This is a genomic window from Antarcticimicrobium sediminis, from assembly GCF_004348975.1.
Taxonomy (GTDB): Bacteria; Pseudomonadota; Alphaproteobacteria; order Rhodobacterales; family Rhodobacteraceae; genus Antarcticimicrobium; species Antarcticimicrobium sediminis.
On the sequence record NZ_SMFP01000002.1, the window covers coordinates 112,618 to 462,938 of the forward strand.

Below are 350,321 nucleotides of genomic sequence, written 5' to 3' on the forward strand. Positions count from 1 at the left end.
TCACCATCATCGAGGAATTTTTGCCGCGCCAGCTGAGTCAGGGCGAGGTCGAAAAGGCCGTGCTCGAGGCGGTGGCCGAGACCGGGGCGAATTCGATTCGTGACATGGGCAAGGTGATGGGGGCGCTGAAATCGCGCTATACCGGACGGATGGATTTCGGCAAGGTCGGCCCGCAGGTCAAGGAACAGCTTTGCGCTGGCGGCGGCTGCTAAGCCCGCCACGGGCCGTTTACACATCTTAACAGGGTGCGTTTGCGGGGTTTTTCACCCTGCGGCCGCCGCGACATCGGTCTGAAACAGGGAGTTTCAGGCCTTTTTTGTACGATCCGCCCCATCGCCATCTGGGCTGCGCGGCGCGGATCGGGGCCTTTGCCCCGTGTTTTGTACAAGACAGGCACGATCGTGCCAAATCCAGCGTGCGTTGCGGTAAGACAGGTTAACGCGGCGGTTCAGCACCGCGGGGCCGCAGGGCCGTGACAAGTTCATCATACAACGCGCGGCGCTCGTCCTCGGACAGGAACGCGCCGATCTCGACCTCGCGCCCGCCGCCGCGCAGGGTGACATAGAACGGCACCGGGCCGCCCGTGGTGTGCATCTGCGGGCTGACCCAATAGCGGTTGCACTCCCAGTCCTGCAGCGCGCCATTGGGGTTGTGGCGGATCAGATGGGCATTGTCCTCGGTGAGGGTCAGAACCTCGAGAATGCTGCGGTGATAATAGCTGCGGCTGAGGGCGAGCCAGATGCCGCCCACCGCCATCAGGATGAAGGGCAAGATCCCCCAAAGCAGCACCGAGCCCAGCAGCGCCAGAAGCGGCACCATCAACAGGGTGAACGTGGTGAGGACAAAGATCGCCAGCCCCCGGCGCGGCAGTGAATTGTGCGGCCAGAGGTGCAGTTCGCGGGCGGCGCTCGCAGAACCGGGATCAGTATCGGGATCGGTCCAAGTATAGGGCATGGCCGGATGAATTTAACCGCTTGCCGGGCGGTGTCGAGACCTTGGGCCGGAGGAGGGGGAGAATTCACGCGGCGCTGCGGCTACTTTGCGTAATTGTGGTGCGCAAATGGGGGCCACAAAAGAAAAGCCCCGGTTGCGAGAACCGGGGCTTTGTCTGTTTTCAGGATCAAGGCCTCGCGCTTAGTGCGCGTGGCTCTTGTCCCAGTCCTCACGCTTGGGAAGCTGCTCGAACGTGTGTTCGGGCGGCGGCGAGGTCAGGGTCCATTCCAGCGTATCCGCGTATTCGTTCCAGTAGTTGTTTTCGGTCACGCGGCGCCCCTTGAGCAGGGCGTAGATCACGATGCCGAAGAACAGCAGGAACGAGGAGAAGGAAATCAGCGCGCCGATCGACGAGATCTGGTTCCAGAAGGCAAAAGCCTCCGGGTAGTCGATATAGCGGCGCGGCATGCCCTGACGCCCGAGGAAGTGCTGCGGGAAGAAGGTCAGGTTGACGCCGATGAAGAACAGCCAGAAATGCAGTTTGGCCAGCGGTTCAGAATAGTGACGCCCGGTCATTTTTCCGAAGTAGAAGTAGACCCCGGCAAAGATGCTGAAGGCCGCCCCCATCGACATGGTGTAGTGGAAGTGGGCCACGACGTAATAGGTGTCGTGATAAGCCCGGTCCACACCGGCCTGGCTGAGCACGATCCCGGTGACGCCACCGATGGTGAACAGGATCAGGAAGCCGAAGGCGAACAGCATCGGGGCCTTGAACTCGACCGAGCCGCCCCACATCGTGGCGATCCAGGAGAAGATCTTGACCCCCGTCGGCACCGCGATGACCATCGTGGCCAGCATGAAATAGGCCTGCTGGTTCAGGCTGAGACCCACGGTGTACATGTGGTGCGCCCAGACGACGAAGCCCAGCCCGCCGATCGCGATCAGCGCCCAGACCATCGGCAGGTAGCCGAAGATCGGCTTGCGCGAGAAGGTCGAGATCACGTGCGAGATCAGGCCAAAGCCGGGCAGGATCACGATGTACACTTCCGGGTGGCCGAAGAACCACAGGATGTGCTGGTACAGGATCGGGTCACCGCCGCCGGAAGGATCGAAGAAAGTGAAGCCGAAGTTGCGGTCCATCAGCAGCATGGTGATGGCGCCAGCCAGCACAGGCAGCGACAGCAGGATCAGCCAGGAGGTGACAAAGATCGACCAGGCGAACAGCGGCACCTTGAACAGGGTCATGCCCGGGGCCCGCATGTTCAGGAAGGTGGTGATCATGTTGATCGCGCCAAGGATCGAGCTGGCGCCCGAAACGTGCACGGCAAAGATCGCCAGATCCATCGACAGGCCGCCCTCTTTGACCGACAGCGGCGGATACAGCACCCAGCCGACACCGGAGCCGAGCTGGTCATTGCCACCAGGGCTGAGCATCGAGGCGACACCCAGCGCGGTGCCCGCGACATACAGCCAGAAGCTGAGGTTGTTCATCCGCGGGAACGCCATGTCCGGCGCGCCGATCTGCAGCGGCATGAAATAGTTGCCAAAGCCGCCGAACAGCGCCGGGATCACCACGAAGAACATCATCAGGACGCCGTGATAGGTGATCAGCACGTTCCAGAGGTGGCCGTTGGGGGTACATGTGCCGCCGTCATTGAACAGGCGGAACCCCTCGAGGCACATGAACTGCACCCCCGGTTCCATAAGTTCCAAGCGCATGAAAACGGTGAAGGTCACTGAGATAAGGCCGACGATGGCCGAGAAGATCAGGTAGAGAAGCCCGATATCCTTGTGGTTCGTCGACATGAACCAGCGGGTAAAGAAACCGCGCTGGTCCTCGTGTTCGTGACCATGAATGGCTGCGTCTGCCATTTGGTGCCTCCTGTTGCATGTGACAGCGTGACGCCCTTGAGGGCGCACGTATTCATGCAGGTTTTAGGATGCCCCGAGAGTCGCAGCAATGGCAGAATTTGATCTGGATCAAGAATAATTGTCGCGCCCCCCCGGATGCGGTGGGGAAAAATTCGGTTGATTTCGACGTGGAAACCTCTGCTCGAGATTGATTTTCGCCCTGTTCGACCCGGTGTTTGCGCAGCGTTCCGGCCTGTGCGGGGTGGCTTGACGCGCCGCACGCGCGCGCTCACAAACGGGCGAGCAACGGAAATGCGAGCGGGACAGGGGACAGCCTCCATGAGCTATGACACCGACAACATATTTGCCAAGATCCTGCGCGGTGAATTGCCGTGCCACAAGGTTTTCGAGGATGACGAGACCTTGGTCTTTCTCGATATCATGCCGCGCGCGGATGGCCATTGCCTGGTGATTCCCAAAACGCCGTGCCGCAACATTCTGGATGCGAGCGAGGCGCAGATGACGGCGGTGATGCGTACCACGCAGAAAATCGCCAAAGCGCTGATGGCGACCTTTGATGCGCCCGGCGTCACCCTGCAGCAATTCAACGAAGCCGCCGGCGGGCAAGAGGTGTTCCATCTGCACGTGCATGTACTGCCCCGCCTTGAGGGCGACCGGTTGCGCCCGCCGGGGCAGATGGCCGATCAGGATGTTCTGGTGGCACAGGCTGCGAGGATTGGCGCGGTGCTGGCCGCGATGTAACGGGGAGGGGGCCGCGCGCCCCCTCTTGGCCCAAGGCCGATGCCCCCCCGCAGGTTCTGCATGCCAGAAAATGGCGAGGGCGATCGCCCCCACTCCATGGCTTTTTCTGGCCCAAAATACTCCCGCCGGAGGCTCCCGCAGATTGCACTGGGCGCGTCGCTCCGGCGTGGCTCAGGCTGAACCTACTCGATCTCCCCGAACACCTGCTCAAAGCTGCGCTTCAGGGCGACATCGAGATCGTCCATCGTCACCGGCAGGCCAAGATCGACCAGGCTGGTGACGCCGTATTCGGTGATGCCGCAGGGGACGATGCCGGTGAAATGCTCCAACTCGGGATCGACGTTGATCGAGATGCCGTGAAAGCTGACCCATTTGCGCAGGCGGATGCCGATGGCGGCGATCTTGTCCTCGGTCATCTTGCCGGAGGCGGTGCGCGGTTTTTCGGGCCGTTCGACCCAGACGCCGACGCGGCCGTCGCGGATGTGGCCGGTGACGTTGAACTCGGCCAGCGCGGCGATCACCCAGGCTTCGAGCTGTTGCACGAAGCGGCGCACGTCGCGGCCGCGGGTGTTGAGATCCAGCATGACATAGACCACCCGCTGGCCGGGGCCGTGATAGGTATATTGGCCGCCGCGTCTGACCTCATAGACGGGAAAGCGGTCGGGGTCGGTCAGATCCTCGGGTTTCGCGCTGGTGCCGGCGGTATAGAGCGGTGGGTGTTCAAGCAACCAGATACATTCCTCGGCCTCGCCGGCGGCGATGGCGGCGGCGCGCGCCTCCATGAAGGCGAGGGCGCTGTCGTAGTCGGTCAGCCCGTCGGTTATCTTCCAGTCTACCATTCTGCGCCCCTTCTGTGCCCGTGCAGGAGAATCTGATAGACCGGAGAAACGGAAATGTCAGGTCCGACGGTGCGATTGATACGGATCAACGCCCGGGATGCGGCGATGCGGCATGAGCAGGCACAACAGGATAGGGTGGCGGCAATGACGCAAGCAGGAACGAGGACCACGGGCGGTAAGGGGGCCGAGATCGAGGCGCGGCTGGGGCTGGGGCAGCGCCGGGCACGTCGGGGCGGCTGGTTTTGGGGGCTGGCGCTGGTGGTCGTGGTGGCGGGCGGTTTCGCGCTGTGGCGCACCCTGAGCGCGGGGGACGGTGCGGCGGCCTATCGTACCGGGCTGGTGCAGCGCGCCGATCTGGTGGTGACAGTGACCGCGACCGGCACGGTGGAGCCGACCAATCTGGTCGAGATCTCGTCAGAGCTGTCGGGCACGCTGCGTGCGGTCAATGTGGATTACAACGACGCCGTCACGGCGGGGCAGGTGCTGGCCACGCTCGACACCACCAAGCTGGAGGCCGAGATGGCCGTGGCCGCCGCCAATGTGAGCGCGGCCGAGGCGCAACTGGTGCGGGCCCGCGCGACGCTGGACGAGGCGCGCGACAATTACGACAGGGTCACGGCGCTGGATGCACGCGGCGTCTCCAGTCAACAATCGCTGATGGCACAGCGGGCCGCCTTTGGTCGGGCGGTGGCCGATGTGACGGTGGCCGAGGCCAATCTGGATCTGGCGCGGGCGCAGCACGGGCTGGTGCAGGCCGATCTGGACAAGGCCTGTATCTGTTCTCCGATCAACGGCGTGGTGCTGGATCGGGCGGTGGATGCCGGGCAGATCGTGGCCTCGGCGCTGTCGGCCCCGGTGCTGTTCACCATCGCCGAGGATCTGACCCGGATGGATGTTCAGGTGGCGGTGGACGAGGCCGATATCGGCGCCATCTCGGAAGGGGACGCGGTGGTGTTCACGGTCGATGCCTATGACGACCGCAGCTTTCCCGCGTCCATCCGCACTATCCGGTTCGCCCCCGAGACGGTCGAGGGGGTGGTCAGCTATACCGCCGTGCTGAGCGTGCAGAACGACGATCTGTCGCTGCGTCCGGGCATGACCGCAACCGCCGATATCATCGTGGCAGAGCTGTCGGATGTGCTGGCGGTGCCGAACGGGGCGTTGCGCTATGCCCCGCCACAGCAAAGCGAGGCCGAGCAAAGCGGCGGTGGCTTGTTGGGCATGATCATGCCGCACCGCCCCGAGGATCAGGCCCGCGCCAGCGGCAAATCGGTCTGGGTGCTGCGCGCGGGCAAGCCGGTTGAGGTGCCGGTGGTGCCGGGGGCGAGCGACGGCAGCCTGACCGAGATCCTCAAGGGTGATCTGCGCGAGGGTGAGCGGGTCATTCTGGGCGAGGGGGGCTGAGCCGGTGCAACAGCAGGGTCCATCCGGCGCGCCCCCGGCGGTGATCGAGCTGCGCGGCATCACCCGGGTCTATGGCCGGGGCGAGGCCGAGGTGCGGGCGCTGGACGGGATCGACCTGACGATCCGGGCCGGCGAATTCGTCGCGATCATGGGGCCAAGCGGGTCGGGCAAATCCACCGCGATGAACGTGATAGGCTGTCTCGACAGCCCGACGGCGGGGGAATACCTGTTCAACGGGGTCGATGTGGCGCGGCTGGACAAGGACCAGCGGGCGCTGATCCGACGGCATTATCTGGGCTTCGTGTTTCAAGGCTATAACCTGTTGCCGCGCACCCCGGCGCTGGAAAATGTGGAGCTGCCGCTGATCTACAAGGGCGTAGGCGCGGCCGAGCGGCGCGCCCGCGCGCTGGCGGCGCTGGAGCAGGTGGGGTTGGCGAATCGCGGGCATCACGATCCGTCCGAGCTGTCCGGGGGGCAGCAACAGCGCGTCGCCATCGCGCGCGCCTTGGCGGGATCGCCCGAGGTGCTGCTGGCGGATGAGCCGACCGGCAACCTCGACACCCATCGCTCGGCCGAGATCATGGAGCTACTGGCGCGGTTGCGCGCCGAGACAGGGCTGACCATCGTCATGGTGACCCATGAAGAGGACATGGCCGCCTATGCCGACCGGCTGATCTGGATGGTGGACGGGCGCATCGCCGATGACCGCCCGACACAGCGGGGCGCACGCGATGCTGGGTGAGACGATCCGTTTGGCGGTGCGGGCGATTTGGCGCAATGCGCTGCGCTCATTCCTGACCGTGTTGGGGGTGGTGATCGGGGTGGCGGCGGTGATCGCCATGGTCACGGTCGGGCAGGGCTCTTCGGCGCAGGTGACGCGGGACGTGGAAAAGCTGGGCACCAATGTGCTGATGATCCGGCCCGGGCAGGTCGCCATGGGGCCGCGCAGTTCCAGCGGCACGGCGCGGGCGTTCGATCTGGGCGATGTGGAGCGGCTGATCCGCGAGGTGCCGGTGATTGAGACCGCCAGCGCCGCCGAGCAGAGCCAGATGAGCGCGGTCTCGGGCAATCTCAACCATCGCACCACCGTGCTGGGGGCGGGCAATGCCTATCTGGATGCGACCGACTGGGAGATCGCGCTGGGCCGCCGGTTCGTCACCGGCGAGGAGCGCGGCGGGCGCGCCGTCTGCCTGCTTGGGGAAACGGTGCGGCAAGAGCTGTTCGGCAATACCAACCCGGTGGGCGAGGCGATCCGGCTGAAATCCATCTCTTGCGAGGTGATCGGGGTGCTGGTGGCCAAGGGCGCGTCAAGCTTTGGCAGCAATCAGGACGATATCGTGATGATTCCGGTGCGGACCTTTCAGCGCCGGATCGCCGGCAGCAGCAATGTGAACATGATCTATGTGGCGGTGCGCGACGGGGCCTCAAGCGATCTGGCCAAGGTGGAGATCGAAGGGGTGCTGCGCGAGATGCGCCGGATCGGGGCGGGGGAAGAGGATGACTTCACCGTGATGGACATGAAGCAGCTGGCCAGCATGTTGACCGGCATCACCAATGTGCTGACCGGGTTGCTGGCGGCGGTGGCGGCGGTCAGCCTGCTGGTGGGCGGCATCGGCATCATGAATATCATGCTGGTGAGCGTCACCGAGCGCACCCATGAGATCGGCATTCGTCTGGCGGTGGGAGCGCAGGCGCGGCAGGTGTTGCAGCAGTTTCTGGTCGAGGCGATCGTGCTGTCTCTGATGGGCGGGCTGATGGGGATCGCGCTGGGCCTTGGGTTGGCGATGCTGGCGGCGCAGATCATGACGATTCCCTTTACGCCCGACCCTATGGTGGTGCTGGGGGCGTTTGCCTTTTCCGCGCTGGTCGGGGTGGTGTTCGGCTATTTCCCGGCGCGGCGGGCGGCGCAGATGGACCCGATCGAGGCGCTGCGCCACCAGTAGACGATTGCTGGCGGGGTGCAGGGCCGGAGGGGCGGGCGATAGGGTGTAATGCGGTGAAAGGCAGGAAAATCCATGCCATGTGAAATCGATGCGATTTGCCTCTTCACATCGCCGGATCGCTCGTCTATACGCCGCCACATCAGCCCGATAGTGCGGTCGTGGCGGAATTGGTAGACGCGCAGCGTTGAGGTCGCTGTGGGGTAACACCCGTGGAAGTTCGAGTCTTCTCGACCGCACCATTCGGCCCTGAAAGGACTGGCCTTGCAAGGCCAATCCATAGGGCTTTGAGCGGTTTGAGTGAACCTCCCCCACAATTTGCATTCAGTCCCCGGCATCCGGCCCCCTTCTGATCCAATACCGTTCTCTGATCCGTGCTCCGGTTCTGGACGTCTGCGCCCTTCCGCTTGGGTGGGCCGTCGTCTTGCGTCGCTTGATGACGTCCGTGTTCCCGGCCTGATGGATCCTAGGGACCCCCTATGGTCTGATCGGCTGTTGCTGCATGTCGGTTTCGGCACGCCGCGCGATCCGATCTTTGCTTTCCCACGCGACAGCAGGGCGCGCCGGTTTGCTTGATCCTTGGGCGCGAATGGGTGAAAAATACTTATTGTGCAGCGGTTTATGAACCTATGATGAAATTACATATTTAGCCGGTTTCAATCGTTGACCGCGGCGGGGGCTTTGGGCAGACTCGACTGTGCGGGGGGCCGGGATGCCGGACGTTCCCTAGGACAAGGAGCATTTCGGATGACAAGACTGCATGGATCATTTCTGACATTTGCCGCCACGCTGGCGCTTGGCCTAGGGGCCGGGGCGGGCGGCGCATTGGCGGCATCGAGCATCGTCATCGGGCTGCAGCAGGAGCCCACCAATCTTGACCCGACCGCGGATGCCACCGCCTCGATCGACGGGATGCTGACGCAAAACGTCTATGAATCCCTTACCATCGTGTCCGAGAGCGGCGAGGTGCTGCCCGCGCTGGCCGAGAGTTGGACCGTGTCCGAGGATGGGCTGGTCTATACCTTCAACCTTGTGCAGGGCGCCAAGTACCACGATGGCACCGATTTCGATTCCGCCGATGTGGTGTTCGCCTTTTCGCGGGCCATGGCCGAGGACAGCGTCAACCCGTCCAAGAGCATCTTCAAACCGATCGATACCGTGACCGCCCCCGATGCGCATACCGTGGTCATCACGCTGACGCGCAAGGATGCGTTTTTTCTGTTCAACATGGCGCAGGGCGATGCCTCGATCGTTGCCGAGGAAAGCGCCGATGGCAACAACGCCACCCCGGTTGGCACCGGCCCGTTCAAGTTCGATGGCTGGACCCGAGGCGACCGGCTGACACTGGTCAAGAACTCGGATTGGCGCGGGGCCGGGGATGTAGCGCTCGACAAGGTCGAATTCCGCTTCATCTCGGATGCCGCAGCCGCCACTGCGGCCATGATGTCGGAAGAGCTGGACGCCTATCCCGCGTTCCCGGCGCCGGAGCTTTTGCCGCAGTTCGAGGCCGATCCGCGCTTCAAGGTCGAGGTGGGCAGCACCGAGGGCGAGGTGATCCTTGCCATGAACAACTCCAAGCCGCCGTTCGACAATGTCGAGGTGCGCCGCGCCATCAGCTATGCCATCAACCGCGACGAGATCATCGACGGGGCGATGTATGGTCAGGCGCTGCCGATCGGCAGCTTCTACCCGCCCCATGGTCCGGCCTATGTCGATCTGACCGGCCTGTATCCGCATGACGCGGAAAAGGCCAAGGCGATGTTCGAAGAGGCAGGCGTTGCGGGCACCACAATGACCCTGCGGGTTCCGCCCTTTCCCTATGCCACCCGCTCGGCCGAGATCATTCAGGCAGAGCTGGCGGATGCCGGTGTCGATGTGAAGGTCGAGAATGTCGAATGGGGCTTCTGGATCGACGAGATCTACAAGAAAAAGAACTATGACATGACGATCATCGCCCATACGGCCCCGAACGACATGGGCAACTTTGCCCGTGGGCCGGGGTATTTCTATGGCTATGACGATGCGACGTTCACCGCCCTGTGGGACGAGATCCAGACCGAGGCCGATCCCGACAAGCGTAACGACCTGCTGAAAAAGGGGCAGGAGTATCTGGCCGATCAGGCCGTGCATGGTTTCCTGTTCCAGATGCCGCGTCTGAGTGTGCTCAAGACCGGCGTCGACGGGTTCTGGGCCTCGGCCCCGGTGCTGTATCAGCCGCTGGCGGGCGTCTCCGTGAACTGACCCCCTGTGGTCGATCCCGACAGGTCTTGCCGGCCGTACGCGGCCGGCGTTTCCCCTTTGTGGCCGGTTGGTCGCAAAGGGGCAGGAACGTGCTGATATGACATATTACCTTGCCCGCCGCATGTTGAGCTTTGCGCTGACGCTGTTCGCGGTTTCCATCGTGGTGTTCGCGGCGATGAATGTGCTGCCGGGCGACCCGGCGCTGACCATTCTGGGGCTCGACGCCACCGAGGATGCGCTCGCCGCGCTGCGCGAGCAACTGGGGCTGAACGCGCCGCTGGTCACGCGGTATTTTCTCTGGGTTGGCCATGCGCTGACCGGGGATTTCGGGGTGAGCCATTCCTTTGGCGTGCCGGTGTCGGAATTGATCGGCGAGCGTTTGCCGCTGACCGTCTCGCTGGCGCTGTCGGGGATCGTTTTGACCGTGGTTCTGGCGCTGGCGCTGGGGGTCGGGGCGGCGGCCAATCACGGCAAGGCCGGCGATTGGGGCGTGATGTTCCTGAGCCAGATCGGCATTGCCATCCCCGCCTTTTGGCTGTCGATGCTGTTGGTGATCCTGTTCGCGGTCAAGCTGCGCTGGTTCCCGCCCGGTGGGTTCCCCGGATGGGGCGAACCGCTGGATGCGATGCGCTCGCTGGTCCTGCCCACCGTGGCGCTGGCGCTGGTGCAATCGGCGGTGCTGGCACGGGTCACACGGTCGTCCGTGTTGGAGGTGATGCGACAGGATTATGTCCGCACCGCGCGCGCCACCGGGTTTTCGCACCGCCGGGTTCTGTGGTTGCACGTGCTGCCCAATGCGCTGGTGCCGATCGTCACCATCGTGGGGATGCAATTCGCGGCGCTGGTGACGGGAACGATCGTGATCGAGAATGTGTTCTATCTGCCTGGCTTGGGGCGGTTGATCTTTCAATCCATTTCCAACCGCGATCTGCCGACCGTGCAGGCGCTGGTGATGCTGTTCGCCGCCATCGTGGTGACAGCGAATTTCGTCGTCGATCTGGTCTATGTGCTGATCGACCCTCGCCTGAAGTCGCGTGCATGACCCGAAAGCTTCCCTCAAACCTGTTGATTGGCGCCGTTCTGGTGGCGCTGGTGGTTGCCGTCGCGCTGCTGTCGCTGGTCTGGACGCCGCATGATTTTGCCCAGATGAACATCCGGGGCAAGTTCGCGGCGCCGGGGGCCGAGCACTGGCTGGGCACCGACCAGTTGGGGCGCGATGTGGTGTCGCAACTGATGGCGGCGGCGCGCAATTCGATGGCCGTGGCCTTTATCGCGGTGCTGCTGGGGGGCAGTATCGGCGTGGCGCTGGGGCTGACGGCCTCGGCCGTGGGGGGCGTGTTCGAAGAGGGGATCATGCGCCTTGCGGATCTTGGCTTTGCCTTTCCGGCGCTGCTGTTCGCGATCATGCTGGCGGCGGTGTTCGGCCCGTCGCTGAGCAATGCGGTTCTGGCCATCGCTTTCATCAACATCCCGATCTTTGCCCGCGTCACCCGCGCCTCGGCGAACCAGATCTGGATGCGGGAATATGTGGCTGCCGCCCGCGCTGCCGGGCTGGGGCGGTTCGCGATCTCGCGCGATCATGTGCTGCCCAATATTGCCGCGCCGATCATCGTGCAGGCAACCATCGAATTCGCCGTGGCAATCCTGGCCGAAGCGGCGCTGTCCTATCTTGGTCTTGGGGCGCAGCCGCCCGCGCCGTCTTGGGGGCGGATGCTGTCCGAGGCGCAGACGCTGATCTATCTGGCGCCGCAACTGGCGATCTATCCGGGGCTTTGCATCGTGACGGCGGTGCTGGGGTTTGGCCTGTTGGGCGACGGGTTGCGCGATGTCACCGATCCACGCCTGTCACGGGAGCGTTAGATGATCGAGATGCAATCCTTTTCGGTCTCGTTCGGTGCGGGCGAAGCGCTGCGCGAGGCGAGCTTTGTGATCACCCCCGGCGACCGGCTGGGCGTTGTGGGTGAAAGTGGCAGCGGCAAGACCATGCTGGGGTTGAGCCTGATGGGCATGGCGCCGGATGCGGCCAAGCTGTCGGGGAAGTTGCGGATCGACGGGCGCGATATGTCGGGGGCGAGCGAGCGCGACTGGCAGGCGCTGCGCGCGCGCAAGGTGGCGATGATCTTTCAGGAGCCGATGGCCGCGCTCAACCCTTTGCGGCGGGTGGGCGAGACCCTGTGCGAACCGCTGCGCCAGCATCTGGGGCTGAGTCGCTCTGCCGCCCGGGCCCGGGCGTTCGAGCTGTTCGAGGAGGTCGGCATTCCCGATCCTGAGGCCCGGCTGGAGCAGTTCCCGCACCAATTGTCCGGCGGGCAGCGGCAACGGGTGCTGATCGCGCTGGCGCTGGCCTGCGATCCCGAACTGCTGATCGCGGATGAACCGACCACGGCGCTGGATGCCAATGTGGCGCTGCGGATCACCGATCTGCTGGTGCGGCTGGCGAAACACCGCAACATGGCGCTGATCTTTGTCAGCCACGATCTGGCGGCGGTGGCGCGGGCCACTGCGGAGATCATGGTGATGTATGGCGGTGAGATCGTCGAGCGGGGACCGACCCGCGCCGTGCTGGACGCGCCGGCCCATCCCTATACCCGTGGCCTGCTGGAGGCGCGCCCCAGCCCGCAGTCTAAGGCGCGCGGCCCGGACGGCAAGCGGCCACGGCTGACCACCATTCCGGGCGTCGTGCCGCAGTTGCATGACCTGCCCGCGGGCTGTCGGTTTTCGGGGCGCTGCCCGGTGGAGCTGCCGGTTTGCGCAGCGGTGCGGGCGCCGGTCTGTGCCGTTGCGGCGGACCGCACAGCCGCCTGCCATGCGCTGGTTTCGGAGGGCGGGGCATGAGCGCGCCGCTGTTGCAGGCCAAGGCGTTGACGCGGCGCTATGCGCTGCCGCGCACATCGCTGTTCAAGCCCGCCCCGGATCTGGTCGCCGTGAACAGCGCCAGCTTTTCCCTGCATCGGGGCGAGACGCTGGGCGTCGTCGGCGAATCCGGGTCAGGTAAATCGACGCTCGCCCGTATGGTCATGGCGTTCGAGGCCCCTGACGAAGGCCATATCCTGTTCGAGGGGCAAGACCTGAACGCGGTGTCGTCGCAAGAGCTGCGCCGCCTGCGCCGCCGGTTCCAGATGGTGTTTCAGGACCCCTTTGGCTCGCTCGACCCGCGCCGCAGCATCGGCTGGTCGATTGCCGAACCGTTGCGTGCGATGGGCGAGGACAGCAAGGCCCGCGTCGACGAGGCGCTGGAGCAAGTCGGCCTGACCGCTTCGGTCGCGGGGCGTTATCCGCATGAATTCTCGGGTGGCCAACGCCAGCGCGTCGCCATCGCCCGTGCCATTGTCACCCGGCCTGCGTTGCTGGTCGCGGACGAGGCCGTCTCGGCGCTTGATGTGTCGGTTCAGGCGCAGATCCTGAACTTGCTGCTGGATCTTCAGGACGAACTGGGGCTTGGCATCTTGTTCATCAGTCATGATATGGCTGTGGTGGCCAGCATTTGCGACACGCTCCTTGTGATGCAGCATGGTCATACGCTTGAAGCGGGACCGGCGCATGAGGTGCTGAACGCCCCGACGCATGAGTATACCCGTTCCCTGTTAAAAGCCGCGAAAGCCTGACATGACCCGTTTCATTCATCTTACCGATCTACACGTGTCGCATCCCGACAGCGGCGACGAGAGCCTGCACTCTGACACGCCCGGCACGCTTCGCCGTGTGGTCGCGGCGATCAACGCGATGACGCCGCCGCCCGATTTCGTCGTGGCCAGCGGCGATCTGACCAACCGCGGCGACATCCAAAGCTATGAGCTGGTGCAAGAGATCCTGCGCGATCTGAACGTTCCGATCGTTCTGGCCTTGGGCAATCACGACAAGCGCGAGGGGTTCAACGCGGTCTTTACCGGCGCGGCGCCCGAGCAGCCCTATGTCCACCAACAGCTGTTGGGCGACCTGCACGTGATCACGCTGGACACCGGCGTGCCGGGCCGAGTCGCGGGCAGTATCGACGCGGCGCAGTTCGCCTTTCTGGAGGAGGCGCTGGCGGCGCATCCCGAGGTGCCCAAGCTGCTGGTGATGCACCACCCGCCGCGCATTGATGCCGAGGGTCTGCCTTGGGGCTCGATCGACATGGCCAGCACCGAGCGTCTGGCCGAAGTGGTGCAGGGGGCCAAGGTGATCGGCATTCTCAGCGGCCATATCCACATCAATCAGGTCAACCACTGGCATGGTATTCCCATCGTGGTGTCGAACGGGCAGCATTCCACCGTTGATTTGCTGGAGCGCGACGATCTCGTTATCGTCGAGGGCACCGGGTTCGCCTCTTGCGTCTGGCGGCCCCATGGGCTGAGCGTAACCTTTGTGCCGTTCAGCCCGGACCGGCGGGAAGTGACGCGGATAGATCAGTCACGGTTGAGGGCCTTTAGCTAGATGGACACTCCGACGACCAAAACACGGCCGCGCGACCGGCACCTGCCCATTGCGGGCACATACAACATCCGCGACCTTGGCGGCTATGGCACGCGCAGCGGGCGCAAGACCGAATGGCGTCGCTTCCTGCGGGCGGACAGTGTGCACCGGATGGACAAGGGCGGGATCGACCTGCTTCTGGACGAGGGGCTGCGCACGGTGATCGACCTGCGCACCCCCGCCGAGCTCGAGGAGGCCCCAAGCCTGCTGGCCGGGCTGTCGGGGGTGGAGTTCCTCAATGTCCCGCTGTTCGAGGATCTCGCCCCGGCAACGATGGGGTTGCAGAGTTCCACAGAAGCCGATCCGTTGCTGGCCTTTTACCTGTCGGCGCTGGAGACCCGTCACGCGGCGATCCGCGATATCCTGTCGGCGATGGCCGAGGCCCCGGGGGGGGCGGTGATGTTCAATTGCACCGCCGGCAAGGACCGCACCGGCCTTGTGGCGGCGATGCTGCTGGGGCTGGCTGGGGTCAGGCAGGAAGACATCATCGCCGACTATGTGATGACTGCCGATCTGATCCCGGGTCTGGTGGCAGAATTTCTTGAACGCTCGCGCCAGAAAGGTGGCGATGTGGCGTCTTATGAGAAGATGCTGCGCAGCCCCGCAGGCACCATGAGCACGGCGCTCGACAGCATCGAGAAACGCCACGGCAGCATTCCGCAATATCTGCGCGCCGCCGGACTTTCGGGCGCGGATGCTGCATCCCTGCGCAAGAAGCTGGTCGGCGACACGGCGGACTAGGCCGCGCCGCCATCCCTCCGGTTTTAGCCCATCTTTTCGCTGGCGTAGGAGCCGGGCGAGGCAGGGAAGACCACCGTCTTGTTGCCGTTGATGAAGGTGCGGTGGTGGATATGGGCGTGGATCGCGCGGGCGAGGACCTGCGCCTCGACGTCGCGACCAAGTGAGACATAATCATTGGAGGACTGCGCGTGGGTGACGCGGGCGGTGTCCTGTTCGATGATCGGCCCTTCGTCCAGATCGGCGGTGACATAATGGGCGGTGGCTCCGATCAGTTTCACGCCCCGTTCGAACGCCTGTTTGTAGGGGTTAGCGCCTTTGAAGCTGGGCAGGAAGGAATGGTGGATGTTGATGATCCGCCCGGACATCTTGCGGCACAGCGTGTCGGACAGAACCTGCATGTAGCGGGCCAGTACGATCAGTTCGGCGCCAGACTCTTCCACGACGGCCAAAAGCTGCGCCTCGGCTTCGGCTTTGGTGTCCTTGGTGACCTTGATGTGGTGGAACGGGATGTCGTGGTTCACCACCAGTTTCTGATAGTCGAGGTGGTTGGAGATCACGCCAACGATATCGACCGGCAGCGCGCCGATGCGCCAGCGATAGAGCAGGTCATTCAGGCAGTGGCCAAAGCGTGACACCATCAGGATAACCTTCATCCGCTCCGAGGTGGGGTGGATCTTGAAGTCCATCTCCATCCGCTCGGCAATCGGGGCAAAGCCGTCAGTCAGCTGTTCGCGGGTCTCACCGGTTTCGCTTTCAAAGCTGACGCGCATGAAAAAGCGGTTGGTTTGAGTGTCGTCGAACTGGTGGCTGTCGAGGATGTTGCAACCGGCCCCGGCCAGATAGCCGGCGACGGCGGCGACGATGCCGCGTTGGGTGGGGCAGGAAACGGTGAGGGCATATGTGGTCATCGGTGATCTGTCCTGAGGGTCGGGGGGAAGGCGGCAGTTTTGCCCGTTCCCGGAGGGAGTCCGGTTTCTATGTCAGGGCGCGTGGGGCTGATCCAGCAGCGTAGGCGGGTTTTTGTCGCTATCCGGGCCGCGTGGTGGGGCCCCATGCACCGGATCGGGAACGCCGGGGCGTGGATCGGAAATTTTGCGATGGATTGTGGAGCGGGCCGCGGGGGGACTTTGCTGCGGCGCACGGGCGGGGATAGCGAGAGGAGGGCGTTTTCTTTGCCCCAAAGGGATGCGATAGACCGCGCGACCCCTGTTCTGGAGTGATTCATGACTCGCCCATCTGATACCAAACTGGTCCTGCGCGACTGTACTGCCGACGACATCGCCGAGGTGCATGCGATCTATGCCGAGGCGGTGCGCACCGGCACGGCGAGTTTCGAACTGGAGCCGCCGAGCCTTGAGGAAATGGGCGCGCGCTGGCAGGCGGTGCGGGACGGCGGATACCCCTATCTGGTGGCGCTATCGGGGGGCGCGGTGGCGGGCTATGCCTATGCTGCGGCCTATCGCGCCCGCCCGGCCTATCGCGGGGCGGCGGAAGATTCGGTCTATGTGCACGAGGATTATCGCGGGCTGGGCGTCGGGCGCGCGTTGATGGCAGAGCTGATCACGCGGTGCGAGGCGGCGGGGTTGCGCCAGTTGATCGCGGTGATCGGAGATTCCGACAATCACGGCTCGATCGCGCTGCACCGGGCGTCGGGGTTTGCCGATGCCGGCGTGTTGCGGTCGGTGGGCTGGAAGCACGGGCGTTGGCTGGACACGGTGATGATGCAGTTGCCGCTCGGGCCGGGCGATACGACCCCGTTTGACGCCTGACCTGTGAGGCCGTCCGGCGCGCGGGCCTGACGGCGTTCAGGACCGGGGGAGCGAGAACGGGGTCTGCGGCAGCGTGTAGCACTGCCTGAAGTAATCCGCGAGCACCGCCACCGGGCGCGAGAATTCGATCCCCGGCCGCCACGCGAGCCCCACATCCATCGAGGGGATCTCGCGTTCGGTGGTCACCGTGCCGATGCGTTTGCCTTCAAGTGACCAGGGCCGATAGACCATATCGGACAGGATGGTGATCCCCTGGCCATTGGCGATCATGGAGCGCACCGCTTCGAGCGAGGATGTGCGCAACCGCACCTTGGGCTGATAGCTGGTCCCGCTCCAGTATTTCATCGTGGTATGGGCCGCCTCGTCGATCGTCAGCATGATGTATTCTTCTTCGGAGATCTCCTTGAAGCTGGCCTTGCCCTTGCCCTTGCGCAGAAAGCGGTGGTTGTTGGGCACCCAGAGCCGTCGCGAGGAGCGCAGCAGGGTTTCGCTGTCGAGTTCGGGATTGTTGAGGTTCGAGGTCAGCACCACCGCCATGTCGAACCGGTTGGACAACAGCCCCTCTTCGATGCTTTCGCGGTTCAATTCGGACAGGCGGATTTCCAGCCCCGGATAGAGATGCGCCAGACGGTCCAGATGATAGGGCAGGAAATAGCCAAGCACCGTATAGGTCGCGGCTAGCGAGATCACCCCGGTGACGGTGGAGTGGCGGCGCGTCAGCTTACTGGCCTCGTCCAGTTTTTCCAGAATTTCATGCGCCGAGGCGAGGAATTCGCGCCCGGCCTCGGTCAGTTCCATCCCTTGGGCCGATCGCTGGAACAGGGTGGCGCCCAGTTCGGCCTCCAGATCGCGGATCGCGCCGGTGACCGAGGATTGCGAGATCGACAGCAGCGTGGCGGCGCGGCTGACCTGACCCGATTCTGCGGTGGCGACAAAGTACTTCAGATGGCGAAAGTTGATCATGGCGGGGTATCCGAATTTGTATGGGGCAAGTATCGAAATTTTCGATAACAGGATTTCCCGGGGTCTTGAGCCTTGAGAATATGCCTTTGTCCCCGAGATTGCGTTACGCATACGGGGTTTTGCATATCGAATAAACAGATAATGCCTAACCATATTTTAGAAATTTACATGTCGCGGGGTTCAAAGCCAAGATGATCCCCACAACAGCAAGGGTGGGACATGCGCGACATCATCGATCTGAATTGTGATATGGGCGAGGGCTTTGGCCACTGGACCTTGGGGGAGGCCTCTGACGAAGACCTGATGGCGTTGATCAGCTCGGCCAATATCGCGGCCGGGTTTCACGCTGGCGACCCCAACTCGATGGACCGGGTCATCAAGCTGGCGCAACAGCATGGGGTGGGTCTGGGGGCGCATCCGGGCTACAATGATCTGCAAGGCTTTGGGCGTCGCTATATCCGCACCAATCCCGAGGAACTGGTCAACGACATCGTCTATCAGGTGGGCGCGGTCCGTGAATTCGGTCGCCGTCATGGGATTCCGTTGCAGCATGTGAAGCCGCATGGCGCGCTCTACATGGAGGCGGCAGTCAACGAGGAGCTGTCGCAATCGATGGTCGACATGCTGCGCCAGACCTGTGGCGAGGTGATCTTGTTCTGTATGGGCGTGTCCAAGACCTATGAGGTGGCCAAACGGATGGGCCAGCCGGTAGTGCGCGAATTCTTTGCGGACCGGGACTATGATGAAAGCGGCTCGATCGTGTTCGCGCGCAAGGTGGCGCGGCCCGATCCGCAGGCCATCGCGCAAAAATCTCTGCGTGCCTGCAAAGAGGGCGTGGTGCGCACGGTGAGCGGTGTGGACATAGAGATCGAGTTTGAATCGATCTGCTTCCATTCGGACACGCCGGGCGCGCTGGAGAACGGCAAGGCGATCCGCGCCGCGCTGCTGGACAATGGCATCACCATCGCACCTGCCGCGACCGTACTTGAAAACATGGCCTGAGCAAACGGGCCGAACAGGAGATCAACATGGTACAAATCCAATCCCCGCTGCCGGGCACTTTTTATCACAAGCCGTCGCCGGAAGAGGCCGCCTTCAAGGCCAAGGGCGATGCGGTCGCCGTGGGTGACGTGATCGGGCTGATCGAAGTGATGAAGACCTTTATCGAGATCAAGGCCGAAGCGGCGGGCACCTTTGCCGCCTATACGGTCGATAACGAGGCCCCGGTGACCGCCGGTGCGGTGCTGGCCGAGCTGGACGACTGAGCATGGATATCGCCCGACTGTTCATCGCAAACCGGGGGGAGATCGCGGTGCGGATCATCCGGGCCGCCAAGGCCTTGGGGATCCACACCATTCAGGCCTATTCGGAGGGGGACGCCGATATGTTGGCGGTCAAGCTCGCCGATGAGTCGGTCTGCATCGGGCCCGCGCCCTCCAAGGATTCCTATCTCGACATTGCCAAGGTGGTTGCCGCCGCCGTGGCCACCCGGGCCGATGCGGTGCATCCGGGCTATGGGTTCCTGTCGGAAAGCCCGGAGTTCGCCCGCGCGCTGGAAGCGGCTGGCATCGCCTATGTCGGTCCAACCGCCGACACCATCGAACGGATGGGCGACAAGGTGGCCGCGCGTCAGGCTGCCGAGGCGGCTGGCGTGCCGGTGGTGCCCGGCTCCAAGGGGCGGGTCGCAACCGTGGACGAGGCGGCCGAGGTCGCCGAAACCGTGGGCTATCCGGTGATGATCAAGGCGGCGGCCGGTGGCGGCGGGCGCGGTATCCGCATCGCGGCGAATGAGGCGGAGCTGCGCAAACTGGCACCTCAGGCGCAGCAGGAAGCGCAGGCAGCCTTTGGTGATGGCGGGCTTTATCTGGAGCGCGCGGTGCAAAGCCCCCGGCATATCGAGGTGCAGATTATCGGGGATGGCGAGCGTGCCGTGCATGTTTATGAGCGCGAATGCTCGTTGCAGCGGCGCCGTCAAAAGGTCTGGGAAGAGGCGGGCGCCGTCTGTCTTGACGACGAAACGCGCGAGGCGCTGTGTGCCTCGGCCGTGGCGCTGGCGCGCTCGGTGAACTATCGCGGCGCGGGCACGCTGGAATATCTTTATGACGAGGCCCGCAACGAATTCTACTTCATCGAGATGAACACCCGTATTCAGGTGGAACATCCGGTGTCCGAGATGGTCACCGGTATTGATCTGGTGCAGGAGATGATCCGGGTCTGCGGCGGCGAAAAGCTGAGCCTTGCGCAGGAAGACATCCAGCGTAACGGTCACGCGATCGAAGTGCGGATCAATGCCGAAGACCCGCATATGCAGTTCATGCCCTGGCCCGGCAAGGTCGGCGCGATGACCATTCCCGAAGGCGACGGCATCCGGTTCGATCACTTTCTCTACGAGGGCTATCAGATCCCACCGTTCTATGACTCGCTGCTGGGCAAGCTGATCGTGCACGCCCCGACGCGGGAACAGGCCATCGCGAAACTTGCCGAGGCGCTGACAGGGCTTGGCCTGGAGGGGTTGAAGACCACCGCGCCGCTGCATCTGGCGCTGGCGGCTGACGAGGATGTGCGCGCCGGTCGCTTTCACACCCAATGGCTGGAGCCCTGGCTTGAGGCCGGAAACCTGACAAAAGCAACAACAGGAGGTGCGTCGTGAAGACACGATATTCCTATGGCGGCGACGAACACATCTATGTCGAAGTAGACGAAGAAATGTCGCTGGACGCGTTCTTCATCTCGCTGTCGATGAGCAAAGCGGTGCGCGAGGCCAATATTCCCGGCGTCACCGAGATCTGCCCGGCCAATGCGTCGTTCGAGGTGCGCTTTGATCCCGACGTGATCGCGCCCGAGACGATGATGGCCAAGATCAAGGAGCTGGAGCACAAGGCGGAGCAGGCTGAAAAACGCCTGTCCACCCGGATCATCGAGATCCCGGTCTATTATCAGGATCCCTGGACCCACGAGACGCTGATGCGGTTCCGCGAACGGCATCAGGATCCCAGCGGATCGGATCTGGATTATGCGGCGCGCATCAACGGCTATGACAGTGTTGCGGCCTTTATCGAGGCGCACCATTCGCAGCCTTGGTTCGTGTCGATGGTCGGCTTCGTGGCGGGGCTGCCGTTCCTGTACCAACTGGTCGAGCGTGAGAAACAGTTGCAGGTGCCGAAATACCTGCGCCCGCGCACGGATACGCCCCGGCATACCGTGGGCTATGGCGGCTGCTTCTCCTGCATCTATTCGGTGCGCGGGGCTGGTGGCTATCAGATGTTCGGGATCACGCCGATGCCGATTTTCGATCCGGAACAGAAGGTGTCGTACCTTGAAGACTTCATGGTCTTCTTCAAACCCGGCGACATCGTGAAATGGAAACCGATTGATCGTGCCGAATATGATCGCATCACCGCTGCGGTCGAACAGGGGACCTATGCCCCGCGCATCGCCGAGGTCGATTTCGATCTCGACGCGTTCAATGCCGATATGACCGGCTTTAACGCCAAGCTGATGGAGGCGCTCAATGACGCTTAATATTGTCAAACCCGGTCTCGCCACCTCGATCCAGGATCTGGGCCGGCCCGGCTATTTCCACCTCGGGATTCCCGAGGGGGGCGCGATGGACCGTCTGGCTCTGCGCGCGGCCAATATGCTGGTTGGTAACCCGGAAGGGGCCGCCTGTCTTGAGGCCGTCTTCATGGGGCCTGAGATCACCTTTACCGCCGAGGCTAGCGTGGCGATTACCGGCGGCGAGATGCCGATCCTGCTAGATGGCGTGACCAAGGAGAGCTGGACCAGCTTTACCGTCAAGCCCGGCCAAACGCTGAGCTTTGGCTTCCTGAAATCGGGCGCGCGGATCTATATCGCCGTTTCGGGCGGGATCGCCACCGAACCGGCGCTGGGCAGCCGCTCGACCTATCCGATCGGTGCGCTGGGTGGCTTTCATGGCCGCAACATCGCCGCTGGCGACGAACTGCCGGTGGGCACGGCACCGCTGGTGGAAGAGGGGCGCAGCACGCCGGCCGAGTTGCGGCGCGGTCCCGGTTCCCCGACCGAGTTGCGGGTGCTGACCGGGCTGTACTGGTATCGGCTGACCGAAGCGTCAGGGCAGAACTTTTTCAACGACACCTGGACCGTCGCGCCCGAGGCCGACCGCATGGGCTATCGCTTCCGTGGCGGCCAACCGATGGAGTTTGTCGAGCGCGAACAGCCCTTTGGCGCAGGTGCCGATCCCTCGAACATCGTTGATGGCTGCTATTCCTATGGCTCGATTCAGGTGCCGGGCGGATCGGAGCCGATCGTGCTGCACCGTGACGCGGTGTCGGGCGGTGGGTATTTCACCCTCGGCGCGGTGATCTCGGCGGATATGGATTTGATCGGGCAGTTGCAGCCCAACACGCAGGTCAAATTCATCAAGGTCGAGATGGAAGAGGCGCTTCAGGCGCGGGCCGAGCGCAAGGCCGTGCTGGAGATGATGCGAAAGTACATCGGCTAAGGCGCCGCAATAAAACAAAAAATGCGGATTTCCGCTTTGAATTCAACAACTGACATGGAGGTCAGAACAATGAAGCTTACCCTCAAGACAGCCGCCGCGCTGGCGTTGGCGACCGCGATCCCTGCGAGCGCCTTTGCCGCAGATGCGTGGTATCCCTATCCTGCCGAGGAGGTCACACCGGCGTTTTCGACCGATGGCGAAACCTCGGCTGTGACCTATACGCCGCTGGAAAAGGCCGAGAAGCCTTGGAACATTTGCGTGTCGTTCCCGCATATGAAAGACGCCTATTGGCTGGGCGTGGATTACGGTGTTGCCGATGAGGCCAAGCGCCTTGGCGTCAAGATGAATCTGGTCGAGGCTGGCGGCTATACCGAGCTGAACAAGCAGATCGGCCAGATCGAGGATTGCGTTTCCAGCGGGGCCGACGCGGTGATCATCGGCGCGATCTCTTACGAGGGGCTCAATAACGTGGTCGCGGAAGTGGCTGGCAAGGGGATCCCGGTGATCGACGTGATCAACGGCATGTCCTCGCCCGATCTGGCGGCCAAGTCGTTGGTGTCGTTCCGGACCATGGGCTATTCGACCGGCAAGTATCTGGCCGACAAGCATCCCGCCGGGTCCGAGCCGGTGAAGGTGGGCTGGTTCCCCGGACCCGCAGGCGCTGGCTGGGTCGAGGCCGCGCATGCGGGCTTTATGGACGCGGTCAAAGGATCTGCGGTCGAGGTGCTGGAGCCGCGTTTCGGCGACACCGGCAAGGAAGCACAGTTGAAACTGGTCGAGGACGTGCTGCAGGCCAACCCCGATGTGCGCTATCTGGCGGGCACGGCCGTGACCGCCGAAGCGGCGCAGGGTCTGATCCGCGAACGCGGGCTCAAGGGCAAGGTCGATCTGCTGGCCTTTTACATGACTCCGGGCGTCTACACCGGCATCAAGCGCGGCTTCATCTTGGCGGCGCCGGCGGATTCGATGGTCGTTCAGGGGCGGATCGCGATGGATCAGGCGGTGCGCATCCTTGAAGGCAAAGACTATATCAAGCACGTGGGGCCGAAGATCTTTGTCGTCGATCCGTCCAACATCAACGACACCGCGCGTGAAAACATCCTGCCGCCGGAAGGGTACAAGCCGGTCTTTTCGGTCGACTGAAACCGCAGAGTGAACTGACAACGTGGGCCGGGCGATCATCGTCCGGCCTGCCGAGCGGAGGCGGAGATGCAAGTACCCAAACTGGTTGAAACCCGGGGGCTGACCAAACGCTATCCCGGCGTTCTGGCCCTGAACAGCGTCGATTTCGATCTGGAGCCGGGCGAGGTCCATGTCTTGTTCGGCGAGAACGGGGCCGGGAAATCGACCCTGATCTCGATGCTGGCGGGGGCCAATGCCCCGACCGAGGGCACAATTACCCTGAATGGCGCGCCGGTGCGGTTCACCTCGGTCGCCGAGGCGCAGGCCAAGGGGATCTATACGGTGTTTCAGGAGTTTTCCCTGATCCCGACCCTGACCGTGGCCGAGAATATCTTTCTAGGATGGGAGCCGATGCGCGGCCCCTTTGTGGATCATCGCGCGATGCGCCGCCGCGCCCGCGAGATGTTCAAGGATCTGGGGTTCGAGATCGACCCGACCGCCATCACCGCGTCGCTGTCGCGCGCGCAACAACAGATGGTCGAGATCACCAAGGCGTTTCACGGCGATCTTTCGGTGTTGATACTGGACGAACCGACCGCATCTCTGACGGATCGCGAGGTTGATCATCTGTTCGGTTTCATCGCGTCGCTCAAGGCGCGCGGCGTCGGGATTGTCTATATTTCGCACCGGATTCAGGAATTTCAACGTATCGCGGACCGGGTCACGGTGTTGCGCGATGGCGCCAAGATCGGGACGGTCGCGATGTGCGACACTGACGAAGGCGCGCTGGTCGAGATGATGACCGGCCGCGCCATTGCCGAGATTTATCCGCAGATCGCCCGCCAGCCGGGCGCGTTGCTGTTGACGGCCAAAGGGCTGAAGACGCCGGGGCTGAGCGCGGCAGATCTGGAAATTCGCGCGGGCGAGGTTCTGGGCGTCGCGGGGCTGGTGGGATCGGGCAAATCACGGCTGTTCCGGGCCCTGATGGGGCTGGTGCCGCGTCAGGGCGGGACGGTCACGCTGCACGGTGTGGACATCACCCATGCCCCGACGCGCGCGATCATCAAGGGCGGGATGTATTACCTGTCGCCTGATCGCAAGGCCGAGGGGCTGGATCTGGCAAAAAGCTCCAACGACAACCTTGCGATCAATCTGGTGATGGGCGGCACGGGGGTGTCGCGGAGCGGGTTCATTAACTGGAAAGCGGTCCAAGCCAAAAGCGAGCAGATCGCGGACCATGTCGAGCTGCACGACGGCTATAGGGCAAAGCGCGTGTCGCAGCTGTCCGGGGGCAACCAGCAGAAGGTACTGTTTGGCAAATGCTTCGGGCAAGAGGCTGAAATCTATGTGTTCGATGAACCCACGGTGGGCGTGGATATGGGCACACGCTCGGCACTGTATCTGTTGATCAAGGAACTGGCCGAGGCGGGCAAGGCGGTGGTGCTGATCTCGTCCGATCTGCCCGAGGTGCTGAACCTGTCGCACCGGATGCTGGTGCTGGCCCATGGCCGGATTTCAGCCGAACTGAGTGGGGACGACATGGTGGAGGATACCGTCCTGAAATATTTCTTCGATGAAAGCGGAGCCAAGGCATGAGCGAGCAAACCAACAAATTCGGCGCGGGCGCCCTTTTCAGCCGCGTCTTCGTCAAGGTGGGCGTTCTGCCGTTCTTCCTGCTGGGGGCGCTGGTGATCTTTACCGCGCTGTCGTCGAAATTCCTGACCGGACAGAACCTTGTCAATGTGGCGCGCCAGTCGGTCTATCTGGTGCTGGTGTCGATGGGGCAGATGCTGGTGCTGATTTCCGGCGGGTTCGACCTGTCGGTGGGCACCGCCATTGCGCTGACCTCGGTGGTGTCGGCCTCGGCCATGGTCTATTTCGCTGGCGTCTTTCCCGATGCGATCTGGCTGGCGATCCTGCTGGGGGCCTTTACCGGCTTTGGCGCGGCGCTTCTGGTCGGCCTCGTCAACGGCATCGGGGTGGCCTATTTCGACGTCTCGCCCTTTATCATGACGCTTGGCGTATCCTCGGTCGGCGCTGGTCTGGCGCTGTTCCTGACCGGCGGGGTGCCTGTTTCGGGGCTGCCGTTCGCCTTTGGCGACACCTTCGGGTTCGGGCGGTTTTGGGGGATACCGGTTCCGGTGATTATCGCGCTGGTCTGTATCGTGGTGATGTGGGTTTTCATGTCCCGCACCCGGTTGGGCACCCAGATCTATGCGGTGGGGGGCAATATCAAGGCGGCGCATCTGTCTGCGATCAATACCAAGCGGACCCTGTTGCTGGCCTATATGGTCTGCGCCTTCATTGCCTCGCTGACCGGGCTGTTGCTGACGGCGCGGGTTGAATCGGGCGAGGCGAATCTGGGCGGGACCATTGCGCTGGAATCCATCGCCGCCTGTGTCATCGCCGGCGTGTCGCTGCGCGGCGGCATCGGGCGGGTGGAAAACGTCGTGCTCGGCGCCTTTTTCATTGTGCTGGTGCAAAATGGCATGAATCTGGCGCAGGTCAGTTCCTATATGCAGATGGTCTTGCTTGGGGTTCTGCTGATCCTTGCCGTGATCTTTGATCAGCTGCGCTATCGCATCATCATGAACGGGCGCTGAGCGGCGCTTGGCCGGGGCGGGCGCAATCTGGCATTGCAGCCCGCCCCGGCTGGCGGCATGATCCCCCGCGAAGGAGATCGCATGCCAGCAACGACATTTCTTGAGACCCCGCAGGGCCGCCGCCTGGCCTATCATCGCAGCGCAGGGCAGGGGCCTTGGGTCGTGTTTCTGGGTGGGCTCAAGTCCGATATGGAGGGCACCAAGGCCCTGTATCTGGAGGCTTGGGCGAAGGCGCGCGGTCGCGCCTTTTTGCGGTTTGATTATTCCGGCCATGGCGAAAGCAGCGGAAGTTTCGAGGCGGGCTGCATCGGCGATTGGCACGAGGATGCGCTTGCCGCCGTCGGCGCGCTGACCGAGGGGCCGGTGGTGCTGGTGGGCTCGTCCATGGGCGGCTGGCAGGCGCTGCTGCTGGGACGCGCAATCCCGGAGCGGATCAAGGGGATGGTCACCGTGGCCGCCGCACCGGATTTCACCGAAGACGGCTATTGGGCCACTTTCACCGAGGCCGAGAAAGCCCAGCTGGAGGCGCAGGGCTTTGTCGAGAAACACTCCGACTATATGGAGCCCTATGTCATCTCGAAACGGATGATCGAGGATGGCCGCACCCGGTTGGTGCTGCGCGATCCGCTGCCGCTGCCGTTTCCGGTGCGCTGTTTGCAGGGCACGGCGGATACCGCCGTTTCGACGCAAACCGCGCTGCGTTTGCTGGATCATGCGGAATGTCCCGACATGCGGCTGACCTTGCTCAAGGACGCCGATCACCGGTTCTCTGACGCGCGCTGTCTGGCGATGATCGAGACGGCGCTGGCGGATATACTGGAGTAGGGACATGCATCTGTCGAAAAGACGGTTGCGCCGGAGGCTGTATGCCCTTGGCGTGGTTCTTGCCCTGCTTTGGGCGTTCGGGCCCTATGAACCGGTGCCACTGCGCGCCGGGTTTGATGCGACGCGGATGAAGGGGGGCGTGGCGGCCTATCTGAACCGGCAAGAGGCGCGGTTCGATGACATAACGCCGGGCGTCGAGAAACGGGTGATCTGGCAGCCCGGTTTCAGGGAGCGGCGCACGCCGGTTTCGATCCTTTACGTGCACGGGTTTTCCGCCACCTCGCAAGAGATCCGCCCGGTGCCCGACCGCGTGGCGCAGGCCTTGGGCGCGAATCTGGTCTTTACGCGGTTGCGCGGGCATGGACGCGATGGCGCGGCGCTGGCACAGGCCAGCGTGGGCGACTGGATGGACGATATGGCCGAGGCGCTGGAAGCCGCCCGCGCGGTGGGTGAGCGGGTGGTGGTGATCGCCACCTCGACCGGGGCAACGCTGACCGCTGCGGCGCTGCTGGATCGCGAGATGTCGCGCGACGTGGCCGCTGCGGTGTTGGTCTCGCCCAATTTCGGCAATCAAAACTGGGCGGCGACGCTGCTGGCCCTGCCGGGGGCGCGCTATTGGTTGCCGCTGCTCGCCGGGCGCGAGCGCAGTTTCGAGCCGCAAAATGACGGGCAGGCGATCTTTTGGACCAGCCGCTATCCCACCGTGGCGCTGATGCCGATGGCGGCGATGGTGCGCAAGGTGGCGCGGCTGGATTACGCCAAGGTTCAGGTGCCGGCGCTGTTTTGGTTGTCGGATGAGGATCAGGTGGTGCGCCCCGATATCAGCCGCGAGATTGCCGCCAACTGGGGCGGCGGCGCGCGGGTGCAGGCGGTCAGTCTGGGGCCGGACGACGATCCGAACGCGCATGTCATTGCCGGGGATATCCTGTCGCCGGGGCAAAGCGATGCGGCGATCTTGGCGATGGTGGACTGGCTGCACGCGCAGGGGCTGCGCTAAGGTGGCGCGGCGGCCTGCAGGAAGCATGCGGGGATTGGAAGAGCTGGGGCGTGTAAGGCTTTCGAAACATTTCTATTTTCGCGACTTCCTGTATTCCGAGATCGGCAATTTTCACCGCATTCCGAACCTGCCCGACGATCCCGATCTGGCGATCGAGACCGGGCGGGCGCTGTGCGAAACCCTGCTGGACCCGCTGGAGGAGACCTTCGGGCGGATCGCTGTCCGCTCTGGCTATCGCTCGGCCGCGCTGAACCGGTTTGGCAATGAAAATCGGCTCAATTGCGCCGCCAATGACAACCCGCTTGAATGCCATATCTGGGACCGCGGGCGCGGCGAGGATCGGGTGGCGGGGGCCAGTATCGTGATCCCCTGGTTCGCGGATCGCTATGTGCAGGGGCGCGACTGGCGCGATCTGGCCTGGTGGCTGTACGATCATCTGGAGTTTTCCGAGATCTGGTTTTTCCCCAAGCTCTGTGCCTTCAACCTGGTCTGGCGGCCGCTGCCGCTGCGGCGCATCGACAGCTATATCGCCCCGCGCGGGACGCTGCTGGCTGCCGGTGCGACCCCGGGCGAAGACGGCGGGCAGCGCCGCGCGCGCTATGGTGATTTCCCGCCCTTTCGCGGCATCGCATTTCCCTGAGACGCGGGGTCAGCGCTTGTCGGGGCGGGCGGAAACCCGCATGCTGCCGACAAGCGGGGCCTTGCCCCCGAGGCCTGTTGATGCAGTAAAGGATACCCCATGACCGAAGCCTTGGTCCTGTTGCCCGGAATGATGTGCGACGCGCGGATTTTCGAACCCCAAATCAATGCGTTGAGCCGCGATCGTGCGGTGATGGTGGCCCCCATAACGCGGGGCGAACGGGTCGAGGAGATCGCCTCGAACATCATTGATCAACTGCCGCCGCGGTTCGCGCTGGCTGGGCTTAGCATGGGTGGGATCGTGGCGATGGAAGTGCTGCGCCGGGTGCCCGAGCGGGTTACCCGGCTGTGCCTGATGGACACCAACCCGCTGGCCGAAACCCCGCCCGAGGCCGCCGCGCGCGAGCCGATGATCGTCGGGGTGCGGGCCGGGCGGCTGGACGATGTGATGCGCGATGCGATGAAACCCGATTATCTAGCGCCGGGACCGGGGCGGATGGCGGTGTTGGACAAGGTCTATGCCATGGCTTCCGATCTTGGCCCGGAGGTCTTTGTGCGCCAGAACCGTGCCTTGCAACGCCGACCTGACCAGCAAAGCACCCTGTGCAAATGCAAGGCGCCGACGCTGATCCTGTGCGGCGCGTATGATCGGCTGACACCGGTGAAGCGGCACAGATTCATGGCCGAACTGATGCCCAGCGCCGAGTTGCGGGTGATCGAAGATGCCGGGCATCTGCCGACGCTGGAGGCCCCCGATGCAGTGCTGGCGGCGTTGCGTGACTGGCTGGCCAGACCGCGACAAGCCGAGAGGGCGTGAGCGAAGTAATTCGAGTGCGGTGATCGGTGCGACCGGGTGTTTTCAACCGGTCGCACAATTGGATCAGACGGGGGATCAGCTGGCGGCAGCGACGTTCCGGTTTGCCGGGCGTGCCGCCTTGCTTTTGCGGGCCGGCTTCGTGCTGTTGGCGTTCATGAACTCGATCACCAGCGGCCGGATATTGTCGCGCCAAGCGCGGCCGGCGAAGATGCCGTAATGGCCAGCGCCGGGTTCCACATGGCTGGCCTTCATGCTGTCAGGCAGCCCGGTGCACAGGTCCAGCGCCGCGATACATTGGCCGGGGGCCGAGATGTCATCATTGGCGCCTTCGACCGTCTTGACCGCGACATTTGTGATCTTGCCGATATCCACGTGATGGCCGTCGACCACGAATTCGTTCTTGGCAACCTCACCGTTCTTGAAGATCCGCTCTACCGTCGAGAGGTAGAATTCGGCCGTCATGTCCATCACGGCGAGGTATTCGTCATAGAACCGGTTGTGGGCATCGTGCTCGCCAGCCTCGCCGCGCATTTCGCGCTGGATCTGGCCGGAAAAGGCATCGGCGTGGCGTTCGGAGTTCATCGAGATGAACGAGGACAGTTGCAGCAGGCCGGGATAAACCATCCGCCCGACGCCGGGGTATTTGAACCCGACCCGCTGGATGGCGGTCTCTTCAAGCTGGCCCATGGTCACGCGACGCCCGAAATCCGTCACCTCTGTCGGGGTGGCGTCGGGGTCGATCGGGCCGCCGATCAGGGTCAGCGAAAGCGGCTGCGCATCGGGATCCTGTTCGGCCAGATAGGCGGTGGCGGCCAGCGTCAGCGGGGCCGGTTGGCAGACTGCGATCACATGGGTGTCTGGCCCAAGATGGCGCATGAATTCAACAAGATAAAGGGTGTAATCCTCGACATCGAATTTGCCTTTGGAGGCCGGGATGTCACGGGCGTTGTGCCAATCGGTCACGTAAAGTTCGCAATCGGGCAGCAGGCTGGCAACGGTCGAGCGCAGCAGGGTCGCATAGTGGCCCGACATCGGGGCGACCAGCAGCACCTTGCGCGGCTGGATATCGCGGCCCGGAACCTTGAAGTAGATCAGGTTGCCGAAGGGTTCTTCAACCACGGTCTGGATATCAACCAGATGGTCGCGGCCATCGGCACAGGTCACGGTGCGGATGCCCCAGTCAGGTTTGACCACCATCCGCTGAAAAGTGCGTTCCGTCACCTTTCCCCAGGATGCCAGCCAGTTGAACATCGGGTTCGGCATCATGCTGACCCCGGGGTAAGAGGCAAAAGACTGAGCCGTGGCCCCTAGCCATTGATTGGCATTGCGGGTGGCTTCCATCAGATCGTATGTCATCATATAGCGCATTCGGGTCTCCTTGGCATTGCTACCAATGCAACTTGGTTTAATCGTCGCTTTGCCTCCCGAACGCTGCGACGGTACTCTGCTTAGCAGAAAGAGATAGGGGGGATTCGGTCGAATGACAACTAGCGACGATGACGGCAGTGCGGTGCAGGGCGAGCATCTTGGCCGGCTGACCGAGAACCTGAAGAAGGTCGAGGCGCTGTCCAAGCGCTTGATCGGGGCGATGTCGGACAAGACTTCGCATCATCCTGGGTTGAACGCTCCGGATCAGGAAATGTTTGCCAAGGCTGCGACCGCCTATTGGACCGGGGCGTTGCAGAACCCAGCCAAACTGCTCGAGCATCAGATTGAATTCTGGGGCAAATCGGTGAAACATTTCGCCGAGGCGCAGCAGGCTTTGGCGCAGGGCGAGCTGGCCGCGCCGGCGGATCCCGGCCCAAGCGACCGGCGCTTCAGCAATCCGCTGTGGGACAGCCATCCCTATTTCAACTTTGTCAAACAGCAGTACCTGATCAACGCGGGGGCCATCGAACAGGCCTTTTCCAGTGTTGAAAGTCTGGACACCAAGGAAAAGCAACGGCTGAAATATTTCGGCCAGCAGATCGTCGACATGATGTCGCCGACGAATTTTCTCGCGACCAATCCGGATGCGCTGGAGCGCGCGTTGGAGACCGAGGGGCAGTCACTGGTGCAGGGGCTGGAGAACCTGATCGACGATCTGGAAGCCAATGACGGCGAGTTGGTGGTGCGGCTGGCCGACGAAAAGGCCTTTGAGGTCGGCGGCAACATCGCCACCAGCCCCGGCGACGTGGTGTTTCGCAACCGGATGATGGAGATCATCCAGTACAGGCCGACCACTGAAACCGTGCGCGAGATCCCGATCGTGTTGTTCCCGCCCTGGATCAACAAGTTCTATATTCTTGATCTCAAGGAACAGAACAGCCTGATCAAATGGATCACCGATCAGGGCTATACGCTGTTTGTGATCAGCTGGGTGAACCCCGACCACAGCTATGACGACGTCGGAATGGAGGGCTATATCGAAGACGGGATGCTGACCGCGATCCGGGAGGTGAAAGCGATCTGCAAGACCGAACAGGTCAACGCGGTGGGCTATTGCATCGCTGGCACCACGCTGGCGTTGACGCTGGCGCTGATGAAAAAGCGCGGCGACAAATCGGTGAAATCAGCGACCTTCTTTACCGCGCTGACCGATTTCTCCGAACAGGGAGAGTTCACGCCGTTCCTGCAGGATGATTTCATCGACGCGATCGAGGCCGAGGTGGCCGAACAGGGGATCTTGCGGTCCTATATCATGACGCGGACCTTCTCGTTTTTGCGCTCCAACGATCTGGTCTATGCCCCGGCGGTGCGCAGCTACATGCTGGGCGAGGCGCCGCCGGCGTTCGATCTGCTGTACTGGAACGGCGACAGCACCAATCTGCCGGGGCGGATGGCGGTGCAGTATCTGCGCGGCCTGTGCCAGCAAAACGCGTTCTGCGAGAAGGACGGCATCGAGATGCTGGGCGAGACGCTGCGCGTGAAGGATGTGAGCGTGCCGCTGATGTCGATCACCTGCGAGACCGACCACATTGCCGCGTGGAAGGATTGCTATCGGGGGGTGCAGCAGATGGGCTCACGCTCCAAGACCTTCCTCGTTTCGGAATCGGGGCACATTGCTGGTATCGTGAACCCACCGAGCAAAAAGAAGTATGGCCATTACACCAACCCCGATCTGAGCGGCGATGCGAACAGCTGGATGGAGGGGGCCACCTTCCACGAGGGGTCGTGGTGGCCGCGTTGGGATGCGTGGCTTTCCAAGCGGTCGGGCAAGATGGTTCCGGCGCGGGGCGTGGGTGATTCGGAGCATCCGAGCCTGGATCCGGCCCCGGGCACCTATGTGGTGGCGCGACCAAAGACCTGAATTTGCGTGAGAATCAACGATTTTTCTGCGTCGCAGCGATTTTTCTTGAAATGCTGCGTCGCAGCATTCATATTAGGTGCAGCTGATAAGAAATACGGGATTGTCCCGTGCAGCGCGTAAGGACTGTGACAATGGCAAGCACTCAAGATTTTACCGCGATGATGAAAGATGCAATGGGCGCGTTTCCCGTGGATACTTCCGCGATGGACGGAGCTTTCAAATCCACCGCGACCCTGAACGAGAAACTCTCGGGCGTGGCACTGGAAGCCGCTAGCAAATCCTCGGAAATCTCGAACACCTGGACTCGCGACACGCTGGCCAAACTGGCCGATCTGTCGAAAGCCAAGGCAGAGCCCGCCGACTATGCCAAGGCGATCACTGATTTCGCCTCTGCCGCAGCCGAAGCCGCCGCAGAAAACATGTCGGCCTATGCCGAGCTGGCCAAAAAAGTGCAGATGGACACCGTCGAGCTGCTGATGGCCACTGGTAAGGACATCTCTGAAGATGCCACCAAAGCCGTCAAGAAGGCCACCGACGAGGTGACCGCCGCAACCAAGAAAGCCACCACCGCCAAGTAAGGTCGGTAAGGCAATTCGAATTTTGTACCGTCTCTCCTCCCAAACGGTGCAATTGCAAAGGGCAGGTCGAAAGACCTGCCCTTTTTGCATGCGCGGCGTGTTTAGGTAAAATGCTGCACTGCAGAAAGTTTACCCTTGAAATGCCGCAGTGCAGCAATCATATTGAATGCAGAAGACAGATGGGTGATCGCCCGCCAAAGCCATAGAGCCAAAGGAGTCAGAAGATGACCAACAAAGATTATACCGAGATGATGAAAGACATGTGGAACGCGCTGCCGGTGGATACCTCTGCCATGGACGGCGTCTATAAATCCTCTGCCGCGCTGAGCGAAAAGCTCTCTGCCGTAGCGCTGGAAGCGGCCGGTAAATCGACCGAGATCTCCACCCATTGGACCCAGGCGACCCTGGCCAAGATCAACGATGTGTCCAAAGCCAAGGACGAACCGGCAGACTATGCCAAAGCGATGTCCGATTTCGCCTCTGCCGCCGCCGAGGTCGCTGCCGAAAACATGGCCGCTTTTGCCGAGATTGCCAAAAAGGTTCAGATGGAGACGGTCGAACTGATGGTTTCCGCGGGCAAGGACATGGGCCAGGATGCTGGCGCAGCAATGCAAAAAGCAGCCGACGACATGACTGCGGCCGCCAAACCGGCCGCCCCCGCCAAGAAGGCGACGCGCGCCAAATAAGCCGTTGCTGCGCCGCCTACAGGCGGCAATCGTGACAGGGCAGGCCCAGCGGGGCCTGCCCTTTTTCGTTCCCGGTGCCGGTCCCCCCCCCTCGGGCGCAACCAGATCGACAGAGGCGCAGAGGGCAGGTCGCAGTTGCCTGATCACGGTTTTGTGAGTATGGTTAAAATTGAGTTAATTATTGATCCTGCCCGTCCCGGTCCCGTCCCGGTGGGCTGCCCGTTTGATGCAAGCGATTTTTCCCTTCGGGAGGAGGGGAGGAGGAGGTTGATCGATGTCAGGGGGTGCGGCGCGATTTTGCGCGGTCCTGAGTTTGGTTCTTGCGCCCGGGGTGGGTCCCGGACCCGTGGGCGCGCAGCAGGCCGATGGGTTGGAAGCCGGCTGGTTTGGCACCAGCCTGTCGTTTTCCGAGACGATGCTCGACCGGCAGGACAATGTCACCAACAAGCTCGCCGTCGCGCTCCGGGCACGACAGGCGGGCGTGCTGTCCCAGAACCGGCTGTACCTTGGCGGGCGGGCCTTTGGTACGATCATCCACGAAGAGACGAATACGGCGGGCAAGTTCCCGATCCTGTCGCGGCTTCCACCCAGTCACGCGTCGGGGCTTTCTGATACTTACAGGGTGGTCAACGAGGTTTCGCTGACCGCCACCCTGACCCTGCCGCTGGTCACGGTCTTTGCGCAGGGCGAATACTCCGAGGTGCCCTATCCGGGTCAGGACGATGTGCAGCTGCGCAAGGCCTGGGTCGCGCTTGGTGATCTGAATCGCGCGCCATTCTACCTCGCGGTTGGCCGCAAGACCGTGAACTTCGGCAACTTCGCCAGCTATGCGCCCTTCACCCACACCCACGGCGCCCATTATTTCTGGGCGCAGGTCGAGGATCCGCTGGTCGAGCTGGGCTATGTCACCGACCGCACCGAAATCGCCTTTTCTCTGATCCCCGAGCACCGTGGCTTTCGCGTGGTCAGCAGCCCGGACAACAACGGCGATTACGACAATTTCGCCCTGAACGTGGTCCACCGGTTCGATCTGGGCAGCGACTTGAGCCTGAGGGTTGGGGCCGGCTATCTGCGCGGAACGATCTATGACAGCGTCATCGCCTACCACCCGCCAAGTACCGGTATAAACCGGCGCTGGAACGGCGCCTATGACCTGAACCTCACGCTGAGCGGTGGCAATTTCGACCTGATGGGAGAATTCACCCAGACCGAGCATATCTGGCCCGCGACTGGCCACAAGGTGACCGCGATGACGCTGCAGGGCCGCTATCGCTCGACCCTTTTCGGTCGCCCCTGCACCTATTCTCTGGCCGCCAGTCGCGGGATCCAGGGCGCCAAGGGCACCCCGTGGGAGAAGATGGATCAGGCCATCCTGGGCGTCGAGGTGGATGTGGCCAGAAACCTCAAGCTGGGGGCGGAATACCTGTTCAACGACGGCTTCGTGCCGCTGATCCTGCCCAAGATCGTTTCTGATGCAGGGGTCACCTCGCACACCGTCATCCTTGGTGCCAAGCTGACATTCTGATCCGCGCAACAGGCCGCGCCGCCGCCCTTTCCTTTTGTTCTGCGCTCGCATAGGGTTTGCTGCATTGCAACGTGTGTGGAGGGCGTGACGTGGCTGAAGACCAAAAACCCTTGTTGATCAAGCGCTATGCCAGTCGGCGGCTCTATAACACCGAGACAAGCGATTACGTCACTTTGGAAGACATCGCGGGCTTTATTCGCGGCGGTCGCGAGGTTCAGATTGTCGATCTGAAATCCGGGGATGACCTGACCCGGCAGTATCTGCTTCAAATCATTGCCGAACATGAAAGCCGGGGCGAAAATGTGCTGCCGGTCAACGTGCTCAACGATCTGGTGCGCAGCTATATGGTGCCGGGCGGGGGCATGATGCCACAATTCCTGCAAGGCTCTTTCCAGATGCTGCGCGAAAGCCAGTCGAAGATGATGGAAAACATGAGCGCGATAAACCCGATCGCCAGCATGCCGGGGTTCGAGGCAATGCAGGCGCAGCAAGAGGCCTTTCTCAAGGCGATGACCAGCGGCTTGGGGGCTGGCAACTGGCCCGGAGCAGAGCCCGAGGCCGGCAGTCAGGACAAGCGCGAGAGCGGTGAAGATCTTGACGCGATCAAGAAGCAACTCGCCGCGCTTCAGGAAACCCTGTCCAAGATGAAATAGGTATGGGGCAGGGGGCCTGTGTTGGCCTCCGCTCTGTTGACCGAACTAGGACACGGTGTGCTGTGATCGAAAGCGCTTGCGCTCACTGAAAAGGCACGGAAAAGGACGCGCGCCACCGTTGTTCCTGCGGCGACGCCCTTTGATGATATACCCTCAGCGACAGGATAAAGGGGGCGAGATGTCGCCCCCAGTGCGGGTCCCTGTACTGGTCGCTATGCGGCAGAGGTTCCGTAGACGCGCTGCGGACCTGCGGCCTCGGCCGCCGCAGCGGTCAGTACATCGGCGATGGCATCCAACTGCGCGCCCTTGAGATAGACCGGCAGGCGCACGTCACAGGCGCGCATCAGCATGGCGCGGGTCTGTGGCAGCTCTGGCAGATCCGGGATGAATTGCCAGTTCCAGAACGCACGGGCGTTGTCGGCGCTGTGACCAAAGACCTGTACCTTGACCCCGTTTGCCCCGGCAATCCGGGCAAAGGCGCGGGTTTGCTCGTCATCCATGCCCACCAGATTGAACTGGATTGAATCCGGCGCGCGCACCTCGGGGCCCAGCGGATCAGGGACCGAAAGGAACGGCGAGGCGTTCAGCAGGGCCGCGACGTGATCGTGGTTGGCGCGCCCGTCGCGCACCCGGCGCATCAGTTCGGGCAGTTGCGGGCGGATCACGGCCGCCGACAGGTTGCTCATCCGCAGGTTATACAGCGGCAACTGGTTCTGCCAGCGGGCAAAGGCTGCTGCCAGCGTGTCGGTATTGTCGCCGCGCGGACCCTTGTGCTTTTTCCAGTTGTGCTCATAGGCGCCCGACATGATCACCGCGCGCGCCACCAGATCGGCGTCATCGGTGATCAGGATGCCGCCCTCGCCGGCATTGATCATCTTGTAGGACTGGAACGAGAAACAGCCGATCCGCCCGAGCGTGCCGATATTGCGCCCGTCCCAGGTGGTGCCCAGCGAATGCGCCGCATCCTCGATCACCGGAATGTCGCGCGCTTCGCACAGGGTCAGGATCGCATCCATGTCCGAGGTATGGCCGCGCATGTGGCTGATGATGACGGCCGAGATGTCCTGATCCAGCTTGGCTTCGAAATCGGCCAGGTTCACCCGGTAATTCTCGCCCACTTCGCATAGCACCGGCAGGCAATCCGCATGCACCACGGCCGAGGGCACAGCGGCAAAGGTAAAGCCGGGGATCAATACCCGCGCATCGCGCGGCAGGTTCAGCGCCTTGAGCGACAGGAACAGCGCCGCCGAACAGGATGAGACCGCCAGCGCATATTTGCTGCCGATCATCTCGGCGAACTCCTGCTCCAACAGCGCGACCGGCGCATCTTGTGGCGCGGTATAGCGGAACAGATCGCCCGATTGCAGCAGCGCATCGATCGCTTCGCGGGCCGCTGGGGGAATGGGCTCGGCGTCATGAACGTTGGGGATCAGGGGCATATTCGCGTTTCCTTAATAGAACCTTCGGAAAATATAAAACAAAGGCTTGGAAAAGCCAAGCGCAGGGGCACGGCAAGGGCGGGAAACCGACCCGTGACAGCTCACAGGTTGCAGAAGGGAAACAGGCTGCGGTTCAGACCCCGAGCCGGTCGCGCAGCGAGAACCAGGTCATCGCCAGCACAAGCAGCGGGTTTCGCAGGGCCGGCCCGCCCGGGAACGGGGTATTGGGCAGCCGCGCCATGGTGTCAAAACCTTGGGTCTCGCCCTGAATGGCGCGCGCCATCAGCTGACCCGCCTGCGTCGCAGTGCCCAGCCCGTGCCCGGAATAGCCCGACGCGGACAGGATATTGGGCGCCACCCGTGCCAGATAGGGCAGGCGTTTCATGGTGATGGCCAGCGTGCCACCCCAAGCATAGTCGATCTTGATGTCGCGCAGATGCGGATAGATCTCGCACATCGGTTTGCGCACCTTGGCGGCGATATCGGCCGGAAAGCGATAGCCATAGCTTTCGCCGCCGCCAAACAGCAGCCGCTTGTCGGCGCTCAGGCGAAAGTAATTGACGACAAAGCGGCTGTCGGCGACCGCGATATCCTTGCTCAGCACTTTCGCGGCGTCCTCGCCCAGGGGTTCGGTCGCGGCGATGAAATTGTTGATCGGCATCACCCGTGCGGCAACCTTGCGATTGAGCCCGCCCAGATAGCCGTTGCAGGCAAGGATCACGTGATCGGCGCTGACCGTGCCGCTGGCACAGGTCAGGCGGGCCGGGCGCCCCTCGTCGATCTGCATCACCTCGGTGCGCTCATGGATGCGCACCCCGGCATCGCGCGCTGCGCGGGCCAGCTCGAGGGAAAAATTCAGCGGGTGCAGATGGCCCGCGCCCCAATCCACCACGCCGCCACGGTAATCAGGCGAGGGGCAAAGTGCGTGGAACGCCTCGGCGTCCAGTGCCTCGATCTGGTCATAGCCATAGCGGTCTTGCAGCAGATGGGCATAGTCGTGCAGGTGGGTGACGTCTCCCTTTGACGACCCGGCCCAGGCCACGCCCGGTTTCAGATCACAGTCGATCCGATGCCGCGCCACCAGCGCCTTGACCAGATCCTTGGCCTCTTGCCCCAGATCCCAAAGCTTTCGCGCCTCGGCTTGCCCGACAAGGGATTCAAGCCCGTCCTGTTCAACCCGCTGGCCGCTGCCCAATTGGCCGCCATTGCGCCCCGAGGCGCCGAAACCGACCCGTTGCGCCTCCAGCAGCACAACGTCGAACCCGGCTTCGGCCAGATGCAGCGCCGCCGACAGCCCGGTAAACCCGGCCCCGACGACACAGACATCGGCGCGCGTGTCGCCGTCCAGTGCCGGAAACGGCGGCAGCTCATGCGCGGTGGCGGCGTACCAGCTTTGTGGATAGGCCCCCGATTTGTCATTGGAATAGAGCAGGTTCAGGCCCATCGCCGATCCTTTCCGCGCCGCATCCGCAGCTTCTTCTTGTTTCAAATACTCATTTTTCCGGGGCCAGGGCCGGGCAACGCCCGCCCCCTCCGGGATCAGACGTTCATCAGCAGATGTTCCCGCTCCCACGGGGAAATCACCTGCAGGAACTCCTCATATTCCGAGCGCTTGATGATGCCGTAGACGCGGCAGAACTCTTCGCCCAGAACGTTGCGCAGATCGCTGGCCTCGTCGAACAGATCCAGCGCCTGGCCCATCACTTGGGGAATGTCGGGTTCGCCGTCATAGGCATCGCCGCGCTGCTGCTTCTCCGGGCGCAGCTCGTGCATCATGCCGAGATAGCCGCAGGCGAGGCTGGCGGCGATGCCCAGATAGGGGTTGCAGTCCATCCCGGCCAGCCGGTTTTCCACACGCCGCGCCTCGGGGTCCGAGATCGGGACGCGGATGCCGGTGGTGCGGTTGTCGCGGCCCCAGCTCAGGTTGATCGGCGCGGCATGGTCGCGCACATAGCGTCGGTAGGAATTCACATAGGGGGCCAGCACCGCGATCGCCGCTGGCAGGTGTTCCTGAAGCCCGCCGATGAAATGGTAAAAGGCATCCGTCTCGCCCCCCTGCGGGCCGGAGAACAGGTTGTTGCCGGTTTCCATGTCGATGATCGAATGGTGCAGGTGCATGGCGCTGCCCGGTTCATCCGCGATCGGCTTGGCCATGAAGGTGGCAAAGCAATCATGGCGCAGCGCAGCTTCGCGGATCAGGCGTTTGAAATAGAATACCTCATCCGCAAGCTTGACCGGATCACCGTGGCGCAGGTTGATCTCCAACTGTCCGGCGCCGCCCTCCTGGGTGATGCCGTCAATCTCAAAGCCCTGCGCCTCGGCAAAGTCATAGATGTCGTCGATCACCGGTCCGAATTCGTCGACTGCCGTCATCGAATAGGCCTGACGCGCGGCGGCGGGGCGGCCAGAGCGGCCCATCATCGGCTGGATCTCTTGCGCCGGGTCGACATTGCGGGCGACCAGATAGAATTCCATCTCGGGCGCGACCACCGGTTCCCAGCCTTGGGCGTGATACAGATCGACCACCCGTTTCAGCACGTTGCGCGGGCTGAACGGGATCACCGCGCCGTCGCGGTCATAGGCGTCGTGGATCACCTGCAGCGTCCAGTCCCCGGTCCAGGGGGCGGCGGTGGCGGTGGACATGTCCGGTTTCAGGATCATGTCGCGCTCGATAAAGCCCTCTTCGCCGGCGGCCTCGCCCCAGTCCCCGGTGATGGTTTGGTAAAAGATGCTGTCGGGCAGGTGGAAATTATCCTGACGCAGGAATTTGCTTGCCGGCACCGCCTTGCCGCGGGCAATGCCCGGCAGGTCGGAGATGATGCATTCAACCTCGTCCAGACGGCGGCCTTCGAGATAGGCCCGTGCGGCCTCGGGCAGGGAGTTCAGCCAGTCGGTCATTTCGACCTCTCCTTCTTGAAGAATTCAGCCATGAACTGGGCGATGCGGGCCTGATCCAGCGGTGCGTCGAGTTGGCTTTCGGCCTTTTCGAGCAGCGCGTCGGGCACCACCCCCTTGCCGCGGGTGCGCAGCAGACCTTCGATGAAGGGCTGGCTGAATTCCGGATGCGGCTGTATCGTCCAGATGGTGTCGCCATAGGCGAGCACGGCATTTTCGCAAAAGGCATTTCCGCCTAGTACACGCGCCCCGTCCGGGCGTTCGGTGACCTGATCCTGATGCCAGGAATTGAGCGCGAAGCTCTGCCCGTCCATGTCGTATTCGGTGCGCCCGACGGACCAGCCGCCGGCGAATTTCTCCACCTTGCCGCCCAGCGCCTGGGCGATGATCTGATGCCCGAAACAGACGCCGATCAACGGCTTGCCGCTGTCGCGAATATCGCGGATCAATTGCTCCAGCGGCGGGATCCAGTCGTGATCCTCATAGGCCCCGAAACGCGATCCGGTGATGAGCCACCCTTCGGCGGCCTCCGGCCCGTCGGGAAAAACGCCGTCCACCACGGGGTAGACGTCAAAGGTGAAGCCGTTGCCGTCGAGCAGAGTGCGGAAAATCTGGTCGTAATCCCCCATCTCGTCGATCAGGGGGGCAGGAGAGTGGCCGGTTTGTAGAATGCCGATTTTCATGGTTCACCGATTTTGAATTTTCTCGAAACTAGGCCCGGGCCCCGCCCTGTACAAGCCTGCTTGGCTGTGAACAGGGCGCGGCGTCAGACCGTGTCGAGATAGATATCCACCTGCTCGGTTGGCGACAGTTCTGCCATGTAATGCAGCTCCTGCCGCTTGGTCAGCACGAAGTTGCGGATCAGACCCGGATCGAAGATGCGCGGCATGATCTTGCTTTTGGCAAAGACGTCGATGGCCTCGCCCCAGTCGGTGGGGATTTGCGGCAGATCCATATCATAGGCGTTGCCTGTGATCGGTTCGGGCGGTTCCTTGCCGTCCTCGATCCCGTTCAGCGCCGCGCCCAGCACTGCGGCCATCATCAGATAGGGGTTCACATCGCCACCCGCGACGCGGTGCTCGATCCGGCGCGCAGAGGGATTGCCTGAGGGGATGCGCAACGCTGCCGTGCGGTTTTCATAGGCCCAGCAGATGCCAGTGGGGGCGTGGTTGCCCGGCACCAGCCGGTCATAGCTGTTGCCATGTGGGGCAAAGATCAGCGCCGAGTCGTGCATCGCGGACAGGCAACCCGCCACCGCGTGGCGCAGGGTATCGGTGCCGCGCGCGCCGCCATCGTCGAACACGTTTTCCCCTTGTTCGTTGAGCACCGAGAAATGCATATGCAGCCCCGAGCCAGAGTAATCCTCATACGGTTTGGCCATGAACGAGGCGGCAAACCCGTGTCGCCGTGCCATCCCCTTTAGCAGCATCTTGAACAGCCAGGCATCATCGGCGGCGCGCAGGGCGTCGTTCTGGTGCATCAGGTTGATTTCGAACTGGCCAAGCCCGGCCTCGGATATGGCGGTGTCGGCGGGAATGTCCATTTCTTCGCAGGCATCATACAGATCGCCAAAGAAGGTGTCGAAGGCGTCCAGCGCCCGGATCGACATGATCTCGGCCGCCTTGCGCCGTTTGTGCGAGCGCGGCGAGACCGGCACCTGAAGGCTTTTGCCGCTGTCGTCGATCAGAAAGAATTCCAGCTCGACCGCCGCCACCGGCCTGAGCCCGAGCGCCTTGTAACGGTTCAGCACTGCGGCGAGCGCATGGCGCGGGTCGCCCTCGAACGGGCGGCCATCGTCGCGGTACATCCAGATCGGCAACAGCGCACTGGGCGAGCTGAGCCAGGGCATCGGCACAAAGCCGCGTTCTGTCGGGCGCAGGATGCCGTCACGATCACCGGTTTCGAACACCAGCGGGCTGTCGTCGATATCCTCGCCCCAGATGTCCAGATTCATCACCGAAAGCGGAAAGCGGGTGCCCTCGCTGACGACCTTGTTGGCAAAGCGCGCCGGAATCCGTTTGCCGCGCGGCTGGCCATTCAGATCGGCCGCCGCCACCCGGATCGAGTGGACCTGTGGATTCTTGCGAAGATAGTTCTGCATACTGTCACCTGTCGGTTCGGCGCTCCCCCGGACCCGGATCGGGACTGAAAAAGGGACGTCGATAATTTGATCAAATTATTGGTAGCCCGGCAGCGACGTTCACGCAAGGGGGGAGTTGGGGGCGGCGCCGGACGGGGTGCAATCGCGCTGAACTTTCGGGCGAAGGGGGCCGTCCCGGCCCGTTTGGCTGACCTTCGCCAAGGGCAACAGTCCATTGAGGGGCGGTCGGAAGGTGCGCGGGGCGGTTAGCGCAGCAGGTTGGGCCGCAGCCGAAGCTTGCTGCGTCGCTCTGCCGGAAGATGCCGGTTCAGACGCCGGTTGATCAGCCCGAACACCCCCACGACGCTGAGCGTGAACAGGATGAAATACATCGCCAGAATCGGGTAGGGGATGAACGGGTTGAAGGTCTTGTCGGCGAAATAGCTGGCGTAATACAGCGCATCACCGCGCTGCTGCCACGCCGGAAAGCCCGAGAAATAGACCAGAGTGGTGGCGTGGAACAGAAAGATCGCCTCGTTGGTATAGGCGGGCCAAGCCAGCCGCAGCATGGTGGGCCAGCTGATCTTGCGGAACTTTTTCCAGCCGGAAAATCCATAGGCATCCGCTGCCTCAAGATCGCCGCGCGGGATCGACAGCAGCGCGCCATAAAAGATCTCGCCGGTATAGGCGGCCGTGTTGAAGAACAGCACTACCGCCGCCCCCAGTCCCGCCGAGGTGAAGGGATCAAAGACTGAACTCACCCCCTTGAGGCTGAGAAACAGGAAATAGGCAAAGAAGAATTGAATGAACAGCGGCGAGCCCCGGAACAGAAAGATGAACCATTCCGAGGGCTTGCGTAGAAGGCGGTTGTGCGACGCCTTGCCCATGGCCAGCGCAGTGGCCAGAAAGAACCCCGCCAGCAGTGCGACCAGCCCGAAATAGATGTTCCAGATCATGCCCGAGCCGATCAGGGTGAACTGCTCGCACAGGGTGAAATCCTCGCGCGGCAACAGCCGCTCGCCGATCCCGACCGAGCGCAGGGCGTAATCCTGAACGGTTTGCCAGCAACTCATGGCGGTCCTCCTGCGGCGCGGCGCTGGGCCTCGCCGGCGGCCGTGTCCTGCCCGTGCGAGAGCCGGCGCATGATCCGGTCCAGCACCAGCTCTGAGACCTTGGTGAACAGCAGATAAAACACCAGCAGCGCCAGAAAATACCACATCCGCCAGTCGGCGTGCGGGTAATCGGTAAAGCGCGGATTGGCGGTGCCGCCCAGATTGCGCGCCCAATAGACGATATCCTCGACCCCGAGCAGGAACAAAAGCGGGGTCGCCTTGATCAGCACCATCCAGAGGTTCGAAAGACCCGGCAGCGCAAAGACCCACATCTGCGGCACCAGAATGCGCCAGAAGGTCTGGCGACGGCTCATGCCATAGGCCTCGGCGGTTTCGATCTGGGCCTTTGGCACCGCGCGCATCGCGCCATAGATCACATTGGCGGAAAAGGCACCGAACACGATGGCAAAGGTCAGCACAGCAAGGGAAAACCCATAGGTTTCATGCACCCATTGCGGCGCGGTGCCCAACGGCAGCTTGGCTTGGGCGCAGACGACGAAATCATTGCCCTGACGGATCGGCTGATCCCAATCGGGGCATTTCACCTTGTGCCGCATCCATTCAAAGCCCTGATCGAGGGCGATCACAAAGAACAGGAAAAACGCGATATCGGGAACGCCGCGCACGATCGAGATATAGGCCTTGCCGAACCAGCGCAGCGGCAGGAATCGCGCGCGCGCCGCGCTTGCCCCGCCGAACCCGAACAGCAGCGCGGCTGGTGCGGTGATCGCCAGCAACAGCAGCACGGTCCCGAAAGAGAAATAGAATCCCATATGCTTGCCTGTCGTAAGGTAACAGGCAAACCATTCCAGCTTTGGCAGGGTGTCGGGATCAGTGCAAAAATTGAACATGCTGCGCGATCAAGGGCCCACCCCCGATAGAGTCCGGGGGTGGGCGTTAAGATGGATCAGAAGGTGATCAGAACGTGCTGGCCACTTCCCATTTCGCGATCAACGCGTTCAGGGTGCCATCGTCTTTCATCGACTGGATGGCCGCGTCGAATTTGGCCTTCAGCTCGGTGTCGGATTTGCGAAAGCCCATACCGACGCCGCCGCCGATCTGTTCTTCACGCTCCAGCAAAACCAGATCGTCCTCTTCTGCGGCAAAGGGCGCCAGATAGGATTTGTCGGCCAGCACTGCATCTGCCTCGCCATTGCGCACGGCGGCAATGGTTTCCTCGGGCGTGGCGAATTCAACCAGCGTCCAGCCATGCTCGGCCACGAAAGAGGCCTGAATGGTGCTGGTCTGCGCCGAGATCACCGCGCTTTCGACATCCACATCGGGCGTCATCGCCAGATAGGCCGAGGGGTCCGGCGGGGTGTAGTTGGTGGTAAAGTCGATCACCTCTGCGCGTTCGGCGGTGATGCTCATGCCGGCGATGATTGCGTCATAGTTGCCCGAGACGAGGTTGGGAATGATCGAATCCCATTCGTTGGTGACCCATTCACAGGTCAGCTCGGTACGTTTGCACAGCTCATCGCCCAGCTCGCGTTCGAAGCCGTCAACCTCGCCCTTGTCGTTGATATAGTTCCACGGCTCATAGGCGCCTTCGGTGCCCAGACGAATGGTTTCGGCAGAGGCCATCCCGGCGCTGAGCGCAAGGGCGGCGGTGGCAAGAAGCAGTTTTTTCATTTGGATACTCCCTTTTTTGGTCTTGGTTTTTTTCACGGTCACGTCGCGTGGGTTGTCGAGGACAGGAATCCCCGCAGGCGTTCTGATTTGGCCGCACCGAACAGCGTTTCGGGCGGGCCTTGTTCCTCGATCAGGCCCTGGTGCAGGAACACCACGTGGTCGGACACGTCATGGGCCATATTCATATCGTGGGTGACGATGATCATGGTGCGCCCCTCGGAGGCCAGATCCTTGATCACCCGCACCACTTCCTGTTCCAGTTCCGGGTCAAGCGCGCTGGTCGGCTCGTCAAACAACAGCGCCTCGGGCTCCATGCACAGGGCGCGGGCGATTGCGGCGCGCTGTTGCTGGCCACCGGAAAGTTGTGCCGGATAGGCGTCACATTTGTCGCCGATCCCCACCTTGTCGAGATATTTGCGTGCGGCGTGATCGACCTCGTCGCGGGGGCGGTCGAGCACGGTCAGCGGCGCCTCCATCACGTTTTGCAGGATGCTCATATGGGCCCACAGGTTGAACTGCTGGAACACCATCGACAGGTTGGTGCGAATGCGCAGTACCTGATGCGGGTCCGCCGGGCGACGATGCAGGCCGCCGCCTTTCCATTTCACCGGCTCGCCCTTGAACACGATATCGCCTTGTTGGCTGTCCTCCAGCAGGTTGGCGCAGCGCAGCAACGTGGACTTGCCCGACCCTGACGAGCCGATCAGCGAAACGACGTCGCCCTTGTGGGCGGTGATGTCGACGCCCTTGAGCACCTCCAGCTCGCCATAGCTTTTGTGCAGGTCGCGAATCTCGATGACGGGCGTGTGTTGGGCCACGGTGGTTCCGGTTTTGGTTGCAGTGTCAGAACGGTAGTAGGGCCGAGATTTTTGCGCAATGCAACTTTCAATGCGCCGGACGGCGGGGCAATTTCGCCAAATTGACCAAGGGTCAAGCCGTTTCAGCGGCGTTTCGGGGGCCGTTTGCCCGGGACGTCAGACGCCCGGGGCCGGCGGTGTCGGCACCGCCAGATAGGCGCTGGCGGGCAGCGTCTCGATCCCGCGCAGGTGCAGGGCGGCACGGTCGGCGGCAGATAGGGATGCGACGGCCTGACGCAGCGCCCGGCGCAGCGGTGCCGGGTCGCGCCCGGCGGCGGTGATATAGGGCAGGGCTGGGGTGGGCGCCGTGGTGGCGATCACGCGCAGCCGCGCCGAGACCGGATCATATGCGCGCAGAAGTTCCCATGTGAGCGCATCGATCCCGGCGATATCGGCGCGCCCCGCAGCGACCGCATAGACCGAGGCCGCATGTGACCCGGTCTGCAGTAGCCGGTCAAAGCGCAGACCACGGGCGGCGAAAAACGTCACGGGTGCGGCCCAGCCCGAGTGCGACAGCGCCTCGCTATAGGCCAGCGTTCCACCGGCGAAGGCCTCTGGCGCGTCGCCTGTCGCCTCCTGTCGCACCACGATCACAGAGGTGTAGTGCCCCGGCGGGCAGCCCGGCAGGCCGTAATCCGGGGTGGCGACCAGCGTGACGCTCCGGTGCAACTGGCTGCGATAGGGCAGGCCACAGGTCTGGGCCAGAAGCAGCGCAGCCGATTGCCACACCGCCCAAGCGTCGTCGTCACGGTTTAACGCCCTTGGGCCATATCCCAGCGCGCTGCGGATCGCGCTCCAGTATCTATCGTTGGCGGCGCGCAGCGGGGCCATGTCATACATGCCCAGCCAGGCGATCACACCCCGGCGGCCCTTTGCCGTGCCAGCGCCGAATCACGGTCGTTCACGCCCAGCAGGTTCGCGACCAGCCGCAGCAACGCATCCTCTTCCTGCGCCCGTTCGCCATCGGCCAGCACCACCGACCAGGCGGCCTCGACCACGGCGCGGCGGTCCTCGTAGGGAACGGCATCCTTGATGGCGCGGGTAAAACGGACGGTATCCGGGGCCTCGGATTCCAACGTCTCGGCGCGGCTGCGCAGGCCGGTGGCCTCGAACGGCGAGAGCCCATAGCGTGCGCTGGTTACCCGGTCGATCCGGTCACGCTCCGAAATGGCATAGTCATGATCGGAGCGCGCGACACGCACCAACAGCGCGGTCAGCGCCAGTCGTGCGTCATCGTCGGAAAGCGGGGCGGGCTCGGGCCGGATCAGCCGGGAGAGGAAATCTTGGAACATGACCGCGATATATATCCGTGGCACCTGAACGCCAAGGGCGCAGGTGGGACGCAATCGCGCGTCATATTCGCGCGTCTTCTTCGGGCGTTAGTGTTGGGTGTCAGATTCGGGCGTCAAATTCGGGCCTGGATCCGGTCGCGCGCGGCGGCGCTGTCGGCAACGCTGAGCCCCATGGCCTTGCGCGCCTCTTCGATGATCTTCAGCTCGCCTTCCTTCTGCGCGCCATCTGCCAGCACCACTTCCCACAGCGCCTCCATGGCGGCCAGCCGCTCTTCCAGCCCGGTGGTTTCGCGGATCAGCTTGCCAAAGGTGTCGGTCTCCGGGGCGGCGGCGTGCAGTTTTTCGCAGGTCGCGCGCACCTTGGCGGCCTCGATCGCATTGTGCTGATACAGCCGTGCAAGGATGCGGTCGATCAGGCTGATCTCTTCGACCTGATAGTCGCGGTCCGCAAGCGCCACCCGCACCAGCAGCGCCCCGAGCGCCAGTTCGGCATCCGGGTCGGGCAAGGCGGTCTGTTCGACCGGGCGAAACGATTGGAACAGCTTTTTCAACATGGCCAAATCCTATCCGTAATTCTCAGGTGCGCCAAGCCTGTCCTAGCCGTCGTAGCCTTCGACAATTACCAGATCGCCAGTGGACACTGCCGCGCGAATTTCTTTTGCTGCCTGATACCCGGCGCTGTCGTAACAGGCCACCGCTTTGTCGTAGCTGTCAAATTCAATCACCACGGTGCGTTTGCGCACCGATCCTTCGCGGGTCTCCTGTTTTCCGCCGCGCACCAGAAAGCGCGCCCCATACTCGGCAAAGGGCACGGCGTTGGCGTCCCGGTAGTGTTCGTAAACCTCTGGATTGCGTACATCCACATGGCCCACCCAATAGCCTTTTGCCATAGTCTGCTCTCCTTGATTGATGCCCGAACTTTGCCGTCGGGGCGCGCGGTTGGCAAGCCGATTGGCCGCTTATCCGGTGAGAGCCGGACAACCAAAGCGAAGATCGTCCAGCGCGATGCCACCCGGGTCGCGGTTTTCCACCGTCATCCCGGCGATGCGGGCGGCGGGATCGAACAGCGCGTGCTCCGTGATGCCATCGGGCAGGACCTGCGGCACCCGGGCCAGAAGGGTGCCGTCTCGGGCATAGAGGGTCAGGGTCACAAGGCCCCGGTGGCGGGTCTTGAGCCCGAGCGCATTGGTGAATTCGGTATGAATACGCAGCCCCACGGCACAGGCGTCCTGATGTAACAGCACCGCCATCGCGCCCTCGCCCCGGGCCAGCGGATCCGGTTGACCCAAGGCCCCGAGCGGATAAAGCGCCATGCTCCCGAACCCTTCATGCTGCGACAGGCTTACCACTTGACCCGGCGAACCGGGGCGGATCGCCAGCGGCGCGGCGGGGGCCCCGTGCAGCACGTCGTGAGGGCCACCATCGTCGATTCGCTCGGCCTCGACGCTTTGCCCCCGGAACGCTTCGCCCAGATAGCCGCCGGGAAAGGCGACGCCGTGATCGAAATTATAGCCGGGATAGCGTTTCGCCGGCAGCCGGTCGAAATTGACCAGATGCGGGGCGAGGGTTTCGAGATCGCCGTAAGGTACCGGCACCACCTCTTGCGCCGTGGCGGCGCTGGTCGAAAGGGCGAGGAGCAAGGCAATCAGGCGCATGGCGGGGCCGGGGTTGGGGAGACCTATGGTGAGGTGTCAGGCAGATTGCGCAAGAGGGATCTGCGGGATTTTGCACTGGATCCGCACAAGCGGGCGGGAAAGGGCCCTGTCACGAGGTCGCTTTTTATCGTGTCCGAATAACAAAACGCCCCGGATCTTCTCCGGGGCGTTTTGTCTGATCGGGTCTTTACGTTTGGCTTACACCAGCCGCGAGCTTTCTTTCGCGGCGCGGACGAAATCCTTGAACAGCGGGTGCGGATCAAAGGGTTTCGACTTCAGCTCCGGGTGGAACTGAACCCCGATGAACCATGGGTGATCGGCCCATTCCACGATTTCCGGCAGCCGACCATCGGGGGACATGCCGGTAAAGCACAGCCCGCAGGCCTCCAGCTGGTCGCGGTATTTGATGTCGACTTCATAGCGGTGGCGGTGGCGTTCCTCGATCTTGGTGGAGCCATAGATCTGCGCCACCTTGGAGCCCTCTTTCAGCACCGCGTCATAGGCACCCAGCCGCATGGTGCCGCCCTTGTCGTCATTGGCGCTGCGCTTGACCTTGTAGTTGCCCTGCACCCATTCCTTGAGGTGATAGACCACCGGCTCGAACCGTTTCTTGCCGGCCTCGTGGTCGAATTCCTCAGAGCCGGCGGTGGTGACGCCAGCGACGTTGCGCGCCGCTTCGATCACCGCCATCTGCATGCCCAGACAGATGCCCAGATAGGGCACCTTGCGCTCGCGGGCGAATTGCGCCGCCTTGATCTTGCCCTCGGTGCCACGCTCGCCAAAGCCGCCGGGCACCAGAATCGCGTCGAACTCTTCCAGATAGGGGGCGGGATCCTCGGTGTCGAAGATCTCGGCATCGACCCATTCCACCGCGACCTTGACCCGGTTGGCCATGCCGCCATGAGTCAGCGCCTCGGCGATCGACTTATAGGCGTCTTCCAACTGGGTGTATTTGCCGACGATGGCGATCTTGACGTCGCCCTCGGGGTTGTTGATGCGATCCGCCACATCTTCCCAGCGGCTCAGCTCGGGGCGCGGTGCCGGGCTGATCTGAAAGGCATCAAGAACCGCCTGATCCAGCCCTTCGCCATGATAGACGAGCGGCGCCTCATAGATGGATTTCAGATCTTGCGCGGCGATCACCGCATCGGGGCGCACGTTGCAGAACAGGGCCAGCTTTTCGCGCTCTTTCTGCGGGATCGGCCCTTCGGAGCGGCAGACCAGAATATCGGGGGCCAACCCGATCGAGCGTAGCTCTTTCACGGAGTGCTGGGTCGGCTTGGTTTTCAGCTCGCCCGAGGCCTTGATGAAGGGCAACAGGGTCAGGTGCATGAACAGGCACTGGCCGCGCGGCTGTTCCTGACTGAATTGGCGGATCGCCTCGAAAAACGGCAGCCCTTCGATATCGCCGACGGTGCCGCCAATTTCGCAAAGCATGAAATCGACCTCATCCTCGCCGATGTGGATGAAATCCTTGATCTCGTTGGTGACGTGGGGGATCACCTGAATGGTCTTGCCCAGATAATCGCCGCGCCGTTCCTTTTCCAACACGTTGGAATAGATGCGCCCGGAACTGACCGAGTCGGTCTTGCGCGCCGCGACCCCGGTGAAGCGTTCGTAGTGGCCCAGATCCAGATCGGTCTCGGCACCGTCATCGGTGACAAAGACCTCGCCATGCTCAAACGGGCTCATCGTGCCCGGATCGACGTTCAGATAGGGGTCCAGCTTACGCAGGCGTACCGAGAAGCCACGTGATTGCAGCAGCGCCCCCAGCGCCGCCGATGCCAGCCCCTTGCCAAGAGAGGATACAACCCCGCCGGTGATGAAGATGAAACGCGCCATTTTCGGCTGCCCCCGTGATTGCCTGTATTTCGGATGCCCGGGCGGTCAAAAAACCGCAGCATCACGGGACTTCATGGTAACAGGATTCGCAACTCATACGCAAGAGAACCGCAAGATGCTGTTGCGGTTCTCCTCCTGTTTTCTAGTTGTAGTGGTTTAGTCGGCGCGCGGCACCAGCGGTGCGTTGTCCCCTGCGGCCGGGGGAAGCAGATCTTCGCCTGCTGGCAGCGCCGGGGCGCCGTCGCCGGTGTCTTCCACGGCGGCGGGGGCGTTGCCCAACCGGTCGATCACCGAGGTGCCTGCCGATTTCTCGGCGGCGATGATGGTCATCAGGATCGAGGTGACGATAAAGCCCGCCGCCAGAACCCAGGTGACCCGGCCCAGCGCGGTTGCTGCCGCGCGGCCGCTCATGGCGCCACCGCCACCGCCGCCCATGCCCAGCCCACCGCCTTCGGAGCGTTGCAGCAATACCACGGCGATCAGGCCGACGGCCAGGAGAAGGTGGATAATAAGGACGACGTTTTCCATGAGTTCCTGCAGCGCTTTCCCGGTGTCGCCGGGTGTGTAGGCAAGTTTGTCGCGGGGGGCAAGCAGTCAGTTTGACGATGGCGGCTCGCGCGGCGCTGCGGACTGGACAAATCGGGGCGACCGGGGGCAATCTGTCGCCATGCCACATGATCACCATGACCACGACCACGACGACCCGCATGCCCTGCTGCCGCCTGATCCGGCGCTGCGGGTGCGGGCGCTGGAAACCTTGTTGGCGCGCAAGGGGCTGATCGAGCCCGCCGCGCTGGACGAGATCATCGATACCTATCAGAATCGCATCGGCCCGCGGAATGGCGCGCAGGTGGTTGCCCGCGCTTGGGCCGATCCGGAGTTTCGCGCCGCCTTGTTGCAGGACGCGACGCCGGTGGTGGCCGATCTCGGCTTTTTCGGGCGTCAGGGCGAACATGTGATCGCGGTCGAGAACACCGCCACACAGCACAACATGGTCGTTTGCACCCTGTGCAGTTGCTATCCGTGGCCGCTGCTGGGGATTCCGCCGGCGTGGTACAAATCCGATGCCTACCGCTCGCGCGCGGTGCGCGAGCCGCGCAAGGTGCTGGCCGAATTCGGTGTCACCCTGCCAGACGAGACCGCCGTGCGGGTCTGGGATTCGACCGCCGAGGTTCGCTATCTGGTGATTCCCCGCCGCCCCGAGGGCACCGAGGGGATGGGCGTCGATGATCTGGCCCGTCTGGTGACCCGCGACAGCATGGTGGGCACCGGCTTGGCACGGAGCCCCGGCGCATGACCCGCGTGCATGACATGGGCGGACGCTTTGGCGACGGGCCGATCAATCCCGGCGCCCCCGACGATCCTGTCTTTGAACAGGACTGGCATGCGCGGGCCCTAGCGGTCACGCTGGCCGCTGGCGCGCTGGGACAGTGGAATCTGGACATGTCGCGGCATGCGCGCGAGCGACTGGCCCCAAAAGATTATGCCGGGTTTTCCTATTTCGAGAAATGGACCGCCGCCTTGGCCAATCTGCTGGTTGAGACCGGGGTGTTGAGCGCAGACGATCTGCGCGGGCAGGGCGATGAGAGCCGTCCTGCGCTGGCCGATCGGGCGCTCAAGGCGGAAAATGTTGCGGCGGCGTTTGCCACGGGCGGGCCGACGGACCGGCCCTTTGACGGGGTCCCTGCCTTTGCCCCGGGTCAGCGGGTGCGCACATTGCGCCCTGCCGCCAACCGGCTGGTCGATGGCGGCCACACCCGCCTGCCGGCCTATGCTGCCGGTGCGGTGGGGGCTGTGCTGCGCTGTCATGGCGCGCATGTGCTGCCCGATGCCCATGCCCACGGGCTGGGCGAGGCCCCCGAGCCGCTTTACACGGTGGTGTTCCCGGCGGGCGAGCTTTGGGCCGCGCCCGAGAATCCGCGCGATGAGGTCACCCTTGATCTGTGGCAATCCTATCTGGAGCCGGCATGAGCGATCAAACCACCGGGGCCACGTCCCCCGAACCCGTTTTCACCCAGCCTTGGCATGGGCAGGTCTTTGCACTGACCGTCTCTCTGAACGAGGCGGGGCATTTCGACTGGCCGGAGTGGACCGCGCGATTCTCGCAAACGCTGGTGCGCCATGGGTTGGAAAAGCAGCTCGACGGCGGCGACGATTACTTCAACGCTTGGCTGGAAACGCTCGAATCGCTGCTGGTCGATCTGGGGCAAGCCGCACCGCAAGACGTACAGCGCCTGCGCGATGCCTGGGAGGCGGCCTATCTTGCGACCCCGCACGGGGATCCGGTGCATCTGCCCGACGGGGTGTGATTGTAGCGGAGCGATACTGAGGAAACACCGGTGCGCCCCTTGGTTTACGAGGCGCCCGGTGTTCGTGCCGTTCTATTCGTCGATGTCGTCGATATCGGCTTGGCCCGACAGTTGACGGCGCACATGGCTCCAGCCCAGCCCGATCCCCAGAACCGCCGACAGCGCCAATATGCCCAGCCAGACGTTCAGGTCGCGGTTGCTCAGGGCCAGCAGTCCGAAATCCGTCAGCACCCAAAGCAGCGCCAGCACCACGGCGAGGACCAGAGCCATCCCGACTCCCCCGATCGAGCGCAGGGTCGCACGCAGATAAACGATGTAGCCGATCAGCAGGACCAGCCCCATCAGCACGGTCAAAGAGAGAAAAGAGCCGTAATTCGCCATTGACCAGCGAATATAGTTCCACTGGGTCGGGTTGTAGGTCAGCGCAATCAGGATAAAGGCAAACATCCAGCGCAGAAACAGGCCCATCGCTCTATCCCGTCAGTGTTGAGGTGGACGCAAAGTTGACCAAAGCGGGGGGCGTTGTCCAGCCCCAAGCGGTGCTGCGTCGAAATACCGGTTTTCCTGCGGCCTTGGCATCGCTATACCGACGCGGGTTTGAACAACGCAGCTAAGGACCGGATATGGCCAATGTCGTCGTGGTCGGCGCCCAGTGGGGCGACGAAGGAAAAGGCAAGATCGTTGATTGGCTCAGCGAACGTGCCGATGTGATTGCGCGGTTTCAGGGCGGGCACAACGCAGGCCATACGCTGGTCGTTGATGGCGAGGTCTTCAAGCTGAACGCGCTGCCGTCCGGCGTGGTGCGCGGTGGCAAGCTTAGCGTGATCGGCAACGGCGTGGTGCTGGACCCTTGGCATCTGGTCACCGAAATCGAAAAGATTCGCGAACAGGGCGTGGTGATCACCCCCGAGACGCTGATGATCGCCGAGAACACGCCGCTGATTCTGCCGTTTCATGGCGAGTTGGACCGCGCGCGTGAGGCACAGAACTCGGTCGCCAAGATCGGCACCACCGGGCGCGGCATCGGGCCGTGTTATGAGGACAAGGTCGGGCGCCGTGCAATCCGCGTCGCCGATCTGGCCGACAAGGCCACGCTTGAACTGCGCGTGGATCGCGCGCTGGTGCATCACAACGCCCTGCGCTCCGGTCTGGGGCAGGAGCCGATCGACCGGGATGCGCTGATCGCCATGCTGAACGAGATCGCGCCCCAGATCCTGCAATATGCCGCCCCGGTCTGGAAGGTGCTGAACGAGAAGCGCCGCGCCGGCAAGCGCATCCTGTTCGAGGGCGCGCAGGGCGCGCTGTTGGACATCGACTTCGGGACCTATCCCTTTGTCACCTCGTCCAACGTCATCGCCGGGCAGGCGGCGGCGGGCACCGGGATGGGACCGGGGGCCATCGATTTCGTCCTTGGCATCGTCAAAGCCTATACCACCCGCGTGGGCGAAGGCCCGTTCCCGACCGAGCTCGACGATGACGATGGTCAGCGTCTGGGCGAACGGGGCCATGAGTTCGGCACCGTGACCGGCCGCAAACGCCGCTGCGGCTGGTTCGATGCCGCGCTGGTGCGCCAGACCTGCGCCGTCTCCGGCGTCAACGGCATTGCCCTGACCAAACTTGATGTGCTGGACGGGTTCGAGACGCTCAAGATCTGCATCGGCTATGATCTCGACGGCAAACAGCTGGATTACCTGCCGACGGCGGCCGACCAACAGGCCCGCTGCGTGCCCATCTACGAAGAGGTGCCGGGCTGGAGCGAATCGACCGAAGGGGCGCGTTCGTGGAACGACCTGCCGGCGAACGCGATCAAATACGTGCGCCATATCGAAGAGCTGATCCAGTGCCCGGTTGCGCTGCTGTCCACCTCGCCCGAGCGCGAGGATACCATCCTCGTCACCGATCCCTTTGCAGATTGAGGCCGCCACAATGTCCGACACACCCCGACTCAGCTACAAGGCCCGCCGCCGTTGGGCGCTGGTGATCCTGCTGGTCGGGATGCCGGCCTATATCGTGGCTGCGGTCACGCTGATAAGCTGGATTGACCGACCCTCGATGCTGGTCGAGCTGATCGTCTATGTGGTGCTGGGGCTGCTCTGGGCGCTGCCGTTCAAGTTCATCTTTCGCGGCGTCGGTCAGGCCGACCCAGATGCGAACAAGGACGAGCAGTGATCAAGACCGGGCGCTAATCAAGACCGTGCAGTGATCAAGACCGTGCAGTGATACGCGATGACGCCGCCCCGACCGGGGCGGCGCGTGGTCTGTCGGAACCAACGGATCGAACGGGCCTCAGCTGGCCTGCGTCCCCGTCCTTTTTCCCCATCCTTTCCCCGTCCTGCGCCCCTGCGGTCCCGCTGTGCGTCCCAGATGCGCGGCGCGCCGCCGGTTTTTCGCATTCGCAGCGGCAATATCGCTCACGCGCCTTTCACATAGAGTTGATTGCGTGCAACACTCGTTGCGGGTTCGGGATGAGCAACTACATATCCGAACGAGACACACGCTTCGGGAAAAGCTTGGGGCGCGGGTTTCGAATCAACGCACGCTTTGACAAGGAGGCAAGCAGTTGCAGCCAAAGGCACTCACATATCCGAACGGGCAGGCCGGCCCGATCACCCGTATGCGGCTGATCGGACTGACCGTTTTGACCATGATCTTTGTGCTGGCGCAGGTGGCGCTTGCCCAAGCCAGGCCCGAGAGCCTCGCGCCGCTGGCCGAAAAGATCAGCCCGGCGGTTGTCAACATCACCACCACAACACTTGTCGAGGGCCGCACCGGCCCTCAGGGCATCGTTCCCGATGGCTCCCCGTTTGAGGATTTCTTCAAGGAGTTTCAGGACCGCAACGGAGACAAGGGCAAGGATCGCCCGCGCCGCTCCTCGGCGCTGGGCTCGGGCTTTGTCATCTCCGAGGATGGCTATGTGGTTACCAACAACCACGTGATCGAAGGCGCTGACGAGATTCAGATCGAGTTCTTCGATGGCGAGGAAATGAAAGCCGAAGTCGTCGGCACCGATCCCAATACTGATATCGCGCTGCTCAAGGTCAAGGCGGACAAACCGCTCGCCTTTGTTCCCTTTGGCGACAGCGATACCGCCCGCGTGGGCGATTGGGTCATGGCCATGGGCAACCCGCTGGGGCAAGGGTTCTCTGTCACCGTTGGCATCGTCTCGGCCCGCAACCGGGCGCTGAGCGGCACCTATGACGACTACATCCAGACCGACGCGGCGATCAACCGGGGTAACTCGGGCGGACCGCTGTTCAATCTCGACGGCGAGGTGATCGGCGTGAACACCGCGATCCTCAGCCCCAATGGGGGCTCGATTGGGATCGGTTTCTCGATGGCCTCCAACGTGGTCAGCAAGGTCACCGCGCAGTTGCGCGAATATGGCGAGACCCGTCGCGGCTGGCTGGGTGTGCGGATCCAGGACGTGACCGATGACGTGGCCGAGGCGATCAATCTCGCCAAAGCCGAAGGCGCGTTGATCACCGATGTGCCAGAGGGCCCCGCGATGGAGGCGGGCCTGTTGTCGGGCGACGTGATCATCAGCTTTGACGGCAAGGACGTGAAGGACACCCGTGGTCTGGTCAAACAGGTCGGCAATACCACCGTCGGCAAGGCCGTGCGCGTGGTGGTGTTCCGCGAGGGGGCCACAAAGACCCTTTTGGTCACGCTGGGCCGCCGTGAAGAGGCCGAACGTGCCGTACCCGCCGCAATGGACGGTGGCGACGCCCCGGAGCCGAGCAAGACAGAACTACTGGGCCTGACCCTGACCCCGCCCACCGACGAGATGCGCAAGGAGTTGAGCATTCCCGACGGTATGGAGGGGCTGGTGGTGATGAACGTGGATGAATCCAGCGAAGCCTTTGAAAAGGGGCTGCGCGCCGGGGATCTGATCACCGAGGCGGGCCAGCAGAAGGTCACGTCGAGTGCGGATCTTGAAGAGCGCATCGCGGCGGCAAAGGAAGCTGGGCGCAAATCGCTGCTGCTGCTGATCCGTCGCGCTGGCGAGCCGCGCTTTGTCGCGCTGGGCCTCACCACAGACTGATCGTACCAGAAATTCTGGGGAAAGGCCGGGCGGATCGCCCGGCCTTTTTCGTTGCGCGACGTTGTTTTTTCGCTTGGCTCAGGGCAGGGCTAGGAAGGGGCCTTTGCATTGCGAAGGAACAGTGCGGAGACCGCGATTCGGCGACCTTTCTCAGGGGCACGTCAGGGCAATCAGGGGGCGGGACATGGGCTGATGAACAGGTCCGCGGTCCGCCCGGAAACGCCAAGCCGGTTGCTTAATTGCCTTGATCAGAGAACACTGGTGCAAGGGTTCGCTCCCCGGGGATGTCCGCTTTGAAGCGCAAGCCCTTGAAAGGTAACAATATGGTCAATGAGTATTTGAGAATAGAGCGTATTCCAAAAGGCTTTGCCGCCACCGATGTGTTGAAAACCTTCGGCTGGCCAAAGCCAAGCCACCAAAAAATCGTCAAGAAAGGCTATAACGCGAAATACCGGAAAATCGCGCCGACGGCCGACACGGTTCTAAGCGCGCCGACCGATTTTACTTTCCCGCGCATGAACCCAAAGCAGTTCGCCGATTTCAAGAAAAAGCTTGGCGAACTCAGCGGGATATACGGCGAACTGACCAATTTTCGCGAACAATGCGAATATGAGCTCAAACGGCACAAGACCAGCGTCAAGAAGATCGAGAATGCCAGCAAGCGCTACAGCAAGCACATAACGAACGCGAACAAGCTGGCGAAACGCTGTGTTGACGACCTGAAGGCCTGTGGCATTCAAAGCCCGACGTTGCAGTTTTCAGAACGGCAGGCGCAAATCTGGTCGGATCAGGTCCATGACCTCAAGAAGAAATACGAGGACGACATGATCCCCGAGGGCGGGCGCGAAACGCTGCGGCTTCAGATCAAGGATCTGAAAAAGGGTCAGACCGGTGTGTTGAAAGAGATCCTCGCCCAGATCGCCCGCATCTCCGGCGCTGCGGTGGTCATGCCCTGACGATTGGCCCGGTCGGGTTGGAACGACGGATCGCGGCCGAAAAAGGCGAGTAGCAAAAAAAAACGAGCCATGTGTTGGGACACATGGCTCGTACTCGACCGACCAATAAAACACCGGATGGGCGGCCGGTCGCTGTCTTGGCGGAAAGACCGGGAGACTGACCTTGGGGGGACAGGCTCTTTCGGTCGGTATATCCCGCCACGGCTTAGAGTCGCAGAGACTCGGGGCTGCGTCTGTAAAGTAGATCACAGATTTACCATTTTTGCGCTGCGGGTCCGGCCCCGGTGGCGATCAGAACGCGTCCAGATCGGCCAAGGCTCGCAACGCGCAGGGGTCATGGATGGTCACACCGCCACGCCCGGTCTGGATTATGCCAGCCTCGCGCCAGTTCGACAGGGTCTTTGACACCGCCTCGCGGGTGGCACCGACGAATTCAGCCAGTTCCGCCTGCGACATTCCCACCGCGCCGCTTTGTGCGCCACCGGTCACCTCACCCAGGTGCAGCAGGCGCCGCGCCAACCGGGTCGCGAGCGGCAGAAACACCTGTTCGTTCAACTGCCGCCCCATCCAGCGCATCCGTTGGCCCGCCAGCCGGATCATGTCGTCGGCCAGATCCGGGGGGTGGTGGATCTTGTCCAGAACATCCGCATGACGCACCCGCAGCAACCGGGCCGGTGTCAGCGCGGTGACAGTTGCCGTATGCGGGCCGGGATCGAACAGCGTGATCTCACCAAACACCGCGCCCGGCCCCATCAGGTCAAGCGCGAGCTTTCGCCCATTTGCCGACAGGATCGAGAATTCCATCTGCCCCTGCAGAATCGCATAGAGCGAGTCGCCCGGTGTGCCCTGTTCGAACAGCACATCTCCTGCGGCCAACTCGACCGGCACCGCCTGCGCGGCCAGCATCCGTTTCAGATCATCTGACGCGACCGAAAGAAAGCCACTTTCGGGAAGGGAGAAAAAGGGCATGGCTGCGGCGTCCTGAGATGGTGTCGCGGCGAGGCTATCAAACGGCCCCGCCAGAGAAAATCCGTTCGTTACAAATCGCTGTCAGCCGGGTCGATCAGGTACTTCTGCAACCCCATCACCTGCCACCACAGGAACAGGAACAGGATGATGGGAAAGCCAAAGGTCTCGATCTTGACCCACAGATCGGTCGACAGGGTGCGCCAGACGATTTCATTGGCGCCGGCCAGAAACGCGAACCCAAAGCAAAGCCGCCGGGTCAGGATCATCCATCCCACCTCTTTCATCGGCAGCATGTCGGCCATCACATAGGCCAGATAGGACCGCCCCCGTAGCAGGCCCAGCCCCAACAGCGCGGCGAAGATGCCATAAACGATCGTGGTCTTCATCTTGAAGAACCGCTCATCGTTGAACCAGGCGGTCAGCCCGCCAAAGAAGATCACCATGAAGGCGGTCAATATCTGCATCCGGCTGAGTTTCCCGGTCAGGTGCCACAGGATTGCCATCGCCCCCAGCATCAGCGGCACGAACAGAACCGTGGCCACGATGAACCCGGAATATTCGGTGCCGGCAAAGGTGAAACTCTCGTCGCGCAATTTCAGGTAAATCACGAAAAAGACCACGGGCGGGCCCAGTTCCAGAACCTGTCGCAGGATCGGGTTGACGTCTTTCTTTTCGCTCATCGTGCTCTCCTCAGCCGCCTATCTCAACTATCACCGCGCCGAGCGCGATCAACCCCATTAGGGCGATCCGTCGCGGTCCTACGGTTTCTTTCAGCACCAGCCAGCCGATCAGCGCGGCAAACACGGTCGAGGTCTCGCGCAGGACTGCGGCCTCGCCCACCTTGTCGAGCCGGGTCGCCAGCATGATCGAGCCAAAGCTCAGGAACGCCACCAGACCGCCCGCGACCCCGCGCAGGATCAGCGGCCCCGGGGCGGGGCGCACGGCCATGCTGCGCAGGCGCATGGTGGCCAGCACCGGCATGGCGATTCCGTCGATCAGGAAGAACCAGGCGAGAAAGGTGAACGGGTCGGCGGCAGCACGGATGCCATAGGCGTCATAGGTGGTGTACAGCGCCACGAACAGCCCGGTGATCGCCGCCAGCCCCAGCGCTGGCACCAGCGTGTCGCGCGCGGCGGTCAGGAAAATCAGATTGTACAAGGCAAGGCCGAAAATCCCCGACAGCAGCACGGCGACCCCCAGCCACTGCAGCGGCGCGAAGACCTCGTCAAAGATCAACCAAGCGCCGATCACCGCGAACAACGGCCCGGTGCCGCGCACCACCGGGTAGACCACGGTATAGGCCCCTTTGGTATAGGCCTGCGCCTGCAACAGCTTGTAGCAGGTGTGGATGACCCAGGCCCCGGCGAGGATCGGCCACAGATTCGGGGCCGGCCAAGGCACCACGAACAGGGCAAGGGGCGCGGCCATCAGCCCATAGGCCCCGTCGATCGCGCCCCGGCTGATCCACGGATCGTGCCGCCCCTTTTGCAGCGCGCCGAACACCGCATGCAGAACCGCCGCAAGCAAGGCCAGCGCGAGGGCGAGCTGATGCCCGGCCTCGGTGCCTTCAAGCGAGATCAGCCAAGCGCTCACCGCGCGCTATCCGTTGGCGCGGGGACCATGGGGCTGCGGGCGGCAAGATGAGTATTTGGACAAAGAAGAAGCGCGGCGGGGACAGGCAAGGGGATCAGCTCTCCAGCCCGGTCAGGGCGGCGGCGAAATCGGCGGGGTCGAACGGGGCGAGATCATCGATCTGTTCGCCGACGCCGATGGCATGGATCGGCAGCCCGTATTTGTCGGCCAGCGCCACCAGAACGCCGCCCTTGGCGGTGCCGTCGAGCTTGGTCATCACCAGCCCGCTGACGTCGGAAATCTTTTTGAAGATTTCGACCTGGCTCAGCGCGTTCTGCCCGGTGGTCGCGTCCAGCACCAGCAGCGTGTTGTGCGGCGCGGTTTCGTCCTTTTTGCGGATCACCCGGACGATCTTGGCCAGTTCTTCCATCAGGTCGGCGCGGTTCTGCAACCGGCCTGCCGTGTCGATCATCAGCAGGTCGGCACCGTCTTCCTGTGCCTTGGTCATGGCGTCGAACGCGAGGCTGGCGGGGTCGGACCCTTCGGGGGCGGTCAGAACCGGCACCCCGGCGCGATCACCCCAGACCTGAAGCTGTTCAACTGCGGCGGCGCGAAAGGTGTCGCCAGCGGCGATCACCACGGATTTTCCGGCGGCCTTGAACTGGCTGGCGAGCTTGCCGATGGTTGTGGTCTTCCCCGAGCCGTTCACGCCCACCACCAAGACCACCTGCGGCCGCTTGGGGTAGAGCGGCATTGGCTTGGCCACGGGCTCCATGATGCGGGTGATCTCATGCGCCAGCAGGCGCTTGATCTCGTCGGTCGAGACCTTTTTGCCAAACCGCCCCTCGGCCAGGTTGGCGGTGACGCGCAGCGCGGTATCCACGCCCATGTCGGCGCTGATCAGCAGCTCTTCGAGCTGCTCCAGCATATCGTCATCCAGCACCCGCCGGGTGACGGTGCGCGCGGCCTTGCGCCCCAGCAGTCGGCCCAGCAGGCCAGGGCTGTTGCTGAGCGTTTCGCCGGGGATTTCCAGGGGCATGTCGAGCCCCGGCATCTCGGCAGGCATCTCGGCGGGCGGCGCGAGCGGGGCGGGATCCTGCGGCATCGGCTGGGTCGGCTCTGGCGCGTCGGGAAGTTCCGGGTCCGGCTGCGGCGCGGGGCCGGGTTCCGGTTCGCGTTGCGGCTCGGCAGGGGTTGGCACGGGCTCGCGTTGCGGCTCGGGCACAGGTTCCGGCTCTGGGATCGGTTCTGGGTCCGGCACCGGTTCCGGTGCGGGCGCAGGTTCGGCCGGGGCTGGCGGCACTTCCTGAGGTTCGGGCTGCGGCTCGGGCCGTGGTTCAGGTTGTGGCTCGGCCTCGGGCTGGTCTGCGGCCAGCTCCTCGACCACGCCGCCCTCTTCGACGATCGCATCGAGCCCCTGTTCGAGCTTGGAGGACGACCGGAACAGTCGATCCTTGAGTTTCGAGAAAAACGCCATGGCAATCTCCGCGTGGTACCCTTTCCACCTAATGCGGATCGCGGCCACTTGCAAAGGGCGCGCGCGGGTGCTGCATCGTTTCAGGTACTGTTGTCAGGCGGCGGTATCAGGTGGCGGGCAGGGCAATGGGCAGGGCGAAGGCGGCCAGAAACCCCGCCTGCGCCCCCCAGTACAGCGGCCAGACCGTATAGGGGGCGACCGCCAACAGCGGGTGGTCCTTTGGCAGCAGGAAGATCTGGCTGGCCAGAACCAGATCCGAGGCGATAAAGGCCAGCGCGGCTGGCAGAACCAGCGCCAACGCCCCTGTGGGCGGCAGGGTCAGCGCGCAGGCCCCCATGCCGAGGATGATCGGGATGTAGATCAGCACCGGCAGGCGCAGCGCACCGGCGCGCGGGGCGAGCCGGGCTGCCAATATCGCCCCCAACAGGGCAAGGGTGAGCAGCGCGGCCAGCCGCCACCCGCTCGCCACCTGTCCGGGATCTGCCGCCGCGCGGGTCAGGAACAGCGCGATATAGGCCAGATGCCCGGCGGCAAAGGCCCCGATGCCAGCCCTGAAGGCACGCTCGCCCGGGCGGGACAGGCACCAATCGCCAAGCGCGCAGAGCGCCAGCGCCAAGATCAGAAGCGCCGGGGTTTGCATCAGCGCGGCCGCTGCGGCCAGCAGCACCACGGCGGCGGTCTTGTCCGCGCTGCGCAGCGCGGACGGGGGCTGTACCACCAGCGGCAGATAGACCAGCGCACAAAACAGGGCGGCGAACAGGGTGCAAGCGGTGAGGGCGAAGGCGAAGGCGGTCATGCGACGGGGCTCTGATCCGGTTGGAGTCAGATCAGCATTGCCGATTTGACAGCCGGACGCCAGCGGCGGAAGTTGCGATCACCGCCGTATCGGGCGCAGTCTTAAAAAAAGCAGTCTCAAAAAAGGTGTGCCATGCTCCGCTTTGTCTTCGCCAGCCTGACGCCCGTGGTGCTGATCGTAGCGGCCTGTCTGGTGGGCGGTGTCTGGCCCGCGCTGGCGCTGGCCTATATGACGGTCTTTGTGGCGCTGGCCGACCGGCTGGGGCCAGAGGCGCTGCCCGAGATCGAGGGGGGCGAGCGCGCGGCCAATCGGCTTTCGGTCGCGCTTGGGTTTGCCCATATGCTGCTGCTGCCGCTTGGGGTCCGTGCGATCGCCGCGGGTCCGGTCTTGGGCCCTGCGGGTGCTGTGGCGACCGGGCTGGCGCTAGGGCTGTTTCTGGGGCAGGTGTCGCACCCCAACGCGCATGAGTTGATCCACCGCTCGTCTCGCGGGCTGCGGCGACTGGGGGTCGCGGTCTATGTCACGCTGCTGTTCGGGCATCACGCCTCGGCGCATCCCAAGGTACATCATGTGCATGTGGCGACAGAGCGTGATCCCAATTCGGCGTATCTGGGCGAGGGGATCTATCGGTTCTTCCTGCGCGCCTGGGTCGGGTCTTTCCGCGCCGGGCTTCGGGCCGAGACCGCGGCCCGTGCGCGCCGTGCCGGGGGGGCGAGGGGGCTGCACCCCTATGTGATCTATCTTGGCGGGGCGGCGGTGACGCTGGCACTGGCTGGCGTGCTGGCAGGAGGACCCGGTGTGGCGGTGCTGTTGGCGTTGTGTGCCTATGCGCAGGCACAGCTTTTGCTGGCCGATTACGTGCAGCACTATGGCTTGCGCCGGGGCGTTGGAGCCGACGGTCGGATCGCCCCCGCTGGTGCGCAGCATTCGTGGAACGCGCCGCAGTGGTATTCCTCGGCGCTGATGCTGAACGCGCCACGCCATTCCGATCATCATCAGAATCCCGGTCGCGCCTTTCCGGCGCTGCGGCTTGACCCCGAGCGGATGCCGATCCTCCCCCGTTCGATGCCGGTGATGGCGGTGATCGCGCTGGTTCCGCCGCTTTGGCGTCGGGTTATGGATCGTCGCGCGCGAGGCTGGGCAGATGGCAAAGCGCCGCCGGGGCGATGATGTGTGATTGGCAAGCGGGCCGATGATCTGCCAGACTTGTCGCATGCACCTACGTCCCCTGATTCCCGCCCTGCTGTTGGCCGCGCTTCCGGCGCTGGCCCAGACGCCTGCGCCCGCGCCGCCGTCGATGTCTGCAGAGGCCTTTGATGCCTATACCAAGGGCAAGACCCTGTTTTACGGCTCGGGCGGCACCGCCTATGGGGTCGAACGCTATCTTGATGGGCGGCGGGTGATCTGGTCGTTTCTCGACGGCAATTGCAAAAATGGCATCTGGTACGAAGAGGCGGGCCAGATCTGTTTTCTGTACGAGGATCGGCTTGATCCGCAATGCTGGACCTTTTCCCATGGGGCGAGCGGATTGATTGCCCGGTTCGAGGACGACCCGCAGGCAACCGAATTGTACGAGGCCGAGGACATTGGCGAGCAGATGCTGTGTTACGGCCCAGAGGTCGGGGTCTAGCGGCTGGCGGGAGAGGGGGCGCTGCCCCCGCCGCGGCGGCGCCGCGTCCCCCCGGAGTATTTTCGGCCAGAAAAAGGGCGCGGGTTGCCCGTTTCGGACCTGAGAATCAGAACAGCGAGCCCTGGTCTGGCGGGGTTTCTGGCGGGGTTTGCGGTTTCGCACGTTTGCGCGGCGTGGCGGGCGCGGGCGGGGTTTGCGCGGCGGGCGGTACGTCTGGCGCGTCGGTGGGCACAACATCAAGGCGACCGTCGGCGAATTGAATCGAGAGGGCGGCGACCTGTGCGGCCTCATCGCGACGGGTCACCACGGTGTCCCCGGCCCAGACAACCGCATAGCCCCGATCCAACGTGGCCTGATAGCCAAGCGAGGACAGCAGCCGGGCGCGGGCATCTAGGTGCTGGCGCAGCCGGTCAATCCGTTGCTGGCCTGCCGATTCCAGCCGACGGCTGAGGGTCGTGATGGCGTCGCGCTTTTGTGCGATCTCGCGGGTGACAGGGGCAGGGGTCAGGCGGACGGCGCTCAGCCGGTCGCGGCGTCGCGCCACCAGGGCCCGCAGCGCCGAGGGGCGCAGGCCGCCGGCGACCTCGGACAGGGCCACCCGCCGTCGCTGGACCCCGCTGGTCAGCGCCAGTGGCAACCGGTCCGCGATCCAGTCGAGCCTTTGGCGCGGCCCGTCAAGCAGCGCCTCGCCGCGCGGTAGCGCGCGGGCGAGATCGCCCAGCCGTTGGCGGCGCTGGGCGAGTGCGGCGGTTGTCGCCCGCGTCAGCCGCGCGCCCATCGTGTCGGCCCAGGCCATCAGCTCCAGCCGCACCGGCACCGCCAGTTCTGCCGCCGCCGTAGGGGTAGGCGCGCGCATGTCCGAGACAAAGTCGATCAGCGTGGTGTCGGTTTCGTGCCCCACGGCCGAGATCAGCGGGATGTCACTGGCGGCGGCGGCGCGCGCCACGATCTCTTCGTTGAAGCCCCATAGATCCTCGACCGAGCCGCCCCCGCGCGCCACGATGATCAGGTCAGGGCGTGGCAGCGCGCCGCCGGGTTGGAGCTGGTTGAACCCGGCGATGGCGCGGGCCACCTCTGCGGCGCAGCTTGCGCCTTGCACCGCGACCGGCCAGATCAGCACCTTGCGCGGGAAGCGGTCGTGCAGCCGGTGCAGGATGTCGCGGATCACCGCCCCCGAGGGCGAGGTCACCACACCGATGACCTGTGGCAGATAGGGCAGCGGTTTCTTGCGCTCTGGCGCGAACAGCCCCTCGGCGGCGAGCTGTTTCTTGCGCTTTTCCAGCAGCGCCATCAGTGCACCCTGACCGGCGACAGCCACCTCGTCGACGTTGAGATTGTACTTTGACTGTCCGCCAAAGGCGGTGAGGCGGCCGGTGACGACGACTTCCAGCCCCTCTTCCGGCTCGACGCTGAGGCTGGCGACCTGTCCCTTCCAGGTGGTGCAGGCCAGCACGTTGCGATCATCCTTGACGTCGAAATAGAGATGACCGGAGCGGGCCCGGAACACCCGGCCCACCTCTCCGCGCACGCGCACCCGGCCAAAACCGCCCTCCAATGTGCGCTTGATCTCGCCCGAGATCTCCGAAACGGTGTATTCGGGCATGTTCTGCCCCGGGGTCGGATTGTCGATCAGGTCGGACATCTTGCTTGCCTCGGTCTTTCTTGGGGATCTGTCGGCTTGTTCTGCTGCGCCGCCCAGCTTAGAACGCCGCGCAGGCAAGGCCAAGCAGAACGGAGAATTGAGCCCATGAACATCCTTATCCTCGGCGGTGGCGGGCGGGAACATGCGCTGGCATGGGCCGTGATGCAGAACCCCAAATGCGGCAAGCTGATCGTGGCGCCGGGCAATGCCGGGATCGCCCAGATCGCCCATTGCGCGGCGCTGGACATCGAGAACGGGGCGGCGGTCGTGACCTTTGCCGAAGAGAACACCATCGATTTCGTCATCATCGGCCCCGAGGCGCCGCTGGCGGCGGGCGTGGCCGACCGTCTGCGCGACGCGGGTATCCTCGTGTTCGGGCCAAGCCGGGCGGCTGCACGGCTGGAGGCGTCGAAAAGCTTTACCAAGGAAATCTGCGATGCGGCCGGGGCGCCGACCGCCGCCTATGGGCATTTCACCGATGCCGAGGCCGCGAAAGCCTATGTCACGGCGCAGGGCGCGCCCATTGTGGTCAAGGCCGATGGGCTGGCCGCCGGCAAGGGGGTGATCGTCGCCGAGACCGTGGAGCAGGCGCTTGACGCGATCGACGACATGTTTGGCGGTGAATTTGGCACCGCCGGGGCCGAGGTGGTGATCGAGGAATTCATGGAGGGCGAAGAAGCCTCCTTTTTCGTGCTGTGTGACGGCGAAACCGTGCTGCCGATCGGCACCGCGCAGGATCACAAGCGGGTGGGCGAGGGCGACACCGGCCCCAATACCGGCGGCATGGGCGCCTATTCCCCGGCCCCGGTGATGAGCGACGCGGTGACGCAAAAGGCGCTGGACGAGATCGTCAAGCCGACCATGGCCGAGATGGTCAAGCGCGGCGCGCCCTATCAGGGCGTGCTGTACGTGGGGTTGATGATCAAGGATGGCCAGCCGCGACTGGTGGAGTACAATGTGCGGTTCGGCGACCCGGAATGTCAGGCGCTGATGCTGCGGTTGGGGGCGCAGGCGATGGACCTGATGCATGCCGCCGCCGAGGGTCGGCTGGCCGAGACGCGGGTGAACTGGGCCGACGATCACGCCATGACAGTGGTACTGGCCGCCAAGGGCTATCCCGGTGCCTATGACAAAGGCACCGAGATTCGCGGCCTCGACACGCTGTCCGAGACCAGTTTCGAGATGTGCTTTCACGCCGGGACCATGGCGCGCGACGGCAAGATTCTTGCCAATGGGGGCCGGGTGCTGGACGCCACCGCGCGCGGCGCGACGCTGGCCGAGGCGCGCGCGCGGGCCTATGCCATGGCCGAGGCCATCGACTGGCCCGAGGGGTTTTATCGCCGCGATATCGGCTGGCGCGCACTGGGCGAAAGCTGAGCCGCGATGCGGGGCTTTGCAGGGCCCCGCGTGGCGGTGTAACCTGATATTGATGGAGAAAGATGCATGAGCGCTGTGACCGAAGAGGTGCTGGATCGCCTGTTCGCCAGCCGCGATTTGGTCGAACTGGCCTTTACGCACGCGCCGGTCGGTCTTGTGGTGACCGAGAACCGGGTGATCCGCGACTGCAACATCGCCTTTGCCGCGATGTTTGGCTATCGCCGCGATGACCTGCGCGACAGCAGCTTTGCCATCCTCTACCCCAGTCAGGAGGAATTCGTGAACATCCGCAATCGCGGTGTGCGCGACCTGCAGGAGCGCGGCCAGTACTGGGACGAGCGAGTGATGATGCGCAAGGGCGGCGCGTTGTTCTGGTGCCGGGTGCGGGGCCACACCTTTACCCCCGATTCGCCGCTGGCCCGCGCGGTCTGGAGTATCGCGGATCTGTCCGACACCCGCCCTTATCAGCCGCTGACCCGCCGCGAGCGCGAGGTGTTCTCGCTATTGGGCGAGGGCAAGACCAGCAAGGAAATCGCCCTCACGCTGGAATTGTCCTATCGCACGGTCGAGGTGCACCGGGCGCGGTTGTTGCGGAAATTCGGCGTCAGCAACACCGCCGCGCTGTTCCAGTTGCTTGGCGATATTGGCGGCGATCACGTGGCAAGCAGCTAACGGCGGGCGGGCAGCTAACGGCAGGCAAGGGCGGCGGCGAAACCGGCCGGGCTGGGCCTGTGCCCGAGAGCGCGGCTTTCGATCCGCCCTTTGATCAACCGGCTGGCCATGACGTTGCGCCACTCTGCATCGGCGGTGATGATCTCGGGCCCGGTGCCGCAGTCGCGCAGGCCCCCGGTGATCATGGGGTCGGCGAAGCGGTGATTGCTCAACCCCGGCGCCTCGGCCACGAGGGACAGCGTACCGCCCTCATAGCGCCAGACGCGCAGGATCTTGGCCAGATGCGGGCGGTCGATATAGGCGATTTCCATCCGCCCGTCGCCATCCAGATCGGCGGCGCCGATCTGGGCCAGCCAGCGGTTGGTGCGCCCGATATGCGCGGTGGCGGCGACGCGCCGGATCTGCCCCGCCACATGTTTGTAGATCGCCAGCCTTGCGCCCAGCCTGCGATGGGATTCCACGGTGAGGATTTCGGGTTCGCCATCGCCGTCGAGATCGGCCAGCTTCGGCGCGACATCCTCGAACACCAGATCAACCGGCAGGACCACGCTGGCCCGCACATGACCCGGACCACAGTGCCGCGGGCGGCTGAACGAGACCTCGAGCGAGGCCCATTCCCAAGGATCGCCCAAGGCCCCGTGGCGATAGCGGTCGGTCGGGGTGCCATAGGTGGCCCCGGTCACTTTAGCGGCGCAGTCAGAGTCAGGCTCGGCCACGGCCGGCTCGGCCGCGAGCAGGGCGCAAAGGGCCGCAGCACAAAGCGCGGCCCGGCGCATCAGATCTGTTTTTCGGGCATCTGCACGATCAGCCCGTCCAGATCCTCGGTCACCTTGATCTGGCAGGTCAGACGCGAGCGGGCGGGATCGGGCGCATAGGCGAAATCCAGCATGTCCTCTTCCATGTCTTCCTTGGGCGGCAGTTTTCCAAACCACGCGGGGTCGACATAGACATGACAGGTGGAACAGGCGCAGGCGCCGCCGCAATCGGCCTCGATGCCCGGAATGTTGTTGTCGCGGGCCCCTTCCATCACGGTCAGCCCGGTGGGCACGTCCACCACATGTTCGGTTCCGTTAAACTCGAGATAGGTGATCTTAGGCATCGGCGCAGGGTCCTCTTCGATGGTCCCGGACTCCTTAGACAAGCCGGGGCGGCGATTCCAGTCCGATTTGCCCGATGCCCGCGTGGATCAGCGAAACGTCATCGATGTTTTGCCTTCGTTCGCGGATCTGGCCCTGATCCGGTGCGCGTTTCCAAGGCGTGCCTCTGAAACCGCGTAAAGTGCGGGAACAAGGCGATGGCACCTCTGCGCGATCCGTATGACCCTGACGGCATCGGCCCTGACGCGTCGATAGCGGGTTTCTCCGCTCACTGCGGGTCTGGGAACTTTGCGCGCGGTGCGATCTGGGCTAACATGCCCACAACATGATAAAAACCGCCTGTCGAGGCCCGAGTATGATCATCCTCCGCACCACCCTGAGTGCACTGGCGCTGGCCGGGCTTGTCGCCTGTGCCGGGCCTTCGGTCGATCTGGCCGCGCTGGGCGAGCCCGAGGTCACCCGCCTGATGCAGCCGGCCCCGCCGGGGGCACCGCCGGGAACTTGCTGGGGTAAACATGTGAGCCCGGCGGTGATCGAGACGGTGACCGAACATGTGATGCTGCAACCGGCCGAGGTCCATGTCGATGGAACCGTGACCCGGCCCGCGATCTACAAGACTGAAACCGTGCAGAAAATCGTTCGCGAACGCAACGAGACCTGGTTTGAAACCCCCTGCGAGCGCGCCCTCACGCCGGATTTCCTTGCCAGCCTGCAACGCGCGCTGGCCGTGCGTGGGCTGTATCGGGGGCGGGTGAGCGGACAAATGGATGCCGCGACCCGCGCCGCCGTGCGCCGCTATCAAAAGCCTCAGGGGCTTGATTCCGGGATCCTGTCGCTGGCCGCCGCGCGCAAACTGGGGCTGGTCGCGGTCGACCTCGGGACCGGCTGACGCGGCGCGCCCGGCTTCTTCTTTGCCAAAACACTCCTGCCGGAGGCGCCCGCAGTCAAATCCGGGCGCAGGGGCGCGATGTCTCTGCGACCGCGTCTCTGCCGGCTTCTCTGCCCCCGCATGTTCACAGCTTCGTAACGGCGTGCCTGTTTCCTTGACGGATGCAGGCGCTCGGCGTATTCCGGCCCTACACAAAGACCGTGGCGATTTGTTACCGGATTGCGGGCCACGTTAAACACACCGCTAAAAGGTCAGGATGAAAGACCCCTTTCGCTTGGCCGCGTTCGGGGTTTTTTTGTGCCCTTTTGGAAGGGTGAGAGGATGAGATTATGAGCGAGACCTGGAAACCACGCACCACCGCCGTTCACGCGGGCACCCGCCGCAGCCAATATGGTGAAATGAGCGAGGCGATCTTCCTGACGCAGGGGTTTGTCTATGACAGCGCCGAGGCCGCCGAAGCGCGGTTCGTTTCAGCGGGCGAGGATGAATATATCTATGCCCGCTACGGCAACCCCACCGTGCGCATGTTCGAGGATCGCATCGCCCGGATCGAGGGCGCCGAAGATGCCTTTGCCACCGCCTCGGGCATGGCGGCGGTCTCGGGCGCGCTCAGTTCCATCCTGAAGGCGGGCGATCATGTGGTCGCGGCCCAGGCGCTATTTGGCTCCTGCCTGTATATCCTTGAAGAGGTGCTGGGGCGCTTTGGCGTCGAGGTCAGCTTTGTCGACGGCACCGATCTGGACCAGTGGCGGGCGGCGCTGCGCCCCGACACCCGCGCGGTGTTCTTCGAATCCGTCTCCAACCCGACGCTGGAGGTGATCGACATCACCGAGGTCGCCAAGCTGGCCCATGCGGTCGGGGCGCTGGTGGTGGTCGACAATGTCTTCGCCTCGCCGGTGTTTTCCGATGCGGTGGCGCAGGGGGCCGATCTGGTCGTCTATTCCGCCACCAAGCATATCGACGGGCAGGGGCGCACGCTGGGCGGCGTGATCCTGGGCAGTCGGGATCTGATCCGCAAGTCGGTCGAGCCCTATATGAAACATACCGGCGGCGCGATGAGCCCGTTCACCGCCTGGGTGATGCTCAAAGGGCTGGAAACGCTGGATCTGCGGGTTCGCGCGCAGGCCGGCAATGCGCAGCAGGTGGCCGAAGCGGTGCAGCATCACCCGGCGCTGTCGCGGGTGCTCTATCCCGGCCTTGCCGCGCATCCGCAATATGATCTGGCCCGCGCCCAGATGGGGGCCGGGGGCACCGTGCTGTCGCTGGAGCTCAAGGGTGGGCAGCCGGCCGCGTTCCGCTTCCTCAACGCGTTGAAAATCGCGCAGATCTCCAACAATCTGGGCGATGCCAAGACCATCGTCACCCATCCTGCCACCACGACTCACCAGCGCCTGAGCGAGGAAACCCGCACGCGTCTGGGCATCAGCCCGGGTCTGGTGCGGGTCTCGATGGGGATCGAGAATGTCGAGGATCTGCTGGCCGACATCACCGGCGCGCTTGACGCCGCAGGCTGATCGCAACAGGTCGCGCCGGGTCGCAACAAACATGTGATCCGGCGTTAGATTTGCCGCGTATAGGGTTTAGCAATGGAAATCAGCTCCCCCGAGACCTAGGTTAACAGGGGTAGACGAAAGGGATCGCAGATGAACATACAGCTTCCCGCCTTGGACCGCACACCGGATGAGACCGAGGCCGCAGCCGCGCTTGATGTGCTGCGGGCTTGGGCTGAATCGGTCAGCCCCGATGAGGTGTCACAGCTTGATCCTGCGATCGCGCGCCTGCTTGCCCGGCGTGCGCCCAATGCCTATCCCGATCTGTTGCGCGTCTATCCCGAAGGTTTCGTCGCGGACGAGGGGTATCGCGCGACGCTGCCCGACCTGCAGAACGGCCCGGCCAGCCTGATCCGTGGCGCCAAGCAACAGATTCAACATGTTGGGATCTCGAACTTTCGCCTTCCGATCCGGTTTCACAGCCGCGACAACGGCGATCTGACGCTAGAGACCAGCGTCACCGGTACGGTCAGTCTTGAGGCCGACAAGAAGGGCATCAACATGAGCCGCATCATGCGCTCGTTCTATGCCCATGCCGACCGCACCTTCAGCTTTGAGGTGATCGAGGCGGCGCTGGATGATTACAAGGCCGATCTCGACAGCTTCGACGCCCGCATCCAGATGCGCTTTTCCTTTCCGATCCGGGTGGACAGCCTGCGCTCGGGCCTGTCGGGGTATCAGTATTACGACATCGCGCTGGAACTGGTGGAAACCAATGGCCAGCGTCAGAAGATCCTGCATCTCGACTATGTCTATTCCTCGACCTGCCCCTGTTCTCTGGAACTCAGCGAACATGCGCGGTCCCAGCGCGGGCAGCTTGCCACACCGCATTCACAGCGCTCGGTCGCGCGGATCTCGGTGGTTCTGGACCCGGCAGCGCAATGCCTGTGGTTCGAGGATCTGATCGAGGCCTGCCGTCGCGCCGTGCCGACCGAGACGCAGGTCATGGTCAAGCGCGAGGATGAGCAAGCCTTTGCCGAGTTGAACGCCGCCAATCCGATCTTTGTCGAGGATGCGGTGCGGCTGTTTTGCGCCGAGTTGCAGGCCGATCCGCGGATCGGTGATTTTCGCGTGATCGCCAGCCATCAGGAAAGCCTGCACAGCCATGATGCCGTCAGCCTGCTGGTGGAAGGGGACACCTTTGCCGCCGACAGCCTTGACCCAAAGCTCTTTGCCTCGCTGGTTCACGCCGGCTGAAGCGACCCGAGGCGGGCCCGTCGTCAGCCGGTGCCATCGAAACACCGCTCAAACGTCGCCGGCGCGCCTGTGTTTGAATTGCATCGACGCCGCCCAAAATGCCCGACACGCAGGAGTGAGGCCGCAGGGCCGGGCCGCACCTGCGCGTTGCGCTTGACAGTCGGCGTCCGCCACGCCAACGCTGCCGCTCATGTTTGACCTGCGCCCCGTCGGATACGTCATTGGCCTGCTTGTCGCCATTCTTGGGGCAACCATGTTCCTGCCGCTTGTCGCCGACCTGATCGAGGGGCGGGGCGAATGGCATGTGTTCCTGCAAAGCGGGCTGTTTTCGGTGCTGGCCGGTGGGCTGATCGCGCTGAGCTGCGCCAACGGCGTGCGCGAAGGGCTGACCATCCAGCAGACCTTTCTGTTGACCACGGGCGTCTGGGTGGCGTTGCCGTTGTTCGGCGCGATCCCCTTTGTGCTGGGCGCGACCGAACTGCGCTTTGTCGATGCGTTTTTCGAGGCGATGTCGGGCGTGACCACCACCGGTTCGACCGTCGTGACCGGGCTGGATGATTTGCCGCGCGGTATCCTGTTGTGGCGTGGCATCCTGCAATGGCTGGGCGGCATCGGCATCATTGTCGTGGCGATGGTTTTCCTGCCCGAGCTGCGGGTTGGGGGCATGCAGATCTTTCGCTCTGAAGCGTTTGAAACCATGGGCAAGATCCTGCCGCGCGCCACCGCCATCGCGGGTCAGATCGCGACGATCTATATCGGGCTGACCCTGGCGTGCATGTTCACTTATATGGCGCTGGGCATGTCGTTCTTTGATGCGCTGGTGCATGCGCTGACCACCTGTTCGACCGGAGGATTCTCGAATTACGACGCCTCGTTCGGGACCTTTTCAGGGCCGCCGGAATATGCGGCGTCGGTCTTTATGATCCTCGCGGCGCTACCGTTTGTGCGCTATGTCCAGCTGATCAATGGTCACGCCACACCGTTGTTTCGCGACAGTCAGGTGCGCGTGTTCTTGACTGTCATCGTGGTTCTGGTGGCGGGGACCACGCTGGTTCTGACCTCGATTTTTCCGCATCACTGGGAACAGGCGATGCGCGAGTCGCTGTTCAACATCACCTCGATCATATCCGGAACCGGCTTTGCCAGCGTGGACTATATGCGCTGGGGCAACTTCCTGATCATGATGTTCTTTTTCATCGGGTTGATCGGTGGCTGTGCCGGTTCGACCGCCTGTTCGGTCAAGATTTTCCGCTATCAGTTGCTGTTCTCGTCGATCTCGGTACAGATCCGGCGCATCCGCAATCCGCATGGGGTGTTCACCCCGCGCTTTCAGGGCCGCCCGGTGGGCCCGGATGTGCTGAGTTCGGTGATCTCCTTCTTCATGTTCTTCGTGGTATCCCTCGGCGTTCTGTCTGTGGGGTTGGGCATGACCGGGCTGGACATGATCACCTCGATCTCTGGCGCGGCGACGGCGCTGGCCAATATCGGCCCCGGGCTGGGTGACCAGATCGGGCCGGCGGGGAACTTTGCCGGGTTGAACGACACCGCCAAATGGATGCTCTCGATCGGTATGTTGTGCGGTCGGCTGGAGCTGATGGTGGTCTATGCGATCCTGACCGTGAAGTTCTGGCGGGCGTGACGACCTTTGCCCGGGCGAGGGGGGTAAATCCTCGAAGACGGTCGTTCTCTTGCCTTTGTGGGTCCTCGCACACGCATAGAAAAAGCCCCGGCGCAAAGGCCGGGGCTTGGGGTCGTTTCACTCTCCTTGCGGGAGGTTACAGCGCCAGTTTGGCCTGCACGATCTCGTTGACCGCCTTGGGGTTGGCCTTGCCGCCGGTGAGTTTCATCACCTGACCCACAAACCACCCGGCCAGTTTCGGGTTGGCCTTGGCCTTTTCCACCTGCGCCGGGTTGTCGGCAATCACCTGATCGACCGCGGCCTCGATGGCACCGGTATCGGTGACCTGTTTCATGCCGCGCGCCTCGACGATCTGTGCCGGGTCGCCGCCCTCGGTATAGACGATCTCGAACAGATCCTTGGCGATCTTGCCCGAAATGTCGCCCTTGGAGATCAGGTCGATGATCCCGCCCAGCTGCTCCGGGTTGACCGGGCTGGAGGCGATGTCGTGATCGTCTTTCTTCAACCGGCCGAACAGCTCGTTGATGACCCAGTTGGCGGAGAGCTTGCCGTCACGCCCCTGCGCCACCGCTTCGAAATAAGCGGCGGTTTCGACCTCGGCGGTCAACACGCTGGCGTCATAGTCGGTCATGCCGAAATCGCCGATATAACGCAGCTTGCGGGCATCGGGCAGTTCCGGCAGCGAGGACGCGATCTCGTCCACCCAGGATTGGTCTATTTCCAGCGGCAACAGGTCGGGGTCGGGGAAGTAGCGATAATCATGCGCCTCTTCCTTGGAGCGCATCGAGCGCGTCTCGCCCTTGTCGGGATCATACAGGCGGGTTTCCTGATCGACCGTGCCACCGGCCTCGACGATGGCGATCTGGCGCCGCGCCTCGACATCAATGGCCTGCTGGATGAACCGCATGGAGTTCATGTTCTTGATCTCGCAGCGGGTGCCCAGATGGCTGAAATCCTGCGTTTCCCAGTATTTTTCGTATTGGCCGGGACGGCAGATCGACACGTTCACGTCGGCGCGCATGTTTCCGTTCTGCATGTTGCCGTCGCAGGTGCCCAGATAGCGCAGGATCTGGCGCAGCTTGGCAATATAGGCGGCCGCTTCTTCGGGGCCACGGATGTCGGGGCGGGAGACGATTTCCATCAGCGCCACACCGGTGCGGTTGAGATCGACAAACGACATGTTGGGATCCATGTCATGGATCGACTTGCCGGCGTCCTGCTCCAGATGGATGCGTTCGATTCGCACATTGCGCGCGACGCCTTCGCCCAGTTCGACCAGAACCTCGCCCTCGCCCACGATGGGGTGATAAAGCTGGCTGATCTGATAGCCTTGCGGCAGGTCGGGATAGAAATAGTTCTTGCGGTCAAAGGCGCTGAACAGGTTGATATCCGCCTTCAGCCCCAGACCTGTGCGCACCGCCTGTTCGACGCAGAAGGCGTTGATCACCGGCAACATGCCCGGCATCGCCGCATCAACGAATGAAACGTTGGAATTGGGCTCGGCCCCGAATTTTGTCGACGCGCCCGAGAACAGCTTGGCTTTGGAGCTGACTTGCGCGTGCACCTCCATACCGATCACCAATTCCCAGTCGTGCTTGGCCCCGGCGATCACCTTGGGCTTGGGGGGCTCGAATGTCAGGTCCAGCATGGGGTGCCTCGTCTCCGCGATTGTACGGCCTGCGTTCTAGGCCAGAGCGCGCGGCTGGGCAAGGGCATCAGGCGTTTACGGTAATCGGCCCGTCGGGGGTGAAAATGATGCGCAGTCCGCGATCCAGATCATCGCGGAACTGGTCGGCGATGGCGCGCAGCGCGTCGGCCCGTCCGCGCGCGGCGAACCGCTGCGGTGAGGTGACGCGGGCGTTGTTGTCAAACCCCTGCGCTGCATGGGCCCAGATCAGCGGGTGCAACTCGGTCAGGTGGTCGCGGATCAGCCAGCTGGCACAGGCGGCAATACGTGCGCGCGGGCTGTCAGGTGCGCCCGCGTCCTTGTCGCGGCGCAGGGTGACGGCGCAATAGGCGGCCAACAGGTTGATCATTTCCTGTCCCGGGCGGGCGGCGACGATATCGTGTAGCCCGTCGATGAAAAAACCGACATCTACCTGATTGCAGGCGGCGCTGTCCTGCGCGATGGCATCGAACGATACCCAGGCATAGCCCCCAGCCCCCCAGATCGACTGGGTGCGTGCGGCGGTGCGCCGCGCTTCCAGTTCCAGTGTCCCAAGTGCGCCGCCAGCACGTGGCAGCAGATAGGCCCCCAGGGCGCGCATCGCCCGGTAGTTGGTCGGGTCGAGGTCGATCAGATCGCCATAGCGATCCGCCAGACGCGAAGCGGGCTCGGCCCGGCGCACCAGCAGGGCGCATTGCGCCGCAGCGATGGCGGGGCTGTCGAGCGTGATCGCGTCGAACGGCTCCAACAGATGCGCGGCGCGGTCAAAATGCGCGGCGCAGCGTTGCCGGTGCAACGCGGGCAGCGTCGCCGCCTTGCCGGCACCCTGCCAGGCCCAGCCGATATCGGTATGGGCCTGTGCCACCACCAGATTGACATAGGGGTCATGGCGATGCTCTTGCCGGACGGCCTCCAGCGCCATAACACCCGACAGCAGCGCCGGGTCCTGCGCCTCGGCCCCTTCGGTCAACACATGGTCCACCGCGCTGACCACGTCGCACCGGGCGCCATAGGCCAGCAGTTCAGCCCGCAGTACACCACCGGGTGCGACGGTGCGCGCGCGATCGGCGGCGCGGATGTCACAGGCCAATTCATCCCAGCGGTCCTGCCGGGCCAGAAACTGTCCGCGGTCCTGAATTGCGCGCGCGGCGGTACTGTCGCCGCTCATGTCGCGGACCGGAATGTCGAGGACGGATTCCAGACTGATCTGATCGTGATCGGCCTGCTCTTGGCCCGTCTGATCGGTCTGGTGCGTCGTTGGGTGCGGCGCGCCGGGGCTGCCAAGGCCAAAACGGGTCATGGTGCGGCCAAGCGAAGGCGTCAGGGCGCGCAGCGCGCGGCGGGTGGTCTTGAGCATTGAATATCCAGAATGGCGATGACAGCGAAACTTGCCCCAAATCTGGCCACGCATTGGGGCGCAAACATGGCACCTTGGGGGTGATTGGCGATGCGGAATGGGGAATTTGCGTGGCATTGTCCCCGGATCCGCAGCGGTCCGGGCCTGTGCCCTTATAAGCCGTGGGGATTGTTCACAAATCGGGAACGAACGCGCCTAGAACGGGGTAAAGTGATGCCGCTCTACCCGCAGCCCTCGGGCCAGCATCTCGGATTCCAGCAGCCGGTGCGGGGGCAGGGATTCGGCGGGAAGCCGGAGCTTTTTTCCGTTGCACAGCACCGCCGTGACCCGCACCGAGAAATCCCATCGCGTGTCCAGTCGCATATGCTCGATCTCGTCCAGCGTCACCGCGCCATGGCGCCGCCCGCTGTGCCAGCGCAGGCTAGTGCCATCCAGCCGCAGCCCGGCCTCGGGGTCGGTATACAGATCATACAGCGCGGGCAGGGTGGGCAGCGCCAACAGCGCCATCAGCCACAGGGCGGCGTCATACAGCAGGATCGCGGCCAGCAGCGCCCCGTAGATGCAGATCAGCAGCCCCAGCAGACGCGGCGAGCGCCCGCGCCGGGAAAAGCAATAGGCGCTGGCCTCCATGCGTCTAGCGCCCGCCTGTCACGTCCAGCGTGGTGCCCGTGATGTAAGAAGCGCGATCCGACAACAGGAACAGGATCGCTTCGGCCACTTCCTCGGCGCTGCCGCTGCGGCCCATCGGCACCAGCGGCCCCAACTGCCCGGCCCGGTCAGGCTGGCCCGCCTTGGCGTGGATCTCGGTCTCGATGATGCCGGGGCGCACCGCGTTCACCCGGATGCCGTCGCCCGCGACCTCATCGGACAACCCCTTGGTAAAGGTGTCGATCGCGGATTTGGAGGCGGCGTAATCGACAAACAGATTGGCCGAGCCCAACCGCGCGGCGGCCGAGGACAGGTTGACGATCACGCCGCCGTCGCCCTGTCGCTGCATCCGCAGCACCGCCTGTTTCGCCACCAGAAACGCGCCGATCACGTTGATGTCGAACATCCGGCGCAACCGGGCATGGTCCATCCTGGTTACGGTGCTGGCCACATCCACCACGCCGGCATTGTTGACCAGCGCATCGAGCTGACCGAACCCGGTGTCGATGCGATCGAACATCTCGTCGATCTCGTCGGGGTCGGACACATCGGCGCGCAGCAGCAGCACCCGCGCCCCCTGCGCCCGACAGGCGATGGCCACCGCCTCGGCGCCATCGCGGTCGCTGAGATACCCGAGCGCTAGATCATAGCCGCGCGCGGCGGCAAGGCGCGCGGTGGCCGCGCCGATCCCGGCGCTGGCCCCGGTGATCAGCAGGACCGGGCGGGTCATCATCATGCCCCCCGGATGCGGCTGATCATCTCGGCGGTATCGCGCGACAGATCGGGCGTGGCGGCGATGCGCTCAAGCTGGGTCGCGATCAGGGCTTGGCGATCCGCGCCATAGCGTTTCCAGGTCTGGAACGCGGCGCACATCCGCGCCGTGGTCTGCGGGTTCAGTGGGTCAAGCTGGATCAGCCAGTCCGCCAGCAGCGCATAGGAGGCCCCGGATGCGGCGTGAAAGCCCGCATGGTTCCCGGCCAGCGCCCCAAAGACGGCGCGGAACCGGTTGGGATTCTTCCAGTTGAAATCGGCGTGTTTGGTCAGCTTCTTGGCAATCGCCGCCGCCGCCTCGGGCGCGGCTTCGCTCACCTGCAACATGAACCACTTGTCGATCACCAGCCGGTCAGCCTGCCACTGCTCGTAAAAGGCGGCAAGCTGCGCACCCCCGGTGCCGGCCTGAAGCAGGCAGGCCAGCGCCGACAGTTGCAGCGTCATGGTGTCGGCGGCGGCATATTGCGCGGCGGCCCGTGCGCCGCCATCGCGCCGGGTGATCAGCCGCAACACTGCGCCCGCCAGCGCCCGCTTGCTCGATTGCGCGGCATCGGGGGCGTAGGGCTCGCTGACCTGTGAGGCCTCGAACAATGCGTCCAGCAAAGCGCCCAAGGCGTCGGCCTGCGCGTCCTTTAGCCGCTCCACCGCCTGCCAGATCGCCATCGGGTCGGGGGTGATACCCTGTTCGGCCAGCGCCCCGGCCAGTTCGGCCTGTCCGGGCAGACCCAGCATCAGCGCGCGATAGGCCGGATCAAGGCCGTCATCCCGCATCAGCCGGACCAGACCGTCAAGGTAATCGGCATCGGGCGTCGCGCCGTCCTCCGTCGCCATGTTCAGCAACGTCTCACGGGCCAGCGCCCGGCCTGCCTCCCACCGGTTGAAGGGGTCGGTGTCATGCGCCAGCAGAAAGGCGCGCTCGGCCTTGGGGGTGTCACGCTCCAGTATGACGGGGGCAGAGAACCCGCGCAGGATCGAGGGCACCGGTTTGGCCGTCAGCCCTTCAAAGCTGAAACTCTGTTTGGCCTCGGTCATCTCCAGCACTTGGGTTTGCAGCACCTCGTCCCCGTTGGGGCCGATCAGACCCACCGCCACCGGGATCACCTGCGCCAGCTTGTCCGGCTGCTCCGGGGTCGCGGGCGTCATCTGTTCAAAGTGCAGCGTATAGGTGCCGTCGGCAAACTCATCGCTGACCTTCAGCCGGGGCGTGCCGGGCTGCGAATACCAGCGCTTGAACTGGCCCAGATCGCGACCGGTGACATCCTCGAACACCTTGAGCCAATCCTCGATGGTGCAGGCCTGCCCGTCATGGCGCGCGAAATACAGGTCCAGCGCCTCGGCATAGGCGGCGTCGCCGACCAGCCGTTTCAGCATGCCGATCACCTCGGCGCCCTTTTCATAGACGGTGGCGGTGTAGAAGTTGTTGATTTCCTGAAAACTTTCCGGGCGCACCGGATGCGACAGCGGGCCGTTGTCCTCGGGGAACTGGCGCGCGCGCAGGTCGATCACATCGCTGATCCGCTTCACCGGGGCGCTGCGCATATCCGAGGTGAACTGGCTGTCGCGGAATACCGTCAGCCCTTCTTTCAGGCACAGCTGGAACCAGTCGCGACACGTGATGCGGTTGCCGGTCCAGTTGTGGAAATACTCATGCGCGATGATCGCCTCGATGCGTTCGAAATTGGCGTCGGTCGAGGTGTCGGGGCTGGCCAGAACACAGGAGGAGTTGAAGATGTTCAGCCCCTTGTTCTCCATCGCGCCCATGTTGAAATCATCGACGGCGACGATGTTGAACACATCCAGATCGTATTCGCGGCCATAGACGTCTTCGTCCCATTTCATGGACTTTTTCAGCGCCTGCATGCCGAATGCGCATTTATGCTCGTCGCCCGGGCGCACCCAAAGGTTCAGATCCACGGACCTGCCCGACACGGTGGTAAAGCTGTCGGTGTGCGCCACCAGATCGCCCGCCACCAAGGCGAACAGATAGGACGGCTTGGGCCATGGATCATGCCATTCGGCCCAGCCCTCGCCCTGGTCCACCGGATTGCCGTTCGACAGCATCACTGGCAGATCGCCGTTGATCCGCACGGTAAAGATGCTCATCACATCGGGGCGGTCCGGGTAATAGGTGATCTTGCGAAAACCCTGCGCCTCGCATTGGGTGCAATACATGCCGTTCGACATGTACAGACCTTCCAGCGCGGTGTTGTTTTCCGGGTCGATCTCGACCACGGCCTCCCAGTCAAACGGCGCATCTGGGGCGGCGACGCTCAGCCCCTCGGGGGTGATGTCGGGGGTCACCTGCTGGCCGTCGATGCTGGCGCGGATCAGCTTGAGCGCCTCGCCCTCCAGAAAAAACCGGCGATCCGTCGCCTCCGGGTTGGGGGCGAAGCGGATACGGCTGGTCACGCGCGTGGCGTTGGGGGCCAGATCAAAGGTCAGATGAACCGCCTCGACCAGATAGCCGAACGGGGTGTAATCTTTGAGATATACGGTTGTCGGAGCGGCGTCGCGCATGGGGGCCTCACTGGTTGAATTGGCGCCGACGTTAGGCAATGCGCCCGCCCCCCGCAAGGCACAGGCGGAAGGCGGGGTATGCTCTTTCAGTGTGTGTTTGAAACAGCTATCGGAAAAATTGGTAAAAAGATCTTACCATCGAGTTGCCGATAGGAAACTTTCGTTCTAGAGGGTGAACAACACCCAATTCAGCAGGAGACATTTGGCGATGACGCAGAGAGTGGAACGGCACGGGCTTCAAGTGGCCGCAGAGCTGGCGGAGTTCATCGAAGATCGGGCGCTGCCCGGCACGGGTGTGGCTGGTGATGTCTTCTGGGCCGGGATGGCCCGCATGATGGCTGAACTGGGGCCAAAAAACCGCGCCTTTCTCGACACGCGCAAAAAGATGCAGGGCCAGATCGACGCCTGGCACCTGGCGCATCGCGGCCAGCCCCATGACGCCGCCGCCTATGAGGCCTTTCTGCGCGAGATCGGCTATCTGCTGCCCGAGGGGGCGGATTTTACCATCGACACCAGCGGCGTCGATCCCGAGATCAACCTTGTGCCCGGTCCGCAACTGGTGGTGCCGATCACCAATGCACGCTTCGCCCTGAACGCCGCCAATGCGCGCTGGGGCTCGCTTTATGATGCGCTCTACGGCACTGATGCGCTGGGCGATCTGCCGTCGGGCGGTGGCTATGATAGCGCCCGGGGCGCGCGCGTGATTGCCTGGGCCAAGGCGCATCTGGACAAGGCCGTGCCGCTTGCGGGCGGATCCTGGGCCGATGTGACCGGGCTTGATCAGGACGCGGGCGGGGTGGTTCTGGCCAGCCCGAATGGGCCGTTGCGGCCAACTGATCCGGCGCAATATGGCGGGCGCAACGCCGAGGGGACGCAATTTCTTTTCAGCTGCAACGGGCTGCATATCCGCGTGGTTCTGGGCCCCGACACGCCGGTGGGGCGCGACGATCCCGCCGGGATCAGCGACGTGGTTCTGGAATCGGCGATGTCGACCATCATGGATTGCGAGGACAGCGTCGCCGCCGTCGATGCCGAGGACAAGGTTCTGGCCTATTCCAACTGGCTTGGCCTGATGCGGGGTGATCTGAAGGAAAGCGTGCACAAGGGCGGCAAAACCTTTGACCGGGTTCTGGCCCCGGATCTGGACTTCGTCGGGCGCGATGGCGCGCCGATCACGCTCAAGGGCCGCTCGCTGATGCTGGTGCGCAACGTTGGCCACCTGATGACCAATCCGGCGATCATTGACGGGCAGGGGGCCGAGATCCCCGAGGGGCTTCTGGATGCGCTTTGCACCACCATGATCGCCATGCACGATCTGCAATCGGCGGGCGGCAATTCGCTGCATGGCTCGGTCTATGTAGTCAAACCCAAGATGCACGGCCCCGCCGAGGTCGGTTTCGCGGTCGAGATTTTCGATATGGTCGAGGATATCCTCGGGCTGCCGCGCAATACCGTGAAACTGGGCATCATGGACGAGGAGCGCCGCACCTCGGCCAATCTCAAGGAATGCATCCGCGCCGCGAAATCGCGGGTGGCCTTCATCAACACCGGCTTTCTTGATCGCACCGGCGACGAGATCCATACCAGCATGGAAGCCGGCCCGATGCTGCCCAAGGGCGAGATGAAATCGACCCCCTGGATCACCGCTTACGAGGATCGCAACGTCGATATCGGTCTGGCCTGCGGCTTGCAGGGCAAGGCGCAGATCGGCAAGGGGATGTGGGCGATGCCCGACCTCATGGCCGATATGCTGACAGCCAAGATCGGCCATCCGCAGGCCGGGGCCAACTGTGCCTGGGTGCCGAGCCCGACGGCGGCAACGCTGCACGCGACGCATTACCATCTGGTCGATGTCTTTGCCCGGCAGGACGAGATTGCGGCGGGCGGTCCGCGCGGCACGCTGGGCGATCTGTTGACCATCCCGGTGATGGTGGGCCGCAACCTGAGCGACGAGGAGATCGCGCAAGAGATCGAGAACAACGCGCAGGGCATCCTCGGCTATGTGGTGCGCTGGATTGATCAGGGGGTGGGCTGTTCCAAGGTGCCCGATATCCATGATGTCGCCCTGATGGAAGATCGCGCCACCTGCCGCATCAGTTCTCAGGCGCTGGCCAACTGGCTGCATCACGGCGTGGTGAGCGAGGATCAGGCGATGAGCGCCCTCCACAAGATGGCGCAGGTGGTGGATCGGCAGAACGCCGGCGATCCGGCCTATCGCCCGATGGCGCCGGGGTTTGACGGTATCGCGTTTCAGGCCGCCTGCGATCTGGTGTTCAAGGGCCGGATGCAGCCCTCGGGCTATACCGAGCCGGTGCTGCACCGCCGCCGTCAGGAACTCAAAGCCCAGCACGCGGGCTGACCCGGGCGGGGAGGGGGCTGTCTGCCCCCTCTTTGCGCTGGCGCGCAAATTCACCCCCGAGAGTATTTCGGACCAGAAAAAGACCAAGAGGGAGGCACTTTGATGACTTTGACATTGGATCATGCGCGCGAGATCATGCGCGCGGCGCGCGCCAAAGGGCGCGAATTGGGACTTAATCCGTTGTCGGTGGCCGTGCTGGATGCGGGCGGCAACTTGTTGGCGTTCGAGCGCGAAGATGGCGCCGCGCCGGGCCGCTTTGCCATCGCCCACGGCAAGGCCTATGGCGCGGTGATGCTGGGCATGGCTGGCAGCGCCCAGATGGCCCGCGCCGAGGCGCAGCCCTATTTCATGGCCGCCGTCAACGGGGCCTTTGGCGGACAGGTGATCCCGGTGCCCGGCGGCGTGCTGGTGCGCGACAGCTCCGGCGCGGTGATCGGCGCGGTGGGGGTCACCGGCGACAGTTCCGACAATGACGCCGCGGCGGCGCTGGCGGGAATCGTGGCGGCTGGGCTGACGGGAGAAAGCTGACGGGAGAAAGCTGAGGCGGCAAAAAGCTGAGGGGGCGGCGGTTTGCCTGATCTTCAGGCGGCTGTGTGTCCCGGCACACCCGGTTGCGCCGTGATGCAGGGCTGAGGTGTTGCAGCGTCCTGCGCCGCCCTGTATCAAGTCCGGGAATACACCCAAGAGTGAGCGCTTCATGGCCCGCCCCGTCGTCGGCATCATCAGCAATTCCTTCCTGATCAACGACAGCTATCCGGCCCATGCCGGAGGCACCATGAATTCCGTGGCGGTGTCCTGCGTTGCCGATTGTGTGCCACTGTTGATTCCGGCCGATCCGCGCCTGTCTCCGGTCGAGGAGTTGATGGAGGTCTGTGACGGCTTTCTGCTCACCGGCGGGCGGCCCAATGTCCATCCCGAGGAATATGGCGAAGAGGCGACCGAGGCCCATGGCGCATTTGACCGGGCGCGCGACGCGATCACGTTGCCTTTGGTGCGCGCCTGTGTCGAGCGTGGCCAACCCTTTCTGGGCATTTGCCGTGGCTTTCAGGAAGTGAACGTGGCGATGGGCGGCTCGCTTTACCCCGAGATCCGCGATCTGCCGGGGCGGATGAACCACCGGATGCCGCCCGATGGCACGCTAGAAGAGAAATTCGCCCTGCGCCACCGGGTCCGTTTCGACGAGGGGAGCCTGTTCCAAAAGCTCTTCGGCGCCAAGGAAGTGATGACCAATACGCTGCACGGGCAGGGGATCAAACGCCCCGGCGCGCGGGTCGCGGTCGAGGGCTGGGCCCCAGATGGTACGCCCGAAGCGCTTTTCGTCCGGGATGCGCCGGGCTTTACCCTCGCGGTGCAATGGCACCCCGAATACGATGCCGCCAATGACCCGGTATCGCGGCCGTTGTTTACCGCCTTTGGCGATGCTGTGCGCGCTTGGGCTGCCACGCAACGTGCCCCGCTGCAGCGCAGCGCCTGAGGCCACCTTACCTTATACCTTGCCTTGCCTTGCCCGGACCTGACGCCCGGGCGAGGGGGCTGACGACGCCACTCAGGTCATCAGGTCGAACCCATGCATCAGCGGCAATTGCCGCGCCCGTGTGCCGGTCAGATCGAACAGCGCATTGGCCAGCGCCGCCATGGCAGGCGGGGTGCCCGGCTCGCCCGCGCCGGTGATCTGGGTCTGGTTTTCCAGAATGCGAACCTTGGTCACCGGCGTGGTATGGATGCGCAGCGCCTCGTAATCGGGGAAGTTTTCCTGTTCGACCGCGCCCTCGGCAAAGGTAATCTCACCGAAACAGGCCGCCGACAGACCATAGATCATGGCGCCGCTCAGCTGTGCCTCCAGATTGCCGGGGTCCAGCGCGGTGCCCACATCCGCCGCGATCCAGGCGCGGGTGATTTCGATCTGCCCATCGCGGTCGGTGACCTCGATCACCGTCGCGGTTGGCACTCCGAAGCTGTAGCAGAAGCCGACGCCGCGCCCGATCCCCTCGGGGGTTTCCTCGCTCCAACCGGACATGTCGCGCACCGCTTCCAGTACCGCCGCTGACGGGGCGTGGACGCCTTGTGCCAGTTCCAGCCGGAAGGCCAGCGGGTCGCGTTTGGCCACATGGGCCATTTCGTCGATGAAGCAATCGAACAGAAACCCGTTCATCGAGGACCCCACCGAGCGCCAGAACCCCACCGGGATGTCCAGATCGGCCAAATAGCCCCGGATGCGGAAATTGGGGATCGCATAGGGTTGGTTGAACGCCCCGTCCACGGTGCCCCTGTCCGGCCCGGCGGCGGGCAGGCCCAGCCAACGGCCCATCGCCTGCTGGGTGGCTGATTGCGCCGCGATCTGCCCGTCCAGAAGCACCAGCTTGCCCTCCTTGATCCCGCCACGGAACCGCGCCACCGCGCCGGGGCGGTAAAAGTCGTGGCGCATGTCCTCTTCGCGGCTCCAGGTCAGCTGGACCGGGGTGTCGGCGATCTCGAATGCGACGCGCGCGGCATAGACCGAGAAATCAAGCTCGGCGCGCCGGCCAAAGCCGCCCCCCATATAGGTCGTGTGCAATTCGACCGCCTCGGGCTCCAACCCCACGGCCTCGGCGCAGGCCTTGCGCACCAGCAGGGGAACCTGATTGCCGCTCCAGACCTCCAGCTTGATGCCGGTGAAAAGCGCGGTGGCGCTCATTGGTTCCATGGTGGCGTGGGCCAGATAGGGCACCCGGTATTCCGCCGTCACCTCCTGTGCGCCAAGCGGCAGGACCGAGACGTCGCCGTCATCGCGCAGGGTGGAGTTTGCCGCGCCATCAAACGCGGCGGTGATGCGTTCAAACACCGCCTTGGTATCGGCGGGGTTGGGGCTGGGGGCCCAGTCGATGTCGATCGCGTCGACCGCCTGCATCGCCAGCCAGGTGTTGGAGGCGATCACCGCGAGGCCATTGCCCAGATTGACCACCCGATCGACCCCCGGCATCGCCCGCGCGGCGCTGTCGTCAAACTTGGTCATGCGTCCGCCCAGATGCGGGTTCATTCGCAGGGCGGCGAATTTCATTCCCTCCAGCCGGGTGTCGATGCCGTATTTCGCGGTGCCGGTCACCTTGCCCAGCATGTCGATGCGCGGCTGGGTCTTGCCCAGCAACCGCCATTGCGCCGGGGGTCGCAGATCGGCCTCGATCGGGGTAAGCTTGGCGGCGTCCACCGCCAGATCGGCATAGGGGATGCGGCTGCCGTCCGGCGCGATCACCGCGCCGCGTTCGGTCTTGAGGCTGGCGCGCTCGACCCCCAGACGGGTCGCCGCGACCTGTTTCAGGGTTTCGCGGGCCGAGGCGCCGGTGGCGCGCATCCGCTCGAACCCGTCCGGCATCGAGGTGGAGCCGCCGGTGACCTGCATATCCATCACCTTGCCGATCTTGCCGATCTGCTCGGCCAGGGCATGGGCGAAATCGGACCGATCATAGCCCTTTCCGGGCAGGGCCTCGGCCAATATGACCGAATTGTAATAGGCCTGCGCCGGCGGTCCGTGCAGCACCCGGACCTGATCCAGATCCACGTCCAGCTCTTCCGCGATCAGCGCGGCCCATGTGGTGTGCACGCCTTGTCCCATCTCGGCCTTGGGCGCGATCAGGGTGATGCCGCTTGGGGCGATCATCACGAAGGGGTTGAGCGTGGCACCGCCCTTGGGCGCGCTCAGCGGGTTGGGCGCGGGGCGAGAGACGTAATAGGCGCCAAAGGCCACCCCGCCGACCAGCGCGGCCGAGCCGATCAGGAAGCTGCGGCGGGCGATTTTTCCAATGCTGGCCATGGCTCAGCCCTCCTTCTTCATCGGGGCGGGCATCATCTGGGCGGCGCTGTGGATGGCGGCGCGGATGCGGGGGTAGGTGCCGCAGCGGCACAGGTTGCCCTGCATGGCGATGTCGATCTCTTCGTCGCTGGGGTCGGGGGTTTGCGCCAACAGGGCGGCGGCCTGCATGATCTGCCCGGATTGGCAGTAGCCGCATTGCGCCACCTGATGATCGGACCAGGCTTGCTGGATCACCGCAAGCGCGTCTGGCGTGCCTAGCCCTTCGATGGTGGTGACGTCGCCCTGAACATCGGCCAGCGCGATCTGGCAACTGCGCACCGCCTCGCCGTCGATCTGCACGGTGCAGGCACCGCAGGCGGCGACGCCGCAGCCGTATTTTGTGCCGGTCAGCCCCAGCGCATCGCGCAGCACCCAGAGCAGGGGCACATCGTCGGGCAGATCGACGCTGTGAGAGGTTCCGTTGACGGTAAGGGATACTGGCATGGGGCTCTCCCGGTTGGGATCTGGGGTAAGGACAGGGGTAGGATACAGAGATAGGGAGGGATGTCAGCCTGTCAATTGACGAAATGATCGAATACTGTCAATTTGTCGAGATGACCGACCCCCTCCCTGATCCCCTTACCGACCCCCGGCAGCAGGCGATATTGATGTCCGCTCAGCGGGCCTTTGCGACCTATGGGGTGCGCAAGACCTCGATGGAGGATATCGCGCGCGGGGCCGGGATGTCGCGCCCGGCGCTGTATCTGCATTTCCGCAACAAGGGCGATATCTATCGCGCGCTGGTGGTCTTCTACTACGACCACGCGGCGCAGGCGGTGGCGGCGGCGCTGGCGGGAGAGGGGGGCGACGAGGGCGATATTGCCGCGCGTCTGGCCGCAGCTTTTGCCGCCCAAGGCGGTGCAGTGACCGAACTGATGCTCACCTCGCCGCACGGGTTGGAGCTTTTGGATATGGGCCCCACCAACGCCGCAGATCTGGTGCAGGCGGGCGAGGCGCGGCTGACCGCGCTCTATGCCGACTGGCTGACGCGGATGGCGGTGGCCGGGCAGGTCACCCTCACCGGCCCGGCGTCCGAGATCGCGGCGACCTTCACCGCCGCGCTCAAGGGCATAAAATGCGCGGTGCCCGATTACCCGAGCTACCGGGCGCGGGTGGCACAGCTTGCCGCGCTGATGGGCGCAGGGCTGACCCCGCGCTAGGGCTTACGACTGCCCGCCGGCGATCTCAATGCACTGGCCGTTGACGCTTTGCGAGCCGGGGCCGATCAGCCATTGCGCGGCGGCCGAGACCTCCTCCGGCGCGATCAGGCGCTTGTGGCGGTTGGCGTCGGTCATCACCTTGCGGGCCTGCTCGGCGCTGATCCCGGCGCGCTGGGCGATGCTGTCGGTGTTGCGGGTGACGATGGGGGTGTCGACATAGCCCGGACAGATCGCATTGAAGGTATAGGGCGTGCCGATATAATCCTCGCTCAGCGCGCGGGTCAGGCCGATCACCCCATGTTTCGAGGCGGTATAGCCTGCCGCCCCCTTCAGTCCGCGCAGCCCGGCGATGGACGAAATGGTGATCACCCGCCCCCAGTCGGTGCCGAGCATCCCCTTGAGACTTTCGCGTATGGTCAGAAAGGCACCGTCCAGATTGGTCGCCATGATGTTGCGCCACATCTCCAGCGAGGTCTTGTGCAGCGCGCGCCCTTCGGCAATGCCGGCATTGGCGACGCAGATCTGCACCGGGCCACGCGCCGCAACGGCGGCTTCGATCGTGCCCACCACATCGGCCTCGTCGCGCACATCCATCGCCATGCCGGTCATATTGGCGCCCGCGACCTCGTCCAGCACCTCTTGTCGACGGCCGGTGATGGTGACCTGCGCCCCCTGATCGGCGAGCATCTGTGCGATGGCCAACCCGATGCCGGTGCCGCCGCCGGTGACCAATGCGTGTTTCCCGTTCAAATTCATCTGTCCATGTCCTCCCTTGGATTTGCGCCACCGTAGCGGCCCGCGCGGGCGCGGCAAGGGCCGCCGTTCCGTCACTTTACTTACCCATTCACAGATGCGAATGTTTTGCGAATTTCCCGCAAGGGATCATCTTTGGGAGGAGTAAGAAAGCACATGAAGCATCTGTTGAGCGCCGCCGCCATCGCCACGGCCAAAATCAGCGCGACAATCGCCGTCGCCATCACCGCCACCGCCGGATGGGCGAGCGAGGATATCGCCGATCAATACCCGCAGTCCGAACTGTATTCGAAACCGGTCGAGGTGATCCCGCATGTGTTCTCGGCCATCGGCGCCACCGCGCCGCCGACCTATGAGAACTCCGGGCATAACAACAACCTGTCGTTCATTGTCACCGACGAGGGGGTGGTGGTGATGAATGCGGGTGCCTCGGCGCGTCTCGCCGCCGCGCTGCACGCCGAGATCAAGCGCGTCACCGATCAGCCCGTGGTGCTGGTGATCAACGAAAACGGTCAGGGCCACGCCATGCTGGGCAACAGCTATTGGCGTGATCAGGGGGTCGATATCCTCGCCCATGTGGATGCGGTGGAAGAGACGACCGAGAACGGCGATTTCATCCTGCAGGGGATGCAGCGCTATAATCGCGACAAGGCCGAGGGCACCCGTGTCGAACATGCCAACCTGACGTTCGAGGAGGCCTATGACATCTCTCTCGGCGGGGTCGAGATCAAGGTGATGCACCTTGGCCCGGCGCATGATCCGGGCGATCTGCAGGTCTGGATTCCGCAGTGGGGGCTGATGATCACCGGCGATATCGCCTTTCACGAACGCATGTTGCCGATCTTCGAGTCGACCTGCACCAGTTGCTGGCTGGAGACATGGGAAGAAAAGCTGGAGCCGATTGCCCCCACCTATGTGATCCCGGGCCATGGCCATCCGACCAATTTCGCGCAGGTGCGTCGCTTTACCCACGACTATCTGGTGGACCTGCGCGCCAAGATCCGCGACCATATAGACGCCGGCGGTGATCTGGCCAGCGCCTATTATGTGGATCAATCCAACTGGGCGCATCTCGACACGTTCGAGGAACTGGCCACCAAGAACGCCGGGCGCGTTTTTGCCGAAATGGAGTGGGAATGACCCAGCTTTCTTCCAAAATGTTGACCTCGGGCCAAAGCGGGGCCCGGGTATGAAATGGATCGATGTGCCGCCGGTCTGGCTGTTGGCGGCGGCGGTGTTGGCCTGGATACAGGGGCGTCACTATCCCCTCGGGCTCAGCTTTGGCGGCGGGGTCTGGGTGGATCTTCTCGGTGGGCTTTTGGTGGGCGGCGGCGTGCTGCTGATGGTTCTGGCGGTCTATGAGCTGCGCCGCCAACACACCACCGTGCTGCCGCACCGAACCCCGAGCCATCTGGTGCAGTCGGGGATCTACAGCCGCAGCCGCAACCCGATCTATCTGGGCGATGTGCTGGTTCTGGCCGGGCTGATCCTGCGGTTCGATGCGGTGCTGGCGCTGCCGCTGTTGCCGCTCTTGACCTGGGTGATCGAACGCCGCTTCATCCTGAAGGAAGAAGACCGGTTGCGGCGGACCTATCGCACTGATTTTGCACGATACATACGCAAAGTACGCCGATGGGTGTAACTGATATGTATCAAATAGCCCGGACAGCCCATGCCGTGCTTGCGTAATTATCTTGCGCGGGATAGGTGACGGATTTGCAAACTGTACCGTATTTTGCCCCGTGGTAGGGGTGACAGAGGGGGACCGAGTAGGTGAAGATAGGGACACCAAAGGAAATTTACGAGGGCGAGGCACGGGTGGCGATGACGCCAGACTCGGCCACGCAATTGCAAAAGCTGGGGTACGAATGTGCCATCGAATCCGGTGCCGGAGCGGCGGCCGGGTTTTCCGATGCCACCTATGAGGCGGCCGGGGTCGAGATCGTCAAGACCGCAGCACAGCTTTGGAAATCGGCGGATATCATCGCCAAGGTGCGCCAGCCCAACGAGACCGAGCTGAAGCGCCTGAGCAAGGACAAGACGCTGATTTCGTTCTTCAATCCCGGCGGGAATGCAGAGGGGCTTGAGCTGGCCAAATCCAAGGGCGGCAATGTGATCGCCATGGAAATGGTGCCGCGGATTTCCCGTGCCCAGAAGATGGACGCGCTGTCGTCCATGGCAAATATCGCCGGCTATCGCGCCGTGATCGAGGCGGGCAACAACTTTGGCCGCTTCTTCACCGGCCAGATCACCGCTGCGGGCAAGGTGCCCCCGGCCAAGGTTCTGGTGGTCGGTGCCGGTGTTGCCGGTCTTGCCGCGATCGGCACCGCGACCAGCCTTGGCGCGATCACCTATGCCTTCGACGTGCGCCCCGAAGTGGCCGAACAGGTCGAATCGATGGGCGCCGAATTCGTCTATCTCGATTTCAAGGAAGAGTCGCAGGACGGCGCCGCCTCGGGTGGCTACGCCAGTGTCTCCAGCCCGGAATTCCGCGAGGCCCAGCTGGCCAAGTTCCGCGAACTGGCCCCCGAAGTGGACATCGTGATCACGACCGCGCTGATCCCCAACCGCGAGGCGCCGGAGCTGTGGACCGAGGACATGGTGAATTCCATGAAGCCGGGCTCGGTGATTGTCGACCTCGCCGCTGAAAAGGGCGGCAACTGCAAGCTGACCGTTGCGGATGAAAAGATCGTCACCGACAACGGCGTGACCATCATCGGCTATACTGATTTCCCCAGCCGGATGGCGGCGCAGGCCTCGACGCTTTATGCCACCAACATCCGTCACATGATGACCGATCTGACGCCCGAAAAGGACGGCAAGGTCGCGCACAACATGGAAGACGACGTGATCCGGGGCGCCACCGTCGCCTTTCAGGGCGAGATCACCTTCCCGCCGCCCCCGCCCAAGGTGCAGGCCATCGCGGCCCAACCGAAGAAGGAAGCGGTCAAGGAACTGACCCCGGAAGAAAAGCGGGCGCAGGAAACCGCGGCCTTCAAGGCGGCGACCAAGCGGCAGGTGACCCTGCTGAGCGTCGGCGCGGTGCTGATGCTGCTCGTCGGGGCCGTCGCCCCTGCCAGCTTCATGCAACATTTCATCGTTTTCGTTCTGGCGGTCTTCGTCGGGTTCCAGGTGATCTGGGGGGTGGCACACAGCCTGCACACGCCGTTGATGGCGGTGACCAACGCGATTTCGTCGATCATCATCCTCGGAGCGCTGATGCAGATCGGCTCCGGGTCGGGGCTGGTGATCGTGCTGGCGGCGATTTCAGTGTTCATGGCCGGGATCAATATCTTCGGCGGCTTCCTCGTGACGCGGCGCATGCTCGCCATGTTCCAGAAATCGTAAGGAGTAGGGCATCATGGAATTCGGATTTACCACAGCGGCCTATGTGGTCGCGGCTGTCCTCTTCATCCTGTCGCTGGGCGGCCTCTCGGGGCAGGAAAGCGCCAAACGTGCGGTTTGGTATGGCATCGTCGGCATGGCGTTGGCGGCTTTCGCCACGCTGATCGGACCGGGGCAGGGGCTTTGGCTGCTGTCGCTCTTGCTGATCGCGGCCGGCGGGCTGATCGGGGCCTATGTTGCGGGCAAGGTCGAAATGACCGGAATGCCCCAGCTCGTCGCTGCGATGCACTCGCTGGTCGGCCTGGCGGCCGTCCTCGTGGGCTTCAATGCCCATTTCGAGATGGGCCACGTCGCGTCCATCTTGGCGGGCGCCCCGAGCGCGCTAAATGCAGCCGGGCTGGACGTCTGGATGCACGAGCAACACCTGGGCACCTTTGCCGCGTTGATCGCGCATAAGGCCCCGGTCGAGCTGAACATCCTCAAGGTCGAATTGTTCCTCGGGGTCTTCATCGGGGCCGTGACCTTCACCGGTTCGGTCGTTGCCTATGGCAAACTGGCGGGCAAGGTGTCCTCGGTTGCGAAAAAGCTGCCCGGCGGGCACGCGCTGAATGCCGGGGCTGCGATCATCTCGGTGCTTTGCCTGTTCTGGTACTTCGGGACCGGGGGCTTTGTGCCGCTGGCGATCATGACGCTGATGGCGCTCTTCATTGGCTACCACCTGATCATGGGGATCGGCGGCGCCGACATGCCCGTGGTGGTGTCGATGCTGAACAGCTACTCGGGCTGGGCGGCAGCGGCGATCGGTTTCAGCCTTGGCAACGATCTGCTGATCGTGGTCGGTGCGCTGGTCGGCTCTTCGGGTGCGATTCTGTCCTATATCATGTGCAAGGCGATGAACCGCTCGTTCATCAGCGTGATCCTGGGCGGCTTCGGTGGCACCTCTGGCCCGCAGATGGAGGTCGAGGGCGAACAGATCGCCATCGACGCCGATGGTGTGGCATCGGCACTGAACGAGGCCGACAGCGTGATCATCGTGCCGGGCTATGGCATGGCGGTGGCGCAGGCGCAGAACGCGGTCAGCGACCTGACCAAGAAACTGCGCGCGCAGGGTAAAAACGTTCGCTTCGCCATCCACCCGGTGGCGGGACGTCTGCCGGGGCACATGAACGTGCTGCTGGCCGAGGCCAAGGTGCCCTATGACATCGTGATGGAGATGGACGAGATCAACGACGACTTCCCCGATACGGATGTGGTCATCGTGATCGGCTCCAATGACATCGTGAACCCGGCCGCGCAGGAAGACCCCAACAGCCCGATCGCCGGCATGCCGGTGCTCGAGGTCTGGAAGGCGAAACAGGTCTTTGTCTCCAAACGGGGGCAGGGGACCGGCTATTCCGGGATCGAGAACCCGCTGTTCTACAAAGAGAATACGCGCATGTTCTACGGTGATGCCAAGGACAGTCTCGACAAGCTGTTGCCGATGATCGACTGATCAAACGGCCGAGCAGATCGCGTCAAAGCCCCGCCCTTGTGGCGGGGCTTTTTCGTTTGTCGTGGGGCCGCTGCCGGGACAGGCTGGTTCTGTATACGGCGGTATTCTGTTAACGTGTTGAAACAAAAGGGTTTTGCGTTTTGCCAAAGGCCGGTTATACAGATTGCAAAGCAAGGACCATGTGATGCCCCCGATCGAAGACCACCCGCTGCGCTACCGGCTTGCGAATGAGCTGCACGCGCGCCCGTTTCCGGCGATGCAGAACTCCTCGACCGTGGTCTATCTGGCCATCAAGCAGCCGAAAGAGGCGGTCAGCCGCGACCGCGCCGCCGATGTGGCGCATCTGACCGATCTGCTCGACCGTCACGGCGCGCCGCATCCCCAGCCCGGCGCCACCCACTACAGCGGTCGCATTGGCCGGCACGCGTTGAAATGGGAACAGCACACCGAATTTGTCACCTATACGGCGATTTCCGACGGGCTCAGCGACCGCCCCTTCGATCCGGCGGATTTCTCGGTCTTTCCCGGCGATTGGCTGAGCAAGGCACCGGGGCAGCGGATCACCTCGATCGTGCTGCGGGTCTGCCCGCGCCCGGGTGACGACGGCATCAACGCGGCGCTGGCCGACTGGTTCGTGCCCGAAAGCACCGCCGCCTCGCATGTGTTGGACAATGCCGCCATCGCGGCGGGCGATTTCCGCATCGACCCGGCGGGCCATATGCGCTTTGCCGTGTTCGTCGGGGAGGAGGCCGGGCAGCGCCGGATCGGTCGCGCGGTTCAGCGCCTGTGCGAGATCGAGACCTACAAGGCGATGTCGATGCTGGGCTTTTCCCGTGCGCAGCAGCTCTCGGGCGAGATCGGCGCGCTGGATGCTCATCTGACGCAGCTTATGGCAGACATGACCGGCGGCGGCATTCCGGCGGAAAAGACCCTGACCAAACTGTTGGCGATCTCGGCCGAGCTGGAATCGATGGGCGCACGCAGCTCGTTCCGCTTCGGCGCCACTGGTGCTTATGAGGCCATCGTGAACCAGCGCATCGCCTCGCTGCGCGAGGGGCGGTTTCAGGGTCGCCAGACCTTTGCAGATTTCATGGCGCGCCGCTACGCGCCCGCCATGCGCACGGTGACCTCGACCCAGGGGCGGCTGCAGGCGTTGGCGGATCGGGCCATGCGCGCGGGCGAGCTGTTGCGCACCCGCGTGGATGTAGAGCGCAGCGGGCAGAATCAGGCATTGTTGGAAAGCATGGATCGGCGCGCCGATCTCTCGCTTCGGCTGCAACACACGGTCGAGGGGCTCTCGGTCGTGGCGATCAGCTATTACGCCCTGTCGCTGGTCAGCTACCTGCTCTACCCGCTGGCGCAGGCCACCGGGCAGAGCAAGGGGATGCTGACGGCGGTGCTCACTCTGCCGGTTGTACTTGGCGTCTGGGGCGCGGTGCGCCGGATCCGGAAAGGGATCGAGAAAGGATCGCATTCATAGCGACCCCGCCAAGCGCGATGGAGGCCAGCGCAAGCAACGCGGCAATGCTCAGCGTCGGCACGCCAGACAGGCCCGCGCCAAGGGTACAGCCCCCGGCCAGCACACCGCCGACGCCCATCAGCACCGCGCCCGCCAGATAGCGCCCGGTTTGCGCCGCCCCCTCGAAACTCTGCCAGATGAACTGCCCGCGCAGAAGCGACGCCGCCAGCGCGCCCAAGACCACACCACCGACCAGCGCCGGGCCAAAGCCCGCCGGCACGGCAGAGGACGCGACGGTAAAGAACAGCGTTTCTGACATTGGTGAGGTGAAGGACAGGCTTTCCATTGCGATCGGATCGAATTCGTCAAACAGGATGAACCCGGTCCCGACCCAGCCCAGCGGCACCAGCAGCCCGATCGCCGCCGCCCCGAGCAGCGGCAGCGGGGCCACCCCGGAGCGCAGCGCATACAGCAGCGATCCGCCTGCGATCAGCCCGGCCCAGACCCACGCCCCGCCGGGCAGCGCGGCGAGCGAGGTGAAACTCCCCAATTCGACGGTCAAACTCCCCAATCCGGTCCGCAGCGGGGCCAGCACCCCCTTGAGCGTGGCATGTGCGGTGATGGCAAAGACCAGCAGCACCAACACCGCCCGCAGGTTGCCGCCGCCCGCCAAGACGGTCAGCCGCGACACACATCCGCGCGTCAAGACCATGCCCGCGCCAAACGCCAGCCCGCCCAGAGCGATGGCGGCAATCGGCAGCTCCGGGGCCATGAAGCGATGGTCCTCGAACCCGATCCAGCCCACCGCGACCGCCGCTTGCGTGCCGAGCACCGCCACCGCCAATGCGCTCAACCAGACGCCCAGTGCCGCGCGCCGGTCCGTACCCACCAGCGCTCGGCGCAGACAGAAACGGGTGATCTGCGCCAGCATGCCAAAGGCGAGGCCCAGTCCAAGACCAAACAGCACGCTGGCCTCGCGCGCGGTGGTGTCTTCGAATCCCAATGTCTCGAACATGGTGCGTCTCCAGAATGCGGAATTTTTCCCAATAGTATGACGCATCCCCCAAGAGCAAGGCGCAGCCCTGCCTGTAGCGGGGGGGGGGTGGAACAATTTCCCATATCTGGCAAAGGCGATGGCTGGGCGTTTCCCCCCGGTGCCGGGGCCGAAACAAAACCGCCGCCCGGATAGGGCGGCGGTCTGTACCATTCTTTTTCGTGGATCTTCGGGGCTCAGCGCCCGCGAATGCGCGGATCCAGCGCATCGCGCAACCCGTCGCCCAGATAATTCACGCTGAGCACGGTGAGCGAGATGGCCAGACCGGGCCAGAGCACCCGCTCGGGATACTGCTGCAGATAGTCGGTGGCGTCGAACAGCAGCCGCCCCCAGGTCGGGAAATCGGGCGGGAACCCAAGGCCAAGAAAGCTCAGCGCGCTTTCGGTGATGATCGCGGTGGCGATCCCCAGCGTGGCCGAGACCATGATCGGGGACAGCACATTGGGCAGGATATGGCGCAGGATCATCTTGGCATTGGTGGTGCCGATGGAGCGGGCGGCAAGGATGAATTCCCGCTCCTTGATCGCCAGAACATCGCCGCGCACGATCCGCGCGGTGGGCATCCAGCTGGTCACCCCGATGGCCGCCACGATCAGGATGAAGATCCCCCGTTCCGGCCCAAAGGCGGCGTTCAACGGATCGCGGAACAGCAGCATCATCACCAGCAACAGCGGCAGCAGCGGCAGCGCCAGAAACAGGTCGGTCAGGCGCATCAGCAGCCCGTCGAGCCGTCTGAAGTACCCCGCCATCACCCCGACAAAAGAGCCGAGCCCAAGCGCCAGAAGCATGGCGGTGATCCCCACCGAGACCGAGGTCTTGCCGCCCGCCATCATCCGCGCAAAGGTGTCGCGCCCCAGTTGGTCGGTGCCAAAGGGATGTGTCAGGGACGGGCCCTGATTGCGGGCGCGGATGTCGATATGGGTGGCGTCGATGGTCCACAGAAACGGGCCAAGATAGACCCAGAGCACGATCACCAGAAACAGGATGCCGCCATATAGCGCGCCCTTGTGGTTCTTGAACTGGTCCCAGACTTCGCGCCACTGGCTGCTGGGGGGCTTGGTGAACTCCTCCAGCGGGCCAGCGCCGCCGGGCAGGGCGGTCGAGGCTGGTGCGAGCCCCTCGTCGGGTACAAGACGGTCCTTGTCAGTCATATCGGATCCTCGGGTCGAGCAGGCCATACAGCACATCGGCGATCAGGTTGAACAGTACGATCAGCACCGCAAAGATAAAGGTCAGCGTCTGCACCATCGGCAGGTCGTTGGCCTGGATCGCGCCGATCAGCAGCTGTCCGATCCCGTTCACCTTGAACACCTGTTCGGTGATGATGGCCCCGCCAAAGATGGCCGGAACCCCCAGCGCGATCACGGTAACCACCGGGATCATCGAGTTGCGCAGCACATGGACCATGACCACGGTGGTTTCGCCCAGCCCCTTGGCGCGGGCGGTTCTGACATAGTCCTGGTTGAGATTGTCGAGCATCGAGGCGCGCATGAACCGGCTGATCTGTGCCGTGATCTGCAACGCCAGCACCGTCACCGGCATGATCATCTGCTGAAGCTGGTAAACGAAGCTGTCCCAATCGACGACCTTGTGGGTGGTGTCATAGATCGACGGGAACCAGCCCAGATTGACCGAGAAGATCACGATCACCAGCACCCCGGAAAAGAACGGTGGCACCGAGAACCCGATCATCGACACAAAGGTGCCAGCCTGATCGAACCACGAATACTGTTTGTAGGCGGAATAGATGCCGATCGGCAGCGCGATCAGGATGCCGACGATATAGGCGGTGCCGACAACCCACAGGGTTTGGGGAATGCGTTGCACCACGATGTCCATCACCGGGCTGCGGGTCTGCCAAGAGATCACGCGCAGATCCCCCTCCGAGAAGGAGGAGCCGAAGATCGCGTCGATCAGAACCTGTGGCTCGATCCAGAAGAACTGCACCAGCCATTTCCAGAACCGGATATATCCGGGCTGGCCCAGACCCAGCGCCTCGCGCATCTTTTCTTTTACATCGGGTGGGACGGTCAGCGGAACCTGCGCCATGGGATCGCCCGGCGCCAGCTCCAGCAGGAGAAAAATAACGAGACTGATGAACAAAAGCGTCGGAACCGCCAGAACCAATCGTCGGATGGTGAAGGTCAGCATTCAGGGGGTGCCTTTGCTGTTTGCTAGTTTGGTATTTGTTCGGAGGTGACGGCATGATCCGCCCCGGCGATGGTGCCGGGGCGGATCACTTTGCGTCAGGCGCGGATTATGCGCCGTCCTTGCGATACCAGTCCGCTGCATTCCACAGCTCTGTATCCCAGACGTTCAGAACAACGCCGCCGAGCGAGTTGGAATGCGCCGACAGACGTCCACGGTGCACCAGCGGGATCATCCCGCCTTTTTCAAACACCATCTTGTTCAGCTGCCGACCGATCTCGGCGCGGGCCGCGGCATCGGCGGTCTGCGTCAGCTTGAAGTGCAGCGCGTCGTAGTCCTCGTCGCAGAAGCGCGAGATGTTCTCCCCCTGCCACTGGCTGGCGGGTCTGGGCGCCTTGTCGCACAGACCGTTGCCGAAATAGCTTTGCGGATCGGTGCCGTTGAAGGTGTTGGCGTACATCTCGACGTCAGCATAGAACTTCTGGAAGGTATCCGGGCTGCCCGGGTCGCCGCCAAAGAACACGCTGGAGTTGACGTTGCGCAGCTCGCTCTCGATGCCGATCTCGCTCCACCACTGTTTGATCAGCGCCTGGAAATCCTGGCGCACCGCGTTGGTCGAGGTCTGATAGAGGATCTTCATCGGCTTGCCGTCCGGGGTTTCCCGCACGCCGTCGCCGTTGCTGTCGGTGTACCCTGCTGCTTCCAGCATGGCCTTGGCGCCTTCGATGTCCTGCACCTCGCAGCCTTCTATATCGGCGGCATAGATCGCCGGGGCCGGAACCCAGTTACAGGTGACCTTGCCCGCCTTGCCATAGCCGATCTCGACCAGCAGAGGGCGATCAATCGCCATCGACATCGCCTTGTAGACGGCCGGATCGCTCAGGAACGGGTGCGGGCGGATCACCGAACGCTCATCCGGGCCAAGCGCCGGATCGGGGTTGGTGTTGTTCAGCATGATCCGTTCCATCAGCGGGCCGAACCCGGCCACGGCAACGCCTTTGCCGCCCTGTTCCATCCGGGCGATCACGTCGGGCGCAAGCTGCAGGTTCCAAGCATAGTCGAATTCGCCCGTTTCCATCACCGCGCGGCCTGCCGCCGTCGCGTCGCCGCCGCCCTTCAGGGTCATGGTGGCAAAGGCCGGTTTGGCCGGGTCGCGATAATTCGGGTTGGCCTTCAGGGTGATCACGTCGTTGGGACGGAATTCATCAACGACATAGGCGCCGGTGCCGATCGGGTTAAAGTTCTGCTCGGTGCATTCGGGCGCCTTGGTGCCCATGCAATTCTCGAACTGCGCCTTCTGGATGATCGGGCTTTCACCGCCGACGAAGGGCCCATAGGGGAACGGGGTCGGCTTTTCAAAGGTGACCTTTACCGTCAGATCGTCGGGGGTTTCGATGCTGGTAACCCCTTCGAACTTGGTGACCTGCGCGCAGCCGCCTTCGGGGTCCATGCAGTAATCGGCGGTGAATTTCACATCGGCCGAGGTCAGCGGCGATCCGTCGGACCACGTCAGGCCGGGGGTGATCTTCCACGTGATCGAGGTCAGATCCGCGCTCACGCCGCCATTCTCGACGGTGGGAACCTCAACGACCAGCCAAGGCACCAGATCGCCCTGTTCGTTGTAGCGGGCCAGGGGTTCGATCACCAGCGAGGAGGCTTCGACATCCTTGGTGCCGCCCGACAGAAACGGGTTCAGGATCGAGGGGGCTTGCCAGTAGATGACGTTGACATTGCCGTCCGATCCCCTTTCCGCCATCGCCGCCGGGGCCAGCGCCGCAGATGCGATCGCGCCAAGCAATAGGGCTTTCATCTTCATTTCACTCTCCTGGTTGGACAACTTTGTGTCACTCTATTTCCGCTTGAGATGCGGATGGTTGTCTGTCCGTTGCGTAGATAACATCCTGTTTCAACGTTATAATATTGATCTCCACGCCCTTTTTCGGGCGGTGTTCGCAGCGGATACTCCCCCATCGAAACAGAGTTTCCAGAAATTGCAAGCCTTGCTGTCGGGAAAAGGGCACGGGGGGTTTGACAGGTGCCGGGCTGCCGTCCTAGCGTTCAAGCCTCAGCGGAGGTAACGCGACGTGCTGGATAATCCAATTGCCCGGATCGACGGGCTCAGGGTCGAATTTCAAACAAAAGATGGCCCCGTAGTTGGGGTTGAGGACGTCTCGTTCGAGATCGCGCCGGGGGAAACCCTCTGCATCGTGGGCGAATCCGGGTCGGGAAAGTCGGTGTCGTCGCTGTCTTTGATGCGGCTGGTTGAATTCGGCGGCGGAAAAATTTCGGCCGGGCGCCTGATTTTTGATCGCAAGGACGGCGGCGAGGTCGATCTGGCCAAGACCGAACAGGGGCTGATGCGCCAGATTCGCGGCAATGAGATCGGGATGATCTTTCAGGAGCCGATGACCGCGCTGAACCCGGTCTTTACCGTGGGTCGGCAACTGACCGAAGGCTTGCGGGTGCACAAGAACATGTCGCGCTCCGAGGCCGAGGCCCGCGCGCTGGAATTGCTGCGCGAGGTGCGGATCCCGGAACCGGAACAGCGGCTCAAGCAATATCCGCACGAACTTTCCGGCGGGATGCGCCAGCGGGTGGTGATCGCGATGGCGATGGCTTGCGCCCCGCGCCTGTTGATCGCGGATGAACCCACCACCGCGCTCGACGTGACCATTCAGGCCGAGATCCTGGCGCTGATGGACCGGCTCAAGCGCGAGACGGGCACAGCGGTGATGTTCATCACCCATGATATGGCCGTGGTCGCCCAGATGGCCGACCGGGTCGTGGTCATGTACCGCGGCAACAAGGTCGAAGAGGGAACGGTCGAGCAGATCTTTGAAAATCCGCAGCACGAGTATACCAAATCACTGCTGGCAGCGGTGCCCAAGCTGGGCGAGATGCGCGGCAAATCGGCGCCGGAACCGATGAAACTGCTCGGGGTCGAGGGGCAGAACCTCGCGCCGATCCCTGGCACCAACGAACGCTTGTTGACGGTCAAGGGGCTGACCACCCGCTTTGCGGTCAAGGGTGGCTTTTTCCGCCGCACCCTGGCCAATGTGCATGCGGTCGAGGATCTCTCCTTTACCCTGAACAAGGGCCAGACGCTGAGTCTGGTGGGCGAATCCGGCTGTGGAAAATCCACCGCCGGGCGCTCGATCCTGCGGCTGGTCGAACCCAACGCGGGCGAGATCGACCTCGACGGCGTCGACATCATGAAGCTGGAGCCGCGCGACCTGCGCAAGGCCCGGATCGACATGCAGATGATCTTTCAAGATCCCTTTGCCTCGCTCAATCCGCAGATGCAACTGTTGGATCAGGTGGCGGAACCGATGCGCAACTATGGCATCGCGACGGGGTCCGAAATTCAGGATCGGGTCGCAACCCTGTTCGACCGGGTGCATCTGCCGCGCAGCTTCATGCGCCGCTTTCCCCACGAGATGTCCGGCGGACAACGCCAACGGATCGCCATCGCGCGGGCGCTGGCCCTGAACCCCAAGCTGATCATCGCCGACGAGGCGGTCAGCGCGCTGGACGTCAGCGTGCAGGCACAGGTGTTGAACCTGATGATGGAGCTTCAGGCCGAGCTTGGTCTGTCCTATCTCTTCATCAGCCACGACATGGCGGTGGTGGAACGCGTCAGCCACTATGTCGGCGTCATGTATCTGGGGCGCATCGTTGAAATGGGGTCGCGGGCGCGGGTGTTCGAGAACCCGCAGCACCCCTATACGCAGGCCCTGATGAAGGCGGTTCCCATCGCCGACCCGCACCGGCGCAAAAGCGAAAAGGATCTGAACTTCAAACCGATCCCTTCGCCGATCCATTCGCTGGACTACGTGCCCGAACCCTCGCTGTATAACGAGGTGGAGCCGGGGCATCTGGTTCTGACCACCGATAGCGGCTATTGAGGCTGACGATGCGTGTTGCCTCCTTCCGCCCGACTGTTTCGCCGGAGGGGGCCGCACCGAAGATTTTGCCGGGACCCCGACAGGGCCGCCGAACGCCGCTGACACCGGACCCTTCAGCTGGGGCAGGGCCGTCGCCTTGGCCGCGATGTGCCCGAAAGCTGCGCGAAACACCGCGCAGAATGACTGCGGCCCCTTTCTTTTTGCCACTGATCACGACACCGGAGCTTTGATGCCGACACGTTTAACCCCGCGCGAAATTCTGGAAAAGCTGGTTGGCTTTCCCACCGTCAGCCGCGACACCAACCTGCCTTTGGTCGACTGGGTCGAAGACTATCTCACCTCCCATGGCATCACCGCACATCGCTGGGTCGACCCCGACCAGCCGCACAAGGCGGCGCTGTTTGCCCATGTCGGCCCGTTGCAAGAGGGGGCCATCGTCCTGTCAGGCCACACCGACGTGGTGCCGGTGGATGGCCAACCCTGGACCTCGGATCCCTTCGTTCTTACCGAACGTGATGGCAAGCTTTACGGGCGCGGTAGCACCGACATGAAGGGCTATGACGCGCTGGCGATCTGGGCGCTGGTCGAGGCACAGACGCGCGGGGTCAAACGCCCGCTGCAACTGGCGCTCAGCTTTGACGAAGAGGTCGGCTGCACCGGCGCGCCGCCGATGATTCAAGCGATGCAATCGATTCTGCCCAAGGGCAGCGCGGTGATCGTCGGCGAGCCCTCGATGATGCGCGCCGTCACCGGCCACAAGGGCGGTCAGGGCTTCTGGGTCGATGTCTGGGGGCACGAGGTGCACAGCTCGCTGCTGCATACCGGCGTCAACGCCATCATGGAGGCCGCAAAGGTCATCGACTGGACCAACACCGTCAACGCGCAGGAACGTGCCCGCACACCCTCTGACGTTGCCGCGATGTTCGATCCCCCCTGGACCACGCTGCATGTGGGGCTGATCGAGGGCGGCACGGCGGCCAATATCACCGCCAAGCACTGCCGTTTCGATCTTGGCTTTCGCACCGTGCCGGATGACGATCCCGACGACTGGCGCGCCCGCATCGACGCCAAGCTGGCCGAGGTCGAGGCCGCGATGCAAGCGGTGCATCCCGACGCAAGGATCGAGATCGCGCGGCGCTTTTCCCTGCCCGGATTGCACCCCGAGGACAATGGCGAGGCCGAGGCACTGGTGCGCGCCATCACCGGCGACAACGCCGGTCATGTGGTCAGCTACGGCACCGAGGCCGGCCAGTTTCAGGACGCCGGGTATTCTGCCGTGGTCTGCGGCCCCGGGGACATCGCGCAGGCGCACCAGCCCGACGAATTCATCACCTTGGCCCAGTTCGCCGCCGGTCAGGACTTCATGGCGCGCCTCGTCACCCGCTTGCAGGAGGGGCAGTAGATGCCGATCAAGAACCGCTTTGCCGAATTGCTGCCGGAAATAACCGCGTGGCGACAGGACATCCACAGCCACCCCGAACTGGGGTTCTCGGAGACCCGCACCGCGGCGCTGGTGGCCGATAAGCTGCGCGCCTTTGGCTGTGACGAGGTGGTGAGCGGCATCGGGCAAACCGGCGTCGTCGGGGTGATCCGTGGCAAAAGCGACAGCCGCGGCCATGTCATCGGGCTGCGTGGCGACATGGACGCCTTGCCGATCCATGAGGAAAGCGGCGCGGCCTATGCCTCGCAAAACCCGGGCGTGATGCATGCCTGCGGCCATGACGGCCATACCGCCATGCTGCTGGGGGCGGCCCGCTATCTGGTCGAGACCCGCAATTTCGACGGCACCGTCGTGCTGTTGTTCCAACCGGCCGAGGAATTGGGCAGCGGCGCCAAGGGGATGATCGACGACGGCGTGATGGATCGTTTCGGCGTGCAGGAGGTCTATGGCATGCACAACATGCCCGGCCTGCCGGTGGGCCAGTTCGCCATTCGCCCCGGTGCCCTGATGGCCGCCACCGACGAATTCTTTATCGAGGTGACAGGGCGGGGCGGTCACGCGGCCGAACCGAACGAGGCGATCGACCCCACCGTCACCGCCAGCCAGAGCATCCTTGCCTTGCAAACCATTGTCAGCCGCAACGCCGATCCGATCGCACAGGGGGTGATCTCGGTCACCTCGGTCGATACCTCCTCGCATGCCTATAACGTGATCCCGCAATCCGTCACCCTGCGCGGTACCGTGCGCACCCATTCGGCCCAGATGCAGAACATGATCGAGGCGCGCTTGGGCGAGGTGGCGCGCGGCATCGCGCAGGGTTTTGGCGCTTTGGCTGAGGTTACCTATCTGCGCCACGTGCCGATCACCATCAACGCCGAAGAGCCGACCGCCTTTGCCACCGGGATCGCGAAGGCGGTCTCGGGCGGTTGCGCCGAGGCAGAGCTGATCATGGGCGGCGAGGATTTTTCCTATATGCTTGAGGCCCGCCCCGGGGCCTTCATCTTTGTCGGCAATGGCGACAGCGCGGCGCTGCACCACCCGCAGTACAACTTCGAGGACGAGGCGATCCCCGCGGGCTGTAGCTGGTTCGCCGAACTGGTTGAACGCCGGATGCCTACGGCGCAGGCCTAGCCTGCGCCGCGTGCGGACAGAGCGTGTTTTCGCAGAAAACATGCGGAGTCCATCACCCGGTGACGAAAACGCGCTATGTCAGGCGCGAGAGATAAAACAAGACTGCGTCCCGCAAGGGCGCGAATAACAAGGAGAGTGACCATGCCGGTCAAGAACCGCTTTGCCGAACTGCAGGACGAAATCACCGCTTGGCGGCGCGATCTGCACGAGAACCCCGAGATCCTGTTTGAAACCCACCGCACCAGCGCCATGGTCGCCGACAAGCTCAAGGCGTTCGGTTGCGACGAGGTGGTCACCGGCATCGGGCGCACCGGGGTCGTCGGCGTGATCAAGGGCAAGTCGGACCGCTCTGGCAAGGTGATCGGGCTGCGCGCCGACATGGATGCGCTGCCGATCAACGAGGCGACCGGGCTCGACTATGCCTCCAAGACCCCGAACGCCATGCATGCCTGCGGCCATGACGGCCATACCGCGATGCTGCTGGGCGCGGCCAAATACCTGTCCGAGACCCGCAATTTCGACGGCACCGTCGTGGTGATCTTTCAGCCCGCCGAAGAGGGCGGCGGCGGCGGCAAGGAAATGTGCGACGATGGGCTGATGGCGCGCTGGGGCATTCAGGAGGTCTATGGCATGCACAACTGGCCGGGCCTGCCCACCGGCAAATTCGCCATTCGTCCCGGCGCCTTCTTCGCCGCCACTGACCAGTTCGACATCCATTTCGAGGGCAAGGGCGGCCACGCCGCCAAGCCGCATGAAACCGTGGACACCACCGTGATGGCGGCGCAGGCGGTGACGGCGCTGCAAACCATCGCCAGCCGCAATGCCGACCCGATCGATCAGGTGGTGGTCTCGGTCACCTCGTTTGAAACCTCCTCCAAGGCCTTCAACGTGATCCCGCAAAAGGTCCACCTCAAGGGCACCGTGCGCACCATGAGCAAGGACATGCGCGCCATGGCCGAGACCCGGATCAGCGAGATTTGCAACGGCATCGCCGCGACCTTCGGCGGCACGGTCGTGGTCGATTATCATCGTGGCTACCCGGTGATGGTGAACTCCGAAGACCAGACCGAATTCGCCGCAGAGGTGGCGCGCAAGGTGTCGGGGGGCTGTGACGAGGCACCAATGGTCATGGGCGGCGAAGATTTCGCCTTCCTGCTTGAGGAACGCCCGGGCGCCTATATTCTGGTCGGCAACGGCGACACCGCGATGGTGCACCACCCGGAATACAACTTCAACGACGAGGCGATTCCGGCGGGTTGCTCATGGTGGGCCGAGATCGTCGAAAGCCGGATGCCAGCGGCCTGACCCACAGGCCTCTGCAAACCACCGAAGCGAGGGCGGCCCCCGTCGCCGCCCTCGTGTCATGCCCGGCGGGCCCGATCCGCCCCTGCCTTTTTCTGGCTGAAAATACTCCGGGGGAGGCGCGGCAAAGCCGCGACGGGGGCAGCGTCCCCAAACTTCACTTAGCTCCGACACACCCCGCCGGCGTCAGCCGTCGGACCAAAGCGCCTGATAGACCGCCTCGATCCCCTCGGCCTCGGCGCGGGCGCTAAAACGACCTTCGGCGATCTCGCGCGCGGCTCGACACATTGCAACGTGACGGGCCGGGTCGCCAAGCAGGGCGCGGGCGGCCTCGGCCGCCTCGGAGGCCGCCTTCTGTGCCACCACGATGCCGCTGCGCCCCTGCGCGGAAAAGGCGCGGTAATAGCCGGCCTCGCTGGCCACGAAGGGGGCGCCGCTCGCCATGCCTTCCAACGGCACCATGCCATAGCCCTCATAGCGCGGCAGTTGCATCACCAGCGACAGCGCCCGCATCAACGCGGGCAGGTCGGCGGCGGGCACTTCGCCGGGAAACAGGATGCGCGCGCCCAGACCGGCGGCACTGACACGGCGCTTGAGACCGTCAAGAAATCCCTGATGTTCGCGCGCGGCACGCCCCAGCACCAGCGCGGTTGCACCGGGCAGATCGGGCAACAGGCGCAGCATAGACTCGACAAACAGATCGGTGCCCTTTTCGGGCCGGATCCGCCCCACCGTGGCAATTCCCATGGTGCCACCATACCCCAGCCTGGCCCAGGCGGCGGCACGATCCGGCGCAGGGGTGAACAGATCGCAATCCACCCCGTGCGGCACCACCGCGCGCACATGGGGCACGAACTGCGCCGCGCGTTCGGTGGTGGCGACAATGGCATCCATGCGCGAAATCAGCCAGCGCGGCAGCGCCGAGTGTCGCCGCTGCGCCGACGAGGTAAAGACGATGCGGATCGGCAGTCGCAGCACGTCGCGGGCCCAGATCGCCGCGCGCATCTCTGTATTGCGGCGCACATGCCAGATCGAAAACGGCCGCCCTGGCGGCGGTTGGCGCGACAGGGCGCGGGCCTGCGACAGCGGGATCGGGTCCGGGCAGCCGGGCAGGGGATGCCCCACCAGCGCCAAATCATGGGTCTTGATCTGTTGCCGGATCACATTGGCGGCAGTGGCCGAGACCCCGGTGAAATTGCGGTTGAAATTGGTGACGAACAGTTCAGACATCACCTACCTCCGGTTTCGTCTCCAACAGCGTTTCCAACCCGAGCGTCGCGCAAATGCCAGACACCACCGTCTCCAGCGCCTGTTCCTGCCGTTGCACCAGACTGCGGGCACCGTCCTGCGCCGCTTTCAGCCGCTCCGGGTGATCCAGCCAATCCGCCACCGCCGCCGCAAGCGTGGTGGCGTCCTGCGCTTCGATCAGACCGCCAGCGGCGGCAAGCGCGTCATAGGCGGCGCGGGCGTTCTCCCGATGCGGGCCGGTGATTAGCGGCACGCCGAACTGGGCCGGCTCGATCGGGTTGTGGCCGCCTTTGGCCACCAGCGAGGCCCCGAGAAAGGCAAAGGGGGCGAGGGTATACCAGCTCCCGGTTTCGCCCAGCGTATCGGCCAGATAGACCTGCGTGCTTGGTCCCGGCACCGCGCCGGTGCTGCGCCGGGCACAGCTCAGACCGGCGCCCGCGATCAGATCGGCGACCTCTTGTCCCCGTTCCGGGTGGCGCGGGGCGAGGATCAGCACAAGATCGGGATAGGCCACCAGCAGACGGCGATAGGCATCCAGCACCACGGGTTCTTCGCCGGAGTGGGTGGAACTGGCCAGCCACAGCGGGCGCGGCTCGATCGCGGCGCGGATCTGTTCGACCACGGCTGTGTCGACCGGCGGCGGCGCCGAGGTGGATTTCAGGTTCACCCCCAGTTTCACCCGCCCCTCCGGCGCGCCCATTTCGATCAGGTCTTTGGCGGTGCCGCGGCTCTGGGCCATCAACAGCGCGAAGTGGGAGAGCAGAAACCGCGCGGTATCCGGCCATCGTTTCCACCCGGCCACCGATTTCGCCGACAGCCGGGCATTGACCAGCGCCAGCGGAATTCCCCGGCCTGCGGCCTCGACGATCATCTGCGGCCAAAGCTCGCTCTCGACAAACAGCGCGGCATCGGGGCGCCAGTGGTCCAGAAAGCGGCGCACGGGTCCGCTGCCATCCAGCGGCGCGAACTGATGGCGACAGCGCGGCGGCATCCGCTTGGCTAGCAATTCGGCCGAGGTGGCGGTGCCCGAGGTGATCAGGAAATTCGCATCCGGCAACCGCACGCCCAATCGGGTGATCAGTTGCAACACCGACAGGCTTTCGCCGACGCTGGCGGCATGGAACCAGATTAGGCGCCCGGCAGGACGGGGCAGGGTGGCATGGCCCAGCCGCTCGCGGCTGCGCGCCCGGCTTACCCCATGATCGCGCAGCTTGCGCGCGGCCTGCCGCCAAACCAAGGGCAGCAGCAGCGGCGTCACCGTGCGATACAGGCGATACAGCGCCGTCGGGCGGGTCATTCAGCCGCCCGTATGGCTCATGTGGCGCGACATTTGCCCGTCGGCCCGTTGCCGGGAATAGTCGAAATCATGCCCCTTGGGCTTATGCGAGATGGCGGCGCGGATGGCGGCCTCCAGCGGTGCCTCGCTGGCCGCATCCTGCCGCAGCGGCGCGCGCAGGTCGGCCATGTCTTCCTGGCCCAGACACATGTACAGCTCGCCCGTGCAGGTCAGGCGCACGCGGTTGCAGCTTTCGCAGAAATTATGCGACAGCGGCGTGATGAAACCGACCTTCTGCCCGCTTTCTTCCAGCCGGACATAGCGCGCTGGCCCGCCAGAGCGTTCGCTCAGATCGGTGACGGTATAGTGCTGGGCATAGCGCGCGCGCACGTCGTCGAGCGACCAGTATTGATCCAGCCGGTCCTCGTTGCCGATATCGCCCATCGGCATGACCTCGATCCAGGTCAGGTCCATGTCACGCTCGGCGCACCATTCGGTGAGGCGCGGCAGTTCGTCCTCGTTGAACCCTTTGAGCGCGACGGCGTTGATCTTCACCCGCAGCCCGGCCTTTTGCGCCGCATCGATGCCGCGCAGCACCTGCGGCAACCGACCCCAACGGGTGACATCGGCGAATTTCGCCTCGTCCAGCGTGTCGAGCGAGATGTTTACCCGCCGCACCCCCGCATCAAACAGATCCTGCGCAAAGCGTTCCAGTTGCGAGCCATTGGTGGTCAGCGTCAGTTCTTTCAAAGCGCCACTGTCCAGATGCCGGGTCATCGCGCGGAAAAACGTCATGATGTCGCGCCGCACCAGCGGCTCGCCGCCGGTGATCCGCAGCTTTTCCACCCCGAGCCGGATGAAGGTCGAACACATGCGGTCCAGCTCCTCCAGCGTCAGCAGCTCTTTCTTGGGCAGAAAGGTCATGTTTTCCGACATGCAATAGACACAGCGGAAATCGCACCGGTCGGTGACGGAGACGCGCAGATAGGTGATTGCGCGGGCAAAGGGATCGATCAAAGGGGCGCTCATGCGACATAGGTAGAGTGAGCCCGTCGCTGCGGCAAGGGGGATTGCCACTGGCAAGGGGCATTGCAGCGCGATAAGCTCGCTGCCATGAGACATGCGATGATCCTTTCCCTCGCCCTTGTGGCTGGCTGCACGCAGGTAAACGGCGTGGTCGACACCGTACGTGGCGGTCTGGGCGGCCTTGGACAAAGCAAGGCGGCCCCGGCGCAAGAGCCGGCCGCACTCCCCCCCGCCGCTGACGTCCTGCCGGATCAGCCGCCGGTGGCCGCCGTGCCACAGGCCCGTGATGGCAGCCTCGGCACCACCGTGGCCGGGCTGGGCGATCCGACGAAAACCGGGCTTTGGCTGGAAACGCCGTTGGTCACCACGGGCGGCAAGGGCCGCGTGGTCTGGCCCACCACCGGGCGCTGGGTGGCGGTGGCGCTGCTTCCGGCTGTGGGCGAGGTCTCCGCCGGAAGTCGGCTGTCGCTGGAGGCGATGCGCGCCCTTGGCGTGCCGTTGACCGAGTTGATCGAGGTCGAGGTTTACGCCGGCAGCTGATCGTCCGGCGTTTCCTTCGGCAGGTATCTCGCCGCTTCTTTGCGGGCAAACGGCTTCATCGCCTCGCCATGTTCGGCCAGAAAGGCCCGCACACGGTCCGGGTCATGTTTGCTCAGATCGCGCAGCCACCAGCCGATGGCCTTTTGAATGAACCAGTCGCGCTCGGGGACATAGCCCGCCGCCCAACCCAGAATACGGTCGCGCCGCTCCAGATCCTCGGGCTTGGGGTGGTTCTGCTTGGTCCAGGGCAGGGTGGCGACCAGCGCCGCGCGCCGGGTCCACATATGTTCGGACCGGGTCCAGTCTTCGACCTGACCCAACCGGGCGGGATCGGCCACCAGCCGTTTTTGCGCCGCGATGCAGGCGTGATCGGCAATCGCCCAGCTGTCAAACGCGGGCACCCAGCTTTGGATCAGCGCCCAAGCGTCCGCATCGGGCCGCATCCGCGCCTGCGTCAGAAGCTTCGCCGCCGCCAGTCGCGCCTCGAAAATATCGGTTTGCCAAAGTTGATCGGCCAGCGCGACGCGCTCCTCAACGGAAAGCGCTTGTCGCCAGTTCTGGGTTAATTCGTTGATCGCGGGGTTGGGAAGGCCCAGAACCACGCGCTTTTGCTTGTGATAGCTCGCCATCTGTTCGGCACGGCCCGGTTCGATATGGGCCTCCAGCTGGGCTAGCGCCTCTTCAAGCGTCATGGCGCAGATCCGGCATGCAGGAAAAACTGTACATTCTGGCCCTCGAACTCCCGGTTTCGCGGCACAGGGTACGCCGCGTCAGATGTCCCTAACAGCGTCGCACCCTCTGGCCAATCCCGCCCGACCAATCAACCCGCCTATTCAACCGTCACCGATTTGGCGAGGTTGCGGGGTTGATCCACATCCGTCCCCTTGGCGATCGCGGTGTGATAGGCCAAAAGCTGCGCCGGCACCGCATAGAGGATCGGCGCGATGGCCGGGTGAACCCGGGGCATGGTGATCGACATCCAGATCCCCTCTTGTGCCTCGGCCAGCCCGGCGGCATCAGAGATGAGCAAGACCTTGCCCTCTCGCGCCATCACCTCCTGCATGTTCGAAATCGTCTTGTCGAACAGCGCATCCTTCGGTGCCATCACCACCACCGGCATCTCGGAATCGATCAGCGCGATGGGGCCGTGTTTCAACTCTCCCGCAGCATAAGCTTCGGCGTGTATATAGCTGATTTCCTTCAGCTTAAGTGCCCCTTCCAGCGCGAGCGGATACATCAGGCCGCGGCCAAGGAACAATACGTCGCGCGCGGCGCTGAGACGTTGCGCCGCGCCCCGGACCGCACCGTCGCACTCCAGCGCCGCATTGAGCAGATGCGGCAGGCCGCGCAGGGCCGCGACGTGATCGGCCAAGGCTTCTGGCGTCATCTCGCCCCGGTCGGCGGCAGCCTTGAGCGCAAGGATCAACAGAACGGTCAACTGACAGGTGAACGCCTTGGTCGAGGCGACGCCGATCTCGACCCCGGCGTGAATCGGCAGCGCCAGATCGCTTTCCCGCGCGATCGAGCTTTCCGGCACATTGATCACCGAGAGGATGCGATCCGCCTTGCCCTTGCAATAGCGCAGCGCGGCAAGGGTATCGGCGGTCTCGCCCGACTGGCTAACGAACAGCGCAACGGTCCCCGCCGGCAGCGGCGGTTCACGATAGCGGAATTCGCTGGCGATATCGACCTCGACCGGAATCCGGGCGAGTTGCTCGAACCAGTATTTCGCTGTCAGACAGGCATAATAGGCGGTGCCGCAGGCCACCAGCGTCAACCGCTGGACCCCGGCAAAGTCGATCCCCTCGCCGGGCAGGCGCACGGAGTCCTCGTTGGCGGGCAGGTAGTGGCGGATCGCGTCGCTCAGAACGGCAGGCTGTTCGGCGATCTCCTTGGCCATGAAATGCTTGTGCCCGGCCTTGTCCGCACTGGCGCTGTCGATACGCACGGTCTTGACCGGGCGGCTCACCTGCGCGCCCTTGGCGTCGCGGATCTCCAGCGTGGTGCGGGTAAGGAGGGCGCGGTCGCCTTCCTCGAGATAGGTGATGCGGTCAGTCAACGGCGCCAGCGCGATCGCGTCAGAGCCGACATACATCTCGCCGTCGCCATGCCCGATCGCCAGCGGAGAGCCGCGGCGCGCGGCGATGATCAGGTCATCCTCGCCCTCGACCAGGAACGCCAGCGCAAAGGCACCCTCCAGTCGGTCGATGGTTTTCATCGCGGCCTCGACCGGGGTTTCCCCCCGGTTCAGGAACCGTTCGGCCAGCAGCGCCACGGTTTCGGTATCGGTGTCGGTCTGAAAGTCGATGCCGTCGGCAGCCAGTTCAGCGCGCAGCTCGCGGAAGTTTTCGATGATGCCGTTGTGCACAACCGCGACGGCCCCGGCCCGGTGTGGGTGGGCGTTGTTCAGGGTCGGCGCCCCGTGGGTGGCCCAGCGGGTGTGACCAATGCCGGATTTCCCCGCCAGCGGCTCATGCACCAGAAGATCGCTTAGATTGACCAGCTTGCCGACCGCGCGACGGCGGTCCAGAACGCCGTTGTTGATTGTGGCGATCCCGGCGCTGTCATAGCCGCGATATTCCAATCGCTTCAGCGCCTCGACCAGGATGGGCGCCACTTCGTGTTTCCCAAGGACCCCGACAATTCCGCACATTATTTGGCCTCCATGGCGCGTTTCGCTGCTTTCGCCTTTAACAAATCGAACAATTTCCGGGCGTGGCCCGGTTTGTTCTCTTGCTTGGCGCGGGCGATGGCCAAGGCTTCGGATTCGACGTTGCGGGTGATGACGGACCCGCTGGCCGTCATCGCCCCGTCGCCCACTGTGACCGGCGCCACCAGCATTGTGTTCGACCCGATAAAGACCCGTTTTCCGATTTCGGTGTGATGCTTCATCACGCCGTCATAGTTGCAGGTGATGGTGCCCGCTCCAATATTGCTGCCGGCGCCGATACTGGCATCGCCGATATAGCTCAGGTGATTGACCTTGGCGCCCTCGGCAATCGTGGCATTCTTGATTTCGACGAAATTGCCGACGTGACAGTCTTCGGCCAGTTCCGCGCCCGGGCGCAGCCGCGCATAGGGGCCGACCACCGCGCCGCGGCTGACATGGCAGCCTTCCAGATGGGAAAAGGCGCGGATCGTGGCCCCGGATTCCACCGTCACACCGGGGCCGAACACGACATTGGGCTCGATCAGCGCATCGCGGCCAATCACGGTGTCGAAGGCCAGATGTACGGTATCGGGCGCGGTCATGGTGATCCCGGTCTCCAGCAACTCTGCCCGGGCGCGGTTCTGGAACACCGCCTCGGCGGCGGCCAGATCGGCGCGGGAGTTGATGCCGAGCGTTTCCTCTTCGTCGCAGGCAATCGCCGTGACCGACAGACCACTGTCGCGGGCCAACTCCACCACATCGGTCAGATAGTATTCGCCCGAGGCGTTATCGTTGCCGACGCGTGAAATCAGATCGAACAGCGCGCGCGCGTCTCCCGTCATAATGCCGCTATTGCAGAAGCTTAGCGCGCGTTCCTCATCGCTAGCGTCTTTGTATTCGACGATCCGTTCCAACTGATCGCCCTGCATGACCAGGCGGCCATAGCGGGCCGGATCGGCGGCATCGAACCCGAGGATCACCAGATCATGCTGCGCGCGCGCCGCGAGCATCCGCTCCAGCGTTTCGGGGCGGATGAAGGGGGTGTCGCCGTAAAGCACCACGACATCCCCGTCGAACCCCTCCAGCGCCGCGCGGGCCTGATCGACTGCATGGGCGGTGCCAAGCTGTTCCTCTTGCAGCACCACCTGCGCGGTCTCGTCGATCTCCTCCACCGCGCGGGCGACCTGATCGGCGCCATGGCCCGCAACGATCACGGTGCGTTCGGGGCTGACCGCGCCGCCGCTTTGCATCGCATGGGCCAGCATTGGCACCTGGCCGATCGGGTGGAGAACCTTGGGAAGATCGGAATTCATCCGCGTGCCTTTTCCGGCGGCGAGGATGACAAGGGCAATGCGCATGCGTTTTCTCTTTGTCTTTTGTTCGGGTCCGTTTTATCCGCTGCGGGGGTCGACGCAACCGTTAGCGCGATCAAACAAGGTTGCGGGCTGCAACACGGATGGGCGGAAAAACGCCGAGAGGAGACAACCATGCGCAGTGTGATCTTTGATCTGGACGGGACGCTGGCTGATACCTCGGGGGATCTGATCGCTGCGGCGAATGCCTGCTTCCGCCAGATCGAGGGGCGTGATGTGCTGGACCCCGAAACGGATCAGGGCGTTGCGCTGCGCGGCGGCAGGCGGATGCTGAGCGTCGGGCTGGAGCGGCTGGGCCGCTATGAACCCGACGTGGTCGAGGCGTTCTATCCCGTGCTGCTGGAGGCCTATGCCGAGGATATCGCGCGTCACAGCGTACTGTATCCCGGAGCGATGGAGGCGGTGGCGGCGTTGAGCGCGTCGGGCTATGGCGTCGGCATCTGCACCAACAAACCCGAGCATCTGGCCGATATGCTGCTGCAACGCCTTGGCGTGCGCGATGCCTTTGCCGCGCTGGTCGGTGCCGATACGCTAAAGGTGCATAAACCTGATCCCGAGCCGCTGCGCGAGGCGGCGCGGCGAGTGGGTGGCGATCCGGCGAAAACCCTGCTGGTGGGGGATTCCGATACCGACCGCAATACCGCAAAGGCCGCTGGCGTGCCCTCGGTACTGGTCACCTTTGGCCCATCAGGGGCCGATATGGCCGCGTTGCAGCCAGAGGCCTTGCTTGAGCGCTACGAGGATCTGCCGGCGCTGGTCGCGCGGTTGATTGGCGCGAACAGCTGATCGGCATGAACCGCTGATCGGGCAGGGAACGCGGCTGAGTTCTGCCCGCTTTGGCGCTGTCACGACGGCTGCGTCGGTGCGCTTTTGCCCGCAAAGTATTTCACCTTTGTGAATTCTCGCTGCCCGCTCTTGACCCCCTCTGGTCCGCGCCGCACAAACGCCGCATGACCGAGATATTTACTGGCAGTTTCACCCAGCAGGAGCCGATCCCAGAGGCCGGGATCGAAGCGGCACTGAGCGTGCTGCGCAGTGGCCGCCTGCACCGTTACAACCTGACCGAGGGGGAGCTGGGCGAAGCCGCTCTCTTGGAGCAGGAATTCGCCGCGCAGATGGGCGCGAAATATTGCCTTGCGGTGACCTCGGGCGGCTATGCCTTGTCCACGGCGCTGCGGGCGGCGGGGGTAAAGCCGGGCGAGCCGGTGCTGACAAACGCCTTCACCCTTGCCCCGGTGCCCGGCGCGATTGCCTCGATCGGGGCGCAGCCGCTTTTTGTCGAGGTCAACGAGGCGTTGACCATTGATCTTGACGATCTGGCCGCCAAGGTGGAGCGGGCCGGGGTGCTGTTGCTCAGCCATATGCGCGGGCATCTCTGTGACATGGACCAGCTGATGCGGATCTGCACCGATGCCGGGGTGATCGTGATCGAGGATTGCGCCCATACCATGGGGGCGACGTGGAACGGCGTGCCCTCTGGGCGGCACGGGGTGGTGGGGTGCTATTCCTGCCAGACCTACAAGCATGTGAATTCCGGCGAAGGTGGGCTGCTGGTCACCGACGACGAAGAGATCGCGGCGCGGGCGGTGATCCTGTCAGGTTCCTATATGCTGTATGACCGCCATCTGGCGGCGCCAAGTGCCGAGGTGTTCGAGCGGGTGAAATATGACACCCCCAATATCTCGGGGCGGATGGACAATCTGCGCGCCGCGATCCTGCGCCCGCAATTGCGCGTTCTTGACCGGCAGGTAAGCCGTTGGAACGACCGCTACCGCGTGCTGGAAGCGGGGCTGCGCGGCACGCCCGGCTTGCGCGTGATCGATCGGCCCGAGGCCGAGCATTTTGTCGGCTCATCGTTCCAGGTCCTGTTGCCAGACTGGACGGCCGACAACGTTCGCGCGGTGCTGAGCCGCTGTGCCGCCCGCGGGGTGGAACTGAAATGGTTCGGCGCGCCCGAGCCGCAGGGGTTCACCTCGCGCTATGATAGCTGGCGCTATGTTGCCAGTGAACCGATGCCGCAAACCGACCGGGTGCTGGCCGGCATTCTAGATATGCGGGTTCCTTTGACCTTCAGCGTCGAGGATTGCGCACTGGTCGCACGCATCATCCGCGCCGAGGTCAGTGCCGTTTTTCAGGGCTGCCCCGCGAAAACCTGATCCTAAGGTCTTGATTCACGGTCCAAAGCTGTGTCAGTTTGCGCACGCAGTTGTTCTGATGCTTGTATTTTGTCTGCGTGCTTGTAGTCGGTGCTGTTCTCCCCATTTGCTTTTCAAATCGACGGTTTCGCATCTCTGAGACGATCGTCTTTGGCGTGTCCGGCTGCCTTTGACGTGTCCTGCTTCGGCGGGATCGTGCCGGATTGGCTTTGGAAATCTATCGAATGGTGACTTTTTATGTGCGCAGCAACCTATAGTGGTTAATTTGGCAAAAATCGCATATGTTGCGTTTGGATGTTCGCGGCAACATGAAAGGATGTCTTATGGCTGGCGGAAAGGTTCACCCGGATTTGGTTGCACTTTTTCCCACGGTTGTGCAGCGGTCTGCCGGGGATGGGGTCGGGGCCGGTGAAAGTTTTCTTGCCCATGCGCTGGACCAGCACGCGCTTGTCAGCGTCGCGAATACCGATGAGAAAATCCTCTATGTGAACGATCGGTTTGCCCAGATCAGCGGGTATTCCAAGGCAGAACTGGTCGGCCAGACCCATCGCATCCTGCGCTCGGCGGAGCAACCGGCGTCTTTATACGAGGACCTTTGGGCGAAAATCACCAATGGCGAGACTTGGTACGGCGAAGTTAAGCAAATCCGCAAGAATGGCGATCCCTATTGGGTCAAGGCAACGGTGGTCCCGTTTTTCTCGCCGGACGGGCGCCCGGAAAAGTTTCTGTCGATCCATACGGATATCACCGAGTCCAAACGGGCCGAGGCGCAATTGCAGCGGCAGCTGTCCTTTGATCTGATCAAGGACGAGATTTATCTGTTCTGGCCGGACACGCTGGAGGTCTTTTACCTGAACCAAAGCGCCCGGATCCGGCTGCGGATTCGGCGCGGCAGCAAGATCAGCCTGACACCTGCCAAGCTGCTTCATGGGGTGACGAAACGGGACTTTCGCAGTCATTTGCAGCCACTTCTTGCCGGGGGAAGCAAATGGATCACCTTTGAGGCCGAGCATAAACAGCCCGATGGGCAGATCGCCCCGGCAGAGGTGACGATCCAACTGATCCGCCCCCATGGTGAAGAACCGCGCTTTCTGGCGCATGTGCGCAACATCAGCAAGCGCAAGCAGGCCGAGATTACCAAGCGGCAATTCATTTCCAATATCAGCCATGAGCTGCGCACGCCGCTGACCGCGATCCGGGGGGCCTTTGGTCTGATCAAGACCGGGCTGGCGCTGAACGGGGCGAAGCAGGCCGTGCAACTTTCCGAAATGGGGCTGAAGAATACCGCGCGTCTTGAGGCGTTGATCGAAAACCTTCTGGACATGGAGCGGATCGCCGCCGGGCGCATGATGTCCAAAATGGGTCGTGTTGTCCTTGATGAGGTGATCACCGGGGCGATTTCCGGGGTCGCGGATTACAAATCGTCGAAACAGGTTCGGGTGGTCTTTGTCGCGCAGGGGGATCCGGTCTGCGTCAAGGGCGATGCGATCGGCTTGTCCAGAGTGTTTGGAATTCTGCTCTCCAATGCGATCAAATTCTCGCATGACGGCGGCAGGGTCGAAATCCGAGTGCGGCGGGACGGGGCCCGAATCGCCGTTTCCGTGTGCGACTATGGCATCGGAATACCAGAGCATTTCAAGCCGGACATCTTTACGCCCTTTACTCAGGCTGACACCTCCGACACCCGCCGTTCAGATGGTGCCGGGATTGGTCTGGTCATTGCGCAGTCCATTGTCGAGGAACACGGCGGGTCCATCAAGGTGCACAGCACTGAGGGTGAGGGAACCGAGGTTTCCTTCTTTCTGATCCCCTGCGCCGAAGAGGCGCAGATCCTGTCCTCTGAAGCCATCGGTTAAACATCGCTGACAAGCGACGCTTGACGCGACTCATGTCTTGCCCTTATTAAATGAACAGTCGTTCATTAAACCGCTGGAGGGGGCCATGTTCAACGCAACTATGCAATTCGATCTGGGCGAGGATGTGAACGCGCTACGCGATGCGGTGCATCGCTGGGCGCAGGAGCGGATCAAGCCGATGGCGGCCGAGATCGACCGCAGCAACAATTTTCCCGCCGATCTGTGGCGCGAGATGGGGGATATGGGCCTGTTGGGGGTCACCGTGTCCGAGGAGTATGGCGGGGCGGCGATGTCCTATCTTGCCCATACCATCGCGGTCGAGGAAATCGCCCGCGCCTCGGCCTCGGTCTCGCTGTCCTATGGGGCGCATTCCAACCTCTGCGTGAACCAGATCAAGCTGAATGCCAGCGAGGCGCAAAAGCAGAAATACCTGCCCGGGCTGATCTCGGGCGAACATGTGGGCGCTCTGGCGATGAGCGAACCCGGTGCCGGGTCTGACGTGGTGTCGATGAAGCTGCGGGCGGAAAAGCGCAACGGGTACTATGTGCTCAACGGCAACAAGTACTGGATCACCAACGGTCCCGATGCCGACACGCTGGTGGTTTATGCCAAGACCGATCCCGAGGCGGGCTCGCGCGGGATCACCGCCTTTATCGTCGAAAAGACGATGAAGGGATTCTCGACCTCACCGCATTTCGACAAGCTGGGTATGCGCGGCTCCAACACCGCCGAGCTGATCTTTGAGGACTGCGAGGTGCCGTTCGAAAATGTGCTGGGAGAAGAGGGGCGAGGCGTGCGCGTTCTGATGTCCGGGCTGGATTACGAGCGCGTGGTGCTGGCCGGGATCGGCACCGGTATCATGGCGGCCTGTCTGGATGAAATCATGCCCTATCTGGCCGAGCGCAAGCAGTTCGGTCAGCCGATCGGGAGTTTCCAGCTCATGCAGGGCAAGATCGCGGATATGTACACCGCGATGAATTCGGCCCGCGCCTATGTCTATGAGGTGGCCAAGGCCTGCGACAAGGGCACCGTCACCCGCCAGGACGCGGCGGCCTGCTGTCTTTATGCTTCGGAGGAGGCGATGAAACAGGCGCATCAGGCGGTGCAGGCGATGGGCGGGGCGGGCTTCTTGTCCGATGCTGCCGTAAGCCGCATCTTCCGCGATGCCAAACTGATGGAGATCGGCGCCGGCACCAGCGAGATCCGCCGCATGTTGATCGGGCGTGAGATGATGGCGGCAATGGCCTGATCGGCAGCCCCGAAATGCAATCGGTCCGCGCGACGAGGGAGACGCGCGGACCGATCGGCAACACCGGGCAGATTGCCCGGCGACGGTAAAGGGATCAGAACCGATGAACGTAGGAAATGCCCCAGACCAGCGGGTCGATCTCGGCCTCGCCGATATAGGCGCCGTTCAGCGTCACGTCGGAGTTGATGTCGACCCAGCGCACATCCATGCGCAGCGAACCGTTATCGCTGATTTCATAGTCGACGCCGGCGTGGGCCGCCACGCCCCAGGAATCATCCAGCGAAATCGTCCCGAGCGGAGAGGTTTCGTCGAAGAAGGTGGTGTAGTTCAAGCCAACACCAACAAACGGGGTAAAGGCCGATTGGGTCGGGATATGGTAGTTCACGCTCAGGGTCGGGGGCAGTTGCTTGACCGTCGCAGCATAGGCACCGCCGACGCTCACGTCATGTTCGAACGGGGTGGCAGCCAAGATCTCGATGCCCCAGTTGTCGCGGAAAAAATACTCACCGGTAATGGTGGGGCGTACGCTCTCGTTGATGGTGGCCGCAGCACCTGCCAGCGTGCCATTGTCGGATTTCGGATCGACATAGCCGAACCCGACACCCACGGTCCAATCCCCTTGGGATTGCGCCGCCAGAGGCCCGGCGAGCATCGCGGCAAGAGCCGTCGAAAAAAGCAGTGCAGCCGTTTGGCGTGTCATCGTTCTGTCCTCTCTTCTGATTGTGAGCGGACCATTGCAACTCACGTTGTTCCTGACGCTGATCTGGATCAAGTTTCGCGTGGTTTCAGCACCGGACATGCCGGTCAGGAAAGCCTTAAAGTCAATAACTATCAATGGATTAGGATATGAGTTTCGCTCAGGTCATACCCGGATTGACGCCTGCGGGGGGCTGGGATGTGCCCGCACGGTTGAACATGGCCGCGCAGGCGCTGGACGGCGACGCCGATGCGCTGGCGATCATCGATCTGACCGGACCGGCACGCCGCGACGTGACCCGGGGCGCTTTGGCCGCGATGGCGGACGGGCTGGCCCGCCGATTGTTGTCCGAGGGCGTGGTGCGCGGGGATCGGGTTGGCGTGTTGCTCAGCCAATCCCCGGCGTGTGCGGCGGCGCATCTGGCGATCTGGAAAATCGGCGCGATTTCCGTGCCCTTGTTCAAGCTGTTCAAACAGGATGCGCTGCGCAGCCGGGTGGGGGATGCGGGTGCAAATCTGGTCCTGACCGATCCCGAGGGCGCGGCGCTGCTGGGCGATCTGGCCCGGCCCCTGATGGTGGACACAGCGGCAATCGACGGCGAACCGCTGCCCTTTGCCGAGACCGGCCCAGAGGATCCGGCGGTGCTCATCTATACCTCGGGCACCACTGGTAGCCCCAAGGGCGCGCTGCACGGGCACCGGCTGTTGACCGGCCATCTGCCCGGGGTCAGTTTGAGCCATGATCATCTGGGCCAGCCCGGCGATTGTCTTTGGACACCCGCCGACTGGGCCTGGATCGGGGGGCTGTTCGATGTGCTGATGCCGGGGCTGGCGCTGAGGGTGCCGGTGGTGGCCGCGCGGATGGAGAAATTCACCCCCGAGGGCGCCGCGAACATCATCGCGCAAGCCTCTGTCCGAAACGTGTTTTTCCCGCCCACGGCCCTGCGTATGTTGAAGGCGGCCGAGCAATCGGTGCCCGGCCTGCGCTCGGTCGCTTCGGGCGGCGAGCCACTGGGCGCCGAGATGCTGGCCTGGGGGCGCCGCGCCTTTGGGCTTGAGATCAACGAATTCTATGGCCAGACCGAATGCAATATGATCGCGACGAGTTGCGGTGCCGATTTTCCGGCCCGTCCGGGGTGCATCGGCAAGCCGGTGCCGGGGCATGAGATCGCCGTGCTGGACGCGGATGGCCAACCAACGCTGGACGAGGGCGACGTCGCGGTGCGCCGTGGCTCGGCCTCGATGCTGCTGGACTACTGGAACAACCCGCAGGCCACCGCCGAGAAATTCCACGGCGCGTGGCTGATTACCGGTGATCGTGGCATCTGGGAGGGCGACTACCTGCGCTTCATGGGGCGCGAGGATGATGTCATCACCTCGGCTGGCTACCGCATTGGCCCGGCCGAGATCGAGGATTGCCTGATGACGCATCCAGACGTTGCCACCGTGGGGGTGGTCGGCAAGCCGGACCCGTTGCGTACTGAGATCGTCAAAGCCTATGTGGTGCTGAAACCGGATGCTAAAGTGATCGGGAAAGAGCTTCAGAGCTACGTTAAGGATCGACTTGCAAGTTATTCCTATCCAAGGGAAATCACCTTTCTTGACGCGCTGCCGATGACGGTGACGGGCAAGGTGATCCGCAAGGAATTGAAGCGTCGCGCAGCGGCGGAACAGGAGGCGGAACAATGAAACTCACGTCCAAGATCATCCCCTCGTCCGAGGAGTTTCAGGCCAACCGCGACGCCCATCTTGAGGCGTTGGAGCGGGTGCGCGAGGCCGCGCTCACGGCGGCGGAAGGCGGCGGCGAGAAATCCCGCGCGCGCCATCTCTCGCGCGGCAAGATGCTGCCACGTGAGCGGGTCGCCAACCTGCTCGACCCCGGTTCGCCCTTTCTGGAAATCGGCGCCACTGCGGCGCATGACATGTATGGAAATGCCGCCCCCTGTGCCGGGGTGATTGCCGGGATTGGCCGGGTGCATGGGCAAGATGTCATGGTCGTGTGCAATGACGCCACCGTAAAGGGCGGCACTTATTTCCCGATGACGGTCAAAAAGCACCTGCGCGCGCAGGAAATCGCCGCCGAATGCGCGCTGCCTTGCGTCTATCTGGTGGACTCGGGGGGTGCCAACCTGCCGCAACAGGACGAGGTGTTTCCGGATCGCGACCATTTCGGGCGCATCTTCTACAATCAGGCCAATATGTCGGCCCGTGGCATCCCGCAGATCGCCGTGGTGATGGGGTCTTGCACCGCGGGTGGCGCCTATGTGCCGGCGATGTCGGACGTCACCATCATCGTCAAGGAACAGGGCACGATCTTTCTGGCCGGTCCGCCGCTGGTCAAGGCCGCCACCGGCGAGGTGGTCAGCGCCGAGGATCTGGGCGGCGGTGATGTGCATACGCGCCTGTCCGGCGTCGCCGATTACCTGGCCGAGGATGACGCCCACGCGCTGGCGCTGGCGCGGCGCGCGATCAGCCACCTGAACCGCGCCAAACCGGCGACGGTACAATGGCAATCCCCCGAAGCGCCCGCCTATGATCCGGACGAGATACTTGGCGCCGTGCCGGCCGATTTGCGCACCCCCTATGACATCCGCGAGGTAATCGCGCGGGTGGTTGACGGGTCGCGCTTTGACGAGTTCAAGCCGCGTTTTGGCGAAACCATCGTGACCGGGTTTGCCCATGTCATGGGCTGCCCGGTGGGGATAGTGGGCAACAACGGGGTTCTGCTCTCGGAGGCGGCGCAAAAGGTGGCGCATTTCGTCGAACTGTGCAGTCAGCGCCATATCCCATTGGTTTTCCTGCAAAACATCACCGGCTTCATGGTCGGGCGCAAATACGAAAACGAGGGTATCGCGCGGCACGGGGCCAAGATGGTCACCGCCGTCGCCACCACCAATGTGCCCAAGATCACCATGCTGGTCGGTGGCAGTTTTGGGGCGGGCAATTATGGCATGTCCGGTCGTGCCTATCAGCCCCGCTTTCTTTGGAGCTGGCCCAATTCCCGCATCTCGGTGATGGGCGGCGAACAGGCGGCGGGCGTGCTGGCCACGGTCAAGCGCGACGGCATCGAACGTGCGGGGGGCAGTTGGTCCGCCGAGGAGGAAGCCGAGTTCAAACGCCCCACGCTGGAGATGTTCGAGCGCCAGTCGCATCCGCTTTATGCCTCGGCCCGGCTTTGGGACGACGGCGTGGTCGATCCGCGCAAGACCCGCGACGTGCTGGCGCTCAGCCTCACCGCCGCGCTCAACGCGCCGATCGAGGACACCCGCTTCGGCGTGTTCCGGATGTGATGTGGACAGGCCGTCTGCGGCAGGGAGAAATGCCATGATTGAAACCCGACTGACCCGACGCTTTGGCATTGACGCCCCGGTGCTCTGCGCGCCGATGGCGCTGGCCACCGGTGGGCGGCTGGCAGCGGCGGTGACGCGCGCCGGGGGGCTGGGCCTGATCGGCGGCGGCTATTGTGATGCGGGTTGGATCGCGCGGGAATTCGATGCGGCGGGAAACACCTCTGTCGGTTGCGGCTTCATCACTTGGAAATTGCGAGAGAAATTGCAGGAAACGCCGGGGCTGCTCGACCAAGTTCTGGCGCGCAAGCCTGCCGCCGTTTTTCTCTCCTTTGGCGATCCGACCCCCTTTGCCGCCGCGATCCGCGCCGCCGGCGTGCCGCTGATCTGTCAGGTGCAGACCTTGGCGGATGCAAAACTGGCTGCCGGGGCAGGGGCCGATGTGATCGTGGCGCAGGGCACCGAGGCCGGTGGTCATGGCGAGAAACGCGCAACCCTGACCTTGGTGCCAGAGGTGGCGGACTGGCTGGCCGTGCATGCCCCCGACACCTTGCTGCTGGCGGCGGGTGGGATTGGCGACGGGCGCGGACTGGCCGCCGCGTTGATGCTGGGCGCCGATGGGGTGCTTGTGGGTTCGCGGTTCTGGGCCAGCGCGGAATCCCTTGCCGCGCCGGGCATGACCGACGCCGCCATCGCCGCCAGCGGCGACGACACGATCCGCAGCAGCGTGATGGACGCGGCGCGCGGGCTGAGCTGGCCGGGCCGCTTTACCGCCCGCGTCCTGAAAAACCCGGTGACCGAGCGCTGGCATGACGACCCGCAGGGGCTTGTCGCCCATGCCGGTGAGATTGCCGCAGACTGGAAGGCCGGCTGGGACGCTGGCGATCCGAGCCGCGCCAATACCTTCGTGGGAGAGGCTGCGGGCCTGATCCATGATCGCCCCCCGGCGGGCGAGATCCTGACCGCGATGATGTCCGAGGCCGAGGCACTGCTCGGCGGCGGCTGGCGGGGCGCGGTGACATGAGCTTGCCCGCCGCGTCTGCATTTCCGACCCGTCTTTTTCTGGCGGATAAATACTCCTCGAAGGGGCGCCGTTGGCGCGACACAGGAAACGGCAACGCCCCCGCTGCGCATCCTATGAAAGGACCTGACGCATGTTCAACAAGATCCTGATTGCCAACCGTGGCGAGATTGCCTGCCGGGTGATCGAAAGCGCGCGCTCCATGGGGGTGCGGACGGTGGCGGTGTATTCCGACGCCGATGCCGGGGCCAAACACGTACAAATGGCCGATGACTCCGTACATATCGGTGGTTCGGCCCCGTCCGACAGCTATCTGCGCGGCGATGTGATCATCGAGGCCGCGCGCGCGAGTGGCGCGCAGGCGATCCATCCCGGCTATGGCTTCCTGTCCGAGAACCCCGATTTCGTCGATGCGGTCGAGGCCGCCGGTCTGACCTTTATCGGCCCCTCGGCGCAGGCGATCCGTGCCATGGGGCTCAAGGATGCGGCCAAGAAACTGATGGAAGAGGCCGGCGTGCCGGTGGTGCCCGGCTATCATGGTGACAATCAGGACCCGGAGCATCTGGCGGGGGCCGCCGACACCATCGGTTATCCGGTGTTGATCAAGGCGGTTGCAGGCGGCGGCGGCAAGGGGATGCGCAAGGTCGCGCGCCCGGAGGAATTCGCCGCAGCGCTCGACAGCGCTCGGTCCGAGGCGCGCACGGCGTTTGGAAACGACGCGGTGCTGATCGAGAAACTGGTGGAAACCCCGCGCCATATCGAGGTGCAGGTGTTCGGTGACGGCGAGGACGCTGTCCATCTGTTCGAGCGTGATTGCTCGCTTCAGCGCCGCCACCAGAAGGTGATCGAAGAGGCCCCGGCGCCCGGCATGACGGCGCAGATGCGCGCCGCGATGGGCGAGGCGGCGGTGCGCGCGGCCAAAGCGATTGGCTACAAGGGCGCGGGCACGATTGAATTCATCGTCGACGCCTCCGATGGGCTGCGCCCGGACCGGTTCTGGTTCATGGAGATGAACACGCGGCTTCAGGTCGAGCATCCGGTGAGCGAGGCGATCACCGGCATCGATCTGGTGCAATGGCAACTTCGCGTTGCCGCGGGCGAACCGCTGCCGCTGACGCAGGATGAGATCACGTTGACCGGCCACGCTTTTGAGGCGCGGCTGTATGCCGAGGATGTGCCCAAGGGCTTTCTGCCCGCCACCGGCAAGCTGACGCATCTGGAGTTCCCGGCGCAGGCCCGGATCGACAGCGGCGTGCGGGCTGGCGACGTGATCAGCCCGTTTTATGACCCGATGATTGCCAAGGTGATCACCCATGGTCCGACGCGTGCGATCGCGCTGGCACGCCTGACCCGCGCGCTGGAAGACTGCGAAGTCGCGGGATCGGTCACCAATCTGGCGTTTTTGGGGGCTTTGACCCGGCACGTGGGCTTCGCGGCGGGGAATGTCGATACCGGGCTGATCGAGCGGGATCTGGAGGATCTGATCCGCGCCGAGGCCCCGACGCCGCAGCTTTTGGCGCAGGCCGGGCTTGCCGCCGCCGGGCTGATGGAGGGCGGCGCGCTGAGTGGGTTCACCCTGTGGTCGCCGCTGGCGCGCAGCGTGACGCTTCGGCTGGGGGAGGAGGAGCTGACCTGCGTGATCCACATGCAGGCCCCGGACCGCGCGATGATCGAGGTTGACGGCGAACAGGTCGTGGCGCTGCGCGGGGCGGAGGGCTGGCGGTTCGATGTCGCCCTCGCCGTACCCATGGCGCAGAGCGGCGCAGAGATCACGCTGTTTGATGGCCCCGGTCATGTGTTTAGCGTGATCGATCCGCTGGATCGCGAGGCCGAGGGTGCGGCCGCTGGCAATCTAATTCAGGCGCCGATGCCGGGGCTGGTCAAGGCGGTCTTTGTCGCCGCCGGCGATCAGGTGGAGGCGGGCCGCAAGCTGGCTGTTCTTGAGGCGATGAAGATGGAACATACCCTGATTGCCGCCCGCGACGGTGTGGTGGCCGAGGTTCTGGCCGTGGCCGGCGCGCAGGTCGAGGCGGGGGCGCCGTTGGTGCGGCTGGAAGAGGAAGAAGAGTGAGCGGGCGCGGGATCGTCGCGTTCCGGTCCGTATTTGAACTAAGAAGATGAGTATTTGGAACAAGAAGAAAAGGGACGGGAGCACGAGATGGGCGAACGGGTCGAAATCTTTGAAGTGGGTCCGCGCGATGGGCTGCAGAACGAAAAGCGGCCGATTCCCGTCTCGGAAAAGGTGGCGCTGGTCGATTGTTTGAGCCGTGCGGGGTTTTCCCGCATTGAATGCGCCAGTTTCGTTAGCCCCAAATGGGTGCCGCAGATGGCTGGCAGCGCCGAGGTCTTGGCTGGCATCACCCGGGTGCCCGGCCTACGCTATGCCGCGCTGACGCCGAATATGCGCGGATTTCAGGACGCGGTGGCGGCCGGGGCGGATGAGGTCGCGGTGTTTGCCGCCGCCTCGGAGGGATTCTCCAAGGCCAATATCAACGCGAGTATTGCCGAGAGCATCGCACGATTCGCGCCGATCATGGAGGCCGCACGCGACATCGAGATGCCGGTGCGCGGCTATATCTCATGTGTGAGCGACTGCCCCTATGACGGGCCGACCCCGCCGGACAAGGTGGCAGAGGTGGCCGATATGCTTTTCACCATGGGCTGTTATGAAATCTCATTGGGCGACACCATCGGGCAGGGCACCCCGGAGCGCATCGCCGCGATGCTGCGCGCGGTGCTGGATCATGTGCCGGCGGACAGGCTGGCGGGGCACTATCATGACACCGCCGGGCGCGCGCTGGCCAATATCGACGCCTCGCTTGAGCTGGGCCTGCGGGTGTTCGACGCCGCGGTCGGCGGGCTGGGCGGCTGCCCCTATGCGCCGGGGGCGGCGGGCAATGTGGCGACAGAGGCGGTTCAGGAGCATCTGGAGCGGCTAGGATACGAGACCGGGCTGGATGCGGCGGTGATCGCCGAGGCGGCCGATATGGCGCGGGCGATGCGTGTGGGCACGGGCGCGGGTAAGGAGATTTGAACATGTATAGCTATGAGACCCTCATCGTTGAGAGCGATGCGCGCGGCGTTGCCACGCTGACGCTGGACCGGAGTGAGAAGCACAACGCGATGTCGGCCAAGATGATCGCGGAACTGACGCAGGCGGCCAAGGCGCTGGGGGCCGACGATTCGGTGCGCGCGGTGATTCTGACCGGGGCTGGCAAAAGCTTTTGCGCTGGTGGCGATCTGGGGTGGATGCAGGACCAGATGGCGGCCGACCCCGAGACCCGCTTTATCGAGGCGCGCAAGCTGGCACTGGCGTTGCAGGCGCTCAACACCTTGCCGAAGCCTTTGATCGGGGCGCTGCAGGGCAATGCGTTTGGCGGCGGGGTCGGGCTGGCCTCGGTCTGTGATGTGACCTTGGGGGCGGATCATCTGAAAATGGGTCTGACCGAGACTCGGCTGGGGCTGATTCCGGCCACCATTGGGCCCTATGTCATTGCCCGCATGGGCGAGGCGCGGGCGCGTCGGGTGTTCATGTCGGCCCGCCTGTTCGATGCTGCCGAAGCGGTGGAACTGGGTCTTTTGGCGCGCACCGTGCCTGTGGAGGAGCTGATGGCGGCGGCACAGGCCGAGGTCTTGCCCTATCTGTCTTGCGCGCCCGGTGCGGTGGCGGCGGCGAAGCGACTGACCCGCGATCTGGGACCGCGCATCGACGAGGCGGTGATCGATCACACCATCCGCGCGCTGGTGGACCGCTGGGAAGGCGAAGAGGCCAAGGAAGGCATCGCCGCCTTTTTCGGCAAGCGCAAACCCGGTTGGGTGCAGGGCGGCTGACCAGCGCGCCGCTGGCGATTCGAGAGCGACGGGAGAGGGGCGGGGGCCTCACCCCGCCTTGATCCCGTGGTCGGACCGACATCTGGTCACAGAGATGAACACAGGGACGGCCACAGACTCATCCAACCCAGACTCATCCAACACAACCTCGTCGAACGCAGACTCAGGTAGGGCGACGCGGCGCGTGACGCTGCGTCGCGGCATTTCTGGGTGAAATCCTCGGAAAGCTGAACATATCAAGCAGAGCAAGCCCATTGAAATAGCCACAAACAACCGTGTTTGAATGGCCCGGCCTCGGTTGACGCTTCGGATCGGCGGGAGTAGAGAAGCGGCAGGTCAACATGCCAATTGACGGTGCGCCCTAGACTGCGCACGGGAAAGGAGCCTTTCGTGGAAGATCTGTTGCGGGAATACCTCCCGATTCTGGTGTTTCTGGCTATCGCCATCGGGCTTGGGCTGGTTCTGATCCTTGCTGCGGTTGTTTTCGCGGTCCGCAACCCGGACCCGGAAAAGGTGAGCGCCTATGAATGCGGCTTTAACGCCTTCGATGATGCGCGGATGAAATTCGATGTGCGGTTCTACCTCGTGTCGATCCTGTTCATCATCTTCGATCTTGAAATCGCCATGCTGTTTCCTTGGGCCGTCGGATTCAAGAACCTCAGCGATGCCAGCTTCTGGTCGATGATGGTTTTCCTCGCCGTGCTGACTGCTGGCTTTGCCTATGAATGGAAGAAGGGGGCGCTGGAATGGGAGTGATGACAGGGGTCAACACCGCCGGGGCTGACAAAGAGGTCGCCACCCAAGCGCTGAACCGCGAGCTGCAGGACAAGGGCTTTTTGCTGACTTCCGCCGAGGATGTCATCAACTGGGCCCGTACCGGCAGCCTGCACTGGATGACATTCGGTCTGGCCTGCTGCGCGGTCGAGATGATGCATACCTCGATGCCGCGCTATGATGCCGAACGCTTTGGCATCGCGCCGCGCGCCTCGCCGCGCCAGTCCGACCTGATGATCGTGGCCGGCACGCTGACCAACAAGATGGCCCCGGCGCTGCGCAAGGTTTACGACCAGATGCCCGAGCCGCGCTATGTGATCTCGATGGGGTCCTGCGCCAATGGCGGTGGCTATTATCACTATTCCTATTCGGTGGTGCGTGGCTGTGACCGCATTGTGCCGGTGGACATTTATGTGCCCGGCTGCCCGCCGACCGCCGAGGCGTTGCTGTACGGTTTGATGCAGTTGCAACGCAAGATCCGCCGCACCGGCACGATCGTACGCTGACCCGCGCGAGGATTGGAGAGACACGATGAGCGAAGCACTGAAAGAGTTGGGCGCGCATATCGAAGCCAGACGCCCCGACTGTGTCCTTGGGTGGGATGTCAGCCATGGCGAGCTGAACGTCGATGTGGCCCCGGCCAACATCTTGGGCTTTGTCGAGTTTCTGAAGGCCGACCAAAGCTGCAAATTCTCGAGCCTGGTCGATATCACAGCGGTTGATTACCCGGACCGGCCGAAACGGTTCGATATGGTCTATCACCTGCTGTCGATGTACCAGAATCAGCGGATCCGCCTGCGCGTTTCGATCCGCGAAGAGGATGTCGTGCCTTCGATCATCGGCATCCATCCTTCGGCCAACTGGTTCGAACGCGAGGTGTTCGACATGTTCGGCATCCTGTTCTCGGGTCACCCGGACCTGCGGCGCATCCTGACCGACTATGGCTTTCGCGGCTATCCGCTGCGCAAGGATTTCCCGACCACCGGCTATACCGAGGTGCGCTATGACGAGGTTGAAAAACGCGTCGTCTATGAACCCGTGAGCCTGGTTCAGGAATATCGTCAGTTCGATTTTATGAGCCCGTGGGAAGGTGCCGAATATATCCTGCCGGGGGACGAAAAGCAGGAGGCCAAGTGATGGGGTTCCTGTTCTGGGCGATCTTTGCGATCACCGCGATCCCGATGCTGAAGCTGCTGCCGCATTTCGGCATTCATAAATACTGGGCGCTGGCCTGTGTCATCCCGATTGCCGTGCCGATCCTCGCCTGGATCATGGCGGTGAAACTGCAAGAGCTGGAGAAACTCTGATGGACGGCTCCAATGGCTTCGACGACGCCCTGACCGGCGAACAGAAGATCCGCAATTTCAACATCAACTTCGGGCCCCAGCACCCTGCGGCCCACGGTGTGCTGCGTCTGGTGCTTGAGCTGGACGGCGAGATCGTCGAGCGCTGCGATCCCCATATCGGGTTGCTGCATCGCGGCACCGAGAAGTTGATGGAAAGCCGCACCTATCTGCAGAACCTGCCCTATTTCGACCGGCTCGACTATGTGGCGCCGATGAATCAGGAACATGTCTGGTGCCTGGCGATCGAACGGCTGACCGGGGTCGAGGTGCCGCGGCGTGCCTCGCTGATCCGGGTGCTGTATTCCGAGATCGGCCGTGTTCTGAACCACCTGCTGAACGTGACCACCCAAGCGATGGACGTGGGGGCGCTGACGCCGCCGGTCTGGGGCTTTGAGGAACGCGAAAAGCTGATGATCTTCTACGAGCGGGCCTGTGGCGCGCGGCTGCACTCGGCCTATTTCCGGCCCGGCGGCGTGCATCAGGATCTGCCGCCTGACCTGTTGGACGATATCGAGAAATGGGCCATTGCCTTTCCGCCCTTCCTTGACGATGTCGACGGGTTGCTGACCGAAAACCGCATTTTCAAACAGCGCAACGTCGACATTGGCGTTGTCACCGAAAAGATGGTTCAGGACTATGGGTTCTCTGGCGTCATGGCGCGCTCGGTCGGGCTGGCTTGGGATCTGCGGCGTGCGCAGCCCTATGAATGCTATGACGAATTCGACTTCCTGATCCCGGTGGGCAAGAACGGCGACTGCTACGACCGCTATCTGATGCGGATGGAAGAGATGCGCCAGTCCACCCGGATCATCCTGCAGGCGATCGAAAAGCTGCGGATGCCGGAAAATCAGGGTGACGTGCTGGCCCGGGGCAAGATCACCCCGCCCAAGCGCAGCGACATGAAGACCTCGATGGAAAGCCTGATCCACCACTTCAAGCTTTACACCGAAGGGTTCCACGTCCCCGCGGGCGAGGTTTATGCTGCGGTCGAGGCGCCCAAGGGCGAATTCGGCGTCTATCTGGTGGCGGATGGGACCAACAAACCCTATCGCGCCAAGCTGCGGGCGCCGGGCTATTTGCACCTGCAGGCCATGGACCATATCGCCAAAGGGCACCAGCTGGCCGACATCGCCGCGATCATCGGCTCGCTTGATATCGTGTTCGGCGAGGTGGACCGGTGATGATCCGCATGCACTCGCTTCTTCTTTGCAAAAATACTCCCGCCGGAGGCTCCTTCCGGCGCGGCCCTCTCAAGGGGAAAGAATAATGCTTCGCCGTCCGTATCACGACCAGCCTGACAGCTTTGAGTTCACCCCGGCCAACACGGCCTGGGCCGAGGCGCAGATCACCAAATATCCCGAGGGCCGTCAGGCCAGCGCGATCATTCCGCTGTTGTGGCGTGCGCAAGAGCAGGAGGGGTGGTTGACCCGTCCGGCGATTGAATATGTCGCGGACATGCTGGGCATGGCGCATATGCGCGCGCTCGAGGTTGCCTCGTTCTATTTCATGTTCCAACTGCAGCCGGTCGGCAGTGTTGCCAATATCCAGATCTGCGGCACCACCACCTGCATGATCTGCGGCGCGGGCGAGTTGATCGCGGTTTGCCGCGAAAAGATCGCGCCCAAGCCGCATATGCTCAGCGAAGACGGCAAGTTTTCCTGGGAAGAGGTGGAATGTCTGGGTGCCTGCGCGAATGCGCCGATGGCCCAGATCGGCAAGGATTACTATGAGGATCTGACCGGCGAGCGTTTTGCCGAGATTCTGGATGAGCTGGCTGCGGGCAAGGTTCCGGTGCCGGGGCCGCAGAACGGACGCTATTCCTCCGAGCCGGTCACCGGCCTGGTGGCGCTGACCGAATTCGAAAGCGGCCGCACCCAATACAATGCCAGCGTCGACCGCGCGGTTGAACTGGGCGATACCATCAAGCGGATCGACGGCACCGAGGTGCCGATCCTGACGCCGTGGCTGGGCAAGGCCGGCAAGGCGCCCTCTGAGACGCCTGCCGCCAAAGCGACCGCCAAGGTCGAGGCACCGGCAGCCAAGCCGGCAAAGACCCCTGTCGCGAAAGCCGCGCCCGCCGCTGAAACGGTGGAAGAGGCTGCGCCAGAGGTTCTGACCGCCGCGCGCGAAGGTGGGGCGGATGATCTCAAGATGTTGAAAGGTGTCGGCCCCAAGCTGGAGCAGACCCTGAACGAACTGGGCTTCTATCATTTCGATCAGATCGCGGCATGGGGCCCGGCCGAGGTCGCTTGGGTCGACAACCGGCTGACCTTCAAGGGGCGGATCGAACGCGACGGCTGGATCGAGCAGGCCAAGCAGCTTGCCGCCGGGGAAGAAACCGAATTCGCCCAACGGGCGAAAAAAGACAAACTGTACGACTGAAGGCCGCCGCGCCATGCGCGGGGGCGAATGTGACGGAACACGATGAACGACGAGCGTGACAAGGCTATGGCCCGAAAGGGGCGGATCACCGCAGCGGTGATTGCCGGGGCGGGCCTGCTCACGGTATTTGCGCCATGGATCGTGCAAAGCCTCGGCTTGGCGATCCGCTACGAGATGCTGATCTATCTCGGTGCGATTGCGGCTTTTGTCTGGGCGTTCGTCAACATCTATCAACTCTGGCGCATGCGCCAGGACAGCCAAGGGTAGCTCTCATGCTCAAAGACCAGGACCGGATCTTTACCAACCTCTACGGGATGCATGACCGCTCGCTGAAAGGCGCGATGGCCCGTGGCCATTGGGACGGCACCGCCGGGATACTCGCCAACGGGCGCGACTGGATCATCCAGCAGATGAAGGATTCCGGGTTGCGCGGACGCGGCGGCGCCGGGTTCCCGACCGGGCTGAAATGGTCGTTCATGCCCAAGGAAAGCGACGGTCGTCCGTCCTATCTGGTGATCAACGCCGACGAATCCGAACCCGCGACCTGCAAGGACCGCGAGATCATGCGCCACGATCCGCACCCGCTGATCGAGGGGGCGCTGATCGCCAGCTTCGCCATGGGCGCGCATGCGGCCTATATCTATATTCGTGGTGAATATATCCGCGAGCGCGAGGCGCTTCAGGCGGCTATCGACGAAGCCTATGACGCCGGGTTGCTGGGCAAGAATGCCTGCAAATCGGGGTGGGACTTTGACCTTTATCTGCACCACGGGGCCGGCGCCTATATCTGTGGCGAGGAAACCGCGCTGCTGGAAAGCCTTGAGGGCAAGAAGGGCATGCCGCGGATGAAACCGCCGTTCCCGGCCGGGGCTGGCCTGTATGGCTGCCCGACCACGGTGAACAACGTGGAATCGATCGCCGTTGCGCCGACCATCCTGCGGCGCGGGCCGGAATGGTTCAGCTCGTTCGGGCGGCCCAACAACCACGGCACCAAGCTGATGGCGCTGACCGGGCATGTGAACAGCCCCTGCGTGTTCGAAGAACAGATGTCGATGCCGGTGCGCGAGATCATCGAGCGGCACGGCGGCGGCATTCGCGGCGGCTGGGATAACCTCAAGGCGATCATCCCCGGTGGGGCGTCTTGTCCGGTGCTGCCCAAGGCGGCGCTGGAAGACGCGATCATGGATTTCGACTGGATGCGCGAGAACAAAAGCTCGTTCGGCACCGGCTGCATGATCGTGATGGACCAGAACACCGATGTGGTGAAAGCGGTCTGGCGGCTGTCGAAATTCTTCAAACATGAAAGCTGCGGTCAGTGTACGCCGTGCCGCGAGGGTACCGGCTGGATGAGCCGGGTGATGGATCGTCTGGTGACCGGCGACGCCGAGGTCGAAGAGATCGACATGCTGCTTTCGGTGACCAAACAGGTCGAGGGCCACACCATCTGCGCCCTTGGTGATGCGGCGGCGTGGCCGATTCAGGGTCTGATCCGGCATTTCCGCGAAGAGATCGAGGATCGCATCAAGGCCAAGAAGACCGGGCGCATGGGCGCCATGGCGGCCGAGTGATCGTGATGCACAGAGCAATCACATATCCCAAACTGGCCAGGGGCGCGGCAGTCGCGGCGCTTTGCCTGCTGGTGGTGGGCGGGTGTACCGACAAGGATAAGCAGATCCGTTTCGACGGCCAGCATTTCCGTACCAAGGCCAAGGCGGTGGATCGCAAGGTCTCGGTTGCCGAATTCACGGTCGAGATCAAGAATGCCTCGCGATCGCTCAAAGGCGCGCGGGCAGCGGGCGGCTATGCCGGCACACGCTATTGCGTGACGCAGTACGGGTCCTCGCGCATCGACTGGGCCATTGGCCCGGAGACGGCACCCGAAATGCTGGTGCTCGACCGGGATACGCTCACCTTTCGCGGGACTTGCTTGAAACCATGATCATGCAGGCGGCATATCCAAGCCTGACCGGGGGGCCGTTATTGCATAACGTCGCCAGTTCGGTCTGTGCTGAACGCTCCACAAAGGAGGGTTTTGCGATGCCGTCGTTTCTATCTGCAGTCCTGTTGGCTGCGAGCTTTATGCTGGGCCTGCCAGCCGGGGCCGCTGAGGCCAGATCGCCGTTGCGGGATGTGCCCGAGATTGCCGATGGGATCTTTACCATCGTGGTCGCCAATGAGATCCGGCGCAAATGCGACGATATCGACGGGCGTCTGTTCCGCGGTATCAAGCAGATCCACCGGCTCAAGGCCCGGGCCAATGCCTTGGGCTATTCTGACGGCGAGATTCGAACGCTGCTCGACTCCAAGGTTGAAAAGGCCCGGATGATCGAACGCGGCAAGAGCTATATGGCCGGTGTTGGGCTGGACTACGACAAACCGGGCGATCTGTGCCGGCTCGGCCGGATGGAAATCAAGAACAACAGCGCAATCGGCGCGCTATTGAGGGCGAAATAGACCATGTCTGACCTTCGTAAAGTCAACATCGACGGAACCGAGATCGAAGTGGATGGGGCGATGACCCTGATCCAGGCCTGCGAGATTGTGGGCGTCGAGATTCCACGGTTCTGCTATCATGAACGGCTGTCGATTGCCGGCAACTGCCGGATGTGTCTGGTCGAGGTCGTTGGCGGCCCGCCGAAACCGACCGCCTCTTGCGCCATGCAGGTGCGCGATCTGCGCCCGGGGCCGGAAGGCCAGGCGCCGGTGGTCAAAACCAATTCGCCCATGGTCAAGAAGGCCCGCGAGGGCGTGATGGAATTCCTGCTGATCAACCACCCGCTGGATTGCCCGATCTGCGATCAGGGTGGCGAATGTGATCTTCAGGATCAGGCGATGGCCTATGGCGTCGATTTCTCGCGGTTCCGCGAAGCCAAGCGCGCCTTGGATGACGTGAACCTTGGGCCGTTGGTCGAAACCAATATGACGCGCTGCATTTCTTGCACCCGCTGTGTGCGCTTCACCACCGAGGTGGCGGGCATCACCCAGATGGGCCAGACCGGGCGCGGCGAAGATGCCGAGATCACCTCGTATCTGGGCGAGACGCTGGACAGCAACATGCAGGGCAATATCATCGACCTGTGCCCGGTTGGCGCGCTGACCTCCAAGCCCTATGCCTTTACCGCCCGCCCTTGGGAGCTGACCAAAACCGAAAGCATCGACGTGATGGATGCGCTTGGCAGCAACATCCGGGTGGACACCAAAGGGCGCGAAGTGATGCGCATCCTGCCGCGCAACCATGATGGCGTGAACGAAGAATGGATTTCCGACAAGACCCGGTTCATCTGGGACGGGCTGCGTCGGCAACGGCTGGATACGCCTTACCTGCGTGAAAACGGCAAGCTGCGCCCGGCCACCTGGCCCGAGGCGCTGGACAAGGCCGCCACCGCAATCAAGAGCGCGAGCAAACTGGCCGCGCTGGTTGGCGATCTTGCCCCGGTCGAGGCGGTCTTTGCGATCAAGCAACTGGTTGATGGGCGCGGCGGCAGCATCGAGGCGCGCACCGATGGCGCGGTTCTGCCTGCTGGCAATCGCTCGGCCTATGTCGGCACCGCCGCGATCGAGGATATCGACAGCGCGAAAGAAATCTATCTGATCGGCACCAATCCCCGCGACGAGGCGCCGGTGTTGAACGCCCGCATCCGCAAGGTCTGGAGCCAGGGCGCCAACGTCCATGTTCTGGGACCGAAGGACATGGACCTGACCTATGACTACGAATGGGTCGGTCCGGGCCGGGCGCCGCTGAACACGCTGGTCGAAAAGGCCAAGCCGACCGAGGGGGCGCTGGTCATCGTCGGGCAGGGTGCCTTGACCGAGGGCGACGGTATTGCCGTTCTGGGGCAGGCGATGGCGCTGACCGAAAAGCTGGGCGGCAAGATGCTGGTGTTGCACACCGCTGCTGGCCGCGTCGGCGCGATGGATCTGGGCGCAGTGACCGAAGGCGGTCTGTCTGCTGCGCTGGACGGGGCTGATGTGGTCTATAACCTTGGCGCTGACGAGATCGACATCGGTCGCGATGAAACCGGCGGTCCTTTCGTGATCTATCAGGGCAGCCATGGGGATCGCGGCGCACATCGTGCTGACGTGATCCTGCCGGGGGCGACCTATACCGAGGAATCGGGCCTGTTCGTCAATACCGAGGGGCGCCCACAACTTGCGGCGCGTGCGGGGTTCGCGCCCGGCGAGGCCAAGGAAAACTGGGCGATCTTGCGGGCGCTGTCGGGCGAGTTGGGGACACCGCTGCCCTATGACTCGCTGGCGCAGTTGCGTCAGGCGCTGGTCGCCGAAGTGCCGCATCTGGCCCGTATCGACGAGGTGATCGAAAACCCGTGGCAACCGCTTGAGACGGCGGCGCTGAAACAGGGCAAGTTCACCCCGGCGATCCGCGATTTCTATCTGACCAACCCGATTGCCCGGGCCTCGGCCGTGATGGCCGAGCTCAGCGCCAATGCGGCGGCGCGCAAATCCGGGAAACTGGCGGCGGAATGATCCGCGCCGCGCTCATATCGCCCCTTTTGGTGGCCGCCTGCCAGATGCAGCCGGCCGCAGAGGTGACGCGCTTTTCCCCTGATTATCAGGGGGTTGAGACCCGTCTTCTGGACGGGGATCTGGTGCAGTTCGCGGTGGCGATGACAGGGGCGCGGGAACAAGGGGATGTAGATGCTTATGCTGAATGTGCGGCGGCGCAATATGCGCTGATCCGTGGATACGGTTTCGCGCGACATCTGCGAACAAATGTATACGAAGAGGGTGGCGTGTGGCGGGCAGATGCTGTTTACACCATCTCGCCATCTCTGCCCCGTGGACTGCGCAAACTCGACGCTGAAGTCGTGGTTGCGCATTGCGCGGAAAACGGAATACCCACGGTGTGAGGACCTATGGCTGATTTCTTTTCCAACACCTACTTGGGCATCGCCTTGGTCCTGATCGGACAGGTGCTGCTGGTCGTTGTACCACTTTTGGTGGCGCTGGCCTTTCTGATGTATGCCGACCGCAAGGTTTGGGCCGCCGTGCAGATGCGCCGCGGACCGAACGTGGTCGGTGTCTTTGGCGTGCTGCAAAGCTTTGCCGACTTCCTGAAATACATGGTCAAGGAAGTGGTCTTTCCCGCTGGGGCGGACCGGGCGGTGTTCCTGCTGGCACCCATGATCTCCTTGGTGATGTCGCTTATTGCCTGGGCGGTGATCCCGTTCAACGACGGCTGGGTGGTTTCGAACATTAACGTCGCCATTCTGTACATTTTCGCCATCTCTTCGCTTGAGGTCTATGGCGTGATCATGGGCGGATGGGCGTCGAACTCGAAATACCCGTTCCTCGGCTCGCTGCGCTCTGCCGCGCAGATGATCTCTTACGAGGTATCGATCGGCCTGATCATCATCGGGGTGATCATCTCGACCGGGTCGATGAACCTGACCGACATCGTGCATGCGCAAGACGGTGCGTATGGGCTGTTCAGCTGGTACTGGCTGCCGCATCTGCCGATGCTGTTCCTGTTCTTCATCTCGGCGCTGGCCGAAACCAACCGTCCGCCGTTTGACCTTCCGGAAGCGGAATCGGAACTGGTGGCCGGCTATCAGGTGGAATACAGTTCGACCCCCTTCCTGCTGTTCATGATCGGTGAACTGACGGCGGTGGTGTTGATGTGTGCACTGGTGACGCTGATGTTCTTTGGCGGTTGGCTGTCGCCGATCCCGGGGCTGCCTGACGGCATCCTGTGGATGGTGCTGAAGATGCTGTTCGTCTTTTTCATGTTCGCCATGGTGAAGGCCATCACGCCGCGCTATCGCTATGACCAACTGATGCGGCTGGGGTGGAAAGTGTTCCTGCCGTTCAGCCTGGTCTGGGTGGTGTTCGTGTCTTTCGCAGCGAAATTCGACTGGTTCTGGGGCAGCTTTGCCCGCTGGAGCACAGGGGGCTGACAATGACCAAGATCGATTATACCCGTGCCGCCAAATACTTCCTGCTTGCTGATTTCTTTCAGGGCATGAAGCTGGGGATGAAATACTTCTTCGCCCCCAAGGTGACGCTGAACTACCCGCATGAAAAGGGGCCCTTGTCGCCCCGCTTCCGCGGCGAACATGCGCTGCGCCGCTATCCCAACGGCGAAGAACGCTGCATTGCCTGCAAGCTGTGCGAGGCGGTTTGCCCGGCGCAGGCCATCACCATTGATGCCGAACCGCGCGAGGACGGCTCGCGCCGTACCACGCGGTATGACATCGACATGACCAAATGCATCTATTGCGGTTTTTGCCAAGAGGCCTGCCCGGTCGATGCCATTGTCGAGGGGCCGAACTTCGAGTTTGCCACCGAGACCCGCGAAGAGCTGTTCTATGACAAGGACAAGCTGTTGGCGAACGGTGCGATGTGGGAAGCCGAGATTGCCCGCAATCTGGAACTGGACGCGCCGTACCGATGACCGACACGCCCAAAAATCCGTTCGAGGCCATGATGCAGCAGGCCCGCGACATGGCTCGCTCCTTTAATCCGGCGCTGGAAAGTTTCAGCCCGAAAGGGTTCGAGGCGTTGTGGCCGACCATGCCCAAGGACGTGATGGAGCTGATGTTCGGCAACGCGGTCAACAAGGGCGGGCTTGATGCCAAGACGCGGCTGCTGCTGACCTTGGCGGGGCTGACGATGCAAGGGGCGCAGGCCGAAGCGGCACTGCGTCAGACGGTGCGTCACGCCCTTGCGGCCGGCGCAAAGAATCAAGAGATCGTGGAAACGATCGGCCAGATGTCGGTGTTTGCCGGCATTCCGGCCATGACCCGAGCGCTGGAGCTGGCGCGCGAGGTTATGGGCGTCGAGAACGAGGATGACGAAGCATGAGCGTGTTTGCCTTTTATCTGTTTGCGGTCTGCGCCATTGCGGGCGGGCTGTTTACCGTGATCAGCCGCCAGCCGGTGCACTCTGTGCTGTGGCTGATCCTTGCCTTCATCTCTTCGGCGGGGCTGTTCGTTCTGCTGGGGGCCGAGTTCGTCGCCATGTTGCTGGTGATCGTCTATGTCGGCGCGGTGGCGGTGCTGTTCCTGTTTGTGGTGATGATGCTGGATGTCGACTTTGCCGAGCTCAAAGCCGAGATGGCCAAATATATGCCGTTGGCGCTGTTGGTCGGGGTGATCATCCTGATGCAGTTCGTGATGGCCTTTGGCGCTTGGGAGTCGAACGCGGCGGCCGAGGGGCTGCGCGCCCAGCCGACGCCGACGGATTTGCACAACACCGAAGCGCTCGGCGCGATCCTGTATGATCAATATTTCATTCTGTTCCAGCTTTCCGGTCTGATCCTTTTGACCGCGATGATCGGGGCGATTGTCCTGACGCTGCGGCATCGGCCAGACATCAAGCGGCAGGATATCCTGGCGCAGATCTACCGCGATCCGGCAGATGCGATGGAGCTGAAAGACGTGAAGCCGGGGCAGGGGCTCTAGGTGATGGAGCTGCTCGGCCTCGCGCACCTTCTGTTCAGCAAGGTGGGGATATTCGGGGTCGCGCTGCTTTGGGGCGGCAAGGCAACGGTGAGCTGGCTACTGTATCGCTGGTGGAAACTGAGACGGGCCGCGGCGCTGCGGTGACGATGTAGAGGGTCGGGCATTGCCCGGCGGCTCCGGGCAACCGGGGCGATAAGACAAGAACGAATGGGCCAGGCCCAGAGGGACGACATGATCGGACTTGAACATTATTTGACAGTCGCGGCGACGCTGTTCGTCATCGGGATCTTCGGGCTGTTTCTGAACCGCAAGAACGTGATCATCTTGTTGATGAGTATCGAGCTGATGCTGCTTGCGGTGAATATCAACATGGTGGCGTTCTCCAGCTTTCTGGGGGACATGGTGGGGCAGGTCTTTACGCTGTTCATATTGACCGTGGCCGCCGCCGAGGCCGCCATCGGCCTTGCGATCCTGGTTTGCTTCTTCCGTAACCGCGGCACCATCGCGGTCGAAGACGTCAACGTGATGAAAGGCTAAGAGATCATGGAAACTATCATCCTCTTTGCCCCGCTCGTCGCGGCGATCCTTGCCGGCTTTGGCTGGAAGATCATGGGCGAAACCGCAGCGATGTGGCTGACCACCGGCGCGTTGTTCCTGTCCTGCATTCTCAGCTGGATCGTGTTCCTCAGCTTTGACGGGGTCACCCATCAGATCGAGATCATGAAATACATCGAAAGCGGGTCGCTTTCGTCGTCGTGGTCGATCCGGCTGGACCGGCTGACCGCGATCATGCTGGTCGTGGTGACCACGGTCTCGGCCTTTGTGCACCTCTACAGCTTTGGCTATATGGCGAATGACCCGGCCTTCAAGGAAGGCGAAAGCTACAAACCGCGGTTCTTTGCCTATCTGTCGTTCTTCACCTTCACCATGCTGATGTTGGTGACCGCTGATAACCTCGTGCAGATGTTCTTTGGCTGGGAAGGCGTGGGGCTGGCCTCCTATCTTTTGATCGGGTTCTACTATCGTAAACCCAGCGCAAGTGCTGCGGCGATGAAGGCCTTTGTGGTCAACCGGGTTGGCGACTTTGGTTTCATCTTGGGGATGCTGGCGCTGTTCTTCACCGTCGACAGCATCGCTTTTGATGATGTGTTTGCCTATGCGCCGACGCTGGCGGAAACCAAGCTGAGCTTCCTGTGGCAGGAATGGACCGCCTCTGAGGTGATCGCGCTGCTGCTGTTTGTCGGAGCGATGGGGAAATCGGCACAGCTGATCCTGCACACTTGGCTGCCGGACGCGATGGAAGGCCCGACACCTGTGTCGGCGCTGATCCACGCCGCGACGATGGTGACGGCCGGTGTGTTCCTGGTCTGCCGGATGTCGCCGGTGATGGAATTCGCACCGCATGCGACCACCTTCATCACCGTGCTGGGCGCAACCACCGCGTTCTTTGCCGCGACCGTGGGTCTGGTGCAGACCGATATCAAACGGGTGATCGCCTATTCGACCTGTTCGCAGCTCGGCTATATGTTCGTGGCCGCCGGCGTGGGCATGTATTCGGCGGCGATGTTCCACCTGCTGACGCACGCCTTCTTCAAAGCGCTGTTGTTCCTTGGCGCCGGCTCGGTCATCCATGCGATGCACCACGAGCAGGACATGATGAACTATGGCGGGCTGCGCAAGAAAATCCCCTTTACCTATTGGTCGATGATGATCGGCACGCTGGCGATCACCGGGGTGGGCATTCCGCTGACCCAGATCGGGTTTGCCGGATTCCTGTCCAAGGATGCCATCATCGAAAGCGCCTATGCTGGCGGCACCTCTTACGGCTTCTGGCTGTTGGTGATCGCGGCGGCCTTTACCAGCTTTTATTCCTGGCGGCTGATTTTCCTCACCTTCTTTGGCGAGGCGCGCGGCGACAAGCATACGCATGAACATGCGCATGAAAGCCCGCTGGTCATGCTGATCCCGCTCGGGGTGCTGAGCGTCGGTGCCGTGTTTGCCGGGATGTTGTGGTACGGAAACTTCTTTGGCCACGCCGATCAGGTCGGCAAGTTCTTCGGCATTCCGGTTGCTGCCGCCGAGGCGCATGAAGAGGCCACCACCGAGACGGCCGACCACGGCGAGACCGCGACGCATGGCGAAGCGGCCGGAACAGAGATGGCCGCCGCGGGGGTGCATCACTACAGGTTCACCGGGGATCCCGGGCAGGGGGCGCTTTATATGGGCCCAGAGAACACGATCCTGGACGACGCCCATGCGGCCCCCAACTGGGTCAAGGTTTCGCCCTTCATCGCGATGGTTCTGGGGCTGCTGGTTGCAATCTGGTTCTATATCGTGAACCCCTCGCTGCCCGGTCGTCTGGCCGAGAACCAGCGCCCGTTGTACCTGTTCCTCAAGAACAAATGGTATTTTGACGAGATCTATGACGCCTTGCTGATCAAACCGATCGTCGCGCTGGGACGGTTGCTGTGGAAACGCGGTGACGGCAGCATCATCGACGGGTTGATCAACGGGGTCGCCCTTGGAGTCATCCCCTTCTTCACGCGGCTTGCTGGCCGGGCGCAGTCGGGCTTCATCTTTACTTATGCCTTCTGGATGGTGCTGGGGATTGCCGCCCTTGTCACCTGGATGACGATCGGCGGAGGAGCACACTGATGGACAACCTTCTTTCGATTGTCACTTTCATCCCGGCGCTGGCCGCGCTGATCCTTGCCGTATTTCTGCGGGGCGACGATGAAGCTGCGCAACGCAACGCCAAATGGGTTGCGATGTTCGCCACCGCGGTCACCTTCTTGGTGTCGATTGCGATTTATACCGGGTTCGATCCGTCCAACCCCGGCTTCCAGATGGTGGAAGAGGGCGAATGGCTGCTCGGCCTGAAATACAAGATGGGCGTGGATGGCATCAGCGTGCTGTTCGTGATGCTGACCACCTTCATCATGCCGCTGAGCATCATGGCGAGCTGGCAGATCAAAAGCCGCGTCAAGGAATACATGATCGCCTTCCTGCTGCTGGAAACGCTGATGCTTGGCGTGTTCATGGCGCTGGATCTGGTGCTGTTCTACCTGTTCTTCGAAGGCGGGCTGATACCGATGTTCCTGATCATCGGTATCTGGGGCGGCAAGAACCGCATCTATGCCAGCTTCAAATTCTTCCTCTTCACCTTCCTTGGCTCGGTGCTGATGCTGGTGGCGATGGTGGCCATGTATGCGGATGCGGGCACCACCGACATCGAGCTGCTGCTGAGCCATGAGTTCGCCTCGCAAAGCTTCTCGGTTCTGGGCATTCAGGTCGTGGGCGGCATGCAGACGCTTCTGTTCCTGGCCTTCTTCGCCAGCTTCGCGGTCAAGATGCCGATGTGGCCGGTGCACACCTGGTTGCCGGACGCGCACGTTCAGGCGCCGACCGCAGGGTCGGTCGTGCTGGCCGCGATCATGCTCAAGATGGGCGGCTATGGCTTCCTGCGCTTTTCGTTGCCGATGTTCCCGGTGGGCTCGGACGTGATGGCGTCGCTGGTCCTGTGGATGAGCGCGATCGCAATTGTCTATACCTCGCTGGTGGCGCTGGTGCAGGACGATATGAAAAAGCTGATCGCCTATTCCTCGGTGGCACACATGGGGTTTGTTACCATGGGTATCTTTGCCGCCAACCAGCAAGGGATCGACGGTGCGATCTTCCAGATGCTGAGCCATGGGTTCGTCTCGGCCGCGCTGTTCCTTTGTGTTGGCGTCGTCTATGACCGGATGCACACCCGCGAGATCGACGCCTATGGCGGTCTGGTCAACCGGATGCCCGCCTATGCGCTGGTCTTCATGTTCTTCACCATGGGCAACGTGGGCCTTCCGGGCACCTCGGGGTTCGTTGGGGAATTCCTGACCATGATGGGGGCGTTTCAGGTCAACACTTGGGTGACTGCGGTTGCGGCCACCGGCGTGATCCTGTCGGCCAGCTATGCGCTGTGGCTTTATCGCCGGGTGATGTTCGGCGACCTGATCAAGGAAAGCCTGAAGACCATCAAGGACATGAGCGCGCGTGAAAAGTGGATCTTTGCCCCGCTGGTGGCGATGACCCTGCTGCTGGGGGTTTACCCGGCGCTGGTCACCGACATCATCGGACAGTCGACCACCGCGCTGGTTGCTAAATTTGACACTGCGCTGGCCGCGGCCGAGGCCGTCAACCAGCACGCCTCGAACTAAGGGAGCCGGACAGATGATCCAGGCCGATCTCACTGTTATCCTGCCGGAAATCGTTCTGGCCGTTTACGCCATAGTGGCGCTGATCGTAGCGGCCTATACCTCCAAGGACCGGTTGGGTCCGATGTTGGTCTGGACCACCAGCGCACTGATGGTGTTGCTGGCGGTTTGGATCGCGACCGGGCCGGGCGGCACCCATGTGGCGTTTCACGGCATGATCGTCGACGACGGTTTTGCCCGCTTTTCCAAGGTGACAATCCTGCTTTCGGCGGCGGCAGTTCTGGTGATGAGCCAGGAGTACATGTCGCGCCGTGGCCTGTTGCGGTTCGAGTATCCGGTACTGGTGGCCCTGGCCACCGTCGGCATGATGATCATGGTCTGCGCCAGCGATCTGATGACGCTTTACATGGGGCTGGAATTGCATTCGCTTGCGCTTTACGTGGTCGCAGCCTTGCGTCGGGACAGTGTGAAGTCCACCGAAGCGGGGCTGAAGTACTTTGTGCTTGGCGCGCTCAGCTCGGGCATGCTGCTGTATGGCGCATCGCTGGTCTATGGCTATGCCGGCACGACGCTGTTCTCGGGCATCATTCAAACCGCGCAGCATGGCGAGGTTTCACTTGGGCTGCTGTTCGGTCTGGTGTTCCTGATCGCCGGGCTGGCCTTCAAGGTCTCGGCGGTTCCGTTCCACATGTGGACGCCGGATGTCTATGAAGGGGCGCCGACTCCGGTCACGGCGTTCTTTGCCACCGCGCCCAAGATGGCGGCGATGGCGCTGTTTGCCCGGGTGCTGTTCGACGCCTTTGGCGATGCGATCCCCGACTGGAGCCAGGTGATCGCGCTGCTGTCGTTGTTGTCGATGTCCCTTGGGGCCGTGGCGGCGATCGGTCAGCGCGATATCAAACGGCTGATGGCCTATTCTTCGATCACACACATGGGCTTTGCACTGATGGGGCTGGCCGCTGGCACTGCCTTTGGGGTGCAGGCGATGCTGATCTACATGGTGATCTATGTGACGATGAACCTGGGCACCTTTGCCTTCATCCTGATGATGGAAAAGGACGGCAAGCCGGTCACGGATATCTCGGCGCTGAACATGTATGCCAAGCGCGAGCCGGGCAAGGCGCTGGCGATGCTGATCCTGATGTTCAGCCTTGCGGGCGTGCCGCCGATGCTGGGCTTCTTCGGCAAGTTCTATGTGCTGCGCGCCGCCTATGAGGGCGGGCTGGCTTGGCTGGCAATTGCCGGTGTCATCGCCTCTGTGGTCGCTGCCTTCTATTACATCCGCATCGTCTACTACATGTATTTCGGTGAGGACGGGGAAGAGATGGACACCCATTCTTCGCCCGTGCTTTGGGTTTTCCTGACCGGGTCGGCGGCGGTGATGGTGCTGGGTATCATCAATATGTTTGGCGTCGAGGGGGTAGCTGCGGCTGCGGCGACAACGCTTGTCAACTGACCTTATCCAACCTGAAAACGGCCGTCGGGCATCCCCGGCGGCCGTCTCTGTTTCTGGAGGGGGCGGCGCATGACGGGTTGGCCAGAAGGCTATGGTCGCCGGGTTCTGGACGAGGTGGACAGCACCTTGAGCGAAGCTGCGCGGATCGCCCCGACGTTGCCCGGTCCGGAATGGATTCTGGCGCGGCACCAGACGGCTGCGCGCGGACGGCGCGGGCGCGGTTGGGTCAGCCCCGAGGGCAATTTCGCGGCCACGCTGGTACTGCGCCTGCAAGGGGCGCCGCAACAGGCCGCCCTGCGCAGCTTCGTGGCCGCGCTGGCGCTGTTTGATGCCTGTGTCGCGGTGACGGGGCGGCCGGAAAGCTTTTCTCTGAAATGGCCCAATGACGTGCTGCTGAATGGTGCAAAGCTGGCGGGCATTCTGCTGGAAAGTGCCGGACAGACGGACGACGAGATGCTGTTGTTCATCGGGATTGGCGTGAATCTGGCCGAGGCTCCGCCCGTCGCCGCGCTTGAGGCGCGGGCGCTGCGGCCAGTGTCGCTGGCCGGTGAGACCGGTGTGCGGATCACGCCCGAGGATTTCCTGACCGAAGTGGCGGCCGCTTTTGCCCGCTATGAGGCCCAGTTCACGGCGCTTGGATTTGCCCCCATCCGCGAGGCCTGGCTTGCCCGCGCCGCCCGACTGGGGCAGCCGGTGACGGCTCGGACCGGCACCTCCGAGACCCACGGCACCTTTGAAACGGTGGACGCCGGGGGGCAGCTTGTTCTAATGACCGCGGCAGGGCGGGTGCGCATCCCGGCGGCTGACGTCTATTTCTGAAACACGAGGGGGGCGGTTCATGCTTCTGGCTATCGATTGCGGCAATACCAATACCGTGTTCTCGATCTGGGACGGGGAGAAATTTCTCTGTACCCTGCGCACCTCGACCCATCATGCGCGCACGGCGGATGCCTATTTCACCTGGTATTCGACGCTGGTGAAACATTACGGAATCGAGGTCGACATCACCGAGGTGATCATTTCCTCGACCGTGCCGCGCGTGGTTTTCAACCTGCGGGTCTTTGCCGATCGGTTCTTTGGCTGCCGCCCGCTGGTGGTTGGCAAACCCGAATGCCTGTTGCCGCAGCAGCCACGTGTCGATGCCGATACGCAGATCGGGCCAGACCGGTTGGTCAATACCGCCGGGGCCTATGACCGGCATGGCGGCAATCTGATCGTTGTAGATTTCGGAACCGCCACTACATTTGACGTAGTGGGCGATGATGGGGCCTATGAGGGCGGCGTGATCGCTCCGGGTGTGAACCTGAGCCTTGAGGCCCTGCATATGGCAGCGGCCGCGCTCCCCCATGTGGATATCGCCAAGCCCGAGCACGTGATCGGTACAAACACCGTCACGTGTATGCAGTCGGGCGTTTTTTGGGGCTATGTCGGCCTCGTGCGCGAGATTTGCGCACAGATCAAGAGCGAGCGCGATCGCGACATGATGATCGTGGCGACCGGGGGACTGGCCGCGCTCTTTCAACAAAACGAGGCGTTGTTCGACGCCTATGAAGAAGATTTGACGATGCACGGGTTGACCGTGATTCATCGCTATAACAAGGAAAATACACCGTAATGAGCAGTAAACGATTGATCTACCTCCCGCTCGGGGGCGCCGGCGAGATCGGCATGAATGCCTATGTCTACGGCTATGGCGCACCGGATAAGGAACGACTGATTCTGGTCGATCTGGGCGTGACCTTCCCCGATATGGATGGCAGCCCCGGGGTGGACCTGATCCTGCCGGATATCACCTGGCTGAAAGAGCGCGCCGACCGGCTTGAGGCGATCTTTATTACCCATGCGCACGAGGATCACGTCGGCGCCGTGGCGCATTTCTATCGTGATCTGGGCGCGCCGGTTTATGCGCGTGCCTTTACCGCCAATATCGCGCGCGGAAAAATGGCCGAGTTTGGCCATTCGGACAAGGCCGTGCGCACTGTGTCGGCTTGGCCGGAACAGGTCGAGGCCGGACCGTTCAAGGTCAGCTTCCTGCCGATTTCCCACTCCATCCCCGAAAGCGCGGGTCTGGTGATTGACAGCCCCGAAGGCCGGGTCATCCACAGCGGCGATTTCAAACTGGACCGCAATCCGATGGTGGGCGAGGCGTTCGATCCCGACCTGTGGGCCGAGGCGGCCAAGCCCGGTGTGCGGGCGTTGATCTGCGATTCCACCAATGTGTTTTCGCTCGCGCCCGGTCGCTCGGAATCCGAATTGGGTGCGCCGATCGAAGAGCTGGTGAGCAAGGCCAGCGGAATGGTGGTTGCGACTACCTTCGCCTCCAACGTGGCGCGGGTAAAGACGCTGGCCGAAGCAGGAGAGCGGGCAGGGCGCTCGATCGTGCTGCTGGGGCGGGCGATGCGCCGGATGGTCGAAGCGGCGATCGAAACCGGCGTGCTGCGCAGCTTTCCCAAGGTGGTGAGCTCGGAAGAGGCGCTGAACATTCCGCGCGAAAACCTGATGCTGTTGGTCACCGGCAGCCAGGGCGAGCGGCGCGCGGCCAGTGCCCAACTGGCCCGTGGCAAGTATCGCGGTCTGACGCTGGCCGAGGGCGATATGTTCCTGTTCTCGTCCAAGACCATTCCGGGCAACGAGCGTGGTGTGATCCGCATCATGAACCAGCTCAGCGAAAAGGGCGTGGATGTGGTGGATGATTCCACCGGTCGCTATCACGTCTCGGGCCATGCCAACCGCCCGGATCTGTTGCGGATGCATGAGATCGTGCAGCCGCAGATGGTGATCCCGATGCATGGCGAACACCGCCATCTGCGTGAACATGCCGGTCTGGCCAAGGCGAACGGTTTCGCCTCGATCGTTGCGGTGAACGGCATGATGCTGGACCTGTCGGGCAATGCGCCCAAGGTCGTGGGCTTTGTCGACACCGGGCGGACCTATCTGGACGGCTCGGTCAAGATCGGGGCACTGGATGGCGTCGTGCGCGACCGGATCCGGATGGCGCTGAACGGGCATGTGGTGGTCTCGGTCGTGCTGGACGAAGACGACGTGCCGATTGACGGCGCCTGGGTCGACGCTATGGGGCTGGCTGCCAAAGGCACATCGAATGCGCCCTTGGCGGACGTTCTGGAAGAGGATCTGGGCCAGTTTTTGGCCCGCGCCGCGCGCAAGACCCTGATTGATGATACCAAGCTGGAAGAGGGGCTGCGCCGTGTCGTCCGTCAGAGCGCGCAGAACGAGATCGGAAAAAAACCCGAGGTGACGGTGATTGTCAGCCGCATGGGGTAAGGGGCATTTTGCCCTGACCAACGAAAAACGCGCCCGGGCTTGTAAGCCGCGGGCGCGTTTGCGTTCTGACCTTGCCGCGGGGCTTAGTCCGTGCGGCGGTCCTCGAAGCTTAGCGCGATGAAGCTGGGCATGTGATCGCCCATACCGGTCACGTTGTTCCCTTTAGACCGGTCGCTGCGGCTGCGTGAACTACTGGAGCTGCTGCGTGGCTGTCTGGGGCTGCGGCGCTCCTCATCGCGGGGCGCGGCGGCTTGGGGCGCTTCGGTGCGAGGCTTTTCGGTGCGAGGCTCTTCGGCGCGCACCTTTTCAACCGGCTGTTCCACGGGCTTTTCTGCAGGCTTTTCAGCTGGCATTTCCGCTGGTGTAATTGCTGGCATTTCTGCTGATTTTTCTGCGGGCACGGTGGCTGCAGGTGTTGCCGTGGATCTGGACGTGGATCTCGCCGCAGATCTGGGGGCGGGCTTGCGCTCTGATTTGGCCGCCGGTTTTGGCGTTGGCGCCGCTTCGGCTACGGGTTCAATTTTGCTCGACCCCAGCGGGTTTTCCAGCCGCGGAATTTCCCGTTCCACAAGCCGCTCGATCGCCTCCAGCGCCTTTTCGTCGCGCGGCACGCAGATCATCATCGCCTTGCCATCGCGTCCGGCGCGACCGGTACGACCGATCCGGTGCACGTAATCCTCGGCATGGCCGGGGACGTCGAAGTTGAACACGTGGCTGACGGCAGGCACGTCCAGCCCGCGCGCGGCCACGTCCGAGGCGACGAGGAACCGCAGGCTGCCTTCGCGGAATCCGTCCAATGTGCGGGTGCGCTGGCTTTGCTCCAGATCGCCGTGGATCGGGGCGGCGTCATAGCCGTATTTCGTCAGCGATTTCGCGACCGTATCCACATCCATCTTGCGATTGCAGAAGATGATTGCGTTGGTGCATTTATCGCCCTCGGCGTCGATCATCGCGCGCAGCAGCTTGCGCTTTTCGCTGGCCTCGCGATCCTTGCGCGATGCCTTGAAGATGACCACGCCCTGTTCGATATTTTCGGCGGTGGTGGCCTGACGGGCAATTTCGATCCGCTCGGGGTTCGACAGGAAGGTATTGGTGATCCGCTCGATCTCGGGCGCCATGGTGGCCGAGAAGAACAGCGTCTGGCGGGTAAAGGGGGTCAGCGAGAAGATGCGTTCGATATCGGGGATGAACCCCATGTCGAGCATGCGGTCCGCCTCGTCCACCACCATGATCTGCACGCCGGTCAACAGCAGTTTGCCGCGCTCGAAATGATCCAGCAGCCGACCCGGGGTCGCGATCAGCACGTCGACGCCCTTGTCGATCAACTGATCCTGCTCCTTGAAACTGACGCCGCCGATCAGCAGCGCCTTGGTCAGCTTGACGTGTTTGGCATAGGTGTCAAAGTTCTCGGCCACCTGCGCGGCAAGTTCCCGCGTCGGGCACAGCACCAGACTGCGCGGCATCCGCGCCCGGGCACGACCGCGCGCCAGCAGCGTGATCATTGGCAGGGTAAAGCTTGCCGTCTTGCCGGTGCCAGTCTGGGCAATGCCCAGCACGTCGCGTCCGGCAAGCGCGGGGGGGATCGCGCCAGACTGGATTGGGGTGGGCGATTCATAGCCGGCTTCTTCGACGGCCTTGAGAACCTTCGGGTTGAGATTCAGATCAGAAAATTTTGTCATGTGTTTCCGCATTTCGCGGACATCGACATGGCCCGCGTCTGGTCCGGGCCGGACCCGGATGGTCCCGCGTCTTGCGCATGATAGCCCGTAACGCCCCATAGCAAAAAGGCGGGTCGCGGTCAAACAAAGTTACCGTAGGTGCAAGTTTCCGGCGGATTCAGGTTTTTTGGGAAACAGTTTTCGGAAAATCCGGGAATTGTTTCTGTCTTTTGGCGTCGAGTTGCAACTCGCAGCGATGCAATAGACCCGCCGCATCAAGGGCGCTGCACAGGGCAGGCGAGTCGACGCAAAGTTCATCATAAAAGGCGCGCAACCCGGAGTCGCCCTCGCTTGCCTCGATTTCGCTCAGCACCTCATGCAGGGTCAGCCCGCCCTTGTCGCGGGGCCGGGCAGGGGCAAGTTCAGCGCGGTAAGAGCCATGCGACAGCCGGTAGCGATAGGCGGCGATCCAGTCCTCCCAGCTTTTGGCATGGCAATGCAGCAGCAGGGTGGTCGCCAGCGCCACCTCGCCGGGGTTCATCTCGGCACCGCGAAACACGTTGTGAATGCGGATCTCCAGCGGGTCGATCCCGGTGCGGACAAACAGCTTGCCCGCCACATGACTAAGGAAACCACCCTTCACATGGGCGCCGAACCGGGGATAAAGCCGGGCCACGGTCGCGGCGCGCTCGGGTCCGCCGGGGATAAAGCCCTTGAACAGGGTGCCATCGCCTGCCAGCGCCTCGGCCGGGCGGATGCGGGCGCAGAGCGCATCAGCGGGAAGTGCATCAAGAAGATTCGCCAAGGGGTTGTCGGGCCACAGAAATTCATCCACGTCCATATGGATCAACCAGTCCAACTCACCGCCCTTGCGGTGATAGGCATGGGTGGCGTTGGCGGCCTGTCGGACCTGATGTTTGACCGGGCGTTTGATCCCCAGCCTGTTCCAATGGGCCTCGTCGCAGGTAAAGACGCGCACCTTTGGATGCGGCTTGAGTGTGGCCTGCGCTTCGGGATTCGGGGCATCAAGGAACAGGTACAGCCTATGCGCGCCCAATTCGATATGATGGGCGGCGAAATCGAGGATCTCGCGCACCGGGGCCTTGATGGTGGCGACAAGGCCCCAAGTGGTCATGCGCGGCGGTCCTCCCCCGGTGGCTGTGCGGTTCCCTACGCCGCCAGATCGGTTTCGGTCCGCAGCGTATGAACCAGCATATCATGCTGGATCGTTGGGTCCAGTGGCCCCGGGGCGAGGTCAGGCACATGAACGGACTGAAGAAAACGAAGACGCGGCAGCATACCGCGCCAGCGTGCTAGGCCATCATTTCCTTGGTCGCCGTCAGTTTCAGCTCTGGATAGTCGCGTTCGATCCGGTCGATATCCCATTGCAAACGGGTCAGATAGACGATGTCGCCGTCATGGTCGTGCGCGATGTGCTGCTTGTTGGAATTAACAAACTTATCAATCGCTTGCTTGTCACCGCTCACCCAGCGGGCCGAGGTGAACTGGCTGGGCTCAAAGCGCACGGGAAGCCCGTATTCCATTTCGATTCGACTGGCCAGAACCTCGAATTGCAACGCCCCCACGACGCCGACGATAAAGCCGGACCCGATCGAGGGTTTGAACACCTTGGCTGCACCTTCCTCGGCGAATTGCATCAGGGCCTTCTCCAGATGCTTGGCCTTCATCGGATCGGCTGCGCGCACAGTTTGAAGCAGTTCTGGCGCAAAGGAGGGGATGCCGGTCACACGCAAGGATTCCCCTTCGGTCAAGGTGTCGCCGATGCGCAACTGCCCATGGTTGGGGATGCCGATGATATCGCCGACCCAAGCTTCCTCTGCAAGCTCGCGATCCGAGGCGAGGAACAGCACGGGGTTGGAAATCGCCATCGGTTTTTTCGACCGCACATGCAGCAGTTTCATGCCGCGTTTGAAATGCCCCGAGGCGAGGCGGACAAAGGCGACCCGGTCGCGATGCTTGGGGTCCATATTCGCCTGAACCTTGAAGACGAAGCCCGAAACCTTTGTTTCCTCAGGGAGAATTTCGCGCGGGCTAGCCTTTTGCGGCTGTGGTTCCGGGCCATAGGTGCCGATCCCATCCATCAGTTCCTTGACGCCGAAAGAGTTGATGGCAGAGCCGAACCAGATCGGGGTCATATGCCCCTCCAGCACCGATTGCGGATCAAGCGCGGGCAGCAGTTCGCGCGCCATCTCGACCTCTTCCTTGAGTTGCGCCAACAGGTGCGCCGGCACATGTTCGACCAGTTTCGGATCGTCCAGCCCGTTGATTTCGATGCTTTCGGCGACCTTGTTGCGGTCGGCGCGGTCCATCAGTTCCAGCCGGTCGCGCAACAGATCATAGCAGCCCATGAAATCGCGTCCGACGCCGATCGGCCAACTTGCGGGCGTCACGTCGATGGCCAGATTCTCCTGGATCTCATCAATGATGTCGAAGGTGTCGCGGCTCTCGCGGTCCATCTTGTTACAGAAGGTCAGGATCGGCAGATCGCGCAACCGGCAGACCTCGAACAGCTTCTGGGTTTGGCTTTCCACCCCCTTGGCGCCGTCGATTACCATCACGGCCGCATCCACTGCGGTCAGTGTGCGATAGGTGTCTTCTGAGAAGTCCGAGTGCCCGGGCGTATCAACAAGATTGAAGCGGAAGGTTTTGAAATCAAATGACATTGCAGAGGCCGAGACGGAAATGCCGCGATCCTTTTCCATCTGCATGAAGTCCGAGCGCGTACGCCGCGCCTCGCCCTTGGCGCGCACCTGACCGGCCATCTGGATGGCGCCCCCGTAAAGGAGGAATTTTTCGGTCAGCGTGGTTTTGCCCGCATCGGGATGCGAGATAATCGCAAACGTGCGACGGCGCGCGATTTCGGGCGGCAAGGCGGGGCGGTTGGGGGTGAGGTCGTGCATGATCGCGCGTATAGGTAAGGTTTGGGGCCGTGGCAAGAAAATCAGCGCGGACCGGCCCAGTGCCGCGCGTGCGGTCCGGGGGGCTTTGCCCCTGATTTTTCAGGAAAAGTTTAACACCATCCGCGGGCGCGGGAAAAGCAGCAGCTGCCGCGCAGCACACCCGGCGCGGGATTTGGGCTTGGACGAATCGGACCACCGTGCGAGGATGGGAACGTATAGTGAACAAATAGGAGGGGGTGTCATGGATCTGAAAGCAATTGCCGGGGAACTGGTGGCAGGCTGCCGCGAGGGGCGCGAAGCGGCGAATCTGACGCGGCTCTATGCGCCGGGCGCGGTGTCGATCGAGGCTGCTGATATGGGCAACGGGCGCGAGGCCGTCGGGCTGGACGCGATCCGCGGCAAACATGACTGGTGGGCCGACGCCATGGAGGTGTTGGAGAGCGAGGTCACCGGCCCGATGCTGCATGGCGATGACCGCTTTGCGGTGATTTTCCGCATGAAAGCGCGGGAAAAGGCCAGTGGCGAGATCCGGGATATGCAGGAAGTGGGCGTCTATACCGTGGCCGATGGCAAGATCACGCGTGAGGAGTTCTTTTACTGATCCGTCCTTGATCCGTCCTTGATTTGCGCGACACGTCGGCCGTCGAGCGGAGCAGGGTCATTGCGTCGAGGCGCGGCGCAATAGTGCGATTGCGTCCGGGCGGTCGAGCAGGGTTTTCTGGACGTCGAGCCCGTGGGCGCCTGCATTTTCATGGCCGGTCAACAAGGTCTGGCCGATCTTGTCCAGCAACCCGTCTGGCAACGCGGGGCGGGTGCGGGGATCGACCAGCAGGCTTTCTGCCGCGATGCCCTCGGCATAGATGATGTGGTGGTGGTCGAACAGGATCTGGAAATAGTCCACGTAGCCGCCCTGCAAAACATAAACGCTGTCGCCATTGATTAGGTGGCGCGCCTTGACCAGCAATTCGGGGCGACCGGCGCCGATCATGTCGCTGCGCTGATAGACGAACAGGCGGTGGTCGGGGCTGACCACCAGGTCGCCGTCGTTGTTGAGCGTTCCGGCGCGAATCACGATTGGGGCAAAGGTGCCTTCGGCCCGTAGGGTACTTTGGCCAATCCAGCGAATTTCCTGGGCCCCGTCATCGCGGGTCAACACCCGGTCGCCGACCTTCAGGGCCTCGATTCTGATTTGGGCGCCGGTGGCCATGGTGATCCGCGTGCCTCGGGTGAAAGAGACACAGGCGATCTGCGCGAATTTGCGCCGTGCGCTGTCGCGGTCGATACCGACCAGACGGTAATCTGTTTTGGCCGCGAGCGGGGTCAGGGGCAGCAGATAGGTGGCGGCAATCAGCCCGTCCTCGTCCGTTTCCACCAGAACCAGCGCCTCAGCGGTGGTCGCGTCGGGGGTCATGAATTGCAGCGCGCAATCAAGATGCACGGTGGCACCGGGGCGGCCAAGCTCGCTGCCGGGGGCGATACAGAACCCGCCGTCCCCCAATGCGGACAGCGCCAGCCTTTGACGCGCTGCCCCCGGTTCGAGCATGTAGATATCGTCGAGGATCAGCTCGTCCATGTCGGCAACGGGATCGCCCAGATTCGCCCCGGCCTGCACCCGGAAATCGGGGGCGGGGTAAACCGGGATGACTTGAACTGGACGGTCGCTTGTTGAGGTCATGGCACTGGACCTGTAATTGGGGTGAACGCGTAGGAGAGGGCCGAGTGGCCCCATCAGGCAGGGGTAGCCCGGGATTGTGGCGGATATGGGCCAAGAGCCGGGTGATACGCTGGCATTGTTTTGAACACCGCGGCTAATCCAACCGGGGGGCGCCGCGAAAAATAGGGAGACGGGACGGATGGATCTTGGAATTTCGGGCAAGCGGGCGCTGGTCTGCGCCAGCAGCAAGGGGCTGGGGCTGGGCTGTGCCGAGGCGCTGGCCGCAGAGGGTGTGAACCTGGTGATGAACGCGCGCGGGGTCGAGGCGCTGGAGGCCAGCGCGCAGGCAATCCGCGATGCCCATGGGGTGGATGTGGTGACCGTGGCTTGTGACGTAACCACGCCCGAGGGGCAGGCGGCGGTTCTTGAGGCCGCCGAGGGGGCCGATATTCTGGTCAACAACGCGGGCGGACCGCCTCCGGGCCTGTGGACCGATTGGGAGCGTGAGGATTTCATCAAGGCGCTGGATTCCAATATGCTGACGCCGATCACCTTTATCAAAGGGCTGGTGCCGGCGATGATGGAACGCGGCTGGGGCCGGGTGGTCAACATCACCAGCCAGGCGGTGCGCGCGCCGATCCCGGTGCTGGGCCTGTCAAACGCGGCCCGCACCGGGCTGACCGGCTATGTCGCGGGGACTGCACGGCAGGTGGCGAACACCGGCGTGACCATCAACAACCTGTTGCCCGGTATCCATGCCACCGATCGCGCCGATGCGCTGGACAGCGGTGTCGCCAAGCAGCAGGGGATCAGCATCGAGGACGCCCGTGCGCAGCGCTGCGTTGGCATCCCTGCGGGGCGCTATGGCACAAGGCAGGAGTTCGGCGCCGCCTGTGCGTTCCTGTGTTCGCAACATGCCGGGTTCATCGTCGGGCAGAACGTCCTGTTGGATGGCGGCGGTGTGAACCTGACCATGTGACCCCGCGTCCACTTGTGTGACTGTCCCCACGCACCGGGTCATCCGGTGCGTGGGGCACGAGCGTATGAGCGGGCAGGGGTCATGAGGCGGGATCTGGGCCGGAAGCGGGAACGCAGCAGACGGCCTTGTCCCCGGGGGCGGGGATTGCTATCTCCTGCTCTGCCCGATGGTTTTGCTCGGGAATTACAGTGAGGCCGCCGTGACCGCAGACTCCCCCCGGCTGGAAATCCGCAATCTGGTGCGCCATTTCGATGGCCGTCGGGTGGTCGATGATGTCTCTCTCAAAATCATGGCGGGTCAGGTGACCTGTCTTTTGGGGCCTTCGGGCTGTGGCAAGTCCACGACGCTGCGGATGATCGCAGGCGTCGAGATGCAGGACTCGGGCGAGATCTGGGTCGATGGCAAGCTGGTCTGCGACACCATCTTTCGGGTGCCACCAGAGCGGCGCGAAATCGGGCTGATGTTTCAGGACTTCGCCCTGTTCCCGCATCTGAGCGTGGCCGAGAACGTGGCGTTTGGTCTGCGCAGCGGAACCCGGGCGGAAAAACGGGCGCGGGTCGAAGAGCTACTTGAGCGGGTCGATTTGATCGCGTTCATCGACGGCTATCCGCATCAACTGTCAGGCGGCGAGCAGCAGCGCGTGGCGCTGGCGCGTGCACTGGCGCCACGCCCGCGGATCATGCTGATGGATGAACCCTTTTCCGGGCTGGATAATCGGCTGCGCGATGGCATCCGCGACGAGACGTTGAGCCTATTGAAGGATGAGGATACCGCCGTTCTTCTGGTCACCCATGAACCGGAAGAAGCGATGCGCATGGCCGACGAGATCGCGCTGATGCGCGGCGGGCGGATCGTGCAGCGCGGCGCGCCCTATAACGTCTATACCCGGCCAGCAGACAAGGCGGCGGTGGCGTTTTTCAGCGATACCAACGTGTTGCAGGCGCAGGTCAACGGGGCGCTGGCCCAGACTCCCTTCGGCCAGTTCCTAGCGCCCGGTGTGCCGGATGGCACCGATGTCGAGATCGTGTTCCGCCCCCAGCATGTGCGGCTGGATTTTGATCGCAACGGTCATGGGCCGCTGCCAACCCCGGTCGAGGGGGTGGCCGCGCGCGGCGTGGTGCAGCGGGCGCGGTTTCTGGGCCATGAGAGTCTGGTGGAATTCCGGATGGATTACGACGGCTCGGTGCTCAAGGCGACGGTGCCCAACGTGTTTCTGCCCCAGACCGGGCGGGTGATGTGGCTGACCGTGCGACGCGACAGGTGTTTCGTGTTTCCAACGTAAGGTTAGGGCGCTCTTGAACGCCGCTGGCGTGGCCTGCCTCGGGTTCGGTGGGGGCGTTGTCGCGAAACGCAGGCCCAATGCATGGCTTGCCGCTCCCCCTCGTGAAACCTGCTTGGCTCCATGGTGCGCATCTTCCGCAGTCAGGGCCGTGCAACGCTGCCGTGCAGCACCGCGCAGGCGACCGTTTCAGGCAGTCGAGTATCGGGAAATCGGTTAATGATGTAAAATTTCATCGTTTCTCATGTCAGTGCATTCTTTTTTACAGGAATTTTTGGAGTGATGTGATTCATCATTGCAGCACTCGATGCGAAATTGCATCGTCTAGGTATGAGCAATGATTCACACCCTTCCCCTCTGCATTCTGGGGCCCGGCGCGCGGCCGATGAATTTTCCGATGTCGATGTCCTGCGCGGGATGTTGGGGGCGTCGAACGATGCCTGCTGGTGTATGGAGTTCGGGACGCCTGTCGACCTTACGCTGTCCGACGATGATGTGACGCGGCAGATTTTTGGCAACGATCCGTATTGGCGGCTGTGCAATGCGGCTATGGAGCGGCTGTATCAGGTCCCCGCCGGGCAGACCCTGAGCGAACGTCCCGTGCGCGAGATATTTCCCGAGAATGACAGTAACCTTGAATTCGTGCGCAATCTTATCGCCAACGGTTTCGAGGTGGATGCCGCCCCCGCGCTGGACCGGGGCTATGACGGGGTCGAGGTTTACGTAGAGAACGATGTGCGCGCCCATATCGCGGAGGGCATGCTGTATCGGATGTTCGGCGTCGTTCGTAACGTCGGCAAGCACCGGCGGCGCGAGCGGGCGTTGGAAGACAGGTTGGATGCGCTGCAAAGCATGATCTGGGCCATCCCCACCCCGTTTTTGGCGGTGGATGCCGCCGGGGAGATCGAGGTGGTGAACGCGGCGGGTGCCCATTGCCTCGGGGTGGCCCCAGAGGCGCTGCTTGGGCAGTCGTTCGACTCGGTTCTGCCCGCCGCCGCGCCGCGGGCGGACGTGCTTGAGGCGATGAGCAAGGTCCGGACCTTGGCGATCCCGATTACCGAACGGTTTGCCGGCGCTGTTGTCGGTGAGGTGTGGCAGTTCACGCCTTACGAGGCCTCCGGCGGCACCGGCTGTCTTGTGATGATCCTGCCTGAAATGGTGGCCGAGGTGCGATCATGAGTGACGGTATCTGGCCTGATCATCCGGTCTTTTCAGTGCAGACGCGACAGGAGGCCGAGGCACGGCTTGAGCTGTTCGACGACGGTCTGGTCCTGTTGTCCGGCGATGGGCACGTGGTGCAGATGACATCCGAGGCGGCGCGCCAGCTTGGGCTGCGGGCGCAATGGGCCGAGGGGCGGGCGCTGACAGACCTTTCGCCGGCCCTGCGTGGCTGGGAGGCGCTGATCGCGGCGGTGTCGGACCCGCATGGGGCGGACTGCCTGTTAAAGCGCGAGGACGGGCGCGACATCCTTGCCGTGCTGCGCCAGATGCCGGGGCCTGCGCAAGATTCGCCGGTGCGGATGATCGTGTTGCGTGATCTCAGCGGTCTGGATTACCGCCGTGAGCGGGCCGGGGGGCATGATCCTGCACGCAGCCATGTGATGGCAGAAAAACGCACCCGCCCCGATTTTGTCACCCAACGTCGTCTTGCCCCGGACTTGCACAGGGTGCTGTCGCGCGGCGAGCGGGCGATCCTGCAGGGCGCGCGCATCCTGATCACCGGCGAATCCGGTGTCGGCAAGACCGAGGTCGCCAAGTTCCTGCACGGCACCGTGGCCGATGCCGATGCCCCCTTTGTCGTTGCGAACTGCGCCTCCTCCTCGGATGCGCTGTTTGCACGGGCGCTGTTTGGTGGCGATGGAATCCCGGGGCTGATCGGACAGGCCGAGCGTGGCACCTTGTTTCTCGACGAGGTGGCCGAGATCCCGCTCAGCGCGCAGGCGCTGCTGTTGCGGTTTCTTGAGGATGGTCTTGTGACCAGTCCGACCGGCGGGCAGCAGCGGGTGGCCAATGTGCGGGTGATCGCGGCGACCAATGGTGATTTGCGCCAGATGATCCGCGACGGGGCGTTCCGCGCGGATCTGTACTACCGGCTGGCCGTGGTGCCACTGCGGGTGCCGCCACTGCGCGACATGCCGACCCTGATCGACCATCTGATCAACCGCTTTCTGCAAACCATCAACCAGCGCCGCAAGACGCCGGTGCTGGTGTCGCGGCGGATGCGCGAGGTGCTGGCCGATTACAGTTATCCGGGCAATATCCGAGAGCTTCTCAACATCGTTCAGAAGCTGGCGATCTTTCTCGAAGAGACCGACGACATGGCGGAACTGATGGAGGATCTGCTGTCGCCAATCGACATTCCGGGCACCGAACGCGCGGGCGCGGAGAGCGGACCTGTGTCCGCAACCTTTGAACTTAAATCGGAAGTGCGCCGGTACGAGCGCACGCTGATCGACCGGGCGATCCGGATCCACGGCAGCAAACGCAAGGCTGCACAGGCGCTTGGCGTGGATATCGGAACGATCGTGCGCAAGACGGCCGATCCTGTGGCCGCGAATACTGACGACCCTAAAAAAACAACCAACAGCGGAGAAAACAAACCATGAAGAAACGATTGACCCTGCTGGCGCAGACGAGCTTTTCGGCTCTGTGCGCCGTCTCCATCGCCTCGGGCGCGATGGCCGGAGAATTGAACATCCTGACGTGGGAAGGCTATGCCGATCCCAGCGTGATCGAACCCTTCACCGCCGCCACGGGTTGCGAAGTGTCGGCGACCTATGTCGGCTCGAACGACGATTTCGCCCCCAAACTGGCGGCGGGTGGTGGCGTTTTTGACATCGTGACCCCCTCCATCGACTCGACCTATGCCCTGATAGAGGCCGGTTTTGTCCAGCCGATCGACGTCTCCCGCGTGCCCGCCTTCAAGGACATCTACGAACAGTTCCGCACCGCCGACGGCATCCTGAAGGACGGAAAAGTTTACGGCGTGCCCTACGCTTGGGGGGCGATCCCGTTCATGTATCGCAAGGACAAGTTCGACACGCCGCCGACCTCGATCAAGGCGCTGTGGGATCCGGCGCTTGAGGGGCGCATCTCGCTGTGGGACGACAAAAGCGCGCTATATGTGGCGGCGCGTCTGAACGGCAACATGAACATCTATGAGTTGTCGGACGCGGAACTTGCGGCCGCCGTGGATAAGCTGGTCGAGCAACGCCCGCTGGTGCGCAAATACTGGGCCACGGCTGGCGAGTTGGTGGATCTTTACAAATCCGACGAGGTCTGGATTTCCAACACCTGGGGCGGCTATCAGTCCGGGCTGCTGGCGGCCGAGAACATCGAGGTGGTCGAGTTCATCCCTGAAGAAGGGGCCGAGGGCTGGATGGACAGCAACATGATCGTTGCCGACACCCCGAATGAAGAGTGCGCCTATCAGTTCCTCAACATGGCGATCAGCGCCCAGGGCCAAGAGGGTGTGTTCAAGGTGAACGGCTATTCCTCGACCAACCCGGTCGCGGCCAAGGAATTCATGAGCGATTCCGAGTTTTCGGCGCTGCACCAGGACGATCCCGCGTATCTCGACAGCTTGCTGCTGTGGGAAAACCTTGGCGATCGCCTTCCGGTCTATACCAACGCCTGGAACTCTGTGAAGTCGCAGTAATCGCTGCGTTTGAACGTGAAACGGGTCCGCAGTTTGCGCTGCGGCCCCCCCTTTTCTGATGCCGGAGCACACCCCCGTGAGCAAGATTATCGAGATTGAGAACCTGACGAAGACCTTCGGCAAGGTGGTCGGGGTGGACGACATATCGCTGAGCGTGGAGCAGGGCGAATTCGTGACGCTGCTGGGCCCCTCGGGCTGTGGCAAGTCCACGCTGCTGCGGATGATCGGCGGCTTTGAAGAGCCGACAAGCGGGCGCATCCTGCTTGACGGGCAGGACGTGACCCATGTGCCACCCAGCAAGCGGGCAGTGAATATGGTGTTTCAAGATTACGCGCTGTTCCCGCATCTGTCGGTGGGCAAGAACGTCGGATACGGCCTGCGCGTGGCCGGGATGCCCCGCCGCGAGGTGCGTGAAAAAGCGCTGGAAGCCTTGGCGCTGGTCGGGCTGGAAGACCGGTTCGATGCCGCGCCGCATATGTTGTCCGGCGGGCAGCGGCAAAGGGTTGCCTTGGCCCGCGCTATCGTCCGGCGGCCCAAGGTGCTGCTGCTGGATGAACCGCTGTCGGCGCTGGATGCCAATCTGCGCGAACAGATGCAGGTCGAGCTGAAGGCGTTGCACACCAAGATGGGGCTGACGTTTATTCTGGTAACGCATGACCAGACCGAGGCGCTGACCATGTCGGATCGTATCGTCGTGATGCGCGGCGGCAAGATCGTGCAGATGGGCAGCCCGGTTGATTTGTACGAACGTCCCGCCACCAGCTATGTCGCCGGGTTCATCGGCTCTACCAACCAGTTTCGCTCTGTCGTCGCGACCGGGCCCACTGGGCCGCAGGTGCAGTGTTTCGGCCAGCCGATCAGCGCTCCGGCAGGGGTCGCGCCGGGGCAAGAGGCGCTGTTCGGCTTTCGCCCGGAAAAGGCGCTGGTGCAGTTCGGTGAGGAGGGCGGCGGGCCAGATACGCTGCGCGGATCGGTCGCCGATATCCTGTATCACGGCCAAAGCGTGCGGCTGATGATCGACCTTGGCGCGGGCGAGGTCTTGGTGGATCTTCCGATGTCGGGCTCTGACGGGATGCCGCAGGTCGGGGATGCGGTCAGCCTCCGGGTTGGCGCGGACAAGATCATGGTGCTGGCCGACGAGGTGGCGGCATGAACGGCGCGCTGCGCCTGAAACGCGCGCTGGTGCTGTCGCCGCCGCTGCTGTGGACGTTCCTGTTCATGTTCGTGCCCTATGCGATCTTGCTGGTCTATAGCTTCTGGCAGCAGAAATATCCGACCTTCGTGCCCGCCTTCCAATTCGGCAACTACGTGCAGATATTTACCGATCCGCAGTATTTCCGGGTCATTCTGCGCACACTCAAGATCGCGTTCTTCGTCTCGCTTGGCGCGGCGCTGGTCGCCTATCCCTACGCCTATTTTCTGGTGTTCCGGGTGCGCAAGCCGGGGCTGCGGTTGATGCTGTACATGGCGGTGGTTGCGCCGCTTTGGGTATCCTACCTGTTGCGGGCCTACACGTGGAAGACCATCCTCGGCACCACCGGCATCCTGAATTCGTTCCTGATGTCGACCGGGATTCTGTCCGAGCCGTCGTCTGTGTTTCTGTACAATCAGACGGCGATGATCGTGACGCTGATCTATGTCTTCATCCCGTTCATGGTGATGCCGATCTATGCGGTGCTGGAAAAGATCCCGCACAGCCTGAAAGAGGCCTCGGCGGATCTGGGGGTTGGCCGGGTGCGGACCTTCCTGAGTGTGACCCTGCCACTGTCGATCCCCGGTATCGTCGCCGGCTTTACCATGACCTTTTGCCTGACCTTCGGGGATTTCATCGCGCCGTTTCTTGTGGGCGGACCGGACGGGCAAATGATCGCCAACGTGATCGCGTCGCAGTTCGGGGCCTCGCTCAACTGGCCGCTTGGAGCTGCGCTGGCGCTGGTGATGCTGATGATCGTGCTGAGCATTATAACGGTGTCGGACAAATTCGAACGCCTCGGACAGGGGAGATTCGCATGAGCCGCAGCTTGTCAGAACGGCTCGCTTGGGTTGTCGGGATCACCCTGATCCTCGCGTTCCTTTATCTGCCCATCGCGGTGCTGGTCGCCTACAGCTTCAACGCGTCCCGCTCGCTCACCTGGCCGATGACCGGCTTTACACTGGAATGGTATCAGAAGCTGGCGGCCAATGAGGCGCTGATCGACGCGTTCTATAACAGCCTGTATGTCGCCATCAGCGCCACCACCTTGACCTTGATCATCGGCGTGCCCGCGGCGCTGGCGCTGGATCGCATCGACTTTCCCGGCAAGGGGCTGTTTCGCAAGCTGATCCTGTTGCCGATCGCGCTACCCGGGATCATCACGGGTATTTCCATGCTGATCCTGTTCCGCTCGCTGGGCATCCGGTTGAGCCTTGAGGCGGTGATTGTCGGCCATGCCACGGCCTTGCTGGCGGTGGTGGTGACTCAGGTCTATGCAAGGTTGCAACGGCTGCCCAACAGCTTGCAAGAGGCCTCGGAGGATCTGGGCGCCTCGGGGTTGCAGACGTTTTTCCTGATTACTCTGCCGAACATCAAGACAGCCGTCATCGGCTCGGGGATGCTGGCGTTTACCCTGTCGTTTGACGAGATCCCGGTGACGTTTTTCCTGACCGGGCGCGACAACACCCTGCCGATGTTCATCTGGTCCACGATGCGACGGGGCCTCACGCCCGAGATCAACGCCATCGGCAGCCTCATCGTGCTGATGTCGATCGTGCTGATCTTCGTTTCGGTTCGCCTGCAGAGAAATACAAAAACCCAACAGAAATAATACAATATCAAGGGAGACTGACATGAACGCTTATCCGAAGATCAAGGTCGATGTCACAAGGGGTGCATTGATCGGGGGCGAATGGGTGGACGGCTCTGCCGGCCAGTTCGAGGTAAGAACACCGCATGACGGATCGCTCCTGCACAAGGTCGGCAGGTGCGATGCAAGCGACGCCGAACGCGCCGTCGCCAGTGCCCGCGCGGCGCAGCCGGGCTGGGCGGCGCTCTCGGTCATTGAGCGCGCGCAAATCATGCGCCGCATCCACCAACTGTTTCTGGAACGGGCCGAACCCATCGCCCAGATGTTGAGCGCCGAGATCGGCAAACCGATCACCGATGCCCGCGAAGAGGTCTACGAATATTCTGTCCCCTCCTGGTCCAAATCCGCCGAAGAGATCCTGCGCCATCGCGGGCTGTCGTTTCCCTCGACGCAGGAGCGGACCACCAACAAGCGGCTGGTGATGAACCATCGTCCGCTGGGCGTGGTGGCGGCGATTACGCCGTATAACTTCCCGACCGACATTTCCTCGATCGCGCTGGCGCATATCGTAGCGGCGGGAAACACGGTGATCTGGAAACCCTCGGAATATGCCGCCGTCTGCTGTGCCATGCTGGCGGATGTGTTCAAGGACGCAGGCGTGCCCGACGGGGTGATCAACATCGTGCAGGGCCACGGCGACGTCGGCAATGCGCTGGTTGAAAGCAAGGGAGTCGATGGCGTGTTCTTTACCGGCTCGACCAACACCGGCCGGGGCATCGCCGAGAAATGCGCGCTGCGTCCGCATTTGCTGGAACTGGGCGGCGACGGGCCGTTCATCATTCTGCCCGATGCCAATATCGACGCGGCGGTGGATGGGGCCATGAACGGCTGTTTCTACTATGCCGGGCAGGTCTGCACCTCGGCCGAACGGCTTTTGGTGCATGAAGATGTCCATGACGAATTCGTTGAAAAGCTCCGCGCCAAGGCGGCTAAGATGAAGATCGGCAACCCGGCGGAGGAGGACACCGAGATGGGGCCGCTGTGCAACGCCGCGACCCTTGCGCGGGTCAAGGCGCATGTTGCGGATGCGGTCGCCAAGGGCGCCAAGATCGAGCAGTTCGGCAAGGAAGAGGGGCTGTATTTCCCCGCCACCATCCTGACTGGCGTGACCACGGATATGTTGATCGCGCAGGAGGAAACCTTTGGTCCCGTCGCGCCGGTCATCAAGATTTCCTCGCCGCAGGAGGCGATCGAGATCGCGCATCAGTCCGGTCTTGGCCTGATCGCGTCGCTTTGGACCCAGGATCTGGCCACCGCCTGGCGCGTTGGCGAGGCGCTGCCGCACGGCACGGTGAATATCAACGAGACCTCAAATTATTGGGACCAGTTGGCACCCTTTGGCGGCACCGGCCAGTCCGGTGTGGGGCGCGAGCTGTCGCAGTGGTTCCTCGAGACCTTTACCGAACGCAAACTGCTGGTGTTCAACCTCAGCGGCGACAAGTATGACCGGCGCGCCGAAGGCGGCTGGTAAGCTTTTGCTGTGGCAGGGGCTTTGCGGCCCCTGCCAAGTCTCCCTTACAAGAACGGCGGCGACGGTAGGCCGCCCTCCTGTGCGCTAAACGATGATCTTTAGAAGAAGGTCACGTGATTTCAATGCTGTAAGAGTGTCTTTTCGATCCGGCAGGACACTGAGGCGGCAAAGGCTGGGCGCAGCTCAACCCGGAGTGTGCGCGCGGTCCTCTGCCAGCGTCTTGCCCGGCTCGTCCACGAAAAGCTCGGGCAGCGGTACGGCTTCTTCGATCAGGTCGAGGCGAAATTCGCGGAAATCTTCGCGCAGCTCGCACCAGGCGGTGAGGGTCCAGATCCGGCCCCAGTTTTCCAATCGCAACGGGCGGATGGTGCGGTGGCTGAGCCCGCCGTCGGGGGCGCGATAGGTCAGCCGCAGTTTCTGACGCCCCCGGATGGCGCCGCGCAGGGCCGCCATATGCGACAACCCGCGCGCCGCATCTGCAAAGGGGGTAAGCGCGGTCTTCCACGCCTCGGCCTCGGCGATGGTCTCTTCCGGCAGCAGAGCATCGATCTTGTCGGCGAGGGACTGGGCGGCGGACTTCAGATCCGGGTCGGCGGCCTCGGCGACGATGGCGATGCCCAGATGCAGCGCTTCCAACTCGCCCTGTGTGAGGGGGAGCGGCGGCAGCGTGATGTGCGTGGCCAGCCGATAGCCGGTGCCACGGGTGCCCTCAACCGGCACGCCCGCAGCGGCAAGGCGGTCCATATCGCGATAGATCGTGCGCTGTGACACGCCCAGCCGAGCTGAAAGATCCTGTGCCCGGTGCAATGCCCCGTCGCGCAGAATCCGCAAAAGATCGAGCAGGCGGTCGGTGCGGGTCATGCCATCTTCCTGCGCTGGGACGAGAGGGAGGTCAAGATAAACTGACAAAAACATGTCAGTTGTATTGGGAAGGGGGCTGAACTCCCTGAAATCTGGCCGCGCTGCGGGTATTCTTGGGCGGGACGCGCTTTTCGTCGGGCCGCTGGCTCGGCTATGACGGTGATGACCCCGCCGCGTGGTCAATCGAGCCGCGCTTGGGACAAGATAAAATGGAGAAGACAATGTTGAATAATATCGGCCTTCCCGGCCTTCTTCTGATTGCGGTCGTGGTTCTGGTGCTGTTCGGTCGCGGCAAGATCAGCTCGCTCATGGGCGAGGTCGGCAAAGGCATTACCTCGTTCAAGAAGGGCGTGAACGAGGGCAGCAAGGAAATCGAAGAGGATGTCAGCGAGATCGCCAAGGACGTGACCCCCGACACCGTCGAGACCGACAAGGACAAGGCGTAACCGCAGATGTTCGATCTTGGCTGGACCGAATTGCTGATCATCGGTGTCGTCGCGTTGATCGTGGTGGGGCCCAAGGATCTGCCGGTGCTGTTTCGCAATGCTGGCCGCTGGGTCGGCAAGGCGCGCGGCATGGCGCGCGAGTTTTCCCGCGCGATGAATGACGCGGCGGATGAGTCGGGCATGAGCGACGTGGCCAAGACCTTCAAGACCGCGACCAACCCGTTGGGCTCGGCGCTTGATGGGGTCAAGGATGCGGCGCGCGACCTCACCTCTGGGTTGGACCCGACGAAATTCGACCCCGACAGCGAAACCGGAAAACTGGCCAAGGAGCGTGCCGCGGACGCCAAAAAGATCCAGGCCGCCACGGCGCGCGCCGCCGCAGACCGCAAGGCGCGCGAGGCCGAAGAGGCGCGGTCCAAGGCCGATGAGGCCGAGGCGGCGCTGAATGATCCCGCACCGGATGCCGCGCAGAATCCTGAAAGCAAAACATGAGTAATACCGACGAGATCGAGGACAGCTCGGCCCCGCTGATCGAGCATCTGGCAGAATTGCGCACGCGGCTGATCCATTCGGTTGCGGCGTTTCTGGTTGGCATGGTGATCTGTTTCACCGTGGCCACGCCGCTCTTCAATTTCCTGACCGAGCCGTTGTGCAAGGTGCTGGCGGATCGGGGGCAGGATTGCGACTTGATCTTCATCAGCCCGCAAGAAGGGTTCTTTGTCGCGATCAAGGTGTCGCTGCTGGGCGGGCTGATGCTGTCATTTCCCTATATCGCGCTGCAGATGTGGCGGTTCGTGGCGCCGGGGCTGTATCGCACCGAAAAGGGCGCGTTCCTGCCGTTCCTGATCGCCTCGCCCTTCATGTTCATCGTGGGGGGCGCATTCGCCTTTTATGTGGTGACGCCGCTGGCCTATGACTTTTTCCTCGGGTTCCAGCAATTTGGCGCAGAGGGCGAGGCGGTGACAGAGGGCGCTGCCCCGTTGAGCGTGGTGTTCCAAGGCTCGGCGCAGGAATATCTGAACCTGACGATCAAGTTCATCGTCGCGTTTGGCCTGTGTTTCCAACTGCCGGTGTTGTTGACCCTGATGGGCAAGGCCGGGTTGGTCAGCGCCGATGGGCTGGGCAACGTGCGCAAATACGCGGTGGTGGCGATCTTGCTTTTGGCCGCGCTGGTGACGCCGCCAGACGTGATCACCCAGATCATTCTCTTCACCGTGGTCTACGGGCTCTATGAAATCTCGATTTTCCTGGTCCGCCGGGTCGAGAAGACGCGCGAGCAAAAGCTGCGCGAAGAGGGCTACTATGACGACGAGGACGAGATCGACGATCCGTTGATGTCCGAATTCGACGAGGACGCCGGACCGGACAACACCTAACAGCTGTGCTTGTGGCATGAGGGGGCGCGTGGGGAGACCCGCGCGCCCCTTTGCTTTGCGGTTGCCCCTTTGCGTGCCCCTCTTGTTGGCGCTCTTGTGGCCCCTCTTGTTGCCGGGGCCGCTTTCTGGTTTGACAGGCGCGAATTGACTGGAGGACCACAGATGGAACAGGCCACACTTGCCCGCATTGCCGAGGCGCTGGAACGGATCGCCCCGGCGCCGATGCCGGCCCCGGATTTCACCGCCGCCGGCGGCTTTGTCTGGCATATGGAGCCTGACCGGCTAGAGCCGGTGCCCCAGATCAACCGGGTGCGGCTCGACCTTCTGGTGGGAATCGAACGGTCGCGCGACACGCTGCTGGACAACACCCGCCGCTTTGCGCGCGGCTTCAGCGCCAACAACGCGCTGCTCTGGGGCTCTCGCGGGATGGGGAAATCGAGCCTGGTCAAGGCGATCCATGCCGAGGTGGCCAAGGATCACCCCGATCTCAAACTGGTCGAGTTGCAGCGCGAGGATCTGCCCAGTGTCGGGCGGCTGCTGAACCATCTGCGCGACGCTCCGCAACGCTTCATCCTGTTCTGCGATGACCTGTCGTTTTCCCATGACGACCAGCACTACAAAAGTCTCAAGGCGGTGCTGGATGGCGGCATCGAGGGGCGCCCGGAAAATGTGCTGTTCTACGCCACTTCGAACCGACGCCACCTGATGCCGCGCGACATGATCGAGAACGAACGCTCCAGCGCGATCTCGCCGTCCGAAGCGGTCGAAGAAAAGGTCTCGCTGTCGGACCGGTTCGGGCTGTGGCTGGGCTTCCACCCCTGTTCCCAAGACGAATATCTGTCGATGATCGAGCGATATTGCGCCGCTTACGGGGTCGCGGCGGATCCCGAGACCCTGCGCGCCGAGGCGATCGAATGGCAGGCCACGCGCGGGTCGCGCTCGGGCCGGGTGGCGTGGCAGTTCTTTACCGATCTGGCGGGGCGACAAGGGGTGCAGGTCTGACCCGCTGGCCCTTGCGCAGGGGCGGCTCTGAGCGCGCCGTCCCTCGCTTCTTCTTGTCTCAAATACTCCCGCCGGAGGCCCGCCCCGAAAGGGGCGTTTCTGTGCAACCCAACGAGGCACTGCCGCAGGCTATTTCCGAGCGGCTTATTTCAGATAGGGAGCCGGATCGACGCTGTCGAAGCCGTCGCGCACCTCGAAATGCAGATAGGCCTCGTCACCGGGGCGAAGCTGGGCCAGACTCTGGCCGCGTTTGACCGTATCGCCCTTCTTGACCGTGATCTTGTCCACATTGGCATAGACAGTCAGCAGATTGGCATCGTGGCGGACCACTACGATCGGCACCTGATCGGCATCCTCGGTGATTGCGGCGATGGTGCCGGACCGGGCGGCGGCGACCGGGGTGCCCGGCGCGCCAGAGATGTCGATCCCCTCGTTGCGGCCTTTGGCATAGGCGCGGATGATCTTGCCGCCCGAAACCGGCATGGCCATCGCCGCGCTGGAGGCGTTCGAGGGCGTTCCGACCGAGACCTTGGGCGGTTCCGGTGCCTTGGCCGGGACTTTTTCGTCCGGCAGCGGCGCGGCGGCACTGGGCGGGGTCGGCGTGGGTGAGCCAGTGCCCGGCGCGGTGACCTCGGTTTGCGGCAGGGCGCGGCTCGGGGCTGGCTGGTCCTTGACCGGGATCAGCAGATACTGCCCTTCGCGGATGGTAAAGTCGGGGCCAAGCCCGTTCCATTCCGCCAGCGACTTGATTGGCACCTGATACAGCCGCGACAGGGTATAGGCGGTCTCGCCGCGCTCGACCTTGTGGCGGATCGGTTCGACCCGATCCGGCTTGGTCTGTGGCCGGGGTGAGGTGCCGGCGGGGGCCAGCGGGGTGCTTTCAACCGCGACAGCAGCCGGTGTGGTATTGGGCGAGGCGTCAATCGCCGATCCTGCCAGCGTCGCGATGTCGATGGACCCGGCTGTGCCTGCAGGCGGTTCCGAGACCCGGCGGGGCAGGGCCAGAACCTCGCCCTTGCGCAACTGGTCACTGGATTGGACACCGTTGTAGCGCGCCAGATCCTCGGGCGGCAGGCCGATGCGGGCGGCGACATCGGCGACGCTATCGCCGCGTTGCGCCACCGCGACCTGATAGCTGGGGTAGGAGATGATGCCGCGCGCATCCGGATCGGGTCGGTTGGCGGTGCTGACGCTGCGGGCGGCCTCGGCGGTGCTGAAACTGCCCAGATTGCCGCGTAGGTCGAAATCCAGCGGCTTGGAACAGCCCGCAAGCAGGGCAAGAGCGGCGGTCGCCGCGATCAGGCGGCCCGGTGTGGCGTTGGCGGGAATTGGCATCTCGTCGTGTTCCTCAATACGCGCCCCTTGTTGGCCGGGGCCTTTTACGGGTTACCTGTAACGCTCAACCGGCGCTCAACTGTCCGGTCCAAGCCCTTCGAGCAGCGGCACGAACCGCACGGGCCGGATCTCGTCATAATCGAACCCGGTCTCGCTGCGCCGGACCCGGATCAGGGTCTGCACCGTGTCGGACTGCCCGACCGGCACAACCATGATACCGCCGATTTTCAATTGCGCCAAGAGCGGGCCGGGGGGGTCCTCGGCGGCGGCGGTCACGATGATCCGATCGAACGGCGCCTGATCGGGCAAACCGTAGGAGCCGTCGATGGTCATGGCGGTGATGTTGACAAGGCCCTGCGCCTCGAAGATCACGCGCGCCTCGCGCACCAGACGGGCATGGCGATCCACGGTATAGACGCGCCGCGCCAGCTTGCTCAGGATCGCGGCCTGATAGCCGGAGCCGGTGCCGACCTCCAACACCTTGTCGCGTGGGCTGACCTGCAGCGCCTGCGTCATGATGCCGACAACCGAGGGTTGGCTGATGGTCTGGCCGCAGGCAATCGGCAGCGGCATGTCTTCATAGGCGCGCTCAGAGAACAGCCCGCGCACAAAGGGGCCGCGATCGATCTCTTCCATCGCGTTCAGCACACGCCGCTCGGTCACGCCGCGGGAGCGGAGCGCAAACAGGAACTGCATCTTGGTTTCGGCTGCGGGTCCGGTCATTCGATGGCCTTCAACGCCTCCAGCGCGTCATGGGCGGTCAGGTCGGCACGCATGGGCGTGACCGAGACATACCCGTCCAGATTGACCGCTGCATCGCTGCCCGGCGCGGTGGGCACATGTTGGTTGCCGCCCTTGATCCACAGGAACCGCCGCCCCGAAGGCGAACTGTGCGGCTCAACCGAGAATTGGGTATCGCGGCGAAATCCCTGCGGCGAGGCGCGCAGGCCGCGCACCGCGTCGCCCGGCACCGGCGGAAAATTTATGTTGTAAAACAGCCGGTAATCCTCGCCCGCGTCGGGCGTGGCCGAAAGGATCTTGCGGATCACATCGGCGCCATGCTGGGCGGCGGCGTCAAACGGGTTGTCCAGCCCCAGATTGGCCGGCCCGTAATATTGCGACAGCGCCATGGCCGGCACGCCCTGAAGCGCCGCTTCCATCGCGCCGCCCAACGTGCCGGAATACAGCGCGTTCTCGGCCGAGTTGTTGCCGCGGTTGACGCCCGACAGCACCAGATCGGGGCGGGCGTCGTGCATCACGTCATGCAGCCCCGCCAGCACGCAGTCAGCCGGGCTGCCTTCGGCGGCAAAGCGGCGCTCTCCCAGTTTGGCAATCATCATCGGACGGGTATAGCTGATGCAATGGCCGACGCCGGATTGCTCAAACGCCGGGGCCACGATCCAGACCTCGCCCTCGGGGCCAGCCAGATCGGCCGCGATCGTCTCCAGCACGGCGAGTCCGGGCGCGTTGATGCCATCGTCATTGGTTAGAAGAATGCGCATGAAAGCCCGCCCTGTTTGGGTCTTGATAGTCGTCGCCGCGCAGAGGGGCAAGCCGGGCGGCCGTCATCGCCGGAAAAATCTCACCGCAGTCTCATCGCTGTCTCACCGCAACATTCCTGCGCCATACCGATGCGGGACCGGCCCCGCAGGGCCGGAGCCGGATCACAGCAGTGCCAGCAGGCGGCGGGCCTCGTCGGCGGGGTGGGTCAGCGCACTGCGATCCTCGCCGGGGAAAAACCGGGCGCGGGTGGCGGTGGGCATCGGGCGCGGCTCCAGCACCTGCACACGGGGGCCGGTGCGCGGGGTTTCCGCCGCCCAACTTTTCGCCAGCGCGATCTGGGCCGCCTTGGTAGCCCCATAGGCGCCAAAGAACTTCTCGCCGGCGCGGGGGTCGTCGAAAAACACCGCCTGTCCGGTCGCGCCCAGCAACGGCGCCACATAGGTGATCAGCAGCGATGTAGCGCTGGCGTTGATGGCGAGGGATTTCTCCCAGTCCTTGGTGTCGATGAACGGCGCCGGGCTCAGCGGTGCGGCATGGATCGCCGGATGCAGCCACAGGTCCAGTTTGCCCCAGCGGTCATGGATGCCACGGCACAGGGTCGCCATTGCCTCGGGAACGGTGATGTCCATCGGGGCCAGCGTGGCGCTGCCGCCCCGGGCCTTGATGCGATCATCCAACTCTTCCAGCGCACCGGTGGTACGGGCCACGGCGATGATATGGTGGGTGTCGCAAAGCGCCTCGGCCAGCGCCGCGCCAAGCCCGCGAGACGCCCCGGTGATCAGCGCGATTTTCGGATCTGTTTGTGTCATGGGCGCGGGTTTGGGGCCTTTCCCGCGTGGCGTCAAGAGGGCCGCGCGCCGCAGCCCGTGTCAGGCGCTGGGGGGCCGGGTTGGGGGGCCAGTACGTCCTCCTCCCCGACAGGCGCCCTGTGGCGGAATGCGCCTTTTTCCGCGCCGCGCAATCGGGTATGCGGGTCGTCATGGATTTGACCGTTTCCGATCTGACCATTGCCCGCGGGGGCGTGCCGGTGCTTGCCGGGCTCAGCTTTGTGCTGGAGCCGGGACATGCGCTGATCCTGCGTGGGCCGAACGGGATCGGCAAGACGACGCTGTTGCGCACCATCGCCGGGTTGCAACCGCCGGTGTCCGGCCAGATCACCGGGGCGCAGGACCGTATTGCCTATGCCGCCCATGCCGATGGCATCAAGCCGACCCTGAGTGTGGTCGAAAACCTGCGGTTCTGGGCGCGGGTGTTCGGGGCGGGCGGCATTCAACCGGCGCTGGAGGCGTTTGATCTGACAACCCTGTCCGAGCGAGCGGCAGGCAGCCTGTCGGCCGGGCAAAAGCGGCGGCTGGGTCTGGCGCGGCTGCTGGTCACCGGACGGCCGATCTGGGTGCTGGACGAGCCGACGGTCTCGCTCGATACCCGCGCCGTCGCAATGTTCGCCGATGCGGTGCGCGCGCATCTGGCCTGGGGCGGCAGCGCCCTGATCGCCACCCATATCGATCTGGGGCTGGAGGCGGGGGTGCTGGATGTGACCCCCTTCAAGGCCAGTCTCGCCCCTGCCGCCGGGGCCAATGCTTTCGACGAGGCCTTTTTGTGATCGCGCTGTTGCTGCGCGATCTGCGGCTGGCTGTCCGCGCCGGCGGCGGCTTTGGCCTTGGGCTGGCGTTTTTCCTGATCGTCACCGTGCTGGTGCCTTTCGCGGTGGGGCCGCAATCGGCGCTTTTGTCCTCCATCGCGCCCGGTGTGCTGTGGCTGGGGGCGTTGCTGGCCTGCCTGCTGTCGCTGGACCGGCTGCTGGCGCTGGATTGGGAGGATGGCTCGCTTGATCTTCTGGCCACGGCACCGCTGCCGCTGGAGGCGGCCGTCACCATCAAGGCACTGGCGCATTGGATCACCACCGGGTTGCCGCTGGTGCTGGTCGCCCCGGTGCTGGGCGTGCTGCTGAACCTGCCGGGGCCGGGGTACCTGTGGCTGGTGGTGTCGCTGGCCGCGGGCACCCCGGCGCTCAGCGTGATCGGCACCTTTGGCGCGGCGCTGACCGTCGGGCTCAAGCGCGGCGGGCTGCTGCTGTCGCTGCTGGTGCTTCCGCTTTATGTTCCGACCCTGATTTTTGGCGCCGAGGTGGCGCGGCGTGGCGCGCTGGGGATGGAGACCCTTACACCGTTGTTGATGTTGGCGGGGATCAGCGCCGGCGCGCTGGCATTGCTGCCCTTTGCCAGCGCCGCGGTGCTGCGCGTCAATCTGCGTTAAGCCGCAACAATTGAGTTCGCCCGGAGGAGGCCTTAGATAACGCCCATGTCGCAGATCGAAAAGAACAGCTCACTCTGGTCCTATGCCAACCCGCGAAAGTTTCTCGCCACCACCGAACGGGTGATGCCGTTCCTGTGGGGCGCGGCGCTGGTCTGTCTCGTGGTCGGTCTGGTCTGGGGGTTTTTCTTCACCCCCGACGATTACCGGCAGGGCTCGACCGTCAAGATCATCTACCTGCATGTGCCCTCGGCGCTGATGGCGATCAACGCCTGGATGATGATGCTGGTCGCCTCGCTGATCTGGCTGGTGCGCCGCCACCACGTCAGCGCATTGGCCGCCCGGGCCGCCGGGCCGGTGGGCGCGGTGATGACGCTGATCGCGCTGGTCACCGGCGCGATCTGGGGCCAGCCGATGTGGGGCACCTGGTGGGCCTGGGATCCGCGGCTGACCTCGTTCCTGATCCTGTTCCTGTTCTATCTGGGCTACATGGCGCTTTGGGCCGCGATTGATGATCCCGACACCGCCGCCGATCTGACGGCGGTGCTGTGTCTGGTCGGATCGGTATTCGCGGTGCTGAGCCGCTATGCGGTGAACTTCTGGAATCAGGGGCTGCATCAGGGCGCCTCGCTCAGCATGGACGCCAAGGAGAACGTGGACGACGTGTTCTACCTGCCGCTGCTGGTCTGCATCGCTGGCTTCGTGCTGTTGTTCATCGCGCTGGTGTTCTACCGCACCGGGACGGAAATTCGCGCGCGCCGAATCCGGGCGCTGTTGGCAAGAGAGAGGGCCGGGGCATGATGCCGGATCTGGGAAAATACACCGATACGGTGCTCACGGCCTATGCCGCGTCGATCCTGCTGTTGGCGCTGCTGGTGGCACTTAGCCTGTGGCGCGGTCGTCGGATGCGTATTGAGATGGAACAGCTAGAGGCAAGGACGCGCCGCAATGGCTAAGATATCCCCCCTGATGATCATTCCGCCGGTGATCTTTGCCGGTTTTGTGGCGCTGGCCGCCGTGGGCATGTTCCGCGAAGACCCCGAGGCGCTGCCCTCGGCGCTGATCGGGCAACAGGCGCCCGCGGTGCAACTGACCGGTTTTCCGGGACGCGAGGGGTTTGACGACGCCGACCTGCGCGATGGCAAGATCAAGCTGGTGAATTTCTGGGCCAGCTGGTGCGCGCCCTGCCGGGTGGAACACCCTAATTTGACGGCGCTGGCCGCAGAGGGGATCGCGATCCTCGGGGTGAACTACAAGGACAAGCCAGAGAACGGTACGAAATTCATTGCGGATCTGGGCGATCCCTATGCCGCCATCGGCAGCGATGCACAGGGGCGCATGGCGCTGAACTGGGGCGTTTACGGGGTGCCCGAAACCTATGTGATCGACGGCGAGGGCACGATCCTGATGCGCTTTGCCGGGCCGGTGACCCAACGGGTGATCGACACCCGCCTGCGCCCTGCGTTGGAGGCGGCGGCGAAGGCGGAGTAAGGGGGCTGTGCCGTAGCTTTCCAACGACCCAAGGGAAAGACGGCCATCAGCACCGTGGCGCGCGACCGAATCCCAACGCCCGCCCATGGGGACGGGCGGGAGCGGAGCAACCTGCGGGTTTAAAGCTTTCGGGAAAGCCGAAGACCTGCCTCTGAAGCATTGGCTGCGGCGTATTATGCCATTGAGATCTGGTTTCTGAGTGATGCGCGTTTCGCGTCCGTATCTTCTTGAATCATACCTGGAATAAGAAACGCGTCTACAATAAGCCAAATCCCCAGAATAATAAGCAAGAACACCCCAACATACAGGACCAGTGTCGCCCACCCCAGTATGGATAGCGCGAGCATTGCGAAAGCACTGCCACTTTTTCCAAGGTAAAAGCGGTGAATGCCAAGCCCGCCGAGAAAAAACCACAGAAGATAAGCGACGCCCGTTGATTTCTTTTCGTTGGAAAGGCGTTGTTCGATCAGCATCTGTTGCTCCGTCGACAAAGCCATTTTCTCTTCCCTTTTACAAATTCGCCCGACAACCTTAGCATGAAGTCGTAATATTTATCTATCTTTAAAGAAGAAGTTCGCGAAGATAGGCCAGCGCGCCGGAACGACAGTCTATGGTCCCCCAAAAAAGAAAAAGCCCCGCACAAGGCGGGGCTTTCCTGTTTTCGGCTCTGGTCGGTCTTACGACTTGGCCAGGTTGCGCAGCACATAGTGCAGCACGCCGCCGTGTTCGACGTATTCGATCTCGATCGCGGTATCGATCCGGCACTTGATCTGGATCGTTTTCGTGCTGCCGTCGCCATAGGTGATGGTGCAGGGCACGTCTTGCAGCGGCTGGATGGTGTCCAGCCCCGAAATCGCCACCGTTTCATCGCCGGTCAGCTTCAGCGTTTTGCGGGTGTCGCCGCCGGTGAATTCGAACGGGATCACGCCCATGCCCACCAGGTTGGAGCGGTGGATACGCTCAAAGCTTTCAGCGATCACGGCCTTGACGCCCAGCAGTGCGGTGCCTTTGGCCGCCCAGTCACGCGAAGAGCCCGCGCCATACTGTTCGCCGCCGAACACCACCAGCGGGGTGCCCGCCGCCTGATAGGCCATCGCGGCGTCAAAGATCGAGGTCTGTTCGCCGTCGGGGCCCTTGGTATAGCCGCCCTCGACGTCGTCCAGAATCTCGTTCTTGATGCGGATGTTGGCAAAGGTGCCGCGCATCATGATCTCGTGGCTGCCGCGGCGCGAGCCATAGGAGTTGAATTCGCGCGGGTCCACCTGACGCTCCAGCAGATACTTGCCGGCGGGCGAGGTGGTGGCAAACGAGCCTGCGGGCGAGATGTGGTCGGTGGTGACCATGTCGCCAAGGATCAACAGCGGTTTGGCGCCCTCGATATTGCTGATGGTGCCGGGTTCGGGGCTCATCCCCTGGAAATAGGGCGGGTTCTGAACATAGGTCGAGGCCGGCGGCCAGTCATAGGTTTCGCTGTCGGTGGTTTCGACCGCTTGCCATTTCTCGTCGCCTTTGAACACGTCCGCGTATTTCGACAGGAACGCCTCGCGGGTCACGGTGCTGTGCACCAGATCCGAGATTTCCTTGTTAGTCGGCCAGATGTCTTTCAGATAGACATCCTTGCCGTCCGGGGTCTGGGCAATCGGGTCGGTGGCCAGGTTGATGTCCATCGTACCGGCCAGCGCATAGGCCACCACCAGCGGCGGCGAGGCCAGGTAGTTGGCGCGCACATCGGGCGAAATCCGCCCTTCAAAGTTGCGGTTGCCCGACAGAACGGCGGTGGCGACCAGATCACCCTCGGCGATGGCGTCGGAGATTTCCGGTTGCAGCGGGCCAGAGTTGCCGATGCAGGTGGTGCAGCCATAGCCGACCAGGTTGAAGCCGACCTTGTCCAGGTCTTCCTGCAGGTTGGCGGCCTCAAGATAGGCCGACACGACCTGAGAGCCCGGCGCCAGCGAGGTTTTGACCCAAGGCTTGCGGTTCAGACCCAATGCGGCGGCTTTGCGCGCCACCAGACCGGCCCCGATCATCACATAGGGGTTCGAGGTGTTGGTGCACGACGTGATCGACGCGATCACGACCTTGCCCGAATCCAGCGTGTAATCCTCGCCTTTGACGGCCACTTCCTTGCCCATCGGGCGTTTGAAGGTGTCGGCCATTTCCTTGGTGAAGGCGGCTTTGGCATCGGTCAGCGCGACATAATCCTGCGGCCGCTTCGGCCCCGAGATGGCTGGTACGATGGTGCCCATGTCAAGGCTCAGCGTGTCGGTATAGACCGGCGCGTAATCGTCCCCACGCCAGAACCCGTTTTCCTTGGCATAGGCTTCTACCAGCGCGACGCGGTCCTTGTCGCGACCGGTATTGCTCAGATAGCGCAGGGTTTCTTCGTCGATCGGGAAGAACCCGCAGGTGGCGCCATATTCCGGGGCCATGTTGGCGATCGTTGCGCGATCGGCCAGCGGCAGATGATCCAGACCGGTGCCGTAGAATTCCACGAACTTGCCGACCACGCCTTTTTCGCGCAGCATCTCGACCACTTTCAGCACCAGATCGGTGCCGGTGGTGCCCTCGACCATTTCGCCGGTCAGTTCAAACCCGATAACCTCGGGGATCAGCATCGAGATCGGCTGGCCCAGCATCGCCGCTTCGGCTTCGATACCGCCTACACCCCAGCCCAGCACCGAGACGCCGTTGACCATGGTGGTGTGGCTGTCGGTGCCCACCAGCGTGTCGGGATAGGCCACTTGCTCGCCATTCTGGTCGGTATCGGTCCAGACGGTCTGGGCCAGATACTCCAGGTTCACCTGGTGGCAGATGCCGGTGCCCGGCGGCACAACGCGGAAGTTGTTAAAGGCGCCTTGGCCCCATTTCAGGAACTGGTAGCGTTCCATGTTGCGCTCGTATTCGCGGTCCACGTTCATCTTGAAGGCGCGCGGGTTGCCGAATTCGTCGATCATGACCGAGTGGTCAATGACCAGATCAACCGGGTTCAGCGGGTTGATCTTTTGCGCATCGCCGCCCAGGGCCTTGATGCCGTCGCGCATCGCGGCCAGATCGACCACGGCGGGAACGCCGGTGAAATCCTGCATCAGCACGCGGGCCGGACGATAGGCGATCTCGCGCGGGTTCTTGCCGCCCTTGCTCGCCCAGTCGGCAAAGGCCTTGATGTCGTCGACCGAGACGGTCTTGCCGTCTTCGAACCGCAACATGTTTTCCAGCACGACCTTCAGCGCCGCAGGCAGTTTCGAGAAATCACCCAGACCGGCTTCGGTCGCGGCGGGGATGGAGTAGTAGGAAACGGACTGGCCATTCACGCTGAGAGTCTTGCGTGTCTTGGCTGTGTCCTGTCCGACGGTGATGGGCATATCTGGCCTCCTCAGAGAGTCGTGGATCACAGGAATTAGCTGGGCGCGTTTTGCATCAGCATGGCGCTGCGTTCAATAGCGATCATGGGTGCTGCGGCGTTTTAGTATACCATTGCACACAGATTATTCATAACAGATGCGCCAACGCTGTCGTCTTTCAAGAAACATTGATTGGCGGTTGAGCGGGGCAGGGGGTAAACCCAAGGGAACGAATAAGGGAAACCCACAGGCGATGAAACGACCAACAGCGATCGGCACCGCAATCGTGATGATGCTCTGGACCGGGTTGGCGACCCCTGCTGTGGCGCAGGACCGTGGCCCGATGGTGGTCGAGATGTTCACGTCGCAGGGCTGTTCCTCTTGTCCGCCGGCGGATGCGCTGCTGCGCGAACTCGCCGAGCGCGAGGATGTGCTGCCGCTGGCGCTGCATGTCGAATATTGGGATTACATCGGTTGGCAGGATTCCTTTGCCGATCCGGCCAACACGAAGCGCCAAAAGGGCTATGCCCGCGCCGCCGGGCGGGACATGATCTATACCCCGCAGATGATCGTGATGGGGCAGGAGGACGTGGTCGGGGCCCGCGCGATGCGCCTTGCCGAGTTGATCATGCACCATATGAAACTGGCGCCACAGGTGGTGCTTGAAGTCCACCGTGACGCGGGCCGCTTGAGCGTCGATCTGCGCCCAGTCTCCGCACCGCTGGAGCGGGGGCTGGATGGGGCGGAGGAGGGGGCCGAAGAGGGGGCCGAAGAGAGACCGCTGCAGGTGCAACTGGTGCGCTATGCGCCGCTGCGCCATGTAAAGATCACCCGGGGCGAGAACGCCGGGCGAAATCTGGACTATGCCAATGTGGTCGAGGGCTGGACGCTGCTTGGGGAATGGGACGGGCAGGGGCCGCTGACGTTCAGCGTCGAACTGCCGGCGCAGGACGGTTTCCGCGATGCCATTGTGGTGCAACGGGCAGGATTTGGCCCGATTCTGGCCGCCGCGAAAGTGCGCTGAACGCTCTTGATCCGGTCTTTGGCGCTTTGGGGACTCAGGATGCGTCAGGGGTCTGGGGGCCGTAGGGTTTCCAGCGGCGATGGATCCAGAACCACTGATCCATGTGCTCGCGCACCAGCGCCTCCAGCCCGGCATTGACCTGCAGGGTCATCTGCACCGGGTCGCCATGGGCGATCTCGTCCTGCATCACGATCTCGAAATCCAGCCCGTTGGGCTGACGCACCGCATAGACCGGGATCAACGCGGCATCGTATTTCAGCGCCAGTTCCGCCGGCACGATCGAGGTGACCGCAGGTTGGCCGAAAAAGTCCAGATTCCGCCCGCCATGGGCATGCAGGTCGCCGACGATGGCGATGATGCCGCGCTGTTTCAGGTGTCGCACCATCTGCGCCATGCCGCGTCGACCCTGTTCGAACATCGGGGTGCCAATGTTCGAGATGGTGCGCACGTAATGTTCATTGAAATAGGGGTTCGCCATCCGGCGATACAGCGCACCCATCTTGTGACCGCGCGCGATCAGATTGGCGCGAGCGGCATCGTAATTTCCGAAATGCCCGGTGATCAGGACCACCGCGCGCCCCTCGGCGCGGGCGGCCTCCAGCGCGGCAAGGCCGGGGCCGTGGATCGGGGCACGGCGCGCGCGCGCCACAAAGGGCGCGCCGGAATACAGCTCCATCAGCGTACGCCCGGCATTGTTCGGCACCGCGCGGCACAATCGGCGCACCTCGGCCTCGGGCAGGTCGGGCATGACCAGTTTCAGGTTGTTGCGGATGCGTCGCGTCAGCCCCGCCATCGGGCCAAGCCGGCTGACCAGCCAGCCCATCGCCGGGATCCGCCAGCGATAGGGGATCGCCTGAAACAGGCCGATCAGCCCGCGCAGCGCCAGATTCGAGGCGAAATAGCCTGCGCGGTCGGCAAAAGACAGGGTGGAGGGATCTGCGGGCATGGGGCGGGCGTCCGGGGGTTCGTTAGGGTCGGAAAGTTTCGCGATGCCAGACATAAAGCCCCGCCAAGGCGATCACAAGCGCGCCGCAGATGGTCCAGAGATCAGGCAGTTCGGCAAAGAACAGCATCCCCCAAAGGGTGGCAAAGATCAGCCCGACATAGGAATAGGGGGCAAGCATCGCCGCCTCGCCATTGGAGAAGGCGCGGATCAGGAACATCTGGCCGATGGTACCAAACCCCGCCACGCACAAAAACAGTATCAGCGCCGGTCCGTCGGGGGTCTGCCATTGGCTCGGCACGATCACGCTAAGCAGGACCGTGCCCACCAGCCCGGTATAAAACAGTGAGGTCCAAGGGTCTTCTTTCGCGCCCAGACGCCGGGTCAGCAGCGCATAGCCGGAATAACAGGCCGCCGCCCCCAACGGCAGCAGCGCGGCAGGGACGAACACATCGCTGCCGGGCCGGATCACGATCAGCGCACCACACATCGCCGCAACGATCCCGGTGATGCGGCGCGGACCCAATGCCTCGCCCAGAAACAGCGCCGCCCCCAGCGTGATCAGCACCGGATTGACTGACATCAACGCCGCCGCGTCGCTGAGCGGGATCAGGCTGAGCCCGGTGAAAAAGAACCCGGTGGCCCCCATCAACAGCACCGAGCGCAGGATTTGCTGTACCGGGTAGCGGGTGCGGGCAACGCTGCGCAGGCGCGGGGCGATCAGGATCAGCACCAGCAACATCTGCCCGGCGTAGCGCACCCAGAGCGCCGGCAATACCCCGACACGCGGCGCCAGCGCCTTGACGCTGGTATCCATCAGCGAAAAGCACAGGATCGCGAGGATCATCATCACGATCGCCCGGTTCCGTTGGGCCAGCACCTCGACCGCGTTCACGCCGGGCGTTCCGCTGTGGGCGGAAAGGTTTGGGCGCAGGCCACCGGGATGGGGAAAAGACCGATCATGCCGGTTGTGATAGGGGGGAACGATGGGGCTGTCCATCCGGACCGCCCCATCGTTCAACAGCAATCGCTCAGTAGTTGTAGGTCAGACCGCTGCGGATCGCGTCGCGCAGCGACGCCTCGGCCCAGCTTCCGGCCCCGCCGCGGGCCTTGATCTCGCGCCATTGGGCGATGGCGGCATCGGTGTCGCCATCGGCGACGAACCCCTGTCCCATATAGGAGCGCGCCAGCAGGTTGTCGGGATTGGCTGCAAGCGCGCGCTCGTAAAAGCTGCGCGCCAGCACCCGGTTTCCCATCTTGCGATGGGTGAACCCCCAATAGGTCAGCACCCGGTCGGCGCCCTGATCGGGCATCGCGCGCAGCACGCCCTGCGCATCGGTGTAGCGGCCGGCATAGGCCAACTCGCGCACCGCGCGATACAGCGTGTCGGCATCCAGCGCGCCCTCCTTGGGATCGACACAGGTTTCGGTCTCGGGGTCCCAGACCTGCACGCCCTCGCATGTCCCGGTGGTCTCGGTCGGCTTGGGCGGGGTGCTGTCGCTGCCACCCATGCCCGCGGCAAAGCCGAGGCCGGGCAGGGTGAGGATCAGGGTGAGGCCGAGAGAGAGGCCGAGAACGGGGGCGCGGCGCATGGGCGAAAACTCCGATGAGGAAATGTACGAAAAGCCGGGAAAATTGTACGCAAAGAGAAATACGGCAAAGAGAAACGCAGCCAAGGCCGACGGGCAGTCGCAACCGGCCGCCCGTGCAGAGACTCCCGGTCGTGCGGGATCAGCTGTTGATCTGTTCGACGCAGATCTGTTGCGCAGAGTCCCAGACCGTGCCCGGCGCGCAGGACTGCGCCTGATGTTCGCGATCAGAGCACGAGGCGTAAGACAGCGCGGGCAGCGCGATCAGGGATGCGGCGATGAAAAAGGTCTTGATCGTCATGTCAAATCTCCCGAATGGGTCAAACATGACTTAAGGTAACCCGGCGCGGACCGTGGTCAAAGAAAAACCGCGCCGCCGGACGGGCCGGGGCGCGGTTTGATCAGTGCAGGCGCGGCGGATTTATTCGCCGAACACCCGTTTGAAAATCGTGTCGACATGTTTGGTGTGATACTCCATGTCGAACTTCTCGTTGATCGCATCGACCCCAAGGGCGGCCACGACATCCTTGTCGGCCAGCAGCTGTTCGCGGAAATCGACCCGGTCTTCCCAGACCTTGAGCGCGTTGCGCTGCACCATCGCATAGGCATCCTCGCGCGACACACCGGCCTGCGTCAGCGCCAGCAGCACGCGCTGGCTCATCACCAGACCCGGATATTTGTTCATGTTGTCCAACATGTTGTCCGGGAAGATCAGCATCTTCTCGACCACACCCGCCAGACGGTTGAGCGCGAAGTCCAGCGTGATCGTCGCATCCGGGGCGATGCCACGTTCGACCGAGCTGTGCGAAATGTCGCGCTCGTGCCAGAGCGCGACGTTCTCCATCGCGGGCACCACGGTCATGCGCACGAGACGGGCGAGACCGGTCAGGTTCTCGGTCAGAACCGGGTTCTTCTTGTGCGGCATCGCCGAGGAGCCCTTTTGCCCCATCGAGAAGAATTCCGCGCCTTCCAGCACTTCGGTGCGCTGCATGTGGCGGATTTCGATGGCGACGTTCTCGATCGACGAGGCGATGACACCAAGGGTGGCAAAGAACATCGCATGGCGGTCGCGCGGGATCACCTGAGTCGAAATCGGCTCCGGGCGCAGGCCAAGTTTTTCGCAAACATGCTCTTCAACCGCCGGGTCGATGTTGGCGAATGTGCCGACCGCGCCGGAAATCGCGCCTGTGGCGACCTCCCACCGGGCTTTTTCCAGCCGGTTCTTGTTGCGGTCCATCTCGGCATAGAAACGGGCAAAGGTCAGCCCCATGGTGGTGGGCTCGGCATGGATCCCGTGCGAGCGACCGACGCGCACGGTGGTCTTGTGCTCCATGGCGCGGGTCTTGAGCGCAGCCAGAACCCGGTCCATATCGGCCAGCAGGATGTCGGTGGCGCGCACCAGCTGCACGTTCAGCGTGGTGTCGAGCACGTCGGACGAGGTCATGCCCTGATGCACGAAACGGGCCTCGTCGCTGCCGACATGTTCGGCCAGATGGGTGAGAAAGGCGATCACGTCATGCTTGGTGACTGCTTCGATCTCGTCGATGCGGGCGACATCGAATTCCGCGTCCTTGGCCTTCCACACGGCCTCGGCGTTTTCCTTCGGGATCACCCCCAGTTCGGCCTGCGCGTCGCAGGCGTGGGCCTCGATCTCGTACCAGATCTTGAACTTGGTCTCGGGCGACCAGATGGCGACCATCTCGGGGCGGGAATAGCGGGGGATCATTGGCAGCAACACCTTTTTATGATTAGGCGGGGATCAGCGCGCGTCATAGACCGCCGCGTCCGCAACGGCAAGGCGGGAGCGCGCCGATTGGACAAACGCCAAGAAGGACCGGCGGGCCGAAGGGCTGCGTGGGGGAGAGAGAAGATGACGATCACGCCGCGCCACTTGCATGATTTTCTCGGCACATGGTCACTGGACCGGCGCATAGAACAGGCGGACGGGCAGACCGGTCATTTCATCGGCCAAGCCCGCTGGACGCCGCAGGGAGAGGGGGCGCTTTATGCCGAGGCCGGGCAGCTGACGCTTGATGGTCATCCACCGATGCAGGCCGAGCGGCGCTATCGCTGGGGGGCGGATATGACGGTCTGGTTCGAGGATGGGCGGTTCTTTCACGCCGTGCCGCCGCAGGGCGGAGACAGCGCGCATTGGTGCGCCCCCGACGAGTACGAGGTGCGCTATGAGTTCGGCGATTGGCCCAAGTTTCGCGTCACTTGGCAAGTGCGCGGCCCGCGCAAATCCTACCGCATGACCGGCCTTTACCAGCCGCTCTCGACAGAGTGTCGATAGTGGCTGAGCGTCGATTATATACGCCACCCGTACCCCCGAGAAAGCACTCGGGCGCGGGCCGGGGTGGTGCCGGTCAGGCGTGGGCGACGTGGTCCAGAAAAACCTTGTTCCGGCAATAATCTGGTGCCGCGTCAAGATGATCGCATTGCTGCTGCAAAGCGGCGCAGCCCTGTTGATGGGGGCAGGCTGAGCAGCGCAAGGCCATCGACCGGACCTGATTCGCCCCTTGCAACGGGTCGTGGGTAATCTCTGCGCCCAGATCGGCACCAAGCCGCGCGGCCATGCCGAGCATCAGATCGGTGCTTTTGGAAACTTGACGAAAAAAGTTCATGTCCTTCTCCCTCCGCAGAATGCGGGTCTGTGTTCAGGATCTCACCTTCGGGTTTGGGTGGCCTTGATTTGGGTCAAGTGGCGGCTGGACGACAGGCGAACCGGGCCACCGGGCCTCTCACCCCTCGGGTTCGACCAGCCTGCTGTCCACCTGCGCGCCGTGGCTGAGCGTGCGGTGCACCGGGCATTTGTCGGCGATCTCCAGCAATCTGGCGCGCTGTTCTGCGTCCAAATCGCCGCAAAGCCGGATCTCTCGGGTGAAGCGGTCGATCTTGCCGGGGGTGCCATTGCCGACATCGGCGGCGTGTTGCTTGTCATGGCTGATATCGACGCTGACACCGGTGAGCGGCCAGTTCTTGCGCCGGGCATACATGCGAATCGTCATCGAGGTGCAAGCGCCCAACCCGGCGGCCAGCAGCCCATAGGGGGACAGCCCGCGCTCGGTGCCGCCAACCGCGCGCGGCTCATCGGCCAGAAGGTGGTGGGGCCCGGACTGAACGTCCTGCAGAAAACCGTCGGGATCGGCCTCGGCCACCCGCACCACGCCCTCGGGCGTGTCGGGGCGGGGGGCTGGGGCTGGCAGCTCGACATAGCGGCGCGCCCAGGCGGCAATCACCTCGGCGGCGTATTCGGCATCCTCGCCCCGGCTGATGAGATGGTCGGCGGTGTCGAGCGTGACAAAGCTTTTGGGGTGCTTCTTGGCGAGGAAGATCTTGGTGGCATTGTCGATTCCGACCACTTCATCGCGCGGCGCGTGCATGATCAGCAGCGCTGCTTTCATCTCGTGCAGGGCCTTGTCCAGTTTGGCCCCTTGTACGTCTTCGACAAAGGCGCGGGAGATGCAGAAGGCGCGCCCGCCAAGATCGACCGACGCGACACCCTTTGCCGCGATCTCGGGCAGGGCATGGGCGAAATTTTCGGTGATATGCGCAGGATCGTGGGGGGCCCCCAGCGTAACCACGGCGCGCACGCTGGCGATCTGGTTGGCGGCGCTGATCACCGCCGCGCCGCCCAGTGAATGGCCGATCAGCAGCGCAGGCGCCATGCCGCGCCCCTTGAGATACTCCGCCGCCTTAAGCAGGTCTGCGACGTTGGAGCTGTAGTTGGTATTGGCAAACTCGCCCTCGGAATGGCCCAGCCCGGTGAAGTCAAAGCGCAGCACCGCGATGCCCATCGCCGCCAGTCGCGCCGCGATCCGACGGGCGGCGGGGATATCCTTGGAGCAGGTAAAACAGTGGGCAAACAGCGCCGTGGCCAGATGCGGCCCGTCCGGTAGATCTAGCCGCGCGGCAAGTTCGGTTCCGTCATGGCCGGGGAAGGTGACGCGTTCGCTGGGCATGGGTTGTCCTTTCTTGCCGTGCGGGTCTAAGGCTGGGCATCTGGGCGGGGTTTAGCAAGCCCCGGCAACGGGAAAGTGAAAAGAGGAACGTGGTCAGGTGATAATGGGATTGCGCAAGGTCGGCTGGGTCGGGGCGCTGGCCGCGCTGGTCGGGGTCTTGGTGGGCTATGGCGGGGCTTTGCATCCGGCGGGCGATAGTCTGGCGGTGTTCCGGGTGCCATTGGCAGGGCTGGCGGGGCTGATGCTGGTGCTGTTGCGCCGCCCGAGGCGTCGGGTGCTGCTTGGGCTGGCTGTGGTCGTGCTGGCGCTGGTGCCCCGGTTCTGGGCGCAGGTGTCAGGGGTTGGGATAGGATCGGTGGCAGCGACGGCGCTGGCGGCCGGGCAGGCGCCGGGGCAGTTGACGGGGCAGGCAGCAGAGCGCGCCGTGCTGACGATCTATCAAAAGAACCTGTTGTTTAACCGGCCCGACCCAAAGCCGCTGGTGGCTGATATTCGCGCCCGTTCGCCCGATATCGTGACCTTGCAGGAGGTCGATGGTCGCAATCGCGCGGTGCTGGAGGCGCTGCAGCAGGATTTCCCCTATCAGCAGTATTGCGATTACCGCGCGGTGGGCGGAACCGCCGTGCTGTCGCGCTGGCCCGCGGTTCCGGGCAGCGCGCTTTGTGCCTATGGGCTGAGCGCGCTGCAGGTCGAGACGCCGGGTGGCCCGGTCTGGGCGGTGGCGCTGCATCTGCGCTGGCCTTGGCCCTATGGACAGGCGGAGCAGCTTGACGGGCTGGAGCCGGTGCTGCGCACCCTGAGCGGGCCAAAGGTGATCGGCGGCGATTTCAATTCTGTCGCTTGGTCGCATGCGGTGACCCGGGTGGCACGGGCCAGCGGCACCCGGCGCGTGGGCCGTGAAGCGGTCAGTTTTGCCTTGCCCTATGGTGGGTTCGGGGTGGGAATCGACCATGTGCTGGCCAGCGGCGCACAGTCTGGCACGATCCAGATTCTGGAGCGGCTGGGCTCTGATCACCGGGGCGTTCTGGCGCGGGTGTCGGTCACGCCCTGAGGCGGCTCGCCTTCCTTTGGGGCCAAGGACGGGAGGGGCGCAGTCGGGCTTTGCCTGCGACGTATGGTCAGATCGCTTTGGGGCCGACAGAGGCCAGTCAGGATGTTAATCTGAACGGATGAGCAAGATCCTGCAGACCCGCATCCCCTATGACATCGCCGCGCAACGCCGGTTGCCGGGCATTCAACCCATGGCGGTGGAGGACTGGCTGATTCGCGACGACGCCTTTGCCGAACAGATGGCCTATCGCGACCAGTTGCTGGCCGGGCGGCGGGGGGCGGTTCTGGCCATGGACGAGTCCGCGCGCGACGCTGCCGAAGAACTGCTGGATCTGGTGTTGGAGCTGGCCTATCCCGGTGCAAAGGGCGAGGCGACACGTCCCGATGGCGTCACGGTACCGATCAAGCGCGACGATCCGATGGGCACCTTGGGACGGTTGGTGCAAGAGGATCTGTGCCTGTTGCAAAAGCGCGAGGGCGACGATGAACATGTGCTGACCGCCGCCGCGCTGTGTTTTCCGGCAAGTTGGATGCTGGCGGAAAAGGTGATGCGCCCGCTGACGGCGATCCATGTCCCGGTGGCCGAGTATGACGGCAATATTGCGGCGCGGGTGCAACGGCTGTTCGATGGGGTGCAGCCGGACCGGCCGTTGTGGCGGTTCAATGCGCTATGGTACGGGGATCCCGATCTGCACCAGCCGCGCAGCGAGACCGAGCGGCGCCCGGAAGGCGGCAACGGGAGCACCGATTTCCTGCGCAGCGAACGGCAATCTGTGCTGCGGCTGCCGCGCACGCGCGCGGTAGTGTTTTCAATCCACACCTTCGTTCTGGCGCGGGCCGACGCGCCAGCGGGAACCGAGGGGCTTGACCGCGTCGAGAGCTGAGGGATCGCTGCGGGGCGAGGCCAGACGTCCCGGTTTCCCCGCTTTGCCGCCCCGTTCAGATCGGCAGATAGGACATCGCGTTGGCCAGCAGGCCCGATCCGCTGCTTGAAGCGACAAAGGCGGTGAGCGCCAGCACATGGGTGTTGAGGCGGAAATCCTCGCCCTTGGCCAGATTGATCGCCGCCATCGAGAGCGCCACCGGTGCGGATAGAAACACCAGCATGCCGGTCATGCCCCACGTGGCCAAGCGGCGAATGTTGGTCTCGGCTTTCTGCTCGGGCGTGGCGGGGGTGATCAGGTCGGCCATATCGTCGCGAAAGGCGAGCGCCAGCGATTCTTCTTCACCGATCAGGGCGATGCCGATCTGGTCAACAAACACGGTATCGGACTCGATGATTTCCGCTTGTTGCGACAGGTCTGATTCCATCTCGTCGACCGGGGTAAAGCGGTTGGATTTTGGGCCCTGGAAATGGGCGCGGCTGTGGACGCGGCGCGGCGTGACGTTGGCAAAGGCCCCCAGGAACTGTTCGACGCTCAGGATGGTTTCGGGGTTCATCCATTCGATCTGTTGCACCGGATAGGCATCGACCATCCGGTACAGCATGACCACCATCAAAAGCTCGGTGATATCGCGGTCCTCTTCACCCGGGGCCACGGGCATAAGAGAGAACTCCAGCCGGTGCATGGATTTGGAGGGATGTTTGCCCATCCGCTCAGGGGCGACGACGCGCCCGGCATAGGGTGCGGTTTCGACCGACAGTTTCACGATGTACTGGCTGGTGACAATGCGGGCCTGTTCGATGTTCAGCACGCTTTGACGGTCGACCAGATGGCCATAGTCCTGCAACGTGCTGGCGGCGATCCGGCAGAACCGTTCGATCGCGCCCTCAGTCATCCCCAGATAGACCAGTCCGCCGTGATACCAGTTTTCCCGTGTCACTGCGTGGAACCTCCGTTAGCCGTCGCGTGGTTAACCAAAATTAGCGTCGGATCAGGGAGAAAGTGTGTCAAAAACCGATAGATACCAAGGCAGGGAGTCAATCTGGCCACTGAGAAATGCGCGCGAATTCAATTTGTTGCGCGGTTAAGTCTGGAATTGGGGCGGAAGTGTGGCGCCACCCGGGCGAAGCTGGGGTCGGGGGCGGGCGCTCAACCGTCTATGCGGGCCGCCATGATCGCGATCGCCTGCTGGTAGACACTGGCGGCGTTCCATTGCCGGATCACCTCGAAATTGGGCTCGCCCGGTTGATAGCCGCGGCCCGGCTTCCAGCCTTTCTGGCGCAGGAAATTGGCGGTGGAGGCCAGCGCGTCTGACATGTCGTAGAAATCGACGCGCCCGTCCCCGGTGGCATCGACCCCAAAGGCCAGTGCATTGCCGGGGAGAAACTGGGTGTGGCCCAGTTCGCCATGTTTGGCACCCGGCGTGGCCCCGGTGATGGTGCCCTGATCTACCAGTTTCAACGCCGCGATGGCATGGGGCGTGAAGAAATCGGCACGGCGGCAATCAAAGGCCAGCGTCGTGATGGCCGAGACCACCGGGCTGTCGCCCATGAAATGGCCAAAGGCGGTTTCCATCCCGTGCAGCGCGATTAGAATTCCGGCGGGCACGCCATAGATCCGCTCCAGCGCGGCATAGAATTCGGGATGGCGTGCCTTGCGTTTGCGGCCCTGCGCCACAATCGTGTCGGCGCCGCGAACCTGCATGAACTTCTCGAGGCTGTAGCGAAAGCTTTTCTGGTTGCGGTCAGCGGCGATGGTGCTGGTGGCGTATTGCGCCTGTGCCAGGGCCTGCAACCCGCGTTGGCCGACGCCGGCGCGGCGCGCCTCCTCCGCGAAATCACGTTTCCAGGCGGCAAATCCTGCGCTGGTGTTGCCGCAGGGGGCAGCGGTCAGCGGCAGCGGCACAAGGGCGGTCAGGAGGAGGGCAAGGGCAAAGGATTTCATGGCGCTCATAAATGGGTTGTGGATCAAGGCCACCAGCTTGCCCGGTGCCGCGCGTTGGGGCAATCGTGAAATGGTGCGCGCCCGCTGTCCGCGTTGTCAGGCGTTTCCCAAGCGAGGGGCATCTGGCAATGAAAAAGGGCGCCGCAAGGGCGCCCTTTTATAGCCGTTTGTCCGCAAGGACAGATCAGCAGCTGTAGTACATGCCGTATTCAACCGGGTGCGGCGTGTGCTCGTAGGTTTGCACCTCTTCCATCTTGAGCGCGATATAGCCCTCGATCTGGCTTTTGGTGAACACGTCGCCCTGCAGCAGGAAGTCGTGATCGGCAGCCAGACAGTCCAGCGCCTCGCGCAGCGAGCCGCAGACGGTGGGGATGTCGGCCAGTTCCTCGGCGGGCAAGTCGTAGAGGTTCTTGTCCATGGCCTCGCCCGGGTCGATCTTGTTCTTGATGCCGTCAAGACCAGCCATCAGCAGTGCCGCAAAGCACAGATAGGGGTTGGCGCTGGGATCGGGGAAGCGGGCTTCGACGCGCTTGGCTTTCGGGCTTTCGGTCCACGGGATCCGCACGCAGCCCGAGCGGTTGCGGGCCGAATAGGCGCGCAGAACCGGAGCTTCAAAGCCCGGGATCAGACGCTTGTAGGAGTTCGTGCCCGGGTTGGTGAAGGCGTTCAGCGTCTTGGCATGCTTGAGAATGCCACCGATGAAATACAGCGCCTCGTCCGACAGATCGGCGTATTTGTCGCCAGCAAACAGCGGCTTGCCGTCTTTCCAGATCGACATGTTCACGTGCATGCCGCTGCCGTTGTCGCCAGCGATCGGTTTGGGCATGAAGGTGGCCGATTTGCCATAGGCGTGGGCCACGTTGTGGATCACGTATTTGTATTTCTGCAGCTCGTCGGCCTGTTTGGTCAGGCTGCCAAAGATCAGGCCCAGCTCATGCTGGCAGGAGGCCACTTCGTGGTGGTGTTTGTCGACCTTCATGCCGAGGCGCTTCATCGTAGACAGCATTTCCGAGCGCAGATCCTGCGCCTCGTCCACCGGGTTCACCGGGAAATAGCCGCCCTTGACGCCGGGACGATGGCCCATGTTGCCCATCTCGTACTCGGTGTCGGTGTTCCACGAGGCGTCGGTCGCATCGACCTCGTAAGAGACCTTGTTGATCGAGTTGGAGAAGCGCACGTCGTCGAACAGGAAGAATTCCGCCTCGGGGCCCATATAGGCCACATCGCCGATGCCGGAGGAGATCAGATAGGCCTCGGCCTTTTCCGCAGTGCCGCGCGGGTCGCGGTCATAGGCTTCACCGGTGTCGGGTTCGACCACCGAGCAATGCACACAGATGGTCTTTTCCGCATAGAACGGATCGACATAGGCGCTTTCGGTGTCGGGCATCAGTTTCATGTCCGAGGCTTCGATCGACTTCCAACCGGCGATCGAGGAGCCGTCAAACATGAATCCTTCTTCAAGGAAATCCTCGTCGACCAGATCTGCCACCACGGTGACGTGCTGCAACTTGCCGCGCGGGTCGGTGAAACGGATATCGACGTATTCCGCTTCTTCGTCCTTGATCAACTGGAGAACTGCATCCTTGCTCATTCTGCAATGTCCTTTTCTGTAGTATCGTTCGTGTTTCGGTATGGGTTCAGAGCGCGTCCGAGCCGGTCTCGCCGGTGCGGATACGAATGGCTTGTTCGACGGTGCTGACAAAGATCTTGCCGTCGCCGATCTTGTCGGTCTTGGCGGCCGCGATGATGGCGTCGATCGCGCTGTCGACCTGATCGTCGTCCAACACCACCTCGACCTTCACCTTGGGGAGAAAGTCGACAACATATTCGGCACCGCGATAGAGTTCGGTATGGCCTTTCTGGCGGCCGAAGCCTTTGACCTCGATCACGCTCAACCCCTGGACGCCAACGTCCTGGAGGGCCTCTTTGACTTCGTCGAGCTTGAACGGCTTGATAATAGCTTCGATCTTTTTCATCGCAGTCTCCTCGCAACCTTGTCTCGACGGGTCAGATCACTTCTAAATATCGGCTACAATCAGATACCGGTATGGGACGGTGGGGCGGGTTGCGGAAAAATTGGCTGCGAGTAAATTTTAGCCAGTATGAGTAAAAAATAAGCGGTTTTGAATCTTCAGGAGAAAGCCATGATCAGATTGCTGAGTGCCGCCCAGATGCGCGCAGTCGAACAGGCCGCCATTGGGTCAGGGGATGTGACCGGGCTGGAATTGATGGAGCGTGCGGGGCGTGGCGTCGTCGCGGCGATGTTCGATGTCTGGCCGGAACTTCAGGTTGCGCCGCTGCGGGCCATCATCCTGTGCGGGCCGGGCAATAATGGCGGCGACGGATTCGTGGTGGCGCGGCTGTTGCATGTGCTGGGCTGGGAGGTCGAGGTGTTCCTGTATGGCGAGGCCGGGGCGCTCCCCAAAGATGCAAAGACGAATTACGACCGCTGGCGGACGCTTGGCACGGTGTCCCGCTATGTCGATGCGGGGGAGGGCGGTTTTGCGCCCGATCTGTCCGGTGAAAGCACGCTGCTGGTCGATGCGTTGTTCGGAACCGGGCTTTCGCGCCCGGTGGAGGGGCTCAACGCCTTTGGTCGGGCGACGCAGGCGGCGGCAGGACGCGGACGGGGCGCGCGGGTCGTCGCGATCGACATCCCCAGCGGGGTCTGCGCCGACTCGGGCAAGCGTTTGACGGGGGGCGATCCAAACCGGGAGGTCGTCGAGATCCGCGCCGATCTGACCGTTTCGTTCCACGCGGAAAAGCTGGGTCACCGGCTCGCGGATGGTCCGCGCCTATGTGGCAAGGTCGTGGTCAAGAGCATCGGGTTGGAGCGCCTTGCGAAAACGCCTGCGACCGCGACGGCGGACAGCGACAATAGGGCGGTTCGACTGGTGCTGCGCAGCGGGCTGGGCGGCTTGGGCAAGGACCGGCAAACGCACAAATATGCCCAGGGTCATGCGCTGGTCCTGTCGGGCGGCTCGGGGCGCACCGGCGCCGCGCGGTTGGCGGCGCGCGGCGCGCTCAGGGTTGGCGCGGGGCTGGTGACACTGGGGGTGCCGCCAGCGGCACAGCAGGAAATCGCCTGTCAGATCACTGCCCTGATGCTGCGACGGGTGGCAGATGCTTCGGCGCTTTCCACAGTGTTGGAAGACGCGCGACTGACGGCGCTGTGTCTGGGGCCGGGGTTGGGTCTGGAGGATCGGGCGCGCGCGCTTGTCGCCACGGCGTTGGTGAGCCGGAGGGCGGTCGTTCTGGACGCCGACGCGCTGACGCTGATCGGGCGCGATCCGGCATTGTTCGGCGCGCTGCATGCAGGGTGCGTTCTGACCCCTCACGGGGGGGAGTTCGCGCGGTTGTTCCCCGATATTGCCGCGCGTCTGGCCGCGCTGGCGCGCAGTGGTCCGGCCTATTCCAAGGTGGATGCAACGCGAGAGGCCGCCGCGCGCGCGGGCTGCGTGGTGCTGTTCAAGGGGCCGGACACGGTGATCGCGGCCCCCGACGGGCGCTGTGCGGTGAATGCCGCCAGTTATGAGCGGGCCGCACCCTGGCTGGCGACGGCGGGGTCGGGCGATGTGCTGGCCGGCCTCATCGCCGGGTTGCTGGCGCGCGGCTTTGACCCGATGCAAGCGGCGCAGACGGCGGCATGGCTGCATGTGGAGGCGGCGCGCGCCTTTGGTCCCGGCCTGATCGCAGAAGACCTGCCCGAAGCGTTGCCGACTGTGTTTCGATCTCTTGGGCTCTAGGGGACAACAACGGTCCCCGGAAGGCGCGGTTTTTCCTCGCATCGTTTGTGAAGCTTTGCTAAGAGGCGCTGATCGCGCGGCTGGGGCCGCGCCGAGTGCGGGTGTGGCGGAATTGGTAGACGCACCAGATTTAGGTTCTGGCGCCTAGGCGTGGGGGTTCGAGTCCCTTCACCCGCACCACTCTAACATTTTGAAAATAAATAGAATTTTTGCGCCGACGGGCCTTTGTCCGCGTCAATGTTGTAACATTGGTTGCAGGGGGCGGGATTCCGCCCGGCTTGTGATTCCAAAAGACTTGCGCGGGATCAGGGGCAGGGGGCGCTGGTTCGGGCCAGTGTGTCCTTTGGGCAGCCTGCGAGGGCCGGTGATCTGCCTTGGGCGACTCCCGCTCACCGATAGGTTCAGCAACGCTCTGAAGTGGTCTCGAATTTTCCATGCACAGACACTGGTGTGAAGGAGTGGACACCCCGGTAGAAGCTGCATCTTTGCTGCGGTTGATGGGCCATTCTCCTGTTGCGCCGCTGATCCTGGCCTGACAGGCTTAGATATGGAGGCACAGGGTATGGCAACGGTTTCATCTCGCGTGGGTGGCGATCTGGGCAGCGGATTTGATGACGCGGCCTGGGTTGATGTGCTTGATGCCGTGGACAAAACCTATGCCGAGCTGGTCGATTACCAAGAGCAGCTCGAGGCGCGCAACGCGGAATTGTCGAGCATGCGGGCGTTCCTTGGATCAATCATGAGTTCGATCTCCGATTACCTCGTGGTGACGGACAAGGACGGGGTCGTCGCCGATGTCAGCCGGTCCTTTTGCGACGCGATTGGTCGCGACAAAGACGCTTTGTTGGGGCGCCCGATCGTTAGCTTTTTCGAGGGCGAGATGTGCCAGCGCATGAGGGATGTCATGACCGATCTGGCGAAAACCAAACAGGAAAGAACGTTCGAGGCCGATCTGGTGACCCGCGCCGGGGCGAGCCCGGTTGATTTTCGCGTGGCTCCGCGTCTGGATCGGCGCAAACGGCTGAGCGGGATCATCCTGACCGGGCGGCCATTGGGCGAATTGCGCCGCGCCTATCAGGAGCTTGAACAAAGCCATGAGAGCTTGAAGCAAGCTCAGACCCAGCTTGTGCGAACCGAGAAACTGGCCTCTCTCGGGCGGCTTCTGGCCGGGGTGGCGCATGAGCTGAACAACCCGATTTCCTTTGTTTATGCCAATACGCACAGTCTTCAGAAATACCTTGATCGGTTCGAGGCCTATTTCGAACGGGTCCAGGACGGCGCAAGCCGCGAGGAGTTGGTGGCGCTGCGTTCGGAATTGCGCCTTGAACGGGATCTGAAAAACCTGCGCGTGGCCATCGAAGGCGCGCGGGATGGATCGGAACGCGTGCGCGATATTGTCGAGGATCTGCGTCGATTGTCGTCGGACGGCTCGGGCGAGGTGACGGTCTTTGACTTGCGCCAGACGGCTATGATCGGTGCGGATTGGGTCAAGCGCGGCCTGAAAAACGAGATGAAGATCAGCGTGGAGGGCGAAAGCCACTGTTTGGCGATGGGGCGTCAGGGGCATGTGCAACAGGTGATCATGAACCTGATGCAGAATGCGGCCGATGCGATGCAGGGCGTGGAGGCCCCGGAAATCCGTGTGAAATTGTCCTATCAGGATGAGTTCGCGGTGCTGCAGGTCTGTGACAATGGCCCCGGTGTGCCGGAAGACCTGCGTGCAGCGATTTTCGACCCCTTCTTCTCGACCAAGGAGGTGGGGCAGGGCACGGGGCTTGGCCTGTCGATTTCTCTCAAGATTGCCGAGGAACATGGTGGGTCTCTCACCTATGTTTCCGATGGTGCGCCGGGGGCCTGTTTCCGCCTGATGCTCAAGCGGGGGGATGCGTCGTGAATATCCTCTGGCTGCAATCGGCGGGCTGCGGCGGGTGCACCATGTCGCTGCTCTGCGCGGAAAGCCCGAACCTGTTCGATCTGTTCGCCTCGGCGGGGTTGGAATTCCTCTGGCATCCCTCGCTTTCCGAGGCCTCCGGGGCAGAGGTGTGCCGCCTGCTGGAGGCGGTCGAGAGCGGTGCGCAAAAGCTGGATATCCTTTGTGTCGAAGGTTCGATCGTGCATGGGCCCAAAAACACGGGGCGCTATCACATGTTGGCGGGCACCGGGCGCTCGATGCTGGATTGGGTGCAAAGCCTTGCCCCCAAGGCTGAGCATGTCATCGCGGTCGGCACCTGTGCCACCTATGGCGGTGTGACGTCGGCGGGGGACAATCCCGCAGATGCGACGGGGCTGCAATATGACGGGCGACATGCGGGGGCTGCCTTGCCTGCGTCGTTTCGGGCGCGCTCCGGTTTGCCGGTGATCAATATCTCGGGCTGTCCGATACACCCCGATTGGGTGGCCGAGACCCTGCTGTTGCTGTCGCAAGGGGAATTGGGCGCTGACGATCTGGATATCTACGCCCGTCCGCGCTTTTACACCGACACGCTGGTGCATCACGCCTGCCCCAAGAACGAGTTTTACGAATACAAGGCCTCGGCAGAGGAACTGTCGCAAATCGGCTGCATGATGGAGCATCTGGGCTGCATCGGAACGCAGGCGGTCGGCGATTGCAACATCCGGCTCTGGAATGGCGAGGGAAGCTGCACCCGCGCGGGCTATCCCTGCATCAACTGCACCGCCCCCGAATTCGAAGAGCCCGGCCACGGATTTACCCAGACGCCAAAATTCGCAGGAATTCCGGTCGGGCTGCCCACCGATATGCCCAAGGCCTGGTTCATGGCGCTTGCCTCTTTGTCCAAACGCGCCACGCCCGCACGGGTGGCCAAGAATGCCACGTCCGATCGGATCATTGTGCCCCCCTCAGTGAAAAGCCGTAAACATGACTGACGCCACCACGCTGCTTGTTGGGCCGTTTAACCGGGTGGAGGGGGATCTGGAGATACGGCTCGAGGTCGCGGACGGGCGCGTCCGTGCCGCCTATGCCAATTCGCCCTTGTTTCGCGGCTTCGAAATGATCCTGCAAGGCAAGGGGCCGATGGATGCCTTGACCATCACGCCGCGTATTTGCGGCATCTGCTCGATCAGCCAGTCCATGGCGGCGGCCCATGCGCTGGCCGATCTGGCCCAAGTATCCCCCGCGCCAGAGGGGGCCAAGGTGGCGCAGCTTTTGCATATGGTCGAAAACGTGTCCGACCACCTGATGCATTTCAACCTGTTCTTCATGCCCGACTTTGCGCGCCCCATTTACAGTGACCGCCCGTGGTTTGACCGCGCCGTGACCCGCTTTACCGCGCTCAAGGGCAGTGCGCTCAAACGCGCAACCGAGGCGCGCACGCAACTGATGCATATCGTCGGGCTTCTGGGCGGGAAATGGCCCCATACCCTAGCCATTCAGCCCGGCGGCGTCACCTATGCGCCAACGGCGCGCGACAAGGTGCGTATCGGTGCCGATCTGGCTGCGTTTCGGAGCTATCTGGAAGAGGTCGTGTTTGGCGCGCCGCTTGAGGCCTTTGTTGACCTGACACAGATCGAACAGTTGTCAGGCTGGAGCAGTGGCGATCTGGCGCTGTTCCTGTCCATTTCCGATGATTTGTCTCTCGACACCTCAGGCATCGGGGCCGGGAAATATCTGTCCTTCGGAGCCTATCCCCTGCCAAGCGGGCCTTTGTTTCAACGCGGTATCCTGTGTGATGGCGTCGCGGGGCTGCTCGATCAGCGCGACATCGTCGAAGAGATTCCCAGTTCGTGGATGCTGGGCGCAGATGCGCATCCCTCGCAAGGCATGACGATGCCCGATGAGGACATGCGCGAGGACGCCTATAGTTGGTGCAAGGCGCCGCGACTGGGCGGTGTGCCCCATGAAACCGGCGCGCTTGCGCGGCAGGCAATCGACGGACATCCGCTTGCCGTGGCCTTGGCGCGCGAGGGATCGGTCCGCGCGCGCGTGGTTGGGCGCCTGTTGGAACTGGCGCGCAGCCAGATCGAGATGGAGCGCCTCTTGGCTTCGATCAACGTGCGCGAACCGTTCATGCGTCAGGTCAAATTGCCGAAAGAGGGCGCGGGTGTGGGTATGGTCGAGGCGGCGCGCGGCGCTTTGGGGCATTGGATCAAGGTCGAAAACGGGCTGATCTCCTCGTATCAGATCATCGCGCCGACGACTTGGAATTTCTCGCCGCGCGATCGCCATGGCGTGCCGGGTCCGCTTGAGGCGGCGCTGGTGGGGGCGTCCGTGCGCGCGGGCGAAGACACGCCCGTTTCGGTGCAGCATATCGTACGCTCGTTTGATCCCTGCATGGTTTGTACGGTGCACTGAGATGGCGCGCGGCGTTGAGATCCGGGTGCGCGGACAGGTACAGGGGGTCGGGTTTCGCCCCTTTGTCTGGCGCTTGGCACGCGACATGGGGCTGTCCGGGGATGTGTGCAATGACGCGCAGGGCGTCTTGATCCGCCTGTTCGGGGAGGCCTCGGGGTTTGAGGCCCGCTTGCGCGCGGAATTGCCACCGCTTGCGCGCATTGACGCGGTCGAGGTTTGCGAGATCTCGGGCGCGGCGGATGGGTTTTCCATTGTTGCCTCGAAAGGGGGGGCGGCGCGCACACGCGTGACGCCGGATGCGGCCACATGCGAGGCCTGCGTGGCCGAGGTGTTCACCCCGGCGCAACGTCGCGCAGGCTATGCCTTTACCAATTGCACCCATTGCGGGCCGCGTTTCACTATCGTTGAAAGCCTGCCTTACGACCGCGCCAATACGACAATGGCCCCGTTCAAGATGTGCGCGGCATGTCGGGCCGAATATGAAACCCCCGAGGACCGCCGCTTTCATGCCCAGCCCATCGCCTGCGCCGAGTGTGGCCCTAAGATCTGGCTTGAACCCGCAAGCGGGCGCGATCCGATCAAGGATGCTGTCACACTGTTACAGGCTGGGAAAATCCTCGCGATCAAGGGGCTTGGCGGCTTTCACCTAGCCTGCGGTGCGTTGAATGTGCAGGTTGTCGCAACCCTGCGCGCCCGCAAGCACCGGCCTGCCAAGCCCTTTGCCTTGATGGGCACGGTGGAGATGATCGAAGCGTGGTGTGCGCCTACGGACAACGAACTGGCGCTGCTGCAAGATCCGGCGGCGCCGATTGTCTTGCTCGATGCTCATCACTCACCTGACGGCATCGCGCCGGGGCAGGCGACGCTGGGGTGGATGCTGCCCTATACCCCTTTGCACCATATGTTGATCGCGCGGTTTGGCGGGCCTTTGGTGATGACCTCGGGAAACCTGTCGGGTGAGCCGCAGGTGATCGGCAATGACGAGGCGCGCGACAAGCTTGCGCAGTTTGCCGATGCTTTCGTGATGCATGACCGCGAGATCGCGCGGCGGCTGGATGACTCGGTCGAACGGATCACGCCGCAGGGGCCGATGGTGGTGCGCCGCGCGCGCGGGCGGGTTCCGGGGACGTTGCCCTTGCCGCAAGGGTTCGACGCCGCGCCCCAGATCGCGGCCTATGGCGGGCAGATGAAAGGGGCGCTCTGTCTGGTGAAAGAAGGGCAAGCGCTTTTGGGGCATCATCTGGGGGATCTGGATGATGCGCTCAGTTATGACGCCTTTCTCAAAGCGGATGCGGATTACGCGGCGCTGTTTGATCATCACCCGGATCGGGTGGCCTGTGATCTGCACCCGGATTTCCGCGCCTCGCAACATGCCCGCTCCAAGGGGCTTCCGGTGGAAGAGGTGCAACACCACCATGCCCATATGGTGGCTTGCATGGGGGAAAACCTTTGGCCGCTTAATGGTGGCAAGGTTGCCGGGATCGTGCTGGATGGCCTTGGTCTTGGCGCGGATGGAACGATCTGGGGCGGCGAGGTTCTGCTGGGCGACTATCGGAGTTTCGAGCGCTGGGCGTGGCTGAAACCGGCCCCCTTGATCGGCGGGGATATGGCACAAAAAGAGCCGTGGCGAAATGCGCTGATGCGGCTGGATCAGGCGGGTCTAGGGGATTTTGCCGATAAGGCTTGGCCTGATGCGCCGCTGGAGATGCTGCGTCGCGCGGCGGAAAATGGTCTCAATGCGCCGATGTCCTCATCAGCGGGGCGGCTGTTTGATGCCTTTGCGGCTGTGACCTGCTTTGATGGCCCGCAGTCTTTCGAGGGCGAGGCCGCGATGCGGCTGGAGGCCTTGGCGACCTCTGCTCAGAGTCGGGCGCTTGGCTTGCCCGTCACTGGCGGCGCAATTGATCCTGCGGTTTTGTTCCGTCTTGTCGCCCAAGGCGACAAGGATGCTTCGGAGCTTGCCTATACTTTCCACGCCTCGCTGGCACAGGCTTTTGCCGAGCAAGCCCGTGCTTTGGTGGCGACACGACAGGCCCGCGCGGTGGCGCTTTCGGGCGGGTGTTTCCAGAACGCGCTTTTGCTGGATCTGACGGTGAAGGCGCTGGGGGATGTTCCCGTTTTGATCCATAGGAAAACGCCGGCGAATGATGGCGGACTCGCTTTCGGTCAGGCGCTGGTTGCGGCGGCGCGGCATCTGTGACGGGCGGTAACGCGCTTTCCGATCGCGGGGGCGGGCGGAAAGTCACTCACCGATAGTGCTGCGATGATATTCACATAAGACCTTGAAAAGCTGACAGAAAGATCCGTTCTGAAAAGGCGGTGCTTTCCTTTGGACCATGCGATCCGGCCTGCCATGCTGAGGATCGAAGACCCGTCTACGTAGCCGGGAAGACCAAAGGGAGGGACGCTCGGTGGGCAAAGACACCACTCAGATCGAAACGTTTTATGACGTGATGCGGCGCCAGGGGATCACGCGCCGCTCGTTCATGAAATATTGCTCGCTGACGGCCGCGGCATTGGGGCTGTCGCCGTCATTCGTCCCCAAGATCGCCCATGCGATGGAGACCAAGCCGCGCACGCCGGTGATCTGGGTGCACGGGCTGGAATGCACCTGCTGTTCGGAAAGCTTCATCCGTTCGGCGCATCCCTTGGCCAAGGATGTCGTGTTGTCGATGATCAGCCTCGACTATGACGATACACTCATGGCGGCGGCGGGGCATCAGGCCGAGGCGGCGCTTGAAGAGACGATTGAGAAATACAAGGGCAACTACATCCTCGCGGTCGAGGGCAACCCGCCGCTGAACGAGGATGGGATGTATTGCATCATCGGCGGCAAGCCCTTTGTTGAGCAGCTCAGACATGCCGCCGAACATGCCAAGGCGATCATCAGCTGGGGGGCCTGCGCGTCTTATGGCTGTGTGCAGGCGGCAAAGCCCAACCCGACACGCGCCACCCCGGTGCACAAGGTCATTACCGACAAGCCGATCATCAAGGTGCCCGGCTGTCCGCCCATTGCCGAGGTGATGACCGGCGTGATTACTTACATGCTGACCTTTGACCGGATGCCGGAACTGGACCGGCAAGGTCGCCCGGCGATGTTCTATTCCCAGCGGATCCACGACAAATGCTATCGCCGCCCGCATTTCGACGCCGGCCAGTTTGTCGAACATTGGGACGATGAAAACGCGCGCAAGGGCTATTGCCTGTACAAGATGGGCTGCAAGGGTCCAACGACCTATAACGCCTGTTCGACCGTGCGCTGGAACGAGGGCGTTTCCTTCCCGATCCAATCCGGCCACGGCTGTATCGGCTGCTCGGAAGATGGATTCTGGGATCAGGGGTCGTTCTATAACCGGGTAACCGACCTGACACAGTTCGGGGTCGAGGCGAACGCCGATAAGGTCGGCATGGTCGCCGCCGGAGTGGTTGGCGCAGGTGTCGCAGCCCATGCGGCTGTGTCTGCGCTCAAGGCCGCTCAACGCAAAACTCAAGACAAGAAAGAGGAGGCGTAACCCATGGTCGCAACTCCCAATGGGTATGACCTCGACAACACCGGCCGGCGCATCGTCGTTGATCCGGTCACCCGGATCGAAGGTCACATGCGCTGCGAAGTGAACGTCGATGAAAACGGCGTGATCCGCAACGCGGTCTCTACCGGCACGATGTGGCGCGGGCTTGAGGTGATCCTCAAGGGGCGTGATCCGCGGGATGCCTGGGCCTTTACCGAACGCATCTGCGGTGTCTGCACGGGCACCCATGCGTTGACCTCCGTGCGCGCGGTCGAAGATGCGCTGGGCATCCAGATCCCGGACAACGCGAATTCGATCCGCAACCTGATGCAGCTTGCGTTGGAAATTCACGACCATATCGTACACTTTTACCATCTGCATGCGCTTGACTGGGTGAATCCCATTAACGCCCTCAAGGCCGACCCCAAGGCCACGTCAGAGCTGCAGCAGGCGGTTTCTCCGTCGCATCCGCTGTCCTCCCCTGGATACTTCCGCGACGTGCAGAACCGCCTGAAAAAATTCGTCGAGAGCGGCCAGCTTGGCCTGTTCAAGAACGGTTATTGGGACAATCCGGCCTATAAACTGCCGCCCGAAGCCGATCTGATGGCGACGACCCACTACCTTGAGGCGCTTGATCTGCAAAAAGAGATCGTCAAGGTTCACACCATCTTTGGCGGCAAGAACCCGCACCCGAACTGGTTGGTGGGTGGCGTGCCGTGCCCGATCAATGTCGATGGTGTCGGCGGCGTCGGTGCGATCAACATGGAACGCCTCAACCTCGTCTCCTCGATCATCGAGCAGACGCATGAGTTCAATCGCAACGTCTATATCCCGGATGTGATCGCCATCGGGGGCTTTTACAAGAACTGGCTATACGGTGGTGGACTGTCGTCGCAGGCCTGTCTGGCCTATGGGGATATTCCCGAACATCCCAATGACTTCTCGGCGGAAAACCTGCACCTGCCGCGCGGTGCAATCGTCAATGGCGACATGTCCGTCGTGCATGATGTCGATCCGCGCGACCCTGAACAGGTTCAGGAATTTGTCGATCATTCTTGGTATACCTATGGCGAGCCGGGCAAGGGGTTGCACCCTTGGGATGGCATCACCGAGCCACAATATGAACTCGGTCCCAATGCCAAGGGCACACGCACCAATATCCAGGAGATCGACGAGGCTGCGAAATACAGCTGGATCAAGGCTCCACGGTGGAAAGGCCATGCGATGGAAGTGGGGCCGCTGGCACGCTACATCGTGGGCTATGCCAAGGGGCATGAGGACATCACCAACCAGGTCGATGGGCTTTTGCGCACGATGGATCTGCCGGTCGAGGCGCTGTATTCCACTTTGGGGCGCACCGCGGCCCGCGCGTTGGAATCCGAATATTGCTCGCGACTGCAAAAGCACTTCTTTGACAAGCTGATCTCCAATATCAAGAACGGTGACAGCTCGACCGCGAACGTCGAAAAATGGGACCCAAGCACCTGGCCTGCGGAGGCCAAAGGCGTCGGCATGACCGAGGCGCCGCGCGGTGCGTTGGGCCATTGGATCAAGATCAAGGATGGGCGCATCGAAAACTATCAATGCGTCGTGCCAACCACCTGGAACGGCAGCCCACGCGACACCCAAGGCAATATCGGCGCGTTCGAAGCTTCGCTGATGAACACGCCGATGGAGCGCCCGGACGAGCCGGTCGAGATCTTGCGCACGCTGCACTCTTTCGACCCCTGTCTGGCCTGCTCGACCCATGTGATGTCGCCCGATGGCGCCGTGTTGACCAATGTAAAAGTACGTTAGGAGGAGGGCGTATCATGAAGAAAATTATCGCACTTTTGTCACTCATGGCATCACCGGCACTGGCGCATTCGGGACACGCAACCCTGCCCGGTCCGGCGGGGCACGCGGAAATGCACATTGCGATGGCCGCTGCGGCGATCGCTGTCGCATGGCTTGTTTTCGCCGCGGTCGTTCGCCGCAAATCCACGCGCAACAAGGAATGAGCCATGTCGGACACCTCCTTGAACGCGGCCAATTCCGAACGGCCCGGGCGCGGCGCGGCCCCGCGTCTTACGGGCGATGCATCGCAAGCGGATATCGACAGCATACGCACCCAGACCTCGGTCTTTGTTTACGAATGGCCTGTGCGCCTGTGGCATTGGCTGAACGCCCTCGCAATCACGGTGCTGATCTTCACGGGCTGGTTCATCGCCTCGCCTTTGCCGTCAATGGATTTTGCTGAGGCCACGTTTCAGTTTGTCATGGGCTATATGCGGTTCGCGCATTTCGCTGCCGGGATGATCCTGACCGTAGGTTTTTTCGGGCGCATCTATTGTGCAATGGTCGGCAATCAACATGCCAAACAGTTGTTCTATGTGCCGGTCTGGCGAAAGAGCTGGTGGAAAGAGGTGCTGATCGAACTCAGATGGTATGCGTTTCTTGAAAAGATGCCGAAGAAATACGTTGGCCATAACCCGCTCGCCCAAATCGCCATGTTCATGTTCATGACCATCGGGCTCAGCTTCATGATCCTCACCGGTTGGGCGCTTTATTCCGAAGGTGCAGGGCAGGGCTCATTGCCCGATCAAGCGGCGGGGTGGGTTTTGACCCTCTTTGGTAACAGCCAGATCGTGCATTCGGTCCATCATCTGGGTATGTGGTTCATCGTGATCTTTATGATCATCCACATCTATGCCGCGATCCGCGAAGACATCATGTCGCGCCAATCTATGGTCTCGACGATGATTTCCGGGACACGGACCTTCAAGGACTGAAGCCTGCGCAGGTGGTTCCCTTTCCCCTGTCGTAACTTCAGAACCTATGGAAAAGGCGGGCTCTGCTCGCCTTTTCTGCTTATTATCTTACCGAAATATGACCTAGATGGAAGATAACCTTCCATCTTGTGAGGGGTAAAACCTGCCAAAAGCGCCGGAAATATATGCATTTTCAATGGGTAAGAGGCATTTCGTCGCATATTGGAAAAAGCGTGAAGTTGGAAACCCGACAGCCTACGCTCCTTCAACGGACAGAATGGACTGCAACCCTCCAACGACCCGGCGGAACGCCGAAGGATGGTGCAGAGCGAGGGAGGGCGCACCATGTCGGCTAAGGTTCTGGTTCTCGGAATCGGGAATGTTCTCTGGGCGGATGAGGGGTTTGGCGTGCGCTGTGTCGAACGGCTTGCCGAAACCCGTGGGTTTGGCCCCGACGTGAGGCTGCTCGATGGTGGCACGCAGGGTCTGTATCTTTTGCCGTTTCTCGAAGAGGTCGACACGCTTCTCGTGTTTGATGCTGTCGACTACGGGCTTGAACCCGGAACGTTGAAAATCGTTGAGGATGACGATGTGCCCGCCTTCATGGGGGCCAAAAAAATGTCGCTGCATCAGACCGGTTTTCAGGATGTCATCGCCACCGCGCAGTTGATGGGCTACTGCCCCGAACGCCTGATCCTGATTGGGTGCCAGCCCGAAGAAATCGAAGATTACGGCGGCAGCCTGCGCGCCGTCGTGGCGGCCCAGATTGATCCTGCTTTGGAGATTGCGGTGGACAAGCTGCGGTCACTGGGGATCGAGGTGCGCGAAGGGCGCACCGATAGCCGCGATCTGGCCGATCCCTCGATCTTGCGCGCGGCCTATGAACAGGGGCGCCCCTCGGAAGATGAGGCCTGCCGCATCGGTGATGATCGCTTCTTGCCGCAGGACGCCTGAGATGTGTCTTGGTATCCCGATGCAGATCGTCGCGCGTGAAGAGCTTGCGGCAACCGCCTTTGATGGCGTGGAAAATCACCTGATCGACTTGGCTCTCACCGGGCCGCTTGAGCCCGGCACATGGATCCTGACGTTTCTTGGCACCGCACGCGAAGTGCTGCCCGTGGACGAGGCGTTGAAAATTCGCAAGGCCCTGCGCGGGATCGCTGACCTGATGCAGGGGCACGGGTTGGGAGATGCGTTCTCGGATCTTGACGACAGAACGCCACAGCTTCCGCCGCATTTGCAAGCCGCGCTGGACAAAGGGGAGACCACCGCATGAGCCACCCGCTCATTGATCGACTGACAACAGAGTTCGGCTGGCCCGTGCTTGGCAATGATCACGACGTATTGGAGTTCACCACGCGGCCGGGCACGCATGTGCTGTTCATTCCGGGGGATGCGAAACGCAATCTTGAGACCGCGGATGTGGCCGTGATCCTGCCGGAGTTGAAGCTAGCCTTTCAGGGGGTGTTTGACTGCGCCGTCGTGGATGACGCGATCGAGGCCAGCCTGCGCGAGGCCACGAAAGTGCTCAAGACTCCGTCGCTGCTGTTTTACCGCGACGGGCAGTTCCTTGCCGGACTTCCAAAGGTGCGCGACTGGGACGATTACATGGCGCGGATCGCCCAGATCCTGACCATTCCGACACCGCAAATCGCTTGAGGGAGAGAAACCGATGGTCAACAATTTCCAGCTCCCGCCCGTGGGGTTCGGCCCCGGGTCGCAGCCGCCTGAAGAGGACGGGGCCGAATTGGAATTCCTGCCGATGCCGCAGGATATGCGCACCTACACGACCCATCTGCCCGAGGTCGAGGTTGATGATCACCTCAACCCCGCGCTTGATCTTCTGGCCCAGATTGCCGCCGCCTGCGCAACGGCTGGCGAAACCGGGCAGGGTGCAGAGTTTGATCTTTCGATCCTTGATGCCGCCAATCGCGCACTGATCGCCGAGACGATGGGCGCGGGGGAGGTGGCGATGAAGCTGCACGGCATTCCCGCCATTGCGATACAGGAAAGCGTGTTTGCGGGGGTCTGGATGCTCAAGGCCGCCGGGATGGACGTGATCGAGGTCGGCGACGTACCGCACCTGGTGCGTGTGCGCGCGTTCGAGCCGCGCAAGCAGGCCGGGCTGTCCGCGACACCGCGCCAACCCGGGGTCGTGAACGCGCCGCCGCTTTTGGTGGAGCTGATGGATAGGTCCGCCCGCTTAACGCCGGGCGCCGAGGTGCATGTCGTGAACCTGACGCTCCTGCCGCATACGGAACAGGATCTGGACTGGCTTGATGAGGCGCTCGGGCAGGGGGCGGGGGATATCCTTTCGCGCGGCTATGGCAATTGCCGGGTCACGGCGACGGCGTTGGTCAATGTCTGGCGGGTGCAATTCTTCAATTCGATGGATACGCTGATCCTTGATACCTTTGAGGTGACCGAGATGCCCGAGGTGGCGCTGGCTGCCGCCGAAGATCTGGTCGATAGCGGGGAGCGCATTCAAGAAGTGCTGGAGGCGATCCAATGAGCGCGCAAGGCGGTTTCGAGGGCTCTTACCTGGGGGCCAATGACAAGATTTCCGATCTGGCGATCATGGAGTGCAAGATCTGCTGGACTCCCTATGACCCGGCCGAGGGCGATGATACCCGTCAGGTTCTTCCCGGGACGCCGTTTCTGGCCCTGCCCGATGATTGGAAATGCCCCAATTGCGACGCCCCGAAAGAGCAGTTTCTGGTCTCGGAAGATCCCGGCTCGGACGCCATGCTGGCCGCCGCGCGGCTGTCGCGCAAAACCGAAGCCTTGGTGACGGATTTCACCGAAGTCTGGCATGGGAAAATGCGCGACGTGCCGATGGTCAACAAGGTGCTGCATGTGCAGGCCGTCGGGTTTCTAGAACAGGGGGGGCGCCCCTTGGGCGTTCTGATCTCGCCCTGGTTCATGAACCTGGTCCAGCTGCCGGCCGAGGGTGAGGATTGGTCTGCTCTCACAGCGGGAGAGAAGGAAGTGCTCGCTTTCCCCTCGGGCGATTACGAGTTCATCCATAATACCCGCGAACAAACCGGGGGCTACAAGGCCTGTTCGCTGTTTTCGCCCATGGGCGAGTTCAAGACGCAGGCGCAGGCGGTCGAAGTGGCCCGTGCTGTGATGGTTGCGCTTTTTCAGGACGAACACCGTGCCGAGACCGATCGCAGTGCCGATATCCGCGCCGCCCGTGAGGACGAAATCGCTGCTTTCGAAGCGCGCGAACAGGCCGAGGCCGAAGCGCAGGCGCAAGACCTGAACAGTGCCCCGACCCGGCGTCAGGTTCTGACTGCGGGCCTGAGCGAAAAGCCCGATATTGCGCCCGAAACCGAGGCTGAAGCGGAGTAATTGATGACACTCACCGCGCCACTCACAGCCACGACGGCACCGGCCCTGCCGGTGGCGCAGCTTGTGATTGGCAAGCCGGTCGAGGAGGTCGTGAAGCTGATCCCGCGCCTGTTCAACCTGTGCCGCGGGTCTCAGGATGTGGCGATACGGCTGGCGCTTGGTTTGCCGCTTGAAGAGGCGATGCGTCCCCATCTTGCCGAGGATTTCGTGCGCGATCATCTCCTGCGCCTCGGGGTCATGCTGCCCCGACAGCTTGGGCTCGACCCACTGCCGATTGCGCAAGGGGGCGCTTGGTTCTTGCCGCAACAGATGCCGACAACGCTGGAGAGTTTCGAAGCCTATCTCGAGTCCGGGACGGGGTTTGCGCCTGTTTTCAAAGGCTTGCATGGCATTTTTGAGAACGGCGAGGCGGTTGCCAACGTGCCTTTGGTCGCGGATGAAGACTTGCCCAGGGCGCAGGCGTGCGAAAATTCGATTGCGGCGCGTCATTTCGTTCACCCGCTATTGTTGGTGGTGCAAAGACTGAAGGGGCGCGGGCCGCTGTGGCGCGCCGTGGCGCGGCTTCTGGATCTTGAGGCTTGTTTGACCAAGGAACTGCCCAAGCCGAGGCGTCTGGAAAATGGCTGGGCGATTGTTCCCGCGTCGCGCGGGATCTATGCGCTGCGCGCGCAGGCGATGGATGGCGTCGTCTCTCGGTTCGAGCGGGTCACCCCGACGGATCACATGCTGGCCCCGAACGGTATTCTGGCCCAATCCCTTGCCAGCCTGCCGGGGGGCAAACATCATCTTGCGGGATTGGTGCTTGATTGCCTCGACCCCTGCAGCCCGGTGACCCTCAAGGGAGGGCAAGGACATGCATGAGATGTCGCTGTGCGAAGGGGTGCGCTCGGTGATCGAGGAGGCCGCGGTGAAAAACGGCTTCACGGGAGTGAAAACCGTGCGCCTTGAAATCGGAAAATTTGCCGGGGTGGAAAAGCCCGCGCTGGAATTTGCCTTTGACGTGGTCATGCGTGGCTCGGTGGCCGAAGGGGCCGCTTTGGTGATGATCGACCTGCCGGGGCGGGCGATGTGCTACGACTGTCTGAAAGAAGTCTCGATTGAAAACCGGCTGGACTGTTGCCCGGATTGTGGCGGTGGCAAGCTGATGCCTGTAGGGGGCGATGAAATGCGGATCAAGGATTTGGAGGTGCTCTGATGTGTAACGTGTGTGGATGCGGAACGGCGAGCGTTGAGGGGCATGGCGCGCATGATCATGGTCATTCGCACGATCACGGTCATGAGCATGGCCATCACCATCATCACGGCCATGATATTCATTTTGGCCATGGCCCGGCAGGTGTTGAAGTTGCGGGCATGACCCAAGAGCGTTTGATCGAGATCGAAACCGATATTCTTGCCAAGAATGACCGCTACGCCGATGCGAACCGGGCTGTGATCTCTGGGCTGGGCGCCTTCGCGATCAATCTTGTGTCGTCTCCCGGTTCGGGCAAGACCACGCTGTTGTGCAAGACCATCGAGATGCTGGGAGATCAGCCCTTGGCCGTGATCGAGGGCGATCAGCAAACCGCCAACGATGCCGAACGCATCCGCGCAACCGGGGCCAAGGCGGTGCAGGTCAATACCGGCAAGGGCTGTCACCTTGACGGGCATATGGTGGGCCATGCGATGGAGCATCTGTCGCTTGAGAAAAACGCGATGCTTTTCATCGAGAATGTCGGAAACCTTGTGTGCCCGGCGGGGTTCGATCTGGGCGAAGATTGCAAGGTGGCGGTGATCTCCGTGACCGAGGGCGAAGATAAACCGCTGAAATACCCGGATATGTTCACCGTGTCCGAAATCGCGCTTCTCAACAAGGTCGATCTGGCCCCCTATTGCGATGTGGATCTTGATCTTTACGAGGCCAATCTGAGACGGGTGAATCCCGGCATCGAAATCCTGCGCATCTCGGCCCGCACGGGCGAGGGGATGCAGGCGTGGGTTGCCTGGCTGCGGGATCGGTTGGCGGCGAAACCCGGGGCCGGGGTCTGAGGGATGGCTGACACCCTTCCCACGCTGCTTCTGGTCGATGATGAGGAACACAGCCTCGCCGCGATGCGTATGGCGTTGGAAGACGAGTTCGATATCCTGACGGCGCCGAACGCGGATGAGGCGCGCCGGTTGATGCAGGACCACTTTGTTCAGGTGGTGTTTTGCGATCACCGGATGCCGGGCACGACCGGGGTCGAATTCCTGACCGAAGTGCGTGAGACATGGCCCGATACGGTTCGGATCATCATCACGGGCTACACGGAATCCAGTGATATGATCACCGCCATCAACGAGGCGGGGATCTATCAGTTTCTGACAAAACCATGGCATCCCGATCACCTGATGATGGTGGCGAAAAATGCCGCCGATCTTTTTCGACTGGCGCGCGAGCATGATCGCATGTCGCTGGAAATGCGCTATCTTTCGCGCTCGGTCGAGATCAAGCTGGAGGTGCAGCGCAAGGCCCTGCGCGAGGGTCTGGGGTTTGACACCGTCTTGCGCGCGGCGAATTCACCGATGAACGCGGTGGTCGAACAGGCGCGCCAGTTCGCGACATTCGACGTGCCGGTCATCCTGACGGGCGAGCCGGGGACGGGAAAGCGGCTCTTGGCACGGGCGATGCATTACAGCTCCCTGCGCTCGGACAAACCCTATTTCGAGTTCGATTGTTCGTCTGTTGATGATGATATTCTGGAGGTCGAACTTTTCGGGGCGCGCCGTGGTGCGGTTCCCGGGCTCGTGGCGCACAAGATGGGGCTGTTTCAAAAGGCGGATCGCAGCACGTTGTATCTGTCGGGGGTCGCCGATCTGTCGCCGCGCTTGCAACTCCTGCTTCTGCGCGCTGCTCGCGATGGGGCGTTTCGCCCGCTTGGCGGGCACGAGATCCTGCATTCGCAGGTTCGCCTGTTGATCGGGGCAGACCGCGATCTGCGCGCCGAGGTGGAGCGCGGCAAGTTCAATTCCGAGCTGTACTATGCGCTCTCCAAGGTGAGTTTGACAGTTCCGCCATTGCGCGAGCGTTCCGATGATCTTGCCATATTGGCCCAGACGTTTTTGTTCGAGGCCGCAGACCGTCATGGCAAGCCGGTGAGCGGGCTTTCAGATGACGCGATCCTGTTTCTGGCTGGTTATGACTGGCCCGGAAACATGCGCGAACTGGAAAACGAAATGACCCATATGTTGATCTTTTCGCAAGATGCGATCCTCGGGCCGGAACTGATTTCGCGTCACATTCTGCAGGCCAGCCCACTACCTGAAAGCGAAACGGCGGTGGATCAGGTTCTGGTGGGCAGCGGGACACTCAAGGATCGGGTGGAACTGATCGAAATGCGTATTCTGCGGGAAACCCTGACCCGTTTGAAATGGAACAAAAGTCGGGCCGCGGCCGAGCTTGGTCTTTCGCGGGTGGGTCTGCGCGCGAAAATCGAACGCTATGGGTTGATCGAGCCCAAGCGTCAAACCGCAACCGTTAAAGAGGAGGACTAGCCATGTGTCTGGGAATTCCGGGGCAGATCATCGCGATCACCGATCCCGCGCGTCAGATGGCGATGGCCGATGTTTCCGGTGTGCGTCGCGCGGTCAATGTGGCCCCCGTCCTGAGCGGCGCGATGGAGGATCTCATCGGCAAGTGGGCGCTTATTCATGTGGGGTTTGCCATGGCCCTGATCGACGAGGACGAGGCCGAAGCGACGCTGCAAGCGCTGCGCGATCTGGGCGAAGCGCAAGAGGCGCTCGAGGCGATGGCCCAAGGTCAAAAGGCACTGGAGGTGGAGGCATGAAATACGCAGATGAATTTCGCGACCCCACAGCCGCCAAGGCGCTGCTGGCCCGTATCGCCGATCTGACGGACGAGATTGGCGCCACCAGCGAAAAACCCGTTCACATCATGGAAATCTGCGGCGGGCATACCCACGCGATCTTTCGCTACGGGTTGGACAAATTGACGCCTGACGGCGTTGAGTTCATCCACGGGCCGGGCTGTCCGGTCTGCGTTTTGCCGATGGCGCGGGTCGATGAATGCGTGCAGATCGCCGCGCGTCCCGAGGTGATCTTTACCACTTTTGGCGATGCGATGCGCGTGCCCGGCACCAAGACATCGCTGCTTCAGGCCAAGGCCGCCGGCGCGGATATCCGCATGGTCTATTCTCCCTTGGACGCGCTTGAACTGGCGCGGCGCAACCCCGAGCGCGAGGTGGTTTTCTTTGGTCTTGGCTTTGAAACCACGACGCCCTCGACCGCGCTTTCGATTCAACAGGCCGCGCGCGAAGAGCTGACCAATTTCTCGGTGTTTTGCAATCACATCACCGTGCCGCCTCCGATCAAGGCGCTTCTGGATGATCCTCATATGCTTTTGGACGGGTTTGTCGGGCCGGGCCATGTCTCGATGGTGATCGGCACGCACCCGTATGATTTCATTGCACAAGACTATGGCAAACCCATCGTGGTTGCCGGCTTCGAGCCGCTCGATCTGCTGCAATCGGTGCTGATGGTGCTGCAACAGATCCGCGATGGACGGGCCGAGGTCGAAAACCAATACGCCCGTGTCGTGCCCGAACATGGCAATCCGGTTTCCATTGCGGCAATCGCGGATGTCTATGAAACGCGCCCGTCGTTCGAGTGGCGCGGACTGGGCGAGATTGATCATTCCGGTCTGCGGATTCGCGCCAAATACAGCCCCTTCGACGCCGAGGAAAAATTCGGCATCGGATATGCGGCCGGAGAGCGCAGTGTTCAGGAACCCGAAGGCTGTGCCTGTGGTGCGGTGATGACGGGGCGGTTGAAGCCGACCGGATGTCCACAGTTTGGCAAAGGCTGCACGCCGGAAATGCCGCTGGGGGCGCTGATGGTCAGTTCCGAAGGCGCCTGCGCGGCCTATTATCAATATGGCGGCGCACGGGCTGTCGAACCGGCTGAATAAGACGCCGGCTGAGGAAGAAGAAAGACACATCATGGCCCTGAGAGATGAGCATGTGACGCTGGCCCATGGCGGCGGCGGCAAGGCAATGCGCGACCTGATCGACGAGGTGTTTACCTCGGTCTTTCAGCCGGAAAGCCGCGAGGATCAGGCCCGTCTGATGGATGACGCCCTGTTTGAACCCGGGGCGCGTCTGGCCTTTACCACCGACAGCTTCGTGGTGGACCCGGTCGAGTTTCCGGGCGGTGACATCGGCAAGATCGCGGTCTGCGGCACGGTCAATGATCTTGCTGTCGGGGGGGCGACGCCCTTGTGGTTGTCCGCGGCCTTCATCATCGAAGAGGGCACCGAGATCGCGCTGTTGCGCCGGATCGTCGCCTCGATGCAAGCCGAGGCCGAGAGGGCAGGCGTCAAGATCGTCACCGGCGATACCAAGGTCGTCGGGCGCGGGTCGGCGGACCGGGTGTTTATCACCACCTCCGGCGTCGGGGTGATCCCGCCGGGATGCGATTTGCGCGCGGATGCCGTACAGCCGGGGGATGTGGCCATCGTGAACGGGGTGCTGGGGGATCACGGCGCCACCATTCTGGCTGCTCGGGGCGACATGGCGCTGAGCACCGACATCCAGTCGGATTGCGCCGGTCTGGGGCATCTGATGGCTGCGGTGGCCAAGGCCTGTCCGACGCTGAGATGTGCGCGCGATGCGACGCGGGGCGGTTTGGCCTCGGCTTTGAATGAAATTGCCGAGGATGCCCAGGTCGCGATCGAGATCGAAGAGGCGCGTCTGCCCCTGCGCGCCGAAGTCAAAGGCATGTGCGAATTATTGGGGCTCGATCCGCTGTATCTGGCGAATGAGGGCACTCTTGTTCTGTTCGTTGCCGAACAGGACGCCGAGGCTGCACTTGCCGCGATGAAATCTCTGCCCGAGGGCGCGGGCGCCACGATTATCGGCAACGCGCGCGCCTCTGGTCCGGGGCCGCGCGTGACCATGCGCACGCTATTCGGCGGCGCGCGGATCGTCGATATGCTGGTCGGCGAACAGTTGCCCCGGATCTGTTAGATGGTCAGGACGTCGGCAACGGGGCCGTTTCGGTCAAGGCATCCTGAACCATCAGTCGAACCAGTCTTTCGAGGTCGCTAGTCTTTGGCGCAGCGACGTTCAGGCAAGAAACCGGCAGCCGCTCAAACTGCATTCAGCGCAACCGGTTCCGCACCTGATCCGCGAGATCACCGGCCAGAGGTGCCGCCAAGCTGAAAGCGGGACGGGCGCCTTATCCCCGGGGGCGCGAAGCTTCCCCGGGGAGGATGATCGAGCAACACATCTTAGGGTGTGCAGTCTCGGGATGGGCAGATCACATCTGCGCGTAAGTCTGCCAAGGTGCGAATTCCGCATCGCCCACGTCGAGCGCCTCGGAGACCGTCCTCTTGCCCGAGGCCACCTCGAGCATTTCCTGAAAGATCCGGGCCCCGGCTTCTGCGACGGTTTCGGTGCCGTCGGCGATGGTGCCGCAATTGAGGTCCATGTCTTCCTGCATCCGTTGATACATCGGCGTATTGGACGCGATCTTGATCGAAGGGGCGGGCTTGTTGCCATAGCACGACCCGCGCCCGGTGGTAAAACAGACCATATTGCAGCCCGAGGCCACCTCGCCGGTGATCGACACCGGGTCGTAGCCGGGGCTGTCGACAAAGACGAGACCCTTGGCGGTGATCTTCTCGCTGTATTTGTAGACCCCGTTCAGATTGGTCGACCCAGCCTTGGCGACGGCCCCCAGCGATTTCTCGAGGATCGTGGTCAGCCCGCCCGCCTTGTTGCCCGGGGTGGGGTTGTTGTTCATTTCCGATCCATGTTTGGCGGCGTAAACTTCCCACCATTCCAGTAGGCCGACCAGCTTTTGGCCGACCTCGGGCGAGGCGGCGCGGTTGGTCAGCAGATGCTCGGCGCCATAGATTTCTGGCGTTTCGGCCAAGGCGGCGGTTCCGCCATTGCGCACCAGAAGATCGACCGCATGCCCCAGCGCCGGGTTCGAGGTGATACCGGAATAGCCGTCCGAGCCGCCACATTGCAGCGCGACGGTGAGTTCAGAGGCCGGAACAGTTTCACGCCGGGCGGTGTTGGCATACTCCAGCGCCTGTTCCAGCCATTGCAGACCCAGTTCGACGGTCTTGCGCGTGCCCCCTTCGGCCTGCAGCGTATGGTAGCGGAATTTCTCTGGCGGCGGATTGCCGTAGACTTCAAGCATCAGCGGGATCTGGTTGGCTTCGCACCCCAGCCCCAGCATGAGCACCGAGGCGAAATTGGCATGGGTCGCAAAGCCCCAGATGGTGCGCTGCAGCTTGTAGAAGGCCTCGTCGTCGGTGCCGATGCAACAGCCCGCGCCATGCACGATGGGCACGATCCCGTCGACATTGGGATATTTGGCGAGAAGACCCCGTTTCGCGGCCTCACGTGCCAGCAGGCGCGCCGCCGAGGCAGAGCAGTTGACCGAGGTGATGATGCCGACGTAATTGCGCGTCCCGACGGTGCCGTCGGGGCGGCGATAGCCTTGAAAGGTTGCGCGTTGGGCTTCGGGCACCATCTCGGTCGGCGTCGCGTGCTGGCCATAGGCGTGGTCGCGGTCGAACTGCGCCATCTTCACGTTTTGGGTGTGAACGTGTTCGCCGGGCGCGATGTCTTGCGTGGCGATGCCGATGATCTGCCCATATTTGCGTACAGTGTCCCCCGGCTTCATGGCGGTCAGCGCCGCCTTGTGGCCGCGCGGGATCAGCCCGTTTGACAGCAGGTCAAATGGGGTGAGCTGTTTTCCGTGCTCGATATTGCTGAGCACGATCAAAACATTGTCGGTGTCGTGGAGTTGAAGTGCGATCTTGTCGGACATGGGTTGGCCTTTTCTTGTGGATTTCGGGCGCACCTTCTCTGTCAGCAGGTGACAGGGCGTGCAGGGAAGGGGGCCGGGCGCGATGACCCGACCTAATGATGTTGTGGGGGTTGGCTTAGCTGCCGCTGGGCAGCTCTTCCTGTGTCCGCCGCTGGCGCGCCCTGATATGGCGGACGACCGGGGTCAGCAGCATCAGGACGATCAGCACCACCAGAGTGATCGAGATCGCGCTGGAGAACAGGTAGCCATACTCGCCTCCGCTGATCAGGAGCGCGCGCCGGAACGAGGCCTCTGCCATCGGGCCAAGGATCACCGCAAGGACGGCGGGCGCCGTCGGGATGCTCATGCGCTCCATGGCAAAGCCGATCAGGCCAAAGCCCAGCATCAGCCAGACGTCGAACATGCTGTTCTGCACTGCATAGACGCCCACTGTCGTCAGTGCGAGGATCATTGGCCCCAGCAGCAACGGCGGCAGGCGCAGCACATTGACAAAGGCCCGCGCGCCGAGCTTGCCGATCACATACATCAGACCCGAGGTGATCAGCATCGTGAGCATGAAGCCATAGACCGTCGTCGCATTGTCGCGGAACAGTTCGGGGCCGGGTTTCAGCCCATGCACCAGCATCGCGCCAAGGATGACGGCCGCCACCGCGTTGCCCGGCACGCCCAGCGTCAGCGCGGGGATCAGCGTTGCCGCGGTATCGGCATTGTTGGCGCATTCCGGCGCCGCAAGCCCATCTGGCGCTCCCTTGCCATAATTCGGGCTCTTGCTGACGCGGCGCTGTTCGTTCCATGCCAGAATCGCCGCCACATTGCCGCCAAGTGCCGGGATCAGGCCGATGAAGAGACCAATCGCCGAGCTGCGGATCCAGACCGGCACGAGGCTGGCCCAGTCTATGCGTTCCTTGACGCCCTTGAAGTTTAGGCGCGAGGTATCGACATCGGATTGCCCCAGCAGCAGCCCAACGGCTGGCGGGATCGCATAGAGGCCGGTGAGCAGCACGATGATGTTGATGCCGCTCAGCAGGTTGAGCTGGTCGAAGGTGAAGCGCTCGGTTCCTGTCATCGAGTCGATGCCCACAAGGCCGATGACCAGTCCGAAACAGGCGCTGAGAAAGCCCTTTGCCGGGTTGTCGCTGATCAGCACGGCGACGGTCATCATGCCGAACATGGCAAGCCAGAAATAATCGGCGGGGCCGAATTTCAGCGCGACCGCCGCCAGCGGTGGCGCCACCAGCAGCAGCGCGATGGCACTGACCGCACTGCCGATGGCCGAGGAGGTCAGCGAGATGTCGAGCGCGGCGCGGGCGCGCCCCTGCCGGGCCATCTCATAGCCGTCAAAGACCGTGGCGATGCCGGCCGGCGTGCCCGGAATGCGCAGCAGAATGGCCGGGATCGAACCGCCGTACATGGCGCCGTTGTAAATCCCCGCAATCATGCCAAGGGCAACCAGCGGCGACATGGCGAAGGTCAGCGGGATCAGCACGGCGATGCCCATGGTCGCCGACAGGCCGGGCAGGGCACCAACGGCGATGCCGACCGTGGTGCCCAGCACCATGGCAAGCATGACATCAAAGGAAAAGACGAGCGGCAGCGCCGCCCAGATGTTTGCCAGAATATCCATCGTTATCCCACCATTCCGAACAGGGTTTCAGCCGGTAGAGGCACCGAGAGCAGCAGCCGGAACACGGCATAGAGCACCGCGGCAAAGCCCAGCGTCACGAGGATCGCGACAAGCCAGTTGCGATAGCCCAGCGAGATCGACAGCGCCGGCAGCATGATGATCGTCGAGGTGAAGTAGCCCAGGGTTCCGATGCCGAGGGCATAGACCACCACGGCGACGGCGACGATCGCCAGACGTCGCAGATCGAACGGGGCGGGGCCGGTTCCGGCCGCCCCCCCGCCTTTGACAAGGGCGACGCTGCACTGCGCCCCCCAAGCCAGAGAAAGGGCCACGGCAAGGCCGGTCACGGCCACGGGCATCACCTTCGATTGTCCGGCATAGCCCCTCGCTTCTCCGAAGAGATATACGAAAAACGCCGTGACGAAGATTGCCGCCAGAAGCTCCAGCAGGTTCCTGTTCATGAAAGACCTCCCTTGCAACGTTTCATGGCCTACCGGCCCTGCCGTGTCCGAACTCATTATTGAGCGATCCAGGGTTGCTCGGCCCAGAGCGCCTTGTACCCTTCGTTCAGGCTCTGCAGCGACACGGTGAAGTCTCCCGCGTTCATATAATAGAGGGCCAGGCCCTGATCCTTGGCTCCGGCGAGGAACGCGGGATCGTTCATCGCCTTCTCGGTCGCTGCGCTCAGCTTTTCCAATGCTTCGGCGGGAATGCCGGCCGGTGCGCCGAGACTGCGGTTGGCGCCCATGACGATGTCATAGCCCTGCTCGCGGAAGGTCGGGATATTCGCCGCGCCTTCCCAGCGTTCCTTGGACATCTGGCCCAGGACGATGACCGTGCCCTCTTCGGAATCCGAAACCATCTCGGTCACGTTCATCGACGCCATCTTGATGTGCCCGCCCAGAAGGGCCGCGCGCACGTCGGCGTTGCCATTGAAGGGCACGTGCCGGAATTTGACCCCGTGTTCACGTTCGAGGGACAGGACCGCGAGATGGTCGTCAGAGCCTGCACCGGCGGTGCCGTAGGTGACCTTGCCCGGGTTTTCCTTGGCATAGGCGATCAGCTGGTCAAGGTTCTCGATGCCGGCACTGGGCAGGATTCCGAAGGCGCCGGGATCATAGACAACATTGGCCACCGGCTGGATGTCCTCCATCGTGTAGCGCGCCTTGCGCTGGATCGGGATGGTCAGGATGTTCGGCGCGTTGATGAAGCCGATGGTATAGCCGTCGGCTTTGGCGTGGGCCAGCGTGGTAAAGCCCACTTCGCCGCCTGCGCCGGGCTTGTTGCTGACGACGATGCTGGCGTCATTGCCAAGGTATTTCTCAAGATAGGGTACGAGCGTGCGTGCGGCCACGTCGGTGCCGCCGCCAGCACTGTAAGCCACGATCATGGTGATCGGGCGCTCGGGATATTCGGCAAGGGCTGCCGTGGCCGAGAAAATCCCCAGCGTGGCGGCCGCGATGCGGGTCAGGTGTTTTTTCATGAAGTCCTCCCTGAGTGTCTTGAATTGCATTGTTATTTCCTCCCTTGGTTGCGTTTCGCGGATCTTGTGCCGCTACATCAGCGCCCTTGATTGTCTCAACCGCGCCGTTTCCTCTGTTGAGAAACCGATGTCCTCAAGAATGTCCTCTGTGCCCTTGCCCGGCGCTTCCGGCGGGCGGGGGGCATGGCCTGGGGTACGGTCCAGCCGTGGGGCAGGGGCTGCCTGCCAGACAGTGCCCACCTGCACCAGCGCGGCACGCGCGGTGGTGTGCGGATCGCGGCGCGCCGCCTCCCAGTCGTGGACCGGCGCCACGCAGGCATCGGTGCCGGTAAAGATCTCCTGCCACGCCTGCTGTGTCTTTTGCCGGAAGATATCGGCGAATTCTGCCGTCTGCTGCGGCCAGAACGCCCGGTTGCGCTGGGTGGCGAGCCGGCTTTGCGGCAGCCCCGTCAGGCGCAGAAGTTCGCCGTAGAATTTCGGCTCAATCGCTCCGACTGCCACGTATTTGCCATCTTGCGTCTCGTAACACCGATAGAATGGCGCGGCGCCGTCCAGCATGTTGCTTTCGCGCTCGGGCGACATATCGCCAGTGGCGAGCTTGCCATGCAGCAGCCCCATCAGCACCGTTACCCCGTCCACCATCGCCGCGTCGACCACCTGACCCCGGCCGCTGTCCATGCGTTCGATCAGTGCCGCCAGAACGCCAAAGAGCAACGCCATGGTCCCGCCGCCATAGTCGGCGACAAGGTTCAGCGGCGGCGTTGGCGGGGTGTCCTTGCCGCCCATCGCGTGAAGCGCGCCGGTGATGGCGAGGTAAGTCAGGTCATGACCGGCGCTCGGTGCATAGGGCCCGTCCTGCCCCCAGCCGGTCACCCGGCCATAGACCAGCATCGGGTTGATCGCCGTGGCCGCTTCTGGCGCCACCCCCAAGGACTCCATCACGCCGGGGCGGTAGCCTTCGATCAACACATCGGCGCGCGCGATCAGGCGGCGGGCGATCTCGACACCCTCCGGTGTCTTCAGGTCCACCGCGATGGATTGCTTGCCGCGCCGGTTGATGTCGGAAGGCTCCGCTGGCCCCGAGGCCCGGTCCACCACGCAGACTTGCGCGCCGAGATCGGCCAGCATCTGCCCCGCCAGAGGGCAGGGGCCGATCCCGGAAAATTCGACAACCCGAAGAGAGGAGAGCGCGCCCAGCATCTTGCTCACTCGGCCTCGAAACCAAGGTATTGCACAACGTTCTCGAGCTTTTCGCGCTCGCTCACGAGCGAGTTCTCGATCTTGGTGGTGTCCTCGTACCCCAGCGCAATGCCCGCGACCAGCGACTGGCCTTCCGGCGCACCGATGGTTTTCAGGACTGCGTCCTGATAGGGCACCCAAGCCGCCTGCGGGCAGGTGTGCAGATCGTGATCCCGCGCCGCCAGCATGAGCGTTTGCAGGTAAAGCCCCACGTCGGTCCAGTTGCCCTTGGCCAGGTAGTCCTCGATCGTCACGAAGATCCCGACCGGGGCGTCAAAGAACGAGAAATTGCGCAGCGCCTGCGACGTGCGGCGTTCCTTGTCCTCGCGCTCGATGCCCAGAAGTGAATACAGGCCCCAGCCCACATTCCTGCGTCGGCTGTTGTGCAGATCACTCCAGCGTTCGGGGTAGTAGCCGACATCGTGGTACTTCGCGGCATTGCCGGCACGGATCTGGTCCAGAACCGCGTCGGTGACGGCCTGTTTCCGCGCACCGGTGCAGACATAGACATGCCAAGGCTGTGTGTTTGTCCCGCTTGGTGCGCGCATGGACACCTCGAGAATTTCCTCGATCACAGCCTTCGGCACCGGGTCCGGCCTGAAGGCGCGGACGGATTTCCGGGATTTGATCGCGTCGGTCACATTCATCAGTGTCTTCCTTTTGGGTCTGGGTCTTGACTGTAGGGGGGCCGACACGGCGGACAGGGCCGGATCGGTCATGCGGTCTGCCCGTCGCGCGCGACGAAGCGGGACACGCGGTCCAGCAACATTTCGGTTGATCCGTCAATCAGTTGCGCCACCCGGGCGGCGATGTGATGGCGGGCAAAGGGTTCTTGTGCCCGCAGCCCGCCCGCCCCCATGGCATGGGTCAGGATGGGGATCTGACGCGCCGCCATCTCGGTGGCGAAGATCTTGGCCTCCGCCGCGATCCGTTGCGCGTCCTCCCCCGCGGCAAAGACCTGTTCGGCCTGCCGGACCAGGCTTGTCGCGGCGGAAAGCTCTGCCGAAGCGCGCGCCAACGGCAAGCGCCAGGCCTGCGTCTCGGCCAGCGTCTTGCCAAAGACCTCGCGCGTGGCGCCAAAGCCTGCGGCGCGGTGCAGCCCGGCCCGTACCATGCCGCAGCACATGGCGGCCACATAGATCCGCGCGCCGTTGAGCGCGGCCATCGTGTCCTTGAAGGCGGTGCCCGGTTGCAGCACCAGCTGATCGTCGGGCACGAAGCAATCGTCGAAGGTAAATCCGCCGACACCGATGCTGGGCAGGCTGCGGATGTTGGCGCTGTCGGTGCGGGTCACGCCCGCGCCATTGGCATCAATCACGAAGGCGCCGATGCCCGCCGCATCGCGTGCCGCGCCGGTCTGGGCAAAAACGATGACCGTGGAGGCGAATTGCGCGTTGGTAATCCAGCTTTTGGCCCCGTCGATGCGCCAGCCGCCCTCGACCTTGCGCGCCCGCGTCGTCATGGCGCTAAGGTCTGATCCGGCCCCGGGTTCGGTCAGCGCGGTGCAGCCCATCGTTTCCCCCGACAACAGCTGTGGCACGAAACGCGCGACCGCTGTGGCGCTGGCCTTGCCAGCGAGGCGCAGCGCCGCGTTGTGGCTGTTGACGATAGAAAGAGCAAAGCCAAGATCGACCGCGGCGAGGGCTTCGCAGACCCGGGATTTGCAGACGAAAGAATAGCCCTTTCCGCCCAGCGAGACTGGCAGTTCAATCGCCGTCAGCCCCAGGTCCGCAGCTTGGCGATAGACCGCATGGTCGACGGCTCCGGTGGCCTCCCAGGCGGAAACGGCGTCGCGCAGCACCTCTGTCGCGAAATCTTGAGCCGCCGCGATCAGCGCCTGTTCGTCCGGCGTCAATGTCATGTCCAGGGCGCGCAGCATCCGTTCAGGCATTCGTCGTCTCGCGGGACAAGGCCCGGTAGTGGTCTACAAGCTGCTTCTTGTAGAGCTTGCCATTCTCCTGCCGGGGCAGGGCCTCGACGAAATCAAACGTGCGTGGGCATTTGACCGAGCTGAGATGGGCGCGGCAGAACTCGTTCAGCGTCTTTGCCATGGCCTCGCCCGCCTCGGACGGCGTGACAAGTTGCACGACGGCCTTCACCTCTTCGCCGAACTCTTCGTTGGGAACCCCGATCACGGCCACGTCCTCGATGGCGGGATGCGAGGACAGCGTGTTCTCGATCTCTTGCGGATAGATGTTGACGCCGCCGGAAATGATGGTGTTTGCCAGCCGATCTGTCAGGAACAGAAAGCCTTCTTCGTTCAGGTGGCCGATGTCCCCCAGCGTTGTCCAGCCGCGCGCGTTGCGCACCTCGGCGGTCTTTTCTGGCGCGTTGAGGTATTCGAACTGGCTGCTGCTTTCGAAATAGACGATGCCGGTCTCGCCCTGGGGCAGCGGTTCGCCTTCGGCGTCGCAGATATGCACCCTGCAGCCCACGGGGCGTCCGACCGATCCGGGAAAGGTACGCCATTCGGCGGTGTCGATGGCGGTGTGGCCCAGACCTTCGGACCCGGCATAATACTCGCGCAGGATCGGCCCCCACCATGCGATCATCGCCTTTTTCAGATCGTCGGGGCAGGGCGCTGCCGCGTGGATCGCGCAACGATGGCTTGACAGGTCGTGGGCGGATTTCACGGCCTCGGGCAGGCGGCACAGGCGGACGAAATGCGTCGGCACCCATTGGCTGTGCGTGACGCGGCAGTGTTCGATGAGCTGCAGGGCGCGTTCGGCATCGAATTTGCGCATGACGACGACGGTGCCGCCAGCGCGCAGGGCCCGCAGCGTCCATTGCAGCGGCGCGGCATGATACAGCGGCGCGGGCGAGAGATAGCAGATGGTGTCGTCAAGACCGTAGAGGTCGTAAAGCGCCTGATTGGAAGGGGCGATGGTGCCGAAGGGGCGGTCGGGCAGGGGCTTGAAGATGCCTTTCGGACGCCCCGTGGTGCCCGAGGAATAGAGCATGTCGACACCTTCGTATTGATCCGGCACCGGATCGCTTGGCTGGCTGTCGAGCAGGCCGGAGATATCCTCAAAACCGGCTTCGGCCCCGTCCAGCATCAGCCCGTCGAGACGCTCGGCCGGTGCGGGCGAGACCTTGGCCAGCGTCGCCGCGAACTTGGTCGAGGTGACGAGCAGCTCGGCACCGCAGTCGCGCAGGATATAGTCGATCTCCTCGGCGGAGAGATGTGTGGCGATCGTCGTCACATGGGTTCCGATGCGCCAGGCGCCCCAGACCAACGGCAGGTATTCCTTGCGGTTTTCCAGCAGAAAGGCCACCCGGCCGCCGCGCTGAATGCCGCGGGCGCGCAGCAGATGCGCGAACCTGTTGGACGTCTCTTCGAAGGTGCGGAAACTATAGGCGACCGTGCCATCGTCGAGGATGATGGCCGGCTTTTCCGGATCCGTCGCCGCCGTTCGGCCCGGGTGGTATTTGCCGTAGGTCTCGTTCATGTCGCTTTCCTTCAAATGTATCTTGCAATCGCGCCGGGAAATCCTGTGACCCCGATCGTCATTTCCCCAAATCGCCACGTTCGAATTGCAATTCCGCATCTCCCAGCGGCGCGAGAACGGCGGCGACATCCTCGGCGCTGGGTTCGCTCAGACTCGGGTGGCGCCACTTGGCGGCCAGATCCTTTTCGATGATGATCGCGCGGAGCCCTTCGAGAAAATCGGTGTTCTCATAGCTTCGGAAGGTGAACCGATATTCCGCCGCCAAGGCTTCGTGGATGCCGCTGCCGGTATAGCGGGCCTGAAGCTCCAGCGCGCAGGCCAGCGCCAGAGGGCTGGACTTGGTGATCCGCGCCAGCGCAGAGACGGCGAGCGCGTCGTCCGTTTGTTGCAGCCGGGCGATGATTTCGCTCAGAGAGCCCTCTGCAAAACACTGGTCGACCACGTTACGCGCCGATGCCAGCCGCGACGGGCCGGGCGCGGTGGCAAACTCCGCGATCTGGCCGACCTCGCCTGAGGCTGCCAGCGCTGCGAGCAGGTCGGGCCACTGCGCACGGGGCACCTGGTGATCGGCAAAACCGGCATAGATGGCGTCGGCCGGTCCAAGCCGATAGCCGGTGAGCGCCAGATACCGCCCGAGCCCGCCCGGAGCCTCCGACAGGATGCGCGTCGCGCCGGCGTCGGGGACGCGCCCGATGCAGCAGTCGGGCATGCCAAGGCAGGCGGATTCGGACACGATGCGGTGGCTGACGTGGCACCCCAGCCCGACGCCGCCGCCCATCGTGAACCCCTGCATGAGCGAGATCACGGGTTTGGGATAGGTCGCCAGCATGGCGTCCATCCGGTACTCATCACGCCAGAACTGCTGTCCGGCGTGGAAGCTTCCGGCGCGACCGGCGCGGTACAGCATCCGCATGTCGGCACCGGCGCTGAACGCCTGCTCGCCAGCTGCTTCGATCACGACCACGGCAACATCCGGGTCCGAAAGGAAGCGCTCCAGCGCGCGGGTCACGCTCAGGCACATGTCATGGGTAAAGGCGTTCATCGCCTCGGGGCGGATCAGGTTGATGCGCCCAAGCCGACCATCGACGTGCGTGGCGATATCTGCCATCGACCTTCCTCCCCTTGTCGCGCGCCGGTGCGCCTCTCCCTGCGCACCGGCGGCCTCATCCCCGGTTTCACCGAAGGGCATGCGCGACCTGCCCGCCCAAGGGCGCTGGTGCCGTCCACATCCTCCGGAGGTGGCCCGTCAGGGCCTATGCAAAGGGTGCGACGCTGCGCGCGCCTTCGCCGATTGGTCAGGGCCTGCACCGCGCTTAGGCGGCCAGAAAGGCCCTGAACTTCTCCTCTTGCTTCACCGTAGCGTTGCGTATTGCCGATATCTACACGATAAAAATCCAAGTAGAGTTGCATAAATTCAGGTGCTGGCGCTGCGGGCTCGGGTTCTGCGGTGGTCTTTCACCGGTGCGGCAAGGCACGTTTCGCGCAGGGGTGGTTTGGGGGGCCGCAGGGCACGATCACGGCTGCGCGGGTGTTGAGGCCCGGGGCTCAGCTCGCATTCGGTCGCACAATCGCGCGCAGGCGTGCCATTTCTTGGCTGAGTTTGATTTCGAGAATGTCGAACAGGCTGCTGTTGAGGTGTCCGTCGTCGCGGCGGCCAACCAGAAAGTATTGGCGCGAGATGCGAACCTCCGGCAGCAGGTGAACCAGACCGGGGGCAAGCGGGAAGGCAAAATCGTGCAGCAGCCCCACGGCGCGACCGCTGCAAATCCACTGCCATTGCACCATCGCGGAGGTCGAGCGCAGCATGGGCTCTGTTTCCGGATATTCCGCCAGAATATTCAGTCCCGGATCGACAAGCAGTTCGGGCATGTAGCTGGTCAGCGGTAGGCCAGCAAGACCGGCCGCAGGATCGTGGTGGCCCAGCAGGCTTTCATGGCCGGCAAAGATCAGGTCGTATGCGGCCACCGGCCGCACAAGGGCGCGCTTGTTGCCGGGCGGATGGACGGTCACGGCGATATCGACTTCGCGCCGTTGAAGATCAAAGCTGCGGCCGCGGGGAATGATCTCCAGACACAGGTTGGGGTTGGCCGCCTGAATGTCGGCACAGATTTGCGGCAGCAGGAAATTGGCGCAGCCATCCGGTGCCCCGATGCGAACCTTGCCGCGCAGGTCGCTGTGCGGGTGGGCGTCGCCGGGTATGATGTTCTGCGTGATCGCCTCGATCTGTTGCGTATTGTCGAGCAGCCGTTCGCCGAAATCGGTCAGGACGACGCCACGCGACGAGCGCGCAAAAAGGGCGATGCCCAACATTTTTTCCAGCCGAACGATGCGGCGGCTGACCGTCGCGGGATCAAGTAACAGCGCATTTGCGGCTTGCGAGATGCCACCATGGTGGGCGACGACGGCAAACACCCGGAGGTCGTCCCAGTTCATCCAACCTGTCCATGTTTTTTTTCAATGCGGCTGACCAGCTTTCTGCGGTGGCTGTGGATTTTTTGCAAGGGTCCATCTGTATGGCTTCCGAAGGCGTCTTGGACAACTGCGCTTTGCGCGGGTGGGGGCATGTGCCCGGCGCCATCATACGCCGGTGTATTTGCCCCGCGCGGTATGATTTCCCGGTATTCGCGAGCAATAGGTCGCATTTACAACGCAGGGTCTCTGTATCAAATTTTCAAACCTCCGGTCGGCCATCTGGCGCAAGCCCGCTGAGTCGGCGAACCGCGGCTTCAGCGTGTCTGGACCCCTGAGCAATGACCCCGGGCGAGTCGAAAAAATCGCCCGGCGTTCCATGTCCGGGATGGGGGCGCAAGACGGCACGGGGGCGTGTGACGCTACGGCGTTGGTGCGGCGGTGCACAGCCCCTGTTTGGGCTGATGCCGCGATGCAACAGCAGATGTGAGGGCACAGAAAACTTAAGAAATTCGGGGTCGATATCTGGCGGCTGCCGCCTTGAGGACTACGTAGGCAGCCTACTCAACGGAGACCACCAAGATGTCAAAACTCCTCCTGAAAACCCTGTCTCTCACTGCCGCGACCGCAGCTCTGGTCAGCCCGGCTCTGGCCGGTCCGACCTATGAGAATGCCAATGGCGGCAGCTTTACCTTCTATGGTCACCTCGACCCGTCCTTCCTGTCGGTGGACGACGGCGTGAACACCACGAGCGATCTCGCAGACAACTCGAGCTCGAACAGCCGCATCGGCTTTTACCTGCGCCAGCCCATCGGCCAGAGCAAATTCCAGTTCCAGTTCGAAACCGCTCTCGGGCTGCGCGGCTCTGCCGACATCAGCCAGACCAACGACCTGAACGCGATGGACTGGGATCGCACCGACATCCGCAAGATCGACTTCAGCATCGCGGGTAGCTACGGTAAATTCTCGTTTGGTCAAGGCAGCATGGCGAGCGACGGTGTCGCCTTCACCGATCTGTCGGGCACCGGCCTTCCGACGACCGCATCGGTCGAAGACTTGGCCAGCAGCTTTGAACTGACCACAACTGCGGGCGCGCTCTCGGGTATCTCGATCGGCGATGCCTTCCCGACCTTTGATGGTGCCCGTCTGGGTCGTGTCCGCTATGACAGCATGTCGCTGAACGGCTTCACGCTGTCGACGTCCTACGGGACCAACATCCTGACCGAAGGCAACGACGACGAGGCCTATGACGTCACCGTTCGCTATCAAAACCAGTTTGGCGACTACAACTTCGATAGCGCGCTGGGTGTGATCTGGACCGACAAGGCCACGGGTGCCGACACCCGCGACATCTCGACGTCGTTCAGCGTGATGCACAGCTCGGGCCTCAATGGCGCGATTTCTTATGGGGACCGCGATACCGGCGGGAACTATGGCTATATCAAACTGGGCTATACGGCGAACCTGTTTGCCATCGGCTCGACCGCTGTTTCGGTTGACTATTACACCGGCGACGACCTTGTGTCCGTAGGGTCGGAATCGGAATCCTTCGGCATTGGCCTTGTGCAGAATATCGACAGCGCCAATGTGGAAACCTATCTGGGTTATCGCGAGTATTCCTATGAGGATACCAGCGCCACCACCTATAACGATCTGAGCGCCCTCATCTTCGGGGCCCGCTGGTCGTTCTGAACTGGTCCTCTTCCCTCGGATCATTCAGGCAGCTCGTCGCTTCGGCGGCGGGCTGTTTTTCTGTATTCAGGGGGCGGGGTGGGACGTGGTTTGCGCGACTCTTTCCGCAATGGCCCTTGCACAGACGGGCAGGGGCAAATAGAAGGCCACAAATTTGCCGCGCGCGGGATTTTCGCGCGCTTTCGACTCTATGGGGAATATGATGCAGGTCACCGAGACGCTGAACGAAGGTCTGAAGCGCGCCTATAAGCTCATGCTTACGGCGCAGGAACTGGACGACAAGGTCAATGAGAAATTGGCCGAAGCCAAGCCCGAGATCGAGATGAAGGGCTTTCGCAAGGGCAAGGTGCCGATGCCGCTGCTGAAAAAGCAGTTCGGCGAGCGCCTGATGGGCGAAGCGATGCAGGAAACCATCGACGGCGCCATGACCAAGCATTTCGAGGAAAGCGGCGATCGCCCGGCGCTCCAGCCCGAGGTCAAGATGACCAATGAGGACTGGAAAGAGGGCGACGACGTGCATGTCGAGCTGTCCTATGAAAAACTGCCCGAGATTCCCGAGGTCGATCTGGCTTCGGTCAGCTTGGAGCGCATGGTCGCCAAGGCCGACGCCGCCGCCGTGGACGAGGCCCTGAACAGCCTAGCCGAGAGCGCGCAGGATTTCAAAGCCCGCGAAGAAGGCGCCGCCGCGCAGGATGGCGATCAGGTGGTGTTCGATTTCGTCGGCAAAGTCGACGGCGAAGCCTTTGAAGGCGGCGCGGCCGAAGATTACCCGCTGGTGCTGGGCTCCGGTCAGTTCATTCCCGGCTTTGAAGAACAGCTTACCGGCGTCAAGGCCGGTGAAGAGAAGGACGTTACCGTGTCCTTCCCCGAGGATTACCAAGCCGAGAATCTGGCCGGCAAAGAAGCCGTATTCGCCTGCACCGTGAAAGAGGTGAAGGAACCTGTCGCGGCCGTGGTCGACGATGAGATGGCCAAGAAATTCGGTGCCGAAGATCTCGCCGGGTTGAAAGGTCAGATCGCTGAGCGTCTGGAAGCCGAATATGCCGGTGCTGCCCGCGCCGTGCTGAAGCGTGGCCTGTTGGACAAGCTGGACGATCTGGTCACCTTTGAGCTGCCGCCGAGCCTGGTCGACGCCGAGGCCAAACAGATCGCACACCAGCTGTGGCACGAGGAAAACCCCGAGGTTCACGACCACGACCACGGGTCCGTCGAGACCACCGACGAGCACATCAAGCTGGCCGAGCGCCGTGTGCGCCTGGGTCTGCTTCTGGCCGAGCTGGGCCAGAAGGCCAAGGTCGAAGTGACCGATGCCGAGATGACTCAGGCGATCATGAACCAGGCCCGTCAGTATCCGGGTCAGGAACGCCAGTTCTTTGAATTCGTTCAGCAGAACGCCCAGATGCAGCAGCAACTGCGCGCGCCGATCTTTGAAGACAAGGTCGTGGATTATATCTGCGAATTGGCCACGGTCACCGAGAAAGAGGTGTCCAAGGACGATCTGCAAAAGGCCGTCGAAGCGATGGAAGACGACGACTGATCTGGTTTGCCTTGGTAAACCGCAGCGGGCCGCCCAATGGGCGGCCCGTTTTCGTTTCGGCTCTGCTTTGGATCCAGATTTGGGGCCCGATTTGAGTTCTGTGGCACGGGCAGGGGGGACGCAAATCGGGCCGCCCCCGTGGGGGACGGCCCGCCTGCCTTCCCGGGGGCCAGGTCAGGTCTAGTTCAGGGTTGCCTGAACCTGTGTGCGTGAGTGGCGGGGAAGGGATTGCATCATGCGGCCCAGCTCTGACGCCTTGGCGGTGCCGAACTCTTCAGAGAGGGCCTCCATCAAGGCGAGCGCCGCATCGAGATCGGTCTGGCTTTCGGCATCCCGCATCTGTTCGAAGCAATAAAGTTGCAGCGCCGTCTTGAGGGCGTCGGGCACGAGCGTGATCGCGGCCTTTGTTTGGTGCGGGACCAGATGGCTGACCTTGGCCGACCCTATTGCGGTGTCCCGGTTGCGGTTGAAAATGTCCAACGCGTCGTCCTCACTCAGGAACACGTCGTGATCGATCCCGGCGAAAGCGCGGATACCGGCGATACGTTCGTCTGAGCAATCTATCAGTGCGGCGATGTCTGTGCCCTTGCCCATGGGCTTGGCCGCGCCGAGATAGTCATAGGGCGCGTTGGCGCAACGTGTCATGACCCGGCTCATCACCGGGTCGATTACCGCCACCGCATCCAGCACACCGGCGTCCCGCGCGTATTCAAAGGCGCCGATCATGACTTCCGAAGTGACATAGGAGATCGAGTTGCGGGTCTTTCCGTCGGACAGCTTCTGGGTGTCGACACAAAACCGCGTGGCTTCCCAGACTTGACCGCTGCGCAGCGGCGCATCGTCGTCAAGGAGAGCGTGGACCATATCCGAGAGCATATGCGGCCCGGTGGTCTGCAACAGGCGCATGCTGCCGACGACGTCGCCTTCCGCGTCCAGACAGATCACATGGGCCGGGTCGAGATGGTCGAACGAGTCGATCTCCTTGCCGTCGCGGACGGTGACATCCCGGCCAAGCCGATCGTGGAAGACCCGGGCCCGCAGTTTGTGCATTTCATCCAACAGCGCACTGAACCTGTGCTTGTTAAGTGCGTCGACTACGATAATCATGCTTTTCCCCTGCCATCCGAAACGTTGACACAACGTTAGCCATGACGCAGTTTTTCGCCAGTAGGGGATTCCCGTAGTTTTGGACGGGGGGCGCGTCCCGACCCCATGGCTGGACGCACGACGGAGGGGCGCATTCCACCTGGGGCTGAGCCAAGCCATGTGGTGCTCGTATAACCTGAACCGAGAATCAGCCGGGCGAGATCATCCCAAGGCCGATGGCCCGTCCGACCGCCTGTGTGGTGGTCAGCGTGCAGAGTTTTTGCCGACTCGACCGCAGGTGCACCTCGACCGTGCGGTGGGAGAGCGAAAGAATATCGCCGATATCCTGCTGGGTTTTGCCAGCGGCGACCCATTGCAGAATCTGGAGCTCGCGGCGCGATAGCGTCGGGTTGTGCACTGATCGATGAAGCACCCCGGAGCGCATCACGTTGTCATGCATATGCACGGCCGCGAATTGCAGGTCTCCCATGACTTTGCGTTTCAGCGTTTTCCATTCCCCGTCCGGACAGTCGCGGGTGACACTCAGCAATCCGCATTCGCCCTTGGGGCCGCGCACCGGCACGGTCAGGCCGCGATTGGAGATCCCGAAATCATGGGCATCGTTGAACACGGCCTGAAAATGGGGATGGTCGGTAAACAGCCCCCAATCCACCGGCGCGATACTGCGTGCGGATTGATACAGCGTCGGGTCAACCCGGTGCATACCGCGTTCGCCATAGTGCAGCTTCCACTGGTCGGGATAGGTGGCATAGCCTTGCACGTCCCCGGTGATCGGATGCGCCGTGGCATAGGAGGCATATTCAAACTCAAACGATTCGCACAGTTTGGTCAGGAAGGACGTGAAATTGTCATCCGTATCAGGCACCGTGCTGAGATCGATCAGATTCAACTTCGGCTCTCCTTTGGGTCGCTCATATCCCGTGTCAGGTTGCCGCGCGCAAAGAGCGTTGCGGCGCAGTTTCGGCCATGGACCTCACGATAGCGAGGACGGCGCTGCGTTGCGAGTGCGGCAGGTGCTGGAACATTTCCATCATCTGAACCGCCTCTTGATCGGACAGCAACCCCGTGCGATCAACGTTGTCTGCCATGTTGTCTTCATCAGGCGCGGTGGCGCGAATGCCCTCGAAGAAATATTCGATTTCAACACGCAGCTTCTCGGCGACGGCCCAGAGACGCGATGCGCTGACCCGGTTGGTGCCGGTCTCATACTTCTGGATCTGCTGAAACCTGACCCCGATCGCCTCGCCCAGTTCTGACTGGCTGATTCCCAAGGCGTAGCGTCGTGCCCTGATGCGATTCCCTACCAATACGTCGATTTCATTCATAGATCACCTACGGTTCCTGTTGTCGCAATTGAACCGGTGCAAATAGGCGCACAACCTCTTCGGGTCGCTGCGCCTGCACACCACCATTTATAACGTGCGAAAGTCTTGCCGCAAATACAGCCAAGAGGCAATTGCATTCAGCCAAAAGTTGTATCCGCACGGCTCAGATCAGCCCGGTTTCCGACAGCAGACCGCGGCGCTTGGCCTCGTAATAATAACCGCGGGCGTACCAGCTCACCGCCTTGTCATAGCTGCCGTCCGAGACCATCCAAGCGCCACGCAGGTATTTGACCGCGTATTTCAGGTTGGTGTCGGCATCCAGAAGCCCTTTGGCGGGTCCAGAAAAGCCCATGCCGCGCGCGGTCTTGGGGTGGATCTGCATCAACCCGTAATAGGGGCCATTGCGGGCCTCGGGGCGGTGGGTGCTTTCGCGGATCACGACACGCTGCACCAGCGCGCGCGGAACCTGATAATGGTCGGCCCATGTGTTGATTCGACGGCGCAGCGCCGGTGTTTCATTGGGATAGAGCGGTGGCTCTTTGGGCGCGTTTCGGCTGGATTTATGGACGCGCTGCCCGCAGGCAGAGGCGATCAGCGGTGCGGACAAAAGGAACAGGACACTGCGGCGTGTCATCTGGGCTTGGGTCGTCATCGGGCACCTGCTGCTTGAACTGGGGCACTCTATTCCATGCAGGGGCGGACAAGAAAGCCCCCGGCCCGGGGTCGGTCGGGAATGGGCAGCTGTTTGCCGGTCGGCCACGAAAAAGGGCCGCGCATTGCCGCGCGGCCCTGATCTGTTCAAAGCGATCCGGTTCAGGAAGCGCTTTCGTCCTCGTCCGAGGCGGCCTGAGGGGCGGGCGCCCCTTCGTCGTCTTCCGACGCGGCACTGCCGATATCATCGAACAGCTCGGAGATCTCGAATTCAGCCTGCGCCTCTTCTTCGGCGGCCAGTTCCTGAATCGATTTGCCCGACGCCTGAAGCTCGGCCTCTTCGGGCGAGCGGGCGATGTTCAGTTCGACGGTGACCACAACCTCGGGGTGCAGGTGCACCTCGACTTCGTGCAGGCCCAGCGTCTTGATCGGCAGGCGGATGATCACCTGTTTGCGATCAAGCGTGAAGCCTTCCTCGGTCGCCACGTCGGACGCGTCGCGGGTCGTGACCGACCCGTAGAGGTTGCCACCATCAGACGCCTGACGAATCAGGACGAACTGTTGGCCACCAAGTTTGTCGGCCAGAGCTTCGGCCTCTTTCTTGGTTTCGAGGTTGCGCGCTTCGAGCTGGGCTTTCTGCGCTTCGAAAGACTCGATATTCGCTTTCGAGGCGGTCAGAGCCTTGCCCTGCAGCAGCAGGAAATTACGGGCGTAGCCGGACTTGACGTCGACGACGTCGCCCATCTGACCCAGCTTGGCCACACGTTCCAGAAGGATAACTTGCATCTGCTTATCTCCTTACTTCACGGCGTAGGGCAGCAAGGCGAGGAAGCGGGCGCGTTTGATGGCACGGGCCAGTTCACGCTGCTTCTTCGCCGAGACGGCGGTGATACGCGAGGGCACGATCTTGCCGCGTTCGCTGATATAGCGTTGCAGCAGACGGGTGTCCTTGTAGTCGATCTTGGGTGCATTGTCGCCCGAGAAGGGGCAGACCTTGCGGCGGCGGAAAAACGGTTTTGCAGCCATGTCTTAGCGTCCTTTCTTCTGGCGATTATCAGCGGCGTTCGCGACGGGTGTCGCGTTCGTCACGCTTCTGCATCTGGATTGAGGGGCCTTCGACATGGGCACCGACCTTGATGGTCAGGACGCGCATCACGTCGTCATGCAAACGCATCAGGCGTTCCATTTCCTGCACGGCGGTGGCCGGTGCATCGGTCCGCAGGAACGCGTAGTGGCCCTTGCGGTTCTTGTTGATCTTATAGGCCATCGTCTTGACGCCCCAATACTCGCTATCCACGAGATTGCCGCCGTTGTCGGCGAGGACGGTGCCGAAATGTTCGACGAGGCTTTCGGCCTGCGCGTTGGAAAGATCCTGACGCGCGATCATGACATGCTCATAGAGGGGCATGTAGTCTCCTGTTTCTATCAAGGCGCATTTCATAGGTGGGGCCATTTCCCTTCGCGGCCCCGCCACGAGAGACTGCGCGGTTCGGATAAAGATGCGAAGGATGGCCCCATATACACGCCTGAGCCCTGCGGACAAGCCCGCATCGGCGTAACCTTGCCGCAAAGGGGGCTGCCCGGCGAATTTCACGCAGCCGCCGCAATGCTGACGCAATTCGGACCCGGAATGGACGTTGGGGATGATGCGCGGACAATGCGCCAGAAAGATGCTGCTATTATGTCAAAGATGGATTTCGCGGGGCTTGGGCCCGTTGCGCCAGTTGCCTATCGTGGGGATAGCGCCCCGGTTCGGATCGCGTTTGGACCGCGGTATCCGGTCGCGCGGACGGTGTTTCGTGCATCGGGGGTCTTTCTGATCCTCGTGGCTTCGGCGATGTGGTTCCTGCCGGGCAGCCAGTCGGATGCCGATCTGGTGATCATGAAGCTTGGCACATCCCTGTTCTTTCTGTTTTGCGGTCTGGCGCTGGTGATGATTCACCATTCTGACAACCTGCCAGAGGTCTGTTTCGATCCGATCCGGCGCGAGTTGCGGGTGTTGGTCCGGGCGGTCGACGGCCAGCCACATATTGTGTTGCGCCGGGGTTATGACAGTCTGGGCCGGGTGCGATTCCACAAAAACCGGGTCGAACTGTACGATTTCGACGGTCGGCTGCTTTTGGGTCTGAAGGTGGCGGACCCGATCCGACGCGCTGCGCTGCGTTCGCAACTGCGCCAACTGGCGTCAATCTGCAACTGATCCGGGCGACAAGAGCGCGCGGATCACCGGTGAATTGCCCTTGAACGAGGGCAAAGCCGGTTGGGCTGCGCGCGGATCTGAATTCAGGCAAGTGATCCTCCGATGGAGGGCAGGCCTTTGCTCCGACTCTGCCCTGGCATCAACTTGAAACTCTCGGATTTTGACACGGGCATGTTCATTCCTTATGTCGGGAGTCAGGTTACCTAGAGATGTCGATCAAGGCGACGAAAGCCGCGGAAGACAAAGGGTGTTTTTAACCAGTTGCCGCCGGGGCCTTTTGGGCACCGGCGGCTTTTTTGTGCCCGGATCTTTCGGGCCAGGGTTTTTGTGTCCGGGTCTTCGGGCCGGGGCGCGCACAGCCCCGGCGCGCCATTGCACAGAACGGCACGGCGGTCTATTCCGGGCACAAAGACAAGCAGGAGGACGGCATGAGCCGGGCATTCGTATTCCCCGGGCAGGGGGCGCAGACCATCGGAATGGGCCAGGCCCTGGCCGAGAGCTATCCGGCCGCAAAAGCGGTGTTCGACGAGGTCGATGCGGCACTGGGCGAAAAGCTGAGCGCGTTGATCTGGGACGGCGATATCGCGACCTTGACCCTGACGCAGAACGCGCAACCGGCGCTGATGGCGACATCGCTTGCCGCCATGCGCGCGCTGGAGATCGAGGGGGTTGGCATTGATGCCGCGTCTTTTGTGGCGGGGCATTCGCTGGGCGAATACTCGGCGCTGTGTGCTGCTGGCGCGATCAGCCTGTCGGACACCGCCAAGCTGCTGCGCACGCGGGGGCTGGCGATGCAATCGGCGGTGCCGGTGGGTGAAGGCGCTATGGCCGCGATCCTCGGGCTGGATCTGGAGGCGGTGCGTGCCGTGGCCGAAGAGGCCGCCCAGGGCGAGGTCTGTCAGGCCGCCAACGACAACGACCCCACGCAGGTGGTGGTTTCCGGCACCAAGGCGGCGGTGGAACGCGCCGCCGAGATCGCCAAGCAAAAGGGCGCCAAGCGCGCCATCATGCTGCCGGTCAGCGCGCCGTTCCACTGTGCGCTGATGCAGCCCGCCGCCGATGTGATGGCCGAGGCGCTGGCCGGGGTCGAGATCACGGCCCCCACCGTGCCGCTGATCGCCAATGTGCGCGCCGACGCGGTGAGCGATCCCGACACCATCCGTCAGCTTTTGGTGGAGCAGGTCACCGGGTCGGTCCGCTGGCGCGAGAGCGTGCAGTACATGGCAGCTCATGGCGTCACCGAGACCTGGGAGATCGGCGCGGGCAAGGCCTTGTCCGGGATGATCCGCAAGATTGATCGCTCGATTGCCGGCCGCGCTGTGGGCACGCCTGACGACGTGAAGGCGGCTGCGCAAAGCATGTGAATTGAGGCCGGGCCCCTGTTGGGGAGGTCCGCGCAAGCAGAAGGGAACAGGATGATGTTCGATTTGACGGGGAAGACAGCGCTGATCACCGGCGCATCGGGCGGGATCGGCGGCGCGATCGCGCGGGCGCTGCACGCACAGGGCGCAACCGTGGGCCTGTCGGGCACGCGAACAGAACCGCTGGAGGCGTTGGCCGCAGAGCTGGGCGAGCGCGCCCATGTGCTGCCCTGCAACCTGAGCGATAAAGCGGCGGTCGAGGCGCTGCCGAAACAGGCGGCCGAGGCCATGGGGAGCGTGGACATCCTGGTCAACAACGCCGGGATTACCCGCGACAATTTGTTCATGCGGATGTCTGATGATGAATGGCAGTCGGTGTTGGACGTGAATCTTACCGCCACCTTCAAACTGTGCAAAGGGGTGCTGCGCGGCATGATGAAGGCGCGCTGGGGCCGGATCGTGAATATCAGTTCGGTCGTGGGGGCCACCGGCAACCCGGGGCAGGGCAACTATGCCGCTTCCAAAGCCGGGGTGGTCGGCATGTCGAAATCGCTGGCCTATGAGGTGGCGAGCCGGGGAATCACCGTCAACGCGGTGGCACCGGGTTTCATCGCCACGGCGATGACCGACAAGCTGAGCGAGGACCAAAAGGCCAAGATCAATGCCCAGATCCCGGCGGGTCGCATGGGGGACCCGGCAGAGATCGCCGCAGCGGTTTCCTATCTTGCCAGCCCTGAGGCCGCCTATGTCACGGGCACGACTTTGCATGTGAACGGCGGCATGGCGATGCTGTAAGCGGGCTTTCGTTGCGTAGCGAAAGCGTTTGCCATCGCGCCGGACTGTGCTATAGGCGGCGCACATTTGGGGGGCAGCGGTCGCGTGCGGCCAAGCCCTGCCTGACCCGGGCAACCGGGACCGAACCGCCCGGACCGGGCAAATCCAAGCTACCCCGAGCGGGCAGGGGCGTAATCTGGGGCCAATGGCCCCGAACGGAATGAGGAAGAGACATGAGCGACGTCGCAGATCGCGTGAAAAAGATCGTTGTGGAGCACCTGGGTGTTGAAGAAGACAAGGTGACCGAAAGCGCCTCCTTCATCGACGATCTGGGCGCAGACAGCCTGGACACAGTCGAACTGGTCATGGCCTTCGAAGAAGAATTCGGCATCGAGATTCCCGATGACGCAGCCGAGACCATCCAGACTTTTGGCGACGCGGTGAAGTTCATCAGCCAAGCTTCCTGATCCCTTTTCGGATCACCGAGATTTGAGCGGCGCTGCCCCCTATGGGGCGGCGCTGTTTTTCGTTTGCGTCCCCGGTTCGGGACGACGCGCGTTTTCGCGTCGCCGACGTTGCAAACCCTGCGCATTTCGGTGCAATATTGGTGCGTTGCGGGGCAAACTGGGCGGTCTGTGAAGGGCGCGCAGGTGATGACGGTGCCGTTTCTCTTGCCCCCATCCCCCGGGGCGGGGTATGAGCGGTTCTCAAACGAATGAGGCAAGAGGGCTGTTCATGCGCAGAGTCGTTGTAACCGGACTGGGATTGGTGACTCCTTTGGCTTGCGGGGTCGAGGAAACCTGGACACGACTGCTGAAAGGCCAGTCTGGCGCTGGTACGATCTCGCGGTTCGATCCGATCGCCAGCGGGGTCACCACGACCTATGCCTGCGAAGTGCCGCTGGGCGATGGCAGCGATGGCACCTTCAACCCAGATGACTGGATGGTGCCAAAGGAACGGCGCAAGGTCGATGATTTTATCCTGTTCGGCGTCGCAGCCGCAGATATGGCGGTGCGCGATTCGGGCTGGATGCCGGAAGACGAGGAAAGCCGGGCGCGAACCGGTGTGATGATCGGGTCGGGAATCGGGGGGCTGAATTCGATCGCCGATACCGCCATCCTGATCAAGGAGCGCGGCCCGCGCCGTGTTTCGCCGTTTTTCATTCCCGGTGCGCTGATCAACCTGATCTCGGGTCAGGTCAGCATCCGGTTTGGGTTCAAGGGGCCGAACCACGCGGTGGTGACGGCCTGTTCAACCGGCGCGCATGCCATCGGTGATGCCAGCCGTCTGATCAAATATGGCGACGCGGATGTGATGGTTGCCGGCGGGGCCGAGGCCGCGATCAGCGAAATCGGGATTGCCGGGTTCAATGCCTGCAAGGCGCTGAGCACGAAATACGGCAACGATCCGCAATCCGCTAGCCGCCCCTATGACAAGGGGCGCGACGGGTTCGTCATGGGCGAGGGCTCGGGCGTGGTCGTGCTGGAGGAATACGAACACGCCAAGGCGCGCGGTGCCAAGATCTATGCCGAGATTCTGGGCTATGGCATGTCGGGCGATGCCTATCACATCACCGCGCCGGCAGAAGACGGCGCCGGGGCCGAACGGTCGATGTGGGCGGCGCTGAAACATGCGGGTCTTGAGCCGGGCGATGTGGATTATATCAACGCGCATGGCACCTCGACCATGGCCGACACGATCGAACTGGGCGCGGTTGAGCGGCTGATGGGCGATGCGGCGGGCAAGGTGACGATGTCGTCGACCAAGTCGATGACCGGGCATCTGCTGGGCGCCGCTGGCGCGATTGAGGCGGTGTTCTCGATCCTGGCGATCCGCGATCAGGTGGCACCACCGACCATCAATCTGGACGATCCGGCGGTCGATACGCCGGTGGATCTGGCCGCGAACGAGAAGCGTGAGCGCGTGGTTAACGTGGCCCTGTCCAACAGCTTTGGATTTGGTGGCACCAATGCGAGCGTGCTGTTCGGAAAGCTTGGCTAATGTGGCGGAGCCTTGCCTCTAACATGCTGACAATCCTTGCGATTGTCCTGTTTCTTGTGGCCGGCGTGATCCTTTGGGGACAACGGCAGTACAGCAGTGAGGGGCCGCTTGATGCGGCGATCTGCCTGCAGGTGGAACGCGGCAGCACGATGACGCGGGTGAGCCGGGAGCTGGAGGATCAGGGCGCGATCTCCAGCGGCGCGATCTTTCGGATCGGATCAAACTACGACGACAAGACGGCACAGTTGAAGGCGGGCAGCTTTCTGCTGCGCGAACATGCCTCGATGGAGGAGATCGTCGATCAGATCACCCGTGGCGGGGCCAGCACCTGTGGCACCGAGATCGTCTATCGGGTTGGCGTGACCCGGACGCAGGTCGCGGTGCGGGAGCTGGACCCGGCGACGCGCGGTTTTGTCGAGCGGGCCGATTTCGATCTGAAATCCGGGGAGTTTCCCGAGGTTTTTGTACAGAAGCGCGCCTTGGCCGATACGAGGTTCCGCATCGCGGTGGCCGAAGGGGTGACAAGCTGGCAGGTGGTCGACGCGCTGAAGTCGATCGAGGTTCTGAGCGGCGAGGTCGGCACGCGCCCGGCCGAGGGCATGTTGGCCCCGCACAGCTATGAGGTGACGCGCGGCATGGAGCGCGCCGCCCTTGTGGCCGAGATGGCAGCGTTGCAGCAACAGCGGATTGCACAGGCCTGGGACATGCGGCAAGAGGGGCTGCCCTTTGACACGCCCGAAGAGATGCTGATCCTGGCCTCGATCATCGAGAAAGAGACCGGGGTGCCGGACGAGCGCGGCCAAGTGGCCAGCGTGTTCATCAACCGTCTGGAGCGCGGCATGCGGTTGCAGACCGACCCGACGGTGATTTATGGCGTCACCAAGGGCGAGGGCGTTCTGGGCCGGGGCCTGCGGCAAAGCGAATTGCGCCGTGTAACCCCTTGGAACACCTATGTGATCGAAGGGCTGCCGCCGACGCCGATCGCCAATCCGGGGCTTGCCAGTCTGGAAGCGGCTGTCGCACCGGAAAAGACCGATTATGTGTTCTTTGTGGCTGATGGCAGCGGTGGACATGCCTTTGCCGCGACGCTGGAAGAGCATAACCGCAATGTCGCCAAATGGCGCAAACTCGAGGCGGAGCGGCAGACTGGCGGCGATTGATCCGACGATTGATCCGGTGCGGGATCTTCAGGCTGAAATCAAGAATTTGTTAAGGGGACCGTGCGCTTGGCGTGCGGTCCTCATGCGTTTCAGCTTGACATAGCGCACGGTTTCCCGTATAGGTTGTGCCATGCTGGAAGAACTGAACGAACGGCCGCGGGGGCACCCCGTTGGCCGTTTTTTCGTTCTCTCGTGCGGAGATCACGCACGGACGAGGTCAAAGAGCAGACATGATTTTGATTACCCCGGAGGAGCGGAATTCGGATGCCGCGGCGCTGCTTCAGTCATTGAAGCGGTCGGTGCAGGAGTTGAGGCAGATTGCCGAGGCCTTGAAACAGGAGATCGAGACCGAGGGGGGCGCCGGTGAGGCGGTACGCAGCAAGGATCTTGAACGTGCAGGACAGGTGATCCGGTCCTGCCAGAAAGTGGAGGAATGTTTTGTCCAAGAGCAACATCGTAAAACAGGAATTGCCCAAGGGGGATATGCGCTCGATCTCGACGCCGCCCGGGCTGAGGTCGGGTGCCGCCTGGGTCGCCTCCGCGCCTGCTGCGATCCGGGAGAGGTTTCTTGACGAGATCGGAGAGGGGGGGCTTTGTGCCCTCCCGTTTCTGTTCGAGTTCTGGGCCTTGCCGCATCAACTGCCGCCCGAGGGCGATTGGCGGGCCTGGGCGATTCTGGGAGGGCGCGGGGCTGGCAAGACGCGGGCCGGGGCCGAATGGGTGCGCGCGCAGGTCGAGGGGCCGCGACCACTGGACAAGGGGCGCTGTCGGCGCGTGGCGCTGTTAGGCGAAACCTTTGATCAGGTGCGCGACGTGATGATCCGCGGCGACAGTGGCATTCTGGCCTGTTCGCCGCCGGATCGACGACCGGTGTGGAAGGCGAGCGAGCGGCGGCTGGTCTGGCCCAACGGGGCCGAGGCGCAGGCGTTCTCGGCGCAGGACCCTGACGGGTTGCGCGGCCCGCAATTCGATGCCGCATGGGCCGATGAGCTGGCGAAATGGCCCAAGGCGCAGGACAGTTGGGACATGCTGCAATTCGCGTTGCGGTTGGGGGCGCATCCGCAGGTCTGCGTCACCACGACGCCGCGCAACCAAGGGGTGCTCAAGGCGCTGTTGGCGGCCCCGTCAACGGTGGTGACGCAGGCCCCGACCGAGGCTAACCGGGCCAATCTGGCGGCGTCGTTCCTAGAGGAGGTGCGGGCGCGCTATGCCGGAACCCGGTTGGGGCGGCAGGAGCTGGACGGGGTGCTGTTGTCGGATGCCGAGGGCGCGCTTTGGACCGGAGATATGCTGGAGGAGGCGCGGGTCGGGGCGGTGCCGGAGCTGGATCGCATTGTCGTGGCGCTGGACCCGGCGGTGACCTCGGGGGCGGATGCGGATGCTTGCGGGATCGTCGTGGCCGGGGCGCAACTGCAGGGGCCACCGCAGGACTGGCGGGTCTGGGTTCTGGCGGATCGCACGGTGCAGGGCGTGGGGCCGGCAGGCTGGGCACAGGCGGCGATCCGGGCGATGCAGGAGTTCGGCGCCGAGCGGCTGGTGGCCGAGGTGAACCAAGGCGGGCAGTTGGTCGAAGAGGTGTTGCGCCAGGTTGATCCGCTGGTGCCGGTGCGGGCGGTGCGGGCAACGCGGGGCAAGACCGCGCGGGCCGAGCCGGTGGCGGCGCTGTATGAACAGGGGCGGGTGCGGCATCTGCCGGGGCTGGAGGCGCTGGAGGATCAGATGGCGCTGATGACCACGCGGGGATTTGAGGGGGCGGGGTCGCCCGACCGGGTCGATGCGCTGGTCTGGGCCCTGCACGAGTTGATCATCGCCCCGGCGGCGCACTGGCAGCGGCCACGGCTTCGGGTGCTGTAAGAGGCGATTTGGTGACGTTTTGACAGGGGGCGGGGCGATGGCCTCGCCCTTTTGTCGTTCTGGTAGCGGCCCCGGCGCAATGTTGCGGTCAAACGCCCTGTTGCACTGCCACCGTTCGCCCGGTTTCCGCTTTGTTGGTTTGCGCCCGTCATAACCTCCTCATCCAAGCCGCCGGGGCCGTCCGGCACGGGGGAACAGAGGAGCATCGAGCCATGGCATTTGAATTCCTGCGGCGCAGCAAGGACGGCGGCGTGCCCGAGCGCAAGGCCAGCGCGACCGGGCCGGTCGTGACCTGGCACAGCGCCGGGCGGGTGGCATGGAGCCCGCGCGACACCGCCTCGCTGACGCGGGCGGGGTTCATGGGCAACCCGGTGGGCTATCGTGCGGTCAAGATGATCTGCGAGGCCGCCGCGGCTTTGCCGCTGGTGCTGCAGGACCGGGACCGGCGGTTTGCCAGCCATCCGCTTTTGAGCCTGATCGCGCGGCCCAACCCGGCGCAGGGTCGGGCAGAGCTGCTGGAGGCGCTTTTCGCCCAGCTTTTGCTGTCGGGGAATGCCTATGTCGAGGCGGTGCCGGGGGGCGCGGATACGGCGACCACCCTGCCGCAGGAGCTGCATGTGCTGCGCTCGGACCGGATGCGGGTGGTGCCGGGGGCGGATGGCTGGCCGATGGCCTATGAATACGCGGTGGGGGCGCGCAAGCATCGGTTTGACGCGACCGGGCCGGTCTCTCCGATCTGTCATATCCGCAATTTCCATCCGCAGGACGATCATTACGGGTTCGCGCCGATGCAGGCGGTGGCGATGGCGGTGGATGTGCACAATAGTGCCTCGCGTTGGTCGAAATCGCTGTTGGACAATGCCGCGCGGCCCTCGGGCGCGCTGATCTGGCGCGGTGGCGATGGCCAGGGGGTGATGGGCGAGGAGCAGTTTCGCCGCCTGTCGGCAGAGATCGAGGAAAACTATCGCGGGGCGCGCAATGCCGGGCGGCCGATGGTGTTGGAAGGCGGGCTGGATTGGCGCCCGATGGGGTTTTCGCCCAGCGATATGGAGTTTCAAAAGACCAAGGAGTCTGCCGCGCGTGAGATCGCGCTGGCCTTTGGGGTGCCGCCGATGCTGTTGGGGATCCCGGGCGACGCCACCTATGCCAATTATCAAGAGGCGAACCGGGCGTTCTATCGTCTCACCGTGTTGCCGCTGGCAACGCGGGTGGGGGCGGCGCTGTCGGACTGGTTGACGGGGTATTCCGGCGCGGTGCTGGATCTGAAACCCGATCTGGATCAGGTGCCGGCACTGTCGGCAGAGCGCGAGGCGCAGTGGAGCCGGGTGGCGCAGGCGGATTTCCTGAGCGAGGCGGAAAAGCGGGCGCTGCTGGGATTGCCGGCGCGGTCAGATCCAGCGCGGGAGGGTCAGGGAAAGGCGGTGGCGGATGACTGAGCGGGGCGCGCCGGGCCTGATGCCGTTCGACTGTGCGCCGGGGCTGCGGCTGTCGGCACATGAACGGGTCAGCGCGATTCATCACGAGAATATCTGTCGCCGGTTGGAGCGGCTGGATCAGGCGATGGAGCGGCTGGAGCGCCGGCTGTGGCTGACGGTCTATGGCGTGGTGGCGATGATCCTGGCGCAGGCGCTGCAATCGGTGCTGACGGCGGGCGGCTGACGCCAGCGCGGCGCAAGACAATCTGAGGAGATATCGGATGGAGCATGGCAGGAGCCTTGAGGCCGGAAGGTCGGGGGGGCGTGAGATCGGGCCAGAGTGCGGGTCAGAGTGCGGGCCGGAGAGTGGGCTTGAGACCAAATTCGCGCGGTTCGGAGACGGGCTGCAGGTGAGTGATGAGGCCGAGATCGCGGGCTATGCCAGCCTGTTTGGCTGCGCCGATCAGGGCGGCGACATGGTGGCCAAGGGCGCCTATCGGGCGGCGCTCAAGGCGATGGCGGCGCGTGGGCAAACGGTCAAGCTGTTGTGGCAGCACGATCCGGCGCAACCGATCGGCGTCTGGGAGGAGCTGCGCGAGGATGATCGCGGGCTTTGGGTCAAGGGGCGGCTGTTGCAAAGCACGCAGCGGGGCCGCGAGGCCGCCGCCCTGGTGCTTGCCGGGGCGCTGGACGGGCTGTCGATTGGCTATCGCACCCGGCAGGCCGAGCGGCGCGCCGAGGGCGGGCGGCTGCTAACCGAACTGGAGTTGTGGGAGGTGTCGCTGGTCACCTTTCCGATGTTGAGCGGCGCGCGGGTGGCGGCAAAAGCCACGGCAAAAGACACTGCAAAAGCCTCTGGGGCCGACAGCACCCTGCAGCAATTGGCGGCGGTCCTGCGGGACGCGCAGCATGCGTTGGCGCAGCGCGAGCGCGCCAATCCCCATCCCAAGACCAGGAGGAGCGGATGACCGAGAAGACCGCGCCGGCGCAGGCCGGAACCGAGACGCATCTGATGCGCGATGTAAAGCATGCGATGGCAGGCTTTCTGAGTGAAGTCAGTGGGTTTCGGGATGAAATTCAATCGAAACTTCAACAAACAGAAGAGCGACTGACAATGCTGGATCGTAAATCTTACACGGTGGGACGACCGCCGTTGGCGGCGGCGCCCGAGCCCGCAGCCCCCCATCGCAAGGCGTTCAATGCCTATCTGCGCTGTGGCGACGACGATGCGCTGCGCGGGTTGGAGCTGGAGGGCAAGGCGATGTCCTCGGCCGTCAACAGCGATGGCGGGTATCTGGTCGACCCGAAAACCGCCGAGGCGGTGCAATCGGTGTTGAGATCGACCGCCTCGATCCGCGCGGTTGCAAGCGTGGTGCATGTGGAGGCGACCTCCTATGACGTGCTGGTTGACCAGACCGAGCTGGGTGCGGGCTGGGCCACCGAGACCGGGTCGGTGAGCGAGAGCGACACGCCGCAGATCGACCGCATCACCATTCCGCTGCATGAATTGAGCGCGTTGCCGAAGGCAAGCCAGCGGCTGTTGGATGACAGCGCGTTCGACATCGAGGGTTGGCTGGCCGGGCGCATCGCCGAAAAATTCGCCCGCGCCGAGGCCGATGCTTTCGTCAATGGCAACGGTATCGACAAGCCGACCGGGTTCCTGACCCACACCAAGATCGACAACGATTTTTGGAGCTGGGGCAATCTGGGCTATATCGCCACCGGTGCCGATGGCAGCCTGACCAATGCCGATCCGATTGTCGATCTGGTCTATGCGCTGGGGGCGCAGTACCGGGCGAATGCCAGTTTCGTGATGAACTCCAAGACTGCGGGTGTCCTGCGCAAGATGAAGGACGTTGATGGCCGGTTCCTGTGGTCGGACGGGCTGGCGGCTGCGGAACCGGCGCGGTTGATGGGATATCGGGTGCTGGTGGCCGAGGACATGCCCGATGTGGCCAGCGATTCCTATGCGGTCGCCTTCGGTGATTTCCGCGCTGGCTATACCGTGGCCGAGCGGCCGGATCTGCGCGTGCTGCGCGATCCGTTCAGCGCCAAGCCGCATGTGCTGTTCTATGCCACCAAGCGCGTGGGTGGCGACGTCAGCGATTTCGCCGCGATCAAGCTGTTGAAATTCGGCACCGCCTAACGCGGGGCCGGATCGCGGCGCCGGATCGCCGGTGCCGTGGTGGGCGCGCGCCGGGATAACCCCCGTGTTGTCTAGCTGCTCCCCTCCGTCCGAGCGACACGGGGGCACGGCGCGCGTCCGCGCTAGGGCAAAGGTGGGCCCCCATGCGGCCCGGGACTGGTCTGCGTGTGGCGCCGCCCTTTGGCCCTGACCTTCGGCCTGGAAGTCGGCCCGGTATTTCGGAGAGAGCGAATGATGTTGAGCGAAGAAACGGCGATTGCGGATGCCGCGCTGCCGGTGGTGCAGTTCCGGTCGCATCTGCGGCTGGGCAGCGGATTTGGCGAGGATGGGTTGCAGGATGACCTGTTGAAGGGGTTTTTGCGGGCAGCCATCGCGACGATCGAGGCGCGTACAGGCAAGGTGCTGATGTCGCGTGACTTTAGTTGGATGGTCTATGCGTGGTCCAATCTGACGCGGGCGCGCCTCCCGGTGGTGCCGGTGACGGCGATCACCGGTTTCACGCTGGTGGACGCGTCGGCGGCAGAGGTCACGGTGGCGGCCGAGCGGTTTCGGCTGGAACGCGACCTGCAAGCTCCGGTGCTGCGGCCCTCGGGCGCGCTGCTGCCTTCGATTCCCAGAGGGGGGCATGCGCGGATCGCGCTCAGCGCCGGGATGGCGGCGGATTGGGGTGATTTGCCGGCCGATCTTGGCCAGGCGGTGCTGTTGCTGGCGGCGCATTATTACGAATACCGCGACGAGACGGCTCTGGGCCCCGGCTGCATGCCGTTCGGCGTCAGCAGCCTGATCGATCGTTATCGCGTGCTGCGGTTGAGCCCGAGGGCGGTGCAATGAGCGCGCCGGTTCTAGCCCGGCAGCTGTTGCTGGAGACGCCGGTGCGGCTGCCTGACGGTGCCGGTGGTGTGATCGAGAGCTGGACCCCTATCGGCGCGCTTTGGGCGGAGGTGCGACCGCGCACCGGGCGAGAGCGGGCCGAGGCGGGCACGCCGGTCTCGACCATGGGCTATCGCATCGTGGTGCGCGGCGCGCCGGTGGGATCGGTGCAACGCCCGACGCCAGAGCAGCGGTTTCGTGACGGCGCGCGGCTGTATCGTATTCGGGCCGTGGCTGAGCGTGACCCGGCGGGGCAGTTCCTGATCTGTTTTGCCGACGAGGAGGTGGCGGCATGAGCTGTGCGATGTCCGGTCCGTTGCAGGCGGCGGTCTATCAGCTGCTGGCGGCAGATGCCGCGCTGGCGGCGGTGGTGGGCGGCGCGATCTATGACGGGCTGCCGGCGGGCCCTTTGCCCGAGACCTATGTGAACCTTGGCCCCGAGGTGGTGCGCGACCGGTCGGACCGGGAGGGCGCGGGGGCGCTGCACCGGTTCACCATCTCGGTGATCAGCGAGGCGCAGGGGTTTGCCGCGGCCAAGGCGGCGGCGGCGGCCATCGGGGACGTGCTGGTGGACGCGGTGCCGCCGCTGAGCCGGGGCCGCGTGGTGGGGATCTGGTTCGAACGCGCGCAGGCGCGGCGGACCGGCAGCGCCGGACAGATCCGGCGCATTGATCTGAATTTTCGCGCCCGCGTCGAAGACGCATAGGCGGGCCAGAGCAGGAGACAGCACATGGGTGCCCAGAACGGCAAGGATCTGTTGATCAAGGTGGACATGACCGGCGACGGTCTGTTCGAGACGATTGCGGGGCTGCGCGCCACGCGGGTGAGTTTCAACGCCGAGAGCGTCGATGTGACCAGCCTCGAGAGTCAGGGCGGCTGGCGCGAGCTGTTGTCCGGGGCCGGGGTGCGATCGGCGGCGATTTCGGGGGCGGGCGTGTTCAAGGACGCGGGCACCGACGAGCGGGCACGCCAGCTTTTCTTTGACGGGGAGGTGCCGGATTTTCAGGTGATCATCCCCGATTTCGGCATTGTCGAGGGGCCGTTTCAGGTGACGGCGCTGGAATACGCGGGCAGCCATGACGGCGAGGCCACCTATGAGATGTCTATGGAGAGCGCCGGGATGCTGGTGTTCACGGCGGTCTAGGGGATGGCGAACCACGTAGTCAATCCCTGGGCGGGAGAGGTGGCGCTTGTGGTCGGCGGCGAACGGCGGGTGCTGAAGCTGACGCTGGGTGCGTTAGCCGAACTGGAGGAGTCGCTGGGCGAGGATACGCTGGTGGCGCTGGTTGAACGGTTTGAGGGGGGACGGTTCTCAAGCCGCGATCTGTTGGCGCTGGTTCTGGCCGGGTTGCGTGGCGGCGGCGTCGATTGGGCTGCCGGGGATTTGCTTCGGGCCGAGATCGAGGGCGGGCCGCTGGCGGCGGCGCGGGCGGCGGCTGAATTGCTGGCGCGGGCGTTTACGGTGCCGGGGTCGGGCTCGGTTACGGGGTCGGGGGGCGCATGAGCGGGATTGACTGGCCGACGTTGATGCGAGCCGGGTTTCAGGCGTTGCGGCTGCGCCCGGAGGAGTTCTGGCACCTGACGCCGGCAGAACTGGCGTTGATGCTGGGTCAGGGGCAAGGCCGGGCCCCGATGTCACGGGGCGGGCTTGAGGCGCTGTTGGCGCAATGGCCGGATGTGAAGAAAGGCGGCGAGGATGGCGGATAGCAGCGATATCGACATGTTTGGTGCGGCGATTGACGGGGTGGAGAGCGGCTTGGGCGCGGCGAGCGACATGGCGGCGAGCTTCGAGAGCGAACTGTCGCGGATGCGCAGCGCGCTGGCAGCGACGGGGCGCGATGTGGCGACCCTGGAGCGCGGGTTCTCGAGCGGGTTGCGCAGGGCCTTTGACGGGGTGGTGTTTGACGGCAAGAGCCTGTCGGAGGCGCTGGACGGGTTGGCGCGCACGATGGTGCAGACCACCTATTCCGCCGCGATCCGCCCGGTCACCAGCCATTTCGGAGAGATGCTGGGCAATGGCGTGCGCAGTCTGGTCGAGGGGCTGTTGCCGTTCGAGTCGGGGGCGGGGTTCGCGCAGGGCCGGGTGATGCCCTTTGCCAGTGGCGGGGTGGTGCGCAATGCCACCCTGTTTCCGATGCGCGGCGCGACCGGGCTGATGGGTGAGGCCGGGCCCGAGGCGATCCTGCCACTGGCGCGGGGACGCGATGGCAAGCTGGGGGTCCGCTCGGGCGGCGGTAGCGCCAATGTGAGCCTGGTGATGAACGTGAGCACGCCCGACGTGGGTGGGTTCCAGCGCAGCCGGGGCCAGATCGCGGCCCAGATGCGCCGCGCGCTGGATCGTGGTGCGCGCAATCTTTGACGGCAGGAGGGGTGTGATGAACTTTCACGAGGTGCGGTTTCCCGCTTCGCTGAGCTTTGGCTCGGTCGGCGGGCCAGAGCGGCGCACGGATATCGTGACGCTGGCCAATGGCTACGAGGAGCGCAACACGCCTTGGGCCCATGCGCGGCGGCGCTATGATGCCGGGTTGGGGATGCGGGCGCTTGACGACGTCGAGACACTGATCGCGTTTTTCGAGGCGCGGCAGGGGCAGATGTACGGGTTCCGCTGGAAGGACTGGTCGGATTACAAATCCGGTCGCGCCCGGGCCGAGGTGCGGTTTGACGATCAGGTCATCGCCCGTGGCGACGGGGCGAAGCGGGTGTTTCAGGTGATGAAGACCTATCGCTCGGGGGCGCACAGCTATGCGCGCCCGATCGCCAAGCCGGTGGCGGGTACGGTGCGCGTCGGGATCGAACAGGACGAGCTACAGGAGGCGGTGGATTACACCGTGGACACGGCAACCGGGCTGATCACCTTCGCACATCCTCCGGGCGCGGATCTGGCGGTGACGGCGGGGTTCGAGTTCGATGTTCCTGTGCGTTTTGACACCGACCGCATCCAGACCAGCGTGGCCAGTTTTCAGGCCGGTGACGTGCCCAGCGTGCCGGTGGTGGAGGTGCGGGTATGAGCAGCGCCAGCGATGCAGGCATGAGCGAGGCCTTCCGCGCCCATGTGGAAGGCGGGGTGACGACGCTGTGCCGGTGCTGGGCGCTGACGCGTACGGACGGGGTGCAATACGGGTTTACCGACCACGACCGGACGCTGGACTTCGACGGCATCGCCTTCAAGGCCGAGACCGGGTTGTCGGCGCAGGCGTTGCAGCAGGCCAGTGGGCTGGCGGTGGACAATACCGAGGCGATCGGCGCGTTGAGCGATGTGGGGCTTAGCGCGGCAGAGATCGAGGCGGGCCGCTTCGACGGGGCGGAACTGCGGGCCTGGCTGGTCAACTGGGCCGATGTCTCTGTGCGGTGGATGCAGTTTCGCGGCACGCTGGGTGAGATCCGGCGCGCGGGCGGTGCGTTCAGCGTTGATCTGCGTGGCTTGACCGAAGCGTTGAACCAACCGTTGGGGCGGATCTCTCAGAAAGCCTGCACCGCTGTGCTGGGCGATGGAGCCTGCCGGTTCGATCTTGAGGCGCCCGGCTATGCCGAAGCGCGAGCGGTGGCTTTGGTCGAGGGGGCGCGGCTGTTTCGCTGGGACGATCTGGCGGGGTTCGAGGCGGGCTGGTTCACGCGCGGGCGGCTGGTGGTGCTGTCGGGCGCGGCGGCAGGGCTGTGGGGGTTGATCAAGACCGATACGAGCGATGCCAAAGGGCGCGAGATCGCGCTGTGGGAACCGCTGCGCGCCGCGATCATGCCCGGCGATCTGCTGCGGCTGGAGGCGGGCTGTGACAAGCGGATGGAGACCTGTCGATTGAAATTCAACAATCTGGCAAATTTTCAGGGCTTTCCGGATATCCCGGGCGAGGACTGGGTGGTCGCGGTGCCGAAATCGTCGAAACCGAACACCGGGGGAAGCCTGCGGTGAGCGTCGCTGTCACGGCGGGGCGGCCGGATGTGGTGGCGGTGGCTCGCGGCTGGATCGGCACGCCCTATCGCCATCAGGCGGCGGTGCGGGGGGCGGGGGCTGATTGTCTTGGGCTGGTGCGCGGGGTCTGGCGTGAGCTGTGTGGCGCTGAGCCGGCACCGGTGCCGGCCTATACCATGGATTGGTCAGAGCCGCAGGGAGAAGAGCGGCTGTGGGCGGCGGCGCGGCTGTATCTGAGCGAGCGGGCGGGCGCCCCCCGGCCCGGGGATGTGATCCTGTTTCGGATGCGCGCAGGGGCGGTGGCGAAACATCTGGGACTTCTGGCCGAGGTCGGGCCAGAGGTCAGCTTTGTGCATGCTTATGCCGGGCGCGGCGTGGTGGAGAGCCCGCTGAGCGCACCTTGGGCGCGGCGGGTGGTGGCGCGGTTCGAATTTCCCAACGGCAACTCAGGCAAGGAGATGCGCTGATGGCGACGATACTTTTGTCCGCGGCGGGCGCGGCGATTGGTGGCTCGGTCGGTGGCACATTGGCGGGGCTGTCTTCTGTCGCCATTGGCCGGGCGGTGGGGGCGACGCTGGGCCGGGTGATTGACCAGCGTCTGCTGGGCGCGGGGGCTGACCCGGTGGAGACCGGCAAGGTCGATCGTTTCCGTTTGATGCAGGCGGGCGAGGGCGATCCGATCCCGCAAGTCTATGGTCGGATGCGGCTGGGCGGGCAGGTGATCTGGGCCTCGGATTTTCAGGAAACCGCGACGACCCGTGGCGGCAAGGGGGCAGCCCCCAGCGCCAAGGTGACCGAATACAGCTATTCGGTGTCGCTGGCGGTGGCGGTCTGCGAGGGGGAGGTGGCCAGCATCGGGCGCGTCTGGGCCGATGGCGAAGAAGTGTCGCGCGAGGATCTGAACATGCGGGTCTATCCGGGCAGCGCCGATCAACTGCCCGATCCGCTGATTGAGGTGATCGAGGGCGCCGGCATGGTCCCGGCCTATCGCGGTACCGCCTATGTGGTGATGGAGGATGTGGACCTTGGCCCCTATGGCAACCGGGTGCCGCAGTTTTCCTTTGAGGTGCTGCGCGGCGAACAACCGGGCGGGCGCGACTATGAGGCCGATCTGGCGCAGCTGGTGCGCGGCGTGGCGTTGATCCCCGGCACCGGGGAATATGCGCTGGCCACGACGCCGGTCTATTACGGCGACCCGTTGGGAAGCCAGTCGGCGGCGAACCTGACGACGCCCTCTGCAATGGCGGATTTCCCGCGCGCCTTTGAACAGCTCACAGAAGAGCTGCCCGGCTGTGATGCGGTGTCTCTGGTGGTGTCCTGGTTTGGCGGCGATCTGCGCTGCGGTGCCTGCCAGGTGGTGCCCAAGGTCGAACAAAAGACCTTTGAGGGCAGCAATATGGCCTGGCAGGTTTCTGGGCTGACCCGGGGGGAGGCTGACCCGATCGCTCAGGTGGAGGAGCGGCCGATCTATGGCGGCACACCGGCGGATGCGGCGGTGGTTGAGGCGATCAAACATATGCGCGATGCCGGGCGGCGGGTGATGTTCTATCCCTTTATCCTGATGGATCAACTGGCGGGCAACGGGCTGCCTGACCCCTGGACCGGGGCGGCGGAGCAGGCACATCTGCCGTGGCGGGGGCGCATCACGCTTTCGGTGGCACCGGGACAACCGGGAAGCCCCGATGGCACGGCGGCGGCGGAAGCTGAGGTCGCTGCCTTCATGGGGGCGGCTTCAGCAGCGGATTTCACTGTGGGTGATGCAGAGGTCACCTATACCGGCCCCGAGGACTGGGGGCTGCGGCGGTTCATCCTGCACTATGCGGCGCTTTGCGCGGCAGCGGGCGGGGTCGATGTCTTTTGCATCGGCTCCGAGTTGCGCGGGTTGACCCAGATCCGGGGGGCCGATGGCTTTCCCGTGGTCGAGGCGTTGCGCGATCTCGCGGGTGAGGTGCGCAGGCTTCTGGGGCCTGAGGTCAAGCTTGGCTATGCCGCCGACTGGTCGGAATACTTCGGGTATCAGCCCGAGGATGGTAGCGGCGACCGCTTTTTCCACCTTGACCCGCTTTGGGCCGATCCGCAGATCGATTTCGTCGGCATCGACAACTATATGCCGCTGTCGGACTGGCGCGAGGGTGAGGATCATCTGGATGCGCGCGCCGGCTGGGAGAGCATCTATGACCCGGCGTATCTGGACGCCAATGTCGAGGGCGGCGAGGGGTTTGACTGGTTCTATCACTCACCCGAGGCTGAGGCGGCCCAGATCCGCACGCCGATCACCGACGTGGCGCATGGCGAGCCGTGGATCTGGCGCTACAAGGATCTGCGCGGCTGGTGGGAGAACGATCACCACGAGCGGATCGGCGGCGTGCGGCAGGCTTCGGCCACCGCTTGGGAGCCGGGGATGAAACCGATCTGGTTCACTGAGCTGGGCTGCGCGGCGATCGACAAGGGCACCAACCAGCCGAACAAGTTCCTTGATCCGAAATCCTCGGAATCTCAGCCGCCGAAATATTCCACCGGCCGACGCGATGACCTGATCCAGCTGTGCTATCTGCGGGCGCAACTGGGCCATTGGGCCAAGGAGGGGAACAACCCGGTGTCAGAGGTCTATGATGGGCCGATGCTGGATCTGGCGAATGCCTATGTCTGGGCTTGGGATGCGCGACCGTTTCCGGTGTTTCCCAACCGTGACGATCTGTGGAGCGATGGCGGAAATTACCTGCGCGGGCACTGGCTGAACGGGCGGGTCGGGGCGCGCACGCTGGCCTCGGTCATCGAGGAGCTGTGCGGGAGGGCCGGGCTGAGCGATATCGACACCGCGCATGTGCATCACATGGTGCGCGGCTACCGGGTGGATCGGATTGCTGACGTGCGCGCCGCGTTGCAGCCCCTGATGCTATGTTATGGCGTCGATGCGGTGGAGCGCGACGGGCTGCTGCGTTTCCTGCCGCGCGACGGGCGCGGGGCGCATGCGCTGGTGCGCGACCATCTGGCCGAGAGCGGCGAGTTGGAGGGGTGGGTCGAACAGTTGCGCGAACCCGAAGCCGAATTGGCGGGACGGGTTCAGGTCCGCTTTGTCGAATGGGGCGGCGATCACGATGTGTCCGCCGAACAGGCCGTGTTGGCGGATGATGCCACCCATGCGGTTGCGGTGAATGACCTGCCGCTGGCACTGACCCGGTCCGAGGCGCGCGCGGTGGTCGAACGCTGGCTGACCGAGGCACGAGTGGCGCGAGAAAGCGCGCGTTTTGTGCTGCCACCATCGGCCATGGCGCTGGGCGCGGGGGATGTGGTGCGACTGCCGGATGAAACGGGCGCGGGCGGGGCGCTGTATCGTATCGACCGGGTGGAGCAGAGCGAGGCGCAGCTGATCGAGGCGGTGCGGGTCGAGCCGGCGGTCTATACTCCGTCAGCCCCCGTCGGTGGGCTGCCCTCTGCGCGCGCCTTTGCGGCGCCGGTGCCGGTGTTGCCGCTGTTTATGGACCTGCCGCTGATCGCTGGCGACGAGGTGCCCCATGCGCCCCATCTGGCGGTGACGGCGACGCCCTGGCCGGGGACCGTGGCGCTCTATGCCTCGACCGCGGATGAGAATTACGAGTTGGACGAGATCATCGCCGCGCGCTCGATCATCGGGGTGAGCGAGACGCCCCTGACAGCGGCGCGGGCGGGTGTCTGGGATGAGGGCGCACCGTTGCAGGTTCAGTTGTTCAATGGCGCACTGGAGACCCGCGATGCACTGGCGGTGCTGAACGGGGCAAACCTGATGGCAATCGGGGATGGCAGCAGCGGCAATTGGGAGCTGTTCCAGTTCCGCGAGGCCGAGTTGGTGGCACCGAACCGTTATCTGCTCAGCGGGCGGTTGCGCGGACAGGCGGGCAGCGACGGGCTGATGCCTGCGGTCTGGCCGGTCGGCTCCAAGGTGGTGGTGCTGGACGGGCGGCAGGTGCAGATCGACCTGACCCCGGCGCAGCGGCGGGTGGCGCGGCATTATCGTATCGGCCCGGCGCGGCGCGGCTATAGCGACCCGTCCTATCTGCATCTGATCGAGGATTTTGAGGGCAACGGGTTGCGCCCCTATGCCCCCTGTCATCTGACGGTGACGCGCGAGAGCGGGGCCTATGCGGTGGGCTGGATCCGGCGCACACGGATGGTGGACGGCAGCGACTGGGCACTGGACGAGGTGCCGCTGGGCGAAGAGAGCGAGGCCTATCTTGTGCGGGTGATGCAGGGCACCACCGTGCTGCGGGAAGAAACCGTGCGCACGCCGCAGTGGAGCTACGGCGCGGCGGCGCAGGCGGCGGATGGGCTGAGCTTTCCGGCCCGGCTGGAGGTGACGCAGATCTCGGCGCGATATGGCCCCGGTCTGTTCGCATGGGTCGATCTGCCGGAGTAGCGGGATGCGGCCGGTTCTGCACGGCGATGTGAGCTGTGCCGCACGCGTGCTGCGTGCCGTTCCACCGGGGCGGCGGGCGGCGCTTTGTCGCCGGATGATCCGGGAGGCGGAGGCGGCGGACCGATACCGCCTGCGCCACGCACGGGTACATCCGCGCTGGGGCAATGGTTCGCTGATGGCGGCGGCGCGGCACCGGGGGATGGCGGATGAACCGGGCTTTGACGATGTCGATTACTGCCGCTGTTTCATCATGGTGCTGGAGGCGCTGGCCATGCGGCCGCTCAGCTTGAGGCGCAGCCGACACAGCGGGTGACGGCGGGGTTCAGTTCCAGCCGTTTTGGCGCGATCGGCTCGCCGCAATCTTCGCAATAGCCGAACTCGCCCGCGTCGATCCGCGCCAGCGCAGCACGCAGACCCTTGCTCTCTCCATCGCGGCGGGCTTGCTGCGCCTTGGCCATCGCCTGGTTTTGCAGCGCGTCCATACGGCTGAGCCGACCCACCGCCTGCTGGTCAAGCTGCACTACCGCCAGGGCGTCGTGGCCAAGGCGGTTTTGCTGCGCAATCTCGTCCAGACGGGCGCGGATCAGCGCGGCAAAGCGGGGGGTGTCGGTCTCATTCATATCTCACATCGCTGTCATCATGGGTTTGCGGTTGGAGTTTTTTGGCCTAGATGCCATTCTAAGGGTACGAAAGGATATTTGGCCATGCTTGAACCGCGCAAGAAAATCTCTCCGGTCGATCCGGTCTGGGATCGTATCCGGTCCGAGGCCGAGGATATCGTGCGAAACGCGCCGCTGATGGGCGGGTTGGTGCATGCCTGCATCCTGCACCACGCCTCGCTGAACAAGGCGCTGTCCTATCGGGTGGCCGCCAAGCTGAGTTCCAACGAGATGTCGATGGTGGTGCTGCGCGAGATCGTCGATCAGGCCTATTCCGAGACGCCAGAGCTGATCGATGCGGCCCGCGCCGACCTGATGGCGGTCTATGACCGCGATCCGGCCTGCCACCGGTTTGTGCAGCCGGTCCTGTACTTCAAGGGCTATCAGGCGATGCAGGCCTATCGCATCGCCCATTGGCTGTGGAACAAGGGGCAGCACGATCTGGCCTATTTCTTTCAGATGCGGGTGTCCGAGATCTTTGGCATCGACATTCACCCGGCGGCGCGGATCGGCAAGGGCATCATGATTGACCATGCCCATTCCATCGTGATCGGCGAAACCGCCGTGGTGGGCGACAATGTCTCGATGCTGCATTCGGTGACGCTGGGCGGGACCGGCAAGGAAGAAGAGGACCGGCACCCCAAGATCGAGGACGGCGTCATGATCGGGGCCGGGGCCAAGGTTCTGGGCAATATTCGCGTCGGCCATTGCAGCCGGATCGCGGCGGGGTCGGTGGTGTTGCAGGATGTGCCGCCCTGCACCACGGTTGCCGGTGTGCCGGCCAAGATCGTGGGCGAGGCGGGCTGTGACCAACCCTCGGTGATGATGGATCAGGTGATCAAGGGCAGCGCCTCATAGGGCTGCGGATTGGGACGGCGGCGCCAGACATTGCACCGCCGCCCAGTATTGTCGTCAGGTGGTGGTGCCGTCAGGCGGTGAATTCGTCATAGGCCGCAAGCGCCTTGACCCCGTACATATAGGACGGGCCGCCGCCCATCAGGATGCAGACGCCGACGGTCTCTTCGATCTCGGCGCGGGTGGCCCCGGCCTCGATCGAGGCTTTGACGTGAAAGGCGATGCAATCGACGCATTGCTTGCCGATCCCAAGCGCCAGCGCCATCAACTCCTTGTGCTTGTTGCTGATTTCGCCTGCGGTGGTCGAGGCCACGTGCAGCGCGCCAAACCCTTCGGCGGTTGCGGTTTGCGCGGTGCCGAATGTTTCCATGCCGCCTTGGGCTTCGTTCAGAATATCTGTCCAGCTCATCGCGTGTTCCTTTTGCAGCTGTGTGTTCGGAAAACGGATAGCGCGCCGCAGTGCGGCGCGCTTTGATTCACGTCATGGGCGGGCGAAATACGCGCCTGCGTCAGGCCAGCATCACCATCGGATTCTCAAGGTTCTCGACAATAGCCTTGAGCAATTCAGCCCCCAGCGCGCCGTCAATCACTCGGTGATCGACGCTGAGCGTCACGCTCATCACTGTCGCCACGGCCAGTTCGCCATCCTTGCCGACCACGGGTTTCTTGACCCCCGCGCCAACCGCCAGAATCGCCCCATGCGGCGGGTTGATTACGGCGTCGAAATTGTCGATCCCGAACATCCCGAGGTTCGAGATGGCAAAGCTGCCGCCCTGATATTCCTGCGGTGCCAGCTTGCGGTCGCGGGCCCGGGCGGCGAGATCTTTCATCTCGGCCGACAGCGCCGAGAGCGATTTCATCTCGGCATCCTTCAACACCGGGGTGAACAGTCCGCCCTCGATGGCGACGGCAACAGCCACGTCCGAGGGTTTCAGCTTGAGCAGGCGATCGCCGGCCCAGACCGCATTGGCATCTGGCACCGATTGCAGCGCCAGCGCGCAGGCCTTGATGATGAAGTCGTTGACCGACAGCTTCACGCCGCGCCCTTCAAGCTGCTTGTTCAACTCGGCGCGGAATTTCAGCAGCGCGTCGAGCCGGATATCGCGGCGCAGATAGAAATGCGGGATCGACTGTTTCGCCTCGGTCAGCCGCGCGGCAATGGTCTTGCGCATCCCGTCGAGCTTGACCTCCTCATAGTCGCGGCCCTCGTACATCCGGGCGACGACATCCGCCGAGGGGCCGGTGGCGAGCGTCGGGGCGCTGGCACTGGCCTGCGGGGCCGGGGCCGCCGCTGTGGCTGCCTTTGGCGCGGCGCTGGCGCTTTGCACATCCGCCTTGACGATCCGGCCATGCGGGCCAGAGCCGGTGATCTGGCTCAGGTCCAGACCCTTGTCTGCCGCGATCCGGCGCGCCAGTGGCGAGGCAAAGACGCGTTCGCCGCCAACGCTGGGTGCGGGCGGGGCCGATTTGACGGCAGCGACCGGGGCGGCGGCACTTGCCGCCTCTGCCTTGGCCGCCGGTGCGGGCGCTGCTGCCGGGGCGGCGGTGCCGATATCATCGGCGCTTTCGCCTTCGAGCAAAAGCACGGCGATGGGGGCATTCACCTTGACCCCCTCACTGCCCTCGGCGACGAGGATCTTGCCGATCACACCTTCGTCGACAGCCTCGAACTCCATCGTGGCCTTGTCGGTCTCGATCTCGGCCAGCAGGTCGCCAGAGGTGACGGTATCGCCCTCTTTCACCAGCCATTTGGCCAGCGTGCCTTCCTCCATGGTAGGGGAGAGGGCGGGCATCAGGATTTCGGTGGGCATGGTTCTGCTCCTTACCGGTAAGTCACGTGTTTCACGGCTTCGATCACCTCGTCGGTGGTGACCAGCGCGAGCTTTTCGAGATTGGCGGCATAGGGCATTGGCACGTCCTTGCCGGTGCAATTGATCACCGGGGCGTCAAGGTAATCAAACGCCTCCTGCATCAGCACCGAAGAGATATAGCCCCCGACCGAGCCTTGCGGCCACCCCTCTTCGACGGTGACGCAACGGTTGGTCTTCATCACCGAGCGGATGATGGTGTCAGTGTCCATCGGGCGCAGGGTGCGCAGGTCGATCACCTCGGCCTCGATCCCCTCTGCCGCCAGCTTGTCGGCGGCTTCAAGCGCATAGGTCATGCCGATGCCGAAACTGACGATGGTTACATCCGTGCCCTCGCGCCAGATCCGCGCCTTGCCAAAGGGAACGGTGTAATCCTCCATGTCCGGCACATCGAAGCTGCGCCCATAAAGGATTTCATTCTCAAGGAAGATCACCGGGTTGGGATCGCGGATCGCCGTTTTCAGCAGCCCCTTGGCGTCAGAGGCAGAATAGGGCATCACCACCTTCAGACCGGGGATCTGCATATACCATGCGGCGTAATCCTGACTGTGCTGGGCGCCGACGCGGGCGGCAGCCCCGTTAGGGCCACGAAACACCATCGGAGCCCCCATCTGCCCACCGGACATATACAGCGTCTTGGCGGCAGAGTTGATGATCTGGTCGATCGCCTGCATGGCAAAGTTGAAGGTCATGAATTCGACGATCGGCTTCAGCCCGCCAAAGGCCGCGCCAACCGCAACACCGGTAAAGCCATGCTCGGTAATCGGCGTGTCGATCACCCGTTTCGAGCCGAATTCGTCCAGCAAGCCCTGACTGATCTTGTAGGCGCCCTGATATTCGGCCACCTCTTCGCCCATCAGATAGACATCACCGTCGCGCCGCATCTCTTCGGCCATGGCATCGCGCAGCGCCTCGCGCACGGTCTGGCTTTTCATCGCGGTGCCTTCGGGCCAGTCGGGGCTGAGGTCAGGGGCCGGGGTCGCAGGGGCCGCCGGTTTGGCCGGGGCCGAAGCCGCCGGTTCAGCCGCTGCCGGTTCAGCTGCCGCAGCGGGGGCAGGGGCGCTGGCGATATCCTCCGCGCTTTCGCCCTCTTCGATCATCACGGCGATGGGGGTGTTCACCTTGACCCCTTCGGTGCCCTCCGGGATCAGGATCTTGCCGACGATGCCTTCGTCGACGGCCTCGAACTCCATCGTCGCCTTGTCGGTTTCGATTTCGGCCAGAATGTCGCCAGAGGAGACGGTATCGCCCTCCTTGACCAGCCATTTGGCCAGCGTGCCTTCTTCCATGGTCGGCGACAGGGCGGGCATGAGAATTTCGGTCGCCATCTCAGTTCACCTCCTGCGGGATTTCCGGGGCATAGATATCGGTCCACAGTTCCTGCGGCTGGGGTTCCGGGCTTTCGCGCGAAAAATCGGCGGCGTTGCTCACGACGGTCTTGATCTCTTTGTCGATCGCCTTGAGGTCGTCCTCGCTGGCATGCTTGCCATCGAGCAGCATGGTGCGGACCTGTTCGATCGGGTCGCGTTCCTCGCGCATTTTCTGCACCTCTTCGCGGGTGCGGTATTTCGCCGGGTCCGACATCGAGTGGCCGCGATAGCGATAGGTCTTGATCTCAAGGATATAGGGGCCCTTGCCGGCGCGGCAGTGTGCCACCGCCTTCTCGCCCGCGTCCTTGACGGCCAGCACGTTCATGCCATCGACCATCTCGCCGGGGATGCCAAAGGCCTCGCCACGGTGATAGATATCCTTGGTCGAGGTCGAGCGCGCCTGCGCCGTGCCCATGGCATATTGGTTGTTCTCGATCACGAAGATCACCGGCAGTTGCCACAGGGCGGCGATGTTGAACGCCTCGTAAACCTGGCCCTGGTTCGCTGCGCCGTCCCCGAAATAGGTAAAGGTGACGCGCCCGTTTTCCTTGTACTTGTCCGCAAAGGCGAGCCCGGTGCCGATCGGAACCTGCGCCCCGACGATGCCATGGCCGCCATAGAAATTCTTTTCCTTGGAGAACATGTGCATGGAGCCACCTTTCCCCTTGGAATAGCCGCCCTCGCGGCCGGTCAGCTCGGCCATGACGCCCTTGGGGTCCATGCCACAGGCCAGCATATGGCCGTGATCGCGGTACGAGGTGACGCGCTTGTCGCCCTCCTCGGCGGCGGCTTCCAAGCCGACGACGACCGCCTCTTGTCCGATGTAAAGGTGACAGAAACCACCGATCAGACCCATGCCATATAGCTGGCCGGCCTTTTCCTCGAATCGCCGGATCAGCAGCATTTCGCGGTAATAGGTGGTAAGTTCTTCTGCGGAAACATTTGATTTCCGGGGGCTTTTTCGCGTTGCCATCGCGGCGTCTCTCCTCCTGAAAAGGATAGTTTAGCGTTAAACTATCTAATACAAGATTTAGATCGCGCTGACGAGAGGGATTTTGCCGCGTCGCGTTTGGCGTCCCGTTCTGCGCCGGGTTCGGCGGATCAGGCGGTGCCTATCGGATGACGATTTCGTCGGCCCGCAACATGCCCAGCATCGAGCGCGCCTGTTGATCCAGCAGGTCAAGATCAAGATAGTCGTCCGACAGCCGGTGGGTCAGGTTTTCGATCCGTGCGATCTCGCTATTCAGCCGGTCGAGATCGGCGCGAAGCACATTGGCTTCGGCGGCGATCTCGACGCGGCGGAACAGCCCATAATCGCCCTGTACGGCAGCAAAGGTGAAATAAGCCCCCACCGCAAAAGCGGCAGCGAAAAATATCAATGCTCCAAAGCTGGGTCGGGTGGAACGGATCACGGGTACTGCTTTCTGCCTCAAACGCGCCCTTTGCGGACGTCTTTCACCACTATGTCACAGGTGATTCGCGGTGTGAATCCCCTTTCTGCACTTCGCGCCGGTCAGGGTGTCTTATTCTGACCCGGCGTTTCGATTGCGTCGTCGTGGAGGCGACCTCAAACTGACGCCATCGCAATCGGGAGGATATGCGCCATGACCGTTTCACCGCCGCGCGCCGATCTGGGCACGCATGAGGTTTCAAACCAGCCTGCGCCGCGCGGCGCGCGCGATCTGTGGGCGCAGGATCTGCCGCTGCGTAGCGCGATCGCGACATTCGGCGGGCGCAGCGCCGATCTGGCCCGCGCCGGGGCCGCCTATGGCAGTGAAGAACTGCTGTACGCCGCCGAAGAGGCTCGCCGCGATCCGCCCCGGCTGATGCTGTTTTCCCGCTCGGGTCATCGCTTGGATGAGGTGCGCTTCAACGCCGGCTATCACCGGGTGATGCAGGAGGCCAGCGCGCAGGGCTATGCCGGTGCCGCATGGGATGGGCAGCCGGGCGGGCACGTCACCCATGCCGCCCATGTCTATATGATGAACCAGGTGGAACCGGGCGTGTGCTGCCCGCAAACCATGAGCTATGCCGCCGTGCCGGCACTGGCTGCCGATCTCAAACTGGCCGCGCTCTGGCGGCCGCGGCTGACCTCGGGCGTCTATGACCCAGCCACCCGGCCGATTGGAGAGAAATCCGGCGCCACGCTGGGCATGGCGATGACCGAGAAACAGGGCGGATCGGACGTGCGGGCCAATACCACCCGGGCGCGGCGCGACGGCGATGCCTATCGGCTGACCGGGCATAAATGGTTCTGTTCCGCGCCGATGTCGGACGGGTTCCTGACCTTGGCGCAGGCCGAGGGTGGGCTGACCTGTTTCCTTGTGCCGCGCTGGCTGGAGGGCAGCCGCAACGGCATCCGCCTGCAACGGCTCAAGGACAAACTGGGCAATACCGCCAATGCCAGTTCCGAGATCGAATATGTCGACGCGCTGGCCTATCGGCTGGGTGACGAGGGGGCCGGGGTGCGCACCATCATCGAGATGGTCCACCATACCCGTCTCGACACCGCGATGGCGCCCGCTGGCCTGATGCGCGCGGCGCTGGCCGAGGCGCATTGGTGGGTCTCGGGGCGCAGCGCCTTTCAACGGCGGTTGATCGACCAGCCCTTGATGCGTGCGGTGCTGGCCGATCTGGCTCTGGATTGGGAAGGGGCGACCGCGCTGGGGTTTTTCATGGCGGCGGCCTTTGATCGTGAGGACGCCGAAAGCCGGGCGCTTGCGCGGATCGGCGTGGCGCTGGCCAAATATCTCGGCAACAAGCGCTGTATCCCGGTGATCGGCGAGGCGATGGAGGTGCTTGGTGGCATGGGCTATATCGAGGAAACCCCGATGCCCATGCTGTACCGCGAGGCACCGTTGAACGGCATCTGGGAAGGGTCTGGCAACGTGATCTGTCTCGACATCCTGCGCTCACTGGCGCGCGACCCGCTGGCGGGCGAGGTGCTGAACGCCACGCTGGACGCCGCGCGCGGGCGCGACAGCCGCTTTGACGCCGCGCTGGAGGCGCATCGCGCCCGCTGGCGCAGCCTGCCGCCCGAGGCCGAGGCGCGCTGGTTTGCCGAGAGTCTGGCGACCCTGCTGACCGCCGCGGCGCTGTTTGAGACCGCGCCCGACGCGGTGGCGGGCGGCTATGTCACCTCGCGCCTGACGGGCGCGCGCGGCAGCCTGCCGGGGGCGGTCGCCGGGCTTGATACGGAAGCGATCTTGCAACGGCTGGGCTGAACCGGAACGTGCGGGAGAGGCTGCCTCAGGTATCGTAGGCGACATCTGCGCGCCCTAGGGGGTATCTGGCGCGCGCGGTCTTGATGGTGGAGCCGTGCACGCGCTTTGCGCACCGCGCAGCCTCCCCTCAGTTCAGAATTGGTGGAGGAATTGGCCGCCTCTCAAACGAATTGGAGGTAGGAGGGGAAGTCCTTGGGCGGGGCAATGATCGCGGTGATTTTGAGCTGTGCAATGGTGCGGTCACGGGCCTTTTCCAAGTGCATTGACAACATGCTTGCCGCTGCGCTGATCGACCCGGACAGGGACAGTTCAATCACCTGACCCAACTCGAGAATGGATTGTGTGTCGGGCGGCAGCCCAAGTGAGAACAGCGCTGATTGACAGGCCTCCAGCGCCAGCCGGTTGCTCGTGGCATAGTCAGCGAGGTCTGCGTTCGGGGTGGTGAGGATCACGATTTCGAAAAACCGCTGATCCAGCGAAAACCATTGTGCCGGTGTCAGCGACACATTGCTGGACTGGGCCCTGATCTCGTCGGCAAGCTGGCGCAGGTCTTGAATCGGGAATTGCGCCGACCGCAGCGCGGCCACTTCCAGGATCGAGCGCAACTCGTACTTGTCCTTGATCTTCTGCGAGGTCAGCGGCTCCACGACCCATCGGGACGTCCGGCTTTTCTGGATCAGCCCGCGTTCCTGCAGGCGGCCCAGAACGTCGCGGATGATCGTGCGCGACACGCCATACTCTTCCGCCATCTGCGCTTCGATGACCCGATAGCGGCCAAAGACCGGGCTGCGGGTCACGTAGTGCGCGACATCGTCGTAGATCCGCAGCCAGTTGGGTTTGCCCACACCTTCGTCAAGCCCGGTCAGGTCCAGGTCGATCCGACGCAGGTCATCGCGCTTTGCCACGCCGTTGGTCCCGGCGACAAGAAATCCGCGCCCGGAAAATTTGCAGATGTGGCCCTCGGACTCGATCAGTTCCAGCGCGCGTTTGACCGTCGCACGGGACATGTTCATGCGTTCAGACAGTGCGCTCTCCTGCAAAACCAGCCCCGAATAAAGCTTGCCGAGCGCAATATTCTGGCGAAGCAGATCCGCAGCCACTTCGAAAAGCGGCGCGCGCTTGTCCTGATCTTCCGCATCGGATCCGGGAGTTATGGGGTGAATCATCAGAGCCTCGCCTCACTGCTTTAACTGAACATAGGGCGACCTCCTGCCTGTTGGAAACGCTTTTCCTTTGTGTTCAAAAATCGTTCATGACTCTTCTCGAAATCTCACATGTGCACGTATTTCGTGCTGTTTTAGGTGTTTTTGGGTGAATATTGCACGCATGGCGTTCATTTCAGAGCCTCGCGGCGCGTTGTTAGTGAAAATTTTTATACAAAAATCAGTTTATATTTGCGCGCCGAGGAGAATCGATGTTTGTATTAGAAAATCGATAAAAGGGAGCGACCGGTGCTGACGCTAAGCCGAGTAAGCCGAAGATATGGCGAGACCACTGCTCTGGACGGGGTGGATTTCGTTGTTCCGGAAAACACCTACATGTCCCTTCTCGGGGCCTCTGGTTCGGGCAAAACGACGCTGTTGCGTCTGATCGCGGGCTTCGAAGAGCCGGATCAGGGAGAAATCTCAATCGATGGCGAGCGCATTGACGGCCAGCCGCCGCATCTGCGCGATATCGGTTTCGTGTTCCAGAACTTCGCGCTGTTCCCGCATCTCACGGTCGCCCAGAATGTCTCCTATGGTCTGCGGTACCGGGCAAATGCGCCCGTTTCCAACGAAAACGAAATCAAGGACCGGACTGAAAGCGTGCTTTCTCTGGTCGGGCTTTCGGGCTTTGGACATCGCGCAATCAGCGCGATTTCAGGCGGTCAGCGCCAGCGTGTCGCGCTAGCCCGCACAATGATTTGCGAACCGCGGGTCATCTTGCTCGACGAACCGCTGGGCGCACTCGATGCCAACCTGCGCGCGCGCATGTGCGACGAACTGAAGGCCATCCGCGAACGGCTCAAGGTAAGTTTTCTGCATGTGACCGGGTCCGAAACCGAAGCCCTTACCATGGGTGACAAGGTGGCCGTGCTGTCGGGAGGCAAGATTGTCCAGTCGGATGCGCCCGATACGTTGTTTTCGCACCCCAACAATGTCGACGCCGCGCGCCACCTCAATGCATGGAACATTTTCGAAGCCGGGCTTTGTGGCCCAGCGATGGGGCAGGGGACGGTCGCGGTCCGCTTCGACCAGATCGACGTCAGCGCCGAAGGTGAAGTGCCGGACGGGCGTCCCTGGCTTCGAGCGAAATACCTCACCGGAGAATTTAACGGCCCGACTGCGCTGTCGTTCTTTCGCGCCGAAGACGGCACGCTTTTGCAAGTCATTGATCACCTGAGCCAGCCGCGTCTGCCCGACATGGTCGAAGGCCAACACTATGATCTTCACTTCGCGCCGGATGCCGCGCGTCAGTTCCACGGAGCCGCCTGATGACCGCCCTGTCAACGGACACCCCGACCAAACCCACCCATTCCCCCGCAGAACTGCGCGAGAAACAGGACCGCCGCCGCGCCATGGGGCTCTTGACGCCGGGCCTTCTGTGGATGTCTCTGTTCATGGTTCTGCCGATGTGCATGGTGGTCTATGTGTCGTTCTGGACCCAGACGACCTTTGCCGTGGAATCGACGCTTACCACCGCAAGCTGGGAACGCTTTCTAAGCTCCTCGACCTATCTTTCCGCGATCGGCACCACGCTCCGGGTCTGGGCGATCGTGCTCGTCGCAACCGTGGTTGTCGGCTATCCCGTTGCGTTGTTCATCGGGCTGTTCGTGCGCAACAAGACGTTCCAGACCGCTTTGCTGGTTGCCTGTGTGATCCCGTTCTGGACCTCGTTCCTGATCCGCGTGATCGCGTGGCGCCCGATGCTGGGTACCGAAGGGGCGATCAACGTGATCCTGATGAAGCTTGGGATCATTTCCGAACCGCTGACCTTTCTTCTGTTTTCCGAATTTTCCGTCCTCGTCGGGATGACCCAGATCTACTGTGTCTTCATGGTCGGGCCGATCACCTTCATGCTGGGGCGCATCGATCCTTCTGTGATTGAAGCCGCGCGCGATCTCGGGGCGTCATTCGGTACGATTTTCCGCCGCATCATCCTGCCGCTGTCGCTTCCGGGCGTTATGGTCGGCTCGATCTTCGTTTCTGTCATGGTGCTGGGCGAATTCGCGACCGCCGCGTCGCTGTCGGGCCGCAAGGTCAACCTCCTCGGGAACATCATCGTCAGCCAGGTCGGGTCACTCAAATGGGCCTTTGCCGCGGTCGCCGGTGTGGTGCTCACCATCATCATCACCGCTGTCATTGCGCTCGCCCTGCGCATCGTCGACCTGCGAAAGGAAATGTGAGCCATGCAGTCTCGTATCCTGCGTCCAACCCTCGCCATCTATACCGCAGCCTTCCTGCTGTTTCTCTACGGACCTATGATCGTGCTTGCGATCCTGTCGTTCCAAAGTTCGGATGGCGGGCCGCAGTTCCCGATCCGTGATTGGTCGATCTACTGGTATCAGCATCTTCTGGGGTTGACCGAAACCTCCCGTGTTTCGCAACTTCCCGTCGGTGACAGCCTGCTGCGTTCCATCCTGCTGGCCTTCATGACCACCGTGGTTTCCACGATCCTCGGGGTGATGAGCGCGGAAGCCTTCCGTACCAAGTTCAAGGGTTCCGGTCCCGCGTTCTATCTGATCATCCTTGGCATGATGGTGCCCGGTGTCCTGGTCGGTCTGGGGATGGCGCTTTTGTCCAATACGCTTGGCATCGGTCGGGCGTGGTGGGGCACCTCCTTCGTGCTGCACGTCGTCTATACCTATCCTTTCGCCTTCCTTGTCATGCTTGCCATCTTCAACCGGTTTGATCGCTCGGTCGAAGAAGCCTCGCTCTCGCTTGGTGTCAGCCCGGCGCAGACGTTCCGTCGTGTGACCTTCCCGATCATCTTCCCGGGGGTGCTTTCGGCCATGCTGTTTTCCTTCACACTCAGCTATGACGAATTCTCTCGCACGCTGTTCACCATCGGGTCGCAACTTACCCTGCCGCTGGCGATTTACGGCACCTTCTCGGTCGAGATTTATCCCAACATCTTCGCGTTCGGAGTGCTCACAACCCTCTTCAGCTTCACGCTTCTGGTCATCTACGGCCTGTTGATGAAGCGCTTCACCGCCAAGGCGGCCCGCTTCAAGGGGCAGGAGGAAAACTGATGATCGCTCTCGTCACAGGCGCGGGCTCCGGTATCGGGGCCGCCATCGCAGAACGGCTCGCAGCAGATGGGCACAGGGTCGCAATCAATGACCTGTCCCTTGATGCAGCCAGGGCCACCGCCGCCAAAATTACCGCCGCTGGTGGAACCGCCGGGGCCTATGGTGCCGATGTCAGCAACGAGGCCGAGGTCAATGCGATGGTCAAAGCCATCACTGACGAGTTCGGCGCCCCCGAGATCCTCGTCAACAATGCGGGGTTCGGTCATCAGGCTCTGTTCGTGGATATCACGCCCGCGCAATTTGACCGGATGTTCGCTGTCCATGTGCGGGGCAACTACATCTGCACCCGCGCCACGCTGCCCGCCATGTTGCAGAAAGGCGAGGGCCATATCGTCAACATAGCCTCGCAACTGGGTCAGGTCGGCGGGGTAGAGCTTGTCCACTATTCCGGAGCCAAGGCGGCGATAATCGGGATGACAAAAGCCCTTGCCCGCGAAGTGTCGGACAAGGGGGTGCGCGTCAACGCTGTCGCCCCGGGGCCGATCAACACGCCACTGGTCGAGGCCCTGTCGGAAGACTGGAAATCGGCCAAGCGCGCCGAACTGCCGCTCGGTCGTTTTGGCAGCCCTGCAGACGTGGCCGGCGCTGTTTCCTTCCTGTGTTCGTCCGACGCCGCGCTGTTTGTCGGCCAGACGCTCGGACCGAATTCCGGCGATGTCATGCTGTGACCCCTCAAGATCCTTCAGAAACGGAATTGCATCAAATGGACAAACGAACTGTTCTCATCACCGGCGCCGCGATCGGGATCGGCCGCGCCGCAGCGCAGTGCTTCGCCGCGAACGGCGATCATGTGATCGTGACCGATGTTCTCGAAGACGAGGGGGAGGCCGTCGTCGCCGAGATCCAAGCCGCCGGCGGCAGCGCTGAATTCCATACGCTGGATGTGCGCTCGACCGAAGCGGCCGATGCCTTGGTTGCCGATCTGAACCTGCGTTTCGGCGGTATCGACGTCATCGTTGCCAATGCGGGGATCGCTCTGCGCGTCCCGATGTCGGAAATGACCGATGAGAAATGGCACCAGACGATCGACGTCGATCTGTACGGCATGATGCGTGTGATCCGCCCGGCACTGCCTGCGATGAAGCCGGGCGCGTCGATCATCTGCCTCTCGTCGATCATGGGGACAGCCTATGGCTGGAACGAACATGTGCAGTATTCAACGGCGAAATCCGGTGTTGTCGGCCTCGTGCGGGGATTGGCGGTCGAATATGCGGACAAGGGTATCCGCGTGAACGGCGTCGCACCCGGGTATATCCGCACGGCGCAACTGCTGAATCCCGGTCACAGCCTTGGGCCGGATGCTGCCGATATCGCATCCCCCTACATCCCGATGCGCCGCCTCGGAGATCCGGCGGAAATCGCCAGTGTCATCAAGTTTCTCGCGTCCTCCGATGCCTCCTACCTCACTGGGCAGGTTGTGACGGTGGATGGGGGGCTGACCCCCGGCCGGTACTGAGGTCGCCAATCACAAGGGGCGTCCAACGCCCTGATCATTCCGCTCACTATCAACTCGTCATCAATAGGGAATAACATCATGACAGTTAAATCAAACCGTCGATCATTTCTGAAATACGGGGCCGCCGCCGGCGCTGCTGTCGTCGGCACCAGTTTGCACCCATGGTCGCGCATGGCATATGCCGCCAATATGGGTGATCAGAAACTGCGGACCACGGGCCTGTCGACCACGGTTCAGGATCGCATCCTCGAAATGTTCAAGGCCCAGTCCGGCGTTGGCTCCGTGTCCGGTACGCCATCGACCTATCCGGATGCGCAGACCAAGATTCTTTCTGGGTCAGCCGACTATGACGTTTGGGAAATCATCGCCGAGCGCCTTCCCGCTCTGATCGCCACCGACAACGTGGACCCGATTCCGGTGTCGGAAATCAAGAACTGGGCGTCGATCCGCGATACCTTCACCAAGGTTGACCCGAAGTGGGATGCGCGCGCGCAAATCTCTGGTCAGATCTGGGCGGACAAGGCACAGACCGAGCTTTACATGGTGCCGGCCGTCTACAACTACGACTCCATCGGGTACAATCCGGAGGTTCTGTCCGCTGAAGAAGCCAACACTTGGACTGCGCTGTTCGACCCGAAATGGAAAGGCAAGTCCGGCCTTAATGTCGATCCCCTGATCGCCTTCGGTCAAGCCATTCTGGCGATGAACTCGCTTGGCCTTATCGAAGCCAAGAACGCCGGCAACCCGACGATGGCGGAAATCGATGAAGCCGCGAAATTCCTGATCTCGAAGAAAAAGGAAGGTCAGTTCCGCGCGCTTTGGGGCGACTTCGGCGAGTTGGTGAACCTGATGGCCTCGGGCGAGATGGTCGTCTGCGACGCATGGCAGCCTGCGGTCATGGCCGTGAAGGCCCAGGGCAAACCCTCCAAATACGCCACCCCGAAAGAAGGCTATCGTGGCTGGGCTATCGGTCCGTCAATGCTGAAGGGGACCGCGAACCGCGAAGCGGTCATCGCATACGCCGACTTCTGGCTGTCGGGTCAACCGGGCGTCACCGTGACCGAGCAGGGGTATTATTCGCCGTCCAAGAACATCAAGGACGTGATGGACCCCGACAAATACGCCTTCTGGTATGAAGGCCAGCCTTGGAAAGGCGAAGCCGAGCGCGGCATCAATCCCGGCGACCTGCGGGATGGCGGTTCGCTCGAGGAACGCGCTTCCAACGTGGCCTACTGGCACCAGTGGCCGGACGAATACGACCACCTGATCATGCGTTGGGACGAATTCCTGAACGCATAATCTTCCCGTGACCGGGCGGCGCGCGCTTCCCTGCGCCGCCCGGTCCATTCCTTACCGACTCAACACGAGGGCTGACCCCTATGCTCCATGATCTTGAGCTGATTTCCGTCGGCAAAACCTATCCCGATGGCACCGTCGCCGTTTCCGATTTCGATCTGAAAGTGGAGAAGGGTGAATTCGTTGCTTTTCTCGGCCCGTCCGGCTGCGGCAAATCCACGACCCTGCGGATGATCGCGGGGTTCGAGGATATCACCAACGGCGAAGTCATGATGATGGGGCACAACATGACCCACGTGCCGCCGGAAAAGCGGCCGACCTCGATGATCTTTCAGAATTACGCGCTGTTTCCGCATATGAATGTGCGCGAAAACGTGGCCTTCGGACTTGATGTCAAAGGCATGCCGAAAGCGGAACGCGATCGCAAGGTGGACCGCATTCTCGACATGTTCAATCTTGATCCCGTTGCAAATCGCAAGGCCGACAAGCTTTCGGGGGGGCAGCGTCAGCGGATCGCCCTGGCCCGTGGGCTCGTGGTGGAACCCGAGATCCTGCTGCTCGACGAACCTCTCGGTGCGCTCGATGCCAACCTGCGCCGGATCATCCAGAACGAATTGAAGCTGTTGCAGCGCGAATTGGGCATCACGTTCATCTTTGTGACCCATGCGCAATCGGAGGCTCTTGGCCTGTCCGATCGTGTCGTTGTCATGTCGAACGGCGTCGTCGAACAGATCTCGCCGCCGCAGCAGTTGTACCGCCGCCCGCAAACCCCGTTCGTCGCCGATTTCATCGGTTCAAACACGTTGATAGAGGGCAAACCCCTCGGGGCGGGCGCCCCCGGTTTCGGGCGCCTCGACAGCCCTGTCGGCAGGATCGAAGGGGTTGGCCAGGGCAACGAAACGCTCGCCGTCATCCCTGCAGAAGCCTTCCGTATCGTGCCGCAGAACACGGACGGGGAAATCACGCTCTCTGGCACACTCATCGAACGCAAGCTTGTCGGTGCTGTGGGCCATCTCAACGTGCGTCTCGCCGATGCGCGCGAGATTTCCGTTGAAGTCAGTGCGGATCGCCCTGAGGTGCGGGCGCTGGCGCTTGGCGCGTCGGTCACGCTCGGCGTCGATCCCAACTCAGTCACTCTCGTTCACGCTTAACTACACAAAAGGAGAATACTCTCATGGCTAAAGAAATTCTTGTCGGTTTCGGTATCGATGTGGACGCAGTCGCCGGCTGGCTCGGCTCCTATGGCGGCGAAGACAGCCCGGATGACATCTCGCGCGGGATCTTTGCCGGCGAAGTCGGCTCGATGCGTCTGCTCGATCTGTTCGACAAGTTCGGGATCACGACCACATGGTTCGTTCCGGGGCACTCGGCAGAGACCTTTCCCGAACAGATGAAAGAGGTCGCGAAGCGGGGCCACGAAATCGGCATTCACGGCTATAGCCACGAAAACCCGATCGCGATGACTGCGGAGCAGGAAGAAGCCGTGCTCGATAAGTGCATCGGCCTCATCACCGAGCTTTCCGGCAAGCGCCCGACCGGCTATGTCGCACCGTGGTGGGAATTTTCCAACGTCACCAACGAGATGCTTCTGAAGAAGGGCATCAAGTATGACCACTCTCTGATGCACAACGACTTCTCGCCCTATCGTGTGCGGGTCGGGGACACATGGACCAAGATCGATTATGCGGGCAAGCCCGAAGACTGGATGAAGCCGCTCGTGCGGGGCGAAGAAACCGACCTGATCGAAATCCCCGCCAACTGGTATCTCGATGACCTTCCGCCGATGATGTTCATCAAGAAGTCGCCAAACTCGCATGGGTTCGTGAATCCGCGCGACATCGAACAGATGTGGAAGGACCAGTTCGACTGGGTCTATGAAAACATGGATTACGCGGTCTTCCCGATCACCATCCACCCTGATGTTTCGGGCCGTCCGCAGGTGCTTCTCATGCTTGAACGCCTCTTCAATCACATCAAGTCGCATGACGGCGTGAAATTCGTCACCATGAACGAAATGGCTGACAACTACGACAAGAAGTTCCCGCGCGGCTAACCGCTGCCGGATCTTGTGCGGACGGGGGCGTCGCGTTCCCGTCCGTTCGTTGCAATGATGTGGAAAGGACCTGAGAAATGTGTTCGCTGTGTGGGATTCTCGGATGCGATGATCATTGGACGAACGCTGTCGAACGTCCGGGGATCTATACCCGCAACCATGACAGCCAGTCGCGGCGCGTCGAGACATCGCGCCGTCTGAACGCGGCCAATACGGTTCTTTCTTATCGCCGCCTCAAGCTCGATCTCTGGCAGGGGCGGTCCTATGTCCTGTCTTCGCCCACCGGGGCGTCCAGCGTGTTCGAGGCATTGTCCCATCTTTGGCCCGAAGCCGAAACGCTTGCCGGGCGCGATTTTGACCCACTTGACGAGAACCTTATCTCATGGATGGAGGATCAGCGCTCATGACTCCCGTCATCCTGCTGACCGGGTTTCTCGGATCGGGCAAAACCACCCTATTGCAAAGGCTTCTGACCGATCCGTCGATGCAGGGTGCCGCAGTGCTTATCAACGAATTCGGCGACGTGGGGCTTGACCATCATCTCCTCGACCGGATTGACGATAACGTGGTGCTGCTGAAATCCGGCTGTATCTGCTGCACCGTTCGCGGCGAAGTAGCTGATGCGCTGTCCAATCTTGACAGCTTGCGCACGCGCGGTGAAATCAGCTTTGACCGCGTGGTGATCGAAACCACCGGGCTGGCTGATCCCTATCCGGTTTTGCAAACGCTCACGGCCCATCCTGTATTGCGATCCCATTTCACCAATGGCGGTGTATTGACCACGGTGGATGCGGTGAATGCGGGAGGGCAGGTCGAGCATCGTGCCGAAGCCGCGCGCCAGATCGCGGCGGCTGACCGCATCGTGCTCACCAAAACCGATCTGGTCGCCGCGGATGATGTCGCCCGCCTCAAGCAACGTCTGTCGAAAATAAATCCAGGTGCAAGTATCTATACGACCCTGGATTCAGTCGAGAGCCTCGTCGCCGGTTTCGGTCCGGGCGATCACATCGTGCCCGCAGCGCGTGCGACGCAGCCCGAAGATCACGTTTGTGATGCACATTGCGACCATGCTCATCACCACGTTTCCCACCACCACGATGACCAACTCGGTATCATTAGTTTTTCGCTGATCATCGATGCCGAGATCGATTGGACTATGTTCGGAACGTGGCTTACACTCTTGCTAAATCGATATGGTGACAGGATTTTCAGAGTGAAGGGCATTTTGGCGATTGCGGGCGAAGATCGGCCTGTCGCGATACACGGGGTTCAACATCTTGTGCATGCGCCGACCCATATGGAGCACTGGCCCGAAGGGCCGAGACAGTCACGGCTGGTGTTCATTCTCGAAGACCTGTCCCCCGACCTTATCAAGCGATCCTTCGCGGCGTTCACCGGGCTGGCACAGGTTAGGACTGCGGCGTGAGTGACCCACTACGAATTCTGACGACCGAGATTCAACCGTGGCGGTTGCTCAAGGCGCAGGCCGAAGCGGATCTTGGTTTCGAACTGGAATTCATCGAAAAGGATTTCATCAGCGCCCAGCGGACAGCGGCTATCGATCCGGGCAGCTATGACGTCTATGATCAGTGTTTCCACAATCTTGATATTGTCTGGTATTGGCGCGCTATTCAGTCCATCGACACGCGCCGGATCACACATTGGGACGATCTCGATGATCTGACGCGCCCGATCAACACGTCGCGGCAACCCGGTCTTGGCGACGTGCCCGCATCGCGGCTTTTCGTTCAGCATGATGAGACATTGTCGGACAGCCCGACCGGATCAATCTCAATGTTGCCGACGTTCTACAACTTTGACAGTTTTGCCGTCGAAGCCTCGCAGATTGACGTCGACCAGGAGGTCACGAGCTGGGCCGAACTTCTCAACCCGAGATGGGCAGGACAGGTCGCGCTGGTGGATGAACCTGCTATCGGTCTGTTCGATCTGGCCATGGCGCTTTCTGCCGCTGGGGAAATGGAATTCAAGGATATGGGCAACATGTCCGTTCCGGAGATTGACGAGCTCGTGGACCACGCACGGCGGTTGATTCTATCCGGACATCTGAGCCAGTTCTGGCTTCGCGCAGACGAACCAGTGGAGCGTTTCCGCACTGAGGAGTTGAAACTCGCCTCGATCTGGTCCCCGACCATCGTGGAGATGAAACGCCAAGGCATGAATATACGTCAGGCGCGGCCTGTAGAAGGGTATCGCGCATGGCATGGCGGCATGTGCCTGTCACGTAATCTCGATGGAAAAATGCTTGATAAATCCTATGAATGGCTGAACTGGTACCTCGATGGCTATGCTGGCGCGATCGTTGCCCGTCAGGGCTATTACATGTCCGTCCCCGACAGGGTGAAGGCGCATCTTCCCGAAGCCGATTGGGACTATTGGTACGAAGGCCTGCCCGCGTCGCAACACCTTTGCGACGTTGCGGGCCGACGGGCGATCTGGCCCGGCCAGACCCGTTCAGGAGGGTCGCGTCAGGAACGGACCCGTCATATCGCAATCTGGAATTCGACGATGGATGAGCACAACTACGTCGTCCGAAGTTGGAATGAACTGGTCGAATTGGCCGCGTCGAGAAGCCGACACCATCGACGCGTGAGTTAGAGGAAATTCCGAAATGAAACATGTGACCCTGATCGCCACTGGCGGGACAATTGCGTCTGCCCAAGACAAGACTGGCGGGGCGGTTTGCGCCGGGCTGACCGGGGAAACCCTGTTGAGCAGTCTTCATTCTCCGCTCGACGGGATCGCCGTGAGCGTCGAGAATTTCGAAGCGGCCGGCAGCTATGCGCTCGATCTTGAAACGATCCATCGGCTGTGCCGGCGTATTGATGACGTGCTTGCCGACGATGCCGTCGAGGGTGTCGTCGTGACGCACGGGACGGATACGATGGAAGAAAGCGCCTTTCTTGCCTGGCTTCTGGTGCAATCGGACAAGCCCGTCGTCTTTACCGGCGCACAGCGTCACGCGGGCCAACCTGATACGGACGGGCCGCGCAATATCCATGACGCACTCTGTGCCGCAGCAAGTACAGATCTGATCGGGGTCGGTGCGGTCATCCTGTTTGAAGGCGACATTCACGGCGCGCGCTATGTGACAAAGGCACATACTGCCCGTGTCGACACGTTCCGCTCTGTCGGGAAAGGCAAGCTGGGCGAAGTGGATCATGGCGTGGTGCATCTTTATGCACGCCCTGCACAACAGCGCTTGGCCCTCGATACACCGGCGCTTGATCCGGATGTCGAGCTGATCGCCCTTGGTCTTGGGACCACGCCGCGTCTCATGGCATTGGCGGCAGAGGCGGGGGCCACGGGGATTGTCTTGTCTGCCTTCGGACGGGGCAATGCACCAAAGGGATTTGCCGATGAAACCGCGCGGCTGGTTGCCCGCGGTCTGCCGGTTGTCGTCGCCTCTCGCTGTCACGACGGGCGGACACGCGCCGTGTATGGCAGTGATAGCGGCGGTGTCACTCTGGTGGAAAACGGCGCCTTGCTCGCCGGGGATCTGTCGGCGGTGAAAGCGCGGCTGCTTCTTTCCGTGCTTGTCGGCAAGGGTCTGTCGAAGGGCGGTCTTGCCGTGGCCTTTGAACTTTATTCGTAAGGGGTCGCAGATCAATCATCGATCGAAGATCACCGCCCCGAGGAATGCGCCCTTGGGGCTGAATGAATTTGGCTGCGGTATTCGCCGGGGCGTTGCACTCTGGCGGGTGAAACGGCGCCGGGACGACAGGACAGGCAGGCCAAGCTGAAAAAGGCCCGGAGCAATGCCGGGCCTTTTCGCATGTCAGGGCAGGGCGTTCAGCCCGCGAGCGAGGCCTGAAAGATGCTGTCGACGCTTTCGGCCAGTACCTTGTCGAATTCACCGTCAGTCTGTTGCGCCGAGAGCCCCTGTGTCAGGGCGCGCGAGAAGCTGGCGATCATGCCGGTATTCTGCGCCAGCCGCGCGTTGGCCTCGTCGCGCGAATAACCGCCCGAAAGCGCCACGACGCAAAGCACGCGGGGATGATCCACCAGCGCTTGATAGAGGTTGGCTGTCTCCGGCAGGGTCAGCTTCAGCATCACCTGCTTGTCCTCGGGCAGGGCATCAAGGTGTTTGGCGATCTCGGCCTGCAGGATGTCTTCGGCCTCGGCCTTGTCGGCGATCGAGATGGTCACCTCGGGCTCGATGATCGGCATCAGCCCATGGCTCAGGATCTGTTGGCCGATCTCGAACTGCTGATCGACCACGGCGGCGATGCCCGAAGGCGAGGCCGCGTTGATGACCGAGCGCATCTTGGTGCCATAGATGCCCTTGGACGCGGCCTTTTCCAGCAGCGCATCCAGATCGGGCATCGGTTTCATCAGCTGCACGCCGTCAGTCTCGTCGGCCAGCCCCTTGTCGACCTTCAGGAACGGGACGACACCGCGTTCCTGCCACAGGTAGGTGGCGGTGGGGATCCCGTCGATATCGCGATCCATGGTCATCTCGAACAGGATCGCGCCGGCGATCCGATCACCGGTAAAGGCAGTCGATTTGATGATGCGCGAGCGCATCTGGTGGATCAGATCGAACATGTCTTGTTCGGAGCTATAGGCATCCTCTTCGATCCCATACAGGCGCAGCGCCTTGGGGGTTGATCCACCGCTCTGGTCGAGGGCGGCGATGAACCCTTTTGCGGCGCGGATCTGTTCGGTCTGTTTCTGTTTTGTCATATCTGTTGTCCGCCTAAATTGAGTTTTACGACGTGCTTTCGGGGCACGACCCATCTGGAAAAAGGGAATAGGCAAGCGGGTCGTCCGTTGCAATCGCGTTAGCGCGAACAACCCTGCGGCCCGCTCAGGCCGTGGCCGGCTCTGCGTGCTTGCGCAGCAATACGTCCACGCCGGGCAGGACCTTGCCCTCCATCCATTCCAGGAACGCCCCGCCAGCGGTGGAGATATAGGTGAAACTGTCCGCCGCGCCGGCCTGATTCAGGGCCGACACCGTGTCGCCGCCGCCCGCCACACTGATCAACTGCCCGTCGCGGGTCAGATCCGCCGCCTTGCGTGCGGCGGCATTGGTGGCTGCATCGAAGGGGGCGATCTCGAACGCGCCCATCGGACCGTTCCAGATCAGCGTTTTCGCGTGCTCCAGAACGTCGGCGATCCGCGCTACCGTCTCGGGCCCGGCATCCAGGATCATCGCATCGCTGGGGCAGGCGTTGGCGGCAACGATTTCATGCGCGGCCCCGGCCCTGAATTCGCGCGCCACCACCACGTCAGAGGGCAGCAGCACCGCGCAGCCGGTCTTGTCGGCCTTGGTCAGGATCTGGGCGGCGATATCCGACATGTCGTGTTCGCACAGCGATTTGCCCACGTCGATACCCTGCGCCGCAAGAAAGGTGTTGGCCATGCCGCCACCGATGATCAGGTGATCGACCTTTTCCACCAGATTGCCCAACAGCTCCAGCTTGCTCGAGACCTTGGCGCCGCCGACCACGGCCACCACCGGGCGTTGCGGTGTGCCAAGCGCGGCCTCCAGTGCTTCAAGCTCGGCCTGCATCAGACGGCCGGCGCAAGAGGGCAGCAAGCGCGCCAGCCCCTCGGTCGAGACATGCGCCCGATGCGCCACCGAAAAGGCATCGTTGCAATAGACATCGGCCAGCGCCGCGATCTCGGCGGCCAGATCGGCACAGTTCTGCTCCTCGCCGGGATGGAACCGGGTGTTCTCCAGCATCAGGATGCTGTCCTGCTCCAGCGCGCTCAGCGCCGCCTCGGCGGCGGGGCCGCGACAATCGGCGCAAAACACCACCGGCGCGTCAAAGGCGGCCTCCAGCGTGGGGATAAGCGGCAGCAGCGACAGTTCCGGCTCCCGTTTGCCCTTGGGGCGACCGAAATGCGACAGCAGGATCGGCGTGCCGCCGGCGTTGCGGATATCGTTCAGGGTGGGGGCCAATCGCCGGATGCGGGTGTCGTCAGTGACCGCCCCGTTTTCGATCGGGACGTTGACATCCACCCGCACCAGCACGCGCTTGCCGCGCAAATCCATGTCGTCCAGCGTATTCCAGCCCATATCTTCACCTTGAAATCGTGCGGTCGCAATCCACCGTTGTATTTCCCCGGAATTCCGCCTCAGGTCAATGCGTCACTTGGCATTCGCGCGTCTGCGTCTTAGGTAACTGGGCAAATACAGCTAGAGGAGACGCCAAATGGCCGATATCAAAGACCCCGAGAATACCATCCTGATTGAACTGAAGGACGGCACCGTAACCATCGAACTGCTGGCCGATGTAGCCCCCAAGCACGCCGAGCGGATGAAACAGCTGGCCCGCGCCGGTGCCTATGACAACGTCTGCTTTCACCGGGTGATCGACGGCTTCATGGCCCAGACCGGCGACGTGCAGAACGGTGACATGGAAGACGGCTTTGACCTGCGCCGGGCTGGCACCGGCGGCTCCGATATGCCGGATCTTCCGGCAGAGTTTTCGAGCCTGCCGCATGACCGGGGCACGCTGGGCGCCGCGCGCAGCCAAAGCCCGAACTCGGCCAATTCGCAGTTCTTCATCAATTTCGGCGACAACCATTTCCTCAACGGGCAATACACGGTCTATGGCCGGGTCATCGACGGGATGGAACATGTGGACGCGATCACCCGGGGCGAGCCGCCGGTGGCCCCCGATCGCATGATCAGCGTCAAGGTCGCGGCCGATGCGTAAGCTGGCGGGCGCAGCGGCGTTGGCCGCACTGCTGGCGGCACCGGCTTTCGCCACCGAGCTGACCATCGAGGTCGAGGGCGAGGGCGCCAATGGCACCATCGTGATCGACATGGCCGATGATGTGGCCCCGGGCCACGTGGCTCAGATCGCCGCGCTGGCAAAGGAAGGCGCCTATGACGGCGTCGTCTTTCACCGGGTGATCGACGGCTTCATGGCCCAGACCGGCGATGTGGAGTTTGGCAAGCTGGGCGGCGACATGCGCCGCGCCGGCATGGGCGGATCAGAGCGGCCGGACCTCAAGGCCGAGTTTTCGGATCTCCCGTTTGAGCGTGGCGTGGTCGGCATGGCCCGCTCGCAAAGCCCAGACAGCGCCAATTCGCAGTTCTTCATCATGTTCGCCCCCGGTCCGTTCCTGAACGGTCAATACACCGTGGTCGGCCATGTGAGTGAAGGCATGGATGTGGTCGATGCGATCAAGCGCGGCAAGGGCCAGAACGGCGCGGTGGTCGGCCAGCCCGACGTGATGAAAAAGGTCACCGTCAGCGAGTGATCTCGCTGATGGCTACGACGGCTTCAGGGGGCTGGGCGGGAGAAACCGCTCAGCCCCTTGGTCGTCGGGCCACCCTTTTCGGGATAGTTCCGATCCCCGCGCTGGAAAACAAAACGATCCAAGACAGATCACCTCGCTGACCGAGCGGCTGCGGGCCAAGGTATGGGCCGAGGTGCGGCGGGCAATCCTGTCAATTTTCAAGCAAAAGCATCGGGAGCAGAGGCGAGCCCTGTGCAACGCCGTCTTCGCGGACCACGGGCGGGCGCATGGCGTGTGACACCGCGCTCCGCAAAGCAGGGCTCCAAAAGAAAAGCGCCGCAGAGATCCGCGGCGCTGTAACAGGGCGAGGGGGCAAGTGCCCCCGCGCAGAAAAGGATATGTCGCCTCAGGCCTCGGGTTTCGCGGCAGGTTTCGCGGCGGCCGGCTGGCCTGCGGTCGGAGCACTGCCCTTGGGGGCGGCGGCGCGACCGGGGTTCAGCGGATCGTCCTGACGCTGTACCGAGCCTTCGAAATGCGCACCGCTTTCGATGGCGATGGTCTTGTGGATGATGTCGCCTTCGACCCGTGCGGTCGATGTCAGACGCACCTTAAGCCCGCGCACGCGGCCCACAATGCGACCGTTGACCACCACGTCATCGGCCGAGACTTCGCCCTTGATGGTGGCGGTTTCCCCCACGGTCAGCAGGTGGGCGCGAATATCACCCTCGACGGTGCCCTCGACCTGAATGTCACCGGTGGTCTTGAGATTGCCGGTCACATGAAGATCCGAAGACAGCACCGACGCTGGCGGCTTGGCCTTGGGCGGGGTCGATTTGTAATCGCCCGGGGTCGGAGTGACCGGGGTGGCCGTGCTGGCAGAGTCGGAGGCTTTGGAACCGGGTTCGTTGATCTTGCTCTTAGAAAACATTTCTCGCAGCCTTGATGTATGTAATGGGGTTCACAGGTTTTCCGTTCACCCGGATTTCGTAGTGCAGATGGGTGCCGGTGGAGCGTCCGGTGTTACCCATATCAGCAATGTGATCCCCGCGCGAGACCCTTTGGCCCTTCTTGACGTGGATGCGCGAGGTATGGGCATATCGGGTTTCGATCCCGAACGCATGTTTGATGATGACCACCTTGCCATAGCCCGATAGCCAGCCCGCACGGGTGACGATTCCGTCGGCGGTGGAAAAGATATGGGTGCCGTGTGGTCCGGCGAAATCCGAGCCGTTGTGCATGCGCCGACCGCCGGTCTTGGGGTCGCGGCGATAGCCGAAATTACTGCTGTGGCGGACCGAGCTATGCACCGGATTTGCGAACGGCGCCTTTTGTGCCGCGATGCGATACAGGTTCAGCGTGTCCATCTGGTGCAGCAGCTTGTTGGCGCGCAGCTCGTCCGGGGTGGGTTCCTCGCCCCGTGTCGAGAACGAAATCGGTGTCAGCGGCCCGCCTTGGCCACTATAGCCGCTGCGCACCTGCTCAATGATCTGTTCGGGGGGCATCCCGGCTTGGCGGAACATCTTGTTCAGCGGCTCGACCGAGATGGCCATCGCCTCTTCCAGCTGTCGGAAAATCTGGTCGTTGCGTTCGCGCATCAACTTGATTTCATGCTCCAGCGCGTCGCGCTGTTCCAGCGCGGCATCGGCATCGGCCAGAATGCGGTCGCGGTCGCGGGCGGTATCGGCCAGCGCGGTGGTCATGAAATCCATCTGCACCGGGATCACCGGATTTGCGGCCAGCCCGCCCCCGTTGCCATCGGCCTGTTCCCGCGCGGCGAGCGCCTTGCGCGCGGTTTCGCGGTCGCGCATCGTGTCGCGCAGGGTGGTCTGGATCACCTCGGTTCCTGTCTCCAACTCACGCCGCCGGGTTTCCGAAGCCAGAAGTTCCGATTGCATCGCCGAGATCTGGTCCAGCGCGGCGTTGAACCGGGACTGGGCGGCCAGCGCCTCTTCGGCGCGGGTGTCCCGCTCGCCCGAGATCAGGTTCAGCCGGGCCTGATAGATGCGCTGATCGCGTTTTGCCTGATCGCGGAAATTGCCGGATCCGATGCTGTCCATCAGCAGGATCGCGGTGGCGATGATCGCCCAGGCCACAATCAACCCCGCGCCGGTCGCGGCAATCAACTGGGTGCCGGGCCGCAGACGGATAAAGCGGGTATCGGCATCCGATTTCAGAAAAACGCGGCGTTCGGGAAAGGCTTTTCCCAGCACCGCATGAACCTTGATTGCGAGGCGTGTACGCAAACCGTTGTCCTTGTTCAATCCCTGGTCCGGATTGACTGCTCGCCCCGACCCTTGGTGCGAGTGCATACCCGGCGCTCGGCTTTTGGGCAAGATCATTGACCCATCTGCCGGCATTTATGCGCCGATTAGAGGCATTTAGGCAATAAATCGCCGAGCCCGTTAGGCTAGGCGCGCGGCGGGATCTCGTCGGCCAGCGGCCAGTAAAAATCCGGCGGCAGCCCGGCCTCGGCGCGCTTTTCCTCGTTGAAGGGGGGCTTCAGTGCCCCGTGAAAGTATTTGCGCACGAGGGTGTGGAACACCTCTTTCGGGTCGGAATTTTCGCGCCCGCAAAGAAAGTGGAACCATTTGGAGCCATAGGCGACATGGCCCACCTCTTCGGCATAGATGGTTTCCAGCGCGGCGACGGCGTGGTCGATCTTTGCGTTGCGAAAGATCGTGATCATGCCCGGCGTCACGTCCAGCCCGCGCGCTTCCAGCACCATCGGCACCACCGCAAGACGTCCCATAAGATCACCAGCGGTATCCTCGGCGGCGCGCCACATGCCGGCATGGGCGGGCAGGGCGCCATAGTGGCTGCCTAATGCCTCAAGGCAATCGCACATCAGGTTGAAATGCTTGCTCTCCTCATCCGCCGCCTTGACCCAGTCGTCGTAGAATCCCAACGGCATCGGCACATGGCAGAACCGCGCGATCAGGTCCCAATGCAGGTCCACCGCGTTCAACTCGATATGCGCCACCGCATGCAACAGCGCGATGCGCCCGGTCGGGGAACCGGGCTTGCGCTTGGGTACGTCGCGCGGCGACAGCAACTCGGGCCTGTCGGGCCGCGCCGGGTGAAGTGGCGGTGTGGCGGTGCCGATGGTGATCGGCTCCGCCCCGTCGGCGCGGGAGGAAAACCAAGCAGTGGCATGGCGGTGCGACAGCGCGGTCTTCTCGCGCCCGTCAGCGGTGCGCAGCACCTGATCGGCGCGTTGGGCAAGGGTAAGTGTCTCTGTCATCGGGAAACTGTATGGTTCGACCGGGGAATTCCACGTTTCATCCGGCGACGGCCCCGGCCGCCTCCAGCACCTCTTCCACGTGACCGGCGACTTTCACCTTGCGCCAGATCCGCGCGATCTTGCCGTCCGCGTCGATCAGAAAGGTCGAGCGTTCGATGCCCATGGATTTCTTGCCATACATGTTCTTTTCCACCCAGACGCCATAGGCCGCGCAGACCGTGCCGTCCTCGTCGGACAGAAGCGGCGTGGTCAGCCCGTGTTTGGCGACGAATTTGTCGTGTTTGGCGACCGTGTCGCGCGAGAGTCCGAACACTTGAACGCCGGCATCGGCAAAGGCTTGCAGATGCTCGGAAAAGCCGATGGATTCCTTGGTGCAGCCCGGAGTATCATCGCGCGGGTAGAAAAACAGAACAACAACACTACCGCGCAGATCCGACAGGCTGACCGTGCCGCCGCCATCGCGGGGCAGGGTGAATTCGGGGGCGGTATCGGAAATATCGGGCATTGGGTGGCTCCACTGACATGGTTGAACAACTGGGTTCCATACTAGGCTGCCACAGGCAAGCCGAAAGCAGCGCGCGGCGGCGGTTGCGCGGCATTGGCGCTGGTTTGTGCGCAGGTTGGGGCCGTGACGCAAGCTGACGCGCAAAGGCGCGAGCGGCGCAGCGGGCAGGCGTTGCGCCGCGCCGGTCTATGGGCCATGCGCGTCATTGCCGTCGTGGTGCTGCTGGCCTCGCTGCTGGTGCTCCTGACGGTGAACAAACGGTTGAGCCCGCCGGACTGGCTGCGCGCCCGCGCCGAGGCCCGCATTGAGCAGGGGCTGGACGGGCTTCAGATCAAATTCGGGGATATCGAACTGGTGATCCGCGACGGGCTGCGGCCGCGGATGCATCTGCGCGACGTGGTGCTTTCCGAACCTGACGGCCGCATTCTGGCCCGGCTTTCGGATGCACAGGCCAGTCTGGCGATGCGCCCGCTGCTGCGGGGAGAGGTGCAGCCGAAGCGGATCGCGCTGAGCGGATTGTTCGCCACCCTGCGGCGCGATACCGAGGGGGCGGTCTCGCTGACGCTGGGCGATCCGACGGCCCCGGTCGGACAGGCCGCCGGGGTGCCGCAGTTGCTGGCACGTGCCGAACAGCTTTTGCAGCGGCCGCAGTTTTCCGCGCTGGTCGCGGTGGACGTGGATTCGGTGACCATGCGCTATGAGGATGCCCGCATCGGGCAGGGCTGGACGCTGGACGGCGGTCAGGTGCGGCTCAAGCGCCGCGGCGACGACCTGGATGTCAGCGCCGACTTTGCCCTGCTCAGCGGGCGGGATTATGCCAGTTCGGTCGAGATGAATTATACCAGCCAGATCGGCGAGCCGCAGGCGGATTTCGGCGTCTCGGTTCAGGATATCGCCGCCTCGGACATCGCCGCGCAGAGCGTTGCGTTGCGTTGGTTGACGGTTTTGCGCGCGCCGATCTCGGGCGCGCTGCGCGGTGGCATCGACGCAACCGGGGCGTTGGGGCCGCTTTCGGCCACCTTGCAGATCGGCGCCGGTGCGCTGCAACCGACCGAGGCGACGCTTCCGATTCCGTTCAGCGGGGCGCGCAGCTATTTCACCTATGATCCGGTGGCGCAGACCCTGACCTTTGACGAGATGTCGGTGGACAGCGATTGGGGCGCAGGGCGCAGCGAGGGGCGCGCCTATCTCAGGGGGATCGAGAACGGGACGCTCACCGATCTGGTCGGCCAGTTCACCTTTGCCGCGACCCGTCTCAATCCTGCCGGGCTTTATGCCGAGCCGCTGCAGTTGGAGGGGGGCTCGGCCGATTTTCGTCTGGAACTGGACCCGTTTCGCCTGACGCTGGGCCAGATGCACGTGAATGAACGCGACAGCGCCTTTGATTTTTCCGGGCAACTGACGGCGGCGGAAACCGGGTGGAAGCTGGCACTGGATGCGAAGCTGGACCAGTTGACGCCCGCGCGGCTGATGGAGCTGTGGCCCGCCGCCGTGGCGGAAAAGCCGCGTCTGTGGGTGGAACAGAATATCCTGACCGGAAAGATGCGTGATCTCGATCTGGCGCTGCGGCTGAACGAGGGTGAGAAACCCGATATCTATGCCGATCTGGAATTCGAACAGGTCAGTCTGCGCTATAATCGGTATCTGCCGCTGTTGACCGACGCGGCTGGCGTTCTGACGCTGGACCGGGGGCGGTTGGTGGCCAGCGCCGACCGAGGGATCGTCACCGCCGCAGAGGGGGGCGATCTGGATATCTCCGGCTCCTCCTTTGTCATCCCCGATATCTCGGTCAAACCGGCGACGCCGGCGGTGATCCGCCTGCGCGGGGCGGGACAGGTCACGGCGGCGATGTCGCTGCTGGCCGGGCCGCCGGTGCGGGCGTTGCGCGCCACTGATCTGCCGGTCGATCTGGCGCAGGGCCAGGTGAAGCTTGACGGGACGCTGTCGCTACCCTTGGAAAAGGGCGTGCCGTTTGAAGATATCGCCTTTCACTTTGCGGGCGAGTTGAGCGATGTCGAAAGCTCGGTTCTGGTGCCGGGGCAGACGGTGTCGGCCAGTGCGTTGCGGCTCAAGGCGGATCAAACGCAGGTTCAGATCGACGGCACCGCCCATATCGGCGCGCTGCCGGTGGTGCTGGGCTGGCGCCAGCCGATCGGACCGGGCGCCGCAAAAGGCAGCCGGGTCAAGGGGCAGGTAGAGCTATCGCAGACCCTGATTGATACGTTCGAACTCGGCCTGCCAGAGGGCAGCGTCAGTGGGCAGGGCACCGGCAGCTTTACCCTTGATCTGGGCAGCGGGACACCGCCGGCGTTGCGTCTGAGCTCGGATCTGCGCGGGGTCGGCCTCTCGATTCCAACGCTGGGCTGGCGCAAACCGGCGGCGGGTACGGGCCGTTTCGAGCTGTCTGGCGTCTTGGGCGAAACGGCCCGGATCGAACATCTGGCGATTGATGCCGCCGGGCTCAAGGCCACCGGCAGCGTCATCAGCCGCAAGGGGGGCGGGCTCGACCGGGCGCTGTTCAGCTCGGTGCGGCTGGGCGGTTGGCTGGAGGCGGGGGTGGAGTTGACCGGGCGCGGCAAGGCGGCCCCGGATGTGCGCATCCTGACCGGGGTTCTGGATCTGCGCCGCGCGCCGCTGGACGGCGGCGGCGAAGGCGGCGGAGCGCTCACAGTGCGGCTGGATCGGCTGCAAGTGACCGAGGGGCTGGCGCTGCATGATTTCGCTGGCGATTTCACCACCAGCGACGGGCTACGCGGCCCCTTCACCGGCACGCTGAACGGGCAGACCCCGGTGCGTGGCCGGATCGAACCACGGGCCGGGGGCAGCGCAATCTTTGTGCAGTCGGACGATGGCGGCGGGGTGTTCCGTTCGGCCGGGATTCTCACTCAGGGCCATGGCGGCGCGTTCGAAATGACATTGTTGCCGGCAAAGGCACCGGCGCTGTTCAACGGAACGTTGCGGGTCAAGAATACCCGCGTCAAGGACGCCCCGGCAATCGCGGCGCTGTTGAACGCGGTCAGCGTAGTGGGGCTGTTGGACGAGATGTCGGGGCAGGGGATCCAGTTTTCCCAAGTCGAAGCGCGGTTTCGGTTGGAGCCGGATCGTCTGGTCCTGCTCGAAAGCAGCGCCACCGGCCCCTCGATCGGATTGTCGATGGATGGGCTCTATGATCTGGAGCGCGGGGTGTTGAACATGCGCGGCGTGGTCTCGCCGGTGTATCTGATCAATGCGGTGGGCAGTATCCTGACCCGCAAGGGAGAGGGGATGATCGGGTTCAGCTATACGCTGAAAGGACCCTCGTCCAAGCCGGTCGTGCAGGTCAACCCGTTGTCGGGGCTGGCGCCGGGGCTGTTTCGCGAGATCTTTCGCGGCGCGACGCCGACCATGCCGGGCGATGAGCCGGAGGAGCCCGACCGGACGCCGCGCCATACCAATGACCTGATCAACGGGGCCGAGGGCGGACGATGAGCACAGGGCATGGTCAAACCCGTTGCACCGTCCTATAGCGCAGGCCATGAAACTGAGCGATTTTGATTTCGACCTGCCCGAACGGCTGATTGCGACTCGCCCGGCGGTGCCGCGCAGCTCTGCGCGGCTGCTGGTCTCTGCCGGGGGGGCGATCACCGACGCCCATGTGGGCGATCTGCCCGACTGGCTGCGCCCCGGCGATAGGCTGGTGCTGAATGACACCCGCGTGATCCCGGCGCGCCTGAGCGGAGAGCGTCCGCGCAGCGGCGCCCAGGGCGACACCCGCGCCCGGATCGAGGTGACGCTGCTGGAGCCGCGCGCCGATGGTACATGGGCGGCCCTGCTGAAGCCGTTGAAAAAGATCCGCGTCGGTGAAGCCATCCTGTTTTCCGCCGGGTTGAGCGCCACCCTGGACGCCGTGGCCGAGGGGCAGGGGCTGCTGCGATTCAATCTTGTGGGCGAGGATTTCGATGCAGCGCTGGCCGAGGCTGGCGCGATGCCGTTGCCGCCCTATATCGCCGCCAAACGCCCGGCGGATGAGCAGGACAAGACCGATTACCAGACCGTCTGGGCGAAACACTCTGGCGCGGTGGCGGCGCCGACAGCCTCGCTTCATTTCGACGCCGAGCTGTTGGACAAGCTGCGCCACATGGGGGTCGCGTTCACCTATGTCACCCTGCATGTAGGGGCGGGCACCTTTCTGCCGGTGAAGGTGGACGATGTCACCACCCACCGCATGCATGCGGAATGGGGGCAGGTGAGCGAAGACGCCGCGGCGCAGATCGCTGCGACCAAGGCGGCGGGCGGCCGGGTGATCCCGGTGGGCACCACTGCGCTGCGCCTGATCGAGACCGCGGCGCGCGGCGGCCAGATCGCGCCGTGGGAAGGGGAGACCGACATCTTCATCTATCCGGGGTTCGAGTTTCGCGTGACCGATGCGCTGGTGACCAATTTTCACCTGCCGAAATCGACCCTTCTGATGCTGGTCTCGGCCCTGATCGGGTCTGAGCGCATCCGCGATATCTATGATCACGCCGTCGCCGAGGGCTATCGCTTTTTCTCTTATGGCGATGCGTCGCTGCTGCTTCCTGATCCGCGCTGAGCCAGTGGGCAAGGCTTGCACGAGGGGGCAAAGGCGGGGTAGGCGTTGGGGAACCTGCGCATTCGAGGCCGCTTTGCCTGAATGCGACATTGCCCATGTCGCGGATAGGGCTGACGCCGCTGTCTCCCCCCCGTAGCTGGGGCGGACGGTTCGGCGCGAAACAGAAAGGCTTCCCCTGTGAAACAAGTTCTGTCGAGTGCCTGGGCGCTGCTTTTGGGAATGGGGCTGTTGATGATCGGCAACGGCCTGCAGGGCACCCTTTTGGGGGTCCGGGGCGGGATTGAAGGGTTCACCACCTTTCAGATGTCCATCGTCATGTCGGCCTATTTCCTGGGCTTTCTGGGTGGATCAAAGCTTGCGCCCGAGATGATCCGGCGGGTTGGGCATGTGCGGGTCTTTGCCGCGCTGGCCTCGTTCATATCGGCTGTGATGATCCTGTATCCGACCTTTGCCGATCCGTTTGCCTGGTCGCTGGGCCGGGTTGTGATCGGGTTCTGTTTTTCGGGCGTTTATGTGACGGCGGAAAGCTGGCTCAACAATGCCTCGGACAATGAAAACCGGGGCAAGGCGCTGTCGCTGTACATGATCGTGCAGATGGCGGGCGTCGTCACGGCGCAGGCGATGATGCTGTTGGGCGATCCGGCGGGCTATGACACCTTTGTGCTGGCCTCGGTGCTGATTTCGGTCTCTTTCGCGCCAATTCTGCTGTCGATCAGCCCAACCCCGGCGTTTGACACCACCAAGCCGATGAACCTCAAGCAGTTGATGCAAACCTCGCCGTTGGGCTGCGTCGGCATGTTCCTGATGGGCAGCGTCTTTGCCGCGCAATTCGGGATGAGCGCGGTCTATGGCGCCAAGGTCGGTTTGAGCGTGGCCGAGATTTCCGGTTTTGTCGCTACCTTCTATGTCGGGGCGCTGCTGCTGCAATATCCGCTGGGCTGGCTGTCGGACCGGATGGATCGCCGGTTGCTGATCCTGATGGTCGCGGCCGCCGCCGGTGTCGGCGCGGTGCTGGGGATGATCTTTGGCGGGATCTATATCATGCTGCTGGCCTCGGCGTTTCTGGTGGGAGGGATGACCAACCCGCTGTATTCGCTGCTGATCGCCCATACCAATGATTATCTGGAACATGACGACATGGCGGCGGCCTCTGGCGGGTTGATCTTTATCAACGGGCTGGGCGCCATCGCCGGGCCGCTGATCACCGGTTGGCTGATGGGCGACGACGTGTTCGGCGCGCCGGGCTTCTTCATGCTGATGGCGCTGCTGCTGTTCGCGCTGGCGGGCTATGCGCTGTATCGCACCACCCAGCGCCCGGCGGTGCCGATCGAGGATACCGGCAGCTATGCGCCGATGTCCCCGAGCTCCACCCCGGTGGCTGTCGAGGTGGCGCAGGAATTCGCGATCGAGACCGAACAGGACGCCCAAGACGCCCAAGACGCGAGCGACGCGGCCTGATGTCGCACGGTTTATTGCCGCTGTTGCAAATCGTTACTGTATTTCCCGCACAAACCCTTCTTACAGTGGGTGTTACGCTGAAACGGCAGAAGGGGAGTGAGGGGATGGTTGGTCCTGAGGAGATTCTGAGTTTCTGGCTGGACGAGGTCGGGCCAAAGGGGTGGTACGCGCAGGACGATGCGTTGGATGCCGCGATCCGGGACCGCTTTGGCGTCACATGGGAGGGGGCCAGTGCCGGGCAATTTTCGTTCTGGCTGACCTATCCCAGCGGTGCGCTGGCCTATCTCATTCTTACGGATCAGTTCCCGCGCAACATGTTCCGGGGCGAGGGCAAGGCGTTTTCCACCGACCGTGCGGCGCTCGCCGCCGCGAAATCGGCGATCGACAAATGCTGGGACATGAAGATTGACGAACCGGCGCGCCAGTTCTTTTACCTGCCGCTGATGCATTCGGAAAACCTGTGCGATCAGGATCGCTGTGTCCGGCTGCTGTGCGAGCGGATGCCGGAAACCGGCGCGTCGAACCTGTTGCATGCCCGCGCCCATCGCGAGGTGATCCGCCGCTTTGGTCGCTTCCCCTATCGCAACGTGGCGCTGTCGCGCGCGATGACCGGGCCTGAGGCGGCCTATGTCTCTGACGGCGGCTATGGCGTGACCATGCGAGAGCTTCAGGCCGCGTCCTGAGCCGGGGCGGTGACGCCTCTGTGAGACAGGTGCATTCGCCGCAGATCTTCGCTGCGGTGGGAATGCCTGTTTGCGCCCATTGATGTGCGTTCCGGAATAGTTTAATGGTGAACTAGTTTTTCAACGGCGGTGCCGAGGGGATGTCATGGCTGCTAAATCGTTTGATCTGATCGTCATTGGGGCTGGACCGGGCGGCTATGTCGCCGCGATCCGCGCGGCGCAACTTGGCCTGTCCGTGGCCGTTGTCGAGCGCGAGAATCTGGGCGGCATCTGCTTGAACTGGGGCTGCATCCCCACCAAGGCGCTGCTGCGCTCGGCCGAGGTGTTTCACCTGATGGAACGGGCCAAGGAGTTCGGGCTGTCCGCTGACAAGATCGGCTATGACCTTGACGCGGTGGTCAAACGCTCGCGCGGGGTGGCGAAGCAGCTGTCCGGTGGGGTCGGGCACCTGCTGAAAAAGAACAAGGTGACCGTGATTATGGGCGCGGCGACGCTCCCTGCCAAGGGCAAGGTCAGCGTCAAGACCGACAAGGGCACCGAGGATCTGACGGCGAAGAACATCGTTCTGGCCACCGGCGCGCGGGCGCGCGAACTTCCGGGGCTGGAGGCCGACGGCGATCTGGTCTGGACCTATAGACATGCACTTAATCCGCCACGGATGCCGAAAAAGCTGCTGGTTATCGGATCGGGCGCGATTGGCATCGAATTCGCCAGCTTCTTCAACACGCTGGGCGCCGATACCACCGTGGTCGAGGTGATGGACCGGGTGCTTCCGGTCGAGGATGCCGAGATCGCCGCCTTTGCCAAGAAGCAATTCGTCAAACAGGGCATGACCATCCTGGAGAAATCCATGGTCAAACAGCTTGACCGGGCTCCGAACAAGACGGGCGGCGGCAAGGTCACCGCCCATATCGAGAGTGGCGGCAAACTCGAAAAGATGGAGTTCGACACCGTGATCTCGGCCGTGGGCATCGTCGGCAACGTCGAAGGGCTGGGGCTGGAGGCGCTTGGCGTCAAGTTGGAGCGCACCCATGTTGTGACCGATGAATTCTGCCGCACCGGGATCGAGGGGTTGTATGCCATCGGCGATATCGCCGGCGCACCTTGGCTGGCGCATAAGGCCAGCCACGAGGGCGTGATGGTGGCCGAGCTGATCGCGGGCAAACATGCCCATCCGGTCAAACCCGAAAGCATCGCCGGCTGTACCTATTGCCAACCGCAGGTGGCCTCGGTCGGCTATAGCGAGGCCAAGGCGAAAGAGCTGGGCTATGACATCAAGGTCGGCCGCTTCCCCTTTATCGGCAACGGCAAGGCGATCGCGCTGGGAGAGCCGGAGGGCATGGTCAAGACCGTGTTCGACGCGAAAACCGGCGAGCTGCTGGGCGCCCATATGGTCGGCGCCGAGGTCACCGAGCTGATCCAGGGCTATGTGATCGGTCGGCAGCTGGAGACCACAGAAGAGGATCTGATGCAGACCGTCTTCCCGCATCCCACGCTCAGCGAGATGATGCACGAAAGCGTGCTCGACGCCTATGGGCGCGCGATTCATTTCTGATGAGGGGCGGTTTCGTCGTGGGGGGGGCGCCTTTGGCGCCTGCCTCTGGCGGGGATATTTGCAGTGAAAGGAAAAGCCGGGCTTTGGGGGGCGCTGCGAGGTCGTTCTTTTCTAGACCGGGCGCGCGGGCCGTGGTTTCCTGGCGGTCAGGTAGCGGGGGCAGGGGGCATCAGTGGCAAGTCTGAATCGCATCGCAATGGGCCGCGCCAGCCGAGGGATGATCCGGGCACTGGGCCCCGATCTGGAGGTGGCCGAGATCTCAGGCAAATGGGGGCGGATGTTCGAGTTCGCCTCTTACCGGCAATTCAATTATCCTGAGTTTGATATTTGCGCCGCCCCGTTCACCGATGCGGCGGAGGAGGTACTGCAGTTCGACCTGATCCTTGCCAATCAGGTCTGGGAGCATCTGGATCGCCCCTATCGCGCGACCCAGAACGTGCGTGAGATGCTGCGCCCCGGCGGGCATTTCTGGCTTGCGGTGCCGTTCTTCATCCCGTTCCACGCCGCGCCGGCAGATTGTTCGCGCTGGTCGGCCCGGGGGCTGAAGAACCTGTTGATCGAATGCGGCTTTGACGAGGATCAGATCCAGGCCGAGCAATGGGGCAACCGCAACGCCGCCCTGCGCAATATGGAAGAGAGTTGGCCGCCGAAATTCGACCCCGAGCACGACACGCTGAAGAACGATCCCGAGATGCCGATCTGTGCTTGGGCGATGGCGCGCAAGGGGTGAGCGCTGCGGGTGAGGGCGGCTTAGCCGCGCTCGATCTCGCCGCCCGCCCGCACCCAATGACCCAGCCCGCCGATGTTGTGCACATCACTGTAGCCAAGTTGCGCCATGATCGACGCCGCCGCGTTCGAGCGCGCGCCGCTGGCGCAATACAGCGCGATCTTGGCCTCTGGCGTCAGTTCCGGGCGGTAATCGGGATGCTTCGGATCGGCCATGTCGCGCAGCCGCATTAGCGGGATATGCAGCGCGCCCTTGGCCTTGCCCGACATCGCCAACTCCCCGTGATCGCGCACGTCGATCACGATGACGCTGCCGTCCTTTGCCCCTGCTACAGCCTCTTGCGGGCTAAGGCCGCGACTGCTGGCCCGTCTGAACAAGAACATTGCGATCCTTTCTATCTGATACAGCCGATTCAGCGACCGATAGCCGCCCATATAACATTCGATAAATAGAATACAAAGATTGAATGCCCTGAAATGGCGCGCGTTCATATTTTGTTCGCTTTTTCCGGTTGGAGACTCGCCGCGACTCCCCTATTTCATAGGCAGTGGTGCGGGGGCGATATGGCTGAGCTTAAAAAGATCGAAGTGCGCGGCGCGCGCGAGCATAATCTAAAGAACATCGACGTGGATATTCCGCGCGATCAGCTGGTGGTGATCACCGGGCTGTCGGGGTCGGGCAAATCCTCGCTGGCCTTTGATACCATCTATGCCGAAGGGCAGCGGCGCTATGTCGAGAGTCTGTCCGCCTATGCGCGCCAGTTCCTCGACATGATGGAAAAGCCGGATGTGGACCATATCAGCGGTCTGTCGCCGGCGATTTCGATCGAGCAGAAGACCACCTCCAAGAACCCGCGGTCCACCGTTGGCACCGTCACCGAGATCTATGATTACCTGCGGCTTTTGTTCGCCCGCGCCGGCACCCCCTATAGCCCGGCCACCGGCCTGCCGATCGAGGCGCAGCAGGTGCAGGACATGGTCGACCGGGTGATGACGCTGGAGGAGGGCACCCGTGGCTATCTGCTGGCGCCCATCGTCCGCGACCGCAAGGGCGAATACCGCAAGGAGTTTCTGGAGCTGCGCAAGCAGGGCTTTCAGCGGGTCAAGGTGAATGGGGAGTTTTACGAGCTTGATGAGCCGCCCACGCTGGACAAGAAATTCCGCCATGACATCGATGTGGTGGTCGACCGGATCGTGGTGCGCGCAGGGATGGAGACGCGGCTGGCCGACAGTTTCCGCACCGCGTTGGATCTGGCCGACGGCATCGCCATTCTGGAAACCGCCCCGCGCGAAGGCGAGGGTGAGCCGGAGCGGATCACTTTTTCGGAAAACTTCGCCTGTCCGGTTTCGGGCTTTACCATCCCCGAGATCGAGCCGCGGCTGTTTTCCTTTAACGCGCCTTTCGGCGCCTGCCCGGATTGCGACGGGCTGGGGGTGGAGCTGTTCTTTGATGAACGCCTTGTGGTGCCCGATGCCACGCTCAAGATCTACGACGGCGCGCTGGCACCCTGGCGCAAGGGCAAGTCGCCCTATTTCCTGCAAACCATCGAGGCCATCGCCAAGCATTTCGAATTTGACAAGAACGCGCGTTGGAAGGATCTGCCGGAGAAGGTGCAGCAGGTGTTTCTTTACGGCTCGGGCGATGAGGAAATCCAGTTCCGCTATGACGAGGGCGGGCGGGTCTATCAGGTTAGCCGCGTGTTCGAGGGGGTGATCCCGAACATGGAGCGGCGCTATCGCGAGACGGATAGCAACTGGATCCGGGAAGAGTTCGAGCGCTATCAGAACAACCGTCCGTGCCAAAGCTGCGGTGGCTACCGGCTGAAGCCCGAGGCGCTGGCGGTCAAGATCGACGGGATGCATGTGGGGCAGGTGGTGCAGATGTCGATCAAACAGGCGCATGCCTGGATCGGCACCGCCCCCGAAAGTCTGAGCGCGCAGAAGAAAGAGATCGCCCGCGCCATCCTCAAGGAAATCCGCGAACGGCTGGGGTTTTTGAACAACGTCGGTCTCGATTACCTGACGCTCAGCCGCAATGCGGGCACCCTTTCGGGCGGCGAAAGCCAGCGCATCCGGCTCGCCTCCCAGATCGGGTCGGGGCTGACCGGGGTGCTGTATGTGCTGGATGAGCCCTCGATCGGGTTGCACCAGCGCGACAACGACCGGCTGATTGAGACGCTGAAGAATCTGCGCGATCAGGGCAATACCGTGATCGTGGTGGAGCATGACGAGGACATGGTCCGCCAGTCCGATTATGTGTTCGACATTGGCCCCGGTGCCGGTGTGCACGGCGGTCATGTGGTGGCCCATGGCACTCCGCAAGAGATCGCCGCCGATCCGGCCTCGATCACCGGGCAATACCTGTCCGGGGCACGCGAGATTGCGGTCCCGACCGAACGGCGCAAGGGCAAGGGCAAGGCGATCACCGTCGTCAAGGCCACCGGCAACAACCTGAAAAACGTGACGGTTGATTTCCCGCTGGGCGAGTTTGTTTGCGTCACCGGTGTGTCTGGCGGCGGCAAGTCGACCCTGACGCTTGAGACACTGTTCAAGACCGCCTCGATGCGGCTCAACGGCGCGCGCCAGACCCCGGCCCCCTGCGAGACGATCAAGGGGTTGGAGCATCTGGACAAGGTGATCGACATTGATCAGCGCCCGATCGGGCGAACGCCGCGGTCTAACCCCGCGACTTATACCGGCGCCTTTACCCCGATCCGCGACTGGTTCGCCGGTCTGCCGGAGTCCAAGGCGCGCGGCTACAAACCGGGGCGGTTCTCGTTCAACGTCAAGGGCGGCCGCTGCGAGGCCTGTCACGGCGACGGCGTGATCAAGATCGAGATGCATTTTCTGCCCGATGTCTATGTCACCTGCGAGACCTGCAAAGGGGCGCGCTATAACCGCGAGACGCTGGAAATTCAGTTCAAAGGCAAAAGCATAGCTGACGTTCTTGATATGACGGTTGAAGAGGCGCAGGTGTTCTTCAAGGCGGTGCCGAGCATCCGTGAGAAGATGGATGCGCTGCAGCGTGTCGGGCTTGATTACATCAAGGTCGGCCAGCAGGCGACCACGCTTTCGGGCGGCGAGGCGCAGCGGGTGAAGCTGTCGAAGGAGCTGAGCCGCCGCTCTACCGGGCGCACGCTCTATATCCTCGACGAGCCCACGACCGGGCTGCATTTCGAGGATGTGAAAAAGCTTCTGGAGGTGCTGCACGAGTTGGTGGATCAGGGCAATTCGGTGGTGGTGATCGAACACAATCTTGATGTCATCAAGACCGCCGACTGGATCATCGACATCGGCCCCGAAGGCGGCGACGGCGGCGGGGAGATCATCGCTGAGGGGCGCCCCGAGGATGTGGCCGCGAATCCGCGCAGCTATACCGGGCAATATCTGAAACCGCTGCTTGATCCCTCCCGCGTTGCAGCGGAGTGATGTCCGGGGGGCTGGCGCTGGCGCTTGGCTCTGGCGGCGCACGCGGCTGGGTCCACATCGGTGTGCTGCGCGAGTTGGAGGCGCAGGGGGTGGCGCCCGCGATGGTTGCGGGCTGCTCCATGGGGGCGCTGGTCGGCGCGGCATGGGCCGCTGGCAAACTGGATGCGCTGGAAGACTGGGCGCGGGATCTGAGCAGCACCAGCTTTATGGGGATGATCGATCTGCGGCTTGATCGCAGCGGGCTGATGCGAGGCGCGGCGATCATGGACTTGCTGCGGGATCTTGGCCTGCCCGAGACCATCGAAGAGCTGAAATACCCCTTCATCGCGGTGGCCACCGACATGCAAACCGGGCGCGAGGTCTGGTTGCGCAAGGGGTCTCTGGCGGATGCCGTGCGCGCCTCGGTCTCGCTGCCGGCAATCCTGCGACCGCACCGGATCGACGGGCGCTGGCTGTTGGATGGCGGCTTGATCAACCCGGTGCCGGTTTCTGCCGCGCGCGCGCTGGGGGCGCGGCGAATTCTTTCGGTCAATCCCAATGACAAGGCGGGCGGGCCGCTTTGGGCGCCGAGCGAAGGCAAGCTTTGGACCGCGTTGCAGGCCCCGGAGTTTCTGGAAAAACTGCCCGACCCGCTGCGCCGCCTGTTGCCGGATCGTGACGAGGGGCCCGCCGAGCCGACTTATTTTGACGTGGTCTCGGCCTCGATTGATGTGTTGACGGAGTTTCTGCGCAAAAGCCGAGAGGCCGCCGACCCCGCCGATCTGGCACTGGCGGCCGACCTTACCGATATGTCGACGCTGGAATTTTACCGCGCCAACCATGCGATCGAGGAGGGCACGCGGATCACCCGCGCCGCACATGATCGCATCGCGGCGCTTTGCACCGACTAGAGATGCCTCAATCCGCCTCGTTCGTGCTCATGTTCAGGCGGGAATAGATCGGGCAGGTGCCCAGAAGCCCCGAGGCCATCGCCACCAGACCGAACAGAAGAAGCCAGCTGAACGGCGCAGGGGCGATCACCGTATAGAGGATCAACATCGCCGCCCCCAGCAGGATGCGCCCGATCCGGTCGATATTACCCAGATTGCTGTTAAACATTGCGGTCCCTTTCACCAGCCATACATGCTGATGTGATTTGACCGCAGGGCGCTTAATGGAGGGTAAAGACCGGCCCATGGGGGGCGAGAAAATATAGACAATTCATATCAAACTGGATGCGGCAGGGACGTGCGCCCCCGCCGCAACTTGGTTATTCGGAGTGGCCGCGTTTTTCAAACCGGGGCAGCATGGCGCTGAAATCCATGCCCTTGCCATCCTCGTTCTCGACGAACTGCGCATAAAGCGCCTGTGCCAAGGCGCCCATCGGCGTATCTGCATCGGCGCTTTCGGCGGCTTGCTGGCTCAAACGCAGATCCTTGAGCATCAGATCGGCGGCAAACCCGGGTTTGTAATCGTTGTCCGCCGGAGATTGCGGGCCGACACCGGGGGCCGGGCAATAGGCGTTCATCGTCCAGCTATAGCCCGAGGAGGTCGACACGACGTCGAACATCTTTTGCCGGTCCAGACCCAGCTTGTCGGCCAGCGCAAAGGCTTCGCAGGTGGCGATCATGGTCACGCCAAGGATCATGTTGTTGCAGATCTTGGCAGACTGTCCGGCCCCGGCCGCGCCGCAATGCACGGCCTTTTGGCCCATGATGTCAAACAGCGGTTTGGCCTTGGCAAAGGCCGCATCCGAGCCACCGGCCATGAAGGTCAGCGTGCCGCCACTGGCGCCACCTGTGCCACCGGACACCGGCGCGTCCACCGCCAGCAGCCCGGCTTCCTCGGCCTGTTGCGCCACGGCACGGGCGCTGTCCACGTCAACGGTCGAGCAATCGACAAAGGTCGCGCCCTTGTCCATCGCCGGGATGATGTCGGCGGCTACCGCCCGCAGAATTTGTCCGTTGGGCAGCATGGTGATCACCACGTCGGCGCCCTTGGCGGCCTCGGCGGCAGAGCCTGCCATCTTCACGCCTGCGATCGTGACATCGGCCATGTCGAACCCGGTCACGTCATGCCCGGCCTTGGCCAGATTGGCCGCCATCGGCCCACCCATATTGCCCAAGCCAATAAACCCGATTTTCATCTGTCTGTTCTCCCCTTCGAATGTCAACGCATCGGCCCCCAGCGGGGCCAGCATGTGGTTCAACACGGCATCGGGCACGGCCTCAGGTCCGGTATCCCCGGCGTACTGCCACTTTGGATTGCGGTCCTTGTCGATGATCTGGGCGCGAATGCCCTCCAGAAAATCGCCATCCTCCATCGACCGCCAGGTAAAGCGGTATTCCAGATCCAGCGCCTGCCGGATCGTGGCATCCTCGGCCCGGAGCCGTCGCAGCATCTCGACCGTGCAGGCCATCGACAGCGGCGCATTGCGCGCCAGAACCGCACGGGTTTTCTGTGCGAAGTCACTGTCGTCCGCGCTGAGCGAGTCCAGGATGGCCTGCAGCGATCCACCCCCGAAATGGCGATCAATATCAGCGCGCATCTCGCCCAGTGACGACGGCGGGGCGGGCAGGGCATGTGCGGCCACATGGGCAATGTCGCCGCTGGCCTCCAGCATTTCGATCAGGTCGGCCCATTTCTCGCGCGGGATGAAATGATCGGCAAAGCCGGCCAGAATCGCGTCACCCGCCGCCATGCGCCCGGCGGTCAGGCCCAGATACTCGCCCAGATATCCCGGTGCGCGCGACAGCAGATGGCAGCCCCCCACATCCGGTATCAGCCCGATGCCACATTCGGGCATCGCGATGCGGGTGCTGTCATCCACCACCCGGTGCCCACCGTGGCAGCCGATGCCGACCCCGCCGCCCATGGTGAACCCCTGCATGAGGCTGACCACCGGCTTGGGAAATTCCGCGATAAAGGCGTTGAGCCGATACTCGTCGCGCCAGAACCGGCGGGCATAGGCGAAATCGCCCTTGGTGCCGGTGTCGTACAGCGCGGCGATGTCGCCACCGGCACAGAATGCCTTGTCGCCCTGCGCGTCGATCACAACCAGCGCCACCTCATCATCGTCGCGCCACTGCCGCATCGCCGCATCAACGGCCATGCACATGTCATAGCTCATGGCGTTGAGCGCCTGCGGGCGGGTAAAGGTGATGCGCCCGGCGCGACCGGTGATGCGGATGTCGATATCGCTCATCCCGGCATCCTCAACGGTTGGCCAGCATGTGGCGGGCCACGATCATCCGCATGATCTCGTTGGTGCCCTCAAGGATCTGGTGCACCCGCAGATCGCGCACCAACTTCTCGATGCCATAGTCGGCCAGATAGCCATAGCCGCCATGCAGTTGCAGGCATTGATCGACAATCTTCGATCCGGCCTCGGTCACGAATTTCTTCGCCATGGCACAGAACTTGGAGGCATCCGGCGCGCCTTGGTCCAGTTTCCATGCCGCCTGCCGCAGGAAGGTGCGCGCGGCCTGAAGCTCGATCTCCATATCGGCCAGACGGAATTGCAGCGCCTGAAACTGGTCGATGCTTTTGCCGAACGCCTTGCGATCACCCATATAGGCCAGCGTCAGGTTCAGGGCGGTCTGCGCCGCGCCCAGCGAGCAGGCCGAGATGTTCAGCCGTCCGCCATCAAGCCCCATCATGGCGTATTTGAAGCCATCGCCCTCGGTGCCGATCAGGTTGCCGGCAGGGATCTTGCAATCGTCGAACTGGACCTGCGCGGTGGGTTGGCTGCGCCAGCCCATCTTTTCCTCGAGCGCGCCGAAACTCAGCCCCGCTGTGCCGTCCTCGACATAGACGCTGGAGATGCCCTTGGGCCCGTCTTCGCCAGTGCGCACCATGCAGACATAGGCATCCGAATAGCCGCCGCCCGAGATGAACGCCTTGGTGCCGTTCAGGGTATAGCCCTCGTTGGATTTCTCCGCCCGCGTCTTCAACGCGGCGGCGTCCGATCCAGACCCCGGTTCGGTCAGGCAATAGCTCAGCACCGTGTTCAGGCTAAGCACGCCGGGCATGACCCGCGCCTTCAACTCGTCGCTGCCGAAACTGTCCAGCATCTTGGCGCACATGTTGTGGATCGACAGAAAGGCCGCCACCGAGGGGCAGGCCATGCTCAGCGCCTCGAACACCAATGTTGCATCCAACCGGCCCAGACCGGCGCCGCCGGACTCTTCCGAGACATAAAGCCCGCCAAACCCCAGTTCGCCGACCTGCGGCCAAAGCTCCTTGGGAATGGTGCCCTGTGCCTCCCAGGTGCGGGCATGCGGGGCGATCTGGTCCTGGCCAAACGCATGGGCCATGTCAAAAATCGCGGTCTGTTCTTCTGTCAGTGCAAAATCCACGCTGCGCCTCCCGTCGGTCGTGTTTAATTGAACGTTCGTTTTATTATTAGCCTTTGCAGAACCGGACGTACAAGTACCATTGCTGCAAACCCGATTTGCACGAATGCCGTTGTCTGGTCCGATCTTGTCTCAGGAAACTCTTGCAAGATGATTGCAGATCGCCGGGGTGCGGTCAAAGATCGGCGCGGAATTCTTCGATCAGGTGGCGGACCACGGCGCGACCGGGATCATCGCCCTTTGCCACGGCCTCGGCATGGACGCGGCGCTGGCGGGTGGCGCTGGTGCCCTGTTCGGCCAACGTTCGCAGCGCGGCGATCTCTTCCTGCGTGCCCAGGGCCTCGGCATCTTCGCACAGCAGGGTGATCATCTCGTCCATCAGCTGTGACATCGGCTTGATCTTGCGTTCGCCAAAGTCGATCAACCCCTCGCTGACCCCATAGCGTTGCGCGCGCCAGCGGTTCTCGGCGATCAGGAACCGGTCATAGTCGCGCCACCGCAGGTTTTGTTCGCGCAACCGCACCAGCATCCGCAGAATCGCTTGGGTCAGGGCCGCCAGCGACAGGGCGTGTTCCAACCGGGGCGAGACATCCATGATCCGGGTCTCCAGCGTGGGGAAATTATGCGACGGGCGCAAATCCCACCAGATCTTTGAGCTGTCCTCGATGATACCAAGATCAATCAGCGTGCCGGTGGCGCGTTCATAATCTTCCCAGCTTGAAAACACCGGCGGCAGCCCGGTGCGAGGCAGGTTGTCGAACACCGTCAACCGGTACGAGGCCAGTTTCGTGTCCTGCCCCTGCCAAAACGGCGAGGAGGTCGACAGCGCCAGCAGATGCGGCAGGAAATAGCACATCTGCGGCATCAGGTCGGTGCGCAGCGCCTTGTCGTCAAGGCCCACATGCACATGCATGCCACAGATCAGCATCCGCTGCGCCACGCCGCCCAGATCGTGGTGCAGGCTGTCATAGCGGTCTTTGCGGGTATGGTGCTGCTCTTTCCAATCCCCGAAGGGGTGGCAACTGACCGCGATGGGGGCGAGGTTGTGCTTGGCGGCGTGGTTCGAGACGCTCGTGCGCAACCGCTTCAGATCCTCGCGCGCCTGCGCCACCGTTTCGCAGACGCGGGTGCCGACCTCGATCTGGCATTGCAGGAATTCGGGGCTGACCTGCCCCTGCATATCCGCCTGACAGGCGGCCATCAGCGCCTCGGGCGCCTCGGCCAGCCGCAGCGAGTCGCGATCGACCAGCAGATATTCCTCTTCGATCCCGAGGGTGAATGTGCTTTGCATCGTCAGGCTCCGATCCGCGGTGCTCTCGGTTAGTCAAACCTGCCCTGTTCACGATGCCAAGCGAAAAAGCCCGAGTTTGGCGATCCACGGTTGCGCCGTGCGGGCGCGGGGGGCTATGCAGGCTGCCGCAGCCAGACGGAGCCATGCCCATGCCCAAACCCCTTTTGCCAGACCCTGAAGACATCATCTCCGGGCTGGACGGGGCACGGCGGCGGCGGCTGGCGCGCACTCTGGTCGAGCAGGCGGCGGAACAGGATCGGCTTGCCGCCTTTGAGGCCGCTGGCGGGTTGGACCGGCCCGCCTATGCGCTGTCCCCGGGGATGGAGGCTTTCGATATCGCGCCGCTGGTGGCGGACTATCAAACCCATGCGCAGGCTTTGGCGGCCCTGATGGCGCCTGAGGGCACGGCGTCCGGCTATCGTGCTGGAAACGGCTATTTCGATACCCCGGATGCCGAGGCGCTGTATCTGATGATCCGCCGGTTTGCCCCCAAACGCGTGATCGAGGTGGGCTGTGGCAATTCCACCCGCATCACTCGTCAGGCGATCATCGACGGCGGATTGAACACGCAGCTCACGGCGGTTGATCCGTGGCCGCGCGCCGATATCGCCGACGTGGTGGACCGGTTCGAACAGGCGACACTGGAAAGCGTCGATCCGGCGCTTTTCGCGGGGCTGCAGGCGGGCGATGTATTGTTCATCGATTCCAGCCATCAGGTCAGGATGAGCAACGATGTCGCGCATCTGTTCTGCCGGATCATCCCGGCGTTGGCGCCCGGTGTTGTGATCCACGTCCACGACGTGTTCCTGCCCTATGAATACCCCAAGCGGTTCTTCTATGACTGCCCGTCCTGGGGCGAGCAATACATGCTGCACGCGCTGTTGCAGGGTGGCGGGTATGAGATACTCTGGCCCGGATACCTGTTGCAGCGTGGCCGTGCCGATGCTGTCGCGGCGCTGCCGTTTCTGTCCAAGGGGCGGGCGCAGAGTTTCTGGATGCGCAAACGCTAGGGGCGGGCGTCCCCGGCCTTTGACAGGATGACGTCGGACGGGAAACGCAAAACAGGCGGCCCGTCTGGACCGCCCGTTCTGTACGATTTCAGGGCCGAAGTCCCCAGATCAGAGAAGCCGCACCTGCGTGCCGACCTGAACCATCGGATACAGTTCTTCGACATGCTGGTTGTAAAGCCCAATGCACCCGGACGAGCTTTGCCGCCCGATCTTGCGGGTGTCGTGGGTGCCATGCACGAGGTAGGCTGGCCAACCCAGATACATCGCACGGGTGCCCAGCGGGTTGCCGGGGCCGCCCACCATGAACGCGGGCAAGGTGGGATCACGTTCGCGCATCGAGGACGTCGGCGTCCAGCGCGGGTTCTCGGCCTTGCGCACAACCTCGGTATAGCCGCGCTTGGTCAACTCCTCGCTCAACGGCACCGAGGAGGGGAACAGGCGATAGGTTTCGCCATCGGGCCCCCAGTAATGCACCGCGCGGCTGGTGATATCGGCCAGCAGACAGCCTTTGCCCAAGGTGTCGAAATGGTCCTGCCAATGCTGCTCGCTGAACGACGAGATGTTGCGCCGCACCGGGAACTGATCGCTGATCGGTTGTTCCTCTTGCGGAAAGGCGTCAGAGGATTGTGCGCGCAGCAGGGCAGGCTTTGCCAAAGTCGCCGCGACACCAAGCAGGGCGCTGCGGCGGGTGATGCGAAAATCGGACATGATGCTCGGACCTCGGTGTGCTTTTTATGCTTGGGATGTACCCAAATTTTCGCGATCATACCAGAGGGCGTGCGGCCGCAGACCTTTGCCTCACGGCATTGTTAACCAAGCACGACCGCAAGCGATGAAATTCTGGCCGGATCAGGCCTCACGCGCCAAGGCCCAAAGGGCATCGAATGCGCGTTCGGGTTGGCCAAGAAGCTCCAGCGCATGCGCTTCGTCCTCCTGAATCAGGGCGACGACGGAGTCGAATGGCTCCCACGAGCGCAGGGCAAGCCGCGCCAGATCCTGTGTGAGCTTGTTCGGCGCATAATAGACCATCAGCGTTTCGGCCCCTTCGGCGGCAAACACGTCGGCCTTGTTTGCCTGCACCTGCATCATCTTGGTGAAATCCGGTTCATAGCCGGTGATTTTGGATAGGTCGACCAGCTGTTTCTGTCCCGGTTTGCAATCGGGATCGCGGGCATAGTCGGCAAAGGCAGTCAGCGTGTCCTCCATCCGTACAAAACCTGTGTAACGGACAAAAGCCAGCCCGCGGTCTGGGAATATGCGGAACGAAACAGACATGTGATACGCCCTCGAAAACAGGAACAAGCAGTAGTTTCTGGTCAGTTCGATCCAGAAAACATGATTTTCTCGGTGGGTCAATCCGGTGTCCGGCCCTGTCTCGACCGGCTTGCGATCTGATCTGCTCCCGGGGGACGCAAGACCTCCGTCAGAAACAGAAGGGGCGGCAGATGACGCAAGGGCAGGGTCAGCGCCAATCCTTCCCGCGCAGGAAGGTTGTTGACATGGGTCAATCAGCGCGGCGCCAATATGCGGTATCTGGAATGTGTCAATTTCATATATGAGGGAGAAAAAAGTGAAACTCAGGATTTTTCAATTCGTCGCGATGGGGCTTCTTGCGCTGGTCGTTTCCGGAACCCCCGATCTTGTTCGGGCCGACGACGGGGCCAAGCGCGGTTTGTTCGTGAGCCTGACCACCGATGACACCTGGTCGGCGGCCAAGGCAATCCTGTTCGCGCATCAGAAATCGCTGAAGAATGGCCATGACACGGCGATCTGGCTGAACGTGCGCGCGGTGTATCTGGCCGACAAGAAACGCGCCAGCCATGTGCACGGGTTGATGGCAGAACAGGGGACGTCGATTCAGGACATGCTCAAGGCGTTCATGGCCGATGGCGGCACCGTCATCATGTGCGGCGCCTGTTCCAAGGCCGCCGGGCTGACCAAGGATGACTATATCGAGGGGGTCGAAATGGGAACTTGGCCGCTGGTCGAAAGCTGGCTGTTCCGCGACGGGATGCAGACCCTGACCTGGTAATCGTTCCCGCGCCGTGCAACGAAAAAAGCCCCGGTCAAATGACCGGGGCTTTCCTATCGTTTCAGACAGTTTGGATCAGTCCATCGCTTTGAAGTGGAACTCTCCGCCGTCCTTCAGACCCGAGGGCCAGCGTGCCGTCACGGTCTTAGTCCGGGTGTAGAATTTGAACGCATCCGGGCCGTGCTGGTTCAGGTCACCAAAGGCCGATTTCTTCCAGCCGCCAAAGGTGTGATAGGCCAACGGAACCGGGATCGGCACGTTGATGCCGATCATGCCGACATTGATCTTGCTGGCGAAATCACGGGCGGTGTCGCCATCGCGGGTAAAGATCGCGATGCCGTTGCCCATTTCATGGTCCATCGCCAGTTTCAGCGCTTCTTCATAGCTTTGGGCGCGCACGGTCGACAGCACCGGGCCAAAGATCTCTTGCTTGTAGATATCCATGTCCGGGGTCACCTTGTCGAACAGGTGCGGGCCGACAAAGAAGCCATCTTCATAGCCCTGCAGCGAGAAGCCGCGGCCATCGACAACCAGTTCGGCGCCTTGGTCCACGCCCGACTGCACCAGCCCGAGGATCTTTTCCTTGGCGGCTGCGGTCACGACAGGGCCGTAATCCACGTCGTCGCCAGCGGTATAGGGCCCGACTTTCAGCTTTTCGATGCGCGGCACCAGCTTTTCGATCAGGCGGTCGGCGGTCTCGTCGCCGACAGGAACCGCGACCGAGATCGCCATGCAGCGTTCGCCCGCAGCACCGTAACCCGCGCCGATCAGCGCATCGGCGGCTTGATCCATGTCGGCATCGGGCATGATGATCATGTGGTTCTTGGCGCCACCGAAACATTGCACCCGCTTGCCGTTGGAACAGCCACGGCCATAGATGTATTCGGCGATCGGGGTGGACCCGACAAAACCGATCGACTGGATGGTGGGGTGGTCGAGAATGGCGTCGACAGCTTCTTTGTCGCCGTTCACAACCTGCAGGATCCCCTTGGGCAGACCGGCTTCTTCGAACAGTTCGGCCAGCATCAGCGGCACCGAGGGGTCACGCTCGGACGGTTTCAGGATGAAGGCGTTACCGCAGGCGATGGCCGGGGCGAACATCCACATCGGGATCATGGCGGGGAAGTTGAACGGGGTGATCCCGGCGCTCACACCCAGCGCCTGACGCATGGAATAGATGTCGATGCCGGGGCCGGCGCCGTCGGTGAATTCACCTTTCAGCATCTGCGGGGCACCGATGCAGTATTCCACCACTTCCAGCCCGCGCTGGACGTCGCCTTTGGCGTCGGGGAAGGTTTTGCCATGCTCGCGGCTCAGCGCCTCGGCCAGCTTGTCCATGTCGCGGTTCAGCAGGGTGACGAATTTCATCAGCACCCGGGCGCGACGCTGCGGGTTGACCGCGGCCCAAGCCGGTTGTGCTGCAGCGGCAATTTCAACGGCCTTCGCCATTTCTTCGACGCTCGCCAGCGGTGTCTTGGCCTGAACCTCGCCGGTGGCGGGGTTGTACACATCGGCAAAGCGGCCGGATTGGCCCTTTACATGTTCACCGTTGATATAGTGGGTCAGTTCTTGCATGGGATCGCTCCTCCTACTGAATTTTCTGTAAGATAGGCTTGCGGAAATCCCTTGAACAGGGGCAAGATTTCAAAAAGGCTTTGCAGTTTCGCAAGGGGTGAGATGGAACCGAACTGGGACGATATGAAAGTGTTTCTCGCCGTCGCGCGAGAGCAAAGTCTGTCCGGCGCGGGGCGGATGCTAAAGCTTGACCCGGCAACGGTGGGGCGGCGCATTGCCCGTCTGGAACAGGCGATGGGGGCGGTGCTGTTCGTGAAATCGCCGCAGGGCTACGCGCTCAGCGCGGCGGGGGAGCGGTTACTCGCCCATGGCGAAGCGGCGGAGGCGGCCATGCGCGCGGCGGGCGAGGCGCTGACCGGCTCCAGTGACAGTTTGGCAGGACAAATCCGAATCGGCGCACCGGATGGCTGCGCCAATTACGTGCTGCCGCAGGTCTGCGCCCGGATTGGCGAAGAGAACCCCGACCTTGATCTTCAGATCGTGGCCTTGCCACGGGTGGTCAACCTGTCGCGGCGCGAAGCCGATATGGCGATCACCGTCAGCCCGCCCACGGCCGGGCAGTTGTTGGTGCAGAAAATCTGCGATTATCACCTGCATCTGGTCGCCACACGCGATTTCCTGCGCCAAAACCTGCCGATCGACACTTTGGAGGCTCTGCGACAGGTGCGGATGGTCGGCTATGTTCCCGAGATGATCTTTGACGAGGAACTGGATTACCTCGGGGCCTTGGGGGTCCAGCGGGTGCCGTTGGCCTCGAACTCGGTTTCCGTTCAGTTGCGCCTGGTGGTGCAGGGCACCGGGGTCGGAATCGCGCATGATTTCAGCCTGCCGTCGCACAGCAATCTGCGCAAGGTTTTGCCCGATCAGGTCAGTCTGACCCGCAGTTTCTATCTGGTGCGATATCAAGGCGCGCAGCGCAGCCTGCGCCTGACCCGCTTTGCCGAACTGCTTTGTGATCGGGTCCGGGCCGAGGTGGCAAGGCTTGAAAGCCTGACTTGACTTGATCGCATATTGCGGCAACGCTTTGTTGTAGGAAAGAAAATTGCGGGAGGTTACGGAAATGCTTGTTCAATCCATTCTCAAATCCAAGGCCGCCGCCGGCGTCGTGACCATCAGATCCGATGCCAAGGTGTCCGAGGCGGCGAGTCTGCTGGCCGAGAAAAAGATCGGGTCGCTGGTGGTCTCCGATTCTGGCGACACGGCTGACGGGATTTTCTCGGAACGCGATATCGTGCGCGAACTGGGCCGGGTCGGCGGTGGCTGTCTCGACAAGACCGTGGCGCAATACATGACCAAGGATATTATCACCTGCACCGGTCAGTGCAGCGTGGAAGAGGTGCTTACCCGCATGACCGAGGGCCGCTTTCGCCATATGCCGGTGGTCGAGGACGGCAAGCTGGTCGGCATCGTGACCATCGGTGACGTGGTCAAGGCGCAATTGACTGAACTGGCGATGGAAAAGGATGCCCTGCAAGGCATGATCATGGGGCATTAAGCCGCGTAATTTTGTTGCGGAGAGGCCCGCGCGCCCTTGCAAATCGTTCCCCTGTCGTGTTGCTTGCGATGGCAGAGCAAACAGGCAGGAGGACGCCATGCGCGTAGCGCTCTATCCGGGAACATTCGACCCGATCACTTTGGGCCATATCGACATCATCAGCCGGGCGTCGATCATGGTCGACAAGCTGGTGATCGGTGTCGCGATCAACCGTGACAAGGGGCCGCTGTTCTCCCTTGAAGAGCGGGTCGCGATGATCGAGGCGGAATGCACCAAATTGAGCGAGCAGACCGGCACCGTGATCGTCGTGCATCCGTTCGAAAATCTGCTGATCGATTGCGCCCATGATGTCGGCGCACAGATTATCGTGCGTGGCCTGCGCGCGGTTGCGGATTTCGAGTATGAATTCCAGATGGTCGGCATGAACCGCGCGCTCGACGCCAGTGTCGAGACCGTGTTCCTGATGGCCGACGCACGGCGTCAGGCGATCGCCAGCAAGTTGGTCAAGGAAATCGCGCGGCTTGGCGGGGATGTGTCAAAGTTCGTTACCCCGCTGGTGAACGAGGCACTCAAGGATCGGCTGGGGACGCATTAGCGTTCTCCGACGAACTGCACCCGACGAACGGCAGGCGGGGGCGCCAGTGGTGCCCGCCTTAGCGCCAGAACGCGAGCCATTCGATGAAGTCGAACATTTTCTGTCCCAGAAAGACCAGATGCTCGCTCCCGTTCAGGACAACGTCCAGCGTAAGGGCGGAGAGGATCACCAGGCCCAGGACAAGGGCGATTCTGTCGGTCATGGGCCATCCTGAAAATACAAGAGCACCCGATCAGGTATGCCCGACCGGGTGCTTTGAAACAAGGGTGGGATAGACTTGCGAGTTTAGCCCAGTTTGCCCATCGCCACGGCCACATCGGCCATGCGCACCGAGAAACCCCATTCGTTGTCGTACCAGCTGAGCACGCGCACCAGTCGGCCCTCGACGACGCGGGTCTGGTCCGGGGCGAAGATCGAGCTTTCCGGGCTGTGGTTGAAATCGGTCGAGACCAGCGGTGCCGGCTCATAGGCCAGAATGCCCCGCATCGCCCCGTTGGCGGCCGTTTCCATCAGCGCGTTGATCTCTTCCGCCGTGACCTCGCGGCTGGCGCGAAAGGTCAGGTCCACGGCCGAGACATTGGGGGTGGGCACGCGGATGGCCGAGCCGTCCAAGCGGCCCTTGAGGTTCGGCAGAACCTCGCCCAAGGCCTTGGCGGCGCCGGTCGAGGTCGGGATCATCGACATCGCGGCGGCGCGGGCGCGGTACAGATCCTTGTGCCGACGGTCCAGCGTCGGCTGATCGCCGGTGTAGGAATGGATCGTGGTCATGATCCCGCTTTCGATCCCCACGCCCTCGTCCAGAACCTTGGCCAGCGGCGCAAGACAGTTGGTGGTGCAGGACCCGTTTGAAATCATCTTGTCGTCTGCGGTCAGCGTGTTGTCGTTGACGCCAAAGACGATGGTCTTGTCCACGTTCTTGCCGGGGGCCGAGAGCAGCACTTTTTTCGCGCCGCGTTCCAGATGGGCCTTGGCCTTTTCGCCGTCATTGAACTTGCCGGTGCATTCCAGCACGACGTCGCAGCCGTCCCAGTCCAACTCGTTCATGTCATAGGTCGAAAACATCTGCATCGGCCCACGGCCCAGATCCATGGTGCCGTCGCCAAGCGTAACCGGGCCGGAAAAGCGGCCATGCACGCTGTCGTATTTGATCAGATGCGCCGCGGTTTCCAGAGGGCCGGTGGCGTTCACCTTGATCACTTCGATATCGTCTCGGCCCGAGGCCGCAATATGCGACAGGGTGCAACGGCCGATACGGCCAAACCCGTTGATCCCGACTTTGATGGTCATGACAATCTCCGTAGAATGGTTCGCCGGTGATATAGCTGGCGCAGGACCTGCCCAAAAGGGAAAAAGCGTCGAACCCAGAGCCTGTTAGCGCAAAACCGACAGGCTTTCGCCCCGGTGGCGCTAACGCTTGCGGTCAGGGTGGGATAAGTTAGGCTCTGTTGATGCGTGACAGACTGGAAATGGGAACGGTGGGATGAGCGGGCTTCTGGCATTGCTGGACGATGTGGCGGGGCTGGCCAAGGTGGCGGCGGCCTCGGTTGATGATGTGGCGGCCTATGCCGGCAAGGCCGGGGCCAAGGCGGCGGGCGCGGTCATTGATGACGCGGCGGTGACCCCGAAATATGTCCATGGTTTCGAGGCCAGCCGCGAGTTGCCGATCATCTGGCGCATTACCAAGGGATCGTTGCGCAACAAGCTTCTGTTCCTGTTGCCCGCCGCGCTGTTGCTGTCGGCCTTTGCGCCTTGGCTGATTGCGCCGCTTCTGATGTTGGGCGGCGCCTATCTGAGCTTTGAGGGGGCGGAGAAGATCGCCCATGCGATCCGTCCCCATGCCGCCCATCCGCAGGACGCACCGGAGGAGCCGCAGGACCCCGCGCATCTGGAAGAACAAAAGGCCTCGGGCGCGATCAAGACTGATTTCATTCTGTCCGCCGAGATCATGACCATCGCGCTTTCGGAAATCCCGAAAAGCGGGGTGGTGATCGAGGCGGCGACGCTGGCGATCGTGGCGGTTGGTATTACTGTGGTGGTCTATGGCGCGGTGGCGCTGATCGTAAAGGCCGACGATGTCGGGCTGCACATGGCCGGGACGGGGCGGCTGGGCCTGACCCGCGCCGTCGGTCGTGGGCTGGTGCGGGGGATGCCCGGATTCCTGGCGCTGCTGACTGCGGTAGGAACGGCGGCGATGCTTTGGGTTGGCGGCTCGATTATCATTCACGGGTTGGGCGTGTTGGGCTGGCATGCGCCCGAAGACGCGATTCACCATGTCGCGGTGGCCGTTGCCCAACCGCTGCCGGCACAGATCACGGCGGCGGCCGAATGGATCGTGACGGCGGCGCTTGATGGTGTTCTCGCGGTGTTGCTCGGGTTGATCCTGCTGGGGCTGGGAACGCGGATCGTTGCGCCGCTTTGGCGCGCGGTAAGCGGCAAAGGCAAGGCGGCGCATTAAACGCCTCACCTGCGTGCGGCGGCGGCACAGACCAGCTGCGCTGGCGTTCCTCTTTCCCGAGATCCCCAAACGCAAAACGCCCCGCGATATCTCGCGGGGCGTTTTGTATTCAGGATCTTGGCCGCGATCAGCGGTTTTCGATATCCATGTAATCGCGGCGCGCACTGCCAAGGTACAATTGGCGCGGGCGACCGATCTTGTGCTGCGGATCGGCCAGTTGTTCTTTCCACTGGCTGACCCAGCCCACGGTGCGCGACAGCGCAAAGATCGGTGTGAACATCGAGGTCGGAAAGCCCATCGCTTCGAGGATGATGCCGGAATAGAAATCCACGTTCGGGAACAGCTTCTTGTCCGCGAAATAGGGATCTTCCAACGCCTGCTTTTCAAGTTCCTTGGCGACTTGCAGGACCGGGTTGTCTTCGATCCCCAGCAGATCCAGAACCTCGTCGGCGGATTGTTTCATCACGGTCGCGCGCGGGTCAAAGTTCTTGTAGACCCGGTGGCCAAAGCCCATCAGACGGAACGGATCGTTCTTGTCCTTGGCGCGGGCGATGAATTCCGGGATGCGGTCCGGGGTGCCGATTTCCTTCAGCATTTCCAGGCAGGCCTGGTTGGCGCCGCCATGGGCCGGACCCCAGAGACAGGCGATACCAGCCGCGATACAGGCAAACGGGTTGGCCCCCGAAGACGATGCCAGACGCACGGTCGAGGTCGACGCGTTCTGTTCGTGGTCCGCGTGTAGGGTAAAGATGCGGTCCATCGCGCGACTCAGGATCGGGTTCACCTCGTATTCCTCGGCAGGCACGGCAAAGCACATGCGCAGGAAGTTCGAGGCATAGTCCAGATCGTTGCGCGGATACACAAACGGCTGGCCGGTGTGATACTTGAACGCCCAGGCCGCGATGGTCGGCATTTTGGCAATCAAGCGGATCGAGGCGACTTCACGCTGCCAGGGATCCTGAATGTCGGTCGAGTCGTGATAAAAGGCCGACATCGCCCCCACAACACCCACCATGATGGCCATCGGGTGCGCATCGCGGCGGAAGCCCCGGAAGAAATACTGCATCTGTTCGTGCAGCATGGTGTGGCGGATGATGCGGGTTTCGAAATCTTCCAGTTCGACCGCCGTGGGCAGTTCGCCATAAAGCAGCAGATAGCACACTTCGAGATAGTGCGATTTCTCGGCCAGTTGGTCGATCGGATAGCCACGATGCAGCAGCTCGCCCTTGTCGCCATCGATAAAGGTGATGGTGCTGTCGCAGCTCGCGGTCGAGGTATACCCCGGATCATAGGTGAACACGCCGCCTTCGGCGTAAAGTTTGCGCACGTCCAGCACGTCGGGACCCACCGTCGGCGACAGGATCGGCAGCTCGACGGTCTTGCCATCCATATGTAGCGTGGCGGTCTTGTTCTTATCGGTCATTTTAGTCCCTTCTTCTCATCTGGCACGGAACGCGAAAGCGTCTTACTCCGCGCGGGCAGACCGGGCATCGGGCACCGGTCCTGTATCTTTCGCCGCGGTCATGTCCGGTCAGTTCGACCCGACGCGCCCGGCAGCATCCCTGAGGCGGGCCAGGGTTTCGTCCTGGCCAAGCACAAGCATCATGTCGAACACCGAAGGGGTCACTGCGCGCCCGGCAAGAGCGGCTCTGAGCGGGCCGGCCAACTTGCCGAACTTGGTGCCCCGGTCTTCGGCGAAAGCGCCCAGAGTCGCCTCCAGATCGTTTCGCGTCCAGCTAGCATTTTGCAACTGCGGCGTCAATTCAGACAGCATACCGTCGGATACCGTTGCCAGCGCCTTGGCGGCCTTTTCATCCGGCTCGACAGGACGGCTTGCCAGCGCAAAATGCGCCTTTTCAATCAGTTCCGGGAAGGTTTTCGCCCGATCCTTGAGGCAGAACATGGCCCGCTCCAGCGCGTCACCCTGCGTTGAGGTCAAGGCTGGCTTGCCTGCAGCGGCAAGATAGGCCTCCAGCTCCTGCCGCAATGCGGCGTCATCGCTAACGGCAATATGCTGGCCACAAAGGCTTTCCAGCTTTTTCAGGTCGAACCGGGCCGGGCTTTTGCCGATTCCGCTCAGATCGAACCACTCTTTTGCCTGTGCGTCGGTAAAGAATTCGTTATCGCCGTGGCTCCAGCCCAGCCGGGCTAGGTAATTGCGCATTCCAGCGGCGGGATAGCCCATCGCCTGATACTCCTGCGCCCCCAGCGCACCGTGGCGTTTCGACAGTTTCTTGCCGTCCGGCCCGTGGATCAGCGGGATATGCGCCCAGACCGGCACCGGCCAGCCCATGGCGTCATAGATCATCATCTGCCGTGCAGCATTGTTCAGGTGATCGTCGCCCCGGATTACATGGGTGACCCCCATATCATGGTCATCGACCACCACCGCCAGCATATAGACCGGCGTACCGTCGCCGCGCAGCAGCACCATGTCGTCCAGTTGGTCATTGCGAATCGTCACATCGCCCTGCACCTGATCCCGGATCACCGTGGTGCCCTGCTGCGGTGCCTTGATGCGGATGACGCTGGGCAAATCCGGGTGTGTGGCGGGATCGGCATCGCGCCAAGGGCTGCGAAACTGTGTGCTCTTGCCCTCGGCGCGGGCAGACTCTCGGAACGCAGCAATCTCGTCCTGTGTCGAAAAGCACTTATAGGCCTTGCCTTCGGCCAGAAGCTGGCGGGCCACCTCGGCGTGTCGATCGGCGCGGGTGAACTGGCTGATCGGGTCTCCGTCCCAGTCGAGCCCCATCCAGCTCAGCCCCTGCAAAATGGCCTGCGTCGCCTCGGGGGTCGAGCGTTCGCGGTCGGTATCCTCGATCCGCAGCAGGAACTTGCCGCCGCGCCCACGCGCGTAAAGCCAGTTGAACAGCGCGGTGCGCGCGCCGCCGATATGCAGAAAACCGGTGGGCGAGGGGGCGAAACGGGTGACGACCTGATCGGACATAAGGGCGCTTTACCTTTTGGTAACCATGAGGGGAATAACGTTTTGTGGCCTGAATAGCGGGCCGGACGGCGGGGGGCAAGCATGGGCGTTGCGGGCAAGGTTGCAGCCGCGCTTGATGCGGTGCTGGATCGCCAGCGCGGGCATTTGTTTCCTTGGGCTCCGGTGTTTCTCGGGCTGGGGATCGGGATCTATTTCTTTTTACCGACAGAGCCGGACGGCAGGTTTTATCTGATACCGGGGCTGATCGGGGCGGCCGGGGCGGTCTGGGCGCTGTTGCGCCCGGGCGGGGTGGCGGCGCTGGGAGTGGCGGCGGCGTTGCTCGCAACCGGCTTGGCGCTGGCTTCGGCGCGGGCGCATCTGGTCGCGGCCCCGGTCCTGAGTTTCCGCTACTACGGGCCGGTCGAAGGCCGTGTCGTGGCGCTTGATCGTTCCGCCTCGGATGCGCTGCGGCTGACGCTGGATCGCGTCCGGCTGGAGGGGGCGGTATCGACCCAGGTGCCGGCACGGCTGCGGATCGCGCTGCATGGCACGGCGTCGGGGCAGGGGGGGTGGCCCGGCGCGCGGATCATGACCACCGCCCATCTTGCCCCGCCACAGGGGCCGGCAGAGCCCGGCGGCTTTGATTTTCGCCGTCACGCCTGGTTTCAGCGCTTGGGGGCGGTGGGCTATACCCGCGCGCCCGTGCTCGTCGCGGCCCCGCCGGGGCGCGATCTGGGCCTGTTCCGCCTGCGCATGGCGGTCGCGGCGCGGATGCGGGCGGTTTTGCCCGGGGATATCGGCGGCTTTGCTGCGGCGGTGACAACCGGCGATCGCAGCGGCGTCGGGCAAAAAACGCTGGAGGCGCTGCGTGCCAGCAATCTGGCGCATCTGCTGGCGATCTCGGGGCTGCATATGGGGCTGTTGGCCGGGTTCGTCTTTGCCGCGATCCGATTGGGGCTGGCCGCAATCCCGGTGCTGGCGCTGCGGTTGCCCGCGCGCAAGATCGCCGCCGGGGCCGCGATTCTGGCTGCTGCGGGCTATCTTGCGCTGTCGGGCGGCAACGTGGCTACAGAACGTGCCTTTGTCATGACCGCCGTCATGCTGGGCGCGGTGATGGTGGATCGGCGCGCCTTTTCGCTGCGGGCGGTGGCGCTGGCGGCGTTGATTGTCTTGCTGATGCGGCCGGAATCGCTGCTGGGGCCGGGGTTCCAGATGTCCTTTGCGGCCACCACGGCGCTGATCGCGGTGTTTGGGGCCTTGCGCGATTGGCAGCTGGCGCTGGGGCCGCGATGGCTGTCCCCGGTGGTCGGGGTGGGGCTGTCGTCGCTGGTGGCGGGGCTGGCCACCGCGCCGGTGGCGGCGGCGCATTTCAATGCGCTGGCACATTACGGGCTGGTGGCCAACCTGCCGACGGTGCCGGTGATGGGGCTGGTGGTGATCCCGGCGGCGGTGCTGGCCGCCACCCTCGCCCCATTTGGTCTTGAGGCACTTCCGCTGGAGGCGATGGGGCTCGGGTTGCGCTGGATTCTCATGGTGGCCAATTGGGCCGCGCAGCTGCCGGGCGCGCGCGGCTACGTGACCAGCCCCGGCCCGCTGGTGCTGCCGCTTTTCGTGCTGGGGATCCTGTTCGTGATCCTCTGGCAGGGATGGGCGCGGCTTGTCGGGCTGATCCCGGCAGCGGCGGCGGTGCTGATCTGGACCGGGGCCGAACGTCCAGCGGTGCTGATTGCCGACAGTGGCACACTGGTCGGCGTGATGACACCGCAGGGCCGGGCCTTGAGCAAGTCGCGCGGGGCGGGCTTTGTCGCCGGGATCTGGTTGGAAAACGATGGTGACGGCGCCGATCAACCCGAAGCGGCGGCGCGTTGGCCGGGGGGGGCTGGGCGGTTGCGCGTGATCAAGGCCGGGGCACGCCGTATCATCCATGTGACCGGCAAACGCGCGCTGCCGGAGCTGAGCGATTGCACCGCACAGGATGTGGTCGTCGCCCCGCTGCCGGTGCCGCTGGACGGGCCCTGTCTGGTGCTTGATCCGTCATATCTGGGCAAGACCGGCGCGGTGGCCTTTGACAGCGACGGCGGGGTGCGAGCGACGCGAACCCCGGACCGTTGGCGGCTCTGGTCAGGGCCAGTTCAATAGGGCCAATTCAATAGGTTTGGGTCAATAGGTCCGGATCAACCCGACCAGACGGCCCTGTATCGCGACCTTGTCTTCGGGAAGGATGCGGGTTTCATAGGCCGGGTTGGCGGCCTCCAAAGCGATGGATTTGCCCTTGCGGAAAAACCGTTTCAAGGTCGCCTCGTGATCCTCGATCAAGGCCACCACGATATCACCGCTATCGGCGGCCTGGGTTTCGCGGATGATGACGATATCGCCGTCATTGATCCCCGCCTCGATCATCGAGTCGCCCCGGACCTCAAGCGCGTAATGCTCGCCCTGACCCGACAGCATGGAGGCCGGAACCGCGACATTGTGCGAGATATGGCTGATCGCCTCGATCGGGACACCGGCGGCGATGCGGCCCATCATCGGCAGTTCGATCGAATAATGTTCGACCCCATCGGCATTGGCCGGGCGCGGGGCGCTGGGGCGGTCTCCCTCGATCACGCGGGGAGAAAACCCGGTGCTCGACTCTCCGCCCAGGCTTTCAGGCAGTTTGACGATTTCGATGGCGCGGGCGCGATGGGCCAACCGCCGGATAAAGCCCCGCTCCTCGAGCGCGGTGATTAGGCGATGAATGCCGGATTTGGAGCGCAGGTCCAGCGCCACCTTCATTTCGTCGAAACTGGGCGGAACCCCGTCATGCTGTACGCGGTCGTGGATAAACGTTAGCAAATCCAATTGTTTCCGGGTCAGCATCGTGTTCACCTCGCAGCCATGCGTTTTGTTTTGTTCTACGCATGTTCACGTTTTGTGTCAAGGGCGGCAGAGCGGGTGATCAGATCGAAAGATAGTCCACAACCTCGCCCGCGGCACGGGCCGGGTCGTCAGCGGGGCGTCGGACCAGCGCCGTGGCGGCGGACAGAACCGAGAGCAGCGAACTGTCTTGGTTGCCCTCTACCGTGATCCGGCCATCTGCACCGATCCGCGCGCGCATGTAGTGTTCGCGCGGGCCGTTGGCGCCGATATCCGCGGCCAGCGCGGCTTGGTTGAGCCTTGGGGCGGGCGCCCCCAGCCCGAGCATCGCGCGCAGCATCGGCACCACAAAGACCCGACCGCAGACCATGGCCGAGACCGGATTGCCGGGAAGCCCCAGCATGGCGGCCCCGTTCAGCCGCCCCGCCATCAGCGGTTTGCCGGGGCGCATCCGCACCTTGTAGAACGCACGCTCCATCCCCAGCGTTTCCGCCACGCCCGCCACTAGATCGTGATCGCCGACCGAGGCGCCGCCAATGGTGATCACCAGATCGGCGCCCTTGGCGAGGTCAAAGGCCGTGATGAGCGAGGCCGCGCTGTCACGCGCGATGGGCAGGATCCGGGCCTCGGCGCCGGCCTCTTCCAGCATCGCCTTGAGACCAAAGGTATTAGAGGCGATGATCTGGTCCGGGCCGGGCTGTTCGCCGGGCATCACCAATTCATCCCCGGTGGAGATCAGCGCGACGACGGGTTTGCGCACCACGGGCACCCGGTCGATATTCATCGACGCCAGCAGGGCAATATCGGCGGGGCGCAACCGGCGCGGGGCCTGTACCGTGTCGCCAGCGCGGAAATCCACGCCGAGCGGGCGCACGTTGTCGTTTTTCCCCGGTGCGTTGGCGATGGTGATCAGATCGCCGCTTCGGCTGACATCCTCTTGAATGACAACGAAATCAGCCCCTTCGGGCAGGGGCGCACCGGTAAAGATGCGCACCGCTTGCCCCGGGCCGACCCGGCCCTCGAACCGATGCCCGGCGGCGGCCTCGCCGATCAGCTTGAACATCGCGTGTTGCTCGACCTCGGCAGAGTTCACCGCATAGCCATCCATCGACGAGGCGGCAAAGGGCGGCTGGTCGCGGCGCGCTCTCACGTCGCGGGCCAGAATGCGGCCCGCGGCCGCGATCAGTGGAACCTCTTCTGCCGGCAACGGGGCGGCAAGCTTGAACAGAAGCGCGCGGGCCTCGTCCACCGTGATCATTGCACCGATCATTGTGCCTCGTACCGCCCTGATTTTCCACCATCTTTCAGTGTCACACGGATGCCGCCGATCTGCATCGCCTTGTCCACGGCCTTGGCCATGTCATAGACGGTCAGCGCGGCGATGCTGACGGCGCTCAGCGCCTCCATCTCGACCCCGGTGCGCCCGGTGGTCTTGACCGTAGCGGTAATCCGCAGACCGGGCAGCGCGCTGTCTGGCGTCAGTTCGACCGCGACCTTGCTGACCGGCAGCGGATGGCACAGGGGGATCAGGTCCGGGGTCTTTTTGGCCCCCATGATCCCGGCAAGCTGGGCAACCCCCATCACATCGCCCTTTTTGGCGCGGCCTTCGGTAATCATGTCAAAGGTTGCGCGGGCCATCTTGACGTAGCCTTCGGCGGTGGCGACACGGGCGGTCTCGGGCTTGTCCGAGACGTCGACCATATGCGCGTTGCCAGCGGCGTCGAAATGGGTCAGCTCGGCCATTTCACATCCCTCCGGGGGCGGTCAGCGGGTTGGCCAGCAGGTGCCGGGTTGCATCCGCGACATCGTCCTGACGCATCAGACTTTCGCCGATCAGGAAACAGCGCGCGCCATAGCGCGCCATCTCGGCGAGATCCTCGGCACTGTTCAGACCGCTCTCGCAGACGATGGTGCGGTCCACCGGCACCAGTTTCGAAAGCCGACGGGTGGTGTCCAGCGTGGTCTCGAAGGTCTTGAGGTTGCGGTTATTGATCCCGATCAGCGGGCTTTTCAGCAGGGCCGCACGTTCCAGTTCATCTTCGTCATGCACCTCGATCAGGACGCTCATACCCCAGTCAACGGCGGTCTGTTCCAACTCGGCGGCCTGGCTGTCTTCGACCGAGGCCATGACGATCAGGATACAGTCAGCCCCCAGCGCGCGGGCTTCGGTCACCTGATAGGGATCATACATGAAATCCTTGCGCAGGACCGGCAGGTCGCAGGCAGCGCGTGCCGCGATCAGATACTCTTTCGCGCCTTGGAAACTGGGGGTGTCGGTCAGCACCGACAGGCAGGTCGCGCCACCCTCGGCATAGGCTTGGGCCAGTGCGGGCGGGTCAAAGTCGGGGCGGATCAACCCCTTGGAGGGGCTGGCCTTTTTGATTTCGGCGATCAATCCGTATCCGCCGCGGCTGGCCATTTGCAGCGCCTCGGTAAAGGGGCGCACCGGGCCGGCGGCATGCGCCTCGGCCTCGATCTCGGCCAGCGGTTTCGCGGCCTTGTCCGCCACGATTTCCTCAAGCTTGTACGCCTTGATGCGGTCCAGAACGGTCTCGGTCATGCGCGCTCCTGTGTGATCTTTGCCAGCGCCGTGACGCAGGCCTTGGCCTTGCCGCTGTCGATGCTTTCCGCCGCCATCGCCACCCCTTCGCGCAGGTCGGAGGCGGCATCGGCAATCGTCAGCGCCGCCGCAGCGTTCAGCAGCACGGCGTCGCGATAGGCCGAGGGCGCACCGTCAAGCAGCGCGCGCAGGGCGGCGCCGTTCTCTGCCGGTGTGCCGCCCAGAATATCCTCGAAGGGATGCACGGGGAGACCGGCATCCTCCGGGTGCAACTCGGCCTCCTTGACGGTGCCATCTTCCAGCGCCGCGACCCAGCTGACCCCGGTGATGGTCAGCTCGTCGGTGCCGTCAGAGCCATGCACCAACCATGCGCGCTCTGACCCCAGCCGACCCAGCGTTTCGGCCATGGGCCGGATCAGGTCGCGGGAAAAGGTGCCGGTCAACTGCCGTTTCACCCCTGCCGGGTTGGTCAGCGGCCCAAGGATGTTGAACATGGTCCGCGTGCCCAGTTCCGTGCGTGCCGGTCCCACATGGGCCATCGCCGGGTGGTGCATCGGCGCCATCATGAAGCCGATCCCGACCTCGCGCAGGGCGCGTTCCACCACCTCGGGGCCGACCATCGTGTTGATCCCCATCTGCCCCAGCGCATCGGCAGAGCCAGATTTCGATGACAGGTTGCGGTTGCCGTGCTTGGCCACCGGCACACCGGCACCGGCCACCACAAAGGCGGCGGCGGTCGAAATGTTCAGCGTGCCCTTGCCGTCGCCACCGGTGCCGACGATGTCCATCGCCCCCTCGGGGGCAATCACGGCATGGCATTTGGCCCGCATCACGGCGGCGGCGGCGGTGTATTCATCCACCGTTTCACCCCGGGTGCGCATCGCCATCAGCAGCCCGCCGATCTGGGCTGGTGTCGCCTCGCCGTCGAACAGGATGGTAAAGGCGGTCTCGGCCTCCTGCGGGGTGAGGGGACGTTCGGCGCTGGCGCCGATCAGGGGTTTCAGCGCGTCGCTCATGCGGGAACCTTCATGTCGTTCAGGAAATTCTTCAGCAGGGCATGGCCATGCTCCGAGGCGATGGACTCGGGGTGGAACTGCACCCCGTGGATCGGCAACTCGCGGTGTTGCAGCCCCATGATGGTGCCGTCCTCCAGCCAAGCGGTCACCTTGAGACTGTCGGGCAGGCTGTCGCGATCAACCACCAGCGAATGATAGCGGGTCGCCTTGAACGGCGACGGCAGGCCGGCAAACACGCCTTCGCCATCGTGATGGATCACGCCCATCTTGCCGTGTACAATCTCTTTCGCGCGCACCACTGTGCCGCCAAAGGCCTGACCGATGGTCTGATGCCCAAGACAGACGCCCAGCAGCGGAATGCGCTGTTCTGCCGCCGCCGCCGTCAGCGCAAGGCAGATGCCCGCCCGATCCGGATCGCAGGGGCCGGGCGAGAGCAGGATGCCAGAGGGCCGCATCGCGATCGCCTCCTGCACGCTCAGCGCATCATTGCGTCGGGTCACCACATCGGCGCCCAAAGCGCCCAGATAGTGCACAAGGTTATAGGTGAAGGAGTCGTAATTATCGATCAAAAGCAGCATGGCGCCCGGGATACATTGGGGGCTGGTGGCGCGAGGCCCGCCAGCATTATAGTGATTGGACCCTACATGTTCAGGGATGGTCGGCAGCGTCAAGGGCCAGAGGGCGGGACATCGTGCTGCTGCGGGCCGTCCTTTGGGCGCGCGGGCGAATAAATGAGAGAGGCGAGGCGGGAATGCGCGGATTTCTTTGGGGGCTGATATTGGGCGCGGCGCTGGTTGTGTCGGTGACGGCGGGGCTGTCGCTGTTGGTGCCGATGTCGCGGCCTGACGTGGCGAGCGAGTCACCGGACGCGGCGGCGGGCGGCGTGGATCACGGGGGCGAGACGGGCGTGACCCAGCCCGGGTCCGACGCTGATCTGGTCGAGGCCGCGCCACTGGCCCCCAGAACGGCAGGGGCCGGATCGGACTCGCTGGCATCGATGGACACGGCGGATACAGACCCGGCGGAGAAGCCAAGCGTCGGCGCTGCGACCGGTGCGTTGGAGGGGCCGGACGAGATCCCCGGCGCACCGACCCTGTCCACCACGCAGGAGGCCACCGCGATGCCGCAGGCTCCGGTCAGTGCCCCCGATACGCCCAGCAAAGAGCGCGGAGTGCCCGCGGTCTCCGATCCCTCGCAGCCCTCTCTGCCGGCGCTGCCCGATGCTGGCTCCGGCTTTGGCACGGCCCCGCTTGCGGATGAGGCGGCGCCAGAAGTGGTGTCGCACACGGACCCGGACCTGCAGGCCGTGCCGCCGTCAGTGCCCGGCGCAGATCCCATGAGCGAGGCCGCCCCCAAGAGCGAGGACGCACCTGATGTCGCCCCCGAATCCCCATCGCCAGTCATACCAGCCCCGCGTATCGCAGCTCTGCCGCAGGCCGGCGATGGGGAGGAGGCCGCGCCGCAAAGCCCGGCCATCGGCACGCCGGTGGCGCCACTGACCGAGCGCGACGATGCCCCGGAGGCAACCCCGGATGCGGGCCGCACCGAACCGCCGGCGATTGAACGGTTTGCGGTGCCTTTCGAGAACCCCGAGGGGCAGCCTTTGATGTCCATCCTGTTGATGGATGGGAAGGATTCGATCGGGGCCGAGGCCTTGGCGGATTTCCCCTATCCGTTGACCTTTGCGGTCGATCCTGCCGCGCCCGACGCGGCGGAGAAGATGGCGCGCCATCGCGCCGCCGGGTTCGAGGTGGTCTTGCTGGCCGATCTTCCGGCGGCGGCGCTGGCACAGGATGCCGAGGTCGCGCTGTCGGTCTGGCGCGCTGCAGTCCCCGAGGCGGTCGCGATTCTGGAAGGCACCGGCAGCGGCATTCAGGGCAGCCGGGCGCTGTCGGATCAGGTGACCTTGATTGCGCAGGATGCCGGCCTTGGCCTGATCATGCAGGCAAATGGGCTGAATACGGCGCAGAAACTGGCGGTTCGCGCCGGCGTTCCCTCGGCGGTGGTGTTTCGCGACTTTGACGGGGCCGGGCAGTCGGCGACGGTGATGCGCCGGTTCCTGGATCAGGCGGCGTTCCGGGCCGGGCTGGACGGGGCGGTGATCATGCTGGGTCGGGTGAAGCCCGATACGATCAGCGCGCTGCTGCTCTGGGGCTTGCAGGACCGGGCGCAGCGGGTGGCGCTGGCTCCGGTCTCCGCCGTCTTGATGCACGAACCGGGGGCAGAGTAACCCCCGCGCGTTGACCGCGAGGGGGTCCGTGGCAGGGCAACCGCCTTAGACGAACATCGCGTTCAGGGCGACAAAGACCAGCGCGGACAGCAGCGCGGCGGCGGGCACGGTGATGACCCAGGCCGCCGCGATGGTCAGGAAATGCGACCGGCGCACCAGTTTGCGGCGGCGGCGTTCCTCGGTCGCGATCTTGCTGCCGTTGGACGGCGCGTTTCTGGGGCGGTGCTTTTCATTGTGCCATTCGCGGAAGAAGCCGACGCCGAACACGGCCCCCACGGCGATATGGGTCGAAGACACCGGCAGCCCCAGCCAGCTTGCCACGATCACCGTGATCGCCGCCGAGAGCGCGACGCAAAAGGCGCGCATCGGGTTCAGTTTGGTGATTTGGCTGCCGACCATGCGGATCAGCTTGGGCCCGAACAGCACCAGCCCGAATGAAATTCCCAAAGCCCCGACAATCATCACCCAGGTGGGGATCGCCACCTTGCCGGCGAATTCGCCAAACTCGACCGAGTGCACGATGGCGGCGAGCGGTCCCACCGCATTGGCCACGTCATTGGCCCCATGGGCAAAGGACAGCAGCGCCGCCGAGATCACCAGCGGCAGCGAAAACAAGATCTTGAGCGACTTGTTGCGGTTTTCCATCCCGCGCGACTGGCGGCGCACGACAGGGACGGCGATGGCATAAAACAGCACGCCGACCAGCGCCCCGATCAGCAACGCGGTGCCAAGATCGATGGTGATCACGCGTTTCAGCCCTTTGACCGAAAGATAGGCGGAAAAGGCGCCGGCCATGATCCCGACCAGCACCGGCACCCAGCGGCGCGCGGCGGCGATCTTGTCGTCCTGATAGATGATCCGGGCCTTGATGAAGGCGAGGAACCCGGCCGCGATCACCCCGCCCAGAACCGGCGAAATCACCCAGCTTGCCGCGATTGCGCCCATGCTGGACCAGTTGATCGCGCTGAAACCGGCGGCGGCGATGCCCGCGCCCATGACCCCGCCCACGACCGAGTGGGTGGTCGAGACCGGCGCGCCGATCCATGTGGCAAGGTTCACCCAAAGCGCAGAAGACGTCAGCGCCGCCATCATCGCCCAGATAAAGATGCGGGTGTCGCTCATGCTGGTGGGGTCGATGATGCCCTTGGAAATCGTCGAGACCACATCGCCGCCGGCCAGCAGCGCACCGGCGCTTTCAAAAAGTGCGGCGATCACGATGGCCCCCGCCAGCGTCAAGGCGTTGGCGCCCACGGCAGGGCCCATGTTGTTGGCGACGTCATTGGCGCCGATATTGATCGCCATATAGGCGCCCAGCACGGCCGCCGCGACGATGATCGCCGAGGAGCTGCTACCACTGCCGGTGAAAAGGGCCGCGATCAGCCCGACAATGACGATAAAGGCCAGCGCCACGCCCAGCCCCACCATCGGGCGCGAGACATAGAGCGTGGCCAGTTCAAGCTGTCCGATCCGGCCCAGATCCTTGTCGAGGGTTTTCCACTGTCGGGGGGAAGAATTCTGCGACATTCACGCCTTTCGGTGCGGCGCGGTCCGGGCTGGCACACGCCTGTCATCTATCCGTTGCAATCCGTTTGGCGATAGGCTGGATTGTCCGTCAGTTCAAGCGCGGGCTGTCATCTTGTCCGCGAACAGGCGCAAAACATCAGGCACGCCGGGGTCGTCGGTCCGCGCGCAGGCCTCGGGGATCGACAGCCAGACCCGCTCGCGGCGGTCGGCCTCGGGGTAATCGGTACGCATTTCACTGACGTCGACGGGATAGACCCAGACGGTGCAATCGCGTTCCAGCCCGCTGTCGTATTTCTTGACCGTATGGTAGCTGGTCAGCGGGGTGCGCCAAGGCTCTCCCTTGCGCACGCCAGCCTCTTCCCACGCCTCTTGCAGCGCGGTTTCCCAGCTGTCCAACCCGGTGATCGGCCAGCCCTTGGGCAGGATCCAGCGGCCCCGCGACGAGGTGATCAGCAGCACTTCCAATTCGCCGTCCTTGCCGTGACGGTAGCACAACGCGCCGAGTTGGACCGCCTTGGGGCGGCTCAGCATGAGTTTTACGCTCTCCAGCCACGGGATCTTGCGAGGGTCCATCGGGGTTTGCCTTGCTGCTCTAACGTGCTGCTTAAAATGGTACACTTTTTCACCACTTTACGGCAAATCGTCAAGATCGGCAAATAATATCCCTGAATTACAGGTTTAACCGGGCCAGGCCGCCCAAGTCTCGGGCGGGCCGACAAAAGCGTTGATGTCCACCGGACCGTCGATGCCGGGCACCACGCCGGTTCCGGTATATTGCCAAAAGGTCCAGCGCGCACCGGGATAGGTGTCGCGCGGGTGGCCGGCGACCGAGCGCAGCCAGAACCGGGTGCCGGTTAGTCTGCCAATGCCGGTGTCGCGGTAGAAGTCGGGCGTGGTGTAGATGATTGGGCGCTGCCCGTAATGGCGCTCGAGAATATCAAGAAAACGGCGCGCCTCGGCCCGGACCTTGGCCCCGTCAGGGCGTTTGGTGCAGGTGCGAGAGCGGTGGTTCCATTCCATGTCCAGCACATGGGGCAGGGCCGAGGAATCGCGCGGCACGTGGCGGATGAACCAGCGCGCCTGCTCTGCCGCCGGGCGGCAGAAATAGAAGTAGTGATAGGCACCACGGCGAACCCCGGCGCGCTGCGCGCCGCGCCAGTGCTCGGCGAACATCTGGTCGGAATGATCGCCGCCCTCAGTCGCCTTGATATAGGCAAAGGCTACGCCACCGCGTCGGACCTTGCGCCAGTCGATCGCCCCCTGATAGCGCGAGACGTCGATCCCGTGCACCGGATAGCGATGCGGCGGCACGCCCTGCCAGTCATGCGGGTCAAGATCCTCGAACCGGGGGGCGGCAAGGAACGACATATGCGGCACATCTGCCGCCGCTGCCGTCGTGGGGGCAACCGGGGCGGACCGTTGGGCGCAGGCTGTCAGCAACAGCAATACCGAAAAACGCAGGATCGCCCGAACCATGTCACACCCTTTTACAACCACCATCAGCAGCCATTAACGCGGGAAGGACGACGTATGGCAATGGGGGTGGGGATCGGACGGCGGAAAGGCGCGGAGGCGATCAAAGGGGGTGGTCAGAGATCGAGGTCGACCCAGACCGGCACATGGTCGGACGGCTTGTCATAGCCCCGGATTTCCTTGTCGATGCCCAGATCGCGCATCAGATCGGCGGCCTGCGGGGTCAGCAGGATATGATCGATGCGGATGCCGTTGTTGCGCCGCCACGCCCCGGCCTGATAATCCCAAAAGGTATAGTGGCCCGGTCCCGGCAACCGGGTGCTGACCGCCTCGGTAAAGCCCAGGTTGACGATACGTTGAAAGGCGGCGCGGGTGTCGGGGCGGAACAGCGCGTCTTCGGTCCAGTCCTCGGGGCTAGCGGCGTCTTGCGGTTGCGGGATGACGTTGTAATCGCCCGCCATCATCGCCGGTTCCTCGGCGGCAAGCAGGTCCACGGCGCGGGCCTGCAGCCGTTCCATCCAGGCGAGCTTGTAGTCGAATTTCGGTCCCGGTGCCGGGTTGCCGTTGGGCAGGTACAGCCCGCACAGGCGGATCGCGGTCTTGCCCACGACGGTGGCTTCGATCCAGCGCGCCTGTTCGTCCTCATCGTCGCCGGGCAGGCCGCGCGTCACGTCTTCCAATGGCAGTTTCGACAGGATCGCCACGCCGTTAAAGCCTTTTTGCCCGTGGGTCGCGACGTTGTAGCCACGCTCTTCGAACAGCTCGCGCGGGAAGTTTTCATCGACCGATTTGATCTCTTGCAGCATCGCCACATCGGGCTGGGCGCTGTCGAGCCAGTCGGCCAACGCCCCGACGCGCGCCTTGATCCCGTTGATGTTGAAGGTGGCGATCTTCATGGCAGGCCTCTCGAAGCGATGCGTTTCGATCTATCTCTTATCGCGTTCGCTTGGGTAAGTCATGGGGCAGGGTGCGGCAAAGACCTGTCTTCAGGTCGCGTTCCAGAAATGCAGAATTACCCTTTGATTTCGCATGGTTAATTTCGGATCGACGCGCTTCATGACGCCCGGATCACATGGAAAACGAGGTGCCGCAGCCACAGGACGAGGTGGCGTTGGGGTTCTCGATCACGAAACGGGCGCCGATCAGCTCTTCGGTAAAGTCGATGGTGGCATTTGCCAGAAACGGCAGCGACACGGAATCAACCACGACCTTCTGTCCTTTGCTTTCCAGCACCAGATCATCCTCGGCCGCCTCATCAAGCACGATCTCGTACTGGAAGCCAGAGCAGCCGCCACCCTCGACGGCAACGCGCAAGGCCTTGCCTTGATCGGCGGCACCGATCTCTGCCAGGCGGGCAAAGGCGCGCTCGGTCACTTTGGGGGGCAGGTTCATGGATCACTCCGGCGTTTGAATTCTTCTGTTATTCCAATATAGAGGCCGCGAGCACAGGCACAAGAACAAGGACAGCAGATGCGCGCGCCCTATGCCTCGGATCCGGAGCGCAGCCGTGGGCGGCTGGTGCCGGAAGAGGAAAGCAGTTTTCGCTCCTGTTTCCAACGGGATCGGGACCGGATCATCCATGCCAGCGCGTTTCGGCGCCTCAAGCACAAGACACAGGTCTTTGTCGAACATGAGGGCGACAATTACCGCACCCGGCTGACCCATTCGATCGAAGTGGCGCAGGTGGCGCGTACCATCGCCGGTGCGCTGGATCTGAATCAGGAGCTGACCGAGGCGGTGGCGCTGGCCCATGATCTGGGTCACACGCCGTTCGGTCATACCGGCGAGGATGCGCTGCATGCGCTGATGGCCCCCTATGGCGGGTTCGATCACAATGCGCAGGCGATCCGCATCGTCACCGTGCTGGAGCGCCACTATGCCGAGTTCGATGGCTTGAACCTGACGTGGGAAACGCTTGAGGCGATTGCAAAACATAATGGCCCGGTGCTGGGCGATTTGCCTTGGGCGCTGGCCGAATGCAATCGGGCGATTGATCTGGAACTGCACACCCATGCCAGTGCCGAGGCGCAGGTGGCCGCGCTGGCCGACGACATTGCCTATAACAACCACGACCTGCACGACGGGCTGCGCGCCGGGCTGTTCACCGACGAAGATATCGTCGCGCTGCCGATCGTCGGGGCCGCCTATGCGGAGGTCGATGCCAAATACCCCGGGCTTGATCGCAATCGGCGCCGCCACGAGGCGTTGCGCCGGGTGTTCGGGGTCATGGTCTCAGATGTGATCGACACCGCGCGCGCCAATTTGGCGGCAAGCGGCGCACGCTCGGTCGAGGATATCCGCCTGCTGGGGCGCCCGGTGATCTGTTTCTCGCCGCCGCTGTGGACGGACCTGAAAGCGATCCGCGCCTTTCTGTTCCGGCGCATGTATCGCGCCCCCAGCGTGATGAAGATCCGCACCGAGATGGCGGTGGTGGTGGAAGAGCTGTTCGCGCTGTTCCTGTCCGACCCCGGCCTGTTGCCGGCGCGCTGGCATCCCGATCTGGCCCGCGCGGCCAAGGCAGAGGATGGCGAAACGGCGGTGGCGCGGATCGTGTCGGACTATATCGCCGGGATGACCGACCGCTTCGCGCTGCTGGAACATGCACGTCTGTTGGGCGGGAAGCACGGCTGATCCCCCTGTACGGCGGTTGACCGCCCCGCCGGGAGTGGTAAACCGCGCCAAAGCCCAAAAGGATGCCCCGATGAACCTGTTTGCCGATATACGCGCGCTTGTCGTGACCAACCTGACCGAAATGATGCAGGCTGGCGTTCTGCCCGCCGGGCTGGTGCTGGACAATGTCACGGTCGAGCCGCCGCGCGACCCGGCCCATGGCGACATGGCGACCAACGCGGCGATGGTGCTGGCCAAACCGGCAAAGATGAAGCCGCGCGACATCGCCGAGGCGCTGGCGGCGCGTCTGATCGAGGATCCGCGCATCGCCACGGCCGAGGTGGCAGGCCCCGGTTTCCTGAACCTTCGGTTGGCGGGCGACGTCTGGCGCGGGGTGATTGGTGCCGTTCTGCAACAGGGCGAGGACTATGGCCGCTCCGACTTGGGGCAGGGGCGCAAGATCAACGTCGAATACGTCTCGGCCAACCCCACCGGACCGCTGCACGTGGGCCATACCCGGGGCGCGGTGTTCGGCGATGCGCTGGCCAGCCTGCTGGCCTATTCCGGCCATGAGGTGACGCGCGAATATTATATCAACGACGGCGGCGCGCAGGTCGATGTGCTCGCCCGCTCGGTCTATCTGCGTTATCTCGAAGCGCTGGGGGAGGCCGTGGAGTTTCCCGACGGCACCTATCCCGGTGAATATCTGATCGAGGTCGGCGAGACGCTGGCGAAAGAGATCGGGGATCGCTATGTCGGCCAACCTGAATCGGTCTGGCTGCAAGAGCTGCGCGAATATTCCACCGACAAGATGTTGGTGCTGATCCGCGACGATCTGGCCTCGCTTGGCGTCAAGATGGATGTGTTCTTCTCGGAAAAATCGCTGTACGGCACCGGCCGGATCGAGGATGCGATTCAGCATCTGTGCGACAAGGGGCTGATCTATCGCGGTGTGTTGGAACCGCCCAAGGGCAAGCTGCCCGAGGATTGGGAACCGCGCGAACAGACCCTGTTCAAATCGACCGATCACGGCGACGATGTCGACCGCCCGATCAAGAAATCGGACGGCAGCTGGACCTATTTCGCGCCCGATATCGCCTATCACTATGACAAGGTGCTGCGCGGGTTCGACGAGCTGATCGATGTGTTCGGGGCCGATCACGGTGGCTATGTCAAACGCATGAAGGCGGCGGTTTCGGCCCTGTCCGAAGGGCGGGTGCCGCTGGACATCAAGCTGACGCAGCTGGTCAAGCTGTGGAAGAATGGCGAGCCCTTCAAGATGTCGAAACGGGCGGGGAATTTCGTCACCCTGCGCGACGTGGTCGAACAGGTGGGGCCGGATGTGACCCGCTTCGTGATGCTGACGCGCAAGAATGACGCGCCGCTGGATTTCGATTTCGACAAGGTGCTGGAGCAAAGCCGGGAAAATCCGGTCTTTTACGTCCAATATGCCCATGCCCGTGTGATGAGCGTACTGCGCAAAGCCGCGGCCGCGGGCATTGCCGCCGATGATGCCACCCTCGGGGCCGCGGACCTGTCGTCTGTTGGCCATGAGGCCGAGCTGACGGTCGCCAGAAAGCTGGCCGAATGGCCGCGTCTGGTGGAAATCGCCGCCCGTTCGCATGAGCCGCATCGCATCGCCTTTTACCTCTATGAACTGTCTGGCGACTTCCACGCCTTGTGGAACCGGGGCAACGAGTTGCACGAGCTGCGCTTCCTGCAAGAGGGCGACACGGCCACAAGTCAGGCAAAAATGGCCATGGCGCGGGCTGTATCCGTTGTTATTTCTGCCGGTCTCGGTATTCTTGGGGTAACGCCGGTGCAGGAGATGCGGTGACAAAACCGCACGAACCGCTGGCCCGAGGCAGATAGCAAGAGACCCCGGCGCGTGGGAATTGACCCGCGCCAAAGGGGCAGTGAGGCGGACATGGCGGAAATCGAATACACCTATGGCGTGTATGGAAGTGAGCTTTATGCGGATGACGCGGCACCACAGCCGGATGCGCCTGCAGCGAGCGTGCAGACTCAGGACCGCGACGCGGGAACGCTGGGCCGGACAGTAAATATTGCCGGCGCGCTGGCGTCGCTGGCGCTGGTGATCGGCGTCGGCGTCTGGGGATACAAGCTGATGATGCGCGATGTCAGCGGCGTGCCGGTGGTGCGGGCGCTGGCGGGACCGATGCGGGCGCTGCCCGATGAGCCCGGCGGCCAGCCGGCGGATCATCAGGGCTTGGCAGTCAACGCGGTTGCGGCTGGGGGCGCGGCGACGCCGCCGGCGGATCGGCTGGCGCTGGCCCCGCGTCCGGTGCGCTTGGCAGACGAGGATGTCCCGATGGGCGATCTGGGCGCGGTGGCGACCCGTGCCTCGCTCGACAGCGGTGCTATCGCCTCCTTTCGCGACGGGAATGTTGACGCTCTGGTCAAGGATTTGACCCGAGACGCGGCACCGCTGGAACAGCCGCTGGCGGACAAGATCGAGCAGCCCGAACCGTTGACGGGTTCCAGTGCGCAGGGGACGCAGGATCGCGCGAGCATGGAAGAGACAGAGATCGCGACAGAAACGGCTCAGCCTGCCGTGCTGGCAGGACCGGGGCTGCGCCGGTCGCTGCGCCCGCAGGTCCGTCCGGCACAGTTCGAGACCGCGTCGGCGATGAACGCGGATGTGCTCGCGGCGCTGAGCGCGGCGCAGGATGCGGTCGCCAGCGTCGATGTGGAGGCCGACAACGTGCCACAGGGCGCGCGTCTGGCCCAGCTTGGTGCCTTTGACTCCCCTGATCTGGCCCGCGCCGAATGGGAGCGGCTGAACACCCGGTTCGGCGATTATCTCGACGACAAGCAGCGGGTGATCCAGAAGGCCAGCAGCGGCGGGCGGGTTTTTTACCGGCTGCGGGCGATGGGCTTTGACGATCTGTCGGACGCGCGCCGGTTCTGCTCGGCGCTGGTGGCGGAGAACGCCGATTGCATTCCCGTGACCGTGAGATGACCTTTGGCGCCACGATCATGGACGCGGACGCGCTGCGGCTGACCCCGCAGGAGCGGGCATTTTTCCGCGCAGTAAACCCGTTCGGCTTCATCCTGTTCGCCCGCAATATCGAGAGTGCGGATCAAATTCGCGCGCTTTGCGGGGACATGCGCGAAGCGGTCGGGCGCGACTGTCCGATCCTGATCGATCAGGAGGGCGGGCGTGTGCAGCGTCTGCGTGCCCCGCTGGCTCGAGAGTGGGCGGCGCCGCTGGATCATGTCACGCGCGCGGGCGAGGGGGCCGAGCGGGCGATGTATCTGCGCTATCGCCTGATCGCGGATGAGCTGCGCCAGCTTGGCATCGACACCAACTGCGCACCGATGGTCGATCTGGCGTTTGACACCACCCATCCGTTTCTGCGCAACCGTTGCTATGGATCCGAACCCGACACGGTAAGCCGATTGGGCTGCGCTGTGGCCCAGGGGCTGTTGGACGGCGGCGTGCTGCCGGTTCTGAAACATATCCCCGGCCATGGCCGCGCCACCCAGGACAGCCATTTTGACCTGCCGCATGTGACGCTGGATGCCGAAGCCTTGGATGATACCGATTTCGCCGCCTTCCGCGCGCTGAATGATCTGCCGATGGGGATGACCGCGCATCTGGTCTATGACGCGATCGACGATCAACCTGCGACCCTGTCTGCCCCGATGATGACGCTGATCCGCGAGCAGATCGGCTTCGACGGGCTGATCATGACCGACGACATTTCGATGAAGGCGCTCAAGGGCGATCTGGGCGATCTCAGTCGCGCGGCGCTGGCAGCGGGCTGTGATGTGGTGCTGCATTGCAACGGCACATTGGCCGAGCGGATTGCCGTTGCCGAGGCCTCGGGAGAGATGGGCGCGCTTGCCCAGGCCCGTGCCGAGGCAGCGCTGGCGGCGCGTCACGCACCCGGGGCGCTTGACATTCGCGTCGCCGAAGAAGAACTTTCTGCCCTTATGGGCGGACAGGTCTATGGCGGATAGAGATCTTTTTGAAGAAGATACGCTTTCGGTCACCGAACGGCTGGCCGCCGAGGCGCTGATCGTTGACGTCGACGGGTTTGAAGGCCCGCTTGACGTGTTGCTGATGCTGTCGCGCACGCAAAAGGTCGATCTGCGCACGATCAGCGTGCTGCAACTGGCGCGCCAATACCTGATCTTTGTCGAAAAGGCCAAGACCCTGCGGATCGAGCTGGCCGCCGATTATCTGGTGATGGCGGCGTGGCTGGCGTTTCTGAAATCACGGTTGCTGCTGCCGCCCGACCCCTCGGAAGAGGGCCCCTCGGGCGAGGAATTGGCGGCACATCTGGCGTTCCAGCTGGAGCGGTTGCAGGCGATGCGCGACGTCGCCGCACGGCTGATGGGCCGCGACCAGCTGGGGCGCGATTTCTTTGCCCGTGGCCAGCGCGAGGACATGATGCGCATCCGCACGGTGACCTATACCGCGACGCTGTTGGATCTGATGCAGGGCTATGCCCGGATCCGTACGCGGGACGAATTCCGCCCCTTCGTGATGGATCGCAACAATATCTTTACGATGGAACAGGCGTTAGAGCGGATGCGCCCGCTGATCGGATTTGCCGGGGCCTGGACCGATTTGACCAGCTATTTGCCCGAGGGCTGGGAAGAGGATCCGGCGCGCCGCCGCTCGGCCACGGCGGCAACCTTTGCCGCCTCGCTGGAACTGGTGAAAGAGGGGCATATGGAGATCCGGCAAAGCGAGTTGTTCGCTCCGATCCAGTTGCGAAAAAGGGATGGCAGACCGTGAGCGAGTCGCACCAGCACGACGACACCAGCGAGAGCGAAACCCTGTTTGATGCCCCGCCCATGGGCGAGCAGGAGCGCATGGTCGAGGCGGTGCTATTCGCCAGCGTCGAACCCGTAAGCGTGCGCGATCTGGAGGTGCGGATGCCGCATGGCTGCGATGCCGCCGAAGCGCTGGCGCATCTGCGCAAGCGCTATGAGGGGCGCGGTGTGCGCGTGGTGCGGGTGGGGGATGCTTGGGCATTCCGCACCGCCCCGGATCTGGGCTATCTGATGCAGAAAGAAACCGTCGAGATGCGCAAATTGTCGCGCGCTGCGGTCGAGACGCTTGCGATCATCGCCTATCACCAACCCTGCACCCGCGCCGAGATCGAAGAGATTCGCGGCGTTTCGGTCAGCAGGGGCACCATTGATCAGCTGTTGGAGATGGAATGGATCCGGTTCGGGCGGCGCAAGATGACGCCGGGTCGGCCCGTGACCTTTGTGGTGACGCCGGAATTTCTGGATCATTTCGGTCTCGAAACCGCCCGCGATCTGCCCGGCCTCAAAGAGCTGCGCGCAGCAGGTCTGTTGGAAAACCGTCCACCGCCGGGGCCGCTGGGCCCACGCGAGGAGGACGAGGACGACGACGAGGTGATCGAAGGCCAGTCCGAGCTTTTCGAAGATTGACCCGGTAAATGCCCTGAAATTGGCCTAATCCGCCCCTAAATAACGAGGGAGAAGCAAGGGGATGCGGAAATGAACTTTAATCAGATCGTCAATATGATCCTGCGTCTGGTGATGCGGCGCGTGCTTCACACTGGGGTCAATGCGGGGATCAACGCCGCCACGAATCTGGGTAAGCGGCGCAAAAGGCGTGCGCCGGTTGCTGCCCCGGCACCTGAGGCCGTTCATCGGCAGCCCCAGCCTCAACCCCAGCAGGTTCCGCCGCCGGCCCCGCCGCAGCGGCAAGCGCAGATGCCAGCACAGAAGCAAGCCCAGCCGGAACCGCAGGTACAAGCCCAGCCGCAGATGCAGCCACAGGTACGCCCCGCGTATCAGCAACCGCCAGCCGCACCGGAGCCGCAGAACGCGATGACGCCGGAAGAGCGGCAGCGCAGACGCGAGATGCGCCACGCAAGACGCGCCGCGCAGGCCGCAATGCGTAACGCGCGCTGAGGCGGTTCAGCGTGGTTCGGGGCGGCTCAGCCGGCCCGGAAATGCTTGGAGAGTTTGAGCCCCTGGCCCTGATAGTTCGAGGCGATCCCGGCCCCATACAGGCGGTCGGGCAGGGCGGTCATGCGCTCATAGACCAGCCGCCCCACCACTTGGCCATGCTCCAGAACAAAGGGGGCCTCGTGGCAGCGGACCTCCAGCACACCACGGGCCCCGGCACCGCCGGCGTTCGCATGGCCAAACCCGGGGTCGAAAAAGCCGGCGTAATGCACCCGGAATTCCCCAACCATGGCCAGATAGGGTGCCATCTCGGCGGCATAGGCGGGGGGGATATGCACCGCCTCGCGGCTGACAAGGATATAAAACGCGCCGGGGTCGAGGATGATCTGGCCGTCGCCGGTCCGGATCTCTTCCCAATACGCGGCCGGATCATAGGCATTGATGCGATCCAGGTCGATCACACCGGTATGCGGCTTGGCGCGATACCCGACCAGATCTGAACCCTTGGGGCGCAAATCAACCGAGAACCCCAGCCCCTGTTCGATCACCGCCTCGCCGTCCACCAGTGGGCTTTCGGCATGAAGCGTCCTGAGGTCCGCATCGCTCAGCACCGCCTGACCGCGCCGGAACCGAATCTGGTTCAGCCGCATGCCGGGGCGCACCAGAACGGAAAAGCTGCGCGGGCAGATTTCGGCGTACAGCGGGCCGCAATAGCCCGGCGCGATACGGTCGAATTCGGTGCCGCCATCGGTGATGGTCCGGGTCAGAAGGTCGAGCCGCCCGGTCGAGCTTTTGGCGTTGGCGACGGCGGTCATATCGGCAGGCAGGGCCAGCGTTTCTTCCAGCGGCACCAGATAGACACAGCCCTTTTCCAGCACCGCGCCATCGCTCAGGTCAATGCGATGCATCTCGAACTCTTCGAGACGCTCGGCGACCGTGCGGCCATGACCGGAGAGGAAGGAGGCGCGGATACGATAGGCTGTTTTGCCCAGCCGCAGATCAAGGCTGGCGGGCTGCACCTGTTCGTCCAGCACCGGCGTTTCGGCGCGGATCGCGGTCTCGGCGATCATCGCCCGGATCTGATGGTCGGGACAAACGCCGGTCATGTCAGTCCCCCGCCGCGTGGGGTGTCGCGGCCTGTTTTCTTCATATGTCGGCGTAAATTGGTCGGGCTAGCAGGACTCGAACCTGCGACCTTCCGTCCCCCAGACGGACGCGCTACCAGACTGCGCCATAGCCCGACATGGGGGTCTAAATACTTGATTTGAGGCCGGGGGCAAGAGGGAATCATCGAAAAAATTATCAGCCTCGACCGGCATTTGCATTGCGGTCGTACCAAGCCCGCAATGCCCGGGTCAGCGGTGCGATTTCGTCCGCCTGACGGGGGCTCAGCACCGCCAGCCCAGCCAGATGACCGAGGGGGCCGGGGGTATAGGGCGGCTCGGTTTCGGGCAACTCGGCTTCGGGCGGTTCGCTTTTGGCGAGATCGCTTTTGGTCGGTTCTGTCTTGGGCATCCCGGGGTCGACTGGGGCAGAATCGCGCCCCTGTGCCGTCAGCCCGGATCGCGCCTCCGGTGCGGCGGTCGGTTTGTTCAGAAACGACGGCAGCCCCGAGGCGGTGGCTGCCGGGCTGGAAGGCGCGGGCGGCGGGGCAGGCGCGGGCGTGATCGGTGCGGCGGGCACCTGCGCGTCCGGCGTCACGGGTGTCTCAGACGCGCCGCGATCAACGATTTTCGGCACGGGTGCGGGTATGGCCGTCTCTGGTGGGGTCTTGGCCTTGAAGGCCAGAACGGTGCCACCCGCAGGGCTGGCGTCGATCGCCTCGCCATCCAACGGGGGCGACAGGCCGATCACATGCACAACCCCTTGTTCGCGCAAGATTTTCTGAACGCCTTTGATGGTCATGCCGTCATCATGCAGCAGCGTCTTGATTCCGCCAAGCAGTCGCATGTCAGCGGGGCGGTAATAGCGTCTCCCACCGGCACGTTTTACGGGTTTGACCTGAGGAAATTTGCTTTCCCAGAATCGCAGCACATGCGCCTGCACATCAAGCCAGGTCGCGACTTCGCTGATGGTGCGAAAGGCGTCGGGCGATTTGGTCATCTGTGCAAGGCCTGTCTACTTTCGATTTCCGACCGCGACCCGATCTTTCATCAGATGCGACGGGCGGAAGGTCAGCACGCGGCGGGGCTGAATCGGAACCTCTTCGCCAGTTTTTGGATTACGCCCGATTCGGGCCGATTTATCGCGGACACTGAAGGTCCCGAAAGACGAGATCTTGACCTGCTCACCGCGCGCCAATGCGTCCGAGACATGCTCTAGCATGCTCTCGACCAACTGGGCGCTTTCATTGCGCGACAACCCGACTTCGCGAAACACTGCTTCGCTCAGATCCATCCGGGTAAGTGTTTTAGAACCCATGCCGTCCCCCATTATATTACCCGAGAATAGGGTCGAGGCAATTTCACTGTCAATATCAATGAATTGCACGTGGTGGTTTAGGTGAAAATCCGCAGCGCTACCAGCGCAGGATAACCGCACCCCAAGCCAGCCCGCCGCCGATCGCCTCGGTCACCAGCAAATCGCCGGGTTTGATCTGGCCGCGCGCCTTGCCCACCGACAGCGCCAGCGGGATCGAGGCGGCCGAGGTATTGCCGTGGTCCTGTACGGTGACCACCACCTTGTCCATGCTCAGCCCCATCTTCTTGGCGGTGCCCTGAATGATGCGGATATTGGCCTGATGCGGTACGATCCAGTCGATGTCATCGTGGCCAAGTCCGGCCTTGCTCAGCGCCGCATCAGCCGTAGAGGCGAGCTTTTCAACCGCCTGCCGGAACAGTGGGTTGCCCTGCATGCGCAGTTTTCCCGCAGAGCCGGTGGTCGAAACCCCGCCATCGACATAAAGCATGTCGCGATAGCTGCCGTCGGAATTGAGATCGGCGGACAGGATGCCGCGATCGTCAGAGGTGCCCTTGCCCTCCTGCGCCTCAAGCACCAGCGCGCCGGCCCCGTCGCCGAACAGCACGCAGGTGGCACGGTCCGTCATGTCGAGGATTCGGCTGAAGGTCTCGGCCCCGATCACCATCACCCGCTTGGCTTGTCCGGCCAGAATCAACGCGTTGGCGGTCGACAGCGCATAGATGAAGCCGGCGCAAACCGCCTGCACGTCAAAGGCAAACCCTTTGGTCATGCCGAGCCGGGATTGCACCATGGTCGCGACAGAGGGAAAGGTCAGGTCGGGGGTCGATGTGGCCAGGATGATGGCGTCTATATCAGACGCGACCAGCCCCGCATCGGCAAGCGCGGCCTGCGCTGCATAGGTGGCCAGATCCGATGTTGTTTCGTCTTCGGCGGCAAAATGGCGCCGCTCGATGCCGGACCGGGTGCGAATCCATTCATCCGAGGTCTCCAGCGTCGCTTCAAACTCTGCGTTTGGCACTACCCGCTTGGGCAGGTAATGGCCGACACCGGTGACCACTGAACGTTTCGTCATGCCTTTTGCTCGCCTTCATTCTTTTGATTTTTCTTGTCGGCCGTGTCCGGCGCGGCTTGGGCATCTTCGGTAAGTGAGGCGGTGGATGCAACCCGTGCTGCCAGCCGTTCGGAAAAACCCGATTGCGCCAGTTGAAAGGCCAGCTTGATCGCGGATGAAACGCCGGTGGCATCGGCACCGCCGTGGGATTTCACCACGGTGCCGTTCAGCCCAAGGAAAACGCCGCCATTGACGCGACTGGGGTCGATCCGCTTTTTCAGCCGCAAAAGCGATGTGATAGCCAGCACCGAGGCCATCCGCGACAACAGCGAATGGCGGAACGATTCGCGCAAAAGCTCGCTCACAAGACTGGCGGTGCCTTCGCCGGTTTTGACAGCCACATTGCCGGTGAACCCGTCGGTCACGATCACGTCGGCGACGTTGCCGGGGATGTCGCGTCCCTCGACGAAGCCCACGAAATCGAAATTGGCCTGATCGGCAAAGCGAGAGATCAGCGCATGCGCCTGTTTCAACTCGGCGCGGCCCTTGTGCTGTTCGGTGCCGACATTGAGAAGCCCGATCCGTGGCCGCTTGAGATTCATGCCATTGCGCGCGTAAGAGGCGCCCATCAAGGCATATTGCAGCAGATCTTGTGCATCGGCGCGCACATCGGCGCCGACATCAAGCATCACGTTGAAGCCTTGAACATTGCGCGATGGCCATAGCACAGCGATCGCTGGCCGGCTGACGCCGGGCAGTTTGCGCAAGCACAGCATGCTCAACGCCATCAGCGCCCCGGTATTGCCACATGACACCGCGCCATGCGCCTCGCCCTTGCGCACAGCTTCCAGCGTCGACCACATCGAGGTGCTCTTGCCGTTGCGCATCACGTGGCTGGGTTTGTCATCCATCGTGACGACATCTGCGACGTCACGAAAAGACACGCGCCCCGCAAGAATGCGACGGCGCGCGACCAACTTTCTTAGCGCCTCTTCAGGCCCGTGCAGAATGAACCGGATATCGGGGTTCTTTGTGGCGGATTCCGCCATCCCCGATACCACGACACCAGGCCCGGCATCGCCGCCCATCGCGTCGACCGAAATAACGATTTTATCGCCTTGAAGGCGGGGCTGATCAATCATCTGGTCGGGCGTGGCAGTCATGCGCAGGCGATACCGGTGTGGCTCAAGCCGCGTCCTCGTCCAGGTCGACGTCGTCGGCCAGGGCGATGATTTCCTTATCATCGTAATGACCGCAGGACGGGCACACGTGATGAGGGCGCTTCAGCTCGCCGCAATTGGAGCATTCGTTGGGGTTTGCAGCAACCAAGGCATCATGCGCCCGGCGGTTGTTGCGGCGCGACTTGGATACTTTATTCTGTTGGACAGCCATGTCTCAACCCTTGTCTGATAGGGGCCAGGAGCGGTCTCCGAGCCGTGTTTCAATTCCGTTAGCTACGGTGTGACGTGCGTTTAGGCCGCAGCCTGCTCGATGTCCAACCCTAATTCGGCTGAGCGGGCGAAAATACTGTGATTCTTTCGCCGTGCAACCGATTCTTACCCGCCGCGTCTGAGCGACCGGGCTTGAGAGGTCATTTGCCCTGTTTCAGCGCGTCGCGCAACCCGGAGAGACCAGCAAAAGGCCGGGTGTCCTTGTCGCGCATCGGGGCCTTGCCCGGTTCTGTAAAGATTGCCTCGCCCAGTTCGACATCCTGTTTGCGTGGATAAAGCGGCAGCGCCAGCGCCAGCGCCTCGGCCATTACGGCGGCAGGGTCGATCCATGCGCCCAGCTTTTCGCTGTTGTCATCTTCGGGCATTTCGACGTCAGGGGCCTCGTCCTCGGGCAGCTCGGTCAGGAAGAGGCGGTGAATCTCGGTATCGATTCGGGTGGTGACCGGCTCCAGCGTGACGACGCAGGGCTGCACCACGGTGGCGCCCAGTTTCCCCTTTAGCTGCCAATCGTGTTTGCCATAGGCGGAAATCTCTCCGCTAAAGCGCAGCTTGCGCAGGGCGATCAAACCCAGCTCTTGCGCCAGCAGGGCACGCGCTGGGGCGTCCGGGGCAAGTTCGAACAAGGTGGGGGTATTCTGTGGCAGCTCGGCCACGCGTAGCGCCTGTGTGTCGGTCATTCCCGGTATTCGCCTTCCGTCGTTGGTGTTCGCAATCTTGAACCGTGGGCACAGTTTATATAAGCGGGATGGCAGGCACAGAAAAGCCAACGCGAAAGGGCAACCATGATCGCATCTGTCTTACCGTTCAAAGCGGCGTTCCGCAGCACCATCCTGGGGCTGGCGGTGCTGGCTGTTTCGGGCTGTGCAGCTATATACCGCAACCACGGCTATGTTCCCAAACCGGAAGAGCTGGATGCAATCCAGCTGGGTAAGGATACCCGCGACAACGTGATCAAGGCGGTCGGCCCGCCGTCGTCCTCGGGGGTGCTCAAGGACAGCGGGCTGTATTACGTCTCAACCCGGATGCGCCACTATGGCCCGACCGAGCCCAAGATCGTCTCACGCGAAGTGGTGGCGATCAATTTTGACCAGCGCGGCGTGGTCAGTGGCATCGAACGCTATGGGCTGGAGGATGGGCGCGCGATCCCGATTCAGCGCCGGGTGACCAGTTCCAGCGTTGAGGACAAGACGTTCTTGCGCCAACTGCTGGGCAACCTTGGCCGGTTCAACCCGGGCAGCGTTCTGGAATAGCAACGTTCTGGACTAGGGATCTCGCCCTGCTGAAAGCGAGTTCGCCGCTGTCTTGTCTTGTATGACGGCAGCGGCGGCACTAGCGTTCCGGGAACGGAATGCGGAGGGGCCATGCCGCTTTTGACCAAGGGCCGATACCAGGCACGTCTGGCCGAGACCGATGGCGACATCGCCGCCGCGCAGGCGTTGCGGACGCGCGCCTTTCGCACCGCGCAGCCCGATCGCGATGCCTTTGATGAAATCTGCTCGCATGTTCTGGTGCATGAGGGCCGCAACGGGGCGCTGGTCTGCTGTTTTCGCATGCTGGTACTGGAGGGCGGCGCCGAGCTGCCGCGCAGCTATTCCGCGCAGTTTTATGATTTGTCCGGCCTGCAAAGCTTTGACGGCCGGATGGTCGAGATGGGGCGATTCTGTATCGACCCGGATTGGCATGACCCGGACATCCTACGGGTGGCCTGGGGGGCGATGACGCGGTTCGTGGACGAGAACGAGATCGCCATGCTGTTTGGCTGCTCGTCTTTCGCGGGGATCGAGACGGCGCAGTATCTCGACGCCTTTGCGATGCTGAAATACCGCCATCTGGGCCCGAAACGCTGGTCGCCCCGGGTCAAGGCCCCGGATGTGTTCCGTTTTGGCGCCCGATTGCGGCGCAAGCCGGATGCGAAAAAGGCGATGCTGCACATGCCGCCTTTGCTGCGCAGCTATTTGTTGATGGGGGGCTGGGTCAGCGATCATGCGGTGGTCGACAGGAAGATGAACTCCCTGCATGTCTTTACCGGGTTGGAGATCGGGGCGATTCCTGCGGCGCGCAAACGGCTGCTGCGGGCGGTGGCGGGATAGGCTGGATCACGCGGGGCGTTGACGGGCGACGTGGCGGGAGATAGCAGGCCGATATGGCACGTATACCCCTCTTACAACTCAATCGCGTTTCCCTGACCTTTGGCGGGGACCCGGTTTTTTCCGATTTCGATTTGGTGGTGCAGCCCGGCGATCGAATCGCGCTGGTCGGGCGCAACGGATCGGGCAAATCGACCCTGATGAAGGTGATGGCCGGACTGGTCGAACCGGACCGCGGCGAGGTCATCGTCGGCCCCGGAACATCGGTCGGCTATATGGAGCAAGACCCTGAAATGAAAGGGTTTGCCACGCTTGGTGATTTCGCCACAGCGGGGCTGGAACCGGGCGAGATGTACAAGGTGGAGCGCGCTGGCGAGGGGCTGAAGTTCGATCCCGCGCGCCCGGTCGAGACCGCCTCGGGCGGCGAACGGCGCCGCGCGGCGTTGGCCCGGTTGATGGCCGAAGCCCCGGAATTGATGTTGCTGGACGAGCCGACCAACCATCTTGATATCGAGGCGATCGGCTGGCTGGAAGCCGAGCTGAAAGCGACGCGAGCCGGGTTTGTCCTGATCAGCCACGACCGCGCATTTCTGCGGAACCTTACGCGTGCAACCCTTTGGATAGACAGGGGAAAACTGCGCCGTCAGGAAAAGGGATTCGGCGAGTTCGAGGTCTGGCGCGACGCGATCTGGGACGAAGAGGACATGCAACGGCACAAGTTGAACCGGCTGATCAAGTCAGAGGCCCGTTGGGCGGTGGAGGGGATCAGTGCCCGACGCAAGCGCAACCAAGGTCGGGTGCGGGCGTTGCAAGAGCTCAGGGCCGAACGGTCCTCGCAGATTCGCCGACAGGGCAGTGCCGAACTGGCGCTGGATTCGGGGCCGAAGTCGGGCCGCAAGGTGGCGGAAGCTGTAGATATTTCAAAGACCTATGGCGACAAGGTCATCTTGCAAGATTTCTCGATCAAGATTCAGCGCGGCGACCGGGTGGCTTTTGTCGGGCCGAACGGGGCGGGCAAGACCACCTTGTTGAAACTGCTTCTGGGCGAGATCGAACCGGATTCGGGAACCGTGTCGCTGGGTACCAATCTGGAGATCGCGGTGTTCGATCAGGCGCGCGCGCAACTTGATCCGAACGCGACCCTGTGGGAAAGCCTGACGGGTGATCCCGCGATGCGCATCGCGGGCAAGTCGGACCAGATCATGGTGCGCGGCACACCCAAGCATGTTGTTGGTTATCTTAAAGAATTCCTGTTTGACGACCGGCAGGCACGGGCCCCGGTCCGGTCCCTTTCGGGGGGCGAAAAAGCGCGGTTGTTGTTGGCGCGGCTGATGGCGCAGACGTCGAATCTGTTGGTGTTGGACGAACCGACCAACGATCTGGATGTCGAGACGCTGGACCTGCTGCAGGAATTGCTGGACGACTATGACGGCACTGTTCTTTTGGTCAGCCACGACCGGGATTTTCTTGATCGGATCGCCACCACGACCGTGGCGATGGAGGGCGACGGGCGCGCTGTCGCCTATGCCGGCGGGTGGAGCGATTATCAGGCGCAGAAGCCTGAAAACCTTGTCGGAAAAGGTGAAAAAACAAAGGTATCCACGGCGAAGCTAAAGCAGGAAGAAAAGCCGAAACCGGGCCTGTCCTTTACCGAGAAGCATCGTTTGGAGGTCCTGCCGGGCGAGATCGAGCGGCTTGAGGCCGAGATCGGAAAGCTTGAAGTTCTGATGGCCGATCCGGAACTGTATACCCGGGAGCCGGTGAAGTTCAAAAAGGCGACCGAGGCGCTTTCGATGCGGCAGAAGAAGCTGGCGGCAGCCGAGGAAGAATGGCTGCAGCTGGAAGAGAAGGCCGCCGAAACGTAGGGTTCGGGGGCTGTTTCGTACAATGCACGGCTGAGAAAAAAGGCCCGCAAACGCCGATTGGGGAGTTTGCGGGCCTTTTTGTACGTTCCAAACCCTATTTTTCGGGGTGCGCTCAGCGCATCCGCAGCGCGCCGTCGATGCGGATCACCTCGCCATTGAGATAGCCCATCTCGACGATGAACCCGGCCATGCGACCGTATTCTTCGGCGCGGCCGAGGCGGGCGGGGTTGGGCACGTCGGCGGCGAGTTGTTCTTGCGCGGCTTCGGGCAGGCCCATCAGCATCGGCGTGAGGAAAATGCCCGGCGCGATCGCCATGACGCGGATGTTGTCGCGGGCAAGGTCGCGCGCCATCGGCAGGGTCATGCCGACGATGCCCCCCTTGGAGGCGGAATAGGAGACTTGTCCCCGCTGCCCGTCAAAGGCGGCGACAGAGGCGGTGTTGATGATGACGCCGCGTTCCCCGTCTTCGTCGGGATCGTTCTTGGCCATCTCGGCGGCGGCGAGGCGGGCGACGTTGAAGCTGCCCACAAGGTTGACGTTGATGGTGGTCTGGAAGGTGGAAAGCGGCAGCGGACCTTCCTTGCCCAGCGTCTTGCCGACGGTGCCGATCCCGGCGCAGTTCACGGCGGTGGTGATCTTGCCCATCTTTTTGACCGCATAGGCGATGGCAGCGGCGACCGAGTCGTCGCTGGTCACGTCGGTCTGGACGAAATGCCCGCCGATTTCTTGCGCGATCTTGGGGCCGCGCTCGGCGTCGCGGTCAAGCAGCGTGACCTGCGCCCCATTGGCGGCGAAGTGGCGGGCGGTGGCCTCGCCCAGACCCGAGGCGCCGCCGGTGATCACGGCTGCGGTGTTGGACAGTTTCATTGTGGGGTCCTCTCCCTTGATTTGAACGTGCGTTCAGATAGCAGGGGCGAGGCAGGGGAATCCAGTGGCTGTCGCGCGGAACGCGACGGCAGATGGATGTGACCCTCTCTCCCCTTGAGGGGAAGAGAGGGAGGGGGGCTCAGTCTTCGAGCTGCACCAGCGCGTGGCGCTTCTTGCCGGCGCTCAGCTTGATCGGCGTGGCCAGTGCGGCGGCGTCGATCATCAGGCCGGCGTTGCTCAGCGGCGCGTCATTGAGGCGCGCGCCCTGCTCGGAGATCAGCCGTTTGGCATCCTTGCCGGATTTGGACAGCCCGGATTTGACAAAAAGTTGCACGATCGAGATGCCCTCGCCGAGATCGCCCAGATCGGCGGGCGTCAGGGTGACGGTGGGCAGGTCATCGCCGACGCCACCATGTTCGAACACCTCGCGCGCGGTGGCCTCGGCCGCCGCCGCCGCCTCGGCCCCGTGGCAGAGTGTCGTCACCTCGTTGGCGAGGATGATCTTGGAAGCGTTGACCTCGGAGCCTTCCAGCGCGCCGAGACGGTCGCATTCCTCGACATCGAGCTCGGTATAGAGCTTGAGGAATCGGCCCACATCGGCGTCGGTGGTGTTGCGCCAGAACTGCCAGAACTCATAAGGGCTGCGCATGTCGGCATTGAGCCAGACGGCACCATCCTGACTTTTTCCCATCTTCTTGCCGTCCGAGGTGGTTAGCAGCGGCGAGGTGAGGCCATAGATCTGATGGTCGACCACCCGGCGGGTCAGGTCGATGCCGTTGACGATATTGCCCCATTGGTCGGAGCCGCCCATTTGCAGGATACAGCCGGTGCGGCGGTTCAGCTCAAGAAAGTCATAGGCCTGTAGAATCATGTAGTTGAATTCGAGAAAGGACAGTGATTGTTCCCGGTCCAGTCGCGATTTCACCGATTCAAAGGCCAGCATCCGGTTGACGCTGAAATACCGCCCGATGTCGCGCAGGAACTCCAGATAGTTCAGATTGTCGAGCCAGTCGGCGTTGTTGATCATCAGCCCGTCGGACGGGCCGTCGCCATAGGTTATGTATTTGGCGAACACCCGTTTGATCCCGGCGATGTTGTCGTCGATCTGATCGGACGTCAGCAGCGGGCGTTCCTCGGCGCGAAAGCTGGGATCGCCCACCTTGGTGGTGCCCCCGCCCATCAGGGTGATCGGCCGGTGCCCGGTCTTCTGCAGCCAGCGCAGCATCATGATCTGGATCAGCGAGCCCACATGCAGCGATTTCGCCGTGGCATCAAACCCGATATAGGCCGATTGACCGGGGGTCAGAAGCGCCTCGTCAAGGCCTTGATAATCGGTGCAATCGGCGAGATAGCCACGCTCCATCATCACCTGCATGAAGTCGGATTTGGGATGGTATGTCATGGCTTGCCTCGGGTCTGATTTGCGGGGAGTGTATAGGCGGCAGCGAGACAAAGGAAAAGGCCATGAATAAGGCCGGCAAGGCTGGCGCGCCGCAACGCGCGCTGGGGGCGATGAGCGGAACCTCTCTGGATGGTGTGGATGCGGCGGTGGTGGAAACCGACGGGCGCTGGATTCTGGGATTTGGCGAGACCGGATATCGGGCCTATTCCCCGGAGGAGCGCGCGGTGTTGCGCGCCGCGCTGGGGCAGTGGGTCGGGCCGCAGGCCGAGGCGGCGGCGCAGGTGGTGGACGCCGCCCACGGCGACCTGCTGGCCGGGTTCGAGGGGGTCGATCTGGTCGGGTTTCACGGCCAGACCCTTGCGCATGAGCCGCGCGGGCGGGGCACCTGTCAGGTCGGCGACGGGGCGGCGCTGGCGCAGCGGCTAGGTCTTCCGGTGGTGTGGGATTTCCGCAGCGATGACGTTGCGATGGGCGGCGAGGGCGCGCCGCTGGCGCCGTTTTTCCATTTTGCCTGCGCCAAGTGGATCGGGGCGCAGGAGCCGCTGTGTTTCCTAAATCTGGGTGGGGTGGGCAACCTGACCTATGTTGATCCCTCGTTTGCGACGCCGGAAGAAGACGGCGCGTTGTTGGCCTTTGATACCGGGCCGGCAAATGCGCCGGTGAACGATCTGATGCAGGCACGGCGCGGGCTGGAGATGGATGCGGGCGGGGCTTTGGCCGCGCGCGGTCAGGTCGAGGAGGGCGCGCTGGAGCTGTTTCTGGCCGAGCCCTATTTCGCGCGAATGCCGCCGAAATCGCTGGATCGCAACGATTTTTCCGAGATGATCGGGCTGGTGGGCGAGTTGGGCGATGCCGATGCCGCCGCCACCTTGACGGCCATGTGCGCCGCCGGGGTGGTTCAGGGTATGGAGCATTGCCCGCGCCCGCCGGCGCGGATGCTGGTCACCGGCGGCGGTCGTCATAACCCGGTGCTGATGGAGATGTTGCAGGTCTCGCTTGATTGTCCGGTGCTGCCGGTGGAGGCGGTGGGGCTGGATGGCGACATGCTGGAGGCGCAGGCCTTTGCCTTTCTCGCGGTGCGGGTGGCCTATGGCATGGCCACGAGTTGCCCCGGAACTACCGGGGTGCGGGCGCTGGTGGGCGGCGGGATCGTGAGCCGGCCTGACAAAGATTAGGGGCGCTGCCCCCGCCGCCCTGACGGGCGGCTCCCCCGGAGTATTTTCGGCCAGAAAAAGGCGGGCGAAGGCGTGTCTGAGCTCTCAACCGCGCGGGATGTCGAAACCGGGCGTGGCGAGGGTGAAGCCGGAGAACTCAAAGCCGGGGGAGACGGTGCAGGACACCAGCGTATAGGCGCCGGTGCTGCGGGCGGCCTGCCAGTGATCTGCGGGCACGATCACTTGCGGGCGGCCTTGGGTGAGATCGGGGGTCAGCAGATGATCGCGGGCCGGGCCCTGATCGGTGGCGCTGAGCGACAGTAGCAGCGGCGCGCCGGCGTGATAGAGCCAGATTTCGGTGGCGTCGACCTTGTGCCAATGGCTTGTCTCGCCCTCGGGCAGCAGGAAATAGATGCAGGTCGCGCTGGCGCGGGGGACTGTGTCGGCGCGCCAGGTCTCGGCGAACCAGCCGCCCTCGGGGTGACGCTGGAGGTTGAGGGTGGCGATGATCTGCTCGGCTGTGGGGGCGGCAGTGGGCTTGGTGTGCATGGGCGCGATTATGCACCCCGGTGCGTCGGGCGCTATGGCTTTCTGCGCGTCCGGCGTTATCTATGGCCCATGAGCTTGCATATTCCCTTTGACAATACATTCGCCCGGCTGCCGGGCGCGTTTTTCACCGCACAGGCGCCGCAGCCGGTGGCAGAGCCGCAGTTGCTGGCCTTTAACGCCGATCTTGCGCGTCTGTTGGGCATCGAGGCTGGCGATGTGGCGGAGAGGACGCAGGTGTTTTCCGGCAATCGGCTGCCCGAGGGGGCCACGCCACTGGCGCAGCTGTATTCCGGGCATCAGTTTGGCCAGTACAACCCGCAGCTTGGCGATGGGCGCGCGGTGCTGTTGGGCGAGGTGGTGGGGACGGACGGGGTGCGCCGCGACATCCAGCTCAAGGGGGCGGGGCGCACGGCCTATTCGCGCGGCGGGGACGGGCGCGCCTGGCTGGGGCCGGTGTTGCGGGAATACGTGGTGTCCGAGGCGATGCACGCCCTTGGCATTCCCACCACTCGCGCGTTGGCGGCGGTGGCGACAGGCGAGCCGGTTTATCGCCAAGAGGGGGCGCTGCCCGGTGCGGTATTGACACGGGTGGCGGCAAGCCATCTGCGCGTCGGCACGTTTCAGGTCTTTGCCGCGCGCGGTGATCTTGCCAGCCTGCGGCGGCTGACCGACTATGCCATCGCGCGCCATTATCCCGGCGTCGAGGGGCCGATGGGCTTGCTGAGCGCGGTGCGCGATGCGCAGGCGCGGCTGGTGGCGCAGTGGATGAGCGTCGGCTTTATTCACGGGGTGATGAACACCGACAATAGTGCGATCTCGGGCGAGACCATTGATTACGGGCCTTGTGCCTTTATGGATGTATTTCATCCGCAGACGGTCTTTAGTTCGATCGATCGCAACGGGCGCTATGCCTATGACCGGCAGGCGGAGATTGCGGTGTGGAATCTGGCGCAACTGGCTTCCGCGTTGATCCAGCAGATGCAGGATCGCGAGGCGGCGGTAGAGCAGGCCACCGAGATCGTGCACGCGATGCCCGATCTGATCGAGGCCGAATGGCTGGCCCGGTTTCGCGCCAAGCTGGCGCTGAGCGATGCGCGCGAGGGTGATCGCGATCTGATCGAGGATCTGTTGCGGCGGATGACGGCGGGGCAGGCGGATTTCACCAATACCTTCCGCGCGCTTGGCTCTGATCGCGCGCGCGATCAGTTCATCGATCCGGCCGCCTATGAGGGCTGGGAAGCGGCGTGGCTTGCACGGCGCGACGGATTGCCCATGCCGGGGCCGATGATCGCGGCGGCGAACCCTGTCTTCATCCCGCGCAACCATCGGGTGGAGCAGATGATCGCGGCGGCGGTGGCGGGGGACTATGCGCCGTTCCACCGGATGAACGCGGTGCTGTCGCGCCCCTATGATGATCAGCCAGAGGCCGATGATCTGACCCGGTCACCGCTGCCGAGTGAGGTGGTCGAGGCGACCTTTTGCGGCACGTAACGTGTCTATTTGCGGTTGATCAGCAGGATTCCCAGCGCCACCAGCGCCAGCGCGCCCCAGACTTGCAGGCCGATCCGTTCGCCCAGAATCAGCCAGCCGAACAGGACGGCGAAGACCGGCGAGAGAAAGCTGAACGAGGCCACCGCCGAGGCGCGAAAGATCGACATCAGGTGAAACCAGACGATATAGCCCAGCCCGACGACGCAGACCGCCTGAAAGGCGAGCCCGGCATAGTGGATCGGTTGCGGATCGCGGATGAGCGGGCCAAACAGTGGCGCCAGAACCAGCAGGATCGGGGCCGAGACCGCCACCTGAAGCAACAGCTGCATCACCGGGCTGATCCGGGTCAGCGGCGTCATGCGCAACAGCAGGATGATGCTGGCCCAACCCAGCGCGGCGATCAGGGCCAGCAGATCGCCCAGCAGGCTGGCCTGCCCGTTGGAGCGGTCGGCCAGTGCCAGAACAACGCCCGCCAACGCCAGCGCCATGCCGACCCCTGCCGCCGGGGTGATCCGTTCGCCGGGCAACCACAGATGCGCCGCAAAGCCGAGCCAGACCGGCATCGAATAAAAGATGATCGAGGCGCGCGCCACGGTGGTCAGGTCGAGCGCGACATACAGGCAGGCGAATTCAAAGGCAAAGGCCATCCCCGACAGCAGGCCCCAGATCAGCGCCGCGCGCGGTGCTGTCACCGGCACCCGGCGGGCGCGCATCCAGATCAGCACGACCAACGCCGCCCCGGCCGAGCGTAGCCCGGCCTGAAACACCGGGGCAAAGCCCTCGCCGGTGATTTTGACGACCACTTGGTTAAAGGCCAGCAGCAGGGCAAACCCGGTCAGGGCAGCGGCCCCAGCGGGATCCATCGCGCGTTTTTCAGTCATGCGCCCAAAGGATGTGCAGGACAGGGAACTGTCAAGAGCATGTAAATTTCCGGGGCTTGCACCGCCGGGCCGCATCGGCGCAAGTGGGCGAGACATCTGCGTCGAACCCGGAACCTATGGGGAGCCTAGGAAATGAGCGACAGCCCCGCCCTGCGCCTTGCCAGTTACAACATCCAGAAATGCGTCGGGTTGGATCTGCGGCGCAAGCCACGGCGCATCCTGCAGGTGCTGGCCCGGTTGCGGGCGCAGGTGGTGGTGTTGCAGGAGGCGGACAAGCGGTTGCCGCCACGCCCGGCGGCCTTGCCGCATTTCGTGCTGGAGGAAGCCGGCTGGGAGGTGGCCGATCTGGGCGGGGCCGGCTCGCTGGGGTGGCATGGCAACGCGGTGATCTGGCGCAAGGGCGTGGTCAGCTTGCGCGACATGGGCCAAATCGATCTGCCGGGGCTGGAGCCGCGCGGCGCGGTCTGGGTTGAATTTGACAGCCCGCTCGGCCCGCTCAGGGTGGTGGGGCTGCATCTGGGTCTGGTGGGGCAGTCGCGTCGGCTGCAGGTTTTGCATCTGGCGCAGGCCTGTGCGCTGTTGCCGCCGATGCCGATGATCTGGGCCGGCGATTTCAACGAGTGGTCGGGGAAATCCATGTTGGAGAAACTGGCGCCCCGGATGCAGTTTCTGCCGCGCCGGGCAAGCTTTCCGGCGTTGCGCCCGCTGGGGGCGTTGGACCGGATCGCGTTGAGCGCGGGGCTGGCCGCGCGCGGGCATGGGGTGCATCTGGAGCAACCGGCGCATATTGCCTCGGACCATTTGCCGATCTGGGCGGATATCGTGGCGCAGGGGCGCTAGGGCGCGCGGCTTGTCGTTCTGACGGAAACGAAAAAGCCCCGCACATGGCGGGGCTTTGCGTGATGTTCAGGTGAGAGCGGGATTAGGCTGCTTGACGGCCACGGTTCTGGCCGCCGGCGCCGCCGGCACCGCCGCCGCCAGAGCGACGCCGACGTGGGCCGCCGCCACCGGGCTTGCCGCCACCACCGGGTTTGCCACCGCCATAGCCGCCGCCGCCGCC

Annotated in this window: 343 protein-coding genes, 3 tRNA genes, 2 pseudogenes and 1 riboswitch (1 of these 349 running past the window's edge); of the genes and pseudogenes, 210 read left to right on the forward strand and 138 right to left on the reverse strand. The window is 63.2% G+C overall.

The features are described from left to right. Positions 1-212, forward strand: partial view of a GatB/YqeY domain-containing protein gene (locus tag E1B25_RS03835; RefSeq protein WP_132827353.1) — the end only. 262 nt of this gene lie to the left of the window's left edge; the window shows 212 of its 474 coding nt (coding positions 263-474); its start codon lies off the left edge, out of view; it ends in the stop codon at positions 210-212. 223 nt (positions 213-435) lie between these two features. On the opposite strand, the gene E1B25_RS03845 is transcribed toward E1B25_RS03835, so the two are convergent. Beyond that, entirely contained in the window at positions 436-954 is a 519-nt protein-coding gene (locus E1B25_RS03845) for a DUF2244 domain-containing protein (protein ID WP_132827354.1), read from the reverse strand. A 180-nt stretch (positions 955-1,134) separates the two neighbouring features. Next, the gene (gene ctaD, locus E1B25_RS03850; protein WP_132827355.1) at positions 1,135-2,805 is read right to left on the reverse strand and encodes a cytochrome c oxidase subunit I; all 1,671 of its coding nucleotides are present in this window, start codon (positions 2,803-2,805) and stop codon (positions 1,135-1,137) included. Positions 2,806-3,123: 318 nt separating this feature from the next. On the opposite strand from ctaD, the gene E1B25_RS03855 reads away from it, so the two are divergent. Further along, entirely contained in the window at positions 3,124-3,546 is a 423-nt protein-coding gene (locus tag E1B25_RS03855; RefSeq protein ID WP_132827356.1) for an HIT family protein, read from the forward strand. 182 nt (positions 3,547-3,728) lie between these two features. Here E1B25_RS03855 and lipB read toward each other — a convergent pair. After that, positions 3,729-4,391, reverse strand: a pseudogene (gene lipB / locus E1B25_RS03860) (lipoyl(octanoyl) transferase LipB); the annotation flags it as partial. 138 nt (positions 4,392-4,529) lie between these two features. On the opposite strand from lipB, the gene E1B25_RS03865 reads away from it, so the two are divergent. From E1B25_RS03865 to E1B25_RS03915, 11 genes are all read left to right on the forward strand, one after another. Further along, positions 4,530-5,789 (forward strand): efflux RND transporter periplasmic adaptor subunit, encoded by a 1,260-nt coding sequence (locus E1B25_RS03865; protein ID WP_132827358.1) that lies wholly within the window; start codon positions 4,530-4,532, stop codon positions 5,787-5,789. A gap of 4 nt (positions 5,790-5,793) precedes the next feature. Next, positions 5,794-6,531, forward strand: a complete 738-nt coding sequence (locus E1B25_RS03870; protein ID WP_245510607.1) for an ABC transporter ATP-binding protein — start codon at positions 5,794-5,796, stop codon at positions 6,529-6,531. After that, complete coding sequence (locus E1B25_RS03875) at positions 6,491-7,732, forward strand: ABC transporter permease (RefSeq protein ID WP_245510608.1); 1,242 nt, start codon at positions 6,491-6,493, stop codon at positions 7,730-7,732. Before E1B25_RS03870 ends, E1B25_RS03875 begins: the two co-directional genes overlap by 41 nt. A gap of 152 nt (positions 7,733-7,884) precedes the next feature. Continuing rightward, positions 7,885-7,971, forward strand: a tRNA-Leu gene (locus tag E1B25_RS03880). Between the two features lie 505 nt (positions 7,972-8,476). Next, a complete protein-coding gene (locus E1B25_RS03885; protein WP_132827359.1) occupies positions 8,477-9,970 on the forward strand; it encodes an ABC transporter substrate-binding protein in 1,494 nt (497 codons plus the stop codon). 97 nt (positions 9,971-10,067) lie between these two features. Next, positions 10,068-11,012, forward strand: coding sequence for an ABC transporter permease (locus E1B25_RS03890; protein WP_132827360.1), 945 nt, complete (start codon positions 10,068-10,070; stop codon positions 11,010-11,012). Then, positions 11,009-11,830, forward strand: coding sequence for an ABC transporter permease (locus E1B25_RS03895; RefSeq protein ID WP_132827361.1), 822 nt, complete (start codon positions 11,009-11,011; stop codon positions 11,828-11,830). The genes E1B25_RS03890 and E1B25_RS03895 overlap by 4 nt, the downstream gene beginning before the upstream one ends. Further along, positions 11,831-12,805: an ABC transporter ATP-binding protein gene (locus E1B25_RS03900; protein WP_132827362.1), complete on the forward strand. Its 975-nt coding sequence runs from the start codon at positions 11,831-11,833 to the stop codon at positions 12,803-12,805. Continuing rightward, positions 12,802-13,575 carry an ATP-binding cassette domain-containing protein gene (locus tag E1B25_RS03905; RefSeq protein WP_132827363.1) on the forward strand — a complete coding sequence of 258 codons (774 nt, stop codon included), beginning with the start codon at positions 12,802-12,804 and terminating at the stop codon, positions 13,573-13,575. The genes E1B25_RS03900 and E1B25_RS03905 overlap by 4 nt, the downstream gene beginning before the upstream one ends. Before the next feature lies 1 nt (position 13,576). Next, positions 13,577-14,383: a metallophosphoesterase family protein gene (locus tag E1B25_RS03910; protein WP_132827364.1), complete on the forward strand. Its 807-nt coding sequence runs from the start codon at positions 13,577-13,579 to the stop codon at positions 14,381-14,383. Beyond that, positions 14,384-15,163 carry a tyrosine-protein phosphatase gene (locus E1B25_RS03915; protein WP_132827365.1) on the forward strand — a complete coding sequence of 260 codons (780 nt, stop codon included), beginning with the start codon at positions 14,384-14,386 and terminating at the stop codon, positions 15,161-15,163. A 23-nt stretch (positions 15,164-15,186) separates the two neighbouring features. Here E1B25_RS03915 and purU read toward each other — a convergent pair whose 3' ends face one another. After that, positions 15,187-16,071, reverse strand: a complete 885-nt coding sequence (purU, locus tag E1B25_RS03920) for a formyltetrahydrofolate deformylase (protein WP_132827366.1) — start codon at positions 16,069-16,071, stop codon at positions 15,187-15,189. Between the two features lie 315 nt (positions 16,072-16,386). On the opposite strand from purU, the gene E1B25_RS03925 reads away from it, so the two are divergent. Continuing rightward, positions 16,387-16,932, forward strand: a complete 546-nt coding sequence (locus E1B25_RS03925) for a GNAT family N-acetyltransferase (protein ID WP_132827367.1) — start codon at positions 16,387-16,389, stop codon at positions 16,930-16,932. 36 nt (positions 16,933-16,968) lie between these two features. Here the strand turns inward: E1B25_RS03925 and E1B25_RS03930 are convergent, their stop codons facing one another. Next, positions 16,969-17,895 (reverse strand): LysR family transcriptional regulator, encoded by a 927-nt coding sequence (locus E1B25_RS03930; RefSeq protein ID WP_245510609.1) that lies wholly within the window; start codon positions 17,893-17,895, stop codon positions 16,969-16,971. 219 nt (positions 17,896-18,114) lie between these two features. Between E1B25_RS03930 and E1B25_RS03935 the strand changes: the two genes are divergently transcribed. The 12 genes from E1B25_RS03935 (at position 18,115) to E1B25_RS03990 (ending at position 29,381) form a co-directional block, all read left to right on the forward strand. After that, a complete protein-coding gene (locus tag E1B25_RS03935) occupies positions 18,115-18,897 on the forward strand; it encodes a 5-oxoprolinase subunit PxpA (protein WP_132827368.1) in 783 nt (260 codons plus the stop codon). A 26-nt stretch (positions 18,898-18,923) separates the two neighbouring features. Further along, positions 18,924-19,160, forward strand: a complete 237-nt coding sequence (locus E1B25_RS03940) for an acetyl-CoA carboxylase (protein ID WP_132827369.1) — start codon at positions 18,924-18,926, stop codon at positions 19,158-19,160. Between the two features lie 2 nt (positions 19,161-19,162). Next, complete coding sequence (locus E1B25_RS03945; RefSeq protein WP_132827370.1) at positions 19,163-20,545, forward strand: acetyl-CoA carboxylase biotin carboxylase subunit; 1,383 nt, start codon at positions 19,163-19,165, stop codon at positions 20,543-20,545. Continuing rightward, positions 20,542-21,417: a 5-oxoprolinase subunit B family protein gene (locus E1B25_RS03950; protein WP_132827371.1), complete on the forward strand. Its 876-nt coding sequence runs from the start codon at positions 20,542-20,544 to the stop codon at positions 21,415-21,417. Before E1B25_RS03945 ends, E1B25_RS03950 begins: the two co-directional genes overlap by 4 nt. After that, positions 21,407-22,378 carry a 5-oxoprolinase subunit C family protein gene (locus E1B25_RS03955; RefSeq protein WP_132827372.1) on the forward strand — a complete coding sequence of 324 codons (972 nt, stop codon included), beginning with the start codon at positions 21,407-21,409 and terminating at the stop codon, positions 22,376-22,378. The genes E1B25_RS03950 and E1B25_RS03955 overlap by 11 nt, the downstream gene beginning before the upstream one ends. A 69-nt stretch (positions 22,379-22,447) precedes the next feature. Continuing rightward, positions 22,448-23,521, forward strand: coding sequence for a TMAO reductase system periplasmic protein TorT (gene torT / locus E1B25_RS03960; protein ID WP_132827373.1), 1,074 nt, complete (start codon positions 22,448-22,450; stop codon positions 23,519-23,521). A gap of 66 nt (positions 23,522-23,587) precedes the next feature. Beyond that, complete coding sequence (locus E1B25_RS03965) at positions 23,588-25,096, forward strand: sugar ABC transporter ATP-binding protein (protein ID WP_132827374.1); 1,509 nt, start codon at positions 23,588-23,590, stop codon at positions 25,094-25,096. After that, positions 25,093-26,103, forward strand: a complete 1,011-nt coding sequence (locus E1B25_RS03970) for an ABC transporter permease (protein WP_132827375.1) — start codon at positions 25,093-25,095, stop codon at positions 26,101-26,103. The genes E1B25_RS03965 and E1B25_RS03970 overlap by 4 nt, the downstream gene beginning before the upstream one ends. Positions 26,104-26,184: 81 nt before the next feature. Continuing rightward, the gene (locus E1B25_RS03975; protein ID WP_132827376.1) at positions 26,185-26,928 is read left to right on the forward strand and encodes an alpha/beta fold hydrolase; all 744 of its coding nucleotides are present in this window, start codon (positions 26,185-26,187) and stop codon (positions 26,926-26,928) included. A 4-nt stretch (positions 26,929-26,932) separates the two neighbouring features. Further along, positions 26,933-27,925, forward strand: coding sequence for an alpha/beta hydrolase (locus E1B25_RS03980; protein WP_132827377.1), 993 nt, complete (start codon positions 26,933-26,935; stop codon positions 27,923-27,925). A 25-nt stretch (positions 27,926-27,950) separates the two neighbouring features. Beyond that, the gene (locus tag E1B25_RS03985; RefSeq protein ID WP_132827378.1) at positions 27,951-28,565 is read left to right on the forward strand and encodes a hypothetical protein; all 615 of its coding nucleotides are present in this window, start codon (positions 27,951-27,953) and stop codon (positions 28,563-28,565) included. A gap of 99 nt (positions 28,566-28,664) precedes the next feature. Continuing rightward, positions 28,665-29,381 (forward strand): alpha/beta fold hydrolase, encoded by a 717-nt coding sequence (locus E1B25_RS03990; protein WP_132827379.1) that lies wholly within the window; start codon positions 28,665-28,667, stop codon positions 29,379-29,381. Between the two features lie 75 nt (positions 29,382-29,456). Here E1B25_RS03990 and phaZ read toward each other — a convergent pair whose 3' ends face one another. Beyond that, a complete protein-coding gene (gene phaZ / locus E1B25_RS03995; RefSeq protein WP_132827380.1) occupies positions 29,457-30,749 on the reverse strand; it encodes a polyhydroxyalkanoate depolymerase in 1,293 nt (430 codons plus the stop codon). Between the two features lie 112 nt (positions 30,750-30,861). On the opposite strand from phaZ, the gene E1B25_RS04000 reads away from it, so the two are divergent. The 5 genes from E1B25_RS04000 to phaR all read left to right on the forward strand — a co-directional run bounded on the left by E1B25_RS04000 (position 30,862) and on the right by phaR (position 36,112). Continuing rightward, positions 30,862-32,670 (forward strand): PHA/PHB synthase family protein, encoded by a 1,809-nt coding sequence (locus E1B25_RS04000; protein WP_132827381.1) that lies wholly within the window; start codon positions 30,862-30,864, stop codon positions 32,668-32,670. Between the two features lie 131 nt (positions 32,671-32,801). After that, positions 32,802-33,248, forward strand: a complete 447-nt coding sequence (locus E1B25_RS04005) for a phasin, PhaP (protein WP_132827382.1) — start codon at positions 32,802-32,804, stop codon at positions 33,246-33,248. A 224-nt stretch (positions 33,249-33,472) separates the two neighbouring features. Then, positions 33,473-33,934 carry a phasin family protein gene (locus tag E1B25_RS04010; protein WP_132827383.1) on the forward strand — a complete coding sequence of 154 codons (462 nt, stop codon included), beginning with the start codon at positions 33,473-33,475 and terminating at the stop codon, positions 33,932-33,934. A 331-nt stretch (positions 33,935-34,265) separates the two neighbouring features. Next, positions 34,266-35,459, forward strand: coding sequence for a hypothetical protein (locus tag E1B25_RS04015; RefSeq protein ID WP_206338500.1), 1,194 nt, complete (start codon positions 34,266-34,268; stop codon positions 35,457-35,459). Positions 35,460-35,548: 89 nt separating this feature from the next. Beyond that, a complete protein-coding gene (gene phaR, locus E1B25_RS04020; RefSeq protein WP_132827384.1) occupies positions 35,549-36,112 on the forward strand; it encodes a polyhydroxyalkanoate synthesis repressor PhaR in 564 nt (187 codons plus the stop codon). 212 nt (positions 36,113-36,324) lie between these two features. On the opposite strand, the gene E1B25_RS04025 is transcribed toward phaR, so the two are convergent. The 16 genes from E1B25_RS04025 to secG form a co-directional block, all read right to left on the reverse strand. After that, positions 36,325-37,551 (reverse strand): DegT/DnrJ/EryC1/StrS family aminotransferase, encoded by a 1,227-nt coding sequence (locus E1B25_RS04025; RefSeq protein ID WP_132827385.1) that lies wholly within the window; start codon positions 37,549-37,551, stop codon positions 36,325-36,327. 133 nt (positions 37,552-37,684) lie between these two features. Further along, complete coding sequence (locus E1B25_RS04030) at positions 37,685-38,995, reverse strand: NAD(P)/FAD-dependent oxidoreductase (RefSeq protein ID WP_132827386.1); 1,311 nt, start codon at positions 38,993-38,995, stop codon at positions 37,685-37,687. A 95-nt stretch (positions 38,996-39,090) separates the two neighbouring features. Further along, positions 39,091-40,449 (reverse strand): glutamine synthetase family protein, encoded by a 1,359-nt coding sequence (locus E1B25_RS04035; protein ID WP_132827387.1) that lies wholly within the window; start codon positions 40,447-40,449, stop codon positions 39,091-39,093. Next, a complete protein-coding gene (locus E1B25_RS04040; RefSeq protein WP_132827388.1) occupies positions 40,446-41,129 on the reverse strand; it encodes a type 1 glutamine amidotransferase in 684 nt (227 codons plus the stop codon). The genes E1B25_RS04035 and E1B25_RS04040 overlap by 4 nt, the downstream gene beginning before the upstream one ends. 83 nt (positions 41,130-41,212) lie before the next feature. Next, on the reverse strand, positions 41,213-42,547 hold the full coding sequence (locus tag E1B25_RS04045) for a glutamine synthetase family protein (protein WP_132827389.1): 1,335 nt from the start codon (positions 42,545-42,547) through the stop codon (positions 41,213-41,215). A 245-nt stretch (positions 42,548-42,792) separates the two neighbouring features. Continuing rightward, a complete protein-coding gene (locus E1B25_RS04050; RefSeq protein WP_132827390.1) occupies positions 42,793-43,599 on the reverse strand; it encodes an ABC transporter permease in 807 nt (268 codons plus the stop codon). Further along, complete coding sequence (locus tag E1B25_RS04055; protein ID WP_132827391.1) at positions 43,596-44,489, reverse strand: ABC transporter permease; 894 nt, start codon at positions 44,487-44,489, stop codon at positions 43,596-43,598. Before E1B25_RS04055 ends, E1B25_RS04050 begins: the two co-directional genes overlap by 4 nt. Before the next feature lie 67 nt (positions 44,490-44,556). Then, positions 44,557-45,270 carry a transporter substrate-binding domain-containing protein gene (locus E1B25_RS04060; RefSeq protein WP_132827392.1) on the reverse strand — a complete coding sequence of 238 codons (714 nt, stop codon included), beginning with the start codon at positions 45,268-45,270 and terminating at the stop codon, positions 44,557-44,559. A gap of 38 nt (positions 45,271-45,308) precedes the next feature. Next, complete coding sequence (locus E1B25_RS04065) at positions 45,309-46,088, reverse strand: ABC transporter ATP-binding protein (protein WP_132827393.1); 780 nt, start codon at positions 46,086-46,088, stop codon at positions 45,309-45,311. Between the two features lie 156 nt (positions 46,089-46,244). Then, on the reverse strand, positions 46,245-46,985 hold the full coding sequence (locus E1B25_RS04070) for a phosphate/phosphite/phosphonate ABC transporter substrate-binding protein (RefSeq protein WP_132827394.1): 741 nt from the start codon (positions 46,983-46,985) through the stop codon (positions 46,245-46,247). Continuing rightward, positions 46,982-47,419: a tellurite resistance TerB family protein gene (locus tag E1B25_RS04075; RefSeq protein WP_132827395.1), complete on the reverse strand. Its 438-nt coding sequence runs from the start codon at positions 47,417-47,419 to the stop codon at positions 46,982-46,984. Before E1B25_RS04075 ends, E1B25_RS04070 begins: the two co-directional genes overlap by 4 nt. A 113-nt stretch (positions 47,420-47,532) precedes the next feature. After that, positions 47,533-47,973, reverse strand: coding sequence for a tellurite resistance TerB family protein (locus tag E1B25_RS04080; RefSeq protein WP_132827396.1), 441 nt, complete (start codon positions 47,971-47,973; stop codon positions 47,533-47,535). Between the two features lie 42 nt (positions 47,974-48,015). Beyond that, positions 48,016-48,309 carry a DUF1330 domain-containing protein gene (locus E1B25_RS04085; protein WP_132827397.1) on the reverse strand — a complete coding sequence of 98 codons (294 nt, stop codon included), beginning with the start codon at positions 48,307-48,309 and terminating at the stop codon, positions 48,016-48,018. 69 nt (positions 48,310-48,378) lie between these two features. Next, a complete protein-coding gene (locus E1B25_RS04090) occupies positions 48,379-49,074 on the reverse strand; it encodes a hypothetical protein (protein WP_132827398.1) in 696 nt (231 codons plus the stop codon). Between the two features lie 198 nt (positions 49,075-49,272). After that, complete coding sequence (locus E1B25_RS04095; RefSeq protein ID WP_132827399.1) at positions 49,273-50,916, reverse strand: CTP synthase; 1,644 nt, start codon at positions 50,914-50,916, stop codon at positions 49,273-49,275. A gap of 156 nt (positions 50,917-51,072) precedes the next feature. Then, complete coding sequence (gene secG, locus E1B25_RS04100) at positions 51,073-51,444, reverse strand: preprotein translocase subunit SecG (RefSeq protein WP_132827400.1); 372 nt, start codon at positions 51,442-51,444, stop codon at positions 51,073-51,075. Positions 51,445-51,583: 139 nt separating this feature from the next. On the opposite strand from secG, the gene nthA reads away from it, so the two are divergent. Genes nthA through E1B25_RS04115 form a run of 3 tightly spaced genes read left to right on the forward strand, consistent with a single transcriptional unit; the run spans position 51,584 to position 53,225 of the window. After that, positions 51,584-52,213 (forward strand): nitrile hydratase subunit alpha, encoded by a 630-nt coding sequence (nthA, locus tag E1B25_RS04105; RefSeq protein WP_132827401.1) that lies wholly within the window; start codon positions 51,584-51,586, stop codon positions 52,211-52,213. Next, positions 52,210-52,887 (forward strand): nitrile hydratase subunit beta, encoded by a 678-nt coding sequence (gene nthB, locus E1B25_RS04110; protein ID WP_132827402.1) that lies wholly within the window; start codon positions 52,210-52,212, stop codon positions 52,885-52,887. Before nthA ends, nthB begins: the two co-directional genes overlap by 4 nt. After that, complete coding sequence (locus tag E1B25_RS04115) at positions 52,884-53,225, forward strand: nitrile hydratase accessory protein (RefSeq protein ID WP_132827403.1); 342 nt, start codon at positions 52,884-52,886, stop codon at positions 53,223-53,225. The genes nthB and E1B25_RS04115 overlap by 4 nt, the downstream gene beginning before the upstream one ends. Before the next feature lie 72 nt (positions 53,226-53,297). Here the strand turns inward: E1B25_RS04115 and E1B25_RS04120 are convergent, their stop codons facing one another. Further along, entirely contained in the window at positions 53,298-53,693 is a 396-nt protein-coding gene (locus E1B25_RS04120; RefSeq protein ID WP_132827404.1) for a DUF6524 family protein, read from the reverse strand. Between the two features lie 155 nt (positions 53,694-53,848). On the opposite strand from E1B25_RS04120, the gene E1B25_RS04125 reads away from it, so the two are divergent. From E1B25_RS04125 to E1B25_RS04140, 4 genes are all read left to right on the forward strand, one after another. Then, positions 53,849-55,141: an adenylosuccinate synthase gene (locus E1B25_RS04125; protein ID WP_132827405.1), complete on the forward strand. Its 1,293-nt coding sequence runs from the start codon at positions 53,849-53,851 to the stop codon at positions 55,139-55,141. A 10-nt stretch (positions 55,142-55,151) separates the two neighbouring features. Next, positions 55,152-55,394, forward strand: a complete 243-nt coding sequence (locus E1B25_RS04130) for a DUF2842 domain-containing protein (RefSeq protein WP_132827406.1) — start codon at positions 55,152-55,154, stop codon at positions 55,392-55,394. 445 nt (positions 55,395-55,839) lie between these two features. Further along, positions 55,840-57,267: a DegQ family serine endoprotease gene (locus E1B25_RS04135; RefSeq protein ID WP_132827719.1), complete on the forward strand. Its 1,428-nt coding sequence runs from the start codon at positions 55,840-55,842 to the stop codon at positions 57,265-57,267. A gap of 323 nt (positions 57,268-57,590) precedes the next feature. Beyond that, positions 57,591-58,223, forward strand: a complete 633-nt coding sequence (locus E1B25_RS04140; RefSeq protein WP_132827407.1) for a hypothetical protein — start codon at positions 57,591-57,593, stop codon at positions 58,221-58,223. Between the two features lie 291 nt (positions 58,224-58,514). On the opposite strand, the gene E1B25_RS04145 is transcribed toward E1B25_RS04140, so the two are convergent. The 5 genes from E1B25_RS04145 to E1B25_RS04165 form a co-directional block, all read right to left on the reverse strand. Continuing rightward, positions 58,515-59,192, reverse strand: coding sequence for a Crp/Fnr family transcriptional regulator (locus E1B25_RS04145; RefSeq protein WP_132827408.1), 678 nt, complete (start codon positions 59,190-59,192; stop codon positions 58,515-58,517). Positions 59,193-59,260: 68 nt separating this feature from the next. After that, the gene (locus E1B25_RS04150) at positions 59,261-59,872 is read right to left on the reverse strand and encodes an inner membrane-spanning protein YciB (RefSeq protein ID WP_132827409.1); all 612 of its coding nucleotides are present in this window, start codon (positions 59,870-59,872) and stop codon (positions 59,261-59,263) included. A 10-nt stretch (positions 59,873-59,882) separates the two neighbouring features. Continuing rightward, entirely contained in the window at positions 59,883-60,785 is a 903-nt protein-coding gene (locus E1B25_RS04155; protein ID WP_132827410.1) for an EamA family transporter, read from the reverse strand. A 94-nt stretch (positions 60,786-60,879) separates the two neighbouring features. Next, complete coding sequence (gene ftsY / locus E1B25_RS04160) at positions 60,880-62,241, reverse strand: signal recognition particle-docking protein FtsY (protein ID WP_132827411.1); 1,362 nt, start codon at positions 62,239-62,241, stop codon at positions 60,880-60,882. Positions 62,242-62,347: 106 nt separating this feature from the next. Then, the gene (locus E1B25_RS04165; protein WP_132827412.1) at positions 62,348-63,037 is read right to left on the reverse strand and encodes a lysoplasmalogenase family protein; all 690 of its coding nucleotides are present in this window, start codon (positions 63,035-63,037) and stop codon (positions 62,348-62,350) included. A gap of 132 nt (positions 63,038-63,169) precedes the next feature. On the opposite strand from E1B25_RS04165, the gene E1B25_RS04170 reads away from it, so the two are divergent. Both E1B25_RS04170 and E1B25_RS04175 read left to right on the forward strand, forming a co-directional pair. Next, positions 63,170-64,207 (forward strand): alkane 1-monooxygenase, encoded by a 1,038-nt coding sequence (locus tag E1B25_RS04170; RefSeq protein WP_132827413.1) that lies wholly within the window; start codon positions 63,170-63,172, stop codon positions 64,205-64,207. A 43-nt stretch (positions 64,208-64,250) separates the two neighbouring features. Then, positions 64,251-64,667: a hypothetical protein gene (locus tag E1B25_RS04175; RefSeq protein WP_165937547.1), complete on the forward strand. Its 417-nt coding sequence runs from the start codon at positions 64,251-64,253 to the stop codon at positions 64,665-64,667. 106 nt (positions 64,668-64,773) lie between these two features. Here the strand turns inward: E1B25_RS04175 and xseA are convergent, their stop codons facing one another. Further along, a complete protein-coding gene (gene xseA, locus E1B25_RS04180) occupies positions 64,774-66,309 on the reverse strand; it encodes an exodeoxyribonuclease VII large subunit (protein WP_132827414.1) in 1,536 nt (511 codons plus the stop codon). 105 nt (positions 66,310-66,414) lie between these two features. Between xseA and purD the strand changes: the two genes are divergently transcribed. Together purD and E1B25_RS04190 are read left to right on the forward strand one after the other, a co-directional pair. Beyond that, on the forward strand, positions 66,415-67,686 hold the full coding sequence (gene purD, locus E1B25_RS04185) for a phosphoribosylamine--glycine ligase (protein ID WP_132827415.1): 1,272 nt from the start codon (positions 66,415-66,417) through the stop codon (positions 67,684-67,686). A 66-nt stretch (positions 67,687-67,752) separates the two neighbouring features. Further along, positions 67,753-68,358, forward strand: a complete 606-nt coding sequence (locus E1B25_RS04190; protein ID WP_132827416.1) for a LuxR C-terminal-related transcriptional regulator — start codon at positions 67,753-67,755, stop codon at positions 68,356-68,358. Between the two features lie 14 nt (positions 68,359-68,372). On the opposite strand, the gene E1B25_RS04195 is transcribed toward E1B25_RS04190, so the two are convergent. Both E1B25_RS04195 and E1B25_RS04200 read right to left on the reverse strand, forming a co-directional pair. After that, on the reverse strand, positions 68,373-69,134 hold the full coding sequence (locus tag E1B25_RS04195) for an FG-GAP repeat domain-containing protein (RefSeq protein WP_132827417.1): 762 nt from the start codon (positions 69,132-69,134) through the stop codon (positions 68,373-68,375). Continuing rightward, complete coding sequence (locus E1B25_RS04200) at positions 69,134-69,457, reverse strand: 2Fe-2S iron-sulfur cluster-binding protein (protein WP_132827418.1); 324 nt, start codon at positions 69,455-69,457, stop codon at positions 69,134-69,136. The genes E1B25_RS04195 and E1B25_RS04200 overlap by 1 nt, the downstream gene beginning before the upstream one ends. A gap of 353 nt (positions 69,458-69,810) precedes the next feature. Here E1B25_RS04200 and E1B25_RS04205 point away from each other — a divergent pair, with 353 nt between their 5' ends. The 4 genes from E1B25_RS04205 to E1B25_RS04220 all read left to right on the forward strand — a co-directional run bounded on the left by E1B25_RS04205 (position 69,811) and on the right by E1B25_RS04220 (position 74,730). Further along, complete coding sequence (locus tag E1B25_RS04205) at positions 69,811-70,344, forward strand: peptidoglycan-binding domain-containing protein (protein WP_132827419.1); 534 nt, start codon at positions 69,811-69,813, stop codon at positions 70,342-70,344. 190 nt (positions 70,345-70,534) lie between these two features. Further along, positions 70,535-70,611, forward strand: a riboswitch (SAM riboswitch). A 62-nt stretch (positions 70,612-70,673) separates the two neighbouring features. Next, complete coding sequence (metZ, locus tag E1B25_RS04210) at positions 70,674-71,858, forward strand: O-succinylhomoserine sulfhydrylase (protein ID WP_132827420.1); 1,185 nt, start codon at positions 70,674-70,676, stop codon at positions 71,856-71,858. A gap of 129 nt (positions 71,859-71,987) precedes the next feature. Next, entirely contained in the window at positions 71,988-73,091 is a 1,104-nt protein-coding gene (gene folE2, locus E1B25_RS04215; RefSeq protein ID WP_132827421.1) for a GTP cyclohydrolase FolE2, read from the forward strand. Positions 73,092-73,281: 190 nt separating this feature from the next. Further along, on the forward strand, positions 73,282-74,730 hold the full coding sequence (locus E1B25_RS04220) for a TrkH family potassium uptake protein (RefSeq protein ID WP_132827422.1): 1,449 nt from the start codon (positions 73,282-73,284) through the stop codon (positions 74,728-74,730). Positions 74,731-74,866: 136 nt separating this feature from the next. On the opposite strand, the gene gatB is transcribed toward E1B25_RS04220, so the two are convergent. From gatB to pepN, 5 genes are all read right to left on the reverse strand, one after another. Beyond that, positions 74,867-76,378 (reverse strand): Asp-tRNA(Asn)/Glu-tRNA(Gln) amidotransferase subunit GatB, encoded by a 1,512-nt coding sequence (gene gatB / locus E1B25_RS04225; RefSeq protein ID WP_132827423.1) that lies wholly within the window; start codon positions 76,376-76,378, stop codon positions 74,867-74,869. Between the two features lie 67 nt (positions 76,379-76,445). Continuing rightward, positions 76,446-77,753 carry a hypothetical protein gene (locus tag E1B25_RS04230; protein ID WP_132827424.1) on the reverse strand — a complete coding sequence of 436 codons (1,308 nt, stop codon included), beginning with the start codon at positions 77,751-77,753 and terminating at the stop codon, positions 76,446-76,448. Positions 77,754-77,948: 195 nt separating this feature from the next. Further along, positions 77,949-78,383: a hypothetical protein gene (locus tag E1B25_RS04235; RefSeq protein WP_132827425.1), complete on the reverse strand. Its 435-nt coding sequence runs from the start codon at positions 78,381-78,383 to the stop codon at positions 77,949-77,951. 4 nt (positions 78,384-78,387) lie between these two features. After that, positions 78,388-79,131 (reverse strand): SDR family oxidoreductase, encoded by a 744-nt coding sequence (locus E1B25_RS04240; protein WP_132827426.1) that lies wholly within the window; start codon positions 79,129-79,131, stop codon positions 78,388-78,390. A gap of 2 nt (positions 79,132-79,133) precedes the next feature. Continuing rightward, complete coding sequence (gene pepN / locus E1B25_RS04245; protein ID WP_132827427.1) at positions 79,134-81,689, reverse strand: aminopeptidase N; 2,556 nt, start codon at positions 81,687-81,689, stop codon at positions 79,134-79,136. A gap of 208 nt (positions 81,690-81,897) precedes the next feature. On the opposite strand from pepN, the gene E1B25_RS04250 reads away from it, so the two are divergent. The 3 genes from E1B25_RS04250 to E1B25_RS04260 all read left to right on the forward strand — a co-directional run bounded on the left by E1B25_RS04250 (position 81,898) and on the right by E1B25_RS04260 (position 85,522). Continuing rightward, complete coding sequence (locus tag E1B25_RS04250; protein WP_132827428.1) at positions 81,898-84,048, forward strand: malate synthase G; 2,151 nt, start codon at positions 81,898-81,900, stop codon at positions 84,046-84,048. Between the two features lie 102 nt (positions 84,049-84,150). Further along, positions 84,151-84,576: a GlcG/HbpS family heme-binding protein gene (locus E1B25_RS04255; RefSeq protein WP_132827429.1), complete on the forward strand. Its 426-nt coding sequence runs from the start codon at positions 84,151-84,153 to the stop codon at positions 84,574-84,576. Between the two features lie 169 nt (positions 84,577-84,745). Further along, a complete protein-coding gene (locus E1B25_RS04260) occupies positions 84,746-85,522 on the forward strand; it encodes a gamma-glutamyl-gamma-aminobutyrate hydrolase family protein (protein WP_132827430.1) in 777 nt (258 codons plus the stop codon). Positions 85,523-85,594: 72 nt separating this feature from the next. Here the strand turns inward: E1B25_RS04260 and E1B25_RS04265 are convergent, their stop codons facing one another. Together E1B25_RS04265 and E1B25_RS04270 are read right to left on the reverse strand one after the other, a co-directional pair. Continuing rightward, the gene (locus E1B25_RS04265) at positions 85,595-87,835 is read right to left on the reverse strand and encodes a xanthine dehydrogenase family protein molybdopterin-binding subunit (protein ID WP_132827431.1); all 2,241 of its coding nucleotides are present in this window, start codon (positions 87,833-87,835) and stop codon (positions 85,595-85,597) included. A gap of 3 nt (positions 87,836-87,838) precedes the next feature. Further along, positions 87,839-88,318 (reverse strand): (2Fe-2S)-binding protein, encoded by a 480-nt coding sequence (locus tag E1B25_RS04270; RefSeq protein ID WP_132827432.1) that lies wholly within the window; start codon positions 88,316-88,318, stop codon positions 87,839-87,841. 110 nt (positions 88,319-88,428) lie between these two features. Here E1B25_RS04270 and E1B25_RS04275 point away from each other — a divergent pair, with 110 nt between their 5' ends. Next, complete coding sequence (locus E1B25_RS04275) at positions 88,429-89,034, forward strand: TetR/AcrR family transcriptional regulator (protein WP_132827433.1); 606 nt, start codon at positions 88,429-88,431, stop codon at positions 89,032-89,034. Between the two features lie 3 nt (positions 89,035-89,037). Here E1B25_RS04275 and E1B25_RS04280 read toward each other — a convergent pair whose 3' ends face one another. Continuing rightward, on the reverse strand, positions 89,038-89,790 hold the full coding sequence (locus E1B25_RS04280) for an SDR family NAD(P)-dependent oxidoreductase (protein WP_132827434.1): 753 nt from the start codon (positions 89,788-89,790) through the stop codon (positions 89,038-89,040). Between the two features lie 153 nt (positions 89,791-89,943). On the opposite strand from E1B25_RS04280, the gene E1B25_RS04285 reads away from it, so the two are divergent. The 5 genes from E1B25_RS04285 to E1B25_RS04305 all read left to right on the forward strand — a co-directional run bounded on the left by E1B25_RS04285 (position 89,944) and on the right by E1B25_RS04305 (position 96,104). After that, a complete protein-coding gene (locus E1B25_RS04285) occupies positions 89,944-90,927 on the forward strand; it encodes an MBL fold metallo-hydrolase (protein ID WP_245510610.1) in 984 nt (327 codons plus the stop codon). Between the two features lie 49 nt (positions 90,928-90,976). Continuing rightward, positions 90,977-91,429, forward strand: coding sequence for a methyltransferase family protein (locus E1B25_RS04290; RefSeq protein WP_132827435.1), 453 nt, complete (start codon positions 90,977-90,979; stop codon positions 91,427-91,429). 131 nt (positions 91,430-91,560) lie between these two features. Then, on the forward strand, positions 91,561-93,135 hold the full coding sequence (locus E1B25_RS04295) for a Re/Si-specific NAD(P)(+) transhydrogenase subunit alpha (RefSeq protein ID WP_132827436.1): 1,575 nt from the start codon (positions 91,561-91,563) through the stop codon (positions 93,133-93,135). 13 nt (positions 93,136-93,148) lie between these two features. Further along, on the forward strand, positions 93,149-94,624 hold the full coding sequence (locus E1B25_RS04300) for an NAD(P)(+) transhydrogenase (Re/Si-specific) subunit beta (RefSeq protein WP_132827437.1): 1,476 nt from the start codon (positions 93,149-93,151) through the stop codon (positions 94,622-94,624). Positions 94,625-94,808: 184 nt separating this feature from the next. Beyond that, the gene (locus tag E1B25_RS04305; protein WP_132827438.1) at positions 94,809-96,104 is read left to right on the forward strand and encodes a DUF3422 family protein; all 1,296 of its coding nucleotides are present in this window, start codon (positions 94,809-94,811) and stop codon (positions 96,102-96,104) included. Here the strand turns inward: E1B25_RS04305 and E1B25_RS04310 are convergent. The 4 genes from E1B25_RS04310 to E1B25_RS04325 form a co-directional block, all read right to left on the reverse strand. Then, positions 96,025-97,098 carry a YeeE/YedE family protein gene (locus E1B25_RS04310; RefSeq protein ID WP_132827439.1) on the reverse strand — a complete coding sequence of 358 codons (1,074 nt, stop codon included), beginning with the start codon at positions 97,096-97,098 and terminating at the stop codon, positions 96,025-96,027. The two genes, E1B25_RS04305 and E1B25_RS04310, sit on opposite strands and share 80 nt — an antisense overlap. Positions 97,099-97,313: 215 nt before the next feature. Continuing rightward, a complete protein-coding gene (locus E1B25_RS04315) occupies positions 97,314-98,288 on the reverse strand; it encodes an ABC transporter permease (RefSeq protein WP_132827440.1) in 975 nt (324 codons plus the stop codon). Beyond that, positions 98,281-99,288, reverse strand: coding sequence for an ABC transporter permease (locus E1B25_RS04320; protein ID WP_132827441.1), 1,008 nt, complete (start codon positions 99,286-99,288; stop codon positions 98,281-98,283). The genes E1B25_RS04315 and E1B25_RS04320 overlap by 8 nt, the downstream gene beginning before the upstream one ends. A 106-nt stretch (positions 99,289-99,394) precedes the next feature. Continuing rightward, on the reverse strand, positions 99,395-101,101 hold the full coding sequence (locus E1B25_RS04325) for a peptide ABC transporter substrate-binding protein (protein ID WP_132827442.1): 1,707 nt from the start codon (positions 101,099-101,101) through the stop codon (positions 99,395-99,397). Between the two features lie 268 nt (positions 101,102-101,369). On the opposite strand from E1B25_RS04325, the gene E1B25_RS04330 reads away from it, so the two are divergent. From E1B25_RS04330 to E1B25_RS04345, 4 genes are all read left to right on the forward strand, one after another. Continuing rightward, entirely contained in the window at positions 101,370-103,190 is a 1,821-nt protein-coding gene (locus E1B25_RS04330; RefSeq protein ID WP_132827443.1) for an ABC transporter ATP-binding protein, read from the forward strand. Positions 103,191-103,419: 229 nt separating this feature from the next. Next, positions 103,420-104,592, forward strand: a complete 1,173-nt coding sequence (gene argE, locus E1B25_RS04335; RefSeq protein ID WP_132827444.1) for an acetylornithine deacetylase — start codon at positions 103,420-103,422, stop codon at positions 104,590-104,592. Continuing rightward, a complete protein-coding gene (locus E1B25_RS04340; RefSeq protein ID WP_132827445.1) occupies positions 104,593-105,762 on the forward strand; it encodes a M20 aminoacylase family protein in 1,170 nt (389 codons plus the stop codon). Positions 105,763-105,903: 141 nt separating this feature from the next. Beyond that, positions 105,904-107,067 carry a M20 aminoacylase family protein gene (locus tag E1B25_RS04345; protein ID WP_132827446.1) on the forward strand — a complete coding sequence of 388 codons (1,164 nt, stop codon included), beginning with the start codon at positions 105,904-105,906 and terminating at the stop codon, positions 107,065-107,067. A gap of 183 nt (positions 107,068-107,250) precedes the next feature. Here E1B25_RS04345 and E1B25_RS04350 read toward each other — a convergent pair whose 3' ends face one another. Genes E1B25_RS04350 through moaA form a run of 3 tightly spaced genes read right to left on the reverse strand, consistent with a single transcriptional unit; the run spans position 107,251 to position 110,617 of the window. Then, on the reverse strand, positions 107,251-108,294 hold the full coding sequence (locus tag E1B25_RS04350) for a glycosyltransferase family 4 protein (protein ID WP_132827447.1): 1,044 nt from the start codon (positions 108,292-108,294) through the stop codon (positions 107,251-107,253). After that, positions 108,287-109,609, reverse strand: a complete 1,323-nt coding sequence (locus E1B25_RS04355) for a 3-deoxy-D-manno-octulosonic acid transferase (RefSeq protein ID WP_132827448.1) — start codon at positions 109,607-109,609, stop codon at positions 108,287-108,289. Before E1B25_RS04355 ends, E1B25_RS04350 begins: the two co-directional genes overlap by 8 nt. After that, positions 109,610-110,617 (reverse strand): GTP 3',8-cyclase MoaA, encoded by a 1,008-nt coding sequence (gene moaA / locus E1B25_RS04360; protein WP_132827449.1) that lies wholly within the window; start codon positions 110,615-110,617, stop codon positions 109,610-109,612. An 84-nt stretch (positions 110,618-110,701) separates the two neighbouring features. On the opposite strand from moaA, the gene E1B25_RS04365 reads away from it, so the two are divergent. Continuing rightward, entirely contained in the window at positions 110,702-111,154 is a 453-nt protein-coding gene (locus E1B25_RS04365; protein ID WP_132827450.1) for a hypothetical protein, read from the forward strand. On the opposite strand, the gene E1B25_RS04370 is transcribed toward E1B25_RS04365, so the two are convergent. The 3 genes from E1B25_RS04370 to glmU all read right to left on the reverse strand — a co-directional run bounded on the left by E1B25_RS04370 (position 111,139) and on the right by glmU (position 115,162). Next, entirely contained in the window at positions 111,139-111,846 is a 708-nt protein-coding gene (locus E1B25_RS04370; protein ID WP_132827451.1) for a DNA alkylation repair protein, read from the reverse strand. The genes E1B25_RS04365 and E1B25_RS04370 overlap by 16 nt on opposite strands. Before the next feature lie 137 nt (positions 111,847-111,983). Next, positions 111,984-113,807 (reverse strand): glutamine--fructose-6-phosphate transaminase (isomerizing), encoded by a 1,824-nt coding sequence (gene glmS, locus E1B25_RS04375; RefSeq protein ID WP_132827452.1) that lies wholly within the window; start codon positions 113,805-113,807, stop codon positions 111,984-111,986. Beyond that, the gene (glmU, locus tag E1B25_RS04380) at positions 113,807-115,162 is read right to left on the reverse strand and encodes a bifunctional UDP-N-acetylglucosamine diphosphorylase/glucosamine-1-phosphate N-acetyltransferase GlmU (RefSeq protein ID WP_132827453.1); all 1,356 of its coding nucleotides are present in this window, start codon (positions 115,160-115,162) and stop codon (positions 113,807-113,809) included. The genes glmS and glmU overlap by 1 nt, the downstream gene beginning before the upstream one ends. 129 nt (positions 115,163-115,291) lie before the next feature. Here glmU and E1B25_RS04385 point away from each other — a divergent pair, with 129 nt between their 5' ends. From E1B25_RS04385 to E1B25_RS04400, 4 genes are all read left to right on the forward strand, one after another. Beyond that, positions 115,292-115,963: an HAD-IA family hydrolase gene (locus tag E1B25_RS04385; RefSeq protein WP_132827454.1), complete on the forward strand. Its 672-nt coding sequence runs from the start codon at positions 115,292-115,294 to the stop codon at positions 115,961-115,963. A 164-nt stretch (positions 115,964-116,127) separates the two neighbouring features. Beyond that, positions 116,128-117,333: a DegT/DnrJ/EryC1/StrS family aminotransferase gene (locus tag E1B25_RS04390; RefSeq protein WP_132827455.1), complete on the forward strand. Its 1,206-nt coding sequence runs from the start codon at positions 116,128-116,130 to the stop codon at positions 117,331-117,333. Between the two features lie 323 nt (positions 117,334-117,656). Continuing rightward, on the forward strand, positions 117,657-119,189 hold the full coding sequence (locus tag E1B25_RS04395; RefSeq protein WP_165937548.1) for a sensor histidine kinase: 1,533 nt from the start codon (positions 117,657-117,659) through the stop codon (positions 119,187-119,189). An 85-nt stretch (positions 119,190-119,274) separates the two neighbouring features. Further along, on the forward strand, positions 119,275-120,438 hold the full coding sequence (locus E1B25_RS04400; RefSeq protein WP_132827457.1) for an isovaleryl-CoA dehydrogenase: 1,164 nt from the start codon (positions 119,275-119,277) through the stop codon (positions 120,436-120,438). 94 nt (positions 120,439-120,532) lie between these two features. Here E1B25_RS04400 and E1B25_RS04405 read toward each other — a convergent pair whose 3' ends face one another. After that, positions 120,533-121,138, reverse strand: a complete 606-nt coding sequence (locus tag E1B25_RS04405; protein ID WP_132827458.1) for an OmpW/AlkL family protein — start codon at positions 121,136-121,138, stop codon at positions 120,533-120,535. A 146-nt stretch (positions 121,139-121,284) separates the two neighbouring features. Between E1B25_RS04405 and E1B25_RS04410 the strand changes: the two genes are divergently transcribed. The 30 genes from E1B25_RS04410 (at position 121,285) to E1B25_RS04545 (ending at position 150,127) form a co-directional block, all read left to right on the forward strand. Then, complete coding sequence (locus E1B25_RS04410) at positions 121,285-122,823, forward strand: AMP-binding protein (RefSeq protein WP_132827459.1); 1,539 nt, start codon at positions 121,285-121,287, stop codon at positions 122,821-122,823. Further along, positions 122,820-124,424: a carboxyl transferase domain-containing protein gene (locus E1B25_RS04415; protein WP_132827460.1), complete on the forward strand. Its 1,605-nt coding sequence runs from the start codon at positions 122,820-122,822 to the stop codon at positions 124,422-124,424. Before E1B25_RS04410 ends, E1B25_RS04415 begins: the two co-directional genes overlap by 4 nt. A gap of 34 nt (positions 124,425-124,458) precedes the next feature. After that, positions 124,459-125,445: an NAD(P)H-dependent flavin oxidoreductase gene (locus tag E1B25_RS04420; protein ID WP_132827461.1), complete on the forward strand. Its 987-nt coding sequence runs from the start codon at positions 124,459-124,461 to the stop codon at positions 125,443-125,445. 130 nt (positions 125,446-125,575) lie between these two features. Continuing rightward, a complete protein-coding gene (locus E1B25_RS04425; protein WP_132827462.1) occupies positions 125,576-127,513 on the forward strand; it encodes an acetyl-CoA carboxylase biotin carboxylase subunit in 1,938 nt (645 codons plus the stop codon). 87 nt (positions 127,514-127,600) lie between these two features. Beyond that, positions 127,601-128,476: a hydroxymethylglutaryl-CoA lyase gene (locus tag E1B25_RS04430; protein ID WP_132827463.1), complete on the forward strand. Its 876-nt coding sequence runs from the start codon at positions 127,601-127,603 to the stop codon at positions 128,474-128,476. A gap of 2 nt (positions 128,477-128,478) precedes the next feature. Beyond that, complete coding sequence (locus E1B25_RS04435) at positions 128,479-129,273, forward strand: crotonase/enoyl-CoA hydratase family protein (RefSeq protein ID WP_132827464.1); 795 nt, start codon at positions 128,479-128,481, stop codon at positions 129,271-129,273. A gap of 390 nt (positions 129,274-129,663) precedes the next feature. After that, entirely contained in the window at positions 129,664-130,029 is a 366-nt protein-coding gene (locus E1B25_RS04440) for an NADH-quinone oxidoreductase subunit A (RefSeq protein ID WP_132827465.1), read from the forward strand. Beyond that, positions 130,020-130,553: a NuoB/complex I 20 kDa subunit family protein gene (locus E1B25_RS04445; RefSeq protein ID WP_206338501.1), complete on the forward strand. Its 534-nt coding sequence runs from the start codon at positions 130,020-130,022 to the stop codon at positions 130,551-130,553. Before E1B25_RS04440 ends, E1B25_RS04445 begins: the two co-directional genes overlap by 10 nt. Before the next feature lie 25 nt (positions 130,554-130,578). Continuing rightward, entirely contained in the window at positions 130,579-131,184 is a 606-nt protein-coding gene (locus E1B25_RS04450; protein ID WP_132827466.1) for an NADH-quinone oxidoreductase subunit C, read from the forward strand. After that, positions 131,184-131,354, forward strand: a complete 171-nt coding sequence (locus tag E1B25_RS22085; protein ID WP_165937549.1) for a hypothetical protein — start codon at positions 131,184-131,186, stop codon at positions 131,352-131,354. The genes E1B25_RS04450 and E1B25_RS22085 overlap by 1 nt, the downstream gene beginning before the upstream one ends. Next, positions 131,354-132,574, forward strand: a complete 1,221-nt coding sequence (locus E1B25_RS04455) for an NADH-quinone oxidoreductase subunit D (protein ID WP_132827467.1) — start codon at positions 131,354-131,356, stop codon at positions 132,572-132,574. The genes E1B25_RS22085 and E1B25_RS04455 overlap by 1 nt, the downstream gene beginning before the upstream one ends. 85 nt (positions 132,575-132,659) lie before the next feature. Next, a complete protein-coding gene (gene nuoE / locus E1B25_RS04460; protein WP_132827468.1) occupies positions 132,660-133,775 on the forward strand; it encodes an NADH-quinone oxidoreductase subunit NuoE in 1,116 nt (371 codons plus the stop codon). A 42-nt stretch (positions 133,776-133,817) separates the two neighbouring features. Further along, the gene (locus tag E1B25_RS04465) at positions 133,818-134,042 is read left to right on the forward strand and encodes a DUF5337 domain-containing protein (RefSeq protein WP_132827469.1); all 225 of its coding nucleotides are present in this window, start codon (positions 133,818-133,820) and stop codon (positions 134,040-134,042) included. 5 nt (positions 134,043-134,047) lie between these two features. Next, positions 134,048-135,343, forward strand: a complete 1,296-nt coding sequence (gene nuoF / locus E1B25_RS04470; RefSeq protein WP_132827470.1) for an NADH-quinone oxidoreductase subunit NuoF — start codon at positions 134,048-134,050, stop codon at positions 135,341-135,343. A gap of 5 nt (positions 135,344-135,348) precedes the next feature. Next, positions 135,349-135,714 (forward strand): hypothetical protein, encoded by a 366-nt coding sequence (locus tag E1B25_RS04475; RefSeq protein ID WP_245510611.1) that lies wholly within the window; start codon positions 135,349-135,351, stop codon positions 135,712-135,714. A gap of 98 nt (positions 135,715-135,812) precedes the next feature. After that, on the forward strand, positions 135,813-136,229 hold the full coding sequence (locus E1B25_RS04480; protein ID WP_132827471.1) for a DUF5333 domain-containing protein: 417 nt from the start codon (positions 135,813-135,815) through the stop codon (positions 136,227-136,229). A 3-nt stretch (positions 136,230-136,232) separates the two neighbouring features. Continuing rightward, the gene (gene nuoG, locus E1B25_RS04485) at positions 136,233-138,260 is read left to right on the forward strand and encodes an NADH-quinone oxidoreductase subunit NuoG (protein ID WP_132827472.1); all 2,028 of its coding nucleotides are present in this window, start codon (positions 136,233-136,235) and stop codon (positions 138,258-138,260) included. After that, the gene (locus tag E1B25_RS04490; protein WP_132827473.1) at positions 138,257-138,643 is read left to right on the forward strand and encodes a hypothetical protein; all 387 of its coding nucleotides are present in this window, start codon (positions 138,257-138,259) and stop codon (positions 138,641-138,643) included. The genes nuoG and E1B25_RS04490 overlap by 4 nt, the downstream gene beginning before the upstream one ends. A 6-nt stretch (positions 138,644-138,649) precedes the next feature. Beyond that, on the forward strand, positions 138,650-139,690 hold the full coding sequence (nuoH, locus tag E1B25_RS04495; RefSeq protein WP_132827474.1) for an NADH-quinone oxidoreductase subunit NuoH: 1,041 nt from the start codon (positions 138,650-138,652) through the stop codon (positions 139,688-139,690). Positions 139,691-139,692: 2 nt separating this feature from the next. Then, positions 139,693-140,187, forward strand: a complete 495-nt coding sequence (nuoI, locus tag E1B25_RS04500) for an NADH-quinone oxidoreductase subunit NuoI (RefSeq protein WP_132827475.1) — start codon at positions 139,693-139,695, stop codon at positions 140,185-140,187. Then, positions 140,184-140,597, forward strand: a complete 414-nt coding sequence (locus E1B25_RS04505) for a carboxymuconolactone decarboxylase family protein (RefSeq protein ID WP_132827476.1) — start codon at positions 140,184-140,186, stop codon at positions 140,595-140,597. Before nuoI ends, E1B25_RS04505 begins: the two co-directional genes overlap by 4 nt. Further along, entirely contained in the window at positions 140,594-141,196 is a 603-nt protein-coding gene (locus E1B25_RS04510; protein ID WP_132827477.1) for an NADH-quinone oxidoreductase subunit J, read from the forward strand. Before E1B25_RS04505 ends, E1B25_RS04510 begins: the two co-directional genes overlap by 4 nt. Positions 141,197-141,199: 3 nt before the next feature. Further along, on the forward strand, positions 141,200-141,340 hold the full coding sequence (locus E1B25_RS22090) for a hypothetical protein (RefSeq protein ID WP_165937550.1): 141 nt from the start codon (positions 141,200-141,202) through the stop codon (positions 141,338-141,340). An 87-nt stretch (positions 141,341-141,427) separates the two neighbouring features. Beyond that, positions 141,428-141,733, forward strand: coding sequence for an NADH-quinone oxidoreductase subunit NuoK (nuoK, locus tag E1B25_RS04515; RefSeq protein ID WP_132827478.1), 306 nt, complete (start codon positions 141,428-141,430; stop codon positions 141,731-141,733). A gap of 6 nt (positions 141,734-141,739) precedes the next feature. After that, positions 141,740-143,851 (forward strand): NADH-quinone oxidoreductase subunit L, encoded by a 2,112-nt coding sequence (gene nuoL, locus E1B25_RS04520; protein WP_132827479.1) that lies wholly within the window; start codon positions 141,740-141,742, stop codon positions 143,849-143,851. Then, positions 143,851-145,392: an NADH-quinone oxidoreductase subunit M gene (locus E1B25_RS04525; protein WP_132827480.1), complete on the forward strand. Its 1,542-nt coding sequence runs from the start codon at positions 143,851-143,853 to the stop codon at positions 145,390-145,392. The genes nuoL and E1B25_RS04525 overlap by 1 nt, the downstream gene beginning before the upstream one ends. A 13-nt stretch (positions 145,393-145,405) precedes the next feature. Continuing rightward, positions 145,406-146,845 carry an NADH-quinone oxidoreductase subunit NuoN gene (gene nuoN, locus E1B25_RS04530; RefSeq protein WP_132827481.1) on the forward strand — a complete coding sequence of 480 codons (1,440 nt, stop codon included), beginning with the start codon at positions 145,406-145,408 and terminating at the stop codon, positions 146,843-146,845. A gap of 69 nt (positions 146,846-146,914) precedes the next feature. Continuing rightward, positions 146,915-147,664, forward strand: a complete 750-nt coding sequence (locus E1B25_RS04535) for a biotin--[acetyl-CoA-carboxylase] ligase (protein ID WP_132827482.1) — start codon at positions 146,915-146,917, stop codon at positions 147,662-147,664. 19 nt (positions 147,665-147,683) lie between these two features. Continuing rightward, entirely contained in the window at positions 147,684-148,460 is a 777-nt protein-coding gene (locus tag E1B25_RS04540) for a type III pantothenate kinase (RefSeq protein ID WP_132827483.1), read from the forward strand. Further along, the gene (locus E1B25_RS04545) at positions 148,460-150,127 is read left to right on the forward strand and encodes a ribonuclease J (RefSeq protein ID WP_132827484.1); all 1,668 of its coding nucleotides are present in this window, start codon (positions 148,460-148,462) and stop codon (positions 150,125-150,127) included. Before E1B25_RS04540 ends, E1B25_RS04545 begins: the two co-directional genes overlap by 1 nt. Positions 150,128-150,210: 83 nt before the next feature. Here the strand turns inward: E1B25_RS04545 and E1B25_RS04550 are convergent, their stop codons facing one another. From E1B25_RS04550 to E1B25_RS04560, 3 genes are all read right to left on the reverse strand, one after another. Continuing rightward, positions 150,211-151,806 carry a DEAD/DEAH box helicase gene (locus E1B25_RS04550; RefSeq protein ID WP_132827485.1) on the reverse strand — a complete coding sequence of 532 codons (1,596 nt, stop codon included), beginning with the start codon at positions 151,804-151,806 and terminating at the stop codon, positions 150,211-150,213. A 157-nt stretch (positions 151,807-151,963) separates the two neighbouring features. Then, the gene (locus tag E1B25_RS04555) at positions 151,964-152,920 is read right to left on the reverse strand and encodes a glycosyltransferase family 2 protein (protein WP_132827486.1); all 957 of its coding nucleotides are present in this window, start codon (positions 152,918-152,920) and stop codon (positions 151,964-151,966) included. Positions 152,921-153,098: 178 nt separating this feature from the next. Further along, positions 153,099-154,706, reverse strand: coding sequence for a peptide chain release factor 3 (locus E1B25_RS04560; protein ID WP_132827487.1), 1,608 nt, complete (start codon positions 154,704-154,706; stop codon positions 153,099-153,101). 241 nt (positions 154,707-154,947) lie between these two features. On the opposite strand from E1B25_RS04560, the gene E1B25_RS04565 reads away from it, so the two are divergent. Beyond that, positions 154,948-155,307 carry a nuclear transport factor 2 family protein gene (locus tag E1B25_RS04565; protein WP_132827488.1) on the forward strand — a complete coding sequence of 120 codons (360 nt, stop codon included), beginning with the start codon at positions 154,948-154,950 and terminating at the stop codon, positions 155,305-155,307. A 57-nt stretch (positions 155,308-155,364) separates the two neighbouring features. On the opposite strand, the gene E1B25_RS04570 is transcribed toward E1B25_RS04565, so the two are convergent. Further along, entirely contained in the window at positions 155,365-156,381 is a 1,017-nt protein-coding gene (locus E1B25_RS04570) for a Hint domain-containing protein (protein ID WP_132827489.1), read from the reverse strand. Between the two features lie 178 nt (positions 156,382-156,559). Here E1B25_RS04570 and E1B25_RS04575 point away from each other — a divergent pair, with 178 nt between their 5' ends. The 9 genes from E1B25_RS04575 to E1B25_RS04615 all read left to right on the forward strand — a co-directional run bounded on the left by E1B25_RS04575 (position 156,560) and on the right by E1B25_RS04615 (position 166,590). Beyond that, positions 156,560-157,339, forward strand: coding sequence for an SDR family oxidoreductase (locus E1B25_RS04575; RefSeq protein WP_132827490.1), 780 nt, complete (start codon positions 156,560-156,562; stop codon positions 157,337-157,339). Between the two features lie 199 nt (positions 157,340-157,538). Beyond that, positions 157,539-158,621 carry an ABC transporter ATP-binding protein gene (locus E1B25_RS04580; protein ID WP_425358918.1) on the forward strand — a complete coding sequence of 361 codons (1,083 nt, stop codon included), beginning with the start codon at positions 157,539-157,541 and terminating at the stop codon, positions 158,619-158,621. A gap of 327 nt (positions 158,622-158,948) precedes the next feature. Continuing rightward, on the forward strand, positions 158,949-159,797 hold the full coding sequence (locus tag E1B25_RS04585; protein WP_132827492.1) for a PAS domain-containing protein: 849 nt from the start codon (positions 158,949-158,951) through the stop codon (positions 159,795-159,797). After that, positions 159,794-161,224: a sigma 54-interacting transcriptional regulator gene (locus E1B25_RS04590; RefSeq protein ID WP_132827493.1), complete on the forward strand. Its 1,431-nt coding sequence runs from the start codon at positions 159,794-159,796 to the stop codon at positions 161,222-161,224. Before E1B25_RS04585 ends, E1B25_RS04590 begins: the two co-directional genes overlap by 4 nt. Next, positions 161,221-162,276: an ABC transporter substrate-binding protein gene (locus E1B25_RS04595; RefSeq protein ID WP_132827494.1), complete on the forward strand. Its 1,056-nt coding sequence runs from the start codon at positions 161,221-161,223 to the stop codon at positions 162,274-162,276. Before E1B25_RS04590 ends, E1B25_RS04595 begins: the two co-directional genes overlap by 4 nt. Positions 162,277-162,352: 76 nt before the next feature. Beyond that, positions 162,353-163,429 (forward strand): ABC transporter ATP-binding protein, encoded by a 1,077-nt coding sequence (locus tag E1B25_RS04600; RefSeq protein ID WP_245510612.1) that lies wholly within the window; start codon positions 162,353-162,355, stop codon positions 163,427-163,429. Then, positions 163,426-164,289, forward strand: coding sequence for an ABC transporter permease (locus tag E1B25_RS04605; RefSeq protein ID WP_132827496.1), 864 nt, complete (start codon positions 163,426-163,428; stop codon positions 164,287-164,289). Before E1B25_RS04600 ends, E1B25_RS04605 begins: the two co-directional genes overlap by 4 nt. Beyond that, complete coding sequence (locus tag E1B25_RS04610; protein ID WP_132827497.1) at positions 164,286-165,080, forward strand: ABC transporter permease; 795 nt, start codon at positions 164,286-164,288, stop codon at positions 165,078-165,080. The genes E1B25_RS04605 and E1B25_RS04610 overlap by 4 nt, the downstream gene beginning before the upstream one ends. Positions 165,081-165,102: 22 nt before the next feature. After that, positions 165,103-166,590: an aldehyde dehydrogenase family protein gene (locus tag E1B25_RS04615; protein WP_132827498.1), complete on the forward strand. Its 1,488-nt coding sequence runs from the start codon at positions 165,103-165,105 to the stop codon at positions 166,588-166,590. Between the two features lie 183 nt (positions 166,591-166,773). Here E1B25_RS04615 and E1B25_RS04620 read toward each other — a convergent pair whose 3' ends face one another. After that, positions 166,774-167,451 carry a helix-turn-helix transcriptional regulator gene (locus E1B25_RS04620; protein ID WP_132827499.1) on the reverse strand — a complete coding sequence of 226 codons (678 nt, stop codon included), beginning with the start codon at positions 167,449-167,451 and terminating at the stop codon, positions 166,774-166,776. Positions 167,452-167,672: 221 nt separating this feature from the next. Between E1B25_RS04620 and E1B25_RS04625 the strand changes: the two genes are divergently transcribed. The 4 genes from E1B25_RS04625 to E1B25_RS04640 all read left to right on the forward strand — a co-directional run bounded on the left by E1B25_RS04625 (position 167,673) and on the right by E1B25_RS04640 (position 170,275). After that, the gene (locus E1B25_RS04625) at positions 167,673-167,897 is read left to right on the forward strand and encodes a twin-arginine translocase TatA/TatE family subunit (RefSeq protein ID WP_132827500.1); all 225 of its coding nucleotides are present in this window, start codon (positions 167,673-167,675) and stop codon (positions 167,895-167,897) included. 6 nt (positions 167,898-167,903) lie between these two features. Next, positions 167,904-168,389, forward strand: a complete 486-nt coding sequence (tatB, locus tag E1B25_RS04630) for a Sec-independent protein translocase protein TatB (RefSeq protein ID WP_132827501.1) — start codon at positions 167,904-167,906, stop codon at positions 168,387-168,389. Further along, on the forward strand, positions 168,386-169,273 hold the full coding sequence (tatC, locus tag E1B25_RS04635) for a twin-arginine translocase subunit TatC (RefSeq protein ID WP_132827502.1): 888 nt from the start codon (positions 168,386-168,388) through the stop codon (positions 169,271-169,273). Before tatB ends, tatC begins: the two co-directional genes overlap by 4 nt. Before the next feature lie 162 nt (positions 169,274-169,435). Beyond that, the gene (locus tag E1B25_RS04640) at positions 169,436-170,275 is read left to right on the forward strand and encodes an ATP-binding protein (RefSeq protein WP_132827503.1); all 840 of its coding nucleotides are present in this window, start codon (positions 169,436-169,438) and stop codon (positions 170,273-170,275) included. A 144-nt stretch (positions 170,276-170,419) separates the two neighbouring features. Here E1B25_RS04640 and E1B25_RS04645 read toward each other — a convergent pair whose 3' ends face one another. From E1B25_RS04645 to E1B25_RS04660, 4 genes are all read right to left on the reverse strand, one after another. Continuing rightward, positions 170,420-171,610 (reverse strand): peptidoglycan DD-metalloendopeptidase family protein, encoded by a 1,191-nt coding sequence (locus E1B25_RS04645; RefSeq protein ID WP_132827504.1) that lies wholly within the window; start codon positions 171,608-171,610, stop codon positions 170,420-170,422. Positions 171,611-171,685: 75 nt separating this feature from the next. Beyond that, a complete protein-coding gene (locus E1B25_RS04650; RefSeq protein WP_132827505.1) occupies positions 171,686-172,333 on the reverse strand; it encodes a protein-L-isoaspartate(D-aspartate) O-methyltransferase in 648 nt (215 codons plus the stop codon). Further along, positions 172,330-173,112: a 5'/3'-nucleotidase SurE gene (gene surE / locus E1B25_RS04655; protein WP_132827506.1), complete on the reverse strand. Its 783-nt coding sequence runs from the start codon at positions 173,110-173,112 to the stop codon at positions 172,330-172,332. Before surE ends, E1B25_RS04650 begins: the two co-directional genes overlap by 4 nt. Before the next feature lie 162 nt (positions 173,113-173,274). Next, positions 173,275-173,922, reverse strand: coding sequence for an SDR family NAD(P)-dependent oxidoreductase (locus E1B25_RS04660; RefSeq protein WP_132827507.1), 648 nt, complete (start codon positions 173,920-173,922; stop codon positions 173,275-173,277). A gap of 170 nt (positions 173,923-174,092) precedes the next feature. Between E1B25_RS04660 and ccmA the strand changes: the two genes are divergently transcribed. From ccmA to E1B25_RS04685, 5 genes are read left to right on the forward strand one after another with little or no spacing between them, the layout of a single operon-like run. Then, a complete protein-coding gene (ccmA, locus tag E1B25_RS04665; protein ID WP_132827508.1) occupies positions 174,093-174,716 on the forward strand; it encodes a heme ABC exporter ATP-binding protein CcmA in 624 nt (207 codons plus the stop codon). Beyond that, positions 174,713-175,369, forward strand: coding sequence for a heme exporter protein CcmB (gene ccmB, locus E1B25_RS04670; protein ID WP_132827509.1), 657 nt, complete (start codon positions 174,713-174,715; stop codon positions 175,367-175,369). Before ccmA ends, ccmB begins: the two co-directional genes overlap by 4 nt. 45 nt (positions 175,370-175,414) lie before the next feature. Further along, positions 175,415-176,167 carry a heme ABC transporter permease gene (locus E1B25_RS04675; RefSeq protein WP_132827510.1) on the forward strand — a complete coding sequence of 251 codons (753 nt, stop codon included), beginning with the start codon at positions 175,415-175,417 and terminating at the stop codon, positions 176,165-176,167. Continuing rightward, entirely contained in the window at positions 176,164-176,322 is a 159-nt protein-coding gene (ccmD, locus tag E1B25_RS04680; RefSeq protein ID WP_206338502.1) for a heme exporter protein CcmD, read from the forward strand. The genes E1B25_RS04675 and ccmD overlap by 4 nt, the downstream gene beginning before the upstream one ends. Beyond that, positions 176,315-176,857 carry a DsbE family thiol:disulfide interchange protein gene (locus E1B25_RS04685; protein WP_132827511.1) on the forward strand — a complete coding sequence of 181 codons (543 nt, stop codon included), beginning with the start codon at positions 176,315-176,317 and terminating at the stop codon, positions 176,855-176,857. Before ccmD ends, E1B25_RS04685 begins: the two co-directional genes overlap by 8 nt. A gap of 173 nt (positions 176,858-177,030) precedes the next feature. Here E1B25_RS04685 and E1B25_RS04690 read toward each other — a convergent pair whose 3' ends face one another. Together E1B25_RS04690 and acnA are read right to left on the reverse strand one after the other, a co-directional pair. Continuing rightward, positions 177,031-177,330 carry a TM2 domain-containing protein gene (locus E1B25_RS04690; protein ID WP_245510613.1) on the reverse strand — a complete coding sequence of 100 codons (300 nt, stop codon included), beginning with the start codon at positions 177,328-177,330 and terminating at the stop codon, positions 177,031-177,033. A gap of 204 nt (positions 177,331-177,534) precedes the next feature. Next, positions 177,535-180,219, reverse strand: a complete 2,685-nt coding sequence (acnA, locus tag E1B25_RS04695) for an aconitate hydratase AcnA (protein ID WP_132827513.1) — start codon at positions 180,217-180,219, stop codon at positions 177,535-177,537. Between the two features lie 232 nt (positions 180,220-180,451). Between acnA and E1B25_RS04700 the strand changes: the two genes are divergently transcribed. Further along, on the forward strand, positions 180,452-181,222 hold the full coding sequence (locus E1B25_RS04700) for a DUF1223 domain-containing protein (RefSeq protein WP_132827514.1): 771 nt from the start codon (positions 180,452-180,454) through the stop codon (positions 181,220-181,222). A gap of 34 nt (positions 181,223-181,256) precedes the next feature. Here E1B25_RS04700 and E1B25_RS04705 read toward each other — a convergent pair whose 3' ends face one another. From E1B25_RS04705 to purB, 5 genes are all read right to left on the reverse strand, one after another. Beyond that, on the reverse strand, positions 181,257-182,168 hold the full coding sequence (locus E1B25_RS04705; protein WP_132827515.1) for a lysophospholipid acyltransferase family protein: 912 nt from the start codon (positions 182,166-182,168) through the stop codon (positions 181,257-181,259). A gap of 22 nt (positions 182,169-182,190) precedes the next feature. After that, a complete protein-coding gene (locus tag E1B25_RS04710) occupies positions 182,191-183,165 on the reverse strand; it encodes a DMT family transporter (protein WP_132827516.1) in 975 nt (324 codons plus the stop codon). A gap of 31 nt (positions 183,166-183,196) precedes the next feature. Then, positions 183,197-183,757 carry a tetratricopeptide repeat protein gene (locus tag E1B25_RS04715; RefSeq protein WP_132827517.1) on the reverse strand — a complete coding sequence of 187 codons (561 nt, stop codon included), beginning with the start codon at positions 183,755-183,757 and terminating at the stop codon, positions 183,197-183,199. Positions 183,758-183,896: 139 nt separating this feature from the next. Beyond that, positions 183,897-184,055 (reverse strand): carbohydrate-binding module family 14 protein, encoded by a 159-nt coding sequence (locus E1B25_RS04720; protein WP_245510614.1) that lies wholly within the window; start codon positions 184,053-184,055, stop codon positions 183,897-183,899. A gap of 120 nt (positions 184,056-184,175) precedes the next feature. After that, entirely contained in the window at positions 184,176-185,480 is a 1,305-nt protein-coding gene (purB, locus tag E1B25_RS04725) for an adenylosuccinate lyase (RefSeq protein WP_132827518.1), read from the reverse strand. 144 nt (positions 185,481-185,624) lie between these two features. On the opposite strand from purB, the gene E1B25_RS04730 reads away from it, so the two are divergent. Next, positions 185,625-186,047, forward strand: coding sequence for a DUF6314 family protein (locus tag E1B25_RS04730; protein ID WP_132827519.1), 423 nt, complete (start codon positions 185,625-185,627; stop codon positions 186,045-186,047). Positions 186,048-186,120: 73 nt separating this feature from the next. On the opposite strand, the gene E1B25_RS04735 is transcribed toward E1B25_RS04730, so the two are convergent. Both E1B25_RS04735 and E1B25_RS04740 read right to left on the reverse strand, forming a co-directional pair. Continuing rightward, complete coding sequence (locus tag E1B25_RS04735; protein ID WP_132827520.1) at positions 186,121-186,378, reverse strand: DUF6455 family protein; 258 nt, start codon at positions 186,376-186,378, stop codon at positions 186,121-186,123. 117 nt (positions 186,379-186,495) lie between these two features. Beyond that, positions 186,496-187,716 carry a bifunctional alpha/beta hydrolase/OsmC family protein gene (locus tag E1B25_RS04740; RefSeq protein WP_132827521.1) on the reverse strand — a complete coding sequence of 407 codons (1,221 nt, stop codon included), beginning with the start codon at positions 187,714-187,716 and terminating at the stop codon, positions 186,496-186,498. Between the two features lie 103 nt (positions 187,717-187,819). Here E1B25_RS04740 and E1B25_RS04745 point away from each other — a divergent pair, with 103 nt between their 5' ends. Next, entirely contained in the window at positions 187,820-188,767 is a 948-nt protein-coding gene (locus tag E1B25_RS04745; protein WP_245510621.1) for an endonuclease/exonuclease/phosphatase family protein, read from the forward strand. Positions 188,768-188,885: 118 nt separating this feature from the next. After that, entirely contained in the window at positions 188,886-189,650 is a 765-nt protein-coding gene (locus E1B25_RS04750; RefSeq protein ID WP_132827523.1) for a heme-dependent oxidative N-demethylase family protein, read from the forward strand. A gap of 55 nt (positions 189,651-189,705) precedes the next feature. Here E1B25_RS04750 and E1B25_RS04755 read toward each other — a convergent pair whose 3' ends face one another. The 4 genes from E1B25_RS04755 to E1B25_RS04770 form a co-directional block, all read right to left on the reverse strand. Continuing rightward, on the reverse strand, positions 189,706-190,590 hold the full coding sequence (locus E1B25_RS04755) for a hypothetical protein (protein ID WP_132827524.1): 885 nt from the start codon (positions 190,588-190,590) through the stop codon (positions 189,706-189,708). Positions 190,591-190,799: 209 nt separating this feature from the next. After that, the gene (locus E1B25_RS04760) at positions 190,800-191,594 is read right to left on the reverse strand and encodes a lytic murein transglycosylase (protein WP_206338507.1); all 795 of its coding nucleotides are present in this window, start codon (positions 191,592-191,594) and stop codon (positions 190,800-190,802) included. A 184-nt stretch (positions 191,595-191,778) separates the two neighbouring features. Next, positions 191,779-193,185 (reverse strand): type I glutamate--ammonia ligase, encoded by a 1,407-nt coding sequence (gene glnA, locus E1B25_RS04765; RefSeq protein ID WP_132827526.1) that lies wholly within the window; start codon positions 193,183-193,185, stop codon positions 191,779-191,781. 46 nt (positions 193,186-193,231) lie between these two features. Continuing rightward, positions 193,232-193,570, reverse strand: a complete 339-nt coding sequence (locus E1B25_RS04770) for a P-II family nitrogen regulator (RefSeq protein ID WP_132827527.1) — start codon at positions 193,568-193,570, stop codon at positions 193,232-193,234. A 168-nt stretch (positions 193,571-193,738) separates the two neighbouring features. Between E1B25_RS04770 and E1B25_RS04775 the strand changes: the two genes are divergently transcribed. The 22 genes from E1B25_RS04775 (at position 193,739) to hypE (ending at position 215,267) form a co-directional block, all read left to right on the forward strand. Continuing rightward, a complete protein-coding gene (locus E1B25_RS04775) occupies positions 193,739-195,340 on the forward strand; it encodes an NAD(P)H-hydrate dehydratase (RefSeq protein WP_132827528.1) in 1,602 nt (533 codons plus the stop codon). A 97-nt stretch (positions 195,341-195,437) separates the two neighbouring features. Next, positions 195,438-195,520 (forward strand) — tRNA-Leu (locus E1B25_RS04780). A 382-nt stretch (positions 195,521-195,902) separates the two neighbouring features. After that, complete coding sequence (locus E1B25_RS04785) at positions 195,903-197,234, forward strand: ATP-binding protein (protein ID WP_132827529.1); 1,332 nt, start codon at positions 195,903-195,905, stop codon at positions 197,232-197,234. Further along, complete coding sequence (locus tag E1B25_RS04790; RefSeq protein ID WP_132827530.1) at positions 197,231-198,226, forward strand: NADH-quinone oxidoreductase subunit B family protein; 996 nt, start codon at positions 197,231-197,233, stop codon at positions 198,224-198,226. Before E1B25_RS04785 ends, E1B25_RS04790 begins: the two co-directional genes overlap by 4 nt. Further along, positions 198,219-199,652: a nickel-dependent hydrogenase large subunit gene (locus E1B25_RS04795; RefSeq protein WP_132827531.1), complete on the forward strand. Its 1,434-nt coding sequence runs from the start codon at positions 198,219-198,221 to the stop codon at positions 199,650-199,652. The genes E1B25_RS04790 and E1B25_RS04795 overlap by 8 nt, the downstream gene beginning before the upstream one ends. Before the next feature lies 1 nt (position 199,653). Next, complete coding sequence (gene hypF, locus E1B25_RS04800) at positions 199,654-201,852, forward strand: carbamoyltransferase HypF (RefSeq protein WP_132827532.1); 2,199 nt, start codon at positions 199,654-199,656, stop codon at positions 201,850-201,852. A gap of 211 nt (positions 201,853-202,063) precedes the next feature. Further along, positions 202,064-203,164, forward strand: coding sequence for a hydrogenase small subunit (locus E1B25_RS04805; protein ID WP_280960241.1), 1,101 nt, complete (start codon positions 202,064-202,066; stop codon positions 203,162-203,164). Positions 203,165-203,167: 3 nt separating this feature from the next. Continuing rightward, positions 203,168-204,958: a nickel-dependent hydrogenase large subunit gene (locus tag E1B25_RS04810; RefSeq protein ID WP_132827533.1), complete on the forward strand. Its 1,791-nt coding sequence runs from the start codon at positions 203,168-203,170 to the stop codon at positions 204,956-204,958. A gap of 14 nt (positions 204,959-204,972) precedes the next feature. After that, positions 204,973-205,161, forward strand: a complete 189-nt coding sequence (locus E1B25_RS04815; protein ID WP_132827534.1) for a hypothetical protein — start codon at positions 204,973-204,975, stop codon at positions 205,159-205,161. A 3-nt stretch (positions 205,162-205,164) separates the two neighbouring features. Further along, positions 205,165-205,932, forward strand: a complete 768-nt coding sequence (cybH, locus tag E1B25_RS04820; protein ID WP_132827535.1) for a Ni/Fe-hydrogenase, b-type cytochrome subunit — start codon at positions 205,165-205,167, stop codon at positions 205,930-205,932. Between the two features lie 324 nt (positions 205,933-206,256). After that, complete coding sequence (locus tag E1B25_RS04825) at positions 206,257-206,865, forward strand: HyaD/HybD family hydrogenase maturation endopeptidase (protein ID WP_132827536.1); 609 nt, start codon at positions 206,257-206,259, stop codon at positions 206,863-206,865. Between the two features lies 1 nt (position 206,866). After that, positions 206,867-207,187: a HypC/HybG/HupF family hydrogenase formation chaperone gene (locus tag E1B25_RS04830; protein WP_132827537.1), complete on the forward strand. Its 321-nt coding sequence runs from the start codon at positions 206,867-206,869 to the stop codon at positions 207,185-207,187. Next, positions 207,184-207,570: a thioredoxin domain-containing protein gene (locus E1B25_RS04835; RefSeq protein WP_132827538.1), complete on the forward strand. Its 387-nt coding sequence runs from the start codon at positions 207,184-207,186 to the stop codon at positions 207,568-207,570. Before E1B25_RS04830 ends, E1B25_RS04835 begins: the two co-directional genes overlap by 4 nt. Before the next feature lie 13 nt (positions 207,571-207,583). Next, complete coding sequence (locus E1B25_RS04840; protein ID WP_132827539.1) at positions 207,584-208,423, forward strand: hydrogenase expression/formation protein; 840 nt, start codon at positions 207,584-207,586, stop codon at positions 208,421-208,423. Next, positions 208,420-209,265 (forward strand): [NiFe]-hydrogenase assembly chaperone HybE, encoded by an 846-nt coding sequence (hybE, locus tag E1B25_RS04845; RefSeq protein ID WP_132827540.1) that lies wholly within the window; start codon positions 208,420-208,422, stop codon positions 209,263-209,265. Before E1B25_RS04840 ends, hybE begins: the two co-directional genes overlap by 4 nt. 3 nt (positions 209,266-209,268) lie before the next feature. After that, entirely contained in the window at positions 209,269-210,126 is an 858-nt protein-coding gene (locus tag E1B25_RS04850) for a hydrogenase expression/formation protein HupK (protein ID WP_132827541.1), read from the forward strand. Further along, positions 210,119-210,460 (forward strand): hydrogenase maturation nickel metallochaperone HypA, encoded by a 342-nt coding sequence (gene hypA, locus E1B25_RS04855; RefSeq protein ID WP_132827542.1) that lies wholly within the window; start codon positions 210,119-210,121, stop codon positions 210,458-210,460. The genes E1B25_RS04850 and hypA overlap by 8 nt, the downstream gene beginning before the upstream one ends. Further along, a complete protein-coding gene (gene hypB / locus E1B25_RS04860) occupies positions 210,460-211,293 on the forward strand; it encodes a hydrogenase nickel incorporation protein HypB (protein ID WP_132827543.1) in 834 nt (277 codons plus the stop codon). Before hypA ends, hypB begins: the two co-directional genes overlap by 1 nt. A 3-nt stretch (positions 211,294-211,296) precedes the next feature. Then, positions 211,297-212,778, forward strand: coding sequence for a sigma-54-dependent transcriptional regulator (locus E1B25_RS04865; RefSeq protein ID WP_132827544.1), 1,482 nt, complete (start codon positions 211,297-211,299; stop codon positions 212,776-212,778). A gap of 2 nt (positions 212,779-212,780) precedes the next feature. Next, positions 212,781-213,071 carry a HypC/HybG/HupF family hydrogenase formation chaperone gene (hypC, locus tag E1B25_RS04870; RefSeq protein ID WP_132827545.1) on the forward strand — a complete coding sequence of 97 codons (291 nt, stop codon included), beginning with the start codon at positions 212,781-212,783 and terminating at the stop codon, positions 213,069-213,071. Continuing rightward, positions 213,068-214,210 (forward strand): hydrogenase formation protein HypD, encoded by a 1,143-nt coding sequence (gene hypD, locus E1B25_RS04875; RefSeq protein ID WP_132827546.1) that lies wholly within the window; start codon positions 213,068-213,070, stop codon positions 214,208-214,210. Before hypC ends, hypD begins: the two co-directional genes overlap by 4 nt. Before the next feature lie 31 nt (positions 214,211-214,241). Further along, on the forward strand, positions 214,242-215,267 hold the full coding sequence (hypE, locus tag E1B25_RS04880) for a hydrogenase expression/formation protein HypE (RefSeq protein ID WP_132827547.1): 1,026 nt from the start codon (positions 214,242-214,244) through the stop codon (positions 215,265-215,267). A gap of 292 nt (positions 215,268-215,559) precedes the next feature. Here hypE and E1B25_RS04885 read toward each other — a convergent pair whose 3' ends face one another. From E1B25_RS04885 to E1B25_RS04930, 10 genes are all read right to left on the reverse strand, one after another. Continuing rightward, the gene (locus tag E1B25_RS04885; RefSeq protein WP_132827548.1) at positions 215,560-217,086 is read right to left on the reverse strand and encodes a UxaA family hydrolase; all 1,527 of its coding nucleotides are present in this window, start codon (positions 217,084-217,086) and stop codon (positions 215,560-215,562) included. 115 nt (positions 217,087-217,201) lie between these two features. Then, positions 217,202-218,710 (reverse strand): tripartite tricarboxylate transporter permease, encoded by a 1,509-nt coding sequence (locus tag E1B25_RS04890; protein WP_132827549.1) that lies wholly within the window; start codon positions 218,708-218,710, stop codon positions 217,202-217,204. A 2-nt stretch (positions 218,711-218,712) separates the two neighbouring features. Beyond that, positions 218,713-219,171, reverse strand: coding sequence for a tripartite tricarboxylate transporter TctB family protein (locus E1B25_RS04895; protein WP_165937551.1), 459 nt, complete (start codon positions 219,169-219,171; stop codon positions 218,713-218,715). 56 nt (positions 219,172-219,227) lie between these two features. Beyond that, entirely contained in the window at positions 219,228-220,193 is a 966-nt protein-coding gene (locus E1B25_RS04900; RefSeq protein ID WP_132827551.1) for a tripartite tricarboxylate transporter substrate binding protein, read from the reverse strand. A 72-nt stretch (positions 220,194-220,265) separates the two neighbouring features. After that, entirely contained in the window at positions 220,266-221,393 is a 1,128-nt protein-coding gene (locus E1B25_RS04905) for a CaiB/BaiF CoA transferase family protein (RefSeq protein ID WP_132827730.1), read from the reverse strand. A 5-nt stretch (positions 221,394-221,398) separates the two neighbouring features. Next, positions 221,399-222,079 carry a nitroreductase gene (locus E1B25_RS04910; protein WP_206338503.1) on the reverse strand — a complete coding sequence of 227 codons (681 nt, stop codon included), beginning with the start codon at positions 222,077-222,079 and terminating at the stop codon, positions 221,399-221,401. A gap of 68 nt (positions 222,080-222,147) precedes the next feature. Beyond that, positions 222,148-223,323 carry an acyl-CoA dehydrogenase family protein gene (locus E1B25_RS04915; RefSeq protein WP_132827553.1) on the reverse strand — a complete coding sequence of 392 codons (1,176 nt, stop codon included), beginning with the start codon at positions 223,321-223,323 and terminating at the stop codon, positions 222,148-222,150. After that, entirely contained in the window at positions 223,316-224,881 is a 1,566-nt protein-coding gene (locus E1B25_RS04920; RefSeq protein WP_132827554.1) for an AMP-binding protein, read from the reverse strand. Before E1B25_RS04920 ends, E1B25_RS04915 begins: the two co-directional genes overlap by 8 nt. Positions 224,882-224,939: 58 nt before the next feature. Then, on the reverse strand, positions 224,940-225,989 hold the full coding sequence (locus tag E1B25_RS04925) for an enoyl-CoA hydratase/isomerase family protein (protein WP_132827555.1): 1,050 nt from the start codon (positions 225,987-225,989) through the stop codon (positions 224,940-224,942). 437 nt (positions 225,990-226,426) lie between these two features. Continuing rightward, a complete protein-coding gene (locus E1B25_RS04930; RefSeq protein ID WP_132827556.1) occupies positions 226,427-227,314 on the reverse strand; it encodes a LysR family transcriptional regulator in 888 nt (295 codons plus the stop codon). A 558-nt stretch (positions 227,315-227,872) separates the two neighbouring features. Here E1B25_RS04930 and E1B25_RS04935 point away from each other — a divergent pair. Further along, positions 227,873-228,982 carry a porin gene (locus tag E1B25_RS04935; protein ID WP_132827557.1) on the forward strand — a complete coding sequence of 370 codons (1,110 nt, stop codon included), beginning with the start codon at positions 227,873-227,875 and terminating at the stop codon, positions 228,980-228,982. A 202-nt stretch (positions 228,983-229,184) separates the two neighbouring features. Next, complete coding sequence (gene tig / locus E1B25_RS04940; protein ID WP_132827731.1) at positions 229,185-230,519, forward strand: trigger factor; 1,335 nt, start codon at positions 229,185-229,187, stop codon at positions 230,517-230,519. 180 nt (positions 230,520-230,699) lie between these two features. Here the strand turns inward: tig and E1B25_RS04945 are convergent, their stop codons facing one another. From E1B25_RS04945 to rpsF, 7 genes are all read right to left on the reverse strand, one after another. Further along, a complete protein-coding gene (locus E1B25_RS04945) occupies positions 230,700-231,626 on the reverse strand; it encodes an acyl-homoserine-lactone synthase (RefSeq protein WP_132827558.1) in 927 nt (308 codons plus the stop codon). A 187-nt stretch (positions 231,627-231,813) separates the two neighbouring features. Then, a complete protein-coding gene (locus E1B25_RS04950) occupies positions 231,814-232,515 on the reverse strand; it encodes an autoinducer binding domain-containing protein (protein ID WP_132827559.1) in 702 nt (233 codons plus the stop codon). A gap of 34 nt (positions 232,516-232,549) precedes the next feature. Next, a complete protein-coding gene (locus E1B25_RS04955; RefSeq protein ID WP_132827560.1) occupies positions 232,550-232,951 on the reverse strand; it encodes a helix-turn-helix domain-containing protein in 402 nt (133 codons plus the stop codon). 163 nt (positions 232,952-233,114) lie between these two features. Then, positions 233,115-233,603, reverse strand: coding sequence for a transglycosylase SLT domain-containing protein (locus E1B25_RS04960; RefSeq protein ID WP_425358919.1), 489 nt, complete (start codon positions 233,601-233,603; stop codon positions 233,115-233,117). A 161-nt stretch (positions 233,604-233,764) separates the two neighbouring features. Beyond that, on the reverse strand, positions 233,765-234,388 hold the full coding sequence (gene rplI, locus E1B25_RS04965) for a 50S ribosomal protein L9 (RefSeq protein ID WP_132827561.1): 624 nt from the start codon (positions 234,386-234,388) through the stop codon (positions 233,765-233,767). A 12-nt stretch (positions 234,389-234,400) separates the two neighbouring features. Then, positions 234,401-234,628 carry a 30S ribosomal protein S18 gene (rpsR, locus tag E1B25_RS04970; RefSeq protein WP_005982441.1) on the reverse strand — a complete coding sequence of 76 codons (228 nt, stop codon included), beginning with the start codon at positions 234,626-234,628 and terminating at the stop codon, positions 234,401-234,403. A gap of 28 nt (positions 234,629-234,656) precedes the next feature. Beyond that, positions 234,657-235,010 carry a 30S ribosomal protein S6 gene (gene rpsF / locus E1B25_RS04975; RefSeq protein WP_132827562.1) on the reverse strand — a complete coding sequence of 118 codons (354 nt, stop codon included), beginning with the start codon at positions 235,008-235,010 and terminating at the stop codon, positions 234,657-234,659. Positions 235,011-235,394: 384 nt separating this feature from the next. Between rpsF and E1B25_RS04980 the strand changes: the two genes are divergently transcribed. From E1B25_RS04980 to E1B25_RS05095, 24 genes are all read left to right on the forward strand, one after another. Continuing rightward, positions 235,395-235,802 (forward strand): hypothetical protein, encoded by a 408-nt coding sequence (locus E1B25_RS04980; protein WP_132827563.1) that lies wholly within the window; start codon positions 235,395-235,397, stop codon positions 235,800-235,802. Between the two features lie 428 nt (positions 235,803-236,230). Continuing rightward, complete coding sequence (fabD, locus tag E1B25_RS04985; protein ID WP_132827564.1) at positions 236,231-237,166, forward strand: ACP S-malonyltransferase; 936 nt, start codon at positions 236,231-236,233, stop codon at positions 237,164-237,166. Between the two features lie 54 nt (positions 237,167-237,220). Next, entirely contained in the window at positions 237,221-237,958 is a 738-nt protein-coding gene (gene fabG, locus E1B25_RS04990; protein ID WP_132827565.1) for a 3-oxoacyl-ACP reductase FabG, read from the forward strand. 212 nt (positions 237,959-238,170) lie between these two features. Continuing rightward, the gene (locus tag E1B25_RS04995) at positions 238,171-238,404 is read left to right on the forward strand and encodes an acyl carrier protein (RefSeq protein WP_132827566.1); all 234 of its coding nucleotides are present in this window, start codon (positions 238,171-238,173) and stop codon (positions 238,402-238,404) included. A 268-nt stretch (positions 238,405-238,672) separates the two neighbouring features. Further along, positions 238,673-239,938, forward strand: coding sequence for a beta-ketoacyl-ACP synthase II (gene fabF / locus E1B25_RS05000; RefSeq protein WP_132827567.1), 1,266 nt, complete (start codon positions 238,673-238,675; stop codon positions 239,936-239,938). After that, positions 239,938-241,098, forward strand: coding sequence for an endolytic transglycosylase MltG (gene mltG / locus E1B25_RS05005; protein ID WP_132827568.1), 1,161 nt, complete (start codon positions 239,938-239,940; stop codon positions 241,096-241,098). The genes fabF and mltG overlap by 1 nt, the downstream gene beginning before the upstream one ends. A 230-nt stretch (positions 241,099-241,328) precedes the next feature. After that, the gene (locus E1B25_RS05010; RefSeq protein WP_132827569.1) at positions 241,329-241,670 is read left to right on the forward strand and encodes a hypothetical protein; all 342 of its coding nucleotides are present in this window, start codon (positions 241,329-241,331) and stop codon (positions 241,668-241,670) included. Beyond that, a complete protein-coding gene (locus E1B25_RS05015) occupies positions 241,582-242,952 on the forward strand; it encodes a DNA-packaging protein (RefSeq protein ID WP_132827570.1) in 1,371 nt (456 codons plus the stop codon). Before E1B25_RS05010 ends, E1B25_RS05015 begins: the two co-directional genes overlap by 89 nt. A 212-nt stretch (positions 242,953-243,164) precedes the next feature. Continuing rightward, on the forward strand, positions 243,165-244,388 hold the full coding sequence (locus tag E1B25_RS05020; RefSeq protein ID WP_132827571.1) for a phage portal protein: 1,224 nt from the start codon (positions 243,165-243,167) through the stop codon (positions 244,386-244,388). Next, positions 244,381-244,611: a GTA head formation protein, RCAP_rcc01685 family gene (locus E1B25_RS05025; RefSeq protein WP_206338504.1), complete on the forward strand. Its 231-nt coding sequence runs from the start codon at positions 244,381-244,383 to the stop codon at positions 244,609-244,611. Before E1B25_RS05020 ends, E1B25_RS05025 begins: the two co-directional genes overlap by 8 nt. A gap of 37 nt (positions 244,612-244,648) precedes the next feature. After that, a complete protein-coding gene (locus tag E1B25_RS05030) occupies positions 244,649-245,335 on the forward strand; it encodes an HK97 family phage prohead protease (protein ID WP_132827572.1) in 687 nt (228 codons plus the stop codon). After that, entirely contained in the window at positions 245,332-246,513 is a 1,182-nt protein-coding gene (locus E1B25_RS05035) for a phage major capsid protein (protein WP_132827573.1), read from the forward strand. Before E1B25_RS05030 ends, E1B25_RS05035 begins: the two co-directional genes overlap by 4 nt. 231 nt (positions 246,514-246,744) lie before the next feature. After that, entirely contained in the window at positions 246,745-247,344 is a 600-nt protein-coding gene (locus tag E1B25_RS05040; RefSeq protein ID WP_132827574.1) for a head-tail connector protein, read from the forward strand. Beyond that, positions 247,341-247,679 carry a phage head closure protein gene (locus E1B25_RS05045; protein ID WP_132827575.1) on the forward strand — a complete coding sequence of 113 codons (339 nt, stop codon included), beginning with the start codon at positions 247,341-247,343 and terminating at the stop codon, positions 247,677-247,679. The genes E1B25_RS05040 and E1B25_RS05045 overlap by 4 nt, the downstream gene beginning before the upstream one ends. Continuing rightward, the gene (locus E1B25_RS05050; RefSeq protein ID WP_132827576.1) at positions 247,676-248,089 is read left to right on the forward strand and encodes a DUF3168 domain-containing protein; all 414 of its coding nucleotides are present in this window, start codon (positions 247,676-247,678) and stop codon (positions 248,087-248,089) included. The genes E1B25_RS05045 and E1B25_RS05050 overlap by 4 nt, the downstream gene beginning before the upstream one ends. Before the next feature lie 24 nt (positions 248,090-248,113). Next, entirely contained in the window at positions 248,114-248,527 is a 414-nt protein-coding gene (locus tag E1B25_RS05055) for a phage major tail protein, TP901-1 family (protein WP_132827577.1), read from the forward strand. Between the two features lie 3 nt (positions 248,528-248,530). Further along, a complete protein-coding gene (locus E1B25_RS05060) occupies positions 248,531-248,887 on the forward strand; it encodes a gene transfer agent family protein (protein ID WP_132827578.1) in 357 nt (118 codons plus the stop codon). Next, complete coding sequence (locus E1B25_RS05065) at positions 248,884-249,090, forward strand: rcc01693 family protein (RefSeq protein WP_132827579.1); 207 nt, start codon at positions 248,884-248,886, stop codon at positions 249,088-249,090. The genes E1B25_RS05060 and E1B25_RS05065 overlap by 4 nt, the downstream gene beginning before the upstream one ends. Further along, positions 249,080-249,742, forward strand: coding sequence for a phage tail tape measure protein (locus E1B25_RS05070; RefSeq protein ID WP_132827580.1), 663 nt, complete (start codon positions 249,080-249,082; stop codon positions 249,740-249,742). The genes E1B25_RS05065 and E1B25_RS05070 overlap by 11 nt, the downstream gene beginning before the upstream one ends. Positions 249,743-249,758: 16 nt before the next feature. Then, positions 249,759-250,391, forward strand: a complete 633-nt coding sequence (locus tag E1B25_RS05075; protein ID WP_132827581.1) for a DUF2460 domain-containing protein — start codon at positions 249,759-249,761, stop codon at positions 250,389-250,391. Then, positions 250,388-251,290 (forward strand): DUF2163 domain-containing protein, encoded by a 903-nt coding sequence (locus tag E1B25_RS05080; protein WP_132827582.1) that lies wholly within the window; start codon positions 250,388-250,390, stop codon positions 251,288-251,290. Before E1B25_RS05075 ends, E1B25_RS05080 begins: the two co-directional genes overlap by 4 nt. Then, positions 251,287-251,757 (forward strand): NlpC/P60 family protein, encoded by a 471-nt coding sequence (locus E1B25_RS05085; RefSeq protein ID WP_132827583.1) that lies wholly within the window; start codon positions 251,287-251,289, stop codon positions 251,755-251,757. Before E1B25_RS05080 ends, E1B25_RS05085 begins: the two co-directional genes overlap by 4 nt. Beyond that, the gene (locus tag E1B25_RS05090; RefSeq protein WP_132827584.1) at positions 251,757-255,683 is read left to right on the forward strand and encodes a baseplate multidomain protein megatron; all 3,927 of its coding nucleotides are present in this window, start codon (positions 251,757-251,759) and stop codon (positions 255,681-255,683) included. The genes E1B25_RS05085 and E1B25_RS05090 overlap by 1 nt, the downstream gene beginning before the upstream one ends. A 4-nt stretch (positions 255,684-255,687) precedes the next feature. Next, positions 255,688-255,996: a DUF7742 family protein gene (locus E1B25_RS05095; protein ID WP_132827585.1), complete on the forward strand. Its 309-nt coding sequence runs from the start codon at positions 255,688-255,690 to the stop codon at positions 255,994-255,996. Here the strand turns inward: E1B25_RS05095 and E1B25_RS05100 are convergent. After that, on the reverse strand, positions 255,965-256,303 hold the full coding sequence (locus E1B25_RS05100) for a TraR/DksA family transcriptional regulator (RefSeq protein ID WP_132827586.1): 339 nt from the start codon (positions 256,301-256,303) through the stop codon (positions 255,965-255,967). The genes E1B25_RS05095 and E1B25_RS05100 overlap by 32 nt on opposite strands. A gap of 84 nt (positions 256,304-256,387) precedes the next feature. Here E1B25_RS05100 and cysE point away from each other — a divergent pair, with 84 nt between their 5' ends. Then, positions 256,388-257,200 (forward strand): serine O-acetyltransferase, encoded by an 813-nt coding sequence (gene cysE, locus E1B25_RS05105; protein ID WP_132827587.1) that lies wholly within the window; start codon positions 256,388-256,390, stop codon positions 257,198-257,200. Between the two features lie 70 nt (positions 257,201-257,270). On the opposite strand, the gene E1B25_RS05110 is transcribed toward cysE, so the two are convergent. The 5 genes from E1B25_RS05110 to E1B25_RS05130 all read right to left on the reverse strand — a co-directional run bounded on the left by E1B25_RS05110 (position 257,271) and on the right by E1B25_RS05130 (position 261,847). After that, the gene (locus E1B25_RS05110) at positions 257,271-257,606 is read right to left on the reverse strand and encodes a carboxymuconolactone decarboxylase family protein (protein WP_132827588.1); all 336 of its coding nucleotides are present in this window, start codon (positions 257,604-257,606) and stop codon (positions 257,271-257,273) included. A gap of 100 nt (positions 257,607-257,706) precedes the next feature. Next, the gene (locus E1B25_RS05115) at positions 257,707-259,008 is read right to left on the reverse strand and encodes a pyruvate dehydrogenase complex dihydrolipoamide acetyltransferase (RefSeq protein ID WP_132827589.1); all 1,302 of its coding nucleotides are present in this window, start codon (positions 259,006-259,008) and stop codon (positions 257,707-257,709) included. Positions 259,009-259,019: 11 nt separating this feature from the next. Continuing rightward, positions 259,020-260,393, reverse strand: a complete 1,374-nt coding sequence (locus tag E1B25_RS05120; protein WP_132827590.1) for a pyruvate dehydrogenase complex E1 component subunit beta — start codon at positions 260,391-260,393, stop codon at positions 259,020-259,022. 1 nt (position 260,394) lies between these two features. Beyond that, complete coding sequence (pdhA, locus tag E1B25_RS05125) at positions 260,395-261,408, reverse strand: pyruvate dehydrogenase (acetyl-transferring) E1 component subunit alpha (protein WP_132827591.1); 1,014 nt, start codon at positions 261,406-261,408, stop codon at positions 260,395-260,397. A gap of 139 nt (positions 261,409-261,547) precedes the next feature. Beyond that, positions 261,548-261,847, reverse strand: a complete 300-nt coding sequence (locus E1B25_RS05130; RefSeq protein WP_132827592.1) for a septum formation initiator family protein — start codon at positions 261,845-261,847, stop codon at positions 261,548-261,550. 192 nt (positions 261,848-262,039) lie between these two features. Between E1B25_RS05130 and E1B25_RS05135 the strand changes: the two genes are divergently transcribed. After that, positions 262,040-263,659, forward strand: coding sequence for an acyl-CoA dehydrogenase family protein (locus E1B25_RS05135; RefSeq protein WP_132827593.1), 1,620 nt, complete (start codon positions 262,040-262,042; stop codon positions 263,657-263,659). A 161-nt stretch (positions 263,660-263,820) separates the two neighbouring features. Here E1B25_RS05135 and E1B25_RS05140 read toward each other — a convergent pair whose 3' ends face one another. After that, the gene (locus E1B25_RS05140) at positions 263,821-264,825 is read right to left on the reverse strand and encodes a GntR family transcriptional regulator (RefSeq protein WP_132827594.1); all 1,005 of its coding nucleotides are present in this window, start codon (positions 264,823-264,825) and stop codon (positions 263,821-263,823) included. A gap of 342 nt (positions 264,826-265,167) precedes the next feature. Between E1B25_RS05140 and E1B25_RS05145 the strand changes: the two genes are divergently transcribed. The 12 genes from E1B25_RS05145 to E1B25_RS05200 all read left to right on the forward strand — a co-directional run bounded on the left by E1B25_RS05145 (position 265,168) and on the right by E1B25_RS05200 (position 276,368). Beyond that, positions 265,168-266,133 carry an ABC transporter ATP-binding protein gene (locus tag E1B25_RS05145; RefSeq protein WP_280960242.1) on the forward strand — a complete coding sequence of 322 codons (966 nt, stop codon included), beginning with the start codon at positions 265,168-265,170 and terminating at the stop codon, positions 266,131-266,133. Then, positions 266,133-267,044 carry an ABC transporter permease gene (locus tag E1B25_RS05150; RefSeq protein ID WP_206338505.1) on the forward strand — a complete coding sequence of 304 codons (912 nt, stop codon included), beginning with the start codon at positions 266,133-266,135 and terminating at the stop codon, positions 267,042-267,044. Before E1B25_RS05145 ends, E1B25_RS05150 begins: the two co-directional genes overlap by 1 nt. Positions 267,045-267,047: 3 nt before the next feature. Continuing rightward, on the forward strand, positions 267,048-267,890 hold the full coding sequence (locus E1B25_RS05155) for an ABC transporter permease (RefSeq protein ID WP_132827596.1): 843 nt from the start codon (positions 267,048-267,050) through the stop codon (positions 267,888-267,890). After that, positions 267,890-268,618, forward strand: coding sequence for an SDR family NAD(P)-dependent oxidoreductase (locus tag E1B25_RS05160; protein WP_132827597.1), 729 nt, complete (start codon positions 267,890-267,892; stop codon positions 268,616-268,618). Before E1B25_RS05155 ends, E1B25_RS05160 begins: the two co-directional genes overlap by 1 nt. Positions 268,619-268,653: 35 nt before the next feature. Next, positions 268,654-269,406, forward strand: coding sequence for an SDR family NAD(P)-dependent oxidoreductase (locus E1B25_RS05165; protein WP_206338506.1), 753 nt, complete (start codon positions 268,654-268,656; stop codon positions 269,404-269,406). Between the two features lie 78 nt (positions 269,407-269,484). Beyond that, positions 269,485-270,705, forward strand: a complete 1,221-nt coding sequence (locus E1B25_RS05170; RefSeq protein WP_132827599.1) for an ABC transporter substrate-binding protein — start codon at positions 269,485-269,487, stop codon at positions 270,703-270,705. 80 nt (positions 270,706-270,785) lie between these two features. Continuing rightward, positions 270,786-271,853, forward strand: coding sequence for an ABC transporter ATP-binding protein (locus tag E1B25_RS05175; protein ID WP_132827600.1), 1,068 nt, complete (start codon positions 270,786-270,788; stop codon positions 271,851-271,853). Between the two features lie 23 nt (positions 271,854-271,876). Further along, positions 271,877-272,755 (forward strand): polysaccharide deacetylase family protein, encoded by an 879-nt coding sequence (locus E1B25_RS05180; protein WP_132827601.1) that lies wholly within the window; start codon positions 271,877-271,879, stop codon positions 272,753-272,755. Positions 272,756-272,832: 77 nt separating this feature from the next. After that, positions 272,833-273,162 carry a hypothetical protein gene (locus tag E1B25_RS05185; protein WP_132827602.1) on the forward strand — a complete coding sequence of 110 codons (330 nt, stop codon included), beginning with the start codon at positions 272,833-272,835 and terminating at the stop codon, positions 273,160-273,162. Beyond that, complete coding sequence (locus E1B25_RS05190) at positions 273,159-274,181, forward strand: CobW family GTP-binding protein (RefSeq protein ID WP_132827603.1); 1,023 nt, start codon at positions 273,159-273,161, stop codon at positions 274,179-274,181. The genes E1B25_RS05185 and E1B25_RS05190 overlap by 4 nt, the downstream gene beginning before the upstream one ends. Beyond that, the gene (locus tag E1B25_RS05195) at positions 274,178-275,371 is read left to right on the forward strand and encodes an ABC transporter substrate-binding protein (RefSeq protein WP_132827604.1); all 1,194 of its coding nucleotides are present in this window, start codon (positions 274,178-274,180) and stop codon (positions 275,369-275,371) included. Before E1B25_RS05190 ends, E1B25_RS05195 begins: the two co-directional genes overlap by 4 nt. Before the next feature lie 13 nt (positions 275,372-275,384). Further along, on the forward strand, positions 275,385-276,368 hold the full coding sequence (locus tag E1B25_RS05200; protein WP_132827605.1) for an asparaginase: 984 nt from the start codon (positions 275,385-275,387) through the stop codon (positions 276,366-276,368). Between the two features lie 197 nt (positions 276,369-276,565). Here the strand turns inward: E1B25_RS05200 and E1B25_RS05205 are convergent, their stop codons facing one another. Beyond that, positions 276,566-277,459 (reverse strand): fructose bisphosphate aldolase, encoded by an 894-nt coding sequence (locus tag E1B25_RS05205; RefSeq protein WP_132827606.1) that lies wholly within the window; start codon positions 277,457-277,459, stop codon positions 276,566-276,568. 124 nt (positions 277,460-277,583) lie between these two features. Further along, the gene (locus E1B25_RS05210; RefSeq protein WP_132827607.1) at positions 277,584-278,798 is read right to left on the reverse strand and encodes a phosphoglycerate kinase; all 1,215 of its coding nucleotides are present in this window, start codon (positions 278,796-278,798) and stop codon (positions 277,584-277,586) included. A 136-nt stretch (positions 278,799-278,934) separates the two neighbouring features. Between E1B25_RS05210 and E1B25_RS05215 the strand changes: the two genes are divergently transcribed. Both E1B25_RS05215 and E1B25_RS05220 read left to right on the forward strand, forming a co-directional pair. Beyond that, entirely contained in the window at positions 278,935-279,441 is a 507-nt protein-coding gene (locus E1B25_RS05215; RefSeq protein WP_132827608.1) for a peptidylprolyl isomerase, read from the forward strand. Then, complete coding sequence (locus E1B25_RS05220; protein ID WP_132827609.1) at positions 279,434-279,991, forward strand: peptidylprolyl isomerase; 558 nt, start codon at positions 279,434-279,436, stop codon at positions 279,989-279,991. The genes E1B25_RS05215 and E1B25_RS05220 overlap by 8 nt, the downstream gene beginning before the upstream one ends. Before the next feature lie 385 nt (positions 279,992-280,376). Here the strand turns inward: E1B25_RS05220 and E1B25_RS05225 are convergent, their stop codons facing one another. From E1B25_RS05225 to E1B25_RS05240, 4 genes are all read right to left on the reverse strand, one after another. After that, the gene (locus E1B25_RS05225) at positions 280,377-280,898 is read right to left on the reverse strand and encodes a bactofilin family protein (protein WP_132827610.1); all 522 of its coding nucleotides are present in this window, start codon (positions 280,896-280,898) and stop codon (positions 280,377-280,379) included. After that, entirely contained in the window at positions 280,888-282,213 is a 1,326-nt protein-coding gene (locus tag E1B25_RS05230; RefSeq protein WP_132827611.1) for a M23 family metallopeptidase, read from the reverse strand. The genes E1B25_RS05225 and E1B25_RS05230 overlap by 11 nt, the downstream gene beginning before the upstream one ends. 164 nt (positions 282,214-282,377) lie before the next feature. Further along, positions 282,378-283,211, reverse strand: a complete 834-nt coding sequence (locus E1B25_RS05235) for a ferritin-like domain-containing protein (protein WP_132827612.1) — start codon at positions 283,209-283,211, stop codon at positions 282,378-282,380. A 37-nt stretch (positions 283,212-283,248) separates the two neighbouring features. Further along, positions 283,249-283,716, reverse strand: coding sequence for a peroxiredoxin (locus E1B25_RS05240; RefSeq protein WP_132827613.1), 468 nt, complete (start codon positions 283,714-283,716; stop codon positions 283,249-283,251). 123 nt (positions 283,717-283,839) lie between these two features. On the opposite strand from E1B25_RS05240, the gene E1B25_RS05245 reads away from it, so the two are divergent. The 6 genes from E1B25_RS05245 to E1B25_RS05270 all read left to right on the forward strand — a co-directional run bounded on the left by E1B25_RS05245 (position 283,840) and on the right by E1B25_RS05270 (position 292,712). Further along, positions 283,840-287,184, forward strand: a complete 3,345-nt coding sequence (locus tag E1B25_RS05245; RefSeq protein WP_132827614.1) for a YhdP family protein — start codon at positions 283,840-283,842, stop codon at positions 287,182-287,184. Between the two features lie 46 nt (positions 287,185-287,230). Further along, complete coding sequence (queA, locus tag E1B25_RS05250; protein WP_132827616.1) at positions 287,231-288,286, forward strand: tRNA preQ1(34) S-adenosylmethionine ribosyltransferase-isomerase QueA; 1,056 nt, start codon at positions 287,231-287,233, stop codon at positions 288,284-288,286. A gap of 177 nt (positions 288,287-288,463) precedes the next feature. Further along, a complete protein-coding gene (locus E1B25_RS05255) occupies positions 288,464-289,744 on the forward strand; it encodes an MFS transporter (RefSeq protein WP_132827618.1) in 1,281 nt (426 codons plus the stop codon). Between the two features lie 104 nt (positions 289,745-289,848). Beyond that, positions 289,849-290,427 carry a DUF924 family protein gene (locus E1B25_RS05260; RefSeq protein ID WP_132827619.1) on the forward strand — a complete coding sequence of 193 codons (579 nt, stop codon included), beginning with the start codon at positions 289,849-289,851 and terminating at the stop codon, positions 290,425-290,427. Between the two features lie 145 nt (positions 290,428-290,572). Then, positions 290,573-291,982, forward strand: a complete 1,410-nt coding sequence (lpdA, locus tag E1B25_RS05265; protein WP_132827621.1) for a dihydrolipoyl dehydrogenase — start codon at positions 290,573-290,575, stop codon at positions 291,980-291,982. 172 nt (positions 291,983-292,154) lie between these two features. Beyond that, positions 292,155-292,712, forward strand: coding sequence for a class I SAM-dependent methyltransferase (locus E1B25_RS05270; RefSeq protein ID WP_245510615.1), 558 nt, complete (start codon positions 292,155-292,157; stop codon positions 292,710-292,712). Positions 292,713-292,732: 20 nt separating this feature from the next. Here E1B25_RS05270 and E1B25_RS05275 read toward each other — a convergent pair whose 3' ends face one another. Beyond that, on the reverse strand, positions 292,733-293,092 hold the full coding sequence (locus E1B25_RS05275; RefSeq protein WP_132827622.1) for a rhodanese-like domain-containing protein: 360 nt from the start codon (positions 293,090-293,092) through the stop codon (positions 292,733-292,735). Between the two features lie 180 nt (positions 293,093-293,272). Here E1B25_RS05275 and uvrA point away from each other — a divergent pair, with 180 nt between their 5' ends. Continuing rightward, positions 293,273-296,137 carry an excinuclease ABC subunit UvrA gene (gene uvrA, locus E1B25_RS05280; RefSeq protein WP_132827624.1) on the forward strand — a complete coding sequence of 955 codons (2,865 nt, stop codon included), beginning with the start codon at positions 293,273-293,275 and terminating at the stop codon, positions 296,135-296,137. Then, the gene (locus tag E1B25_RS05285) at positions 296,137-297,027 is read left to right on the forward strand and encodes a patatin-like phospholipase family protein (protein WP_132827625.1); all 891 of its coding nucleotides are present in this window, start codon (positions 296,137-296,139) and stop codon (positions 297,025-297,027) included. The genes uvrA and E1B25_RS05285 overlap by 1 nt, the downstream gene beginning before the upstream one ends. Positions 297,028-297,034: 7 nt before the next feature. On the opposite strand, the gene E1B25_RS05290 is transcribed toward E1B25_RS05285, so the two are convergent. From E1B25_RS05290 to E1B25_RS05305, 5 genes and pseudogenes are all read right to left on the reverse strand, one after another. After that, complete coding sequence (locus E1B25_RS05290) at positions 297,035-297,235, reverse strand: YgaP family membrane protein (protein ID WP_132827627.1); 201 nt, start codon at positions 297,233-297,235, stop codon at positions 297,035-297,037. A gap of 151 nt (positions 297,236-297,386) precedes the next feature. Continuing rightward, positions 297,387-298,262, reverse strand: a complete 876-nt coding sequence (mmsB, locus tag E1B25_RS22780) for a 3-hydroxyisobutyrate dehydrogenase (RefSeq protein WP_342635583.1) — start codon at positions 298,260-298,262, stop codon at positions 297,387-297,389. A gap of 84 nt (positions 298,263-298,346) precedes the next feature. Continuing rightward, a pseudogene (locus E1B25_RS22785) lies at positions 298,347-299,321 on the reverse strand (enoyl-CoA hydratase/isomerase family protein); the annotation flags it as partial. 10 nt (positions 299,322-299,331) lie between these two features. After that, a complete protein-coding gene (locus tag E1B25_RS05300; RefSeq protein ID WP_132827630.1) occupies positions 299,332-300,474 on the reverse strand; it encodes an acyl-CoA dehydrogenase family protein in 1,143 nt (380 codons plus the stop codon). Positions 300,475-300,646: 172 nt separating this feature from the next. Next, complete coding sequence (locus E1B25_RS05305; protein WP_132827632.1) at positions 300,647-301,762, reverse strand: carboxylate-amine ligase; 1,116 nt, start codon at positions 301,760-301,762, stop codon at positions 300,647-300,649. Between the two features lie 149 nt (positions 301,763-301,911). Between E1B25_RS05305 and E1B25_RS05310 the strand changes: the two genes are divergently transcribed. After that, complete coding sequence (locus E1B25_RS05310; protein ID WP_132827634.1) at positions 301,912-302,772, forward strand: class I SAM-dependent methyltransferase; 861 nt, start codon at positions 301,912-301,914, stop codon at positions 302,770-302,772. 108 nt (positions 302,773-302,880) lie between these two features. Here the strand turns inward: E1B25_RS05310 and E1B25_RS05315 are convergent, their stop codons facing one another. Further along, positions 302,881-303,480, reverse strand: a complete 600-nt coding sequence (locus E1B25_RS05315; RefSeq protein ID WP_132827636.1) for a L,D-transpeptidase — start codon at positions 303,478-303,480, stop codon at positions 302,881-302,883. A 141-nt stretch (positions 303,481-303,621) separates the two neighbouring features. Next, entirely contained in the window at positions 303,622-303,978 is a 357-nt protein-coding gene (locus E1B25_RS05320) for a hypothetical protein (protein ID WP_245510616.1), read from the reverse strand. 364 nt (positions 303,979-304,342) lie between these two features. Between E1B25_RS05320 and E1B25_RS05325 the strand changes: the two genes are divergently transcribed. Then, on the forward strand, positions 304,343-304,804 hold the full coding sequence (locus tag E1B25_RS05325) for a DsrE family protein (protein WP_245510617.1): 462 nt from the start codon (positions 304,343-304,345) through the stop codon (positions 304,802-304,804). Between the two features lie 75 nt (positions 304,805-304,879). Here E1B25_RS05325 and E1B25_RS05330 read toward each other — a convergent pair whose 3' ends face one another. After that, positions 304,880-306,379, reverse strand: a complete 1,500-nt coding sequence (locus tag E1B25_RS05330; protein WP_132827640.1) for a CoA-acylating methylmalonate-semialdehyde dehydrogenase — start codon at positions 306,377-306,379, stop codon at positions 304,880-304,882. Between the two features lie 102 nt (positions 306,380-306,481). On the opposite strand from E1B25_RS05330, the gene E1B25_RS05335 reads away from it, so the two are divergent. The 3 genes from E1B25_RS05335 (at position 306,482) to coaD (ending at position 308,469) form a co-directional block, all read left to right on the forward strand. Next, positions 306,482-307,378 (forward strand): LysR family transcriptional regulator, encoded by an 897-nt coding sequence (locus E1B25_RS05335; RefSeq protein WP_132827641.1) that lies wholly within the window; start codon positions 306,482-306,484, stop codon positions 307,376-307,378. Positions 307,379-307,439: 61 nt separating this feature from the next. Continuing rightward, entirely contained in the window at positions 307,440-307,874 is a 435-nt protein-coding gene (locus tag E1B25_RS05340) for a CBS domain-containing protein (RefSeq protein ID WP_132827643.1), read from the forward strand. 97 nt (positions 307,875-307,971) lie between these two features. Continuing rightward, the gene (gene coaD / locus E1B25_RS05345) at positions 307,972-308,469 is read left to right on the forward strand and encodes a pantetheine-phosphate adenylyltransferase (RefSeq protein WP_132827644.1); all 498 of its coding nucleotides are present in this window, start codon (positions 307,972-307,974) and stop codon (positions 308,467-308,469) included. Positions 308,470-308,527: 58 nt separating this feature from the next. Here coaD and E1B25_RS22095 read toward each other — a convergent pair whose 3' ends face one another. Both E1B25_RS22095 and gap read right to left on the reverse strand, forming a co-directional pair. Next, a complete protein-coding gene (locus tag E1B25_RS22095; protein WP_165937552.1) occupies positions 308,528-308,671 on the reverse strand; it encodes a hypothetical protein in 144 nt (47 codons plus the stop codon). An 83-nt stretch (positions 308,672-308,754) separates the two neighbouring features. After that, complete coding sequence (gap, locus tag E1B25_RS05350; protein ID WP_132827646.1) at positions 308,755-309,756, reverse strand: type I glyceraldehyde-3-phosphate dehydrogenase; 1,002 nt, start codon at positions 309,754-309,756, stop codon at positions 308,755-308,757. Positions 309,757-309,949: 193 nt separating this feature from the next. On the opposite strand from gap, the gene E1B25_RS05355 reads away from it, so the two are divergent. Further along, entirely contained in the window at positions 309,950-310,924 is a 975-nt protein-coding gene (locus E1B25_RS05355; protein ID WP_132827647.1) for a DUF808 domain-containing protein, read from the forward strand. A gap of 127 nt (positions 310,925-311,051) precedes the next feature. Here the strand turns inward: E1B25_RS05355 and gltA are convergent, their stop codons facing one another. Together gltA and gltX are read right to left on the reverse strand one after the other, a co-directional pair. After that, positions 311,052-312,347 (reverse strand): citrate synthase, encoded by a 1,296-nt coding sequence (gltA, locus tag E1B25_RS05360; protein ID WP_132827648.1) that lies wholly within the window; start codon positions 312,345-312,347, stop codon positions 311,052-311,054. A 108-nt stretch (positions 312,348-312,455) separates the two neighbouring features. Beyond that, the gene (gene gltX / locus E1B25_RS05365) at positions 312,456-313,871 is read right to left on the reverse strand and encodes a glutamate--tRNA ligase (protein ID WP_132827649.1); all 1,416 of its coding nucleotides are present in this window, start codon (positions 313,869-313,871) and stop codon (positions 312,456-312,458) included. An 81-nt stretch (positions 313,872-313,952) separates the two neighbouring features. Between gltX and E1B25_RS05370 the strand changes: the two genes are divergently transcribed. After that, positions 313,953-315,989: a ComEC/Rec2 family competence protein gene (locus E1B25_RS05370; protein WP_132827650.1), complete on the forward strand. Its 2,037-nt coding sequence runs from the start codon at positions 313,953-313,955 to the stop codon at positions 315,987-315,989. Between the two features lie 21 nt (positions 315,990-316,010). Here E1B25_RS05370 and lexA read toward each other — a convergent pair whose 3' ends face one another. From lexA to E1B25_RS05400, 6 genes are all read right to left on the reverse strand, one after another. Next, a complete protein-coding gene (gene lexA, locus E1B25_RS05375) occupies positions 316,011-316,709 on the reverse strand; it encodes a transcriptional repressor LexA (RefSeq protein ID WP_132827651.1) in 699 nt (232 codons plus the stop codon). Between the two features lie 79 nt (positions 316,710-316,788). Further along, positions 316,789-317,964, reverse strand: a complete 1,176-nt coding sequence (locus tag E1B25_RS05380) for a molybdopterin molybdotransferase MoeA (RefSeq protein WP_132827740.1) — start codon at positions 317,962-317,964, stop codon at positions 316,789-316,791. 8 nt (positions 317,965-317,972) lie between these two features. Then, on the reverse strand, positions 317,973-318,449 hold the full coding sequence (gene moaC, locus E1B25_RS05385; protein WP_132827653.1) for a cyclic pyranopterin monophosphate synthase MoaC: 477 nt from the start codon (positions 318,447-318,449) through the stop codon (positions 317,973-317,975). A 1-nt stretch (position 318,450) separates the two neighbouring features. Next, a complete protein-coding gene (gene trpC, locus E1B25_RS05390) occupies positions 318,451-319,266 on the reverse strand; it encodes an indole-3-glycerol phosphate synthase TrpC (RefSeq protein ID WP_132827654.1) in 816 nt (271 codons plus the stop codon). After that, positions 319,263-320,282, reverse strand: coding sequence for an anthranilate phosphoribosyltransferase (gene trpD / locus E1B25_RS05395; protein ID WP_132827656.1), 1,020 nt, complete (start codon positions 320,280-320,282; stop codon positions 319,263-319,265). Before trpD ends, trpC begins: the two co-directional genes overlap by 4 nt. Continuing rightward, positions 320,279-320,860 carry an anthranilate synthase component II gene (locus E1B25_RS05400; protein WP_132827657.1) on the reverse strand — a complete coding sequence of 194 codons (582 nt, stop codon included), beginning with the start codon at positions 320,858-320,860 and terminating at the stop codon, positions 320,279-320,281. The genes trpD and E1B25_RS05400 overlap by 4 nt, the downstream gene beginning before the upstream one ends. A gap of 173 nt (positions 320,861-321,033) precedes the next feature. Between E1B25_RS05400 and E1B25_RS05405 the strand changes: the two genes are divergently transcribed. Continuing rightward, the gene (locus E1B25_RS05405; RefSeq protein WP_132827658.1) at positions 321,034-322,512 is read left to right on the forward strand and encodes a divergent polysaccharide deacteylase family protein; all 1,479 of its coding nucleotides are present in this window, start codon (positions 321,034-321,036) and stop codon (positions 322,510-322,512) included. A gap of 45 nt (positions 322,513-322,557) precedes the next feature. On the opposite strand, the gene E1B25_RS05410 is transcribed toward E1B25_RS05405, so the two are convergent. The 5 genes from E1B25_RS05410 to E1B25_RS05430 form a co-directional block, all read right to left on the reverse strand. After that, a complete protein-coding gene (locus tag E1B25_RS05410; RefSeq protein ID WP_132827660.1) occupies positions 322,558-324,036 on the reverse strand; it encodes an inorganic phosphate transporter in 1,479 nt (492 codons plus the stop codon). 93 nt (positions 324,037-324,129) lie between these two features. Beyond that, positions 324,130-324,609 (reverse strand): NUDIX hydrolase, encoded by a 480-nt coding sequence (locus tag E1B25_RS05415; RefSeq protein ID WP_165937553.1) that lies wholly within the window; start codon positions 324,607-324,609, stop codon positions 324,130-324,132. Positions 324,610-324,714: 105 nt separating this feature from the next. Beyond that, positions 324,715-325,512: a glycoside hydrolase family 25 protein gene (locus E1B25_RS05420; RefSeq protein WP_132827661.1), complete on the reverse strand. Its 798-nt coding sequence runs from the start codon at positions 325,510-325,512 to the stop codon at positions 324,715-324,717. Between the two features lie 113 nt (positions 325,513-325,625). Then, entirely contained in the window at positions 325,626-326,405 is a 780-nt protein-coding gene (gene xth / locus E1B25_RS05425; protein ID WP_132827662.1) for an exodeoxyribonuclease III, read from the reverse strand. A 172-nt stretch (positions 326,406-326,577) separates the two neighbouring features. Continuing rightward, on the reverse strand, positions 326,578-326,901 hold the full coding sequence (locus E1B25_RS05430) for a HesB/IscA family protein (protein ID WP_132827664.1): 324 nt from the start codon (positions 326,899-326,901) through the stop codon (positions 326,578-326,580). 78 nt (positions 326,902-326,979) lie between these two features. Here E1B25_RS05430 and E1B25_RS05435 point away from each other — a divergent pair, with 78 nt between their 5' ends. The 7 genes from E1B25_RS05435 (at position 326,980) to E1B25_RS05465 (ending at position 334,044) form a co-directional block, all read left to right on the forward strand. Continuing rightward, positions 326,980-328,140 (forward strand): deoxyguanosinetriphosphate triphosphohydrolase, encoded by a 1,161-nt coding sequence (locus tag E1B25_RS05435; RefSeq protein ID WP_132827665.1) that lies wholly within the window; start codon positions 326,980-326,982, stop codon positions 328,138-328,140. Positions 328,141-328,210: 70 nt separating this feature from the next. After that, positions 328,211-329,956: an arginine--tRNA ligase gene (gene argS, locus E1B25_RS05440; RefSeq protein ID WP_132827667.1), complete on the forward strand. Its 1,746-nt coding sequence runs from the start codon at positions 328,211-328,213 to the stop codon at positions 329,954-329,956. A 90-nt stretch (positions 329,957-330,046) separates the two neighbouring features. Then, positions 330,047-331,102, forward strand: a complete 1,056-nt coding sequence (locus E1B25_RS05445; RefSeq protein WP_132827668.1) for an SPOR domain-containing protein — start codon at positions 330,047-330,049, stop codon at positions 331,100-331,102. Beyond that, complete coding sequence (gene nagZ / locus E1B25_RS05450; protein ID WP_132827744.1) at positions 331,099-332,106, forward strand: beta-N-acetylhexosaminidase; 1,008 nt, start codon at positions 331,099-331,101, stop codon at positions 332,104-332,106. The genes E1B25_RS05445 and nagZ overlap by 4 nt, the downstream gene beginning before the upstream one ends. Further along, positions 332,096-332,890, forward strand: coding sequence for a segregation and condensation protein A (locus tag E1B25_RS05455; RefSeq protein WP_132827669.1), 795 nt, complete (start codon positions 332,096-332,098; stop codon positions 332,888-332,890). The genes nagZ and E1B25_RS05455 overlap by 11 nt, the downstream gene beginning before the upstream one ends. A gap of 59 nt (positions 332,891-332,949) precedes the next feature. Further along, positions 332,950-333,555, forward strand: coding sequence for an SMC-Scp complex subunit ScpB (gene scpB / locus E1B25_RS05460; protein ID WP_132827746.1), 606 nt, complete (start codon positions 332,950-332,952; stop codon positions 333,553-333,555). 69 nt (positions 333,556-333,624) lie between these two features. Beyond that, the gene (locus E1B25_RS05465; RefSeq protein WP_132827671.1) at positions 333,625-334,044 is read left to right on the forward strand and encodes a hypothetical protein; all 420 of its coding nucleotides are present in this window, start codon (positions 333,625-333,627) and stop codon (positions 334,042-334,044) included. Positions 334,045-334,070: 26 nt separating this feature from the next. Here E1B25_RS05465 and E1B25_RS05470 read toward each other — a convergent pair whose 3' ends face one another. The 8 genes from E1B25_RS05470 to E1B25_RS05505 all read right to left on the reverse strand — a co-directional run bounded on the left by E1B25_RS05470 (position 334,071) and on the right by E1B25_RS05505 (position 339,641). Beyond that, a complete protein-coding gene (locus E1B25_RS05470) occupies positions 334,071-335,147 on the reverse strand; it encodes a 2'-deoxycytidine 5'-triphosphate deaminase (protein WP_132827672.1) in 1,077 nt (358 codons plus the stop codon). Positions 335,148-335,205: 58 nt separating this feature from the next. Further along, a tRNA-Pro gene (locus E1B25_RS05475) sits at positions 335,206-335,282 on the reverse strand. Between the two features lie 61 nt (positions 335,283-335,343). Then, positions 335,344-336,144, reverse strand: a complete 801-nt coding sequence (locus E1B25_RS05480) for a MerR family transcriptional regulator (protein ID WP_132827674.1) — start codon at positions 336,142-336,144, stop codon at positions 335,344-335,346. A gap of 15 nt (positions 336,145-336,159) precedes the next feature. After that, positions 336,160-336,462 (reverse strand): integration host factor subunit alpha, encoded by a 303-nt coding sequence (gene ihfA / locus E1B25_RS05485; protein WP_132827675.1) that lies wholly within the window; start codon positions 336,460-336,462, stop codon positions 336,160-336,162. Positions 336,463-336,559: 97 nt separating this feature from the next. After that, complete coding sequence (locus E1B25_RS05490) at positions 336,560-337,534, reverse strand: beta-ketoacyl-ACP synthase III (protein WP_132827676.1); 975 nt, start codon at positions 337,532-337,534, stop codon at positions 336,560-336,562. Continuing rightward, positions 337,531-338,676: a phosphate acyltransferase PlsX gene (gene plsX, locus E1B25_RS05495; protein WP_245510618.1), complete on the reverse strand. Its 1,146-nt coding sequence runs from the start codon at positions 338,674-338,676 to the stop codon at positions 337,531-337,533. Before plsX ends, E1B25_RS05490 begins: the two co-directional genes overlap by 4 nt. 22 nt (positions 338,677-338,698) lie before the next feature. Next, on the reverse strand, positions 338,699-338,905 hold the full coding sequence (gene rpmF / locus E1B25_RS05500) for a 50S ribosomal protein L32 (protein ID WP_132827677.1): 207 nt from the start codon (positions 338,903-338,905) through the stop codon (positions 338,699-338,701). A 199-nt stretch (positions 338,906-339,104) separates the two neighbouring features. After that, complete coding sequence (locus E1B25_RS05505; protein ID WP_132827679.1) at positions 339,105-339,641, reverse strand: YceD family protein; 537 nt, start codon at positions 339,639-339,641, stop codon at positions 339,105-339,107. A 105-nt stretch (positions 339,642-339,746) separates the two neighbouring features. Between E1B25_RS05505 and E1B25_RS05510 the strand changes: the two genes are divergently transcribed. The 3 genes from E1B25_RS05510 (at position 339,747) to E1B25_RS05520 (ending at position 342,916) form a co-directional block, all read left to right on the forward strand. Further along, positions 339,747-340,214 carry an outer membrane protein assembly factor BamE gene (locus E1B25_RS05510; protein WP_132827680.1) on the forward strand — a complete coding sequence of 156 codons (468 nt, stop codon included), beginning with the start codon at positions 339,747-339,749 and terminating at the stop codon, positions 340,212-340,214. 111 nt (positions 340,215-340,325) lie between these two features. Continuing rightward, positions 340,326-341,054 carry a GNAT family N-acetyltransferase gene (locus E1B25_RS05515; RefSeq protein ID WP_132827681.1) on the forward strand — a complete coding sequence of 243 codons (729 nt, stop codon included), beginning with the start codon at positions 340,326-340,328 and terminating at the stop codon, positions 341,052-341,054. Positions 341,055-341,107: 53 nt separating this feature from the next. After that, a complete protein-coding gene (locus tag E1B25_RS05520) occupies positions 341,108-342,916 on the forward strand; it encodes an ABC-F family ATP-binding cassette domain-containing protein (RefSeq protein WP_132827682.1) in 1,809 nt (602 codons plus the stop codon). Positions 342,917-343,028: 112 nt separating this feature from the next. Here E1B25_RS05520 and E1B25_RS05525 read toward each other — a convergent pair whose 3' ends face one another. Together E1B25_RS05525 and tyrS are read right to left on the reverse strand one after the other, a co-directional pair. Beyond that, positions 343,029-343,784 carry an SDR family NAD(P)-dependent oxidoreductase gene (locus E1B25_RS05525; protein WP_132827684.1) on the reverse strand — a complete coding sequence of 252 codons (756 nt, stop codon included), beginning with the start codon at positions 343,782-343,784 and terminating at the stop codon, positions 343,029-343,031. Between the two features lie 139 nt (positions 343,785-343,923). Beyond that, positions 343,924-345,186 carry a tyrosine--tRNA ligase gene (gene tyrS, locus E1B25_RS05530; RefSeq protein ID WP_132827685.1) on the reverse strand — a complete coding sequence of 421 codons (1,263 nt, stop codon included), beginning with the start codon at positions 345,184-345,186 and terminating at the stop codon, positions 343,924-343,926. Between the two features lie 62 nt (positions 345,187-345,248). Here tyrS and E1B25_RS05535 point away from each other — a divergent pair, with 62 nt between their 5' ends. Continuing rightward, complete coding sequence (locus E1B25_RS05535; RefSeq protein WP_132827687.1) at positions 345,249-346,361, forward strand: anhydro-N-acetylmuramic acid kinase; 1,113 nt, start codon at positions 345,249-345,251, stop codon at positions 346,359-346,361. 84 nt (positions 346,362-346,445) lie between these two features. Here the strand turns inward: E1B25_RS05535 and E1B25_RS05540 are convergent, their stop codons facing one another. After that, positions 346,446-346,889: a cupin domain-containing protein gene (locus tag E1B25_RS05540; RefSeq protein ID WP_132827689.1), complete on the reverse strand. Its 444-nt coding sequence runs from the start codon at positions 346,887-346,889 to the stop codon at positions 346,446-346,448. A 69-nt stretch (positions 346,890-346,958) separates the two neighbouring features. Between E1B25_RS05540 and E1B25_RS05545 the strand changes: the two genes are divergently transcribed. Further along, the gene (locus E1B25_RS05545; protein ID WP_132827691.1) at positions 346,959-348,380 is read left to right on the forward strand and encodes a protein adenylyltransferase SelO; all 1,422 of its coding nucleotides are present in this window, start codon (positions 346,959-346,961) and stop codon (positions 348,378-348,380) included. A gap of 5 nt (positions 348,381-348,385) precedes the next feature. On the opposite strand, the gene E1B25_RS05550 is transcribed toward E1B25_RS05545, so the two are convergent. Next, entirely contained in the window at positions 348,386-349,261 is an 876-nt protein-coding gene (locus E1B25_RS05550; protein WP_132827693.1) for a DMT family transporter, read from the reverse strand. Positions 349,262-349,393: 132 nt separating this feature from the next. Here E1B25_RS05550 and E1B25_RS05555 point away from each other — a divergent pair, with 132 nt between their 5' ends. Beyond that, positions 349,394-350,101: an endonuclease/exonuclease/phosphatase family protein gene (locus tag E1B25_RS05555; protein WP_132827695.1), complete on the forward strand. Its 708-nt coding sequence runs from the start codon at positions 349,394-349,396 to the stop codon at positions 350,099-350,101. The last annotated feature ends 220 nt before the right edge of the window (positions 350,102-350,321 follow it).

Coding starts and splice junctions, on each gene's coding strand:
- E1B25_RS03845 (WP_132827354.1), bottom strand. CDS start 954: ATGCCCTATACTTGGACCGATCCCGATACTGATCCCGGTTCTGCGAGC.
- ctaD (WP_132827355.1), bottom strand. CDS start 2,805: ATGGCAGACGCAGCCATTCATGGTCACGAACACGAGGACCAGCGCGGT.
- E1B25_RS03855 (WP_132827356.1), top strand. CDS start 3,124: ATGAGCTATGACACCGACAACATATTTGCCAAGATCCTGCGCGGTGAA.
- E1B25_RS03865 (WP_132827358.1), top strand. CDS start 4,530: ATGACGCAAGCAGGAACGAGGACCACGGGCGGTAAGGGGGCCGAGATC.
- E1B25_RS03875 (WP_245510608.1), top strand. CDS start 6,491: ATGACCGCCCGACACAGCGGGGCGCACGCGATGCTGGGTGAGACGATC.
- E1B25_RS03885 (WP_132827359.1), top strand. CDS start 8,477: ATGACAAGACTGCATGGATCATTTCTGACATTTGCCGCCACGCTGGCG.
- E1B25_RS03890 (WP_132827360.1), top strand. CDS start 10,068: ATGACATATTACCTTGCCCGCCGCATGTTGAGCTTTGCGCTGACGCTG.
- E1B25_RS03895 (WP_132827361.1), top strand. CDS start 11,009: ATGACCCGAAAGCTTCCCTCAAACCTGTTGATTGGCGCCGTTCTGGTG.
- E1B25_RS03900 (WP_132827362.1), top strand. CDS start 11,831: ATGATCGAGATGCAATCCTTTTCGGTCTCGTTCGGTGCGGGCGAAGCG.
- E1B25_RS03905 (WP_132827363.1), top strand. CDS start 12,802: ATGAGCGCGCCGCTGTTGCAGGCCAAGGCGTTGACGCGGCGCTATGCG.
- E1B25_RS03910 (WP_132827364.1), top strand. CDS start 13,577: ATGACCCGTTTCATTCATCTTACCGATCTACACGTGTCGCATCCCGAC.
- E1B25_RS03915 (WP_132827365.1), top strand. CDS start 14,384: ATGGACACTCCGACGACCAAAACACGGCCGCGCGACCGGCACCTGCCC.
- purU (WP_132827366.1), bottom strand. CDS start 16,071: ATGACCACATATGCCCTCACCGTTTCCTGCCCCACCCAACGCGGCATC.
- E1B25_RS03925 (WP_132827367.1), top strand. CDS start 16,387: ATGACTCGCCCATCTGATACCAAACTGGTCCTGCGCGACTGTACTGCC.
- E1B25_RS03930 (WP_245510609.1), bottom strand. CDS start 17,895: ATGATCAACTTTCGCCATCTGAAGTACTTTGTCGCCACCGCAGAATCG.
- E1B25_RS03935 (WP_132827368.1), top strand. CDS start 18,115: ATGCGCGACATCATCGATCTGAATTGTGATATGGGCGAGGGCTTTGGC.
- E1B25_RS03940 (WP_132827369.1), top strand. CDS start 18,924: ATGGTACAAATCCAATCCCCGCTGCCGGGCACTTTTTATCACAAGCCG.
- E1B25_RS03945 (WP_132827370.1), top strand. CDS start 19,163: ATGGATATCGCCCGACTGTTCATCGCAAACCGGGGGGAGATCGCGGTG.
- E1B25_RS03955 (WP_132827372.1), top strand. CDS start 21,407: ATGACGCTTAATATTGTCAAACCCGGTCTCGCCACCTCGATCCAGGAT.
- torT (WP_132827373.1), top strand. CDS start 22,448: ATGAAGCTTACCCTCAAGACAGCCGCCGCGCTGGCGTTGGCGACCGCG.
- E1B25_RS03965 (WP_132827374.1), top strand. CDS start 23,588: ATGCAAGTACCCAAACTGGTTGAAACCCGGGGGCTGACCAAACGCTAT.
- E1B25_RS03970 (WP_132827375.1), top strand. CDS start 25,093: ATGAGCGAGCAAACCAACAAATTCGGCGCGGGCGCCCTTTTCAGCCGC.
- E1B25_RS03975 (WP_132827376.1), top strand. CDS start 26,185: ATGCCAGCAACGACATTTCTTGAGACCCCGCAGGGCCGCCGCCTGGCC.
- E1B25_RS03980 (WP_132827377.1), top strand. CDS start 26,933: ATGCATCTGTCGAAAAGACGGTTGCGCCGGAGGCTGTATGCCCTTGGC.
- E1B25_RS03985 (WP_132827378.1), top strand. CDS start 27,951: ATGCGGGGATTGGAAGAGCTGGGGCGTGTAAGGCTTTCGAAACATTTC.
- E1B25_RS03990 (WP_132827379.1), top strand. CDS start 28,665: ATGACCGAAGCCTTGGTCCTGTTGCCCGGAATGATGTGCGACGCGCGG.
- phaZ (WP_132827380.1), bottom strand. CDS start 30,749: ATGCGCTATATGATGACATACGATCTGATGGAAGCCACCCGCAATGCC.
- E1B25_RS04000 (WP_132827381.1), top strand. CDS start 30,862: ATGACAACTAGCGACGATGACGGCAGTGCGGTGCAGGGCGAGCATCTT.
- E1B25_RS04005 (WP_132827382.1), top strand. CDS start 32,802: ATGGCAAGCACTCAAGATTTTACCGCGATGATGAAAGATGCAATGGGC.
- E1B25_RS04010 (WP_132827383.1), top strand. CDS start 33,473: ATGACCAACAAAGATTATACCGAGATGATGAAAGACATGTGGAACGCG.
- E1B25_RS04025 (WP_132827385.1), bottom strand. CDS start 37,551: ATGCCCCTGATCCCCAACGTTCATGACGCCGAGCCCATTCCCCCAGCG.
- E1B25_RS04030 (WP_132827386.1), bottom strand. CDS start 38,995: ATGGGCCTGAACCTGCTCTATTCCAATGACAAATCGGGGGCCTATCCA.
- E1B25_RS04035 (WP_132827387.1), bottom strand. CDS start 40,449: ATGACCGACTGGCTGAACTCCCTGCCCGAGGCCGCACGGGCCTATCTC.
- E1B25_RS04040 (WP_132827388.1), bottom strand. CDS start 41,129: ATGAAAATCGGCATTCTACAAACCGGCCACTCTCCTGCCCCCCTGATC.
- E1B25_RS04045 (WP_132827389.1), bottom strand. CDS start 42,547: ATGCAGAACTATCTTCGCAAGAATCCACAGGTCCACTCGATCCGGGTG.
- E1B25_RS04050 (WP_132827390.1), bottom strand. CDS start 43,599: ATGAGTTGCTGGCAAACCGTTCAGGATTACGCCCTGCGCTCGGTCGGG.
- E1B25_RS04055 (WP_132827391.1), bottom strand. CDS start 44,489: ATGTTCAATTTTTGCACTGATCCCGACACCCTGCCAAAGCTGGAATGG.
- E1B25_RS04060 (WP_132827392.1), bottom strand. CDS start 45,270: ATGAAAAAACTGCTTCTTGCCACCGCCGCCCTTGCGCTCAGCGCCGGG.
- E1B25_RS04075 (WP_132827395.1), bottom strand. CDS start 47,419: ATGTTCCAAGATTTCCTCTCCCGGCTGATCCGGCCCGAGCCCGCCCCG.
- E1B25_RS04080 (WP_132827396.1), bottom strand. CDS start 47,973: ATGTTGAAAAAGCTGTTCCAATCGTTTCGCCCGGTCGAACAGACCGCC.
- E1B25_RS04085 (WP_132827397.1), bottom strand. CDS start 48,309: ATGGCAAAAGGCTATTGGGTGGGCCATGTGGATGTACGCAATCCAGAG.
- E1B25_RS04090 (WP_132827398.1), bottom strand. CDS start 49,074: ATGCGCCTGATTGCCTTGCTCCTCGCCCTTTCGACCAGCGCCGCCACG.
- E1B25_RS04095 (WP_132827399.1), bottom strand. CDS start 50,916: ATGGCGCGTTTCATCTTCATCACCGGCGGGGTTGTATCCTCTCTTGGC.
- secG (WP_132827400.1), bottom strand. CDS start 51,444: ATGGAAAACGTCGTCCTTATTATCCACCTTCTCCTGGCCGTCGGCCTG.
- nthA (WP_132827401.1), top strand. CDS start 51,584: ATGCCACATGATCACCATGACCACGACCACGACGACCCGCATGCCCTG.
- nthB (WP_132827402.1), top strand. CDS start 52,210: ATGACCCGCGTGCATGACATGGGCGGACGCTTTGGCGACGGGCCGATC.
- E1B25_RS04115 (WP_132827403.1), top strand. CDS start 52,884: ATGAGCGATCAAACCACCGGGGCCACGTCCCCCGAACCCGTTTTCACC.
- E1B25_RS04120 (WP_132827404.1), bottom strand. CDS start 53,693: ATGGGCCTGTTTCTGCGCTGGATGTTTGCCTTTATCCTGATTGCGCTG.
- E1B25_RS04125 (WP_132827405.1), top strand. CDS start 53,849: ATGGCCAATGTCGTCGTGGTCGGCGCCCAGTGGGGCGACGAAGGAAAA.
- E1B25_RS04130 (WP_132827406.1), top strand. CDS start 55,152: ATGTCCGACACACCCCGACTCAGCTACAAGGCCCGCCGCCGTTGGGCG.
- E1B25_RS04135 (WP_132827719.1), top strand. CDS start 55,840: ATGCGGCTGATCGGACTGACCGTTTTGACCATGATCTTTGTGCTGGCG.
- E1B25_RS04140 (WP_132827407.1), top strand. CDS start 57,591: ATGGTCAATGAGTATTTGAGAATAGAGCGTATTCCAAAAGGCTTTGCC.
- E1B25_RS04145 (WP_132827408.1), bottom strand. CDS start 59,192: ATGCCCTTTTTCTCCCTTCCCGAAAGTGGCTTTCTTTCGGTCGCGTCA.
- E1B25_RS04150 (WP_132827409.1), bottom strand. CDS start 59,872: ATGAGCGAAAAGAAAGACGTCAACCCGATCCTGCGACAGGTTCTGGAA.
- ftsY (WP_132827411.1), bottom strand. CDS start 62,241: ATGGCGTTTTTCTCGAAACTCAAGGATCGACTGTTCCGGTCGTCCTCC.
- E1B25_RS04165 (WP_132827412.1), bottom strand. CDS start 63,037: ATGACCGCCTTCGCCTTCGCCCTCACCGCTTGCACCCTGTTCGCCGCC.
- E1B25_RS04170 (WP_132827413.1), top strand. CDS start 63,170: ATGCTCCGCTTTGTCTTCGCCAGCCTGACGCCCGTGGTGCTGATCGTA.
- E1B25_RS04175 (WP_165937547.1), top strand. CDS start 64,251: ATGCACCTACGTCCCCTGATTCCCGCCCTGCTGTTGGCCGCGCTTCCG.
- xseA (WP_132827414.1), bottom strand. CDS start 66,309: ATGTCCGACCTGATCGACAATCCGACCCCGGGGCAGAACATGCCCGAA.
- purD (WP_132827415.1), top strand. CDS start 66,415: ATGAACATCCTTATCCTCGGCGGTGGCGGGCGGGAACATGCGCTGGCA.
- E1B25_RS04190 (WP_132827416.1), top strand. CDS start 67,753: ATGAGCGCTGTGACCGAAGAGGTGCTGGATCGCCTGTTCGCCAGCCGC.
- E1B25_RS04195 (WP_132827417.1), bottom strand. CDS start 69,134: ATGCGCCGGGCCGCGCTTTGTGCTGCGGCCCTTTGCGCCCTGCTCGCG.
- E1B25_RS04200 (WP_132827418.1), bottom strand. CDS start 69,457: ATGCCTAAGATCACCTATCTCGAGTTTAACGGAACCGAACATGTGGTG.
- E1B25_RS04205 (WP_132827419.1), top strand. CDS start 69,811: ATGATCATCCTCCGCACCACCCTGAGTGCACTGGCGCTGGCCGGGCTT.
- metZ (WP_132827420.1), top strand. CDS start 70,674: ATGAGCGAGACCTGGAAACCACGCACCACCGCCGTTCACGCGGGCACC.
- folE2 (WP_132827421.1), top strand. CDS start 71,988: ATGAACATACAGCTTCCCGCCTTGGACCGCACACCGGATGAGACCGAG.
- E1B25_RS04220 (WP_132827422.1), top strand. CDS start 73,282: ATGTTTGACCTGCGCCCCGTCGGATACGTCATTGGCCTGCTTGTCGCC.
- gatB (WP_132827423.1), bottom strand. CDS start 76,378: ATGCTGGACCTGACATTCGAGCCCCCCAAGCCCAAGGTGATCGCCGGG.
- E1B25_RS04230 (WP_132827424.1), bottom strand. CDS start 77,753: ATGCTCAAGACCACCCGCCGCGCGCTGCGCGCCCTGACGCCTTCGCTT.
- E1B25_RS04235 (WP_132827425.1), bottom strand. CDS start 78,383: ATGGAGGCCAGCGCCTATTGCTTTTCCCGGCGCGGGCGCTCGCCGCGT.
- E1B25_RS04240 (WP_132827426.1), bottom strand. CDS start 79,131: ATGACCCGCCCGGTCCTGCTGATCACCGGGGCCAGCGCCGGGATCGGC.
- pepN (WP_132827427.1), bottom strand. CDS start 81,689: ATGCGCGACGCCGCTCCGACAACCGTATATCTCAAAGATTACACCCCG.
- E1B25_RS04250 (WP_132827428.1), top strand. CDS start 81,898: ATGACGCAGAGAGTGGAACGGCACGGGCTTCAAGTGGCCGCAGAGCTG.
- E1B25_RS04255 (WP_132827429.1), top strand. CDS start 84,151: ATGACTTTGACATTGGATCATGCGCGCGAGATCATGCGCGCGGCGCGC.
- E1B25_RS04260 (WP_132827430.1), top strand. CDS start 84,746: ATGGCCCGCCCCGTCGTCGGCATCATCAGCAATTCCTTCCTGATCAAC.
- E1B25_RS04265 (WP_132827431.1), bottom strand. CDS start 87,835: ATGGCCAGCATTGGAAAAATCGCCCGCCGCAGCTTCCTGATCGGCTCG.
- E1B25_RS04270 (WP_132827432.1), bottom strand. CDS start 88,318: ATGCCAGTATCCCTTACCGTCAACGGAACCTCTCACAGCGTCGATCTG.
- E1B25_RS04275 (WP_132827433.1), top strand. CDS start 88,429: ATGACCGACCCCCTCCCTGATCCCCTTACCGACCCCCGGCAGCAGGCG.
- E1B25_RS04280 (WP_132827434.1), bottom strand. CDS start 89,790: ATGAATTTGAACGGGAAACACGCATTGGTCACCGGCGGCGGCACCGGC.
- E1B25_RS04285 (WP_245510610.1), top strand. CDS start 89,944: ATGAAGCATCTGTTGAGCGCCGCCGCCATCGCCACGGCCAAAATCAGC.
- E1B25_RS04290 (WP_132827435.1), top strand. CDS start 90,977: ATGAAATGGATCGATGTGCCGCCGGTCTGGCTGTTGGCGGCGGCGGTG.
- E1B25_RS04300 (WP_132827437.1), top strand. CDS start 93,149: ATGGAATTCGGATTTACCACAGCGGCCTATGTGGTCGCGGCTGTCCTC.
- E1B25_RS04305 (WP_132827438.1), top strand. CDS start 94,809: ATGCCCCCGATCGAAGACCACCCGCTGCGCTACCGGCTTGCGAATGAG.
- E1B25_RS04310 (WP_132827439.1), bottom strand. CDS start 97,098: ATGTTCGAGACATTGGGATTCGAAGACACCACCGCGCGCGAGGCCAGC.
- E1B25_RS04315 (WP_132827440.1), bottom strand. CDS start 98,288: ATGACTGACAAGGACCGTCTTGTACCCGACGAGGGGCTCGCACCAGCC.
- E1B25_RS04320 (WP_132827441.1), bottom strand. CDS start 99,288: ATGCTGACCTTCACCATCCGACGATTGGTTCTGGCGGTTCCGACGCTT.
- E1B25_RS04325 (WP_132827442.1), bottom strand. CDS start 101,101: ATGAAGATGAAAGCCCTATTGCTTGGCGCGATCGCATCTGCGGCGCTG.
- argE (WP_132827444.1), top strand. CDS start 103,420: ATGCCGACACGTTTAACCCCGCGCGAAATTCTGGAAAAGCTGGTTGGC.
- E1B25_RS04340 (WP_132827445.1), top strand. CDS start 104,593: ATGCCGATCAAGAACCGCTTTGCCGAATTGCTGCCGGAAATAACCGCG.
- E1B25_RS04345 (WP_132827446.1), top strand. CDS start 105,904: ATGCCGGTCAAGAACCGCTTTGCCGAACTGCAGGACGAAATCACCGCT.
- E1B25_RS04350 (WP_132827447.1), bottom strand. CDS start 108,294: ATGTCTGAACTGTTCGTCACCAATTTCAACCGCAATTTCACCGGGGTC.
- E1B25_RS04355 (WP_132827448.1), bottom strand. CDS start 109,609: ATGACCCGCCCGACGGCGCTGTATCGCCTGTATCGCACGGTGACGCCG.
- moaA (WP_132827449.1), bottom strand. CDS start 110,617: ATGAGCGCCCCTTTGATCGATCCCTTTGCCCGCGCAATCACCTATCTG.
- E1B25_RS04365 (WP_132827450.1), top strand. CDS start 110,702: ATGAGACATGCGATGATCCTTTCCCTCGCCCTTGTGGCTGGCTGCACG.
- E1B25_RS04370 (WP_132827451.1), bottom strand. CDS start 111,846: ATGACGCTTGAAGAGGCGCTAGCCCAGCTGGAGGCCCATATCGAACCG.
- glmS (WP_132827452.1), bottom strand. CDS start 113,807: ATGTGCGGAATTGTCGGGGTCCTTGGGAAACACGAAGTGGCGCCCATC.
- glmU (WP_132827453.1), bottom strand. CDS start 115,162: ATGCGCATTGCCCTTGTCATCCTCGCCGCCGGAAAAGGCACGCGGATG.
- E1B25_RS04385 (WP_132827454.1), top strand. CDS start 115,292: ATGCGCAGTGTGATCTTTGATCTGGACGGGACGCTGGCTGATACCTCG.
- E1B25_RS04390 (WP_132827455.1), top strand. CDS start 116,128: ATGACCGAGATATTTACTGGCAGTTTCACCCAGCAGGAGCCGATCCCA.
- E1B25_RS04395 (WP_165937548.1), top strand. CDS start 117,657: ATGGCTGGCGGAAAGGTTCACCCGGATTTGGTTGCACTTTTTCCCACG.
- E1B25_RS04400 (WP_132827457.1), top strand. CDS start 119,275: ATGTTCAACGCAACTATGCAATTCGATCTGGGCGAGGATGTGAACGCG.
- E1B25_RS04405 (WP_132827458.1), bottom strand. CDS start 121,138: ATGACACGCCAAACGGCTGCACTGCTTTTTTCGACGGCTCTTGCCGCG.
- E1B25_RS04410 (WP_132827459.1), top strand. CDS start 121,285: ATGAGTTTCGCTCAGGTCATACCCGGATTGACGCCTGCGGGGGGCTGG.
- E1B25_RS04415 (WP_132827460.1), top strand. CDS start 122,820: ATGAAACTCACGTCCAAGATCATCCCCTCGTCCGAGGAGTTTCAGGCC.
- E1B25_RS04420 (WP_132827461.1), top strand. CDS start 124,459: ATGATTGAAACCCGACTGACCCGACGCTTTGGCATTGACGCCCCGGTG.
- E1B25_RS04425 (WP_132827462.1), top strand. CDS start 125,576: ATGTTCAACAAGATCCTGATTGCCAACCGTGGCGAGATTGCCTGCCGG.
- E1B25_RS04430 (WP_132827463.1), top strand. CDS start 127,601: ATGGGCGAACGGGTCGAAATCTTTGAAGTGGGTCCGCGCGATGGGCTG.
- E1B25_RS04435 (WP_132827464.1), top strand. CDS start 128,479: ATGTATAGCTATGAGACCCTCATCGTTGAGAGCGATGCGCGCGGCGTT.
- E1B25_RS04445 (WP_206338501.1), top strand. CDS start 130,020: ATGGGAGTGATGACAGGGGTCAACACCGCCGGGGCTGACAAAGAGGTC.
- E1B25_RS04450 (WP_132827466.1), top strand. CDS start 130,579: ATGAGCGAAGCACTGAAAGAGTTGGGCGCGCATATCGAAGCCAGACGC.
- E1B25_RS22085 (WP_165937549.1), top strand. CDS start 131,184: ATGGGGTTCCTGTTCTGGGCGATCTTTGCGATCACCGCGATCCCGATG.
- E1B25_RS04455 (WP_132827467.1), top strand. CDS start 131,354: ATGGACGGCTCCAATGGCTTCGACGACGCCCTGACCGGCGAACAGAAG.
- nuoE (WP_132827468.1), top strand. CDS start 132,660: ATGCTTCGCCGTCCGTATCACGACCAGCCTGACAGCTTTGAGTTCACC.
- E1B25_RS04465 (WP_132827469.1), top strand. CDS start 133,818: ATGAACGACGAGCGTGACAAGGCTATGGCCCGAAAGGGGCGGATCACC.
- nuoF (WP_132827470.1), top strand. CDS start 134,048: ATGCTCAAAGACCAGGACCGGATCTTTACCAACCTCTACGGGATGCAT.
- E1B25_RS04475 (WP_245510611.1), top strand. CDS start 135,349: ATGCACAGAGCAATCACATATCCCAAACTGGCCAGGGGCGCGGCAGTC.
- E1B25_RS04480 (WP_132827471.1), top strand. CDS start 135,813: ATGCCGTCGTTTCTATCTGCAGTCCTGTTGGCTGCGAGCTTTATGCTG.
- nuoG (WP_132827472.1), top strand. CDS start 136,233: ATGTCTGACCTTCGTAAAGTCAACATCGACGGAACCGAGATCGAAGTG.
- E1B25_RS04490 (WP_132827473.1), top strand. CDS start 138,257: ATGATCCGCGCCGCGCTCATATCGCCCCTTTTGGTGGCCGCCTGCCAG.
- nuoH (WP_132827474.1), top strand. CDS start 138,650: ATGGCTGATTTCTTTTCCAACACCTACTTGGGCATCGCCTTGGTCCTG.
- nuoI (WP_132827475.1), top strand. CDS start 139,693: ATGACCAAGATCGATTATACCCGTGCCGCCAAATACTTCCTGCTTGCT.
- E1B25_RS04505 (WP_132827476.1), top strand. CDS start 140,184: ATGACCGACACGCCCAAAAATCCGTTCGAGGCCATGATGCAGCAGGCC.
- E1B25_RS04510 (WP_132827477.1), top strand. CDS start 140,594: ATGAGCGTGTTTGCCTTTTATCTGTTTGCGGTCTGCGCCATTGCGGGC.
- E1B25_RS22090 (WP_165937550.1), top strand. CDS start 141,200: ATGGAGCTGCTCGGCCTCGCGCACCTTCTGTTCAGCAAGGTGGGGATA.
- nuoK (WP_132827478.1), top strand. CDS start 141,428: ATGATCGGACTTGAACATTATTTGACAGTCGCGGCGACGCTGTTCGTC.
- nuoL (WP_132827479.1), top strand. CDS start 141,740: ATGGAAACTATCATCCTCTTTGCCCCGCTCGTCGCGGCGATCCTTGCC.
- E1B25_RS04525 (WP_132827480.1), top strand. CDS start 143,851: ATGGACAACCTTCTTTCGATTGTCACTTTCATCCCGGCGCTGGCCGCG.
- nuoN (WP_132827481.1), top strand. CDS start 145,406: ATGATCCAGGCCGATCTCACTGTTATCCTGCCGGAAATCGTTCTGGCC.
- E1B25_RS04535 (WP_132827482.1), top strand. CDS start 146,915: ATGACGGGTTGGCCAGAAGGCTATGGTCGCCGGGTTCTGGACGAGGTG.
- E1B25_RS04540 (WP_132827483.1), top strand. CDS start 147,684: ATGCTTCTGGCTATCGATTGCGGCAATACCAATACCGTGTTCTCGATC.
- E1B25_RS04545 (WP_132827484.1), top strand. CDS start 148,460: ATGAGCAGTAAACGATTGATCTACCTCCCGCTCGGGGGCGCCGGCGAG.
- E1B25_RS04550 (WP_132827485.1), bottom strand. CDS start 151,806: ATGACAAAATTTTCTGATCTGAATCTCAACCCGAAGGTTCTCAAGGCC.
- E1B25_RS04555 (WP_132827486.1), bottom strand. CDS start 152,920: ATGACCACTTGGGGCCTTGTCGCCACCATCAAGGCCCCGGTGCGCGAG.
- E1B25_RS04560 (WP_132827487.1), bottom strand. CDS start 154,706: ATGCACGACCTCACCCCCAACCGCCCCGCCTTGCCGCCCGAAATCGCG.
- E1B25_RS04565 (WP_132827488.1), top strand. CDS start 154,948: ATGGATCTGAAAGCAATTGCCGGGGAACTGGTGGCAGGCTGCCGCGAG.
- E1B25_RS04570 (WP_132827489.1), bottom strand. CDS start 156,381: ATGACCTCAACAAGCGACCGTCCAGTTCAAGTCATCCCGGTTTACCCC.
- E1B25_RS04575 (WP_132827490.1), top strand. CDS start 156,560: ATGGATCTTGGAATTTCGGGCAAGCGGGCGCTGGTCTGCGCCAGCAGC.
- E1B25_RS04585 (WP_132827492.1), top strand. CDS start 158,949: ATGAGCAATGATTCACACCCTTCCCCTCTGCATTCTGGGGCCCGGCGC.
- E1B25_RS04590 (WP_132827493.1), top strand. CDS start 159,794: ATGAGTGACGGTATCTGGCCTGATCATCCGGTCTTTTCAGTGCAGACG.
- E1B25_RS04595 (WP_132827494.1), top strand. CDS start 161,221: ATGAAGAAACGATTGACCCTGCTGGCGCAGACGAGCTTTTCGGCTCTG.
- E1B25_RS04605 (WP_132827496.1), top strand. CDS start 163,426: ATGAACGGCGCGCTGCGCCTGAAACGCGCGCTGGTGCTGTCGCCGCCG.
- E1B25_RS04610 (WP_132827497.1), top strand. CDS start 164,286: ATGAGCCGCAGCTTGTCAGAACGGCTCGCTTGGGTTGTCGGGATCACC.
- E1B25_RS04615 (WP_132827498.1), top strand. CDS start 165,103: ATGAACGCTTATCCGAAGATCAAGGTCGATGTCACAAGGGGTGCATTG.
- E1B25_RS04620 (WP_132827499.1), bottom strand. CDS start 167,451: ATGACCCGCACCGACCGCCTGCTCGATCTTTTGCGGATTCTGCGCGAC.
- E1B25_RS04625 (WP_132827500.1), top strand. CDS start 167,673: ATGTTGAATAATATCGGCCTTCCCGGCCTTCTTCTGATTGCGGTCGTG.
- tatB (WP_132827501.1), top strand. CDS start 167,904: ATGTTCGATCTTGGCTGGACCGAATTGCTGATCATCGGTGTCGTCGCG.
- tatC (WP_132827502.1), top strand. CDS start 168,386: ATGAGTAATACCGACGAGATCGAGGACAGCTCGGCCCCGCTGATCGAG.
- E1B25_RS04640 (WP_132827503.1), top strand. CDS start 169,436: ATGGAACAGGCCACACTTGCCCGCATTGCCGAGGCGCTGGAACGGATC.
- E1B25_RS04645 (WP_132827504.1), bottom strand. CDS start 171,610: ATGCCAATTCCCGCCAACGCCACACCGGGCCGCCTGATCGCGGCGACC.
- E1B25_RS04650 (WP_132827505.1), bottom strand. CDS start 172,333: ATGACCGGACCCGCAGCCGAAACCAAGATGCAGTTCCTGTTTGCGCTC.
- surE (WP_132827506.1), bottom strand. CDS start 173,112: ATGCGCATTCTTCTAACCAATGACGATGGCATCAACGCGCCCGGACTC.
- E1B25_RS04660 (WP_132827507.1), bottom strand. CDS start 173,922: ATGACACAAACAGATCCGAAAATCGCGCTGATCACCGGGGCGTCTCGC.
- ccmA (WP_132827508.1), top strand. CDS start 174,093: ATGGATTTGACCGTTTCCGATCTGACCATTGCCCGCGGGGGCGTGCCG.
- E1B25_RS04675 (WP_132827510.1), top strand. CDS start 175,415: ATGTCGCAGATCGAAAAGAACAGCTCACTCTGGTCCTATGCCAACCCG.
- ccmD (WP_206338502.1), top strand. CDS start 176,164: ATGATGCCGGATCTGGGAAAATACACCGATACGGTGCTCACGGCCTAT.
- E1B25_RS04685 (WP_132827511.1), top strand. CDS start 176,315: ATGGCTAAGATATCCCCCCTGATGATCATTCCGCCGGTGATCTTTGCC.
- E1B25_RS04690 (WP_245510613.1), bottom strand. CDS start 177,330: ATGCTGATCGAACAACGCCTTTCCAACGAAAAGAAATCAACGGGCGTC.
- acnA (WP_132827513.1), bottom strand. CDS start 180,219: ATGCCCATCACCGTCGGACAGGACACAGCCAAGACACGCAAGACTCTC.
- E1B25_RS04700 (WP_132827514.1), top strand. CDS start 180,452: ATGAAACGACCAACAGCGATCGGCACCGCAATCGTGATGATGCTCTGG.
- E1B25_RS04705 (WP_132827515.1), bottom strand. CDS start 182,168: ATGCCCGCAGATCCCTCCACCCTGTCTTTTGCCGACCGCGCAGGCTAT.
- E1B25_RS04710 (WP_132827516.1), bottom strand. CDS start 183,165: ATGGACAGCCCCATCGTTCCCCCCTATCACAACCGGCATGATCGGTCT.
- E1B25_RS04715 (WP_132827517.1), bottom strand. CDS start 183,757: ATGCGCCGCGCCCCCGTTCTCGGCCTCTCTCTCGGCCTCACCCTGATC.
- E1B25_RS04720 (WP_245510614.1), bottom strand. CDS start 184,055: ATGACGATCAAGACCTTTTTCATCGCCGCATCCCTGATCGCGCTGCCC.
- purB (WP_132827518.1), bottom strand. CDS start 185,480: ATGATCCCCCGCTATTCCCGCCCCGAGATGGTCGCCATCTGGTCGCCC.
- E1B25_RS04730 (WP_132827519.1), top strand. CDS start 185,625: ATGACGATCACGCCGCGCCACTTGCATGATTTTCTCGGCACATGGTCA.
- E1B25_RS04735 (WP_132827520.1), bottom strand. CDS start 186,378: ATGAACTTTTTTCGTCAAGTTTCCAAAAGCACCGATCTGATGCTCGGC.
- E1B25_RS04740 (WP_132827521.1), bottom strand. CDS start 187,716: ATGCCCAGCGAACGCGTCACCTTCCCCGGCCATGACGGAACCGAACTT.
- E1B25_RS04745 (WP_245510621.1), top strand. CDS start 187,820: ATGGGATTGCGCAAGGTCGGCTGGGTCGGGGCGCTGGCCGCGCTGGTC.
- E1B25_RS04750 (WP_132827523.1), top strand. CDS start 188,886: ATGAGCAAGATCCTGCAGACCCGCATCCCCTATGACATCGCCGCGCAA.
- E1B25_RS04760 (WP_206338507.1), bottom strand. CDS start 191,594: ATGAAATCCTTTGCCCTTGCCCTCCTCCTGACCGCCCTTGTGCCGCTG.
- glnA (WP_132827526.1), bottom strand. CDS start 193,185: ATGAGCAAGGATGCAGTTCTCCAGTTGATCAAGGACGAAGAAGCGGAA.
- E1B25_RS04770 (WP_132827527.1), bottom strand. CDS start 193,570: ATGAAAAAGATCGAAGCTATTATCAAGCCGTTCAAGCTCGACGAAGTC.
- E1B25_RS04775 (WP_132827528.1), top strand. CDS start 193,739: ATGATCAGATTGCTGAGTGCCGCCCAGATGCGCGCAGTCGAACAGGCC.
- E1B25_RS04785 (WP_132827529.1), top strand. CDS start 195,903: ATGGCAACGGTTTCATCTCGCGTGGGTGGCGATCTGGGCAGCGGATTT.
- E1B25_RS04795 (WP_132827531.1), top strand. CDS start 198,219: ATGACTGACGCCACCACGCTGCTTGTTGGGCCGTTTAACCGGGTGGAG.
- hypF (WP_132827532.1), top strand. CDS start 199,654: ATGGCGCGCGGCGTTGAGATCCGGGTGCGCGGACAGGTACAGGGGGTC.
- E1B25_RS04810 (WP_132827533.1), top strand. CDS start 203,168: ATGGTCGCAACTCCCAATGGGTATGACCTCGACAACACCGGCCGGCGC.
- E1B25_RS04815 (WP_132827534.1), top strand. CDS start 204,973: ATGAAGAAAATTATCGCACTTTTGTCACTCATGGCATCACCGGCACTG.
- cybH (WP_132827535.1), top strand. CDS start 205,165: ATGTCGGACACCTCCTTGAACGCGGCCAATTCCGAACGGCCCGGGCGC.
- E1B25_RS04825 (WP_132827536.1), top strand. CDS start 206,257: ATGTCGGCTAAGGTTCTGGTTCTCGGAATCGGGAATGTTCTCTGGGCG.
- E1B25_RS04830 (WP_132827537.1), top strand. CDS start 206,867: ATGTGTCTTGGTATCCCGATGCAGATCGTCGCGCGTGAAGAGCTTGCG.
- E1B25_RS04835 (WP_132827538.1), top strand. CDS start 207,184: ATGAGCCACCCGCTCATTGATCGACTGACAACAGAGTTCGGCTGGCCC.
- E1B25_RS04840 (WP_132827539.1), top strand. CDS start 207,584: ATGGTCAACAATTTCCAGCTCCCGCCCGTGGGGTTCGGCCCCGGGTCG.
- hybE (WP_132827540.1), top strand. CDS start 208,420: ATGAGCGCGCAAGGCGGTTTCGAGGGCTCTTACCTGGGGGCCAATGAC.
- E1B25_RS04850 (WP_132827541.1), top strand. CDS start 209,269: ATGACACTCACCGCGCCACTCACAGCCACGACGGCACCGGCCCTGCCG.
- hypA (WP_132827542.1), top strand. CDS start 210,119: ATGCATGAGATGTCGCTGTGCGAAGGGGTGCGCTCGGTGATCGAGGAG.
- hypB (WP_132827543.1), top strand. CDS start 210,460: ATGTGTAACGTGTGTGGATGCGGAACGGCGAGCGTTGAGGGGCATGGC.
- E1B25_RS04865 (WP_132827544.1), top strand. CDS start 211,297: ATGGCTGACACCCTTCCCACGCTGCTTCTGGTCGATGATGAGGAACAC.
- hypC (WP_132827545.1), top strand. CDS start 212,781: ATGTGTCTGGGAATTCCGGGGCAGATCATCGCGATCACCGATCCCGCG.
- hypD (WP_132827546.1), top strand. CDS start 213,068: ATGAAATACGCAGATGAATTTCGCGACCCCACAGCCGCCAAGGCGCTG.
- hypE (WP_132827547.1), top strand. CDS start 214,242: ATGGCCCTGAGAGATGAGCATGTGACGCTGGCCCATGGCGGCGGCGGC.
- E1B25_RS04885 (WP_132827548.1), bottom strand. CDS start 217,086: ATGTCCGACAAGATCGCACTTCAACTCCACGACACCGACAATGTTTTG.
- E1B25_RS04890 (WP_132827549.1), bottom strand. CDS start 218,710: ATGGATATTCTGGCAAACATCTGGGCGGCGCTGCCGCTCGTCTTTTCC.
- E1B25_RS04895 (WP_165937551.1), bottom strand. CDS start 219,171: ATGAACAGGAACCTGCTGGAGCTTCTGGCGGCAATCTTCGTCACGGCG.
- E1B25_RS04900 (WP_132827551.1), bottom strand. CDS start 220,193: ATGAAAAAACACCTGACCCGCATCGCGGCCGCCACGCTGGGGATTTTC.
- E1B25_RS04905 (WP_132827730.1), bottom strand. CDS start 221,393: ATGCTGGGCGCGCTCTCCTCTCTTCGGGTTGTCGAATTTTCCGGGATC.
- E1B25_RS04910 (WP_206338503.1), bottom strand. CDS start 222,079: ATGAATGTGACCGACGCGATCAAATCCCGGAAATCCGTCCGCGCCTTC.
- E1B25_RS04915 (WP_132827553.1), bottom strand. CDS start 223,323: ATGCCTGAACGGATGCTGCGCGCCCTGGACATGACATTGACGCCGGAC.
- E1B25_RS04920 (WP_132827554.1), bottom strand. CDS start 224,881: ATGAACGAGACCTACGGCAAATACCACCCGGGCCGAACGGCGGCGACG.
- E1B25_RS04925 (WP_132827555.1), bottom strand. CDS start 225,989: ATGGCAGATATCGCCACGCACGTCGATGGTCGGCTTGGGCGCATCAAC.
- E1B25_RS04930 (WP_132827556.1), bottom strand. CDS start 227,314: ATGAACTGGGACGACCTCCGGGTGTTTGCCGTCGTCGCCCACCATGGT.
- E1B25_RS04935 (WP_132827557.1), top strand. CDS start 227,873: ATGTCAAAACTCCTCCTGAAAACCCTGTCTCTCACTGCCGCGACCGCA.
- tig (WP_132827731.1), top strand. CDS start 229,185: ATGCAGGTCACCGAGACGCTGAACGAAGGTCTGAAGCGCGCCTATAAG.
- E1B25_RS04945 (WP_132827558.1), bottom strand. CDS start 231,626: ATGATTATCGTAGTCGACGCACTTAACAAGCACAGGTTCAGTGCGCTG.
- E1B25_RS04955 (WP_132827560.1), bottom strand. CDS start 232,951: ATGAATGAAATCGACGTATTGGTAGGGAATCGCATCAGGGCACGACGC.
- E1B25_RS04960 (WP_425358919.1), bottom strand. CDS start 233,603: ATGACGACCCAAGCCCAGATGACACGCCGCAGTGTCCTGTTCCTTTTG.
- rplI (WP_132827561.1), bottom strand. CDS start 234,388: ATGCAAGTTATCCTTCTGGAACGTGTGGCCAAGCTGGGTCAGATGGGC.
- rpsR (WP_005982441.1), bottom strand. CDS start 234,628: ATGGCTGCAAAACCGTTTTTCCGCCGCCGCAAGGTCTGCCCCTTCTCG.
- rpsF (WP_132827562.1), bottom strand. CDS start 235,010: ATGCCCCTCTATGAGCATGTCATGATCGCGCGTCAGGATCTTTCCAAC.
- fabD (WP_132827564.1), top strand. CDS start 236,231: ATGAGCCGGGCATTCGTATTCCCCGGGCAGGGGGCGCAGACCATCGGA.
- fabG (WP_132827565.1), top strand. CDS start 237,221: ATGTTCGATTTGACGGGGAAGACAGCGCTGATCACCGGCGCATCGGGC.
- E1B25_RS04995 (WP_132827566.1), top strand. CDS start 238,171: ATGAGCGACGTCGCAGATCGCGTGAAAAAGATCGTTGTGGAGCACCTG.
- fabF (WP_132827567.1), top strand. CDS start 238,673: ATGCGCAGAGTCGTTGTAACCGGACTGGGATTGGTGACTCCTTTGGCT.
- mltG (WP_132827568.1), top strand. CDS start 239,938: ATGTGGCGGAGCCTTGCCTCTAACATGCTGACAATCCTTGCGATTGTC.
- E1B25_RS05010 (WP_132827569.1), top strand. CDS start 241,329: ATGATTTTGATTACCCCGGAGGAGCGGAATTCGGATGCCGCGGCGCTG.
- E1B25_RS05015 (WP_132827570.1), top strand. CDS start 241,582: ATGCGCTCGATCTCGACGCCGCCCGGGCTGAGGTCGGGTGCCGCCTGG.
- E1B25_RS05020 (WP_132827571.1), top strand. CDS start 243,165: ATGGCATTTGAATTCCTGCGGCGCAGCAAGGACGGCGGCGTGCCCGAG.
- E1B25_RS05025 (WP_206338504.1), top strand. CDS start 244,381: ATGACTGAGCGGGGCGCGCCGGGCCTGATGCCGTTCGACTGTGCGCCG.
- E1B25_RS05030 (WP_132827572.1), top strand. CDS start 244,649: ATGGAGCATGGCAGGAGCCTTGAGGCCGGAAGGTCGGGGGGGCGTGAG.
- E1B25_RS05035 (WP_132827573.1), top strand. CDS start 245,332: ATGACCGAGAAGACCGCGCCGGCGCAGGCCGGAACCGAGACGCATCTG.
- E1B25_RS05040 (WP_132827574.1), top strand. CDS start 246,745: ATGATGTTGAGCGAAGAAACGGCGATTGCGGATGCCGCGCTGCCGGTG.
- E1B25_RS05045 (WP_132827575.1), top strand. CDS start 247,341: ATGAGCGCGCCGGTTCTAGCCCGGCAGCTGTTGCTGGAGACGCCGGTG.
- E1B25_RS05050 (WP_132827576.1), top strand. CDS start 247,676: ATGAGCTGTGCGATGTCCGGTCCGTTGCAGGCGGCGGTCTATCAGCTG.
- E1B25_RS05055 (WP_132827577.1), top strand. CDS start 248,114: ATGGGTGCCCAGAACGGCAAGGATCTGTTGATCAAGGTGGACATGACC.
- E1B25_RS05060 (WP_132827578.1), top strand. CDS start 248,531: ATGGCGAACCACGTAGTCAATCCCTGGGCGGGAGAGGTGGCGCTTGTG.
- E1B25_RS05065 (WP_132827579.1), top strand. CDS start 248,884: ATGAGCGGGATTGACTGGCCGACGTTGATGCGAGCCGGGTTTCAGGCG.
- E1B25_RS05070 (WP_132827580.1), top strand. CDS start 249,080: ATGGCGGATAGCAGCGATATCGACATGTTTGGTGCGGCGATTGACGGG.
- E1B25_RS05075 (WP_132827581.1), top strand. CDS start 249,759: ATGAACTTTCACGAGGTGCGGTTTCCCGCTTCGCTGAGCTTTGGCTCG.
- E1B25_RS05080 (WP_132827582.1), top strand. CDS start 250,388: ATGAGCAGCGCCAGCGATGCAGGCATGAGCGAGGCCTTCCGCGCCCAT.
- E1B25_RS05090 (WP_132827584.1), top strand. CDS start 251,757: ATGGCGACGATACTTTTGTCCGCGGCGGGCGCGGCGATTGGTGGCTCG.
- E1B25_RS05095 (WP_132827585.1), top strand. CDS start 255,688: ATGCGGCCGGTTCTGCACGGCGATGTGAGCTGTGCCGCACGCGTGCTG.
- E1B25_RS05100 (WP_132827586.1), bottom strand. CDS start 256,303: ATGAATGAGACCGACACCCCCCGCTTTGCCGCGCTGATCCGCGCCCGT.
- cysE (WP_132827587.1), top strand. CDS start 256,388: ATGCTTGAACCGCGCAAGAAAATCTCTCCGGTCGATCCGGTCTGGGAT.
- E1B25_RS05110 (WP_132827588.1), bottom strand. CDS start 257,606: ATGAGCTGGACAGATATTCTGAACGAAGCCCAAGGCGGCATGGAAACA.
- E1B25_RS05115 (WP_132827589.1), bottom strand. CDS start 259,008: ATGCCCACCGAAATCCTGATGCCCGCCCTCTCCCCTACCATGGAGGAA.
- E1B25_RS05120 (WP_132827590.1), bottom strand. CDS start 260,393: ATGGCGACCGAAATTCTCATGCCCGCCCTGTCGCCGACCATGGAAGAA.
- pdhA (WP_132827591.1), bottom strand. CDS start 261,408: ATGGCAACGCGAAAAAGCCCCCGGAAATCAAATGTTTCCGCAGAAGAA.
- E1B25_RS05135 (WP_132827593.1), top strand. CDS start 262,040: ATGACCGTTTCACCGCCGCGCGCCGATCTGGGCACGCATGAGGTTTCA.
- E1B25_RS05140 (WP_132827594.1), bottom strand. CDS start 264,825: ATGATTCACCCCATAACTCCCGGATCCGATGCGGAAGATCAGGACAAG.
- E1B25_RS05150 (WP_206338505.1), top strand. CDS start 266,133: ATGACCGCCCTGTCAACGGACACCCCGACCAAACCCACCCATTCCCCC.
- E1B25_RS05155 (WP_132827596.1), top strand. CDS start 267,048: ATGCAGTCTCGTATCCTGCGTCCAACCCTCGCCATCTATACCGCAGCC.
- E1B25_RS05160 (WP_132827597.1), top strand. CDS start 267,890: ATGATCGCTCTCGTCACAGGCGCGGGCTCCGGTATCGGGGCCGCCATC.
- E1B25_RS05165 (WP_206338506.1), top strand. CDS start 268,654: ATGGACAAACGAACTGTTCTCATCACCGGCGCCGCGATCGGGATCGGC.
- E1B25_RS05170 (WP_132827599.1), top strand. CDS start 269,485: ATGACAGTTAAATCAAACCGTCGATCATTTCTGAAATACGGGGCCGCC.
- E1B25_RS05175 (WP_132827600.1), top strand. CDS start 270,786: ATGCTCCATGATCTTGAGCTGATTTCCGTCGGCAAAACCTATCCCGAT.
- E1B25_RS05180 (WP_132827601.1), top strand. CDS start 271,877: ATGGCTAAAGAAATTCTTGTCGGTTTCGGTATCGATGTGGACGCAGTC.
- E1B25_RS05185 (WP_132827602.1), top strand. CDS start 272,833: ATGTGTTCGCTGTGTGGGATTCTCGGATGCGATGATCATTGGACGAAC.
- E1B25_RS05190 (WP_132827603.1), top strand. CDS start 273,159: ATGACTCCCGTCATCCTGCTGACCGGGTTTCTCGGATCGGGCAAAACC.
- E1B25_RS05200 (WP_132827605.1), top strand. CDS start 275,385: ATGAAACATGTGACCCTGATCGCCACTGGCGGGACAATTGCGTCTGCC.
- E1B25_RS05205 (WP_132827606.1), bottom strand. CDS start 277,459: ATGACAAAACAGAAACAGACCGAACAGATCCGCGCCGCAAAAGGGTTC.
- E1B25_RS05210 (WP_132827607.1), bottom strand. CDS start 278,798: ATGGGCTGGAATACGCTGGACGACATGGATTTGCGCGGCAAGCGCGTG.
- E1B25_RS05215 (WP_132827608.1), top strand. CDS start 278,935: ATGGCCGATATCAAAGACCCCGAGAATACCATCCTGATTGAACTGAAG.
- E1B25_RS05220 (WP_132827609.1), top strand. CDS start 279,434: ATGCGTAAGCTGGCGGGCGCAGCGGCGTTGGCCGCACTGCTGGCGGCA.
- E1B25_RS05225 (WP_132827610.1), bottom strand. CDS start 280,898: ATGTTTTCTAAGAGCAAGATCAACGAACCCGGTTCCAAAGCCTCCGAC.
- E1B25_RS05235 (WP_132827612.1), bottom strand. CDS start 283,211: ATGACAGAGACACTTACCCTTGCCCAACGCGCCGATCAGGTGCTGCGC.
- E1B25_RS05240 (WP_132827613.1), bottom strand. CDS start 283,716: ATGCCCGATATTTCCGATACCGCCCCCGAATTCACCCTGCCCCGCGAT.
- queA (WP_132827616.1), top strand. CDS start 287,231: ATGAAACTGAGCGATTTTGATTTCGACCTGCCCGAACGGCTGATTGCG.
- E1B25_RS05260 (WP_132827619.1), top strand. CDS start 289,849: ATGGTTGGTCCTGAGGAGATTCTGAGTTTCTGGCTGGACGAGGTCGGG.
- lpdA (WP_132827621.1), top strand. CDS start 290,573: ATGGCTGCTAAATCGTTTGATCTGATCGTCATTGGGGCTGGACCGGGC.
- E1B25_RS05275 (WP_132827622.1), bottom strand. CDS start 293,092: ATGTTCTTGTTCAGACGGGCCAGCAGTCGCGGCCTTAGCCCGCAAGAG.
- uvrA (WP_132827624.1), top strand. CDS start 293,273: ATGGCTGAGCTTAAAAAGATCGAAGTGCGCGGCGCGCGCGAGCATAAT.
- E1B25_RS05285 (WP_132827625.1), top strand. CDS start 296,137: ATGTCCGGGGGGCTGGCGCTGGCGCTTGGCTCTGGCGGCGCACGCGGC.
- E1B25_RS05290 (WP_132827627.1), bottom strand. CDS start 297,235: ATGTTTAACAGCAATCTGGGTAATATCGACCGGATCGGGCGCATCCTG.
- mmsB (WP_342635583.1), bottom strand. CDS start 298,262: ATGAAAATCGGGTTTATTGGCTTGGGCAATATGGGTGGGCCGATGGCG.
- E1B25_RS05305 (WP_132827632.1), bottom strand. CDS start 301,762: ATGCAAAGCACATTCACCCTCGGGATCGAAGAGGAATATCTGCTGGTC.
- E1B25_RS05310 (WP_132827634.1), top strand. CDS start 301,912: ATGCCCAAACCCCTTTTGCCAGACCCTGAAGACATCATCTCCGGGCTG.
- E1B25_RS05315 (WP_132827636.1), bottom strand. CDS start 303,480: ATGTCCGATTTTCGCATCACCCGCCGCAGCGCCCTGCTTGGTGTCGCG.
- E1B25_RS05320 (WP_245510616.1), bottom strand. CDS start 303,978: ATGGAGGACACGCTGACTGCCTTTGCCGACTATGCCCGCGATCCCGAT.
- E1B25_RS05330 (WP_132827640.1), bottom strand. CDS start 306,379: ATGCAAGAACTGACCCACTATATCAACGGTGAACATGTAAAGGGCCAA.
- E1B25_RS05335 (WP_132827641.1), top strand. CDS start 306,482: ATGGAACCGAACTGGGACGATATGAAAGTGTTTCTCGCCGTCGCGCGA.
- E1B25_RS05340 (WP_132827643.1), top strand. CDS start 307,440: ATGCTTGTTCAATCCATTCTCAAATCCAAGGCCGCCGCCGGCGTCGTG.
- coaD (WP_132827644.1), top strand. CDS start 307,972: ATGCGCGTAGCGCTCTATCCGGGAACATTCGACCCGATCACTTTGGGC.
- E1B25_RS22095 (WP_165937552.1), bottom strand. CDS start 308,671: ATGACCGACAGAATCGCCCTTGTCCTGGGCCTGGTGATCCTCTCCGCC.
- gap (WP_132827646.1), bottom strand. CDS start 309,756: ATGACCATCAAAGTCGGGATCAACGGGTTTGGCCGTATCGGCCGTTGC.
- E1B25_RS05355 (WP_132827647.1), top strand. CDS start 309,950: ATGAGCGGGCTTCTGGCATTGCTGGACGATGTGGCGGGGCTGGCCAAG.
- gltA (WP_132827648.1), bottom strand. CDS start 312,347: ATGACCGATAAGAACAAGACCGCCACGCTACATATGGATGGCAAGACC.
- gltX (WP_132827649.1), bottom strand. CDS start 313,871: ATGTCCGATCAGGTCGTCACCCGTTTCGCCCCCTCGCCCACCGGTTTT.
- E1B25_RS05370 (WP_132827650.1), top strand. CDS start 313,953: ATGGGCGTTGCGGGCAAGGTTGCAGCCGCGCTTGATGCGGTGCTGGAT.
- lexA (WP_132827651.1), bottom strand. CDS start 316,709: ATGCTGACCCGGAAACAATTGGATTTGCTAACGTTTATCCACGACCGC.
- E1B25_RS05380 (WP_132827740.1), bottom strand. CDS start 317,964: ATGATCACGGTGGACGAGGCCCGCGCGCTTCTGTTCAAGCTTGCCGCC.
- moaC (WP_132827653.1), bottom strand. CDS start 318,449: ATGGCCGAGCTGACCCATTTCGACGCCGCTGGCAACGCGCATATGGTC.
- trpC (WP_132827654.1), bottom strand. CDS start 319,266: ATGACCGAGACCGTTCTGGACCGCATCAAGGCGTACAAGCTTGAGGAA.
- trpD (WP_132827656.1), bottom strand. CDS start 320,282: ATGAGCGACGCGCTGAAACCCCTGATCGGCGCCAGCGCCGAACGTCCC.
- E1B25_RS05400 (WP_132827657.1), bottom strand. CDS start 320,860: ATGCTGCTTTTGATCGATAATTACGACTCCTTCACCTATAACCTTGTG.
- E1B25_RS05405 (WP_132827658.1), top strand. CDS start 321,034: ATGCGCGGATTTCTTTGGGGGCTGATATTGGGCGCGGCGCTGGTTGTG.
- E1B25_RS05410 (WP_132827660.1), bottom strand. CDS start 324,036: ATGTCGCAGAATTCTTCCCCCCGACAGTGGAAAACCCTCGACAAGGAT.
- E1B25_RS05415 (WP_165937553.1), bottom strand. CDS start 324,609: ATGGACCCTCGCAAGATCCCGTGGCTGGAGAGCGTAAAACTCATGCTG.
- E1B25_RS05420 (WP_132827661.1), bottom strand. CDS start 325,512: ATGGTTCGGGCGATCCTGCGTTTTTCGGTATTGCTGTTGCTGACAGCC.
- xth (WP_132827662.1), bottom strand. CDS start 326,405: ATGAAGATCGCCACCTTCAACATCAACGGGATCAAGGCGCGCGTCGGG.
- E1B25_RS05430 (WP_132827664.1), bottom strand. CDS start 326,901: ATGAACCTGCCCCCCAAAGTGACCGAGCGCGCCTTTGCCCGCCTGGCA.
- E1B25_RS05435 (WP_132827665.1), top strand. CDS start 326,980: ATGCGCGCGCCCTATGCCTCGGATCCGGAGCGCAGCCGTGGGCGGCTG.
- argS (WP_132827667.1), top strand. CDS start 328,211: ATGAACCTGTTTGCCGATATACGCGCGCTTGTCGTGACCAACCTGACC.
- E1B25_RS05445 (WP_132827668.1), top strand. CDS start 330,047: ATGGCGGAAATCGAATACACCTATGGCGTGTATGGAAGTGAGCTTTAT.
- nagZ (WP_132827744.1), top strand. CDS start 331,099: ATGACCTTTGGCGCCACGATCATGGACGCGGACGCGCTGCGGCTGACC.
- E1B25_RS05455 (WP_132827669.1), top strand. CDS start 332,096: ATGGCGGATAGAGATCTTTTTGAAGAAGATACGCTTTCGGTCACCGAA.
- scpB (WP_132827746.1), top strand. CDS start 332,950: ATGGGCGAGCAGGAGCGCATGGTCGAGGCGGTGCTATTCGCCAGCGTC.
- E1B25_RS05465 (WP_132827671.1), top strand. CDS start 333,625: ATGAACTTTAATCAGATCGTCAATATGATCCTGCGTCTGGTGATGCGG.
- E1B25_RS05470 (WP_132827672.1), bottom strand. CDS start 335,147: ATGACCGGCGTTTGTCCCGACCATCAGATCCGGGCGATGATCGCCGAG.
- E1B25_RS05480 (WP_132827674.1), bottom strand. CDS start 336,144: ATGACCAAATCGCCCGACGCCTTTCGCACCATCAGCGAAGTCGCGACC.
- ihfA (WP_132827675.1), bottom strand. CDS start 336,462: ATGGGTTCTAAAACACTTACCCGGATGGATCTGAGCGAAGCAGTGTTT.
- E1B25_RS05490 (WP_132827676.1), bottom strand. CDS start 337,534: ATGACGAAACGTTCAGTGGTCACCGGTGTCGGCCATTACCTGCCCAAG.
- plsX (WP_245510618.1), bottom strand. CDS start 338,676: ATGACTGCCACGCCCGACCAGATGATTGATCAGCCCCGCCTTCAAGGC.
- rpmF (WP_132827677.1), bottom strand. CDS start 338,905: ATGGCTGTCCAACAGAATAAAGTATCCAAGTCGCGCCGCAACAACCGC.
- E1B25_RS05505 (WP_132827679.1), bottom strand. CDS start 339,641: ATGACCGACACACAGGCGCTACGCGTGGCCGAGCTGCCACAGAATACC.
- E1B25_RS05510 (WP_132827680.1), top strand. CDS start 339,747: ATGATCGCATCTGTCTTACCGTTCAAAGCGGCGTTCCGCAGCACCATC.
- E1B25_RS05515 (WP_132827681.1), top strand. CDS start 340,326: ATGCCGCTTTTGACCAAGGGCCGATACCAGGCACGTCTGGCCGAGACC.
- E1B25_RS05520 (WP_132827682.1), top strand. CDS start 341,108: ATGGCACGTATACCCCTCTTACAACTCAATCGCGTTTCCCTGACCTTT.
- E1B25_RS05525 (WP_132827684.1), bottom strand. CDS start 343,784: ATGAAACTGTCCAACACCGCAGCCGTGATCACCGGCGGCGCCTCGGGT.
- tyrS (WP_132827685.1), bottom strand. CDS start 345,186: ATGACATACCATCCCAAATCCGACTTCATGCAGGTGATGATGGAGCGT.
- E1B25_RS05535 (WP_132827687.1), top strand. CDS start 345,249: ATGAATAAGGCCGGCAAGGCTGGCGCGCCGCAACGCGCGCTGGGGGCG.
- E1B25_RS05540 (WP_132827689.1), bottom strand. CDS start 346,889: ATGCACACCAAGCCCACTGCCGCCCCCACAGCCGAGCAGATCATCGCC.
- E1B25_RS05545 (WP_132827691.1), top strand. CDS start 346,959: ATGAGCTTGCATATTCCCTTTGACAATACATTCGCCCGGCTGCCGGGC.
- E1B25_RS05550 (WP_132827693.1), bottom strand. CDS start 349,261: ATGACTGAAAAACGCGCGATGGATCCCGCTGGGGCCGCTGCCCTGACC.
- E1B25_RS05555 (WP_132827695.1), top strand. CDS start 349,394: ATGAGCGACAGCCCCGCCCTGCGCCTTGCCAGTTACAACATCCAGAAA.